The organism is Rhizobium sp. BK275 (genome assembly GCF_014193555.1).
GTDB lineage: Bacteria > Pseudomonadota > Alphaproteobacteria > Rhizobiales > Rhizobiaceae > Rhizobium.
Genome location: NZ_JACHZL010000002.1, coordinates 171,324 through 622,106, shown reverse-complemented (window position 1 = coordinate 622,106; position 450,783 = coordinate 171,324). Strand labels below are relative to the sequence as shown.

Genomic DNA, 450,783 nt, shown 5'->3' with positions numbered 1-450,783 from the left:
CGCGGATGATTAAGCTACTCTAAATATACATGGCAAAGAAATGGTTAACCGGAGCCTGCAGAAATCTGTAATCAGCCGGCTTTTTTCGTCTGCTCGATTCTCTTCGGTTCGCCTGCAGTGTGCGCCGCAGCCGCCCGTTCATCCGGCTGACCAAGAATCCGCGCATGCCGGCTGAAGCGATACTGGAACACGCGGAAGAGGAAGACCGGAATACCGAGGATATAACGGCGCCAGAGGCGCCCCGGCTCCTGAACTAGCCGATAGGCCCATTCCAGACGCATCATGCGCACCGTCTTCGGTGCGCGTGGCACAGTGCCCGAGACGAAATCGAAAAGTGCACCGACCGTCAGAACGAGCCGCGCGTGATCGGCGCGGATATTCTGGTGAACCCATTTTTCCTGCAGCGGCGTGCCCATGCCGACGATCAGGATATCGAGCTTCCGGCGCTCCACCTCGTCGGTAACGGATTCTGGATTGGCCTTGTCGAAGAAGCCGTCGGAGATCACGAAGAACTCGTGCCAGGGCGCGTGCCTGGCAAAATTTTCGGCCGCCTTCTCGACAACCGCCCGTGTGCCACCGATGAGGCCGATACGACGCGGCGTTTCCATGAACGTCAGGAAGGCCGGCACGAAATCGGTGCCGTTCAGATTGGCGGGAAACGGCGAACCATGCGTGACCTGGGATGCGATATTGAGACCGATGCCATCAGGCAGCACGAGGTTGTGCGACATGATCTGATAGTATTCGTCGTCGCGCAGAGCCGTCAGCATGTTGTGGGCATTGACGAAGCAAACCACAGTCTGCCCGACAGGAATGGAAGCCAGTTCGTTGATGAAAACCAGTGCATCGTCCCAGCCGAGATCGCAGACCGGCAGATCGAAGATCGTCCGCCGCGATGCGAGCACCGCGAAGTTTGCAATCAGATTCATTCCAACCTCCTGCCGAGGGTGCGTCATGCGCCCGAGATCCCGGAAAATAAGCCCACATTTCCGCAGCGGAGGTCTTGTAAAGACCAGCAGCGTCCTGCCTGGAACGACTTCCCCCAACCCCGTGGCGGTATCTTCCCAAGCTTGTGCCGCGTTTGTATCAGTTCGGTTTCAAACAACCCTTAGGAAAAAGGGACGGATTTTCATGCTCGCATAAGTGGTTTGTTAACCAAGGTGAGAACGCAAAAACGGCGCCTTTCGGCGCCGTTTTCAAATGACTGGAGATGGTGATCAGTGACCAGAGGACTGAACCGACGTTTCGGAAGCCGGCGCGGTCTCGACGATCTTGACCGGCGCGCCGACCTTCGCCGGTTTGCCGCCGGAGGTCTCCTTCACATCTTCCTTCGAGAGGTAGTCAAGCTGTTCCAGCATGACTTCGGCAACATATTCGCCGCCGAGACGCTCGTTCATGCCCTTCTTGATCTCCTGGCGGAAAGCACCGGGATCGAAGGCCTTGACGTTGGAGACATCGATCATCTTGTTGCCGACGAGCAGGCTGAAGAGTTCGTCGGTCGTCATCTCCGTGATCGGCAGATTGAGGCCCGCGATCATGTCCTTGTGCATCATGAAGGAGATGCGGCCGAGGAAATAACCGTTGACCGCACCGTTGCCGATGACAGGCACGGTGATCGTCTCGCCCTTCACCAGTTCAAGTGCGCTCTGTTTGGTGTCCGCTACAGCCGGCGCCGGCGCGGTCGCCATGTTCACCGAGAAATAGACCGATGCCAGCGTGACGGCGCAGACCCAGACACCTGTAAGGACGAGCTTGATCATCAGGCGTCCCGCGCGACGAACTGTTCCTGGGAATAGGTGCCATCGGCATCCGCATCCTGCACGGCATTCTTCAAAAGATCGGCAACGGCGCGAACCGCCTCCAGATGCGCTTCCACACGACGTGCGTTCAGCACCAGCTTCTTTTTCAGACCATGAAGCTGGTCAAGATGTGAAGCGGCAAGTTCGGCCGGATCGGTGTCACGGAAAAGCATCGAGAGCTCGTACAGGCACCGGCTCTTATGCGCATTGGAGACCTTGAGATCGAACTGCGGATCGCTGCCGATCCGAGTATTCTCATTGTCGATTATCATTTCGAGGCGCCCGAGAACGGATTTGATCCTATATTCGTTCGAAACTATTTCCATTTTATCCTCGATTATGCGTCGCTTGTTGCAGACTTATTGTCGGCAGTCGGAGTGCCGAAGGTCTTGCGCTGAAACTCGTCGATCATGCTCATGGCCGTCTTGCGATCGTCTTCATCCGTGGAGGCATTGACGACCTTGCCTTCCTGGCGGCGCAGCTGCTCGGAATACATCTGCTTGGCAATGCCGATGCCATCGCCCTTGGCCATGACGTTGCCGAGCTGCTCGGCCATCATGCCCTTCCAGATGTCACCCGTCGCGCCCTTGCCGAAGACATTCTCGGCATCGCTCGGCAGCATGGACTTCACGAAGTTCTGCAAAACCATAGCCTCGAACTTCCGGTAGGTTTCCGGCACTTCCTCGGTCTTGGTGCGATTCTGAATGTTGTTCAGGCCGCTCTTCTGCTTGACGTGGTCGAGAATGTCGACTGCGGAAGAAAAGCCGTTACCGCTGTCTGCCAGGCTTGTCGCAGCAAAGGCCGCACGGTTGGCCTTCAGTTTTTCCTGGGCAGCCTGAACCTCCATGGGGTCGGCCGCCTTGACGACGTCCATCACCAGATCGCTGGGGGGTGAAATAGCCACGTTACAATCCTCTAATGTAAGATCGTGGCGATTATTATTTTTGAAGCTTGCTGGAGGCTGGCGTTGCGAACTGCTGATCGATTACGTCGTAAACGGCATTGTCATCCGCCTCGCGACGCTCTGCCTGAAGGGCATCGAGCATGTTTTCTTCCAGCCGGTCGCCCTTGGCACGCTCGCGCGTCAGGCGCATTTCATGCACCTGCTGCATGCCGGTCAGTTGCTGGTCCTTGATGCTCAACCTGCCGAATCGATCGGCGTAGCTCTGCGAAAAAGCACGATGGATAGGGTCCAGCGAACCGAGCGCAAGAATGGCGACATCCATGGCTGCATTGACCTCAGCACGCTGACGGCTGGTTTCTGCGAGATCGTACTCCGCCATCTTTTCAAGATGCCGCTGCACCGCGACCAGGCGCTTGAGCTTGTCGGAGCGCTTCTTCTCGATCACCGCCCTCACCTCCCCACGAATATGCCGGCGAATGACTGGCCGAATTGGCTGATCAAGGCAGCGATGGAGAAATAGAGCAGGAAGAGGCCGCCCATCAGCAGATAGGGCGTGGAGATGAAGTAGACCGGGATCTGTGGCGCGAGCTTGTTGATGAAGCCGATCGAGATGTTGAAGATCAGCCCGTAAATCAGATAGGGGCTCGCCAGCCGCAGCATGATGTAGGTGGTCTGCTCCAGCGTATCAGTGAAGGTGATGAGCGTGGAACGCATCTGCATCAACCCGCCGAAGGGCATGGTCGTATAGGAATCGATCAGCGCGCGGAAGACGATGTGATGGAAGTCCATGATGAAGAGAACCATCAGACCGGTCATGGTTATGAAGGCCGTCAGGCTGATTTCGGCCGAGTCTTCGACGACATCACTCGTGCTCGGCTGCGTATAGCCGACCATCATGGACACGATCGAGGCCGAAAATTGCAGCCCGAGCGTATAGAGGCGGGCAAGCATGCCATACATCACACCGATCAGCGATTCGCTGAAAATCAGGCCGATATAGGTGCCGGAGCTGGTGTGAACGGACGGATAGACCGTGTCCCAGAGTACCGGCAGCACCGCAAGCGAAAGTCCGGCTGCGATGAAGACGCGCAATTGCTCCGGCACGCGGGCGGAAGAGAAACCCGGAAGGGTCAGCACGCAGCCACCGATCCGGCAGAAAACCAGAAACAGCGCCAGAACTGTCCCTTGCGGGTCTGAAATCATGAAATCGAGCCCAAAATCTTGATTTCGATGCCCTTGGCCAGTTCCACATGCGAGAGCACGGGAAGCGTTGCAAAGAGTCGCTCGATGATCATGCGGACATAGGAGCGCGTTTCCGGCGACGTGACAAGGGCGAAAGGCAGGCCCCTGTCCATGAATTCACGGATAACCTTCGTCGCCTGTTCGCTGAACTCCTCCAGCGTGCGCGGATCGATGTCGAATTCGACGACTTCGCCCTTCGCATCGCGCTTGAGAGCCTGATGGAAGGCCAGATCCCACTTGCTGCCGAGCCGCAACACGCGCAGCACGCCGTTGTCGGCAAGGTCGCCGCAGAGCTGCTGGGCCATGCGGATGCGGACATGCTCGACGATCTGCTCCGTCTTTCTGACATGCGGGGCAAGTTCGGCGACGGCTTCCAGAATGAGGTGCAGGTTACGGATCGAGACGCGCTCGGCAAGAAGCAGTTTCAGCACCGCCTGCAGGCCCGAATAGGACATGTGGGACGAGCAGATTTCATCGGCGAGCTTCTTGTATTCAGGGTCGAGACGATCGATCAGGATCTTCACGTCCTTATAGGAGAGAAGCTGCGGCAGGTTGTTTCTGATAACCTCGCTCATATGCGTCAACACGACCGAGACGTTGTCGATCGGCTGGAAGCCTTCGCGCTTCAGATCGTCGGCGAAGTTTTCGAGGATCGAAACCGCCGGCATGCCGAAAGCGGGTTCGCGGATTTCGTCACCCGGAATGCTCGGCTTGCGGCCGGCGCCGGTGACGACGAGGACTTCGCCGACACGCAGCAGGTTCGAGGCGACCGTCGTGCCGTGAATGCGGATCTGATACGACTTCTCGGGGATGCCGATATCGTCCGTCACCTTGATTTCCGGCACGACGAAACCGTACTGGGTGGCGAACTTCTTGCGCATCTTGCCGACGCGGAAGGCGAGCTCCTGGTGGGCGCCAAGCAGGCGGGTCGAGACCATCTTGCCAAGGGCAAGCTCGATTTCGGACGTGCGGAGAACCGACTTGACCGAATCCTTTTCGAGCTCCTTGCTCTGGACGACCTTCTTTTCTTCGGCATCACGGCGGATCTTGTTTTCGGCTTCGACCTGACGCGGAATGAACCAGGCGCCGAAGGCGAGAAGACTGCCGAGGATCACGAAGGGAACAAACGGCAGACCCGGCATCAGGGCCAGGACGAACATCAGCACGGCCGAAACGGAGAGCGCGCGGGGATAGCCGCTCAGCTGATTGACGACCGCCTGGTCGGTGGAGCCGGTGGTGCCGCCGCGCGAAACGAGAAGGCCGGCGGCGAGCGAAACGATGAGAGCCGGCATCTGCGAGACGAGGCCGTCACCGACCGACAGCTTGACGAAAACGTCGGCGGCTTCGCCGATCGGCATGCCGTGGCGAAAATAGCCGATGATGATACCGCCGAAGACGTTGATGGCTGTGATGAGAAGGCCCGCAACCGCGTCACCGCGAACGAACTTCGATGCACCGTCCATCGCGCCGAAGAAGGAGCTTTCTTCTTCCAGTTCCTTGCGGCGGCGCTGGGCTTCCTTCTCGTCGATGATGCCGGCCGAGAGATCGGCGTCGATCGACATCTGTTTGCCGGGGATGGCATCCAGGGTGAAACGCGCGCCGACTTCTGCGATACGCGTCGCACCCTTGGTGATGACGATGAAGTTGATGGTGATGAGAATCAGAAAGACGATCAGACCAATGACGAAGTCACCGGACATGACCAGGCTTGCAAAACCCGCAATGACGCCGCCTGCGGCATCATGCCCCTCGTTGCCGTGCGAAAGGATGACGCGCGTCGTCGCGATGTTCAGCGCCAATCGCGTCATCGTCGCGATCAGCAAGATGGTCGGGAAGGACGAGAAATCGAGAGGCTTCTGAATCCACAGCGCGACCATGAGGATCAGCACCGAGAAAGCGATCGAGAAGGCCAGTCCCATATCGATCAGGAACGGCGGGATCGGCAGGAAGAGGATGCAGATGATACCGACAATGCCCATGGCAAAGCCGATGTCACGCATACTCGGAGCGACTTTCGGAAGGGGTAGTGCAGGTGGTTGCGCCATAGCGATTCCGTCTCTTCATGAGAGGAGGCGGACATCAGAATCCGCCCAGTTCGGATCGACAGTTAAATGGCGAAGCTTGCGCGAAGTTAGAGCCTTTCCTGGTTAGATTGAAGCATTCTGTTGGCTCAAACGGAGTCGGATGGTCGACCGGCCGGCGCGCGTCGTAGCCCAGATCTACGGCCAAGCCGGCCGGTCGATCAGACGGCCCGTTTCAGCCAACCCCGGCGGTTTGCTTGCAAACCAGCTAGGGCCGGGCATCTTTGCGCCAGGATCAAAGGCGATCGGCTCGGACGTACCTGGGGTATGCCCGTCGCCAATCGCCTTTGCCCTGACACAAACCTGCTCCGGCAGAATGCTTCAAGCTAACCAGGAAAGGCTCTAACTCAGAAGCCGGACTGGATGCGCGAGAAGACCAGGTTGGTAAAAATGGAAATCTGGGAGCCCACGAAGGGAGCGGAAATGCCGATCGTGACCAGAACGGCGACGATCTTCGGGACGAAGGTGAGCGTGGCTTCCTGCACTTGGGTGAGCGCCTGGATCAGCGCGATTACGAGACCGACGACCATTGCCGCAATGACGGCGGGACCGGCAGCAATAAGAACGGTCCAGATCGCAGCCTGGAACAGGTCGAGTGCATCAGCTTCATTCATCGTCAGGCAACCTCATATCGCCTTGAAAGCAGCCAGCCCGGCTCCAGCCGGACTGGTATTCTGTGATACGACCCAAACGAACTGATATCAGACGCCATCCGTTTCGTCGGTGCCGGAGTCATCTTCAGATCCATTCGAAGCGCTGTCATCACCCGAGGTGTTGGTCGGCGCCGAATCGGAAATGGATATGCCAGCCTGGATGAGAATTTTACCGCCATTATCGAGCGTTGCAATGAGGCCGTCGGAATAAACCTTGACGGATTCAACCGTACCCTTGGTCTTGCCGTCGGCACTTTCCATGTACTTGCCGACATAGCTGCTCGCCTGGGTCAGGCTGGAGCTCGTCAGCAGCGTGTCGAGCTTCGAGTTCGTCTGGATCGTCTGCTCGACCTGCGAGAAGCTCGCGAGCTGTGACATCTGCTCGCTGGCGTCCATCGGATCGGTCGGGTCCTGGTTCTTCATCTGCGCGACCAGCAGCTGAAGGAAGTTGTCGTAGTTCAGCGTGGCCTTCTGCTGCGCAGCATTGGACGAGCCATACGTGCTGCTGCCACCGCCTACGCTCTGGGTTCCGTCTACCGCCATGGTGCGATCTCCCTGCGAATCTGCTCGACCATGGTCGGGGGCAGCTCGTGATTGTTGAGAATGCTGTCTTCGATCGCGTAGAGACCGCGGATCGCCTTCAGCGCGTCGAAGGCGCGACCGGTCGAAACGAGTGCGTCGATACGCTTCAGTTCGGCGAGGATTTCCTCGTTCTTGAAGCATGTGAGCAGCATCGTGATCGACTTGCGGAACATCGCCGTCGAATGTTCCTTGCCCTCGGGATTGATGAGGATCATCTGGGCAATGAAGTAGAGCTGGCGAAGCGGCGTGGTCGCGCCTTCCGGCTGCAGCACGTGGTTTTCGAGAAGGAACGTCACATCATTCAGGAATTCCAGTGCGACCTTACGGTCGACACGCAGGACAGCGCCGTTGATGAAGATTCTTTCCCCGGCTTTCAGAGAAATGCGAAGTGTACTTTTCATTTAAGTCCATCCCTGATGATGGTGGTAACGTCGATGATGCCCTGGTAGTTATTCGACTGACGTTTTCTAATTCTGTCGCATTCCTTCAATATCCAGATCGCAATCGAGATGAGGTTTGCCCTGAGCTCGACTTCCAACTGGTTGTCGGGATGTTTCAAATCCTCAATGAAGCTGATCCACACCCTGCGGGTATAAAAGAGAGCTTCAATAGCCTCCCGGGTATACTTCTCCTTGTCGCGCGCCACCGAGAGCAGTTCAATCGAACGTTCGAGAACCTGCCATTCCCGCTCTTTCGCGTCGGCAACCGAGTCTTGCATGACCTCGGCATACGAGAACTGATACATTCATGCATCCTTCTTTATATTGCGCGCCTTTGCTCATCAAAGGTAGTTCACGAGACTCAACTGCTGGATCTTCGATACGATCGTGTAAGCGGTTTCGAGCTGGGTTTCCAAAGTCTTGACAAGGGTCGAGGCCTCATAGGGATCGACGCCCTGGATATCGACGAGCTTGGTCTGCATGATGTTCGCCTGGGCATCGAGGGCGTCATTCGCCTTCTCGACACGCTCCTGCGACAGACCGAGCTGGCTACCCTGGGTGATGATGCCCGTGGTGGCTCTGGTCGTGTAGGTGATCGCCTTTGAAGAGACCGCGCTCATCGCGTCCGTGCTGAGGTTCTGACCCATCAGCGCGGAGGTCATCACAGTCGCCAGAGCGAAGTAACGCATGCCCTCGGAATTGGCATTGGTCGAGGATTCAACGACTTCCGAATTGCTGATGCGGCTCGTCATGTTCTGGCTCGACGCCTTAGACCAACCGGTGGTCGGATCCGTCCAGGCCGCTTCGCTGAACATCGGTTCAACCTGCGTTTCGATGAACGTCTTCATCTCGTCGCCGGTCATCTCCTTCACCGGCTTGCTGAGTGTCGCCGCGTAGGCGTTCAGCCTGTTCGTGATTTCCGTCGTCGTCGCTGCCGTCTTGTCCGTCAGCGGCTGAATGTCAGTATTGATACCGGCGAAGAGATACTCGCCATTCACCATGGAATTCGACGTATCCATCATCGTCGAAAGCGCGCTCGTGGCCGACTGGATTGCGACGGTGATGCTGCCCGGATCGTGGCTGCTCTGCAGGGCGGTCAGCTTGGAGAGGAAGCTATCACCCGCCTTCTTCATTTTATCGAGCCCGGTTTGAGCCGATTCCATACGGGCGTCTACGAGAGCATTGCTCAGCTTGATCGATTTGATACGGTCGACTTCACGGGTGAAGTCGATGCTCTTGGCTGCGTAACCGCCCAGCGACACACCAATATCGGCGTAGGTGCCGGTGGTCGCTTCCATCGTCGCCTTCGTCATCTGGTTCTGCGCCTGGCGGATTGTCAACCGCATGGCGTTCTGGATGGCCGAACTTGAAATAAATGAGCTCTTCATGGCTTAACTCGCAATATCCAGCAATGCTTTCAACATCTCGTCAACGGCGTTCAAAATCTTGGTCGCCGCCTTGTAGGACTGCTCTATGTCGAGAAGGAGCGTCAGTTCCTCATCGAGGTTGACGCCGGTTTCATTGGAATAAGCTTCATCGGTTCGCGCTGAGGCAGCCTGGGTATTTTCCGCAGCCTTGGTCGCATCGCTCCGGTTCTGCTCGAGCCAGCCAATCGAATTGGTGGCGTAGCTCATGATGCTGACATTGGTGTCCAGACCCGAATCGGTATCGAAGGGAATGCCGCTGTCCATCGCCGTGTAGAGCCGGTCGAGCTCCGCGGAGTAGCCGCTCGAATTACCCGGATTCGAACCGGGACCTCCGTTGATGTTGCCATTGCGCAGGCGCATGGGATCGCCGGCCGGAGTGCCGCTCGTCAAGACACCCTTATTGATAGCAATCGTTCCAGCAATGCCATCGATAATGCCGCCGACCGGCGGATCCACCGGAAGTCCGCCAGCCGTGCCGGTCGCCGGGTCTGTCCAGACGAAAAGACCGGGAGCGCCCGCTTCCTGATAGAGATCGACAAGACCGCGGGCGACTTCGTCGAGCTGGCTCTGGAACTTCGGCGCGATATCGTCGCGGATCTGCAGGAGCGAGCCCAGGCTGCCCTGCGCACTGGTCGACGCACCTGAACCCATGTTGGCGGCCACACCGTCGACATAGACCTTGTTGCCTTTAGTGCCTGCCGCGTAGGACTGCGTCGGCTCGAAGCTCACCGTACGCGGGATCGTTTCGAAAAGGGTGGTGCCATCGGCCGTATAAAGCACCATATCGTTGTTGCTGCGCGTCACCGTAGAGACACCAACGATCTGGTTGATCTGCTTGAGAACCTTTTCGCGCTCATCGAGAGCGCTCGAAGGATCCTCGTTGCCGGCCGTCGCCTTCTTGACGGCGTTGTTGGCCGTTTCGAACTGCTTCAGCAGGCTGTTCAGCGAATCGACCTGGTTCTTGATCTGCTTGTCGGCGTCGGAACGCTGCTGCTGCACTGCCTTGGAAGCATTGTTCAGCGACGTCACGACATCCTGTGCCGCCGTGATCGCACCCTGGGCGGCAATAAGGTCGCCCGGGGTCGCGCGGAACGTGCCGAGCTTGTCGCGGAAGGTGCGGAGGGCAGTTTCAGGCGAAGTCTCGTTATCGTTGCCGCCCATGATCGATTTCAGATCTTCAAGGCCGCCCAGCAGGGTCTGCTGGGCGCTGTCCTGCGAGGCCGCCTTGAGATACTGTTTCAGCAGTGCATCTTCCTGTGCGCGGCTGATCTTGACCACCTGGGCGCCGTTCAGCGAGGTGGTGAGCATCGCCTGCCGGCGCACATAGTCCTTGTTGCCGGCGTTCGAGATATTGTTCGATACGATGCTGCTCTGCGTGCCCGTATTGTTGAATATGCTCTGCGCGGTGTTAAGTGCTGAAGTGAGCGACATGGCTTACCCGTTACCCTGATTAACGCTTGAGGTTGACGAGAACGTCCATGAGATCGGAACCCGTCTGGAACACCTTGGAGTTGGCGGTGTAGCTGCGCTGGGATTCGATCATTTCGGTCAGTTCACCGGCGAGGTCGACGTTCGAACCTTCGAGTGCGCCCGACTGGATCTTGCCGAAGCCGCTGGTCTGCGGGAAACCGGTGACGGTCACGCCCGATCTGCCGTTGGCCGAGTAAACATTGCCGGACATCAGCGTCAGCAGGTCCGGGCTTGGAACGTTGGCAAGCGGGATTTGGAAGACGGGCTTGGTGCTGCCGTCATCATACTTCGAGTAGACGATACCGTCGGAGTCGATTGTGATATCAACCGGCGAATTTGCGCCCTGACCGTCAACATTACCCGAACCGGAGAAATTGTCGCCGACCTGGGAAAGGTCGAGATTGAGGTCAATGCTGAGGCCGGTCGCGGGATCGGTGATCGTCGAGTTGGCCGTCGAAGTCATCTGGCCTTTGTCGTCAAAGTAAACCGTCTTGGTCGCAACAGGACCAGAGCTGTATGGGAAGGAGCTGGTGCCAGACGTGGCTTTGTCTCCGTTGCGGAATACGGCCATTTCCCACTGGTATTGCGAACCCGCAGGAGGTGCCGGTATTGCCGCAGCGTCGTAGGGAACTTTGGTGAAGTAGATGTCGTACATCACCTTACTGCCAAGCTTGTCGTAGGTGACTATCGAATACTTCTGAGTATTCGTCGTCGTGGGGTCTACGGCAGCGTTGGCGCTCGGCAGCGTATCGGGATCCGTGACGACAGTCGCACCGGGCTTGAGGTTACCAGTCCAAGTGCCGTTTGATGTCGCAATCGCTTCCAGCTTCTGATTGCCGAGAACGTTGATCGGAACCAACCCGTCAAAACCGTTGACGACGACGGCCGGAGCCGAGGAACCCCACGGATAGCCCATGAGCGTGAAGCCGGCCGAGTTGACGAGGTTGCCGGTGTCGTCCTTCGTAAAATCGCCGGCACGCGTCAGGACGGGAACGCCATCGCCGCCCTGGACGATGAAGAAACCGTCGCCGGAAATTGCGAGGTCGTAACCGGAGGTCGTGTAGGAGATATCACCCTGGTCGGAAACAGCCTGACGAACCGTCGTCGTCACGCCGCCCGAATTGTAGTTACCGGAGCCCGATGGCAGGACCAGCGACGAGAACGCGGTCGAAACTGCCTTATAGCCGCTGGTGTTCACGTTCGCGATGTTATCGGAGACGGTGCTGAGGCGGTTTGCCTGCGCGTTCATCCCCGATACTGCCGTCTTCATGCTGCCGAAAATGCTCATCTGAAAACCTCGTTTTACCTGTTAAGTACAACAGTATTTGGCGGGCCTTGCGTGAAGCTGTCTGTTGTGCCGGGTCGCCGATCGAAATATTCCGGCTTTCCCGCGCGGCACGACCCGCGCCGAAAAAATCAATTCCAATCAATGCAATAGCCAAGGAAGCGCTTGGAATCGACCGGGTCGACACCGAGCTTCTTGCGCAGCTTCTTGCGCAGCTTGGAGATGTGGCTTTCGACGACGTTTTCTTCGACTTCCTCGTCGAAAATGCCGTAGATCGCATTGAAGATCTGGGTCTTGGTGACGCGACGACCGCGATTGGCGATCAAGTATTCGAGGATGCGGCGCTCGCGGCGCGGCAAAGCGAAGGTTTCGCCGTTGATTTCCGGATCGCGCCCATCGGAGAAGACGCGGATGGCGCCGATGTCCGTGTAGTTTGCGATCGCCTTCAGGCGACGACGGATTGCAGCGGCGCGCGCGAGAATCTCACGCGGATGCACCGGTTTGCGTACAACGTCGTCGACGCCGCAATCGAAAAGGGCAAGCGTGTTTTCGAGCGACGGCTGGTCGCTGACAGCGATCACAGGCGCCATCGAGCGATCCCTGATCGCGCGCGGCAACTCCAGTGCGCGCTGGCCCTGGCCGATCAGGAATGCCTCGACCGCAGCGATATCCGAATCAGCCGCCGTCTGCACCCATTCGCCGAATTCATTGGGATCAAAGCCGGTCGAGGGAATACCCTCACGGCCAAACAGAGAAGTGTAACCATCCTTCACGAGCTCACGCTCATCAACCACTACGATCATTCGTCCGCCTCCGAATCAGTGTGGCACATCGATGATCTATGGATACGAATCGCGCGAATCAGCGGCTACTCGTGAAAGTTAATGGCGGAAATTAATAATTGATTAAGAATTGGGTGCCGATTTGATCTAGATGTAGTAGGTCAACGTCGTTATGCACACAAAAATTTCGTGGAAAAGTTAACATCTACTTAATTACACCTTGCACGCAGGTTTCATGCCGAATTCCTGCCACACTCTGACACAGTTCGGTCATAATTGACCGATTCAATTATTAATTGAATTAATTTTCGCAGAATTTGCTCGCATTGGGAGTCCACTTGCCATAGCCGGTGGCAACCAGATTTGCGATGACGCGGCAGACATATTGCTTCTGCGCCGGATTGTTGTTCGGTCCTGCGTGGTATCTTGCTACCGCCATCGTCCATGTCTCATGGCGGTCGTGAAGGTTGCGCAAGAACTTTGCGGCATATTCCACGTTGCGATGAGGATCGAACATTTCCTCCACGGAGCCGAAGTTCTCGCCGTGAAAGTAGTGATTGATCTGCATACATCCGATATCGATGAGCTTCGCGCCGCCCCTGCTGGCGGTGTCGAATTGCAGCAACGCAGCCTGCTCGGAGGCTGGAAACAGGGCCTTCCCCTCGACGTTCATCGCATAGGGATAGAGCGATCCCTTGCGCCCGGTTTCCGTCAACCCGACCGAATAGAGAATTCCCTCGGGAATCCCGTATTTGGCCGCTGCCGACTGAATTTCACGCTCACAGGCGCCTGTGGAGGCCGATGCGCTAGAGGTAAACGCTGCCAGAGCGGCTACCGCCAGCATCGACAGCAGAAGCGTTCTCAACACCGTTCCCGCCCACACCATTGAAGCCTCCATCCGTCTGCCGCGCTGTCTGGTTCTGGCGCTCACGCGCCTCGCCACCTTGGCCCTGTCCCTGGGCAAGCGATTGCTGCTGGGAAGCCTGTCCCTGACTGTTTGCCTGGTTGCCGGCATCGGCTCGCTCCACAGGGGCCATGCTGATGGTTACGTTATCGACCGCGTAGCCCTGGCTGCGCAGCGCCTCGAGAATTTTGCCGTGATCTTCCTTGAGCTGGCGATAGGCAGCACCGGTTTCGACCTTGAGGTCGACGTTCAGCGTATCACCTGACAGACGCATCGTAGCCGTGACGAGGCCGAGATCGATCGGGCTCATCTGGATCTTGAGGGTGTTCACCACCTTGCCGGTGCTCGTCCATTCGGCGGCGTTCGACAAGGCGGAGCTCGGCTGCATGGCCTGCGCCCATTCCTTGTCACCCGAAAGCGCCGCTGTCACGGTCGCGGAATTCGGGTTCTGAACCAGGCCGAGATAGCGGCGTGATTCCAGAACGGAGACATTTTCGACGCTCGACTTTGTCGATTTCTCGGAGCCCGGCTGTTCAGCGCCGATCTGCATGTCCATCGTCTGGCCACGGCCATCGGCGCGGCTGATCCTGAACGTTTTGCCTTCGACACCTTCAGCATTCTCCGTTCCCGGCACATGCGCGTCATTGCCATGCGAGGCAACAGCTGCCAATGCATCCGACACATGCGCATCAGCCTTGGCACCGTTTACACTTTCGGCCTTGGCGTCTTTCTTGCCGGCCGCAGCGTCGTCCGCCTTCGCGACGGCATGATGAGCGGAAGCCTGCAGGACAGCCGCGGCATTACCGGGCTCCTGCTTCAAAAGGCCGAGGACATCGGTGATATCGCCGTCGCCGGCCTCGCTAACCGCGCCCGCATCGGTATCGATATCAAGCTCATTGGTCTTGGTGTGCTTGGCGGGCTTGCTCACCGTTTGCGCGGCGGTCTCGGCTGCCTGATCCTTGGCGCCCGGCTTGCCCAACCCAAAGACAGCCGTGTTCTTGCCCTGGTCCTTTTCGGATTTCACAGGCATCTTGCCGGCGTTTGCGATCGTTTCGGGCTGCGCGTCCACCTGTCCCTTGAGCGAGGCGTCGTTCAGATCGATCAGCGGCTTCGGATTGCGGCCGCGCAGGTTATGCGCCGCTGTCTCGTCAGCGGCCTGCGGGTCGGACGTATCAGCTGCATCCGCATCCTGATCGGCATTGCCGGCCTTGGAGAGGACATCGGAGAAGCCGCCGTTCTGATCCGCAGCCTCGCCCCTGCCGGCCTGCCTTCCGGTTCCTACGGACGCAGACGCGCCCGTGCCGGGCGCTCCGCCCGAGACGCTGATATCCATCATCATCTTATTTGCCTTCTTGGGCCAGGAGACCGTCGATTTCGTCGAGCTTGGATCGATTGGTCGTCACGAAAGAGGTGAATGAAGGGTCGACATCCTGGCCTCCCGAGCCAGCAGAAGCCGTGCCTTCGACAACAGGTTCCGGAGCAGCGGCCGGCGCTCCTTCCGGTTGCGCAGCCGTGGCGGCTGCAGCCTGTTCAGAAGTGATTTCTTGATTAGTACTATTAGGAGTGGAGCCTTGTGTCAGGCTTGCGGGATCCGGAGCCCGCAATATCTGCTCGGCAACGGATCTTGCAGCAGCCTGCAGCGCCTGGTCCTGTGGCGAGAGCGATGCCCCGGAGATGTTGGCGATATATTTGGCAGCCTGGTCGATGTCGTCGGTGGGAACGTTCGCCATACCATTGTAGAAATCGGCGAGCGGTCCAAAAGGATTGTCCGTCCCCTCGCCCAGCGACTGAACGCGCTGGGCGGCCATACGGGCGAGATTGGGCTTTCCGGCAATCGCGGCAGCGCGCGCGACACGCAGATAGACCTCGCGCTGGCGCGGCGCGTCCATGAAGGACAGGATATCGACAACCGTCTGCGGATTGACATCGTGGTCGTGGCTGACGATCAGCTTCACGAAGAGATCGGCAAACTGGCTGGCATAGGGTGAATGAAGGAAACGGCGGACATAGCGCTGTGAATAGGCAAGCCCCTTGTCGACATCTCCGGTTTCCACGCAGATGGCAAGCGAGCGGCGCAGCGCTGCCTCTTCCACGATGGTGCCGGGCGCATTGAGCCGCGCCCTGTCATACATGGTCAGGGCGTCAGCTGGTCTTGTGGCGATCAGCACGTTGCCACCGATCAGCGCCAGATAGGGTCCGATCTTCTTGCCATCATATTCCTTGGCGGTTTCTTCCAGCGTCTTGGAGACGAGCAGGCCCTTGCCACCAAGATATTTCCGCAACACGTCGGTGACGCGATTGTCGAAGTAACCGTTGATGTCATGAGAAACGAGATATTCCAGCGTCTGCGGATTACCGCCGCTCATCACATAGATCAATGCCGCATCGACATTGCGGTCGTCGTCGTAGACGGACGGATCGACGGTTCGCAGGCGCTGATCGATCTTGCCAAGCATGAAGCGCTGCATTTCACCGGCGGAGTGATCGCCTGTTACAACCGAGTCCTGCACGAACTGCAGGGACCGCAGCATCTTGTATGGCGCGAGATCGTCCGCATCTGCGGCACGACCAACGGCGGGCGACATCATCGCCAGACCGAAGACCGCATATCTAAAATAGCGATGCTGCCTGCGCGTCATGCGACTATCCTTGATCTGCCTGCACGAGAATCTCGATCCGGCGGTTTGACGCGTCGTAGGGGGCCTCGGGCAGCTTCAGGCGACGGTCGGCGAAGCCGGAAACCTGGGAAATACGCTTCTCGTCAAGGCCGCCACGAACGAGCATGTAGTAGGCGCTCTGGGCACGATCCATCGAAAGACGCCAGTTCTCGTTGAGATCGCCCTTGAACTGCCGGCCGTCCGTATGGCCGCGGATGGCGACAGCCCCGCCCCTCTGCTTCAGGATCGCGCCGATCTTCTGCATCGCGAGGACCATTTCCTGCCGCGGCACCGCAGAGCCGATGTTGAACATGGAGTCGTCGTTCTGGTCGGAAATGCTCACCAGCAGGCCGCCTTCGGACGCCGTAACCGTCAGGCCTTCAGCGAGCTTGCCGGCAACGCCCGCGATCTGCTGGGCAATCTCCTGCTGCAATTCCTTGGCCTGTTGCATCTCTTCGGGCTGCTTGGCCTCTTCCTTTTTATCTTCGGCCTTGTCGGCGTCCTTGGTCTTGTCCGCCTGCTTGTCTTTGGTCTTGTCGGCCTGCTTCTCTGCCGAAGCGGCGACGGCGGCGCTGTTGGGGTCCTTGCTCAGCAGAGTGGAGGAGGGCTGGCTATTTTCGACCTTGGCGAGCTCATTCGGCTCGGCTTGCGAATCGAGCGGCGAAGGCTGCTGTGGCTTGCCGGCGGTTGTAACCTCGACCTGCTTGGTCCAGAAATCCGGATCGAAGGGGTCGCGATAGGCTTCGCCGCCATCGGCACCAGTAGCCGGGCCTGAATCGGCCGCACCGCCGTCACCCTTGGCACTGACATTTGCCTGCTGGCCGACTTCCTGGGCGATCTCGGCGAGAACCGAATAGGGGTTTTCGAAGAAATCGGCTTCCGAATAATTGGTCTTGTCGCCGGAGGTCGAGGTCTGGTCTTCGCCATCGGCGGCAGATTTGCCCTGGTTCGGGTTCTCTTCCTTGTTCTTCGACTTTTCCTGATTCTGCTCGCCCTCGGCCTGGTCGACGGGCTTCTTCAAGCCCTTTTCGGTCGGCTTTTCATCTGACAGTTTGATCGGGTTGAAATAGGTCGCGATCGAGGCCTTGGTTTCCTCGTTGGCGGCGTTGACGAGCCACATGACGAGAAAGAAGGCCATCATTGCCGTCATGAAGTCGGCATAGGCAATTTTCCATGCACCGCCATGGGCGCCATCGTGATCCCCACCGCCATGTTTCTTGACGATGATGATCTCGTTCTTGCCGTGGTGATGGTTCTCGCCGTCGCTCATTCGGAAACTTTCTTCAAGCTAGCCGCCCAGGCGGAAATACGGGTCACGAGTACAGTTTCGCCAATCTCGGCAGCAAGGTCGACGTCATCAGCCTCATGATGGCGGACCAATGCGGCATGCTCTCCGAGTTCATCCTTGAGAATACCGAAAAGCTTGGCCGGACCACGCACGGTGATTGGGGCCGCAGCGCCGTCGAGAATTGCCTCGCGCAGCAGGACGGCGAGATTTTCGGCTGCTTTTTTCGAGAGCGCTTCGGTCATGATGGGTGCGATGGCCGTCGCAGTCACTTCGCTGACGACCGTGGCGATCTCTTCGGCCATGTCGCGGATACGGGAAGCGATGACCGCAGCCGCTTCGATCTCGTAGCGGAGTTTCAGCTCCTCGATCTCACGGGCATGCGCTTCGGCGGCAGCCTGGGCTTCGCCTTCGTATTTTTCGGTCAGTTCCATGGTTGCCGCCGCGAAGCCTTCGGAATAGGCCTCACGCCGCTCCGCCTCGACATCGATTTCGGGCTCTTGCGGCAGTTCCGCAAATGCGGAGGCGGTTTCAGCCGCGAAATCATCTACATCGATGATCGGTGCCGAGGGATTCGGCTCACCGAAATCCTTCAAATACCGGGAAAGCATAATGCTCATAAAAAACCGTCCAGTATTCGGGAAGCATGCGGCATGCCCCGCTTGAAAAATGACCATCGTCCTTGCCGACATGCCGTTCCGGTTGGGGAGAGGCTCGGGGCCTGTCGCCGGCATGGATTCGGACGCTGCCTTCATGCCGGAAACTAGAAACCCAAACTTGCGCGAGGATGAATGGTGCCGCCCTCGCGCCGATCACTATTCGAGCAGGATGAGAATTTTACTGGCGGACGTGTTCAGAATGGAGATCGCTTCAACGGCCATCTGCTTCTGGGTTTCGATAGCCTTCTGGCGGGTCGAGGCCTCGTCCATATCGGTGTCGACGAGGGCGCCGACGCTCTTGTCGACAGCGTCGGACAGGTCTGCGGTATAGTCGATCTGATCGTCGATGCGGGCCTTCATGATACCAATCCCTGCCGCCGAATTCGTAAGCTGCTTGAGTATGGCGTCCGTCGCCGTCAGCATATCCGTAAGCTGCGAGTCGGTGGTCGACTTGCTGATGGAGATTTCCGTGCCGGTCGCCGGCGTCGCGGAGTTCGCATTCAGGAGATAATAATTGCGGACGGGCGTGCCGTCGGCATTGCCGTTGATCTCCTTGGTGAACAGGCCGCCATTGGCATTGTTCCTGTCTATCAGAATGGTCTGTGACGATGGAAAGTCGATGGTCTGCGCCTGATACTCGCCTGTCGGGGCGCGCACGAAGCTGCCGATGATCTTCCACTGCGGGGGTGCCGCGGGCTCGCCGTTCAACAGCCAGTTTTCGCCGGCAAATGCCGTTCCTTCGACCATCGTCTGCAGCTGGTTCTTGTACTCGGTGATTTCCGCGTTGATCTTGTCCTTATCGGCGCCGGGCTCACGCGCCGCAACCAGCTTGGCTCTGAGATCGCCGAGGAGATCGATGGCGGAATTCATCGCCGTATAGGTCGAATCGACCTTTGCGGCGCCAAGGCCAAGGGCATCGCCAATGGTGCCGAGATTGGTGCTGTCGGCGCGCATGACGCTCGCGATCGACCAATAGGTCGCATCGTCGGCCGCAGTCGCGACCCGCTTCGCCGTCGAAATCTGCTGCTGTACGTCGGTTGATTCTTTAGTGATGCTGCGCAGCACTGCCAGCGCACTCACCGCGGCCGCGTTGGTAATCTTGACGGTCATCGACATGGTCTCGGAAAGATGAAGGGATCAGGCCGGTTTTGCCGGCAGCGACTGAACTGGCCTCATGCCCCCGGCGGGTCCCCCACACCGGTGCGTCGCAAAACAAATCAACTCGCGGTAACGTTAACCCGATATCAACCAGTTTCGCAAGAGCGGAAACAGGGATTGAAACTGCGCCACCGATACCTTTGCAAATGATTGAAATAAAAGAAAAACCGCGCCGAAACGACGCGGTTTCCAGGCTGCCGCAAATTGACGGCACAAGGTTTGGTCCAGCTTCAACCGCCGGCTTAGCTGCGGAAGAGCGTGAGGACGTTCTGAGCGCTGGAGTTTGCAATCGAGAGCGACTGGATCGCCAGCTGCTGCTGCGTCTGTAGTGCCGTGAGCTTGCTCGATTCCTCTTCCATGTCGGCGTCGACGAGACGGCCGACACCCGAGTCGATCGAGTCGCCAAGGGCGGCGACGAAGTTTTCCTGCAGCTCGATGCGGTTGGAGATGGAGCCAAGCTGAGATGCTGCCTTCGTCATCGCCTCCAGGCCCGCTTCGATTGCCGTCAGTGCCATAGCGATTTCCGTCTGACCAAAGGAGGTGATGTTCATGGTGTAGATCGACCCGATCGTTCCGTTGGAAGTGCCGATGATGCCGGTGCTCGAATCGATGGTGCCGGTCGTGGTCATGCCGAACAGGACGTTACCGTTGGAAGCCGCGTTCAGGACATAGTCGGTCGTCTTGACCGAGACATTGCCGTTGCCGTCGCGGACGAAGGTGGAAACGACGCTCTTGGTCGAGTTGCCTGCAACCCAGTTCTCACCGGAGAAGGAAGCCGACTGCGAGATGCTCATGAGCTGAGCCTGGAGCTGGCTGATTTCTTCCTGGATTTTGGTCTTGTCGACACCCTTTTCAGTTGCAGCGACGATCTTGGACTTGATTTCGCTGACAACGTCGATGGCGTTATCCATGGCCGTGTAGGCGGTGTCGACCTTTGCGGCGCCGAGGCCGAGAGCGTCGGAGACTGCCGAAAGGGCCTTGTTATCCGAACGCATGGTCGTTGCGATGGACCAATAGGCTGCGTTGTCTGCTGCCTTTTCAACGCGATAGCCGGAAGATACGCGGTTTTGAGTATCCTGAAGATTATTGCTGATACCACGGAGGGTCTGCAGCGCGGCCATGGCGGCTACGTTGGTCAAAATGCTTGTCATGAAATGATTGCCCCTTGTTGGCAGACGTTAAAATAAAGGGACATTCCGGATAGCGACCGGGAACGACGATCAGCCTTCATGCCTGTTAACCCGTTCTTAAATTTGGTTAACTCGCCGTCTCGTTGAGACGCAGAAAACAGCAATATGGTTAATCAATCGTTAACGGAAATCAAAAAAGCCGCGCTCCATCGAAGCGCGGCTTGATTCCGATAGGACCCGCCAGTTGGCCGGCGGGTTATGTTTGGCGATCCTATCAGCCGCGGAAGAGCGACAGGATGTTCTGCGAAGAGGAGTTGGCGATCGAGAGAGACTGGATCGCGAGCTGCTGCTGGGTCTGCAGAGCCGAGAGCTTGGAGGACTCTTCTTCCATGTTGGCGTCAACGAGGCGGCCGATACCGGAGTCGATCGAGTCGGAGAGCGAGTTGACGAAATCGTCCTGCATGGTGATGCGGGTGGAGATCGAACCGAGCTTTGCGCCGGCAGAGGTCATTGCCTTCAGGGCGTTTTCGACGTTGGTCAGAGCGAGGCCGAGGTCGGCGCTGGTGAGGTTCGTGATGTCGAGCGAGTAGACCGAACCGATCGTACCGTTGCTCGAGCCGAGGATACCCGTGGAGGTTTCGATCGCACCGGTCGTGGTCATGCCGAACAGAACGTTGCCGGCCGAAGCGTTCGACAGGACGTAGTCGGTCATCTTGACGGAAACGCCGTTCGAACCGTCACGAACGAAGGAGGAAACGACGCTCTTCGTGCCGTTAACACCGGCAACCCAGTTTTCACCGGAGAAGGAAGCCGACTGAGCGATGCTCACCAGCTGGTCCTGCAGCTGGTCGATTTCTTCCTGAACCTTCTTCTTGTCGACGCCGTTTTCAGTCGCGGCAACGATCTTTGCCTTGATTTCGCCGACGACGTCGATGGCGCTGTCCATAGCGGTGTAGGCAGTGTCAACCTTGGCAGCGCCGAGGCCGAGAGCGTCGGAGACGGCCGAGAGGGCCTTGTTGTCCGAACGCATGGTCGTTGCGATCGACCAGTAGGCAGCGTTATCGGAAGCCTTGCCGATGCGGTAACCGGAGGAGACATGATCCTGGGTCTTGTTGAGACCCTGGTTGATGCCACGCAGCGTCTGGAGAGCTGCCATTGCAGCGTTATTGGTGTTGATGCTCGTCATAGTTTGCTTGCCCCTTTTGGCAGATGTTAAGAAGGGACATTCCGGATTTGGGCCGGCCCACAGCGATCAGCATCATGCCTGTTAACCATTCTCGTTAGGGTTAACTCGCCGTTTCGATGGGCCTAGAAAACAGCAAGATGGTTAAGGAAAACTAAATTCGAAAAGGAAATTTCGTAAAAATATCTGATACTTAGAAGCGTTTCCATTAACCTTATATTAAAACATTCGAGGCCGGGAGTTACCCGGCCTCGACGTTTTTCGCGATGTTGCTGGACCGCTCTTAGCGGAAGAGCGACAGGATGTTCTGCGAAGAGGAGTTGGCGATCGAGAGAGACTGGATCGCGAGCTGCTGCTGGGTCTGCAGCGCCGAGAGCTTGGAGGACTCTTCTTCCATGTTGGCGTCGACGAGGCGGCCGATACCGGAGTCGAGCGAGTCGGACAGAGCGGAAACGAAATCGTCCTGCATGGTGATGCGGGTGGAGATCGAACCGAGCTTTGCGCCGGCAGAGGTCATTGCCTTCAGGGCGTTTTCGACGTTGGTCAGAGCGAGGCCGAGGTCGGCGGTGGTGAGGTTCGTGATGTCGAGCGAGTAGACCGAACCGATCGTACCGTTGCTCGAGCCGAGGATACCCGTGGAGGTTTCGATCGCACCGGTCGTGGTCATGCCGAACAGAACGTTGCCGGTAGAAGTGTTCGACAGGACGTAGTCGGTCATTTTGACGGAAACGCCGTTCGAACCGTCACGAACGAAGGAGGAAACGACGCTCTTCGTGCCGTTGACACCCGCAACCCAGTTTTCACCGGAGAAGGAAGCCGACTGAGCGATGCTCACCAGCTGGTCCTGCAGCTGGTCGATTTCTTCCTGAACCTTCTTCTTGTCGACGCCGTTTTCAGTCGCGGCAACGATCTTTGCCTTGATTTCGCCGACGACGTCGATGGCGCTGTCCATGGCGGTGTAGGCAGTGTCAACCTTGGCAGCGCCGAGGCCGAGAGCGTCGGAAACAGCGCCGAGAGCCTTGTTGTCCGAACGCATGGTCGTTGCGATCGACCAGTAGGCAGCGTTATCGGAAGCCTTGCCAACGCGGTAACCCGTGGAAACGTGGTTCTGCGTGCTGTTGAGGCCCTGGTTGATGCCACGCAGCGTCTGAAGAGCGGCCTGGGCGGAATTGTTCGTGTTAATGCTCGTCATAAGTGTGTCCCCTAGAAAACTAGATACAAAAAAGGAGGACATACCGGACTATAAATACCGGCGATGACGGACCAGCTTCATGCCACTCGGTGCCTTTGTTCTTGGCCCAAACCCGTCATGTCCAGGGCAATCTCGCAGCCAATACTTGCCAACTTCTTAAAAGCGGGGCTCCCGGCCAAGTCGCTTCAATTGCATGGTTAATGTTGCTTGAATCCGTCTTCGAAGCCGCAGCTTTCCCGGAAAGCGGGCATTCGGCTGCACCGGTTTCAAGCAAGCTTCGAATGCCAATGTGGCAGAAGCCGGGATAGTATCGTCGGGCAACCTGCATTCTGCGGGAAGGCCTGATTGCGGGCGTCCCGTCGGTCACCATTTCATGCCGGAACATTTCCTCACGGAGTTAGGTTTTGAACAGCAAAGTTTCGTTCTCGGCGGCATCCCGGGATTATCAGGCGGGTCGCTATACACAGTCCCTGGCGACGCTCAACCAGCTCATCGATACCCAAAAGGACGCCAAGACCTACTCTCTTTTGGCCAAGAACCTGCTGCAGCTGGGCTTCAAGACCGATGCTGCCAAGGCCTATGGGCTGGCGGCCGATTGCGCCGGGCAAGGCGGGTTCGAATTCCTGAAGACTGCCGCCAAGATCCACCTTGAGGCCGGCAACGAGGACGAAGCCCTTCTGATCGCGATGCGCAATCTCAGCAAGGCGCAGGAAGATTCGGAACTCGCTTTCATTATCGCGTCGATCTATCTACGCCGGCAGCGGCGCGATCTGCTGCGCCCCTTCAAGAAGGTCTTGTCCGAGAGCCAGAATCCTGAACATTCGCGCCTCGCCGCGCTACTGCTTAGCGACGATCTGATGGACGAGACGAATCAGACACTCGCCCGCAACCTCTTCCGGCGCTATCCGAACAATCTTGCCTTCCGGTTCCTCTATCTTGTCTGCGTGCGCGAATTCAACGAATTCGACGAGATAACCAAGCATCAGGCATTTATCGACGCGGCACTCGCCAAGAACGACATCGACCTGCTGAGAAAGGACAACCCCTTCTATCACCTGCACTGGTGCGGTAACGAAGATTACAATCGCCATGCGACGATCGGCACGAAGCCGCTCGAACCGGCCCGCGTGGCTTTCCGCCGTGGCCTGCCGCACACATGGTCCGACAAGATCCGTATCGGCTACATGTCCTCGGACTTCTGGGACAGCCATGCCACGATGAAGCTGCTGCAGCGCGTTCTCGAGCTTCACGATCGTAACCGCTTCGAAATCACGCTCTTCGATCACACACTGCCCGAATACCTCGAGAAAAACAACAAGACCGACCGCAGCCGATGGGGCAAGATCATCGACGTCTACGGCTTGTCCGACGAAGCGATCATGAGGGCTGTCCGCACCGAGAACATCGACATCATGGTCGACCTCAAGGGCCATACGTCGGGAAGCCGTGCCTCCGCCTTCAACCTGCCGCTGGCGCCGATCCAGGTCGCCTGGCTGGGCTTCCCGGGCAGCACGCTCAATGTCGACTTAGACTATGTCATCGGCGATCACTCGGTGCTGCCTGATGTGGCCAAGCCCTTCTACCACGAAAAATTCCTACGCATGCCGGAGAGCTACCAGCCGAACGACCCGGCGAACCGCCCACAGCCGCAGCCGGTCACCCGCGAACAGGTCGGCCTGCCGGAGGATGCCTTCATCTTCGCATCCTTCAACGGTAACCGTAAGATCACCCCTGAGGTGGTCGACAGCTGGTCGCGGATCCTGAAGCGCGCGCCTAACAGCGTCCTCTGGCTGATGGCCAATACGCTCCGCAACCAGCAGAACATGCTGGAACGCTTCCAGGCGAACGGCGTCCCGCCGAAACGGATCATCTTCTGCCCGCGTGCGCCCTACGAGCAGCATATCAGCCGTCAGCAGGCCGCCGACCTCGGTATCGACACGTTCCCCGTCAACGGCCACACCACCACCTCGGAACAGCTCTGGGGCGGCCTGCCAGTGCTGACGATGAAGGGCACCAACTTCGCCTCGCGCGTCAGCGAAAGCCTGCTCAGGGCCATCGATCTGCCGGAACTCGTTGCCGCCGATCTCCAGGCCTATGAGGATCTCGCCGTCGAGCTGGCGCTCAACCCAGAACGCGTCGCCGGCTACAAGAAGCATCTGGAGGAGAAGCGTTACATCGCTCCGCTCTTCGATGCCGAGCGCTTCTGCCACCACCTCGAACGTGCCTACGAGCTGATGGCTGAGCGGGCCAAGCAGGGCCTCGGCCCCGATCATATCGACGTTCCGGCGCTGCCGCCGCGCACCGAGCCCTTCGGTTCGAATAGCTAAGTCAGGCACATCCACAAACACGAAGCCCACCGGAGCGATCCGGCGGGCTATGTGTTTGTGAGGGGGAAAATCTGCGAGACGGCGGCCTGGCTTCTACCCGTCAGCTGAAGGAACGCACGAGACTGCCGACCAGAAGGTTCCAGCCGTCGATCAGCACGAAGAAGAGGATCTTGAATGGCAGCGAGATCGAGGTCGGCGGCAACATCATCATACCCATGGCCATGGTGATCGTCGCAACGATCAGATCGATGACGAGGAAGGGCAGGACGATAAGGAAGCCGATTTCGAAACCGCGCCGGATCTCCGAGATCATGAAGGCGGGCAGCAGGATGCGATAGTCGATCGGCTCGGTCGTCTGGATATTCTGGCCACGCTCGCGGGCAAGGTCGGCGAAGAGCGCGAGGTCCTTGTCGCGCGTATTGGCCGACATGAACGTGCGGAACGGCTCGGCGATGCGCTGAACTGCCGTTGCCTCGTCGATCTGGTTGGCAAGCAGCGGCTGAACGCCGTCCTGCCAGGCCCGGTCAAAGGTCGGCGACATGACGTAGAAGGTCATGAACAGCGAGAGCGAGAGAAGGATCATGTTCGAGGGGGTCGAAGAGAGACCCATGCCCGAACGCAGGATCGAAAAGGCAATGATGAAGCGCGGGAAGCTCGTCACCATGATGAGGATGCCCGGCGCGACCGAAAGCACGGTCAGGAGGCCGAATGTCCTGATGATCCAGGCGGCGACGGATCCGTCGACCGGAATATTCAATAGGTCAGTCGGCAGCTGCTGGGCTACCGCCAGTTCCGGCACCGCCATCATGGCAGCAAGGAAGGCTATGAGTCGAATCATTCGATGACAAAGGTCCTGAACATGACCTTCGATACGCGCCCTTGAGAGCGAAGGTCAACACGTTCCTGGATGTCATCCTTGAGATATTGAAAGCCGCGCGGCCCTTCGATCTGCTGAAGGGAAATGGTCCTGACATAAGCGAGAATATCCTGGTGAATATCCTCGGCGACCTTGACGTCCGGCGGCCCGTTGAACATCAGCGCCACCTCGAGTCGGATCCAGTTTTCCGAGGGGTAAGCGAGGTTCGAGGTGACCGGGTCGAGCAGCACGATGTTGTTGGCTTCGTTGGCGATCTTCGGAAGACCGCCCTCGGCCTTCTTCTTGGCCTCGGCCTCCTTCGCCTGTTCAGCCTCCGCGGCACTGCGGATATTCGGGGCCACCATGTTGCCGACCGCCCAGCCGCCACCGGCACCGACGAGCGTCAGCACGGCAAGGCCGATGATCGTCATCACCATGCCGCCCGATTTCTTTTTGTCTTCGCCTGTTTCGTTGTCTGCCATCTTGGTTCAGCCTCAAAGCGGCGAGAAGAGATCGATGGCCTGCTGGCCGCGCGGCGGCTGCTGCACTTCCATCAGGCGGCCGCGGCCACCGTAGGAAATACGGGCCTCGGCGATCTTGTCGTAGGAGATCTGGTTGTCGGAATTGACGTCCTGGGGACGTACGATGCCGGCGACGTTGAGGATACGCAGTTCCTGGTTCAGGCGAACTTCCTGCGAACCGCTGATAACCAGATTGCCGTTTTCGAGAATGCCGGTGACAACGGCGGCAACCAGAAGGTTGAGCTTGTCGGTACGCTCGATCTTGCCCTTGCCGTCCGTGCTCGTGTCGGAACCGTAGGTCAAATCCGTCTTGGATTGTGGCGTCCAACCGAAGATCTGGGCGTTGACATCCCAGGCCATGCCACTCGAATTCTTGCGGCTGCGATTGGTCTCGTTGTCGAAGGATCCCTTGTCATTGATCTGGATGTCGACCGTCAGGATATCGCCGACGTTGAGCGCGCGCGCATCCTTGAAGAGCGCGGCCTGCGAATCGCTCCACAGCGAATAGCCCTGGGCCACCGCGCGCGGCTGCTTCGGATAGAGCCCCATCTGCGGCGTTTGGCCGTAGGCGAGACCGCTGCCGATCGGGCTCATGGCAGGCGCGCGGCCGATCTCGTTGACTGCCGTGGACTGGCAGCCTGCAAGGAGGGCGACCGCGGCGATCACAGCCGGTAAACGCTTATTCATGAAGGATCCTTCGAGGTATTGGGATCAGACGCACTTGCGATGATGCCGGCGATGTTGGCAGCCTTGGTGGAATCCATCTCATTCAGGATCAGGCTGGACTGGCGCGGCCCGAGCCGCATGATGACGGCGGCGGCCAGTTCGGGCCTGACGTCTTGCAGCTGCAGTGCCGCCGCATCCGGCTTCATCTTCTTGTAGATATCCGTCAGGCCGGCCTCGGCCTGCTTGAGGAAATCGTCACGCCGCTTCAGCCAGTCCTGATATTCAGCCTTGCGCTTATCCATCTCGGCAATGCGGCTGTCGATATCTGCGCGCAGCTTCTCGAGTTCCTGTTTTTGCAGAAGATAGCGCTGATCGCGCGCCGGATCGGCGATATTCGTGCAGAACTGCTTGACCTCGTCCGTTGAGGTGATGTCGCCCGCCGGCGCCACTTCCTGGGCGAAAGCGCCGGGAATGGAAAGCAGCATGAGGCCTGCGGCCGGCAATGCCATCCGGCGCAACAGTTCGACGATCGGGTTCGTGATCTTGCTCATTGCAGCACAAGCTCCGCTTGCAGGGCGCCCGCAGATTTAATGCCCTGGAGAATGGCGATGATGCCATCCGGTTTGACACCGATATTGTTGAGACCGGCAACGAGAGTGCGCAGGTCAGGACCGTCGATGATCGCAACCCGTCCGCCGGTTTTCTGCGCCTGGATATCCGTCTGCGGCTGGACAGCGGTCTCACCGCGCGAGAAGGGCTCGGGCTGGATGATCTGCGGCGTTTCGGTGACCTGCACGGTCAATGTACCGTAGCTGACGGCGACCGGCGAGACGCGAACATCCGAGCCGATGACGATCGTGCCGGTGCGTTCGTTAATGACGACCTTGGCCGGTGTATCGGTCTCGACCACGAGATTTTCGATATCGGCCATCAGACGCGTCAGATCGGCCTCGCGCGGCTTCTCGATGATGACCTCCTGCGAATCCTTGGCTTCCGCAACCGGACCGCCAAAGCGTGCCTTGGCGTAGCCGTTGACGATATCTGCGATGCGGATCGCCGTAGAGAAATCGGGGTTGCGGAGCTGCAGGACGAGGTTGACCGAATCCTTGAAGCGGGACGGCAATTCGCGCTCGATGATCGCACCGCCCGGCACGCGACCGGCTGTCGTCACACCTTCGGTTAAGGTCGCCGCCTGTCCCTGGGCCTGAAAGCCGGTGACAATCGCGGCGCCCTGGGCAACGGCATAGATCTGGCCGTCGGCGCCGGACAGCGAGGTCATGATGAGCGTACCGCCACGCAGCGAGGTCGCATCGCCGAGCGAACTGACCGTTACATCGATGCGGCTGCCGGGGCTTGCAAAGGGTGGCAGGTTGGCGGTGACCATGACGGCCGCCGTATTCTTGGCGTTCGACTGGCTGCCCTGCGTGGAGATGCCGAGGTTCTGCAGCATCGCGCGCATGGACTGCTCGGTGAAGGGTGAAGCACGGAAACCGTCACCGGTTCCCTGCAGGCCGACGATGAGGCCGTAGCCGATGAGCTGGTTGTCGCGGCCGGCCTGCAGCGAGGCAATGTCCTTGATGCGGGACGTCAGCGCCCATGCAGGCCCGACATCGGTCAGGCTCATCGCTAAAACCGCAACCAAGCTCAGGGTGCGAAAGAAGAACTTCATTTTGCCCTCACATGGACCGTACCGTCGGCGAGCACGGTGCCGCTGACGATAACGCCGGAATCCATATTGCGTGCACGGATCATCTGGCCGGTCGCACCATCTTCGAGAGGCGAGCCGGCAGCGGAAATGGTCATCTGGCCAAGCTGGAAGACCAGGCGGATATTGGAACCGCGTGTGACCGTGTAGGGCTCGCGCAGGGCGGAAACCGAAATCGTCCGGCCCGGCAGGAGCGTGCGCTTGGAAACCAGCCCTTCGACCTGGGAGACCGACTTTGCGTAATCTCCGGCGAGGTTGGGGTTGGTGACCTCGACTTCCTGAAGCTGGGCGCTCGAAATCGTGTCGCCGGGGTAGATGATCGTTGTCGGGACGACGGCATAACCCATGCCGGCATCCGCTGCTGCCGGCACGACCATACCGGCGATTGCGATCGTGGCCGCAGCCACCCATCCTTGGATGTGTCCTGCCCGGCGAAACGTCATGTTCGGCCCTTCCCTCTTACTTCAGGTTCTTGCTGACGATGGATGCCATTTCATCAGCTGTCGTGATCACCTTGGAATTCATTTCATAAGCGCGCTGTGCCGAGATCAGCTCGGTGATTTCCTTAACCGGATCGACGTTCGAGGATTCCAGATAGCCCTGCTTGAGATAGCCCATATTGTCTTGGTCAGGATTGCTGATGACCGCTTCGCCGGATGCGGGCGTTTCCTGAAAGAGGTTGTCGCCAATCGGCTGCAGGCCAGCTTCGTTGACGAAATCGGCGAGCGTAAGCTGGCCGAGAGTGCTCGGAGTGGTCTGGCCGGGCAGCTTGGCGGTGATTTGGCCGGAGCGGCTGATCGTCAGCTCGGTGGAACCCTGCGGGATAGTGATACCGGGGATGACTTCATAGCCGTCGATGTTGACGAGCTGGCCCTGGTCGTTCTTGTTGAGCGCACCGGCTCGGCTATAGAGCGTCGTGCCATCGGTCGACTGGATCTGGAAGAAACCCTTGCCGACAATTGCGACGTCGAGGTCGTTACCGGTCTGGGTCAATTCACCCTGCAGATGCAGATTGCGCACAGCCGAAGTCTGGACGCCAAGACCGATATTGGCGCCTTCCGGAACGACAGCCTGGTTGGCGCGGTTGGCGACACCCTTGGCACGTTCGGTCTGGTAGAGAAGGTCGGTGAACTCGGCGCGGGCGCGCTTGAAACCGGTCGTGTTGATGTTCGCGATGTTGTTCGCGATGACTTCCAGGTTGGTCTGCTGGGCATCCATGCCCGTTGCTGCGATGGCGAGCGCTCTCATGTGTTCGTCCTCAAATCAGTTACATCTGCATCTTGGTGACTTCGAGGAAGGCCGAGACGACCTTGTCGCGAATGGCGATGGCAGTCTGAAGGGTCTGCTCGGCCTGCAACATCGAATCGACGACTTCGCGTGTGGAAGCCGTGCCCTTGATGCCGGCGAAAGACATGTTTTCCGCGCCCTTCAGGCTGCTGACGGCTTCGCTCGCCATGTTGCCCATGACGGAGGCGAAGCTCAGGCCGCCGGATGCGCCTGCTGCGGCAGACGACGTCGCGGTCGAGGAAGAGGCAGAATTTTCGGTATCGATGGCGCCGAGCGCGCGGGTCATCGAGAGATTGCTGACATTCTGTATGCTGCTGATCATTATTGTCCGCTCTTCAGGAGATCGATCGTCGAGGAAATGAGGTCGCGAGTCTGCTTGATCGTCTGCAGATTGGCGTCATACGAGCGGTTGGCTTCGCGCATGTCGGCCATCTCGATCAGGATGTTGACGTTCGGCATCTTGACGATGCCCTTCTCGTCCGCAGCAGGATTGCTCGGGTCGTATTCCTTAGTGAAGTCGCCTTCATCAACGCCGATCTTCTTGACGTTGACGGTTTCGACGCCGCTGGTGCGATCAAGCTGCTGGCCGAAGGTGATCGTCTTGCGGCGATAGGGATCGGCACCGGGCGTATCGCCGGTCGAACGGGCGTTGGCGATGTTTTCCGAGACGATACGCAGACGTGTCGACTGCGACTCGAGCCCGGAACCTGCGATTTTCATTGCTGCTGAAAGCGGATCCATGAGCCTACTTCCTTACCGTCATCAACATCATTCGATGAAAGGAACTGACCAGCGAGGTGTTCAGGTCGTATTGACGCTTGATCTCGCCGGACTTGGAAAGTTCTTCGGCCACACCGACAGTGTTGCCGGATTCCTGCACGCCGATTTCCTGGTCGAGCGCGGCATCCTTCACGTCGATGTCACCGCTCGTGCTGAAATCGTTGCCGCTCAGATGCATCGGATTGGTGCGCGCCATGGTGACGTCCGACTGGTCGAGCACCGCCTGAAAAGGCGTCACGTCCTTCGCACGGAACTTCGGCGTGTTTGCATTCGCGATGTTGCCGGCAACAACCTCCTGACGAATCGTCAGCCATTCCGCCTGCTTCGAAGCCAAGTCGAAAAGTTGAATCGGTTGCATGAGAACTCTCCGTTTTTACTAGGCCGAACCTAGGGCGGTAATCTTGCGTGGGACTTACGGTAAATGCAGGCTTTACAAGCCATTCTTCGAGATTGCTTGCAGGCACCAACCGCCGCCGCCCGACCGTTTCTCCGACAGGGCCTCGCAGCGCTTCGCTTTTGCCTGAACTAGTTGTTCTGGTAGACCTCACCCTTGGAGGTGACGATCACCCATTTGCCGTCGCGCTGTTCCAATGTGGCAAGGCGGCTTTCGTCAGGCAGGATCGAGCCGACGCGCACGACATACATGCCCGAGGGATCTTCGATGAGTGCCCGGCCGTTGGCCACATGCAGCAGGCGGAAAGAGCCTTTGCCGGGGAAAGGCTGATCCTCCATCGAGGCGTGGCCGTTGCGCTCCTTGCCGAGCTCGGAAACGGTCGCCGTCGTCATGTTGTCGATCGGTGGAACTTTCTTGCCTTCATCCTTCTTGTTGACCATGGCGAGTGGTGAGACGCTGAAGACGTTGCGCGCCGGCCAGTCCGGCAATTCACGGGAGGTATTGCTATCGGCGACGCTGATGCCGAACTTGTCCTCGTTGAAGAAGACGTACCAGGGGAAGAAGGCGGAGGCACCGGCAAGTGCCAGGCCCAAAAAGGTCAGCGCGCGGTCGAGCAGCAGTCCTTTGTTGCGCTCTTTCAGCGCGGCGATCCGTTCGTCTTCGAAATCGGCCATGATCAGGCCCTCCTTTGAATAGGCGCACTCGGAGTGGGTACGCCGGCGGCGGCCTTGAGAGCACCGGCAAGATCGGCGAAGGCATCAAGCGATTCGCGATCTCCCGGAGATTGTTTCAGGACGTCATAGATGATCGGCACCTGCTTGACCGCCATGTCGAGATCGGGATCGGCGCCCGGACGGTAGCCGCCGATGAGACGCAGATCGCGCGTTTCCTCGAAGCGGTGGATCAGTACCTTAAGGCGGGAAACCAGCTTCTCCTGATCCGGAGTCCAGGCCTTGCGGGCAAGACGCGAGATGGATGCGAGCGGATCGATCGGCGGGTAGCGCCCCTCCTCCGCCAGGCTGCGCTGGAGAACGATATGGCCATCCAGAATACCGCGGGTGGAGTCGGCGATCGGATCGTTATGATTGTCGCCATCGACGAGGATGGAGATGATCGCGGTAATTGTGCCAGTCCCTTCCGCACCGGGACCGGCGCGCTCAAGGAGACGCGGCAGCTCGGTAAAGACGGAGGCCGGATAACCGCGGGCGATCGGCGGCTCGCCTGCCGCGGTCGCCACTTCACGAATCGCATGGGCGAAACGCGTCACGCTATCGACGATGAAAAGAACGTTTTCGCCCTTATCGCGGAAATGCTCGGCGATCGTGATTGCCGTCAGCGGCGCCATCTTGCGCAACATCGGGCTCTCGTCGCTGGTAGCGACGATCGCAATCGCCTTCTTCATGTTGCTGCCGAGCGTATCCTCGATGAATTCACGGACTTCACGGCCGCGTTCGCCGACGAGCGCAATCACCACCTTGTCGAAAGCGTCGGCGCGGGCCAGCATCGACAGCAGCGTCGACTTGCCGACACCCGAGCCCGCGAAAATGCCGAGACGCTGGCCGAGGCAGAGCGGAGAGAAAATATCGATCGCGCGTACGCCGGTCTTGAATCCGTTTTCGACGCGCTGACGCGTCATCGAAGGCGGCGCAGCGTTTGAGATCGAACGGCGATCCAGGCCTTCGGCGATCGGGCCGAGACCGTCGATCGGCTCGCAGAGGGAATTGATGGTGCGGCCGCACCAGCTGTCCGACGGAGAGATACGGAAGGCACCCTTGCGGATGACGACGTCATGGATGCCGATCGGTTCGCCCGGTTCGATAGGGCAGACATAAACCAAATCCGGCTCCACCCTGACCACTTCGCCGAGATGGACGCCCGTCGCGGATTTATGCGCGACGAACTCGCCGAGGCGCACATGCCGGGAAAGGCCGCGCACGGTATAGTGGCCGGCGGCGATCGTGTGTACGCGACCGCCATGCGTCACCGAGAATTCTGGCGAGGCATAGCGTTTTGCCAGGTCGCCGAGATGTGTGAGCTTCGGCGAGAGTGCGTCCTCGGTCAACAGGGTGGTGTTCATGCTTCACACCCTGCCTTAGCGGCTGCCGCCCAGCGTCTGTACTGCTTCCTTGAAGGAGTCTTCGCTATCGCGCATCAGCGACGATACGCTTTCGAAGGCCCTGTTGACCTCGATAAGCTGTGTCATCTCATGCATCGCATTGACGTTGGAATTTTCGAGATAGCCCTGCTCGACGCCAACATTGAAACGGTCGACGACGGCGCGCGGCGGTTCGGTCGTCATGATGCCGCTGTTTTCATAGCGGAGGTAACCCTTGTCGATATCGGCTTCGAAGAGGCCGAGTGAAGCGACCTGGCGGTCATTCTGATAGATGATCCCGTCCGTACCGACCTTCGGTTCGCCACCGGCGGCGTTGAGTACGATCGGCGCACCGCCTGCATCGAGAACCGGATAGCCGCGGGTGGAAACCAGTTCGCCGGTATCGCGTATCGTGAAGCGGCCATCCCTCGTCAGAACGCGGCCGGCCGGCGTGTCCAGAGAGAACCAGGCATCGCCTTTGATGGCGAAGTCGAGCATGTTGCCGGTGTGCTGCATTTCGCCATGGGTGGTGTCCAGGTAGTCGTTGCCCTGGGAGACGAAGGCGACCTTGGTGTTCGTCTTGTTCTGGTTGTTCGCCATCATTTCATCGAACTTTACCTCGGTGCCGCGAAACCCGGTCGTGTTCACGTTGGCCATGTTGTCGGCGATCGTCGTCAGGCGTTTTTCGAGGGCCATCTGCGACGACAGGGAAACGTAAAGACCGGATTGCATGTCGGTAAGCTCCACATTGGCGATAAACGGGACGAAACACCGGGCTCCTTTTCGTTCGGCCACGGGTTCCGCTGAGCGGCATCTCAGACATGGGCGCGCATAGGCCCACTCGTCACGTTCAATATGAAGGCAAATCCTTGCGCGAAGCTGGCAGCGCAAACGAATGCGCAAAAGCCGCTTTCATCAGCCTCACGCAAGGCACAAACCCTATCCGTCGCAAAGAAAAGCAACGTTCAGATTGGGCTGACGATGAATATTATTATCGGATTTGTAGTTGTCTGCGGCTGTATCGTCGGTAGCTTCATGGCCATGGGCGGCGAAGTCGATGCTCTTTTTCAGCCCTTCGAATTTCTGATCATCGGCGGCGCCGGTCTTGGCAGCTTCATCATGGCGAACCCCATGAAGGTTGTGAAGGACTCCGGCAAGGCGCTCGGCGAGGCCTTCAAGCACGCCGTCCCCAAGGAGCGCAACTATCTCGATACGCTCGGCGTGCTCTATTCGCTGATGCGCGACCTGCGCACGAAGTCGCGCAACGAAATCGAAGCGCATATCGACAACCCGGCCGATTCGACGATCTTCCAGTCGGCCCCGACGGTTCTGAAGAACAAGGAACTGACGGCCTTCATCTGCGACTACGTGCGCCTGATCATCATCGGCAACGCCCGCTCCCACGAGATCGAGGCGCTGATGGACGAAGAAATCAACACCATCCTTCATGACAAGATGAAGCCCTACCATGCGATCCAGATCATGGGCGATTCGTTCCCTGCCATCGGTATCGTTGCGGCGGTTCTCGGCGTCATCAAGGCCATGGCGCACATCAACGACTCGCCGGAAGTGCTCGGTCACCTCATCGGTTCGGCACTCGTCGGCACATTCCTCGGCATTCTGCTTTCCTACTGCGTCTGCTCCCCCCTGGTCTCGCAGATCAAGGTCGTCCGCTCCAAGCAGCACCGCCTTTACGTTGTCGTCAAGCAGACCCTGCTTGCCTACATGAACGGCTCGGTGCCGCAGGTCGCCCTCGAATACGGCCGCAAGACGATCTCGGCGTATGAACGCCCGTCGATCGACGCAGTGGAGCAGGAAATGATGAACCCAGGTGGCGAAAACAAGGCAGCTTAAATGACTATGAGCAATGCTTCGCATGACAACCAGACAATGGATCCTGCCCTCCTTGCCAAATTGACCGGCGGTCTTGGCGACAAGGGCAGGGTTGCCAAGCTCTGCAGTTCCTTCGGCGACATCTACAGCGAGTTCTTTCCCGATGTCCTGAAAAGCGAAACCGGCCTCGATGTGACAGTCGGCTATCTCGGCTGCGAGATCGGCTACAAGAATCACCTGATCGACGATCTCAGCACCAACATGACGCTCGTCGATGCGACGCTGCGCAATTGGTCCCAAAACATCACCATCGGCTGTGGCAATGGTTTCATCATCACCCTGATGGAGCACCTGCTTGGCGCCACTGCCGAAACGATCGAGGAGCCGGCCGACCGGCTTCTCTCTGTTATCGAACTCGATCTCGCCGGCATGGTGTTCGACAAGATCTCCAAGGTGCTGCGCTCGGCCGTGAATGCGCCGGGCGGATTCGAGCCCAGCCTCTCCGCTCCCTTCGCACATGAGACCCGTGTGCGTCCGCCGGAAGATCGCACCGACGAATTTGCTGCTGCGATCAACATGTCGATCACGCTTGCCGGCATCGTTTCCGAATTCAGCCTGATCGTGCCGCAGACGGCGCTGCTCAAGACGACGGTTTCGGCCCCGAAGCCGAAGAAGCAGCCCAGCAAATCGCCCGAGTTCACCGAGCAGATCGGCGACCAGGTTCGCCGCTCGCACGTAACCCTCGAAGCGAAGATCCATCTGCAGGACCTGACATTGCGAACGATTTCCAAGCTGATGGCTGGCGATGTCATTCCTTTCCGCGACAGCGGCGACGTGCGCGTCGAAGTCAGCGCCAACAGCCGGGAATTGTATGTGTGCGAGTTCGGGCGTTCAGGCGACAACTACATGGTGCGCGTGAAAGACACCATGAATTCGGATGACGAGCTGATCCGGCACTTAATGAATTAATCGGTTCTCTCGCTCTCAGCGCCACAAAGGCAGTTTGAGGCAAGTTTCAACTGGAATAGTGATTTCATGGCTACGAAGAAGACACAGCAGAACAGTGACCTCTCCCTGGACATGCCGGGCAATGAAGCCGATCTGGATCAGGCTATCGACGACCTGCGCGGCGTGCTGAAGAAAGATTCGGATGGCGACCTTCCGCAGTTCGGCGACGACCTGCAGAATGATGCTTTCGCAGCTGGAACGGACCTCTCGCCATTCGGCGGTGATGCCGGCGAAACACCCTTCGGCGGTGCCGACTTCGCAGGAAGCGATTTCGGGGGTGACGATGCTGGCGGCACGGGTGCAGCAGGCTTTCCCGGCCTCGAGGCTGCGCCAAGCTTCGGCGGCAATTCCTTCCAGTCCGCTCCGGCACCGCTCGGCAGCGCGCTGAACTCGAATTTCGACCTGATCATGGATATTCCTATCGATGTCCAGATCGTGCTCGGGACGAGCCGCATGCAGGTTTCCGGCCTGATGAACCTCACTGAGGGTGCCACCATCGCGCTCGACAAGAAGATCGGCGAGCCGGTCGAAATAATGGTGAACGGCCGCAGGATTGCGCGCGGCGAGATTACGGTCCTTGATAACGACGACACGCGGTTCGGTGTAAAACTGATAGAAGTTTTGAGCACGAAAAAAGCCTGATCCCTGTGCGGGACGGAGAGGTTAGACCATGATGGACTTTGACGATTTCGGCGGCGCACTTGCCGGGAAACCGTTGACCCAGGCTGAAAAGGCGGCGGCAGTTCTTCTCGCTATGGGGAAGGGGGTCGCCGGCCGGCTGCTGAAATATTTCACGCAGGCCGAGTTGCAGACCATCATCGGATCTGCCCAGGCGCTTCGCGCCATCCCGCCGGACGAGCTTCTTCAGCTCGTCGGCGAATTCGAAGATCTCTTCACCGAAGGCGCCGGTCTGATGGACAACGCCAAGGCGATCGAAGCCATCCTCGAGGAAGGCCTGACGCCGGACGAAGTCGACAGCCTGCTCGGCCGCCGCACCGCCTTCCAGGCCTATGAGACCTCCATCTGGGACCGTCTCGCCGAGGCGGAACCTGCCTTCGTCGCCCAGTTCCTGTTGCGCGAGCATCCGCAGACCGTTGCTTATATTCTGTCCATGATGCCCTCGTCCTTCGGCGCGAAGGTGCTGCTACAGCTTCCCGACAACCGCCGCGCAGACATCATGAACCGCACGGTCAACATGAAGAGCGTCAGCCCGAAGGCCGCGCAGATCATTGAAAACCAGGTGATGACGCTGCTTGCCGAGGTCGACGCGGAACGCAACGCATCCGGCTCGACCAAGGTCGCCGACCTGATGAACGAAATGGACAAGCCGCAGGTCGACACGCTGCTCACCTCGCTCGAATCGATCAGCCGCGAAGCGGTCAACAAGGTCCGTCCGAAGATCTTCCTCTTCGAAGACCTCATGTTCATGCCGCAGCGCAGCCGCGTCATGCTGCTCAACGATATCTCGTCCGACGTTCTCACCGTCGCGCTGCGCGGCGCATCGGCCGAAATCCGCGAATCGGTCCTGTCAGCCATCAGTCCGCGCCAGCGCCGCATGATCGAATCGGATCTGCAAAGCGGCATGGCCGGCGTCAATCCGCGCGAAATCGCGATTGCCCGGCGCGCTGTCGCGCAGGAAGCGATTCGTCTGGCCAATGCCGGCCAGATCGAACTCAAGGAAAAGGAAGGCGGTCCGGCGGCCGCCTAAAGCCGTCGCAGTTGTTGACAAGACCGTTCGCCGGCAAGGCAGCGGTTGATCGGCAGCAGGCACAAGACTACCCTTCATGGAAACAGGCCGCACTCCAGCAGCGGCCTTTTTCTTTGACGGAGGGCCGCGCATTTGGCCGATGAAGACAAGGACAGCAAAACAGAAGCCCCGACCGCGAAAAAGCGGTCGGATGCCGCCGAAAAAGGTAATACCCCCCACTCGCGTGAAATCTCGATCTTCGCGACGATTCTGGCGACCTTCATCTATCTCGTCTTCTTCCTTCCAAACGCAACGTCACACATGGCCGAAACCCTGCGCGACATCTTTGAGCAGCCGGACCAGTGGAAGATCGAAACCGGGCCTGACGTCCTCTCGCTCTTTGCGAAGCTCGGCTGGGCCGTGGCTGCGTTTCTGGCCCCTGCCTTCATCATGTTCATGGTGTTCGGTATCGCCTCGTCCGTCTTTCAGAATCTGCCGACGCCGGTTCTCGAACGCATTCGTCCACAGGCCTCGCGTATTTCAGCGATCAAGGGATGGTCGCGGCTCTTCAGCCTCCAGGGCCTCGTCGAATTTGGTAAATCGCTCTTCAAGGTGGTCGTCGTCGGGGTGATTCTCTTCTTCGTCCTCAGAAGCGAATATTTCGGCTCGATCGATGCGATGTTCTCGGATCCGCAGACGATCATGGTTCGCATGATGACGGCGATGCGCAAGATCATCATCGTCATGCTGGTCGCCACCGCTATCGTCGCCATCGCCGACGTCTTCTGGACGCGGTATCATTGGTTCACCGAGCTGAAGATGACGAAGCACGAGGTGAAGGAAGAAAACAAGCAGTCGCAGGGCGACCCCTTCGTCAAGAGCAGGCAGCGCTCCGTCATGCGTGACCGCGCCCGCCGGCGCATGATCTCCAGCGTCCAGCGCGCCACCCTCGTCATCGCCAACCCGACCCACTATGCCGTGGCGCTGCGTTACGTACGCGAGGAAAACGATGCGCCGGTCGTCCTTGCCAAGGGCCAGGACCTTATTGCGTTGAAAATCAGGGAGATCGCCGAAGAGAACAACATCCCCGTGTTCGAGGATCCACCTCTCGCACGCTCCATGTTTGCGCAAGTCTCGGTGGATAGTGTCATACCGTCAGTCTTCTATAAGGCCGTCGCGGAACTCATTCATCGGGTTTACGCCGCGGAGGCCAAGAACAAACGGGTAAGATAAGTCGAATGAAAAAATGCCCCTACTCTGCCCAGCGTGAAAAAATCCTTGCAGAAGCGATCAGCCCGGTCGCAACCGAGCTCAGGCTTCTGGATGCATCCGATCTCATTTCTCTGCTGCGTTTCGAGTATTACGGCAATCTCGCCGACCTCGTCGCTTCCGCGGCGGAACTGTTTTTCCATCCTGGCACTGTCAACTTCGGCCTGGGTGGAAATTATACGCTGGAATGGGGTGGCAAGCCCGAAGTTGTGCTGGATCTCGAAATCAAGCCGCGCGGCGTGACCGTCTATGCGCAACTGACGCTGGCAGAAGACCACGCCGGCATCGAGATCAATCATATTTCCTTCCAGAACGCTTCCAGCGATCCGGACGCAAACACGGCTTTTCTCCAAAGGAGCCTGCACGAAGCGCGCTATATCGTGGCGAAGCCGCAGGCGCTCGCCGGCTAAAGCACTTTTTCCGCCTGGGAATATCAGGCCCGGTCCGCAAGGCACCGGGCCTTGCTGTGTCAGCTAATGTAACCCAAACGTATCGCCTTGGCGATCGCCTGGATGCGGTTGACCGAATCGAGCTTGATGGTTGCCGAGCCGAGATAGGCGTTCACCGTATGGACGGACAGGCCGAGCTTGTCGGCGATTTCTTCGCTGATACGACCATCACCAGCGAGCTGAAGGCAGGCGATCTCGCGCTCACTCAGTGCTTCGCTCGCCGCCGCACGCCGCTCATCGAGGGACAGCAGATCCATCATGACATTGCAGCACCGGCCGTGCAGCTCGATGATCGTATCGCTCTGAGGATCGATTTCATCGCCGGTGAAGAGCACGAAGCCGTTGCCGATGGCGCCGAGGCGCACCGGAAAAGCAAGACCGGAGAAAGGCACCATGCCATCTTTCAGCCTCACCATGAAAGGTGAGAAGTCGGCAGGGCCTGGAGCCGCGCTGTCGTGGCTCCCGGCCCAGAACAACGGCAACAGCGAACGATCGATATGGTCGAGCAGCGCCTCGCCATAGGCATCGATGAAGGCCTTGCCGAAGCCGGCATTCGAGGGACCCCAGTTCTCCAGCTCGCAGATCAGTCGCTGCTTTGCCGGCACACCGGAGCCGCTGACACGAAAGACGGCGAAACCCTGCGTATCCGCGAGCTTCTGCATGGCAATCAGGCGCGGGAAAAGGTCAGACCGGCTGGAAATCCTGTTCACACGTACCATGCGCATCTGGTCCGTATTGCTTATCACCCTGCCTGGTTGATGCCCCATAATTCCCCTCAAACGAGATTGTTGCGAACGGCGAAGGCTATCGCCTCGGAACGAGTCTTCGTTGCAGTCTTCCGCATCACACTGGTGATGTAATTATTGATGGTATTCCGGGAGATGCCGAGGATCATGGCGATCTCGTCGCTCGTCTTGCCTTCCGCAATCCAGAAGAGGCATTCCAACTCTCGGTCCGTCAGTTCGAAATCGCGATCGACCTTCGTGCCCCCGCACCGAAGGAAGCTTGCGAAATAGCCCGCCAGGAGGCCTACGTCCCGAAGACGTTCCGGCGACAGAACGACGCCTTCCCTGAACAGGAACATCAGCACCAACCGAGAGCGGCCGACATTGAGGGTCAGAGAGCAATATTGCCGGCTGGCGCCATGCGGCACGTCGGCGCTCTCCGGCAGAAGCGCAAAGCCCGGTTGCAATACCTGCATGCACTTCTCGAACTCCGTCGAGCGCGCATAACCGGCAACCAGGTCATTGGCGACATCCTTCACCAGATCGAAGGGCCAGTCAGACGAAACGATAAAGTCCAGACCGCTTTCCTGGATGAGGTCGCAGCGCGCCATCAGATAATGCATGGCACCGACATAGTCGGTCAGCGCCCGCAGGCCGGCCTGCAGCTTGCCGGTCTCAGCAATGACGCGCAGGCGATCGATCAGTTCGTCGCGCGGCTGAAGATCCGGCACATTGGCGCCTAGGAAGTTCGCCATCTGCTTCTCGCCTTTATTCGCCTGAAATATGTCCATATCCATTGGCAGTGACCTGCGGCTGAGAAACTGTCGGTTCTCGCAAAGAAGTTCTGTTTTTGTGAAAGGGATTCAAACACATGCCCCACACGAATCCCACTTCGAATCACTTGAGGGTAAGCCAACCATCGTAAATCACCATCTCCGACTTCTGGGGATTTACTTTTGCGACTTTCCATGCAGTGATTCGATCACCACTCCACTCTCGCGAAGATATATAAACTAGGATGATTCTGGCATTGGCCGCAACGTTCCTCGCCTTATGCGCGAGTGACGCTGAGCGGAATTATCGATCTGAATGACGTAATTGTCACAGTTCCGACCGGGGGCGTGCCGCAATCGAATGCCCGGCGAAAGCAAATCTCAAACGCACAAAAGCAACGAACTATTGTTCTACTGTAGAAATACTCATGTCGCCCACCCTATGCAAGGCTTGAGCCTCATGCGAACGACGCCATCCCGCTGCCCGGCGATCTCTACATCCGAATTCTCTGTCATAGAGAAACCGACTCTTTAAGAGCCGGCTGCGATCATGGGTCACGTTCTTGTTACCGATTGATGTATCCACAGCTAAGAAAAGAAAAGGCCGGTTTCCCGGCCTTTTCATCATGCTGCTTCGTCGATCGCCCATTTCCTGAGGATCTTCGCGGCGCGCTCCTCGTTGATCTCCACCATGCGAGCAAGCTTGCGTTCCGGACCTTCCTTGACCCGGCGGTTGAAGTTGCCGTCATCGTCGCCGAGGCTGAGCAGATCCTCGGTGCTGTCGAAGCCGAAGTCGGAGCCGAAGCCATCCATGAGCGCGCCGCCCGAAGAAGCGCCCGCCGGCGCGAAGTCCGGCAGTTCCAAACCAGCCGATTCGGGAGTGGCGTCGCCGAGCACTGCGGAGGAGGAGCCCGAGCCGTTGACGGTGCGGATGAGGGGGCGCACGCCCAGCCAGACCACCACGAAGGCAACTGCAACGAAGGCCAACGAGTTGATGATACCGGCGAGGTTGCGGCTCAGAATATCCATGACATGGACGCCGCCATTCGCATCGTCGAGAAGCTGGTTCTCAAGGAAGTCCATCGCCGTGACGGTAACCACATCGCCGCGATTCGTGTCGAGACCAGCGGCCGAAGTAACGATCTTCTGCATTTCAGCGAGGTAGGCGTCGATCTTGGCCTGGTCAGCCGGTTCGCCGACCATCTTGGCGATGCGGCCCTTGTTGACGACGACGGCGACCGAGAGCTTTTCGACCCGGTATGCGCTGCGCGTCGTGGCCGTGGTCTTGCTGTTGATTTCGTAGTTGGTCTGCTCTTCGCGCTTGTCGGACTTGTCCTCAGACTGCGGACCATTGGCGCCACCGGCATCAGGTGCTGCTTGTGGAATGTTCTGCTCGACCGTCGTCGCATTGTCAGACTGACGCTGCTGGGACTGGGCGTTTTCCTTCGTGGAGCGGACCGAGCGCTCGACTTTGGATTCCGGATCGTAGGTAGTTTCCTGGATCTGCTGGGCGTCTGTGTTGAGGTTGGCCGTTACGCTGGAGCGGAAGTTATCCATGCCGAGGAAGGGTGCGAGCGCCTTGTCGATATTCGATTCGACTTCCTGCTGGACGTTCTGGACGATACTGAGCGAGCGGTTCAGCATACTGTTGCTGGCTTCGTCGCCGGAAGCAAGAAGCTGGCCGGCGGAATCGAGGATCGTCACGTCATCGACATCAAGCCCCGGCACGGCCGAGGCGACGAGGTGACGGATCGAGGTGGCGGCGTTTCGCCCCGTCGCGGCACTGGCGCGAATCATGACGGATGCCGTCGGCTTTTGTTCGGCCTTACGGAAATTGCCGACCTCGGGCATGACGATGTGGACACGTGCGGCGGTGATGCCGGAGATCGACTGAATGGTGCGGCCGACTTCACCTTCGAGAGCACGGACGCGGGTCACTTCCTGCATGAAGGAGGTGAGGCCGAGCGAACCGACATTGTCGAAGAGCTCGTAACCGGCGTTAGCGCTGTTCGGCAGGCCGCGTTCGGCAAGCAACAGGCGGGCCTTGCCCGTCATGCCGGCCGGTACGGTGATGCTTGAACCGTCTGTTCCGACCTGAAAATCGATGTTGCTTTCGGCGAGCGCCATGCTGATCTGGTTGAGATCGGGCGTCTCCAGGCCGACATAAAGCGTTTCCTGGGCCGGTTTGTTGACGAAAATGGCCGCCGCCAGGATGATTGCGATGGAAGCGGCGCCGACCCCACCAAGGATCATCAAACGCGTCCGCCCAAGCGAACCAAAGTTCTTAATAATCTGAACTAATTGATTTAACAGATTCATTCTGTTCTCGCACGATCCGTCAAAGACAAAGCAGGCTTATTGCCTCATTTGACGAATAGACGCCGAAACTTGTGCGAGCGTTTCGTTCGGCGCATGCGGGAATGAATTGCGATGCTAGAAGAAATCGAAGTCGCCGGCCGCCTTGCTGAGCGGCTGGGAGTGGCCGTGACGGGTACCGCCACCGAGAGCTTTCTGCATTTCGGCAAGCTTGACGAGGCTGAGTGCGGTGGCGACATCGATCGACCAGTTCTGCGGAATTTCACCGGTGATGGTGTCGATGAATTCAGCGAGACCCCGCGATTTCTGTACGGCGAGATCGATGCCCTGCATCACCTTCATGCTGTCAGGGGAATTCAGGATTTCCGAGCCGCCCAGTTCGATCAGCTGGGGTTCGATCCGCTCCATCAGGTAGGCCACGTCGTGAAGCTCGGAGACAATGCGCATCAATACGTCGCTTAGCGCCTCTACCGGCGATGGCGGCTCGATTATCGGTGTAAAAGTCATATAAAATCCTCGCCATTAAAAGAATTCGATACTGGTCTCGGCGGGCTTCTGCGGAGCGGCGGGACGCTGCTCGAGAGCGACAGTTCTCTGGGTTTCGGCACCGGTCAGGGGGTATTGCCGGGCACGGCCGGACACCGGCCAATATTCGATCTTTCGTCCATGCTCACCGCCTGTGCTGGAGCTGACCACCGGAATGCCTTCATCCCGAAGGAACTGCATGGCGAAGGCTGCGTTCTGCTCGCCGACATTCGAGAATGTCGAGATCGTCTTCGCTCCTCCGAATATCTTGGCCTCCAGCCGGTCGCGCCGCGCGCCCTTTTTCAGGAGGCCGTTGATCAGCAGTTCCATGAGATGCACGCCGTAGCGCGTGGCATCGCCGCCGGTCATCGGGGTGTTGCCTGTCCCCGGCAGCAGGAAGTGGTTCATGCCGCCGACACCTGCGACGGGATCTCTGAGGCAGGCTGCCACGCACGAACCAAGGATGGTCGAAAGCACCGCATCCGGGTCGCTCAAGACCTTGTATTCACCCTGAATGATGTGCACGCGGCGGGCCGCACCCTCAGTGATCATTTCAGGGCTCCAAACACGGCTTCGATAGCCGCTTTCATCTTTTCGATGGTGAAGGGCTTCGCCAGAACGTTGTTTGCGCCGAGCTGGGCAGCTTTCGTCACCAGCGCACGGTCGCCCTGTGCGGTGAGGATGATGAAGGCCGCCTTTTTGGTGTTCGGATTGCTGCGCACGGCCTGCAGGAAGCCGATGCCGTCCATCTTCGGCATATTGAAATCCGAGATCACGAGGTGGTGGGGCTGCTCCGTCATGATCTTCATACCCTGCTCGCCGTCACCGGCAGCGGTGATCTGCTTGAAGCCGAGCTGCGTCAGTGCGTCGCTGAGCAGCAGGCGGCTGGTCACCTGATCGTCAACGATCAGAACTTTGATTTTCTCCGCGATCGACATTATTCGGTCCCTTCCTTTCGGGCGGCTGTCATTTTCAATATTTCCTCGCCGATGGCAGCCAGCGGAAGCTGCTGCTCAACTGCGCCAAGTTCGTAGGCAACTCTTGGCATTCCGTAAACAACGCAGGTTTTTTCGTTCTGACCGAGCGTTCTTGCCCCTGCGTGTCGCATTTTCAACAACCCGGCAGCCCCATCGCGACCCATGCCGGTGAGGATCACACCGACGGCATTGCGCCCGGCGAGTTCGGCAACCGAATCGAAGAGCACATCGACCGACGGGCGATGGCCATTGACCGGCCCCCGCTCGACCAATCGGCAGCAGGGCGCCGATGTATTCGAAACCTGCAGATGGCGCTCACCACCGGGCGCGAGGTAGACCTTGCCGATTTCCAGACGGGCGCCGTCGGTCGCTTCCTCCACGACCGGCGCACAGAGCCGGTTCAGCCGTTCGGCAAAGCTCCTGGTGAAGGTCGGCGGCATATGCTGGGTAATGACGGTCGGCGGGCAATTCGCCGGGAATTTCTGCAGCACGGCGATCAGGGCTTCCACGCCACCGGTCGAAGAACCGATCGCCACGATCTTGCGGCCGACGCGGAAGTCGGCGACTGCGGGTGGCGGCGTGACGGCAGCGGGCTTGGCCGGTTGGGCGAAGTTGCGCTGCGTGCGGGCGGCAGCCTTTACCTTCTCGGCAAGATCGCCGAAGGGGCGCGGCTCGCCCGGCTGCGGCTTGCCGACGCAATCGAAGGCACCGATTTCGAGAGCTGCAAGTGTCGCCTCCGCGCCGCGATGCGTCATGGTCGAGACCATGATCACCGGCATGGGCCGCAGGCGCATGATCTTTTCGAGGAAGTCGAGGCCGTTCATGTTCGGCATCTCGATATCCAGGGTGAGGACATCGGGGTTCAGCCGCTTGATCGCCTCGCGCGCCTCCAGGGCGTCGCCGGCCTGGCCTATGACGTTGACTTCGGGATCCGAACTCAGGACGGCCGCAATCAGGCCGCGCATGGTCGGCGAGTCGTCAACAACGAGTACTCTTGCCGGAGCGCTCATGCCTTCCTCCCGAGACCTTTGGTCGTATAGCGGTAGGTGGTGATACCGATATTGTCGAAGACGTGCTTGGCCTCGCCCGAGACGCGCTCGGAGTGGCCGATATAGAGATGGCCGCCCTCCGGCAGCAGGCCGGCGAAGCGCTGCCAGATCTTGATCTGCGTCGGCTCGTCGAAGTAGATGACGACATTGCGACAGAAGATGACGTCGAACTTGCCCTTGAATGGCCATTGGGCCATCAGGTTCAGCTCGTTGTAAGTGATGATGCGCTTCACGCGGTCGTCGACCTGGAACTTGCGGCGTCCCTGAATCTCGACCTCGGTAAACCATTGCTTACGCATGGCAGGCGAGACGGTTTCCAGCGCGTTCTCGTCGTAAGCGCCGGCCCGGGCGATTGCGAGGATCTTCGGATCGATATCGGTCGCGAGAATCTTGAAGTCGTAGTCGGCAACGTTCGGCATCATTGACAGAACGGTCAATGCGATCGAATAGGGCTCCTGCCCATCCGAGGACGCAGCCGACCAGATCCGGACACGGCCGCCGGCGCGCGCCCGGTTCAGAAGATCGGGCAGCACATGGTCGCGCAAGTGCTCGAAATGATGGTTTTCGCGGAAGAAGCGCGTGAAGTTCGTCGTCAGGTGCGACAGCATCTCGCGCCGGGCGGCAGCACCTGCCGGCGAGGCGACAAGCTCGCAATATTCGCGAAACCCTGAAAGGCCAAGGTTGCGGATGTGCTTCGACAGACGCGAATAGACCAGCGAGGCTTTCGTCTCGTTGAGATAGATTCCGGCATCCGCATAGATCATGGCGGCGATTTCCGAGAGGTCGCGGCGTGTCAGCGGGTATTCCCCGCTCGCCAGCACCTCATCGGTCGACTGCCTCTGATCTTTTACGCCCAGTACATTCATGCGGCTTCGCTTTCGGTCTCGGGGAATAGGGCTTCGAGTTCGATCAGGCAGATCATTCGCTTATCGATGGCGAGAATTCCCCGAGCGAACTGGCGCTCGAGGTCGGAGGAGACCTCGGGCGTCGGCTGGATATCGTCATCGGTGACGGTCAGAATGTCGGACACCGCGTCGACCAGGAGACCCACCACCTTGCGACGGACCTGGGCGACGATGATGACGTGGCGGGCACTCGGATCGGTCGGCTTCATGCCAAGTCGGCCCGACAGATCGACGATCGGCAACACCGCACCACGCAGGTTGATCACGCCTATCATATGGGATGGCGAATGCGGCATCGCGGTTGCCGGGGTCCAGCCCCGGATCTCGCGAACCGACATGATGTTCACGCAGAATTCCTGATCGCCAACACGAAATGCGATGAGTTCGCTTCCGCCCAGGGTCAGATTTTTTGCCGTGTACGACATTGCCCTTTACCCTGCTGCCGCCAAAGACATTTCCGCCTTGAGGGACTGACCGCGCGAGGCGCCGACGACCGCGTCCACGTCAAGGATGAGCGCCACGCGGCCGTCGCCGAGGATGGTCGCTGCGGCGATACCCGGAACGTGGGTGTAGTTCGCCTCGAGGCTCTTGATGACGACCTGACGCTGGCCCTGGATCGCATCGACCATGAGCGCACGCTGACCGCCGCCTTCGGATTCGACGAGAAGTGCGACACCTTCGACCGGATTGGCCTGGGTGGCACGGAAGTTCAGGATGCGACCGACATCGACCAGCGGGCAGAAGCTGTTGCGGATCGAGATCAGGCGATGGTTCGCACCGAAGGAGTGGATCGCGGCGGCTTCCGGCTGCAGCGTTTCGACGATGGCCGTCAGCGGCACGACCAGCGTCTGGCCGGCGACCGTGACCACCATGCCATCGAGAACGGCGAGCGTCAGCGGCAGGCTCATCGTGAAGACCGAGCCCTGGCCCGGCCTCGACGTGATGTTGATGCGGCCGCCGAGCGCCTGGATAGAGCGCTTGACGACGTCCATGCCGACACCACGGCCGGAGATGTCGGAGATCTTGTCTGCCGTGGAGAAGCCCGGAAGGAAGATCAGGTTGTCGATTTCCTCGTCCGAGAGATTGGCGTCGGCCGGGATGAGGTCATTCTGGATCGCCTTCTGGCGGACCTTCTCGCGGTTGATGCCGGCGCCATCGTCGGCAAGCTCGATCAGGATGCGACCCGAACGATGTTTAGCCGTGAGGCGGACCGTACCTTCGGTGTTCTTGCCGGCGGCGGCACGCTTTTCAGGCGTTTCGATACCGTGGTCGACGGCGTTGCGGATCATGTGGGTCAGCGGTTCGGCCAGCTTGTCGATGACCGTCTTGTCCACTTCGGTGTTTTCACCTTCGGTGATCAGGCGGATCGACTTGCCGGTCATGTCAGCGATTTCGCGAACGATACGCGACATGCGCTGGAAGACCGGCTTCACGGGCTGGGCACGGATCGCCATAACCGAGTCCTGGATCTCGCGGGTGAGCTGCTGCAGCTCTTCGAGACCCATATTGATCGACGAGGTGCCGGTCGTATCATTTTCGATGACGCTCTGGGAGAGCATCGCCTGGTTGATGACAAGCTCGCCGACGAGGTTGATCAGGCGGTCGACGCGATCGAGATCGACGCGGATCGTCTGGCCGGCGCTGGCAGCATTGTTCTGGGCTGCGGCACTTGCCGCTGCAGCGGCAGCGGCGGCGGCCGATTCCTTCTTTTCGACGCGGGCAGCGGCAGCAGCCATCTGCGTGACATTGGTCGCCGTTTCAGCGGCGGCAACGGCAGCAGCTGTGTCGCCAGCCTTGGTCTCGGCAGCGGCAGGCACTTCGGCGGCACCGCCATCGTCCAGGATCGAGAGATCGAACGGAACCGGGATCATCGGCAGTTCTTCATTGGTCTCGCCCGGCTTGCTGTCCTCTGCCGGCTTCACGGTCAGATCGCAATCCCATTCGGCGAATTCGAAGACCGAGCGGATGGCGTCTTCGCCCTTGTCCGTCTTGATCGTGATGTTCCAGAAGAAATAGGCGCCTTCCGGATCGAGCTCGTCGAGGCCCGGCAGGGCGTCGGTGTTGCAATAAATGCTCATCTCACCGAGGCGGGAGAGATCGCGCAGCAGGAGAGTGGCGTCGTTGCCCTTCGAATAGAGCTCGAAGCGCGGCTTGAAAGTGATCTCGTAAGCCGGCAGATCGACCGGCTTCTCTTCGCCGCCGAAATCATCGAAGGAGAAGGGGATCGGTTGGAAGCCGCTGTCGTCGGTCGGCTTGGGAGCCGGGGCTGCGGCAACCGCAGCGGGAGCGGCCTTCGGTGCCGGCTTCGGCGCGGGCGCCTCGGAGATTGCAGAGGGAGACGGCAGCTCACCATTGGCGAGCGCTTCCAGTTCCTTGACGAGGCCGCGGCTTCTGCTTTCGTCGACACTGCCGCCGTCGCGGGCAGCATTGGTCAGGTCGGCGAGCACGTCAGCCGACTTCAGCATGACCTTCAGGACGTCCTGGGTAGGCTCTAGCTTGTTGGAACGAACGCAATCAAGTGTGGTCTCAAAGACGTGGGCGAAGGCGACGAGGTCATCCAAGCCAAAGGCGCCGGCACCGCCCTTGATCGAATGCACCGCGCGGAATACCGCATTGACGGTTTCCGGATCGCGATCGCCATCATTCATTTTCAGGAGACCGGATTCCAGCTCAGCGAGCTGTTCCTCGCACTCCTGGAAAAAGATCTCTTTGATTTCGTTCATATCCATAGGAGCAAATCCTGGGCTTTAAGCGGTTACACGCTCGATGGCATCGATCAGCTTGGCGGGGTCGAAGGGCTTGACGATCCAGCCGGTGGCACCGGCCTGGCGGGCGCGGTTCTTCTTTTCCGCATCGCTTTCGGTCGTCAGCACCAGGATCGGAATCGCACGGTACTTCTCGTTGCGGCGCACACCTTCGATGAAGCCGAAACCGTCGAGGCGCGGCATGTTGATGTCGGTGACGATGACGTCGGGATTGGATTCCTCGAGAACCTCGAGGCCTTCAACACCGTCTTCAGCCTGGATCGTCTCGAAACCCGCATTGTTCAGCGTTACGAGAAGCATGTTTCGGATGGTGCGGGAATCGTCCACCGTCAGTACTTTTTTCTTCATTGCCGGATCTCCTTGGCAAGCAGATGGTCGATATCGACGCCAACCAGCTGCATGGTTTTTTGAAATGCGTCGGACACTTTCGAGAAGGTGATCGACTGCTTGTCCTGGTCCCAGGTCTTCTCGGCGGCCATCAGAACCTGGGCGCAAAGAGCGCCGACGCGTTCGACTGCTGAAGCATCGATCGCCAGAGGGTTTCCTCGCATCGAGAGAAGCTTGTCGCGCAATGCGGAAGCCTCATTGAGATCAAGAACCGCTGGCAACTCCAGCATCTTGGCACTCTTCTTTGCTGCCATCAGCTTTTCCTTGTCCCCTTATCCCCGACCCGCGAAAGCGAGCCGACGTCATAATCCGATAGGTTAGTAAACATTCCGCCCACCTCCGGCACTTGCGAGAGGCTGAGGCATGCTGAAATCGTCATTTTCGTAGTCGTCTTCGACCGCTTCCGGACGAGTTGCGATTGCAACCGTCCGGGAGGCGGAAACACGCACCTGCTGAGGCCAGGTTGCGTAGGCATTTTCCCGCGCGATGCGGAATTCGCGGATCGTCTGGCCGAGTTCCAGAATGACCGTATGGAGATGATCGGCGCCCTCAGCCGAACACTCCGCAAATCCGGCGTTGTCGGCCACTTCGCTGCCAAGGCCCTTAACGTCTGCGGTCACGGCTTCGAGACCGGCGGCGTGTTCGCCCGTCTCGCCCGCGATGCCCGCGATTGCGGCGTTGATGTCGGTTACCTGGCGGACGATGCTGGCAATCGAATCCTGCGTACGGCCGACCATCTGTACGCCGGCATCCACCTGCGTCTTAGTGGTGGTCACCAGCGTCTTGATTTCACGGGCGGCTTCGGCGGAGCGCTGGGCGAGCGCCCGCACTTCCTGGGCCACGACGGCGAAGCCGCGACCGGATTCGCCGGCGCGGGCGGCTTCGATGCCAGCGTTCAAAGCAAGCAGGTTCGTCTGGAAGGCAATCTCGTCGATCGCGCCGATGATCTGGCCGATCTTCTCCGCAGACTGTTCGATATCAGCCATGGCGCTGATGGCGCGGCCGACGACCTCGCCGCTTTCCTCGACGGCCGCACGCGTGGCGGCCGCGGCCTGTTCGGCAGCACGGCTGCCGGCTGCACCCTCGCGGACCCGCTCGGCGATGCCGGCAAGGGTGGCGGCGGAAAGCTGCAGGCGCCGGGCCTGACCGGAAGCATTGCCGGCGAAGCTGCGGGATGCGCCGGCGAGCGATTGCGTTGCGGCCTCTGCCTTCGCATTGCGTTCGGCAATCGCGGCAAATTCCGTCTGAAGATTGTCGAGCGCTGCGTTCAGCGCGGCGGCGATTTCGGTGTGAGCGCCATCGACCGGTGCGCGCGGCGTCAAGTCGCGGGCCGACAGGCCTTCGATGACATCGCTGAAGATGCGGGCGACTTCAACCTCGCCTTCGGCACGCTGATCGGCGAGTGCGCGCTGCTGCGTGGAACGCAGCGCATTAAAGCGCAGCGAGACGGCGATTTCCACGTCGACCATGACGATGCGGATGATTGAGGTCATCAGGTCGGTGATCTCGCGAGCACGCCGCTTGGCCGACGGCAGTACCGGGCGGCCGGCCAGCTCATCGGCCAGACCTGAAATCACGTGTTCCAGCATGACCCCGTGTCCGGCCACGTGCCAGCGGGGGTCAAGGCCGATCTTGCTTTCGGTGTCGGAGAGAACCTTGACCCGCTCCGCATAGAGGCTGTCGAAACGCGCATCCGTCAGCACATCCCAGTGCGAGGATTGCAGGTCGTGCAGCCGCTCAATCTGGCGTTCGCTTTCGAAATTACGGGCGGCATCCGGAAAGGACTGGAAACGATGGAAAAGATCGCGCAGGCCCGCCTTCAGATAGGCTTCGAGAGCCGGCCGGTTGCGGCGGACCATCTCGCACTGGTCTGGATCGAGGCCGGCAAAACGCAGGCGGTCGCGCAGGCTGCCTGCCTGTGTCCCCCGAGCCTGATCTGATGGCATATCCTGCCTCAACGCCTGTCCCCAACCACTTTCCGGGCGAAGCCCGGCCAAAAACTTTTGACGCTTCCGAAGAATGCAAGACGCAGGGACGGTCTTCGCCATCGGTCACGACCGATGGGCTAAAGCCTCCTGATCAGCAATTCTGTTTCGGAGCGGCCTGAAGAGATGGATACCGGATCAACCGGTACGGCGGGACGGCGTCATGCCTGGTGGGAACGAGTGCATCTTCCCATTCCGACGTGTAACCCAATGTTTATGGTTAATTCCTTGCTTGAAGGTTAATAACCCATTCCTGCCGATAGGTTTTGAAACAATTAGGCAGACTTCACATAGTAAATACTGGCGGGGAGTTGCATCGCTGCTACAAGGCACGCGCAAGCTCTATGTTATAGACCCGTTTTATAGAGCCTGACATGACGTCAACAAGGAAAGAGAAATGATAGTTCTCGGAATGGGTTCCTGCCTGATCGCCATCACGATCGCCGCAGCCGTTGCCCTCCTCGATGTGATCTCTGCACATCGCGACAACCGCACGCTTCGCGTCTTCTGAGAGGCCACCGCGCCTCAAGCCTCCGTTTACCTTTCCCGTTGGCAGTCCGGTACCGTTGGTGTATCGACACGCGCTCCTGTGTCAGCGGAAGTCAGCAATTTATGTCAGCTCGGACCGGCCTCATCATCATCATGGCGTTTACGATCTTCCGCATCGTGACGCTGCATTTCGATACGACGGACCTGTTCGTCGATGAGGCGCAATACTGGTTCTGGTCGCAGAATCTCGATTTCGGCTATTATTCCAAGCCGCCGATGATCGCGTGGGTGCTCAGGATTTTCACCGAGCTTGCCGGCTCCAGCGACATCTACTGGCTGCGGCTTCCCGGTCCCCTCTTCCACATGGCGACCGCACTGGTGCTGATGAAGATGGCGAAGCGCTTCATCGGACCTGAGATCGAAGGCTGGGTCGGCGCGACCTATATCACGCTGCCGGCGGTTGCGCTTTCTTCGGTGTTCTTCTCCACCGACGTCATTCTGCTCTTCTTCATCGCCGTTGCGCTCGCTGTCTATTTCGAACTGACGCAGCGCCGCTCGATCGGACTGGCTCTTCTGATGGGTCTCGGCGTCGGGCTGGCTTTCCTCACGAAATATGCCGTGCTCTTCCTCGTGCCGGGCGGTGCGATCGCGATGCTGCTCATTCCGGCGGCGCGGATTTCCGTGCGCGATTTCATCATCGCGGTTGTTACTTCGGCGATTGTCGCCTTCCCGAACCTCTGGTGGAACCTTCAGAACAATAATACGACGGTGCGCCACACGCAGGATATCGCCCACTGGAGCGATCTCGGCATCGATCTTCGCGGTGGCCTGGAATTCTTTTCCGCGCAGTTCGGCGTCGTCGGCCCGATCGTCTTCTTCGCCATGCTCTGGGCCGTCTGGAACATGATCCGCGGCCGGAGCGAGCCACGCGAGAAGATACTCGTCTGGCTGTCGATTCCGGTCGTGTTGCTCATTACCCTGCAGGCGACCGTTGCCAAGGCCTATGCCAATTGGGCCGTCACGGCCTATGTGGCGGGCATCGTGCTGGCTGTCTGGCTGCTTGACCGCCTGTGGCCGAAGGGTCTCAGAACCTCGCTCTGGATCAATGGTGTCGCCTGCCTGCTCTTCCCCTTCGCGACGATTTTCTCGCACCAGCTGGTGCTGCCGAACGGCAAAGAGGTGATGGAGCGCTATCTCGGCCGTGCCGAGGTAAGCCGTGCGGCTGCCGATCTTGCCGCACAGGCCGGAGCCGGCATCATCGTCACCGACAACAGGGACATGGTCGCCGATCTCTTCCACACGCTGAGAGCCGCACCCTACAAGATCTATGCCCGCCCGCCGGCCGGCCTGCCGGACAGCTATTACGAACAGGAATTTGCGCTCCCGGCCGATACCGCGGGGCAGGTTCTGTTCCTGACCTCCAAGCCGCTGAGTTGCGCGAACGAAACGCCGGAAATGCTGAAAACCTGGCAGCCGGAAAAAGGCAACTATAGGGGCGATACGATCTATGTCTATAAGGTCGGTACGGCCTGCCTGATGCAGCCCTAAGGCGGCTTAATTCACGGGACCGGGGAGGCAGAGGCCGGTTCCGCCGCCTTCTATTTCGATAAATTTTACGCCGCCCTCCTCGAAGGCACGGCGTAGCTGCGCGTCCGTCGCACGATGGATTTCGTGGTGACGGCCTTCATAGTCGCGTATCGTGCTACGGGAGACGGCAGCCTTCTCGGCGAGATCCGCTTGCGTCCAATCAAGCAGACCACGAGCCGCGCGGCACAAAGCGGGCGTCAGAATTGTTTCTTTTGCGCCTTGACCCATAATTTCAAACCACCCATATTGGTCAATATAGATCATATATGTCATGTTTTGAACAGGATTTCCAGACCGGGAGAGAGCGATGCCCCACGATACGCCTTTGATTTCGACGATCGTCGGCGGCCTCGTGCTGGCATTTATCCTGGGCGCGATCGCCAATCGCCTGCGCCTGCCTCCTCTCGTCGGATATCTCGTCGCAGGCGTTCTCGTTGGTCCGCATACGCCGGGTTTCGTTGCAGATCAGAGCCTTGCGCCTGAGCTTGCGGAAATCGGCGTCATCCTGCTTATGTTCGGCGTCGGCCTGCATTTCTCCCTCAAGGACCTGCTTTCCGTGCGCGGCATCGCGGTGCCGGGTGCGGTTGTGCAGATCGGCTTTGCCACACTGCTCGGCTGGGGTCTTGGCGCTTTCATGGGGTGGCCGACGGGCGGCAGCCTCGTGTTCGGCCTAGCGCTTTCAGTCGCCTCGACGGTCGTGCTCCTGAAAGCCCTGCAGGAGCGGCGTCTCATCGAGACAGAGCGTGGGCGTATCGCCGTCGGATGGCTGATCGTCGAAGACCTTGCCATGGTGCTCGCGCTGGTTCTCATCCCGGCAGCCGCCAGCATCACCGGCGATGGTCATGGCCCGGTCGAGCCTCTCTCCGCGGGCCTCAACCGGCTTTTCGGCCTCGATCTCGGCGTCGGCGGCATTATCGCCATGACACTGGTCAAAGTGGCTCTGTTCGTCGCCCTGATGCTGGTCTTCGGCCGCAAGCTCATCCCCTGGACCATGCACCGCATCGCTCATACCGGTTCGCGCGAACTCTTCCGTCTCGGCGTGCTGGCAATCGCGCTCGGCGTCGCCTTCGGAGCGTCCAAGCTTTTCGGCGTGTCGCTGGCGCTCGGTGCCTTCTTTGCCGGCATGGTTCTCTCCGAAAGCGAACTCAGCCACCGCGCCGCCCAGGAAAGCCTGCCGCTTCGCGATGCTTTCGCCGTACTCTTCTTCGTTTCCGTCGGCATGCTCTTCGATCCGAATATCCTGATCGAACGGCCTCTGCCGGTTCTGGCGACCATCTTCATCATCATTATCGGCAAATCGGTCGCCGCCTTCCTGATCGTCCTTCTTTTCAAAAAGCCGGTCAGCACGGCGCTGACGATTTCGGCGAGTCTCGGGCAGATCGGTGAATTCTCCTTCATCCTTGCCGCGCTCGGCGTCGAACTCGGTCTGTTGCCGGCGGAAGGGCGCGACCTGATCCTTGCCGGCGCAATCATCTCGATCATTCTCAACCCGCTGCTCTTCTTCGTGTGCGACCGTATGCGGCCATTGCTGGAACGATCCAAGCACGAAGAGCCGGCGCCGGAAGCAGTTGCTCCGGCAGCCGATACCGGGCTCACGCATACAGAGGAACAGGCCGATACGGACCACGTCCATCCGACCGCTCTCAGCGGCCATGCGATCCTCGTCGGTTATGGCCGCGTCGGTAGCATTGTCGGCCAGAATCTCAAGTCATCGGGCACGCCTTTCCTCGTCATCGAGGATTCCGACAAGCGCATTACCGAACTGCGGAGCCAGGGTACCGAAGTGCTCTCGGGCAATGCTGTCGTCCGCGAAACGCTCGACCTCGCCAATCTCGCCGGCGCGCGCAGCCTCGTCATCGCCATTCCGAACGCTTTCGAAGCCTGTCGCATCGCCGAGCAGGGCCGCACCATCAATCCATCGATCCTGATCGTCGCACGTGCCCATTCCGACGCTGAGGTGGACGAACTGCGGCAATACGGCGCCGACACTGTGATCATGGGCGAGCGGGAAATTGCGCTTGGCATGGTTGACCGGCTCGCTCAAGTGCATCATGACAGTGGACCCTATGAAGACGGACCTTCGGCTGGTACAATCGTGCCGTCGGTGGAGCCTCCGCCTGAAAGAGAATGAGAGATTGCCGCGCCTTTGAGCCGATTTGGGAGTGAAATCGCAGAGACAGGGGAGACGGTGCTGGAAGAGCGCCGTCTGGCAAGCCGTATTGCCGCTTCCGTCGTCGTTGCGATCGTCGCCTATCTTGGCCTGCTCTTCGGTGGCAATATCGTCATCGGCCCTTCATCGGCGCCGAACAGCCTGTCTTCCTCCAGCCGGGATTCGCAGCAGACGCAGGTGACTGCGCGCGATGCCATTCGCGGCCTGCTGATCAGCGACCGCAAGGTGGCGCCGAAGCAGCAGCTCCACGATGCCGGCCCGGCATCGCTGAATGCCGCACCCGCACTGCAATTCGCCAACTGGCGCCGAGCCGCTCCGGCCCCTGAATTCGAGGCCCCGCTGCGCCCTGTCGTGGCCGGGGCTCACCAGCCCCGAGCACCGCCGCAGGTTGCCTGAATCACGTCGCCTTCGGGCGCTTCTGATCCAATAGACATGTAGACATGCCGCAGCGCGGTTGCGCCGGCCCAAGCATTATCCAAGGACTTAAAACATGCGCAATTCACCATGGCTGGTGTTCACCTATACGGTGATCATCGTGCTCGGCCTGTTGATCGCCCTGCCGAACGCGCTGCCGCAGAGCGTGCTGCAGCGTATCCCCTCCTGGCTGCCGCACAGCCAGGTCTCCCTTGGCCTCGACCTTCGTGGCGGCTCGCATCTCGTGCTTGAGGTGGACGAAGCCGACCTCACCAAGGAGCGCCTGAATTCGCTCCTGCAGGACGCACGCCGCGTATTGCGTGAAAAGAATATCCAGCCGAAATCTGTCGTCCGCAACAACAACAACATCGTTGTCTCGCTCGCCGACCCGTCGCAGAGCGATGCGGCCGTCACCCAGCTTCGCACCCTTGGCAACGTGATCTCCAGCGGCATCAGTGCCGGCCAATCCGACCTTGCGGTCACGGCCGACGGCGGCAATATCACTATCGGCTTCTCGCCGGCCGGTATTGCAACCAATGTCGACAATGCGGTCGCGCAGAGCCTTGAAGTCATCCGCCAGCGCGTCGACCAGGTCGGCGTTGCCGAGCCGACGATCCAGCGCATCGGCGCCAACCGCATTCTCGTGCAGCTTCCGGGCGCCCAGGATCCGTCCCGCCTTCGCGAACTTCTCGGCTCTACTGCCAAAATGTCCTTCCACATGCTCGCCCCGAACGGCCAGGCCGGTCCGGGTGTGACGATCATGAAGGATGACGAAGGCAACTCCTATCCGGTTCTCGATCGCGTCGAGATTTCCGGCGACCGCCTCTCGGATGCCCGCGTCAGCTTCGACCAAAGCCAGCAGCCGGTCGTCACCTTCCGCTTCGACAGCGCCGGTGCGACCCGCTTTGCTGATATCACCCGCCAGAACGTCGGCAATCCCTTCGCGATCGTGCTTGACGACAAAGTGCTGAGCGCACCTGTCATCCGCGAGCCGATCACCGGTGGTTCGGGCCAGATCTCCGGCAACTTCACCACCGACAGCGCCAACACGCTGGCGGCCATGCTGCGTGCCGGCGCCCTGCCCGCCAAGCTGACCGTGATCGAAGAGCGCACCGTCGGCGCCGACCTCGGAGCGGATGCGATCCGCATGGGCCTCTATGCCGGTATCGTCGGCTTCGTGCTCGTCGCCGGCTTCATCTTCGTGCTCTACGGTGCATGGGGCATCCTCGCGAACACTGCGCTTCTCATCCACACGATCCTGACCTTCTCGGCGCTGACGCTTGTCGGCGCGACATTGACCCTGCCCGGCATCGCCGGCGTCGTGCTCGGCATCGGCCTCGCGGTCGACGCGAACGTCCTGATCAACGAACGCATCCGTGAAGAGACGCGCAAGGGCAAGAGCGCCTTTGCGGCCATCGACACCGGCTTCCGCCGCGCCTACTCGACTATCATCGACGGCAACATGACGGCGCTGATCGCTGCGGCCATCCTGTTCTGGTTCGGCTCCGGCCCGGTTCGCGGCTTTGCGGTGACCATGGCGCTCGGCCTGATCATCTCGATGTTCACCTCGGTCGCCTTCGTGCGCGTCACGATGATCGAGATCACCCGCCGCCGTAAGCTGAAGACGATCAACATCAAGCCGCTGTTCCCCTTCTTCAGCCCCTACGACAAGCATATCGAGTTCATGAAGGCGCGGTTCTTCGGCGTTACCGTTTCCGCGCTGCTGTCGATCGCTTCGATCGCCCTCTTCATTTATCCGGGCCTCAACTACGGCGTCGACTTCCGCGGTGGTATCCAGATGTCGGTGAAGACACAGGACGCTGCCGATCTCGGCCGCTTCCGCGAGGGTCTGAATGGCCTCGGCCTCGGCGAAGTGGCGCTGCAGTCCTTCGGCGACAACAACACCATGCTGGTGCGCGCGCAGCGCCAGGACGGTGGCGAAGAAGCCCAGACGGCAGCCGTCACCAAGCTCAAGGCTGAGATCGTCAAGATCGACCCGTCAGCGACCGTCACCGGCACCGACGTCATCGGCCCGAAGGTCAGTGGCGAGCTTGCCTGGGCCGGCATCCTGTCGGTCGTCATCGCCAGCCTGGCGATGCTGTTCTACATCTGGTACCGCTTCGAATGGCCGTTCGCAGTCGGCGCCATCGTCACCCTCATACTCGATGTGACCAAGGCGATCGGCTTCTTCGCGCTGACGGGGCTGGACTTCAACCTGACGGCAATCGCGGCGATCCTGACGCTGGTCGGCTACTCGGTGAACGACAAGGTGGTCGTTTACGACCGCATGCGTGAGAACATGCGCCTCTACAAGTCGATGCCGCTGCGTGAGATCATCGACAAATCGATCAACGAGACGTTGGCACGAAGCCTCTACACCAACGCGACGGCCTTCCTTGCCCTGTTGCCGATGGCGATCTGGGGCGGCAGCGCGGTTGAAAGCTTCGCGATACCGATGGTCTTCGGCATTCTCGTCGCCGCTGCATCCTCGGTCTTCATTGCGGCGCCGATCCTGCTCTTCCTCGGCGACTGGCGCCGCCGCCATGCCAAGGCGGTTGCGGCTTCCAACGACGCAGCCGTCGAAATCATTCCGCCGGACGCAGGCCAGCCGCGCAAGACGGCAGGCTAAAAGGTCGACATACGTGGACTTGGAGAGGGCGCCGGTTGCACAGCCGGCGCCCTCTTTCTATGTTTGGTTCAAAGAGATCGGGAGCACCGCCAAATGTCTTCCAAGCCGACGGCGAAAAAGCCGGAAACCGGTTCCACCGTGAATCCGGAGGAGCGTATCAAGCGCTTCCTCGCGACTGCCTCGCACGACCTGCAATCGCCGCTCCGCCATATCGCCATGTATGCGGAAATGCTGCTCGACGATCTGGAACCGATGCTGGACAGCGAACAGCTGCAGAGCCTCAGGGCGATCATCGATAAGGCCCAGACGGCACAGCGGCTCACCAAGGCATTGATGAGCCTGGCGGGAACGGGTCCGCAGATCGCTATCGGCGACGTCCACCTCACCGATATTGCGCGGGATGCCTGGAAGCAGGTGCTCGAGGAATTTCCCGCCAACGGCGCGACACTTGCTGCGGACAATCTACCCGTTATCCGCAGCGATGCCGCACTTCTGACCATTGTTCTGAAGCACCTCTTCTCCAATGCCCTGACTTATCAGGGCGCCACAGCGCCGCATGTCACCGTGACGGCAGCACGGGAAAGTGCGGACTGGCGTATCATCATTTCCGATAACGGCTGCGGCATCGAGCCGGCCTATCAGGAGAAGATCTTCGATGCGTTCTGGAAGCTGCCGAAGGCCGGCAGCGTACCCGGAGCGGGGCTGGGTCTGACGACCACCCGCGAACTGCTCGGCGCGCTCGGCGGTGATATCAGGCTAGATCATTCCGATGAGAGCGGCAGCCGCTTTGCGATCCGTCTGCCGACCTGAGGATAAAGCGTGCCGCAATCTTTCAGGTTCGCGTACCACGCTTTAACTCTTGGTCTTACGCATGTCGTGATCGCAAAACCGCTGCACACTTTTGCGGGACGCGCGTCAGGCGCTGTAATCGTCCTTCCAGAAATCCGGCACGTCATAGGTCACGTATTCGCGGATGATGTGCTGCAGGGTCTGCACGTCGATCTCATCCTTGCCGATGCGGAAGTCGACGCCGTAATCTGGGAATTCCTGGAAATAATTGCCTGATATATCGGTCGAGATGACACCGATCGGACCGGTATAGCCGATGCCCCTGAGCTCGGGCACGGTCTCGCGAAAGTCTGCATTCGGCAGCAGACGGTTGTCGAGAAGGATGAGGTCGAAGCGGCTGGCCTTCACCTTGTCGAGCGCATCGCCGATCGATTGGGAATATTCGACATCGACACGCGGTTCGGAGAGATCTGCGATCTTTTTCTTGAGCGAACGGAATTCGATGAACTCGTCATCGACGAACAATACCTTCACTGCATTCCTGCGCGTTGCTTCCGCACTCATCGCTTCATCTTTCCCCGACATGAAACCGGCTCATGAAACCAGACCGTTTCGCAGCGCAATCGCCACCATATGAACGCGGTTGACGGCCCCAAGTTTCCGGACTGCAGCGGTGATATGCGAATTGACCGTATGTTCCGAAAGGCCGAGGATGATGGCGATCTCCGCGGAGGTCTTGCCCTCGCTCGTCCATTTGACGATTTCGGTTTCGCGCTGCGTGAGCCGACCGGACATTTCCTGCGTCAGGATTTCCTCATACAGCTTATCGAAGATGCGCATGGCGTCGAGCAGGACATCCGCCACCTCGCCCTGGTCTGGCTCCTGGCACTGGCCACTGAGCACCAGACAGTAACGACGCCCCTCTGGCGTGAACAGCGGGATGAAAAGGAATGTGCTGCCGCTGAATTCATTTAAGACGAGGTCCGACGGATAGCCTTCTATTACAGCACTTTTCCCGTGAACCGGCGTCGTCAAAAACTGAGCCGTCCGCGCCTTGGCAGTTCCGAGCGCTTCCTTGAGGGTCTTGACAAAGAGGCTCATGCGCCGTTCGGCGACATTGGTAATCACAACCTCGCGCGCTCCGAAGGGAGCTGCAGCTTCCGAGATGCGCGCCAGGGTAAAATTATCGAAATTGTAATGCTGTGCGGCCGCCTTCAGCAGGCGAAAAAAATCCGTGCGATTGATGGCCCGGCTAAGTTCCGGACCAGCATGAAAAGGAACTGCGGCAGCACTGGTCATTCCCACTCTTCCTCCTTCCCCCAATTATCAGTCCGCCGGTCCCGAAATCTTGGGATATACGTCCTAAACGCGAACGGTTACAAAAATTGCGAGACAGTTGATGACCGACGACGAAAACAGGGGCTTTTCGATATGTCAGGCGGAAACATCTCAACTACAGGTGATGCACAGGACAGTTTACGCGAATAGTGCTCTTACCTAGGGGTCCTAATCTTTCCGTATTCAACATCCATGGATGCGGAAGACAGTGCCAGAAGTAAGCGCGGAGAGCCGGTCGGCCCATTCAGCTAAGGGGTTGGCTGACGTTCGTGGCGGCGAACACGGATCGGGCGGCTCTCTTAGCGCTTTTTGGTTTTCTTCTCTTCGGTTGCATCTTGAAATGCACTGTCAGGCTTGTCAATTGCGCTTTCTTGCATTCACATGACGCGCCGTGCATGCAGTCAAGGCACCCTTGCCGCAATCATAGATTGCTGACAATTCCGACAAGATCCAGTGGCTTCTCAAGATAGAAATCGGCACCGGCAGCAAGCGCCCGTTCACGGTCCTCCACCGCATCCGAACCGCTGCAGATGCCGAGCTGCATGGCTGAAAAGCGGCCGTCCCGCCGCAGTCGCGCGATCAGTCCGCTGCCGCTGTCGAGCGGCATGTAGAGATCGGCGACCAGTATATCCGGCACGCCTTCACCTGCTTCCAGACGCCCCTCAAGCGCCTCGAATGCAGCCTGCGCGGTGGAAAAGCAGAATAGATCAACATCCACTTGCTGTTTCTTTCGGATATAGTCGAGATAGAAGAGGTCATCCCTGCTATCGTCAACGTAAAACAAGGTCGGCATCTGACACCACAATCCGGATATTGTTTCGCTCGTCCTGCACTGTCCTTCGTTGGGACATTAACGCCACTTCACTAAAATTCGATATCGGCCTTCAGGGATTTGCTGTCGAATAAGCGCGTTTCGCGCAACAATCTGCCTATTGAGTATTCGGCTATTTCGGAAAAGATGGCTTGCCAGGAAGGACATGACAAGGAGGTGGTGCACGTGCGGGATACCGCTATATCAGGATGGGACGGGACCGAAAGCGGACGTTACCGCATGGTCGCGCTCGTCATCGGCTGCCTGCTGGTCCTGCTCGGTCTGACCGCGCTGACCGGGTGGCTGCTGGAGGCCGAGATCATCATCTCGATCATGCCGGGCTTTCCGTCCATGGCGTTCAATACCGCCATCTGTTTCGTGCTGTCGGGTATCGGGCTTGCCACGTCGATGGGGACAGGCAAGCGCTACCGCTTCGTGCCCGTCATTGCCTGCAGCCTTGCGGCTCTTCTTCCCGCGGTGCGCCTGACGGAGATCATCACGCTCGGCCGCACGATTCACAATGTCGATGTGTTCCTGACGCAGTTTCTCATCTCTCCAAGCTTCGTCGAACAAATCGGCGGCGGCATGGGGCCGAACACGGCGTTGATCTTCCTGATATCAAATCTCTCCATTCTTTTTGCTCTCTATGAGAGGGAGTCGCGCGGTCAGCTCGTACAGGAACTCACCAGCTATATCGCGATCACGCTCGGCATGATCGCGCTTGCCGGATACATCACCGATGCCGAACAGGGGTATCGCTGGGGTCCCTATGCCGCGATGGCGCTGCATACGGCTATCGGCCTGGTGGCTTTCGGCTGCGGGCTTCTGGCCAGATCCTGGTGGATGTTGCCGACCAACAGGGCGCAAATCCCCCTGTGGATACCGGCAACGATCTGTTTTACCGGCCTCATCGTCGATCTCTATACGCCGCTCGGCGTGGCAAACGGCATTCTCTATGTCCCGCTCGTACTGACAGCGCTCTGGTTTGGCAATCGCAACGCCCCGATCTTCTTCGCTTTCGTCTGCACTGTCCTGATCCTGCTCGGCTTCTTTGCCGTCAACCATTCACAGGACGAATATTGGCGGGAGGCCACCAACCGCTCGATCACGTCAGCGACGCTCTGGCTGGTTGCCATTTTCGTTTTCTATTTCATGCGCAATAGCCAGCATCTTGAGACCGAGCGCATCCGCTTCAGCGCGCTGGTACGCAATACGCCTGATGCAGTGATCGCCATCGACGAGGCGGGGCGGATCACGAGCTTCAATTCCGCCGCCGAGACCATGTTCGGCTACACACCGCTGGAGGCAATCGGCAACAACATCAAGATGCTGATGCCGGAACCCTATCATTCCGAACATGACGCCTATCTCGGCAATTATCGGCGCACTGGCGAGGAACGCATCATCGGCACGACGCGCATGGTCTCCGGCCGGCGCAAGAACGGTGTGGTCTTCCCTATCGACCTCTCGGTCAGCGCCGTCGTTGCCGGCTCAGGCAAGACCTTCGTCGGCATCGTGCGCGACATCAGCGAGCGCGTGCGGCAGGAAGAGCGGATGAAGACGACACTTGCACAGCTCGAGGAATACACGGCCGATCTCGAACGCTCCAATCACGATCTCGACGAGTTTGCTTATATTGCCTCGCACGATCTCAAGGAGCCGCTGCGCGGCCTGCACAATCATTCCCGTTTCTTGCTGGAAGATTATGAAGACAAGCTCGACGAAGACGGCGTGCGCCGGCTCAATCGGCTGGTTCGCCTCAGCCAGCGCATGGAAAAGCTCGTCAACGATCTTCTCTATTTTTCGCGAATCGGCCGCCAGCAACTCGCCGTCAAGCGAACCGATATCGGCTCGATCGTCCGCGATGTCGTGTCCACCATGGAGCTTCTTCTGGAGGAGCGGCATGCGAAAGTCGTCATCGACGGCGTGTTGCCAGAGGTCATCTGCGATGCCCCTCGTGTGACCGAGGTGTTTCGCAACCTCATCACAAATGCCGTCAAATATAACGACAAGCCCCTGCCGCTCGTCAGCATCGGCTATCTGGAACATTATGCCGGCAAAGATGGAACGACGGCACGCAACGTCTTCTATGTGAAAGACAATGGCAAAGGCATACCCCAACAGTTCTACGATGATATTTTCCGCATTTTCAAACGGCTCGAAAAATCGCAGGATTCCGACGACGGCACCGGCGCCGGGCTTACTTTCGTGCGCAAGATCATCGGGCGTCACAATGGCGAGATATGGCTGGAATCCGAAGTCGGCACCGGCACGACATTCTATTTCACTCTGGGAAGGAAGCGCGAGGGGCAGAATGCAGCAGCGTGACACGCAACCGATCCTCATCGTCGAGGACAGCGAGGACGATTTCGAAGCGACGATGCGCGCCTTCAAGCGCACCAATCTGCGCAACCCCATCCGCCGGGCCGCTTCCGGCCAGGAAGCCCTCAATATACTCGCAACCATGGCGCCGAAACCCGGCCTCATCCTGCTCGACCTCAACATGCCGGGCCTCGACGGGCGCAAGACGCTGGAGGCGATCAAGTCCAACGCGCATTGGCGCAAAATCCCGGTCGTGATCCTCACGACATCGGACGACGAGCGCGACGTCGAAGGCTGCTATGCGCTCGGCGCCAATACATATGTACAGAAGCCGGTCGATCTCGACGGGCTGTTTGCCGCCATCCAGCGGCTCAAGGAATACTGGTTCGAAATCGCGATCCTGCCTTTAGAGGACTGACGTTTGGCGGAAGACTGCAGCGTTCTGATCATCGATGACAGCATAGACGACCGGGAAGCCTATCGCCGCATGCTGGGGCGCGTTTCCGGCACGAACTATACCGTCATCGAGGCCGAGAGTGGTGATGAAGGTCTCACCCTCAACAGCCAGAGGCGCCCTCACTGTATCTTGCTCGACTATTCGCTTCCCGGCCGCGACGGCCTTGGCGTGCTCTCTGAGATCCTCGCCCAAGATGCCGCCACCAATGTCGTAATGCTGACCGGCCAGGGCAACGAGACTGTCGCAGTCGAGGTTATGAAGGGCGGCGCGCGTGACTACCTCACCAAGGATTCGTTGTCACCCGAGACGCTGCATCGCTGCATCCAGAACGCCCTCATGCATGGCGCGCTGGAGGCAAAACTGGAGCAGAAACGGCAATCGCTGGAGATCTTCACCCGCGCGATGGCACATGATCTCAAGGAGCCGCTGCGAACGATCAAATCCTTCAGCCGCATCCTGCATGGCTCAGCCGAACTGCCGAGCGAAGACCGCGAGCTGCTCGATTATATCCTGAGCGCCGCCGATCATATGGAAGACCTTATCGTCAAGGTATCGGGCTTCACGAGGCTGGAGGTTTCGAGCGAGCTCGAGCTCAAGCCGGTTTCGCTGTCGGCCGTGCTCGATCAGGTGGAGCACAATCTGCATCAACAGATCGAAAGCCGACAGGCGATCATTATCCGCGGCCGATTGCCGGAGGTGATGGGCGATGCGACGCTGCTCATCCAGCTTTTGCAAAACCTCGTGTCCAACGCGATCCGCTATTGTGGGGATACGGTTCCGGAAGTGCGCATTTCGGCCATGGCAGACAGGGGGACATGCCGCCTGACTGTCGGCGACAATGGACCGGGCATCGCCCCCGATCATCGTGAGCTGATCTTCCAACCGTTCAAGCGTCTCGTCGGCCGCGGCATCGAAGGCACGGGGCTCGGGCTTGCGATCTGCCGGCGCATCGCACAGCTGCACGGCGGCTCCATCTGGTGCGAGGCTAAGACCGGCAGAGGTGCCACCTTCCTGCTCGAAGTACCGCTCGCGGAGATATCAGGCAAACAGCCGGTCGCCAGTGAACAGCCGCAGGCGGTAAAAACATCCGGCCATACGGGCGAAGGAAGCGGCCGGCTCGCCGAAGTGCTGCTGGTGGAAGACAGCCCGGCCGATATCCAGCTTCTGAAGATCAAGCTGATGCGGCGCGAGAAGGTGAGTTTCAACCTGCATGTGGCAACCAATGGCCGAGAGGCGATGCAGCTTCTGGAGCGGCGCGCCAGCGTTCCCGACGAGCCGCAGATCGACCTGATGCTGCTCGACATCAACATGCCGATCATGGATGGTTTCGAAGTGCTGAACGCGCTCTCAGCCGATCAGCGGCTGAGCCGGATTCCGGTCTGCGTGCTCAGCACGTCAAGCGACGAAGGCGACATGCAACGGGCAAAAGAGCTTGGCGCGCTCGCCTATATGATCAAGCCGCCGACGGTGCAGCAACTCGAAGAAGCATTGGAGGAGGTCGACACGCTGGAGCTCCTGCCGCGCGGTGATGCACTTGTGCTTTTTGCGGAACAAAATTAGGGAAAAGGCCATTGGCAACGGCATGACGCTAGCAACGACCCTCATACTCTCGCTCCTGGCCTCTTTTCAATTCGGGCTTTCATCCATGGCTTCAGGCATACACCATATCACGCTGATCACCCGCAAGGTGCAGGCGAATGTGGATTTCTACGCCGGATTCCTCGGCATGCGGCTCGTCAAACAAACGGCCGGTTTCGAAGACGCCACACAGCTTCATCTCTTCTATGGCGATGCCGAGGGCACTCCGGGCTCACTCGTCACCTTTCTCGTCTGGGAGGACGGCGCACCAGGCCGCGCCGGCTACGGCCAGATCAACGAGGTGTCGCTGGCGATCGATCCGACCAGTATCGGTTACTGGCTGACGCGTGCCATGCGCTTCGGCTTCCGCTCGGAAGGCCCTGCGGACGAGTTCGGCGAGCCGGTGCTGCGGCTGAAGGATCCTGACAATGTCATCGTCAAGCTTGCCGGCGCCAAGGATCTGAAATCGCCGGCTGCCTGGGATGGCGGCGATGTGCCGGTCGAGCATGCCGCGCAGCGCGTGCGCGGCGCGACCCTGCTGACCGAAAGGCCAGCCGAGAGCCGTCATTTCATCGAAAGCCATTTCGGCTACAGGTTCCAGGCAAATCGCGGCACGATCGACCGCCTCGTCTCGCAGTCGGGAGACGTCATCGACGTGCGCGATGCGCGCGGCTTCTGGTCCGGCGCGCCGGGTACCGGGACGGTCGACCACGTGGCTTTCCGCGCAGATGACGACGAAGCCGTGCTCGCCGTTCAAAAGGCGCTTGAAAACGAAAACGCCTCGGCGACCAATCTGCACGATCGCAAATACTTTCGCTCGCTCTATGCCCGTGAGCCCGGCGGCACGCTTATAGAGCTTGCCACCAACCAGCCGGGCATGATGGTGGATGAGCCGAAGGCCACACTCGGAACCAAGCTCTTCGTCCCGCCGAAGGATTCGATCACCAATCTCAGTGATCTGAAGGTCGTGCTGCCGCAGTTTTCCATGCCCGGCAAACCGCGCATCAATTATCGCGATCTGCCCTTCGTCCATCGTTTCTATACCCCGCCCGATCCGGACGGCAGCGTCTTCGTGCTGCTGCACGGCTCCGGCGGCAACGAGACGACACTGATGCCGCTGCTGAACAAGGTTGCTCCACGCGCCACCCTTCTCGGTGTGCGCGGCCGCGCGACCGAGGAAGGGTTCCCGCGCTGGTACAAGCGCATCACGCCTTTCTCCTTCGACCAGGACGACATCAAGAACGAGGCCGAGGCTTTCGCCGCTTTCATCGAAGGCGCCGTCAAATCCTATGGTCTCGATCCGAAGAAGGTCGTCTATGTCGGCTACTCGAACGGCGCGAATCTTCTGAATTCGCTGCTCTACCTGCACCCCAACCTGGTGCACAAGGCCGTGCTGCTACGTTCCATGCCGGTGCTCACCGCCTATCCGCATGCCGACCTGAAAGGCACGGACCTGCTCGTCATCAGCGGCAAGATGGACGCTTACGGCAAATATGCGAACGAGCTGCAAGAGCGGCTGAAGACGTCGGGCGCGACCGTCGATTCCGACATCATCCCAGGCGGTCACGATCTGGGCGATGCCGACGTGCCGATCATTCAAAAATGGCTGCTGCAGAAAAACAAACTGCAGGAAACCCAATAGCCTACCAGTGGAAGCTATCTGGGCATGATGCCGGAACGGCATCCAATATCGGCGTTGCGTTACGATCGATCCCGTAAAGCCTTGCAAAACCGGCGTCTTTTAGAAGACGGATACCCGCTGGCATGACGTCGCCGACATTCTGATCGACGGCATCGGCGTTGACGACCAGAATGAAATCGAACTTGCTGCGCCAGTCGACCAGATAGGGCGTGAAGCTGGCGGCTTCCGCCATCAGACCTGGACAGGACAGCACGCCGGTCGAAAAGAGATTTCCTTCCGGTACCGAGCGATCCGACCAGGATGGACGGACGGCAAGAGGCTGCTTACCCTGCGCGCTGAAGAGCGTCGGGACAAAAGCATGCGCCAGTGGAACGGCCAATGTCGGCAGATGCCGGAACGTATCCTGGCTGAATGCATAGTGCCGCTGATCCGGCTTTATGTCGCCAGGAGCAGACTCGTGCTGCAGCGGCAGGATCGCAGCGCCCGAGGGAACGGCTTCCAGTACTTTCTCGACGCTTGCAACATCGGCCTGGCCTCGCCACCAGTTATAGCCGATCCAGAGGGTCCGGCCGAAGACAGCGACATTCAGCACAAGGAACAGGATCACGGCCCGCCGCCGGCCGATCTTTTGAAAGGGGCAGATCATCACCATGCCGACAAGAGCGGCCATGATGGGAAAGCGCCAGCTTATCCATCCCGTGCCGAAGGCATGAAGCGGCGAAAGGATGGACAGGGCAAGCAGGCCTGCAGCCGTGACCACAAGACCTGCGTGGACGCGCAGGCTTTTCCCGGTAAGCGCTCTGCTGCAAACGAGCAGGATCGGCACGAGAAAAATCGCGTCGACGAATGCAACATAGGTCCAGATGGCCGAGAGCAGATTGGAAATCAGCAGTATCGGGCTGTCGTTCCAGGTCGCCATGATATCACCGGCCTGGCTTCCGGGAAGATCGGCAGCGGTCAGCGCCAGCGCCGCTGGTGACAGCAAGCAGGCTATTATCGCCGCCGCGAGCTTGCCGATAAGGCGCAGCATGGCCTGGCGTGAATTCAGCACATCGAAGCGCCAGGAAAATTCCAGCCCGCAGATAATCGCAAGAAAGAAGCCCGCGGAAAATAAGTGGACGAGGGTGAGCAGCAGTGAAACCGCCACCCGCCACAGGAAGAGCCTGGCCGCAGAACCGGGCAGCAGTCGGTGATCCACCGTTGCAAACAGCAATGCGAGGCCGAGGCCGATCTGGAAATTGATGAAACCGCCGATCAGCGTGGCGCACCAGGCGAGGTAGAGCATGCCGATCTGCCAATAGTGGCTGCCGCCAAACAGGCGACGATGCAGCACGATGGCGCCTGATGGAGGCAGGACAATCGCCAGGAACAGCAGGGCGCGGGCGAGCAGCGCAACGCCGATAACGGGACCGATGAAGCGGGCGAGCAGGTCGATGCCGACATTGGTGAAGGTGCGGTTCCACTCGATCGTGTAGATTTCGGGAAATGGTGCTTCCTTTATGCCGCCAGCAAGCAACCACATGCGGGCATAATGGTTCGCATAGTCGAGCAGTGGCGGAAATTTGAAGAGGCTGACAAGGATGGCGACAAGGACCATGAAGAAGACCAAAGGCGCCGTCGACGCCTGCCGGACAGCGACGTCCTGCGGCTTTTCCGCCCTATGGACCTCCACTGAAAATATCTGATCAAGGTTCGCCATAGCCAATCCTGTCCGAACTCCGGGACAGGTCTAACAGCCAATGGTCAAGCTTCCTTTAAGCGGGATCACCCTCGCCTTGCGATCATGATGCCGGCGAGAACGATCAAGCCGCCCAGGGCTTGCATTACCGTGATGTGCTCGTTGAGCAGAGCCCAGGCGAGAATGGCCGCCACGACCGGCTGGAGAAGCAATGTCAGCGAGGAGAAGGCCGCTGGCAGATAGGCAAGCGCATAGGTAATCGCCACTTGTCCGCCAGCATGGCTGACAAAAGCCAGGCCTGATACCACCGACCAGCCGTAAAGGCTTGCCGGCAGCATGTGGCCTTCGAAGAAGAAAGCGAGCGGGAAGACGCCGACTGCGGCAGAGGCGGTGCTCCACAGCATGATGCGGATCGTATCGAAACGGCTGCGCAGCGCGCCGATCGCCAGGATGTAGCAGGCGTAGAAGAAGGCGGCGATCATGGCGACACCATCGCCGCGCAGGTCGCCATTGCCGAATGCGGCAGGTCCGCCCTTCAGCACGACCACGCCGGCCAATGCCAAGATGAGGCCGAGCACGAAGACGCGGGTAACTTTGGCCCCGAAGAACAGAGAGCCGATGGCGGTGACGAAGACGGGCGCAAGGTTTGCGAGCAATGTCGCGTTAGCAACCGAGGTCATGGTGATCGACAGATGCCAGGCCGACAGATCGAGCGCCAGCACGGCGCCAGGCAGGATGAGCAGACCGTAATCGGCAAGGCTCTTGGGTTTAGGGCCGGTATCCTTGCGCAAAAGCGAAAAGATGAAGATCGGGATCAGCGCCAGCGCCACACGCCAGAAGGCCGTCGCCATCGGCCCGACTTCGGAAAGCCGCACGAAGATCGGCGATCCGCCGATCGCCGCGCCGCCGATAATGAGGGCGACAAGCGGGAGACGGCTGGAAGAGGGAGTTTCGGAAACGGCGGAAGCGGCCTGCGACATGATCTCGATGCTTTCTGCGCGACCTTTCGGTCAGGCCGCTACGCTGCGACTATCAGGAGTCGCGCGCCGATGACAGTCAGAGAACGACAGATCGATCAGAAATTGTTCGCGAATTATCCCGCGGATACGGCTTTCAGCTTCTCAGCGATCTCGCGTGCGACGAAGACTGTATGTTCCGTTATCTGCGGCAAGCCCATCAGTTCCCCGAACGTGCCGCGTGCAAGCGGCCCTGAAATGAGCAGCGACGAGATCACCGTGCCTTCCGGTCCCAGAGCCTCGGAGCGCTCGCTGCAAGCAAGCCCGAGGCCGGTCGGGTCGAGGGCGAGATAGCCCTCTCGCGCGAGTTCGCCGAGCCAGGGCTGCGTCTGCAAAATGCCGCCATGCGCCGGACCGGTCGTGACGAGGACGGCATCGAACGTCCTCTCCAATTTTTCACGTGCGTGGCGCGGCTGGAGCGTGATGTGGATCGCCTCACCCTCTGCCTTCGCATCGGCGACGGATGCCGCAAGGATTTCCAGCCTGCCGGCTTCGATTGCAGCATCGAGCACTTCCTCCACCTGCGGCGCGATGCGGAAGCGGTGAACATCCCAATAAGGCCGCAGATGCCGAACGATCCGCCGCCGCTCGACAACCGGCAAACTACGCCAGAGATCGTGGCCCTGGCCGCGCACCTGATCGATCACGGCATGCCAACTCTGGCCCTGTTCGGTCGCCTGGCGGATCGTCTGCCGGATAAGGCGCAACAGCGCAATGGCTGACAATGCCGGCTCGGAGATAAAATCACCGAACGCTTCCTGCGGGACGGCAGCATGGCCGCGCGAACGAAGGCCGCGGCGGGAAATTGCCGTAACCGGGCCTTCGTGGCCGTTTCGTGCAAGAGAGGCGATCACGTCTGCCGCCGTCAACCCGTTGCCGATGACGAGAACCCTGTCATGCGGCCGCACGACTTCGAGCGCACCAGATTTCGTGGTGTCGGCAATGAAGCGCGGGTGTTCTCCAAGAATGGCCGCCAGCCTGCCCGGCGCCACCGGCGGCGGATGGCTGGTGGCGATGGCGACGATATCGGCCTCCGTCAGCCCACCCTTGTCATCGAGGATCGCCCAGCCATTACCTCGGCGGTGGATGCCGGTCACGGTCGCCCGGCGATGGCCAATGGCACCCGACTTCAGGAAGGGCTGGAGAAGCGAGCCGACGTAATCGCCGAATACGCGTCGGCGCGGGAAGAGCTGGCCGTTCTCGCGTGCGGCTTCGGGATCGTCGCGCACGGCATTGTTCGCCTCGATCCAGCGCTGGAATTCTTCCACATCATCGGGCTGCAGACTCATCTTGGCGGCCGGCACATTGATGCGGTGCGCCGGATCGGCAGTGTCGTAGGCAAGGCCGCGGCCCAGCATGGGACGCGGCTCAAAGACCACGATATCGGGTGCATCCTCGCCAGCAAGCTTCAGCAGATGATAGGCGACACCCGCCCCGGAAACGCCGCCGCCGATGATGGCAACGAGCGGCCGCTGGGATTTCTGTTCGGTCGGAGTTTGTATCTGGGACTGCATCTCAGCCGGCGTTATTTCAATCGATGCCGGAGCATAGGTGGAGCATGAAGGCCATGCAATGCTCCGGCACAATAGTCTATAATTTTTATGCAGAAACCTACAGCGACCCGATCAACCGGAGATCGTGGTTGCGAATTCCGGCGTGCCTCTAATGGTGTTGCTGACCGTGCAGATCTCGTCTTCGGCCATATGCGCGATCTTGCGGCGCGTTTCCTCGTCGATATCGCCCTTGATGGAGAAAGCGATGTTGAATTTCGCGACACGCGACAGCCCTTCCGCCGCCTTCTCGCCAGTCACATCAGCGGTGATCTCGGTGATCTTGTCGAGAATGCCGAGTTGGCTTGCCGCCATGCGGGCGCTCAGCACGAGACAGGCCGAAAGCGAGGAATAGAGCAGATCGAGCGGGTTGAAGCCCGGCTGTGATGGGCTGGTGACGATATCGATCTCGCCGCCGGTGACCGAGGTGACGTGCGGGAAACCAGTGCGCCCGAGAACGGCATTTGCACCTGTGGGACGGGGACGAGCCTTGAGATCGGCCATTTTGAAATCCTCTATCGAATATAGCTTTCAGATAGTGTTTTCGGCTCAAAGCCGCAATGCGATGATTTGATTTTCGCCGAGCGCTGCCGAACGGAACCTTTCTACCCTTCAGCGGTTTTTTCGTGAGCAACCTCATGAAGAGGCACGTTTTTCCCATGCCCAATGTCCGCCACATCGACCGCAAGCACAAAAGTATGGATGCCCGCGACCGGCTGATCGTCGCGCTCTATGCGCAGCTCAAGGCCGAGCGGGAGACACGCGAGACGCTGGAATGGGCAATCCGCAACGGTGCGGTATCCAAGGACGTCCTCGAGGCGATCGTCGCCGACCCGGTTCCCGTCGTCACGAGCGAGGATATCGCATCGCTTGAAAAGATCATCGCGCGTGACGAGCATCGCAGCCGTTCGCCCCCGCAATGAATGACCAGAACGGCTGACAAGGAGGAAAGCACATGGCCGGCATCACCTATCAGATCGTCCGACATGACAATGGCTGGGCCTACAAGCTCGGCGATACATTGTCCGAACCCTACGCCACGGCAGAACAGGCAATGGATCGCGCAAGAAACGCAGCCGCGCGCCAGAAGATCGGCGGCGGCGATGCGCTGCTCGCCTATCCGGCGCCGGATGGAAGCGGCTGGAAATTCCAGCCGATCGAAACCGACAAAAGCAACAGCAGGCTCTGAACGGAGAAGACGATGGCAGCACGCGCGAGCTGGAAGGGCCATCTGAAGGTCGGCGACCTTGCTTGCGCCGTTGGCCTCTATACGGCCGTTTCCTCTTCCGACCGCGTCTCTTTCAACATCGTCAACCGCAGGACCGGCCATCGCGTCGAGCGGCAGTTCGTCGACAGCGAAACCGGCAAGCCGGTGGAACGCGACGACCAGGTTAAGGGCTACAGGATGGAAAGCGGCGACTACATCCTCATCGAAAGCGATGAGATTGCCGAGATCATGCCCGAAAGCGACAAGGTGCTGAATGTTCAAGGCTTCATTCCCTGCGATGGGATCGACAAGCTATATTTCGACCGTCCTTACTATCTGGCACCAGTCGACGAGCATGATGCGGAAGCCCTCGCGTTGATTGCCAGAGGCATGCTTGACGGCAAGGTGGCAGCCCTTGCCGAAGCCGTGCTCTTCCGCCGCAACCGCACGCTGCTCATCCGCGCGCATGACGACCACATCATCGCGACCATGCTGAACTTCGACTATGAGGTGCGCTCGGCAGATTCAGTCTTCAAGGACATTCCCGATATCAAGTTCGACAAGGAGATGCTGGATCTCGCCGGCCATATCATCGCGACCAAAGAGGGCCGTTTCGACCCAAGCGAATATCACGACCGCTACGAAGCCGCGCTCGTCGAACTGGTGAAAGCCAAGATCGAAGGTCGCGCACCGCCGAAACGCAAGCGCGAGCCCGAGCGCAAGGTGGTCGATCTCATGGAGGCGCTGCGCCAAAGTGCGAAAATAGGCGGCAAGGCACCCGCGAAAAAACCTGCCGCACGCAAGACCTCCGATAAAAACAGCAGGAAGGCGAGCTGATCATGGCGCTTGAGACCTATCAGACCAAACGCGATTTCAAGATCACGCCGGAGCCACGCGGAAAAAGGAGCCGCGCGAAGGGCAACAGCTTCGTGATCCAGAAGCACGACGCCACACGCCTGCATTATGACTTCCGCCTTGAGATGGACGGTGTGCTGAAGAGCTGGGCCGTGACGAAAGGTCCAAGCCTTAATCCGGAGGACAAGCGCCTTGCGGTTCATGTCGAGGATCATCCCCTCGCCTATGGCGATTTCGAGGGCATCATCCCAAAGGGCCAGTATGGCGGCGGTACGGTTATCGTCTGGGATCGCGGCACATGGACGCCGCTCGGCGATCCGCACAAGGCCTACCGCAAGGGGCATATGGAATTCGAGCTCGACGGCGAGAAGCTGAAGGGGCGCTGGCATCTGGTGCGCATGCATGGAAAGCCCGGCGAGAAGCGCGAGAACTGGTTGCTCATCAAGGGCGACGACGCAGAAGCCCGCCATGAGGGCGGTGCCGATATTCTCGAAGAGCGCTCCGAATCCGCCAAAACCGGTCGGCAAATCGAAGAAGTGGCGGAGAATCCCGACGCTACCTGGCACTCCAGACCGGAAGGCGGCAAGGCTATCGCCACAAAGGCCAAGGCGCAGCCCAGAAGAGCAAAGTCTTCAGCCCCGCAAGAGCAGGATTGGCCTGACGGCGCGAAAAAAACTGATATGCCCGACTTCATCGAGCTGGCGCTCGCCAAGCTGAAGCCTAAGCCACCGGCCGGCGAGCGCTGGATCCACGAGATCAAGTTCGACGGTTATCGGCTGCAGGTGAAGATCAAGGACGGGCGGGTGACGATGTACACACGCGGCGGCCTCGACTGGACGGAAAAATTCGGCCGGAACATTGTCGATGCCTTCGCATCCTTGCCGACCGAGACGGCCATCATCGATGGTGAGCTCGTGGTGGAGCGCGATACCGGCGCATCAGATTTCTCCGCCCTGCAGCACGATCTCAGCCAAGGCCGCTACGACCGCTTTGTCTTCTATGCTTTCGACCTGCTCTATCTCGATGGATACAGTCTGCTCAATGTAAGCCTTGTCGAACGCAAACACCTGCTGGAGAAGCTGCTTCCCAAAGATAGCGCCAAGCTGCGCTACAGCGCGCATTTCAATGAAAATGGCGGCCTCGTGCTGAACCATGCCTGCAGGCTCAGTCTCGAAGGCGTCGTCTCCAAGCAGCGTGACAGCAAATATGTCTCCGGCCGTAAGGGTGAATGGATCAAATCCAAATGTTCGCAGCGGCAGGAATTCGTCATCGGCGGCTACGTGCCCTCGACCGCCATGAAGAATGCCGTCGGCTCGCTCGCCATGGGCTACTACGAGGATGGCGCGCTGAAGCATGTCGGCCGTGTCGGCACCGGCTATACGGTGGCGACCGCGCAGATGCTTTACGAGCGGCTGTCGGCGATGGAGATGAAGCAGAATTCCTTCGACGACAAGCTGACCGCCGAGGAGCGGCGCGGCCTGCATTACGTCAAGCCGCAACTCGTTGCCGAAGTGGAGTTCCGCGCATGGTCTGCCGATGGTAATCTGCGCCATGCGGCCTTCCGCGGATTGCGGGAGGACAAGCCGGCAAGGGAGGTTGTGCGCGAGATGGAAAAGACGACCGCGAAAAACCTGCCGAAATCGGCTGTGACGCTGACGCATCCCGACCGCATCTATTGGCCGGACGAAGGCGTCACCAAGGAAGGCCTCGCCAATTATTATGCGCAGGTCTGGCGCTTCATGGCCCCCTATGTGGTCAACCGGCCGCTTGCCCTGCTGCGCCTGCCCGACGGTATTTCCGGCCATCAGCGCTTTTTCCAGAAACACGCCTGGAAAGGCATGAACGACCATATCGAGGAAATCACCGACCCCAAGGACAAGGGCGGCGAGAAACTGCTGCGTGTTACCGATTTCGACGGTGTCGTTGCGCTGGTGCAATCCGCCGTACTGGAGATCCATCCCTGGGGCACAACGACGGACAATTGGGAAAAGCCCGACATGATCACCATGGACCTCGACCCCGGCGAGGATGTGCCATGGGAGAATGTGATAGCCGCGGCTTACGAGCTGAAGGAGCGCATAGAAGGCGAAGGCCTTGCGGCTTTCGTCAAGACCTCAGGCGGCAAGGGCCTGCATGTGGTGACGCCGCTGGAGCCGAAAGCCGGCTGGGACGACGTGAAAGCCTTCTCAAAATGGCTTGCAGACAGCATGTCGAAGGATGATCCCGACCGCTACCTCGCGACCGCGACCAAGGCGAAGCGGGAGGGCAAGATTTTCATCGATTACCTCCGGAACGGCCGCGGCAATACCGCTGTCGCTGCCTATTCCACGCGCGCTCGTCCGGGTGCGGCCGTCTCCATGCCGCTGGAATGGAATGAGCTGACGACCGAGATCGGCCCCGCCTATTTTACCGTCGATAACACGCCGGCGCGGCTCGACGCGCTTAACAAGGATCCGTGGGATGGGTTCTTCGCAGCGGCCAAGCCGTTGCAGAAGCGCAAGTCGAAGTCGTGATGATTGGTGCGCTGCTTGCCGGAGATCAACGCGGCTTGCCGCGCCCGCTTTCCGCCGCCAGGCTCTTCTTCAGCGCATCCATGATGTTTATGACATTACCTGTTGATCTGACCGACTCGGGTTTACGGGCGGGGGCGGCCTTCTTGAGGCTCTTCTCCTTGCCGCGGATCAGCGCTTTCAACCGTTTCTGAACCGGATCCTGCACCATCGAAGGGCTCCACTCCTTCGTCTCTTCCTTGACCAGCTTCTTCATCAAGGCCAGCAACTCGCTATCGACCTTTGCCTTCATGTCGAGTTCGGCTGCCGGGTCGCGCACCTCGTCACCATAGCGCAGCGTCCACAGAATGATGCCCTTGCCCTGCGGCTCCAGGAGTACGGCGCGCTCGCGCCGGTAGAGCACCAACCGGGCGATGCCGACGACATTGTTGGCCCTCATGGCCTCGCGGATCACGCAGAAAGCTTCCATTCCAACCTTGTCTTCCGGCGCCAGAAAATGCGGCTTGTCATACCAGATCCAATCGATCGATCCGCTTGGCACGAAACTGTCGATATCGATCGTGCGGGTGCTCTCCAATCCCACCTCCTCGATCTCCTCATCCTCGAGCAGAACATAGTCATCTTCGCCACGCGGATAACCCTTCACCTGATCCCTCTCGGAAACCGGTTTATGCGTGACGCTATCGACATACCGGCTTTCGACACGGTTTTTCGTTGCGCGGTTCAGCACATGAAACCGCACCTTGCTCGACTCCGTCGTCGCCGGCGTCAGTGAAACGGACGCAGTGACAAGCGAGAGCTTCAGGTAACCTTTCCAGAACGCTTGTCGGGCCATGCGCCATAAACGGCGATTGAGGCGGGAGGTTCCGCTCGGTGACGCTCGCCTGAGCGGAATCCAAGCCCGACACGCAGATTTTCAACGGGATGTGATGGCTAGACGCCACCGAAGGCAAGCGGATATCCGTTTCGACAACTTACTGACATGATTTCGTACCAACTGGTTCGATGTCGCAGTTATCAGGCAATCAGATGCTAAAAGAAGATGTATCGCGCGCGAAAAAACTCGCTCTTATCATCACGCTGTTCTTTGGCGTGATCATATCCTACGCAAAGTTCACCGGACTATTTCCGCCACCGGATCTGCACGAGGAGAGCAAATACGGACCACCAGGCTGGTTCTCAAGCTTCGACCTCGGACCTCCGCCATTCCCTCACCCACCGGAATTTCCGCCAGTTGACAGACCGCACGACATTCCCGTCTGAATGATGCAGACCGGAAAAGCGGAACACGGTCACCAGACAGGCGAAGACGTCAGCGCGGTGAGGAAACAAAATGTTCTGATATGGCTATATTAGGAATGGTGCCCAGGACCGGAATCGAACCAGTGACACGCGGATTTTCAATCCGCTGCTCTACCAACTGAGCTACCTGGGCTAGCCATGCTTCGTGGAAAACATTCCGATTGGAATGTCAGGGCCTTGGTTCGCCCCGGAAGCGAGCGGGGTTATAGCATCTTGTTCGCCCATGGCAAGCATCAAATGATAGTTTTTTGACGGTCTTGCTGACTTTGGCGATTTGCGAGGAAAAATAAGGGCTTCGCGGTGGAAAACCTAGTTTTCCTCGTCAGGGTAATCTGCCTTCGTCTCATCGTCGGCGACAGGAATGGCGTAGGAGCCCGTCAGCCAGCGCGACAGGTCCACTTCGCGGCAGCGGTTGGAGCAGAAGGGATAGTGCTCGCGGTTCGACGGTTTGCCGCATTCCGGGCAAGGGCGCGTCTTGCGCAACGGCGCGACCTTGCCGCCGGTCTTCATTTCATCAGACATGGTTTCCTCCTACCGCATCGGCCCGAAAATCCTTCCGATTTTCGGAAAGCCTGATGCGTAGATTCAACAAGGTAGAGCGTCCTTTGTGCGTCCGAATGGACGCACGGCGCTCTAGCAGGAGATCAGCCCTCGGGCCAACGGCTGTGGACGTCGAAGCCCTCGCCGGTCAGAAGCAGGATGGTTTCATAAAGCGGCAGCCCTACGACATTGGTGTAGGAACCCACCATTTTCTGCACGAAGGTGCCTGCCAGGCCCTGGACGCCGTAAGCGCCGGCCTTGCCGCGCCATTGGCCCGAGGCAATGTAGTTTTCAATCTCGAAACTCGACAGGCGCTTGAAGCGCACCTTCGTCTCGACGATTTTCTGGCGCACCTTGCGATCAGGCGTGATCAGGCAGATGCCCGTATAGACCACGTGGTTGCGGCCGGAGAGCAAATGCAGGGAATTCGATGCCTCATCGGCGAATTCCGCCTTGCCGAGAATGCGGCGGCCAACGGCGACAACCGTATCGGCGGACAGGATATAGCTGCCCTTCCAGGTGATGTCGCCCTTGATGGCGGCCAGTGCGGCTTCCGCCTTTTCGCCCGAGAGACGGCGGGCGAGCGAGCGCGGGTGCTCCGACTTCTTCGGCGCCTCGTCGATATCCATCGGCATCAGGCGCGAAGGCTCGATGCCGGCCTGATTGAGCAGATCGACGCGGCGGGGCGAGCCCGAGGCCAGAATGAGCTTGTATTTCAGCGCCATGGAACCTCGACCATCGGCAGGCGGGAGCGGAAGCTCGTGGGAGTTTCGCAGACCAAGCTTACTTGAAGCGGTAGGTGATGCGGCCCTTCGTCAGGTCGTAGGGCGTCATTTCAACCAGAACCTTGTCGCCGGCGAGAACGCGGATGCGGTTCTTGCGCATGCGGCCGGCGGTGTGAGCGATGATCTCATGCTCGTTTTCGAGCTTCACGCGGAACGTCGCATTCGGCAGAAGTTCGGTCACGATACCCGGGAATTCGAGGACTTCTTCTTTCGGCATATAAGGGTTTTCTTCCTGTGTGTTGGATAAAGCGGCGCAAGGCGCCCAAAAATTTGCGCGGAAACTACACAATCAACGGGGATTTGTGAACCTCGTAGATCGGGCTTTCTGACTTTTGTTTCACGCCGATTGCGCGGCAATGCCATTTCTCTTGAGCAGCCGGCTTTCGATGAGGCCGGCTAGGTGATCGCGAACCTCGCGATAACTGTCCAATATCTGCTCGCGCGTTCCGGTTGCGACCGTGGGATCCATGGTCGGCCAGTAGACGACATCGACGGCGTTGGAGCGTGTCAACTCGAGCGCTGCGTGATGGGCCGGCGGTGAGAGCGTGATGATGAGGTCGAAATAGTCGTCCTCAAGTTCCTCCAGCGTCTGTGGCAGGCGGCGGCCAAGCGACAGGCCTATTTCTTCCAGTACGACATCGACGAAAGGATCGCGTTCGCCGGCGCGAACGCCAGCAGACCGTATATAGGTATTGGCAGGCAGAATGCTACGGGCGATCACTTCCGCCATGGGCGAGCGGATGACGTTCAGCCCGCACATGAAGAGGATGGCGCCCGGCCGCTTTCCATCCTCTGTTTTGACGCCCGGCTCCATCGCGGTCATCCGCGCCAGTAGAGCACGCAGACCAGCGTGAAGAGGCGCCGCGCCGTATCGAAATCGACGTCGATCTTGCCGGAAAGCCGGTCCTTGAGGGTCTGCGACCCCTCGTTATGAATACCGCGCCGCCCCATGTCGATCGCCTCGATGCGGCTTGGCGAGGCAGAGCGGATCGCCTCATAGTAGCTCTCACAGATCATGAAATAATCCTTCACGATCCGCCGGAAGGGCGTCAGCGAGAGAATGTGGGTTGCGACATCCTCGCCCTTTTCCGTGGTGATGGAAAAGACGAGCTTGGAATCGACCAGTGAGATATTCAGCCGATAGGGACCGCCGGCATGGCCTGACGGCTTAAAGGAATTCTCCTCGATCAGATCGAAGATCGCCACCGCCCGCTCGTGTTCGACGTCAGGTGTCGAACGGCCGATCGTATCGTCAAGGACAACGTCGCAGAGCCGGAAGTCGCCCTTCGCCATTCCCTCACCTTTCGAGGTTCAGGCGGATCGCGACCGATCGCGCATGGGCGTCGAGGCCTTCGGAAACGGCAAGCGCAATCGCCGCCGGGCCGAGATCGCGAAGCTGCTGGGGGCCAAGCCGCAGGATCGAGGTGCGCTTGACGAAATCGAGAACCGAAAGACCGGAGGAAAAGCGCGCCGAACGCGCCGTCGGCAGCACGTGGTTGGAGCCACCGACATAATCGCCGATCACTTCGGGCGTATGCGCGCCGATGAAGATCGCGCCGGCGTTGCGGATCTTGTCCACGAAGGCATCGGGATCGGCAACGGCGAGTTCCAGATGTTCGGCGGCGATGCGGTTTGCGAGCGGAATGGCATCCTTGAGATCGGAGACAAGGATGATTGCACCAAAATCGCGCCAGCTGGCCGCAGCAGTCTCTGCACGGTTCAGCGTCTTCAGCTGCCGTTCGACGGCCGCTTCGACCGCCTTGCCGAATTCCTCGTCGTCGGTGATCAGGATGGCCTGGGAGCTCTCGTCATGCTCGGCCTGCGCCAGCAGATCAGCGGCAACCCAATCGGGATTGTTGTCCTTGTCAGCAATGACGAGCACTTCTGACGGGCCGGCGATCATGTCGATACCCACAGTGCCGAAGACCTGGCGCTTGGCGGCGGCGACATAGGCATTGCCTGGGCCAGTAATCTTGGCAACCGGAGCGATCGTCTCCGTGCCATAGGCCAGAGCGGCAATCGCCTGCGCGCCGCCGACGCGGTAGATTTCACTCACGCCGGCGAGTTTGGCGGCGGCCAGCACCGCCGGATTGACCGAACCGCCCGTCGCCGGCACGGCGATGACGATGCGGTCGACGCCTGCGACCTTTGCCGGCACGGCATTCATCAATACCGAGCTCGGATAGCTCGCCGTGCCGCCCGGTACGTAGAGACCAACAGCTTCGATCGCGGTCCAGCGTGAACCGAGACCGACGCCCATGTCGTCCTCGTAGATATCGTCCTTCGGAAGCTGGCGGCGATGATGGGATTCGATGCGGAGTGCGGCGACCTTCAGGGCGCCGAGCACTTCCGAGGGAACGACCTCGACGGCGTTTTCGATTTCTGCCTCGGTGACACGCATCGGTACGGTGGCGTAGTCGATGCTGTCGAACTTCTTTGAATATTCGGCAAGCGCCACATCGCCGCGGACGCGCACGTCATCGATGATGGCGCGCACGACGGCGTTGACGTCTTCGGAGACCTCACGCTTGGTGGTCAGAAAGGCCGCAAAACGCTGCTCGAAACCGTCGGATGCCTGATTGAGCCAGATTGCCAAGGGATGTTCCTTCTCTACTCGAAACTGTTGCGCTCAGGTGCCGGGATGACGCGGCTTGGAGCCCGCCTCCCAGGCGCCGCCGATATCGGCAAGCTGCACCTCGATGCATTCGACATCGAGGACGATCGAGGCCGTGCCTGAGAGCGAGAGCTCGAGCGCGCCTTCCGGCCCTTCGCCCTTCTGCTCGAAACGCAAAGCGAGCAGCGACAACACATCGTCGCGCCGCGAACGATCGATGCCAATCGAGCGGACGGAAAGCACGCGCTTAAAAACGAGGACCGCGCGGCGGCGTTCGAAACCCTTGCGCTTGCGGGCTGCCTCTTCCCAGACGAAACGGTTGGCGGCAATCGCGAACTGTTTGTCGCGCGACGACCAGTCGATATCGGCGACCTTGAAGACGCTGTCCTGCATATGCGCGGAAATGACCGCAAGGTCTTCACTATCGAGCGCAACGAGCTTCAGGTCGGTCATCCAGCCTCTATCCCATGTCTTTCGGCCGCAGCTGCGGCGATCTGTCAGACAACGGAAATAAGGCGCGGCGGCCAAATACGCAACCGGGATAAAGGGCGCATAAGCGCCCTTTTCTTACTCGCTGACGCGTTCGACGATGGCGCCGCAGCGTGTCAGCTTCTCTTCCAGCCGCTCGAAGCCGCGATCGAGGTGATACACGCGGGAAACCGTGGTTTCGCCTTCGGCGGCAAGGCCGGCAATGACGAGGGAAACGGAAGCGCGAAGATCGGTCGCCATGACAGGGGCACCCTTCAGCCGCTGTACACCCTCGATCTTTGCCGTCTGGCCCGACAGCGAGATCTTCGCGCCGAGGCGGGCGAGCTCCTGCACATGCATGAAGCGGTTTTCGAAGATGGTTTCCGTGACATGCGAAATACCGGACGAGCGGGTCATCAGCGCCATGAACTGCGCCTGCAGGTCGGTCGGGAAACCCGGGAAAGGATCGGTGACGATATCCACCGGCTGGATGCCGGCGCCATTGCGCTTGATGCGCATGCCATTGTTGGTCGACGAGATCTCCGCGCCGGCGCGGCGCAATGTTTCCAGCGCCGTTTCCAAGAGGGCAATATCGGTGTTTTCGAGCACGACGTCGCCGCCGGCCATGGCAACGGCCATGGCATAGGTGCCGGTCTCGATACGGTCAGGCAGGACGCGATGGCGCGCGCCGGACAGCGAGGTGACGCCCTCGATGGTGATGGTCGAGGTGCCGGCGCCGGAAACCTTGGCGCCCATGGCGTTCAGGCAGTTGGCGAGGTCGACGACCTCGGGTTCGCGTGCGGCATTGCCGATCACGGTCGTGCCGCGGGCAAGTGTTGCCGCCATCATCAGCACATGCGTTGCGCCGACGGACACTTTCGGGAAAGTATAGCGCGTGCCGATCAGGCCGCCCTGCGGCGCGCGAGCATTGATGTAACCACCGTCGATTTCCATCGTTGCGCCGAGTGCGGTCAGGCCCTCGATGAAGAGATCGACCGGACGCGTGCCGATGGCGCAGCCGCCCGGCAGCGAAACACGGCAATGGCCTTCGCGGGCCAGAAGCGGTCCGATGACCCAGAAGGAGGCGCGCATCTTCGAGACCAACTCGTAGGGCGCGGTCGTATCGACGATGGTGCGGCAGGTGAAATGGATCGTGCGGGCGTAAGAATCTTCCTGGCGCTCGCGGCGGCCGTTGACCGCAACGTCGACGCCGTGATTGCCGAGGATGCGCATTAGCAATTCGACATCGGCGAGGTGGGGCACGTTTTCCAGCGTCAGCGTATCGCTCGTCAAAAGCGAGGCGATCATCAGCGGCAGCGCGGCATTCTTGGCGCCGGAAATCGGAATGATGCCATTGAGCTCATTACCGCCGACAATTCTGATACGATCCATGTGCACTTACGGGCGAGGCCCGCCTTTCCTGAAAAAGTTTTGCCTGTGGGGGCAAGGCAAGAAGTGGGGGTGTTTAGAGCAAATCCCCCGACGCTTCAATTCGTCGCGGACCGAACATTACGATTCGTCCATTTTTGCGGCGGCTGGTTTTGCGGCGGGCAGGCCATCCGTCTCGTCCGCCTGGCCGGACCGGCGGGCGCGCACCTGCTGTTTGCGTTTCGAAAGATTTTCTCTCAGCTTTTCGGCCGCCCGTTCGCGGCGCAATGCCGCCTGGGCCTCTATGGCCTCTTTCCGGCTCTGCCGGCCCTTTTCAGTCTCTTCGTTCATGCACCAGAATTAACCGAATTCGCGCCGTTCCAAAAGTGGGCCAGCCGTTATTCCCAGAGAAGTTGGAATTTGCTGCTTGCGCTCCTGCCGAAGCTGTGGCAATAGGCGCCCCGTTCACGCGAATTGAGCGTTTCCGCTTCACGCGTCTGGTCCTGCTGCCGTAGCTCAGTGGTAGAGCACACCCTTGGTAAGGGTGAGGTCGGTGGTTCAATCCCACTCGGCAGCACCAGTTTTCTCCCTTAGCATTATCCACTGCACCAATCGGCGCCATTGCTGCCGGCAAAAATCTCGCTAGAATATTAGCATTCTGAAGCCTTCGCGGAGGGAACTCCGAGGCTTCGTCAATGTTTCTATCGAGACATGCTGGAGGAGCATCGATGGCGACTGAACGATGGAATGGTCCGATCAAGGTCGGTTTCGAAGAGGCGGGAGCGCGCACGGTTAACGGACCGTTCGATGCCTTGGCATGCCTTGCCGATCACTGGCCTGCTGTGCGCGGACTGAAATATCTGAAGGCACGCAGCGCCTGCCGCGCCGCACTCGATGGCCGAAAGAGTGTCGAAGAGGCCCGCGCGGAGTTCATGGCGGCGGCCGAAGAAGCGAAACTTAAAGTGCATTGAGCTTTCGGCGGCGATATCGGACAATAAAAGTCCGATCCGTTCCGAAACGGAGCAATACTTAATTTTCACTTAACCCTGCGCAGAGCTCACGCAGGGCTTTGTCTCGAAAGAGATTGCGCCGCTCATCTGTTCATCCATAGAACGACGCCAGCCATCATGATGATGGTTAGAGGCTCGTCACCCTCTATGGGAGACTGCAGACGAGCCTCGTCCGAAAGAAACTTCGAATATTCCATCAGCAATTCGAAGTATTCCCATCCTTCATCTGAATATATCCTACACCGATGATTGTGCCATCCGCGGCGCGGATGAAGGACGGCAGGAAATGCGGTTCGGCGGTTTTGCAGACGGCGGCGCTGATATATTCGTTCAACGCGATCTCGTCCTTCGGCAGAGCCGAATAATTCATATCGGTTTCGAGTGAGGCATAGGCGGAGCCGGCAAAGGCGCCGCACCCCAGAAGAAGGGCCGCAGCCCACGGGCGCATAAGCGTTTGCATTATTGTCTCCAGCATTGAAATCAGCTTTTCAACACGCGAGACGGGAGTTGGTTCCTCGGAAACTCCTGAAGGGAACCAGGATTTATCTCACCAGCAAGCGGCAATGCACATAACCGCTTCCGACGATCTCCTCGGCAATTGCCAGCGCTCGCACGCTATCGCCCCATTGCCGAACGAAACCTTCGAGAATAACGCTGGAACCAACGCTGATGACGATGATGTCAGTCGCGTCGAGATCGGCTGCGGCATGCAGGGCGCTTTCCACGGACGCGCGTAAGGCGACCGCGTTGTGGTCCTTCATCCAGGCCTCCTCGTGGGGTGGCGAGTTGTGAAACGGCAGCACCATGACCGTTCCTGACGTTGGCTAATAGGGATTTAACGCATGAACACGACGTTTTGTTGCCACGTGCTGCCGGCTGGAGGCATAGTCGCCGTGGTGGTGCTCCGATACGCCTGCCCTTGCCAGGAGGCGTCAGGAGCCGCCGCAAGCAATTGCAGCCGAAGGAAACGATGATGAACGCGCTGGTGCCTGCCCTTCTTGCCACGACCCTTCTGGCCGCACCTTTGCTGGCCGGCTGCTCGGCCGCGGACACACCTGCGCTGGAGCCTATTCCCGGCAGCATCACCTATGGCGGGCAACCGCGCACGAAGCTGACGAAGTCGCCGATCGGCAGCGCGGTCTATAACGACTTTTACAACCAGCATGGCGAGCACGTCTACGAAACCTATATTCTCCAGCCCGACCGCAGCCTGAAGTTGACGCGGCGCCAGATCGTGCCGGACTTTCCGTAGTAGAAGCTATGAGCTGGCGCATCAGGCTTTCCGAAAATCGGTCGATTTGCGCGCCGATGCTGCAGTGCATGGCAGTCCGCACCTGCTTGACAGCGACGCCAATCGAGAACATCCAAGGAACATCTGATTTTATTCGCAGGCGCTGATTCTCCCGCGAAGCCCAACCGGACGGCTGGATGTATCTCGAAAGACTCAATCCCCAGCAGCGCATGGCCGTGGAGCACGGCACACTCACAGACGGCAGCCATGTGGCCGGGCCGATGCTGATCATTGCTGGTGCCGGTTCCGGCAAGACGAATACGCTTGCCCATCGCGTTGCCCATCTCATCCTCAAGGGTGCCGATCCGCGCCGTATCCTGCTGATGACCTTTTCGCGCCGGGCAGCTGCCGAAATGGGCCGGCGCGTCGAACGCATCTGCGGCGAGGTTCTCGGCAAGAATTCCGGCATCATGGCGGATGCGCTTGCCTGGAGCGGCACGTTTCATGGTATCGGCGCGCGACTGCTGCGTGATTATGCCGAACAGATCGGCATCGACCCGGCCTTCTCCATCCATGACCGGGAAGACAGCGCCGACCTGATGAACCTCGTGCGCCACGATCTCGGCTTCTCCAAGACCGAAAGCCGGTTTCCGACGAAGGGTACCTGTCTGGCGATCTATTCGCGTGCGGTGAATTCCGAAACGGAACTGCCGCTGGTGCTGCGCGACGCCTTTCCCTGGTGCACCACCTGGGAAAAGCAGCTTCGCGAGCTTTTTGCCTGTTATGTCGAGTCGAAACAGAGCCAGAATGTGCTCGATTACGACGACCTGCTGCTCTACTGGGCGCAGATGGTGGCCGAGCCGATGATCGCCGAGGATATCGGCAGCCGCTTCGATCATGTGCTCGTCGACGAATATCAGGACACCAACAGGCTTCAATCTTCGATCCTGCTTGCCCTCAAGCCCACCGGGCACGGATTGACCGTCGTTGGCGACGATGCACAGTCGATCTATTCCTTCCGAGCCGCGACGGTGCGCAACATTCTCGATTTTCCGGCCTCCTTCAGCCCGGCCGCCAACATCGTCACGCTCGACCGCAACTATCGCTCGACGCAGCCGATCCTTGCCGCCGCCAATGCGGTGATCGACCTTGCTTCGGAGCGTTTTACCAAAAACCTCTGGACGGAGCGGGAGTCGCCGGAGCGGCCGAGGTTGGTCACGGTGCGCGACGAGAATGATCAAGCCCGCTATGTGGCCGATAAGGTTCTCGACAATCGCGAAGAGGGCGTGAAGCTGAAAAGCCAGGCCGTGCTCTTCCGCGCCTCGCATCACAGCGGCCCGCTGGAAGTGGAGCTAACCCGCCGCAACATTCCCTTCGTGAAATTCGGCGGACTGAAGTTTCTCGACAGTGCGCATGTGAAAGACATGCTGGCGGCATTGCGCTTTGCCCAGAATCCGCGCGACCGGGTGGCAGGTTTCCGGCTGATGCAGATCTTGCCGGGTATTGGCCCTTCCACGGCACAAAAGGTGCTGGACCATATGGCCGAAGACGCGAGCCCGGTGACGGCGCTTGCCGCCATGCCTGCGCCGCCACGCTCGGGCGATGACTGGACTTCGTTCGTTTCCACCATGCAGGAACTGAAAACCGGCAAGGCCGGCTGGCCTGCCGAGATCGAACTGGTGCGGAAATGGTATGAGCCGCATCTGGAAAGGCTGCATGAGGATGCAAGCGCCCGGCTTGCCGATCTCATACAGCTCGAGCAGATCGCCGGCGGCTACGCCTCCCGCGAACGCTTCCTGACGGAACTGACGCTCGATCCGCCCGACGCCACCTCGGATCAGGCGGGTGTGCCGCTGCTCGATGAAGATTATCTCATCCTTTCGACCATCCATTCGGCCAAGGGACAGGAATGGACCAAGGTCTTCATGCTGAACGTCATCGACGGCTGTATTCCCTCCGATCTTGCGGTCGGCACGACGGCCGAAATAGAGGAGGAGCGACGGCTGCTCTATGTGGCGATGACACGCGCCAAGGATAGCCTCGATCTCGTGGTGCCGCAGCGTTTCTTCACCTATGGGCAGAATTCGCAGGGCGACCGGCATGTCTATGCGTCGCGCAGCCGCTTCATTCCCGCCACGCTGCTGCAATTCTTCGAGGTCTGCGGCTGGCCGCAGGTGAAGGCCGATACGGCAGCAGCCCAGCAAGCGCGGCAGGTGCGCATCGATGTCGGCGCGCGCATGCGCGGCATGTGGCGTTAGAGCAATTCCAGCAAAAGTGCGCAGCGGTTTTGCGTCCGGAATTGCGTAAAAACAAAGAGATAGGGCCTCTCCTGACCAGATGGCGCTAAAGCGCGAGCGGCGGCTTGGGTGGTTCGAAAAACCGGGCGATCATCTCGTCGTTGACCAAGGCGATCGTCGGCGGTGACCATTTCGGGTTGCGGTCCTTGTCGACCACGGCCGCGCGTACGCCCTCGTAGAAATCGTGGCCATGCAGGATTTGCATGCAGGCGCCAAGCTCACGGGCGAGGCATTCGGCAAGTGTACGGCTCTGGCGTCCGGCACGCAGCAAACGGAGCGCAAGCTTCAGGCTTGTCGGTGAGCGGTTGAGAATGACGCGGCGGGTTTCGGCGGCAAATTCACCTTCTTCCCTCGCGAGCGCCGCAACGATCGCCTCAACGCTGTTGAAGTGGAAGGCGCGGTCGATCATCGCCGCATTGGCCTGCAGTCTGCCTTCGCCCGGTTGATCCGACAGATTGCGCAGCGCCGCGTCGACATCGTCTGACGAGCTTCCCACAGGCAGATCCGAGAGACGCTGGACTGCCTCTTCGAGACGCGAGAAGGGCATATAGAAATCGGCAAGTCCGGCATGGATCGCATCGGCGGCATTGATATCCAGCCCCGTCAGAGCCATCCATGTGCCGCTTTCGCCTGGCATGTGCGGCAGCAGCCACGTGGCGCCGACATCAGGGAAATAACCGATGCCGGTTTCCGGCATGGCAAGGCGGGTGCGTTCGGTGACGATACGGTGGCGACCGTGGCTGGAAAGCCCGACACCGCCGCCCATGGTGATGCCGTCCATCAACGCCACATAGGGCTTCGGATAATTGGCGATACGGTGATTGAGGCGAAATTCCTCGCGCCAGAAGGTTTCAGCCAAGCCGTCGCCGGCACGCCCGCTCAGGTGAATGGCACGGATATCGCCGCCGGCGCAGAAGCCGCGCTCGCCCTCGCCCATCACGACGACGCTCGCCACAGATTGGTCGCCGGCGAAATCGTCAAGTGCAGCGGCAATTGCGCGCACCATCGGGATGGTCAGGCTGTTCAGCGCCTTTGGGCGATTCAGCCGGACAAGACCCGCCGTACCACGTCGTTCAACTATGACTTCGCTCTGATTGCTGTTGTCCATGGTCCACCTCACTCCTGCCCTAGGAATAAACGGGGTTGGGCCGAGGTTCCAGTGGCTGGCTGATCAATCAGGCCGAGAGAGACTGCGAAACGCTGACATCGCGCCTGACCGCGTAGTCGATTGCCAACTCCAGCGGCAACGGCCGAGAGAAATAATAGCCTTGCGCCAGGCGCACGCCGATGCCTTTCAGCGACTCTGCCACGTCCTCACTTTCGACCCCTTCGGCCACCGAGGCAATGCCAAGGTTCTGGCAGAGATTGGCGACGGAGCGGGTGATGTTCATGCAGCGCGCATCGCGATCGAAATTCATCACGAAGGCCTTGTCGATCTTCAGTTTGTCGAAGGCCAGGCGGTGGATGTGGCTCAAGCTGGAGTAACCCGTACCGAAATCGTCAAGCGCAATCGAGATGCCGGCAGCGCGCAACACGCCGATCACCTGATCGGCGGTGTCGAAGTCCGACAGCAGCGCCGTCTCTGTGATCTCGAATTCGATGCGTTTGGGATCGACGCCGGAGCGCGTGATCATGGCGAGCAGGGCCATCGATGTTTCGTGGTCGCAGATATCGCGGGCCGAGAGGTTGAAGGAAACGCGCAGATGCGACGGCATGATCTTCAGGGCGTCGAGCGCCTGGCCGAAGAGAATACGCGTCACGCGGCCGATCACGGCGGTGCGCTCGGCAGCCGGGATGAAGGCATCCGGGCTGATACGGCCGAAGCGCGCGCTGTCCCAACGCGCAAGCGCCTCAAAACCCACGACACGTCCGTCGCGCAGTTCGACGATCGGCTGATATTCGAGCTTCAACTCCTTGGCAAAATTCTCCGCCTGCAACTCCAGCTCGATCAGATAGCGCTGCGTCAGGATTTTTTCGTGCTCCGGCGAGAAGAGTTCGACACCACCAGTGCGCTTGCTCTTGACCTGATAGAGCGCGAAGTCCGCCTTTTCGTAGAGATCTTCGGCGCTGTATTCGCCCGCATCAGGATAAACGATGCCGCAGGAGCCGGAGACGCGCACTGAACCGTCAGGAATTTCATAGGGATCACGCACGGCGGCACATAGCGCCAGACCGAGGTCGGAGACGCCCCTCAACGTCATATCCGACGGGAAAATGATGCCGAATTCATCGCCGCCGAGGCGTGAGACGATACCCTGATCGCCGACCAGCGAGACGAAGCGGTGCGCCGTCTCCTTCAACACGAGGTCGCCGGCCGCGTGGCCGAAGACATCGTTGACCGGCTTGAAGCCGTCGAGATCGAGGATGCCGATGACGGGCGGCGAGGCCGGATTCTTCTGTAGCATCTTTTCAAGCGAGAGGAAGAAGCTGCGGCGGTTGGCAAGACCGGTCAGTTGGTCCTGCATGGCATTGCGGCTATTGACGAGGTTCAGCTCCTCGGCTTCCGCCTGCTTCTGCTTGAGTTCCTCGGCAAGCCAGACCAGATGGGCGAAATTCTGGAAATAGCTGTTGATGACGCGCAGGAAGGGCAGAACGAGGAAAAGGCCGCTGACTGCCGTTGCGACGAAAACCGGGTTGCCGGAAAAAAGGAAGGTCACGATCATCGCTGTGAACGTGATGACCGTGGTGATTGCCGCTGCGAGCGGCAGGTGCATCAGGCAGAAGACGCAGGAAATGCCGGTTACGACGAGGAAATAAGCGATCTGGCCCTGCTGCGAGGCGTCGCCATATTGATAGAGCGCAACAGCCCAGCCGCCGAAGCCGATCGTGAGGATAACGGCGCCGACCAGCGTCACCTTCATCAGCCGCAGCGCACGCTCCGGCGTGACATTTTCCTTGCCTGTTATCTCCCACCAGCAGAGGCGGAAGACGCAGACGATGCTGAGACCGACGGGAATGTAGAGCGAAAGCCAAAGAGGCGCCGACTTGATGTGCGTAATGGCCACGGCCAGGGCATTGATGACAAGAAGAACGTACAAAATCGGAATCTGTGATGACAAAGCTTTGAACTGCGCCACCAGAAACTTCGGATTATCTTTTTGCAGCCGCAATGATGCTATGAAGTTCTTCATGATCCCTTTTCCCTTGGCTGAAGCGAGCCAGAGAAAGCTTGATTATTCCTTATTCACGTAACGTCAGGCCCTCGCATCTGCGCGAGGATGGTAAATGCTCGGTTGCAAGTTCAGAAGGAGGCCGCAGCCAGCGCACGATGAATGCTGTGCAGATCGTCGACGCTCTTGTTCATCAGGAAGAGTTCCCAATCGAGCGAGCTGCGGACGATGGTTTCCAGCGAGTCGTGTTTCGGCGTCCAGTCCAGCACGCGGCGGGCAAGCGTCGCATCGGCGACGACGCTTGCCGCGTCGCCCGGCCGACGCGGTGCCATATTGATCTTGAAGGAGTGGCCGTTCAGGCGGGTGACCATGTTCAAGACATCGAGCACGGAATAGCCGCTGCCATAACCGCAATTGGCGACCAGTGGCCCCCTACCCTGGCGCAGATGCTGGAGCGCTTTCAAATGCGCCGCCGTCAAATCGCTGACATGGATGTAGTCGCGCACACCGGTGCCGTCATGGGTCGGGTAATCGAAGCCGTAGACGGCGATGCTGTCGCGCTTTCCGAGGGCGGCCTCGCAGGCGACCTTGATGAGATGGGTTGCGCCGGAGGTCGACTGGCCGGTGCGCAGATGCGGATCGGCGCCGGCAACGTTGAAATAGCGCAGCGCCACATAATCGAAATCGTAGGCGGCGGCGGCATCGCGCAGCATCATTTCGGTCATCAGCTTGGACTGACCGTAAGGATTTTCCGGGTTGAGCGGCGCCGTTTCCTTCACCGGAGCGGAGCTCTTCTGCTGGCCGTAGACGGCAGCGGTCGAGGAGAAGACGAAGTTGCGGATGCCGGCCTTGATGGCGGCGCTCAGCAGCACGCGTGTTTTGCCCGAGTTATTGTCGTAATAGGAGAGCGGATCGGTAACCGACACAGGAACGACGGCGGAGCCGGCGAAATGGATGATCGCCTCGATATCGTTCTCGATGAAGATCTTCTTCAGAACGTCCGGGTCGGCGACATCGCCGAGATAGAAGCGCGCCGCCGGCGCCACGGCCCAGCGAAAGCCGGTGGAGAGCCGGTCGAGTACGACCACATCTTCCCCGGCATCTAGCAGCGTCCAAACCATGTGGCTGCCGATATACCCAGCCCCACCCGTCACCAGAACCGCCATGTCTGCATTCCCTGTTTTATGTTTTTTCGGGAGCATCAGAACGGCTTTTTCCTTTCCGATTTTGTTATCAAACGGCCTCGGAAAGCCTTTGCGGCCGGTATGTTTGGAGATGTGGTTAGAGGCGGATTTCAGGTATTTCTACAATTTTATCGAACAGCCGGTTTCGGGACAAAAACGTCTTTTGCCACCCCTTTCCGAGCGCGTTGACAAGGCGTCCACGGCAAGTCAAGGTAGGTGTATGAACAACTACGCGTTTCAGGCTATGACGATGGGCATGACGACCACCCTTTGCGGTGGGGGCGTCGGCTTGTGACCTGAAACTGTTCACTTCACCCGATCCAACCCCGCCGGACACGCGCGGGGTTTTTATTTCTGCCCCGATGTCCGCCCCATACAAAGGACTTCTCGTGGCACAAGATCTTCTCTCAATGCCGGTTCGTGACCTGCCCCTTCAAAACCGGGAGCAGCAACAATGAGGCTCTATCTGTCATCCTACCGGCTCGGTGCCAGCGCTTTCCGGCTCAAGAAACTTCTCAACGGCGGGCGACGCGCCGCCGTCATCCAGAATGCGCTGGACTTCATTCCGGCCGAGGCGCGTCGCGCCTATGAGACCAATATCTACGACCCCAAAGAAGAACTTGCCGATTGGGGGATCGGGGCGGAAGAGCTGGATCTGCGAGACTATTTCGGACAACCGCACGCGCTGAAAGAAGCACTCGCCGGCATCGACTTCGTCTGGGCCGTCGGCGGCAATGCATTTCTTCTGCGGCGAGCCATGCGCCAGAGCGGCTTTGATCGCATCATCGGGGAATTGCTGCGCAAGGATGCGCTCGTCTATGGCGGCTTCAGCGCCGGGGCGGTCGTGGCGACGCCCTCACTTGACGGCATCGACATCATGGATGACCCACGCCAACTCGTGCCGGGCTATGACGAGGGCATTCTTTGGGATGGGCTTGGCCTTGTCGATTTCTCCATCGTTCCGCATTATCGCTCTGACCATGATGAGGCCGAAGCAGCCGAAAAGACCGTCGGCTTCCTTGAGGAAGCGAGTATGCCCTTCCAGCCGCTTCGAGACGGCGAAGTCATCATTGTCGAGGGGCGGAATGTGACGCTGCTTCCGGTGCTGCCGGAAGCGATGCGCCGCTCCGCCTAAAGCTTCAGGATGTAATCGCAGAGCCGCTCGGCCGCGACTGTCACTTGCGCTGGATCGCGCAGGAAGCAGGCGCGCAGGAAAAGCTCGCCGCCGGGTCCGAAGGCCGTGCCGGGAGCAAGGCCGACACCGGTCTTGTCGACGATGTCGATCGCGGCCTTGCGGCTGTCGGTGACGCCGTCGATCTTCAGGAAGGCGTATAGCGCACCGTCCGGCTTCAGCGTCTGGACGCGGTTGGTGGCAATCAGCGCATCGCAGAGGATATCGCGGGAGCGCGTTGCCTTATCGATGTTCGACTGCACGAAGGCATCACCTTCGTTGAGCGCTGCGACAGCGCCCTTCTGCATGAATTGAGCAACGCCCGAAGTGGAATATTGGATCAGGTTTTCCAGCACCTGCCCGGTTTCCGGCGGAGCAACGATCCAGCCGACGCGCCAGCCGGTCATCGACCAGTTCTTGGAGAAGGAGTTGACGAACATCACCTTGTCGCCCGGTTCCATCACATCGAGGAAAGAGGGCGCCCGGCCACCAGCGTAGAAATAACGGGCATAGATCTCATCGGCCATGATCCAGAGATCATGCTTGCGGGCCAGTGCCAGGATGTCGGCCAGATCCTTCTTCGTCGCGGTCCAGCCGGTCGGGTTCGACGGCGTGTTGATGAAGAGACCGCGGGTCTTCGGCGTGATCGCCGCTTCGATGCGGTTGAGGTCGACAGTCCAAGTACCGCCTTCGAACTGCAGTTCGACGCCAACCGAGCGGGCGCCGGCGATTTCGAGTGCAGCGGCAATGTTCGGCCAAGCCGGGGTGAGATAGACAAATTCATCGCCGGGCGAGGTGATTGCCTGAACGGCAATCTGGATCGCCTGCATGCCCGAACCGGTCACATAAAAATGCTCGACCGGAAGGCGGATGCCAAAATGCCTGAAATAATAATCCGACAGCGCCTGGCGCAACTCGGGGGTGCCGCGCTGCCAAGTGTAGAAGGTCTCGCCGGCGGCGAGCGCCTGCATGGCGGCCTGATTGATGAAATCGGGGGTAGGAAGATCACCCTCGCCGACCCAGAGCGGCAGAAGGCCTTCACGGCCGCGGGCATAGTTGACGACTTCTACGATCCCGCTTTCTGGCGCTGCGATGGCGCGCGGGCTGAGGCTGCTTACAATCGACATGCATATCTCCAGTTCACGCCTTCATAGCGGATTTGCAGGCGCAAATCCCATGACAATGCGTGATGACATATCGATTTTCGTGATGATTGAGCCCGGCCCGGGGGACGGGCTCGGGACCGGATCAGACGGCGGGGCGTTTGGCGAGAAGGTCGCGGATTTCCGTCAGCAGCGCGACATCCGCCGGCGGCGGCGGAACCTCTGCCGGCGCTTGCTTTTCCTTGCGCTCGACCTGCTCGCGCAGAATATTCACAGCCTTGATCATCAGGAAGATGATCCACGCGAGGATCAGGAAATTGATGAGGACGGTGATGAAGCTGCCATAGGCGAAAACGGCGCCCTGAGCGCGGGCGCCGGCAAGGCTCGTCTCAGTGACCTTGGATGACAGCGGAATGAAGTAGTTGGAGAAGTCGAAACCGCCGAAGATCGCGCCGACGATCGGCATGATGATATCGTCGACCAGAGATTTGACGATGCCCCCGAAGGCGCCGCCGATGATGACGCCGACTGCAAGATCCATGACATTGCCGCGGGCGATGAAAGCTTTGAACTCATTGAGCATCAGATGCGTCTCCCCTCGATGCATTTTCAAAGACATGCCGTTGTTTTCATTAGCTACACCTTCATCTCAATTAATCAATCGGCAATTGGAAATATTCGGAGACTGTCCCTTCGACGTAGAACTTAAGACGAAGACCCTGGGAATTTTCAAACTTGCTGAATTGCCCTAATCTCCAATGTGTTCCGGAGGACGGCGGATTGTCCGCCGGCGGAGGGTCAATGCTTCCAGGCTGGGTCATATTTGCGTTTGCCTTGGGTTATCTTCTGCTGCTTTTCGCAGTAGCTAGCTACGGCGACCGCCGAAGCCGGAAATTCGGTGTGCCGGAAGGCGGCCGACCGGCGGTCTATGCGCTCAGTCTGGCGATCTACTGCACGTCCTGGACCTATTTCGGCGGCGTCGGCTTAGCTGCCCATCACGGGTTGGAATTTGCCGGCATCTATATCGGGCCGATCCTCGTCTTCACACTCGGCATGCCGCTTTTGAAGCGCATCATCGAACTCGCCAAGGCCGAGAAACTGACATCCGTCGCCGATTTCATTGCCGCCCGCTATGGTAAGAACTCCACGGTTGCCACGATCGTGGCGCTGATCTGCCTGATCGGCACCATTCCTTATATCGCGCTGCAGCTGAAATCCATTTCAGCGACGGTCACGGCCATGGTCAATCCGTCCGACTATGGCATCGGCAGTGGCAACCTCTATTTCCTCGACCTTCCGCTGATCGTCACGCTGGTGCTTGCCTGCTTCGCCATCATGTTCGGCACCCGCCACACCGATGCGACCGAACATCAGGACGGGCTCATCCTCGCGGTATCGATGGAATCGATGGTGAAGCTCGTTGCCTTCCTGACGGCAGGCGTCTGCGTCATCTGGTTCCTGTTCGACGGGCCAAGCGACCTGTGGCAGAAGGGATCGGAGAACACCCTGGTCACGGCCGCACTCGACTATCAGACCCCGCTCAGCCGATGGATCACGCTGACGCTGCTCTCGGCTTTCGCCATTATCATGCTGCCGCGCCAGTTCCATGTCACGGTCGTCGAAAACCGCACGGCAAAGCAGCTCCGGCTCGCGGGTATTCTCTTTCCGCTTTATCTGATCGCCATCAATCTCTTCGTGCTGCCGGTCGCCATCGGCGGACTGCTCATCTTCGGCGGCAACGGCAATGCCGATCTTTATGTTCTTACCCTGCCACTTGCAGGGCAAATGCCTGTAGTCTCGCTTATCACCTTCATCGGCGGCTTTTCGGCGGCGACCGCCATGGTGATCGTCGATTCCGTGGCGCTTTCCATCATGGTGTCGAACGACATCGTCATGCCGTTCTTCCTGCGCCGGAAATTCGCGAGGCTTGCGAGCCAGCGTGACGACTTCGCAAAGAGCCTGCTCAATATCCGTCGCAGCGCCATCTTCGCCGTGCTGCTGCTGGGCTATGCCTATTATCGCTCGACGGACAGCACGGCAGGGCTCGCCTCGATCGGCCTGCTCTCCTTTGCCGCCATCGCGCAGATTGCACCCGCCCTCTTCGGCGGCATGATCTGGCGGCGGGCGAATGCCCGCGGCGCCGTCCTCGGCCTATCGTCCGGCTTCATCATCTGGGTCTATCTGCTGTTCCTGCCGTCCCTCGGAGGCCCGGATTATTCCTATGTGGCAAGCACCTTCCTCGGCTTCATCTTTCCCGGCGCGACGCTCTTTACCGGCCCGGATACCGATCCGCTTGTCAATGCGACGGCGATGAGCCTGCTCGTCAACACCGCCGCCTTCATCGTCGGCTCGCTGACACGCAACGCCAAGCCACTGGAACGCATCCAGGCCGGCATTTTCGTCAAGCGGCATTCGCGCTCGCAATTTGCCACGCGCGGCTGGAAGACCCGCATCAGCGTCGGCGATCTCAAGACGGCGATCGCCCGCTATCTCGGCGAAGAGCGCATGGAGCGCTCGCTTGCGACCTACGAGCAGACGTCCGGGCGCAAACTGGAGGACGACCAGCCGGCCGATATGGCGCTCATCCATTTCACCGAGCAGCTTCTCGGCAGCGCCATCGGCTCCTCCTCGGCGCGGCTGGTGCTGTCCCTGATCCTGCAGAAGATCGAGGATGCCTCGTCCGACACGGCATGGCTGCTCGATCAGGCGAGCGAAGCGCTGCAGTACAATCAGGACATGCTGCAGACCGCGCTTTCGCAGATGGACCAGGGCATCGCCGTCTTCGACAGTTCCAACCGGCTGACGATCTGGAACCGGCGTTTCCGGCAATTGCTGGACCTCCCGGAAAATGCCGGCCAGGTCGGCTTTCCGCTCTCGGAGATTGTCAATATCCTGAGCCAACGCGGCGATATCACACCCGGCGACCAGTCACAGGCCGTGCGGCACTTCCTGACGCTCGACAAGCCCTTCCCGCTGGTGCTCGGAGGCGGCGAGCGCATCATCGAAGTGCGTTCCAATGCCATGCCGGACAAGGGTATCGTCGCGACCTTCACCGACATCACCCAGCGTGTGGCCGCCGACCGGGCACTGAAACAGGCCAACGAAACGCTGGAGCAGCGTGTTGTCGAGCGCACGGCGGAACTGACCCGCGTCAACAAGGAGCTCGCTGAGGCGCGTGCAGCGGCCGAGGAGGCCAATATAGGCAAGACCCGCTTCTTTGCCGCCGCCGGCCACGATATTCTGCAGCCACTCAATGCGGCCCGGCTCTACTCCTCCGCACTCGTCGAACGCATGGCGCAATCGGAAAACAGCCCGATCGTGCGCAATATCGATTCTGCGCTGGAATCGGTTGAGAGCATTCTCGGCGCCGTGCTCGATATTTCCCGCCTCGATACCGGCGCCATGCGGCCGCGGCTGGCATCCGTGCCGCTGTCCGACCTGCTGGAACGCATCGAGACCGACTTTGCGCCAATCGCCCGCGAGAAGAAGCTGAAGCTCAAAGTGATGCCGACGTCCCTGCGCGTGCGCTCCGACCCGAACCTGCTGCGGCGACTGGTGCAGAACCTCGTCTCCAACGCCATCAAATATACTGTCAGCGGCAAGGTGCTGGTCGGGGTAAGGCGACGTGGCAATCAAGTGGTGATCCAGGTGATGGATTCCGGCATCGGCATTCCGCCCTCTAAATTCCGGACGGTGTTCAAGGAATTCGCGCGGCTGGATGAGGGCGCCAAGACCGCATCGGGCCTGGGGCTCGGGCTCTCCATCGTCGACCGCATCGCCCGCGTGCTCAGCCATAAGGTCGAGCTTTATTCGACGCATGGCAAGGGTACGGAATTCCGAATCCTCATTCCGCTCGATATCTCAAAGAGCGCAGAAACCACTGCAGCCATGCTTCCCATCGACCGGACGGCGCAGCCGCTGCAGGATCTGCGCATCCTCTGCATCGACAACGAACCGAAGATCCTCGAAGGCATGCGGCTGCTGATCGACGGATGGGGCTGTGAAACGCAGGCGGTGGATTCGCTTTCCGCTGTCCGGATGCTTTCGATGCGGCAGCCGCCGGATCTCGTCATTGCCGATTACCATCTCGCTGACGGAACCGGGGTCGAAGCGATCCGGCACCTGCGGCAGCATTTCGGCATCGATATTCCAGCCCTGCTCGTTACCGCCGACCGGACACCGGAAGTGCGGGCCGAGGCGGAAAAGCACGGCATCGCGGTACAGCACAAGCCGGTGCGCCCGGCCGCATTGCGCGCCTACATCACGCAGATTTCCGGCTTGAAGCGCACCGCCGCCGAGTGAAGATCAGGCGGCCTTACGCCGGCCGAAGACGTGGCCGACAAGCTCCTGCACACGGGTGGCGGTCGGAACATCGCCGAACAGGATGCGGTACATGATGGGGGCGACTACGCGATCCATCACCGCATCGACATCGGGAAAAGTCTCACCCCTCTCCTTCGCTCGACCGGCAATCGTCTCGATCTGCTGGCGGGTGAAGTTGCAGCATTTATTGGCGTTGTCGCCTGTCTGGGCGGAGAGCACGTCCCGGACATATTCACGGCCGGGGCCGGAGGACATTTCCTCCGCATATTGCTCGGCCCAGGCTTCCAGATCACCGGCGCCATTGCCGGTATCGACCGGCTCCATGTCCGGGCGCAGACGCTCGACGGCGACATCGGCAAGCAATTCCTGCAGGTCACCCCAGCGGCGGTAGATGGTGGACGGGGTCACGCCTGCGCGTGTCGCAATCAGCGGAACAGTGATCTCCGCTCGGCTCATTTCCGCCAGGAGTTCGCGGACTGCCGCATGCACCGAAGCCTGGACACGCGCACTTCTGCCACCGGGACGGATATTCTCTTTCACTGCCATTTCGAACCCAACCTTCTCCCCTAAAGCCTGCTGCGATCTTTCAGATTCGCCTAGCACGCTCCAGGTTTTTTACGCCTGTCGTTGCGCGACATGCTCTCTTTGCTTTCACGCAATTCCGGACGCAAAACCGCTACACACTTTTGCTGGAATTGCCCTAGCACCGACAGTTCAGAAACTTTCATATATCCATTAACGCAAATTATTTGCTTTTATCCTTTGCCTTGCCTAGATAGAGCTAACGCAACGACTTAGCTTTAAGGAGCTTATATATGGTCGCCGCTCCCGAATCCATCAAGAATTCGTCGCCCATGGGCTTCCACGCTCTGACGCTTGCCGTCTTCTTCGGCGCGTCGGCGGCCCCGACGCCGCTCTATCGCATCTACCAGGAAAGCTTTGCCGTTTCCCCCATCCTCATCACCGTCATCTTTGCAGTATACGCTTTCGCGCTGCTTGGAGCATTGCTGATTGCCGGCTCGATCTCCGATCATCTCGGGCGGCGACCGGTGATCTTCGGCGCACTGATCCTCGAAATCATTGCCATGGCGCTGTTTTCCATCGCCAGCGGTCCGGAATGGCTGATCGCCGCACGCATCGTGCAGGGTATCGCCACCGGTATCGCCGGCGCCTCCCTCGGCGCTGCTCTTGTCGATATCGACCGGGCCAGAGGGCAGATCGTCAATTCGATCGCGCCGCTTTCCGGCATGGCGATCGGAGCGATCGGCACCAGCGCGCTGATCCAATACGGACCGGAGCCGCTGCATCTCGTCTATGCCTTGCTGCTTGCCGCCTTTGCGGTGCAAGCCGTTGCGCTGTGGCTGACGCGGGAGACGGGCGGCACGCGGCCTGGCGTCTTCGGATCGTTGAAGCCGGCCATTTCCATTCCGCAACCGGTGAAGCGGCCGCTGTCGCTGGTGACGCCGATCAATATTGCCAACTGGACGCTCGGTGGTTTTTACCTGTCGCTCGTACCTTCCCTGGTCGCCTCCACCACAGGCAGCCATGCACCACTGACGGGCGGGGCGGTCGTTGCTGCACTGATGCTGTCAGGCGCTGTCTCCGTGTTCCTGCGTCGCAGCCGCAGCCCGAAGGCCAATCTCGCCTTCGGCGTGAGCGCACAGACGCTCGGCATTCTGACAGTCGTGGCGGGTGTGCATCTCGCCAACGTGCCGCTGTTGCTGATCGGCACGCTTTTGACCGGTGCCGGCTTCGGCACAAACTTTCTCGGCTCTATCGGGACGATCATGCCGCTAGCCAAGCCGGAAGAGCGGGCCGGCCTGTTGTCAGCCTTCTACATCCAGAGCTATCTCGCCTTCAGCCTGCCGGCGATCCTTGCCGGCTTCCTCGTCAGGTCGATCGGCTATGGAGCAACGACGGATATCTACGCCACAGCCATCGTCCTCATCAGCCTTGCCGGGCTGATGGCGGTACGGAACACTAGAGCGCCGTGCGTCCATTCGGACGCACAAAGGACGCTCTAACTCTTTGAGTCTACGCATCAGGCTTCCGAAAATCGATTCCGATTTTCGGGCCGATGCTGTAGAGAAACGGCGGCGGCATGACGCCGTCGCGCGGTGTCATCAGCGCCAGCCAAGCGCCGGGGCGACATATTTCAGGATCGATTCGATGACGTGGGCATTATATTCCACGCCGAGCTGGTTGGGCACGGTGAGCAGCAGCGTGTCGGCCTCGGCAATCGCCTCGTCCTTCTTCAGCTCCTCGATGAGAGCATCAGGCTCGGCGGCATAGGAGCGGCCAAAGATCGCCCTGGTATTGTCGTCGATGAAGCCGATCTTGTCCTGCCCTTCATTGCCGTAGCCGAAATAGGAGCGGTCGCGATCGTTCACCAGCGCGAAGATGCTTCGGCTGACGGAAACGCGCGGTTCGCGGGCATGGCCGGCGTCCTTCCAGGCCTCGCGATAGGCACGGATCTGCTTGGCCTGCTGGATATGGAAGGCTTCGCCCGTCTCATCGTCCTTCAGGGTGGAGCTCTGGAGATTCATGCCGAGCTTGGCAGCCCAGACCGCCGTTGCGTTCGAGCCCGCACCCCACCAGATGCGGTCACGTAAGCCTTCGGAATGCGGCTCGAGGCGTAACAGGCCGGGCGGATTGGGGAACATCGGCCGCGGATTGGGCTCGGCAAAGCCTTCGCCCCGCAGCACTTCCAGGAAGACCTCGGCATGGCGGCGGCCCATATCGGCATCGCTCTGTCCATCCGGCGGATTGTAGCCGAAATAGCGCCAGCCATCGATGACCTGCTCGGGCGAGCCTCGGCTGATGCCGAGCTGCAGGCGCCCGCGCGAAATCAGATCGGCCGCGCCGGCATCCTCCGCCATGTAGAGCGGGTTTTCGTAGCGCATATCGATAACAGCCGTGCCGATCTCTATGCGGCTCGTCCTTGCGCCGACAGCCGCAAGCAGCGGATATGGCGAGGCAAGCTGGCGGGCGAAGTGGTGAACGCGGAAATAGGCGCCATCCGCGCCCAATTCCTCGGCGGCGACGGCGAGGTCGATCGACTGCAGCAGCGTATCACCTGCCGAGCGCGTCTGAGATTGCGGCGAGGGCGTCCAATGCCCGAAAGAGAGAAAACCGATCTTCTTCATGATTCCATCGCTTAAACTTGTAATTTGCCACCACGCTTCTTGGCATGATTCCGGATGGTCATATAGGCGTTGCGCGCGCGATTTGTGAGCCCTATCCGGCTGGATCAAATGAAACTCACACCCCGAATGTCCCTGTGGTCAATCCAGGGAGCCGCCAAAATCAAGAGATGACAATTTGTCATTTATCCCACTATCAAGATAATTCTTTATTAGTCATATGAAATTACATTCTCTAAATCGTGAGGGCAGAAATCATGAATACGGATAGCTTTGAAAAGAAGGCCGAGCTGTTGCTGGTCATGGCGAATGCCCATCGGCTCAGGATGCTGCAGACCCTGGCGGAGCGCGAGGTCACGGTCAACAATCTTGCCGATATAATCGGCATCAGCCAATCCGCCCTCTCCCAGCACCTTGCCAAGCTCCGCAGCAAGGACCTCGTCAAGACGCGGCGTGATGCGCAGACGATCTACTACTCGGTCAAATCCGACAAGGTCCATGTGATCCTGGAGATGCTGCGCCAGATGTTTGACGAAGGTCAGGCGGAAGATTTTCGCCTCGCCGTTTAACGACTTTGGGCGGAATTTTCAGTGATCCTATAAGCCTTCGTGCTAATCTGCGTAGATCACATTACCCGCCTACACCTTGCCTGTCGTGTGAACATGTTACGGAAATGGTGATTTCCGATTCCCCGCCTGTCGATCTTAAGGGGGAGGAATCGAGCATGACAATTGTATCGGGCTTTGCGGCCTCTCTCGTCCTTGCCACCACCGGCATTGTCTTTGCCCATCCTGCGGCTGGCGCCTGCTTTTCCTGCTATGCTTCCACGAACTTCGCCAGTTGCTCGGCAACCGTGCCCCAGCCGTCATAGAAGCCCAATTCCTCATGCGTGGCGCGAGTCTCCTTGTCCTTGTGCATGACGAGGGCGTTGTAATCGGTACCTTCCGGGTGGTCGGCGAAGGTGATGATGGCAGTCATGAAGGGAGTCGGCGCAGGGCGCCAGCCGCCGAGAAGCGCGTTGGTGAAAACGATGCGGCGGCCGTCCCGAACATCCAGGTAGCAGGCGCTGAGATGCGGCTGGAAGGGGCGGCCGTCTTCGCTCATCTCGGTTACGAGGGCGCCGCCGGGTTTGACTTCCATGGTGGCGACGCGGCAAAGCGCCGGTGCGGGTATCCACCATCTTTCGAATTTTGCCGGGTCGGTCCAGGCGCTCCATACGGCGGATGGCGGGGCCTTGATGATGCGCGAAATGGTGAGATCGAGATCGGGATTCACATTGATGTTCATTGAGGTTTCTCCTCCTTCGATTGCGTGGCCGTGACGAAAGCTTCGAGCCTGTCCGTGCGGGCTTCCCAGATGGCGCGCTGAGCAGAAAGCCAGCCTTCGACCATGGCGAAACGCGGCTTCTCCAGCGTGCAGGTGCGCACGCGGCCCTGCTTTTTCGTTTCGATGAGGCCTGTTTCTTCAAGTAGGCGGATGTGCTTCATGAAGGACGGCAAGGCCATGTCGAAGGGCTTTGCGAGGTCGCTGATGCTGGCCGGGCCAGTGCCGAGACGGCCGATGACGGCGCGGCGCGTGGGGTCGGCGAGCGCTAGAAAGATGCTGTCGAGTTGATGTGAATAGTAATCCATAAGGCTAAGTATCACGACGAGATAGTTAGCGCAAGAGCTAAGTGTTTTGCGCTGCCGCTGGCGTGAGGCACCCCCATCGCACACAGGGGCTGGATTTAACGAGAACGGGAGGGCGGCTAAGGCTACAGCGAGCCTTGCCGCCTCGTTGCTTATGCAGCCTTGTCGGCCGCCGGATAGGGATCGAAACGGCCGTAGAAGGTTTCGGCCTCGGCGGCCATGTCCTTCAGCAGCGGTGTCGGCCTGAAGTGATCGCCATAGGCGGAGGCCAGCTGTTCCGCCAGTTCGACGAAGGCCTTGACGCCCATGCCGTCGATATAGCTCAGCGCACCGCCGGTATAGGGCGCAAAGCCGAAGCCGAGGATGGAGCCGACGTCGGCCTCACGCGGATCGGTGACGATGCCTTCTTCCATGGTGCGGGCCGCTTCGAGCGCGATCGTCACCAGGAAGCGCTGCTTCAGGGTGTTGACGTCGATCTCGTCGGCCGGCTTCTGTGGATAGAGCGTTTTCAGCTCAGGCCAGAGGAACTTCTTGGCGGGCTTGGCCGGGTATTCGTAGAAGCCCTTGCCGTTCTTGCGGCCGCGGCGATCGAGTTCGTCGACCAGCTTGTTGATGAGGGCAAGGTGGCGCTCGTCAACCGCTTTGGGTCCGAGATCTGCGACCGTGGCCTTGAGGATCTTCTGCGATAGATCGATTGCCACTTCGTCATTCAGCGACAGCGGGCCGACCGGCATGCCGGCCATCTTGGCAGCATTCTCAATCATCGTCGCCGGCACGCCTTCGATCAGCATGTCATAGGCTTCGTGGATGTAACGGAAGACGCAGCGGTTGACGAAGAAGCCCCTGACATCGTTGACAACGATCGGGGTTTTCTTGATGGCGGCGACATAATCCAGCGCCACAGCGAGCGCCCGGTCGCCGGTGTTTTTGCCAAGGATGACCTCGGTCAGCATCATCTTTTCAACCGGCGAGAAGAAATGCACGCCGATAAACTGCTCCGGGCGCTTGGAATTTTCGGCAAGGCCCGTGATCGGCAGGGTCGAAGTGTTGGAGGCAAAGATGGTGGTTTCCGGGATGACGGCCTCGACCTGTTCGATGACCGCTTTCTTGACGGCGCGGTCTTCGAAGACCGCTTCAATAACGAGATCGGCATTGCCAAGATCGGTGTAGTCCGCCGACGGTATGATGCGGGAAAGCAGCGCGGTACCCTCATCTTGCGTAAGACGCCCCTTACCGATGGAATCCTTGACGAGACCTTCCCCAACGCCCCTCCCCTTGGTGGCAGCCTCCATATCGCGGTCGATCAGCACAACCTCGAAACCGGCAGCGGCCGTGACATAGGCGATCGATGCGCCCATGAAGCCGGCGCCGACGACGCCAACCTTTTTCAGCTCCGTCTTCGGCACACCTGCCGGGCGACGGGCGCCCTTGTTGAGTTCCTGCATGGAGATGAAGAGCGAGCGGATCATCGAGAAGGCTTCGGTGGTCTGCAGCACCTGCGTGAAATAGCGCTGCTCGATCTTGAGCGCCGTATCGAAGGGCACCTGCAGGCCTTCATAGACGCATTTCAGGATGGCGAGCGCGCCCGGATAATTGCCTGATGTTTCACGCCGCAGGATCGCTGGAGCCGCCGGCCAGAGCTGGGCGGCAGCAGGCGTCCAGATGCCGCCGCCGGGAACCTTGAAGCCCTTTTCGTCCCAGGGGGCGACAGGCTTCAGTCCATCCTTGATCATCTGTTTGGCAACCGGGATCAGTTGATCCGGCTCGACCACCTGATGGACTAGATTCATCGCCTTGGCGCGCGAAGCGTTCAGCGACTGGCCTGTCGTCATCATCTGCAAAGCGGACTGGGCATCCGTCAGGCGCGAGATGCGCTGCGTGCCACCGGCACCGGGAAAGATGCCGACCTTGACTTCCGGAAGAGCGATCTTGACGCTCTTGGCATTGGAGGCGACGCGGCCGTGGCAGGCGAGCGACATTTCCAGCGCGCCGCCCATGCAGGTGCCGTTGATGGCCGAGACCCAGGGCTTTCCGCAGGTTTCGAGCTTGCGGAAAAGGCCGGTCATGCGGCCGACGAGATCGAAGAGTTTTTGCGCGGCCCCCTCCGGATTTGCCGACTTCTCCTGCTGGTAGAGGGTGAACATGGATTTGATCATCGACAGATCAGCGCCGCCGGAAAAGGAGGACTTGCCCGAGGTGATGACGACGCCTTTGACGGCGCTGTCGGCGACAGTGGCATCGATGATCGCATCGAGTTCGTTCATCACCTCTTCGGTGAAGACGTTCATCGACTTGCCGGGCATGTCCCAGGTGACCAGGGCAATACCATCCGCATCGGTCTCGACGGTGAAGTTGGTGTAGCTCATCGTCTCTCTCCCTTAGACGCGTTCGATGACGGTTGCCGTGCCCATGCCGGCGCCGATGCAGAGGGTGACCAGCGCGGTGTTCAGATCACGGCGCTCCAGCTCGTCCAGCACAGTGCCGAGGATCATGGCGCCGGTGGCACCGAGCGGGTGGCCCATGGCGATCGCGCCGCCATTGGCGTTGATCCGGTCGTGATCGATATCGAAAGCCTGCATGTAGCGCAGGACGACGGCGGCGAAAGCCTCGTTCAGCTCGAAAAGGTCGATATCGGCAAGCGTCATCCCCGTGCGCTTCAGGAGCTTTTCCGTGACGTCAACGGGGCCGGTCAGCATCAGGGCCGGGTCGGAGCCGATATTGGCGAAGGCCTTGATGCGGGCGCGCGGCTTCAGGCCCATGCTTGCGCCCCCGGCCTTCGAGCCGAGCAGGACAGCAGCGGCTCCATCGACGATGCCTGAGGAATTGCCGGCATGATGGACATAATTGACACGCTCGACTTCCGGATGGGCCTGGATGGCGACGGCTTCGAAGCCGCCCATTTCGCCGGGCATCTGAAAGGACGGATTGAGGGAGGCGAGTGCCTGCATGTCGGTGCCGGGTCGCATATGTTCGTCATGGGCAAGGATGGTCAGGCCGTTCTGGTCCTTGACCGGGATGACCGAGTTCTTGAACCAGCCCTTTTCCCAGGCGTTCGCTGCACGCTTCTGGCTTTCGACGGCATAGGCATCAACGTCGTCACGCGAGAAGCCATATTTGGTGGCGATGAGGTCAGCCGAGACACCCTGGGGCATGAAATAGGCCGGGAAATTTACCGAAGGGTCCATGAACCAGGCGCCGCCGGACATGCCGAGGCCGACACGGGACATGCTTTCGACGCCGCCGGCGATGACGATGTCATCGGCGCCCTGCGCAATCTTGCCGGCACCGAAATTCACGGCGTCGAGGCCTGAGGCGCAGAAGCGGGAGATCTGCATGCCGGGCGCCTTTGTCGAGTAGCCGGCTTCGAAGGCAGCGGCCTTGGGGATGACGGCACCGGCATCCATGACCGGATCGACACAGCCCATGATGATATCGTCGACCGTTTCCGTATTCAGTCCGTTGCGGTCGCGGATCGCCTCCAGCGTCTTTGCCGCGAGACGTACGGAGGGCACTTCGTGGAGTGAACCATCCTTCTTGCCGCGGCCGCGGGGCGTGCGGACGTGGTCGTAAATGAAAACCTCGGTCATTGTCTCATCTCCCTGGCGGCGCATGGGCGCCGGTGAATTTCGTTCTTCCGGCAAGGCCGAAGCGGAGAAACCTGCGTCTGCGGCCCCCTCATCCGGCCCTTCGGGCCACCTTCTCCCCTTGGGGAGAAGGGGTCGCAATCAAAACGCTTCGGCGGCCAGTTCCATCATCGTGTCGGCGCCGGTTTCGATGCGGGCCTTGCGCAACGCGGTTTCGGGCATGATGCGCTCCATGAAGAATTTCGCCGTAACCAGCTTGTTCTTCAGATAATCCTCTCTGATATCGCCGGCGGCAAGGCGTTCGTTGGCGGCTTTGGCCATGCGCGCCCACATATAGCCGATGATGACGAGGCCGAAGAGGTGCATGTAATCGGTCGAGCCGGCGCCGGCATTGTCGGGCTTGGCCATGGCATTCTGCATGAACCACATGGTCGCACCCTGTACGTCGTTCAAGCCCTTTTTCAGGTGCTTGGTGAAGAAGCTCAGCTGCTCGTCATTGCGGTTTTCCTCGCAGAAATCGCCGATTTCCTTGAAGAGCGCCATGGCGGCGCGGCCGCCGTTCAGCGCCAGCTTGCGGCCGACGAGATCGAGCGCCTGGATGCCGTTCGCCCCTTCATAGATCATGGCGATACGGGCATCGCGCACATACTGGCTCATGCCATGCTCTTCGATATAGCCATGACCGCCGAAGACCTGCTGGGCCATGACGGCGTGATCGAAACCCTTGTCGGTCATCACGCCCTTGAGGATCGGCGTGACAAGGCCGAGAATGTCATCTGCCGTCTGACGCTCCTTCTCGTCGGTGGCGCGATGCGCAATATCGGATTTCAGCGCGGTCCAAAGCAGGAAGGCACGGCCGGCCTCGTTGAAGGCGCGGATGGTCATCAGCGCGCGGCGGATATCCGGATGGACGATGATCGGATCGGCCTTCTTGTCCGGCGCCTTCACACCTGACAGCGAGCGGCCCTGGATGCGATCGCGGGCGTAGCTGGCGGCGTTCTGATAGGCGATTTCGGAAATAGCGATGCCCTGCAGGCCGACCATCAGACGGGCTTCGTTCATCATTACGAACATGGCGTTGAGACCGCGATTCTCTGCGCCGATCAGGAAGCCCGTCGCCTCGTCGTAGTTCATGACGCAGGTGGCGTTGCCGTGGATACCCATCTTGTGTTCGATGGCGCCGCAGGAAACGCCGTTGCGGGCGCCGAGCGCACCGTCCTTGCCGACGAGGAATTTCGGGACGATGAAGAGCGAGATGCCCTTGGTGCCCTCAGGCGCACCTTCGATGCGAGCGAGGACCAAGTGGACGATGTTCTCGGTCAGGTCGTGCTCGCCGGCGGAGATGAAGATCTTCTGGCCGGAAATCCTGTAGCTGCCGTCGCCCTGCGGCACCGCCTTGGTGCGCAGCATGCCGAGATCGGTGCCGCAATGCGGCTCGGTGAGGTTCATGGTACCGGACCACGTGCCATCCACCATCTTCGGCAGATAGGTATTCTTCTGTTCATCGGTGCCGTGGACGACGATCGCGGCGATGGCACCCTGCGTCAGCCCCGGATACATCATCAGCGACATATTGGCGGCCGACGTATATTCGCCGACCGCGGTATGCAGCGTATAGGGCAGGCCCTGACCGCCGAACTCTTCCGGCACGGCAAGCCCGATCCAGCCACCTTCCCGATAGGCCTGATAGGCTTCTCTGAAGCCTTTCGGCGTCGACACCGTGCCGTTGTCGTGGCGCGTACAGCCTTCCTGATCTCCGGAATAATTCACGGGGAACACAACTTCCTCGGCCAACTTCGCCGCCTCGCCCAGAATAGCCTCCACCATATCAGGCGTGGCATCGGCAAAACCCGGGAGATTGTTGTAGCGCTCGAGACCCAGTACGTCGTTCAGCACGAAGAGCGTGTCGTTCACCGGGGCCTTGTAGACTGGCATGGTTCGAATTCCTCCAATTCGGCAACCGGATCGCTCCGGCCTTGAGACTCTCTTACAAAATATTGACGTTTGCGTAAACGTCAAATTTTCGGTGCGCGCAATTTTGTGAAGTGGATGAAAGCAGGCGCGTCAAACAGAATGCTAGTTGCCCCCGTTTTCTTCTCCGGCTAAGCGCGCTACATTCATCCAGACCTGCAGAAACAGCTTGGGAGGAGCTATTTCATGAGAAGAATGTGGCCTGCGGAGTTCAATTCCATTTTCGATGCGGCGGAGGAAGTGACGATCGAACCCGTGGTGGTCGAGCCGGTCAATGGCGAAAGGTTGGTTGCGCATGATGAGCCGCCGGCTCCGCGCAAGGCACTGAGAGTGCGCATTCCCATGGAAACCTATGAGCGCATCTGGCCGCTCGCCGAAATGCGCTTCCGGCCGGCCGAAGGCCCCTATGCCGGCAAGGCGATAACGCTGATCGCCACCAATCCGCACTATCACCCCTGGCACCCCGCCGATGGCGGCTCAGAAGAGAAGGTCGGCGACAGCGGTCGCCACTACAGGACCGATTATCTGGTCGTGCATTTCCTGCTCGACGACGTGCGCGAACCCGTCGCCGCCTGAGCATTGATCTTGAAGAAAAGGCAGTTCCCGGAATAGGTTTGCGCCAGCAACCTCTATTCCGGGAGCCGAGCCTTGAGCGATTTCGATATCATCCGTCAGCGCGCCGAGCAGAGAAAAGGCGGCGCCGATGCGCTGAAAGCGATGCTGCCGGCAATGCCGGACAACGAGGCGTTGCGCGCCCTGCCTGACGACCGCATACTGTCGCAGATGACCAGGCGCATTTTCTACAGCGGCTTCGTGCACAAGGTGATCGACAATAAATGGCCTGGCTTCGAAGAGGCCTTCGATGGCTTCGATCCCGCCGCGCTCAACATCGCTCCCGACGAATATTGGCATGATCTGACTGTTGATGACCGCATCGTCAAGAATGGCGCGAAGATCATGTCGGTACGTGCCAATGCGGCCTTCGTGCGCGCGCTGGCGAATGAGGCGGGCAGTGCCGGCGCCTTCTTCGCCGACTGGCCGCGCGAGGATCATATCGGCCTGCTCGAGGCACTCAGCAAACGCGGCAACCGGCTGGGCGGGGCCACCGGTCAATATTTCCTGCGCGGCATCGGTCGCGACAGCTTCATCATGACATCAGATGTTCTGGCCTGCCTGCGGGACGCGGGCGTGCCGCTTTCGGCATCCGGAACCAGCAAGAAGGACCAGCAGCTGATCCAGCAGACCTTCAACCGGTGGGCTCAAGAAACGGAACTGCCGCTCACCTATCTCTCGCGCATTTGCGGGCTTTCGATCGACGCCCCCAAGGAATGAAATATTTCAGGCCGGCTGTTTTTTGGAAGGCCGGGACTGCCTACCTCTCCGAAAGGTTCATCCGAAGGAGAAGATCTCATGGCCGAGTTTCCCTATCGCAGCGCGCTGATTGTCGGCGCCGGTTCCGGCATCAGCGGTTCGCTCGCCCGCGAGCTTTCAGAACGCGGTGTGAAGGTCGGCCTTGCGGCACGCAATATCGGCAAGCTCGGGCCGTTGCTCGATGAAACAGGAGCCAAGGCCTTTGTGACCGATGCCGCGCAGCCGGCGGCAGTTTCGGCGCTATTCGAACGTGTCGATGCCGAGATCGGCGAGCCCGATATCGTGATCTATAATGCCAGCGGCCGCGTGCGCGGGCCGATTGCCGATCTGGATCCTGCCGACGTGGAACAGGCGATTGCGACGAGTGCCTTCGGCGGCTTCCTCGTCACGCAACAGGCGGCAAAACGCATGATCCCGCAGGGGCGCGGCGCGATCCTGCTGACAGGGGCGACGGCCAGCATCAAGGGCTATGCGCAATCGGCGCCCTTTGCCATGGGAAAATTCGCTCTGCGGGGTTTGGCACAAAGTGCTGCCCGCGAACTCGGGCCGCTCGGGATCCATGTGGCGCATTTCATCATTGACGGTGCCGTGCGCTCCGCCACAAGGCCGGATAGGGAAGACAAGCCCGACGGTACGCTTTCGCCCGATGCGATCGCACAGTCCTATATCGACGTGCTGCTGCAGCACCGAAGCGCCTGGTCGCAGGAAGTGGAGTTGCGGCCGTGGACGGAGAACTTCTGATTCAGCCGGTCTCGATAGAGCATGCTTTCCCGAACGCGTCGAAACCGGTAGGATCAGAGCGGCTTCGACAGCCTGGGAGGGAACGATGCTGCGTCTGGACCATGTGACGATCGATACACGCGATGCGCCTGCCATGATCGCTTTTTTCGAGAACATTCTTGGCGTGAAGGAAGGCTATCGGCCACCCTTTCCCTCGCGCGGCCATTGGCTTTATCTCGACGACAAGCCGGTGATCCATCTGAGCCTGACGGAGCGGGCAGGTGATTTTCCACCTGGCATCTTCAATCATGTGGCCTTCAGCCTCTTCGAATTCGAACCGGCGCTCGCTCGCATCAAAGCCGGCGGCTATCGCTACGAGTATCGCGATATTCCGGATACCGATCTCGGACAGGTCTTCATCTACGGGCCTGAGGGCGTGAAGATCGAGTTGCAGTACAAGCGGCCGCTCTGAAGGTTTCGACGCCCGGAACAGGCCCGAAAAGGCAAAAGTTAAAAAATTCTCATTCCGGTTAACGAGTTCTTTACCACGTTTCGTAAAAGGTGCGCGGTGAGCATTGGCGATCTGCACTCCTTTTCTTTGTCTCGCGTTTCAGGAGTGCCGCCAAAAAACTATCCAGCTTGAGGAAAGTCTAATTGACTATTTCCTTACGGATGGCGCTCTCCCGACGTGTGCCCGGGTACGCTTCGGAAAAGGCAATGATCGAGCCCTGACCGGGCAATCGAAGCGAGCAAGAACATGAACGGATCGCGATCACATTCTTCCCGGCATTCCGACAGGACCTCGCTCGACGCGTTGAACCGCACCATCGAGGGGCTCGAAGCGCGGATCGAAGGCCTGATGGGCAGCGGACGCGAACAGCGGACGCGCAGCACAACGCCCGAACGCGATCTCTATGCCAGTTCCTCCGCGCCGCGCGCAGCCGATCCACTTGCGGAAATCCGCCAGCGCCAGCGCGCGCTCGACGCCACTAGAGAAAACCGCGAGCGGGCCTACGCGCGCGAACCAGCGCCGACCCTACTGCGTGAATCGGTCCCTGCCCCGCAGCGCGCTTCGGCGCCGCAGCCGGTAACACCGCCCTACCGCGCATCCGACGACACGATGACGGAAATCGCGCAGGCGCTCGTCAACCTGCGGCAGGACCTGAAGCGCGACATTTCCGAAGGCGTGACGCGCGAAATGAACGCGCTGCGCAGCGAGCTGCGCGAGATCAAGACCAGCGCACAGGACCGGCATTTCGCCGACGACATCCGCGCCGACATGGGCCGCTTGTCGCAAAGCATCGCACAGCTCACCAGCCGCTCGGTCGGGCCTGAAGCCGCTGGCCTGCGCAACGAATTCGAAGAACTGCGTTCGCTGATGGACGGGCTGGCGCGCGAGGATTCGCTGCGCCACATTGAACGGCGCTGGGACAATGTGGAAGGCCGCCTGGCAGAGCTCGATACGGTCGGGCTCCAGGAAGAGCTGGTTTCGCTCGCCTACCGGCTTGATGACATCAAGCGCCATCTCGGCGGCATGGGCGAAAGCCCGGCGGTGCGGGCGCTGGAAGACAAGCTCATCACGATTGCCTCTGCCGTCGAGCAGTTCGGCAACATGATCCAGCCACACGACCGGATAATGTCCGAACAATTCGCGGCCATGGACACGAGGCTCGACGAGATCAGCCGCGCGATCGCCGCCAGCGGGCGTGTTTCCGCCGGCACCGACCCGGCGCTGATGCAGCGGCTGGAAAATCGTCTCTCCGCACTCGGCGAACAGATCGAGCTGATGGGCCGGGCCGCCATGAGCCGCCCCAACCCCGCCGATGAGATGGCGAGCCGGCTGGAGGCGCTGACGGCGCGTGTCGAAGACCTTGCCAAGACCGAGGCGACTTCGCGTCTCGATGAGCGGCTGGAGCATCTTTCCTACCTGCTCGAGCGTACGCAGAAGGCTGCGCCGCAACAGGACCTGACCGGCGCTCTCTCCGACATCTCCCGCAAGATCGACGCGCTGGAAAGCGGCTCGGTCAACGATGCGCTCGCCAAGCGGCTCGATTATCTCGCACGGCGCATCGACGAGATGGAAATCCGCCCTACCCCTGCAGTGGAAATCGACGACAGCGCCTTCCGCCGTCTCGAAGGTCGGCTGAGCGACATCGCCGCTCGGCTGGAGGAAAGCACGGCGGCTGCGCCAACCGACGCGCGCGCGCTGAAGAACCTCGAGGACCAGATTGCCAATCTCTCCGAGCTCTTGAGCACGCCGCGCGAAAACGCCGAGGTATCGAATCTCGACCGCCGCATGGGCGCGATCGAAGACTATATCGCGACGAACGACGAATATATCATCGAAGCCGCGCGACAGGCGGCGGAGGCCGTGGTCGACGCCTATTCGCGCAACGGCGGGGTACAGGGCACCGCTCCGGCGGCAGCCGATATGTCGGCGCTGGCCGCGCTCGCCGAAGATCTGCGGCATCTCGAAGACTTGAGCCGGGACGGCGAGGAGCGCACCCACAAGACCTTCCAGGCCCTGCACGAGACACTGGTGCATATTGCCGACCGGCTGGACACGATGGAAGAGCGGGTGCGCCCTGCCGCCAGGATGCCGGCTGCCGATGTCGATTTCGATTTCGATCCCGACGCGCTGGTCGATGCCGGCAGGGAGCCGGCCATAGCTCCGGTGATGCAGGCGCCGAAGGCTTCGCCGGTGTTGCATACGGCTGATATCGCCGAAGAGCCGACAGGCCGCATATCGGAAGCGGCATTGGCCGACAGCACCAGCGCGATCGCCATCGAAGCCATCATCCAGCCGGAAAAGCCGGCCGTTCCCGCCAAAGGCAGCCTGCTCGCAAGCCTCGGCCGCAAGCTGATGCCTGCCCGCAAAACAGAAACAAAGGCTGCCGAGCGCACGGTTATCGATCCGGCTCCATCGATCGATCCCGTCGATGTGGTGCCGGCCGAAGCGGCAAACGAGCTGCTGGAACCTGGCTCCGGCGCTCCCGACGTGAAGAAGATCCTGGAGCGCGTACGCGCCAGTCAGAATGCCCAGCGCGGCAAGCCGGCCACCGAGAACGATCGTGCGGACTATATCGCCGCCGCGCGCCGCGCCGCGCAGGCCGCCGCCATGGAAATCGACAGCAACGCAAAGCCGGTGACGCGCGCCGAACGCCGCGCCGCAAAGCCGGAAAAAGCCGGCAAGGGCGGCGCCTTTGCGCGCTTCCGCCGGCCGATCCTGCTGGCAGTCGGCGCCGTGCTGCTCGCCATCATGGCTTTCCCGCTCGCCCGCACGCTGACGACAGGCGAAAAGGCCCCGCCGCCGGCTGAAGTCTCGGCCCTGACCGGCGCCACCGAAACACCGCAGGCCAATATGGCAGCCCCAATGCCGGTTGCGCCGGAAGCATCGGCACCGGAAATGGCCGCCCAGCCGCCGGCAATCGCACCGGAGACAATTCCTCCCGAGGCGACTGCTCCCGCAGCGCCCGATCACCTGACCGACACCGCGCCGCTCGACGGCGAAGGTGCGGAAGGATTCGACCAGGCACCGGCACAGGATGCCTCCGGCTTCGTTCCGAATACGCCTGCCGCACCAGCAGCGACGCCGACCGCTCCTGCAGCTGCCTCGATCATCGTTCCCGACACGATCCAGCCGCAGCCGCTTGCCGATGCGGCACGCAACGGCGATGCACTGGCGCTCTTCGAGATCGGCGCGCGTTATACGGAGGGCCGCAACGGCCTCGCCGCCGATCAGAAGCAGGCAGCGAGCTGGTATCAGCTTTCGGCCGACAAGGGCTTTGCCCCGGCGCAATACCGCCTCGGCAGCCTGTATGAGAAGGGCAACGGCGTTGATCGCGACGTGCAGAAGGCCAAGGCTCTCTACGAGCAGGCCGCAAGCCAGGGCAATGCCGGCGCCATGCACAATCTTGCCGTGCTCTACGCCTCCGGCGCGCTTGGCCAGCAGGACTATGCGACGGCGGCCCCCTGGTTCCAGAAGGCGGCCGATCTCGGCATCACCGACAGCCAGTTCAACCTCGCCATCCTCTGCGCCCGCGGCAATGGCGTTCCGGCTGATCTGGAAGAATCCTACAAATGGTTCGCGATCGCTGCCAAAGCCGGCGATAAGGACGCCGCCCAGAAGCGCGACGAAGTGGCCAATGCCATGAAGCCGGACCAGCTCGAACGCGCTCGCGCCAAGGCCGACCTTTGGAAGCCGCAGCCGCTCGATAACAGGGCGAACGGCATCGAGATCCCCGACACATGGGCAAGCGGCGCTGCACCGAAGACGGCGACCGTCGACATGAAGAAGGCGATCCGCAACATCCAGGCGATCCTCAACAATAACGGCTTCGACGCCGGCCCGCCCGACGGCGAGATGGGCGCCAAGACGGTGACCGCCATCAAGAACTTCCAGAAGTCGATCGGCCAGGAACCGACCGGCAAGGTCAACGACGATACCGTGAAGGCGCTTCTGGAACGCAACAAACCGGGCGCCAAGGCCATCTAAGACACCCTGGCGACACCCCGCCACAGGGCTTCCGGCTTTTGGAGCCGGCTGTCACAAAACCTGAAAAAAGCCGGATTATGCGGGACATATCGGGGCCTGCATCCGGCTGGTCGCGCTTTTTTCCTTCGAAAGCCTCTGGCAACGATTTCACAGTAGGATGCGCCATTCGAACGGGAACGTGATACAGGCCGCCGCGGCGGGCGCGGCGATAATCGGGGTCGGCTTTGACAATCTATCTGCCCATCGCAGAATTGTCGGTGAACATCTTCATCATTCTCGGCATGGGGGCTGCCGTCGGCTTCCTGTCCGGCATGTTCGGCGTCGGCGGCGGCTTTCTGATCACCCCTCTCCTGATCTTCTACAATATTCCGCCGGTCGTCGCCGTCGCGACAGGCGCCAACCAGGTGGTGGCTTCCTCGATATCGGGGGCGATCACGCATTTCCGGCGCGGGACGCTGGACATGAAGCTCGGCTCGGTGCTTCTCGTCGGCGGTCTGTCGGGGGCGACAGTCGGCATCTGGATTTTCTCGCTGCTGCGTGCAATCGGCCAGCTCGACCTCTTCATCTCGCTTCTCTACGTCGTCTTCCTCGGCACGGTTGGCGGGCTGATGCTGTGGGAGAGCGTCAACGCCATGCGCCGCGCCGCCCGCAACGAGCCACCGGTTCCGCGCCGGCCCGGCCATCAGCACTGGGTGCACAAGCTGCCGCTCAAGGTGCGCTTCAAGAAATCGAAGATCTTTCTGTCGGTCATCCCGATCGTGACGCTCGGATTTGCGATCGGCATCCTCACCTCGGTCATGGGTGTCGGCGGCGGCTTCATCATGGTGCCGGCGATGATCTACCTGCTGCGCATCCCGACCAATGTGGTCGTCGGAACCTCGCTCTTCCAGATCATCTTCGTGACCGCCTATACGACGATCGTGCAGGCGGCGACGAACTATTCGGTCGATATCGTGCTCGCCTTCTTCCTGATGCTCGCCGGTGTCATCGGCGCGCAATATGGCGTGCGCGTCGGACAGCGGCTGCGCGGCGAACAGCTGCGCGCGCTGCTCGGTCTCCTGGTTCTCGCGGTGGGCTTACGTCTTGCCGTCGCGCTGGTCGTGACGCCTGAAGATATCTATTCGGTGGTCATGGGAGTGGGGAACTGATGCCCTGGCGTGTTGTGCCCCTCCTGCTTGCGCTTCTGCTGCCATCGCTGGCGGCGGCGCAGATGCTGCCTGGACAGGGGACGCAGGCCGAGCGCGAGGGGCTGGAAATCGGCACCTCTACCAGCGAAATCGCCATCACCTCCGATTTCCGCGGTGCGGATCTGACGATTTTCGGCGCTGTGACGAACACAGACGACCTGCTGCTCGCTATCGGCCAGTATGACGTTGTCGTGGTTCTGGAAGGTCCACGCGAAGACGCCACTGTGCGCAGGAAAGAGCGGGTTTTCGGCATCTGGATCAATGCCTCGTCGATGACCTTCGCCGACGTGCCGCATTCCTATTCAATGTCGAGTTCGCGCTCCATCGACGATATCACGACGCCGCTCGACCTGACCGGAGAGGGTATCGGCATCGACCATATTCCGCTGCGGCCGATCGATTTTGCCGGCAACTTCAACAGTCTCAACGAATTCCGCACTGCCTTCCGGCGCCTGCAGCAGGTAGGCGGGCTTTACGAGCGTGACCCGAGCGGCGTTCGCTTCGTCTCCTCCAATCTCTTCAAGGCAAGCCTGCGGTTGCCGGCGAACATTCCGAACGGCGTGCACACCGTACGCGCCTATCTGTTCAAGAGCGGGAAGTTCGTGACGCAGAAGTCGCAGCCATTGCGCGTCATCAAGACGGGTATCGAGCAGACGATCACCGATGCGGCACATGAGCAGCCAATCTTTTATGGCTGCTTTGCGGTGCTGCTGGCCGTGCTGACGGGATGGGGCGCCAGCCTGATCTTCCGCAAGGATTGATCGGGCGGGTTTCCGTCGTCCGGCGACGATTTCAGACAGGCTTCAATCAAACATCCGAGCACGAATGGCCTGCCCGGCGGCAGAAGCTTGTCCAGATACTCTGGTGCAGCTCGACGTAAGGCTTTTCCACCTTCCTTCTCCGATACCGCTTGCATTTCACCATCAGTCGAGTTAGCTTCAAAACCAGTTTCTGATAGCAACTGGTTTTGAAGAAGGCACGGCCTGGAAGGAGGATGAGATGAGGAAGCTTGTTGTCTGGAACCTGATGACACTGGACGGCTATTTCGAAGGGACGAAGCCGTGGGACATCGAATTCCACAATCTGGCCTGGGGGCCGGAACTCGAAAAATATGCCGAGCAGTTCGGCGAAGAAGGCGATCTGCTGGTCTTCGGCCGCAAGACCTATGAGGGCATGGCGGCCTATTGGCCGAGCGCCGAGAGTGAAGACAAGATCAAGGCCTATATGAACGGTATCGCCAAGATCGCCGTCTCGCGGAGCATGGAAAAGGCGGACTGGAACAATACGCGCGTCGTCAACGATCCGGTGTCCGAACTCAAGGGACTGAAGGAGCAGGACGGCAAGACGATCTTCATCTTCGGCAGCGCCGAGCTTGCCGATACCCTGCTGAAGGCGGGGCTGGTGGATGAAATCCGCATCTGCCTCGTTCCCGTTATTCTCGGCAGCGGCAATCCGCACTTCAAGCCGGCAGATACACAGCAACCCCTGAAACTGCTCGACTCCTCGGTGACGACCAGCGGCGCGGTGATCCTGCGCTACGAGCCTGTCGAGGCAGCCTGATCATCTGCCCGCGCTGCCGCAGCCACCAGGGCTGCGGCAGCGTCGCCTGCGGTTTCCATGTAGGTCGGATCGCGATGCAGGAGCACGGCGGCAAAGGAGCCGTCAAGCAGCAGAACGATCTGGCGGGCAAGCTCTGGCGGCGCGGCGAGATGCTGTTCCTCGAAGAGAGCCGTCAGCCATTGCTCGACATTTTTCTTGTGTGCGGCACCCACCTTGATGGCGGGATGGCCAGGCATGTTTGCAAGCTCGGCCGATGTTCTGAGATAACCGCAGCCCTTCCATTTCGGATGCCGGGCCGAGCGGGCCAGATTGTCGAAAATGCCCTTTATCTTCGCTGGCAGATTTCCGTCCGTCTCCGCAAACCACCGCCGATAGACAGCAAGGTTGGGCTGGTCGCGGGTTTCGAGATAGGCGGCGATCAGTTCGTCCTTGCTGTCGAAATGATAGTAGAGCGTGCGCTTCGTGACATTAGCCTTCTCGGCCACGGCATCGACGCTGACCGCCCTGACACCCTCGTTATAGAAGAGTTTTGCAGCGGCCGCGATAATGCGTTCGCGCGTGTTGGTTCCTGATCTTGCCATTCAGCCAATGTATACCGACTAGTGAGTGTCATCAACGCACACATCTGCCTATTGTCCCTGCCGAAATATCCGCAGAGGAGATGACGCATGCCGGAGAGCAAATGGAGCCAGAGCGAGCCTGCGCGAGAAGCGGAAGCCGTCTCGATCCACTGCCGCGACGGAGTTGAACTCCACGGTCATATCTGGAACGGCGCCCGTAGTGGCGGCAATGGCAGCGTCATCATCAATCCGGCGACCGGCGTTGCGGCGCGCTACTATCACTATTATGCACGCTTTCTCGCCGAACATGGTTTTGATGTCCTGACCTATGACTATCGCGGTATCGGCCTGTCCCGTCCGAGGCGATTAAAGGGATCGGGCTATCGCTGGCAGGACTGGGGCGAACTGGATTTCGATGCGGCGCGTCTCTTCATGGAAAACAAACGCTCCGGCCAGCAATTGCTGGTCGTCGGCCACAGCATCGGGGGCTTTTTGCCCGGCTTCTCGGTCAGTACTGAACTCATCACCCGTGTGCTTGCCGTCGGCGCGCAGTATGGGCATTGGCAGGACTACGCGGCGACACGGCGATGGCGGCTCTTTTTGAAATGGCACGTCGTCATGCCGGCAACCACATTGCTCTTCGGTTACTTTCCCGGACGGCGCTTTGGCTGGCTTGAAGATCTGCCAAAGGACGTCGCGCTCGACTGGGCTTTTCAGCGGGGTTGGAAAGACCTAGCCACGACAGAACAGGCGGACGTTTTAAGGCATTTCGAGAACTTTCGCGCGCCGGTCTTGAGCCTCGCCGTTTCGGACGACGAGATCGCCACCGTTCAGGCCATTCGCCGCGGGTTTTCCCATTATCGCAATGCCCAAGTGGAGGAGGTGCTGCTGAGGCCGGAAGATCTCGGATTTCCGAGGATCGGGCATTTCGATCTCTTTCATGCTCGCCACGCCGCCGGTTTCTGGCTCGATACCCTGCTCTGGCTGCGGGACGGGACCAATCCCTGGCCTGGTAAAAGACCACCGGAACATCTCGTATTCGCATAAAAACCGCTCTTTAACGTTTACGAGTTAGTAATCTCTCGGAAATGAGAGGTTTGTATCATGCGTACTCCCACCGTGCTTGCGGTCGTCGGGCTGGCTTTGCTTGCCGGCTGTGCGACGGCACCGCGCCAGACGCGTAATATCTGTGCTGTTTTCGATCAGAAGGATGGCCTCTTCACCAGCTGGCAGGGGGCTGCGGAGCGTGCCGAGAAGAAATACGGCGTGCCGGTGCCGATCCTGATGGCGACCATGTATGTCGAATCCGGCTTCCAGCCCTATGCGCGGCCGCCGCGCACGAAGCTCTTCGGCTTCATTCCCTGGACGCGGCCCTCGACCGCCTATGGCTATTCGCAGGCGTTGAACGGGACATGGGACCACTACCAGTCCGAAACCGGCAACTGGGCGGCGCGGCGCACGAACTTTGCCGACGCGATCGATTTCATCGGCTGGTACCACTACAGCAACGCCCAAGCGACGGGCATTCAGCTCAACGACGCCTATAGCCTCTACCTCGCCTATTATTCCGGCCCGACCGGCTACAAACGCGGCGATTGGCGCAACAATGGTCAACTGCAGCAGACAGCACAGAAATTCGCAAGGATGGCCGGGACCTATCAGCAGCAATTGCAGGGATGCAATTGAGCCTCTTCCCTTCTCCCCAAGTGAGAAGGGAGCGCGTGTCAGCCGCGCAAATTGCCATAGCGGACCGAGTAGATCCGATCACGACCGAGCAGGTGGGCGATCAGCGAGGTCTTGTCGAAAAGGCCTGTCATGGCCTTGTGGCCGAGATCGAGGCCCCCGCTCATGACGCCGAAGGCGGGCATCAGCAGGCGGTCGCCATCAGTCGCGAAGCACGGACGGCGGACGGATTTCTCGCGGCGGCGGACGGTAGCAGCAGGATGCAGATGGCCCGCGATCTCGCCTTTTTGCAGGCCGTCACGCGGCTCATGGCGGAAGGTCAGGCCGGCATAGTAGAGCTCGTCCGAACAGGTGCCGGGCAGGTCGACGGTGCCATCGGGATCATGGTTGCCGTTGATCCAGATCCATTCGCGGCCACGGGCCATTTCGACGATCAGCGTGCGGAAGGCATCCGGGAGATGTTCGGAGCCGACGCGATCATGGAAATTGTCGCCGAGCGAAATGACGATCTGAGGGTCGTAGCGGGAGACGACGGCGGCAAGCACTGTCAGTGTCGCCAGCGTATCATAGGGCGGCAGCATCATGCCGCGGCGGGCAAAAGCGGCGCTTTTTTCCAGATGCAGGTCGGAAACGACGAGAATGCCGGCATCCGGCAGATAGAGCGCGCCGAGCGGATCGCAGACGGCGGCAACACCGTGAATGGCGGTTTCGACGCCCGGTATCGCGGCAAGGCCAGTCATGTCGCGCGCGAGCGCAAGGCGGTTCATCACTCTCGTCATTCCAGTTCTCAGGCCATCGCCTCGGCGATCAGATCGTCGGCGGCTTCGGCAAGCAGCGCGTCATGAGCCTGACCCGGCACTGATTCCTTGCCGATTTCCAGCATGACCGGTATGGCAAGCGGCGAAATATGGTCCAGCGCCCGGTGGGTGATATGGCCCCTGATTCGCTTCAGCATATCGCCAAGGCGGGAAATATCCAAAAGACCGGTCGAGGCATCGTGCCGGGTTGCCTGCAGCAGAATGTGATCGGGCTCGTGACTTCGGAGCACATCGTAGATCAAGTCGGCGGAGACGCTGATCTGCCGGCCGGTCTTTTCCTTTCCCGGATGGCGCCGCTCGATCAAGCCTGCAATCACGGCGCAATTGCGGAAGGTGCGCTTCAAAAGGAAGGATTCGTTCAGCCAGGATTCCAGGTCATCGCCGAGCATGTCTTCATCGAAGAGATCGGAGAGGCTGAGACGGCCATTTGCGATCCTCAGTCCAAGATCCTCCAGCCCCCATATGGCGAGGGAATAGTCCGTCGCAACGAAGCCGAGAGGATTTGCTCCTGCCCTGTCCAGCCGGCGGGTGAGCAACATGCCGAGTGTCTGGTGCGCCAGCCGCCCTTCGAAGGGGTAAATGACCATATAACCGCGGCTGCCGCGCGGAAAAGTCTCGATCAAGAGCTCGTCGCGCTTCGGCAGCAAGGATTTTTCCTTCTGCAGGGAAAGCCAGTCGCGCACCTGATCCGGCAGGCGGTGCCAGCGGTCGGGATTGTCCAGCATCGAGCGGACCTGATCTGCAAGATAGGTCGAGAGCGGGAATTTGCCGCCGGCATAGGAAGGGATTTTCGGATCGGAGGAATAGGCCTGGCTGACCAACGCCTCATTCTCCCTGATGCCCTCAAAGCGTAAAACCTTGCCGGAGAAGATGAACGTGTCGCCGGGAGCGAGCTGTTCGAGGAAATACTCCTCGACTTTTCCAAGCACGGCGCCGGGGCGACCGAGCCTGCCGCCCTCGTCGCGTTTGGCCATGCGGATATTCAGCATCGGATCCTCGACGATAGTGCCGAGGTTCAGGCGATATTGCTGGGCGACCTGCGGATTGGAGACGCGCCAGCGGCCTTCCTTGGTCTTGCGGATGCGGGCATACCGCTCGTAGGTGCGGAGCGCATAACCGCCGGTCGCGACAAAATCGACGACGCGCTCGAATGTTTCCCACGAAAGGTCGGCATAGGGCGAGGCGCTGGTGATCTCGTCATAGAGTTCCAGCATGTCGAAGGGTTCGGCGCAGGCCATGCCGAGCACGTGCTGGGCGAGCACATCGAGCCCACCGCGGCCGACGGGCGGCGTGTCCTGCGCGCCGATATAGTTCGCGTCGAGCGCTGCCTGGCATTCCATGACCTCGAAGCGGTTGGAGGGCACGAGGATTGCCTTCGATGGTTCGTCCATGCGGTGGTTGGCGCGGCCGATGCGCTGGGCAAGGCGCGAGGCTCCCTTCGGCGCGCCGACATGAATGACGAGATCGACATCGCCCCAGTCGATGCCGAGATCGAGCGTCGAGGTGGCGACAACGGCCCGCAGCCGGTTGGCGGCCATCGCAGCCTCGACCTTGCGACGCTGGGCGACATCGAGCGAGCCGTGGTGGAGCGCGATCGGCAGATTCTCCTCGTTGACCGTCCAGAGCTCCTGAAAGAGCATTTCGGCCTGCGAGCGGGTATTGACGAAGAGCAGCGTCGTCCTGTGGTCGATCAGCTGCCGATAGACATCCGGGATTGCGTATTTGGCGGAATGGCCGGACCAGGGAATGTGCTCTTCGGTGTCGAGGATGGAGATATCGGGCTTGGCGCCGCCTTCGACGAGGACGAGACCGGCATGATTATCCCTGCCCTCCTCCTGTGCCACCAGCCATTTCTGCAGATCCAGCGGATCGGCGACGGTGGCCGAGAGGCCGATCGTTTTCAGATCGGGCGCCAGCCGGCGCAACCGGCCGAGGCCGAGCGAGAGCATGTGGCCGCGCTTGGACGTGACCAGCGAGTGCAGCTCGTCGAAGACGACGTATTTCAGATCCCTGAAGAAACGTTCGGCCTCCCGGTTTGCCAGGAGCAACGCCACCTGCTCCGGGGTCGTCAGCAATATATCGGGCGGGTTGAGCTTCTGGCGCTGACGCTTGGCGCTCGGCGTATCGCCCGTGCGGTTCTCGATCGATATCGGCAAGCCCATCTCGGTGACGGGCTTCGTGAGGTTGCGCTCGATATCGACAGCCAGCGCCTTCAGCGGCGAGACATAAAGCGTATGGATGCCGGTAAAGGCCGAGCCTGGCGGGATCTTGCCGCGTCGCGTGAGGTCGGTCAGCGACGGCAGGAAACCGGCAAGTGTCTTGCCGGCGCCGGTCGGGGCAATGAGCAGCGTGCTCTCGCCAGCTTCGGCACGAGACAGGAGCTCGAGCTGGTGGGCGCGGGGACGCCAGCCCTTTTCCGCAAACCAGCGGAGGAAGGGAGCGGGCAAGGCAAGGCTGAGGTCGGTTTCAATCTGATCCACGGAGCAAATGTAGTTCAAACGCCGACGAATAGAAGCGCTATTGACTCCTCGCGATAATCATAGATAAATAATATCCATGATTAAAGGAGATCGGCTGTGAAACTTGGTGACGGCGTCGAACAGAGCATTCATTGCACGGCGGTCCTATCAGGGCTTTCGACTGGCGGCGTGCTTTCGGCTGCTGCGCTTGCCGAATATCACGGCGTGTCGACGAGCTATCTCTTGAAGCACCTGCAGGCGCTTTCGGGAGCCGGAATTCTGGAGACGGTGCCGGGGCCGAAGGGCGGTTACCGGCTGGCGAAGAAGCCGGAGGATATTTCGCTGCTCGATATCGTGCTCGCGGTCGAGGGACCGGCACCAGCCTTCCGCTGTTCGGAGATCCGCCAGCGCGGACCGAACCCGCTGCCGCAGCGCTATTTCACCAAACCCTGCCAGATCACGGCGGCAATGCTGAGGGCCGAGCGCGCCTACCGCGCCGAACTCGCAAACACCAGCATCGCCGACATCCTGGCCGAACTTTCCGCAGATGATGACGGCGGGATCGCCGCCAGAGGCTGCGCCTTCATGGAAATACACGAGAGAAAAGCGGCTCGCTGAGCCCCAACACAAACCCCAACCCAAGGAGATATGTCATGCAAGCACGTTTCAACTTCGGCAAAGCCGCTCCGGATGCCTACAAGGCCGTCGTCGCACTGGAGCAGTATGTGCAGGAATCCGGACTCGATAAGCGCTTCATTCACCTGATCAAGCTCCGCGCTTCGCAAATCAACGGCTGCGCCTATTGCGTCGACATGCATTCGAAGGAAGCACGCCATCACGGGCTTTCCGAACAGTGGATCAACCTGATGTGCGTATGGCGGGAATCGCCTGTCTATGACGCCCGCGAACGTGCCCTGCTCGGCTGGGTCGATGCGGTGACGAGGATTGCGGAGACCGGTGCACCGGATGCCGATTATGAAGTGCTGAAGGCGCATTTCTCGGAAGCGGAAATGACCAAGATCACGGTTGCGATCGGCACGATCAATATCTGGAACCGGCTTGCCGTCGGCTTCCGCAGCCAACATCCGATCGATGCGCCGCAGAAGGCTGCCTGAGACCTCTTTGCTGATAAGGAGCTTTGTCCGGTGACCGACCCGAGAGATCGGGTCGGTTGAATATTTCATCGTCCGTGGTGCGTATCGGATCTCATGGCAACAGCTTCAGGCAATTTGCCCGAAAGATCGATACTATTGAATATGTCGCGAACGACCTTGGCGATTTCCTTTGCGGAAGAGCCTTTGGCGTATTCTTCCTGCATGCGGCGTCTGACAAGCTTTTCCAGATCTGACATAGCTTACCTCATCATATCCGGCGCGAGGAGAAGTGTCGCGCCGGGGTCGATCACAGGCAAGTTACGTTTTGTTTATAATGGCTTACCGATTTGTAAGGTTAGAGCTGCCTAGAGCGCAATGTAGCGGTCGGCCCTGTGATTGATCGCGACGAAGAGATTGAGGACCACGGCACCGAGCACGGAATAGAAGACGACCGGCGGCGTGGTGACGAAGAAGGCGGCTGCCAGAACGCACATGTCGATGACAAGCTGCACGAGGCCGGCGCGGATACCGAAACGCTCCTGCATATAGATGCCGAGAATGCCGACGCCGCCGAGGCTGGCGCGATGGCGATAGAGCGCGAGAAGGCCGTAACCCAGCAACAGGCCGCCAAGGAGAGCCGCCCAGGCCGGATGAATGGCGGCGATTTCCATGACCTTCGGCTGCAGGCTGGTCAGAGCCGAGGTCAGGCCGATAGCAACGAAAGTCTTGATCGTGAAGGCCGTGCCGAGACGCTTCCACGAGAGATAGAAGAAGGGCAGGTTGAGCAGGAAGAAGGCGAGGCCGAAGTTCACGCCAAAGGCATAATGCAGCAGGAAGGCAATTCCGGCGGTGCTGCCGGTGAGAAGGCCGGCGCTGGCAAGAATGTAAAGACCGAGCGCGGAAACGAGGCTGCCGGAGAACACACCTTGCACATCCTCGACCGGCGTGTGACGTGTCGCGGTGGTGTTCCAGAACCCGAGGGCATTGATGAGCTGGCTCATGTCGCGATCTCCGATAGCGGCTGCTCCGGGCCGACCGGAGGAGAAGGGAATGTCTGGGTGGATGCGGCGCGTGTTACGCTCCGGGGAGCGCGTCGCCTTTCGCTGAATGGCCGTATTATCAGGCCTTCCAAGGTTGTGCGCAAGCGAAATACGTAAGTAATGCTGACCTATTTCAAAATCGCAAGAAATATGCGCTCAGGCGGTCTTGCGCGTAAGGAACAGAATACCGAGAACCGGTTTGCCGCCATCTTTGCGAATGGTGGTTTTGACCGTCTTGAGGATTTGGAGCCGATGGGCCACGGCAAGCCCTTCGACATAGGTCTCGGAGTGGGCGTAGCGCAGCGACGGCGCCAGATGAAAACCATTTCCTTCGCCACCGTCCTCCACGGAAAAGGCGAAGTCGGCACCAGGAGCCAGGAGCTCGTCGAGGATCGCGAAGACACTTTCCAGATTGCCGAGATACATCAGCACATCGGCGGCGGTTACGAGGTCGGCGCGATGCCGGGCGCCATCCGCAAAGAGGCCGGAGGTTTCGGGCGACAGCGACAGGTCCGCCTGCGCGAGATGATCGTAGACGCGCTTTTCGGCAGCCTTCACCAGCATGTTCTGCGAGAGGTCGAAGCCTTCGAGCTGTGCGACCCGGGTACGGATTTCAGGGCCGAGCAGGCCCGTGCCGCAGCCGAGATCGACAGCGTATTGATATTGCCGGCCGGTGGACGCGACGAGTGCTGCGAGCTTCTGCGGGACGGAATAATCCAGCTTCTCCACGAGGGATGTCTCGAAACGGTCGGCATAATCATCGAAGAGGCGCTCGACATAGCGGCTCGACGGCTGGGCTGGCGTCTCAGTGTCGCCGAGCAAGGCGAGCTTCAAGCCAGCGCCGAAAATATCCTCAGGGTCGAGTTCCAGCGTGCGGCGGTAGGCTTCGACGGCAGCGTCCGCCTTGCCTGCCTTTTCGCGGTATGTGGCGAGGCGATACCAGCCCGCTGCCCAGGCCGGCGTCAGCTCCAGTGCCTGCTCCATCAGTTCGGCGGCAGCATCCGGCTCGCCGCCCTCATCCAGCATCTTGGCGTAATCGGCGCGGCGGTCGGCGATGACGTCGCCGGAGGAAAGCTGGCTTGGCTGCATGATTGGACCCTTTGGCTGGCGGCATTTGGCTTCGGCCACAAAAAAACTCAAGTCCTATTTCAGAGGCGGTGCTGTCTTGGCGGAAAAGGCTTGCGGGCGAATCGCCGCGACCGTATCTCAAGGCAAACAGGAGATGGCGCATGTCCGATCAGGTGAACAGGTTCCTCGGCGATTCCATTGGCCGCACGATCATCAAGCTCTTGGTGGTTTCGCTGATCGTCGGCTTCGTCATGGCCATCTTCGGGCTGACCCCGTGGGAACTTATCTACAACTTTCGTGATTTCGTGATCCATCTATGGCGGCAGGGCTTCTCCGCGCTTGGCCGCGTCGGCGACTATTTGATCCTCGGCGCCACCATCGTCATCCCGATCTTCATCATCATCCGTCTCTTCAGCTATCGAAAATAACATGAGCTCAATCATCCTTTCACGCCGCGGCTTGCTGCAGCTTTCAGGTCTTGCACTGGTGGCTGGCATTGCCGGCTGCACGACGACCCCGAAATTTGCGACCACGCCTTCCAATGCCGCAGACGAGACCGCTTCCGCATTGCCGCTCGTCAACCAGCTTCGCGCCAGGAACGGCCTGCCGCCGCTCAGCGTCGATCCGCATGCAAGTGCCGCCGCGATCTTCCAGGCCAAGCGCATGGCAAGTGCGGGCAGGATGAAGCATCTGATGGGCATGACGGACAGTTTCGGCGTCCGCGTGAAGGCGAGCGGCGTTGCCCTGCCGGCCGCCGAAAATATCGCTTCTGGCCAGCAGAGCGTCGATGCGGTCGTCACCGCCTGGATCAACTCTCCCCACCATCTGGAAAACATGCTCGGGCGCTATAGCGGTCTCGGCGTTGCCGTTGCACATAATACGTCTTCCAGGAACCTGCCCTATTGGGCCATGGTGCTTTCCAGCTGAGGCGATTCCGCCTCTCTCCCCAAGAGGCGAATATGGATACCGGCAGACCCAGAAACGCATTGGCATTCGACGTGACGCACCGGCTGGTGCTGTCGATCGCCATTCCGATGACGCTCGGTTTCATGACCACGCCGCTACTCGGCATCACCAATACTGCCGTCGTCGGCCATATGGGCGATCCGGAAGCGCTGGCGGGGCTCGCTATCGGCGCCATGCTGTTCGACCTCATCATGGGCAGCTTCAATTTCCTGCGGGCGTCCACGACCGGGCTGACGGCGCAGGCACTCGGGCGGCGGGACGCGCATGAGCAGCAGGCTGTCTTCTGGCGGGCGATCGTCTCGGCGCTCGGCTCCGGTCTGGCGCTGCTCATCCTTTCGCCGCTGCTGATCCTCGTCGGGCTGAAGCTGATGGGGGCCGAGGGACGGATTGCCGAGGCGACCAGCACCTATTTCTCGATCCGCATCCTCGCCGCACCGGCAGCACTTGCCAATTACGCGCTGCTCGGCTTCGTGCTCGGCCGCGGACAGGGCCGAACCGGGCTTCTGCTGCAGGCGCTGATCAACGGCATCAACATCCTGCTTTCCATCTATCTCGGCCTGTCGCTCGACTGGGGTGTTTCCGGTGTCGCCTGGGGCACGATGGCGGGCGAGACGGCGGGCGCGCTTGCCGGTCTTTTCATCGTGCTGCGCAGCTTCGATCGGGCACATCGGCCAAATCGGACGGAGGTGTTTTCGCGCGCCAAGCTTGCCGAGCTTTTCGCACTGAACCGCGATATCCTGATCCGCACCTTCGTGCTGATCGGTTCCTTCGCGATCATGACCCGCATCGGCACCAGCTTCGGGGCCATTACCCTTGCGGCCAATGCAGTGCTGATGAATTTCTTCCTGTTGTCAGGTTATTATCTCGACGGTCTTGCCAACGCCGCGGAGCAGATCACCGGGCGGGCAATCGGCGCGCAATATAGGCCGGCCTTCGATCGTGGTCTGAAGCTGACGACGTTGTGGTCCTTCGGGCTCGCGGCAATCATTTCCGCCTTCTTCTATTTTGCCGGTCCTACCCTCATTGCCGGGCTGACGAGTTCGCCGGAGGTACAGGCAGCCGCCGAGACCTATATGCCCTGGGCGGCGGTGACCGGACTGACCGGCGCGCTCGCGTTCCTGATGGACGGCGTCTTCATCGGCGCGACATGGTCCGTCGACATGCGCAACCGCATGCTGATGTCCTTTGCGGGATATCTCGCCATGCTCGCCGTTTTCGTGCCGCTCTTCGGCAATCACGGCCTGTGGCTGGCGATGAACGCCTTCCTGCTGTTTCGCGGTTTCTTCCTGGCAATGCTGGTGAAGCCGCGCGCGGCTCAGACGTTCCGCGCCGCCCAGTAATCGACGCTGATATCCCTGAGGTCACGGATCGACGCGAGTTTTTCGCGGTCAAGCAGTTTCGACAGGCCGCGCACGATCGTGCCGGGAAGGCCGGGGCCTTCATAGACCATGCAGGAATAGAGCTGTACGAGATCGGCCCCTGCTCTCACCTTTTCCAGCGCCGTTTCGGCCGAGCAAACACCGCCGACACCAATGATCGGCAGGGACGGACCGACGCGCTTGCGCATCTTGGCGAGTACGACCGTCGATTTTTCGAAGAGGGGCGCGCCGGAGAGGCCACCGGCCTCCTTCGCCTGGAGCTGATCCTTCAAGCCGTCGCGCGAAAGCGTCGTATTGGATACGATGAGACCATCCAGCGCATGCGACAACGCCTCCGCAGCAATGTCATCCATGCCCTCCTCCGTAAGATCAGGGGCGATCTTCAAGAAGACCGGGATTTTTCGGCCGGCCTTTTCAGCTTCCTCGTCGCGTGCCGCCAGCACGGCCGACAGGAGAGCGGCGAGGCTTTCACGCGCCTGCAGATCGCGCAGGCCTGGCGTGTTGGGCGAGGAAATATTGGCGGTGAAATAGCGGGCGACGGAATAGAAGCGACGGATACCGGCGACATAATCGGCGATCCGGTCTTCGCTGTCCTTGTTGGCACCGATATTGACGCCGACAATGCCGGCGCGGCCGATCTGCGACAGACGGCGGAAGGCTGCTTCGTGGCCTTCATTGTTGAAGCCGAGGCGGTTGATGACGCCTTCATCTTCCACAAGGCGGAAGATGCGTGGGCGCGGATTGCCGGACTGCGGCTTCGGCGTGACGGTGCCGATCTCGGTGAAACCGAAGCCGAGCTTCAGCAGCGCTTCCGGCACTTCGGCATTCTTGTCATAGCCCGCAGCCATGCCGAGCGGGTTGGGAAAATCGATATTGGCAACGGTCTGGCGCAGGCGCGGGTCCGGCGCGATGCGGCAGGCAGGCACGACGCCCGATTTCAGCGCCGCAATCGACATGCCATGCGCGGTTTCGGGATCAAAGAGAAAGAGACCGCGACGGGCGATGCGCTTGAAAGGATCGATCACGGTACGAGCTCCGGAAAGATGTGGGCGCCTGCATCATCGAGCGGCAAGGCCGCCTCCCAAAGCACGGCCGAAAGCGGCAGATCGGCATAAAGATGCGGGAAGAGCGCGCCGCCGCGCGAGGGTTCGAAAAGCAGTTTGTCGCCGAAATTGCTGATATCGACGGCGACGAGGACAAGATCGGTCTGACCGGCAAAATGCAGGGCTGCGGTCTGCTTGACCTGATCTGCCGTCGAGAAATGGATGAAGCCGTCCTTCTGATCGATGCCCGCGCCATGAAAAACGCCGGTTTGTCTGGCTTCCTGCCAGAGCGCCTCCGGCACGATCTTGTAAAGGGTCGGTGTCGCGGTCATGATGATCCCGTTAGTGGCCTTGTTGAGAAGGGGGCTGACCTTCCTGATGAGGGCTTTGCCCCAAAGAGACGGCGATGTCCACGCCTGCGGGCGCAAAAACGGACAGGCACCATGCTTTGCGGAGGATGAGACGATGAAGGCATTTGCAATCACGCTTGCCGCCGGTCTTCTGCCGCTTGCGGCAATGGCAGCGGAGCCCGATGCGACGCGCTTCCAGCTTGAGCGCAGCGGCGACCATTTCGTGCGCCTCGACCGGCAAACGGGGGCCATGTCGCTCTGCACCGAGAAGGACGGGGCGTTGGTCTGCCGCATGGCGGCCGATGAACGCGCTGCCTATGAGGACGAACTCGACCGGCTTGCCGACCGAGTGAGCGCGCTTGAGAAGAGTACAACCGCCCGGCCCGCCTTGCCGACGGATGCGGAAGTCGACCGCTCGATCGGCATCATGGAGCGGATGATGCGCAGTTTCATGGGTATAGTTCGGGAATTCCAGGCGGAAGACGAGGCCAATCCCCTTCCGCAGCGGAGTTGATCTGGTTATATTCATATAAGTAGAGTGTCATGTTCGTGCGGGGGAGCCGGACAGGACTGAGGAGATCGAGCTCTTGGGAGGGAGTTTTCGATGCAGGAACAGACCATCATCATCGCTGACGACCATCCGCTGTTCCGCGACGCGCTGCGGCAGGCGGTGATCGGTATGGAAGGCCGGCAGACAATCGTCGAGGCCGGGGATTTTGCCGCAGCAAGGAGGGCGGCGACGGCGCATCCGGATGCGGACCTGATGCTGCTCGATCTCGCCATGCCTGGAGTCAGCGGTTTTTCCGGCCTGATGGCGCTGCGCTCCGAATTCGTCAGCCTGCCGATCGTCATCATCTCGGCGACCGATGACACCACGACGATCCGTCGGGCGCTGGAGCTCGGCGCTTCCGGCTTCATTTCGAAATCCTCAGGTATCGAGGATATCCGTCGTGGCATTCAGACGGTGCTGGCGGGCGATATCGCCACGCCGGAGAGCTATCGCGACGGACAGGAGCAGGATCCCGATGTCGCCGACCTCATCCATCGCCTGCACACGCTGACACCGCAGCAGAGCCGGGTGCTGACCATGCTCGGCGAAGGACTGCTGAACAAACAGATCGCCTATGAGCTCGGGGTTTCCGAAGCCACGATCAAGGCGCATGTCTCGGCGATCCTCCTGAAGCTCAACGTCGACAGCCGCACGCAGGCGGTGATCCAGCTCGGCAAGATCAACATGGCGATGGTCGCCTGAGTTCAGGCATCCGCCAGACAGGATTTTATTCCTCATTTCCACTTTACTCGGGGAGATGCCTCGGTTAATCTGCCGGCGATAGAAAGCGGCCGGATGGACCGCGGAACCGGACGCATATGCTGTCACATGACCAGATCTGGGGAGCGATCGACGGGCTTGCCGAACGGCATGACCTGACGCCGTCGGGTCTTGCGCGGCGGGCGGGACTCGATCCGACCTCCTTCAATAAATCCAAGCGACTTTCGGCGGATGGACGCCTGCGCTGGCCTTCGACGGAATCCATCGCCAAGGTGCTGGAGGCGACGGGGGCGAGCATGGAGCAATTCATGGGCTTCATGCGGCCGGCGGGTGCCGCCGCCGCCAGCTTGCCGGACGGTATTTTTGCGTCGCGGGGAAGCTCCATTCCCCTGCTCGGCTTTGCGCAGGCGGGCGCTGGCGGCTTTTTCGACGATGGTGGCTTTCCGGCAGGTCAGGGCTGGGACGTGGTGGAATTTCCGGCTGGTCCCTCGCAGAAGGCTGGCGTCTATGCGCTGGAAGTGCAGGGCGAGAGCATGATGCCGCTCTATCGCGACGGCGATGTGCTGATCGTGGAGCCCGGCGCGCAGGTGCGCCGCAACGACCGTGTCGTCGTCAAGACACGCGAGGGCGAAGTCATGGCCAAGGTGCTGTTGCGCCAGAGCCCGCGCTCCATCGAGCTGTTGTCGCTCAATCCCGAACATCCCAACCGGACGATCGAGCTTTCCGACGTCGAATGGATTGCCCGCATCATCTGGGCCAGCCAATAGGAAAATAATCCATGCGCCCTGCAGCCTTCATCACAGGTATCGCGGGGATGGCGATCGTGACCGGCCTGCTGCTGGCCGGGCAAGCGCGGCTCAACAGCGGTGACGGAGCGGCACCTGACGCAGATGCCGGAAGCGTGACCGCCGAGTTGCCCGATGCGGATACCGATAGGATGAAACCGCCTGCATCGCTCACGGACGAGGATGCGGCGTTGATTGCCCGGGCAACAGAGCCTGCGGCAGCCGAGCCGGGCGCGGCCCCCTCCCCGCCTCCCTCCGGAAATGCGACAGCGAACGAAACGGCGCAGAGCGAAGCGGCACCCGCCGAGACGTCGCCGGCCACAGCTGCTGGAAAAGATAGTGTTGAGCTGTTACGGCCGACGGTGGAAAACGCCGGCCTCCTTTCCTTCGGCAAACGCCGGCTGCAGATTACCGGCATCATTGCGACGCCCGCCGACAAGAGTTGCGGCTCCGAGGGCAAGCAGTGGCCGTGCGGCATGATGGCGAAGACGGCGCTGCGGCTTTTCCTGCGCAATCGCGCGATCGATTGCGACCTGCCTTCCGATGCATGGAAAGACATGGCAAGCGCCGCCTGCCGCCTGGGGCAGCAGGATATCGGCACATGGCTGGTGGAAAATGGCTGGGCGGAAGCACAGCCGGGCTCGCCGCTTGCCGCCGCCGGTGAAAAGGCAAAGCAAGCGAAGGAAGGCATTCACGGCGAGGATCCGCGCCGCAGGCCGGCGGCGGTGCCTAGACCCGAAACCGCCGCTCCCTTGTAATAGAGACCGCCAATTCCTAATCTCCGCTCATCGAAGAGGGAATCAGACATGAACAAGCCGCTTTCCGCCCATGACGCGCTGATCTATGTGATGGTGATGGCATCCGCCGTCGACAGCACTATGAACGACCGGGAAATGGAGAGGATCGGCCAGCTCATCGGCTTCCTGCCGGTGTTCCGCGATTTCGACGACGACAATCTGATTTCCATCGCCCGTGACTGCGCCTCGCTGCTGGCCGGTCCGGAAGGGCTGGATGTGGTGCTGGAGACCGTTCGCGACACGCTGCCTGCCCGTCTCTACGACACCGCCTATGCGCTGGCAGTCGAAGTCGCCTCCGCCGACCTTTCCGTCAAGGCCGAAGAATTGCGGCTGCTCAGCCTGCTGCGCGACCGTCTCGGCCTCGACAAGCTGACCTGTGCTGCCATCGAGCGCAGCGCAATCGCCCGTTTCCGCAAGGGTTAAAGCATGTCGCGCAAAAGTGTGCAGCGGTTTTGCGATAACGACATGCGAAAACAAGAACCTAAAGCGCGACAAGCGAATCTTGGAGATCGCGACGCGCTTTAGTAGAGACCGTAAGGGAAATAACGCAGATAAATCTCCTGCAGGCGGCCATTGCGCGAGAGCGTTGCCAGCGCATGGTCGATTGCTGCCGTCAGCACACTGTCGTTCTGGCGCAGCATGATCGTCATTCCCTCGCCCAGGAAATGCTCCGACATATAGGGACCGTCGAACAGGGCACAGCATTTGTCCGAAGCGGGCGACGCCACCCAGAAGGAAAGCTGCAGCGCATCGGCAAAGGCAGCATCGACCTTCCGCTCCTTCAAGGCCGTCAACAGCGCTTCCTTGTTGTCAAAAGGCTGAGCCTTGATGGCCGGGAAAAAGGCCGCGAGCATCGCCTCGTGAACGGTGCCCTTGACGATGCCAACGGAATGGCCGGCGAGGCCGGCAGCCGTCGTTCCGGTCACGGCGGCCGCCGTGTTGCGCACGAAGCGGGCCGGCAGCATCAGATAGGGACGGGAGAAGAGGAACTCGCGGCGCAGCTCCGGCGTGACGGCAAGGCCTGCGATGACGGCATCGCCCTGCGAGCCGGCAAGCGCCTTCTGCAGGTCGGCGAAGGGCAGCGCCTGGATCTGGCACTTGTCCGCAATCTCCAGCTCGGAACAGATCTCGCGGGCGAGATCGACGTTGAAGCCGGAGAGCTTGCCGTTCTGGTCCGTAAAATTGAAGGGCGGAAAGTCCACCGAGGTCAGGAAACGCAGGCGCACGAGCGAGGAGAGGTCGGGCTTGGCCAGGCGTTCACGGGAATCGAAGAGCAGCGGCACGGACGAGCCGGATTGCTGCGCAAAAACAGAAAAAGCCGAAAGCAATACAATCGAGACCAGGCAAAGGATTAAAATTCCTCCGGAAGCCAGAAACGCCGGTTTAGACTGCACCATTATGACCTGCCTAGAGATTACACGCGAGCCTGCCGCTCGGCCGAGATGTAACAGAATCAACCCCATCGGGGAATATGGCCGAGCCGCGTCGCAAGCAGCGAAACGAAAAGGCCCCGGTCCTCAAAGCGGCCTCTTCAAGAGCAAGCCCCTATACAAGCCGCCCGGACATTCAGCATAGACTGTATTTTTGCAATCTATACGGGGATAACAACCGAGCCCCTGAAATTAATAGGAATCGCACGCCCCCGTTAGCTTGGAATTAAGCAATATCCCATCTTATTTGTCGCGACGACATCGACCCCTCCGGCCGACCGCATGATGCACATGTCGAACCTCTTAAGGTATCCCCCAGCGCAATACCGAAGAATCGTTCTACAATAAATGATTTCAAAAGCACCGGGTCCGCAACACGCTCGGCCAATCGGGTAACTCCATGCTGAAACATCTGAAAATCCGCACAAAAATCATATCGGTCGTGGCGCTCCTAGGGCTCATCACGATAGCCGGACTGATCTATGTCATCTCCGAGTTCCGCCGAGCGGACGCGGCCTACAGCGCCTTCATCGATCATGAGGCGCTGGCCTCGATGCAGAGCGCGCGCGCCAGCGCGTCGGCCGTCGCCTCGGTGCTGCAGGTGAGCCTGCTTGCCAACATGAAGCCCGATACGCCGGCATTCCAAACGGCACTCGCTACACCGAGCAAGCTGCCGCAGGCACGCGATCGCATGAATCAGGCGCTGACGCTTGTGCCCAGCCGCAAGGCCGCGATCGATGAAATCCAGGCCGGCATCGATGAAATCGAAACTCTGGCGAACAAGATCGTCGAGCAGAGCAAGGCCAAAGACAGCGCCGGCGCGCTGGCGAACGTCGCTCTGATCAATGCCAAGCTCAACGCGCTGACGCCGAAGATGATCGCCAACAACGATGCGATGATGGCGATGCTCAATGACGGCGGCGACGCGCTCTCGGCTTCCGTCAACGATCGCATCAACCTCTGCTTTGCCTTGATCGGCCTAGCCGTCGTCAGTGCCATCGGTCTCAGCATCGTCGTCGCCCAGATTGGCATCACGACCCCTATGGCAAAGCTGCGCGAGCGCATGACCGGCCTGGCAGAGGGTGACACGGACAGCGAAATCGCCGGCCTCGACCGTCGCGACGAAATCGGCAAAATGGCGGAGGCCGTCTCGGTCTTCCGCGACAATGCGATCGAACGCATACAACTCGAAGCCCGCGCCGAAGCCGATCGCAGCCTCAGCGACAGCGAGCGCCGCGAACGCGAAGCACAGAAAGCCGCGGAAGCAGCCGATCTGGAACGCGCGGTCAATGCACTCGGCGACGGGCTGCGCCGGTTTTCGGCGGGCGACCTCGTCTCGCATATCGAAACACCTTTCGTCGCGCATCTCGACGCGCTGCGCCAGGACTTCAACAACTCGGTCGAAAAGCTCAACGAGACCATGAACACGGTCGGCTCCAATGCCCGCGCCATCAGCGCCGGCGCCAATGAGATCCGGTCGTCCGCCGACGAGCTTTCGAAGCGCACCGAGCAGCAGGCCGCTTCCGTCGAAGAAACGGCAGCAGCCCTTGAAGAAATCACGACGACGGTAAAGGACGCGGCAAAGCGGGCCGAAGAGGCAAGCCAACTCGTCGCCCGTACTCGCCTTGGTGCCGAGAAATCCGGCGACGTCGTCCGTAAGGCTGTCGCTGCGATGCATCAGATCGAGCAGTCCTCCGTCGAGATCAGCAATATCATCGGCGTTATCGACGATATCGCCTTCCAGACGAACCTCTTGGCGCTCAACGCCGGTGTCGAAGCTGCGCGCGCCGGTGAAGCCGGCAAGGGTTTTGCGGTCGTCGCCCAGGAAGTCCGCGAACTTGCCCAGCGCTCCGCAAACGCCGCCAAGGAAATCAAGGCGCTGATCACCACGTCAGGCACGCATGTGCAGACTGGCGTCTCGCTCGTCGGCGAAACGGGCAAGGCGCTTGATGCGATCGTCCACGAGGTGCAGGAAATCAACCAGCACGTCCACGCGATTGCCGAAGCTGCCCGCGAGCAGTCGATCGGACTGCAGGAGATCAATACCGCCGTCAACAGCATGGATCAGAGCACGCAGCAGAATGCGGCGATGGTCGAGGAATCCACCGCGGCAAGCCACAGCCTTGCAACGGAAGCGACAGCGCTCAACAACCTGCTCGGCCAGTTCCGCCTGACGGGCACCGGCGGCTTCGTTGCAAGCGCGCCGATCCAGACGACATCGACCGCATCGCGTGCTGCCGCACGGCCGGCCGCCAGAGCCCCGGTGCGTGTTGCCGAAAGCACGGCACGCCCGAAGGCTTCGCCAGCCCGCGCGCTGGGCCAGAAGCTCGCCAGTGCCTTCGGCGTGAGCAATGCCGCCGCCCCTGCCAGCAACCAGGAAGCCGACTGGACGGAATTCTGAGCAAGAGATTGATCGAATGAGAATGGGCGGCTCCGGCCGCCCATTTTCGTTTCAGGTCTCTGTTCAGAGTGGTGGACGCCAGCCGACTTCGACAAGAATGTTGCCGGGCGCGGCGCAATAGAAGAGCCAGCCGCCGCGAATAGCGGAAGGCGGTCCTGAAACAGTGGCGCCGTCCGCTGCCAGGCGGCCATGAAGCCGGTCGACATCGGACCTTTCAGCAAGGATAAAACCGAGATGATAGGTTTGCCACTCGAGTTCGACCTGATCGGCGCCGGCGAATTTTGACAACGGGCGACTGAGAACGACCTCCGTGCCTTGGTCATCGTAGAGGATCGCCCGGCCGACCCGTTCGCTCATCTCCCGCAATTCCAGACCGAAATAACGCAGGAAGAAATCCGCCGTAGCGGCGATATCGGGCACGTAGAAATCAAGATGGTTCAAACGCATGACTGTCTCCTTTGAGAATAAAATCCCGGAGGAGTACGTCGTCTAACGCTCCGCATGCCGCCGGGACCCCGCATTCGCATGCAGGCCACGTCGCGGGTTCTCGTGTGAAACACGGAGCAGAGCTTCCCATGATGGGAGGGACCGGGCTTACCTTATCCGGTCCTGCCTTTTTCGACATTGCCGCTTTAGCAGATCGAGCCGAAAGCGGCAATAAGGTCGGTCGAGGGGCTTCAGAGGAGCGAAGTCAGACCGATGGCGACCGTTACTAAAGCTCTTCTCGAAGGGTTGAAGACATGCGTGCCGTTTGTGTCATGAGCTTTCCGCGATTTGCGGTACAATGACACCGTGCCGCGGACAGAAAGGCTCCGGATATGAAACTGATCGCATTTAGCCTCATCGGCGCGCTGGCGCTCGCCGGCTGCACCACCGTCGACTATACCGGCCCCGGCATCGAGCCCATTCCGGGCAGCATCACCTATAACGGCCAGCCGCGCACGAAACTGACAAAGTCGCCGATTGGATCGACCTTCCCGCACAATTTCATCGACCAGTACGGCCGGCAGGTCGAGGAAACCTATATCATCCGTCCGGACCGTTCGCTGGCGATCGCGCACCGCCAGTACCGACCGATCAATATTTTCGGACGCGATTGAGGAGGGAAGCTGGAGCGGGCGAAGGGAATCGAACCCTCGTATTCAGCTTGGGAAGCTTCGAGCAAAATCAAGGCGGCGTTTCACTAAAGCTGCCCCTCGCCGGGTAAACTCGGCGAGGGTTTGAAACGCGGAGAAAACGGGATACTCAATCAAATCGGCTTTCGAGTATCTTTCCCCAAGCATCGAAAATTAGCTTGAATGCCGCGAAATCCTCAGACGGGAAGCCGTGTACTAATTCCGCGAATTCGTTTTTGTATCCGTCTTTGAAGAATGGGGTCTCTTGACCAAGCGCCAAACCAGTGGCTCCAAGCATATGGGTCGGTATCCGCAAGGGATCGAAAAGAAACTCTATCGAAAGGATGGAACGTCCCCCGAGATCTACTGATGCATAGTCCTTGCGGAAGGATGGAACGGGTAACAGCATTGCCCAGCTAGCGCCATTTGCGTGTCGCTTTAGAAGTCCCGATCCAGCGTCCTGTAGCGTGGTAGACGCTCTTTTCCAAAGACCTTTCCATTGATCATACGCTGTATCAAAATCAAAAAGGCCCACAACAATTCGGCCTTTCAGCTTCGTACTCAGCTGATCATCGGCAAGCGTCGTATTTAGGTTTTTTACGCCAAGTGCCGCTCGCGCTTCGAAAGGCCGCGTTTTGCCAGGATAGAGTTTTTCCCATGCGGTATAGAGGATACTAGCGTCACTTTCGCCTTCAGTTAGCACCAGCATTGGCTTAGTCGCTGCGGCCAGGAACCCGTCGATATTAAACGCAGCAACCGCTTGGGAGCGCTGTATCCCGGGGTAAACAGGCGCCTCCATCTCCGAGACTGTTCCGTCGGCAAAATTCTTCTGTAGAATTACGGTTTTGGCATTTGCTGCTCCGTGAACAATGAAAGGGGAATGAGTCGCGATCAAAATCTGTGGACGCGTCCCATCGCTTTTGGTCAACAGAGTCTCATAAAAACCAAGAATGCGAGCCTGCCATTCTGGATGCAGGCTAAGTTCTGGCTCATCGATTAGAACGATAGCGTTGTCTGTGGCTGCCAAGTCTCTGAGCAAAAATCCGGCCCGAAAAACGATCTGCTTTTCTCCCGTGCTAAGATTGTCGATTGGCGTCGTCCGACCAAACTCTTCAAACTCGATTATCAACTTTTGCTCATGGCGGCGGACGCCTCTAAATCGCTTGGTCGGAAACATATATTCGAACGCTCGGCGAAACCGTGCAAAACGGGGTTCTAGCGTTTCACGAGCTGGTGCTTGGCCCGGGTTGTCTCCGACCCACTGCGCGACGTCTTCAGCGTCAGCTGCCCTGATATCGACTAGGAGCTGCGCAATTTCTGCTCCGCCGCCAGCCCTTGACACCCTGACTTCTGTGTCGATGGACAACGCCGTAACGGCATCGGGGCTCCCACCTTGAAATGACGTCTCGGCCGGGCTGTAAAACGTCTTAAGAAGCCCCCTGAACTGAGCATTATCCAACCACCTATTGTGGGTTATGGGGCGACCATCTGGGTGGTAGACCGTGAAGAAATAAGCCTTGTTGAGGTCCGGCTCCGTCGAGCGCCACAGCAGCAAAAGCTCTCTTGCACCGATTGGAAATCCTTGAAAAAGGCCCGCTAACTTTGACGCTTCGCTGTCCTCCAGGATTATTCGAAGCTCAACGTCACCTAGATTCCTGTTATAGCTTCCCTGAAAGCAGAGGTATAAGGCTTCAAGGATAGCGGTCTTGCCCGATCCGTTCCCCCCAGCAAGCACGATAGTGTTAAACGGCACTCCGTTCTGATCAGTAAAGTCTAGTTGGAGGTCTCCGATTCCGGGATGGCCGGAGAAGCTGAAGGTTTTGATCTTCATTTTTGGAACTCAGTCGGTTGGAAATACGGAACGAGGCAACTTAGAGTTATTGCTGAAAAAACATTACCGCATCGTCAACTCACGCCGGATGCAATTTTCAAAATTCCCAACTCGCCAATCTAAACTGGTGAGCACACCCTTGGTAAGGGTGAGGTCGGTGGTTCAATCCCACTCGGCAGCACCAGTTTTCATCAATAAAATCAGACAGAAATCTGTTGGTTATAGTCTGGCCAATCAGCGCAAAACGGCATAAGACTTCGGAACAGATCGCGAATTGCACCGACGCTGCCGGCGTACCCAACAATGTCTGGTCTATGGATACGCGCGCAGGCGCCGTTTCGGAGACCGTCGAGGCAACGGGGTCGCTGGAAATGGCCAGCAATCTGGCCACTCACACGACCGTCAAGATGACGAAAAAGTACAGCCGCGGCGACGGACTTGAGCAAAATCGCAAAATTGCCGAGGCCCGCGCCGAGTCACGCAAGTGAAACGCCGATATACTTAAGTTATTGAAGTTGCTGGAGCGGGTGAAGGGAATCGAACCCTCGTATTCAGCTTGGGAAGCTGCTGCTCTACCATTGAGCTACACCCGCCAACCGCTTGAGACTTCCAACAGATGGCCGCCGCTGTCAAGTCGCGGCATTACCGCACGTCAAATGCGGAAATGCTTCGAAAGCTTGAGGCCCTGCGCCTGATAGTTGGAGCCGAGACCCGAACCATAGAGGCTCGACGGCTGTTCCTGCATATGCTCATAGATCAGGCGGCCGACGATCTGGCCGTCTTCGAGGATGAAGGGTACTTCGTGGCTGCGCACTTCCAGCACGGCGCGGCTGCCGCGCCCGCCGGCGGGCGCATGGCCGAAGCCGGGATCGAAGAAGCCGGCATAGTGGACGCGGAATTCGCCGACGAGCGGATCGAAGGGCGTCATTTCCGCCGCATATTGCGGGGGAACATGCACGGCCTCACGCGAGACGAGAATGTAGAATTCATCCGGATCGAGGATCAGCTCGTTACGGCCGCGGCTATAGAGCGGCTCCCAGAAATCGAAGATATCGTGCTGAGCCTTCTTGTCGACATCGACGACGGCCGTGTGGTGTTTGCCGCGATAACCGATCAGGCCTTCATCGTCGCCCGTCAGATCGATCGACAGCGCGATACCGCCGCCGGAGACGTTCGGCTGCTTGGCGGCGACGAGCGTTTCCGTTGCGTGCAACTTCAGAAGCTCGGGCTCGCCGAGAACCGAGTGGCCAACACGGAAGCGGATCTGCGACAGGCGCGAGCCGCGGCGCACGACGATGGGAAAAGTGCGCGGGCTGATTTCGAGATAGAGCGGGCCGGAATAGCCGGCCGGGATTTTGTCGAACTCCTGCGCGTAATCGGTGATGACGCGGGTGAAGATATCGAGCCGGCCGGTCGAGCTTTTGGGATTGGCCGAAGCCGACATGTCGGCCGGCAGATCGAGGCGCTCCATCAGCGGCACGATGTAGACGCAGCCGGTTTCCAGCACCGCGCCTTCGCTGAGGTCGATGACATGCAGGCTCAGCCGGTCGAGCTTGTCGGAGACGAGATGGGACGGGCCGGGCATGAAGCTGGCGCGGACCCGGAAAGCCTTGGCGCCCAGCCGCAGATCCAGGCTTGCGGGCTGGATCTGGTCACGATCCAGCTCGCGCTCGCTTTGAAGACGCCCCGTTTCAAACAGCGCGGAAATCGCGCGGTCGGCCAGAATTCCAGTATCGCGAGCCATCATGCTCCATCCTAATTTGCCGCCGACAAAACCAAAGTCGGGGAATTGACGCAAGCGCAGAACGGCAGTATTGCAAATTTATCCCGTGGTGATTTGGCCGGTCGGCTTGCAGCCACGTTAAATAAGTGGCTAAAAAGACCGGGTTGAAAACCGGTCTGCATTTGCGGCCGGTTTTTTTGTTGTTTGAAAGTGGTGATGGCATGAGCAAGACCTGGCGCCCGGCAACCCAACTCGTCCACGGCGGAACGCTGCGCTCGCAGTACGGCGAGACTTCAGAGGCAATCTATCTCACGCAGGGTTTCGTCTACGATACGTCCGAAGCGGCCGAAGCGCGCTTCAAGGGCGAGACCGAAGGTTTCATCTACGCGCGCTATGGCAGCCCCACCAATGACATGTTCGAAAAGCGCATGTGCGCGCTCGAAGGCGCTGAAGATGCCCGCGCCACGGCTTCCGGCATGGCCGCCGTCACCGCCGCCATTCTCTGCCAGCTGAAGGCCGGCGATCACATCGTTGCAGCGCGTGCCCTCTTCGGCTCCTGCCGCTGGGTGGTCGAGACGCTGGCGCCGAAATACGGCATCGACTGCACGCTGGTCGACGGCCGCTACCTCGAAAACTGGGAAAAGGCGATTACGCCGAAGACCAAGGTGTTCTTCCTGGAAAGCCCGACCAACCCGACGCTGGAAGTAGTCGATATTGCCGGTGTCGCCAAGCTCGCCAACCAGATCGGCGCCAAGGTCGTCGTCGACAACGTCTTTGCAACGCCGCTCTTCCAGAAGCCGCTGGAACTCGGCGCGCATATCGTCGTCTATTCCGCGACCAAGCACATCGACGGCCAGGGCCGCTGCCTCGGCGGCGTGGTTCTCTCCGACAAGGAATGGATCGACGAGAACCTGCACGACTATTTCCGCCACACCGGCCCGGCCATGTCGCCCTTCAATGCCTGGACACTCCTGAAGGGTATCGAAACGCTGCCGCTGCGCGTCAAGCAGCAGACGCAGAATGCGGCTGATATCGCCGATTTCCTCGCCGATCAGGGCAAGGTCGCCAAGGTCATCTATCCCGGCCGCAAGGACCATCCGCAGGCCGATATCATCGCCAAGCAGATGTCGGGCGGCTCGACGCTCGTCTGCTTCGAGCTGAAGGGCGGCAAGGAAGCGGCCTTTGCGCTGCAGAACGCGCTTGAGATCGTGAAGATCTCCAACAATCTCGGCGACTCCAAGAGCCTGATCACTCATCCGGCCACGACGACGCACAAGAACCTGACGGACGAGGCCCGCGCCGAACTCGGCATTTCGCCGGGCACGGTGCGCCTCTCGGCCGGCATCGAAGACACGGATGATCTCCTTGAGGATTTCGCCCGCGCGCTCGCCAAAGTTTCGGCCTGATCATCAAACCACGGCCGCGGAAAGCACCCCGGCCGTGGCATTTGCCTTGAAATTAACACTGAGAGTTAGGCTTAATGAACGAAAGACCGCCTAACCGGGGTGGCGGGGCCGCGATCACTGTCCCGTTTCTTGACGGATGGGGCCTCTTATAAGATACGGGTAACATATCTTGACTAAGGTGTAAGGCATGTATCGCGCCCTCACACGAGACATCGAAGTGGTTGTCGAACCCTTTTATCTGGAGGAGCAATCCGATCCGGACGACGATCGTTATGTCTGGGGTTACCGCGTCGTGATCGCCAACAACTCCGACATAGCCGTGCGTCTCGTCAACCGCTACTGGAATATCACCGACCAGAACGGGCAGATCGACGAGGTCAGCGGCCCCGGCGTCGTCGGCGAGCAGCCGCGGCTGCAGCCGGGCGATACCTATGAATATTCATCCGGCTGTCCGCTGGATACGCCATCCGGCCTGATGTTCGGCCACTATCAGATGGAGACAGACGAAGGCGAGTTGTTCGATGTCGACATACCCGCCTTCTCCTTGGATTCACCCGGCCTGCTGCGGGTACTCAACTGATCACTCCGCCGGTGCAACCTCGTTCACCGGGAAGCGATAGGTGGTCGAGCAGAATTCGCAGGTCACGGCAATCTCGCCGTTTTCCTGGCTTTCCTCTACTTCCTCGGCACTGAAACCCTTCAGCACGTTGCCGATCTTTTCCCGCGAACAGCTGCAACGGTCGAAGACCGCGCGCGGGTCGTAGACGCGCACGCCGCGTTCGTGGAAAAGGCGGAACAGCAGGCGTTCAGTGCCGACCAGCGGATCGGTCAGTTCATCGGCATCCACGGTTTCGACGAGCGAGCGGGCTTCCGCCCAGGCATCGTCCTCGAGATGAGCGCGTTCGCCCGTATCGCCATCGCCGCCGTGAAGATCGGCCTGACGCATACGCTCCGGCGCTTCCGGCAGAAACTGGGCAACGAGGCCCCCTGCCCGCCAGCGGTGACGCGGCTTGCCATGATCGTCACGATCGAAGAGCTCGGCGGCGGCAAGGCGCACACGCGTCGGGATCTGCTCCGATTGGCGGAAATAGACGCCGGCAATGTCTTCCAGCGAGGTACCGTCAAGTGCCACGATGCCCTGATAGGGCTGGCTGAACTTGCCCTGGTCGATGGTGAAGGCGAGCACGCCCTTGCCCAGAAGCTGTTCCGGCTCGGTTTCACCTGCCGCAATCGCCTTGTCGAGCAGGGCCTGATCGAAGCGGGCATAGGCCCGGACGTTTTCCGGCGTCGAGAAATCGGCGACGAGCAGATCGACAGGGCCGTCGCTCTTGGTCTGGACGGTAAATTTGCCGTCGAACTTCAGCGATGTGCCGAGCAACACCGTGAGCACCACCACTTCCGCCAGAAGGCGGGCGACGGGCGTCGGATAGTGATGGCGTTCGAGGATCGAATCCAGCATCGGACCGAGCTGGACGGCGCGACCGCGCACATCAAGCCCTTCGACTTGGAAAGGGACGACATGGTCATCGCCGGCGAAATCGAACTCGCCGAGGGCGGCGGCAGCTTCTGCCATGGCTTTCACTCCTGTTTTGTCAGAGCAGCCGGCTAGCGCGCCGGCTGCTTGCGCAGCCGCGAGTTTTGGACTCGCGACATCCGATTATGGTTCAGATCGCGCCCAGGCACCAAGCAAGAATCGACTTCTGCGCATGAAGACGGTTTTCCGCTTCATCGAAGACCACGGATTGCGGGCCGTCGATCACCTCGTCCGTCACCTCCTCACCGCGGTGAGCGGGAAGGCAATGCATGAACAATGCGTCTTTGCCGGCCTGCGCCATCAAATGCGCGTTGACCTGATAAGGCTGGAAGACATTGTGACCGCGAGCCCGATGTTCCTGATTCATTGAGACCCAGGTATCGGTCACCACGCAATCGACGCCGGCGACCGCACGGTCAGCATCATGGTAAAGCATGATTTCGGCGCCCTCATTGCGGGCCCAATTCAGATAGTGATCCTTCGGCTCGGAACCAAGGGGTACGGCCATGTTCATGCGGTAGCCGAAACGGGCGGCTCCTTCCACCAGGGAATGCAGCACGTTGTTGCCGTCGCCCGTCCAGGCGATCGTCTTGCCCTTGATCGGGCCGCGATGCTCTTCGAAGGTCATGACATCGGCCATGATCTGGCAGGGATGGGTATCGTCCGTCAGCGCGTTGATGACGGGCACCGTGGCATGCTCGGCGAGCTCCAGCATACGGCTGTGCTCGGTCGTGCGGATCATGATCGCATCGACATAGCGCGACAGAACCTTGGCGGTGTCGCCGATCGTCTCGGCGCGGCCGAGCTGCATTTCGGTACCCGACAGGAACAGCGTTTCGCCGCCGAGCTGGCGCATGCCGACATCGAAGGAGACGCGGGTTCGGGTCGACGGCTTCTCGAAAATCATGGCCAGCATCTTGCCGGCGAGCGGCTTGTCAGCCGTACCGGCCTTGAATGCCTGCTTTCGCAGCTTGGCGTCATCCATGATGGTTCTGAGGTCGGATGTGGTGACTGCGGAGAGATCGAGGAAGTGTTTGGGGGAAGCCATCGTTCGTTACCTGCTACGCCCGCCAGCGGGCGGGGCATTGTCCTTTCAAGCGGTCTTCTTGACCTTGGCGGCGCGGATGCTTTCGGCGGCATGCTCGATGCGGGAAATCCCTTCGCGCGCCTCCTCTGCGGTTACGACCAGCGGCGGAAGCAGACGGATGACGTTGTCGCCCGCTGGGATTGCCAGAAGATGTGCTGCGCGGATCGCCTGTAACAGCTCAGCCGAGGGAACAGCGGCCTTGATGCCGAGCAGCAGACCTTCGCCCCTGACATCCTCGATTACGTCAGGATAACGATCCTTGAGCGAGGCAAGGCCCTGACGGAAGATGAGGGTAACATCACGCACATGCTGCAGAAAGCCGTCGGCCAGGATGATATCCAGCACCGCGCTGCCGACAGCCATGGCAAGCGGGTTGCCGCCATAGGTTGAGCCATGCGTGCCGGCCTTCATGCCCGAAGCAGCCTCTGCCGTTGCAAGGCAGGCGCCGAGCGGGAAGCCGCCGCCGATACCCTTGGCGATGGCCATGATATCAGGCGTGATACCCGACCACTCATGGGCGAAAAGCTTGCCGGTGCGGCCGACACCTGTCTGGACCTCATCGAGGATCAGCAGCAGGCCGTGCTCGTCACAGAGCTGGCGGAGCGCTTTCATGAATTCTGACGTCGCCGGGCGGACACCGCCCTCGCCCTGCACGGGCTCGATGAGGATGGCGGCCGTGTTTTCAGTGATCGCGGCGCGGACAGCCTCGATATCGCCGAAGGGCACCTGGTCGAAACCGGGGGTCTTCGGGCCGAAACCTTCGAGATATTTCTCCTGGCCACCAGCGGCGATGGTCGCCAGCGTCCGGCCGTGGAAAGCGCCTTCGAAGGTAATGATATGGAAGCGCTCGGGATGGCCCTTGGAGAACTGGTATCGGCGCGCCGTCTTGATCGCGCATTCCAGAGCCTCGGCGCCGGAATTGGTGAAGAACACCTTGTCAGCGAAGGTGGCATCCGTCAGCCGCCTGGCAAGCTTCTCCTGGCCGGGGATCTCATAGACGTTCGAAAGGTGCCAGACCTTGTCAGCCTGATCCTTGAGCGCGGCCACGACATGCGGATTGCCATGCCCCACTGATGTGACGGCAACGCCTGCTCCGAAATCCAGATATCGCTCGCCGGTTTCGGTGATCAGCCAGACGCCTTCACCTCGCTCGAACCGCAACGGGGCACGAGAATAGGTGTCATAAAGCGGCGAGGCTTCAGCCATGGCGCGATCTCCTGATCAGGTTCCGGGGCACCGGACTCCGGCTAAGAAAACCAGGTCCGAAAAATTAAAAATGCCGCCTTTCGGCGGCCTGAACCACTATTTACTTTTCGCACTGCAATGTCAACAAAACTGAGGATTTAGCGCATGCGTCAAGCCCGTATTCGGCTTTACAGGTCTATCAACAGCTAATGTTGCAGAAATGACTCTCCCGGGAAGCAAGTTGGGGAAAACTACGAATTCGGATTCATCGGATTCCTGCGACTCTTGTCACAGAGTCAGGCTCACACTAGGTTAAAGTTCAATTACTAGACTGCATGCGGCGGAACTAGTCACCAAAATTGATCAGGCGTTTCTTGCTTCGGAGGCTTCCGGGGCAACGGTGAGGGATTCTGCCGTCACCAACGCGAAAGGCGGAGACAGGGCAATGAACTGGACAGACGAGCGTGTCGAGAAGCTCAAGAAGCTTTGGTCGGAAGGGCTGAGCGCCAGCCAGATCGCTGCGCAGCTTGGCGGCGTCAGTAGAAACGCTGTCATCGGCAAGGTTCACCGGCTCAGTCTTCCCGGCCGCGCCAAGGCCGGCGGCACGGCAACCGCTGCGCGTGCACCGAAGCGCAATACCTCGGCTCCCCGCGCCCCGAACTATGCGTCTCGCATCACCACCCGCACCGTTACCCGCCAGCAGGGCGCAACTGTCCTGAAGGAAGAGATCGAGATCGAAACGGTCGAGGAAATGGAATATGTGCCGGCCAAGAACGTGGTCGTGCCGATCTCCCGCCGCCTCGGCCTGACGGAACTGACGGAGCGCACCTGCAAGTGGCCGGTCGGCGATCCGATGAAGGACGACTTCTACTTCTGCGGCTGTGACTCCCCGGATTCATCGCCCTATTGCAACTATCATCAGCGCATGGCCTACCAGCCGGTGAGCGAGCGCCGCAAGGCAGTCCGGGTCGGCTGATCTGCGATTTTCCAACAGACGCAACGTACCGTCACCCCTCCTCGCCGATGCGCGGAGGGGTAATTTTTTTCTGGGATAGCAGGGCTGGAAAACGGCTCGTGGCCACGACTATCTGCCGGAGACTGATCCTTGCCGACCGTTCACCATGCAGCCAACGCCATCAAGGCGTTTCAGCCCTCAACAGGCATGGAAGGCGGTCATGGCGCTGTAACGCAATTTTCTGATACAGATGCGGTATTCTCGTCGAGCAGCGCGGCGAAAACAGTCGCTTAGGGGTGCCAATGGAGATCGATCCAAAGCAGATGACAATGGGGTTCGTCGGGACGGGCACGATTACCGAGGCCGTCGTCACCGGATTGGGCAAGACAGCGTTTCGCGACACACCGATCGTGCTGTCACCGCGCAGCGCAGGCGTCGCCGCCCGCCTTGCGGCGGCAAACCGGAATGTAACGATCGCTGTGGGCAACCAGGATGTTCTCGACCGCTCCGATCTCGTATTTTTGGCAGTGAGGCCGCAAATTGCCGAGGAGGTCATCCGCTCGCTCCGATTTCGGCCGGGCCACCATGTCATCAGCTTTGTCGCGGCCACGCCCATGGATCAATTGCTGGCGTGGATCGATCAGCCGGTTCGCCTGAGCCTGGCAATTCCACTTCCGTTCGTCGCAGATCTCCAGGGGGCGACCGCGATCTACCCGCCCGACGAGGTTTCCCACACCCTCTTTTCGGCGCTCGGAACGGCGATCCAGGTTGAAGACAAGCAGGAGTTCGAACTTCTCGCGGTGGCGAGCTGCCTGATGGCCACCTATTTCGGCATCCTGGACGCGACGTCGACCTGGCTACAGAGCAAGGGGCTCTCGGGAACGGCTGGCGACGCCTACCTCCGTCAATTGTTTTCCGGCCTCGCCCATGCTGCCCGTTCAAAACCTGTCGCGAGTTTCGATGAACTCATCGACGAGCATTCGACCAAGGGCGGATTGAATGAACAGGTGCTCGAAGACTTTCGCGCGTTTGGCGGCGCGGCGGCTCTGCAAAAGGCTCTTGATCGAATTCTTGTGCGCATCCGTCTGTAGAAGGCAGATCCTCTCGAGGTTGGCTTTCGGCGCCTGGTGTCGGCTTTCACAAGAAGCTGGGGGTGCCGAATAGACAAACGGGCCGCCCGGCAAGCGAGCGACCCGTCTGGACCTCCGATCACTCGGATCAGGCTTCCATGGAATATCCCGCGCCACGAACGGTGCGGATGACATCCTGCATGTTGGAGAAGTTCAGCGCCTTGCGCAGGCGGCCGACATGGACGTCGACCGTGCGCTCGTCCACATAGATATCGTGGCCCCAGACGCCATCCAGAAGCTGCGAGCGGGAGAAGACCCTGCCCGGCGACGACATCAGGAATTCGAGCAGGCGGAATTCGGTCGGGCCGAGGCGGACTTCGCGGCTCTTGCGATGAACGCGATGGGTTTCGCGATCGAGCTCGATATCCCCGCACTTCAGAACGCTGGAAAGAACCTCCGGACGAGCACGACGCAGCATCGCCTTGACGCGGGCAACGAGTTCCGGCGTGGAGAAGGGCTTGACGACATAGTCGTCCGCGCCAGTCGAGAGACCGCGAACGCGTTCGCTCTCTTCGCCGCGCGCCGTCAGCATGATAATCGGCAGACGTTCGGTCTCCGGCCGCATGCGCAGCCGGCGGCAGAGCTCGATACCGGAAACACCCGGCAGCATCCAGTCAAGGATGAGCAGGTCCGGCGTGCGCTCCTGAAGCCGGATTTCGGCCTCGTCGCCACGAAGGATCGTATCCACCTCGAAACCTTCCGCTTCGAGGTTGTAGCGGAGAAGCACGCTCAGCGCCTCTTCATCTTCAACAACTGCAACTCTTGGGATCATGCGTGTCAGTCTCCTAATGCATGATCCTTAAACCGGGGGTGATTTAAGCAAGGGATCATGCAGGAACTCGGAATTGGCTGCACTTAAAGCGTGTCGCGATCATTCGGATTCGCTGCCGCGCTTTAAGCTTTTTTCGCATGTCGTTATCGCAAAACCGCTGCACACTTTTGCGCGACATGCTTTGGCGCGCCCCGCATGGGACGCGCATGCAATCGGCGGATCAGGATTACTCCGTTACCGCACCGACGGTATTGGAGCTGTCGTCCTTCGGACGCTCGCCCTCCGGCTGGGCGCCGGTCGCCATGTAGTAGATCGTCTCGGCGATGTTGGTCGCATGGTCGCCGATGCGTTCGATGTTCTTGGCGCAGAAGAGAAGATGCGTGCAGCTCGTGATGTTGCGCGGATCTTCCATCATGTAGGTCAGGAGTTCGCGGAACAGCGAGGTGTACATCGCGTCGATCTCGTCGTCGCGTTCGCGGATGGACTTGGCCTTGTCAGCGGACCGCGTCGTGTAGACGTCGAGCACTTCCTTGAGCTGGACGAGCGCCAGTTCGGAGAGATGCTCGAGACCGCGGGCGAGCTTGCGCGGAACGCCGGTGCTTTGGACGGCGATGACGCGCTTTGCGGTGTTCTTGCCGAGGTCGCCGACGCGCTCGAGGTCGGCGGCGATGCGGATCGAACCCATGATCTCGCGAAGGTCGGAGGCCATCGGCTGGCGACGGGCGATCGTGACGATCGCCTTGTCGTTGATCTCACGCTCGGCGTGATCAAGGATCACGTCGTCGGAAATGACCTTCTGAGCCAAGGCGGTATCGCCGTTGACCAGGGCGCGAACGGCCTCGCCGACCATCTGTTCGGCAAGGCCCCCCATCTCGGAAATGCGCCGGGACAGGAATTTCAGATCGTCGTCATAGGCGGAAAAAATATGTGTCGATGCCATGGGGCGTTGTCCTCGAAAATCGGGAAGGCTTCACATCGCCAAAATCAGCCGAACCGGCCCATGATATAGTCCTGGGTGCGCGGATCGTCCGGATTGGTGAACATCTTGTCGGTATCGTTTTCCTCGACCAGGTTGCCGAGGTGGAACATGGCCGTACGCTGCGATACGCGGGCGGCCTGCTGCATGGAATGCGTCACGATGACGATGGTGTAGTTTTCACGCAGCTCGTGGATCAGCTCTTCGACCTTTGCAGTCGCGATCGGGTCGAGCGCCGAGCAGGGCTCGTCCATCAGGATGACCTCCGGGCTGACGGCGACAGCGCGTGCGATACACAGACGCTGTTGCTGACCGCCGGAAAGGCCGGTACCCGATTCATGCACGCGGTCCTTGACTTCGTTCCAGAGGCCGGCGCGCTGCAGGCTCGTCTCGACGATCTGGTCGAGGTCTGCCTTGGACTTGGCGAGGCCGTGGATGCGCGGGCCGTAGGAGACGTTCTCATAGATCGACTTCGGGAACGGGTTCGGCTTCTGGAACACCATGCCGACGCGGGCGCGGAGTTCGACGACGTCGATATCGGGATCGTAGATGTCATCGCTGTCGAGCGTGATCTTGCCGGTGACGCGGCAGCCGTCGATCGTGTCGTTCATGCGGTTCAGCGAACGCAGGAAGGTGGACTTGCCGCAGCCCGACGGGCCGATCAGGGCGGTCACCGTGTTTTCGCGGATGTTCAGATTGACATCGAAAAGCGCGCGCTTCTCTCCGTAATAAACGGAGACATCCTGACCGATCATCTTATACGGGACGTTGTTCATTTTCTGGTCCAGCGCCTTCTCGACTGCGGCTTCCGTCAACATGTTCATGATCTTTACTCCGTTTACCAGCGGCGCTCAAAGCGACGACGCAAGAGGATAGCTCCGAGGTTCATGACGATCAGGAACAGGAGCAGGACGATGATGGCACCCGAGGTTCTTTCCACGAAGGCGCGCTCGGCTTCGTTGGCCCACATGTAGACCTGCACCGGAAGTGCGGTGGAAGGATCGAGCGGCGTGGTCGGCGCCTGGGCGACGAAGGCGACCATGCCGATCAAGAGCAGCGGCGCGGTTTCACCGAGTGCGTGGGCAAGGCCGATGATCGTTCCGGTCAGGATGCCGGGCATTGCGAGCGGCAGCACATGGTGGAACACCATCTGCATCTTCGAGGCACCGAGGCCGAGTGCGGCCGCGCGGATCGACGGCGGCACGGCGCGCAGAGCCGCGCGGGTGGCGATGATGATCGTCGGCAGCGTCATCAGGGTCAGCACCAGGCCGCCGACCAGCGATGCCGAACGCGGCAGGCCGGCAAAGTTGATGAAGACCGACAGGCCGAGCAGACCGTAGACGATCGACGGAACGGCTGCGAGGTTGTTGATGTTGACCTCGATCAGGTCCGTCAGCTTGTTCTTCGGCGCAAATTCCTCGAGGTAGATCGAAGCGGCGACACCGATCGGCAGCGAAAGGACGAGAACGATCAGCATCAGGTAGAGCGAGCCGATGAGAGCGACGCCGAGACCTGCAGCTTCCGGACGGCTGGAATTGCCGTTGACGAAGAGGCCTGTGTTGAACTGCTTGTGGAGAGCGCCGCTCGCCTTCAGCTCGTTCATCCAGGCAACCTGCTTGTCGTTGACCTTGCGGTTCTTCTCATCGACCGTAAGGTCGATCTGGCCCTTGTTGGCGCTGTCGATATTGGCGTCGGCCAGCACCGTCACATTGACGGTCTTGCCGATGATCTGGGGGTCGGCGACGACCATATCGCGCAGCTGAATGGGCGCACCCTTGGACAGCATGGCGGAGGCATCGCGCACGTCAGGACGGCTCGAGGCATTGATGCCGAGCTGCTTGACGATCGCATCACGCAGCAGAACCGGATAGTTGGCGGCGATCAGAACCGAAGGATCGGTCGCGCGCTTGTTATCGGGGTCGATCGTCTTCTCTGTGAACTCGATCGGCAGCGTGATCGCGGTCTGCTGGAAGGCGGTATAGCCGTTGCTGATAACCGTCCAAAGCAGAATGAAGAGGAAGACGAGGCCGAATGCTATGGCTGCGATGCCATAGGCCTGGAACCGGCGCTCGGCAGCGTAGCGGCGCTTGATGCCGATATCGCGACGCGCGGGCGCCGTGGAAACGCTGACGCCGGCGACGGGGGAAACAATATTCGTCATTCGTACTGCTCCCGGTATTTGCGCACGATGTAGAGCGCGTAAATGTTGAGGCAAAGCGTGATGCAGAACAGCGTGATGCCAAGGGCGAAGGCAACCAGCGTCTGCGGCGAGGTGAACTCAAGGTCGCCGGTCAGCTGGTTGACGATCTTGACGGTCACGGTCGTCATCGGCTCGAAGGGATTGATCTGGATACGGGCGGCGACACCGGCGGCCAGCACGACGATCATGGTTTCGCCGATGGCGCGCGAAGCGGTCATCAGCAAAGCACCGACGATGCCCGGAAGTGCTGCCGGCAGGACGACCTTCTTGATGGTTTCGGAGCGGGTGGCGCCGAGACCGAGCGAGCCGTCGCGGAGCGCCCGCGGAACTGCGGTGATGATATCGTCCGACAGCGAGGAAACGTAAGGGATCAGCATGATGCCCATGACGATGCCTGCGGTGATGACGCTCTGCGCCTGGATGAAGTTCGCATAGTTGCCGGTCAGGAGACCGCTGATCTGCGCCGAGAAATCACGCAGGAACGGGCCGACGGTGACGAGGGCAAAGAAGCCGTAGACGATGGTCGGAATGCCGGCCAGCACTTCGAGAAGCGGCTTGGCAAGCGAACGCACCCTCGGGGAGGCATACTCGGCCATGTAGATGGCGGCAAAGAGACCGACCGGCACGGCAACGAGCATGGCGACGAAGCCGATATAGAGCGTACCGAGCAGCAGCGGGATGAGGCCGAACTGACCGAAGGAGGAGCTGCCTGCACCGGCAAAGCGCGGATCCCAAACCGTTCCGAAGAAGAAGTCGGCGAAGGGAATGACCGCGAAGAAGCGGGTCGCTTCCGACAGCATCGAGAGCACGATGCCGATCGTCGTCAGAATGGCGATGGAGGAGGCGACGAGCAGCGCCCAGAGCATGACGCGCTCGACACGGTTGCGGGCGCGGAAGCGCGGAGCAACGGAGCGCAGCGCGTAGAAAGCGCCCGCAACGGAGATCAGCAGCACGATCGCCGTCATGATGAGGCGGCTCGTCATGCTCTCCGCGTTCAGGGTCTTTGCAGCGGCGATCATATAGGGCTGCGGCTCGCCGGCGAGCGGTACGCCCTTCTCGCTGAGCTTTGCCTGCAGACCGGCGGGATTGCTCGACAGGGAGGAAACCTCATCCGACGTCAGCAGGTTCATGCCGCGGGCAACCGTGGCGACCATGCTGTAGGCGAGGTCCTGCTGGACGGCCGGTTGCGCCTTCACGTCATCGGGAAAGGTGCCGCGAACGGAGGAGGATATGATGCCGGGGCTGACAGCCAGCCAGGCACAGAGGACGATCAGGGAAGGCAGAACAGCCCAGATCGCGGCATAGGAGCCATAATAGGCCGGCCGCGAATGCAGGGCAGCAGACCTGCCTCCGGAAAGCGCGTTGGCGCGGCTGCGCGCGGCCACATAGGCAACGGCGCCGATCACCACCAGGCACAAGAGTATGATGGATGTGCTCATTCGTTACGTCCCCAGGCCCACAGCCCCCAAAGAGCCCGGCAGCTCCAGGAGCATGCCATCGGCTTCAATATCATGGAGAAGAAGTTCATCCGCACGGCACCTGGCGATGCCGGGCAGATAAGGCGATGCCGGCGCGACACCCCAAGCGTCGCGCCGGCAAAGTCATTACATGGCCTTGCCAGCCTCTACGGCCTTACGGATCGCTTCGCGCTCTGCATCCGGAGCGGCAACGAGACCGTATTCGACGAGCGGGCCATCAGGGCCGATCATCTGGTCGGATACGAAGAAGTTGACATATTCCTTCAGGCCCGGAACGGCGCCGAGGTGCGCCTTCTTGACGTAGAAGAACAGCGGGCGGGAAACCGGGTAGGTGCCGTTAGCGATGGTTTCCGTCGAGGGAACGATGCCGCTCATGGTCGCAACCTTGAGCTTGTCGGCGTTGTTTTCGTAGAAGGAGAGGCCGAATACGCCAACGCCGGTCTTGTTGGCAGCGATGCGTGCCAGCGTTTCCGGATAGTCGCCGTCGATGTCAACAGCAGCGCCGTCCTTGCGAACTGCGACGCAAGCCTTGGTCTGGGCTGCCTTGTCGGTGATTTCCTTGGCGATGACGTCAAGAGCGCCGGAAGCCTTGCAGCCGGCAGCGAGAACGTTCTGTTCGAAGACTTCGCGGGTGCCGTGCTTTTCGCCCGGGATGTAGGCAGCGATATCAACAGCCGGAAGCTTCGGGTTGACTTCAGACCACTTCTTGTAGGGGTTGGCGACGAGCTTGCCGTCAACGACAACCTGGGCAGCGAGGGCCTTGTAGATGTCGGCCGGAACGTAGGCAACATCAGGGTTGGACGAGTCGGTTGCGAAGACGATGCCGTCATAACCGATCTTGACTTCCTGGATGTCCGTTACGCCGGCGGCCTTGCAGGCTTCCGCTTCGTTCTTGTTGATCGGGCGCGAAGCGTTGGCAATGTCGATCGTGTCTTCACCGACGCCCTTGCAGAATTCCTTCAGACCAGCGCCCGTGCCGCCGGATTCGACGACCGGCGTCTTGAAGTTGGTGAAGGTTTCGCCGAAGGACTCGGCGACGATCTTTGCGTAGGGCAGGACGGTGGAGGAACCAGCAACCTGAATCTGGTCGCGGGCAACGGCAACGCCAGCAAAAGCGGCGGTTGCAGCGAGCGCGGCAACAGTAAGTTTAAAGGTGTTCATTTGAATCTCCCGGCATTTGGGCTTGTGTGAGTGCGGCCTCGAAGAGGCCCTCGCATTGCCTTTTTTCATCGGCAGGACTCTCTTAGCGCCTTAAGCGCCCTCCTTTTATGTCAGATCGATGAAACATTTATGACAAGATAAGCTGTTGATTTTAAATGTAAAATATAGCCGCATTAAATTGCTTGCGACATATTGCGTCAGAAACGGACGGTAAACTCCGTTCCCTTGCCCACCTCGGATTTGACGATCAGCCGTGCACGATGGCGCGTCAGAATATGCTTGACGATGGCAAGCCCGAGGCCCGTGCCCTTCTTGGAACGGCTGTCTTCGATGCTGACGCGATAAAAACGCTCCGTCAGGCGCGGCACATGTTCGGCCGGAATGCCGGGGCCTCTGTCGACGACGCTGACCTCCACCGGCTGGCCCGACCCGTTCTTCAGCCAGACATCGACGACTTCGCCTTCCTGGCCGTATTTGCAGGCGTTCTCCATCAGGTTTTCGAAGACCTGGACGAGTTCGTCACGATCTCCCAGCACCTCGACCCTGCCCTCCGGCAGGTGCAGGTTGATCGAAACGCCGACATCCCTTGCGAGCGGCACGAGCGAATCCCTGACATGGCCGAGAAGCGGCACCAAATCCACCTTTTCATCAGGGGCGATATGCGACTTGAGCTCGAGCCTTGATAGAGACAGGAGATCGTCGACAAGCCTGCTCATGCGGGTTGCCTGGTCGAGCATGATGCCGAGGAAGCGCGCCTGCGCCTTCGGATCGTTTTTTGCCGGCCCCTGGATGGTTTCGATGAAGCCGCGCAGCGAGGCAAGCGGCGTGCGCAGCTCATGGCTGGCATTGGCGACGAAATCCGAGCGCATGCGGTCGATGCGGCGCACTTCGGAAATATCGCGGAAGGAGAGGATGTAATAGCGCTCGTCGCGGCCGTCATCATCCTTGAATTCGACCGGAGCGCTGCGAACGATATAGACGCGCTCCGAAGGCAGGCGCTCGGAATGTTCGATCTGGTTCGGCGCGTTGGTGGCGATGGTTTCGCGCACCATGTCCAGCACGCCGGGAGACCGCAGCCTCGCCGATATATGGGAGCCGAGCGCCACCTCGCCGAAGGCCTTTTCAGCCGCGCGGTTCTGAAACAGCACCGAGGCATCCTGCGAGAGCACCATGACCGGGATATCGAGGCCGGCGAGCGTAGCGGAGACCTCCGGCAGGCGGCTCTGAGGCACTTCAGGCTCGGGTTCGACCGGCTCGACGACATCAGGCTTGATGACCGGCGCCTCGTGGAAAAGCGCGGTGACGACCATCATGAGCAGCAGGGCGAGCACGATCCATTTGTTCATGCCCGCGGCAAGCGCCACCAGCGCGCTCAGCAGCGTTGCCAGCAAAACCGGGCGTTCGCGCCGGATGCGCGCCAACAGGCTTGTCGTCCATGACGTTTCGTCTTCCAAAGCGCCCCTCACGGCATCGATTCGTTTTCTTTATATTCAAACTCTGCCTGATAGCCGGCTTTCATGACAGAAGTTTTCCGTTTGAGAAACTTGCGCGAAAAGCCGCAGCCGCGCGGCACCGCATTACGCTTTGCTTACGCAGCGGATTTGATTTTCAATGATAAATATGTTCGCCTGCTGAAAAACGAAATCATTGTGCGCAGGAGAGGACGATGGCCAAAGACGTCGAAAGCAGAGCCTTGGAACTGGAGATCAGGGGCAAGAAGCACGTCTTCGATATCGACGATCCCGCCCTGCCCGACTGGGTGGATGAACATGCGCTTGAATCCGGCGATTACCCCTATAAGAAGAAGCTGAAGGAAGACGAGTATCTTGGAGAGCTCCGGAAGTTGCAGGCCGAGCTCGTGAAGGTGCAGTTCTGGCTGCAGGCGACGGGCAAGCGGGTGATGGCGCTCTTCGAAGGGCGCGACGCGGCCGGCAAGGGCGGCGCGATCCAGGCCTCCTCGGCTCACATGAACCCGCGCCTTGCCCGCGTGGTGGCGCTCGCCAAGCCGACCGAGCGGGAACAGGGCCAATGGTATTTCCAGCGTTACATCGCGCAGTTTCCGACCTCGGGCGAATTCGTGCTGTTCGACCGCTCCTGGTATAACCGCGCCGGGGTCGAGCCGGTCATGGGCTTCTGCACGCCGAAGCAATATGAGGATTTTCTGCACCAGGCGCCGCAGCTCGAAAAGATCATCGCTCACGAAGGCATATTCTTCTTCAAGTTCTATCTCGATATCGGCCGGGAAATGCAGATCAAGCGGTTCCATGACCGGCGGCACGATCCGCTCGCCGTCTGGAAGCTCTCCTCGATGGATATAGCCGCATTGACCAAATGGGGCGACTACAGCGAAAAGCGCGACCGCATGCTGAAGGAGACCCACACGCAGTTCGCGCCCTGGACCGTGATCCGCGCCAATGACAAGCGCCGGGCGAGGCTCAACCTCATCCGCCACATGCTGAAGACCATGGATTATGACGGCAAGGACAAGAACGCAATCGGCTCCTTGGACGACAAGATCATCGGTTCCGGTCCCGGCTTCCTGAAATAAATTTCCCGAAATAACCGGGCCACTTACTCTCCCGGCAGGTTATTGGCCCGGCAGGATCCGCACCGCAAAGAGATTGATGCCGCGGGCCTTGCCGTCGACATCGCTGTTGATCATCAGCCGACCGGGCGAATTCGGCGCCAGCGAGCGGTCGAAGCGCAGCTGCAGCAGCGCGTCCGATTTTTCACGCGTGACGTTGAAACGATGGCGGGCGCAATTGCCGAGCGACTGGAAATCGCACTCGACGGTGATCTGCGTGGGCTCGTCGGTGGTGGACTGCAGGGTCAGCGCGATGGTCGAGGACTTGCCGGCGAGCTGCTGCAGGACATTGGCGGGAACGCTGATGGAGACATTGCCATCCGTGTTGGCGCTCTCGGAGGTCAGGCGGACGGCCGGACCTTCGGTTTCGGTGACATTTTCCGTGCGCGCACGCGCACCAGCCTGGATCTTGTCGGCATCCGAGGGCTTGAAGATCTCGATCCAGTCTGCCGAGAAGCTGTTTTGCGGGTCGATGGTGACCGGTTCATCGCTATGCGAGGAAGCACCGTTGCCGGCTGCGGCTTCGCCGTTGAAATCTTCCGGCTGGGTGCTCGCGGGCGGATTGGCGACGCTGGTGTCGCGCTCGGCCGCCGTCATCAGCAGGCCTGATGTATAGACCCACCAGCCGCCCGTGCCGATGAAGGCGAGAGCCACGCACCAGACGAGCAGGCGCGAGAAGAACTTGCGCGGCTTGCGGCGGACGGCGGCCCGTTCGGGGCGGAAATCCATGCCGCCGCGCCTGTCCGGCGTCGCGCGCGCCTCTGCCCGCATCTCTCTATCGGGTGCCGCCCCCAGCTGATCGTAGTTGCTGGCCCTGATATCATCCAGGCTTGCATCGTCCGTACGCCCAGCGGCGTTATAGCCGCGCGTTTCACCTGTTACGGCCAGGTTGTCATCCTCATGCGCGCGATAGACGGGCTCTTGCGCACGATAGGCAGGCTCTTCCACGTGATGCGCGGGCTCTTCTACATGATGCGTGGGTTCGGGCATCTCGACAACGGGCGGGACCGGAACTTCCGGAGGCCCTTGCCGCGGATGAAGGCGGGTACGCTCTTCGCTCTCGATCGTGTGGATCGTGGTTTCCAGACGATGGCGGTGATGGGCCACCACATCGGCATCGGTGATATCCTGCTTGCGCAGACCGGCTTCCAGCGCCTGACGCGCGGACTGATAGATGCGTGCACGAACTTCCGCACTGTTGCGGTCGGAATTCTCCAGCGCAGTTCTGATAGCCGTTTCTAGTCCGCTCACATCAGGCCCTTCACGTTTCGTGCCGGCATCAACACCAAAAAATTGAATGCCTGTCAAAGTTCGGTAACGGCAAGTGCGGCAAACCGCAAGCCTTGCAGCCCTTCCGGAGCGCATCGGCGGCGGGATAAGCGATAATGCCCAGCGCTCCGAAGCGCTGTTTTCGCATGTCGTCCGCCCGCACAGTTCTGCGTGACATGCATTAGATATTCCGAAAGTGGACAGGATTACGGAAAGAGTGCGAGCTTCTTCCGTTCTCGCTCTTTTCCTGAGGCGCCGGCTCTGCTAATCAATTGACGTTTTCGTAAACGTCAAAGAAGCGGTGAAAGCATGGCCCTGCCCCCGATCCTCAAGGATAATCTGAGACTGCCGGTCATCGGCTCGCCGCTTTTCATCGTCTCCCATCCGGCGCTGACGCTGGCGCAATGCAAGGCCGGCGTGATCGGCGCCTTTCCGGCACTCAACGCGCGGCCGGAAAGCCAGCTCGACGAGTGGCTGGCGATGATGTCAGAAGATCTTGCCGATCATAATGCCAGGCATCCGGAGCGCCCGGCCGCCCCCTTCGCAGTCAACCAGATCGTCCATATGTCGAACAAGCGGCTGGAGCACGATCTGATGCTCTGCGTGAAATATAAGGTGCCCATCGTCATTTCCTCGCTCGGCGCCGTGCCGGAAGTGAATGCGGCGGTGCATTCCTATGGCGGCATCGTGCTGCACGACATCATCAACAACCGCCATGCCAATTCGGCAATCCGCAAGGGGGCGGACGGACTGATCGCGGTTGCGGCGGGTGCGGGCGGACATGCGGGCACGCTTTCCCCTTTCGCACTGGTGCAGGAGATCCGCTCCTGGTTCGACGGTCCGCTGCTGCTCGCCGGCTCGATTGCGACCGGCGGCGCCATTCTGGCTGCACAGGCGATGGGCGCCGACATGGCCTATATCGGCACCCCCTTCATCGCGACCGAGGAGGCGCGCGCCGCCGATGCCTACAAGCAGGCGATCGTCGAGGGTGCGGCTGCCGATATCGTCTACTCGAACTATTTCACCGGCGTGCACGGCAACTACCTGAAACCCTCCATCCGCGCAGCCGGCCTCGACCCGGACAACCTGCCCGACGCCGACCCTTCGAAGATGGATTTCGAACAGGCAACCGGCGGCGCAAAGGCCTGGAAGGATATCTGGGGCAGCGGCCAGGGCATCGGCGCGATCAAGGCCGTGGAACCGGTCGCAAAGCTGGTCGACCGGCTGGAAGCGGAATATCACGCCGCCCGCACCCGGCTGGCGCTGTGAAGGCGGGCCTTTCCACAGGCGTCAGCTTTTTTGCCCGGAGGCATAAGAGGGTGCTTGAAATCTCCTGACAATGCCTGTATCAGCCCCATGCAAATCGCGGGCCGCACGCTTCGCCCGCCGGATTGCCGCTTTAGCTCAGTCGGTAGAGCACATCATTCGTAATGATGGGGTCACGTGTTCGAGTCACGTAAGCGGCACCAGCCACCTTTGATTTTGCTTCGCTTTCCGACACAGCTTCATCGCCCGACGACTTACGCTACGCCATGTATGGCGAACGCCTCCCGAAAACCCAACAATAAAAGCATCCCCTATGGAACTCATACGAGGTTTCAAACCGCTCACCGAGATTGAACGCTGCCGCTATTGAGGTGCATCGATTATTAGACCGGAGATCGCAGCATTTTCAGGTATGGTTGATCTGGACTACGAGCGTGGACCAGCGCTGGGCGAAGAACAAGTACCAGCAGCACGAGTGGCGCGCCGAGCGCAAGGCTAAAGCGCCACGAATCTGATACGCTTTGCAGCGTCAGGATGCAGAGGCGTAACATGCTGGACTTTCTCGAATACATCTATGGGCAGTCGTACAAGCATCTCAAAGCAATTGTCTTCAACCAGGGGAGCCCGCTTCATCGCACCATCATGTCGCTCTACGTCAGCATCATGGAACAGACCTACAACGCCCTGGTTCTATTGCGCGCAGATCAGCATGCCACGCTGGACATCATCTTCAGATCAACGCTCGAAGCGTATGTGGATCTGATCAATCTTTGCAACGATCCCGAATACCTGAAGCAGATGCAGGCGTCGTTCCATGACCAGTGGATTAAGCTGGCCCAACACGGTGTGCGCGGAGGCAATCCGTTCCTCATCAAATTCGAGAACAGCGCCGATGCCGCGCAGAGACTTGCTGAGCACCAAGCCGACCTTGCTGCATTGGGCGTGAAGCCGATGAGCATCTACGAGAAATTCAGGCTCGCGGGGTTCGAGCAAATCTACCAGTCCATCTACAACAGCCTGTGCAACGAGTCCCATAACAATATCAGAGCGCTAACCCTCCGGCACTTCCGTTTTGACGCGGACGAAAACCCGCAGCTTGTGATGTTCGCGGAGCCATCGGTGGATAGTCTGAACGGCACCCTGAGCGGTTATCTTTCTGCCGTATCCGACACCACGCATATCGTTCACACCTACTTCAAAACGAAAGCCCTGCGGGAGATAGGAAACCTCCGTGCCGAGCACTCAAGCTTCGTCGAGGAATTTGAAGCAAAGATGCAGGCGGATTGACTTCGCCCTCCCCCTGCAATCTGGACGAGATTCCGTTCCCATGCATAATGCAGCCGGTGGTGGGGAATAATTCATGAACATCAAACGCGGGCTTTTCCGGCTGTGGCTTGTTTTGAGCCTGTTTTGGGTTATCGGCGCGGGCGTCGTCGGTTCCGGCTCGATCAAAAGCGATAAATGGTGGAAGGGTGACGAATGGTGGGAGAAGGCCGAGCCCTCTTTCCTTCCTGTACGGTGCGAGGATGCGCGCGGGACCATCAATGTTGATTACGAAAAGCTAGACGCATTCGAGCCTTGGAACCAGTACCGGAACCCCTCGACCGCCTGCTACTTCACGATCGAAAAATTCCGAGCGCTTTTCCCGGAGTACAAGGATCAATCGCGGGAGGAGATCTCAAAGAAACTATATGACCGTATCGGCTGGGAGCCGGTCTTTGACGGTGACCGCTATGAGCACACAAAGATCGTTGCTGCTGTGGCGTTCGGTCCGCCCCTTGTCCTCCTCATCATTGGCGGCTTAATCGGGTGGGCTTTTGCCGGATTCAAGCCTTCCACGAGGAAGATTTGACGCCCTTAAGCCACTTATTCCAGTTAGGCCCTTTCCCCGTTCCTTCGGAGCCGAACCACTCCCCGCCGTATCGGTCGAGAAAGGCTTGGGCCTGCCCTCGTGGCAAAGCAGTGCACGTTGTAATGCATGTCCTCATGGAAAAGCGAGTGGCCGCGCGAGCGCACCGCATAAGCTTCTGCTTCTCGCAGAATTCCATCTGCTCGGCATAAAGCTTGCCGGAAGATAGCTCCTGCGGCAGAGCAACCTGAAAGGGCCATCCGCGATCAATGGCTGCCGGATGAGTTCGCCTTTGCGCCTGTTCATGGCGCCTATGTTCTATTTTTGTTCCTTTTTGTCAACGACGCGCCGTCCGTGTTTTTGACTGAGCTTCCTCGCGATCGCTGTGATCTCATCGATTTCCCGTTCGATTAGGGTCTTGATAAGCCACTCCGCAAGTACAAAGCATTCAACGATGTCTTCGAATGCAGATCGGCCTCCGTGACTCCCGGCGTTACCGACTTCCCTGAGCGCCTGCAAGATTTCGAGATGGTCGGGATTCTGCTGACCAAACAGCTTGATACGATCATCGAGGGTAGACCGAGTTTTCGGCACCTTCCGTGTAACCCCGAGCTGATCGAGCAGATGCTCAACAAAAGACCTCAGCCGATTGGCACATGCGGCCGTATCGGCCCAGATAAGCCTGAAAGCGTTGTGAAGGTCCTCCTTGCATTTGTCGCTCAGCTTTTGAGAGACAACGAATGGCCTTGGCGCTGGCACCATCGATTTAGGGTAATAGAAGCTGGGATACTCGGTCTCTGGACCATCTTCCCCGTCAACTATCTCTACGTCGTGGCCAACAACTCCCGAAACAGCGACGATTTCGCCGCAGAACCTCTGGTCACACACCAGAAAGCAGATGAACCGTTGATCGACATCGTAATAGTGCCAATCTTCCCTATTCCGCGCTGAGTGCGAATACTGCGGTTCACGAACACTAAGGCTATTCTTGTCGAGACTGACGGTTCCCTTGCAGCGCGGACAAGGCAATGACGGAAGGATCGAATATTGTGACTTCCATCTATATTTTTCCATCAAATCTCCCGCATCAGGCACCGCGCATCCAGCGTTCCAGCATTAGCTTTCTATTACCTACGCGCGTACCTTGCGCAATCCTGATGTCCGCTATGAACGATGCCAAAGACGGCATCTTGCCCTCACCCCTCACAGCCCACCATAGGCCTTTCGAATGGCAAACAGCGGAAATTCACCCAGTTGCTCCCCCCATACCTCGACCTGTGCAGCCGACTTGGCAGCGTCTCCAGTGTAGATTGAATGCGGCAAACAGCTTGGCGATCTCGACCGCCAATTCTGGCCGGCGCCTAGCTGATGGCTGCAGGATAGCCTCCGGAGCATCGACTCTGTTTCCCGATATTTGGAGTGGAGGCGGTGGACGGGGTTAAAACGCATTTTCCAAAAGCAGCCGGAAACACCCTGTCTGCAGCGGTATATAAGCCGGCATAACCTGTTTCCGACACCTTTCAGCAAACAACCCCGTCCACCCCATCCAGCGCAGGAAAACCATTCTAAATCAATTTCTTAATCCGGATGGCGTTACCCCGTCCATACACCCTCCACCTCTGTGAACCCCGTCCAGAATCTGCCGTTGATGGACGGGGTTCCAGGCCCGGACGGGGTTCGGTGGAGGGGGTTCGTCATCCCTCAGGAAATAAAAAACCCGGCTCGGTGGCCGGGTTGTCAGGGTGTCGGTGCGCGTCAGAAAACCGAACCGTAATCATATGGCGGCTCACGCCTGTCGGGGCTCCATTCCTTCGCCTCCTCCGCATCGCCGCGAAGGTAAGCGGCCTTTTTGTCGCCGTCGCGAAAACGAAGGCCGTTGTCCTTCTTCTCAAACCCGAGGCCGATCATCGCCGCGCGCATATGGGCGTGATGAGCCTTCGTCAGCTTATTGATGGTCTCCGGCCCGTCGAAGCCGACCAGCTTCCAGACGTCAGTGGCCTTGATCTTCAGCGGACCTTCCGGAATGCGCTCGCCAAGGATCTCCAGCCACGGCCCGAAATCCGACGATTCATGGGCAACGCCAGCCGCTGCATTCCGCAATGCCTGATTATCCAGACACAGGTTCTCACCCGCCTCCCTCTCCGCAGCCTCTGCCCATAGCTGGTCTCGCGCCGCCGCAATGCCGGCGGGATCGGCAGCCGTGGCGCGGACGATCCAGAAGCGGCGGTTGCCGGTGGTGTCGGTCAGGTAGCGGCTTTCGTTGGTGGTGCCGAAGAGGATGAATTGCCGGGGGCGGTCGCTCCTAAAGCGGCCGTAGGAGAGCCTGGCGCTATCTTCCTGCGTGGGGATGAAGGATTTGACACGGTTGGTGTCGCGGCGGCTCAGGCCGTCGAGTTCGGGCATTTCCAGGATCCAGCGGCCGGCGGTTTTTTCGATAGTCACTTTGGCGTCGGCGCCGATCTCGAGCTGGTCGGTGAACCAGTCTCTGTCATGGCAGAGCGCCAGGATGGCCGAGGATTTGCCGATGCCCTGGGGGCCTTCCACGACGAGCATGTGATCGAATTTGCAGCCCGGATGCCTGACGCGGCGAACGGCGGCGCAGAGGATCTTGCGGCCGAAGGCGCGGTTGAGCGGCGTGTCCTCGGCGCCGAAATAATCGACGAGCCAGGTGTCGATGCGCGGCTTTCCATCCCATTGAAGACGGGCGAGATAGTCATGCACCGGATGATAGGCTCGCCGCTCGCCGATCAGCACCAGGCCATCGACGATGTTGTCCTTGGACGGCTCCCTGCCCTGGGCCGCGCGGGCGAGCTCGAAGCGAATTTCCGCCAGCCGCGCGTCGCTCATGGCAACGATGCCGCTGTCACGATGGATCTCCAGCTCGCCCGAAAGCAGGTTGAGCTTGATGAACCATTGGCGATCGACCAACCATTGTTCGAGTTCGATATCGAAGCGCGCGATGCCCATCAGGCGACCGAAATGGCGGGGCGCATCCGCGGCCGGCGTGATCGCCCGCGTCGGCTCATCTCCTTGGACCAACGCATCTGGCACCGGTGCGGGACGTGCGCTTGTGGAGGCTTGCACGGAAACTGCCCGCTTGAACTGCACGACGCGCGCCTCTTCCATCTCAGCAGCGGGCATCTCAGCAGCGGGCATCTCAGCAACGGGCTCCGGCCTCCAGTCGCGAAGCGTGGCGCTCATGAAGGCGTCGAGCTGGCTTTGCGTCCATCCGGCATCGACGGCATCGGCGCTGTCCCAGCCGCGGCGTGGAAAAAGGCCTGACTGGCAGTCTGCGAAGCTGTAGCGCTCGATATCGGATGCGTGCGCCGCATCCGTGAAGCCGACGCATTGGACACGCGCGCCGAGCGCGGTCAGGCGGGCGGCGATATCATCGGCAGCCGTCAGGCCCGGGCCGTCGAAATCCGGCCAGATCAGCACGTGCCGACCCGAGAGCGGCGACCAGTCCGTGTGCTTTGCGCCTTGGGCTCCGCCCGGCCAGGAGACGACGGTTCGCTTGGCTGCCTGGCTGAGCCGGTCGCGGCACTTCTCGCCCTCGACGATCACCACCTGCTTGCCGTCACCGATCGTTTCCAGGCCGTAGAGCGGCCGCGGCTTCGGGAAGGGGAAACGCGACCATGTCTCTTTGCCATCGGCGAGGCGAACGAACATGACCATCGGCGTTTCCTTGCCGCCGTCGGGCAGATCGCGGCGCAGGACATAACCTGACAGCGAGCCATCGGCATTCCGATAGGGAAACACCATCGATGGGGCGAAGGTGCCCCACTCCGAGGGCGTCCCCCGGCGTTTCGGATTATAGAGCGTGATGCGCCGGCCGGCCTGAAGCAGACCGACCGGCGGCGGAAGGGGCACTATTCCCTCATAGATGTTCCCTGCCTGGACATGCCGAGGAGGGACGTTTGGCCTGATGTCGCCGCGGCCGCCGAGAATGCGGATCGCTTCGGGAAGATCGACGCCTCTAAACTCCTGCATGAAGTCGAGGACATCGCCTTTTCTGCCGCAGCCGAAGCAATGGAAACGCTCGATGCCATCCTGGCCGGCGAAGATCGTGAATGAAGGGGTGTCTTCAGCGTGGAAGGGGCAGCAGGCGGAAAATTCCTGCCCGCTGCGGATGAGTTTGCAGCCATATTGCGCCGCTGTCGAAGACAGGGACACGTCGCGGCGCAGCCGCTCGACACAGCCAGAGACGCCCGCCCCCGGCGATGGCGCGTATTGCGAGATTCTATCCATGGATTTTCCGATGAAACTGGGGGCCGACGCTTATTCGCGTTCCTGAGAAGGGGCTTTCGGATTTGACGCAACGCGCCTCAAGGACATTTCATCCATCCAGGCACCGACTTCGTCAGACCTCCAGAAATTGTTTTTCGCGACCTGTATGGGCGCGGGAAACCTGCCGTCCCTCACCCAGCGCCAGAGCGTCACGTTCGAAACCGGAGCAATCTTCTGAACGTCGCTGGTACTTAAAAGTGTGTAGGGGATTGTCTTGCCAGTCATGCTCATTCCTCTATCCCTCGGATTGGAGGCAGCATGCGCGACGATGGTTGTTCGTAATAAATGCAATGCAGTTCAATAGGATACAGGCCGAGCCCAGGCGGCGTCCACCGCCGCTGCAGATCGATGCGGCTCGTCAGCTTTGAACGAAATCGGCCCAGATCGATATTCGATCTGGGCCTTTTCATAAATATCAGGATTATAATCAGCCTCGAAAGCCAAACGCATTCAGCCACTTGTCGATCCAAGCCCCCACGTCCTTCGTGGCTTTGCCAAAATTGCTGCTGGTCAGCATTGCGGATGCCGTTTTCAAGGACTCGGTATTGCTTCCATCGGAGCTATTGATGATCTTCGCTGCCTCGATGAACGAGGAATGGGCCGCCTGCAATGCTGCCGTAAGGGTATTACTGGTGCTGTTTCCATTTTTGTCTTCGATGTTCGAGATGATCCCGCCACCGCTTCTAAGCTTGAAGCCGATCACAAATTCGCCGTCACCGAACTTGGATCTGTTGTCCCGGATCAGGCGCTGAATGGCGTTGGCCATCGCATTGTCACCACTGATGCTGGGATTCTTGGCCTTTTCGGCTTTGACCAGCGAGGCAAATTTGTCCCCATCGTCATTGATCAGCTTCTTGATGACGTCGGTAACACCGGCATCGCTGGTTTTGAAGTTGTCCGAATCCAGGAAATCGAGTGCGCTCGAGACAATCCCGTCGTTGCTCTCCTTGACGTCGAGCAGCGCGCTGTTGATTGTCGATGAGGCCTGGGTCTTTACGGCGCTCGTTTGACTGGAAACGCCGTTGGCGATGGCTGCGATAGTGTCGGCAGCCGATTTCCCGGCTTGCTGTTTGTTGGGAAGCAAGAATGCGTTCGTCTGCTGCAGGATGAGCAGTGCCGCATTATTCGCTGAAGAGATCGCGGTCATTTTCGTTCCTCTGGTACCGGAATTTCCTCCATCGGAATTCGCGGCACGGAAGAGCTTGCGGCATCATGCCTGAGCATTAGCTGCCACAACTTTGAATTTTGCGCGTTAACAAAACGCTTATTCCGCGTGCTAAATCCTGAATGCGACGTTTGCGAGCACAGGGAAAGGTTGACACGCCAAGGACATTGTCGGCCCGACCCGGCAGCCGTTGTTCGTGAAGGTCCTGAAGCGGGCTGAACCTATGGCCCATTCCGGAACAGGCGTTTTGAATCAAGGTTCCTGACCATGCTGAACGGCAGCACGTTGTCGGCTTCAAGCTGGGCTGCCGGCGCGGGCCTTGCAATGAAATATCCCTGGATCTGGTTGATCCCGTACTGCTGCATCAGCCGCTGATGTTCGATGGTCTCGACGCCTTCGATGAGGATCCTCACGCCGCGATTGCGCAGCAGGCTGATGATGTCGAGCAACATCCTCTTGCCCCTCTCCGTGTTGCAGTCATGGAGGAAGGAGCGGTCGATCTTGACGGTGTCGAACTCTATGAGACGGAGCCAGGAGAGACCTGCGAAGCCTGTGCCGAAGTCGTCGAGCCAGACCTGAGCGCCGAGCTTTCTCAGGTCGCTGATGCACCGAACCACATCCTGGTCGATTTCCAGCTCCACGCCTTCGGTGATCTCGAAAGCAAGCCGGGCGCCGGTCACGCCGAATTCCGCCAGTGTTGCCGCCACATAGGTGGCGAAACCCGGCATCTTGAGTTCAATCGGGGAAACGTTGACGCTGGCAACCTGCACGAAGTCGGTCGCCAACAAGTCCCGGCAAACAGTGCGGATTGCCCACCGGCCGAGTTCGACGATCGAGCCCGTCCTTTCCGCAACCGGGATGAATTTATCAGGCGATATGGGCGTTCCATCCAGCATGCTGAGACGCATCAAAGCTTCGACAGCGTCCGTCTTGCCGGTCTGGACGTTGCGGATCGGCTGATAGACGAGGGAGACGAGGCGGTGTTCAAGCGCGATCTTCAGGGTCGCGGCAATGTCCTCGCTGTCATCGCTGCTCTCTGGATCGTCCGGATCGAAGACCACGAGGGTGTTGCGGCCCGCAGCCTTGGCGGCGTAAAGCGCGCGATCAGCTTCATGAATGACCTTCTCGACCTGCCTGCTCTCGTCCCGCGTATGGGACACGCCGACGCTCACGGTGATGACAGTGGTCCCGTCTCGCCTGTGTTCGTGTGGCCAAGCCAAGCCCCTGATGGCAGCACACATGGCTTCTGCAAGCTCGACCGCGCGTTCTAAATTCGGCATCGGTGTGATGACGATGAATTCCTCACCGCCGTATCGCCCGATGACCGAGCCCCATGACTCGGCCACGCTTTGAAGAAGCTCGGAGACGGCTATAAGACAGCGGTCGCCTTCCTGATGACCGTAGCAGTCGTTATAGCGTTTGAAATAATCCACATCGACAAGCAGGACGGCAAAGGGCACCCTGTCGTCCTGCCAGCGTTGCCAGCAATCACGCAGGCGTTGATCGATCGCCCGGCGATTTTCGAGGCCGGTCAACGAGTCCGTGTTCGAGAGGTGCAAAAGAGCCCTGCCTCTTTCGTCGGCGGCAGCTTGCTGCAAACTGGCTTCAAATGCATTGAGGAAGACTTTGTAGCGCTCCCTGTTGAGCTGAAGGTTCACGTAAGACGTGAAAACAAAGCAGGAAATACAGAACGCGCCGAGGATCAGCTTGTGGAGAAGCAACATGGGCGCGAACAGAAAGAGCGCGCCGATAAAGATGAGCACGTTCGTTGCGGAGGCCGCAAGAGCAACCGGAAACCGGAAACTGAAGAACAGGTTGACGCTCATCATGAAGATCGCGCCAAACACCATATAATATGAGAACGCATCCCCAGCCGCGGTCATTTGGGCGGTGAGAAGCCAGACAAGATAGGCTGCGAGCACGGACACCGCCGCGGCCATGTCGACCGTATCGGCTTTTGCCTTGCGGCAGAGCAGGAATTCCAGCACGCATAACGCGCTGACGCCAACCGCCAGCCGGCCGGCGACCGTGTACCGGACGACATCGCCGATAAAGAGATAGTCCGTGAAGGAATATGCAAGGTAAACAGCGACCGCTGTCCAGAGGCCTTTGCGAGTCGCGCTCATTCGGCCGCTCTCGCTCTTCTCCTCATAAAGGCAACGCAACTCTTCTGGCGACAGCGTCGGCAGCACGGTAGCAGCTGCGGTCTCGGCTAACACGTGCATCATGCCCCTGCCACCCAACATCTTGCAGCAGCTGCCCTCCGCAGACTGCCAACTGAAGCTGGATAGCCGCACCCAGACTCCACATCAACCGATAACGCTCGAATGGCCCCAAAGCGGGCGGTCTATCTTTCGGGTTCCCTAATATTTTCTAAAGCTAACACGTGCATTGCCTACGATGCCCAACCTTAACGCTTGACTTGCGTGAAAATGATGAGGATTTTACGCAATGTTTTAAGTTCTTATTCACCAGTGAGGTTTCAGTGGCTCAGCCGCTCTTTTCTCTTGATGGCCAAAGCCTGATCACGCCGCAGTCCTTCAGCAATAAGCTTCCCTCACCGAACCGAGATGACGAAACAGACCTCCTGCGAACCGCGGAGGCTGAGTTTGCGATCGTCATCAACATCGCGATACAACGGTTCTCTGCGGGCACGAACCTGCCTGATGCCGTCAGGTGGCTGATCGGCCAGCTTCATGACGTTCGTCACAAATTCGGTGCTGCCGTGTGGCAGAAGCTCATCCCGATCATTCAGGCCCATCCCTCGGCAAAGATCCTCCAGCAGTGCCCGTTCACCCGTTGGTCCTTTGACAAACCTCGCGGCTATTCCGGTGATGCCAGTCTTATCGACTTCATTTACGGGCATCCGGCGGTGGCCGAAGAAGTGGCCAGATCCACCCGTCTCGGCCTTGACATCTTCGACTACACGATAAACGCTCCCGGCCCGGTTGCAGTAAGAGAACGTCGCGACATCCTGACCCGCTACGTCGACGAGACCGCTGCGCGAACGGGTCCGGATACCGAGGTCCTGGCCATCGCTGCCGGTCACCTGCGCGAAGCGGAGGCATCGAAGGCACTTGCGGAAGGCCGCCTCAAACGCTGGGTCGCTCTTGATCAGGATCCGGAAAGTATCGGCTCGATCTCGAGCCAATTCCATGGAACGTCCGTCGAGCCTATCAATGGATCCGTGCGCGGCTTGCTCGCACGAAAGCATCAGATCGGCACTTTCGATCTCATCTATGCAGCAGGATTGTACGATTATCTCACCGATAAAGTGGCAATCCGGCTCACGCAGATCTGCATGGACATGCTGAAGCCAGGCGGCGTCTTTCTATTTGCCAACTTTTCCGACGAGATGGCCGATGACGGGTACATGGAATCCTACATGAACTGGGAGCTCCTCCAGCGTTCCGAAGCCGACATGTGGCGTATTTCCCATCGCAGCGCGACGGACGACACCGATAAGACGGTCTGGTTCGGTGCCAACCGCAACATCATCTACGCCACCATAAGGAAGCGGTCGTAAGCCCCGACGAGCCGGGCGCATCGCAAAATCCGAGACACGGATTACTGCCGCTGCAGATCGATGCGGCTCGTCACCACGGATCGGCCCGAGGCGGGGTCGCGATCAACGGTCTGCAGGCGAAGCCCGTTCTGCCCCACCTTCTCGATCATCATGATTGCATTTCGGTCGCCATTGGTGACGCGAGCCCAGGTGACATTGAAGTTGAGAGCGTCGCCTTTCCTGCTGCCGACAAGCCTGGAAGGCTGGCCCGATGGTCCCGTGTAGTTGCCGGTATAGCGTTGACCGGCCGCCTTTACATAGGCCGAGAAGCTTCTTGTGAGGACGGCGAGAGCGCTACAGCTGCCATTCATCGAAACTGAGGAAGCACTCGCGCTGGATTTCAGATTGCACGACACATTGACCTTCTTGCCGCCGATCTTGGTCAGGACCATTCCGCCTCCATCCCAGTCGCCTGCAAGCGAGTTCAGAAAGTCCGCGTCGGCCGCATTCGCGTTGGCAGACAGACATGAAAGCGAGAGCAATGTTGCGAACAGACGAGGACGCATGAGAGCACCCAAGTTTTTCCTGGGCTGAAAACATTCAAACGGGGAAATTGTTCCGTTCTGCTGGCGAACTTGCGTTCTTACTCATGCCAGTGATCCGCTACCCACGGCGTGGGGAGAATATAATGGCGCAGGTAGCGGAAGGGCTGCTTGCCGCCACGTTTGCTGACATCGAAGACGCCCTTGATATGATCGAGCCTCGTTTCGGCCCGGCCTTTCGGGCCGAATTTCCCTTCGATGGCGTTCTGCGGGTGGAAGCCGCGCGGGAAGAGGACGACGCGGGCGCTGGACGGCAGGCGCGGGGCGAAAAAATAGTTCAGCGGGAAAGCCCAGTGGCAGTCCTGCCGGAAATGCAGAACCCAGTTGCGCGGGTAGAATTTCACGCCTCCGGGCGCATTGCGGGTGACGAAGCGCTGCTCGTACTGATACTCATCGGCCACTTTCTGCGGGTCGGCCCTGAACTCTTCCTGCAGCGGCAGGAGCTTGCCGACCGGAAATCGAAAGAGCGAGCTCTGGCCGAGCCTTTCGAAAGGCGTCGTCTGGTTGCGGGCCATGACGACGTCGTCAGGCCCTCCGACTTCGAAAAAGTCATCGAGGGAGGCAACGATAACAAGGTCGAGGTCCAGATAGAGGACCGGCCCGCGCAGACTTCCGAGCTTCGGTCCCCAAAGCCTCGCCTTCGGCCAGATGCCCCTCGTGTTGACGGGCATTTCGACATCCAGAGGCGGCAGGTCCTCGCACAGGATGTCGGAATGCAGGTCGTCCCGGCAATCGGTGAAACAGGTGAAGGTAAAGGGCGGCGTGATGTTGCGCTTCACCATCGCATAGAGCCGATTGATGAAGGTCGGCCCGTATCGTGTACCCCAATTGATGCAGATTACCTGTTTAACCCCGCCGGTCGCAGCCAAAACATGCGTCATCATAGCTCGCCATTTCCGTGCCCGGATCCGGAACCCTCGCATCCGCGATGGAGCGGTTCACAGGCCTGCATCAGATTTTCAGTTGGGAATAAGCTGGCGGAAATGCAATCCTGACATCCGGGAGCCCTGGCCTGCCGGATCTCTTTTTTCCGGCCGGCACCCAGCGAAACTTCCTTCGCGAAATGCCTTGTATTTTAAATTCGCCAGGGCCGGAAGCGGTCTGAAGCGTCGACACAAAAGAAAACATATCACCTGCGCTTTACCTGCTATCTGCAGGAGCATAAAAGACTGCCGACATCACGCACGTTGCACCTGCCCCACCAGAGTGTAGCCGACAGCGGTTTTCCCGTTTCACGGAGAAGGCCCCGAGAGGTTCATCATGTCCGCACCATCGAAGCAATCGAACCGCACGCTCGTCGTTGCCACGATCATGCTCGCGACCTTCATGGTGGCGATCGAGGCCACGATCGTGGCGACCGCCATGCCGCGGATCGTCGGTCAGCTCGGCGGCTTCACCTATTACAGCTGGGTCTTTTCCGCCTTCCTGCTGGCGCAGTCGACGACCACGGTCATCTACGGCAAGCTTTCGGATATTTTCGGCCGCAAGCCGGTGCTGATCGGCGGCATCCTCGTTTTCCTCGTCGGCTCGCTCTTCTGCGGGCTTGCCTGGTCGATGGCCTCGCTCATCGTCTTCCGCCTGGTGCAGGGCCTTGGCGCCGGCGCGATCCAGCCGGTGACGATGACCATCATCGGCGACCTGTTCAAGCTGGAGGAACGCGGCAAGGTGCAGGGCGTGATGGCGACGGTCTGGGCGACGTCTGCGGTCGTCGGGCCGCTTGCCGGCGGCATCATCGTCGATACGATCTCCTGGGCCTGGATCTTCTGGATCAACCTGCCGATCGGCATCTTCTCGATCATCGCCTTTCTGTTCCTCCTGAAGGAGGACGTGGCGCACAGGCAAGCCAAGATCGATTATCTCGGCGCCATCCTATTTTCGATTTCCATCATCGCGCTCTTGACGATCCTGACGGAAACGGATGCGCCGGCCTGGGTTCTCCTATCGCTTGCCGCCGTCTTCGTGGTCACCGGTATTCTCTTCGTGCTGCAGGAGAAGCGTACGCCGGAGCCGATCATTTCCATCGCACTCTGGAGCCGGCGGCTTGTGGCGACCAGCAATGCCTGCATGCTGCTTGCCGGCATGGCGCTGATCGGGCTCTCGACGATCCTGCCGATGTATGTACAGGGCGTGCTCGGCCGCTCGCCTATCGTCGCCGGTTTCACGCTGACCATGCTGGTGGTCGGCTGGCCGCTGTCGGTGATGCTCTCCAGCCGCTTCTTCAGGGCATTCGGCATCCGCAATACGCTGCGGGTCGGCAGCTTCATGTTTCCCTTCGGCGCCTTTTTCCTGCTGTTCCTCACGCCGGAAAGCCATCCGGCGGTCGCCGGCGCCGGCTCCTTCTTCATGGGCTTCGGCATGGGGCTCATCAACCTCACCAGCATCGCGCTGGTGCAGGACAGCGTCGAATGGTCGATGCGCGGCAGCGCCACGGCCTCGATCATCTTTGCCCGCAGCCTCGGCAATACGCTGGGTGCCACCGTGCTCGGCGCGATCCTCAATGCCGGGATCAGTCACTATGCGACGGGGGATGTGGCAAACCGCCTGCATCATGTCCTGAACGAGCCGACCGGCCTTTCGGAGCTCGCGGGCGATGCGACGGTGCGCGGCATCTTCGATGCGGCACTGCATTGGAGCTTTTGGGGTGTCGTGGTCGTGGCGGTGCTTACGTTTGCGACGACCTGGCTCATTCCGATCGGCCGTGGCGTGAGGACGGGTGGGGCTGGTAGTGCGGCGAGCGAGGCGGCGTCGCGTTAGAGTGGGCTGATTGCGGCTGGCGTCGGAGCGGGTGCCCCCCTCATCCGCCCTTCGGGCACCTGACCGGGGTCGAGCCACGGGTCTCGACCCGTCCTTCGGACCCCCGATGGGTAGAAGGGGTTTTGCCGCAGCGTCTCGATTCCCTCTTCTCCCCCACGGGGAGAAGATGCCCGTAGGGCAGATGAGGGGGCCACACGGTACACCCTTCACGACCATCTTTCCGGGCGCCGACGTCCGCGCTCAGGCGCTTTCCGTCTGCGGCAGCGATTGCAACAACGTCTGGCGGGCCGAGCGGAGGTGGACGCGACAGGCGGCCTCGATCCTCTCCTGATCGCGGGCTTCCAGCGCTGCGATATAATCGAGATGTTCGTGGATCGCGCGCTCGTTGCGTTCGCGGGCGGCCGTCTTGTTCCACTGATAGTGATAGTGGAAGATGATGGCGATCGCGTCGTAGAAATCGGCAATGAAACGGTTCTTCGAGGCGCGATGGATCAAGAGGTGAAAGCGCTCGTCGAGGACCGAGAATTCCTTGAAGCGGTTATTGATATCGGAAAGCATGGAGAGGTGATCTTCCTTGATAACAGCAAGATCGGCCCAGGCTTGATTTCCCGCAGGAAGCTTGCCGAATTCGGCGGCCGAATGCAGTTCGAACATTTCGCGCACATCGGCGAGTTCCAAGGCGAATTCGCGGGTAAAACCCTTCAATGTCCAATGGCTGTTCGGCCGTTTTTCGATCAGCCCGAAGCGGGAGAAGCGAATCAGGAATTCACGCACGCTCGTGGTACCCGTGCCGATCTCGCGGGCAAGCTCCAGCTCGTTGATCTGCATGCCGGGGGCTGCTTCATCAGAGAGGATGCGCTGCATGAAGCTGCGCTCGATGATGTCGTGCAGTGAATCCGTCTCCTCCGAGGGAAAAAAGTCGCGGTCGATCGGCTGGCGCAGCACGATCTTCTGGCGCTTGTTCCAGCGGATGATGCCCTCATCGCTGAGCCGGGTCAGGATGGCGCGTGCCGTGCTGCGGCTGACGCCGAGCTGGGCGGCAATCTCCGGCTCGGAGGGCAGCGCGGTATCGGTGCGCAACGCTGCCGCATATCGATTATAGGCTTCCTTGAAGACCGTATTCTGCCTTGCCATCAGACCCTGCTTTCCGCCCAAGCGATACGGCGATGATCCCCGCTGCCAACAACGGGTACAGCCGGACCAGGAGCCTCTTCAGGCGACCTTTATCTTATTTTCGGTCGCCTGCGGCCGTTTGCCTCCCTCGTCCACAGGATCAATATTCCCGTTGACTTGAAAATGTTTATTGTAGATAAAAAACAAAATCAATGCGCATTCGTCGATGTAACGGGCGCAGAAGCGAACGTTTCGTCAGGGAGATGAAATTGGACAGACAGAATTGGATCATCCTGTCGGCCGGAGACAATGTCGCGGTCGCGACGGCGCCGATTGCTGAAGGATCTGATGTTGCGGGTGTGACGACACGGCAGAAGATCGACCCCGGCCACAAGATCGCCCTTACCGATATTCCGCAGGGCATGCCGGTCGTGAAATACGGCCAGGCGATCGGCCGCACGACTGATGATGTGAAGGCCGGCGACCACGTTCACAGCCATAATCTGCATTTCGAAAACGATCGCCTTGCTGCAACCGCCAACTCGGCTCCCGAAGAAGCGAGCGCTGAGGACAGAGCGCGGACCTTCATGGGTTATCGCCGCGCCGACGGGCGGGCTGCGACACGCAACTATATCGGCATCATCGCCAGCGTGAACTGTTCGACCACGGTGTGTCGGGCGATCGCCGACGAGGCCAACCGCACCATCCTGCCGCATTATGACGGGATCGACGGCTTCGTGCCGATCGTGCACGACCAGGGCTGCGGCATGAGCTCGACGGGTGACGGCATGAACGTGCTGCACCGCACACTTGCCGGCTACACGCGCCATGTGAATTTCGGCGGCGTGCTGATGATCGGGCTCGGCTGCGAGGTTAATCAGCTCACCCTTTACGGCCAGAGCGGTGCGGGCGCTTCCAAGCGGCATTTCAACATTCAGGACGCGGGCGGGTCCCGCCGGGCGGTCGAGCGCGCCATGGGCGTGCTGCGCGAAATCGCCGCCGATGTCGGCCGCGAAAAGCGCGTGCCGATGTCGATCGGCGAGATCATCATCGGGCTGCAGTGCGGCGGCTCCGACGGTTTTTCGGGCATTACCGCCAATCCGGCGCTCGGTGTCGCGGCCGACCTGCTGGCGGCTGCCGGCGGTACGGCGATCCTTTCGGAAACCTCCGAGATCTATGGTGCCGAGCATCTGCTGCGCAGCCGCGCGGTCAGCGAAGAGGTCGCCAGGAAGCTCGATGAGAAGATCGCCTGGTGGGAAGACTATGTCGCCCTGCATGGCGCTTCGCTCGACAACAATCCGTCTCCGGGCAACAAGCGCGGCGGCCTGACGACCATTCTCGAAAAGTCGCTCGGCGCCGTTGCCAAGGGCGGCCGCTCGCCGCTGACCGCCGTCTATGGTTATGCCGAGCGGGTCACGGCCCCCGGCCTCGTCTTCATGGATACGCCCGGATACGATCCGGTTTCCGCAACCGGCCAGGTAGCAGGCGGCGCGAACATGATCGCGTTCACGACTGGCCGCGGCAGCTGCTTCGGCTGTCGGCCCGCCCCCTCGCTGAAGCTCGCCAGCAATTCGGCGCTTTATACCTCGATGGAAGAGGATATGGACATCGATTGCGGCACGATCGTTACAGGTGACGCGACGATCAGCGGCAAGGGCCGCGAGATCTTCGATCTGATCGTCGATACGGCCTCCGGCAAGAAGACCAAAAGCGAAATTTTCGGTTACGGCGATAACGAATTCGTTCCGTGGCATCTCGGCGCCACGCTCTAAATAAAACATACTGAGTTTCAGGTCTTCACGAGGAGGAATGATGAAGACGAGGAGAATTGGCAAGACGGCGCTGGAGGTGACCGAAATCAGTTTCGGTGCGGCAGCGCTCGGCGGCCTTTACCGCGCCTGCCCGCGCGAGCAGGCGATGGAAACGCTGGAAACGGCGTGGGACCACGGCATCCGCTATTTTGATGTGGCGCCGTGGTATGGCCTCGGACTTGCCGAACGGCGCGTCGGCGATTTCCTGCGTGACAAGCCGGAAAACGATTATGTGCTGTCCACCAAGGTCGGCCGCCTATTGCGCCCGGTGCCGACTGGCACCGTTCCCGACTACAGCTATGTCGATCCGCTCTCCTTCGATGCCGATTACGACTATTCCTATGACGGCATCATGCGATCGGTGGAATTCAGCTATGCACGCCTTGGCTTGAACCGCATCGATATCCTCTTCGTTCATGACATCGGCGCCTATACGCATGGTGCGGCCAAGAATGCCGTGCATCTGAAGAATTTCCTCGATAGCGGCGTCAAGGCGCTGGAACAGCTGAAATCCTCGGGCGCGATCAAGGCTTTCGGCCTCGGCGTCAACGAGGTGCCTGTCTGCCTCGACGTGATGCGCAATGCCGACATCGACACGATCCTGATGGCCGGTCGCTATACCCTGCTCGACCGGTCGGCCGTTGCCGAACTCATTCCGCTCTGCCGGGAGAAGGGTACCTCACTCGTCGTCGGCGGCGTGTTCAATTCCGGCATTCTCGCAACCGGCCCGGTGCCGGGCTCGCATTTCGATTATATGCCGGCAACCGAGGAAGTACTCGCCAAGGTCGGCGCAATGGAAGAGGTGGCCAAGCGTCACGGCGTGCCGCTTGCCGCCCCTGCCCTGCAGTTTCCGCTGCGCGACCCGGTCGTCTCCTCGGTGCTGATCGGCACGGCGAAGCCTTCGAGCCTTACGCGCAACATGGAAAATTTCGAGCCGCAGCTTCCCGCCGACATCTATCCCGAATTCGAACCCTATACACTGGTCGCCGCGCCGCTCGGCGAAGAAGCCGTGCGGGTCTAAGGAGACACTATGCTTAAAGGTATTCATCCGCTTCTCGGCCCCGATCTGCTCTATGCGCTGAAGAGCATGGGGCATGGCGACGATATCGTCATTGCCGATGCCAATTTCCCTGCCAGCAGCATGGGGCCTGATGTCATCCGGGCCGATGGCGTCAGCGCCACTGCCATGGCCGAGGCGATCCTCACGCATATGCCGCTCGATACGTTCGTGCCGCAATCGGCATGGCGGATGGAAGTGGTCGGCGATCCCAAGGCCGTGCCGGAGGTTTGCGCCGAATTCCAGGAAATCGTCAGCCGGCGCGCGGGCGATTTTTCCATCGCATCGGTGGAACGCTTCGCCTTCTACGAGATGGCACGGAAGGCCGCCTATATCGTTGCGACCACCGAGTTCCGGCTCTATGGCAACCTGATTTTGAAGAAAGGCGTGGTGCACCCGCACGAGGTGCAATTCGACTGAGGACCGTATTTTAGGTCTTTATGTATTGGAAACGAAAACAAGTGGTTGGGAGAGAATTCAGCGGCTCAAAAAGGTGAAATCGCACACTTGCAATTTGCCTGCGCCTCGGCTAGCTTCCCATCGTAAATGTTTTTTATCGATAAAAATCGTCCGCCTGCGTTCAGCGGTCCGGTTTCATTGGAGGAGAACGCACCCTGAGAGGAGAACCCTTATGAGTATCGTGAAATCCATTCTGTCTCGCCGCGCCTTTACGGCACTTGCAGGCGCTGCCGTCATCGCCACGGCAATGCCGGCCGCGTCCTTTGCCGCCGAGGTAACGATCCCGATCATCGTCAAGGACACGACGTCCTTCTACTGGCAGATCGTTCTGGCCGGCGCTCGCCAGGCCGGCAAGGATCTCGGCGTCAACGTGCCGGAACTCGGCGCCCAGGCCGAATCCGACATCAACGGCCAGATCAGCATTCTTGAGAACGCCGTTGCCGGCAAGCCGGCCGCCATCGTCATCTCCCCCACCGAGTTCAAGGCACTCGGCAAGCCGATCGATGAAGCCGCCAAATCCGTTCCGATCATCGGCATCGACTCCGGCGCCGACTCCAAGGCATTCAAGTCGTTCCTGACGACCGACAACGTCCAGGGCGGGCGCATCGCTGCCGACGGTCTTGCCGCCGCCATCAAGGAAGCGACCGGCAAGGAAGAGGGCGAAGTCGTCATCCTGACCAACCTTCCCGGCGTCGGCTCGCTGGAACAGCGCCGCGAAGGCTTCCTGGATCAGGTCAAGACCAAGCATCCGGGCCTCAAGGTTATTGCCGACAAGTACGGCGACGGCCAGGCAACGACCGGCCTCAACATGATGACCGACCTGATCACGGCAAACCCGAACCTCGTCGGCGTCTTCGCCTCGAACCTCATCATGGCGCAGGGTGTCGGCCAGGCGATCGCCGAAAACAAGCTCGGCGACAAGATCAAGGTCATCGGCTTCGACAGCGACGACAAGACAGTCGGCTTCCTCAAGGATGGCGCGATTGCCGGCCTCGTCGTCCAGGACCCCTATCGCATGGGTTATGACGGCGTGAAGACCGCTCTTGCCGTGTCCAAGGGCGAGAAGGTTCCGGAAAATGTCGATACCGGCGCAAACCTCGTCACCAAGGCGAATATGGCCGATCCGAAGATCGACGCGCTGCTGAATCCGAAGATCAAGTAAAACGACAGGCGGGCCGCGCCGGCTTCAAAAACCGGCGCGGCTTTTTTCATCCATGGTATGGTTCACTAGGGATGGAGCAGAAGCGAGAAGAGGAGGAGAGGTCCATGGTCGGACTGGAAGAGGTCAGTCATCGCCACGATGACAGCGCGACGCTGAAAGAAGCCAATCGAATTCCCACCGGATCGCCCATCCTCGAACTGAAAGGCCTGCAGAAGAATTACGGCCACGTGCAGGCGCTGAAGCCCGCGACCATGACCTTCCTTGCCGGCGAAATCCACGCCATCGTCGGTGAAAACGGCGCCGGCAAATCCACCCTCATCAAATTGCTCACCGGCGTCATCACCCGCACGGCCGGCGAAGTGCTGTGGTGCGGCCATCCGGTGGGGCTGTCGACGCCAAACGAGGCAATCGCCCGCGGCATCAACGCCGTCCACCAGGAGGTCGTGCTCTGCCGGCATCTGACCGTGGCCGCCAATCTCTTCCTCGGCGACGAAGTCAACCGCTTCGGTATCATGCGCAAGAAGCAGATGGAGAAGATGGCGCAGGCCGTTCTCGACGATCTCGGCTTCGGCCTGCCGGCCGGTGCGCTTCTGAGTTCACTGACGATCGGTCAGCAGCAGCTCGTTGCCACCGCGCGCGCGGCCATGCGCGGCACGCAGTTCCTGATCTTCGACGAGCCGACCGCCTATCTCACCCGGCAGGAATCCGCACAGCTCTTCAAGCTGATCCGCCGCCTGCAGGGCGAGGGCGTCACCATCGTCTATATCAGCCACCGCATGGAGGAAGTCTTCGAGCTTGCCGACCGCGTCTCGGTGCTGCGTGACGGCACGCATGTCGGCACGCGCCTCATCGGCGAAACCAATGACGCCGAGCTGATTGCGCTCATGATCAACCGCTCGATCGAGCAGATCTACCACAAGGAAGACATTCCGATCGGCGAGACGATCCTCGACGTCAGGGGTCTTACCGGCCCGGGCTTCGAAGACGTGTCGCTGAGCGTCAAGGCAGGACAGATCGTCGGGCTCTATGGCCTGATCGGCGCCGGGCGCAGCGAATTTGCGCTCGGGCTCTACGGGCGCCAGCCGACAAGTGCGGGCGAGATCCACTGGATGGGCAAGCGCGTCGATATCAGGAACGAACGCACCGCCATGGAGCTCGGCATTGCGCTGGCGCCCGAGAGCCGGCGCGACCAGGGGCTCTGCCTCAACCTGCCGATCGGCCTCAACATCAACCTGCCGGTGTTCGGACGCCTCAGCCACGGTCCGGTCATCAATCACGCGCGCGAATCGGCCAATGCCGACAAGCAGATCCGCGATCTCAGCATCAAGACGCCGAGCCGGCGCGTTCCGGCCTCCAGCATGTCGGGCGGCAACCAGCAGAAGATCGTCATCGGCAAGTGGCTGAGCCACGGCGCCCGGCTGTTCATTTTCGACGAGCCGACCGTCGGCGTCGATGTCGGCACCAAGGCGGAAATCTACCGGCTGTTCGCCAAGCTGCTGAAGGAGGGGGCCGGCATTATCCTGATCTCTTCCTACCTGCCCGAGGTCTACGAACTGGCCGACCGGCTGCACGTCTTCCGCAGCGGCAAGCTCGTTGCAAGCCATGATTTCCACGCGGCGACGCATGAAGAAGTGCTCAGTGAAGCAATCGGCGTCTGAGCCAAAAGAATAAGAGGGAGAAAACTCATGACTGTCACCCCCACCGAAATCGTTGCGCCGCCGCCGCGTCGGAAGATGAACATCCTGTTCGGCCTGACGCTGATCGGCTTGCTGATCTTCCTCTGGATCGTGCTCGGCTTCGCGACAGCCAGTTTCTGGACGCCGCTCAACATCTCCAACCTGCTGCGCCAAGGCGCGATGACGGCGATCCTGGCGCTCGGCCAGACCTTCGTCATCATCACCGCCGGCATCGACCTTTCTGTCGGCGCAATCGTCGGCTTCTGCACCGTCATCATCGCCTGGCTGCTGCAGGCCGGCGTCCCGCTCTGGGGGGCGATCGTGCTGACGCTCGCAATCGGTGTCGCGATCGGCGCCTTCCATGGCTTCGGCATCGTGCATATGGGCCTGCCGCCCTTCATCATCACGCTGGCGACGCTGACATCGCTGCGTGGCATCGGCCTACTGATCACCAACGGCTCGACCATCAGCATCACCGACGAGGGCTTCAGCAATTTCGCACGAGCTGATTTCCTCGGTATCCCCAGCCTGTTCTGGATGGTGATCCTGATAGCGATCCCCTCCTTCGTCTTCCTGCATCTGAGCCGCTGGGGCCGCTATCTCTTCGCGGTCGGTTCGAATGCGGAAGCCGCGCGTCTTTCCGGCGTCAACGTCAAGGGGATGATCTATCTCGCCTATATCCTGTCGGCCTCGTTCGCCGCCTTCGTCGGCGTGCTGCTCGCCTCGCGTATCGCAATCGGCAACGCGACACAGGCCGACGGCTGGGAACTGCAGGCGATCGCTTCCTCCGTCATCGGCGGCACGTCGCTCTTCGGAGCCGTCGGCTCCGTGCATGGTCCGCTGATCGGCGCCTTCATTCTGGCGACCATCAACAACGGCGCAAACCTCCTGAACGTCAACTCGTTCTGGCAGCGCATCATTACCGGCCTGCTGATCATCGTGATCGTCTATTTCGACCAGCTTCGCCGGCGCCGGGCGGGCTGAGCGAGATACAAAACGAAGCCGGCCCAGAGGGCCGGCTTTCTTCATTTCAGCAATGCGAGAACCACCATGAAAGCAGTCCTTTGCCGCGAACCCGGCGTCCTCGATCTCGTCGAGCGCCCCTCTCCCGAAAAACCTGTTGCCGGTTGGGTACGGCTTGCCGTCAGCCATGTCGGCATCTGCGGCACGGATTACCACATCTTCGAGGGCAAGCACCCGTTCCTCGAGTATCCGCGCGTCATGGGCCATGAGATCTCGGCGACCGTGCTGGAAGCCGGTGACGGGGTGGCGATGGCCATTGGTACACCCGTGATCGTCAACCCTTACCTCTCTTGCGGGAGCTGCGTCGCGTGCCGCCAGGGCAAGCCGAACTGCTGCACCAATATCAAGGTTCTCGGGGTTCATACGGACGGTGCTTTCTGCGAGGAGATCGTGGTGCCGGCCAGCAATCTCTATGCCGCCAAGGGACTGAGCCTGGAGGCGGCCGCGACCACCGAATTCCTGGCGATCGGAGCGCATGCCGTGCGTCGCTCCATGGCATCAGCCGGTTCGCGCTCGCTCGTTATCGGCGCAGGTCCGATCGGCCTCGGCGCGGCAATCTTCTCACGCATTGCCGGTCATGATGTGACGCTGCTGGATACGAGTGCGGAACGGCTGCAGATGGCGTCGGAACGCTTCGGGTTCGCGTCAGGGATCGTCGCCAATGATGGGACAGCCGATGCCGTGAAGGCGAAAACGGATGGTGATGGCTTCGATGTAGTGTTCGACGCGACGGGCTATGGGCCGTCGATGGAAAAAGCCTTCAGCTTTGTGGCCCATGGCGGCGCACTGGTGCTCGTCAGCGTCGTGAAGGACGATATCCGCTTTTCCGATCCGGAATTCCACAAGCGGGAGATGATGGTCATCGGCAGCCGCAACGCGACGCGTATCGATTTCGAGCATGTTGCAGATTCGATCGCCAAGGGCCTGGTCCCGGTCGACAAGCTCATCACCCACCGCACGACGCTTGCCGATGCGCCGCGCGACCTTGCGCGCTGGGCGCATGAGAAGAGCGGCCTGATCAAGGCCGTCATCAAGGTCGCGGCTTAAACGGTCTCGATTGCGGCGCGCATCTGGCGGACGACATCGACGTCCGTCCGGTTTGAGGTCGGCACATCGAAGCCGAAGGAGACGGCGCGCGGATCGGCGCTGGCAACGGCCGAGCTGCAGGAGCCGTGAACTTCGTGCGCGCCCGTTGCCCGCAGGATCTCGACGACATTGGCCGGGCGCACGCCGCTGCCCGGCATGATGGAGATGCGGCCGGCAGCCTTGGCGGAGATGCGCTTCAGCGTTTCGAGCCCATCCATTGCCTTCGGCACACAGCCCGAGGTGAGGATGCGCTCGCAGCCGAGTTCGACCGCCTGCTCCAGTGCCGCATCCGGATCCGGCACGAGGTCGAAAGCGCGATGCAGCGTCGAGCCAAGGCCCTCGGCATGCGCCTTCAGGCGGTGAATGAGCGGCATATCGAGCGTGCCGTCCGGTCGGTTGGCGCCGATGACGACGCCGGCGAGGCCTGCAACCCTGACAGCATCGATATCGGAAAGCATCGCCTTCTCATCCGTCGCGTCGAAGATGAAAGGGCCGGCATGCGGGCGGATCATTGCATAGACGGGAATCGGGGCTTCGGCCGCAATCCGCATCAGGCTCGGGAGCGGCGTCAGCCCGCCAAGCTCGAGCGCCGAGCAGAGCTCGATACGGCCGGCGCCGCCCTCGATCGCAGCCGCGAGGCCCTGAGCGCTATCGACGCATACTTCCAGCAAAACCGTCATATCTCGAATCCTTTTCGCTCTGCGTAGTCTGTTTAAGCGACGGCGAGATTTTGCGCGACAGGCGCCGGGATAATTTTTGCCGCGGTCGCGATCAGCAAGTCACAAGCGTCAGCCGCGGCTTTCCGATGATTGAAGGCCACGTGGTAGGACATCAGCATCGGCTCGGCGAGTTCGACGATGCGCACCCGATCGGCAATCGGCATGGCGCTGACGCGGCCGAGGAAGGAGACATAGCCGTGATTGGCGACGAGATCGACGATGACGGGCAGCGAATCCGCCGCGGTGATGTCGCGGTCGCGAAGGCGGCGATGCAGGGTGCGGTCATAGCCGAAGGTCATGGCGGCATGGCCGATACCGGTGCGCGGGCTCGGCGTGCAGATGGGATGGCTGGCGACAAGCTCGGCGGCGGTTGCTTCCATACTGTCAGGCGGGGCGATCGCCACCATTTCGGTGCGCAGCAATTCGCGATGGCGGAAACTCTCAAGGCCGAAAACGGAATCGAGGATCGCGACGTCGATACGCCCGGATTTGAGCGCTTCGCGCAGATCGTCGGCGGTCATCGAAACGAGCGATAAAGCATTCTTGTTGCGGCCGGCATTCCACTCGGCAACGAGGCTACCCAGGCAGCGCGCGACCCAGCTTTCCGAGCCCGTGGGGATGATGGCGCCGATGCGCAGTGAACGAGCGGTGCGCTGGTAGCGTTCGTCTGCTGTGGATTTCAGTTCGTTCCAGGCGAGGCTGATGGTCGAAAAGACCGTATAGGCGAAGCGGCCTTCCTCCGTCAGCGCCGAGCCTTGCGCCTGACGCTCGAAGAGCCTGCCTCCGAAGAATTTCTCAAGATTGGCAATCTGCAATGAAAGCTGCGGCTGACCAAGGCGAAGGCGGCGGGCCGCGCGATTGATGCTCCCCTGATCGGCAACCTCGAGGTAACGTTCCATGGTGACGAGCTTGACGGGGATGCGGGCGGCCCATTGTCCGTAAGCTTGCGGTTCACGATGACCAAGCTTGTCGCCAAGCTGGCCTGTTGCAGCAAGGATCGGCGCCAATCCCTCCAGCACTCTGCCTCCGGCAAGCAGAATGACCAGTTCGCCCGAGGAACGCTCGGCGAGCTTCAGGGCCAGCTCCGTCTCCAGATTATCGATCGCTGCCGATACGGTCGAGACGGAGATGTTGAAGCGACGCGCAGTCTCGCGCATCGAGCCTGAGGACAGGACCTGGCTTGCGATGAAGAGGGCGCCGAGATGCAAGGCTTTCTCCGGAAACTACTGAAAAGGCGGAGGATATGACGTGTTCGTGAAAAAAGATATCCCTGCCCATGGAGGTGCAGGCTATCGTTCACTCAATCAAGAAATCCGGGCGGCGACAGAACCGATCAGAAGCACCGGAACACCGTGGAAACACGCAAGGGGACAAAAACAAATCGCGCCGACCCTGGAAAAGGGAATGCAATTCCGCGCGCGGACCTGCATTGACAGCCATAATCGCGCCGCGAGAGCGAATACTGGAGGGGGATTGCATCGATTTTTCGGTGATGCACACTATTTCCATGACGCACGTATTTCCGGCATGATGGCCTCTGGCTTGCCTGCCGGCAGGAATTGGTGCGCGCAGGCTTCACGTTCGGGGTTTTCGCGCCGTTTATCGGTGTTCAACCAAGGGGATAATCATGCTTACGAAAATCGCACTTGCCGTTTCGCTTTCCGTCTTTGCGGCCGGCGCGGCGCACGCCGCAGACGTCGTCGTTTCATCGAAGATCGATACCGAAGGCACGCTGCTCGGCAACGTCATCGCGCTCGCGCTGGAAGCCAACGGCATCAAGACGCAGGACCGCATCGCGCTCGGCGCAACGCCTGTCGTACGCAAGGCGATCACCGCTGGCGAAATCGACATCTACCCGGAATATACGGGCAATGCCGGCTTCTTCTTCAACAAGGCCGATGACGCCGCGTGGAAGAACCTCGAGCAGGGTTACCAGGAAGCCAAGAAGCTCGACTACGACGCCAACAAGATCGTCTGGCTGACGCCTTCGCCGGCCAACAACACCTGGGCGCTCGCCGTGCGCAACGACGTTGCCGGCCCGAACAACCTCAAGACCATGTCCGACTTCGGCAAGTGGGTTTCGGGCGGCGGTGCCGCCAAGCTTGCGGCTTCTGCCGAATTCGTGAACTCGGCCGGCGCCCTGCCCGCCTTCCAGACCACCTATGGCTTCACGCTGAAGCCGGACCAGGAAGTCGTGCTTTCGGGCGGTGACACGGCTGCAACCATCAAGGCTGCGGCCGACCAGACCAACGGCGTCAACACCGCCATGGTCTACGGCACGGATGGCGCTATCGAAGCGGCCGAGCTGACGGTTCTCGAAGACGACAAGAGCGTGCAGCAGGTCTATGCCCCGACCCCGATCATCCGCGAAGCGGTGCTGCAGGCAAACCCGAAGATCCAGGAAATCCTGGCTCCGATCTTCCAGAGCCTGACGGCAGACGAGCTGCGCAAGCTCAACGCCAAGATCCAGGTCGATGGCGAGCCGGCCAAGTCCGTTGCCGAAGCCTATCTGAAGGAAAAAGGCTTCCTGAAGTAATTGCCTGATGCCCCGCCTGACGATCGGGCGGGGCACTTTCCGGACAGGGTTGGATCGATGGAAGAAACCTTAGCGGTCCGCAAGCTGGATCGGCTCGGCGTGGTACTGGTGGCAGGCGGCATTGTGGCGACGGCGCTTCTGCCTTTCATCTATGTGAAGGCAAACCGTATCGCCGCCGGCAAGCCGATGCTGCTGACGCAGCTTCTTCCCCAGACTTCCGTCGTCATCCTGTTGGCTCTGCTGGTTGCCACAGCCTTGGCAACGCTCTTCCTGCGCAACGCTTTCATCCGGCTCGCCCTCGGCACGCTTTGCCTTGCGGGGCTGATCGCCGCCATCGGGCTGACGGCGACGGCTGCGACACCGCCCGGCAGCACCGTGGCACGCATGACGCCCGGCGGGAGTTTCTGGGTGCTGTTCGGGGTCATCGGCCTCATCATCTCCGACGCGCTGGTGAAGATCCGGCTGACGCCGTGGATGCGGGTTGCAGCACTTGTCGCCTATACGGCTCTGCTCGGCATCTGCCTCTCCTCCGGCCTGCTCGACAGCCTGTCGATCCTCAGGGAATTCTCTACGCGTTCAGCGCAGTTCTGGACCGAAGCTTATTCCCATCTGCTTCTCGCCTTCGGCTCGCTTGCCATTGCCATCGTTCTCGGGTTGCCGCTCGGCATCCTCTGTTTCTGGGTACCGAAGCTGCGCGCCATCGTGCTGCAGACGCTGAGCCTGATCCAGACCATCCCGAGCCTTGCGCTCTTCGGTATTCTGATGTTGCCGCTCGGCTATCTCGCCGCGAACGTGCCGCTTGCGGCCGATATCGGCATTCGCGGCATCGGCACCGCGCCCGCGCTGATCGCGCTCGTGCTCTACTCGCTGCTGCCGATCGTTGCCAATACCGTGGTCGGCCTCGAAGGCGTCGACCCTTCCGTGCGCGATGCTGCGGCCGGCATGGGGCTGACACGCGGGCAGATCCTCACTGGAATCGACCTGCCGCTCGCCTTTCCGGTGATCCTCACCGGCATCCGCATCGTTCTCGTGCAGGCGATCGGTATGGTGACGATCGCCGCGCTGATCGGCGGCGGCGGCTTCGGCATCTTCATCTTCCAGGGGCTTGGCCAGACGGCCATGGACCTCGTCCTGCTCGGCGCCGTGCCGACCGTTTTCTTCGCCTTCTCCTCGGCCGTCATCCTCGATGCGGTCATCGAAAGCATCCAGGGGCCAGCCGCATGAGCATGATCGAGATCAGGAACGTCACCAAGCGCTACGGCTCGGCAACCGTCGTCGACAATGTCTCCATTGATGTCGAGAAAGGTTCGATCACCGTCATCGTCGGCACGTCGGGTTCCGGCAAATCGACGCTGATGCGGATGATCAACCGGCTGGTGCCGATCACCGAAGGCCAGATCTTCGTCGGCGGGCAGAACATAATGGACGTGCCGGCAACCGAGCTTCGCCGCAAGATCGGTTATGCGATCCAGGGGCATGGCCTCTTTCCGCACCGGACGGTCGCACAGAATATCGCCACCGTGCCGGAACTTCTCGGCTGGGATGCCGATCGCACCGACAGGCGTGTGAAGGAGCTGCTTGGCCTCTTCAATCTCGACCCGGCAAGTTTCGCGGAAAAATATCCGCATCAATTGTCGGGTGGCCAGCAGCAGCGCGTCGGCGTTGCCCGGGCGCTGGCGGCCGAGCCGGAACTGCTGCTGATGGACGAGCCCTTCGGCGCGCTCGATCCCGTCATCCGCGGCAAGGCACAGGACGACCTGCTGGCGATCCAGAAGCAGTTCGGCACGACAGTTGTGCTCGTCACGCATGACATGGACGAGGCCTTCCATCTCGGCAACCAGATCGCCGTGATGAGCGGCGGCAAGCTTCTGCAATGCTCGACGCCGGAGAAGATCCTGACGGAGCCTGCCGATCCCTTCGTGCAGCAACTGACCGGCACGTCCGACCGGGCGCTGAAGCTGATGTCGCTGACGCCGCTGAAGGACAGCATGCAGCCTGCCAAGCCCGGCTTGCCCTATTCGCTGGCGCAGTCGCTGAACCTGCGCGATGCGCTTGCCGAAATGATCTGGCAGGGCGTCGACGAGGCGGCCGTGCAGGATGCGAACAAGGCGCCTGTGGGTTCGATCTCCATGGAGCGGCTGCTCGAACTGGGCCGCAAGGCATGAAGTTTCTCGTCGCCAATCTGTTTCGCGCGCTGGCGCTGGTGATACTGCTCATCCTGATCTTCAGGACGGAGTGGCTGTCCTTCATGCTGGTGCCGCTGACCAACAACAATGCGCCGCCAGTCTATACGCAGAACAGCCTCGCTTCTCTGGCGCTCGGACATCTGGAACTGGTTTTCGTCTCCATCATCGGCAGCGCTGTGCTTGCCGTGCTCGGCGGCATTTTCGTCACCCGCCCGAGCGGCGCCGACTTCCTGCCGCTGTCGCGCGCCATTGCCAATGCCGGCCAGACCTTTCCGCCGGTCGCCGTGCTGGCGCTTGCCGTTCCCGCCACCGGCTTCGGTGCCGCACCGACGCTGATTGCGCTCTTTCTCTACGGCCTGCTGCCAATCTTCGAGAATACGGTCGCGGGCCTCAAGCAGGTCTCGCCGCAGGTGCTGGATGCCGCCGACGGCATGGGCATGAACGGCACGCAGCGTCTCTTCCAGGTCGAGTTGCCGCTGGCCTTGCCGCTGATCCTCGAAGGGCTGAAGGTTGCAACCGTCATCAATATCGGCACGGCGACGATCGGCTCGACGGTTGCGGCAAAGGGTCTCGGCGAGGTCATCATTGCCGGCCTGATCTCCGACAATACGGCCTTCATCCTGCAGGGTGGGTTGATCGTCGGCCTGATGGCGGTGCTGATCTATGATGTCGTCGGCATGCTGGAAGGCGCAATCACGCGCAGAATGGGCTTGCGTCCAGCTTGAAAGGGCGGCTACCAAGGCAGCGGAGACAGTAGTAATGGGAGACCCGCTTTGGCCAAAATGATCCATTCCATGATCCGCGTGTTGGACGAGGTGCGCTCGGTCGAATTCTACAGCAAAGTCTTCGGGCTCAAGGTTGCCGACCGTGTCGATTTCGAGACCTTTACGCTGATCTATATGAGCAATGAAGAGACCGGCTTCGAGCTGGAACTGACGGTCAACAAGGGCCGTATCGAGCCCTATAATCTCGGCGATGCCTATGGGCATCTGGCTGTTTCCGTTCAGGAAGTGCAGGTCGAGCACAAGCGGTTGACGGATCTCGGCCTCAATCCCGGCAAGCTCGTGGAACTCAACCGCGACGGCAAGCTGTTCGGGCTGTTCTTCTTCATCACCGATCCTGACGGCTACAAGATCGAAGTGCTGCAGCGCTACGGCCGTTTTCAATAGGATAAGAGGCTGACATGATTGGGAGGAGAGACCTTCATAGAGGCTGGACGCTTTCCTGTAACGATACAGTAAGGACCGGCCTGCCCGCTTCGATTCCGGCGGCGGTGCCTGGCTGCGTGCATCTCGACCTGCTCGCAAACCGGCTGATCCCCGATCCCTATCTCGATATCAACGAAATCACCAATGACTGGATCGGCAAGACGGAATGGGTCTACCGGCTGGGTTTCGAGGCCGAGCCTGATGGGACCCAAGTGCAGGAACTGGTCTTCGACGGTATCGATACGATTGCGACCATCCAAGTGAATGGCGAGGAGATCGGCCGCACCTTCAACATGCACCGCACCTATCGCTTCGACGTTTCGTCGCTGCTCCGGCATGGTGAAAACGAACTCAGCGTCACCTTCCATTCCGCCTATGCCTATGGTGCGGAGATGGAGAAGCATTACGGCTACCGCCCCAACAATTATCCGGGACCGGGCAATCTGATGCGGAAGATGGCCTGCAATTTCGGCTGGGACTGGGGTCCGACGCTGGTCACGGCCGGGCTCTGGAAGCCGGTGCGGCTGGAGACCTGGGATCGGGCGCGGCTTGCCGATGTCAGAGTTTCTGCCACGCTTGCAGGCGGTGATGGACTGGTCAGGGTGCATGCACGAGTGGCGAGACATGGCGAGGCTGTGCCGGCGACTTTGACTGCGGAGATTGGCGGCGTGACGCAGACTGTTGCGATCGATGCCGGTACGGACGAAGTATCCTTCGACATCCGTGTGCCCTCGCCGCAGCTCTGGTGGCCGCATCATCTCGGCGCGCAGCCACTTTATCCGCTCGACATCCGGCTGCTGGACCTCAGCGGCAATTTACTTGACCTCTATTCCAAAGAGATCGGCTTCCGTTCGCTGCGGCTCGATACCGCACCGGATGCCCACGGCTCGGCCTTCACCTTTATTATCAACGACGTGCCGATCTTTGCCTGCGGCGCCAACTGGATACCGGATGATTGTTTCCCTTCACGCGTGACGGCGGAGCGTTATGCAGCGCGGATCGACGAGGCGAAGGCCGCCAACATCAACCTGCTGCGGGTCTGGGGCGGCGGCATCTTCGAGCGGGATGAGTTCTACGAGGCCTGCGACCGGGCCGGTATGCTCGTCTGGCAGGATTTTCTTTTTGCCTGCGCCTCCTATCCGGAAGAGGAGCCGCTACGGGGTGAAATCATCGCCGAGGTGCGCGACAATGTCGTGCGGCTGATGCCGCATGCATCGCTGATCATCTGGAACGGCAATAACGAGAATATCTGGGGCTTTGACGAGTGGGGCTGGCGACCGATCATCAAGGACGGTGTCAGCTGGGGGCTCGGCTATTATCTCGATGTCCTGCCGAAGCTTTGCGCTGAACTCGATCCCGACAGGCCCTACTATCCCGGCAGCCCCTATTCCGGCTCCATGGATATCGAGCCGAATGACGACCAGCATGGCTGCAAGCATATCTGGGATGTGTGGAACGACGTCGGTTACGAAGTCTACCGCAATTACATTCCGCGCTTCTGCTCCGAATTCGGCTGGCAGGCGCCGCCGGCATGGGCGACGCTGCAGGAAAGTGTGCATGACGAACCGCTGACGCCGGAATCGCGCGGCGTCTTCCATCACCAGAAGGCGACGCAGGGCAATGACAAGCTCATCAAGGGGCTTGCAGGACACCTGCCCGTGCCGCAGACGATGGATGACTGGCATTTTGCAACACAGCTCAATCAGGCCCGCGCCATCCGCTTCGCGATCGAGCACATGCGCTCGCATCGCGATATCTGCAAGGGCGCGGTCGTCTGGCAGTTCAATGACTGCTGGCCGGTCACGTCATGGGCAGCGCTCGATTCCGTCGGGCGGCGCAAGCCGCTCTGGTATGCGATGCAGCAGGCCTTCCACCCTCGCCTGCTGACGATCCAGCCGCGCGGTAAAGGCCTTTCGGCCGTCGCCGTCAACGAACAGACCCTGTTCTGGCGCTCGAAGATCAGCGGCAAGCGCATGCGGCTGGATGGCACGGTGCTGGCGGAGTTCGAATTCTGGCGGCTGCTCTGCGATCGTTTCGAAGCGAAGGAATTTGCTCTGCCTGAGGATATCGCAACAGCCGGCTTGGCGAATGAGGAAGTCATCGTCGTCCAGATGCTGGACAAGCGCGCCTTCCATTATTTTGTCGAGGATGTCGATTTGAAGCTTCCCGCACCGGAGCTTGGTATTTCGCTGGCAAGGTCGGTTGACGGCTATGAGGTTACCGTAGCGGCGAAGAGCTTCCTTAAGGATCTCTGTCTGATGGCGGACCGGCTTGATCCCGCGGCCGTGGTGGATTCGATGCTGGTAACTCTTCTGCCCGGCGAAAGCCATGTCTTCCGCGTGGCAACCGACAAGCAGCTCTCGGTCGAGGATATCGTAGTTGGCACGGTGCTGCGCTCAGCCAACGACCTCGTGACCGCAAAATGAAAGGCCCCGCTCTCGCGGGGCCTCTGCCGGCTCGTCCTCGCGGGCGACGTTACATCCAGTAGGGCGGCACGCCATAATAATCATACACGCGGCGGCCATTATCGTTGTACCAGGTGTCATCGTCATCCGCGTAGCTCGGCGCGCCTTCGATCTGGTCCTTGGTGAGATCGATGCGGTAGCCGTCCAGCTGGGTATCGTAGGTCAGCTTTTCCCACGGCAGCGGATAGTGATCATTGCCGATGCCGAGGAAGCCGCCGAAACTCAGAACAGCGTAAGCGACGCGACCGTCCTGCTTCCCGAGGATGAGACGTTCGATGGAACCGATGTGTTTGCCATCGGCGCCATAGACGCGGGTGCCTTCGACGCGGTCGCTGGCGATCAGCGTCGGCGTATCCTTCACATTCGGGTCACGGCGAGTGGCGTCGGCATCCTGATTGAGCATGTGCACCTCCTTTGTCGTTTCCTCGTGGTTCATCCCACACCCCAAAAACGTACCCTGTGCTTCAAAGTTCCCTCACGCATGATGTTCGTATGCACCGGCGAGATATTGACGTTTACGTCAAGGTTATTGTAGCTTCAATCCGCTTGAACCGTTCAAGCAATGGCATAAGCTGCCTTGACGGAAGATGGAGGAATCTTCCGATCGATGCCGGTGCAAACCCGGTTTCGGCGGCCGAATGGGAGAGAGAAAATGAACAGCATTTCCGTCCACCCAAGCGGTGCGAAACCGGAAAAACCATGGCTTGCCACCTATCCGGACGTCGTTCCGGCCCAGATTCCTCCACTGGAATTCGCATCGCTGCCGGATCTCCTGGAAAAGAGCTGCGCGCGTTTTGCCGATCGGAAAGCCTTTTCCAGCATGGGCAAGGTGATGACCTATCGCGAGCTCGAAGCGCAGACCCGCAAGGTGGCCGCCTGGCTGCAGAGCGTCGGTCTGCAGAAGGGCGATCGCGTCGCCGTGATGATGCCGAACGTGCTGCAGAATCCCGTCGCCGTCTATGGCATCCTGCGCGCCGGTCTGGTCGTGGTCAACGTCAACCCGCTCTATACGCCGCGCGAACTCGAGCACCAACTCAACGATTCCGGCGCCAAGGCGATCTTCGTTCTCGAAAACTTCGCGCGCACCGTCGAGCAGGTCATCAACAAGACCGACCTGCGCCATGTCGTCGTCACCTCTCTCGGCGAAATGCTCGGCCCCAAGGGGCATATCATCAATTTCGTCGTTCGCCGGGTAAAGAAGCTGGTGCCATCCTGGTCCATCCCGCAGCACAAGAGCTTCGGGCAGGTGCTTGCGGAAGGCGCGAAGAAGACGCTTGCGCCTGTCAGCCTCACCGGCAGCGACATCGCATTCCTGCAATATACGGGTGGGACGACCGGCATTGCCAAGGGTGCAGTGCTGACGCACCAGAACCTGCTTGCCAACAAGATGCAGCTGCAGCTCTGGCTGAAATCCGCCTTCGACAAGAAGAAGCAGCCTGACGTCCTGAACTTCCTTTGCGCGCTGCCGCTCTACCATATCTTCGCGCTGACGGTGAATTCGCTGATGGGCATGTCGCTTGGCGCTCATAACGTGCTGATCGCCAATCCGCGCGACATTCCGGGGCTGGTGAAGGAATTCCAGAAGTCGAACATCCACATCTTCCCCGGCCTCAATACGCTGTTCAACGCGCTGCTCAACAATGCCGACTTTGCCAAGCTCGACTTCTCCTCGCTCGTCATGTCGCTCGGCGGCGGCATGGCCGTGCAGCGGCCTGTGGCGGAACGCTGGCTGAAGGTCACCGGCTCGCATGTCACCGAGGGCTACGGTCTCTCCGAGACGTCACCGGTGGCGACGGCCAACCGCTTCGATTCACCCGAGTTCACGGGCTCGATCGGCCTTCCCATACCCTCGACGGAACTCGACATCAGAGACGAAGACGGCAATTCGCTGCCGCTTGGCGAGATCGGCGAGATCTGTATCCGCGGCCCGCAAGTGATGGCCGGCTACTGGAACAAGCCGGAGGAAACGGCGAAGGTGATGACGCCTGACGGCTATTTCCGCAGCGGCGACATGGGTTTCATGGACGAGCGCGGTTACACCAAGATCGTCGACCGCAAGAAGGACATGATCCTCGTCTCCGGTTTCAACGTCTATCCGAACGAGATCGAGGAAGTGGCGGCCATGCATCCCGGCATCCTGGAGGCAGCCGCGATCGGCGTTCCGGACGGGCATTCCGGCGAGGCGGTAAAGCTCTTCATCGTGCGCAAGGACCCTGATCTCACCGAAGCCGAAGTGAAGGCCCATTGCGTAGCCAATCTCACCAACTACAAGCGGCCGCGTTTCATCGAATTCCGCACCGAACTGCCGAAGAGCCCCGTCGGCAAGATCCTGCGCAAGGACCTGCGCGGCTGAATTTGACGGTCTCGTGAAATTGAGGGCCATCCGCTTGTCGCGGGTGGCTTTTTTCATATTTGGTCAGATGGCTGAACTTGATTTGGCTGCGGGAAAGAGAATAGTTTCCGCGACCCTCTCCGCCTCCAAAGGAGCCTCCCATGAATGCCATCGTCGAACAACTGAAGAGCACTGCGGCCGCCACCAAGGCCACCGATCTGCGCGCCGCATTTGCAGCCGATCCGCAGCGCTTCCAGCACTTTTCCGTATCGCTTGACGACTTGCTGATGGATTATTCCAAGACGGCCGTGAACGACGAGATCCTGAAGCTTCTGGTGAAGCTCGCCGAAGAAGGCGGCGTCGAGACGAAGCGTGAGGAGATGTTCTCCGGCAAGGCGATCAACTTCACCGAGGACCGCGCCGTGCTACACACCGCGCTGCGCAACCGCTCCAACACGCCCGTTCTGGTCGACGGCAAGGATGTCATGCCTGACGTCAACGCCGTACTGACAGCCATGGGCAAGTTTGCCGACGGCGTGCGTTCCGGCGCGCTGAAGGGCGCGACCGGCAAGAAAATCACCGATGTCATCAATATCGGCATCGGCGGATCGGATCTCGGCCCTGTCATGGCGACGCTGGCGCTCGCCCCCTTCCATGACGGCCCGCGCGCCCATTTCGTCTCCAATATCGACGGCGCCCACATCGCCGACGTCCTGAAGCTGGTGGAGCCGGAAACGACGCTCTTCATCGTCGCCTCCAAGACCTTCACCACGGTCGAGACGATGACCAATGCGCAGACGGCGCGCAAGTTCATCGCCAGCGCGCTTGGTGAAGCTGCCGTTCAGCACCACTTTGCCGCAGTTTCGACGGCGCTCGACAAGGTCGCGGCCTTCGGCATCGAAAGCGAACGTGTCTTCGGCTTCTGGGACTGGGTCGGCGGCCGCTACTCGATCTGGTCGGCCATCGGCCTGCCGCTGATGATCGCTGTCGGCCCGGAGAATTTCGGCAAGTTCCTCGATGGCGCTCATGCCGTCGACAATCATTTCCGTAAGGCGCCGATTACCGAAAACCTGCCGATGCTGCTCGGCCTCATCGGCTTCTATCACCGCAACGTGCTGGGTTACCCGACACGCGCCATCCTGCCCTACGACCAGCGCCTGTCGCGCTTCCCGGCCTATCTGCAGCAGCTCGACATGGAATCGAACGGCAAGGGAGTCACCATCGACGGCACGCCGGTCGAAGGCAATTCCGGCCCTGTTGTCTGGGGCGAACCCGGCACCAACGGCCAGCACGCCTTCTACCAGCTCATCCATCAGGGCACGAGCATCATCCCGGCCGAATTCATGATCGCCGCCAACGGTTTCGAGCCGGAACTGCGCCATCAGCACCAGCTTCTGATGTCGAACGTTCTCGCCCAGTCGGAAGCGCTGATGAAGGGCCGCACTTTCGCGGAAGCCAAGAAGCAGCTGACCGACAAGGGCATGGACGACAAGAAGGCCGATTTCATCGCCCCGCACCGCGTCTTCACCGGCAACCGCCCGTCGATCACCTTCGTCTATGACAAGCTGACGCCCTATGCGCTTGGCCGCCTGATCGCGCTCTACGAACACCGCGTCTTCGTCGAAGGCGTGCTCTTCCGCATCAATTCGTTCGACCAGTGGGGCGTGGAGCTCGGCAAGGAGCTGGCGACTGGCCTGCTCCCGGTCGTCGAAGGCAAGGAGAGTGCCGCCGGCCACGATTCCTCGACTCAAGGGTTGGTCGCGGCACTGGCAAAACTCGCCAAGTAATTCGCGATCGCGCTGCTATCGAAGCCCATCCGTCACGCGGGTGGGCTTTTTTATTTGACCCTGTCGAATTGCAGAACATCTCGTCGTCTATAAAGAGAGTGACGGAGGAGGAGCCGATGACTGCAACGGATGATGAGCTGGTGAACTTCGAGGCAAAGGGTGCGCTGCCATTGCCGCCCTCGGATGAACAGGGCTTCGTCGAGAACAAGGGCGCGCGCATCTGGTATGCTAGTTACGGCGCCGGTCCAGCCGTCATCCTGCTGCATGGCGGGCTCGGCAATAGTGGCAACTGGGGTTATCAGGTTCCCGATCTTGTCGAGGCCGGTCATCGCGTCGTGGTGATCGATAGCCGCGGTCATGGCCGCAGCACACGTGACCACCGCCCCTACACCTATCACCTGATGGCTTCCGATGTGCTGGCCGTCATGGATCATGCCGGGATCGAGGAGGCGGCTTTCGTCGGCTGGAGCGATGGCGCCTGTACATCGCTGATCCTGGCCGACCAGCACCCGGACCGCGTCTGCGGTGTCTTCTTCTTCGCCTGCAACATGGACCCCAGCGGCACCAAGGAATTCAAGGCGACTCCCGTCATCGACCGCTGTTTCAGCCGCCACAGGAAGGATTATCAGGCACTATCGGCGACGCCTGATCAGTTCGAGGCTTTCGTTGGCGATGTCTCGAAAATGATGGCGACGGAGCCCAACTACTCGGCGGAGCAGCTGGCCGGCATCAAGGTGCCGGTTTCCATCGTGCTCGGCGAGCATGACGAGTTCATCAAGCCTGAGCACGCCGACTATCTGGCAAGGACGATCCCGGATGCGGAATTCGTGCTCATGCCCGGTGTCAGCCATTTCGCGCCGTTGCAGCAGCCGGACCTCTTCAATCGCGAGGTCCGCGCCTTTCTCGACCGGATCGAATGAGCCTCAGAGGCCGATTTCTCGAGCCCAGGGCGGGTTGGCGCGATCATCAGGCGTTTCGGATGCGTTGACGCGTTTCAAACCTCGTCTTGGCGCAATCGTGTGTGGGAGCTTGATTGCCGAAGCCAGGCGGAGACTTGCCAGCAGCCGGATGAAATACCAACCGAGATCCGGCTGCCCCGGCTCGATGCCGAGCCGGGCGGATTCTGGAAAGGCATGATGGTTGCCGTGGAAACTCTCGCCAAAGGTCACCAGCCCGAAACGCGGCAGGTTATAACCCTGCACCGCTACATCATCGACACTCCAGCCCTGATGGCCGTCGCGATGGGCAAAGTGGCCGACCAGCCAGTGTCCGGTCAGCGACACCGATATCCGCACGGCAATACCCCAAACCACCCACGGCAATCCGCCCAGCGTGAAGAGCACGAGCGCCAGGGGAAGCTGCTGCGCCATCCATGTTGCCTCCAGGAAGCGATAGAAGCGATCGCGCCGTTCTCGCTCGCCAAGGACGAAGCGCGGCGGGTGGTCCAGCGCCACCGTGCAATGCATCTGCCAGAAGGCATCGATGAAGAAAGGCCGCCGATGGGCAAAGAGATCATGGCAGTCTCGCTGCCGTTGCGCCCAATCACGAATGTCATGTGCGTAGATCATGCCAAAGGGGCCGGCCATGCCGACCAATGTACCGAGATAGACGAGAAAGTGCTCCATCCAGATATGCGTGCTGAATGACCGGTGGATCAGCAGCCGGTGCATGCCGACCGAATGACCGAGGCAGATCGTGACGGCGGTCAACAGGATGAAGACGGCAAAGGTGCTCCACGTAAAGGTCAGCGGCCCGCCAATTACGGCAATCGAGGTCATGGCGGTGATCCAGATCGACTTTGCGGGTATCCAGACCACCCTGCCCTTCACTGGATCGCTGTTGTCATCGATCATGCGTCCGGTGGAAATACTGCTCATGGCAAACTCCTTCCGGGCGCATTCAACGCTTGAACATCGCCCACCAATTCATTATTTAAGGAATTATCTAATTACTTTGCACGAAGAGAAACAATTAAGCAATGCGTTAATTGCTTAATTGTTTAACGGATCGATGCAACTATGCCGCAGGCACGGAGATCAGACTTGGAAGAAGAAACTTTCGATGACGCTGCAGAAGACGGATCCGTCAGCGCCGCCCAGCGGATATTTCACGCGCTTTCCAGTGCGCCGCGCCGGAAGATCCTGGCCTATCTCTCTGCATCTAGCCTTACGGCTGGCGAGATCGCCGACCGGTTCAGCATGTCCAAGCCAGCCGTCTCGCAACATCTTTCCGTCCTTGAGACGGCGGGGCTGATCCGGCGAGAGAAACAGGGGCAGTTCGTCCACTATTCCCTGATCGAGAACAATCTCGTCAACACGCTCAACGGCTTCGTGCAGGAGGTCTGCCCGGTCGGTCGGCCGATCAAGAAGGAAAGCCAGACGCGCGCACGCGCGAAAGAATTGCCTTGAGCACCGGACAGATCCTGCGCTCGCGTGGCGCGAGAAACAGGGCGTCGATACGTTGTGGCTTATCCCCTTCTCTTCCGGGAGAAGGGAATCGAAAGACTGCGGCTCCGGCTTTAGAGCCCGATTTCGCGTGCCCAGGGCGGATTTGCACCGGCGCGCGAGACGGTCACCGCGGCAGCCTTGGCGCCAAGAGCCAAAGCATTGCGCAGGGCCTGCTCATCGAGATTGGCGACCTGCGACTTGGTCAGCAGGTTATCCATCTTCAGCGAGGCGAGGACGCCGGCATCGAAAGTGTCGCCGGCGCCGACCGTATCGACGACCGTGACGCGCTCGCTCGGCACGGTGACCTTGCGCGCATTAGTGTAGCCGGTGGCGCCTTCTGCACCCTTGGTGATGACGACGAGCTTGGCGCCGTGGTTCAGCCAGTGGGCGGCCAGCGTATCGTGATCGCCTTCCAGGCCGAACCATTCGAGATCCTCGTCGGAGAATTTCACGATATCGGATTTGGCGGCCATGCGCTTGATGCGGGCCATATGCGCCGGCTTGTCCTTGATGAAGCCGGGGCGGATGTTCGGATCGAGCGAGATGACGCGCGTGGCCGCTTCGCGGTCGAGCAGCGCTTCGTAGGTTTCGCCGCAGGGGCTTGGGATCAGGCTGATTGCGCCGAAATGCAAGGCTTCGCAGTCAGCGCCAAGGGTCGGCAGGTCGTCTGTCGTGATCATCCGGCCGGCCGTGCCCTCGTCATAGAAGGCGTAAGTCGCCTGACCGTTGACGAGCTTCACGAAGGCGATCGTCGAGGGGCGCGGCGTGATGGCGCACAGGCTGTAGTCGACATTGCTCGCCTTCAGCGTATCAAGCAGGATTTCGCCCATCATGTCATTGGCGATGCCGGTGAAGAAGGCCGTCGGGACACCCAGGCGGCCAAGCGCAATCGCCGTATTGAAGATCGCGCCGCCGGCATAGGGCGCAAAGCCCTTTTCGCCTGATGTCGTTTCCCTCGGCAGCATGTCAATCAGGGCTTCGCCGCAGCACAAAATCATCGAATTCCTCCCAAAGGACTTGCGCGTTCTTCAATCGATTAAGCGAGCTTTTGTCAAAAGGCTAGAGCGAAAGCTCACTCACGCCACCATTTCTCGCCGACCAAGCAAGCGGCGCATCGAGGAAGGCCTCGACTTCCTGCAGCGTCCTGTCGTCGAAGAGCTTCTGCTGCCTGGCAACCGCCAGTACCTCGCGCCAGGTGGCGATGTGGTGGAACTGGACCTTGCCATTGGCAAAGCGCTGTTGAGCTTCCGGGAAAATGCCATAGGAGAAGAGCGCTATGCCGTGATCGACGACACCGCCGGCGGCTCTGATGGCATCGATGAAAGTGAACATGCTGCCGCCGGCCGTGGTCAGGTCTTCGATGACGAGCACGCGAGCGCCGTCCTTCATGTCACCCTCGATCTGCGCATTGCGGCCATGGCCCTTCGGCTTCTTGCGGACGTAGATCATCGGCAGGCCGAGGCGATCGGCAAGCAGTGCGGCAAAGGGGATGCCTGCGGTCTCGCCGCCGGCGATGCAATCGAACTGCTCGAAACCGGCGTCGCGCAGCAAGGTGCTGGCGGCAAAATCCATGACGGTCGAGCGCACGCGCGGGAAGGACAGGAGCTTGCGGCAATCGATATAGACGGGGCTCATGATGCCCGAGGCATATTTATAGGGCGTCTCGGCGTTGAAATGCACCGCCTTGATCTCCCAGAGCATCTTGGCCAGCAGCTCTGCCATCACGGCGCGGTCGGGAAATGTGGTCTGGATCATGCGGCTCTCTCCTTCGGCTGACGTTCCAGCGGCAATAGCAGCAAGAGCGGCCGGTTTCCAGACGGAAGAAGACCGTCAGCCAAGCAGGCGGCCGATATCCGCAATCTGCATCTTCTTGAAGAGCGCGATTGCCTGCGCGCCCTCCTTCGCATCCAGCGAAACAGCATAACGCACGGCGGCAGCGAGGAGTTGCATCGTCAGCCGGGCGATGGCCAGAAGCTCGGCTTCGCTCCGCTCCGGCCATAGTTGTTTTAACACCGAAAGCAGGGCCTGGGCATGGAATTCCATATCCTCGGCGTCGACCTCTTGAAGAAGCTTGTCCGTATGGGTCGCGTGCCAGATATCGCGCATGACGGGCTCGCGGCGAAAGAAGGCATAATATTCATCGGCGATGACGCAGAGCGCCGTGCGCAGATTGTCTGCGTCCGTCACCTTGGCCAGTTCGTCGGCCACGCATTGACGGCCCTCCTCGTTGAAGCGCTCGGCCAGCGTACGGATGATCGAGGTCTTGTCAGGGAAATACTGGTAGAGGGCACCGAAGGAAAGCTCAGCCTTTTCAACGATCTCGCTCATCTTCAGGGCATCGCTGCCATTCTTTTCGATGAGATCGGAGGCGACCGCCAGGATTTTTTCGAAGCGCTCGCGGCCGCGCTGCTGGCTCGGGATGCGGCGTGGTTGGCCGGTCGACTCTTGCTGGCGCCTGCGCCGTGCAATCACTTCTTCTGCCATCTTCCGCTTCCTTCGACTGTTGACAAAGAAAATAAGAGAGTTTATCTCATTTTGCAAATAAGAGAGTTTCTCTTATTTTAACCGAGGAGGAGTTTCGATATGCAGAATTCCGAAATCGTTCTGATCGGCGGATCGGGAAAAACCGGAGGCCGCATTGCCGACAGGCTGGAAGAGCTGGGACTTAACGTGCGCAAGGCGTCCCGCTCCACGATACCGGCCTTCGATTGGGGGGATCGCGCGACCTGGCGCAGTGCGCTCACGGGTGCAACGAGCGCCTATATCGCCTTCCAGCCGGACCTTTCCGTCTCCTGGGCGGCAGAAGCCATCGAAGCGCTTTCAAAGCTCGCGAGGGAGTGCGGGCTGCAGCATATCGTGCTGTTGTCCGGCCGTGGCGAAGAAGGGGCGCAACGGAGCGAGGAAGCGCTGCGGGCAACCGGGATCGACTACACGATCCTGCGCGCCTCCTGGTTCTGCCAGAATTTCAGCGAGGGCGCTTTCGTGGAGTCGCTCATTGCCGGCAGGCTGGAGTTGCCGGCTGGCGATATCAAGGAGCCCTTCATCGATGCCGATGACATTGCCGATACGGCAGTGGCGGCACTCACCGATATCAGGCATCGCAACAAGATCTACGAGCTGACCGGCCCTCGCGCCCTGACTTTCCGCGAAGCCGTTGCCGAGATTGCCGCAGCCGCGGACCGTCCGATCGAATATGCACAGGTACCGATGGCGGATTTCAAGGACGGGCTTGCCGCTGTGGGAATGCCGGCGCCGATCGTGGCACTTCTGGAAGAACTCTTCGGACAGGTGCTCGATGGGCGCAATTCCGCGGTGATGGGTGGTGTGACAGAGATACTCGGCCGCCCGGCAAGGGATTTCAGCCAATATGCACGGGAGACCGCGGCAACCGGATTATGGAGCGCCTGACCATGCAGATCGTTCTCGTCATTTCCCTTATTGCCGCGGCGATCGGCAGCGGCCTTGTCGCCGGCATCTTCTTTGCCTTCTCCACCTTCATCATGACTGCTTTTTCGCGCATCCCGGCCGAGCAGGGCATTGCTGCGATGAATTCCATCAACGTGACCATCGTCCGCTCGCCCTTCATGCTGCTTTTCGTGCCGACGGCGATCCTCTGCGTCGTGATCGCAGTGCTGGCGTTCATGAACTGGCGCGGCGGCGCTTCCTCGCTGATGCTGGCCGGCACGGCGCTCTACATCGTCGCATCCTTCCTCTCCACTATCGTCTTCCACGTGCCGATGAATGATGCGTTGGAAAAGGTCAGTGGCAACGGGCCGGAGGCTGTGCAGCTCTGGACGACCTATCTCAAGGACTGGACGTGGTGGAACCATGTCCGCACCATCGCCTCGCTGCTGGCCTCGGTCGCTTTCGTGCGGGCACTCATGATCATTTGAAAAGGGCGGAGAGAATACCCCTCCGCCCCTTCTACGATCAGTTCTGCTGGCAAAAGGTGATGCGGTTGTTGAAGGGGTCGATGACGCCCATTTCGAGGCCCCAGGGCGCTTCCTCGATGCTAGGTTTCATGTAGCGGTAGTTCCTGGCGGCGAGTTCTGCCTGATAGGCCCTGATATCCTTCACCCGCACGAAGGCGCGGGCGCCGGGGCTGGCATCGCCGGAATGTTCGCTCAGATGTAATTGCATATTTTCACGCGAGACCTGGCAATAAAGCGGAAAGTTCTCGCCGAAACGGTGCTCCCAATCCAGCGTGAAGCCCAGGAAACCGCAATAGAATTCCATGGCTTTCTCGACCGAGAAGATGCGGAAGATCGGCACCGGCGGCTCAATGCCGATCGGCGATCTTACGCCTTCGGCGTCATCCAGCTTTCCCGAGAGAATATTCCACTGGTCGAAGCCGAATTGTCTGGCGACAATCTCCAGGGTTTCGCTATGGGTGAGGGAAATATCGCGGTCGGCAAGCGCCTGCCGCAGGGTTTTTGCCATAAGCTTGGCATCGCGAAAATCGCGCATGGTTCATCCTTCTCCGTTGGCGGCAAACAGGAAGATCAGTGCCCGCGTCTGCTGACCCGTTCGCCATCGATTGCCTGGGAGACAAGGATGTGAAGGTGGATTTGGATGCATTCACCATAATGCTTGCGCATCGCGGGGCGACTGGCTGCATCCGGCCGATGTCAGCTTACGAAAGGTCGGGAGAGGGATCAAGAGGCCGAGCGCGCATCCCCTGCCGGCACCGAATGAAGGTGGCTGGCGAGTTCGACACGGTTGCGGCCGGCGCGTTTTGCGACATAGAGCGCCTTGTCCGCCTCTCCCAGCATGGCATCGAAATCCAGCGGCTTGGAGCGGCCGGGGGCGACGCCGACGCTGACGGTGCATTTCAGCACTTCGTCCTCGATATAGATGTCGCGCTCCTCGAAGGCCTTGCGGATGCGCTCGGCGGCAAGCTCGGCGCGGCCGGGCATGATTTCCTTCAGCACGAGCGCGAATTCCTCACCGCCGAGGCGGGCGGCCGTATCGCCGCTACGGCAATTGGCCGAGAGTTCGCCGGCAAAGACCTTCAGGACGTGATCACCGGCTGCATGGCCGTAGCGGTCGTTGACCGATTTAAAATGATCGATGTCGAAGACGATGACGGCGGTCGAAACGCCCATGGCGCGGGTGCCATATTGGTCGAACAGGGCGCGGCGGTTCAGCAAGCCGGTCAGCGGATCGGTGATCGCCTCGATGCGGTGACGGGCGGCGAGCCGCCATTGATGCAGCGCCAACGACAGGGCGCCGATGCCGGTCATGCCGGCAATGCACACGGCGATGCTAAGGTCTTCCGCCCAATTGCTGGGTGCGGCGCCCAGCACCAGTTTGCCGTCCCAGATCAGCACGGCGGCGCAGAGGACGAAGGAAATCGCCGTCAATGTATAGAGGGCGGTAATGCCTGATATCGGCGCAGGTGCTTCGGCGCGATCGAGCCAATATTGCCGGGCGGTCGCGAAGAGCAGGAAGGCGATGGCGAGATTATCCGCCATGAAGGCCAGACCGTCCAGCCCGGCGATCATCGGCGGAATGGATGTGGCCATGGCGACAAGTGCACGGACAACGATGCCTGATATCGGGAGCCGGCCGGTGCGGAACTCATAGCCAGCGCCCCAGATGGTGGCGAAGCCGGCATGGAACAGCACGAAGCTGCCCGCACCAAGCATGCGCTCGGGCTGCTCCACATAGATGGCATAGGCGAAAATGCCGGCGACGACGAGAACGAGGCCGAATGCGCCGGTGAGAAGAAAGGTTTCGGCCCGGCGCACGAGCCAACTTCCCATGAGCGTCACGGCAAGGCAGGTTGCTGAAACGCCGAGCGCCAGCAGCAATGAATTATAGTCAAGCATCATGCTTTAAATCTCCGCGACTCCTGCCGCGCCGATAACGTTCTGAAAATCTATCTCGTCATTGCTGACGAATGTCTTACGCATTCCATTAAAAAACATGGATTTCGCAGCCGCGCGTTACAAATTCCACATTCGGCAGCAACTATAAGAAGAATAATATTTAAGCCTGCAACGTCTTTTCTCAGGCTTTAATCTGCCAATGCAGCGCAAACATCGGATCGAAGACGGTAACTGGACCGGCGCCGGTCTCAATCCTGGCGGGGAAGACCACCGGTTCGGCCTGACGCTCCAGCGTGATGCGTTCCTCGTTGGGCGCCAGCCCATACCAGCCGGGGCCATTCAGGGAGGCAAAGGCCTCCAGCTTGTCGAGCGCACCATCCTGCTCGAACACATGGGCAAGGCAGCTCATCGTGTTGATCGAGGTATAAATCCCCGCGCAGCCGCAGGCGCATTCCTTGAGCGGGTCGACATGGGGCGCGGAATCCGTGCCGAGGAAGAACCTGCTATCGCCGCTCGTCGCCGCGGCCCGGAGCGCCAGCCTGTGGTTTTCGCGTTTTGCGACCGGCAGGCAGTAATAATGGGGGCGAATGCCGCCGACGAGGATGGCGTTGCGGTTGATGATCAGGTGATGAGTGGTGATGGAACCGGCGAGATTGGCCTTGGCCGACTTGATGTAGTCGATGCCATCTGATGTCGTGACATGTTCCATCGTCACCTTCAATTCCGGCAGGCGCTTGCGCAGCGGGTCGAGCACCGTCTCGATGAAGACGGCCTCACGATCAAAGATATCAACGTCAGGCGTCGTCACCTCGCCATGGACGCAGAGCGGCAGGCCGATCTTCGCCATGCGCTCCAGCACCGGCATGGCCTTTTCCATGTCGCGCACGCCACCGTGCGAATTCGTCGTGGCGCCGGCCGGATAGAGTTTGACGGCGGTGATGAGGCCACTCTTCTTGCCCTCTTCCACGTCGTCGGGGCTCGTATCCTCGGTCAGATAGAGCGTCATCAGCGGCTGGAAGCGGTGGCCAACAGGAAGCGCCCTCAGGATGCGCTCGCGATAGGCGGCCGCATCGGCAGTCGTGACGACGGGTGGCACCAGGTTTGGCATGATGATAGCGCGCGCGAAGGTGCGGCTCGTATCGCCGATCACACCTTCCAGCATGGCGCCATCGCGCAGATGCAGATGCCAGTCGTCAGGACGGCGGATGGTGATCGATTGCATGGGAGCCTCCGAAGCGATGCGGGTTGCGCCTCGATAGCATCAACAGCGGTGTGGAAACAACTGTTCAGGCCAGCGCGATTTCCAATGTGATGTCGGCAGGCCGGCGATTTTCGAGGATGAGGCGGCCGTTCGGCAGGTCGTTGCCATAGACTTTGGCGCTTGCTTCTTCCTCGGTCAGCTTATAGCCGCGCCAGCGATCCCAGAGGCGCTCTTCCAGAACCTCCATCGGCGGGGCGAGCATGATCGTGTAATCGAAGATGCCGTCGAGTTCGGCCCATTTGCCTTGCGTGAAGAGCAGATAGTTGCCCTCGATGATGATGAAGCGGTCCTTGGGATCAATCGGCCGGGCAGAGGCGATGGCAAGCTCACGCGAACGGTCGAAGACGGGAACGAGAACTTCCTGATCGGCGGGACGTACGGCTCTGACGATGTCGAGGAAGCCGCGCACGTCGAAGGTTTCCGGAATGCCCTTACGGGCCAGCAGTCCGCGTTCGATAAGGACCGCATTGTCCATGTGGAAGCCGTCCATGGGCAGCACCGCAGCGCTCTCGCCCTTCGCTTTAAGGCCGCTGGCGACTTTGTCGGCCATGGTGGATTTGCCGGCACCGGGCGGGCCGGCGATCGCGATCAGGAAGCGCCTGGAGTTGCCGGCGCGGTTCAAGACCTCGCCGACAATGTCGTCTATTCTTGCATTCATGCAGCGACGGGCTCCGCAGGGACCGCCTTGGCGCCGGTCATGAAGGCGACGGCGTCGGACATCGTGTATTCCTTGGGGTTGATGACCGTCAAGCGGCGCCCCAGGCGATGGATATGGATGCGGTCCGCCACCTCGAAGACATGCGGCATGTTGTGCGAGATGAGCACGATCGGAATGCCGCGGGCGCGTACGTCGAGAATGAGCTCCAGCACGCGCCGGCTTTCCTTGACGCCGAGGGCAGCGGTCGGTTCATCCATGATGATGACCTTGGAGCCGAAGGCGGCAGCTCGGGCAACGGCGACGCCCTGGCGCTGGCCGCCGGAGAGCGTTTCCACCGCCTGATTGATATTCTGGATGGTCATCAGGCCGAGTTCGGAAAGCTTGTTGCGCGCCTGCTTTTCCATCGTCGGCCGGTCGAGCATGCGGAACCAGGAGCCGAGCGGACCTGGTTTGCGGATTTCGCGGCCGAGGAACATGTTGTCGGCGATCGACAGTGCCGGCGAAAGGGCGAGGTTCTGGTAGACGGTCTCGATGCCCGCATCGCGCGCTTCCATCGGCGATCTGAAATGCACCTGCCGGCCTTCCAGTGTGATCACGCCCTCGTCGGGAGTGACCGCACCTGAAATCGCCTTGATCAGCGAGGATTTGCCGGCGCCGTTATCGCCGATGACCGCAAGGATTTCACCCGGATAGAGGTCGAAATCGGCATTGTCGAGTGCGGTGACGCGTCCGTAACGCTTGACGAGGCCGCGGGCGGTGAGAATGGGTTCGACAGCCATGATTACACCGAAACCTTTCTGATCCATTGGTCGATGGCGACGGCGGCGATGATGAGCACGCCGGTCAGCAGGACTTTCCATTGCGGGTCGGCGCCGAGCATGTTGAGCCCCATCGACACGACGCCGACGATCATGGCGCCGAAGAGCGTGCCGAGAATGGAGCCGCGGCCGCCGAACAGCGAGATGCCGCCAATCACGGTCGCGGTGATCGCCTGGAGATTGTAATCGGTGACCGCCGAGGACGGCGAGATCGAGCCGTTGCGGCCGATCGAAACCCAGGCCGCGAAGGCGGCGATGACGCCGGATATGGTGTAGACGGTCAACAATACCTTCTTGGCCTGAATGCCGGAAAGCTTGGCTGCTTCCGGATCGTCGCCGACCGCATAGACATGCCGGCCCCAGGCGGTGTGATTGAGCACATACCACAGGAGCAGGACGAGCAGGACCATGGCGACGACGCCGAGCGTCAGCACGGCGCTGCCGAGCTTGAAGCTCGCGGCGAAAAGATGCAGCAGCGGCGCTTGTTCGTCGACGTCGGTGTCGCGGATCGTCTCATTGGCGGAATAGATGAAATTCGTCGCCATGACGATATTCCAGGTGCCAAGTGTCACGATGAAGGGCGGCAGCTTCATGAAGGCGACGAGAAAGCCGTTCAGCAATCCGCACAGGCCGCCGACGAGCAGACCGGCTGCGACCGCGATCGGTGTCGGTATGCCGTAGGTTATGGCGACATTGCCCATGATGACGGCCGAGATCACCATGATGACGCCGATCGAAAGATCGATGCCGGCGGTCAGGATGACCAGCGTCTGGGCCGCGCCCAGAATGCCGACGATGGCGATCTGCTGCAGGATCAGTGTCAGGGTGTAGGACGAGAAGAACCGTCCGCCAATCGTTATCCCGAAGACGATGATCGCCAGCACCAGCACGATCAGCGGCACCGCGGCCGGTGTCGAGTGCAGAAAATGCTGGACGCGCTTGATCAGCGAGACGGTCTCGTGTTCGAACGAGGCAACACTCTTGTCGCTGTCGTCGAGGACACGTTCAAATTCCTGTGCTCCGGTCATTGTTCCTCCTTCACATCCGCGCCGACCCCACGCGGAAGCCGCGACCGATATACTTCCGGTCTTAATCAGCCGGTTTGTCGGGCGACGGCGTATCGTCCGCCCAAAATGGCCGGGGATCAAGCCCCGGCCTTTCTGATGTGTCAATCAGGCAGGGCTCAGCCCCAGCACTTGTCCGTGCCTTCCTTCGTATCGATCGACTTGACGCCGGAGACAGGCTTGTCGGTGACGAGCGAGACGCCCGTATCGAAGAAGGACTTGCCTTCGGTCGGCTTCGGCTTTTCACCACTGTCGGCGAATTTCTTGATCGCCTCGATACCGAGCGACGCCATCAGCAGCGGATATTGCTGCGAGGTGGCACCGATGACGCCTTCCTTGACCGACTTGACGCCCGGGCAACCGCCGTCGACCGATACGATCAGCACGTTCTTTTCCATACCGACGGCCTTCAGCGCCTGATAGGCACCGACTGCAGCCGGTTCGTTGATCGTGTGGATAACGTTGATGCTCGGGTCCTTCTGGAGAAGGTTTTCCATGGCCTTGCGGCCGCCTTCCTCGTTGCCGTTCGTCACGTCATGGCCGACGATGCGCTTGTCATCTTCGTCGCCGATCTTGTTCGGGTTCTTCGGGTCGATGCCGAAGCCGATCATGAAGCCCTGGTCGCGCAGAACGTCGACCGTCGGCTGCGACGGGGTCAGGTCGAGGAAGCCGACCTTGGCGTCCTTGGCCTTGTCGCCGAGCGTTTCTTTGGCCCACTGGCCGATCAGCTTGCCGGCGAGCAGGTTGTCGGTGGCGAAGGTGGCGTCGGCGGCATCGGCCGGCTCGAGCGGCGTGTCGAGCGCAATGACCAGCAGACCGGCATCACGCGCCTTCTTAACCGAAGAGACGATGCCCTTGGTGTCGGAAGCGGTGAGCAGGATGCCCTTTGCGCCGTCGGCAATGCAGCTTTCGATCGCCGCGACCTGGCTTTCGCTGTCGCCGTCGATCTTGCCGGCATAGGACTTCAGCGAAACGCCGAGTTCCTTGGCCTTGGCGGTCGCACCTTCCTTCATCTTGACGAAGAAGGGGTTGGTGTCGGTCTTGGTGATCAGGCAGGCGGAAACATCTGCCGCCATCGCCGGAGCGGAAAAGGCGACACCGAGCGCGAGAGCGCCGAAAGCGAGAACTGATTTCTTCATGAGCTCCTCCCAGAGATTAGCCGACCCGCCCCCAAGGCGGTGCCGGAATTCATGCACGGCGAGACTTGCGGATGTGACATGAGCCCCCTCCCAAAGCCGTCCCGTGCCGTTGACAATGGCAATTAAGAGCGAAAGAAAACGGCTTGTCAATAAATAAATCCAATTGAATTATTAATTCGATGTGGCATGCTGAGGAAAATTAGGGCATAGGCCGTTAATTGGGAGGAGTGGCCAATGTCGTCCTTGGATGGTCCGGATTCGATGCCGGTCCCACCGCCAATTCTGAATCCGTCGGGAGGTGCGAACCAGATCAGGGTGCGCGCCTATAACGAACGGCTCGTGCTGTCGCTGGTGCGCCTCTACGGCGCGCTGTCGAAGGCTGATATCGCACGCCGCAGCGGGCTTTCGGCCCAGACCGTCTCCGTCATCATGCGGGTACTGGAGAAGGAAGGGCTGCTGTCGCGCGGCGAGCCCATTCGCGGCCGTGTCGGCCAGCCATCCATCCCGATGCGGCTCAATCCGGATGCCGTCTATTCCTTCGGCGTTAAGATCGGCCGGCGCAGCGCGGACCTCGTATTGATGGATTTCGTCGGCAGGATCCGGCTGCAGTTGCACAGGATCTATGCCTATCCCCTGCCCCACGAGATCCTGTCCTTTGTGACGCAGGGGATCAAAGAGCTGGAAGGAAAGCTCGATGAGCGCGAGCGCAGCCGCATCGCCGGACTTGGTATTGCGGCCCCTTTCGAACTCTGGAACTGGGCAGACGAAGTGGGCGCGCCCGAAGGAGCCATGGAAGTCTGGCGCGATTTCGATCTGCAGGCCGAAATCGCCGACCAAGTCTCTTATCAGGTCTTCCTGCAGAACGATGCCACCAGTGCCTGCGGCGCGGAACTGGTGTTCGGCATCGGTCCCTCCTATCCGGATTTCGTCTATTTCTTCATTGGCTCCTTCATCGGCGGCGGGATCGTGCTGAACTCGGCGATCTTTTCCGGCAAGACGGGCACGGCGGGCGCGATCGGTCCGCTGCCGGTGCGCGGCAAAAATGGCGAGACAATGCAGCTTCTGGAGATCGCTTCGATCTTCGTGCTGGAAAACATGCTGCGCGAGCGCGGCATAGATCCGCAACCGCTCTGGTATTCGGCCGACGATTGGGTTGATTTCGGCGAGCCGATGGAAGCCTGGATCCAGGATACGGCCAAGGCATTGGCGCAGGCGATCGTGGCCGCCGCCTCGATCATCGACTTCAGCGCCGCCGTCATTGATGGCGGCTTTCCCGACTGGGTACGCCGGCGCATCGTGCAGGCGACGATCCATGAAGCTGAAAAGCTCGACCTGCAGGGCGTCGTCATGCCCGACATCGTCGAAGGCGTGGTCGGCGCACAGGCGCGTGCCATCGGCGGCGCCAGCCTGCCGATCTTCGCGCGCTATCTCACCGACCAGAATGTGCTTTTCAAGGAGATCGACAATGCTGAAAGGGCTTGACCCGCTGCTGAGCCCGGACCTGCTCGCGACATTGCGCGGCATGGGCCACGGGGACGAAATTGCCATCGTCGACGGCAACTATCCGGGCATCGAACATGCGCGACGGCTGATCCGGCTCGATGGGCACCATCTCATTCCGGTTCTCGATGCCGTGCTCAGCGTCCTGCCGATCGACGATTTCGTGCCCGAAGCCATCTTCCGTTCAACCGTCAAAGCCGAACGCGACAAGCTCGACCCGGTGCATGAGGAAATGATCGCCTGTTGCGCCAGACACGAGCCGGAGCGAGAGGTCGTTCCGCTCGTCGGACAGGATTTCTATGGCCGGGTGCGCGCGGCCCATGCTGTCATCCAGACCAGCGAGCCGCGGCTTTATGCCAATATCATCCTGCGCAAGGGAGTGATCTATCCCTCGGCCAGTGACGAACCTGCCAAGGCCGAGGTCGATCCCTTCGTCTATTAATATCGGTTTTCAGATTTCGCCGGCCGATGGTCCCCAGACGTCCGTCAGGGCAAAGCCGAGGGGATGGGGGTCGAAGGGATCGAGTGCCACCTGCGACAGGCCGAAGGTAAAGCCGCGGCCCGTGATCGTCGGGATAACGGCCGGTTTTCCGGCAACTTCCGTCACCGCCTGCAGGCCGACTTCGAATTCCGAGCCGATGATCGACTTCGACTTGAAGATATCGCCGACCTTCGCCTTTCCGCGCGCATAGAGGGTCGCAAGGTTGGCCGAATTGCCGGTGCCGCAGGGTGAGCGATCGGCCCGTCCCGGCCACATGGTCGTGCAGGTGCGGACCGTGCCGTCAGCTTCCAGATCTCGGAACATGACATAGGCCACACCCGAGATTGCCGGGATTTCCGGATGCTCGACGTGCATATTGCGGTTGATCAGGTCCTTGAGGATCATGCCGGCCTGCACCAGTGTTGCGGCATTGGCCTTCTCGATCGTCAGATTGATCTGGCCGACATCGACCAGCGCATAGAAGATGCCGCCATAGCAGATGTCGGCCTTGATCTTTCCCCAATGCGGCGTGTCGATCTCGACATCCAGCTCATGGACGAAGGACGGCACCATGGTGAGCTTCACCTTCTCGCAGCGGCCGTCGCGGCAGGTCGCCGTCGCCTTCACGAGACCGGCTGCGGTTTCCAGCGTGACGATGGTTTCCGGCTCCTTCATTTCGACGATGCCGGATTCCAGCAGGGCGGTCGTGACACAAATGGAGTTCGAGCCGGAGCTCGCATGCGCCTGATCCGGCTGCAGGATGATGAAGGCCGCATCGGCATCCGGATGCTTTGGCGGCAGGAGCAGGTTAACCGAGCCGATCGGCGCGCCGCGCGGCTCGAGGCAGAGGAAGCGGCGAAGCTCCTGGCCCTTCGGATCGGTGTTCAGCCAGTGAAGCTGGGCGGCAACCGTCTCGCCCGGAATCTTCGGCACGCCGCCAATCGCGACCTTGCCGATTTCACCTTCGGCGTGAACATCCAGAAGCTGGATCGTGCGCTTCCATCTCATCTTTCAAACTCCAATCAGACTTAACGCGTGATGCCGTCATCAACGCGGATATTCTGGCCGGCGACGGAGCCGCCGATACTCTGCTAGTATCTATCGATACGGAATGGCTTGATATCGACAGGCGTTTTGGCGCCCGTCACCATATCCGCGATCAACCGCGCTGTCGTTGCCGAATAGGTCAGGCCGAGATGGCCGTGACCGGTGGCGTAGAAGACGCCTGATATTTTCGAGGAGGGCGAAATGATCGGGATCGTATCGGGCAGCGCCGGGCGGTGGCCCATCCATTCGCTGGTGTCCTGAACCTTCAGGTCGGGCAGGATGCGTTGCGCATGGCGCACGAGCACACGCGGCCGACGGAAATCAGGCGCGGCCGTGAGCCCAGCCAACTCGACATTGCCGCCGACGCGGATGCCGTCTGCGGTCGGCGTAATCATGAAGGCACGATGCGGCCAGATCACCGAATAGCGCATGGAAATACCAGGCTGCATGATCTGCGTATGGTAGCCGCGCTCGGTTTCGAGCGGGATCGGCTCGCCGAGCGCTTCGGCGAGGAAACGGGTATGAACGCCGGCCGCGAGAATGACGTTATCGGCCTCGATACGGTTGCCGTTTTCGAGAAGGACGGCGGTTTTGCCGTCAGCCCTGCGCTCCACGTTCTTTACCTCGCCGGAAACGAAGCTGGCACCGGCGGCCTTTGCGGCATCGGCGAGCTTTACGACAAGCTTGTAGGGATCGCGGATCGACTTGTTGTCCGGCAGCAGCACCGCCTTGGCGATTTTCGGCGAAAGGGTCGGCTCGTAATATTGGATCGCGCCATTGCTCAGCACTTCGAATTCCATGCCATGGCGGCGCATCAGTTCGAGATGGCTGCGATCCGTATCGAACTCGGCCTCGGTCTCGTAAATCGCCAGGCATCCTTCCGCGGTCATCAGCTCGGGAGCGCCAATGGCATTGAGCATGGCGCTGATATCGCCGAGAGCAATTTTGGAGAGGCTCATGCCGGCATCCTCGATCTCCCGCAGGCGCGAGGGACGGCCGGCGGCGAGGAAGCGCAGGAACCAGGGCAGGATTTTCGGCGCATAGGACGGCCGCAGCCAGACCGGGCCTTCCGGATCGATCAGCCAGCGCGGCAGCTTCTTCCAGGTCGCGGGACCGGAGCCGGCTGCAAAGTCGAGCGCGATGCTCGCCATATTGCCGTAGGAGGTTCCCCTGCCCGGCTCGCCCTTGTCGATCAATGTTACGTGAAAGCCGCGCCGCTGCAGCTCGAAAGCAATTGAAGCGCCGACCACACCGGCGCCGACAACGGCCACCGTCTTATTCGTTTCATTCGCCATGTCTTGTCCACCGCACGGCAGAGTCGATTGCCGTTCAAGGTGTGATATATCACAACAAGGCGAATGCCTATGATTTTTTACTGCGCCTCTTCCGGCAGCCCGGCGCCGACGCTGTCACCCACGGACCCGACCGTATTGTTCATCGACTGACCGAGACGGCGCACCTGAGCATCGTAGTTGCGGCGAGTGCGGGGATCGAAGATGGCGATCGGCGTGCTGACTGCAAGGCTGACCGCGCTGCCGGCCGTCTGGGCTGCACCGATGGCAACCGCACCGACCGCTTCGCCGAGCCCGACTTCGGAATCGGTGATAGTCTGGCCGGCAATCAACCGGTCGCCAATAAGCTTTACCACTTCGGGGCTCTCAGCAAATTTGCCATGGTTCAGGCGGTCGCCGGTCTTCAGCTTGGTCAGATCGAGCACGGTGATACCGGCCGCTTCCAACTTGCTGCGATAAGGCTCGGCGGAAGGGTCGATCTGGCCGAGGCGATCGACATTGCCAGAGATGCGTCGCGAGAGTGCGAGCGCGCGATCATCCTGGGATACGAAGATGGTGAAGTGCGGTTTGTCCTTGCCGAGGCTCTGAAATTGACGGCCGAACACGTCGACATCGAGATCAGGCGAGGCAAGGATGACATTGTTGATCTTAGAGGCAACGTGGCCGTCGCGGATCGCCATCTGGCGCAGAGCCTCGACTGTCAGCCACGTGCCCATGGAGTGAGCCATGACGGTGATGTCGCCGACGGCTGGATTGTTGGCCGTGCGCCGCAACAGCTCTTCGAGTGCATCGCGCGAATAGTTGGTGCTTTCCTTGTCGTAGTTGTAGTCGAAGATGCTGGCGCGGGATGGCCAGGTGAACACGACGGGCGCGACATCGGCATGCGAATCATGGACGATCTGCGCAAAACGATAGACCGCATCCTCGTAGCGATTGTTGAAACCATGCACGAAGATGAGCACGCGCTTGCTCTTCGGCATATGCGTCCTCAGCCAGTTCTCTCCCGCCTTCTCCCCATCCAGCGGATCGACCGCGACGGTGACGAAGTCCTTGAGGGGGTCGGCGGGCAGACGGCGAGGCCATTGCACCTGCCCTGCCTTGCGGTTGGCTTCCGGCGGAATGGAGACATCGACGGCATCGACCATCAGCCCGGTGCCACGCTCGCCGGAGAAGAGCACGGCCGGATTTTCGTCAGCAGCCCGCGTCGTCGCCACCAGCAGGTCGACGCGCGAGGTCCCCGGCGGAACCGTGCCGGCCGCCTGCATCACGCCGATCGGCCGCCCGCAGGAAGCGAGGCCGACGCAGAGGACGAGCAGGGCTGCAAGGGCTTTGCGAGAAACGCCGCATCCGCCGATCATGACATCTCCGCAGGTTCAGGCGTCATCGCGCCAAGCCACCGACATGCGCTTGACGCGCGCTTCCAGTTAGTCCGAGCCCGTGAGCCAAGTCAATTTCACGAAGGTTTCAGGAGGGATATGGTCCGGAAAAGAAAAGAGCCCGACGCGGGAGGAGGTGCGTCGGGCTCTTGATCCTGACTGACAACTGGGAGGAGGAGTGTTGTCAGTCCGATGAAAGGAAGCGCTGGGAGGAGGAGTGCGCTGCCTTCGGGATTATTAATACCCAATTCATTTGATGGAGAATAGCGAAATTACCGCAATGCAGCAATGCATTCGGCGCAATGCTTGCCTCATAGGCGTCACGCGGGCGCCTCATTTTGCAGCACCTTTGACCAGATGATCAAAATTATTCGACAAATTGCGCCCGCATGAAGTCCATATAGGCCTGATCGTCCATGCTCCGGCGCGCTTTCACGAATCCGCGCGCATCATCACCGACGAGATAACGCAGCTGGTCTTTGCCGTCGGTCGCAGCTTCATAGACTACCCTGGCAACATCCGAAGACGTCATCATTTTCGCGGCGACCATCGCTGCAAAGGCCCGCTGAGCACGCTGCAGGAATTCATTATAATCAGGCAGGCCCGAGGGATCGATGGCAAAATCGGCGCCGGCGCGCTCCTGGAAACTGGTCTCCGCCACACCGCCGTGCGGAATCACCGACTTCACGCCGACGCCGAGTCCCAGAAGTTCGTAGGACAGTGCCTCTGTGAAGCCTTCGAGCGCGAATTTCGAAGCACAATAGATCGACAGGGTCGGCAGGGTGAAGAGGCCGGCGCCCGAGCTGACATTGATGATCGTGCCGGCCTTGTTTGCCCGGAAATGCGGCAGGATCGCCCTGGTCACATCCATGACGCCGAAGACATTCACGTCGAACTGCTGCTGGATCTTTTCGCGCGAGGTTGCCTCGAAGATGCCGTTCTGGCCGTAACCGGCATTGTTGACGAGCACGTCGATGCGTCCGAACTGTTCGATGCCGGCCTTGATGGCGGTATCGATGCTGCCGCGATCCTGAACGTCGAGCCTGACAACGAGGATATCGGCAAGTTCGGTCAGCTCGCTTTCCTTTTCAGGGCTGCGCATGGTGGCGATGACATTCCAGCCATTGGCATGAAAGAGCCTGCCTGCCGCCTTGCCAATGCCGGAGGACGCGCCGGTGATGAGAACTGTCTTTTTCATAATCTGCCTCACGGGTTTTGAGTTTGATCCCGGAGGCTAGATAGTTGCGGCCCATTGTCCTTATAATCCACATATTCAAGGATGAGCTCTTGCGGGATTTGGGACAATGCAGAAGACCGGACTGATTGAACTCAATGCGGTCGTTGCCGTCGCGGCGGCGCGAAACTTCCGCGCGGCCGCCGCCGAACTCGGCATGTCGACCTCCGCGCTCAGCCATGCGGTGGCGGCATTGGAGAACCGGATCGGCGTCAGGCTGTTCAACCGCACGACCCGCAGCGTTTCGCTGACCGAAGCGGGAGAGCAGTTTCTCGGCAAGATCGGCCCCGCGCTGAAAGACATTTCGGCTGCGATGGAGGCGGCGACGCAGGCGCGCGCCACGCCGGCAGGAACGCTGCGCATCAATACATCGGAGGGCGGCGCGCGGCGGATCCTGATACCGATCGTGCTTGAATATGTCAGGCGCTTTCCCGATGTGCATGTCGATATCGTCAGCGACGGGCGCATGATCGATATCGTCGCCGACAGTTTCGATGTCGGCATACGCCTCATCGAAACCGTGCCGCAGGACATGATCGCCGTGCCGCTGAAGGCCGAAGAGCGTTTCTTCGTTGTCGGCGCTCCCTCCTATTTCGAAAAACATGGAAGGCCGCAGACGCCGAACGACCTTCTGCGCCATGCCTGCCTGCGGTTGAGGCTGCCGAGCGGTGCGGTCTATCGCTGGGAGTTCGAGCGGCACGGTGAGGAAATCCGGCTCGATGTGAAGGGGCCGATGACGCTGCAGAGCATGGATCTGATGCTGGAAGCAGCCGTCGGCGGCGCGGGGCTTGCCTATATGACCCAGCAGAATGTGGAGGCCGATCTTGCGGCTGGCCGGCTGACTACAGTGCTCGAAGACTGGACGCCGCCCTTCCCCGGCCTCTGCCTCTACTATTCCGGCCACCGGCATGTGCCGGCGACATTACGCGCCTTCCTGGATGTTGCGCGCGAGATGACGCGAGCGCGAAAGGAGAACGGCCGCGGCTGAAACCGCGGCCGTTTTGTGTTCTGTCTTATGACGATCAGGCAGCCTTGAAGAGCTTCTTGCCTTCGGCGTCGAGGGCGGTGAACTCCTCGTCCGACAGCGTGATATCAACGGCTGCAACGTTTTCTTCGAGATGCTTGACCTTCGACGTGCCGGGGATCGGCAGCATGACGGGGCTGCGCTTCAGCACCCAGTCCAGCGCGATCTGACTCGGAGCGGCATTGTGCTTCCTGGCGATCGTATCGAGCAGCGAGCCGGGCTTGGCGAGATCACCGGCAGCCAGCGGATACCAGGGGATGAAACCGATATTGTGCTTGGCGCAATAGTCGAGCACATCTTCGCTGGTGCGGTCGACGAGGTTGTAGCGGTTCTGGACGGTCGCGACCTTGAAGACCTTGGAAGCTGCTTCGATATCGGCCACCGAGACTTCGCTGAGGCCCGCATGACGGATCAAGCCGGAATCGAGCAGCGACTTGATGGTGTCGAACTGCTCCTTGGCCGGAACCTTCGGATCGATGCGGTGCAGCTGCCAGAGATCGATCTGTTCGACGCCGAGATTGCGCAGGCTCTTGTGCACCTGCTGGATCAGATATTCCGGACGGCCGAGCGGCAGCCAGATATTCGGGCCATGGCGCGTGAGGCCGCCCTTGGTGGCGACGACCAGACCCTTTTTATAGGGGTGAAGCGCTTCCTTGATCAGCCATTCGGAAATGTCAGGACCGTAGGAATCGGCCGTATCGATGAAGTTGACGCCGAGTTCCGGCAGCCGCTTCAGCGTGCGGATCGATTCATCGTGATCGGCTGGATTGCCCCAGATACCGTCGCCGGTGATGCGCATGGCGCCGAAGCCGAGACGGTTGACCTCCATGTCGCCGCCGACCTTGAAGGTGCCGGATTTCGCTGCATTGTAATCGCTCATCGTCTTTTCCTCTCTTGGTCAATAAAATCACTCAAAATCGGTGGAGCTGGAAAGCTGCTCCCAGGCGTCGAATTCGGTCTTGAGAGACCCAAGCTTCTCGCGAACGAGGCTGATCGCATCACGCCCGAGCAAGAGATGGGCCGGCGGATTGTCGGATGCAATGAGCTTCAGCATTGCAGCCGCTGCCTTTTTCGGGTCGCCCGGCTGGTTGCCATTGCGTTCGAGGCGGCGCTGGCGCAGGGGCTCGAAGACCTCATCATAATCTGCGATCGAACGCTCTGCCCGCACCATCGAGCGGCCGGCCCAATCTGTGCGGAAGCCGCCGGGCTCAACGGCGGTCACGTGGATGCCGAAGCTCTTGACCTCCTTGCCGAGGCTTTCGGAAATACCCTCGAGGGCGAACTTGCTGCCGTGATAGAATGCGATGCCCGGCATGGTGATGATCCCGCCCATCGAGGTGACATTGAGAATGTGGCCGCTACGGCGCTTGCGCATATAGGGCAGCACCGCCTGCATGACAGCCACCGGCGCGAAAACATTGACCTCGAACTGGCGGCGCAGCTCGTCCATCGTCGATTCCTCGACGAGACCTTCATGGCCGTAGCCGGCATTGTTGACGAGAACATCGATCGGACCGATCTCTTTTTCGATCTCGGCGACAACAGGCGCAATCGCTGCGGTATCGGTGACGTCGAGAAGCTTACCGAAGGCAGAACCGGGCTTCAGCGCCTCGAACTCCTTGAGGGCTTCTTCATTGCGAAGGGTGCCGACCACCTTGTGACCTTCAGCGAGAGCGGCTTCTGCAAGGGCGCGGCCGAAGCCGGTCGAAACGCCTGTTACGAAAAGGATTTTGGACTTCGATGTCATGGCCTTCACTCCGTGGGCTGTTTGATGGAGGCGAAGGTAGGCTCATCCGATAATTTCGATAACCTCATTAAATGACGATAGCCTTTTTAGAGAAACTTATTAATCTCGGACTTGAAAACGGAGATCCGAATGCGCCAGGACATGCTTGACGGCATGGTGACTTTTGTCGTCGTCGCCGAGGAAAAGAGCTTTTCAGCCGCTGCCGTCCGGCTTGGTGTGTCGCCGTCCGCCATCAGCCAGACGATCAGCAAGCTGGAGAGCCGTCTGCGGCAGCCGCTCTTCAACCGGACCACTCGCAGCGTGAGTTTGACGGAAGCAGGCAACCGCTATCTGGAGCGGATACTTCCCGCTTTGGGTGAGCTTGCCGCCGCCAGCAAGGATCTTGACGCAGATGTCGGCCGGCCGGCCGGTCTTCTGCGGCTGAATGTGCTGCGCGCCGGCTATATGATCGCCATCCAGCCGCTGCTTGGCGATTTCCTGGAGGCCTATCCCGACATTCAGGTCGAGGTGAAGATGGAAGCCTCGATGAGCGACATTGTCGCCGAAGGCTTCGATGCCGGCATCCGCTTCGGCGAGACGGTGGCCAAGGACATGGTGGCCATTCCGATCGGCCCGCCGATCCGTGCCCATGTGATCGCCTCGCCGGAATATCTCGGCCGGCGCGGCATGCCGAAACATCCGCGCGACCTGCTGCAGCATGATTGCATCGGCTTCCGCTTCGTCACCAGCGGCCAGGTCGAGCGCTGGGAATTCGAGAAGGATGGCGAGCGCATCGATATTACGCTCCATCCGCGGCTGATCCTCAACGATTCCGCAGCACTCACACAGGCAGCCCTCGATGGGATCGGCATTTCCTACATGATCAACGGCTATATCGAGCGCTTTCTCGAAGACGGTCGGCTCGTGCGGATCCTTGCCGACTGGAGCCCACCGCTGTCAGGCCTGACGCTCTATTATCCGGATCGCCGGCGGGTGCCTGCCAAGCTGCGCGCGCTCATCGATTTCCTGAGAAAGCATCGATCCGAAGCGCCGCCGGCAACGGAAAGCGTGATTATCTAGAGCATTTCCGTTTATCTCCGAATCACGGAAATGCTCTATCTCTTTGTTTTCACGCAATTCCGGACGCAAAACCGCTACGCACTTTTGCTGGAATTGCTCTGGCGTATGGAATTGCTTTGGAGGCGGGTTTTCGTCTCTTCGCCGAATTCGGCCAGCATCTTCCAGAGTTCGCCAAAGATCTCGCGTGCGAAGGCTTCCATTGAAGCGCCTTCCATCAAAGCATCCTGGGCGCGCGCGCGCCAGACCTCACTGCCGACGCGCAGCGCGCCGATGACGATCGTCGAAAGCAAATGCATATGCGTCCGCACGTCCCGATCGCCGCCCTTGCGGGCAATCAGCGCCTCGGTCAGCTTCTGCTCCAGCTTGGCATATTTGAGCTGATCGCGTGCCTTGAGGGTCGGCGTGCAATGGATGAGTTCGCCAAGCGCCATGGCACGCTCGTCAATCGAAGCGGTGACGGTGACGATCAGGGCTTCCTCGACCGCCTTGACGGAGGATTCACTGGCTGGCCGCTCGGCAATCGCCGCCATCAGGCGGTCGGCGAAGGAATCCTGCCAGGCGAAGACGACCTCTTCCTTTGACGGGAAATAATCAAAGAAGCTGCGCTTCGAAACATCGGCAGCTTCAGTGATCTCCTCAATGGTGGTGGCGTCAAACCCGCGCTCCAGAAAGAGGCTCATCGCTGCCTGCTCGATGCGCTCGCGGGTCTGGCGCCGCTTGCGCTCGCGCCGGCCCTCGACGGCTTCAGGCTGTTTCTTCTCGGTCATTTCCATCAGGTGTCATTCAGTCATCCGCTTCGGAGAAAGCGGCGATCTCCATATCCACTCCGCTGGTACGATATTTGAAACGCTCACGGGAGAGCTCAAGCGGCTTGCGGCGCGAAATCCGGTAGACGGACGCTGGCGGCAGGTTGCGGACCGTACCGCCGATGCGTGTCGCTTTCAGGCCCAGGCGGTCGAGGATCGGGCGCGGCACGGGACAGCGCGGCCCGTAGGTGAACTGATAGAAAGCGCCGCCGGCCCGCATATAGACAAAAGCCCCTGCAAGGATCGAGGCGATCTTGCGCGGCGACATGGAAAGCAGTGGCAGGCCGCTGACGACAGCGCCGACGGGTTCGCCCTCGAAAATATCAGCCTGCGCCAGATGGGCTGCGTCCATCTGCAGGATACGCGCATCGGGGAAACGCTTCTGGAGCGATCCTATGAATTCAGGACCATATTCGATGAGCGTCAGGTCGCACTCGCTGATGCCACGCGCAAGCAGCGCGCGGGTGAAGACGCCGGTGCCTGGCCCGAGCTCGATAATCGGGCCGTCCAGCGCAGCGATCTCGCTTGTCATGATCCGGGCGAGCGAGTCGCCGGAGGGCGCAATCGCGGCAACCCTCAACGGGTTGTTCAACCAGGAACGGAAAAAATGCAGGAAATCGGAGTAAGCGCTCTTTGCGATCATGATTATCCCACCTGACTGAAACCTGATTGACGGTTGATGCGACGATCTCCCGCAGCATGGCAATTCCAAGGCAGGCCCGTCAATCCATCGTTTCTTCGCAGGTCTTTCTCCTCAACATTTTGTGTATTTTTGTATCTATTGCATTTTTGCATTTAATGCAATGTATTATATGGATCCGCAATCGGCCCGAACCGTCAACTCCACAATGGGAGCTTCCATGACTGGCTGGGCGGGAGGGGCGTGCCGGACCAAATGGGCCGGCCTTCCCTCGACAGCGTGACCAAAGCACCCTTGGAACGAAAAAGGCAGCCGTGCAGGCTGCCCTCTTTCGAGGTAGAGACTCCAGCCCCCTTTCCTCTCGCCTTATGCCATCAAACTGCTTTTAATAGTTGCAGCCCGAGCTGCTGGTCGGGTTGAAGCGGAGACCGCAGGCCATGTTGAGCGGCTTCTTCGGGCTGTACTGATAAGGCATGGAGCTGCTGGATGCACCGTTGACCGAACCGGTCGTGCGGGGCTCCTGGCGAGTCTTGGTGTTCTTCTGCTGCTTGGTGATCTGATGCTGCGGCTGTTGAGCCGGGGCTGCGTTGGCAGATGCGAAGGCAGAAACGCTGATGATTGCGCCAAGGGCTGCGGCCACGAGGCCATTCTTCACTAGGTTGATCACTTCTTGTCTCCTTGGGAGGAATGGTTGGGAATTTACGCCAAGGAGCTAGGAACCGGATTTGTCATATTCTACTGTGCCGCAACAGTGATCACGGATACGTGAGTTCCGATTGCGGACACGAAAAAGGCGGCTTTTGGCCGCCTTTTTCTTTGCCGGCTCAGTAGCCGTTGTCGCACGGCATGCTGCCGGGTCCGATCGTGCCGGTAAACGTGGGGTTGCACATAGTTTTGGGTGCAGGGCGATTTTCGGGTTGGCGGACAATCGAGCCCGTGGTGCCGGCTTCAACGCCGAACGCGGCAAGCGGATACCAGTAGCCGTCGGAGTGACGGCGGGTACCGGGGCGTTCCGTGCGGAATCCATGAAAGCCATGCCAATAGCCGGCATGTGCTTTATATTGCACCATTTCCACATTCGACGGGACCGGGATCCGGGCCTGCTGAACGGGCGCCGCCAGCGCGGGAACGGTAGACGAGAGGGCGAGAAGAGCGCTGAACGCAAAGGCGGACGGGGCTAGATTAAGCATTTTCATGATAAACCCTCCTTACTGGATTTACCTAAGAAAAATGCGTTCTATGCGCGCGAAGTTCCATCATCACACGCGGCTTCCTGCACTTGTGATTGCAGGCGATCTGCCGCGACTGAAAGACACAAAAAATCAAAATTTGCGATTTTGCAAAAGCCGCGAGAGTGGCGCCTGCGACAATTCACTAGCTGTGTGAATTCACCGTTCTCAGTTGGCGTACAAAGGACGGTAGCCCTGGCTTGCGACGCAGGAGAGGTATTGCCGATGGGCGGCGCCACTTGCATTGGTTTCCCGCTCCACGGCATCGCGGTGGCCGGTCATCTGCGCACGCAGGTCGTACTGCTTATTCGCCTCGTCATACATTGCGTTGGCATCGGACACACAGAGGCTGTGAGTGACACCAGGCGGATTGACGGGGGAAGCGACCGGTATGAGCACCGGCGCATTGGCACGGTCAACACAGCCGGCAAGGGCGCCCATCATGACAACGAGACCGACCACACCCATAATTCTCGTCTTCATCCGACCTCCGGTCGCTCGCCTACACAATCCATCGCTTCCGCAGATAGACGCCGAAGGTTGCGCGAAACTAGGCATGAGGAGGTCGGATCTCGTGCGCTCCGCGCTCGTTTGGATGGGCTCGCCTGATCCATTGGGTAATTCGGCTAAGATCAGGGAGAACGACCCGGAAAAGGAACGCACCTCGGCCATTGTCTCGGCGCTGCCGACGGGCAAGCCCTGGGCTGCATCTGAAATTGCTAAAATAATAGAGGAAGGGGCCTTCGATCCCGTCGGCAACCGTCGCCATGAAGCTCTGATAGACGCGCTCTCGGAGTTTATCGAACGCGGCCGGCTCAACACCACGCGTTTCAGCGGGTTCCTGCGGAAGAACTGCGGGCGAATCGTCAACGGACAGACCATCGTCAACGCAGGAAAAAACCGCGTCAACGCGGTTCTCTGGCAAATCGACGGCAGTGCGTGCCAGAGCGAAGCAGCCCCGTTCAACGCTCAGATGTTTGCCGCCCCATTGAACGCGGACACGAAAAGATAGCCGAGGCTCTTGGCCGCGGAGGCGGTGATGTGGTCGGCGTCCATGTAAAGCGGCACACCGTTTCGCGATGCGAGGCAATGGTCGTTGTCACAGAAGGCGGCCAGCGGATCGACGATCGCCGCATCGTATTTGGCGGCATATTTCTTCAGCATGGAGCGGGCGAGTGCCTGCCTCTCGGCGATATAGGGCCAGGGCGGCGCAATATCTGTCGAAGTGCCCGCAAGCTTGGCCTTGGCCAGAGCCTCGGGCACGAAGTGACCCATTTCCGGCACGTCCATGACGAGGACAACCTTGACGCCCTCCTGTTTCAATTGAGCCAGGGTGTTATCAAGCGCTGTTGCAACGGGCGTCGAGTAATCCGCCACGCTGGGGGGAATGGAGGCATCGAAATAATCCCCCTGGTTCGGCAATTCGGACTGGTGAACATATTTCGGCCAATAGGCCAGCATGAACACGAGCGGAATATGCTTTTCCCTAATCAGGTCGCGCACCGAGTTGTTGAAAGCCGTGCATCGTCTTGTGTCGCCCTTGGTCGTAAGCGGCACATCATTGAGCGGTGGGCAGGTGGCATGGGCGGCGAACATGCCGCCGAACCCTCTGGCAGCTGCGGCCGTATCGATCGCCGGCGCCATTGCTGCGGCGTGTGAGTCACCCCAGACAAGGAAGTCCGGACCGGTGTCGTCCAGATCGCCCAGAGCGCAGACCTTGCCGCTTTCGATATCGGCATTCGACGGCCCCTTGTGGTCGGACTCGCTGAAGCAGCCATCCTGATAGAAATGGCTCCGGTCGTAGGTTGCCGCATAGATGGCGCGAACATCGGCAGGCAAGCGGCCTGGTGCGCCGCCACTCATGACCACCAGTGTCCCAGCGCCGGACGTGACCCCGACGAGCAGAACCGCTATCGCCGGCAGAAGCCTGCCCTTGAACAAAGCCAGGCTGCCGCGGAACGGCTTTTCGATGAAGCGCCACGAGGCGATCGCAACAAGGATCGATGCCAAAATGACAGTCAGACGCAGCGCGGGAGTCAGCTCGTGGCCCGTGAAATAGCGCGTGAAAACGATGATGGGCCAATGCCAGAGATAGAGCGAATAGGAAATCAGCCCGACGAAGACGAGCGGCCGCAGCGTCAAAAGCCGGCCGACGACACCATTGCCGGCGCGCGCATGGATGATGCAGGCTGCACCGAGGCAGGGCAGCAATGCGGCAAAGCCCGGAAAGGTCGTTTTTTCGGTGAAGGTGAAGACCGCGATTCCGATTAGGAGGAGGCCGGTTGCCGCCAGAACCTGCCGGCCCATTTTGCTGCGCAGTTCCGGAATGGCCCCCAAACCTAGCACGACGCCGATCAGAAGCTCCCAGACGCGATATTGCGACAGATAAAAGGCTGCCGTCGCATCGCGGTTCAACGCGCCGATGCCGGCGGCGAAGGATGCCGCCAGGATGACAAGTACCAAAGCGATGACCTGTCGCGGCGCGATCCTCTGCAGCAGGATCATGACGAGGGGAAAGCCGATGTAAAACTGCTCTTCGACGGCAAGCGACCAAGTATGCAGCAGCGGCTTCATCTGTGCGCCGATGTCGAAGTAACCTGCCTCCTTGGCAAACTGGATGTTCGACGTGAAGAGGGACGCGGCGCTCATGCTGCGGGCGAAATAGAGAAGTTCCTGTGGCATGAAGGCGAACCATGCAACGACAGCGCAAGTCAGCATCATCGCAAAGAGGGCGGGGAAGATCCGGCGGACGCGTCGCTGATAGAAGCCGAGAAGACTGAACTCGCCTTGTGCCATCTCGCCCGCAATCAGGCTGCACATCAGATAGCCGGAAATGACGAAGAACACATCGACGCCGACAAAACCGCCACCGACGCCAGCCACGCCGGCATGAAAAAGGATGACCGGCAGGATGGCGATCGCCCGTAGCCCATCAATATCGGCCCGGTAGGGGAAATGCTTCGCACCATGTTGAGGAGCAACGAAAACGGGACTTTCTCCCCTCATAAGTAACATTTCAAACCTTTATGGTTGAATGTCGGCAAAGAGCGCGGATGAGAGCTATCCGACGCGATTAAGGTATTTGAACGCGTAGGCACCCAAAAGCAGCGCAACCCCCAGCCATATTGCCATGATCGCTATCAATCCCGCCCGGGTGACGGGCCGCTGTTGCCGGCTGGCAGCCAGCGTCCTGAACTCCGACATCAACGGTGGCGGAATAAGCCGGACTGCCCACAGCACCCCGAGCGGCACGATAATCAGATCGTCGAAGTATCCGAGAATTGGGATAAAATCGGGGATGAGATCGATCGGTGAGAGCGCGTAAGCGGCGACCATGCCGGCGACAAGCTTTGCCGCCAGAGGCGTTTGCTCGTCACGTCCAGCCAACCAAAGTGCAACAACGTCGCGCTTGATGGTCCGCGCCCATTGTTTTGCAATGTCCAGCCATTGTTTCATTGCGTGCCGCCGATGCTCCGTAACCGTATTCAGTCAACTACCCACCTCCGGCACATGAGCTTCGGCGTTGTGCAGTCATCCGGCGCATAGGTTGCTAGGATGCTTAGGATTGTCTCTACCGACGCACGGAAATGTCAGTCACATGTATAACAGTGCAAAAATGACATTTTCTAGAAACCTTGGGCAAGTGCCCCTGCACCCCCTTCAACCTAAGCAGTTCGTCCGGAAAACCAGTGAGACTTTCTAAGACCTCATTTTCTCCCGTCGTCTGTCTCGGACTTAACCCTTCTCGCCGATGGTCGCTGTGATCCTTCACACAGGCGAAAGGCTGCAGGATGTGGTGATCAAGGGTTTCCAACTCTTTGACGCGGGCACGGACACAGCATTCGGGCCGGCGCGTCACCCATAGATGGAGAGGATCCTGCGATGCGACAATTGGCGGCAAATGCGATATACTCTTCCGGAAAACGAGAGAATGCATATGGAGCGACTCGATGACCTCGAGGCCTTCCTGGCCATCGCCGAGAAAGGCAGCCAAACCGCAGCGGCGCGCCACCTGCGCCGGTCGCTGCAGTCCATCAACCGCTCGCTTGCGGCACTGGAGCAGAACGTCGGCGTCGGGCCGGTCGGTTCGCTGCGTGCATCGGCAGCTGGCGGTGCGGATCAGGGATATGGCCGATTCCAGCCTCAAGGCACGGCGTCTCGGCGATCTTCGCGCCGTGGTCTTCGGATCTCCTGCCTACTTTGCCACATATGGCCGCCCCGAACATCCTGACGACCTGATACGACATCAATGCGTTCTGCGCCATGCCGAAGGGTCCGGCGAGACATGGACGTTCCGGATCGGTGGACGGCGGAAAGCCGTGCGGGTGCATGGTCGCTTCGGCAGCGACAGTGCGGCTGCAACACATGCCGCCGTGGCAAGCGGGCTCGGCATCGGGCTCACGCCGCTATGGCAGATCCGCAGCCTCGTTGATGAGGGTACGGTGGAAGTGGTTCTCGAAGACTTCGAGGACAGCAAGATTCCAATTTACGCAGTGTGGCCATCCGGCAAGATACCGCTCGCCAAAACGCGCCTGTTCGTGAATGAGCTGGCCGCCCGGCTGAAGCGCGAGCGGCTGTAAGCCGGCGCTGACTTTCCGGCAAGCTCCAAAGGAAGCCGTTTGAGAAGCTCATAATGCCTGAGGCGCGACTCTGCATAGCTGAGCCTGCCATAAACTACTCCACCCTCGTGCGATACCGTTGCGTGCCAAGCGGCTCTCGCCAAGGTTCCGAAGCCTAGACCCTTTTCGGATTCAATTCATTGGGAGAATAATGGCGCACCGTCTCAGGTGAAGATGGGAACTATGTCTCCTCCATGGCTCTCCAAGGCCCTCCGGATGATGAAGCCATAAACGGATCTTCCTGCATCGCCGCAACGAGATATTCGATAATGGTTCTTACGCGAAGCGGCATGTTGCGCCGCGAGGAGTAGACCAGGTTGATCGGCAGGCGGGCCGGCGGGAAGTCGGGCACTAGATTGACCAATCGCCCGGCGCCGATATCGGGTGTCGCCAGGATGTGGGTGAGGATCGCGATGCCGGCTCCGGCAAGCACGGCGCGGTGCACGGCAACGGCATTATCCAAGACGAGACGCGGCGCGATCCGCACCGCGACTTCATCGGCCCCGTTGGAAAACTGCCAGGAACGACCGCTGCCGCCGCGGCTATAGCAGATACAGTCATGGCGGCTCAGATCCTCGAAGTTTCTCGGCATGCTTCGTTTTTCCAGATAGCTTGGGGATGCGACGAGAAAGGCCGTCGTCCAGCCGATCCTGCGGCATATCAGGCTGGAATCGGCAACAGCGCCGAGGCGCACTTCGAGGTCGATGCCTTCTTCAATCAGATCGGATGGCTCTTCGCGAAACAACAGTTCAACGAAAAGTTCCGGGTGGCGGTCGAGAAGAGTTGCGAACCGGTCGCTCATGTAAAGCCCCAACGGTGCAGGCAGGGAGAGCCGTACCTTGCCAGATGCGGTTCCCTCCGGACCGGCAGACTCGCCGAGTGCTTCCACCGCTTCGATAACCCTGAGCGCCATCGGGATCATCCGTTCGCCTTCGGACGTGAGTGCCAATGCTGTGGTCGAGCGATGCAGAAGACGTGTGTCGAGCTGGGCCTCCAGCGCCGAAACCTGCCGGGAAACCGCAGGCTGCGTCAACTTGAGATCGATGGCGGCAGCTGAAAACGAGCCCGCCTCGGCAACCCGCAGGAATGTCCGTAACGCGCAAACGATGTCCATAACCGTCCCCTTCGTTCTCGACATAAGCCTTATGTCCGCCACTTGGGTCGAAAGGTCTTTACGCCCGATGCATTACAGATATTATTTATCCTTAAGGATGTCAAATATCCTTAATTGGAGAGAACCATGACCCTGCGCCTGAACTACGCCCAGAAATCGCCTGAGCTGCTGAAGAAGCTTTCGGACCTCAGCATGGCCCTGAAGGACAGCGCCATTGAGCAGAAGATCGAAGATCTCGTGCAAATCCGCGCGTCGCAGATGAACGGCTGCGCCTTCTGCCTAGACATGCATGTCAAGGAAGCCAAGATCCATGGCGAGACCGAACTCAGGCTCTATCACGTTGCCATCTGGCGTGAATCGAACCTTTTCATCCCACGTGAACGCGCGGCCCTCGCCTGGACCGAAGCTGTGACGAAACTGCCGGAAGGCGGCATTCCGGATGAGCTCTACGAGCGTGTGCGCGGCCAGTTTTCCGAGAAGGAAATCTCAGACCTGACCTTTTCGATCATGGTCATCAACGCCTGGAACCGCGCCAGCATCGCCTTCAAGACCGTGCCTGGCTCGGCCGACAAGCTCTACGGCCTCGACAAGGCCGGTCTCAACTAGGCTCTTCCCCTGACGGACCATCGGACGACGCACGCCGCAAAGGCGGACGCGAATGAATGCATCTTTTGAAACAGGAGACAGATATGAACCTGAACAACACCCTGGCCCCCGGCGGGTCACGCTCCGAAGAGTTGGTTCCCTCGCGCTATGCGGTGCGGGTGGGCGAGATCGATGTGCTGGTAATCAGCGATGGCGTGCTACCGCTCCCAACCAAGATGTTGGGGCACAATGCCGACCCGACTCAGCGCGCGGCATGGCTGAACGACATGTTCCTGCCGCCGGACGCTTTCGACTGGGCGCTGAACGTGGTCGTGGTGCGTAGCGGCGAGCAGACCATCCTCATCGACGCCGGCCTTGGATTGGACCCGGAGTTGAACTTGCCGCGGGCCGGGCAATTGATCAAGCGACTGGAGGCGGCCGGCATCGATCTTGGATCCGTAACCGACGTGGTACTTACCCACATGCATATGGACCACGTTGGCGGGCTGCTCGTCGACGGGGTGAAGGAGCGGTTGCGTCCAGACCTGCGGATCCATGTGGCCGCAGCCGAGGTCAAATTCTGGGAGACGCCCGATTTCTCTCACGTGTCCATGCCGCCCGGCTTCCCGAACGCGCTTCGAGCGGCCGCCAAGCAGTTCAGAAAAGTATACGACAGTCAGCTGCAACTGTTCGATGAAGAGTACGAGGTGGCACCGGGGGTGGTCGTCTCCCGAACCGGCGGCCACACCCCCGGGCACAGCGTGGTCCGCGTGGCATCAGGCAAAGACCGGCTGATGTTCGCTGGCGATGCGGTGTTCGCGGTCGGCTTCGATCACCCCGACTGGTTCAACGGCTTCGAGCACGACCCGGAAGAGGCTGCCCGCGTCCGCGTTCGTCTTTTGCGGGAGTTGGCGGAGACCGGCGAACTTTTGGTGGCCACTCATATGCCGTTCCCCTCGGTTGGCCACGTGGCAGCCGACGGCGACCACTTCCGTTGGGTGCCGGTCTTCTGGGACTACTAACCGCCTGATGGCCAGAGGCGAGCGGGTCACAGCCTTCGGGGCCACGCGCCGGCTCGGCCGGCCCGACACTCGACCAACCATTCAGCAACGAATGAACAACGCGGTGCGCGAAGCAGCCGCAAATGGAGAAATTCATGAAAATTGTCATCATCGGCGGAACCGGCCTTATCGGTTCAAAGACGGCCGAGCGCCTTCGCAGGCAAGGCCATGAAGTCATTGCCGCCGCCCCGAACACCGGCGTCAACACGATCACCGGCGAGGGTCTCGCCGAGGCGCTTACCGGTGCCTCCGTCGTCATCGACCTCGCAAACTCACCCTCCTTCGAGGACAAGGCCGTGCTCGATTTTTTCGAGATATCGGGTCGTAATCTGATGGCGGCGGAAAAGGCGGCCGCCGTGAAACATCATATCGCCCTTTCCATCATCGGCGTCGATCGCCTGCCCGAGAGCGGCTACATGCGCGCCAAGGTCGCCCAGGAAAAGATCATTCGGGGGGCCGGTATTCCCTATACGATCGTCCACTCGACGCAGTTCATGGAATTCCTCGGTGGTATCGCCCAGTCGGGCACGATCGGAAACACCGTGCGTCTATCGCCGGCCTATGTGCAGCCGATCGCCTCTGACGATGTCGCCGACAACGTGGCCGCCGCTGCGACTGCGGCGCCGATCAACGGCGTCATCGAGATCTCCGGTCCGGAACGTGTCCGGCTCAACGAACTCGTTGCCCGTTATCTGAAGGCTATGGGTGATGGGCGCGAAGTCGAGGCGGATACGGAGGCGCGATATTTCGGCGCCCGGCTGGAGGATGGCTCACTCGTTTCCGACAACGATCCGCGCCTCGGCCACATCACTTTCGAGCAGTGGTTCGCAACCTCTGCCCGCAGATGATCGGATATCGGTGCGCCGCCACATGCTCCGCACTGTCCCACCCTCAAGAAAAGGAATTTCGAAATGATCAAGCCAATTCTCGCCCTTGCCATGACTGCTCTCTTGTCCGCAACGGCCGCTGCCAATGATGCCGGCGAAAAAGATGCCAAGGTCACTCTTGTCTACGAGCACGAGTTGCCGAACGTTCCCGGCAAAAGCATGAAAGGTGTTTTGGTCGAATACGGTCCGGGCGGTTTCTCCGACGGCCACACACACCCATCATCCGCCTTCATCTACGCGACAGTCCTCGAAGGAGCGATACGCAGTCGGGTCAACGATGGTCCTGTGAAGGTCTACAAGGCCGGCGAGAGCTTTTCGGAACTGCCGGGCGATCGCCACGGCGTCAGTGAGAATGCAAGTAAGACCGAGCCCGCGAAGCTGCTCGCGGTCTTCGTGGTCGATACTGCCCAGCAGGAACTGACATTTCCGATCAAGAAATAGATGAACAGGCCGGGCGCCCGATCCGGTGCACGGCCGTTCTTCGACGCGATCAACCGTTATCGGTGATTCCTAACCATGTTTGGCGATGACCACTTCTTGCCGTTCCTGCTGATCAACATCCTGGGGATTGCCGGTATCGTCGTATGGCACGTTCAAGGCAGGAACCGTCCGACGGGACGCCTGATCGCCCAGATCCTGTTCTTCACCGGCATGAGCCTTGTGCTCTACATGGGGGGCATCGCTCCGCATCAGCCCGATGACGTCTACACGCAGGGTTTTGTCGCGCTGCTCTCCAAGTCGGCCAGAATTCTCTGGTGGACCCATCTCGCTTGGACGATCATCGGCTTCCTCCATATCTATGTCCGACTCAACCGTAAGCCGCGGGAAGCCCACCTCATCCTGGATATGGCTGTAGCCGTCGTCTATGTCGGCATGGCGCTGTCGGTCACCGGCTTCGTTTTCGGTATGCCGATCGCCACATTGGTGACGACCTCCGGCATCGTTGCCGTCATCCTGGGTCTGGCTTTACAGAACACACTCGGCGACGTCTTTTCCGGCATCGCACTGACGCTCGGCAAGGCCTATGCCATTGGCGACTGGGTCCAATTGAACGACGGCACCGCGGGTCGTGTCACCGAGACCAACTGGCGCTCAACCAACCTGCTGACCGGCGCCAACAACATCGTCGTGCTGCCAAACAGTATGCTGGCGAGGCAAGGCCTGACCAGCCTCAGCCGCCCCGACGAGACGCATCAGATCGTGTTAACCGTGCGCTTTGCCGCTGGGCAAAGGCCAAGCTTTGTCGAGGAAGCCATGCGGTCCGTGCTGCAAGGCAGCAGCCGTATTGTCAAGGATCCGCCACCGGCCGTCGCCCTGAAGACCATCGACGCGATTGCGATCGAAGTGGAGTTGCAGTTCCGAGTCCCCAGTCTCGCCATAGGAATCTCAGCCAGGAACGAGATCATCGACCTCATCCATGATCAATGCGGAGCAAGCGGTCTTTCGCTGGCTGTGCCTGCCGAAAGCCTCGTGTATGTGCGAGCAACAACCAGCGGCGGGTCTTTCGCTCCGAGTACTGGAGGGCGCTCATCCAGCGCGCTTTAGAACCCACTCGAAAGTATCGTTCCAGATGGCTGGAGGCGTTTCTTGCGACAGTATCTCTCCAAGATCCGCCAGCGTGACGCTGCGCAGTTTCTGGCGCCATGCTTCGTCGGCTTCCCACATGATGCGAGCCACGGCGCAGGGGCTGCTGTCGCAATAGCCCTTCGGGCGGCAGGGGTTGTTGGCGCGGATGTTGGCGCAGACAAAGGTCCGCGCTTTGCCTTCCACCGCCTCCGCGATATCGAGAAAGGTCAATTCCGCCGGCGGTCTTGCGAGGCGATAGCCACCGGATGGGCCGAGGGTCGAATGAACGAGCCCTGCCTGAGACAGGCTCTGCAGTGCCTTGGATAGGTATTCCTTCGGAAGCCCGTGCAATTCTGCCAGCGCCTTGGTCGACAGATAGCGCCCATCGGGCAGGCCAGCGAGAATGGCGCAGCAATGCAGCACCCACTCGACTTGGCTCTTTAAAATCATTGATGCGTTCCGGCGTGGAGAAAATCAGCACATATTATGGATATAAAATATCCCTAAATTTGTCGCATGTAAACATGGGAGGTGGAGCCCTCCGGCTCAGGACATTGATCTGAATGATCTGATCTGACCCCTTCAAACTGGACCAGTTTTGGTTAGAGTTTTCCGCTGCATTTTCCTGGCTGGGAAAGGAACGGAAGACGATGAAGGCATCGCAGTTTTCGGACGCACAGAAGGCGTTCATTCGGAAGCAGGGTGATGAAGGTGGCCGGTTGCTGAGCCCTGCCATCGAGTATCCCACCCTTGTGCGATACCGTTGTGTACTAGGCGGCTCTCGCTAAGACTCTGAAACCCTAGATGTTTTTCAGATTCAATTCATTAGGAGGATAATGGCGCACCCGAAGAGATTCGAACTCCTGACCCCCAGATTCGTAGTCTGGTGCTCTATCCAGCTGAGCTACGGGTGCGCTTGCAGAGGCGGCCGAGCCGCTTGCGTGGGCGGTTCTCTAAAGGGTCTTTTCGGGCAATGCAATAGCAATTCGAAAAAAATCGCGACTTTGATTCCGCAAAGCTCACTTGCGGAAATTGCATCACTTTTCGGCGTGGGACCGGCTGCGGTAATCTTCCAGCGAAACCGGGCGATCCGGAATTTCGATGCGGAACTGCGTGCCGACCGAGGGCTTTTCCACAAGGGCGATGGTGCCGCCATGCGCCAGCACCAGTTCCCGGGCGATAGTGAGGCCAAGACCCGTGCCGCCCGAACGCGCCGAACCGCGGAAGGCGGCAAAGAGGTTCTGCCGCGCCTTCAGCGGCATACCCGGGCCTGTATCGTCCACCGTAATGCTGACGACGCTGCCGACGCGCTGGGCGGCGACCGTGATGCGCCTGACGATCCCGGCCCTCTCCTCGCCCGGCGAGGTAAGCGCCTGCAGGGCGTTTCGGCAGAGATTGTGAATGATGCGGAACAATTGCTCGCTGTCGGCATCCACTTCCAGATCCGGCCCCATCTGCTCGATGAACTCGACGCCGCTCTGCGGATCGATCGCCAGGATATCCTTCACCTCCTGCACCAGCTCATAAAGGCGGATGCGGCGGCGGCGCGGCGCCGATTCGGTTGCCTTGCCATAAGAGAGGACTTCGGTCGTGTAGCCGACGGCCCGATCGATGGTGCGCAGCAGCTTCGGCGCGAAACTTTTCACCATGGGATCGTCGACATCGACAAGGCGGTCCGACATGAGCTGCGCGGATGCCAGGATGTTGCGCATGTCGTGATTGATCTTCGAGACAGCGAGGCCGAGGGCTGCGAGATTTTTCTGCTGCTTCAGAGTCTTCTGCAGTTCGAGCTGCATCGAGGTCAGGTTGCGCCCCGCAACGGCCAGCTCGTCGCGACCGCCGTCGCCGACGTAGACATGCTGCGGATTTTCGGGATCGGAGGCAAATTGCTGCATGCTGCCCGTCAGCCTGCGGATCGGGCGAATGAGGATGCGGTTGATCGCAAAGAAGATCAGCGTCGCGGTAAAGAACGAAATCAGGATCGACAGAAGCAGCACGTTGCGGGCATAGCCGAACATGGCCTTGCGCAGCGGCCTGTCTTTCATGACGACCTCAACGCCGGTATCGGTCTCGCCGACCGCGCCATAGACGCGGATCATCCGGTTGCCGCCGAAGATCATCGTGTCCAGCGCGTCGCGCATCGCGGTCAATGGCGGGATGTCCGTGAGATCATAGGATTCATCGACCGAGGTCGGCATCCCGCTCATGGCAAGTAGCCGGGAGGTGCCGTCCTTGCGCAGCACGATCGCTTTGGTACCCGTCGCTTCCAGCGTTTCCTTCTGCAACGCGCGCGGCAGTTCCACCGGCTGCAGGCCATCGATGACGATTGCGGCCGCAGCAGCCGTATTCAGCCGATCCTCGAGCCAGCGAATGCGCATGCTTGCAATCGAAGGAAAGAAGATCAGGATTTCCGCCAGCATGATGAAGAAGACGGTGAGCCAGAGCAGCTTGCCCGAAAGGCCGCCGAACTTGCCGGCACGCGGATACGAGCCCCTGGCAGCCTCACCGGCCGCGGTGTTTTCCGTCTGGGAGGTCTCGCCCTGGTCCTGAACCGGCATCTCGTCTTGTCCGTGCGGCGAAAGGCCGCCATCAGCGTGAGCTTTTATATTAGACGAGAATGGTCCGCTTTCAAATCTTTGCGAGCAGCGGCAAGTCGTCACAAACGAAAGCGCCGCCCGCAGGCGGCGCTCCGGTACCGTTTGTGAACGCTGTCAGAACTCTTCCCAGCTCTGCTCTGCCGCGGCGGCATTGCCGCCGAAGGCGCGGGCAACGCGGCCGATCGCGCGGCGCGCTGGAGAGGCGACCGGCTGGTGATGCTGTTGGCGGGCAACGACCACCGCCGCCTGTGCGTCGTTCGAGACCTTGAAACGGGAGATGAGGCGCACGAGGCCATCGGCTTCGGCTGACAGTTTGTGGGTCGCAGCCGAGGTTTCTTCGACCATCGCGGCGTTCTGCTGGGTAACCTGGTCCATCTGGTTGACGGCGGTGTTGACTTCCTTGAGGCCAGTCGACTGTTCCTTGGCCGCCGTTGCGATCGAATGAATATGGTCGTTGATGGCGATGACCCGTGTCTCGATCTCGGACAGCGCCTCGCCCGTCGCCTGAACCAGCTTGACGCCGACCTGCACTTCGTCGCCCGACTTGGTGATGAGTGCCTTGATATCCTTGGCGGCAGTCGCCGAGCGCTGGGCCAGTTCACGCACTTCCTGTGCGACGACCGCAAAGCCCTTGCCGGCCTCACCGGCACGTGCCGCCTCGACGCCGGCATTCAGCGCCAGCAGGTTGGTCTGGAAGGCGATCTCGTCGATGACATTGATGATCTGGCTGATCTCGCGGGAGGCCTGCTCGATGCGGCCCATGGCGTCGACTGCATTGCGGACCACGACGCCGGAGCGGCCGGCATTGTCTTTTGCCTCAGAGACCATGACGGTGGCCTCCTGGGCGCGTTCGGTGGAGTTCTGCACGACGGCCGTGATCTCATCGAGAGCCGCGGAGGTTTCCTCAAGTGCTGCAGCCTGCTGTTCAGTGCGCTTGGACAGATCGTCACTGGCGTTGCGCAACTCGTTGGTATTGCCGTTGATTGCTTCAGTCGTCTCGCGCACCTCGCGCATCGTCGTCTGCAGCGTCACAAACGTATTGTTGACGTTTTTCTGCAGCTCGGCAAAGACGCCCTGGAATTGACCGCGCATGGTCTGCGTCAGGTCGCCTTCAGCAAGGCTTGCAATGACCCGGCGGGTTTCGTTGACGCCGGTATCGACGCTCGACAGCAGCGTGTTGATATTGCCGGCGAACTGGTTGAGGCTCTCGTCTTCATAATCCTTGTTGATGCGGTGGCTGAAATCGCCGGCGGCAGCGGCCGCCACGACGACGGACATGCTGGACTGCAGGTCGTCGCTTTTTGCCCGCATCGCCGCCTCCTGGGCGTTCATGCGCTGGATGGCGAGGCCGTTTTCCTTGAAGACGGCAACGGCGGCGGCCATTTCGCCGATTTCATCCTTGCGGCCGGCAAAGGGCACCTCGGCCTGGAAGTTGCCGTCGGCAACTTCCTTGATCGCATCCGTCACCTTCTTGATCGGCCGGCTCAGGTGGCTGGTGCCGATATAGAAACCCATGCCGACGCCGACTGCGATGCCGATGCCGGTGATGCTGAGCACCAGAGTCAGGATCCAGCTGCGGAAATCTTCGATCTGATCGCGCACGGCCGTCAGTTCGGCCTTGTCGGTGTTGACGATCGCGTCGATCTCGGCCTGGAAGGCCTTGCGGTTGGCGCGGTTGGCGTCGTTGTTACCCTGCTCATTGGCCGCCTGCGGGCTGACCTCCGTGCCGAGGCGCGCCGTCTCAGTACGGAAGGTGCGAAATTCCTTGGCGCGGTCGACAAGCTTGGTGAAGGAAGCCTTCTGGCTGTCCGGCACGAGCGGCGCCCAGCCGGCAATGACCTTGTCGATTTCGTCCAGATCGGCCATCAGGCCCTTACCGAAGGCCGGCGTCTGTTCGAGGCTCTTTGCGGCATAGATGCCGCGCGATTCCATGACGACGGCGGTGACGAAGCGGTTGAGGCGTTCTCCGGCATAAGCGCGGGCTGCGGCATGCTCGTAAGCCGTCAGGTTTTCGTTGTATTCGCGCATCGCCGAGAGCGCAGTGGCACCGATCAAAAGCGCTACGCCGCCCATGACGGAGACAAGAAGGTTGATTTTGCCGCGGATTTTCAACGAACACTCCTCACTTCACACAATGCCTGGAAAACAAATTCCCAGCCGATGCACTTGAAGATCGGGTAAATTCGTTAATGTTGTATTTCGAATATTAACAATATCAGCTACAAGAAATTACCCATACTTACTGCAGCCCGCAGTATGCTTCGCCTAAAGCCGAGCACCATCAAGGAATAAAAGCTGCGATTGAAAGCCCGCGAAAGCTTTATGTTGAAATATACAACCGAATGGTGATAAGTTGCATTCGTTAACACCTGAGTGCGAAATCTTGCCGTTTGCCTGGCGCATCCGGGGAAACTGCCTGTCATAATTGACTTTGGCAGGCTTCATCCGTATAAGCCGCCGCACGTCCGGTCATTCAAGGTCTTTCGCGACCTCGTCCGTTCGAAAAATAACGCTCCTTGCATCGTGCAAATTCAAGAAGGGCCGCACTCCGCGGTGTTTAAATAAATGAAGCGTACATATCAGCCCTCGAAGCTTGTTCGCAAGCGCCGCCACGGTTTCCGTGCGCGTATGGCCACTAAGGGCGGCCGCAAGGTCATCGTTGCTCGCCGCGCTCGCGGCCGCAAGCGTCTTTCGGCCTAAGGCCGGAAGTGCCCGATAGAAAATGACGGGCGGTTCGAAGACCAAAGAAGACAAAATGATTGCCGGGCGGCTCAAAAGCCGCCCGCAGTTTCTTGCAGTCCGCGAAGGCGAAAAGCGCCGCGGCAGTCTCTTCCTTCTCGAGGTTCTGGACCGTAAGGAAGAGGGCGAAGCCCGCGTCGGCTTCACAGTCACCAAAAAACATGGCAACGCGGTTGAAAGAAACCGCATGCGGCGACGCCTGAAAGAGGCGGTGCGGCTTCATGCAGGGTTTGCAATGCAGCCCGGACACGACTATGTGGTTGTCGCCCGCAGGGACGTGTTGACGGCGTCCTTTCATGAACTGGCCGCGGAACTGAAAGTCCGCGTGGAAACCAGGCCGAAACACCGGCGCTCGAAAGACGAGCGCCCCAGGAACGTATGATGCAAAACAACCGCAATTACTTCATTGCGATCGCTCTCTCGGTGCTGATCGTCCTTGGCTGGCAGTTCCTCTATATGAACCCGCGCATCGAAGCTCAGCGCAAGGTTCAGGAGGCCCAGAAGGCACAGCAGCAGACCGAGCAGACGCAGCAGCCGGCAGCCAACAGCCAGGCCGCCCAGCCGAATGGCGCCGCCCCGACGGGTCAGGCCGCCGCGACTGCGACCCGCGAAGAAGCACTTGCAAAGGCTCCGCGCGTTACCATCGACACCGCAGCCCTTTCCGGCTCCATCAACCTCGTCGGCGCTCGCCTCGATGACCTGAGGCTCAAGGCCTATCACGAGACCGTCGACGACTCGAGCCCGATCATCACGCTCTTCTCGCCGGCCGAAACCAAGGACGGCTATTTCACCGAACTCGGTTACATCGGCGGCGATGCGATTGGCAGCGTTCCCGGCCCATCTACCGTCTGGACCGCGCCCGATGGCGCAAAGCTCACCGAAAAAACACCGGTGACGCTAACTTATACAAATGACAGAGGCATCACCTTCGCTCGCACGATCTCCGTCGACGAACGCTATATGTTCACGGTGACGGACAAGATCCAGAATACCGGCGAGACGCCTATTTCCCTCTCCTCCTATGGCCGCGTAACACGCTACAACAAGCCGACAACGCCATCTGTATACGTTCTTCATGAGGGCTTCATTGGTGTCATCGGCGACGACGGCTTGATCGAGAGCAAGTATACGGCGGTCGAGAAGGAAGCCGTCGCCCCGGCAAAATCTACCGGCGGCTGGTTCGGCATCACCGACAAATACTGGGCGGCCACGATCATCCCGCCGCAGCAGACAGCCTATGACGCCCGCTTCTCGCATTTCACGGACGGTCAGCCACGTTTTCAGGCAGACTACAAGGGTGATGCTTTCACGATCGCGCCGGGTCAGTCGATCGAAATCAAGAACCTGGTATTTGCCGGTGCCAAGGAAGTTCCCGTCATCGACGGTTACGAAGCGAGCTACGACATCCCGCGCTTCGACCGCCTGATCGACTGGGGTTGGTTCTATTTCATCACCAAGCCGATGTTCAAGCTGATGGACTTCTTCTTCCGCTACTTCGGCAATTTCGGCGTGGCGATTCTGTGCACGACCATCGTCGTCAAGGCACTGTTCTTCCCGCTCGCCAGCAAGCAGTATGCTTCGATGGCGAACATGAAGCGCGTGCAGCCGAAGATGGAGGAGCTGAAGGCCAAGTTCGGCGACGACCGGATGGGCCTGCAGCAGGCGATGATGCAGCTTTACAAGGAAGAGAAGATCAACCCGATTGCCGGCTGCTGGCCGGTGGCGCTGCAGATCCCGATCTTTTTCTCGCTCTATAAGGTGATCTACATCACTATCGAGATGCGCCACGCGCCGTTCTTCGGCTGGATCAAGGACCTTTCGGCACCCGATCCGACGACGATCGTCAACCTCTTCGGCCTGCTGCCCTTCGAAGCGCCGGCCTTGCTGCATCTCGGCGTCTGGCCGCTGATCATGGGTGTCACCATGTTCGTGCAGATGCGTATGAATCCGACCCCGCCGGATCCGACGCAGGCGATGATCTTCAACTGGATGCCGCTGGTCTTCACCTTCATGCTGGCAAGCTTCCCGGCAGGCCTCGTGATTTACTGGGCCTGGAATAACACGCTCTCGGTACTGCAGCAGTCGGTGATCATGAAACGTCACGGAGTGAAGATCGAGCTCTTCGACAATCTGAAGGGCCTGTTCAAGCGAAAACCGGCGCCATCGAAATAGTCGAAAAGCCCTGCTTCGGCGGGGCTTTTTGTTTCGAGCCGCCGAAGCACTCAACTACAGCGCCGCGCGTCTTTTCAGACGCGCAAAGGACGCTGTAGCACTTTAAATTGCTGCATAATTTCATCCTTAAATCGATTCCGATTTAAGGAATTATGCAGTAGGCGAACCTTGACAATAGGTCTTAAAAACATGAAGCCGGTTTCATTACCGAACCCGGAGATTGCAGAATTCATATGACTGAAATCGCAAAGCCGCTCTTCGGCCACCCCTGGATCTTCATCCGCGGCGTGCCTTCCATGAAATTCCTACCGCCGGAAGGGCCGCTGGAAGTCGCTTTCGCCGGCCGGTCGAATGTCGGCAAATCGTCGCTGATCAACGCGCTGGTCGGTCAGAAAGGTCTGGCGCGCACCTCCAATACGCCGGGCCGTACGCAGGAGCTCAACTACTTCGTTCCGGACGGCTATTCCGGCGAGGGCAGCGACCTGCCGCCGATGGCGCTGGTCGACATGCCGGGCTATGGCTATGCACAGGCGCCGAAGGAGCAGGTGGATAACTGGACAAGACTCGTCTTCGACTATTTGCGCGGCCGTTCGACGCTGAAGCGCGTCTATGTGCTGATCGACAGCCGCCACGGCATCAAGAAGAACGACGATGACGTCCTGACGTTGCTCGACAAGGCGGCCGTCTCCTACCAGATCGTGTTGACCAAGACGGACAAGATCAAAGCGCCTGCCGTGCCAAAGCTGCTTGCCGAAACATCGGAGAGGATCCGCAAGCGTCCCGCCGCCTATCCGGCTGTGCTTTCCACTTCCTCGGAAAAGAACGAAGGATTGGACGAGCTGCGGCAGGCGATCGCCGAAACGGTCGGCATAGCCAACTGGAAATAAAAGAGGCGCCCCGAAAGACGCCCCTGCCTCTGCCGATACTTGAATTTACATCTTCGGCAGCAGCACCTCGTCGACGACGTGGATGACGCCGTTCGACTGTTTGACGTCGGCGATGGTGACGTGGGCGACACCGCCATTTTCATCCGTCAGCGTGATCTTGCCCATGCTTTCCTTTGCCTTGAGCACGCAACCGCCGACGGTCTTGATGTCGTGCTCGCCGCCATCGTCCTTGATCATCTTGGCGACGGTCTTCGACATGGCATCGGCGGCAACGACGTGGCAGGTCAGGATCTTGACGAGCTTGTTTTTGTTTTCAGGTTTCAGCAGCGTATCGACGGTGCCCGTCGGCAAGGCTGCGAAAGCTTCGTTGGTCGGTGCGAAGACGGTGAAGGGACCTTTGCCCTCCAGCGTGCCGACGAGCCCGGCAGCCTTCACGGCTGCCACGAGGGTCGTGTGATCCTTGGAATTGACGGCGTTCTCGACGATATTCTTGGTCGCATACATCGCGGCACCGCCGACCATCGGGTTCTTTGCCTCAGCGGCAAATGCAATTGCGGAAAAGGCGGCGGCGAGAGCGGTTGCGCGCAAGGCGGACTTGAACATGATTTTCTCCTCTGCACCCGGTCGCAGCAGCAGGCTTTATGCCCTGCGCCGCCCGGATATCAGCAACTACGAAAGGTGCTGCAGAAGAGTTTCAGGAAAATGATCTTGTTTTCACGGCCTGTGGATCGAACCGCTGGCGATGACGGGGCCTGACGGCTGGTGTGTGGGCGAGCCGCCGAATGGCTCCAGGCTGACGGCCAGCGTCGCGCCATCGGAAATCTGGCCGCGCATATCCGTCGGGATCAGCAATTCGCCGTTCATACCCCGTTGGAAAACGCCGAGGGAACGGGGCGTCCCACTACCCGGCACGAGCCAGAGTTCGAGAGATTTCTCCTCCGGCTTGCCGGCCGCAACCGGCACGATCTTCAGCCGGCCACTCTGGATATCGTAGGAGGCTGTCAGATTGACCTGGTTGTTCTGTCCCGAGAGCTCGGCCACCAGCGGCGGCGATGCCGGAGGCTGGGGCACGAGGCCCGAGGCAAAGGCGATGACGCCCAAGGTGACTGCAAGCGAGGCAAAAGTCAGCGAGCGCCAGAAACCGGCCGAATTCCAGAGGCCGTGCGAAAAGCGCGGCGTGCTTTCTGCATCGGCAAATAGGCGTGCCTCGATCTGCTTGAAGGTTTCATGGCTTGGCGCGGCCGTGCCGTATTCATCATTGAAACTGGAAAGATTGACCTCCCAGCGGCTGACGATGGCAGCAAACTGCCGGTCGCGGCGCATGCGCTCCTCAACGATCCTGCGATCCTGAAGGGAGAGGACACCCAGCACATATTCGCCGGCGAGAACCTCATCCCGGGAGCGGTCTCCCTTGCTTTTGTCGGGCGATGTCATCGTTCCATGCACTCTCTCAGTTTCAGCAGGCTGCGTCTTAGCCATGTCCGCACCGTGTTCAGCGGGACACCAAACTGATCGGCCAGTTCCTGATAGCTCAGCCCTTCGACATAAGCCCGTTTCACGGCGACCGCACGATCAGCTTCCAACTCTTCCATGCAGGTGTCAATCCGCCTTCCTTCATCCTTAATCACGACTTGTGCTTCCGGATCGAGACCGGCATCGGCGAGATCAGGCACATTGTCGATTTCGTCGGCTACCGGCCTGCGCGCCCTCAACGCATCGATCGACTGATTGCGTGCAATCGCCGCAATCCACGCGGCTGATGTGGAGGAGCCCGCCGTAAAGGCACCGGCACGCTGCCATATCTTGATGTAGACCTCCTGCAACACCTCTTCGGCCTCGTTCCTGTTCCCAAGGATACGAAGGCAGATCGCCAGAAGTTTCGGGCTGGTCTGATGGTAGAGCGCCGCAAAGGCCTTGCGGTCACCCAGCGCTACGCGGCCGATTAAATCTGCAAAATCCCCAGTCATGTCGCCCTCGAATGAACGATTTCCGGTTCGATAGTTTCAATATGAGCTGGCAGGCTTCCAGGTCGGCCTTAGATACGAAAAACTATTGCGTGCCGGATTATTCCATCTGTCAAAAACTTGAGATAAAAGGCCGCGATCAATTCCGCGGGGTCCCCCATGAACGAGTCCGAAAGCGAAATCCAGGCACGTCTTCTCGCACAGGCGCTGCCCTTCATGCAGCGCTACGAAAACAAGACGATCGTCGTGAAGTACGGCGGCCATGCCATGGGTAATCCCGAACTCGGCAAGGCCTTCGCCAGCGATATCGCACTTTTGAAGCAGTCCGGCGTCAACCCGATCGTCGTGCATGGCGGCGGCCCGCAGATCGGCGCGATGCTGACGAAGATGGGTATCGAATCCAAATTCGAAGGCGGATTGCGCGTTACCGACCAGAAGACGGTCGAGATCGTCGAAATGGTTCTCGCCGGCTCGATCAACAAGGAAATCGTCGCGCTGATCAACCAGACCGGCGAATGGGCGATCGGCCTTTGCGGCAAGGACGGCAACATGGTCTTTGCCGAAAAGGCCCGCAAGACCGTCAAGGACCCCGATTCCAACATCGAGCGCGTGCTCGATCTCGGCTTTGTCGGCGAAGTCGTCGAGGTCGACCGTACGCTGCTCGACCTTCTCGCTCGCTCCGAGATGATTCCGGTTATCGCTCCGGTTGCTCCGGGCCGCGATGGCGCGACCTACAACATCAACGCCGACACTTTCGCTGGCGCGATCGCCGGTGCGCTGAACGCCACCCGCCTCTTGTTCCTGACGGATGTGCCCGGCGTGCTCGACAAGCAGGGCAAGCTCATCAAGGAGCTTTCCGTCGCCGAAGCGCATGCGCTGATCGCCGACGGCACGATTTCCGGCGGCATGATCCCGAAGGTCGAGACCTGCATCGACGCCATCCGGGCGGGCGTGCAGGGCGTCGTCATCCTGAACGGTAAGACGGCCCATTCCGTGCTGCTCGAAATCTTCACCGAGCACGGCGTTGGCACGTTGATCGTTCCCTGATCTATCCAGCGGCAGTGTAGATCGCTGCTGCCGCTTCCTTCAGCTTCGCCATCATGGTCCGGTACGGCCCCGGACCATAACTGATACGCGAAACGCCAAGTCTTGCGAGATCAGCCGGATCAGGCGCGCCTGCCTTCATCATGATATTGACCGGCAGCGTGGAAGCCGCGCAGACCGCCTCAATCAAAGCCGGCTCGATGAGGCCGGGCACGAAGAAGCCGCTGGCTCCCGCAGCCGCATAGGCCTTGCCGCGCTCGATCGCTGCGTCGACCAGACCTGCATGTCTGGACCCATCGCCCTCCTGAAGGAAGAGATCGGTGCGGGCATTGATGAAGAAGTCGATGCCCCTTCCCTCAGCCATTTCCCTGATGGTACGGATGCGGGCCGCCTGCGCTTCAACAGGGTGAAGGCCGGTCCCGCCTACCTTTTGATCTTCAAAATTGATACCGACGGCACCGGCGTCGATCAGCTTTGCGACATTGGCCGCGGCACCGGCAGGCTCTGTCGAATAGCCGCCTTCGAAATCGACCGAGAGCGGCAGATCGTTGACGGCCGTGATCGAGCGGGCGGTCTCGATCAGCACCTCCATCGGCAGCTTCTGGCCATCGCCAAAACCATTGGCGGCAGCCACAGACCAGCTTCCGGTCGCAAGCGCCTTCGCACCGGCCTCCGTCACGGCCTTGGCCGTTCCGGCATCCCAGATGTTGTACAGAATGACAGGGTTACCCTTGCGATGCAGCGTGCCGAAAAGCTCGGCCTTCTCAGTCTGGTTCATGCTGTCCTCTCCATCTTATGTACACCGATCTTCTCCTCGTGCCGCAGCAGCCATTGCTTGCGCCAGAGCCCCCCGCCGTAACCCGTCAGCGATCCGTCTGCACCGAGGATCCGATGGCAGGGAACGATAATGGCGAGCTGGTTCGAGCCATTGGCGCGGCCGACGGCGCGCACGACTTCGGGGCGTTCCATCTCCCTTGCCAGATCGCCGTAAGAGCGCGTGTGGCCAATCGGAATGTCAACGAGCTTCGCCCAGACATGTTTTTCGAAAGGCGTGCCGCCAAGCGCCAGCGGCGTCTTGAAGGTGGTCAGCCGCCCTTCGAAATAGTCTCTGATTTCCGCTTCGATCTGGTCGATTGCCGGCGTGCGGCCAATCGCGACCGAGGAACGAACACGCTTCTGCAGGGCTTCGAGTTCGGTCGGCAATGCCTTGCGGTCGTGAAATTCGAGAAGATGCAGATGGGTCTTGTCAGCGACGGCGACCATCGGTCCGAGCGGCGTGTCGAACCAGTCGGCAAACAGCAGTTCCCGGTTCTGCGAGAGCGCCGGCGCCTTGCCGACAAGGCGCTGGAAGGCCGCCCGAAAACCGCTCGGAGATTCATATCCCGCGTCGATCTGCGCATCGATGACACGTGCACCATCGGCCAGTTGCCGGGCCGCCTCGCCGAGCCGGCGATAGCGGACAATATCGTGGAAAGTCATGCCGAGCGCCCGTTTGAAGGCGCGACGCACGGTCGAGGGATCGTGGCCCCGGCGCACAAGCTCATCCTCGGTCCAGCGTACCTCCGGCTCGTTGTCGAGCTGTGCCAGCAGTTCATCAACAATCGGTTCGCGGCCGGGCTGTTCCAGCGGCCTGCAGCGTAGGCACGGGCGGAAGCCTGAATGCATGCAGGCGGCGATCGTATCGAAGAAGATGGTGTTTTCCCGTTTCGGCTTGCGCGCCGGGCAGGTCAGACGACAGAAGATGCCTGTCGTTTTCACACAGACATAGACCTGGCCCTCGTAATCGGCGCTGCGGGCGATCAGGGCATCATAAAGCGTATCGTCATCGGGGCGTTCGAAAAGCATATGCGCTTTCTACCATCCCGCGCCCGCCCCGTCCGCCGAAAATCGGGCGTCTATTTTCTCTTCGTGATTTTCTTGGCGCCGCGGCCGTGCCATAAGGGCGGCTATGACAAAGATCGACCGTACGCCCAGCAGACACGATTTCGAGCATGTGACCGAATGGGTCTTCGACCTCGACAACACGCTCTATCCGCATCACGTCAATCTCTTCGCCCAGATCGACAAGAACATGACGGCCTATGTCTCGGCTCTCCTGCAGATGGAGCAGGAAGAAGCCCGCAAGCTGCAGAAACAGTACTATTATGATCACGGTACGACGCTGCAGGGCCTGATGATCCACCACGGCGTCGATCCCAACGACTTTCTCGAAAAGGCGCATGCGATCGACTATTCGGCACTGACCCCGCAGCCGGAGCTCGCCGAAGCCATCAAATCCTTGCCGGGGCGCAAGTTCATCTTCACCAATGGCAGCGTCCAGCATGCGCAGGCGACAGCTGGTGCGCTCGGCATCCTCGACCATTTCGACGACATCTTCGATATCGTGGCGGCCGACTACCTGCCGAAGCCGGCGCAGGCGACCTATGACAAGTTCACGGCGCTGAAGAAGGTCGAGACCGGCAAGGCAGCCATGTTCGAAGATCTGCCGCGCAATCTGACGGTGCCGAAGGCGCTCGGCATGCAGACCGTTCTGCTCGTGCCGCGCAATCTGGAAGAGACCGTTGTCGAATGGTGGGAGAGGACCAGCGGCGAGGACGATCACATCGATTTCGTCACCGACGATCTCGCTGATTTCCTTAAGAAGATCACCACCTAACTTACCAAAATTTCATCTATCTTACAGATGTTTAATTGGGCCGCGGCGCGGTTCGGTCCTACCTTTCGTATCGAGGGACATCCTACGAAAGGACGCACTGATATGTACCGCAACAAGCTTATCCTGACGGCGCTTTCTTCTGTTCTTCTGCTCGGCGGTGCCGCCGGGGCCAGCTTCGCAGCGCCGGGCGACCAGTCTAATCGTCCGCCTCACCATGGGAAGATGGAGCATGGCATGATGGGCGGACCGCGCGGCGCCGCCTTCCGCGAAATCGCCTTTGTACGCATGCTGAAGCAGTTCGACGCCAATAAGGACGGAAAGGTTTCGAAGCAGGAGGCAACCGACGGTATGGAGAAGATCTTTGCCGCCATCGACACCAACCATGACGGGTCTCTCACTCCGGGTGAAATCCGCGAATACCGTGAGGCACAGTTCAAGGCCCGCCGTGAAGCCGCCTCGGCCAAGCGAGACGACGCGGATGACAATGCCGCGCCTGACATGGCTGAAAACAATGATCATCGCCGTTCCGACCGCGACGGTCGTCACGGGATGCGCGCCCACATCATGGGCGCCTCACTGATGATGCATCGCATCGACACCGATCAGAACGGCCAGATCAGCAAGCAGGAGGCTGAAACCGCCTTCAACAAGTTCTTCGATCGCATGGACCGCAACAAGGACGGCGTGATCTCGATCGACGACATGCCGGACCGGCCTTTCCTTTAAAGGCCGACCGGTCTTTCCCTGGATATCGCGAGGGGTTTGCCTCTCGCCCAGAGCCCCACCCTCTTCCCGCTTGCGGGGAGAGGGTTTTCGTTGCCGCACTGAAGTTGCCTTATTCGGGATGCTCGTAAAAGTCCTGCACGATCTTCCAGGCCTCATCGGCGGTATCGACGAAGCTGATCAGGTTCACGTCCTCAGGCGCGATCGTCCCGAATTCGGCAAGCGCCTCGAAGTTGATGATGCTCTGCCAGAATTTCGAGCCGAAGAGCAGTAGCGGGATGCGCTCCATGCGGCCGGTCTGGATCAGCGTCAGGCATTCGAAGAATTCGTCCAGCGTGCCGAAGCCGCCGGGGAAGACCGCGACGGCCTTGGCGCGCAGCATGAAATGCATCTTACGGATCGCGAAATAGTGGAAATTGAAGCTGAGCTCGGGCGTCACATAGGCATTCGGCGCCTGCTCATGCGGCAGCACGATATTGAGGCCGATAGAGGGCGCGCCTTCATCAGCCGCACCGCGGTTACCAGCTTCCATGACGCCGGGGCCGCCGCCGGTGACGACGACATATTCGCGGAAATCGGAGCCGGCCGAGTAACGTGAGCACAGACGGGCGAATTTGCGGGCCTCATCGTAGTAAACCGATGCAGCTTCGAGATTTGCACGCTGGGTCTCGTTGCGGGCTGCCCAGGCGCTCTGGCCGGGGGCCGGAATGCGGGCTCCGCCGAACATGACGACGGTTGACGTGATGCCGCGCTCGGCCATCATCATCTCGACTTTCAGGAGTTCGAGCTGCAGGCGGATCGGGCGCAGCTCCTCGCGGCAGAGGAAATCCTCGTCCACATAGGCAAGGCGGTAAGCCGGTGAGAGCGTCTGCGGCGTCTTCGGAACCGCTTCCGCGCGCTGCCTGTCGCTCGAACTGCTCTTCAACGGATCCCAGACGCCGTCCCTGCGCCGTCCGCCGCCGTTTCTTGCCTTTGCCATATCGAAATGCCTTTCAGTATTACCGGTCACAAGTGATCGGATATGTCGCTATAACGCCTTGAATCCAGATATGATCTTGTCCGAAAAATCATTCCATTTTACGGGCGCATGCTGTAGATCGGGTGACAACCCGCCAACCGCAATTCCGGAGACTCCATCGTCTCCACGATAAAGATCGAAGTTTAAGGAATTCTCATGAGCGCCACCGACCTCGCATCCCTCGAAAAGACCATCGAAACCGCCTTCGACAATCGCGACAATGTGAACACGTCGACGAAGGGTGAAGTGCGCGATGCAGTCGAGGCGGCTCTCAATCTGCTCGATGAAGGCAAGGCACGCGTGGCCGAACGCGGCGCCGATGGTGCCTGGAAAGTCAATCAGTGGCTGAAGAAGGCCGTGCTGCTCTCCTTCCGCCTCAACGACATGGAGGTCGTCAAGGGCGGTCCCGGCCAGTCGACCTGGTGGGACAAGGTTCCCTCGAAGTTCGAAGGCTGGGGCGAGAACCAGTTCCGCGCCGCCGGCTTCCGCGCCGTGCCGAACGCCGTCGTGCGTCGCTCGGCCTATATCGCCCCGAACGCGATCCTGATGCCCTCCTTCGTCAACCTTGGCGCCTATGTCGGCGAAGGCACGATGGTCGATACCTGGGCGACCGTCGGCTCGTGCGCGCAGATCGGCAAGCATGTGCATCTTTCCGGCGGCGTCGGCATCGGCGGCGTTCTGGAGCCGATGCAGGCCGGCCCGACGATTATTGAGGACAATTGCTTCATCGGCGCCCGGTCGGAAGTCGTCGAGGGCTGCATCGTGCGTGAAGGTTCCGTGCTCGGCATGGGCGTCTTCATCGGCAAGTCGACCAAGATCGTCGACCGCGCCACCGGCGAAATCACCTATGGCGAAGTGCCGCCCTATTCCGTTGTCGTCGCCGGCTCACTGCCGTCAGACAAGACGATGGCAAACGGTCAGCAGGCGCCGAACCTCTATTGCGCTGTGATCGTCAAGCGCGTCGACGAGCAGACCCGTTCCAAGACGGGCATCAACGAACTGCTCAGGGATTGATGACAGCCCGGAATTGATCCGGTAAACAGTCGGCGTCTTTTTGGGCAAGGTGGTCTGCGCCTTGCCACGCCTTTGCCATTCCCACCGGATAATTCGACCGCCATGACCGCCACGAATCCCGTTGCCAATCTTCAGACGTTGATCCGCTGCCCGTCCGTGACGCCGGCAGAAGGCGGAGCACTTTCGGCGCTGGAAGCGATGCTTTCGCCGCTCGGTTTCAAGATCGACCGAATGGTTGCGCAAGAGGCCGGCATGCCTGACGTCGAAAACCTCTATGCCCGCCTCGGCACCGAGGGACCGCATCTGATGTTTGCAGGGCATACCGATGTCGTGCCTGTCGGCGACGAAGGCGCCTGGACGCATCCGCCATTTGCCGCCGAGATCGCCGGTGGCGAGCTTTTCGGCCGTGGCGCGGTCGATATGAAAGGCGGCATTGCCTGCTTTGCAGCAGCCGTTGCCCGGCATGTCGAGAAGCATGGCGCACCGAAGGGCTCGATTTCCTTCCTGATCACGGGTGACGAGGAAGGCCCGTCGATCAACGGTACGATCAAGGTTCTGCAATGGGCCGCCGAACGCGGCGAGACGTGGGATGCCTGTGTCGTCGGTGAGCCGACCAATCCGAACAAGCTCGGCGACATGATCAAGATCGGCCGGCGCGGCTCGCTCTCCGGCAAGATTGTCGTGCATGGCGTGCAGGGCCATGCCGCCTATCCGCACCTTGCCGACAATCCGGTGCGCGGCATGCTGCAACTCACCCAAGCACTCATGGATCCGCCCTTCGACGCCGGCACGGACAATTTCCAGCCGTCCAATCTCGAAGTGACGACCATCGATGTCGGCAATCCGGCGACCAACGTCATTCCGGCCAAGGCTTCCGCGAGCTTCAATATCCGCTTCAACGACACCTGGACGGCAGATACGCTGCGGGCGGAGATCATCAGGCGCCTCGATGCGGCAGCCGCAGACGGTGTATTGCGGCCGGGCCGCGAGCCGGTGAAATACGAGATCATCTGGGCCGATCGACCGAGCCACGTCTTCCTGACGCGCAACAATGCGCTGATCGCCTCATTGTCCTCGGCTGTGGAAAGCGTCACAGGTGCATCGCCGGCGCTGTCGACGACGGGCGGTACGTCCGATGCGCGCTTCATCAAGGATTATTGCCCGGTCGTGGAATTCGGCCTCGTCGGCCAGACCATGCATATGGTCGACGAGCGGGTCGCCGTTGCGGATCTGGAGACGCTGACGGCAATCTACGAGACCTTCATCGAACTTTGGTTTGAGAATGCCGGGGTTTGAGAATGCCGGGCTTTAGAGAGGTTCAATATTATCTCGCCGGCATCTGGCTGCTGATCAAGCTCGATCCGCGCGGTTTCCGCTTCCTCGACATATCGGATCGCGGCGTCAACCGTTCCTTCTGGGCGATCATCTGGTGCCTGCCGCCAACGGGCATTTCATGGCTCTGGTGGCGCAATGCCTATCTCCGCTCCATGCCGCCGGAAACCGATGTCGGATTTCCCTTCTACTTCCGGCTTGGGCTCGTAGAACTTGCGAACTGGTTCGTGCCGCTGGTCTTTGCCGGCCTGCTGCTGCTTGCCGTGCGTATGGGCGAGCGTTTCGCGCCTGTCGTCGTCGGCGTCAACTGGCTCAACGTGCCGCTCGCCTATATCAACGGGCTGCTGCTGGCGTTCGTGTTCTTCCTGCCGGACTCGGTTGGTATCGTGTCGCTGCTGCTGCTCGTCTTCATGCTGGCGCAGGTCTTCGTGCTGGCGCGTATCCTCAGAATGATCTGCCATGGCCATGCCCTGATGGTCGGAGCGCTCACGCTGGTGCTGCTGGTGCCATCGATGATGCTGTCGGAATATCTGCAGAACTTCCTCGGCGTCTATCCGGCTTGATCAGCGAGGATTGACGCCCTTGGCATCGCGTCGGCAGCGTCTTCAGATATTCGATCACTTCGCGGTTTCTTCGCCGGGCAAGCAGATCACGGCCAGCGTGTTGCGCGACGTGCCGCAGGCCGGATTACGACAGATCGTCACCGTCATCGTTTTCATCCATCGGTTTGCGGCGATCGGTGATCACCTCGGGATAATCCACCTGCATGAAATAGAGCCCGTCCGGCGGCGCCACGGGACCGCAGGCTTTGCGATCACGAGCGTCCAGTGCCGCGCGCACATCATCTGACGTCCACTTGCCTTCACCCGCCAGCTTCAGCGTTCCGGCGAAGGAGCGGATCTGATTGTGCAGGAAGCTCTGGGCGGTGGCGCGGATCTCGATCAGTTCGCCATTGCGGGTCACGTCCAGCCGGTCGAGCGTGCGCACCGGACTGTTTGCCTGGCAGTGGGCTGAACGGAACGTCGAGAAATCGTGCTTGCCGACGAGCGTCTGGGCTGCGGCATGCATGACCTCGTGATCCAGCACCTTCGGCACCCACCATGCCTTGCCCGCTTCCAGCGCCAGCGGCGCGCGTCGGCTGATGATGCGATAGAGATAGTGCCGGCGGAGTGCGGAAAAGCGGGCATCGAAGAATTCGCTCGTCACCTCGACACTGAGGATCGCCACCTTCTCGCGAGCAAGCTTCAGATGGGCATTCAGCGCATTCTGAAGCTTGAAAGGCGACCAGTCCTTCGAAAGATCGGCATGGATGACTTGCCCCATGCCATGCACGCCTGAATCGGTGCGCCCCGCACCACGAATAGAAACGGTATCGCCACTTGCCGAAAAGATGGCCTTTTCGATCGCGCCCTGCACCGACGGCCCGTTGTCCTGCCGCTGCCAGCCGACATAAGGGCCGCCGTCATATTCGACGATCATGCGGTATCGCGGCATCAGGCGAGCCTCGTGCCCGCGGCAAGCGGCGTACCATGAAGGAAGTCGCCGGCGGCGAGCGGTTTGCCACCGGCCTTCTGCAGCTTTGTAAGGCGGACAGCGCCCGCTCCGCAGGCAACCACGAGATCGTCGGTCAGAAGTGTACCGGCCGTACCCTCACCCGCCGTAAGTTCGGAACCGAGCACCTTCACGCGCTCAGCTTTACCGTTGATCTCGAGTTCGAACCAGGCGCCCGGGAAGAGCGCGAGGCCTCGGATATGATTGTGAACGTCTTTGGCGTCGCGGCTGAAATCGATGCGTGTTTCTGCCTTGTCGATCTTGGCGGCGTAGAGCACGCCTTCGGCCGGCTGGGGGGTGAGCGGCAGATCGTCCATCTCCAGCTTGACCATGGCCTCGGCCATCGCCTTTGCGCCAACATGCATCAGTCTGTCGTGCAGTTCGCCCGCTGTCATGTTCGGGCCGATCTCAACTTCGCGGGTGAGCGCGACGTCGCCGGTATCGAGACCCTTGTCCATCTTCATGACCATCATGCCGGTCTTTTCATCGCCGGCCATGATCGCCCGCTGGATGGGCGCAGCACCGCGCCAGCGCGGCAGCAGCGAAGCGTGGCCGTTATAGCAGCCGTAACGCGTGCCGGTCAGGATTGCTTCCGGCAGCAGCAGGCCGTAAGCGACGACGACGCCGACATCGGCGCCGAGCGCGCGGAAACGTTCACGCTCTTCGGGGTCTTTGAAATTGACCGGCGTAAAGACCGGCAGGCCGAACAGCTCAGCCGCCTGGTGTACCGGCGATTTCTGGAGATCGAGCCCGCGTCGTCCACCGGGCCGCGGCGGCTGGGTATAGACGGCAACGATCTGGTGGCCGGCCTCCACAAGCAGGCGCAGCGTCGGGACGGAAAACTCGGGCGTTCCCATAAAAACGATACGAAGAGACATTCTATCTCACCAATTGAGGATCACCGTCTCCAAACGGGTTTGCCGGCTCATAATAAAGCCCGCTCGAAGTCTTTCGTACATGCCGCTGCCAGCCCGCTTAGAGTGCCTTGGACTTGGAAGCCTTGGTAAACTTCTTGATCACCATTTCGCGCTTCAGCCGCGAGATATGATCGATGAAGAGCACGCCGTTCAGGTGATCGATCTCGTGCTGGAGGCAGGTCGCCAGAAGCCCATCGGCCTCTACACTCTGTTCCTTGCCTTCGCGATCCAGATATTTGACCGTGACTTTCGCGGGGCGTTCGACCTCCGCGTAGTAGTCGGGAATGGAAAGGCAGCCTTCCTCATAGACGGACCGGTCGTCCGAGGAGCTGACAATCTCCGGATTGATGAAGACGAGCGGCTGCTTATCCTCGCCTTCCTTCGACAGATCGATGACGAGCATGCGGCGCGCAATGCCAATCTGGATCGCGGCAAGGCCGATGCCCGGTGCGTCGTACATGGTTTCCAGCATGTCGTCGGAGAGCCGCTGGAGATCGGCGTCGACCCGCTCGATCGGCTTGGAAACCTGACGGAGAACCGGATCGGGAAGAATGATGAGTGGCTTGATGGTCATGGCGTTCCCATAACCCATCTTTTCACACTAGGGAATCATCCGCTGGGCAGGGATTGCGGTTTTTTGCAGCGGCTGCCCGGTTTTTGTCCGGATTGTCAGGCTGCGCGGCGAGCGGCACCCGCAACCTGACGGCCTTCGGCGCGTGCGCGGAAACGCTGCAGCAGCTCAATGAGGTTTTCGACCTCATCCTTCAGCCTGCGGGTTTCGGCGGACGTACGCTCGACCATGCCAGAATTCTGCTGGGTGATGGTGTCCATATTGCGGATCGCCACGCTCACCTCGTTGACGCCGGTCGCCTGATCGCGCGCAGCGGCGGCGATATCTGCAACGAAGCTGTTGATGATGTCGATGCGGCTGATCATGTCGCTCAGCGCCTCACCGGTGCTGCTGACGATGTTGACGCCCTCGTTCACCTGCGTGGAGCTTTCAGAGATCAGGTTCTTGATCTCCTTGGCGGCATCGGCCGTGCGCTGGGCAAGCTGACGAACCTCCTGCGCGACGACGGCGAAGCCCTTGCCTGCATCACCGGCACGGGCGGCTTCGACGCCGGCGTTCAGCGCCAGCAGGTTGGTCTGGAAAGCGATCTCATCGATGACGCCGATGATCTTGGCGATCTCGGTGGAAGACTTCTCGATGCCGGCCATGGCCGAAACGGCGCTGGTGACGAGTTCGCCGGAATTCTTGGCTTTCTCCTGCGTTTCGCGCACGGCGCCAGACGCCTTCTCGGCATTGGCGGCGGTCTGGCTGACGCTGACGGAGAGCTGCTGCAGCGCGGCCGAGCTTTCTTCGACGCCGGCTGCCTGCTGCGCGGTGCGCAAGGCGAGATCGTCCGTCGCCTTGGACATCACATCGGCACCTTCGAGAATGTAGCTGGAGGTCGCGCGGACGGAAGTGAAAGAATCACGAAGGGCGCTGACAGCCCTGTTATAATCCTCTGCCATCTCACGAAAATTACCGGGCAGATCCGAGGGAAGCGTTGCTTCGAGATCGCCGCGCGACAGCGCTTCGAGGCCGCAGCGCAGATGTTCCAGCGCCAGCGCCTGATCGGCTTCGGAGCGGGCACGTTCTTGTTCCAGCGCGTGGCGTTTTTCCTCGAGCGCCTGGAGATAGACGGAGATGGAATAATCCATGTCGAGCATCGCCGCCTTGATGACGGCAGTCAGCTTTTCGGCGAGCGCCTTTCCCTGCTGGCGGGCAAAGAGCGATGGCCACTGCTTTTCCATCAGGCCGCGGACGAGCTCCGACATGACAAGCGCATAACCGCCGATATACCAGCGCGGCTCCAGGCCGATGCGGGCATGGGTGCGGCCGACGGCCGTGACGCCGCTCACATAGCGCTCGTCGAAATTGCCGCCAGAAAGATTGCCCCAATGCTCCTGCTGACGCTTCTTGGCGTGGCCCATATGAGCCCTGTCGGAGAAAAAGCCTGCGACAGCCGGGGTCTTTGCAAGCTTGCCGTAAAATTTGTCTAGTGCGCCGCCGAGAAGCTCCGAGATCGCCGGCCGCAGCTCCCGCAGGTTCTTGCGCGCCTCATCGTCAAGCTCAATGAAGTCAAGGCGCTGCCTGAGGGCATTGTCGGTCTGCTGGGGAGTCATGGACGATCTCTATCTGGCGCGAATGCGGAGGGGATAACGACGCCAGATTTGGCGAATATGGTTGAGCAATCGTTAAACGCATCGCTAATTTTTCTTCTGTTACAGCGAAGTAGCTGGATAGCACTGAAAAGGCCAGCGTGGACTGTTCACGTTTTGATCTGGATATCGCCGGCCATTTTGTTATGGTGTGGTATGACCATGACACCCGACTCACTCACCATTTCCCTGCCCATACTGAGCCCTGGCGTGCTTGCGCTCGCTGGCGGTGCGCTCGCCGTCATCATTCTCGTGACGATCGTGTTTGCGCTGCGCAGCGCCGGCATTCGTCGCGAAGAGGCAGAAGAGGCCAATCTTCGCGCTGCAGAAAGCGAAGCGCGCATGGCCGAACTTCTGAAAATTCAGGCCGAGATGCAGGGGCGCATCTCGACCATGACGGAAGTCTTTGGTGCACGGCAGGCCGAGCTCAATCAGGCGATCAATCAGCGGCTCGACGGCATGTCGCAACGCATGAACTCGACGCTGACCGAGCAGACCAAATCGACGCATGACAACCTGCAGAAGCTGCAGGAGCGCCTGGCGGTGATCGATGTCGCCCAGAACAATATCCAGACGCTCGCCAAGGATGTCGTCGGGCTGCAGGCCATTCTTTCCAACAAGCAGACGCGCGGAGCCTTCGGCCAGTCCCGCATGGAAACGATCGTCGCCGATGGCCTGCCTATGGGCGCCTATGCCTTCCAGCAGACGCTTTCCAACGGCTCGCGACCGGACTGCACGATCCGAATGCCGAACGGAGCACCGCCGCTCGTCATCGATGCCAAATTTCCGCTCGAAGCGTGGAACGCGATCCGCGATGCAGGCGGACCGGATGCGGGCAAGCTTGCCGCCCAGCAGTTTCGCCGAGACATGGAAGTCCATATCAAGGATATTTCCGAGAAATATCTGATCCAGGGAGAGACGCAGGACACGGCTTTCCTCTTCGTTCCCTCGGAATCGATCTTCGCTGAAATTCACGAGAATTTCGAGGCGATCGTGCAGAAGGCTCACCGCGCACGTGTCGTCATCGTCTCGCCTTCGCTCTTGATGCTGTCAATCCAGGTCATCCAGGCCGTTCTGAAAGACCAGCGCATGCGGGCACAGGCGCACGTCATCCAGGGCGAAGTCGCCCTCCTCATGGACGATCTCGGCCGGCTCGACGAACGCGTGCGCAAGCTGCAAGGACATTTTTCCCAGACGCAGCGCGACGTGGACCAGATCATTACCTCGGCGGACAAGCTCACCAAGCGCGGCGCGAAGATCGAGGCGCTGGAATTTGAAGCGAGTGGTGACGGCAAACAGGCGCAGGTGAGTGAGCCGCCGGCGAAATCTGTCGAAAGCAGGACCGGACTGCTTAAGCTCAGGGTGGTTGACGAGGAGTGATCCCTTCGGCAGTGTCGCGCCCGAAGCAAGGGACGGACATTCCATGATCACAGTATTCGGCTCCATCAACATGGACCTCATCGCCACCACCGAGCGCCTGCCGAAGCCCGGCGAAACGGTTGCCGGCAACAGCTTTGCGACGGCAGCCGGCGGCAAGGGCGCCAATCAGGCGCTCGCTGCCCGACGCGCGGGCCGCTATGTCCATATGGCAGGCGCTGTCGGCAAGGATGCCTTTGCCGAGGACGCCCTTGACCTGCTCGATGGCGCCGGCACTGATCTTTCCCTCGTCAGCCATGTCGAGGGACCGACCGGCATAGCCCTCATTCTCGTCGGTGGCGACGGCGAGAACATGATCGCGGTCATTCCCGGCGCGAACGGCAAGGTGAGCGGCGACAATGCCGAGGCTGCCGTCAACGCCATGAACGAGGGCGATATACTCATGCTGCAGCTCGAAATTCCGGTCGAGGCGGTCGAACGTGCGCTTGCTGCCTCTCGCGCCAAGGGCATTACCAGCATTCTCAATCTCGCGCCGCTCATTCCGGATGCGCCGCGTCTCGGCCGGCTGGCCGACATCGTCATTGCCAACGAGACCGAATTCGAGCGGCTGGCGGGACAGGAAAACATGACTGCCGACGATCGCGAGGCGGCATTGGAGCGCCTGCATGCGGAAACCGGCCAGACCTTGATCGTCACGCTCGGCGGCGATGGGGTCATCGCGATCCGGGGTGGCAAGATTTCTCGCGCGCAAGGCCTGATCATCGAACCTGTCGACACTGTCGGAGCAGGCGATACGTTCTGCGGCTACTTCGCCGCAAGCCTCGATGAGGGGCTGGATTTCGACTCGGCGCTGCGCCGCGCAGCGGTCGCCGGTTCGCTCGCTTGCCTGAAGCCGGGCGCTCAGCCCTCCATTCCGCTCGCAGCCGAGGTCGCAGACAGAATATAGTCCAGTCCAGCCGCGAACTGGTTATGAAACACGGCCCCTAGTTTTGGGGTGGTGTGCAGGATTTGCTGCCGAGACATATAGAATTTCATTCAAATTTAAGAGGTTTCCGGCGATCCTTCGGGCGATCACCGCCTCGCTCATCGTCGAGGCGGTCACCCCCAATGGCAGCTCCATGATAGAGCGTGCCTTACCCGCTGCGCCGGAGAATGGCCCTTCGGTGCGTCCTTGCCCCGAGGAACCTATGTTCATTTTCAGAATGAAATCGCTTGCGGCGAAGCTCATCGTCATTACCGGCGCCGCCATTGCACTGGTGCTTGTCGTTTCGAACCTCTTCCTCATCGACCAGACCCGTAACCGCGTCCAGACCCTGACGCTGGATCAGGCTAACTCGGAAGCCAAATCGATCGCCAATGAGATTGCAGCCAATGTCGGGGAGCTCGCGAGCGCTGCCCGCACCATGTCGGGCGTCGTCGGACGCGGGCATGAAGGCAAGATCCTCGACCGCAAGGGCATCATCAGCATTTTGAAGGCCAATCTCGAACAGAACGCTTTCGCCTTCGGCAGCTGGTTCTGCGAGCAGCTTGGCGCCTTCGACGGCAAGACCACGGAAATCGCCAACAACAACGACGAAGGCACCAACAAGGTCGGCGCCTTTACGCCCTACTGGTCGAAGACCAGGACCGGCGACATCCAGTTCTCGACCTTCGACAACGATTACACCGCCGAATGGTGGAAGCTTGCTGCCGATAGCGGCAAGGGCGCGATCACCGCGCCCTACCTCGCCGAAGGCACCGACGTTCCCACGCTGCTGACCTCGATTGCCTATCCGGTCATGTCCGGCGGCAAGATGATCGGCGTGGAAGGCGTCGATATTTCGCTGAAGTCGCTCACCGATAAGGTGCAGGCGCTGCGCCCCTTCGGCTCCGGCCGTGTGACGCTGATCGCCCAGAACGGCAATTGGATCGTCGCTCCGACCCCCGACCTGATGTCGAAGCCTTATGGCGACAATCCTGGCTCGGCTGACGTGAAGGCTGCGCTTTCCTCCATGAAGGTCGGCCTCGTCAAGAACCTCAGCTTCGATGGCCTCGATCCCTTCGACCGTGTCGTCTATCCCTTCGCCGTTCCCGGCCTGAACGCCAACTGGGTCGTGCTGGTCGACGTCCCGCACACGGCGATGAATGCGCCGGTTCAGGACCAGACCTTCATGATGGTCATCAACGGCATCATCGTGCTCGGCGCCGTGCTGCTCGCCCTTTACTTCGCCGTCCGCTCGCTGGTTCAGCGTCCGCTCGCTGGCCTCGTTTCCAGCGTCAAGGCGCTGAGCGACGGAAAATACGACGAAACGGTTGCCGGCCAGAACCGTGCCGATGAAATCGGCTCGGTCGCCAAGGCTCTCGAAGGCTTCCGCTTCGCGCTTGCCGATACGCGGCGTCTCGAAGCCGAGGCCGACAATCAGCGCCTCGCGGCCGAAACCGAACGCGGTCGCTCGGAATCGGAACGCCAACAATCGGTCAACCTGCAGCGTCACATCGTCTCGATCGTCGGTGCAGGCCTTTCCGAACTGTCACAGGGTAATCTCGGCCACCGCATTACAGAGGAATTCCCCGGCGAATACGGCAAGCTGAAGCAAGACTTCAATGCCGCTCTGGCAAGCCTCGAGGAAACCATCAATACGATGAGCCTCAGCGTCGTCAATATCGGCTCCGGTACGGGCGAAATCAGCAATAGCGCCTCCGACCTTGCCAAGCGCACCGAGCAGCAGGCGGCAAGCCTGGAAGAGACGGCGGCAGCGCTCAACGAGCTGACCGCCCAGGTCAATTCCAGCGCCGAGAACGCCCGGACGGCCGCTGACAACGTCAATCTCGCCTGCGAAGACGCCGAGAAATCAGGTGAAGTGGTGCAGAAGGCGATTGCCTCCATGCACGGTATCGAACAGTCGTCGACGGAAGTTTCGCGCATCATCGGCGTCATCGACGAAATCGCCTTCCAGACGAACCTCTTGGCTCTGAACGCTGGTGTCGAGGCTGCGCGCGCCGGTGAAGCCGGCAAGGGCTTTGCAGTCGTCGCGCAGGAAGTCCGGGAACTCGCCCAGCGTTCGGCGAATGCCGCCAAGGAGATCAAGACGCTGATCAACACCTCAGCCGTCCAGGTCAAGGAAGGCGTCGATCTCGTCGGGCGCGCCGGCGAGACGCTACACAAGATTGCCGAGCAGGTGATGGGCATCAACGGTCTCATCCGCCAGATCTCAGCTTCGGCCAGCGAACAGGCCGTCGGCCTGAAGGAGATCAACCAAGCCGTGAACCAGATGGATCAGGTCACGCAGCAGAACGCCGCGATGGTGGAAGAAACCACCGCAGCCAGCGTGACACTGAACGACGAGGCTCAGACGCTGAAAACACTGGTCACCCGTTTCCGTGTCTCCAGCCAGGGCAATGCCGCGGCAGCACTGCGCTCCACCGCACAGCAGATGCGCGCACCGGCTGCGCCGACACCACGCGCCGCTGCTCCGGCACCGCGCCGGGCCGTTGCCCAGTCCCGCGGCTCGGCCGCTGTGGCCCAGGACAATTGGGAAGAGTTCTGATTGCTGGTCGCATAACAAGAAAAAGGCGCCTGATCACTCGGGCGCCTTTTGCATTCCGGATAGATCGCCAGCTTCAGGCAGCGTTCGACGTCTGCTCTTCGTTGAGGAAGGCATAAATCGCCGAGGCGGAGTCGGTCGCGCGCAGCTTGGCGACCAGATCATGATCGCGCAGCACGCGCGCGATGCGCGAAAGCGCCTTCAGGTGATCGGCGCCGGCGCCTTCCGGCGCCAGCAGCAGGAACACCAGATCGACCGGCTGGTCGTCCAGCGCTTCGAAATCGACCGGCTGTTCAAGCCGGGCGAAAATACCGACGATGGAGTGAATATTGACGAGCTTGCCGTGGGGAATGGCGATGCCGTTGCCGACGCCGGTCGAGCCCAGGCGTTCGCGCTGCAGGATCACATCGAAGATTTCCCGTTCGGAAAGCCCGGTAGTCCTGGAGGCTTTTGCTGCCAATTCCTGAAGCAACTGTTTCTTGGAATTTACCCTGAGGGCGGGAATGATCGCATCCTGGTGCAGCAAATCTGCCAATGCCATTTCTTTTTCCTTCTGTCGCCAAGACCAAGCTTCCGAGGGAGCCGCGCCCTGCGCCACTCCCTCGCCCTGATCTCAGCCTTTGATATTGGCCGAATCGATCCAGCCAATATTTCCGTCGTGACGACGGTAAACGATGTTGAGCTGTTCTTTGCCGGGGCTGCGGAACAGGAGAAGCGGCTCGTCGGTCATGTCGAGCGCCATGACGGCGGTTGCGACGGACATCGTCTTCAGCTGCTTCGTACTTTCGGCGACGATAGCCGGAGCGAAATCGTCCGGGACCTCGTCTTCATGATCGGGAACCGCGTCCATGACCGTGTAGGCGACTTCTGCAAAGCCGCTGCCGTTCAGATGATTTCCGGAGTGGTGATCCTTGAGCTTCCGCTTGTAGCGGCGCAGGCGCTTCTCGATACGCTCGGATGCCGCATCAAAGGCAATCTGCGGATCCATGGCCTCGCCTGCTGCATGCAGCACGACGCCGCTATCGAGATGAAGCTTGCAATCAGCGGAAAAACGAGAATTCGACTTTTCCACGATCACCTGACCGGAATATCCCCCGTCGAAGTATTTCGTGACGGCCAAACCAATTTGGTCCTCGATCTTTTGACGGAAGGAGTCACCAATTTCCATATGTTTACCGGATACACGCACACTCATGGAGTTTCCCTTCTTATGGTCGTTTGCGAGTATCAGTTTACGCCAAGCCTCAACCTCATCCAAGCACTTCGCGCAATCTCAAGCAAGATGAGCTCAAGTCTGCGTGTCCCTGGTGCCTTGAGGATGATGGGGATAATGCCCGGATGCCCTTCGCTGCTCCGATTGCGGCGGGCTTCTAGCGACGGCCTCCCGGAAAGTCAATAGCCCGCCAAAGCGATGTCTAGTATACGCGGAAAACGTGCAGTGAAAATCCCATAAAATGGGGACGCCTCCGCCATCAGCGGCTCCAAGCGGCGATCAATGACTCGCCCAAGCATTGCAAATCAGAAACCGGCGACCTTGGCCAGCGCTCGCTTTTCCCTACGGCGTTGGACAGAAGAGGCGATGTTCATCGCCTCGCGGTATTTGGCGACCGTACGGCGGGCAAGATCGATCCCACCCTTCTTGAGCATATCGACGATGTCGTCGTCGGAAAGCACCGCATCGGGGTTTTCCTGCAGGATCAGCGTGCGAATCTTGTGGCGGACTGCTTCAGCCGAATGGCTGTCACCGCCCTCGACGGCGCTGATCGAAACCGTGAAGAAATATTTGAGCTCGAAGAGCCCGCGCGGCGTCAGCATGTACTTATTCGAGGTGACGCGGCTGACCGTCGATTCATGCATCTTGATCGCCTCGGCCACTGTCTTCAGGTTCAGCGGCCGCAGATGATCGACGCCGTGCAACAGGAAGGCATCCTGCTGGCGCACGATCTCGCTCGCCACCTTCATGATGGTCTTGGCGCGCTGGTCGAGGCTGCGCGTCAGCCAGTTGGCGCTCTGCAGGCATTCGGAGAGGAAGGCATGATCCTCGCCGTTCTTCGCTACGTGCGAAAAATAGGACTGGTTGACGAGGACCCGTGGCAGCGTATCCGGATTGAGCTCGACCAGCCAGCCACCATCCGAGGAGGGGCGGACCACAACATCGGGCATGATCGCCTCTGAAACGCCGGCCTCGAAACCGCTGCCGGGCTTCGGATTGAGCTGGCGGATTTCTGCGAGCATGTCGAGCAGGTCTTCCTCATCGACGCCACAGAGGCGCTTCAGCGTGGCGAAGTCACGCCGTGCCAGCAATTCGAGATTTTCGACCAGCGCCTGCATGGCGGGATCGTAACGATCCTTCTGGCGGAGCTGAATCGCCAGGCATTCGGCGAGATTGCGGGCAAAGACGCCTGGCGGATCGAGCGTCTGCAGTGCCGAGAGCACACGCTCGATATCTTCTGCATCAGTACCGAGACGCTCGCCGGCTTCGGCGACATCTGCCTGCAGATAGCCCGCATCGTCAAGCTGATCGACCAAATTCTGGGCGACGAGGCGATCAGCCATATCGGGCAACACAAAGGGTATCTGCTGGGCAAGATGATCGCGCAGGGACACTTGGCCGGCGACAAAATCATCAAGATCGTAATTGTCAGCACCTTCGGCGCTGCCTGGCATCGACTTCCACTGGCTGACGAGTTCCGGGGCATCAAGCCGCTGCGGCGCCCCGTCATCCGGGAAGACATTGGTGTAATTGGCGTCCAGCTCATCGCTCAGCCGGCTCGGGCTGCCATTGTCGTACCAGTCGGCGGAAAGCGTTTCGTCGCGGCCTTCATAATCGCCGTCGCCCGCATCCTCCGATTGCGGGGGGTGGGGTTCGTCGGCGGCTTCGCCACGTTCGCCGGACTCACCTTCGCCCGACGGGAATTCAAGGAGCGGATTCTTCTCCACTTCCTGGGCGATAAATTGCGTGAGTTCGACATGCGTCATCTGCAGCAACTGGATGGACTGCATCAGTTGCGGTGTCATCACCAGGGACTGGTTCTGTCGCAGAAAAAGATTGGCAGACAGGGCCATGGCGGACGCGAAACTCCCTCGACTCCTCCAGGAAACCGCGCCCGATCAAGTTTTCAGGCCACGGAAATCCAAGTTGGCCCAAAAATTGCTTTTTTATCCTATTTGGTCAAGCGGAACCTATACCGCAGCCGTAATTTTCTGTCGCCCCGGATTGGTTCAGAGACTGAAATTGTCGCCCAGATAAAGCCGCCGCACTTCCGGATTGTTGACGATGTCGTTCGCACGCCCATGCGTCAGCACTTCGCCGGCATGAATGATATAGGCCCGGTCGATCAGTCCCAGCGTCTCACGCACATTGTGGTCGGTGATCAAAACACCGATACCGCGTGCCGTCAAATGATGCACGAGGTTCTGAATATCGGCAACCGAGATCGGGTCGACACCGGCAAAGGGTTCGTCGAGCAGCATGAAAGTCGGGTCGGTCGCAAGCGCACGAGCAATTTCCAGGCGTCGGCGCTCACCGCCCGAGAGAGCCACGGCCGCACTCTTGCGGAGCTTGGCGATGTGAAACTCCTCAAGCAATTCGTCCAGCTTGCGCTCGCGCGCCGCCTTGTCCTTTTCATGGACCTCGAGGACGGCGCGGATATTCTCCTCCACTGTGAGCCCACGGAAGATCGAGGCTTCCTGCGGCAGGTAGCCGACGCCGAGGCGTGAGCGGCGATACATCGGCATCGTCGTCACATCGTTGCCGTCGATTTCGATCGTTCCCTCATCGACCGGCACGAGGCCGGTGATCATGTAGAAACAGGTCGTCTTGCCGGCGCCGTTCGGCCCCAAGAGACCGACCGCCTCACCACGTCGCACCACGAGTGAAACGCCATTGACGACGCGCCTCGTCGCGTAGGTCTTGGTCAGACCGCGCGCGATCAGCGTGCCCTGATAACGGGCCTTATCGACAGGAGCGGTCGCGGCTTCCGACGCGGCGCTACCGGACTTGGTGGATAACGAGAATAACTTCACGTGAAAGGCCGACTTCTCAATTCTGCTTTGGCTGCTGACTCGGCTGCGATTTTGGATCGAGCTGAATCTGAACGCGACCACCGCAGCTTTCAAGCTCCGCCTGACCGGTCGCCATGTGAACGGTGAGCTGGCAGCCGGTAAAGACGTTCGGGCCATCGGTCAGAACGACTTTCTTACCCGTAAGGATGAAGACCTGCGAGGTCATATCGAAATTGCCGTCATCGGCGGTTGCCGTCTGCGTGCCCGAGGTCAGGTAAACCTTATCGGTCACCAGGATCTTGTCGATATCGGCACTACCAGAGGCAAGCGAGTTCGATTGTCCCGCCGCGGCCGGAGCCGTCTCCGCAGCAGGTGCCGGCGTGGCGGCAGCATCACCCGCTGCCGGCTGCTTCGACTTGTCCTTGTAGTAGACCGTCATCTTGCCGGCCTGCAGGGTCGTCGTCCCCTGAACGACCTTGACGTCGCCGGTGAAGAGCGCCGTGTGTTCCTGATCATGGATTTCCAGCTTGTTGCTTTCAATCTGGATCGGCTGGTCGCTGGAAAGTTTCATCCCAGGCATCGTCGTCGACTGAGCGGCCGCCCCCGCGACCGAAAGGACGAAGGCAAGTGCGCCGGTGATGAAAGCTACGCCAGTCTTACGAGTTGAAATGCGACAATCTTTTGTCATTTGACCCGGCTCTTTAGGTGCCCTGTTTGTGGATGGTGGATGATTCAACATTCATGCGAACATTCCCCTCGAATGTGATCACGCGCCCCTTATCGGTTATATTCATCGACCGCGCAACAATCGAAGCATTGTCCTTGGTAATTCTGACGGGTTCGTCCGTCGACATGTTTCCGCCCTTGATATCAAGGTGTGCGGATCGGAAATTCGCAACGAGACCGCTGCTCAAAACGAGCGTGAACGGCGCCGTCATGTGCAGGTTGTCGGTGGCGCGGTTGAAATCCGCAGTCGTCGCCGTGACACGGGCCATCAGGCCGTCATTCATCGGCACCGCAGCCTTGATCGTCTCCAGCGTGATGAGGTCTGGATTGCGGATATCCTGCAGCGCGCGTTCGGCGAGCATCGAATAATTAATGCCATCGGAGTTGCGGCCGGCAATGGCCGGCTTTTCCATCACGACCTTGCCATTCTCGATCTTGGCACCCTCGATCTTGATGGTTTCCGGCAGGTAAGTGCGGATCACCGAGACGGCGACGAAGATGAGGGAAATGATGAGGGCTGCGACGGGCAGCAAAAACTTGAGGCGGCGGACACGCGCGGAATGGAACCGGGCAAGGCCATAGGCGCTGTCCTTTGGCCCTGCGTATGCGGGCTTCCCGTTGTTCCTGAGGGTATCGAGCATATGCCTGGTCCGTTTGTGATGATCGTGCCGCTTATATAGCAATGCCGGGCGCCAATCACAGTTCGTTTCGCATTATTACATTGGCTTGCCAATATGGATTTTTTTCTGCAACAAGCAACTAAACCGAAAATAGCAGGTTTCCAGGCATTTTCCCGGGGAAGCTTGCGCCTTATCTCCCCAGCGGCGGAATACCGCCGTTGGGTTTCGTCTCTGGAGGTTGGAATGGACAGCTCGATCATCGCAGACCGCCGGCTGCTGCGCCGCAGGCTTGGCTTCTGGCGCCTTGTCGCGGTCGTGCTGCTCGTTGCGCTCGGCTTTGCGCTTTACAGTTTTGCCTTCGGCGAAAGCAGCACCGCGCGGCCCCATATCGCCCATGTGACAATCTCCGGCCTGATCACCGATGACGACGAGCTGCTCGAGCGGCTGGAAAAGATCAAGGACAACGATCAGGCCAAAGCAGTCGTGATCTCGATCTCTTCGCCCGGCGGAACGACCTATGGCGGTGAGAAGATATTCAAGGCGATCCGGGCGATTGCGGAGAAAAAGCCCGTCGTCTCGGACGTCAGGACGCTTGCAGCCTCTGCGGGGTACATGATCGCGACGGCTGGCGATACGATCATTGCCGGCGAAAGCTCGATCACCGGCTCGATCGGCGTCATTTTCCAGTATCCGCAGGTTCGACCGCTGCTCGACAAGCTCGGCGTCTCGCTGCAGGAGATCAAATCCTCCCCGCTCAAGGCCGAGCCCTCGCCGTTCCACGACACCAGCGAGGAAGCCAAGACCATGATCCGCAACATGGTTCTCGACAGCTACGACTGGTTCGTCAATCTCGTTGCCAACAGGCGCAAATTGCCGCACGAGGAAGTGCTGAAGCTTGCAGACGGCACGATCTATACGGGCCGGCAGGCGCTGAAGGTGAAACTCATCGATGCGGTCGGTGGGGAGCCCGAAATCCGCGCCTATCTGACCTCCCGGAACGTCAGCGACAAACTGCCGGTCGTTGACTGGGACAAGAAGAGCAGCACGCCCTTCCTGCTCGCAGGGGCTGTTTCGCGGTTGATTACGATCCTTGGTTATGGTGATCTTGTCAAAGGCCAGGATCTCAACGGCATCCTGCCCCCAAAGTTGCTCCTTGACGGGCTGCTTTCAGTTTGGCAGGTTGGCCAGGATTGAATAAGAAATCAATAATTTAAGGGGGCGACCGTGATCAAGTCCGAATTGGTGCAGATTGTTGCGGCACGCAATCCGCACCTCTACCATCGTGATGTGGAAAATATCGTCAATGCGGTCCTCGACGAGATCACTGATGCGCTTGCTGCCGGCAACCGCGTCGAACTGCGCGGCTTCGGCGCGTTTTCGGTCAAGAACCGCCCTTCCCGCTCCGGCCGTAACCCGCGCACCGGCGATACTGTCTTCGTCGAGGAGAAGTGGGTTCCCTTCTTCAAGACCGGCAAGGAACTGCGCGAGCGCCTGAACCCTGGCCAGGCCGACGAAGAGGATTGATCCTCGGAGACGGGCATCAAGCCGCACTTGAACTTCGTCGCCGCACGTCTATTCTGGCGCCCATGAAGCTTGCCTTCGCCAAACCGGCGCGGAGAACGACATGACCAAGAAGATTGTCAACCTTTTGATTTTACTGCCGCTTGGCGTCATCCTGATCATTTTCTGCGTTGCCAACCGGCAGAGTGTGACGCTCGCCTTCAATCCGTTCCGGCCGGAAGATCAGGTTCTTTCTCTCGCCGCGCCCTTCTTCGTTTTTCTGCTGATTGCCTTTATCCTCGGCATGCTGGTGGGTTCGGCTACGACCTGGTTCAACCAGAGCAAACACCGCAAGCGCGCCCGCCTCGAGGCCAAGGAAGCGATCCGCTGGCAGGGCGAAGCAGACCGCCACAGGACGCGTGCGGAAGAGATTGCCGGGCAGTTGCCCTCGCGGTGATTGCTTCTATTCCCCTGATGCCGGAACGAAACTCAGTTCTTCATAGTCGCCTTCGGTCGAGGCGCCCCTGCCGGTGACCTGAAAGCCATGTGCCAGATAGAAGGCCTTGGCGTGGCGGTTGTTGACGAGGCATTTCAGCCGATACGGGTGCTTTGGCCAGGCGGGAAGCGATTGCAGCAAGGCGGTTCCCGCGCCTTTGCCCTGAAACTCGGGCAGAATGTAGAGCATGTGGATGAAATCATCCGCCGCCCAGATCGAGATGAAACCGGCTATTCTCCCATCTTCTCCCTCGCAGACGGAAACGATCTCGCCATTCGTATGGGCGGCAAAATCTTCCTGATAAAAATTGCCGGGATCGACCCAGGTAAAGGTCTGGCGCCGGACGGACAGGTAGATGTCAGCAAGCTGCATCACATCTTCGGGGCGGTTTGGTCGGATTTTCCAGCTCATCGGTCTTGCGTAAAAGGGATTATCAGGGATGCCAAGTCTTCGAGCTACAGCATCGGCCCGAAAATCGGAATCGATTTTCGGAAAGCCTGATGCGTAGATTCAAAGAGGTAGAGCGTCCTTTGTGCGTCCGAATGGACGCACGGCGCTCTAGCCTGCAGCCTTTTCGACAACGGCAGCATTGAAATTTCCCCAGAAGCGACGAGCGAGCTTTTCCAGCGTGGCACGGATCAACCGGCTGCCGATCTCGGCAATCCGGCCTCCGGTATCGCCGTCGGCTTCATAGCGCAGAAGAGTATGCAGCCCCTCATCGACCAAGGTAACATCGGCCTCTCCTTTGGCGAAGCCGGCAATGCCGCCCCGCCCTTCCGCGGCGATGGTGTAACTGCGCGGCGCGTCGACATTCGAAAGTCTGATCTCGCCGTTGAAGGTCACTGAAAACAGGCCGAAGCCGACTTTGACAGTTGCCAGGAATTGCGTCGGCGACAGTTTTTCCACACTCTGGCAGCCGGGGATGCATTGCCTGATGATATCGGGATCGTTCATGGCCGCCCACACGACATCCCGCGACGCGGCGATGCGTTCCTCCCCGATCAGGTCCATCAGCAATTCCCCATTTCCATAGCTGGACCATATCATGATGGGAAAGCGCTTTGCCAAGGTCAGACAGGATGCTATTTGCACTGGCTCAATCGAATTTAAGACGCGGAAGACCACGTTGAAACAAAGAGAACGCCGGCCCGGCGCGAAGACGGCGGCAGGCCCTTCCGGCGGACGCCGCGCCGATGCGCGGCCGGCAAGATCGGAAAAGCCGACGGCAAAGGCCGCCCCTGCGCGGAATCAGCGTCCACCGGCAGCGGTTCCGGCCGCAATCGAACGTCCGTTGACGGTCCGTACTGGCGACCGGCCGGCCGAGCGCGTGCCTGTCATCTTGGAGACGATGGGTGCGGGCGATTTCCATCTGATCGACAGCGGCAACGGCCAGAAGCTCGAGCAATACGGCCCCTACCGGATCGTCCGGCCCGAAGGTCAGGCGCTGTGGCAGCCGTCGCTGCCCGCTCATGTCTGGGAAAAGGTCGATGCCGTCTTCACCGGAGATACGGATGAAGAGGGCACGGGACGCTGGCGTTTTCCGAAGGAAGCGCTTGGCGAAACCTGGCCGCTCAATCTGCTCGGTGTCGATTTCTTCGGCCGCTTCACCTCTTTCCGTCACGTCGGCGTCTTTCCCGAGCAGATCGTTCACTGGAGCTGGATGAAGAACCAAGTGGAGAGCGCCGGCCGTCCGCTGAAGGTATTGAACCTCTTCGGTTATACGGGCGTCGCCTCGCTGGTTGCCGCAGCGGCCGGTGCAGAGGTCACCCATGTCGATGCCTCGAAGAAGGCGATCGGCTGGGCGCGCGAAAACCAGGCGCTGGGGCGCATGGAGAAGCTGCCGATCCGCTGGATCTGCGAGGATGCGATGAAGTTCATCCTGCGCGAGGAGCGCCGCGGCAGCCAGTACGACATCATCCTCACCGACCCGCCGAAATTCGGCCGCGGGCCGAACGGCGAGGTCTGGCATCTGTTCGAACATCTGCCGCTGATGCTGGATATCTGCCGTGAAATCCTGTCGCCGAAAGCGCTCGGGCTGGTGCTGACGGCCTACTCGATCCGAGCGAGCTTCTATTCCATCCACGAGTTGATGCGCGAGACGATGCGCGGCGCCGGCGGGGTGGTCGAATCCGGCGAACTCGTCATCCGCGAGGCGGGCCTCGACGGCAAGACGCCGGGTCGCGCGCTTTCCACCTCTCTCTTTTCCCGCTGGGTGCCGAAATGAACGAATTCCACGATCGCGGCCCCCGCAAGGTCGGGCAAGTGAAGGAAGTCACCTCGCTTGCCAATCCTGTTATCAAGGATATCAAGGCGCTGACCAACAAGAAGTCGCGCGAGGAGAGCGGCACCTTCATGGCCGAAGGCCTGAAGCTTGTCATCGATGCGATCGAGCTTGGCTGGACCATCCGCACGCTCGTCTATGCGAAGGCTGCCAAGGGCAAGCCGCTGGTCGAGCAGATGGCGGCAAAGACGGTGGCTTCCGGCGGCCTCGTGCTCGAAGTCAGCGAAAAGGTGCTCTCCTCGATCACCCGGCGCGACAATCCGCAGATGGTGGTCGGTATCTTCGAAAACCGCTGGAAGGCGCTGAAGCATATCCGGCCGAAGGAAGGCGAGACCTGGGTGGCTCTCGACCGCGTGCGCGATCCCGGCAATCTCGGAACGATCATCCGCACCGCCGATGCGGCCGGTGCGTCCGGCGTCATCCTTGTCGGCGAGACGACCGATCCTTTCTCTCTGGAAACGGTGCGCGCCACGATGGGCTCGGTTTTCGCCGTTCCGGTCGCTCACGCGACCGCAGAGGAATTCATCGCCTGGAAGAGACAGGCCGGCGTCTCGGTCGTTGCGACCCACCTTGCCGGCTCGGTCGACTACCGCACGATTGATTACACGAAGAAGCCGGTCGTACTGCTGATGGGCAACGAACAATCCGGCCTGCCGGATCAGCTCGCCAAGGAGGCGGATGCGCTTGCCCGCATTCCGCAGCAGGGCCGCGCCGATTCCCTCAATCTGGCCGTTGCCACCGCCGTCATGCTTTTCGAGGCACGCCGCCATCTCCTCTCACTGTCCGAGGGCAAATGACCGACCAGACGACCGTGCGCCCGGCGCTCTTCTCGCGACCCCTGCCAATCCTGATCTTCATCTTGGTCGCCGTTCTCCTCGACCAGATCATCAAGATTGCCGTCGACCTCTACCTGCCGCTGCAGGAAGCCGTGCCCGTCATTCCGATGCTGGCGCTCTACCGCACCTACAATCTCGGCGTCGCCTTCTCGATGCTGTCGGGCATGGATGGCTGGTTCATCGTCGGCATGCGCCTGATCATCGTCGCCTTCGTGCTTTATCTCTGGCATCGCACGTCCAAGGATCGCTGGCTGGCGCATCTTGGCTATGCGCTCATCATCGCGGGGGCGATCGGCAATCTCATCGACCGTTTCGCCTATGGGCATGTGATCGACTACATTCTCTTCCATACGGAAACCTGGTCCTTCGCCGTCTTCAATCTGGCCGACAGCTTCATCACCGTCGGCGCCGGCTGCGTCATCCTCGACGAGATGCTGCAAAAGCCGAAAAAGGCGGATCGCTAAATTTTTAGCGGATTCCTGAAAACATTCGGAACGGGCGATATGTTAGCTGTATTGCATGCAGAGTATGGCGCAGCTACAGGAACGATTGTCCGCCACATTCGGCGGAGCCGCCGATAGGGCCTATCAGGGCCGCACGGCGGGTGAATTGTCGCCGGCTCTTCTTCGCTCCCGGCATCCATTGATCTTCCACTGGCTCGGCGGATCGGGTCTTCTTTCGGCGATCCTGCTGCTGCTGCTTTCCCACTGGGGCGGTCCGCTCATGGCTGGCCTCGGCCTCATCCTGATTGCTGCCATTGCAGGTTATCTTGCTCTTCTTTTCAGGACCGGAAACAGGTCCGGCGGCCGCGGCCCGGAGACGCCGGAACACGTCGATGCGACCGGCCTGCTCGGCACGGTCCATGACGTGCTCGACGATATCGTCGTCACCCGCATGATGGACCGGCGCATCATTGGCGCCAACGAGACGTTCCGCCGCCTCACGGGGCGCGCAAAACCCGAAGGCCAGACCTGCGAAGAGATCGGCCTTGCCTTCCGCCCCGGCCCGCTGCCGCATCGTTACGACGTGGAGATTTCCACTCCGGCCGGCCAGCGCATCTTTCTCTGGCGCGATGTCGTGACCCGCGACCCGGCAAACGGGCGCCTGCTTCTGCAGAGCATCGCGCGCGATGTGACCGAAGAGCGGCTTGCCGCCGAAGGCCGCGAGGAAGCCCGGCAGAAGGCCGAATATAACAGCGCCGCCAAATCGCGGCTGCTCGCCACCGTCAGCCATGAAATCCGCACGCCTCTATCAGGCATTCTCGGCATGGCACATCTGATTTCCGAAACGAAGCTGACGCAGGAACAGCAGAATTATCTCACCAGTATCCGTCAGTCCGGCCATGCGTTGACCCAGCTCGTCGAGGATCTGCTCGACTTCTCGACCATTGAGGTCGGCCGTTTCCAACTCCGCCCACGATCGGAATCCTTGCGTAAACTCGTCGAGAGCGTTGTGGAGATGCTGGCTCATCGCGCTCATGAGAAAGGCATCGAAATCGGTGCGACCGTCTCTTCCGACGTGCCGGAGCTGATGAGCTTCGATCCGGCGCGCCTGCGGCAGGTGCTTTTCAACGTCATCGGCAATGCGGTGAAGTTCACGCAGGCCGGCGGCGTCTTCATCCGTGTCTCAAGAGCGGCCAACGAATTGCTGATATCGGTGACCGATACCGGACCCGGTATGACCGCGGAGGAGCAGGCGCGCATATTCGGTGAATTCGAGCAGGGCGGCAGCCTTGTCCAGAAGAGCAATGGCACGGGCCTCGGCCTTGCGATCTCCGCCCGCATCCTACGCGAGTTCGGCGGTTCGCTGGCAGTTGCAAGCGAAAGGGGCAAGGGCAGCCAGTTCACCATCCGCTTCCCGGCCGAGCTCTCCGAGGAAGATACCACGAGCCGGAATACATTGCTGGCAGGAAATAGTATCGTGCTGCTTGCCCCGGCGGGTGCGGCTCGCACGGCGATCGCCGAGACGATCACGACGCTCGGGGGGCGCTGCCATCTGGTCGCCGGCGGCGAGGCGGCGCGCGAAAGCCTGCTGTCGCTTGCCCGTAGCGGCGACCGGCCGACCGATATCATCGTCGACCACCGCATGTCCGAGGAGTTTTCGCTGCATATCGCCGATCGCACGGAGATTGCAGCGCTCGGCCTGCGCAAGGTGCTGCTCGTCAATCCGGAAGAGCGCAACTCGCATTCGCTCGACCTCTTCGATGCGTGGCTGATCCGACCGCTGCGCGAACAGTCGCTGATCGACGTCCTGCGCGGGCGCATGCGCGGCATGGAAAAGCGCGACGCGCTGAACGACAACCAACCGGGCATCGGCCTCTCGGTCGCAGAGCGCACGGCGACCGGCGACGGACTCTCCATCCTGCTCGGCGAGGACGACCCGATCAACGCCATGCTGGTGCGTGTCATGCTGGAAAAGGGCGGCCATTCGGTCCGGCATGTCGAGGATTTCGAATCTCTGCTGGACAGCGCGCTCGGTGACGATCGACCCGACATCATCATCAGCGATCTTTCCATGCCCGGCGGCAACGGTATCGACATGCTCGGACGCCTTCGCGGACACGAACGGCGGCTCGATCTTCAGCCGGTTCCGGTCATCGTTCTGACTGCGGATAAGAGCGACGAATCGCGGCGACAGGTCTTGCTCAACGGCGCCAATCGCGTCATGGTAAAACCGGTAGATCCGGTCAGGCTGCTCACCGAGGTACAGGCGGTCGTTGCTCTTTCAGCCCGCCGCGCTGAGGCGCGCTGAAGCTGGAGAAACCGGCACGTTTCTTGCGTGCACAAAATTCGGTATGTCACTTTCCTGTCGCATATAAGTGTTTTATGGCGTGTGATAAGCCGGCAACGGGAGAATCGCCATGTCTGTTGACATCCTCAATTGTGACGCTACCGCCGAGGCCTCCCGGCCGTCGACGGCTGCCGCCCCGAAGGAACACGATGTTCTCGGCCGCATCGGCAACCTCGAGACCCGCCTTGCCCGCAGTGCACGCGAAATCGATGCCGCACAGGCCGTGCGCTACCGCGTTTTCGTCGAGGAGATGAAAGCTCAGTTGCCGGCGGACGCCATGCGCCGCGAGCGCGACTTCGATGCCTATGACGCTTTCTGCGACCATCTTCTGGTTCTCGACCGCTCGATCGATGGCGATGCCGAAGACCAGATCGTCGGTACCTACCGCCTGCTCAGGCAGGAAATCGCCATGGCCAATGGCGGTTTTTACTCGGCTTCCGAATTTGCGATCGACGAACTGATTGCCCGTCATCCCGACAAGCGCTTCATGGAACTCGGGCGCTCCTGCGTGCTGCCGGAATACCGCACCAAACGCACGGTCGAACTGCTCTGGCAGGGCAACTGGGCTTATGCGCTGAAGCATGGCATGAGCGCCATGTTCGGCTGCGCCTCCTTCCCGGGGGTTCACCCGGAAAGCCACGCGCTGGCTCTTTCGTTCCTTTATCACAATGTGCTTGCCAAGGATGAATGGGCCGTTGGCGCACTGCCGCATCTGGCACGCGATATGGACCTGATGCCGGCTGAAGGCGTCAATCCGAAAAGGGCATTGATGGCGCTGCCGCCGCTGATCAAGGGTTACCTGCGCCTCGGCGCCATGGTTGGTTCCAGCGCAGTGGTCGACCAGGCCTTCAACACGACCGACGTGCTGATCGTGCTGCCGATATCCAGCATTTCCGATCGCTATTTGAACTATTACGGCGCAGACGCGGGCCGTTTCGCCAGCTAATCGCAGCATAGCCGTCGCTTGACGGCCAACAGCGATCCATTCATTCTCTTATGGCGTTTTCAGTAGGGCGCATCGGCAATGGTGCCGGCTGGGCTATGCCCGCCTACAAGATCAAAACCTTGCGCCATGCCGAATCTGGAAAACCTCAAGAAGAAAGCCAAGCAGTTCAAGCGGTGGCATCAGGATCGCTACTATCCTGTCGCCGCCGAGATCCGCTATTGGCTTACCCGCTACAGTCATCTCAGTGACCAGCAAATCCTCGCGCTTGAGTTCAAGCTTGCGGATGCACAGGAACTCGTGGCGGCGCAAGAGGGATTTGAAAGCTGGCCGGCGCTGAAAAAAGGACTCACCGATATGAGTACAACAGCGGAACAGAAACTCGCCTCCGAACCGACGCTCATCGACGCGCAGCCGCAGCTTTTCGTGAGCAATATCCAGGCCGCCTGCGATTTCTACTCACAAAAGCTCGGCTTCGACATCGCCTTCATCTACGGCGAACCGCCCTTCTATGCGCAAGTCGCTCGCGGCGCAGCGAGGCTGAACCTTCGCCGCGTCGAACTGCCGGCTTTCCATCCGGAGCTTCGTCAACGGGAGAAGGATATCCTTTCAGCGACGATAACGCTTGATGATGTAAAGACGTTGTTTCTCGAATACACAGCAAAGAATGTTCCGTTTCATCAGCCATTGAGACTAGAGCCCTGGGGTGCCAGAACCTTCATCGTCCGCGATCCGGATGAGAACCTGATTGCCTTTGCGGGCTAGAGCATTCGAGGGCGAACCGGATGCGCGCTCCGCCCTCTCCGTCAATCAGGAACCGGCGCCATAGGCCGCGATCGCAGCCATGTTGACGATATCGCTGTCCTTGGCACCCATCGAGGTGATCTGCACTGCCTTGTCGAGGCCGACGAGGATGGGGCCGATGACCGTCGAGCCGCCGAGTTCCTGCAGCATCTTCGTCGAAATCGATGCCGAGTGGAATGCCGGCATGACGAGGACGTTGGCCGGGCCGGAAAGACGGCAGAAGGGATATTGCTCCATCGCCTTACGGTTCAGAGCCACGTCAGCAGACATTTCACCATCATATTCGAAATCGACGCGGCGCTTGTCTAGGATCTTCACGGCCTCGCGGACACGCTCGGAACGTTCGCCCGAGGGATGGCCGAAGGTGGAATAGGCAAGCATTGCGATGCGCGGCTGGTAGCCCATGCGGCGCGCGAGGCCGGCGGCCTCCTCGGCAATATCGGCCAGTTCCTCAGCCGTCGGCATATCGTGAACCGCGGTGTCGGCAACGAAGACCGTACGGCCGCGGCAAAGCGCGATCGACACGCCGATCACACGATGGCCGGGCTTCTGGTCGATGCAGCGGCGCACGTCCTCAAGCGCGGTCGAATAATTGCGGGTAATACCCGTCACCATGCCGTCGGCATCGCCAAGCGCCACCATGGTCGCCGCAAAATGGTTGCGGTCATTATGGATGAGGCGCTGCACGTCGCGGTGCAGATAGCCTTTGCGCTGCAGGCGGGCATAGAGATAGTCGATATAGGCGTCGACCCGTGTCGAGATACGGGCGTTGACGATCTCAAGGCCCGGACGATTGAGATCGATGCCGGCACGCTCGGCAGTCGCCCGGATCAAATCCTCACGGCCGAGCAGAATGGCGGTGCCGAGCTGCTGGTTGGCGTAGGACAGGGCGGCGCGCAGCACCTGTTCCTCTTCGGCCTCGGCGAAGACCACACGTTTCGGATGACGGCGGACGCGCTCATAGAGGCTGGCGAGCGTGGAGGCGATCGGATCACGGCGGGCCGACAGCTCTCGCTTGTAGCCGGCCATATCGCTGATGATCTTGCGGGCGACGCCACTTTCGATCGCCGCTTCGGCAACGGCCGCCGGAATGGCGGAGATCAAGCGCGGATCGAAGGGAACCGGGATGATATATTGAGCGCCGAAGCGCGGACGGTTGCCCTGATAGGCGGCCGCGACATCATCGGGCACGTCCTCACGGGCGAGGCTTGCGAGCGCCTTCACGGCAGCGATCTTCATCGCGTCATTGATGGTCGTGGCGCGGACGTCGAGGGCGCCGCGGAAGATATACGGAAAGCCCAGCACGTTGTTGACCTGGTTCGGGTAGTCCGAACGACCGGTCGCCATAATGGCATCGTCACGAATGCGGGAAACTTCCTCTGGCGTGATTTCCGGATCGGGATTGGCCATGGCGAAGATGATCGGCCGGTCGGCCATGGAGCGGATCATTTCCTCGGAGAAGGCCCCCTTCTGTGACAGGCCAAGAACGACGTCCGCACCCTTCATGGCCTCTTCAAGCGTGCGGGTATCGGTCTTTGCCGCATGGGCCGATTTCCACTGGTTCATGCCTTCGGTGCGGCCCTGATAGATGACACCCTTGGTATCGCAAAGGATGATGTTCTCAGGCGCAAAACCCATCGACTTGATGAGCTCGACGCAGGCGATGGCGGCAGCACCGGCGCCGTTGCAGACGAGCTTGGTGGTCTTGAGATCGCGGCCTGTCAGCTCCAGCGCATTGATGAGGCCGGCAGCGGCAATGATTGCCGTGCCGTGCTGGTCGTCATGGAATACGGGAATATCCATCAGCTCGCGCAGGCGGCTTTCGATGACGAAACAGTCCGGCGCCTTGATGTCCTCCAGATTGATGCCGCCGAAGGACGGGCCGAGGAAGCGCACGCAGTTGATGAACTCGTCGACATTTTCCGTGTCGACTTCAAGGTCGATCGAATCGACATCGGCGAAACGCTTGAAGAGGACGGACTTGCCTTCCATGACCGGCTTGGAGGCAAGCGCCCCCAGATTGCCGAGGCCGAGAATGGCCGTGCCGTTGGAAATGACGGCAACCATATTGCCGCGGGTCGTGTAGTCATAGGCAGTGGCCGGATCGGTGGCGATCGCCTTGACCGGCACTGCGACACCAGGTGAATAGGCCAGCGAGAGGTCGCGCTGCGTCGCCATCGGCTTGGTCGGGTTGATCTCCAGCTTGCCTGGCCGACCCATCGCATGAAACTCAAGCGCTTCCGTGTCGGTAACAGAGGTCACCGGCCGTTCTTTCTTCTTCATCTGGGACATACCTCCTCCAAACGTCTGTGGGTGACGTTTTCCTCTTTCCCAATTGCTGTTGTCATCTATAGCGGCGCGCGGATAGGGTTGGCACCTGTTTTTTTGGGAAAAACTGCACCTCCGTGAACGCACGAATAGACAGCAGAAACGAAGCCTTCTCGGCAGCCGAGCTTGCGACTGAGGAAAGCCGCGCCTCGGCGACGCCGATGATGGAACAGTATATAGAGATCAAGGCGAATAATCCGGATTCGCTGCTCTTCTATCGCATGGGCGATTTTTACGAGCTGTTCTTCGAGGATGCGCTCGAGGCTTCGCGCGCGCTCGGAATCACGCTGACCAAGCGCGGCCAGCATATGGGGCAGGACATTGCGATGTGCGGCGTGCCTGTGCATGCGGCCGACGATTACCTGCAGAAACTGATCGCGCTCGGCTTTCGCGTTGCTGTCTGCGAGCAGGTGGAAGACCCGGCGGAAGCCAAGAAGCGCGGCTCGAAATCGGTCGTCAAGCGCGACGTCATTCGCTTGGTCACACCAGGCACCATTACCGAGGAGAAGCTGCTTTCTCCCTCGGAATCGAATTATCTGATGACGCTGTCGCGCATTCGCGGCTCTTCCGAGCCTGTGCTGGCGCTCGCCTGGATCGATATTTCCACCGGCGTTTTCCGGGTGGCGGAGACGGATGCTTCGCGGCTGCTTGCCGATATCCTGCGTATCGATCCGCGCGAACTCATCGTGCCGGATACGATCTTTTATGACGGCGAGCTGAAATCGGTCTTCGACGTGCTCGGCCGCACGGCCGTTCCACAGCCGGCTGTGCTTTTCGACAGCGCGACGGCGGAGACCCGCATAGCGCGCTATTTCGATGTTTCGACGCTTGATGGCTTCGGCAGTTTTTCGCGCGCCGAGCTTGCCGCAGCCGCAGCTGCCGTCGCGTATGTCGAGAAGACGCAGATCGCCGAGCGGCCGCCGCTCGGACGGCCGGAACGGGAGAGCGGCGCTTCGACGCTGTTCATCGATCCGGCCACGCGCGCCAATCTCGAGCTTGTGCGCACGCTGTCCGGCGATCGCAACGGCGCGCTGCTCAAGGCGATCGACCGGACGACCACCGGCGGCGGAGCGCGGCTGCTGGCCGAACGGCTGATGTCGCCGCTGACAGATCCCATCCGCGTCAATGAGCGGCTTGATTCGATCGGCTTCCTGATGCAGGAACCGTCGCTCTGCGGCGAGCTGCGCGATGCGCTGAAACATGTGCCCGATATGCCGCGAGCGCTCTCCCGCCTGGCACTCGACCGCGGCGGCCCCCGCGATCTCTGGGCCATTCGTCAGGGGCTCGGCGCTGCCGCGCATATCGCCGGTTTACTGGGAAGCGCGATGCTGCCGGAAGAATTGGAGCGGGCGCGCAAGGGGCTGCAGGCACTGCCATCAGGCCTCGAAACCTTGCTCGCGGAAAACCTCGCCGAGGAACTGCCGCTCCTGAAACGCGATGGCGGCTTCCTGCGCGACGGCGCGAATGCCGACCTCGACGAGGTTCGGGCGCTGCGCGACCAGTCGCGCCGGGTCATTGCCGGCCTGCAGCTGCAATATGCCGACGAGACCGGCATCAAGTCGCTGAAGATCAAGCACAACAATATCCTCGGTTACTTCATCGAGGTCACTGCCGGCAATGCCGGACCGATGACAGATACATCAGAGGCGAAGGCCCGCTTCATCCATCGTCAGACGATGGCGAATGCCATGCGCTTCACGACGACGGAGCTGGCCGATCTCGAGAGCCGCATCGCCAATGCCGCCGACCGCGCACTGCAGATCGAGCTTGAAGCCTTCGATCGGATGACCGAAGCGACTGTCGCCGAAGCGGAAGCGATCAAAGTCGGTGCCCGGGCGCTGGCCGTTATCGATGTTGCGGCAGGTCTGGCATTGCTTGCCGAAGAGCAGGCCTATTGCCGGCCACTGGTCGACGGATCGAAGATGTTTGCCATCGAGGGCGGGCGCCACCCTGTTGTCGAACAGGCCCTGCGGCGTCAGTCCATCGGCCCTTTCGTCGCCAATAACTGCGATCTGTCGCCTGTCTCCGACGGCAAGGATGGCGCCATCTGGCTGCTGACCGGCCCGAATATGGGCGGTAAGTCCACCTTCCTGCGGCAGAACGCGCTGATCTCGATTCTCGCCCAGATGGGTTCCTTCGTGCCGGCAACGTCAGCGCATATCGGCATCGTCGACCGGCTGTTTTCGCGCGTCGGTGCATCCGACGATCTGGCGCGCGGGCGTTCCACCTTCATGGTGGAAATGGTCGAGACGGCTGCAATCCTCAACCAGGCAACCGATCGTTCCCTGGTCATTCTCGACGAGATCGGCCGCGGTACTGCGACCTTCGACGGCCTTTCCATCGCCTGGGCCGCCGTCGAGCATCTGCACGAGGCCAACCGCTGCCGTGGGCTCTTTGCCACGCATTTCCACGAGCTGACGGTGCTCTCTGAAAAACTTGCCCGGCTATCGAACGCAACAATGCGGGTGAAGGAATGGGACGGCGACGTCATCTTCCTGCATGAAGTCGGTCCAGGTGCGGCCGACCGGTCCTACGGCATTCAGGTCGCGCGGCTTGCCGGCCTGCCGGCTTCGGTCGTGGCCAGAGCACGCGATGTATTGACGCGCCTTGAAGATGCCGATCGCAAGAATCCGACGAGCCAGTTGATCGATGACCTGCCGCTCTTCCAGGTGGCCGTGCGCCGCGAAGAGACATCCCGCGGGCCTTCCAAGGTGGAGGAAGCGCTGAAGACGATGAGCCTCGACGACATGACACCGCGCGAGGCGCTCGATGCGCTTTACGACCTTAAAAAGAAGATGAAGTAGGAGCAGCCCCCGTGTTCATGGAAAAACTGCTTCAGGAAACGCAGCGCCTCTCCGTCATCGTCTCGATGCTCGAAATCATGAAGCAATCGGATGGTAATCTTGAGGCGCGCGGCTGGAACACGCCGATCGGCATGGCGAAGATTACCGGCTCGTGCCTTGTAATCGGCGAACTCAGCGGTGCAATCATTGACGCTGGATACCGCGAATGTGACAAGGCGACGCTTAACGGCATCATGAGCGAGACCCGGCAAGTTCTCAATACGCTGCTGGCACAGGGCTCAGCCTGAGAACTTGCGGCAAAGCGTCCCTCGCCGACGGCTTGCCAACACCATTTCGCCAAATTTAAGGGTTCATGCAATATGAACGCCTGTGTCATCAGGCGGGCAAAGAGGCAATAGCGCATGCAGACGAAATCAGAGGCACGCCACGAGCAAGCGGCCCGGACCGAAGAGGCAACCGCTCGGCCGATAGGGATGCACGACATCGATTTCTCAGAAATCCTCGATGTGGAACTGCTGCAGGGGCAATGCGACGCCATTGCCGAAGCCAACCGCAACCGTCCCGACGTACTGCGCAACGATCTTCTTGCCGTTTTGAAGAAGGCGAGCGTAGAAGGGCGCCAGAAGGTGCGTGACCTGCTCGACGCCCAGGGCGGCGGGCTTGATTGCGCCCACCGCATTTCCTGGCTGCAGGACCAGATCATCGCCATTCTCTACAATTTCGCCACCGAGCATGTCTTCCCGAAGCAGAAGGACAAGTTTGCGGTGACCGCTGTCGGCGGCTATGGGCGCGACACGCTGGCGCCGGGCTCCGATATCGACCTGCTCTTCCTCTTCCTGCCGAAGCCGGCGGAAGAGACGCACAAGGCCGTCGAGTTCATGCTCTATATGCTGTGGGACATGGGCTTCAAGGTCGGGCATGCGACCCGCACCGTCGAGGAATGCATCGCGCTTTCCAAATCCGACATGACGATCCGCACCGCCATTCTGGAAATGCGCTACATCTGCGGGCTGAAGTCGCTGGAGACCGAACTGGAAGCCCGCTTCGACAAGGAAATCGTCACCGGCACCGGACCGGAATTCATTGCCGCCAAGCTCGCCGAACGCGACGAGCGCCATCGCAAAGCGGGCGACACGCGATACCTCGTCGAGCCGAACGTCAAGGAGGGCAAAGGCGGCCTTCGCGACCTGCACACGCTCTTCTGGATTTCGAAATATTACTATCACGTCCGCGACCCTGCCGATCTGGTGCCGCTCGGCGTGCTGTCGAAACAGGAATACCGGCTGCTGGAAAAGGCCGACGATTTTCTCTGGGCCGTGCGCTGCCACATGCACTTCCTCACCGGAAAGGCCGAGGAGCGTCTATCCTTCGACATCCAGCGCGAGATCGCCGAGGCTCTCGGCTATCATTCGCGCCCCGGCCTCTCGGCCGTCGAGCGCTTCATGAAGCACTATTTCCTGGTCGCCAAAGACGTGGGCGATCTGACACGCATCCTTTGCGCAGCACTTGAAGACCAGCAGGCGAAGTCGATCCCCGGCCTGACCGGTGTCATCAGCCGCTTTACCCACCGCAACCGCAAGATCCCCGGCAGCGTCGAGTTCGTGGAAGATCGCGGCCGTATCGCGCTTGCCAATCCCGATGTCTTCAAGCGCGATCCGGTCAGCATTATCAGGCTGTTCCATGTCGCCGATATCAATGGGCTCGAATTCCATCCCGATGCGCTGAAACGCGTCACTCGTTCGCTCGGCCTCGTCAACAACGATCTGCGCGAGAACGACGAAGCCAACCGGCTGTTCCTGTCGATCCTGACTTCCAAGCACGATCCGGCGCTGATCCTGCGGCGCATGAACGAGGCCGGCGTGCTTGGCCGCTTCATTCCCGAATTCGGCAAGATCGTCGCGATGATGCAGTTCAATATGTATCACCACTATACTGTCGACGAGCACCTGATCCGCGCGATCGATGTGCTGTCGGAGATCGACAAGGGCAAGGCGGAGGAACTGCATCCGCTCGCCAACAAGCTCATGCCGCATATCGAGGACCGCGAGGCGCTCTATGTCGCGGTCTTGCTGCACGATATCGCCAAGGGCCGGCAGGAGGACCATTCGATTGCCGGCGCCCGCGTCGCCCGCAAGCTTTGCGCCCGTTTCGGCCTGTCGCAGAAGCAGACCGAGATCGTCGTCTGGCTGATCGAGGAACATCTGACCATGTCGATGGTCGCCCAGACGCGCGACCTGACGGACCGCAAGACGATCACCGACTTCGCCGATCGCGTTCAGTCCTTGGATCGGCTGAAGATGCTGATGATCCTGACGATCTGCGACATCCGCGCCGTCGGTCCGGGCGTCTGGAACGGCTGGAAGGGCCAGTTGCTGCGCACGCTCTATTACGAAACTGAACTGCTGCTTGCCGGCGGTTTCTCCGAGGTGTCGCGCAAGGAGCGTGCCCAGGCTGCGGCCGAGGCGCTCTATGCGGCGCTGTCCGACTGGAGCCAGAAGGACCGCCGCACCTACGCCAAACTGCACTACCAGCCCTACCTGCTCTCCGTACCGCTGGAAGACCAGATCCGCCATGCGCATTTCATCCGCCAGGCGGACAAGGCCGGTCAGGCGCTGGCGACCTCGGTGCGCACCGACAGTTTCCATGCCATTACCGAAATCACCGTTCTTTCGCCCGACCATCCCCGCCTGCTTGCCGTCATTGCCGGTGCTTGCGCGGCAGCCGGCGCCAACATCGTCGACGCGCAGATCTTCACGACTTCGGATGGCCGCGCTCTCGATACAATCCATGTCAGTCGCGAGTTTCCGAACGACGAGGACGAGCTTCGTCGTGCCGCCACGATCGGCAGGATGATCGAAGACGTGCTTTCCGGCCGCAAGCGCCTGCCCGAAGTGATCGCGACCCGCGCGAAGAACCGCAAGAAGAGCAAGGCCTTCATCATTCCGCCGTCGGTGACGATCACTAACAGCCTGTCGAACAAGTTCACGGTCATCGAGGTGGAATGCCTCGACCGGCCGGGCCTGCTCTCGGAAATGACAGCGGTGCTATCCGATCTATCGCTCGATATCCAATCCGCGCGCATCACCACTTTCGGTGAAAAGGTCATCGATACATTCTACGTTACCGATCTCGTCGGTCAGAAGATTTCCGGCGACAGCAAGCGCGCGAATATCACTGCCCGTATGAAAGCGGTCATGGCCGAGGAGCAGGACGAACTGCGCGAGCGTATGCCCTCCGGCATCATCGCGCCTCCCGCTACATCAGCCGAAAAGAAAGCCGGTCCCCCCGCATGAGCCTCGTCAAGAAATTCGCCACGGTCGGCGGCGCCACACTCGGCAGCCGTATCTTTGGTTTTGCCCGCGAAACGCTGATGGCCGCAGCCCTTGGCACCGGGCCGATGGCCGACGTCTTCTATGCCGCCTTCCGTTTCCCGAATCTCTTCCGCCGGCTGTTTGCCGAAGGCGCCTTCAACGCCGCCTTCGTGCCGCTCTTTGCCAAGGAGATCGAGGCGAACGGCACTGATGGTGCCAAGCGCTTTTCGGAAGAAGTCTTCGGCGTTCTCTTTTCCGTGCTGCTGCTCATCACCATCGTGATGGAGCTTTCCATGCCGCTGCTGGTGCGCTTCGTCATCGCGCCGGGCTTTGCTGATGATCCCGAGAAGTTCGGTATCACCATTCGCATGGCCGCGGTGATGTTTCCCTATCTCATGTGCATGTCGCTGACGGCGATGATGAGCGGCATGCTGAATTCGCTGCATCACTTCTTCGCCGCTGCCGTCGCGCCTATCTTCCTCAACGTCGTGATGATCGGTGCGCTCTTTTATGCGCTTTATACCGGCGCCGAACCGTTGGCGACTGCCTGGTATCTCTCCTGGGGCGTACTGGTCGCCGGTGTCCTGCAGCTTGTCGTCGTCTATGTCGGCGTGCTGCATGCCGGCATGAGCATCGGCTTTCGCTTCCCAAAGATGACGCCGAACGTCAAGCGGCTGCTGATCCTTGCGGTTCCGGCGGCCGTGACCGGCGGCATCACGCAGATCAACCAGCTCATCGGACAGGCAATCGCCTCCTCCCGCGAAGGCGCGATTGCCGCCCTGCAATATGCCGATCGCATCTACCAGCTTCCGCTCGGCGTCGTCGGCATCGCCGTCGGTGTGGTACTGCTGCCGGAGCTTGCCCGCGCGCTTAAGGGCGGCGCGTTGCGCGAGGCTGCCTTTTTGCAGAACCGCTCGATCGAATTCGTGCTGTTCCTGACGATCCCAGCTGCATTCGCGCTGTGGATCCTCTCCGACGAGATTATTCGCGTCCTCTATGAGCGCGGGGCCTTCGATCAGGAAAACACCCTGATCGTCGGCTCGATCCTGGCGATCTACGGCATCGGCTTGCCGGCTTTCGTGCTGATCAAGGCGCTGCAGCCGGGCTTTTATGCCCGCGAAGACACCAAGACGCCGATGCGTTTTTCAGCAATCGCGGTGGCGACCAACTGCGCCACGGCGCTGACGCTGTTCCCCTACATGGGCGCGCCGGGCATCGCAGTCGCCGAAGCCACGGCCGGCTGGATCAGCACCGTGCTGCTCTTCACCACGCTTCTGCGCCGCGGTCATCTGACATGGGAATGGGCACTGGCCAAACGCGCAGCGCTGCTGGTCGTCGCCGCTGCCGTCATGGGCGCCGTCATCATCTATCTCAAGCAGTACTGGGCGCCCTGGCTTGCCTCGGGGGCGCCGCTTCTGACCAAGGTCGGCACGCTTGGCCTGCTGATCGCGATTTCCATGGTCGTCTATTTCGCGACCGCCTTCCTGATCGGCGGAGCAGACCTCGGCATGATCCGGCGCAACCTCAATCGCAAACCGGCATCGGCGAAGGACGCCTAAGGTCTGCAGCCTTTCCTGGTTCTAGCAATCGACCCAGCGTCGCTGCGGCCCGACATCGACATGGATGATGCCGTTGCAGTAGCTGCCGATCCCACCTATCCCGGGCGCGGTTTTTGCGGCCGCGATGATCGTTCGCTCCGACAGTCCGGGAATCCTGATATCGGCTGCCATGCACTTTCCATGCAGGGAGCCGTGGCGGCGGGGATGCGGCCGGAAGCCCGACGTTATCATCGGGCGGCGTCCGGTCTTTGCCGCGATATGCGACAAAACCGCCCGCAATCGCGCCGGAAAACAGCTGGCGCGAACACTGACGGTCTGCACCGTGTAAGCAATGCGCGTCTCGTGTTTGGGAAGTTGGCTGGTCTGCCGTCGATTGTCTTGACCGACGGCTGTGGTTGCTGATTGTAGGGCGAAAAGGCCTGCCATGGCGAGCAAACTGGCGTTCTGCATGGTCCCTCCGATCGGTTATCCCGACGGCCCCTTGGGCCGCCAGCCCGGCGAGAGGATTTTCAGTTCAAAGAAAGCTTTTCTGTGAAATTTTATACTCAATTCTAGCTAAACATACTGATCAATTTGGCGTAAAACTGGGCATTTTTCTGCAAACAAATGGAATAAACTTCCGAATCTGGAGATCCCATGATCCAATCTCTGTTCCTCGTCACCCTCGTCGTCGACGATTATGACCGTGCCAAAGCCTTCTATTGTGAGGCTCTCGGCTTCGAATGCCTTCAGGATGAAGTACAGCCGGAAGGCAAGCGCTGGGTCGTCGTCAAGCCAAAGGGCGGGGATGGCGCCGCCTTTCTGCTGGCGCAGGCGGCAAATGAAGCACAGCAAGCCGCCGTCGGAAATCAAACCGGCGGGCGTGTCGGCTTCTTCCTCAAGACCGACGATTTTGCGCGCGATCACGCAGCGATGCTTGATGCCGGCGTGCGCTTTCTGGAGGAGCCGCGACATGAGGTTTACGGTACCGTGGCCGTCTTTTCGGATCCTTACGGCAACACCTTCGATCTCATTCAACAGGCCGCGCCCGCGGCCTCTTGATTGCGGCCGGGCGCCCGTGCATAAGCGCCCGCGTTAGCAACATGGGCCTTTGGCCCTGAGGCCCTCCACCAGCCTAATCGAGGACAGCATCATGGGTGAATTCAAGAAGCTCGTATTCTCCGGCGTTCAGCCGACGGGCAATCTGCATCTCGGCAACTATCTCGGCGCGATCCGCCGCTTCGTGCAGCTCCAGGACGGCAACGACTGCATCTACTGCGTTGTCGACCTGCATGCGCTGACCGCACAGCTCGTCCATGATGACATGCTGTCGCAGACGCGCTCGATCGCAGCCGCCTTCATCGCTTCCGGCATCGACGCTGAAAAGCATATCGTCTTCAATCAGTCCGCCGTACCGCAGCACGCCGAACTCGCCTGGATTTTCAATTGTGTCGCTCGCCTCGGCTGGATGAACCGCATGACGCAGTTCAAGGACAAGGCCGGCAAGGACCGTGAGCAGGCTTCGCTCGGCCTCTACGCCTATCCGAGCCTGATGGCCGCCGACATTCTCGTCTACCGCGCCACGCATGTGCCCGTCGGCGAGGACCAGAAGCAGCACCTCGAGCTGACGCGCGACATCGCGATGAAGTTCAATCTCGATTACGCTTCGCATATCCGCAAGACGAATTACGGGATCGACATCACCGTCGGCGATGAGCCGGTGCATGCTTATTTCCCGATGGTCGAACCGCTGATCGGCGGGCCGGCGCCGCGCGTCATGTCGCTGCGTGATGGTACGAAGAAGATGTCGAAGTCCGATCCGTCGGACCTTTCGCGCATCAACCTGATGGACGACGAGGATGCGATCTCCAGGAAGATCCGCAAGGCCAAGACCGACCCGGATGGCTTGCCGAGCGAAGTGGCCGGTCTCGAAAACCGGCCGGAGGCTGAAAACCTCGTTTCGATCTATGCCGCACTCGCCGACAAGACGAGGGAACAGGTCCTCGCCGAATTTGGCGGCCAGCAGTTCTCCGTCTTCAAGCCGGCGCTGATCGATCTCGCTGTCCAGGTGCTGTCGCCGATAACGGGCGAAATGCGCCGCCTGATGAGCGATACGAGCCATATCGATGCGATTCTGCGCAACGGCAATGAACGCGCGCGAGCACGCGCCGACGTGACGATGCGCGAACTTCGCGAAATCGTCGGCTTCCTCTACTAATCCCATCGACATGCAGAGCTCCCGTGCAAAACGGGGGCTTGCAAATTTTCGGTCACAGGTGTCAGAGTCGGCACCATGGTATCAAAGCGACTCTCACGGCTCGAAGGTCATCGCCGCAAATTCATGGCGGTGATCGATGGGACACCCGAATGCCAACGCGCCGTCCATTATGCCGGGCGGCGCGCCAAGAATTCCAATGGCGGCCTCGTCCTTCTCTACGTGATCCCGGAAGGCGATTTCCAGCAATGGCTCGGCGTCGAGGAGATCATGCGGGCGGAAGCCCGCGACGAGGCGGAAGCCACCGTCGCAAAGATCGCACAGATCGTGCGCGAGACGATCGGCATCGAGCCTGAGATCGTGATCCGCGAGGGCAATTCGGCCGAGCAGATCAATGCTGTCATCGAGGAAGACCGGGACGTCGCCATCCTCGTGCTTGCCGCGGGCTCCGCCAAGGAAGGACCGGGACCGCTGGTTTCGTCCGTCGCGGGGCGTGGAGCGGCCTTTCCCATTCCGGTCACCGTGCTTCCCGATACGCTGACCAACGAGGAAATCGACGCTCTCTGTTAAGCCATTTCTTGAGTATCAGTCTCTTGAATCGGCCGGACAATAGGCTTATTTTCTTTTGAAGAATTCTAAAGACGGCAGAGGTCACGGCCCGCCGTATGGAGAGCGAAATGTTCATTCAGACCGAAGCCACGCCGAACCCAGCCACGCAGAAGTTCCTTCCCGGCAAGGTCGTGATGGAAAACGGCACGGCCGAATTCCGCAATGCCGATGAGGCGCAAGCTTCACCGCTCGCTGCCCGTCTCTTCGAAATTCCGGGCGTGATCGGCGTCTATTTCGGCTATGATTTCATCTCCGTCTCCAAGGACAATGCCGAGTGGCAGCACCTGAAGCCGGCTATTCTCGGCTCGATCATGGAGCATTTCATGTCCGGCAAACCGGTCATGGGCGACGCTTCCATCCTTTCGGAAGATGTCGATGCGGGCGATGAATTCTTCGACGAAGGCGATGAATCGATCGTGCTTACCATCAAGGAACTGCTGGAGACCCGAGTGCGTCCGGCCGTTGCCCAGGATGGCGGTGACATCACCTTCCGTGGCTTCAAGGACGGCAAGGTCTATCTGAACATGAAGGGCTCCTGCTCCGGCTGCCCGTCTTCGACGGCAACGCTGAAACATGGCGTCCAGAACCTGCTGCGCCATTTCGTTCCGGAAGTGCAGGAAGTGATTGCCGCTTAAAAATCTCTGGTGCGTCCGGCTGTTCATATCCGGTTCGGCCAGACGGATTTATGGATAGGCGACAATAGTTTATTCGGAAATTGATGGCATGATCGTTCTGGCGCTCGACACGGCAGGTGTAGATTGCGCTGCCGCTATTTATGACAGCGGCAGGAATACGGTGCTGGGGGAGGCATCGGACATGATCGGCAAGGGGCATGCTGAACATCTGATGGGTATCGTCGACCGCGCGCTGGATCAGGCGGGCGTCACGCTCTCGGATGTCGACCGCCTCGCCGTCACCATAGGACCCGGTTCCTTCACCGGTATCCGCGTCGGCGTTGCTGCAGCCCGCGGTTTTGCACTTTCCCTCAATGTGCCAGCCGTCGGTATCACGACACTCGAAGTCATGGCGGCTGCCCAGCGCGAAAAGATGCCGGGCCGGCCCGTGCTTGCGGCAATCGATGCCAAGCGGGATGAAATCTATCTCCAGTCCTTCGCAGCCGACGGCACGCCGCTCGACGAGGCGCGTGCGGTGAGCGTATCGGAGGCCAAGGCCTTTGCCGCCGGCTTCGACGGTGAGATCACCGGTTCGGCGACACCACTCCTGAAGCCCGATGTGGCAGGCGAGCAGGTCAACTCCTTCCCGATCTCCATCGTGGCACGCCTCGGTGCGGCCGCGAGCCCGAATTCCGGAAAGCCGAAACCCCTTTATCTGCGCGGACCCGATGCCAAACCACAGGCCGGATATGCGATTGCAAGAGTATGACAATGCTGGAAGCCTACCTGACGCTGAAGCCGGAATTCGAAATCGTCGCCATGGAGCCGGAGGATTGCCTCGATGTTTCCGTGCTGCATGGTGAGCGCTTCGCGCGCCCTTGGGGTGACGGCGAATTCCACAGCCTACTTTCGCAGAACACCGTCTTCGGCTTCGTCGCCCGCCAGACCAATGCCATTTTGAAAAAGACTCTGCCGGGCTTCGTCCTTGCGCGCCAGGTGGCGGGCGAGGCCGAAATCCTGACCGTTGCCGTGCAGGCAAAGGTTGCTCGCTGCGGCCTCGGCTGGCGGCTGATGCAGGCCGCCATGCGCGAGGCGCGTCTTCGTGGCGGCGAGAACATGTTCCTGGAAGTCGACAACGGCAATACCGCCGCCCTTGGCCTCTATCGCAAGCTCGGCTTCGAGCAGGCGGGCGAACGCAAGGGCTATTATAAGGACGCCAATGGGGCTACCTCCACGGCGCTTGTCATGAAGCGCGTTCTTCGGTAGTTCCCTTCTCGACAGGAATAACGAGAAGGCAGCCATGACTGACGAAGCCAAGACCCTTGAGGAGCTTTGCGCTGAACGCGGCATGCGCATGACGGAGCAGCGCCGCGTGATCGCGCGCATTCTCGAGGACTCCGAAGATCATCCTGACGTCGAAGAGCTTTACCGCCGGTCCGTGAAGGTCGACGCCAAGATTTCGATCTCGACGGTTTATCGTACGGTGAAGCTGTTCGAAGATGCCGGCATCATCGCCCGGCATGATTTCCGTGACGGCCGCTCCCGCTACGAGACGGTTCCCGAAGAACATCACGATCACCTGATCGACCTGAAGACCGGCGTCGTCATCGAATTCCGCTCACCGGAAATCGAGGCATTGCAGGAACGCATCGCCCGCGAACACGGCTTCAAGCTCGTGGATCATCGGCTGGAACTGTACGGCATCCCGCTGAAGAAAGACGAAATCTGATAGGATGGCAGTCCGGGAGCGCCGCATTTGATCGTCTGGCTGCGCATTACCTTCGCGCTTACCGTCATCATTGTCGCGAGCATTCTGCTCATGCCGCTGCAGGTCCTGGCGCTTTATTTTGACTGGAAGCTGCGCCGCACACTGCCCCGGCGCTGGCATCGCATCGTCTGCTATTGTCTCGGCATCCGGATTCGCGTGCGCGGCACGCTTGAGAGCCGCCGTCCGCTGATGCTCTGCTCGAACCACTCCTCGTGGATGGACATCATGGTCATGTCGGCCATTGCCGACGTCGCCTTCATCGCCAAGATCGAGGTGCGCGACTGGCCGATCTTCGGCACCCTCGCCAAGCTGCAGAAGAGCGTCTTCGTGGTGCGAGAGGAAAAACGCCGCACCGGCGATCAGGCGAGCGAGATCGCCGGCCGCATGGCAGACGGCGAAATCGTCGTGCTGTTTCCCGAGGGAACGACCTCCGACGGCAATCGCCTGCTGGAGGTCAAATCGTCGCTCTTCGGCGCGGCTGCCATGGCGGTGCCCCACTCCCCCACCGGCATGGTTATGGTCCAGCCAGTGTCGATCGCCTATACGCAGGTCCATGGTATCGCCATGGGCCGCTACCATCGTCCGCTTGCGGCCTGGCCCGGCGATATCGAGCTTCTGCCACATCTCAGCGACATCCTGAAATGCGGGGCGATCGACGTCGAAGTTTCCTTTGGCGAGGCGGTCGAATATGGCGAGAAGACCAATCGGAAGGCGGTCAGCACGACGATCTCCGCCCGCATCCGCAACCTGTTGAACAGCAGTCTGCGCGGCCGCGACATCGCCTGAGGCGAGAGTCCCTTTTCTCGCGCGTCAAAAACCACTAAATAGCGCGCCATGACCCAGGACAGCGCCCTTCTTCTTGCCCCGGAGACTTCTCTCCGCGATGGCTCCAACAGCCGCAAGGTTTTCATCAAGACCTATGGCTGCCAGATGAACGTCTATGACTCGACGCGCATGAGCGATGCTCTTGCGCGCGACGGCTATGAGCCGACCGAGGACATGGAAGAGGCCGACCTCGTTCTGCTCAATACCTGTCATATCCGCGAGAAGGCCGCCGAGAAGGTCTATTCCGCGCTCGGGCGCCTGCGCGAGATGAAGAAACGCAAGGCTGCCGACGGCCGCGAGATGATGATCGGTGTCACTGGATGCGTCGCTCAGGCTGAAGGCGAAGAAATCCTGCGTCGCGCACCGGCTGTCGATGTCGTTATCGGCCCGCAGACCTATCACCGCCTGCCCGAAGCCCTGCGCCGCGCCAAGGAAGGCCATCGCGTCGTCGATACGGAATATGCGATCGAGGACAAGTTCGAGCACCTGCCGATTGCCGAGGCGCCGAAGATCCGTGCCCGCGGCGTGACTTCCTTCCTGACCGTGCAGGAAGGCTGCGACAAATTCTGCACCTTCTGCGTCGTGCCCTATACGCGCGGTTCCGAGGTCTCGCGACCGGTCTCTCAGATCGTCGAAGAGGCAATGCGGCTCGTCGATGGCGGCGTGCGCGAAATCACCCTTCTTGGACAGAACGTCAATGCCTGGCATGGCCTCGGCCCGAAGGGCGAGGAGTGGAGCCTTGGCGACCTGCTCTACCGGCTTGCCGATATCCCCGGCCTTGCGCGGCTTCGCTACACGACCAGCCATCCACGCGACATGGATGATCGGCTGATCGAGGCGCATCGCGACCTTCGCACGCTGATGCCTTATCTGCACCTGCCGGTTCAGGCGGGTTCTGACCGTATTCTCAAAGCCATGAACCGCCGGCACACGGCAGCAGAATACCTCTCCCTCATCGAGCGCATCCGCAAGGCGCGTCCCGACATAGCCCTCTCCGGCGACTTCATTACCGGCTTTCCGGGGGAGACAGATGCGGAATTTGAGGATACACTAAAACTCGTTGAGAAGGTGCGTTACGCGCAGGCCTTCTCGTTCAAATATTCGACGCGGCCGGGTACCCCCGGGGCGGAATTGAAGGACCAAGTGCCGGAAGATATCAAGGCAGAACGGCTAGAACGCCTGCAGGCGCTGCTTCTCAAGCAGACGCAGGAATTCAACGAGTCCTGCATCGGCAAGGAAATCGATCTTCTCCTCGAAAAGCCGGGCCGCATGCCTGGACAGCTCATCGGACGCTCACCGTGGCTGCAGTCCGTGAATGTTGATGCAAAAGCATCGCAAATCGGTGACATTATTAAAGTGCGAATCACAGGAACCGGAACCAACAGCCTGTTTGCCGAACGCGCAGAGGCTGAGGTTTAACCCAGGGAGCTCGACCGCTTGAACGGACAGGAATTGGTTTCTACTTCACCGCGCCACCCACGCATTGCGAGCGACGCCAATCACTTCGTCCTGACGTTCGAGAACAACCGGTTCGCCAGCGAACTTTTCGGACAGTTCGACCAGAATCTGAAGCTCTTGGAACAGCGGCTCAATATCGATGCGCGGGCGCGCGGTAATTCCGTTGTCATTACTGGCGATGTGCTGGCGACCAATCAGGCGCGGCGCACACTGGATTACCTCTATGAAAAACTCCAGAAAGGCGGCAGTGTGGAGCATTCAGATGTGGAAGGCGCAATTCGCATGGCGGTTGCCGCCGACGACCAGCTCACGCTGCCGACGATGGAGAAAAAAGCCAAATTGACGATGGCGCAGATTTCGACGCGCAAAAAGACCATTATTGCACGCACGCCGACACAGGATGCCTATATGCGGGCGCTGGAGCGCTCGGAGATGGTGTTCGGCGTCGGCCCTGCCGGTACGGGCAAGACCTATCTTGCCGTCGCCCATGCGGCCCAGCTTCTTGAGCGCGGCGCCGTCGAGAAGATCATCCTGTCGCGACCGGCGGTCGAAGCCGGCGAGCGCCTGGGCTTCCTGCCGGGCGACATGAAAGAGAAGGTCGATCCTTATCTGCGCCCGCTCTACGACGCGCTTTACGACATGATCCCGAGCGACAAGGTCGAGCGGGCGATCACCGCCGGCGTCATCGAAATTGCGCCGCTCGCCTTTATGCGCGGACGCACGCTCGCCAACGCTGCAATCATCCTCGATGAGGCGCAGAACACCACTGCGATGCAGATGAAGATGTTCCTGACGCGTCTTGGCGAGAATTCGCGGATGATCATCACCGGCGACCCGAGCCAGATCGACCTGCCGCGCGGCGTCAAATCCGGCCTCGTGGAAGCGCTGCATCTGCTGAACGATGTCGAGGGCATTTCGATGGTGCGCTTCAAGGATGTCGACGTCGTGCGCCATCCGCTGGTCGGTCGTATCGTCAAGGCCTATGACGCAACCTATATAGCGGCAAACGAAGAGGCCAGCCGGCAGGACTGATGGCCGAGCTCGACATACAGATCAGCATCGAGGACATGGGCTGGCCCGCCGAAGACGTGTTGCATGCCCTTGGCGAACGCGTACTGGGTGCGGCGGCCACTTATTTGCGGGAAGAGGAAAAGCAGCCCTTCCCGAAGATGCCGCCGGAAGTTTCGCTCGTCTTTACCGACGATGCCTCCATCCAGGACATCAATGCGGAATGGCGCGGCAAGGACAAGCCGACCAACGTGCTGTCATTTCCGGCCTTCCCGGTCAAACCCGGCAAAATGCCCGGCCCGATGCTCGGCGATATCATCATCGCCCTAGAAACAGTAGAGCGCGAGGCGCGAGAGCTCGAAAAGAGCTTTGACGATCATCTCACTCATCTTATGGTGCATGGTTTCTTGCATCTGCTCGGCTACGACCATATGAATAATGACGAAGCCGAAATTATGGAGGGGCTGGAGACTCGCATTTTGGCAGTACTCGGCCTATCTGACCCCTACGAGGGTCAAGACCTTAAAATGGAACCATGAGCGACTTTTCAACGAAGCCGGCGTCAGACGCCAAGGACTCGGACCAATCCTCCTCTTCCGACGAGGGTGGCAGTAGTCGACACCGACCGCAATCCTTCTGGTCGCGCGCTGCGCGCATCTTAAGACCACAACAGGGTTCGCGCCTGCGCGAAGATATCGCCGATGCGCTGATGACCGACCCGGCAGCGGCCGATGCCTTTTCGCCCGATGAGCGGGCGATGCTCCATAATATCCTGCGCTTCCGCGAAGTGCGCGTCGCCGACGTCATGGTGCCGCGTGCCGATATCGAGGCGGTCGACCAGACCATCACCATCGGCGAATTGATGATCCTCTTCGAGGAAAGCGGCCGCTCGCGCATGCCGGTCTATGCCGAAACGCTCGACGATCCGCGCGGCATGGTGCATATCCGCGACCTTCTTTCCTATATCGCCAAGCAGGCGCGCAACAAGCGCCGCAGCGGCACGAAGCCGGCGGCAGGCGCGCCGGCGATCGAGGTCTCTCCGGAAAACATCCAGAAGGCGCCGCGCTCGGCCAAGCCGAACTTCGACCTCGGACGCGTGGACCTGCAGAAGACGCTCGCCGAAACCGGCATTATCAGGCAGATCCTCTTCGTGCCGCCCTCGATGCTGGCCTCCGATCTGCTGCGTCGCATGCAGGTAAACCGCACGCAGATGGCGCTGGTCATCGACGAATATGGCGGTACCGATGGCCTTGCCTCGCACGAAGACATCGTGGAGATGGTGATCGGCGATATCGACGACGAACATGATGATGAAGAAGTCATGTTCAAGCGCGTTTCTGAAGATGTCTTCGTTGCCGACGCCCGTGTCGAACTCGAGGACATTGCCGAAGCCATCGGCCCGGATTTCGACATCAGCGAACAGATCGACGAGGTTGATACGCTGGGCGGTCTGATCTTCTCGGCACTGGGGCGCATCCCGGTGCGCGGCGAAGTCGTCCAGGCCCTGCCCGACTTCGAGTTCCACATCCTCGATGCCGATCCGCGCCGCATCAAGCGGGTGCGCATCACACGCAAGCGCCAGGCAATCCGCCGCCGCGTCAAGGCGGATGGTGACGGGCCGCCCATTGGCGACGGAAATGACGACCGGCCGGCGGAATCGACCGCAAACTGACCGTTCCGTAACACGACAAGCGCGCGCTTTTTTGAAAGACTGCGACTGGATTGATTCGCGGCTTTGATGGGAGTGCGCATGGAGCGGCTTGCGGACAGGACTATCCTCGTCTGGGGTTTCAAACGGTCAACGCTTGCGATCGCAGCAGGCGCCTTTGGCGTCCTGGCACTGCCTCCCGTCGGCTTCTTCGCCGCGATGTTCGTTTCCTTCACGCTGCTCGTCTGGCTGATCGACGGAGCGGCCGCCTCACCGGAAAGCAGCCTTCTCGGCAGGCTCTGGCCGGCCTTTGCCACGGGCTGGCTGTTCGGCTTCGGCTATTTCGTCGCCGGACTTTGGTGGCTTGGGCATGCACTGCTGATCGATTCAGACGAGTTTGCCTGGGCCTTGCCGCTCGCAGTCCTCGGGCTTCCATCCTGCCTTGCCATCTTTTATGGGTTGGCTGCAGCACTTGCGCGTATCTTCTGGTCCGACGGCATGGGGCGGATTGCAGCACTTGCTGCCAGCTTCGGCCTGCTTGAGTGGGTACGCAGTTTCATCTTCACCGGTTTTCCGTGGAACGCCATCGGCTATGGCATGATGCCCATGCCTCTCATGATGCAGTCCGCGCATGTGATCGGCACCATGGGGGTGACGGCTCTCTCGGTCTTCGTCTTTGCCGCTCCTGCCCTCATCGGAACCCGGCAGGGAGCGAAACTCGGCGTCAGTCTCGCGGCAATCCTCTTTGCAGCGCATCTCGGTTACGGCGCCTATATCCTTTATCTCACCCCGAAGCCCGAGGCGTTACCCGAGGACAAGCGGCCTGTCGTTCGCCTGGTCCAGCCGGCAATCGATCAATCGGTCAAGATGGACAATGATGCGGATCGCGAGGCGATCTTCGAGACACATCTCAAGCTTTCGACGGAAGCTCCCAAGGAAGGCGGCAGGAAGCCCGACATCATCGTCTGGCCGGAAACCTCGATTCCCTTCATCCTCACCGATAACAAGGATGCGTTGACGCGGATTGCCGATACGCTCGACGACGACCAGATCCTGATTGCGGGCGCCGTGCGCGCCGAAGAGCTCGGCCCCGGCTATCCCACCCGCTACTACAATTCGATCTATGTGATCGACGGCCGGGGGCAGATCGTCGCCGCCTCCGACAAGGTGCATCTCGTTCCCTTCGGCGAATATCTTCCCTTCGAGGACATGCTCAACGAACTCGGTATCCAGAATGTGGTGGAGATGCCGGGCGGTTTTTCGGCGGCCGCCAGCCGGCATCTGCTCGAGCTTCCGAGCGGACTGAAACTCTATCCGCTCGTCTGCTACGAAATCATCTTCCCGGACGAAATGACCGGCGACATCGGCCAAGCGAACGCCATTCTCAACATCACGAATGATAGCTGGTTCGGCTCAACACCGGGTCCCTACCAGCATTTCCAGCAGGCACGCGTACGGGCGGTCGAAACCGGTTTGCCGCTGATTCGCGATGCGAATAACGGAATTTCGGCGGTTGTAGACGCGCGTGGCGAAATCGTTTCAGGTCTTAAATTGGACGAAATCGGCTTTATTGATGCAACTCTCGATGGATTTGAAAAAAACAAAGGAAGCCCCTATCCCCGCCAAGCGTACTTCTGGTTGACTGAAACGTTACTGATAGGCATTGCGCTAATTTCACGCAGGGGTTTTATTTTCAGGTTGAATTGACCAAAAACCCCTAAAATTGCATAGTGGCAGCAATCGGCGTTAGTAACGTATGCTTCAGGGTGGGTTATCGCGACTTGCAACGTGGCGTTACGGAATGAGGTCAGGGCATGCCGGTTAGAACAAGGTTGAATTTTTCTTTGCTAGGGCACGACCATGATTGAAAATAAGAAGAAGCCGAATCCTATCGATATCCATGTCGGTAGCCGCATTCGACTTCGCCGTACCATGTTGGGGATGAGTCAGGAAAAGCTCGGGGAAAGCCTCGGCATCACCTTTCAGCAAATCCAGAAATACGAAAAGGGCACCAACCGCGTTGGCGCCAGCCGCCTCCAGAATATTTCGAGCATCCTCAACGTTCCCGTTTCCTTCTTTTTCGAAGACGCTCCCGGAGAACATTCCGGTGCCGTGACCGGCATGTCGGAAGCCTCGAGCTCGAACTACGTCGTCGATTTCCTCTCCTCTTCGGAGGGACTCCAGCTCAACCGTGCATTTGTGAAGATCACCGATCCCAAGGTTCGTCGCAAGGTCGTCGAGCTGGTGAAAGCACTGGCGGCGGAAGCCGACTCCGACTGAGCGTCCCCAAAGCTCGGAAAAACTCAAGGCGGCCCAAAAGGCCGCCTTTTTGCGTTTTTGGGGCAAAATTTGTCATTTCGCCGCAGATATAAAGATATATTTATGTCCTTCTGTGCTTGTCATTCAGGCACGAACTGAGTACCTACTAGGCTGCTTTTATTCTTTGAGGGGAATCCCGGAATGCGCGCGAACTATCTCTTTACCAGCGAATCTGTTGCCGAAGGTCACCCGGACAAGGTGTGTGACCGCATCTCCGACGAGATCGTCGATCTGGTCTACCGCGAAGCGGCAAAGACGGGCGTCAATCCGTGGGGCGTGCGCATTGCCTGCGAAACTCTCGCAACGACCAACCGCGTCGTCATCGCCGGCGAAGTTCGCCTGCCGCCGAGCCTGATGAAGAAGGACAAGGACGGCAAGGACGTCATCAACCCGTCGAAGTTCAAGGCTGCGGCCCGTCGCGCCATCAAGGACATCGGCTACGAGCAGGACGGCTTCCACTGGAAGAAGGCCAAGATCGACGTGCTCTTGCACTCGCAGTCGGCCGACATCGCCCAGGGCGTAGACAGCGCCGCCGACCAGCAGGGCGACGAAGGTGCCGGCGACCAGGGCATCATGTTCGGCTACGCCTGCAAGGAAACCCCTGACCTCATGCCGGCGCCGATCTACTATTCCCACAAGATCCTGCAGCTGCTCGCCACTGCCCGCAAGAAGGGCGAAGGCGAAGTCGCAAAGCTCGGCCCCGACGCCAAGAGCCAGGTGACCGTACGCTATGTCGATGGCAAGCCGGCGGAAGCCACCTCGATCGTTCTTTCCACCCAGCATCTCGACGAAAGCTGGGATTCGAAGAAGGTTCGCAGCGTCGTCGAGCCCTATATCCGCGAAGCCCTCGGCGACCTGAAGATCGCCGACGATTGCAAGTGGTACATCAACCCCACCGGCAAGTTCGTCATCGGCGGCCCGGATGGTGATGCCGGCCTCACCGGCCGCAAGATCATCGTCGACACCTACGGCGGTGCTGCTCCGCATGGCGGCGGCGCATTCTCCGGCAAGGACACGACCAAGGTCGACCGTTCTGCCGCCTATGCTGCGCGCTACCTCGCCAAGAACGTCGTCGCTGCCGGCCTTTCCGACCGTTGCACGATCCAGCTCTCCTACGCCATCGGCGTCGCGCAGCCGCTGTCGATCTATGTCGACCTGCACGGCACCGGCAAGGGTGTTTCCGAAGATCAGGTCGAAGCCGCGATCCGTCAGAACATGGACCTGTCGCCGTCGGGCATCCGTCGTCACCTCGACCTCAATAAGCCGATCTATGCCAAGACCTCGGCTTACGGCCATTTCGGCCGCAAGGCCGGCCGAGACGGCTCGTTCTCCTGGGAGCGCACGGACCTCGTGAAGGCGCTCAAGGATGCCGTCAGGACCAAGGCTGCTGCATGACGGACATGGAGCGCCGGGGCCGGGCGACCGAAGCCTTCTTCGGTCGCCGCAAGGGGAAGGCTCTGCGTGAACAGCAGGCCGAAAGGCTCGCTACCCTACTCCCGGCATTCATTGTCGATCTCTCAGCGGCTCCCCCAGAGCCGCTGAAGAAGCTTTTCCCCGTCGCGGTCGAAAAGATGCGGCTGGAGATCGGCTTCGGCGGCGGGGAGCATCTCATCCACCGCGCGCTGGAAACGCCTTCAACGGGCTTTATCGGCGTCGAGCCCTTCATCAACTCCATGCAGAAGCTGCTGGCGCGTGTCGATGAAACAGGTGCGCGCAACGTGCGCGTCTACAATGACGATGCGACGCAACTTCTCGACTGGCTTCCCGATAACTGCCTCGATCAGATCGACCTGCTCTATCCCGATCCCTGGCCGAAGCGAAAGCACTGGAAGCGGCGCTTCGTCTCGAAGACCAATCTCGATCGTTTTCACCGCGTGCTGAAGCCGGGCGGGCACTTCTGCTTCGCCTCCGATATCGACACCTATGTGAACTGGACGCTGTTGAAATGCCGCGACCATGGCGGCTTCGAATGGATGGCGCAGAATGCCGCCGACTGGCTGACGCCCTATGAAGGCTGGCCGAGCACCCGCTATGAAGCCAAGGCCCGCCGTGAAGGCCGCTCCTCGGCCTATCTCACCTTCAGGCGCGTCTGAACCTACTTAAATGTGAGCTTTCAGGGCAAATCGGCCATCACGACATCCTCGACGCCTTCAGCCGATGACGGCAGTTGCCCTTGTCGGTGCGAGCTTTTCAAGGATCGAAAGGAAGACCGGGCTGTCGAGCGATACCGCACGGCGCTCAATCAGGCTCTGCCGGTAGCTATGTCCCTGGAGATAGGATTCGGAAAAGAGGGCGAGATCGACGCCATGTGCGTCGGCCCAGAGCAAATCGCTCAATATCACATCGGCCGCGGCCTCCGCGTCGTCAAAAATGGGAAAACGCTGGAAGGCGGCTATACGCATGGGCAAGGGACCAGCATGGGTCCCTCGCATCGCCCATTACCATTCTTCACACATGCATTCCGACGGCCAGCCCCTGCGGCAGACCGGTCGTGATCAATGCAGGCTGACCGTCTTCAGCTCGTCTTCGGCAGCCTTGAAGAAGGTGCTCGAGCGGTTGTCCGTCAGCAGGATCGGTGTACCATCGGCGCCGAACAATGCCCAGAGATCAACGTTCGGATCGATATCCGGCGCCTCGGGGAAGCACTTGGCAACCTCTTCGGTACGTATTTTGCGGATATAGGCGACCTCGCCATTGCCGATGCCGGCAAGTTCGGATTTGGTCAGACGCGACGTGGCTTCTTTCATCAACATTCCTGTTCCTCCGGGAGAAGGGACCAACGGTTCAACAAACCGTTGTGCTACTGTGAAACCGAAATGTTAATTTTCTTGACCATGCGCGCCGGTTCCGGTCGAATTAGATCGACAGAGAGCAGACCGTTCTTCAGGCTTGCGCCTAAAACCTGCATGCCATCGGCGAGAACGAAGGTGCGCTGGAACTGTCTCGCCGCAATACCGCGGTAGAGGTAATCGCGCTCGCCCTGATCGAGCTGACGGCCACGGATCAGAAGCTGGTTCTCCTCAGTGGACACATCAAGCTCTTCTTCGCTGAAACCGGCGACGGCAAGCGTAATTCGCAGACGTTCGGGCGCGTCGTCACCTGCGGCGATACGCTCTATGTTGTAGGGTGGATATCCGTCGCTCGCCTTGGAAATACGCTCAAGCGTCTTTTCCATGGCATCGAAGCCCAGAAGCAGCGGGCTGGCGAAAGGGGTGATGCGGCTCATCTTCCAAAGTCCTTGATGCAAGCGACCTCTCCGGACCTCACATGCAGCATCCGGGTACCCGTTAATATGGGAACGACGGTTGCCCGCTGCAAGGCGTGATAGCCGTCGGTCAGGCCTCTCGCATTTTAAGGTAAAGCCTCATGAGACCGTTTCCTTGACAAAGGACGTAGCGCCCCCCATCAAAACATGCCCCGGCGCGATGTGCTGATTTGCGACGGGAGCATGAAGACAATGAGAAGGTGCATGCTAGAGCGACGCGCACCACAGGATGGAACTACCCGGATGGCAGAACCGAGAAAGATCATTATCGACACCGACCCCGGCCAGGACGATGCCGCCGCGATCATGCTGGCCTTCGGCAGCCCGGAAGAGCTCGACGTGCTGGGCATCACCACCGTCGCCGGCAACGTGCCGCTGTCTCTGACAAGCCGCAACGCGCGCATCATCTGCGAACTTTGCAAGCGGATCGACATCAAGGTCTTTGCCGGCGCCGACCGGCCGATCGCGCGCAAACTGGTCACTGCCGAGCACGTGCATGGCAAGACAGGGCTCGATGGCCCGACACTTCCCGAACCGACGATGCCGCTGCAGGCGCAGCATTCCGTCGACTTCATCATCGAAACGCTGCGACGCGAACCGGAAGGCACCGTCACGCTCTGTACGCTCGGACCGTTGACGAATATCGGCATGGCCTTCCAGAAGGCGCCTGATATCATCACGCGTACCCGGGAACTGGTGATGATGGGCGGCGGTTTCTTTGAAGGCGGCAACATCACGCCGGCCGCCGAATTCAACATCTACGTCGATCCGGAAGCCGCCGATATCGTGTTCCGCTCGGGCGTGCCTGTCGTCATGATGCCGCTCGACGTGACACACCAGCTTCTGACCCGCAAGGACCGCGTGAAGCGCATGGCCGAGATCGGAACTCCGCCGGCCAAGGCGATGGTGGAGATGTTGGAATTCTTCGAGCGCTTCGACATAGAAAAATACGGCTCGGACGGCGGCCCGCTGCACGACCCGACAACGGTCGCCTATCTGCTGAAACCCGAACTCTTCAAGGGCCGGGACTGCAATGTCGAGATCGAAGTGACGTCGGAACTGACTGTCGGCATGACGGTCGTCGACTGGTGGCATGTGACCGACCGCAAGCGCAATGCGAAGGTCATGCGCCACGTGGATGCCGACGGCTTTTTCGATCTGCTGATCGAGCGCTTCGCGCGGATATGATCCAGCAAGGCTACAGGAACAAGAAAGGCCGCTCGCGCGGCCTTTCTTCATTGTCAGGATTCCTGTCGCCTCAGGCGTCCTTCTCGTCCAGCACCGAGTTGGCCTCGGCTTCCACGAGTTTCGGACCGCCCTTGGCGACGCCGACCATCGCCGGGCGCAGCACGCGCTCGCCGATGGAAAAACCGGCCTGCACCACCTGCACGACCGTATTGTTCGGCACTTCGGTATTCGGCACTTCGAACATCGCCTGATGGAAGTTCGGGTCGAACTTCTGGCCGACCGGCTCCAGCTTGCGAACGCCGTGGCGCTCGAGTGCCGAGAGCATGGAACGCTCGGTCATATCCACGCCTTCAATCAGCGTTGTCAGGCCGGCATCGCCAGTAGCCTTGGCTTCCGGCGGAATAGCATCGAGCGCGCGACGCAGGTTGTCCGAAACGGCCAGCATGTCACGGGCGAAGCCTGCGACAGAATAGGACTTGGCGTCCTTGACCTCGCGCTCCGTGCGGCGGCGCAGATTGTCCATTTCGGCAGCGAGCCGCAGATAGCGGTCGCGCAGTTCAGCATTTTCAGCCTTCAGAAGCTCAAGCGGATCGGGTTCGCTCGCAACAGCTTCCTTCACGGCTTCATTCTCGACGTTTGCGGCAGCTTCGGCTGCGGCTTCCGCTGCAGCTGCGTCAGGTCCGTTCTGCGTCGTTTCATCGGTCATGACGGTCTCCGGTTGGTGTCTTCTCAGATGCGCCCGATATCGATGTTTGGCCGGAAAAAATCAAGTCTGCGTGACGAAGAAGCTGAAATTCCGCCGGTTCCGCACGAGCGATCAGAGAGAACCGCGCGAAAGGCGCGACACGAGCTGAGCCGTATAATCCACCATCGGCACGATGCGGGAGTAATTGAGCCGTGTGGGGCCGATCACGCCTACCGCGCCGACGATGCGGTCATCGTCGTCGCGGTAGGGAGCAACGATGAGCGAGGAGCCGGAAAGCGAGAAGAGCTTATTCTCCGAACCGATGAAGATACGCACACCGGGTCCGCTTTCGGCGAGATTCAGGAGCTCGATCAAGCTATCCTTCTTCTCGAGATCGTCGAAAAGCAGGCGCAGCCGGTCGAGATCTTCCGTGCCGCCGACACCTTCCAGCAGGTTTGCGCGGCCGCGAATGATCAGCTGTGCCGGCTTGGACTCGTCCGAACTGCCGGCCCAGACGGCGATACCGCGCTCCACGAGATCCTGCGACAGTGCATCGAGCTCGAGGCGAACTTCATCTTTCAGCCGGCTCAATTGCAGGCGCAATTCCGGCAGCGTCTGGCCGGTCATGTGCGCATTGAGGAAATTGGCGGCTTCGGTGAGCTGCGAAGAGGTGACGCCTGCGGGCAGCTCGATGATGCGGTTTTCCACCTGATCGTGATCGCCGACAAGCACCGCCAGTGCCTTGGTGGGCTCCAGGCGGATGAACTCGACATGTTTCAGCACCGAATCGCTCTTGGAGGTAATGACGAGACCGGCGCCGCGCGAAATGCCCGAGAGCATGCGGCTTGCCTCGTTCATCATCGATTCCACAGGATTGTCGCGGTTTCCAGCCCGCACCTGTCGGTCGATACTGGCCCGTTCCTCCGCCGAGAGATCGCCAACCTGCATGAAGGCGTCGACAAAGAAACGTAAGCCCACCTGCGTGGGCAGGCGGCCGGCGCTGACATGCGGCGAATAGATGAGCCCCAATTCCTCCAGGTCGCTCATGACGTTGCGCACGGAGGCGGGCGACAGTGACATGGGCAGAAGACGCGAGAGGTTGCGGGAACCGAGGGGCTCGCCATGCTCGAGATAGCCTTCGACGATGCGCCGGAAGATTTCCTTGGATCGTTCATCCAGCGCGGCCACGGCATCCGAAATTGATGTCGACCTGTAGCTCATGAACTTTTCGCACCCGCACTGAATGATATCAGGGAAATATAGCCAATCTGCCCCCCGTGGCAAAAGGGAATTTGCAAATGCGCGCAGCCAATCGTAGAAGCGGGCGACGATACAATGCATGCATGGAATTGCCGGGAAGCGCTTCCGCTTTTCGGCATCCTGTTTCAGGAGAAGAGAATGCGGCCTTCAGGCAGAAAAACCGACCAGATGCGCAAGGTCTCCTTCGAGCGCAATTTTTCCAAGCATGCCGAGGGATCCTGCCTGGTGAAGTTCGGCGATACGCATGTGCTCTGCACCGCAAGCCTGGAAGACAAGACGCCGCCGTGGCTGCGCAACACCGGAAAGGGCTGGGTCACGGCCGAATACGGCATGCTGCCGCGCGCAACCGGCGAACGCATGAAGCGCGAAGCCGCTGCCGGCAAGCAGGGCGGCCGCACGCAGGAAATCCAGCGCCTCATCGGCCGCTCGCTGCGCGCCGTGGTCGATCTGACTGCGCTCGGCGAACGCCAGATCACGCTCGACTGCGATGTCATCCAGGCAGATGGCGGCACGCGCACGGCCTCGATCACCGGTGGCTGGATTGCGCTTTACGACTGCCTGCGCTGGATGGAAACCCGCAACATGATCAAGGCCGACCGCGTGCTGAAGGATCATGTCGCGGCGATTTCCTGTGGCATCTTCGCCAACCAGCCAGTCATCGACCTCGACTATCTCGAAGATTCCTCAGCCGAGACCGATGCCAATTTCGTCATGACGGGAGCCGGCGGCATCGTCGAGATCCAGGGCACGGCAGAAGGCACGCCTTTCACCGAGGAGGAATTCTCTTCGCTGATGGGCCTTGCCAAGGCAGGCATTACCGAACTGGTCGACTTGCAAAAGCAGGCGATCGCCTGAGGCTTCCATTCAAGCCTCGCCAGTGAATTTCCTTGTCCCTGCTTCCGGGGGCGAGGTCGGACAAGGGGCGGGCAATGGCACAACCCATCGAAGGCATTCTCGAAACTGCGCTTTACGCGACCGATCTCGATGCGGCCGAAGCTTTTTACGGGAATGTGCTGGGCCTTGAGAAGATTACACGTTCGGGCAACCGCCATGTGTTCTTCCGCTGCGGGCCGGGCGTGCTTCTGATCTTCAACCCGGAGGAAACGGTGAAGCCGCCGGCGCCTGACAGCCTGCAGGTTCCGCCGCATGGCACGACCGGAAAGGGCCATGCCTGCTTCAGGGTTTCGGGAGATGATCTCGATGCGATGGCCAGGAAGCTGAAGGCTGCCGGCACCGCTATCGAATCCGAGGTTCACTGGCCGCAGGGCGGCCGATCCATTTATTTCCGCGATCCCAGCGGCAACAGCCTGGAATGCGCGGAAGCGAAAATCTGGGGCATGGAATAAGGATATTTTATGCGTAAGCTCGAAACCAAGACCATTGTTGTTGCCAGCCATAACCAGGGCAAGATCCGCGAGATCCAGGATCTGATCGGGCCGCTGGGCTTTACCGCCAAATCAGCTGCCGAGCTCAATTTCATCGAACCGAAGGAAACCGGGACGACCTTCGAGGAGAACGCGACGATCAAGGCGCTCGCCTCGGCGCAAGCCTCCGGCCTGCCGGCCCTGTCTGATGATTCAGGCCTCGTAGTCGATGCGCTCGGCGGTGATCCCGGCGTCTACACGGCCGACTGGGCGGAGACCGGTAACGGCAGCCGCGATTTCAACATGGCCATGGAGAAGGTCGAGAGAGCACTGGAAATGGCCGGCGCCACCAAGCCCGAGCAACGCACTGCCCGTTTCGTCAGCGTGCTCTGCCTTGCCTGGCCGGATGGCCATACCGAGCTTTTCCGCGGCGAAGTGGAAGGCACGGTCGCCTGGCCGCCGCGCGGAATACAGGGTTTCGGCTATGATCCGGTCTTCCAGCCGGAAGGCTATGATGTCACTTTCGGCGAGATGAGCGCGGAAGAAAAGCACGGATGGAATATCGGCAAGCCGCAGGCTCTGTCGCACCGTGCCCGTGCCTTCAAGCTCTTTGTCGAAACCTGCCTGGAAGCATAAGGCCAAGCTTTGAACATGATCGAGTCGCCTGCACTGATGCGCGATGCAAAGCTTCTGCCCGATACCGGTGAGCCCGGTTTCGGGATCTATGTGCATTGGCCTTTCTGCGCGGCGAAGTGTCCCTATTGCGATTTCAACAGCCATGTCCGGCATCAGCCAGTCGATCAGGAACGCTACGTCGCGGCCTTCCTGAAGGAGATCGCAACGGCCCGCCAGATGAGCGGGCCGAAGACGGTGACCAGCATCTTTCTCGGCGGCGGTACGCCCTCGCTGATGAAGCCGGAAACGGTCGACGCGATCCTTGGTGGCATCTCGCGGCATTGGCACGTTCCTGACGGTATCGAGATCACGATGGAGGCCAATCCTTCCAGCGTCGAAGCGGAACGCTTCCGCGGCTATCGCGCCGCAGGTGTCAATCGTGTCTCGCTCGGCGTGCAGGCGCTGAACGATCGCGATCTTAAATTCCTCGGTCGGCTGCATGATGTCGCCGATGCGCTGAAGGCGATCAAGCTCGCGCGCGACATCTTCCCGCGCATGTCTTTCGACCTGATCTATGCCCGCCCGAACCAGACGGTGGAAGAATGGGAGCGGGAACTCAAAGAAGCCATTTCCTACGCTGTCGACCATCTCTCGCTCTATCAGCTCACCATCGAGGAAGGCACACCGTTCTACGGTCTCCACAAGGCCGGAAAGTTGATCGTGCCTGACGGAGACCAGTCGGCGGCGCTCTACGAAGCCACGCAAGAGATCACCGAGCGCGAAGGTATGCCGGCTTATGAAGTGTCCAACCACGCCCGACCCGGCGCGGAGAGCCGCCACAACCTCACCTACTGGCGCTATGGTGACTATGCCGGCATCGGCCCCGGCGCGCATGGGCGCCTGACACGCGGGCCAGAAAAGATCGCGACTGCTACGGAACGCAAGCCGGAAGCCTGGCTGGAGCTCGTCGAACGCGACGGGCACGGCATCATCGAGCAAGAGCGTCTCGGTTTCGATGAGCAGGCCGATGAATTGCTGCTGATGGGGCTGCGTCTGAAGGAAGGCGTCGACCTTGCCCGCTGGCAGCAGCTTTCCGGCCGCGATCCCGATCCGAAACGCGAAGAGTTTTTACTGGAGCACGGCTTCATCGAGCGGATCGGCAATTCCCGCCTGCGCTGTACGCCGGCAGGCATGCTCATCCTTGATTCCGTCGTTGCGGACCTCGCCTGCTGAACCGTCAGGCGACGCGTCTCCTCCCCAGATTGACGAGCCTCCCATCGATCGCCGCAAGGCCGACCGCGATCAGGGCCATGCCGATCAGATGCTTGAGCTGCAACTGCTCGCCGAGAGCCGCCGCGCCGAGAAGAATCGCGCTGACGGGGATCAAGAAGGTCACCAGCATCAGGTTAGTGGCACCTGCCGTGGCCAGGATTCGGAAGAAGAGCACGTAGGCCACGGCAGTCGAGAGGATCGCAAGGCCTGATAGCGCCAGCCAAGTCTCGGCGGAGGGCATGGCGAGCGTCCAAGGCTGGTCGGCGACCAGGGCGATCGGCAGCATCAATACCGTCGAAGCCGTCACCTGTCCGGCGGCTGGAATGAGCGGCGCAAGGCCCATCCGGCGGAATCGCCGTCCCCAGATGCCAGCCAGCGAATAGGAGAAGGCGGCACCGAGGACCGCGAGTTGGGCAAGCACGTTCGAGCCGAGATCCTTCAAAGCGTCGAAGCCGATCATGTAGGCAACGCCGGCAAATCCGACGATCACGCCGAAGAGACGGTTTACCGTCAACTTTTCATCCGCCGTCAGCACATGGGCAACGATCACGGCGAAGAGCGGCGTCGTGGCGTTGAGGATCGACGCAAGGCCGCTCGCAATATGCGTCTGGCCCCAGACGATCAGGCAGAAGGGGATCATATTATTCAAGAGCCCATGCCGAAGAAAGCGATCCAGCTCTGCCTGTCGCGCGGCATGGCGTGGCCCATGGCACGCACGATCAGATTGAGCGCGATAGCGGCAAGCAGAACACGTCCAGTCACGATCGTGAACGGCGGCAGTGTTTTCACGAGAATGCCGTTGAAGAAGAAGGACCCGCCCCAGAGAAGCGACAAGACGATCAGCATGGCCCATTCTACGGCGCCCATGGATTTCTGCAGTGCCATGACAATCTCCTCTATCGAATTCTGCTAAAGCGTTCTTCGCGGCGCACCCACGCATATTTGCCAGAAATATCAGTTTTTATTAGTATTCCTTATCACCTGACAAACGAGCATTTCTTTTTCTATGATTGAGCTGAGCTAAACCATGAATGATCCGCTGCCCTCGCTATCGGCCCTGCGCGCCTTTGAGGCGACGGCGCGTCACCTGAGCATGACACAGGCGGCACATGAGCTGCATGTCACGCCCGGCGCTGTCAGCCTGCAGATCCGCGACCTCGAGGCTTCGCTCGGCGTCTCGCTTTTCGAGCGGCGGACCCGGCAAATTCTGCTGACCGCGGAAGGCCGCGATTATTTCGCGACGTTGCGCACCGCCTTCCAGCTCGTGCGCGAGGCAACGGCATCGCTGACCGCACGGCGGCGCGGCAATGCGCTGGCGCTCACCTGTACGGCAGGTTTTGCAACGCACTGGCTGCTGCCGCGGCTTCAGCGGTTCGAGGACATGCATCCGGACATCGATGTCCGCATCAGCGCCTCCCATCGCATGTTCGATTTCGAACGCGATGGAATCGATCTCGCCATCCGCCATGGACTTGGCGGCTACGAAGGGCTGATCAGCGAACGGCTGGTCGATGACGAGTTGGTACCGGTCTGTATACCGACAATTGCCACAGCGCTTGGCGCAGATCCTTCGCCCGACGATCTCGCCAGATATCAGCTCATCCACGACGTCTACCGCCGCGACTGGCAGCTCTGGCTGGCGGCCGCGGGCGCAACGAAAGTCGATGCCTCCCGCGGTCCGATCTTCAGCGACGGCAATGGCGCTTTCGAAGCGATGAAGTCAGGTTTCGGTGTGGCGCTGATGCGCCGCTCCTTCATCGAGAAGGAGCTTGCCGAAGGCCGGCTTGTGGCACCCTTTCCACTGGGGCTCACAAGCAAGCTTGCCTACCATCTGGTCTATCCAGGCACAGCGCTGGAGCGCCCGGCGGTCGCAGCGTTCCGGCGCTGGCTGCTTTCGGAAGCGACGGCTTAGAGCAATCCGGACGCAAGACCGCTACGCAGGTTTACTGGAATTGCTTTAATCCCGGCTGGTAGCTCCTGCCTTGAAGAGACTACCCGTCGGCGTCTTCAGGAACATCTCCAGTGGAATATGCTCCTGATGCAGGAAGCCGCTGGCCGGCAGCAAGCCGTCGCGGACCATCTCGATGACGGCAACCACCGACGCCGAGGTCGTCCAGGCGATCGCGGTGCGCCGCGCGCCGGCAATCTCGATCGGATAATAGGCGCGCACGAACTCTTTGCGACGCAGGGCACCATTGATCGTGCCTTCGGCCGCGACATGTACATAGACGACGTCATCATCGACCGGCGGCTTGGCGTTGGTCAGGATTTCACCGGCGAGCTGTCTCCTGTCGCGCATCAGAAGCTCATGGAAGAAGAAATTCATCAGCTCCATGTGGCCGGGATAACGCATCGTCTTGTAATCGAGGTTATCGACCTTGCCGAGCATGGTGTCACACATGGTGCCGAGACCGCCAGAGGTCGTGAAAGCCTCCAGCTTGACGCCACCGACATAAATCGTCTCATGCCATTCCATCGGCGAGACGAGCTTGCGCACGCCGCCCTCGATGACCTCGCAGTCATTCAGATATTCATTGACCACGCCTTCCGGCGACCAGTTGAAGGCATAACCCAGAAGTCCGGTCGGGTTCTGTGGCAGAGCGCCGACGCGCATGCGGATCGAGCGGCAGCGGTCGAAGCCATCGGCGAGGCTTGCGCCGACGATACCGACGAAACCCGGCGCCAGACCGCATTGCGGCGCCATCAGCCCGCGAGCGGTCTTGGAAAGCTCGATGATGAAATTGGTGGTCGGCACATCCTCGGTCAGATCGAAATGGTGGATGCCGGCAAGATGAGCGGCGCGGGCCAACTCGATATTCAGGTGGTAGGGCAGGCAGGACAGGACCGCCTCGACGCCCGACAGCAGCTCGCCGATGACGGAGACGTCGGTGATATCACCGGTTTGGCATTTGAAGGGCAGGTCGCCCACGGGCGGCTGCGCATCGACGCCGATAACCTCGAAGCCGCCCTCATGCAAAAGCGTTGCCGCCAGCCGCCCGACCTTGCCCAGGCCGATCACGGCAATCCGTTCAAAACTCATTAATGTCCTCCCGAGCGCCGACATTCTTCACCGACGCAATTTTCTCACGTGGAGGCTGTATAGAATAAAACGCTTATAAAAGAAAACAGCCGGGATCACTCCCGGCTGCCGGTTCATGGTGGCATGCACCGATTATTCGTTGATGAGGCGCTTCAGAAGCTCGATCTCATGCGAAAGTTTCGTGTCTCCCGATATCAGTTCCTCGATCTTGCGCACGGCGTGCAGAACCGTCGTATGGTCGCGTCCGCCAAAGCGGCGGCCGATTTCCGGGAAAGAGCGCGGCGTCAGCGTCTTCGACAGATACATGGCGATCTGGCGCGGCTTGACGATGACGCGCGTGCGGCGGTTCGAGACCAGCTCCTGGCGCGAGACGTTGTAGTGACGCGCGACGATACGCTGAATGTCCTCGATACGCACACGACGCGGTTCACCAGAACCGACGAGATGGGCCAGCAGCTCATCCACGCGCTCGATCGACAGGTTCGGCTCGAAGGAGCGGCGGAAGATCAACTGGTTGAAGGCGCCTTCCAGTTCGCGGCCGCTCGCAGTGATGTTGCGGGCGACATGCTGCAGCAGTTCGGCCGGGATTTCCAGTGACGGATCTTCCAGACGGGCCGCCGTCAGACGACGCTTCAGGATTTCGAGACGCATCTCGTAGTCCGGGGCGTCGAGCTCGATCGCCACACCGCCCTGCAGACGCGAACGGACACGCGGGTCGAGCGATTCCAGCTCCCACGGTGCGCGGTCGGCTGCGACGACGACCTGCTTGGCGCTGTCGAGCAGCATGTTCAGCAGATGGCAGAACTCATGCTGGATCATCTTACCCTGCAGGAACTGCATGTCATCAATGATCAGGAGGTCGATGTTGCGCAGCGAGTCCTTCAGCGTCAGCGCGTCATTGTCGCGGATTGCGGTCGCAAAACGCCACATGAAGTATTCGGCCGTCAGATAGACGACGCGCAGCCCACGCGGGTTCTGCACGGCGGCATTGGCGATCGCCTGCAGCAGATGGGTCTTGCCGAGGCCGACGGTCGCATGGACGAAGAGCGGGTTGAAGCGCACGGCGCCCTGACCTGCTTCCGCAATAGTCTTGGCGGCGGCGAGCGCCACACGGTTGGAGCTGCCCTCGACGAAGGTGTCGAAAGTGAAGCGGGAATCCAGCGGCGAGCCAAAAAGAGGCGAACCGACACTTGCCGGGCGCGCCGCAGCGGCGGCCGAAACAGCCTGCTGGACGATCTGCCCCGCCGGCTGGGCCGAAGCCGGGCGGCGAAGCTGGGTGGGCTGGGTGACCGGCTCGACGGAGACTGCATCGTCCAGCGCCTTCGTACCGGCGCGGGTTGCCGTGCGCACAAGGATCTCGACTTTCAGGATTTCGGGATCTTCAGCCTGGAACAGACCAACAATGAGATCGAGATACCGGTTGTTGATCCACGACTTCAGAAAGGTCGTGGGAACGGTGAGACGGACGACACTCTTGGAAACCGAATGAAGCTTGAGCCGCGCAAACCAACTTGCGTAGACGTCAGGACCGACTTGTGCCTTCAGACGCGCGCTGACGCGTTCGAAGAGAACGCCATGCTTCATCTCACCCTTTTCTTCCGTTGCGCTCAGGTGAATGGAACCGAAAGACTGCGGTGCAGCTTCCCCGTTATCCAGCGCACCCGTCGTCATCGAATTCATCTGCATAATGCCGCCTTTCATTTCCTCGGGCGGTCATTCGTTGACAGCCGCCCGATCATTCCCCGCTTTGACACAGCCGACGACACCCTCATGAGCCGCCCGCATGCCGGTTCACTCAAACACTGTCCCATTTCTGAGACCGACACAGAAACCCTTCAGTGGCCGCGGTCATGCGACAACCGTCACAAACGCTCTATGTCAGGCTGGCGGCCGATCCTCGTTTTTCGCCCGCAAGCCCGAACGCAATGTTACACCGTCCCCTGCCCCTTCTCCCGGCCTCGCGTAATACGTGTGGCTTCGGAGAGCACAAAACGTCCCCGTCCCGTGACAGCCACGTCACGGTACAATGCCGTCGAGTGCGTGAGAAAACGGAAGCTTTACGCTCCGCCGCAAGTGACACAGAACCATCGTCCTGCCGACGTGGCAGTTTGGACTGACTTCTGCAGGTGATGTCCGCGCCCTTTGCTGGACGCCATTTAGGCAGGATCAAAAGGCAAGATCAACGATGAATTTTACGCAAAATTAAGAAGCGGCCATTGACTCCGGCGGCCCCTTTAGGGCGTCACACCAACGTCAAAAAAGAATCGCTTTTGAATCAAGGAGATTCCCCAACTGGGCTATTTTGGACACGCATAAAAAGAAAAAAGAAAAAATCTTCTTGACTCATTTGATGCCGCGGGTTGCGTGACCAGAGTCGCAACCTTTAAAAAGATCCTTGCGTAACTTATTGTTTTTAAACGATTTTTCCTGTCATGCCCCTGACACGAAATCGTCGCCGGATTAACCATATCCGTGGCAGGCAGCGGAATCGAAAAAGCCCGGTAAAATTACCGGGCTAATCATAACGAGCAATTCGTTAATGAGATATTTAGGCGTTCGCAGAAGCCGAAAGAGCCTTCACACGAGCAGCGAGGCGCGAGACCTTGCGGGAAGCCGTGTTGGCGTGCAGGACGCCCTTGCTTGCGGCGCGTGCCAGCTCGGGCTCGGCTGCGAGGAAGGCTTCCTTTGCCTTGGCGGCATCACCAGCGGCGAGTGCCTCTTCGACCTGGCGAACGTAGGTGCGAACGCGCGAACGGCGAGCCTTGTTGACTGCGGTACGGCGAGCGATCTTGCGGGTCGCCTTTTTCGCCGAAGTTGTATTGGCCATGGATGCCTCTCTCAAGAATTCGAACAAAACTCCGCCATTGCCGCGCCGGCCCTGCGGCCACTCAAATTCAGCAATACGGGAGCATTAGTGGAAAACCTGAGCGGCTTTCCGAACCGTGGGCGGGCATATAACGCTAAAGCCGACCCACGTCAACGCGCATTTTCAAGGAAAGGCCCGTTTCCCTGCGCCGCCCGCTCACCTGTTCTTGAAGGCGGGTTTGCGCTTCTCGATGAAGGCGGCCATGCCCTCTTTCTGATCCTCGGTCGCAAAGAGGCTCTGGAAGAGGCGGCGCTCGAAACGCAGGCCCTCTTCCAACGTCGTTTCGAAGGCGCGGCTGACCGCCTCCTTCGCCATCAGTACCGAGGGACGCGACAGCAATGCGATCCTTGCAGCAGCCTCCAACGCCTCATCCAGCAGACCTTCGGGTGCCACCACACGCGAAACGAGTCCCGAGCGTTCGGCTTCCGCCGCATCCATCATCCGGCCGGTCAGAATAAGGTCCATCGCCTTGGCCTTGCCGACCGCTCTCGTCAGGCGCTGCGAGCCGCCGATACCGGGAATGACACCGAGGGTGATCTCCGGCTGTCCGAACTTCGCCGTCTCCGAGGCAATGATGAAGTCGCAGAGCATGGCGAGTTCGCATCCGCCGCCGAGCGCAAAACCGCTGACAGCGGCGATGATCGGCTTGCGGGCCTTGGCGATCTCGTCCCAGCCGCTGATAAAATCGCTCTTGTAGACTTCGGCAAAATCGAGCGGCTGCATTTCCTTGATGTCGGCGCCGGCGGCAAAGGCGCGCTCGGAACCGGTCAGCACGATTGCACCGATCGCCTCGTCTTCATGAAAGGCCGCATAGGCAAGCTTCAATTCCTTGAGCACGGTCGAATTCAGCGCGTTCAGCGCCTTGGGCCGGTTCAGTGTGATGAGGCCGACATTCCCTCGGGTTTCGACAAGAAGTGTTTCATAGGCCATGGCGCTCTCCTATTTCTGGCAGGTGGCGCAATAGAAGGTGGAGCGGCCAGCCTGCACGATGCGCGAGACCGTATCGCCACAGCCCGGCGTGCGGCAAGTTAGACCTTCGCGGTCATAGACGGAAAAGGAATGCTGGAAATAGCCGAGCGAACCATCCGTCTGGATATGGTCGCGCAAAGACGATCCGCCGGCAGCGATCGCATCGGCGATGACATCGCGGATGGAGCTGACCAGCAGGTTCAGCGGCTCCTTCGGCTTACCCGCCTTGTTCACCAGCGTGCCGGCTGCGCGCGTCGGCAACAGATGCGACCGCCAGAGCGCCTCGCAGACATATATATTGCCGAGCCCGGCGATGTTTTTCTGATCTAGGAGTGCGCTCTTCAGCGGCTGAGCCTTGCCCTCGAAACGTTCGGCCAGGTAGCCGGCTGACAATTCGTTGCCTGTCGGTTCCGGGCCAAGGCCGAACAGGAAGGGATTCGCATCGAGCTCGGAACGGTTGGCAATATCCATGAAGCCGAAGCGGCGCGGGTCATTGTAGATAACGCGGCGCGGGCCGCCCTCGCCGTCCAGATGGAAGATGGCGTGATCGTGCTTCTCGTCTTTGGAGCGCTCGTGCTGAAAATTGCCCGGCGTGGCAGTCAGCGGCCCCTGCTCGATCCGGAAGGAGCCGGACATGCCGAGATGGGAAATGATCGTCTTGCCACTGTCGAGATCAATGAGCAGGTACTTGGCACGCCGTCCGAGGCCGAGGATCTTCCGGCCGGATACCTGTTGCTCAAAACCCTGCGGAAAGGGAAACCGCAGATCGCCGCGGCGCAATTCCAGCCTCTCAATGCGCGCGCCCTCCATTGCCGGCGTCAGTCCGCGCTTCACCGTTTCTACTTCTGGCAATTCCGGCATCTTAACCCATCTATATCTAACGTGTTTCAACCGCCCGCGATGTGCGCTATAGCGCCAACGTGCCGCGGGCGGATTGTGGCCCACAGATAGCGCCGCGCCCTCGCTTTCGCTATGGTCGCCGCGTCGAATTCTTGATGTGAACGGAGTAGCTTGATGTCAGACAGCCGGACCTCCGCCGATGGCGGCATGGAAACGTCCTACGGCTTCCGCGAGGTGCCGACCGGTGAAAAGCAAGGCCTCGTCAACGAGGTCTTCCACAAGGTCGCCAAGCGCTACGACATCATGAACGACGTCATGTCCATGGGCATGCACCGTGTCTGGAAAGATGCGATGATTGCGGCACTGAATCCGCGCAAGGAGCCGGGTTACAAAGTGCTCGACGTTGCCGGCGGCACCGGCGATATCGCCTTCCGCATCGTCGAGGCCTCGAACCGTCAGGCGCACGCGACCGTGCTCGACATCAACGGCTCGATGCTCGGCGTCGGTGCGGAGCGGGCGGCAAAGAAGAAGCTTTCGGACAATCTCACCTTCGTGGAAGCCAATGCCGAGGACCTTCCTTTCGAGGCAAACAGCTTCGATGCCTATACGATCGCCTTCGGCATCCGCAACGTGCCGCGGATCGAGGTGGCGCTCTCGGAAGCCTATCGCGTGCTGAAGCGCGGGGGACGGCTGCTTGTGCTGGAATTTTCGGAAGTGGACCTGCCGGTTCTCGACAAGGTTTATGAGGCCTGGTCCTTCAACGCCATCCCGAAATTCGGCAAGGCGATCACCGGCGACGCCGAGCCTTACCAGTATCTTGTGGAATCGATCCGCAAGTTCCCGAACCAGGAGAATTTCGCGGCGATGATCCGCACGGCCGGCTTCTCGCGCGTGACCTACACCAATTATACCGGCGGCATCGCTGCGCTGCATTCCGGCTGGAAGCTCTGATCCGCATGAGTGCTTTCGGAGCATATTTCAGGCTCGCAAGGGTCGGCTGGATTTTGGTGCGCGAAGGCGTCATCTCGGCCCTGCCTTCGGAGGGTCTGCCGCCATCGATCAGCCTGGCGAAATCCTTCGTCGGCATGTTCGCCCGCAATCGAAGCAAATCCCAGAAGCGCAGTGACCGGCTGGCTAAAGCCGTTGAACGGCTGGGGCCGTCCTATGTGAAGATCGGCCAGTTCCTCGCGACGCGTCCCGATGTCGTCGGCGTCGAATTTGCCGACGACTTGTCGCAATTGCAGGACCGGATGGCTTTTTTCCCCGCGGCTGCCGCCAAGGCGAATATCGAGGGCTCGCTCGGACGTCCGATCACAGATCTCTATGCGAGCTTCGGCGATCCGATTGCCGCAGCCTCTATCGCCCAGGTACATGCTGCCGAGGTCAACACGCCGGCAGGACCTAAAAAGGTCGCCGTCAAAGTCGTGCGGCCGGGTGTCAGGGCGCGGTTTGCCCATGACATCGAAGCGATGTACCTCGTTGCCCATATGCAGGAACGCTTCATGCCAGCCAGCCGGCGCCTGCGGCCGGTCGAAGTGACGAAGACGCTGGAGCAGACCACCAAGGTGGAGATGGACCTGCGCCTGGAAGCAGCCGCACTTTCGGAGATTGCCGAGAATACCGAGAAGGATCCCGGCTTCCGCGTGCCGAAGGTGGACTGGGAGCGCACGGGCCGCGACGTCATCACCATGGAGTGGATCGACGGCGTCAAGATGTCCGATGTCGAAGGGTTGCGCGCCGCCGGCCACGATCTCAACGAGCTTGCCGATACGCTGATCCAGTCTTTCCTGCGTCATACGCTGCGCGACGGCTTCTTCCATGCCGACATGCATCCGGGCAATCTCTTCGTCGATGACGGCGGCATGATCGTCGCCGTCGACATGGGTATCGTCGGGCGCCTCGGAAAGAAGGAGCGCCGTTTCCTTGCCGAGATCCTCTACGGCTTCATTACCCGCGATTACATCCGGGTGGCCGAAGTGCATTTCGAGGCAGGCTATGTGCCCGGCCACCACAATATCGAGAGCTTTGCCCAGGCGATCCGGGCGATCGGCGAGCCGATCCACGGCCAGCCGGCCGAGACGATCTCCATGGGCAAGCTCTTAACGCTGCTCTTCGAGGTGACCGAACTCTTCGACATGCAGACGCGACCCGAGCTCGTGATGCTGCAGAAGACGATGGTTGTCGTCGAAGGCGTCTCGCGCATGCTCAATCCGCGCTTCAACATGTGGAAGGCATCTGAGCCGGTCGTCGGCGACTGGATCAAGAACAATCTCGGCCCGAAGCGCATCGTCACCGATCTCAAGGATGGACTGAAGGCAGCCGTAAAGCTTGCCGAAGCAGCACCTGAAATTGCCGCCCAGACGGAGAAATTCCACCATCAGCTTCTGCATATGAGCGAGCACGGGCTGCGCTTCGACGAGCAGACGGCTGAGGCCATCGGCAAAGCGGAAGCGCGCCATAACCGCTCCGCCAAGATAGCCCTCTGGATCATTGCGCTCACGCTTCTCTATATTGCCTGGGTAATGAGCTGACAGGAAGCAATAAAAGCATGATGTGTTCGGCATTTGGGATATCCCGCCAGATGTGAGGCTCGCTTAGTCTCGCCTCCATGGAGATGAGAACATGAAGCACGAACGCCCCGGAATCGAACTGAGCGGCCAGCCCTTCAGCTTTGCCGAGATGATGAGGATTGGCTCCGGCAAGGTTGCACTTTCAGCATCGGCGATCGGCATGCAGCGGGTGAAGATCGCGCGTTCGATCGTCGAAGATGCCATCGAATCCGGCATGCCGGTCTATGGTGCGACCACCGGTGTCGGTGCCATGAAGGATGTCGAATGGTCACCGGAGGATCTCGACGCCTTCAATCTCGGGCTCGTACGCGCCCATCACTTCGGCACCGGCACGCCCTTTTCCTGCAATGTCGTGCGCAATGCCATGGCGATGCGCGTCAATACGGCGCTGACGGGCCAGGTCGGTTGCACGCCTGAGTTGATCGAAGCTTATATACGAATGCTCTCGGCCGACCTCATTCCGGTCGTGCGCCGCACCGGTTCCATCGGCTGCGCCGATATCGGCCTCATGGGCCAGATCGGCGCAGTGCTGACCGGTGTCGGGGAAGCGATCTATCGCGGCAACCGCATGCAGGCGGCAGAAGCCTTCCGGGCAGCCGGCATGGCGCCGGTCAAGATGGCGCCGCGTGACAGCCTCGCCTCGCTCAGCGTCAATGCCGTCAGCTTCGCGGCAGCAGCCGAGACGACACGCAATGCTGCGGCCTCGATCCGCGTGCTGCTGGCAACCGGCATGATGGCTTCCGGTGCGCTCGGCGCATCGCGCGATCCCTGGCGGGCCGTGCGCCATGTCGGCACGGCGCGGGAGGCGCTGATCGGCGCCTGGCTTTGCAACGCCTCAGACGAATGGGAATGGCCGGTCGCCACCCACGTGCAGGACGCGCTGAGCCTGCGCATGATCGCCCAGGTTTTTGGTGCTGTTATCGAAAACCTGCTTTCGACCGGCCATAAGATCCTTGCCGCCACTGGCCGCTCCGACGACAATCCCGTCGTCGTGGAAGGACGGGTGATGACCTCAGGCGGCTCCTTGCCGCTCGATGTGACGATCCTCCTGGAATCGGCAGCGCTCTGCATGGCGCATGCGGCGCGTAACGCCTTCAACCGCTGCGTCCTGCTCGGCAACGGCCAGCGGCGCGACCTGCCGGTCAATCTTGTGCCGCCGGGTCGTATCGCCACCGGTTTCGGGCCGATCATCAAGCTTGCCGGCGAAATCTTCTCGCGCGTGCTTTCCATGTCGAACCCGGTTTCCGCGCAATCCCTCGTCGTTGCAGCCGGCCTTGAGGACGAGGCAGCCTTCCTGCCGCTCGTCATCGAACGTTTCGACCGGCAGATGCGGGCGCTGAAGCGTCTGGCGGCGCTGGAGGCCCTGCTTTCGGCACAAGCGATCGATATTATCGGCGACACGCCGAAGGGTGTGGCCGGCATGCTCTACGCGGTCGTGCGCAAACATGCGGCCTTCTATACGGTCGACCGGCCGCTTTCGGCCGAGGTGGAAGCGATCGAGAAAGAGCTCGGCTCGGATGAATTCATCTCGAAGCTGATCGAGCAGGTGCCGATTGCTTCCTTCGATGATTTCTTCGCGCTCGGTTCGCTCGAGCGCATCGAGGAACGGCTGACGCGAGAACCGGCCATCATCTGAATAAAGACCTATCGAGGGAGACGCGGCATGGATTTCGATCTCGTTCTGCAGGGCACGGTGGTGCTGCCGGAGCGTATTCTCGAAGGTGGCTATGTGGCCGTTCGCGAGGGAAAGATCGCAGAAGTCGGTATCGGCGTGCCGCCGGCAGCCAGGGAAAGGCATCTGCTTGGCAAGGCGCTGATCCTGCCGGGTGCCATCGACGCGCAGGTCCATTCGCTCTCCCAGAAGGGTCAGGAGGATTTCATCTGGTCGACTCGCTCGGCGGCTGCGGGCGGTGTGACCACCATCGTCGACATGCCCTATGACGAGGGAAATCTCGTCTGCTCGGCTGAGGCGGTGAAGAAGAAGGTCGATCACGCCGGCCCGCAGGCGCGGGTCGATTTTGCGCTCTACGGCACCGTCGATCCCGAGGAAGGGGCTGCCCGCATTGCCGAGATGGTGGAAGCGGGTGTTGCCGCCTTCAAGTTTTCAACCTTCGGCACCGATCCCAAACGCTTCCCGCGCATCCCACCGGCCCTGCTCGACGCCTGTTTTGCGGCGATTGCGCCAACCGGGCTGACGGCCGGCGTGCACAATGAGGATGACGAGGCGGTCCGCACCTATATGGAGCAGGTGAAGGCAAGCGGCATTACCGACTGGCGCGCGCATGGCCTGTCGCGCCCGCCGATCACCGAACTGCTTGCCATGCACACGATCTTTGAGACTGGCGCCAATACCGGCTGCCCATCCCATGTCGTGCATTGCTCGCTCGGGCGGGGTTATGACATCGCCCGAGCCTATCGCCGCGACGGTTTTGAGGCGACGGTCGAATGCTGCATTCACTACCTTACACTTGACGAGGAAAACGATGTGAAGCGCCTCGGCGGCAAGGCGAAGATCAATCCGCCGGTGCGTCCGCGCGCCGAGGTCGAAACCCTGTGGCGCAAGCTTGCCGAAGGCAATGTCTGGCTGGTCTCGACCGACCATGTGAGCTGGTCGGAAAACCGCAAGACCAATCCGGACATGCTGGCGAATGCATCGGGTGTTCCGGGTCTGGAGGTCATGGTGCCGCTCTTCATCAAGGGCGCCCTGGAACGCGGCATTCCCTTGACTTGGGCGGCGAAGCTAATGGCCGAGAACCCAGCGAAGCATTTCCGTCTCGACCACATCAAGGGCGCGCTGACATCGGGCAAGGATGCTGACATCGTCGTGCTGGAACCCAAGGAAACGATCTATGATGCATCGGCCAGCGGCAACAATGTCGTCGGCTGGAGCCCCTATAACGACATGCGCCTGCCGTGGACGGTCTCGGCAGCCTGGCTGCGCGGGCAAATGATCACCGAAGGTTCGAAGGTCCTGGCGGAGCCTGGTGCCGGCCGCTTCGTGCGCCCGCTGCCGCGACAGGTGCTGGCATGAGCCGCAACCTGCCCGTCAATCCCGGCCGGATCGCCGAGGATATCGAAGCCCTTTCCACCATCACCGAGCCGGGGCATCCCTGGACGCGACGGGCTTTTTCTCCGCTCTTTCTCGAAGGCCGCGCCTATCTCGAGGCACGCATGCGGGCGATCGGCCTGGATACCCGCATCGATGCCTCCGGCAACCTGATCGGCCGGCGGGAAGGCTTAAAACCCGGCTCCGGCGTCCTCATGCTCGGCTCGCATTCCGACACCGTGCCGGATGGCGGACGTTTTGACGGCATTGCCGGCGTTGCTGCAGCGTTGGAGGTGGCGCGGGCGCTGCGGGAAAAGGAAATACGCCTCGACCATGATCTGGAGATCGTCGACTTCCTGGCCGAGGAAGTCAGCATTTTCGGGGTCTCCTGCATCGGCAGCCGCGGCATGACGGGGCAATTGCCTCAGGCGTGGCTTTCCCGCACGGTGGAGGGGCGTGATCTTGCCGAAGCGATTGCCGAGGTCGGTGGGTCGCCGGGCATACTGACCCACGAGAACAAGCCCGATATTGCCGGGTTTCTCGAACTGCACATCGAGCAAGGCCCCGTCCTTGAGACCGAACACCAGGATATCGGCATCGTCACGGCGATATCAGGCATTACCCGCATCGAAATCACCGTCGAGGGTCGTGCTGATCATGCCGGCACGACGCCGATGGAATCGCGCGCCGATGCATTGGTTGCCGCTTCGCAGCTCGTCCTCGATATCCGCAATGCCGCCAGCGAACTTGCCAGGACACCCGGTCATTTTGCGGCAACCGTCGGTGAATTTCGCATCGAGCCGAATGCCGCCAACGTCGTTCCTTCCCGCGTCGTATTGCTGATCGATGGACGGGCCGAAATCCGCGCCGACATGGAGGCCTTCTGCCACTGGCTGGACGGCCATACGCAAAAGCTTGCTTTGGCCTTCGGCGTGACGATCGCGCCCCCCAACCGCATCTCCGACAATCTCCCGACACCTGCTGATAAGGGCCTGCTTTCCACGCTGGAGCGCGCCTGTGAGACGGTCGGCGCCAAACACCGCTTCATGGCATCAGGCGCCGGCCACGATACGGCCTGGATCGCCCGCATGGCGCCGGCTGCGATGATCTTCGTGCCCTGCAGGGAAGGCCGCAGCCATTCGCCGGATGAATGGGCTGAAAATGACGACATAGCACTCGGCGCCGCGGTGCTTTTCGAAGCGGTGCGCGAGATGGATCGGAACTTGATCAGGGAGAAGGGCGATGGGACGCATATTGGTTGAGAAGGACGTGGAAGCTGCCGTCAAGGGCGGTTCCGTCTATGCCGCCGGCGGTGGCGGCTGGGCCGATCACGGCCGGATGCTCGGCTATGCCGCCGTCAACATCGGCAAGCCTGAGCTCGTCTCCATCGAAGAACTTGGCGATAGCGACTGGGTCGCGACGGCGGCAGCAATCGGTGCGCCGGCCTCCACCACGCCCTGGGAAATGCAGGGTATCGATTATGTGAAAGCCGTGCAGCTTCTGCAGGAGGCGCTCGGCGAAAAGCTCTCCGGCCTCATCATCGGCCAGAACGGCAAGTCCTCGACGCTGAACGGCTGGCTGCCTTCGGCCATCCTCGGCACCAAGGTCGTCGATGCGGTCGGCGATATCCGCGCGCATCCGACCGGCGACATGGGGTCGATCGGCATGGCGGGTTCGCCGGAGCAGATGATCCAAACGGCCGTCGGCGGCAATCGATCCGAAAGCCGTTACATCGAGTTGGTCGTCAAGGGTGCGACTGCGAAAATCTCGCCGGTGCTGCGCGCGGCCGCTGATCAGTCGGGTGGCTTCATCGCCAGCTGCCGCAATCCGCTGCGAGCTTCCTATGTCCGCAAGAATGCGGCGCTTGGCGGCATCTCGATGGCGCTGAAGCTCGGCGAAGCGATCATCGAGGCTGAAAAACGCGGCGGATCGGCTGTTATCGACGCGATCTGCAAGACGACGGGCGGCCATATCCTGGCTGAGGGTACGATCACCAGGAAGGATGTGGTCTACACGAAGGAAGCCTTCGATATCGGCACGATCACAGTCGGTGCCGGCGACAAGGCCGTGACCCTGCATGTGATGAACGAATATATGGCTGTCGATGATGCCGGCGGCACGCGTGTCGCAACCTTCCCGGCCGTCATTACCACGCTCTCCGAGGAAGGCGAACCGCTCTCCGTCGGCCAGCTCAAGGGCGGCATGCATGTCTTCATTCTACACGTGCCGAAGGACATCATTCCGCTCTCGGCCAGCGTGCTCGACCCGACCGTCTATCCGTCCGTCGAAAAGGCGATGGGCATCGAGATCGCGCGCTATGCATTGGAGACGAGGGCCTGAGGCATGGCACGCGATCCCGGCCTGGAAGAACTGATGCGCGAGGAGCTCGGCGATCGGCCGGGGCTGACCGAAAAATCCATGTTCGGCGGCTGGGCCTTCATGCTTAACGGCAACCTGCTCTGCTGCGCACGCCAGGACGGCATGCTTCTCCGTCTCGGCAAGGGCAATGACGGCTGGGCGCTCGCTCTGCCCGGCGTGATCCAGATGCTGTCAGGCGAGCGGATCATGCATGGCTGGGTGCGCGCCAATGCCGATGTCTATGGCGACGATGCCATGAGACGGCGTCTCATCGATGCGGCACTCGCTTATGTGGAACCGATGCCAGCTAAGTGAAATTGCCGGTGCTGTATGCGCCGACGACGAAAAACGAGGAACCCAAGATGCCGAAGGCCAATCCACGCCATCCGAAATTTCCGATTCCCGGCGGGCCGGAGTTGCGCGCCAAGGGCTGGCGGCAGGAAGCGCTGCTGCGGCTTCTGGAAAATGTGCTCTCGGTCGGCGAGGATCCTGACAATCTCGTTGTTTATGCCGCGCTCGGCAAGGCGGCGCGCAACTGGCCGGCGCATCGGGGCATCGTCAAGGCTCTCACCGAGATGGACGAGGACCAGACGCTACTGATCCAGTCCGGCAAGCCGATCGGCCTCGTGAAGACCCATGCCAAGGCGCCGCTCGTCATCATGGCGAATTGCAACATCGTCGGCCAGTGGGCGAAGGCCGAGGTCTTTTACGAATTGCAGCGCAAGGGGCTGATCTGCTGGGGCGGGCTGACGGCCGGCGCCTGGCAATATATCGGCAGCCAGGGGGTCATTCAGGGCACCTATGAAATCTTCATGCGCATCGCCGAACGGCGCTTCGGCGGTGATCTCCATGGCCGCTTCGTGCTGACGGCGGGGCTCGGCGGCATGGGGGGTGCGCAGCCGCTCGCCGGCCGCATGGCGGGGGCTGCGATCCTCTGCGTCGACATCGATGCGGAGCGCGCCCGCAAGCGTCAGCAGATCGGCTATCTGCAGGAAATAGCCCCTAATCTCGACGGAGCGCTCGCGATGATCGATGCAGCCGTCAAGGAAAAGCGCGCGTTGTCCGTCGGGCTTGTCGGCAATGCGGCGGAAATCTATCCAGAGATCGCCCGGCGCGGCATCGTGCCCGATATCGTCACCGATCAGACCTCGGCCCATGATCTCGTCTATGGCTATGTGCCGAAGGGCATGAGCCTCGATCAGGTGAAGGGCCTGCGTGACGAGGGCCAGGGCCAGCTTATGGCCGCGAGCCGCACCTCGATCGTCGAGCATGTGACTGCCATGCTGGAGTTCCAGAAGCGCGGATCGGAAGTCTTCGACAACGGCAATCTCATCCGCACCCAGGCCCGCGAGGGCGGCGTTACCAATGCCTTCGACATTCCGATCTTCACGGAAGCGTATCTCCGCCCGCTCTTTGCCCGCGCGATCGGCCCCTTCCGCTGGATGGCGCTGTCGGGCGAAGAAAGCGATATCGCGCAGATCGACGATCTGCTCTTGGAGATGTTCCCTGACAACAAGATCATCACCAACTGGATCCGGCTGGCGCGCGAGCATATTCCCTTCGAAGGATTGCCGGCGCGCATTGCCTGGCTGGGTCACGGTGAGCGCACGGCGCTGGCCCGGCGCGTCAACGAACTGGTTGCGAATGGCGAGCTCAAGGGTCCCGTCGCCTTCTCCCGCGACCATCTCGATGCCGGTGCGATGGCGCATCCGAATATCATGACGGAGCGCATGAAGGATGGCTCGGACGCCATTGCCGACTGGCCGCTCATCGATGCGATGATGCTCTGCTCCTCGATGGCCGACCTTGTCGTCGTCCATTCGGGCGGCGGCGGTTATGCCGGTTACATGACGAGCTGCGGCGTGACCGTCGTTGCCGACGGATCCGAAGCCGCCGACGAACGTCTCGACCACGCACTGACCAACGATACGGCGCTCGGCGTCATGCGTTATGCCGACGCCGGCTACGACGAGGCACTGGACGAAGTGGCGAAGAAGGACGTGCCCTATATCCGGCTTGGCTGAATGCCACCCGCTCAGAGATGCCTTATTTCGGTGGGTGCTGCGTCGTAACGGTCATTCAGACCGTCGAAATAGGCGATGGGTGCCGCGGCAAGTTCTTCGGCATCTGCATCGTCGAGGCAGTTGATTGCGACGGCGATAAAGGGGCCGATGGTCTCGTTGTCGTTGCGAGCGAAGGAGCTCACGCCGCAGGTCTCGCAGAAGAGGTGATGGATCGAGCCGGAGCCGAAGAGATATTCGCGCAAATGGTCCCTGCCTGAGACCAACCGAAAATCATTTGGCTGCACGATCGCCAGCCAACTGCGTTTCTTGCGGCAGACGGAGCAATTGCATTTGAAGGTGCCGGCCGAGAGGTCGAACCCGGCCTCATAGGCGACGGCGCCGCAGTGGCAGCTTCCATGATAGGTTTTCTTCACGATATTCCTCCGAATGATATTTAACCTATCGGTTAAATTAATGATCGTGAACCGGAAGTCAAGGCGGGCGCCGGGCAAGCCGGCGCGCGGCCAGTGCAGAGAGAAAAGCCGACGCCATTAGGATGAGCGTGAAGACCACGACCGCGGCCCATCCCTCCATCGCCCAGAACCAGCCGCCTGCCGAGCCAATGACGCTGGAGCCGATGTAATAGGCGAGCATGTAGAGCGAGGAGGCGTGTCCTTTGGTGCCGACGGCGAGCTTGCCGACGAGACCGCTGGCTACAGAATGCGTCATGAAGAAACCGCTCGTCAGCACGATGATGCCGAGGATGATGAGCGGCAGGGATGCCGAGAGCGTCAACGCGCAGCCTGCTGCTGTGATGACGATGCCCGCCAGCAGCACGGTGAAGTGGCCGAGGCGGTCGCCGAGGATGCCGCCGATCGAGGACGCACCGATACCGAAGAGATAGACGGTGAAGATCAGGCCGAGTTCGGTCTGGTTGAGCTCATAGGGTGGCGCGACGAGGCGGAAGCCGGCGTAATTGTACATCGTCACGAAGGAGCCCATCGCGAAGAAAGCGATGGCGAAGATGAAGGGCAGCGCCGGATTGCCGAGATGCCCGAGCCAGGCCTTCAGATGGAACTGCGGATCGAAGCCTGCGCGACGCACGAAATTGCGTGAGGGCGGCAGCAGCGCGATAAAGCCGATGGCCGCAGCAAGGCCGATGGCGCCGATCAGGAATATGGCCGGCCGCCAGGAGAGATATTCCGCGAAGATCCCCGTCAGCACGCGGCCCGACATGCCGCCGAAAGCCGTGCCACCGACATAGAGGCCCATCGTGGCGCCAAGGCCGCGCGGATCGATTTCTTCTGCAAGATAGGCCATGGCGACGGCTGGCACACCGCCAAGCACGAAGCCCTGCAGCGCGCGGATAACCAGCAACAGATGCCAGCTTGGCGCAAAAGCGGTGGCGATCGTCAGCACGGCAGCTCCGACCAGCGAAATCGACATCAGACTGCGCCTGCCAAGCCCCTCCGAGACGGCTGCAGCGCAGACGATGGCGATTGCCAGGAAGCCCGTGGCGAGCGACAGCGACAGCGAGCTTTCGGCCGGGCTGACGGCAAATTCCTGCGCGAAGATCGGCAGCAGCGGCTGCACGCAATAGAGCAGCGAGAAGGTAGCGAAGCCGGAAAGGAAGAGCGCCAGGCTGGCACGGCGATAGGCGCCGGTGCCGCGTGTCAGATAGTGTCTTGCCTGGGTCTCCTCGGCTGTTTGCAGGCTGGCGACGTCTTGGATTGCAGAGTCGGACATGAGTCATTCCTTCCTGCTTCCGATCTAGTCAAGGCGCCTCCATTTGTCCAATATATGAAACTGGCGATCTTGATAGGTTTTGGAGATAGCGATGGAGCTGCGGCATATCCGATATTTTCTGGCGGTCGCCGAAGAGGGCAATTTCACGCGGGCAGCCGCGCGCCTCGGCATCGGCCAGCCGCCACTCAGCCAGCAGATCCGCGATCTTGAGGCCGAAATCGGGGTGATGCTCTTCCATCGCGTGCCGCATGGAGCGGAGTTGACGGTCGCCGGTACGGCCTTCCTTCCGGAGGCGAAGGCATCGCTTGCGGCGGCCGAGAAGGCGCGGCTTGCGGCTCAAAGCGCCAATCGCGGCGAGACCGGCCGGCTGTCGCTCGGTTTTACCGCCTCCTCCGCCTTCAATTCCCTAGTCAGCACCACGATCCGCCGCTTTCGCGCCCGCTGGCCCGAAGTGCGCCTGTCACTGACGGAGATGAATACGCTGGGGCTGATGCAGAAGCTGGAGCGCGGCGAGCTGGATGCGACCTTCATGCGTCCTGGCCTCAGCGATCCCGATGGCATCAGGCTGAAGCGCCTGCCGGACGAGCCGATGGTCGTCGCCCTGCCCGCCGGCCATCCGCTTGCAAAACACAGAATGCTGTCGCTCGCCTTGCTGGCCAACGAACCCTTTATCCTCTTCCCGCGGCTTGTCGGTCTCAGCCTCTATGACGATGTCGTGCGCGCCTGCCGCGAGGCCGGCTTCGAGCTGACCGTGGCGCAGGAAGCGCCGCAGATTTCTTCGGTCGTCAATCTCGTTGCCGCCGATCTCGGCGTTTCGATCGTCCCGGCCTCGATTTCTCAGATCAAACTTGCAGGGGTCGCCTACCGGCCGATCGAAGGCCCGCCTGCCGTGGCGCGGCTGGCGCTCGCCGTGCTGCGCAGCCAGCGCTCTCCCGTCACCGAAAACCTGATGAGCCTGCTATCCTGACAGCCGGATCCCAATAGGGTGGATCGCCGAAGGTCTTTTTCAGATGATCGGCGATGGCGCGCAGCTTGGCCGAGGGATTTCTGCCTTCGGGATGGGCCATGTAGATGAATTCCGGCTCCGGCCGGGCACCCACATCGATCTCGACCAGGCGCCCCTCGCGGATTGCGGGACCGATAATGAAGGTCGGCAAAAGCGCGATGCCGAGGCCTGACATCGCCGCATCGTGCAGCATATCGCCATTGTTGATGCCGAGACCCAGCATCGCACGAACGACGACCGCCCCTTCATCCGTTTGGAACCGCCAGTCGGCGACGCCGCGATTGGTGTAGAAAAGTCCGTGATGGCTGTTGAGATCGGCGAGCGAAGCCGGCGTTCCGTGACGCTCAAGATAATCGGGCGATGCCACCAACAGCCTTCGGCTGCGGGCGAGCTTCCAGGCGATCAGCCGTGAGTCTGCGATGGCACCGTGGCGGATGATCGCGTCATATCCGTCCGATGCCGGATCGACTCGCCTGTCGTCCATATCGAGCGTCAGCGCGATCTGCGGGTGCGCCTTCAGAAATGGATAGAGCGCTGGGCCGAGATGCAGGCGGCCGAACGTGACGGGGGCGGCGATGCGTAGCGGGCCTGACAGAGTGCCGCGGCGTTCCGCCATGTCGGCCTCGGCATCTTCCATTTCGCGGACGATGCGTACGGCGCGCTCCAGAAAGGCGGCTCCATCCTCCGTCAAGGTCAGCTTGCGCGTGGTGCGGTGGACGAGCATGGCGCTCAGTGTCTTCTCCAGCTCCGCCAGTCTTTCGCTGACGACGGATTTAGACAGCCGCAGCCGTCGAGCGGCCTCGCTCACCGATCCGGCCTCCACCACCGCAACAAAAGCCGTAATACCCTCGATCTTCATCATCGTTCGGCTTTTCCGAATTCGAGCTCCGCATTTAGGAGACTAATCCGAACGAAGAAAGAATGCCATCTTCCACTCATCGAAACCGGCGGCCACGCCAATCCAACCGAAATTCAGGAGATGGAACAATGAATCGTCTGATCAACAAGGTCGCAATCGTCACCGGCGCAAGCTCGGGTATCGGCCGCGTTACCGCCAAACTCTTTGCCGCTGAAGGCGCCAAGGTCGTCGTCGGCGCGCGCCGCCAGGCCGAACTTGAAAGCCTGGTGGCCGAAATCAAGGCCACGGGCGGCGATGCCGTCGCCGTTGCCGGCGACGTCCGCTCGGAAGACTATCACAAGGCGCTTGTCGCAGCCGCCGTCGAAAATTACGGCAAGCTCGACATCGCCTTCAACAATGCCGGCACGATCGGTGAGGCCGGCCCGAGCACAGAAGTTTCGGAGGCAGGCTTTGCCGACACGGTGGCGATCAACCTGACGGCCTCCTTCCTTGCCGCCAAACATCAGATCGCGGAGATGGTCAAGCACGGCAGCGGTTCGGTGATTTTCACCTCGACCTTTATCGGCTACAGCTTCTCCTTCCCGGGTGTGGCTGCCTATGCCGCCAGCAAGTCCGGCCTCATCGGACTCACACAGGCACTCGCCGCCGAATACGGCCCGCAGAATATCCGCGTCAACGCTGTTCTGCCCGGTGCCGTGGACACGGACATGTATCGGGAAATGAATGATACCTCCGACAAGCAGGCCTTCATCACCAACCTGCATGCCCTGAAGCGCGTCGCAACACCGGAAGAGCTTGCCCGCTCCGTGCTCTACCTAGCATCCGACGATGCAAGCTTCGTCACCGGCACAGCTTCGCTGGTCGATGGCGGTGTATCGATCACTCGTACCTGAGGGTGAAGCCTATCTCGTAGATATGAGAAGGCCGCGGTTCCTCCCACCGCGGCCTTCTCGTTCATGCGCTGGAGACGAGACGGCGAATCGCCGTTTCGATTGACATCGTACCCTTCTGCGATCTCTCGCGGCCACCTTCGAAGTCGACCCAGCCCTCATTGAAGCCGTCGAGCATGCGCATGCGGGGTTCCGGGTTCTTCATGCCCTGAGCACGGAACAGCTCTTCCCAGCCTGTTTGCCAAACCCGCCCTTGCCATGTCGAACGCCGGCCCTTGTTTAACCGTGTGATAGGGCATATTGGGCTAGACAACATCTCTCCGTGACTGCTCCCGATCCCTTTCCTGCCGGAGCCCGGTCCCCACCTCTTCGGAGTTTCACATGCTGATCGGCATCCTGTGCGGTCTTGCCACCTGTGCGCTATGGGGGCTGAGCTTCGTCGCCCCGCGCGTCGTCGCGCCCTATACGGCGATCGACCTGACGGTGGCGCGCTACGGGCTTTTTGCCGTCATCAGCCTGATCTTGATGATCAATCCGCGCTTTCGTCCAGTGGGTTTGCGGCGGTCGCTAGTTCTGACCGGCATTGCGCTCGGCAGTATCGGTTATGTCGGTTATTTCATGAGTATTTCCTATGCCGTGCATTACGCAGGCACTGCCATTCCACCGCTCGTCATCGGCACGATGCCTGTACTACTTGCCATCATCGCCAATCTCAAGGACCGGTCCATCGACTGGAGAACACTGGCAATACCGCTGATCCTGATAGGCGTCGGCATCGGCTGGGTGAATGTCTCGATCTTCGCCACGACATCCGCCAGCGATCAGCCGGAAATCCTGTTCGGCATCGTCGCCGCGCTGATCGGACTGGCGCTCTGGGTCGCCTATGGCATGATGAGCGCTGCGGTCATGCAGTCGCAGGATGCCCCAAGCGCCATGCACTGGACCGCCTTGCAGGGGATCGGCGCCGGCATCGGCGCACTCGTCCTCCTGCCCTTCACCTCGCTCGGGGAGACTGTCAGCTTCACCGGCACGCAGACTTTTCACTTCGTGCTCTGGGCAGCCGTCATGGGCATTGCCGGCTCATGGCTTGCCACGCTGTGCTGGATGATTGCCTCGCGCCTTCTGCCGCTGGCGCTTGCTGCACAGCTGATCGTTGCAGAAACCGTCTTCGGCCTGTTTTATGGCTTCCTGTTCGAGCAGCGCATGCCGACCGTAGCCGAGGCCGGCGGCGCGATCCTGCAGCTGATCGGCGTCGGCATGGCGATCGCGATCTTCACGGCGAAGCGGGTCAAACACGCCTGAGCGCCGGTGATTGCATGTTTTGCGTCAAAGGCTTAGGGTCTTACCCGTTCAAAGAAGCGGCGGGGAAAAACCATGGCTCTCAGCGGCAAACGCATCCTCATCATCATCTCGGGCGGCATTGCGGCCTATAAGAGCCTCGATCTCATCCGCCGCCTGCGCGAACGCGGCGCTTCCGTGCGCCCGATCATGACAAAGGGTGCACAGGAATTCGTGACTCCGCTTGCCGTCGGCGCACTTGCTGCCGACCATGTCTTCACCGACCTCTTTTCCCGCCAGGACGAACAGGATGTTGGCCATATCCGGCTGGCGCGCGATTGTGACCTGGTGCTGATTGCGCCCGCCACCGCCGACCTGATGGCGAAGATGGCGCATGGCCTTGCCGACGATCTCGCCTCCACCGTGCTGCTCGCCACCGACCGGCCGATGCTTGCGGCGCCGGCGATGAACCCGAAGATGTGGACGCATCCGGCGACAAAACGCAATGTCGAGACCTTACGGCGTGACGGTGTCCGCTTCATCGGCCCTATGGCCGGTGAGATGGCGGAAAGCCGTGAAGCCGGCACGGGCCGGATGGCCGAGCCTCTGGAGATCGTTGCTGCTGCCGAGGCGCTTCTCCATGATGGTCCGAAGCCGCTTGCCGGCAAGCGGGCGATCGTCACATCAGGCCCGACGCATGAGCCGATCGATCCGGTACGCTACATCGCCAACCGCTCCTCAGGCCGGCAGGGGCATGCCATTGCTGCAGCACTTGCGCAGCTCGGCGCCGATGTAACGCTGGTGTCCGGTCCGGTGACTATTCCCGATCCCGTCGGAGTCAGGGTGGTACCTGTCGAACGAGCCGAGGAAATGCGCGATGCGGTGCTTGCCGCCCTGCCCGCCGATGTCGCCGTGATGGTGGCTGCCGTTGCCGACTGGCGCGTCGCCTCGGCTGCCGATCAGAAGATCAAGAAACATCCGGGCGAATCCATTCCGACGCTGGCGCTGACGGAGAACCCTGACATTCTCAAGACCGTCGGTCATCACACGACGCGGCCGAAACTGGTGATCGGCTTTGCCGCAGAGACACAGGATATCGAGGCCAATGCCAAGCTGAAGCTGGAGCGCAAGGGCGCGGACCTGATCGTCGCCAATGACGTTTCACCATCGACCGGCATCATGGGCGGTACGCGCAATAGCGTAAAACTCATCCGCCGCGACGGTATCGAACAATGGCCCGATCTTTCCAAGGATGAAGTGGCAGAGCGGCTGGCCGCGCTGATCGCCGAACGGCTCATGCGGGAATAGAGACGGGCTCCGATCTTGCGGATGCACGCTTTTCGGGCTGGAAAGCCGTGATTTCCAAACCGTCGATGCTGACGGTCACGGCACTGCCATCGGGAATCTCCTGCCACGCATCGCCATCATCGTTCAGCGGCTCCGACACGAGGCAATATCCTCCGGCAAGCAGCGAGGCATAGAGCGTCGGCGCCTTGCGGTCGGTGGCATAGCGGACCGCATAAAGCGACTTGCCGTCCGAGAAGGCAGCGGTGAAACGCAACAGCACGGAACCCAGAATATTCTCCGCCAGACCTTCGACAAAGGCGATGGTTTGGGCCACAGCAGCGATCGGCGCGTCGCGCAGGCCAAACTGCAGTGCCAGCAGGAATAAAAGCTCGGAATCCGTCGTGCCGCTGCGAACGTTGAAAAGGTCATCGTCCAACATGGTTTCCATCGGCCGGCGCAGGCGTTCGAAGCCGGAAATCTGGCCGTTATGCATAAAGGACCAGGTTTCATGCGTGAAGGGATGGCAGTTGTCGCGCCGCGTGCCGCCGCCGGTCGCGGCCCGCACATGGGCAAGGAAAAGCGGCGAGCGGATCTGCCGCGCAAGGCTTTTCAGATTGCAGTCGGACCAGGCCGGCAGTATATCGCGGTAGCGACCCGGCTCCGGCCGGTCACCATACCAGGCAATGCCGAAGCCATCGCCATTCGTCGCCGTCTTGGCGCGGGTGGCGCAATGGGATTGCTCGATCAGGGAATGGGCGGGCGAAGATACCAGCTCCTCCAGATAGAGGGGGTCTCCGCGATAGGCTGCCCAGCGACACATGCTTTTGCTCCGGCCCGCCGCCTGCTGCGGCAGTAATGCTGAAAACGTCTTGGATTGTCTGATGCTACGGCTAACAAGGCCTTAACAGCCACCCGATTTGCAAGGCGAAGATGACGAATTCTTGACGACGGCCGAGATCACTTTCCGCAAAAACGATATGGATTTGCGTGATCGCGATGGCAGAAAGTCAGGCAATTGAACGACATAACCAGATGCCGGCTAAAAAGCAGCGATGCGCTTTCCTCTTGCATCTCAGAGGAAACAGCCTACCTTTGTGTCATCGTCAACGTAATGAAAGGAAGGTGATCCAATGTCTAGTGAGTTTTCGGACCTCGTAACGGGCATGGAAGTGGTGATGAAAGCGAGGCAGCCCTCGTTCTAAACCCAGCCTTCCTGGGACCGCATAAGACGGTCCGGCCAGTTACAGGCCAAACCTCATGGAAAGGGTCGCGAAAGCGGCCCTTTTTTATTGCCTTCATTGAGCCGTTGACGCTCGAGAGGAAAACCACTATTCATAAAGTCATCAGATGACTTTATGAATAGTGCTCATGCAGCCTCTCAACAAGACCAATCTTGCGGACACGGCCAGCGAAGCGATCCGCAGCGAGATCCTCGCCAAGCGCTGGGCTGTCGGCGAGAAACTGCCGAACGAAGCCTCGCTTTCTGCCATGCTGTCGGTCAGCCGCGGCACGGTGCGCGAAGCCGTGCGCGTTCTCGTCTCGCAGGGCCTCCTGGAAACGCGACAGGGCTCCGGCACTTATGTGCTCTCGATCACCGATAACAGCCTGCCGCTCGCCATGGCGCGGCGCGCCAGCCTGCGCGACCAGTTCGAGGCGCGCTGCGCGCTCGATGTCGAAGGCGCACGTCTGGCTGCCATCCGCAAGACGCCCGACGTCATCGCCGGGCTTCGCGCGCTGCTTGCCGAGCGTGGCAATTATGAAGGCGGCGATCCGGCAGGCTTCATCGAACGCGACCTTGCCTTCCACAAGGCGGTCATCGCCGCCTCCGGTAACCGGGCGATGATCGAGATCTATGATTTCTTCTCCACATCGATCGCAGAGACGATTGCCGCCACACTCGATAAGGCGATCCCCGAGCCCGACATGCAGGCGCATCAGGCGATCGTCGACGCCATCGAGACTGGCGATCCGGGCAAGGCCGATGCAGCCGTGCGCGACTTTATGGCGCCTGTCCTTTCCGCCCTCGACCGGATGCTTCTTTCATGACCATGTCCATACAGAACGTAGCGCTCGACGCCGTCGACGAGACGATGATCGATGCCGAAATCGACAGTGTGCCGACACCGCTGCCGCCGCAGAAGCAGAGCATGACTGCCCGCTTCCTGCTCGGTGCCAGCCTCGTGCTGATCGCGTTTAATCTGCGGCCGGTGTTTTCCAGCGCTTCCGCCCTGCTGCCGGAAATCCGTACCGAACTCGGCCTGTCGTCGCTCGGCGCCAGTCTTCTGACGACGCTTCCGGTCGTCTGCCTCGGTGCCTTCTCACCGCTGGCTCCTCGGCTTGCCCAGCGCATCGGCTCGGAACGGACACTGCTTGGCGTACTCCTGCTCTTGACGCTCGGTACGGCACTGCGCGGCCTTTCTTCCATTCCACTGCTCTTTCTCGGCACCGCACTTGCGGGTGCTGCGATCGCCGTCGGCAACGTGTTGCTGCCCGGACTGGTGAAGCGCGACTTCGCCGCGAATGCGGCTCTGATGACCGGCCTCTATACGATGGCGCTCTGCGCAGGTGCCGCAAGTGCTGCCGGCCTGACGCTGCCGATCGAACATGCGCTTGGCGGGTCGCTGGAAGGCGCGCTCGCCGTCTGGGCCTTGCCCGTTCTCGTCATTGGGCTGATCTGGCTGCCGCAGGTCATTGCGAGCGGTCGACAGCCGCGGCGCAGCGGCTTTCGTGTCGAAGGGCTCTGGCGGGACAAGCTCGCCTGGCAGGTCACGCTTTTCATGGGTCTGCAGTCGGCACTCGCCTATTGCGTCTTCGGCTGGCTGGTGCCGATCCTGCGCGAGCGCGGGCTTGATGGCGTTACGGCTGGCGGCATCGTTTCCGCTTCTGTCATGGTTCAGGCCGCGGCCTGCCTCGTCGTGCCGCACATTGCCGTGCGCGGTAAAGACCAGCGCCTTATCAACGTGACGCTCTGCGCTTTCGCCGTCGCAGCACTTCTCGGTCTGCTCTTCGCACCACTTTCCTCCGTCTGGGTCTGGGCTGTCCTGCAGGGGATCGGCCAGGGCGGGCTTATTGCCGCGGCGATGACGGCTATCGTGCTGCGTTCGCGCGATCCGCACGTGGCCGCTCATCTTTCCGGCATGGCGCAATGCGTCGGTTATCTGCTCGCCGCAATCGGCCCGTTCATCGTCGGCCTGATCCGCGGCTGGACGGGAAGCTTCGCCGGGTGCGCCGTGCTTTTCGTCGCGCTCGGTCTTGGTGCTGCCTTCAACGGATGGCAGGCGGGGCGCGCGCTGCATGTGAATGCGCGCACCATCGAGAAGGGCGAATAAGCCGGGCTCACTTGCGCATCACCATCTCTTGATCTCCATCGCAAGGGCGTGACTGCTAACCTATCTCAGCCGCAACCCGCACCTGCCGGAGGAGATATACTTGCGCTTTCGATCCCTGCTTTTCTTCGCCGCGCTGGCCGCCACACTCGCGCCTTCCCTCACTTTCGCGCAGCAGGAGGCCGGTGAACGCCGCGCGCCAGCCCAACAGAGCTCGGCCCGCGAGGGCGTGCTGAAGTTATTGCCGGCCGATTCCGTCACGGAACATGAGCTTACGACGGCCGATGGGCGCAAGATCGCCTATACTGCGACGGCTGGCACGATTGATCTCTTTGGCCAGGATGGCGGGCAGAACGCTGCAATTTTCTACACGGCTTACGTCGCCAAGGATGCCGAGCCGAATCGGCCGATCACCTTCGCCTTCAATGGCGGGCCGGGTGCGGCTTCCGCATTCCTGCATCTCGGCCTCGTCGGCCCGAAGGTGCTGGATTTCGGTCCTGATGGCCGTGACGGCGCAAATGCCAAGCTCGTCGATAACACGCATAGCTGGCTCGATTTCACCGATCTCGTGCTGATCGATCCGATCGGCACCGGCTGGAGCCGCACGATGAAGGCCGACGACGCCTCGAACTACTACAAGGTCGGCACTGACGCGCAGACGATGGCGAAGACGATCGCGCTTTACATCGCCCATAACAACCGCGCCAATTCGCCGAAATACCTGCTCGGCGAAAGTTATGGCGGTTTCCGCGCCGCCAAAGTGGCGTCCTCGCTGCAGGAGAGCCAGGGCATCATCATCGCCGGCACCGTCATGTTGTCGCCGCTGCTCGAAGGGCAGTTGATGTTCAATGCCGACCAGTTCGCGCTGGGTGCTGCACTGGAATTCCCCTCATTGGCAGCCGCCGAAGCCGACCGGCGCAAAAGCTTCAGCGAATCCGGCCAGCGCGACGCTGAGAGTTTTGCGCTTGGCGAATATCTCATGACGCTTGCCGGCCCCGCACCGACGGGCGATGCGGCAACGGCCTTCTACAACAAGATTTCCGGCCTTACGGGTGTTCCGCAGGATGTCGTCACCCGCAATCGCGGCTTCCTCGGCGATGCTTACGCCAAGCATTCCGGCAAGCAGACGGGCGAGGTGATGAGCCCATACGACGCTGCCTTCGCCACGCCCGACCCCTATCCGGAATCAGATTATGACCGGGGCGACGATGCGATCCTTGACGGCTTTACCCGGGCGTATGGCGGCGCCTTCGCCGATTACGCCCGCAACGAACTCGGCTTCAAGACCGAGATGACCTATACGCTACTCGAAAATGATATCAGCCAGCGCTGGGAGTGGGGCAGCGGTCGCGGCGGCGGTTCACGTTTCCAGGCAAGCGCCACCGATGATATCAGGCAGATGCTCGCTACCAACCCGTCCTTCCACCTGCTGATCGCCCATGGCTACAGCGATCTCGTGACACCCTACGGCGTCAGCCGCTACGTGGTCGATCATCTTCCGCCCTCGCTTGCGGGCAATCGCGTGTCACTGAAGCTCTATCGCGGCGGCCACATGTTCTATACGACCGCCGGCCAGCGCGTCGCTTTCACGGCGGATGCAAAGGCCTTTTATGCCGAGCATCCCGCCAGTCCTCCGGCGGATTGAAGGTGGTTGAGGGTTGCCGGAGGGCCGGGCTGACCTAGTTTCCCAAACATGGCAAACCGCAATCAGCTATCAGAAGCTCCGTCATCCGGCGGCGCTTCCCGGCAGGATAAAACCCTCTCCACACTCTCTTCCTATCTCCAAGACGGTGCACTCTTTCTCGATATCGACGGCACGCTCCTCGATCTCGCGCCGACGCCGGATGAGATATTCGTGCCGCCGTCGCTTCCGGCGCAACTCGACGCGCTGTCGCAGAAGCTCGGCGGCGCACTGGCTCTGGTGACGGGCAGAGGGCTTTCCTATGCCGACCGCCTCTTCACCCCCTTCCAGTTTCCCATCGCCGGCCTGCATGGGGCAGAGCGCCGCAGCCCTGACGGCAGCATCTTCAAGGTGGAGCCGACAGCCGAATTCGAGAGGCTGAAAATCGAACTCAGGGCAGAGACGGCAGGCTGGACCGGCATCCTCATCGAGGACAAGGGCGCGGCCGTCGCCGCCCATTTCCGCCTTGCGCCGGTGCGGCAGGCGGAACTTGCGGAGGTGATGCAGCGTTTCGCAAACCGCGCCGGACCGGACTGGACGCTGCAGCACGGCAAGATGGTTCTCGAAATCCGGCCCGCCAGGGCCAACAAGGGCGTTGCATTGGAGAGCTTTCTCGCAACGCCGCCATTCAACGGCCGCCATCCGATCGCCATCGGCGATGACCTCACAGACGAGGCGATGTTCGGCGTGGCGAACCAGCTCGGCGGATATTCCGTCCGCGTTGGCCCGCCGTCTGCAGGGACTGCCGCGCGCGGCACCCTGCCTTCCGCGGAAGCGGTCCGCGAGATCATCGCGAATTTTGCCAGCTGATTGAATTTGCAGTTATTTCTAATGAAAGGAATTTGTCATGAGCCGCCTTGTCGTCGTCTCCAACCGCGTCCCTGTTCCGGAGAAAAAAGGGGCCGCGTCCGCCGGCGGGCTTGCCGTGGCACTGGAAGCCGCGCTTGAGAAACGCGGCGGCATCTGGATGGGCTGGTCGGGAAAGATCGACGACGAGGGTGAACCCGGTCCGCTTTCAATCGAGGAACGCGGCAACATCACCTATGCGCTCACTGACCTGACATCCAAGGATGTCGACGAATATTACTTCGGCTTCGCCAACCGCATGCTCTGGCCGATCTGTCATTACCGGCTGGACCTTGCGGAATACGGGCGCACGGAGATGGCCGGCTATTTCCGTGTCAACCGCTTCTTCGCCCATCGGCTAGCGCCGTTGATCGAGCCTGACGACGTCATCTGGGTCCATGATTATCATCTCATTCCACTCGCCGCTGAGCTTCGGCAGATGGGGCTGAAGAACAGGATCGGTTTTTTCCTGCACATTCCCTGGCCGCCGGCAGACGTGCTCTTTGCCATGCCCGTTCACGAGGAAATCATGAGGGGGCTTGCTGCCTATGACCTCGTTGGCTTCCAGACCGATCACGATCTGGAAAACTTCGCAGGCTGCCTGCGCCGCGAAGGGATGGGCGACATGATTGGTGAAGGGCGTTTTACCGCCGGTGAGCGCCTGTTCCGCGGCGGAGCCTATCCGATCAGCATCGAGACTGCCGCCTTCGCCGAATTCGCAAGGAGAGCCGATAGCCATAGCATGGTGTTGAAGGCCCGCCATAGCATTGAGGATCGCAGCCTGATTATTGGCGTGGACCGGCTGGATTATTCCAAGGGGATCACCCAGCGCATCGATGCCTTCGAGCATTTCGTCACCAACAATCCGGCGCATCGGCGCAAGGTGACCTACCTCCAGATAACCCCGAAATCCCGCTCGGAAGTGCCGGAATACGAAGCGATGCAGCGGATGGTCGCCGAACAGGCCGGTCGCGTGAACGGCGCGCTCGGCACTGTCGACTGGGTGCCGATCCGCTATATCAACCGCTCCGTCAGCCGGCCGGTGCTCGCCGGTCTCTATCGGCTCGCCAAGGTCGGCCTCGTTACGCCGCTGCGCGACGGCATGAACCTCGTCGCCAAGGAATATGTCGCCGCACAAAACCCTAACGATCCGGGCGTGCTGGTTCTTTCCCGCTTTGCCGGCGCGGCGCGCGAACTGAACGGCGCCCTGCTCGTCAATCCCTACGACATCGTCGGCACGTCCAATGCACTAGCGCGCGGGCTCAATATGCCACTCGACGAACGTCGCGACCGCTGGCGGCGAATGATGGAGCATCTCCTGGAGCATGACGTTTCGCGCTGGTGCGACGATTTCCTCGGTGATCTCGCGGCCTGAATGGTTTGGCGGGCAAGCCCGCCGGCAGATAGGTTCGCAATCATAGGAAGTGGAGGAATCCTTGCTGGCCCCGCTTCGAAATGACTGGCTGGTGGAAATCGAAATCATCGCAGCCGCGTGAGAGAATGCCGCCCTGCCGGGACAGGGCAGCAAGGGACGATCAGGCAGCCCGGCGCAACAGACCAAGGGCCTCTTCGAGGTCGACCTCGCCCAGGAAGTTGCCGGTACTTTCGGCCTTTTCCTGATGCTCGATCGCATGAGCGAAACGAACGGCCGGTTCCTGCTGCATACGCTGATAGAGATCGTTCACTGCCGGAAACCGGCTGCGGTCGACGACCTCATGGAAGTCGTTCCAGCGCGCGATGCCGGTGAAATAGGCATCGGCAATGCCCGGCCCGCCGCCGAGCAGCCATTTCCGGCCGGCGAGTAGACGTTCCAGCGTGCGATGAACCTTCTCGACCCTCGCCATACCGTAAGCAACGAGGACCTCCTTCTCGGCAGGCTCCAATTCGTGTTCGACCGTGTGCCAGAGCGGGCTGAAGGCGTTGAAGAAGCTGGTATTCAGATAAGCGAGCATCTGGTTCAGCTGGTCGAACTCTACCGTGCCCTGGGCAAAGCCGAGTCCTTTATCGATCGAGTGCGCGCCGATGTAGTTGAGGATCGCCATGCTCTCGCTCAGCAGGCGGTCGTCCGGCAACAGCAGTGACGGCGTTTCGCCGACGGTATTGATGCGGCCGTATTCAGCGCCAGAGACGACTTCGGGCATCGGCACGCGGCAGAGACGGTACGGCAGGCCGGACCATTCCAGCGCGACGATGGAACCGAAGGAGCAGCCTTCCGGCACGCCATAGAACAATATGAGTGACATTATCGGGTCCTCTTTCATCAGGAATTGTTGACCCGGCCAATATGATTTCGTGGACGATAAAGTATCAGATGGCAATAATGCACCTTAAAGTCTATAAAACTGGAAGATAACATGGCCACCGCCTTCAATCTCAACGATCTTCATCTCTTCGTGCAGGCGGTGGAAAGCGGCAGCTTCACGGCTGCAGGACGTCATCTCGGCGTTCCGAAATCGACCATCAGCAAACGCGTCGCAGAACTGGAGGACAGGCTCGGCGTGCGCCTGATCCAGCGCACCTCACGCAGCTTTGCGCTGACGGATATCGGCAAGGACTTCTTCGAGCATGCGCAGGCCTCGATCATCGAAGCGGAAATAGCCGAGAGCATCGTGCGCAGTCGTCTGGGAGAGCCAAGCGGCACTGTGAGGCTGACGGCCGCCGTGCCGACGACGCAGTTCATGCTCGCCGAGCATCTGGCCGAGCTGACAGCGCGCTATCCAAAGTTGAAAGTGTCATTGCATGTGACCGACCGCTTCGTCGATATCGTCCAGGAAGGCTTCGATATTGCGCTGCGCAGTCACCGTTTTCCGCTCGGAGATTCCGCACTCGTACAGCGTCGGGTCGCAGTCCACCCGTTCCTGCTCGTCGCTTCGCCGGACTATATAGCGGAGTATGGAAGGCCAGAGCGACCCGGGGATATCGCCGATCACAGAGCGATCATGCCAAGTCTCTCCGAGGCGCAATGGCGTCTTATTTCTGATGATGGGGCTGAGATCGTCATAGCGCCTCAGCCCGTCATGGCGGCGGACGAACCGATGGTGCTGCTGAAAGCGGCCCTCGCCAGCATGGGCATTACCATTCTGCCCACTTCCGTCTGCCATGACGCGTTGCGTGACGGCCGGCTGGTGCGCCTTCTGCCCGGCTGGACGGCGGGCAGCATCAGCACGACGATCCTCATGCCGCATCGGCGCGGACAATTGCCGTCCGTGCGGGCGGTCGTCGAGTTCCTCGCCGAGCGGCTGGCGGGGTGATCAGGCGGCCTTGGCCGCGTGATATTCCTTGATTGCCACCATCTTGATCGCCGGATAGCGCTCCGCCTCGTAACGCAGCGAGAAACCATCCTGCGCCAGAAAGACCGGGTCGCCATCCAGATCGCGGGCGATATCGCCGCGCTTGACGGTCAGGAACTTGTCGAGGTCGGCGGGCTGGTCGGACGAGATCCAGCGGCAGACGGAGAAGCGCGACATTTCGAAGGAGACCGGCAGGCCGTATTCGGCCATCAGGCGTTCCTTCAGCACGTCGAGCTGCAGGGCGCCGACGACGCCGACGATGGCGGGCGAACCATCCTCTGGCTGGAAGAGCTGGACCACGCCTTCTTCAGCCATCTGCTGCAGGGCTTCCTTCAGCTTCTTGGCCTTCATGGCGTCTTCCAGACGGACGCGGCGCAGGATTTCCGGCGAGAAGTTCGGCACGCCCTGGAAGACCAGGCTCTCGCCTTCCGTCAGCGTATCTCCGATACGCAGCGTGCCGTGGTTCGGGATGCCGACCACGTCACCGGCAAAGGCCGTATCGGCCAATTGGCGCTGTGAGGCGAAGAAGAACTGCGGCGCGGTGAGGCCAAGCTGTTTGCCGGTGCGCGCAAGGCGCGCCTTCATGCCGCGCTCCAGCTTGCCCGAGCAGATGCGGGCAAAGGCGATGCGGTCGCGATGATTGGGATCCATGTTCGCCTGGATCTTGAAGACGAAGGCCGTCATCTTGTCTTCGGCGGCATGCACAGTGCGGATATCGGCCGTCTGGTCGCGCGGCGGCGGCGCGAACTCGCCGAGCGCGTTAATGAGATCGCGCACACCGAAATTGCGCAGCGCCGAACCGAAGAAGACCGGCGTCATATGGCCTTCGAGGAAGGCTTCCCGGTCGAAGGGACGGCAGGCTTCGATCGCCAGCTCGACTTCTTCGATGAAGGCATCGCGCTCGTTTTCCGGCAGCCGGCCGGCGACGCTCTGCGGACCGTTGACGGCGGTGACCTCGACCTCCGTATCGGAGCCGCGCACCGTGTTTTCCTTGAGATGATAGGAGCCGCAGAAGGTCTTGGAGCGGCCGATCGGCCAGGTGACAGGGGCCGTGTCCAGCGCCAGCTTCTCCTCGACCTCGTCCAGGATTTCGAAGGGATCGCGGCTTTCGCGGTCCATCTTGTTGATGAAGGTGATGATCGGAATGTCGCGCATGCGGCAGACTTCGAAGAGCTTCAGCGTGCGCGGCTCGATACCTTTTGCGGCGTCGATGACCATGACCGCGGCATCCACTGCCGTCAGCGTGCGGTAGGTATCGTCGGCGAAGTCTTCGTGACCGGGCGTATCGAGAATGTTGAAGACATTGCCTTCATACTCGAAGGTCATGACCGAGGTGACGACCGAGATTCCGCGTTCGCGCTCGATCTTCATCCAGTCCGAGCGGGTCTGCATGCGGTCCTTCTTCGCCTTCACTTCACCGGCAAGCTGGATGGCGCCGCCGAACAGCAGCAGCTTTTCGGTGAGCGTCGTCTTGCCCGCGTCCGGGTGAGCGATAATAGCGAATGTGCGGCGGCGGGAGACCGCCTCGGCGAGACTTTCGGCCATGATGTGAATCCTGTGGAATTGCCGCGTATCTAGCGATTAAAGCGCGCCATTGCAATTGACCTTGCGACCCGAGGCGCGAAGTAATGCCGCATGACCCTTCACACCGATACTTGCCCGACCCTCAATCTGATCCGTTTGCCGAACGGCCAGGGCCTCGATCTGCCCGCCTATGAAACGCGCGGTGCAGCCGGCATGGACCTGCGCGCGGCGATCGACGCGGACAAACCGCTGCTGCTGGCGCCCGGCAAACTCGCGCTCGTTCCGACCGGCTTCGTTTTCGAAATCCCAGAAGGTTTCGAGGGGCAAGTTCGCCCGCGTTCCGGCCTCGCGGCCAAGAACGGCGTCACCTGCCTCAATGCACCCGGCACGGTCGACAGCGATTATCGCGGCGAGGTGAAGGTCATCCTCGTCAATCACGGCGAGGAGGATTTCACCGTCACACGCGGCATGCGCATCGCGCAGATGGTGATTGCGCCATTCATCCAGGCTCGCATCGCCGAAGTCTTCGAGACGACCGAAACCGCGCGCGGCGCCGGCGGCTTCGGCTCGACCGGCGTATGACCGCCACTGAGACGACCGGTCTCAGATTCCGACAGGACTATTTCAGCGATCCGGCAGGCTGGGCCGCTCTCGTCTCCCTCCTCGACGATACGTTCGGCATCGATATCGATCCGCTGCGCGAGCTCGGCGGCGCGGATCCGACCAGCATGCCCTTCGGCTGGTTTACCGAGGGAGGTGTGCTTGCCGCCAATCTCTCGGCTTTTGCCATGCCTTTCGTCCTCAACGGCAGGCTGGTCAACGCGGCCGGACTTCAATCCGGCGCGGTCCGTCCGCCGTGGCGTGGCCGCGGCCTATACCGCGATGTGACGCACAAGGCTCTCGGCTGGTGCGAGGCGCAGGGCTTCGAAGCGGTCATCCTCTATACGGACAAGCCTGATCTCTACGCGCCCTACGGTTTCCGTTCGCTGCCGCTTCATAAATATGCCGGCCCTGCACCAGCCCCTGCAGGCTCCGCAGCATCGCGACCGCTGCAGCCGCGCGATGCCGGTGATCTTTCTCTGCTTCAGGACTTGCTGGCGAACCGCAAGCCGATTTCGGAGACGCTCGCCGTCGCCAGCAGCCCGGCGATGTTCCTCATCAACACGCAGTTCGATCCCACTATCCGCCTCAGCTATCTGGAAGAGGGCAAGGCCGCCATCGCCTGGAAGATGCCTGCAGCCGGTCACTTCGTTCTTCTCGATGTGATTGCGACAGAAATGCCTCCGCTTGCCGCAATCCTTGCCGGTCTCGGCATAGAGGCAACGACCGTCGAGACGCTCTTTCATCCGGACAGGCTCGGCTGGTCCGGCAAGGCATTGCCTTACGAAGGTGGAACGCGGCTGATGCTGCGCGGGATGGAAGAAGTCAGCCTCGATCACCCAGCAATGCTCTCGCCAATGGCAGATTTCTGAGGCTATTTTTTCCGTATCAGCGGTGGAAGCCGGCGCTTGACCGGCGAAGACTTGATCATCGACGTATTGGTTTCCGCCCGCTCGGCCACCTTGTCGAGAATGCTGTCGAGCTCCCCCATAGAGCGGACGACGAGGCGGGCAATGAAACAATCGTCTCCCGTGACCTTGTCGCATTCAATGAATTCGGGCGTGTCCTGGATGATGCGCTCGACGATGTGGAGCTGGCCTGGCAGGGGGCGCACCCGCACAATGGCTTGAAGGGGATAGCCAATCGCTGCCGGATCGAGATCGATGGTGAAAAGCGTCACGACCCCACGATCTTCGAGTCGCCGCAGACGCTCCGCGGCGCTCGGCGAAGAAAGTCCTACAGCCTGAGCGAGCTCTTTTAGGGAAATACGCGAATTTCCCGCCAGCGCCTCTATCATTGCGCGGTCAATATCGTCGACTGCCTGTATCTCGTTAGCCAACATGGCAAAAACTCCTAACAAGATTAGGTTTATCCAGCCTTTCCCTTTCTTATCTTATAGAAAATGCTGCGATGCCGCAATACAATTTCACGCTAACGAATGGAGATGGCGATGCAAGGCGATATTAGAAGAGGCACAGCGGAGATGACGGCGGCGATGCTGATCTCGGGAACGATCGGCTGGTTCGTCGTCATGTCCGGCCAACCCGTCAGCGGCGTCGTCTTCTGGCGCTGCTTTTTCGGCGCCCTGACCCTGCTTGTCATCTGCACCGCCCTTGGCTTGCTGAGGCCTGGCGTTATCAGCCTGCGCTCGCTCGGCATCGCCATCTTCGGCGGCATCGCCATCGTTTCCAACTGGCTGCTGCTGTTCGCCTCCTATTCGCACGCCTCGATCTCGATCGCGACGACGGTCTACAACACCCAGCCCTTCATGCTGCTCGCGCTCGGCGCGCTCTTTCTTGGCGAGAAAATCACAGGCACCAAGCTCTTCTGGCTTGGGCTTTCCTTCGCAGGCATGGCTGCTATCGTCGAGGCGAAGCCGCAAGCCGACGCCGTCTCCGGCAGCTATGGTCTCGGTATCCTGATGGCGCTGGGTGCTGCTTTCTTTTATGCGCTGGCCGCACTTGCCGCCAAATGGCTGCGAGGTACACCGCCGCACCTGATCGCACTGATCCAGGTTTCCACCGGCATCGTCATGCTGGCGCCGATGACCGATTTTACGAACCTGCCAGTCGATGCGGGATCATGGCTGATCCTGATCACCGTCGGCGTCATCCACACCGGTCTCATGTACGTGTTGCTTTATGGCGCAATCCAGAAGCTTCCGACGCATCTGACGGGCGCTCTGTCCTTCATCTATCCGGTCGCCGCCATCCTGGTCGACCGCTTCGCCTTCGGCCATGCATTGCAGCCGATGCAGATCGCCGGGGCGGCGGTCATTCTGCTCGCTGCCGCCGGCATGAATCTCGGATGGTCACCCGGCAGGCTCTTTCACCTGCCGGCGACCAGAAGCTAGGCCGCTACTTCGCCTGGCGGGTCGTTTCGAACAGGAACCAGACGCGGCGTTCGCTCTGGTCGATCCAGTTCTCAATCAGGCTGGCGGTCGCAACGTCATTATATTCGTCGCAGACTTCATGCACTCCGCGCAGGATGGAGACGAGATGAAGATTGTCTTCGCGAAGTTCCGAGAGCATGTCCTCAGGTGTGACATAATCCGCATCATTGTCCGGAATGCGCTGTTGGCGGGCGATCTGACCGATCGAGCGCAACGTCGTGCCGCCGATCTTGCGGGCACGCTCTGCAACTTCATCGGTCATGTCGAAGATCTGCTCTGCCTGCTCGTCGAGCAGCAGATGGTAATCGCGGAAGTGCGGACCGGACATATGCCAGTGGAAGTTTTTGGTCTTGACATAGAGCGTGAAGACATCGGCGAGCAGTGCGGTCAGTGCGGCCGAGATATCGGTGATCGCGTTGGTCGGCAGGTCGGAAGGGGTCTTGAGCGGCAAACGTCTGCGGGCTTCGGCTGAGGTCGGCGACATGCATTCTCTCCTTGGTGATGAAAACTTTCTGCATCGATGGCTTGAGGGAAGCCGCGGCGGGCCATGTCTGCGGCCGCTTGCAAGGGGAAGATAGCAAGGCCGCATTGCTTTCCAAGTAGATCAAGGTTCAACGGACCTATTCTTTATGGTTATGGACGGATCAGCGCCAGGCGATTGATGAAGCCCGCCTGGCGCGCTTATAGGAAGATGACACAACCTCTTGGATCCGAAGATGAGCCTTACCGTCCTGATCGCCTATGCCGGCGCCCTATTTATCGCCGCCGCCATTCCCGGCCCGGGGATCACGGCGATCGTCGCCCGTGCGCTCGGCTCGAATTTCCGCGAGACCTTCTTCATGGGGCTCGGCCTTGTGCTCGGTGACATGACCTATCTCACCGCTGTCATCCTCGGCCTTGCCTTCGTGGCGCAGACCTTCACCGAAATCTTCCTCGTCATCAAGATCGCCGGCGCGCTCTATCTCGGGTACATCGCCTGGAAGCTCTGGACTGCCGGCTTGCTGCCGCAGGATATTGCCGCGAAGAAATCCAGCAGTGCCGGCATGTCCTTCCTGTCCGGCCTGCTGGTGACGCTCGGAAATCCGAAGACCATGCTCTTCTACGTGGCGCTGGTGCCGACGCTGATCGATCTCAACAGCATCGGCATGCGCGACTATCTGATGCTGCTTGCCGTCACTTTCGTGGTTCTGATGATCGTGCTCATTCCCTACATGATGCTGGCATCGCGAGCCCGCACGATGCTGAAGCGGCCGCGCGCGCTGCAGGCGCTGAACCGCGTCGCCGCCAGCATCCTGGCGGGTACGGCAGCCTTCATCGCCACTCGTGCAGCCTGAAATAAACATTCGGCAACGGACGGTTTTCAAAGGATTTTTTCTCCGGCTTAAGCGAGCGGCGGATGACGCCACTCTGGTCTCATCGCCAGTTTGACCCTATTCTCTCCGCAGATTTCAGAATGGATTTCAAAGGGAGAGCACCCATGTCGCACAAACCGGGCCGCGGCCGCATCTATTCCTCCATCACCGATACAATCGGCGACACACCGCTTGTTCGCCTCGACAAGCTCGCCAAGGAAAAAGGCGTGGTTGCCAATATCCTCGCCAAGCTGGAGTTCTTCAATCCGATCGCATCGGTGAAGGACCGCATCGGCGTCGCGATGATCGAGAGCCTGGAAACGCAGGGCAAGATTTCTCCCGGCAAGACCGTGCTGATCGAGCCGACTTCGGGCAATACCGGTATCGCGCTTGCCTTCGCCGCCGCGGCCAAAGGCTACCGGCTGATCCTCACCATGCCGGAAACCATGTCGGTCGAGCGCCGCAAGATGCTGGCGCTGCTCGGCGCCGAACTGGTGCTGACCGAGGGGTCAAAAGGCATGAAGGGGGCGATCGCCAAGGCCGAAGAACTCGCCGCTTCGCTGCCCGATGCCGTCATCCCGCAGCAGTTCGAAAACCCGGCCAATCCGGAAATCCACCGCAAGACGACAGCCGAGGAGATCTGGAACGATACGGACGGCAAGGTCGATATTTTCGTTGCCGGCATCGGCACCGGCGGCACGATCACTGGCGTCGGCCAGGTGCTGAAGAGCCGCAAGCCGGATATCCGGGTCGTGGCCGTCGAACCAACCGACTCGCCGGTACTGTCAGGCGGCACGCCTGGTCCGCACAAGATCCAGGGCATCGGCGCCGGCTTCGCGCCGAAGATCCTCGATACCAGCATCTATGATGAGGTCGTGACGGTCAGCAATGACGAGGCCTTCCAGCAGGCGCGGCTCGTCGCCAGGCTCGAAGGCGTGCCGGTCGGCATTTCCTCGGGTGCAGCACTCGCGGCCGCAATCGAGGTCGGCCGACGTCCGGAAAATGCCGGCAAGAACATCGTCGTCATCATCCCATCCTTTGCCGAGCGCTATCTTTCGACGGCGTTGTTTGAAGGGCTGGGGAGTTAAGTAGCGAATAGCGAATAGCGAATAGCGAATAGCGAATAGCGAATAGCGAATAGCGAATAGCGAATAGCGAATAGGATGGAGGCTCGTTCGGTGTCGGGCAAGCCGTTTGACTATTCACTATTCGCTATTCGCCACTCCCTATTCGCTTCTATCCTCATGCCGCCGCCGTCAACCGCGCGCCGGCAACGCGGTAAGAAATCGCTTCCGCAAGATGGATCCGGCCCACGGTTTCCTTGCCGTCGAGATCGGCAAGCGTGCGGGCGACCTTCAACACCCGGTGATAGCCGCGCGCCGAAAACTTCATCTTGTCGGCGGCATCACGCAGCAACTGCAATCCCGCCGCATCCGGCTCGGCGAATTTCTCGATCATCGAGGTCGAGCAGCCGGCATTGGTGGAAATACCGGTAGCACCTGCAGCGGCATAGCGTTCGCGTTGGATGTCACGGGCGCGGGCAACGCGCCGGGCGACATCGGCACTCGCTTCGGCCACCGTCGGCCGGATGAGGTCGGCGGCGGAAACGGCCGGCACGTCGATACGGATATCGATGCGGTCCATCAGCGGGCCGGAAATGCGGGCCTGATAATCCGTCATGCAGCGCGGCCCTCGGGCGCAAGTGTGGCCTGGCTCGCCCGCCATGCCGCAACGGCAGGGATTCATGGCCGCAATGAGCTGAATCCGCGCCGGATAGGAGACCCGGTGATTGGCGCGTGCGATGACGCATTCGCCGCTTTCCAGAGGCTGACGCAGGGCATCGAGCGCCTGCGGCGTAAATTCCGGAAACTCGTCGAGGAAAAGCACGCCGTGATGGGCAAGCGAAGCCTCGCCCGGCCGGGCGCGCAAGCCGCCGCCGATGAGGGCCGCCATGGTCGCCGAATGATGCGGCGTGCGAAACGGCCTGCGATCCGAGAGCTTGCCGCCGGAAAGCTGGCCGGCGATGGAATGGATCATCGAGACTTCCAGCAATTCCGCAGCCGAAAGCGGCGGCAGGATGGAGGGCAGCCTCGACGCCAGCATCGACTTGCCGGAGCCGGGCGGTCCAACCATCAACAGATTGTGGCCGCCGGCGGCCGCCACTTCCAGCGCCCGCTTGGCGCTTTCCTGCCCCTTGATCTCGGCGAGATCGGGAAGGTTGGCAGCATTGGGGCGAATGGATGGCTCCGGGCGTGAGAGTATCTGCGTGCCGCGGAAGTGATTGGCGAGTGCGATCAGGCTGCGCGGCGCCAGAATGTCGACCCCGGAACCCGCCCACGCGGCCTCAGAGCCGCTTTCAGCCGGGCAGATCAGCCCCTTTCCGCTTGCATTGGCGCCGATTGCAGCCGGCAGCGCACCGGCGATCGCGGCGATCGTGCCGTCAAGGTTGAGTTCACCGACGACGACATAGTCGGACAAAGCATCCGCCGGAATGGCACCGAGTGCAGCCATCAGGCCGAGGGCGATAGGCAAATCGAAATGGCTGCCCTCTTTGGGAAGATCGGCTGGCGCAAGATTGACCGTCACGCGTTTTGCCGGCAGCGCCAGGCCGGAGGCATGCAAGGCCGCCTGCACCCGCTCGCGGCTTTCCGCAACCGCCTTGTCCGGCAGGCCGACGATCTGGATTCCCATCTTGCCGGGAGCGACCATCACCTGGACCTCGACCGGCACACCTTCAATGCCCTGAAACGCAACCGTGCTGACGCGTGCGACCATGCCCTGCCCCGAAACCTCTACACCCCGACCTATGAAGGCGGTCACAATCTGGCATGGAATTTGGAATAAAACAAGAACGATGAGCGAACGAATTCAGCTACCCGCTGCAATCAGATTGCGATTGGTTGTAAAGCCGGAACGAAGGCGATCAAAGGCGGAACACTTGGAGCATTTCCGTTAGTCGTCGAATCGCGGAAATGCCCTATCCCTTTGTTTCTATACAACTCCGGACGTAAAACTGCCGCACGGTTTTGCTGGAGTTGCTCTAGCCGCGCTTGCGCTCGATGGCATCCCATAACAGGCTTGCGATATCGGCGCCGCCGAACTTCTTCACCTCGCGGATGCCGGTCGGCGAGGTCACGTTGATTTCGGTCATATAGTCGCCGATCACGTCGATGCCAACGAGCAGGAAGCCGCGTTCGCGCAAAGCGGGGCCGATGCGCTCGCAGATTTCCTTTTCACGCGCCGTCAGTTCGGTCGGCTCGGCGCGGCCGCCGACATGCATGTTGGAGCGGCTGTCATGCTCGGCCGGGACGCGATTGATGGCGCCGGCAAATTCGCCGTCGACGAGGATGATGCGCTTGTCGCCCTTGCGCACGTCAGGCAGGTATTGCTGGGCGATGAAGGGCTCGCGGAAGAGCTGGCCGAACATTTCGAGCAGTGAGGACAGGTTGCGGTCATCCCTGGTGGAATGGAAGACGCCGGCGCCGCCATTGCCATAAAGCGGCTTCAGGATGATGTCGCCCATCTCGTCGCGGAAGCGACGGATCTCGCCCGGATCCTTGGTGATCAGCGTCTTCGGCATCAGGTCGGAAAATTCGGTGACGAAGATCTTTTCCGGCGAGTTGCGCACCCAGGCCGGATCGTTGACGACGAGCGTCTTCGGGTGGATTCGTTCAAGCAGATGCGTCGCGGTGATGTAGGCCATGTCGAAGGGCGGGTCCTGGCGCAGCAGAACGACATCCATGGTCGAGAGGTCGACGCGTTCGGGCGCACCGAGCTCATAGTAATCACCCTTGACGTCGCGCAGCACCATCGGCTCGACGGAAGCATAGAGCTTGCCTTCGCGGAAGCTCAGGCGTTCGGGTGTGTAGTGGAAGAGATTGTAGCCACGCGCCTGCGCTTCGAGGCTCATGGCGAAAGTGGAATCACCCGCGATATTGATGCCGGAGACATGGTCCATCTGGACCGCTACGTTCTTGATCTTGGCCATTTCCGTCCCTTGAGCTGATGCCGCCCAGATGTAGGTCGGTCAGGCATCAAACGCAACGGCAATCAATGGCTTCGGATGTTTCCGCGGGCGCTATTTTCAGGCGGCGATGCCGGTACCGCCGCTGTTGCGCAAGAGGTTGCGCAGGCGGTAGGCGATGGCGAGCGGCTTCGGGAAAGGCTTGCGCAGGAAGGCGACCTTACGGACGTAATTGTCGACCCGCCAGTTCGCCCAGGTGCCGCCGGCGAAGAAAGCGACGTCGCCCGCCTGCAGCGTACGCTCCAGGCCGTCTTCGGTGGTGACGTGCACCTCGCCTTCGAGGATCATCACCGTCTCGTCCCAGCCGAAACGCCAGCGGAATTCACCTGATGTGCAATCCCAGATCGCCGTCAGCGAGGCTTCGTCATGGCCGCGGGAGTGTTCCGCCGTGCGCGCCTGCGGATTGCCGCTGATGATCCAATCCGGATTGATCGGCGTCGGCTTCAGCACCATGCGGTCGCTTGCCTGCGCGACGAAAGATTTGCCTGATGGCTTCAACGCGGCATAAGGCACCGACCGCGCAGCCGTCGCTGCGGCTGTTGCAAGCATCATCTTCCAGGCCATGAATTACCCCCAGTTGCTACCCCTAGCTGCGTCGTGGATAGCAAAAGAGTCATAAAAGCCCGTTCAAGCAGATGCTAAAACTTTAACGAAAGCTTGTTCGCCAGTTTTAGGCGCCCGCGGAATTTAGCGCCTCCCTAGAAAGCATCCGGGAAATGACGGGGCAGCTTCCCCGGCAATATCGCAACGATATCATAGCGCTGTGAGAGCTGGGCATAGTCCTGCTGACGGGCAAGCCAGAGATCACTTGCGGCCCGGATACGCTTTTGCGAAGCATAGGAGACGGCATCAACCGCGCCCATTTCGTCGGCGCGCGCCTTGACCTCGACAAAGATGGCCAGATCCCCCTTGCGGGCGACAATATCGATCTCGCCGAGCTTCGTCTTGTAGCGCAGGGCGAGAATGCGATAGCCTTTCAGCATCAGGAAAATGGCGGCAATATATTCCGCCGCCCAACCGCGGCGCAGCGCCTTTCTCCTGCGGAGCGTCGCCTCGCCGTCAGCCATCCGCCGCCTTCATGTCGAGAAGCTTCTGGTAGAGCACCTTGCGCGGCAGGCCAGTCAAGCGGGCAGCCTCGGTTGCGGCCTTCGCGGTCGGCAGGTCTTTTGAGAGATCGGCGAGAACCGCGTCGACGTCGGCTTCGGTGACGGGCCGCTCTTTCGGCGGGCCGATCACCAGCACGATCTCGCCCTTCACATTGTCATGTTCTTCATAGTGAGCTGCGAGTTCGGCAAGCGTGCCTCGGCGGAATTCCTCATAGGTCTTCGTCAGTTCGCGGCAGACCGACGCCTCGCGTTCGGCGCCGAGCACATCGGCAGCGGCCAGCAGCGTCGCGCCAATGCGATGGGGTGATTCAAAGAAAATCAATGTGGCTGGTGCGGCTACAAATTCCGCGAACCGATCGCGGCGCGCCTTGTCCTTGGTCGGCAGGAAGCCGGCAAAGAGAAAGGCATCGTTCGGCAGGCCTGAACCGACGAGGGCGGCAAGTGGCGCCGAAGCACCGGGAATGGGGATAACGCGGTAGCCCATCTCGATCGCCTGCTGCGCCAGCCGATAGCCGGGGTCGGAAACGAGCGGCGTGCCGGCATCGGAGACAAGGGCCACCGACTTGCCGGCTTCGAGCGCCTGTAGCAGTCGCGGCCCTGCCTCATCGGCATTGTGCTCATGATAGGCGAAGGGGCGGTTCTGGATACCGTAACGATCAAGCAGAACGCGGGTAACGCGGGTATCTTCGCAGGCCAGGACATCGGCACCGGCAAGCGTTTCCAGCGCCCGCAGCGTGATGTCGCCGAGATTGCCGATCGGTGTGGCGACGAGATAGAGAGCCGGTTCGAGCGGGCGCGCCGGTACTGCAATATTGTGCAGGCGAAAGCCGCGCCGGGCGCCGGTTTCCGCTGTCGTCTCTTCCGTCATGTCACTCGCTTTCGTCCCGCCGGGCTCTTCCCTTTATGGGCGAGCGGTGTCACTTCGACAAGGGGCCGCAATTTCTGTGAGCATTGCACTGCAAAACGGCATTTGCAGGCCTGTGGACAGCCATGCCTCTTGCAATCGCCGGCAAAGTTCTGCCATTTTGCCCGTCCACTCCCCTCTCCCAAAGGGGAAAGCAGTGCGCGGCGCTCGCAGGCGCCCGGACAATAAAGGTCGAAAGCGGTAGCATCCCATGCGTATTACTATTGAGCGGTCAAACCTTTTGAAGTCGCTGAACCACGTCCACCGCGTGGTCGAACGCCGCAACACGATCCCGATCCTGTCCAACGTGCTCTTGAAGGCTGACGGCCAGAGCCTCGACATGAAGGCGACCGACCTCGATCTGGAAATCACCGAAGCGACGCCTGCCAATGTCGAGCAGGCCGGCGCCACCACGGTTCCCGCCCATCTCCTTTACGACATCGTGCGCAAGCTTTCCGATGGCGCGGAAGTCCTGCTCGCGACAACGCAGGACGGCAGCTCGATGAATGTTCAGTCGGGCCGTTCGAAATTCTCGCTGCAGTGCCTGCCGGAGTCCGATTTCCCTGATCTGACGGCCGGTACCTTCACGCACTCCTTCAAGCTGAAGGCAAGCGACCTGAAGATGCTGATCGATCGCACGCAGTTTGCGATCTCCACCGAAGAAACCCGCTATTATCTGAACGGCATCTTCTTCCACACGATCGAAAGCGGCGGCGACCTGAAGCTGCGCGCCGTCGCAACCGACGGCCACCGTCTGGCCCGCGCCGATGTGGATGCGCCTTCCGGCTCGGAAGGCATGCCGGGCATCATCATTCCGCGCAAGACGGTCGGCGAATTGCAGAAGCTCGTCGATGTGCCGGATGCGATCGTCACCGTCGAAGTCTCCGACGCCAAGATCCGTATCACCATCGGCTCCATCGTCATGACCTCGAAGCTGATCGACGGCACCTTCCCGGACTATCAGCGCGTCATCCCGACCAACAACGACAAGGAAATGCGCGTCGACTGCACGAGCTTCGCCCAGGCTGTCGACCGCGTCTCGACCATTTCCTCCGAGCGCGGCCGCGCCGTGAAGCTCGCGCTCTCCGACGGCCAGCTGCTGCTCACCGTCAACAATCCGGATTCCGGTAGTGCTACGGAAGAAGTCGCCGTCGGCTACGATACGGATCCGATGGAAATCGGCTTCAACGCCAAGTATCTGCTCGACATCACTGCGCAGCTTTCCGGCGACGAAGCGATCTTCCTGCTGGCAGACGCCGGTTCGCCGACACTCGTGCGCGACACCGCAGGTGACGACGCCCTCTACGTATTGATGCCGATGCGCGTCTAAGCGCGCGTCGCATTTATTGTCGAAACCTTTCTGATCGCGACATGGCCCCTTGTTTTTGCATCACCCTCCTGCAATTAAGGGAAAGTTGAACGGCAGGTATGGGAGGATGGTATGGCATTGCGGCTCAAGGAACGGCTCGGCAAGAAGTTTGACGAGGAGATCCGCTTCTTCAAGGGCATGATGCAGGGGCCGAAGACTGTCGGCTCCATCATTCCAACGTCCTCGATCACCGCCCGCAAGATGGCAAGCGTCGCAGATCCGCATTCGGACCTGCCTGTCCTTGAGCTCGGCCCTGGCACCGGAGCCATCACCAAGGCGATCCTTGCCCATGGCGTGAAGCCGGAAAAGCTCGTCGCCATCGAATATTCGACAGACTTTTACCAGCATCTCCTTCGCCTCTATCCAGGCGTGACCTTCATCAACGGCGATGCCTTCGATCTCGACAGGACGCTCGGCTCACTTCGGGATCAGAGATTCGATTGCGCCATCTCATGCATACCGCTCCTGAACTTCCCGATGCAGGCGCGCATCTCGCTTCTCGAAAACCTGCTCGACCGCATGCCGGCCGGCCGGCCATTCGTGCAGATCTCCTATGGTGCGGTGTCGCCAATCGTCGCCAATCCCGATCGCTACAGCATTCATCATTTTGATTTCATCGTGCGCAATATTCCTCCAGCCCAACTCTGGATCTATCGGCGCGGATAAATGTTTGGACTTTATATCACTCATCCTCAGGTCAAGATCGACCCGCAGGTTCCCGTTCCCAAATGGGGTCTTTCCGACATCGGCGCCGAACGTGCCCGCAAGGCTGCGTCGAGCGACTGGGCGAAGCGGCTGACCCGCATCGTCTCCAGCGACGAGACGAAGGCGATCGAAACGGCGGAAATCCTTGCCGTGGCTGCAGGCGTGAAAATCGAGATCGTGCATGGCATGCATGAGAACGATCGCGCTGCTACAGGCTTTCTGCCGCCGGACAAGTTCGAAGAGGCCGCCAACTGGTTCTTCGCGCACCCGCAGGAAAGCTTCAGAGGCTGGGAACGGGCCGTCGATGCGCAGGCGCGCATCGTCTCCGCGGTCGAAGCGATCCTCGCCTCGCATGATCAGAATGCGCCGATCGCCTTCGTCGGCCATGGCGGCGTCGGAACGCTGCTCAAGTGCCATCTGATGGGCACGCCGATAGCGCGCGACGGAGATCAGCCGGGCGGCGGTGGCAATCTCTATGCTTTCGGCCTTGCGGATCGCCGCTTATCATGCGACTGGACACCCATCGAAGACTGGCGGGGATGATTTGAGATGGACGCACGCGAGCGGTTGATCGTCGGACTGGATGTTCCAACGATTGGCGAAGCGGAAAGATTGGTTTCCACGCTCGGCGACGACATTCTCTTCTACAAGATCGGCTATCAGCTCGTCTTTGCCGGCGGGCTGGAATTTGCTCGCGACCTTGCCGCCAGCGGCAAGAAGATCTTCCTCGACATGAAACTGCTCGACATCGACAACACGGTCGCATCCGGCGTTGAAAACATCGCCAAGATGGGCATGTCGATGCTGACGCTGCACGCGTACCCGAAAGCGATGAAGGCCGCGGTCGAGGCGGCGAAGGGCTCCGGCCTCTGCCTGCTCGGCGTGACCGTGCTGACCTCGATGGATGCCGAAGACCTCGTCGAGGCCGGTTATCAATACGATCCGAGGACGCTTGTGGCACGCCGGGCCGAACAGGCACGTGCCGCCGGTATGGGCGGCATCGTCTGCTCCGCCGAGGAATCCGCTGCTGTTAGCGAGATCGTCGGGCCTGATATGGCGATCGTTACACCCGGCATCCGCCCGACGGGCGCCGAAAAGGGCGACCAGAAGCGGGTCATGACGCCTAAGGATGCACTGAAGGCCGGGTCCACCCATCTCGTCGTCGCGCGCCCGATCGTCAAGGCACCGGAGCCGCGGGAAGCGGCACGCGCAATCCTCAATGAAATGGTCGCCGCGCTCTGGCCGGCGAACCGCTGAAGGGAGACAAGAATGGCCAAGGGATACTGGATCGCCCGCGTCGATGTACGCGACCTCGAGCGCTACAAGGATTATGTCGCAGCTGCAAAGCCAGCCTTTGAAAAATACGGTGCGAACTTTCTCGCCCGTGGCGGCGCAATCACCGAGCTTGAAGGCAGGGCGCGCGCCCGTAACGTCGTCATCGAATTTCCCTCGATGCAGCATGCCGTCGACTGCTATAATTCACCGGAATACCAGATCGCCGCAAAAATCCGCCATGAGGTGGCTGATGCCGAAATGGTCGTCGTCGAAGGCATCTGAACCAGTTTCGAACAGGTAAGAACTGCGGCGCGATGGCCCTTTTCGTCGCACCGGGATTCGGCTAAGACGAAATCCACCACAGCATTCCAAAGCCTTTCGAGGAGCCTGCCATGACCCTTGCTAACCTGCCGCCGCTCGTCACCGTGTTCGGAGGGTCTGGTTTCATCGGCAGACACGTCGTGCGTGTACTGGCCAAGCGCGGCTACCGTATCCGTGTCGCCGTTCGCCGCCCCGATCTCGCGGGCTTCCTGCAGCCGCTCGGCAATGTCGGCCAGATCTCCTTCGTTCAGGCCAACCTGCGCTACCGCAATTCGATCGACCGCGCCGTCGAAGGTGCCGACCACGTCATCAATTGCGTCGGTATCCTCTTCGAGAGCGGCCGCAACACATTCGATGCCGTGCAGGAATTTGGCGGCCGTGCGGTGGCTGAAGCCGCCCGCAATGCTGGTGCAACGCTCACTCACCTCTCGGCTATCGGTGCAAACTCCGGCTCGCAGTCCAGTTACGGCCGCACCAAGGGCCGCGCGGAAGCAGCCATCCTGTCGATCAAGCCTGACGCAGTGATCTTCCGTCCGTCTATCGTCTTCGGCCCGGAAGACAGCTTCTTCAACAAGTTCGCCAACATGGCGCGCATGTTCCCGGTGCTGCCGCTCGTCGGCGGCGGCAAAACGAAATTCCAGCCGGTTTATGTCGAAGATGTCGCCGAGGCCGTTGCCCGCGCCGTCGACGGCAAGATCGAAGGTGGAAAGATCTATGAGCTCGGCGGCCCTGAAGTCCTGAGCTTCCGTGAATGTCTCGAGACCATGCTGAAGGTCACGGCTCGCAAGAACCGGCTCGTTTCCCTTCCCTTCGGCATCGCATCGCTGATCGGCAGCATAGCTTCGCTGGTGCCGTTCATCACACCGCCGATCACACCGGATCAGGTTAAGCTGCTGAAGCATGACAATGTCGTTTCGAAGGAAGCCGAAGCCGAAGGCCGTACGCTCAAGGGCCTCGGCATAACGCCTACGATGGCGGCTTCGGTTCTCGAATCCTACCTCGTGCAATACCGCCCGCACGGCCAGTATACCGGCTCCGGCAAGGCTGCCTGATAATCGATAGCCGACAGTTCAAGCGCCGCTCGTGAAGTTTCGCGGGCGGCGTTTTTCTTTTTTGTGAGGCGCAAATCTGGCGCAAGCCCAGCGTGTTATGACGCGTTTCATAGTGTGTGACGTTGCCTAAAAGACGCATAGGAAATTTAGTGGAATTAACACCAAATTTAGCAGGAACATTTATTGCTATTTGCTACTCCACTGACTAAACACCCCCGCGCGTCTTCAGACAGACTCAAGCGCCTCGCAGGCGTGCGGCAATCACTGTGAAAGGCTATTTCTAATGGGTAAGTCAATCGCGCTTCTTTTTGCGTGTGCGGCACTTGTCATCCTCGCAGGCTCCTTCATTGCGCCGGGCTCCGTCGCAGCGGTGAAGGGCGGTTGCTCGCCGGCCTACGGCGTCGATCCCTGCTCGACGGCCTCCATTACCCACTAAAGCGTTCACGATCTTTCAGATCGCTTGCCACGCTTCAGGCCTTTGTTTTACGCATGTCGTTATCGCAAAACCGCTGTACACTTTTGCGCGACATGCTTCGATAAAAAGCCGGTCCTTTCGAACCGGCTTTGGTTTTTATCCCGGTGCGAGCGACACATATTCGATCGCTCGCAGGTTTCGCGACTCAGGCGATCATGCCGGTCATCGCCATGCCGAGCAGCACAATACCCAAAATGATGCGATAGATCGCGAAGACCGTAAAACGGTTGCTCCTGATGTAGGCCAGCAACCACTTGACGGCGATGAAGGCAACGATCGTCGAAACGACGAAGGCAATGCCGAGCGCGGTCCAATCTTCGTTTGCCGCACCGCCATCCCTGAAGGTTTCCAGAAGCGAGAAGGCGCTTGCTGCATACATCGTCGGAATGCCGACGAGGAAGGCGAATTCGGTTGCCGCGGCGCGGTTGCCCGTGCCGGCCAGCATGGCGACGAAGATCGTGGCGCCAGAGCGGGACGTTCCTGGGAAGACGCCGGCAACGACCTGGGCGATACCGACCAGAATGGCAACGAGCCAGGTGATGTGAGAGCTCGGAGGGCGGCGGGCAGCGGCCCATTCGGCAAAGATCATCCAGATACCGCCGATGATGAGCGCCCAGGCAACCGGCGTTGCGTTCTCAGGCAGTTCGAACCCGAGCTTCTTGACCACCAGTCCAAGGACCGCCGTTATCAGAAAGGCGACAATCAACTTAAAAGCATAATCGCGGTGTTGCGGATCGCGCCAGCCAAGCAGCAGATCGAGCAGACGACGCCAGTAGATGATCGTGACGGCGAGGATCGCGCCGGCCTGAATGACAATATTGAATGTGTCGGTGCGGGCGCCGAGCCACTGTTCCGCAATGATCAGGTGGCCGGTGCTCGAAATCGGCAGGAACTCTGTGATCCCTTCTATAATGCCCAGAATTATAGAGTTTATATAGTCCATAAAGTGTCTCCGGTGTGGGGTTCGGTCGGACTGGAATGGCGGTCAGACTTATATTGCACTGCACAATCATCATTCGCCAGAGCGGGAGGCAAGAAAAGGCGAGAAGGGGGAGTTGCGATGATTCAGGCAGCCATGTTTTGTCCCTCGTCAGGCAGATAGCCCCGATTCGCTTGTATTGGCGGGGCCAAGCTCCTATAGCTTCAACTAATGAGTCATGACTAGGGCGGTATAAGTGGCGCGCCCTTGAACCCATGCACCACAATCAAAAGTCCGAGTATCGATGCCCACGCTTTATCATCATCCCATGTCGTCCGCATCTCGCTTCGTCAGGCTCATTCTGGCGGAATACGGCTATCAGGCGGAGCTGATCGAGGAACAGACCTGGGAGAAGCGCCGGGACTTCCTGGCGCTCAATCCGGCGGGCACGCTGCCTGTCTATGTCGACGACAGCATGCGGGCGCTCTGTGGCGCGACCGTCATTTCCGAATATCTCGACGAGACGCATGGCGTACTAAAGCGCGATCGTCGGCTGCTTGCCGAGGACCCGTTCCAGCGCGCGGAAATCCGCCGCCTGACGGAATGGTTCATGCAGAAGATGGAAAACGACGTCACCAAGCCGCTGGCGCGTGAGCGCGTCTACAAGCTGCAGATGACGGCGGACCAGGGCGGCGGAGCCCCGGATTCCAAGATGTTGCGTACGGCGCGTGCCAATATCCGCCAGCATATGCGTTATCTCACATGGCTTGCAGGCTCGCGCCAATGGCTCGCCGGCGACCGGATGAGCTATGCCGATCTTGCGGCCGCCGCCTCCATCTCCATCCTTGATTATCTCGGTGAGATCGACTGGTCGGAATCGCCGCTTGCCAAGGACTGGTATCAGCGGCTGAAATCGCGCCCCTCCTTCCGCCCGCTTCTGACCGAACGCGTGCGCGGCCTGACGCCGGTTTCCCACTATGCCGACCTGGATTTCTGACGAGGGCTTTTCATGCCCGACGCAAAAATCGATGATATAAAAGAGCGCAAGCGCCGCGACAATTTGACCGCCTTCCTGAAGGCGGAATCACTCGCTCTCGGCTTTGATCTCTGTCGCGTCACCCGTCCGGATTCGATTCCTGACGCAAAGGAGCGGCTCGGCCAGTTCATCGATGCCGGCCGGCATGGAACGATGGAATGGATGGCCGAGACGCGAGAGCGCCGTGGCGATCCACGCACGCTCTGGAGCGATGTGCGCTCGGTCGCGGTCTTCGGCCTCAATTACGGGCCTGAGGAAGATCCGCGCAGCATTCTCGACAAGAAGGACAAGGCGGCGATCTCCGTCTATGCCCGCAATCGCGATTACCATGATGTCATCAAGGGCCGGCTGAAGGAGATCGCCACGCGTTTTGCCGCCAAGGCGGGCGCAGATGTGAAGGTCTTCGTCGATACCGCACCGGTCATGGAAAAGCCGCTGGCGGCAGCGGCCGGGCTTGGCTGGCAGGGCAAACACACCAACCTTCTCAGCCGCGAACATGGCTCCTGGCTTTTCCTCGGCTCGATGTTCACGACCGCCGATCTCAATATAGATATGCCCGAGACGGATCATTGCGGCTCCTGCCGCGCCTGCCTCGATGCCTGCCCGACCGCCGCCTTTCCGGCGCCCTATCAGATCGATGCGCGCCGCTGCATCTCGTATCTGACGATCGAGCACAAGGGACCGATCGATCCTGAATTCCGGCAGCTGATCGGCAATCGCATCTATGGCTGCGACGACTGTCTTGCTGCCTGCCCGTGGAACAAGTTCGCAAGCGAAGCCTCGGAAATGAAGCTGAAGGCACGCGAAGATCTGAAGGAGCCGTCCATCGCCTTCCTTCTCACGCTTGACGATCCGGCCTTTCGCAGCTTCTTCAGCGGCTCGCCGGTCAAGCGCATCGGCCGCGACCGCTTCATCCGCAATGTACTGATCGCCGCCGGCAATTCCGGTGAGCGCAGCCTCATCGAGCAATGTCGCATTCTGGCCACCGATGCCTCGCCTGCCGTGCGCGGCATGGCGGTCTGGGCATTGTCGCGGCTCATGAAGGCTGGCGAATTCGACATCTTTGCCGCACAAAGGGAAAGTGAGTCGGACGAGGATGTCCTCGGCGAGTGGCGAATGGCAGGAGTAAGCTGATGCATGTGATGATCTTTGGCTGCGGTTATTCCGGTACAGCAATCGCCAAGGCCTTTGGTGAGAGCGGCGTGCGCACCTCCGGCACGACCCGTTCTCCGGAAAAAGCCGGAGAACTGCGGAGAGCCGGGATTGAAGCCTTCCTTTTTGATGGCGAGACCTTGAGCGCCGAGCTGCAGGCTGCCATGGCAGACGTTACTCATCTCGTCCAGTCGATTGCGCCGCGCGACACCGATCCGCTGCTTGCATTGCTTGGTCAGGATGGCGCGGCACTTCTGCCGAAGCTCCAATGGATCGGCTATCTCTCCACCGTCGGCGTCTATGGCGATCATAAGGGCGGCTGGGTGACGGAAGAAGCCCTTTGCGTTCCGGTCTCCGGCCGCTCGAAGGAACGGTTGGAAGCTGAGGAGGCCTGGCTGGCACTTGGACACGCCCGCGGCGTGCCGGCCGCAATTTTGCGTCTCTCAGGTATCTATGGGCCGGGACGCAACGCTTTCGTCAATCTCGATCGCGGTACGGCGCGTCGTATCATCAAGAAGGAGCAGGTCTTCAACCGCATCCGCGTCGAAGACATCGGCGCTTCCACCCGCTTTCTGTCGGAGCACGCGCTCGGCGGCATCTATAATGTCACTGACGATCAGCCCGGTCCGCCGCAGGACGTCATCGTCGAAGCGGCTCGCCTGATGGGCGTCGAGCCGCCGCCGGAACAGGCTTTCGAGACGGCAGAGATGACGGCTATGGCCCGCTCTTTCTATGGTGAGAACAAGCGGGTTTCGAATGCCAAATTGAAGGCTGCGGGCTTCCGTTTTGCCTTCCCGAACTATCCGATGTCGCTCGCCCAACTCTGGCAAAATGGCCATTGGAGAGGTTGAAGACACCCTCTCATTCGGGTGAGGGGGTTATAGCCCATAAAGAGTAGAAATTTCCTACTTTCTAATTTTTGGGAACTGAATTTCGCTCCGCATTATGGTTAACGGCCCCTAAATTTGCGCAAATATGGCGTCAAATATGGCAAGCGGAGAAAAAAAATTTTGTGATTTCCAGTGACTATCGATTGTTTACCGTTTATCCGAAAAAATTATTCGGATTTGAACTGATTTTATTATGTTTTTCCAAACCTTGCGAAAGCGGTGTCCTGCTACCGCAATGTTATTGAGATCACAAATATTACAGAACGTAATGTTCCGTGATCGTCATCGGCACTTTTTCGCCACTTTTCCCCGGATTGAAGCCCCACCGCCTGCGAAGGCGCAAGTTCAATAGTTGAGGGACAATCCGTTTTGAAGAAAATCTGCCGTTCTCTAATCACCACCGCGGCCATTGCAGCATGTTCTTTCGTCCTTCCGGCGGAAGGGTTTGCTGCTAACGGATGTGGCGGTGCTTCGTGGTACGCACTTCGCTCCAAAACTGCTTCCGGGGAACGCATGAACCCGGCCATCTATACTGCCGCACATCGCTCTCTGGCGTTCGGCACCAAGGTGAAGGTCACCAACCGCAACAACGGCCGCAGCGTCGTCGTTCGCATCAATGATCGTGGTCCGTTTATCCGTGGCCGCGTGCTCGATCTGTCGCGCGCTGCTGCACAGAATATCGGCATGGTCTCCTCGGGCACTGCGAAGGTCTGCTACGAAGTCATCAGCTGAGGCCAAGTCCTCCGCACAATCCCTGCGCCGGATGCGGCGCTTGCTCTTGCCGTCAATCGCGGGTAACCACGCGGTTGAGACTTGTGAACAATCCGCCCTGCCGATCAGGTCTCCGAGGGCTCATTTTGCGCGGATCGTTCACCAGACAAGGCAACAGGAGAAGTTTGAATGCGTTTGGGCGGCCGCCTCGAAGGGGCGATTTCGGTTCTGGCTGATATCGACGCCCGTAAAAGGCCTGTCGCCGATGCACTAAAGGACTGGGGCCTCGCCCACCGTTTCGCCGGCTCCGGCGACCGGGCGGCGATCGGCAACATCGTCTATGACGCGCTGCGCATGCGGCTCTCCCATGCCTATCTGATGGACGACGACAGCGCCGTTGCCATTGCGCATGCCGTCATGTTCCGCCAGTGGGGTTTTACGCCGGAAACGCTGGCTGCGGAACTCGCCGACGACAAGTTCGCACCGACGCCGCTTTCGGCCGAGGCGCTCGCGGCCTTCGAAAACCGCTCTCTTTCCGATGCGGCCCCGCATGTGCAGGGCGATATTCCCGAATGGGTTCAATCCTCCTTCGAACAGGCTTTCGGTGACAACTGGCTTTCCGAAGCACAGGCGCTTGCCGGGCGCCCGACGCTTGATCTGCGCGCCAATATCCTGAAGGCCACCCGCGAAAAGGCCGTCAAGGCGCTGGAACGCGCCGGTGCCAATAAAGCGAAGATCGCACGCTACGGCATCCGGATTCCCGCCGGCGAGGGTGCCTCACGCTTGCCCAACGTGACGGCCGAGCTTTCGTTCCAGAAAGGTTGGTTCGAGGTTCAGGACGAGGGATCGCAGATCGTTGCCGATCTCGTGCTGCCTAGCGATGGCGAGCAGGTGCTGGATTACTGCGCCGGCGGCGGCGGCAAGACGCTCGCCATGGCGGCCACCATGCACAACAAGGGCCAGGTCCACGCGTATGATGCAGACCGCAAGCGGCTTGCGCCGATCATCGAGCGGCTGAAGCGCGCCGGCACACGCAACGTTCAGGTCCATGACGATATCAGAGGCCTGTCCGGCCTGCGCGACCGCTGCGACAAGGTTTTGGTCGATGCGCCCTGCACCGGCACGGGCACGTGGCGCCGCCGCCCGGATACGAAATGGCGGCTGACCGCCAAGAACCTCGACGAACGCACCGCCCAGCAGCAGGATGCGCTGAAACAGGCAAGCGGCTTCGTGCGCCCCGGCGGCGAACTCATCTACGTGACCTGCTCGGTGCTGCCGCAGGAAAACGAAGTACAGGTGCGGCGCTTTGCCGCCGACAACGGCGATTTCGAAATCGTCGGTGCTCTGCCTGCCTGGGATAGCCTGTTCGGCGAGGAGAGCACACGCCCGCGCTCTTCCGACGGCAAGACGATCACCCTGACGCCGGCCTCGACGGATACTGACGGCTTCTTCTTCTGCCGCCTCAAAAGGAAAGGCTGAGCCTTACGGCGACGGCGCCCGGAGCGGATATTGATGCCGCGGCGGGATGAGATGGTGCACGACGGCGATCGCAACCAGCAGAACGCCACCGAGCAGCACGACTGCAAACAGCGTCAATCCGCCGAGATGCGAGCCGAGAGCAACAAGCGGCACGGCACCTGCCGGCGGATGCGTGACCCTCAGCGCCAGCATGGCGGCGATCGCGATGCCGACGGCGATTGCCGCGACCCACCATAGACCCGGAAAGAAGAAAGCGGCTGCGGCACCGACTGCAGCAGCAAGGACATAACCGCCGATGACATTGGCCGGTTGGGCAAGCGGGCTCTTCGGTTGTCCGAAGATCAGCACCGCCGTTGCGCCGAAGGGCGCGATCAGCAGCGGAATGCCTGTCGTGATGGCAAGTGTACCGACTGAAACCATGCCTATAACGGCGCCAATTCCAGACTTGAGGTGCGCATGGAATGCGCCCTTCGGTTCGTGGCGATGAATGAAATGCCTGATGTGATGACGCATGAAGGCCGGTCGGATGAGGGAGTATTCGGCGGGTCAGATGAAGGATTGAGCAGAGTGCGCGATAAATAGCGCGCGTCATGCCGAATTTTCAAGCAAATGCTTTTCAAACAGACAGAATGATCGCGGAAATCCATCCTTAAAACCATTCCAAACTAGAGTGTTTGACACCAGTTTGCTTTTGGGCGAAGAGACGAACGGCGGATTCAGACGGAAATCCGTCACAGGAGAGGATTATGAAGCTCAACCGCACATTCCGAGCAGCCGCGCTGGCGATTGCCCCCGCCGCCCTGCTCGCCCTTCCCGCGCATGCGGCAACCGACGCAGCCGCTGTCGTGAAACACTATGCCGAAATCGCTCATGCCAAGTACGAAGACTCGCTGACGACAGCCAAGGCGCTCGACGCGGCCATCGACACGTTTCTTAAGACGCCTGATGATAAGACGCTGAAGGCTGCCAAGGACGCATGGATCAAGGCGCGTGTTCCCTACCAGCAGACCGAAGTTTACCGTTTCGGCAACCCAGTTGTCGACGACTGGGAGGGCAAGGTCAACGCGTGGCCGCTCGATGAAGGCCTGATCGATTACGTGGATCCCTCCTACGGCACGGAAAGCGACGAGAACTCTCTCTATGTCGCCAATGTCATCGCCAACAAGACGATCAAGATCGACGGCAAGGATGTCGATGCTTCCAGGCTGACGCCGGAATTCCTCTCCGGCACGCTGGCCGAGGCCGGCGGTATCGAAGCCAATGTCGCGACCGGCTACCATGCCATCGAATTCCTGCTCTGGGGCCAGGACCTGCATGGCACGGGGCCAGGTGCGGGCGAGCGTCCTGCCAGCGATTACGATCTGAAGAATTGCACACATGGCAATTGCGACCGCCGCGCCGAATATCTGAAGTCGGCTTCCACGCTGCTCGTTTCCGACCTGCAGGAAATGACCGACGACTGGGCAGCGGATGGCGAAGCCACCAAGCATGTCGAAGCCGATCCGAAGGCTGGCCTCGTCGCCATCCTGACGGGCATGGGTTCGCTCTCCTACGGTGAGCTCGCCGGCGAACGCATGAAGCTCGGCCTGCTGCTGCACGATCCGGAAGAAGAGCACGATTGCTTCTCCGACAACACCTACAACTCGCACCTGAACGATGCGATCGGCATCGCTGCCGCCTATACGGGCGAATACAGCCGCGTCGACGGCACCAAGATGACCGGCCCGTCGTTACACGACCTCGTTGCCGCCAAGGACAAGGCTCTCGACGCCGAGATGACCGGCAAGCTCAATAAGACGCTGGATGCCATGCACGCCATGGCCAAGCGCGGCGAGACAGTCGAGAAGTACGACCAGATGATCGGCGAGGGCAACAAGGAAGGCAACGCTGTCGTCCAGGCTGCCATCGACGGTCTCATCGACCAGACGAAGTCGGTCCAGCGCGTTATTGCCGCACTTGACCTCGGCACTGTCGAGCTTGAAGGTTCCGACAGCCTGGATAATCCTAACGCTGTCTTCAAATAAGCAAAAAGGCGGGCCGCTCTGAAACCGGAGCGGCCCGGACCCTTGAAATGTCGCATAACCCGGCCCGCCGTCTCCTTGTCAGCGCAGCTTTCTGCGCCTCGCTTGCCGGGCTTCCCGTCGCAATCGCCGGCGCCTTCGATCTTCCGACCACACGGACCGATCTTTCCGATGCCGACCTGAAGCGCGTCGCCGATATCGTCAGGCCGGCGCATGATTTCAGCAAGGCCGAGTCCTACGAAGCCATGCAGGCAGGTGCGGCAACATCCATCGATCCGGTCAACGAAGACAGCTTCTCGCATATCTCGGCCAATATCCCCTTCGAGGAAGAACAGAATTTCCGGCTCGGCAATGCGCTCTTCCGCAAGCTCTGGGTTTCCGCGCCCTCGTCTACGCAGGCATCTGATGGGCTCGGCCCGCTCTTCAACGCCCGTTCCTGCATGAGCTGCCACGCCAATGACGGTCGCGGCAAACCGCCGGAGGGTGGTCCAAGCGCTACCTCGATGGTCCTGCGCATTGCCCGTGCAGCGAAGACAGCGGAGGAAGAAAAAGCAATCGCCGACGCCGATATCGTCAATTTCCCCGATCCTATTTACGGCCACCAACTTCAGGACCTCGCGGTTCCGGGGCTTGCCGCCGAAGGCAAGGTTGCTGTCACCTATATCGAGGAGACCGTCACGCTTGCGGGCGGGGAGACGGTTAGCCTGCGCAGACCCGCTTATTCCGCCAAGGATCTCGCCTACGGGCCGCTCGATCCGGCAACAACGATCTCAGCACGCGTCGCCCCGGCGATGATCGGCCTCGGGCTGATCGAGGCAATTCCCGCGGCGGATATTCTCGCGCATGCCGATCCCGATGATCTCGATCACGACGGCATATCCGGCAAGGCCGCCATCGTACGCGACCATCGCACCGGCGAGATCACGCTCGGTCGTTTCGGCTGGAAGGCGCAGAACGCCAATGTGCGCGATCAGAGCGCCGACGCCTTCTCCAACGATATCGGCATTTCGACACCGGACAAACCAGATGCCCATGGCGATTGCACCGCGGCTGAGACAAAGTGCCTCGCCATGCCTGATGGCGTACAGAAACGCCTCGGCAACGAGGAAGCGCCCGGCCCGGTACTCGATCTCGTCACCTTCTATTCCGAGAACCTCGCGGCACCGGCCCGCCGCAAGGCAAGCTTTGCCGGCACGCTGCGTGGTAAGCAGCTTTTCTACGATTCGGGCTGCATTTCCTGCCATGTTCCGAAGTTCGTCACCCGACGCGATACGGCTGAGAAGGCGCAATCCTTCCAGCTCATCTGGCCCTATTCCGATTTCCTGCTGCACGACATGGGCGACGATCTGGCCGACGGACAGCAAGTGGGGCTTGCAAGCGGACGTGAATGGCGCACGCCACCGCTATGGGGTATAGGACTGACCCGGACTGTCAGCGGACACAGCTTCTTCCTGCACGACGGCCGCGCCAGAAATCTCACCGAAGCAATTCTCTGGCATGGCGGCGAAGCTGAAAAAGCCCGCAACACATTCTCCTCGCTGTCAAAAGACGATAGAGAGGCCCTGATTACATTCCTGGAGTCACTCTGATGCGCCCCTGGCACACCCTCCTTTGCCTCGCCTTGACCGGCCTTGCCACATCGGCTGCCGCCCAGAGCGCCGCGCCGCCCGCTTCGGGCCTCAACGAGGATGCCGTGCCATCGGTCATGCAGCGTGCCGTCGATGAGGTCATTCGGCCCGGCTACCGCAACATGCAGCAATCGGCCGCACGCCTGACGACCGCCATGAACGACCTCTGCGCTTTCGGTACGCAGCAGACGCTCGACCGCGCCAAGTCCGCCTTCGACGATACGATCCGCTACTGGTCGACGATCGAGATCGTGCAGACCGGCCCTGTCATCCAGGACAATCTCTTCGAGCACATCCTCTTCTATCCCGACCGCAAGGGTGTCGGCCTCAAGCAGGTTCAGGCGCTGATCGCCAAGGCCGATCCGAAGGACGCGACCGTCGATGCCATCGCCGGCAAGAGTGTGGCCTTGCAGGGCCTGACCGCGCTGGAATATGTGCTTTACGGCAATGGTTCCGACGACCTGATCAACCAGAAGGGTGGCTTCCGCTGCCTCTACGGCCAGGCGGTCGCCGGCAATATCCAGCGCGAGGCTGGCGAAGTCGTCGCGGCCTGGGAGAAGCCTGACGGCGTGCAGGCGAGCTGGAAGCATCCCGGACCGCAGAGCGACGATTTCATGGATAACAAGGAGGCTGTCACCGCCCTTCTCGGTATCCTCGTCCATGGTGCTGAAAATGTCCGCGACCAGCGGCTGGAGCAGTTCTACAAGGGCAAGGATACGCCTGCCCGCCCGCGCATGGCGATCTACTGGCGTTCGAAGAATACCTGGAAGTCCATGGCCGCCAATCTTGAGGGCATCCGAACGCTCTGGCAGAAGGCCGGCATGGCCGAGTTGCTGCCGCCGGAAAAGAAGCAGATTGCCGATGCGATCGACACCAAGCTCAAGACGATCATCGACAGCGTCTCCAAGCTGAACCCGGATATCGAAGTCGCCGTCAGCGATGCGGAAAAGGCCAAGCTCGATACGCTGCTGACGGAAAGCCGCGACCTCATCACCACGATCAGCGACCAGTATGGCGCCGCGATCGGCCTTTCGGCGGGCTTCTCCTTCTCGGACGGAGACTGAGCCGATGTGGCGCAACGCCGCCATCGACCGACGCGGCTTCATCAAGGCCGCCGGCATCGGCTTCCTGGCCGCGCTGAAGCCACAGGCGCTGTTGGCGCTCGACCGCGCGGATGCAGTCTATGCCTCTGGCATCCGTGCTGCCAACGGCTCCTTTGCCGTGGCGACGGTCACCGAACGCGGGGAGATCGTCGATCAGGTGGTGCTTCCCGCCCGCGCCCATGGTATGGCCCATTGCAGCGCAACTGGGCACACAGTCGCCTTCGCCCGCCGGCCCGGCACTTTCGCCATGATCTTCGATCCCTGGAACAAGGGCGAACCCATCGTCATCACCTCGCCGGAAGGCCGGCATTTCTACGGCCACGGTGCCTTTTCGCCGGATGGGCGGCTGCTCTATGCCAGCGAGAACGACTTCGACAACAACAGGGGCATGATCGGCCTCTACGACGCGACGAATCGTTTCGTCCGCATCGGCGAATATGAAACCTATGGCGTCGGCCCGCATGACATGACGGTTTCCGATGACGGCCGCATGCTGATCGTCGCCAATGGCGGCATCGAGACCCATCCGGACTTTGGCCGCACCAAGCTCAATGTCGGCAATATGCAGCCGTCGCTGGCGCTCGTCGATGCGTCGACCGGCGCACTGATCGAAAAACATGCGCTGCCGCCGCAATGGTCGTCAGTCTCGACGCGGCATGTCGATATCGATGCCAGCGGCCGCATCTGGTTTGCCTGCCAGTACGAGGGGCACCGCAGGGATCTGCCGCCGCTCGTCGGCCATTTCGCCAAGGGCGAGGATCTTGTTTTCATCGATCTGCCCGAGGAGACGACACGGCGGCTTGCCAACTATGTCGGTGCGATCGCGGTCAACCGGAAGGACGGGCTCGTCGGCGTCACCTCGCCGATCGCCGGTGCGTCCGTCACCATCGATGCGAAAACGGGCAAGGTGCTGCGCGAGGAAAGCATTCCCGATGCCGCCGGCATTGCGCCTGCTCCCAGTGGCTTTGCCGTTTCATCCTATGACGGCGACTTCCTTTCGACCCATAGCGATGTCGCATGGGACCAGCATATCGTGCGCATCGCTCAACAAGCTTTGCTGCGGTAAGCCTTCCAGTCCCTTTCAATGGCTTCCGCTGCTGCCCGTGCTGCCTCGTAGAGCCAATCCTGGCCGCGGGAACGCAGATCATTGCGAATTGCCGCAGCACTTGCTGCGTCATCTGAATGACAGTTGGCGATCTCGAAGCCCATCAATTCCAGCATTGAACCGTTCAACAGGGTCTTGGCATCGGTCTTGATCTCGATCTTGCGGCTGTTCGGCGAAAGCCTGCGAACGAGAATTCGACCGGTCACCATGAAATGGGAATCGGGGCTGCGCATCCGCCCGGCGGCGATGACCCCCGTTCTGATGACGTGATCTCCGGACCTTGCCAGCGACCAGGCGGAGGGCACTAGCGCCTTGGCTTCACGCAGCACGGGTCCGCCGCGCCACTCCTTCACATAGGCGACGAAACGCGGCCGCCCGAGACTTCCTGTCCCCTTCGTCACCGGCACCGGCGTGACACTTCCCGAACCTTTCGGCAGAGCATTTTTCAAGGCCTCGACAAAACGGCCGGGTGCCGGCTTTTTGCCGGGCTTACGCTTGTCGCATTTTTTCCAGAAGTTTTTCCGCTCATCCTCCGAAAGCAAAAGTTTATCGCGGAGCCAAGGATGATCGCGCTCCAGGATGATCGGAGCCGGGTGATCGAGGCCGCGCACATAGCCGGCGAGGATGAGCTCGGCGATCGCCCTGCCGGAAATCCCGTCGTCCGGCTGAGCCAGAACGGCGCTCGCCACCAGCCGCACGAGATCCAGCCCATAGGGCATGATCACCGCGTCATCGAAATCATTGGCGCCCCAGACGAGCCGCCCCTCGATATCCCGCCAGGTGCCGAAATTCTCCAGATGCGTGTCGCCGATCGACAGCACTTGCGGCATGTCGGCAAGCTCCGGCCTGACGTCGTAGATGATCTCCGCCCAACGCCAGTAGGTTGCGCGCAAGAAGACGAAGGCGTCCTCGCACATCTTCCGGTGTTTCTCGTCAATATCGTCCTGCACGAACTCGCCCTGCAGCTCGTTTGCCAGCCACGCCTCGTAATCGCTCATAGATTGAGAAAACGTTTTCATTAGCTCGCCCTCAGGTTTGATTGATCATAATCCTGTTGAGCGTCATTCAGAAGAGATCCCGTGGCAAAATAAGCAAAAGCGATTCTCAACCGCAAGAGATTGCGCGGACAAACATCCGACAGGCCACGTGATCGAAAAGCCGTAGCTTGAGACAAAAGCTCAGTGAGCCGGATTGCAATCTTGTCGAATCCGCCCGGCCATGCCACTTTCGCGGCGGTGAGAGGGACTGCGATGAACGACACCGACAGGGGCGATTTCCGGGAACGGATCCGCCAGAATTTTTCCCGCCAGGCGGCCATGCATACGATCGGCGCGGAGCTGACGCGCGTCGAGCACGGCATGGTGGAAATCGAACTTCCCTTCGACGTCAAACTGACACAGCAGCACGGCATTTTGCACGCGGGCATCATTTCCGCGGCGCTCGATTCGGCCTGCGGTTTTGCCGCCTATAGTGTTATCGATGTCGATGCCTCGATCCTCACGATCGAGTTCAAGGTCAACCTCATGTCGCCGGGGCGCGGCGAGCGCTTCCTCTTCAGGGGCGAGATCACCAAGCCCGGCTCCAACATCATCGTCGCCGATGGGCGAGGTTATGCGATCAGCGACGGGCCGGCCAAGCTCATCGCGTCCATGACCGGGACGATGATGGTCATTCGCGGAAGAGAGGGAATTACGGGATGAAATTCGAACTGAAGTCGGTCGCAGGCAAGTCCATCCTGTTCGTCATGGCCGCGGAGGCCGAATATGGTCCCTTCCTGCGTTCGCGTATCGAGCCGCTGATGACCGGCGTTGGCCCTGTCGAGGCTGCAATCGCGATCTCCAAGTCGCTCTCCCGTCTCGATGCGTCCGACGATCTGCCCGATCTGGTCGTCTCGCTCGGCTCTGCCGGTTCGGCGCGCCTGCAGCAGACCGAAGTCTATCAGGTCACCGCCGTCTCCTATCGTGACATGGACGCCTCACCGCTCGGCTTCGAAAAGGGCAAGACGCCGTTTCTCGACCTGCCGGCCGATCTCGAACTGCCGCTGCGTATTCCCGGCATTCCCGAGGCCACCCTTTCCACCGGCGGCAACGTCGTCTCGGGTGCCGCCTACGCCAATATCACAGCCGACATGGTCGACATGGAGACCTATGCCGTGCTGCGCGCCTGCCAGGGATACAAACTGCCGCTGATCGGCCTTCGCGGCATTTCCGACGGCGCGGTCGAGCTGCAGCATATTTCCGGCTGGACCGAATATCTGCATATCGTCGACCGCAAGCTTTCCTACGCCGTCGACAGCCTGTTTACCGCTTTGGAAGACGGCGTTTTCTGGTTCTGAAGCATGTCGCGCAAAAGTGTGCCGCGGCTTTACGATAATGACATGCGAAGACAAAAGCTTGAAGCGTGGCAGCGAATTTGAACGATCGCGACACGCTTCAAGCGCTGAGAACAGGGACAATCGGGACAATAAAACCCGGCTGCGGCCGAATTCCCGGATTGCAAGAAGAGGCGCTTTTCATTAAAGGCTCGCCATGACCCAGACAGCACATCCCGATAGCGTTCTCATCGTCGATTTCGGCAGCCAGGTGACCCAGCTCATCGCACGACGCGTGCGCGAAACTGGTGTCTATTGCGAGATCGTTCCCTTCCAGTCTGCCGAGGAGGGCTTCAGGCGCCTTCAGCCGAAAGCCGTGATCCTGTCCGGCAGCCCGGCCTCGACGGTCGATGAAGGATCGCCCCGGGCGCCGCAGGTCATCTTCGACAGCGGCCTTCCGGTCTTCGGCATCTGCTATGGCCAGCAGACGATGTGCATGCAGCTCGGCGGCATGGTGGAAAGCGGTCATCACCGCGAATTCGGCCGTGCATTCCTCGAGGTCGATGAGGACTGCGCCTTGTTCGAAGGCCTCTGGTCCAAGGGTTCGCGCCATCAGGTCTGGATGAGCCACGGCGACCGCGTGACGAAACTGCCCGAGGGCTTCGAGGTTGTCGCAACCTCGTCCAACGCGCCTTACGCCTTCATTGCCGACGAGAAACGCAAATATTACGGCGTGCAGTTCCATCCGGAAGTCGTGCATACCCCCGATGGCGCCAAGCTGATCGCGAATTTCATCCACAACATCGCCGGCATCCAGGGGGACTGGACCATGTCCGCCTACCGCCAGAAGGCTGTCGAGGACATCCGCCGCCAAGTCGGCGACAAGCGCGTCATCTGCGCGCTATCAGGCGGCGTGGATTCCTCGGTTGCAGCCTTGCTCATTCACGAAGCCGTCGGCGACCAGTTGACCTGCATCCTCGTCGACCACGGCCTTATGCGCAAGGACGAGGCCGCAGGCGTCGTCGCCATGTTCCGCGAGCACTACAATCTGCACCTGATCCATGTCGACGCCGCCGACCGCTTCATCGGCGAGCTCGAAGGCGTTTCCGACCCGGAAACCAAGCGCAAGATCATCGGCCGCCTATTCATCGAGACTTTCGAGGACGAGGCGAAGAAGCTCGGCGGCGCCGATTTCCTCGGCCAGGGCACGCTCTATCCCGATGTGATCGAATCGGTCTCCTTCACCGGCGGCCCTTCCGTCACCATCAAGTCGCACCACAATGTCGGCGGCCTGCCGGAGCGCATGAAGATGCAGCTCGTCGAGCCGCTGCGCGAACTCTTCAAGGATGAAGTACGCGCTCTCGGCAAGGAACTCGGCCTGCCGGACAGCTTTATCGGCCGTCATCCCTTCCCGGGTCCAGGCCTTGCCATCCGCTGCCCAGGCGGCATCACCCGCGAGAAGCTCGATATCCTGCGCGAAGCCGATGCGATCTATCTCGACGAGATCCGCAAGGCCGGTCTCTACGATGCGATCTGGCAGGCTTTCGCCGTGCTGCTGCCCGTCCAGACCGTCGGCGTCATGGGCGACGGCCGCACCTATGAATTCGTCTGCGCACTGCGCGCCGTGACCTCCGTCGACGGCATGACGGCGGATTTCTACCACTACGACATGGAATTCCTCGGCCGGGCCGCCACCCGCATCATCAACGAAGTCCGCGGCATCAACCGCGTGGTCTACGATGTGACGAGCAAGCCGCCGGGCACGATCGAATGGGAGTGAGGGGGAACGGTGGTGATCGCGCAGTCTAAGCGCCAATTTTCGCTGCCGTGTCTGTTTCATCCATTTGGGCTGTGTTTGAATGGCGCCTCCCAAAAAAGCGGGCGTTATTGGTTGCTCGCCGCCCTCCTTCGCGGCCTCGTCTAGGCTATCCGCCCGCGTGGTCGTTGCCACCGTGCGCGGCGATGAACATGGCAACAGCTGACCGGCAATAGGATTCGATTTCGTTGTCGTCCTCTGCTCTCGCCTGATCGAAGCGTGCGATAGTCAGGAGATCGGATCCTTTGAAAAGCGCGGCAAACAAGCGGGCGGACCGGTGAGGATCGGGCACGTTCAGAACCGCCTTCGCATGCAATTGACGCAACAGGGCCTCGATTTGGGCGATGATGTGGGCGGGGCCGGCTTCATAATGGAGCTTGCTCAACGACTTTTGACTCGTCACGTCGGCCATGACCATGGCTTCGACACTGCGCACGTCCGGGCGCAACAGCGTGCGAAGCAGCGATGATCCCACCGCCATGAGCTGATCTTCGGCCGAACCGTCGACGCCTTCAAAAAGCGCCTGTGGTATTAACTGCTGGCAGCGGGCCGCAAACGCCGCGCCAAACAGAGCCTCCTTGTTCTCGAAGTGCCTGTAAATGCTGAGCTTGGATATCTTCGCTCGCTGGGCGACCTTGTCCAATGTCGTCGCTTGAAAACCCAATTCTGCAAAGAGTTCGCCCGCGGCGTCGACTATGGTTTGGCCAAGCGCCTCGTTGATGGGCCGGCCACGCCGGCCCTGGCTGTTTTCGGTCACGACAATTCCAGTCCTTGACAGTATCCTAATTCCTGAATTACGATACCATACAGTTTCTAAAATGTGCAAGCTAGGCCCAGCCCAACCACAACACGGAGCCCATCGCCATGGATGACGTCATCATCATCGGCGGCAGCTTTGCCGGCCTCGCCGGCGCCCTGCAGCTCGGCCGTGCCCGCCGCAAGGTCACCGTTCTCGATACCGGCCTGCCACGCAACCGCTTCGCCGGCCGCTCGCATGGTCTGCTCGGCCACGATCACAAGCCACCGCTGGACATCCTGGCCGAGGCGCGGCAGCAGTTGGCGCGCTATCCCACGATCAGGCTGGTCAATGTCCGGGCCGACAGCATCTCTGGTACCATCGACAATTTCTCGGTCCTCACTGGCGATGGCGCAAGCCTTGGGGCGCGCCGTCTGATCCTGAGTTATGGCGTCGCCGACCAGATGCCTGATGTTCCGGGCTTTGCCGAAGGCTGGGGCACGTCCATCGTGCCCTGTCCCTATTGCGACGGCTTTGAAGTCGCCGGCCAGCATTGGGGCCTCGTCTGGTCCGGCCCGCAGTCGCACAATCAGGTCAAGCTGTTCCACGATTGGACCGACAGGTTGACGCTCTTTGCCGATGGTCACGACATTCCTTCCGATATCCGGGCCGATCTGGCGCGTCGCAACATACCTGTCGTCGAGGGCCGGATCACCGAGATCGCCCGTCACGGGGGCCATAGCGCCACCGTCAAGCTCGATACCGGCCCCGATGTCGCGGTCGACATCCTGTTCGCGCATCCGCGCAACAAGCCGTCCGCAAGCCTGCATGAATCACTGGGTCTCGCCACGGTCGATACGCCCCTCGGCATCGCCCTCAAGGTCGACGAGCGCCGCGAAACCAGCATGCCCGGCATCTACGCCGCCGGCGACCTCGCCAACCTCGGCATGCCCTCGGTCACCACGGCATCATGGCAAGGCGCGATGGCGGGTATCTTCGCCCAGCAGTCGATGCTAGTTTGAGAGCATAGATTGGAGATGAGCATGGCCGTCGAACCGGACAGTGCGGGTGTGCGCTTCCCTCCGCCCTTCGTCTATCTGGGAGCGCTGCTGTTGGGGCTGGCGGCGGAGCGGTTCGTCACCCTGCGCTCTTTCGGCATCGACTGGCGGTTGCTGGCCGCGACGGGCGCGCTGCTGTTCGTTGCCGGCGCGGGGATGATGCTTGCGGCGGCGGGGCTGTTCCGGCGGCTTGGCACCAACGTTCCGCCGTGGCAACCAACGACCCTTATCGCAACGACCGGTCCTTATCGGTGGACCCGCAATCCCATGTATCTCGGCATGGCACTTGTCTATGCCGGCCTTGCGATCGGCTTCGACGGGCCGATCGCCTTCGCCTTGCTCCCGTTGGTGCTGATCGCGATCCAGACGCAGGTGATCGTCCGCGAGGAGCGCTATCTCGAAGCGAAGTTCGGCGACGACTACCGCCGCTACAAGGCCAAGGTTCGCCGCTGGCTCTGACTATTCCGCCGCTGCCGCCTGCGGGGCCTTCTGATAAACCAGCACCGGCTTCCTTGCCGCGAGCTATCATATTCTGAAGGTTGCGGCCGGTGTCACGGAACGCGGACCCTCTCTCCCCTGAGAGGCGTCTTTGGCCGGTCAGTGGGTCCGGAAAGGCGATCGACTTCGATAGATGCCGAAACCGCACAAAAAATTTTCGTGCTATTTTTCCCCTTTGAAATCAAAACTGTAACATTTTGACGGCCCATGGGTCGGCTTTTCGCGCGGCACGAAAAAACCTAGCTATATCAAGGACCTAACTAGATTTGGAACAATCGAGTGGGAGTGACGGGCGCGCGCTGTCATTTCGATGAATTTGGTGTTCTCAATTTTGATATAGGTCGATTTCTATCGAGAGATCAGTGAGCCAATTCGAGAAATCCTCGATCACGAAGTAAAGACTCCGTAAATCCAGGCACTCTGTGGCAATTCGAATAGGAGAGCCGTCCAGCTCGGTCGAATAGCGGAAGGTTATCGAACGCGGGTCGATAGAAGCCAGTTCAACTATGCGCGCGAGCATATGCTCCAAACAGCATTTGGCATCGCTATCAAAATTGCTTGTGGCGTTTCGAAACGCTTCAACAAGCACATATAGGTCGTGCCCAGCACCTTTGGGAATTTCTCCGCCTGCATATTGGATGTGCCACTTAAGTGCGACTTCAACAGCGTGGCGAAAATTAAATAGCGCGGGAAAAATCAAGGTGCTGGCCAACAATGGCGTTAGTAGCATCTCTCGAAGCAAGATCAGACTTGCGTTGAGATAACCTGCCCAAATTCTACTCTCTCGCCATCTGTCTTCGAATGGAAACTCAATAGCGATGCCACCTATCTTCGGTGGCGCAAGTAACCGCGCGTCAGTATCCTTTTGAAACTCAAGATAAAGTTCGATTTCCTCTTCGTCACTTGCAGACATCACCACACACCAAAGGTCGTTGACTATTTTTGCCGTAGACGCGTTGCCACAAAATACAGCCAAGCCAGCCTGCTGAGTGATTTTAACGCCTTAAAGTTCGGTAAGCACAGCGGCTCGCTGCCGCTGGTCGACTAAGAATTGCACCCAGAAAAAATCAACCTCGGACAGCAAGGTAAAACAGCGCCACACAAGGTTGCTGTTTGACCTTTTCACCTCATCACTGTGAAAGCCGCTGTTCCTTAAAGCCCGAGACGCGCCTCCCAGGGATGATCGCCGCCAACTCATCAACCCGAGGTAAGTCGATGCCAATCATTACATTTGCGAATACGAAAGGGGGCGCCGGCAAGACGACGGTCGCTCTCGTTCTTGCCACAGAACTGGCTCGCCGTGGCCATCGCGTTTCCGTTCTGGATGCCGATCCGCAGCAATGGGCCAGCCGCTGGCACTGTCTGTCCGGTGAAGCAGCCGAATTCGCCGTGATCTCCAATGTCGCGGAAGATACGATCGAACAGCAGATCAAGGATCTCAAGAAGCGCGGCGGTTATATCATCGTCGACCTGCCGGCCGGCATGAGCCCGTTGATGGCGAAGGCCATCGGCTTTTCCGATCATGTGATGGTTCCGGTGCAGGGCTGCGCCATGGATGCCGTCGGCGGCGCGCAGGTGCTGGAGATCATGAAGCAGCTTGCTTCCCAGCACGATATCCGCATCCCGCATTCGGTCGTGCTGACCCGCATCAGCTCGATCATCACCACGCGTGCGCTCTTGGCCGTCAAGGGACTGCTAGCACAGCAGCAGGTGAACGTCATCGATACGGCACTGATCGAACGCGCCGCATACCGCGACATGTTCGTCTCCGGCGGCAGCCTCTATACGATGGATCCTGCCCGCGTCAGCAACCTCGACAAGGCACAGGGCAATGCTCGCATGCTGGCGGATGACATTCTTCGTCTCGTGCCGCCGAAGGCCGCGCGCGCCAAGTCTTCCAAGAAGGCAACTGACGTCGTCAAGAACGCTGCTTAAGACGTGCAGTCCCCCGTTCATTCGATGTTGCAAACGGCTGCCTTTCGGTAGCCGTTTGTGTTTCGAGCATAACGTTTGCGATAAATGTTCTTGTTTTGTTCTTTACAAAAAGATCAACTTCGGTAAGCTCCTCCTTGTACAACAAGGAGGCGGGCGATGCAGTCCGTAGTTCAAATGCCTCATTTTCCACTCGATCCGAATGGCTCAGGTCTCCGGAAGAAATCCAGTCCCGTTGGGGAACGTCACCACAGATTGTTCTTCATGCTTCGCCCGACCATCGAAGCGGCATCCGAAGCGCTGGAGATCGCTCAAGCCCGTCGCTACGCCCATTCGCTGACCGGACCTTCGCGGCCCCGCGAGCTGCTTCATGTCACGCTGAATGGCATCGGCGCTTACCGCAGGCTACCACAGGATATCGTGTTCGGCGCAGAACAGGTTGCCGCGACAGTGCGCGCCCGGCCGTTCGATCTCGTGCTCGATGAAGTCATGAGCTTCAGCCATCCAGGCGAACCGCAGGCCTTCGTCATCTCCAGCAGGCGGGAAAACGAGGCGCTGCAGGATCTTCGTCGCCAAATCCAGGAGGGCTTATACGAGGCTGGATTGCCCTATAACCTCGGTGGCCATCTGACGCCGCACATGACGCTCCTCTACGATCGCAAGACCGTTCTGCCTGAAAAGCTTAACCGGCCAGTGCAGTGGAATATTCGCGAATTCCTGCTGATCCATAGCATCTATGGAAAGAGCGAGCACAACGTCGTCGGCCGTTGGCCGCTGCTCGGCTGAGCCGCGCTTGCGCCTTGGATGGGGATTCGCATAAGACTTCCCACCCAATACGAAATGCGGAGCAAGACAGTGGACGTTTCAGAGATCATCATCCCCGGCGATACGCCCGGCATCGAATGGCGGCTGCCGGTCATGCGTTTCAAGGGAAATGATCCTGCCGCGCCCAAGGTCTATATCCAGGCCGCACTGCACGCGAACGAACTGCCGGGAACGGCGCTGGCGCATTTCCTCTGCGGTAAGCTGCGGCAGGCCGAAAGCGAAGGGCGGATCACCGGCGATATCGCGCTCGTGCCCCAGGCAAACCCGATCGGAGCGGCACAATCGCATTTCGGCGAACTGCAAGGCAGGTTCGATCTCGGTTCGAGGACCAACTTCAACCGCGACTTTCCGCTGATCTCCGTCCGTGACCGGCCAGAACTCATTGACGAGCTTGATAAATATCCGGCTGCCGATCGCCTGAAGCGGGAGCTGATCCATATGGCGCTCGGCGCCAATCTGGTGATCGACCTGCATTGCGACGATGAATCGCTGCAGTACGCCTATATCGACGAAGCCTTCTGGCCGGAAGCGGCAGATCTTGCGAGCGCGCTCGAAATGGAAGCGGTGCTGCTTTCGGATGGTGAGAGCTCAGCCTTCGAAGAAGCGGTCGGCTTCGCCTGGAAATATGAGGTGCCGGGCGAGCGCAAGGCGAGGCTTCCGGGCAAGCTCTCTGTGACGGTGGAACTGCGCGGCCGGCGCGATGTCTATCCTGGCATGGCCGACAAAGACGCCGAAGGTCTTCTGCAGTTCCTAATCGGGCGCGGTGTCGTCAGTGGCAAAGCGGCCGGAGATGCTTCCTTCTCCGGGCCGGCCGTGCCGCTCGACAATGTCGAGATCGTACGCGCGCCGCAGGGCGGCACCGTGCTGTTTCACCGCAATATCGGCGAGCGCGTTTCGGAAGGAGAGCTTCTGGCCACGATCGTCACCCGCCCGGGCTTTGCCGAAGGCGATATCGATATCCGCGCGCCACAGGACGGGCTGCTGCTCACCCGCACGTCCGATCGGCTCGTACGCCGGCGTGGCGACTTGATGAAGATCGCGGCCGACCAACCGAGCAAGGCAACGCGAAAGGCCGGTACGCTGGAAGACTGACCGGCGTTCTTTTCCACATGCGCATGTAAGGCCCCGCGCAACTGTCACACAGGCTTCAAGAAAATCCGCCAAGCCGTGGCAGACATGTTGCGAAGGAGCTTTCATGCCGCATTACGACATTGCGATCGTCGGCGCGGGTATTGTTGGGCTGGCGCATGCGCTGGCGGCGGCAAAGCGCGGCAAACGGGTCGTCGTTATTGACCGCGACGCACAGGCAAATGGCGCCTCGGTGCGCAATTTCGGCTTTGTGACGGTGACTGGCCAGCAGGCCGGCGACTGCTGGGACATGGCACGCCAGGCCCGTGATATCTGGGCCGAGATTGTCGACGATGCCGGCATCGACGTCCTGCAGCGCGGGCTGCTGCTTGCTGCGAGGCTCGACGAATCCGAGGCCGTGATCGATGCCTTCCTGCGCACAGAGATGGGCGAAGGCTGCGAAAGACTGACGCTCGACGAGGCGCGGCGGCTCGTGCCGGCACTGCGGCCGGAAGCGGGGCGTTTCACGCTCTACAGCCCGCATGAACTGCGCGTCGAATCCCGTACGGCCATTCCGCTGCTCGCCCGTTATCTCGAAGTCAAATATGACATCGAGTTCCGCCGCTCGACAGCAGTGAATGCTGTCGCGCCGCCGCGGATAGAAACGTCAACCGGCCTCATCGAGGCGGAGACGGTGGTCGTCTGCCCCGGCGACGATTTCAAGAGCCTGTTTGCGGACCGGATTGCGGCCTACAACGTCACGCGCTGCAAGCTGCAGATGATGCGTGTCGTGCCGGCTCAGCGGGTTTCGCTGAGCACTGCCGTCATGTCCGATCTCGGGCTTGGGCGTTATCTCGGCTATGCCGAATTGCCCGAAGCGACGGCCCTGAAGGCGCGGCTCGACCGGGAATTCAAGCCGGAGCGGGAAAACGGCATCCACCTGATCGTCACGCAATCGGAGGATGGCTCGCTGATCGTCGGCGACAGTCATCATTACTCCGAAACGCCCGATCCTTTCGGTCTCGAGCGGGTCGACCGGCTGACCCTCGACGAGATGGACGCCGTGCTCAATCTGCCGGGACGCTTCATCACCGAGCGCTGGATCGGCACCTATGCCTCCGCCCCGGACCGCTGGCGCTTCACGGACAAACCTTCCGACGCCTTACGCGTCGTCGTCATCACCGCGGGCTGCGGTGCTTCGACCGCCTTCGGCATCGGCGAGGAAACCATCGAGGATCTTTACGGGAGCGCAGCATGAGGCAATTCAAGGCAGTGATCTTCGACTGGGCCGGCACGATGATCGATTTCGGCTCTTTCGCACCGATGGGCGCCTTTGTGGGAACCTTCGGCAAATTCGGCGTCGAGGTGACGATCGCCGACGCCCGCAAGCCGATGGGGCTTCCGAAGCGGGCGCATATTGCCGCGATGCTGGCCGAGCCGCATATCGCTGCCCGCTGGCAGTCGGCACAAGGCGTGCTTCCGGACGAGGCGGCGATCGATAAGGTCTACGAGCTCTTCGTGCCGCTGAACGAAGCTGTCGTGGCCGACTATTGCACGCTGGTGCCGGGCGCGATCAAGACGATCGAATACCTGCGCGAGCGGCAGATGAAGATCGGCTCGACGACAGGCTATACACGCTCGATCATGGAGCGCGTGCTGCCGCTTGCCGCCGAACAGGGTTATGCGCCCGACAATCTGATCTGCGCCGACGATCTGCCGCTTGGCCGGCCGACGCCGATCGGTATGTATAAGTGCTTCCTCGACCTGATGGTCTATCCGGCCTCTGCCGTCCTGAAGGTCGATGACACTGAACCCGGCATTGCCGAGGGTGCTGCCGCAGGATGCGTAACCGTTGGCGTGACGCTCTCGGGCAACGAGGCGGGGCTGACACCTGAAGAGGCGGATGCGCTTTCGCAAGAGGCGCGTGCCGCGTTGCACAAACGGATCGGCGAGAAGCTGATTGCCGCCGGCGCCGACTACGTCATCGAGACCGTGGCCGACCTGCCAGCCCTTATGGAAGAGCTTGAGGGATAAAGGACTGACGGCGTTTGCAGCGCTCATCCAGCGTGGTATCTCCCTTAGGAATCAGGGAGATCGAACCGGCATGGCCGTCACCATCTACGGTATCAAGAACTGCGACACGATGAAGAAGGCCCGCAGCTGGCTGGACCAACACGCCGTCGCCTACGACTTTCACGACTACAAGGCCGTCGGCATCGACCGAGCGCATCTGGAACGCTGGATCGACGAGGCAGGCTGGGAGACGGTGCTGAATCGCGCCGGCACGACCTTCCGCAATCTGCCTGACGCCGCGCGCGAAAATCTCGACCGCGAGAAGGCGATCGCCCTGATGCTCGACCAGCCATCGATGATCAAGCGGCCGGTGCTGGAAACCGGCGGCAAGCTGCTGGTCGGCTTCAAGCCGGAGAACTACGCGCAGATGTTCAAAGGCTGAGCCATGTCCAAGACCACCCGCGCAACCCAGGTTCTCACACAGGCCGGCATCGCCTTTACGGTTCATACCTATGATTATGATCCAAGTGCCGAACGCGTCGGGCTGCAGGCTGCCGAAGCGCTGGGTGAAGAGCCGCATCGCGTGCTGAAGACGCTGATGGCGGAAGTCGATGGAAAGCCGGTCTGCGTGGTCGTGCCGTCCAATCGCGAGGTCAGCATGAAGAAGCTCGCCAGCGCCTTTCGCGGCAAATCCGCCAATATGATGAAACCTGCCGATGCCGAAAGACTGACGGGATACCATGTCGGCGGCATCAGCCCGTTCGGGCAGAGGAAGATCGTGCCGACAGCACTCGAGGAGACGGCGCTTGCAGAGCCGCTGGTCTACATCAACGGCGGACAGCGCGGTCTGCAGGTGCGCCTGGACCCCAAGGACGCACTGAAAGCACTGAAAGCGACAGCCGCGGCCCTGATCGCCTGAGACGAGATGAATTGGCCTGAGCGCTTCATTTTCGCCGTAAAGGGGTCTAAGTCTTTCACCTCCCGTCGCAAATATCAAAAAGGCAGGTTGATCCCATGACGTTCATGCCCCAGAGCCACAGCTCCGTCGATCCCGTCAAACTCGAGAGGCTCGCGGAAGTCGCCATCAAGGTCGGCCTGCAGCTTCAGCATGGGCAGGATCTCGTCATTACCGCCCCTGTCGTGGCACTGCCGCTGGTGCGGCTGATCACCAAACATGCCTATCTCGCGGGCGCCGGCCTGGTTTCGACCTTCTATTCCGACGAGGAGACAACGCTGGCGCGCTATCAGTATGGCAGCGACGAGAGCTTCGACCGGGCTTCCGGCTGGCTCTATGACGGCATGGCGAAGGCCTATGAGAAGGGCTCGGCGCGCCTTGCAATTGCAGGCGACAATCCGATGCTGCTGTCGGAGCAGGACCCAAGCAAGGTCGGCCGCGCCAACCGCGCCAATTCTACCGCCTATAAGCCCGCGCTGGAGAAGATCTCCAACTTCGACATCAACTGGAACATCGTCTCCTACCCGAACCCCTCCTGGGCAAAGGTGGTCTTCCCCGACGACCCGGAAGCGATCGCCGTCGCCAAGCTCGCCAAGGCGATCTTCGCGGCGTCTCGCGTCGATCTCGACGACCCGATCGCGGCCTGGACCGAGCACAATGCCAATCTCGCCAAGCGTTCGTCCTGGCTGAACGGCGAGCGTTTTGCCTCGCTGCATTTTACCGGACCGGGCACGGACCTCACCGTCGGCCTTGCCGATGGACATGAATGGCATGGCGGCGCCTCGACGGCGAAGAACGGCATTACCTGCAATCCGAACATCCCGACCGAGGAGGTCTTCACCACGCCGCATGCGCTACGCGTCGAAGGCCACGTGTCGAGCACCAAGCCGCTTTCGCATCAGGGCACGCTGATCGACAATATCCGGGTGCGCTTCGAAGGCGGCCGCATCGTCGAGGCCAAGGCCTCGCGCGGCGAGGAGGTGCTGAACAAGGTGCTGGATACGGACGAAGGTGCACGCCGGCTCGGCGAAGTGGCGCTGGTGCCGCATTCCTCGCCGATCTCGGCAAGCGGCATCCTCTTCTACAATACCTTGTTCGATGAGAATGCCTCCTGCCATATCGCGCTCGGCCAATGCTATTCGAAGTGCTTCCTCGACGGCGCTTCGCTGAGCCAGGAACAGATCAAGGCGCAGGGCGGCAATTCCAGCCTGATCCATATCGACTGGATGATCGGCTCCGACAAGGTCGATATCGACGGCATCAGGCCTGATGGATCGCGGGTGCCGGTGATGCGCCAGGGGGAATGGGCCTAACAACGCCCGCCTTCGGCATCAGGCTGCGCTGGCTGAGCCAGACACTGACCAGAACCATGACAAAACCCGAGAGCTGAGTTGGCGTCAGGCTCTGGCCGAGCGCCAGCCAGCCGAGCAGGGTCGCGACAACAGGGCTGAGGAAACCGAGCGATGCCGCGGCCGAAGGCTCGATGCGCGAGAGACCGCGAAACCAAAGCAGATAGGTGAAGGCGGCACCAATGAGGCCAAGATAGGCGATGCCGAGGATATTGGTGGCCGATGGCGCGGGAAGCGCGGGCTCCAGCAACAATGCGATGGGCACGAGCAGGATGCCGCCTGCGGTCAATTGCCATGAGGTAAACGTCAGGCTGGAGACGGGCGGCTGCCAATAGCGGGTCAGCACCGTGCCGAAAGCCATGGAGACGGCGCCGGCGAGACCTGCGGCAACACCGACAGGATCGAGAGCCGCTTTGGGGCTCAGCACCAGAAATGCCACCCCACTCATGCCGATCAGGCCGGCAACGACTGTGAGGAAGCGGATCGGCTTGCCCAGGAAGAGGCGCGACAACGCAATGACGATCAACGGCTGCACGGCGCCAACGGTGGCGGCCACGCCGCCCGGCAGCCGGTAGGCTGAAACGAAGAGCATCGCCCAGAAGAATGAGAAATTCAGAGCGCCGAGAATGAAGGCACGGCCCCACCAGATGCCTGTGGGCAGTTTTCGGACAATCAGCAACAGAAGCAGGCCGGCCGGCAACGCGCGCAGCATGGCGACCGTCAGCGGATAGCCCTGCGGCAGGAAAGACGTCGTGACGAAATAGGTGCTGCCCCATATGGCGGGTGCAATCGCGGTCATCAGCACATCGACGGCGTAGCGAGGATTTTTCTTCATATCAAGAATCTCTACTTCAAGATAAATTCAGAATAGTGCATTTTATCTTGACGTCAAGAGATCTGCTGATATCGATGCGGCATGGGCAAAACGAAAGAAGATCACGTCGACAGGATCCTAGCGCAATGGCGGCGCGAGCGGCCGGAGCTGGATGTCGAACCCATGGGCATCTTCGGCCGGCTGAAGCGGCTGACGACGCATATCGGCCGCGAAGTGGAGGCAGTGCTTCTCAGCCATGGGCTCTCCTCCTCCGCCTTCGACGTACTGGCAACACTTCGCCGTTCGGGCTCGCCCTACCGGCTATCGCCTGGAGAATTGCTCAGCATGACCATGGTGAGCTCCGGCACGATGACGAACCGGATCGATCAGCTGGAAAAGGCCGGTTTCGTGGAGCGCCTGTTCAATCCCGAGGACCGACGCAGCGTGCTGATCGCGCTCACCGAGAAGGGGCTGGCGACCGTGGAAGAGGCGGTCGGTGCCCATGTCGCCAACCAGCAGCGGCTGACGCGCAATCTGACGGTCGAGGACAAGGCGGAGCTTGATCGGCTGCTGAAGAAATTCCTGTCGGATTTCGAATAGTCAGACGGCGGCAAGCGCCTTCCGGATACGCTCCAGATGCGCCTTACGCCTGGCCTCCGTCGCACGGTCCATATCATGGAGGCTGATCATGCGGAAAACGAGTTTCCTGGAGCAGAAATTGGCGATGCCGCGCTTGAGCAGGCGACGGACGGGATTGCCCATATAGAAATGCACCAGCCACCAGGGCGAACCCGTCGTCGTCAGCGCATAGAGCAGCCTGATATTGGTGAGCTGCGGCACGATGCGGCCGCCAGCGACATCATGGGTGAAGGCGACACCCGGCGCAAAGACGCGATCGAAGAAGCCCTTCAGGATTGCCGGGAAATTGAACCACCACTGCGGAAAGACGAGGACGAGTCCATCGGCCGCCTTCAGTCGATCAACGATACCGGCAACGGCAGAGGTGTCATAAGACACGTCGAAATAACCGCCTCGTTCGGCATTCGACAGGCGCGGATCGAAATCCTCGGCATAGAGATCAAGCAGGTCGACGACATGGCCAGAGGCTTCCAATGCTTTGCGGGCCGTCAGCGCCACCGAAGCGGCAAAGCTTTCCTGCAACGGATGGGCAAGCACCAGCAGGACCCGCATCGCTAAAACAGGCTTCCCTGCTTCGGCGGCTCGCCGGCCTTGGCAGTACGCCTCTTCGACCCCGCTGGCGGCGTGCCGCCTTCCGTCGTCATGGCGCCGACGCGGCCATCGGCGAACTCGATGGCAATGCCCATGCCGGCGGAGAGAGCAGCGGCCTGCGAGACCGGCCTGTTTTCCTCGTCGCGGATGACGGCGTAACCGCGTTTCAGTACGTTCTTATAGGAGAGCGATTGCAGCACACGGTCTTGCGCGGAGAGCTCGGCGCGCGCGCGGGTCAGTTGATGGCGGATCGCGGTATCGGCATGGCGCGAAAGATTGCCGAGCCGCTCGCGGCTGCGGTCGGTCTGGGTTTTCAGCCGGGCGGGCAGCGAGGCGAGGATGGCCTCGGCGCGTTCGATGCGGGACTTCGAGCGATCGACCAGCCGCTCGACGGTGCGTTCTGCGCGGACCATGCGCTCGTTCAGAAGCTGACGGCGCTCGGTGATGCGGTTGGACAGCACGTCCGGGCGCAGATGCGAGGCGACACGCTCGAAACCGCGGCGCTTATTGATGGTGTTGAGTTCCAGCCCGCGGCCAAGGCCAGTGGCCGCCTCATCAAAGCGGCGGCGGGGCAGTGCCAGCAGCTGGTCGAGCGACGGCAGGGCGCGCATCAAGGCGCGAACGGACTGGCGACGCTGATCCATCTGGCGGCTCATGCAGCCTTGCAGGCGGGCGGTGAGACCTGCGGTCTGCGCTTCGAGTTCAGCTTTGACGGGCACGGCCATTTCGGCGGCACCCGTCGGCGTTGGCGCGCGCACATCGGCGGCGTAGTCGATCAGCGTCCAGTCCGTCTCGTGGCCGACGGCAGAGATCAAGGGAATCCGGCTATCGGCCGCGGCACGCACGACGATTTCGTCGTTGAAGCTCCAGAGATCTTCGAGGCTGCCGCCGCCGCGGGCGACGATCAGCACATCCGGACGCGGAATCTCACCGCCAGGTTCCAGAGCGTTGAAGCCATTGATGGCGTTTGCCACGTCCTCGCCTGAGCCTTCCCCTTGCACCTTTACGGGCCAGACGACGACGTGGACGGGAAACCGATCCGAGATACGGTGCAGGATATCGCGAATGACGGCGCCGGTCGGCGAAGTGACTACGCCGATCACCCTGGGCATGAACGGCAGGCGTTTCTTGCGCGCGGGATCGAAAAGGCCTTCTGCGCCGAGACAGCGCTTGCGTTCCTCGATCAGGGCCATCAGCGCGCCGGCGCCGGCAGGCTCCAGGGTCTCGATGACGATCTGGTATTTGGAAGAGCCGGGGAAGGTCGTGACCTTGCCGGTCGCGATGACTTCCATACCTTCTTCCGGACGGAACTTCAGGCGGGAAAAGGTGCCCTTCCAGATGACCGCATCGATGCGAGCCCGATCGTCCTTCAGCGAGAAATAGGCATGGCCGGACGAATGGGGGCCACGGTAGCCCGAAATCTCGCCACGCACACGCACCTGATCGAAGGCTGTCTCGACGGTCCGCTTGATGGAACCGGAGAGCTCCGAGACCGAATATTCCGCGAGATTGGTAGGCGAATCGCCGTCAAAGACATTGCTCATCTCCTCTTTCTATTTTGATCGACCTCAAACTGAAAGGTCGGGGCTGGAGAAGCGCGAATTTTTATTCAAAAAACGGCGGAAAACCCAAGAAATAGGGATATCGCTGCTTCAAAAAAAATCTTAGTATCATTCACGTTCGTAGGGAGTGGCGAACACCGACCCGAAAAATGAGCATGCTGGTGACAGTGAAATTTCCCCGCCGATGGAAGGCGCGGGAGCGATCGCTTCTTTCGTCGTCGCTATTGCTCACCCGTTATAGGTATCGGCTCGCCCTCTTTCCGAACGACCAGTCGATCAGGCGTCGATCGAATTGCCAGCGTGATGCTGCTTCGTTCAAACGTCGTTGCTGCCGCTGGAGGGTTCCGTTTACGTAAATGAGAAAGTAACGGAACTTTTCAGCCTGTAACAGAGTTGACTTATATGGAGACAAAAGCCCGGCGCAAGCCGGAGGAAATGCCGTCAGGTGAACGCATCCGTAACCATGGCTGCAATTGCAGCTTTCATTAACGGTGGCCAATAAACTTTTGTTAGCGGAGGGCTCCTAGGCTCCTCGCAAACAACCTGAAGAAGAGGTGACGACATGATCATCCTGACAGCAACCACACTGGGCCTCACCGCTGGCCTGATGCGCTCGGCCAGCGTCATTGCACTGGTCGCCATGCTGATTGGCGCAACCTTTGCACTCGCTGCTATCGCCTCCGGCGGTGCGGTATCATTCCTGGCGCTTCTCTACACGATCATCGGTTATAATGCCGGCCTGCTGCTTTATCTCGGCGGCCTCTTCACGACCGATCGTCTGCGGGCCGTACTCGCCCATTCCTGAAAGATAGGGCGTCAGTTCGGCGTCGTCCGGTAACGGAAGAACTGAACACCGCTGTCAGCCGCTTTCGGCAGCGGATCGAGGTAGGCCGGAATATTTCCCTTGCCGAGCTGCGCATAGAGCCCGTTGGGCTTCAATCTGGCGATTTCACTGGTCTGCAGATCATCCGGGCAGAACGCAAGTACCGTGACGCCCGCTCCCCTCAGAAATGCTTCCGCCTCCTGCGGCTCGGCCAGACCGATATGCATTTCGGTCAGCATGCCACCCTGGTTGCGATGATAGGGCGCCGACAGGACACGGTTGGCGGTGTAGCGCAGGATCGGTACACCCATTTCCGACGGCGCCGAGACCAAACCAGCCGGCAGATCGCCAAGCGGAGCGAGGGCCTGTTTCGACGAGCAGGAGAGGCTATCCGAGTCCACGGCATTCTTCGTCTCGTTGACCTGCATTTCGACGAGTGCGCCGCCGACGGCCCATACCGCCGGCACACTTGCCAGAACCGTCACGATATAGACGAGGGCAGCCGCGGCATTCTCGCTATCGCCGTTCGACATGCGGCGCACGTCGATGATCAGCAAGGCAAGCGGCAGGATGGACAGCAGGTTTGCGAAGACGGCTCCCCGGACCTGGACCAGGGCGACGGCCCAGCTGACGCTCAAGAGCGCCAGAAGGACGAGATGGACCTGCACGCGATCGCCCTGCACGGAGCGGAAAATGCAGACGGTAATCGCGAGCAGGCCAGGCGCATAGAATGCGCCAAGCGAAAAGGGATCTGTCCGACTGAGCGCGAGAATGGATTGCGCTTCCGAGACATTGCGAAGCCAGAGCTCGACCAGCATGGGATCAAGATCGGCAAGCGGATTGCGAAGGCATTGCGGCGCAATGACCATTGCCGAACCGAAAATAACAGCGCCGACGGCTGCGAGCACGGCAACACGCAGGCCACGGCCGAGACGGCTGGCAAAGGCTGCGGAAACCAGCAGCAGGCCGCCACCGATGGCCGCCAGGCTGTAGAAGCCGAGCGAAAGATTGTCGCAAGTCACCACGGAATATTGCTGTGGCGGTATTGTCGCGAAGAAGAAGATGCTGATCGTGACGGCGAGGCTGAAGCCGAAGGCCTTGGTAGCGGCAGCGAACGGCTCGCCCTCCCAGATCCAGAGCAGCGCCACCACCAGGCAATAGATGGCAACGAAAGGCGTGGTTTCCGCGCCGATCGCGATCGCCAATGCGGCCACCGCACCTGCAACCACATAGTTCCAAGCGCGCTGCTTTTCATCAAAGAGCATCGCCGTCATGGTCGCGACAAGTGCGAGCTGGACATTATGATGATCGATGGCGCCGGGCGCAAAGCGATTGCCGGTATAGATTGCCATCCCGGCAAGGCAGAAAGACAGGTGCATGCCGGCAAGCCCCCCGACACGCTGGCCGGCAAGGCCCATGGCAAGCATAGCAGGAAAAACAAGCGACAGGGGCCAGACCACGAGTGCAGCGGCTTCCGCGGCATCGTGTCCGAGGAAAAGGCCGAAAAGGCGGATCAGGATAGCGATCGGCAGGTCGATCAGCCGCGACCAATGCATGAGCGTGCCTTCGCCGAGGCCGAGCCTGTACTGCATCAGGTCGAACCAGCCCTGCCCGTTCAGGAAATCTCTGATCTCCACGAGGCGCATGCCGTCGTCGTTGTCGGGGCCGACATAGTCGACCGGACCGCCGGCATATTTCATGACGGTGATAATGCCGATCAGGATAACCGTGTAGATGAGGGCGGATGGCAGAAGACGGGTGAGCAGCTGCCGGATCCTGCCGATGAATCCAATGCCAGCTGATGCGGATTGCGCCTTGGCGATCGGCTGCACTGCGTTCATCATGATAGCCGGGTCGTTGTGTGATGGGCAAACCTTAGCCCTGGCTTGTCAAGAAAGTGTAAACCACAGGAAATGGCGCTTTCATTTCCTCATAGGGGCTTGTTAACGCCGCATGCAGTAAATTCGCCCCGGTTTCTTTGTAACGAGTATAACCCCATGGCGCGATCGCTTAGCGAAAGTCCTGATATTGCCGTTCTACTCCCCTGCTACAACGAGGCGGCAACGATCGGTGCTGTCGTCGGGGGGTTCCGGGCGGCACTGCCCGATGCACATATCCACGTCTATGACAACAATTCCACCGATGGCACGGCGCTGCATGCCATGCTCGCCGGCGCGCAGGTCGTGCGCGAGCGGCGCCAAGGCAAAGGCCATGTGGTGCGCCGCATGTTCGCCGATATCGATGCCGACATTTACATCATCGCCGACGGCGACGGGACTTATGCGCCCGAGGATGCCGAAGAGCTGGTGCGGACGCTGCTGACGGAACGGGCCGACATGGTGGTCGGCACACGGCGTGGCGTGCATGACGATGCCGGCCGGCAGGGGCATGCCCTCGGCAACCGGCTGTTCAACATACTCTATCGCGCGATCTTCGGACCTGACTTCACCGATATCTTTTCCGGCTATCGGGCCTTCTCACGGCGTTTCGTCAAGAGCTTTCCCGCGGTTTCCGGCGGCTTCGAGATCGAGACGGAAATGTCGGTGCATGCTTCGCGGCTGAAGCTGCCGGTGAGCGAACTGGAACTGCATTATGGCCGGCGGCCGGAAGGCTCGCATTCGAAGCTCTCGACCTTCCGCGACGGCGGCAGGATCCTCTGGATGTTCGCCATGCTGATGAAGGAGACCCGGCCCTTCGCTTTCTTCGGCACGATCAGCGCGCTTTTCATGCTGGCAAGTCTCGGCTTCATGGGTCCGGTGCTGACGGAATATTTTGCGACCGGCCTCGTCAGCCGTATGCCGACCTGGGTGCTCTCGACAGCGCTTGCGATGATCTCCATCATGCTGTTTACGGCCGGCGTCATTCTCGACTCCGTTGCACGGGCGCGGGCCGAGCAGTTGCGCATCCATTATATGAACCTGGCGGCGCCGGTTTCAGCAAAGGATAAGACCTCGCCCATAACACTTGATGGCAAAGAGGCGGACGCAGCGTGAAGAAACTCATTCGCTTCGCGCTCGCCGGTGGGCTTGGCTTCATCGTCGATGCGAGCGTGCTTTCTGCCCTTCTGCAGCTGACGCCGCTCGGTCCCTTCATTGCCCGGCTGATTGCCATTGCACTCGCGATGGCGACGACATGGGCATTCAACCGGACCTTCACTTTCGATCGATCCGGCCGATCGCTGGCGGCGGAAGGCTTTCGCTACGGCTCGGTCGGCGTGACCGCCGCTCTCGTCAATTACGCGCTTTATTCGGCGCTGCTTCTGTCGTTACCGGCGCTGCAGCCGCTTGTTGCAATGGTGCTCGCGACCGCAGCGTCGATGTTCTTCAGCTTCTTCGGCTATTCCCGCTTCGTCTTCCGCGAAAAAGCCGAATAAACTCCAGAGCATTTCCGTTTTTCTTCGAATCACGGAAATGCTCTATCTCATTGTTTTCACGCAATTCCGGACGCAAAACCGCTGCGCACTTTTGCTGGAATTGCTCTAGACGGCTTCCCAGCCATCCTGCTCGCTGGCGCGGTAGATGGCGTCGATGACCTTCTGATTGAGTTTGGAATCTTCCAGCGTGACGATCTCTTCCTTTTCGCCTGCCGCGGCACGGGCAAAGGCTTCCGCCTGGCACCTGTACTGGCGGCTGTCCTGGAAGCGGATAATGCGGGATTCGTTGTGGCCGCGATCGGTCACTTCGATCTCCTCGGCCCCCCAGCGATTGGCGTTGAAGGGCGACTTGACCTCGATATAACCTTCGGTGCCGTGGAAGACCATGATCTGACGGCCGGCCATCTGGGTGGAGATGTAGAAGCTCAGCTCGAAATCGCCGAAATCGGCCTTCACGCTGGAATAGATATCCGTGCCGAATTCCGCATCGCGCTCGGTGATTGCCTGGATCCAGGACGGCTCCTTGCCCGTGGAGAAGCGGGTGCTGACGACGGGATAGACGCCGATATCAGGCAGGCCACCGCCGCCGAGTTCGGGGATGTTGCGCATGTTGCCGGGGTCGCGATTGTAATAGGTGAAGGCGCCCTGCACATGACGAAGCTCGCCGATCGCACCATCCTGCAGCAGCGAGCGAACCTTCCGCCAGACCGGCGAATAGGTGACCATGAAGGCTTCGCTGATGATGACCCTGTTACGGTCGCGCGCAGCGATGAGATCGTCGATCTCGGAGGCCTTCAGCGCGATCGGCTTTTCGCAGAGCACATGCTTGCCGGCATCGGCGGCCTTGATCGACCACTCGACATGCTGGGCGGTCGGCAACGGGATATAAACGGCATCGATGGTGTCGGAGGCCAGCATTTCCTCATAGGAACCGAAGGCATGCGGCACGGAGAAACGGTCCGCCATGTCACGGGCGCGTGCAAAATCACGGCTGGCGATCGCGGTGATGACGCAGTTTTCTGCGTCCTGAATGGCGGGAACGACATTATCCCGGCCGATCTTGGCCGTTGAAAGTATACCGAAACGCAACATGAAAGGTCCTCCTGAAATTCATCCGGCGCATTTTATGCAGCCCTCTCATGCGGCGCAATGGCGCGACCGGCGATCACGGAAGTTTGGTTTCCTTCGGGGATACTCCGCGCTAGGTTACTTGCGAACGGCGTTCTGCCGTTTCCTCAGATTTCAATCACTTCAGCATTTTGGGAGAGCGCCATGGAAATGCGCCGGCTTGGAAAAACAGGTCTTTTTGTCTCGCCGATCGTCTTCGGCGGCAATGTCTTCGGCTGGACGGCCGACGAGAAAACCTCCTTCGACATTCTTGATGGCTTTTTCGATGCTGGTCTCAACACGATCGACACGGCCGACGTCTATTCCGCCTGGGTGCCGGGCAACAAGGGCGGCGATTCCGAAGAAATCATCGGCAAGTGGTTGAAGAAAGGAAAGGTCTCGCGCGACAAGGCCGTCATCATCACCAAGGTCGGCTCCGACATGGGTCAGGGCAAGACGCTGAAGGCAAACTATATCCTTGGGGCGGTCGAGGATTCGCTGCGCCGGCTGCAGACCGATTATATCGACCTTTATCTCTCGCACTGGCCGGATGGCGATACGCCGCATGAAGCATCGCTCGGCGCCTATGCCAAGCTTCAGGAACAGGGCAAGATCCGCTCCTTCGGCTGCTCGAATTTTGATGCAAGCCTGCTGCAGGCCTCCTTCGACGCCGCCGACAAGGCAGGCCTGCCGCGCTATCAGGCGCTGCAGCCGGAATATAACCTCTATGAGCGTTCGAGCTTCGAAGGTCCGCTTGCCGACCTTTGCGTCAAGGAAGACATCGGCGTCATCACCTATTTCAGCCTCGCGGCCGGCTTTCTCTCGGGCAAGTACCGCAGCAAGGCGGATACGGAGGGCCGCGCACGCGAAGGCCGTGTCGCACAGTATCTCGACGACAAGGGCATGCGCATTCTTGCCGCCCTCGACAAGATTTCGGCCGAGACAAGCGCCAAGCCTGCGGAAATCTCACTCGCCTGGCTTCTGCGCAAGAAGGGCGTGACGGCGCCGATCGCCAGTGCTACGAGCCTTTCCCAGCTTGAAAGCTTGGTGAAATCGGCAACGCTTGAGCTTTCCGACGAGGCGATGGCGCTGCTCGATAAAGCAGGCGCCTGAAACGAGGTGATGGCATGACCGTGACGATCCGTGACGCGAAACCCGAAGACGAGACACGCTGGCGTGCGCTCTGGGCAGACTATCTCGCCTTCTACGAGGTCACCGTCGATGCCGACATCACTGATTCCACGTGGCGCCGGGTCTTCGATCCGGCGTCGGCAATCTTCATGCGGGTGGCGGAACTCGACGGCGAAGTCGTCGGCTTCACACTCTGCCTGACGCATGAAGGTACGTGGATCCGCGGCAAGGACTGCTATCTCGAAGACCTGTTCGTATCGGAGAAGGTGCGCGGCAAAGGCGTCGGCCGGGCGCTGATGGACGACCTCGTCGACCTCTGCAAGAAGAATGGCTGGTCGCGGCTCTACTGGCATACGAGCGAGCAGAACAAGACTGCCCAAGCGCTCTACGATACTTACGTCGAGAGTGACGGCCACATCCGCTACCGCATCAATTTCTGAGCGGCGGAAAGCCCTCATACCATTCGGAATGATCGCCTTGCCAATTGGCCATGCCCGGCTTGGTCAGGATGCCGCGTGGGCGCACATAACTCTGGATCACACGCTTCGGCCGCTCGTGCCACTGGATGTTGAAGGCCCATAGCTTCGGAAAAAAACAGAGCGAGGCATAAGGCAGGTGGTCATGGATCCACCAGGCGAGCCGCTGCCAGTCGCTTTCATCGCTGTAGCGGTCGACCATCCACGGGATGGCGATGCAGACGGCAGCGCCCATGCAGCCGTCAAAATCTCTGACATCCCAGATGTGATGGGCAGCCGTGGCTGCATTGGTCGAACAGTTGAGCTTATTCTCGTTGCCGAAGCGGTTGACCTCGGGCGAACGGTAGCCGGAGCGAATATGCAAGCGCCCGAAACTCGCTTCCAGCGGCTCCAGAAGTTCCTCGCACAGGCGACGGCCTGTCTCGATTGCAAGATCGGGGTCGTCGGGGATGTTTGGTATCCGATAGAAATCGGCGATCTCGGAGTGGAGAAAATCGCGGAAGAAGAAGTTCTTCGACAGGCGCACCCGGCCAAGATCCTCGAGCCCCTTCATCGATCTCGGTTTCTTCATGCACGGTCCTCCCGATTCCTGACGATACCGTCGCCCGGACGATGCAGTGATTCCACCCGAAATGCGTGGGAACAATTAGCCCGGTGCCAACTTCTAAGAAATGTCGCCCGAGGGGCGCAAATCCATCAACAAAGGAACGGAACAATGGCCAAGGAAAAGACACTGGAAGATCTGTTTTACGATACGCTGAAGGACATCTATTTTGCCGAACGGCAGATATTGCGCGCCTTGCCGAAGATGGCACGCGCTGCTCAATCGACGGAATTGAAGGCAGGTTTCGAAAAGCACCGTGAAGAAACTGAAGGCCATGTCGAGCGACTGCAGCAGGTTTTCGAAATCATCGGCAAGCGTGCCCAGGGCAAAACCTGTGAAGCGATCCAGGGCATCATCGCCGAGGGCGAGGAAATCATGGAGGAATTCAAAGGCACATCGGCCATCGATGCGGGCCTGATTTCTGCAGCCCAAGCCGTCGAGCATTATGAAATCGCCCGCTACGGCACGCTGAAGACCTGGGCGCAGACGCTAGGCTTCAAGGAAGCCGTCACGCTTCTCGACCGGACTCTGCAGGAAGAAGGCAAGACCGACCAGCTTCTGACAAAGCTTGCAATGACTGCCGCGAACCAGAAGGCTTCGCGCGCAGCCTGATACTTGTCCTCACATAAGGAGAGCGGCCACCGCCGGCTGCTCTCCTTCTCCCAGTCTTGTCTTCGCCGACGACCCCGCTATCATCTCCTTCAGAATATGAGGCGAGGTGTCGATATGGCCGACAGGCAGGCAATCGAAGCAACGGTTCATCTCTATGTCGAGGGCATGGCCTTCGCCAATGAGGCAGCCCTGAAGAAAGCGTTCCACCCGAAGAGTTCGATCATCGGGCACTATCAAAACGCGGTGGAATGGCTCTCGCGCGATGAATTCATTGGCGCAATCATCGAGGAAGGGGCAGCACCGCCCGGCACTCAACCTTACATGGATATCGAAAGCATCGATATATCAGGCGATGCAGCGACCGTGAAAGTAACCGACGAATTCGCCGGCATGCGCTTCACCGACTATCTCTCGCTGCTGAAGATCGAGGGCCGCTGGACGATCGTCAGCAAGCTCTATCATCTTCACATATGAAAAAGCCGGCAGCCCGCGCTGCCGGCTATAATATCTGGCTTGTAGCCGGCTCAGCTTCGGAGAACACCGCCGGTAAACTTGGCGACGCTGGCAACGATCTTCTGCGTCAGCGCCTCGAAATCCTCGTCGGTCAGCGTGCGCTCGGCCGGCTGGATCTGGACTTCAATCGCGACAGACTTCTTGCCTTCGCCAACCGAGGCACCTTCGAAAATATCGAAGACATTGACACCTGTGATCAGCTTGCGATCGGCGCCGGTGGCAGCCTTGATGATGGCGCCGGCTTCCACCGTCTTGTCGATGACGAAGGCGAAGTCGCGCTTGACGGCCTGGAAGGGCGAGAGATCGAGCGCCGGCTTGGTGCGGGTTGCCTTCTTCTTCGGCTCGGCCATGGCATCGAGATAGACTTCGAAACCGCAGAGGGCGCCGGAGACATCGAGCTTTTCGAGCGTCGTCGGATGGAACTCGCCGAAGGAACCGAGGATCACCTTCGGACCCATCTTGATCGTGCCGGAACGGCCGGGGTGATACCATTCGGGACCGCCCTGCTCGATCTGGATATTGCCCATCGGCAGGCCGCAGGCTTCGATAACTGCCAGTGCGTCAGCCTTGGCATCGAAGACGTCAACCGGCTTGCCGCCGCCCTTTGAGGCGTTCGACCACATGCGGCCGGCACCGGCAAGCGAGGCTGTGCCGCGGCGGATGCCGCCCGCCACGCGCCGCTGGCCTTCCGGCGTGTCGTTTTCGTAGGTACCCGAGACTTCGAAGATCGCCACGTCGCCATAGCCCTTATCGGCATTGCGCTGGGCGGCCGTCAGCAGACCCGGCAGCAGCGAGGGGCGCATGTCCGACATTTCGGCAGCGATCGGATTGGCGAGCTTGAGGGCTGCGGAACCGCCGCCGAAGAGCTTTGCCTGATCTTCCGGAATGAAGGACCAGGTGACGGCCTCCAGCATGCCGCGCGAGGCAAGGGCGCGCTTGGCCGCGCGGGTGCGGATCTGCAGCGTTGTCAGGATCTTGCCGTTGACGGCAGCATGGCTTTCGAGCGGGGCCGGCCTGATATTGTCGACGCCGTGAATGCGCATGACCTCCTCGACGAGATCGGCCTTGCCGTCGACATCGGGACGCCATGAAGGAACGGACACGGAAACGCGCTCGCCGGAGCCGGAAACCTTGAAGCCGAGGCGGGCCAGGATCGTGTTGCTTTCCTCCGTCGAGACGTCCAGGCCTGTCAGGCGCTTGACCTCCGAATAGGGGAAGTCGACGATCTTCGGCTCATAACCCTTGTAGCCGACAATCTCGGCCTTGGCCGGCGTGCCGCCGCAAAGCTCCAGCACCAGCTCCGTCGTGCGCTCGAGGCCGGGAACCATATATTCCGGATCGACGCCGCGCTCGAAACGGTAGCGGGCATCGGTGATGATGCCGAGCCCGCGGCCGGACTTGGCAATGTTCATCGGGTCCCAGAGAGCGGATTCGATCAGCACGTCGACAGTGTTCTCGTCGCAGCCGGAATGTTCGCCGCCCATGATGCCGCCGATCGATTCGATGCCGTTTTCATCGGCGATGACGACGTTGTTCGGGCCGAGCTTGTATTCGCGCTGATCGAGCGCCAGCACGGTTTCGCCTTCCCTGGCGCGGCGGACGGTGAGGTTGCCCGTGACCTTGGCGGCGTCGAAGACGTGCATCGGCCGACCCTGATCAAAGGTCATGTAGTTGGTGATATCGACAAGCGCATTGATCGGACGCAGGCCGATGGCGAGAAGCCGCTGCTGCATCCAGCGCGGGCTTGGGCCGTTCTTGACGCCACGGACGAGCCGCAGGCTGAAGCCGGGGCAAAGCTTCGTGTCATCGAGATCGAGCGTCAGCTTCACCGGCGTTTCGCCTTCGGCGGCGAAGGTCGGAGCGGGCCGCGTCTTGAGCGTGCCGAGGCCGGAGGCTGCGAGATCGCGGGCGATGCCGTAGATCGAGGTGCAGTCCGGACGGTTCGGCGTCAGGTTGATCTCGATGACCGGGTCGTCGAGATGGGAATATGCGGCATAGCTCGTGCCGACTGGCGCATCTTCCGGAAGGTCGATGATGCCGTCGTGATTGTCGGAGATCTGCAGTTCCTTTTCCGAGCACATCATGCCGCGGCTTTCGACACCGCGGATATTGCCCACTGACAGTGTCACGTCGATGCCGGGAACATAGGTGCCGGGAGCCGCGAAAGCGCCGACGAGGCCGGCACGTGCATTCGGCGCGCCGCAGACGACCTGTACCGGAGCACCTTGGCCGATATCGACCATCAGCACCTTCAGGCGGTCTGCCTGCGGATGCTTCTCGGCCGAGAGAACCTTGGCGATGACAAAGGGCTTGAAGGCTGCCTTGTCGTCGACATCATCCACCTCCAACCCGATCTCAGTCAGGCGGGTGCAGATTTCATCGAGCGTGGCATCCGTTTCCAGATGATCCTTAAGCCAGGAGAGCGTGAATTTCATAGGTCGAATCCTCCCTTAAACGCTCAGGCCGCCGAACAGCGTCGGCATGTCGAGCGGGCGGAAGCCGTAATGGTTCATCCAGCGGACATCGGCATTGAAGAAGTCGCGCAGGTCGGGCATGCCATATTTGAGCATGGCGATGCGGTCGAGGCCCATGCCCCAGGCGAAACCCTGATATTCGTCCGGATCGAGGCCGCCGTAGCGCAGCACGTTCGGGTGGACCATGCCGCAGCCGAGGATCTCCATCCAGTCGGTGCCCTCGCCGAACTTGACGATCGGGCCGGAGCGGTCGCACTGGATATCCACCTCGAATGACGGCTCGGTGAAGGGGAAGAAGGACGGACGGAAACGCATCGTCACGCTGTCGACCTCGAAGAAGGCCTTGCAGAACTCTTCCAGCACCCAGCGGATATTGGCGACATTGGCCTTCTTGTCGACGACCAGGCCTTCGACCTGATGGAACATCGGCGAATGCGTGGCATCGGAATCCTGGCGATAGGTCTTGCCGGGAATGATGATGCGAATCGGCGGCTTCTGCGCTTCCATCGTGCGGATCTGCACCGGCGAGGTATGCGTGCGCAGGACTTTGCGCTCACCCTCCTCATCCGGATTGAAGAAGAAGGTGTCGTGCATCTCGCGCGCCGGATGCCCTTCGGGAAAATTGAGCGCCGTGAAATTGTAGTAGTCGGTCTCGATATCAGGGCCTTCTGCGATCGAGAAGCCCATGTCGCCGAAGATCGCGGTGATTTCATCGACGATCTGGCTGATCGGATGGATGCGGCCGCGCTCGGCGGGCGAGGACCGGACCGGCAGGCTGACATCGACCGTTTCAGCCTTCAGGCGGGCGTTGACCGCCGCTTCCTTCAGCACCGACTTGCGATCCGTGAGGGCGTCGCTTACCTCGTTCTTCAGCGCGTTGATCGCTGCGCCACGGGTCTGGCGCTCCTCCGGCGTCATCGCGCCGAGCGTCTTCAGGAGTTCGGAGACGGAACCCTTCTTGCCGAGCGCCGAAACACGGAATGCTTCGAGTGCAGGCTCGTCGTTGGCGGCGGCAATTTCGGCAAGCAGAGAGGATTTAAGCTGGTCGATATCTGACATTGTCTTCTTTCCGTCCAGAGCAGGCGGCGTTCGAAAGGAGGGCTCGGCAAGGCCGGCGCCAGCAGTACAAAGAAAGAAAAACCCGCGCTAGCCCAAACCAGCGCGGGTTTCCCAAAATTCAAAAAAGCGTCAAGCTTGGGAAGCGCTGGTTAACGAACCGCGCCTTCAAACTCGTTAGCCGTGCCGGTGTCCTTGAGGTATTCAAGGGCCTTCTTGGCGGCAGCAACCAGGGCGCCGAATGCTTCCGGCTCGTGGATTGCCATGTCGGAGAGAACCTTGCGGTCGACTTCGATGCCAGCCTTGTTTAGACCGTCGATGAAGCGGCCGTAGGTCAGGCCGAATTCGCGGACGGCAGCGTTGATACGCTGGATCCAGAGGGCGCGGAAGTTGCGCTTGTTAACCTTGCGGTCGCGATATGCGTACTGCTTGGCGCGATCGACGGCAGCCTTGGCAGTACGGATGGTGTTCTTGCGACGGCCGTAGAAACCCTTGGCCTGCTTCAGAACCTTCTTGTGCTTGGCGTGGGCGGTGACGCCTCTTTTTACACGTGCCATTTCATGATCTCCTTAATCTAACGCGTTACCGGAATAGTCTCAGAGACCGTTCGGCAGATAGTTCTTCACGACCTTGCGGCCATCGGGTTCTGCCAGAACCATCGTGCCACGTGCATCGCGAATGAACTTGTTCGTGCGCTTGATCATGCCATGGCGCTTGCCAGCGGCAGCCGCCTTGACCTTGCCGGTAGCGGTGATCTTGAACCGCTTCTTGGCAGAGGACTTCGTCTTCATCTTGGGCATTTTGCTACTCCGTTCTGAAAGCTCCTCACCCGCTTCGTTAAAGAAGCCCTTCTGCGAAAGCCCGGCTTACGGGTCTTCGCCAAAGGCGCGGGAGCGTTTGTTGTTGATCTGCGGGCCAGTGACGAAACCTGCCCGCAAGCATTCGAAACTGCCACGGCATGCCCTGCCGGTCAGTTCGGACGCGCGCTTATAACCGCAGCGCCATGAAAGTGCAACGGGGCGGATGACGAATCTTGCCGCCTCGGAAAACACAAAAGCCGCCCTGTCGGACGGCTTTGAGCGAAAGGATGCGGCTCCGGTCACTTCGGCGCCAGCACCATCATCATCTGGCGGCCTTCGAGCTTGGGCTCAGCTTCAACCTTGGCGATCTCGAGCGTATCGGCCTTGACCTGCTGGAGAAGCTTCATGCCGAGTTCCTGGTGCGCCATTTCGCGGCCGCGGAACTTCAGCGTCACCTTTACCTTATCGCCTTCGTCGAAGAAGCGGCCCATCGCCTTCATCTTCACCTCATAATCATGGGTGTCGATGTTCGGGCGCATCTTGATTTCTTTGACTTCAACGATCTTCTGCTTCTTGCGCGCCTCGGCGGCCTTCTTCTGGTTCGAATATTTCAGCTTGCCCAGATCGAGGATCTTGCATACCGGCGGTTCGGCATTGGGGGAAATTTCGACGAGATCGAGGCCGGCTTCTTCCGCCATTCTCAAGGCCTGGTCGGTAGGCACGATGCCCATATTCTGTCCGTCAGCTGCGATCAGCTGAACTTTGGGAATGCGAATCTCCCGGTTCGAGCGCGGTCCATCCTTTACGGGCGCGTCGGTTTTAAAGGGTCTGCGAATGGTCGTATTCTCCTCGCGTTGTTCGGAACGTTGCAGCTTCGTGTCCCTCTCGAAGGGGGCACAAACGAGGTCACGTCATCGCTGCAACGGAGTCAATAACACCCTTTAGCGGAAAAATCACCTGCTGTCAGCCTGTCAAGAATCTGTTTTATAGGCCAAAACAACAGGAGTTCTGCCCGATGTCCGATCAAATGACCGTCCTTGAGCCCGAATTCCTCGATGTCGGTGAAGAGGAGGTTGCGCGGCAGATCGCCATGCTGGTGCGCCCGGCTCAGCCCAACACCGACCTTCCCGCCCTGGTTTGGCTATCCGGCTACCGATCGGACATGAGCGGCAGCAAGGCTATCGAGATCGACCGGCTGGCCTCGGAACTGGGCGCGGCCTGCATCCGTCTCGACTATTCCGGCCACGGACTTTCCGGCGGCGCCTTTACGGATGGCACGATCTCGCGCTGGCTGGAGGAGGCGCTCGCAGTGATCCGTCATATCGCACCGGACCGGATGATCCTCGTCGGCTCCTCGATGGGCGGCTGGATTGCGCTCAGGGTGGCGCAGGAGCTCGCGCGGCATGGCGGGCCGAGGCTCGAGGGCATGGTACTGATCGCACCGGCCCCGGACTTCACCTCCGATCTCATCGAACCGAACCTCAGGAAGAAAGAACGCACGTCTCTTGAACAGCGCGGCTACTTCGAGGAGCGTTCGCAATATAGTGTGGAGCCCAATATCTATACCCGCGCGCTGATCGAAGACGGGCGCGAGAACCGGGTGCTGACCGGGATCATCGAAACAGGCTGCCCGATCCATATCCTGCAGGGCATGAAGGATGCAGATGTTCCCTATCTGCACGCAATGAAGCTGGTCGAACATCTTCCGGCCGACGATGTGGTGCTGACCTTCATCCGCGACGGCGACCACCGGCTTTCGCGCCCGCAGGACATCGAACGGCTGCGCAGCGCCGTCAAAGGCCTGATCCGCTAAGTGGAAGCCGGTCACTCGCCAAAGAATATGCAGCTGCAATAGAATGCCATGGTTGAACAAGTTCCGTTCAATCACCCAAAGGTTACGTTGCATTTTAACCATGTCTACGAGTTGCAAAGTCCTCACAAGAAGTAACGATTGACTCCTTTCGGCCCTCTCCGTTAACTGTTTGTTAATAAATAAAGGGCGATGCAGGGAAGTAGGGCGTGCGGATCAAGGGTTTCCTCGTGGCCATGATGGCCGTGTTTGCAATGGCGCCGGCGGCTATTCCGGCTCCTAGCAAGAATGCCTCCATGGTGACCGGCAGTGCGACTTCGCAGCCGATCGGTCACTACGACTTCTGTCAGACGCATCGCGCTGAATGCGGTGCCAATCGCAATAGTGGCCCGCTCGCCATGACCGGCGGCAAGTGGGCCACGGTCCGCGCCGTCAACGCGACCGTCAACCGCACCATCACGCCGATGACCGACAAGGAAATCTACGGCAAGGACGAGGTTTGGGCCTATCCGACCACGGCCGGCGACTGCGAGGACTTCGCGCTCCTGAAGCGCCGTATCCTTATCCAGCGCGGCTTCTCGCCCGCAGACCTGCTGATGACCGTCGTGCGCAAGCCTGACGGGGAAGGCCACGCGGTTCTGACGCTGCGCACCGCCGAAGGCGACTTCGTGCTCGACAACCTCGCGACCGACGTCAAGCCGTGGTTTTCGACGCCCTATACGTTCATCAAGCGCCAGTCGAGCTTCAATGCCGGCCGCTGGGTCACCATCGAGAATGGCCGCGACGTCCTGGTCGGCGCTCTGAAGTAAAGAGTTTTGAGGGGGACTGTGGGGAAGGCCGGCTTTCGCCGGCCTTTTTCATTTGAGGAGTGCGGTCGCGCTGCAATCGATTCACCGGATCGATTGCTCGGGCTTCGCCCGACCGCCCGTCACCCTCATATTCACGCGTTCCCGATAAAAATGCCGGCTGCCAGTACGAGGCTGCCGCCGACAACCACCTGGAAGGCCGCGCGCAGGAACGGCGTCTCCATATATTTGTTCTGGATGAAGGCGATCGCCCAGAGCTCGAAGAAGACGATGATGGCGGCGGTGATGGTCGCGGTCCAGAATTGCGGGATCAGATAGGGCAGCGCATGGCCGAGACCGCCGAGCGCCGTCATGATACCGCAGGCAAGGCCGCGCTTGATCGGCGAGCCGCGGCCGGAAATCTTGCCGTCGTCGTGAGCCGCTTCGGTGAAGCCCATCGAGATGCCGGCGCCGACCGAGGCAGAGAGACCAACGAGGAAGGTCTGCCAGGTATCCTGCGTCGCGAAGGCGGCGGCAAAGATCGGTGCGAGCGTGGAAACCGAACCGTCCATGAGGCCAGCGAGGCCCGGCTGCACATAGGTCAGCACGAACCGGCGACGCGCCGTCTCATCCTCTTCCTTCTTCACATCCTCAGGCGTGTGCTTGTCGCCGAGCATGCGGGCGATGTCCTCATGGCCCTGTTCGGCGAGCGCAAGATCGCCGAGCAACTGGCGGGTGGAGGCATCAGAAGTGTGCTTGATCGCCTCGATATAGAAGCGGTAGGCCTGTTCCTCCATCGCCTCGGCCTCCTGCCTGATGGCATCGAGAGACAGGTTGGCGCGCAGCCAGTCGGGCTTGCGCTCGTAAAATCCCTCGACATGCTCACGGCGAATCAGAGGAATTCGCTCACCGAAGCGCTGACGGTGAATTTCGATCAGCGACCTTCGGTGCGTGTCCTCCACCTCAGCCATATCTTCGAACACCTTGGCGGAAGCCGGAAACTCTTTTCGCAGATGTTCCGCATAGGCGAGATAGATGCGGGCATCATCCTCTTCCGAGGCAATGGCGAGCGCCAGGATTTCCTGCTCGGAGAGAGAACGGAAAGAACGTTTCGGTGATCTGAAAAACCGTGCCAGCATAGGTAATCTCCAATAATTTAGAATTATTCTAAACTTAAAGGGGCAGGCAGCATGGGTCAAGATCAAAGCCCTGCGGATTGACAGAATGACGCGATCCACCGATCGCGCTTTGCTGAGACGGCGCGTCAATCTATATGAAGGCCGCGAGCTGCAAGCGGCGCCGAGGTTAAAGATGAATAATGAGATACAGGGGCGGGCCGCACATGTTGCAGCGATCCGCGAAAAGGCCGAAGCCGAGATGAAAGAGATCGGCGTGGACGAGGCCTTCATTTCAAAGCTGGTGGAGACCTTCTACGGGCGGGTACTGGCGCATCCTGAACTCGGGCCTGTCTTCGATGCGCGGCTTTCCGGGCGCTGGCCCGAACATATGGACAGGATGAAAAGCTTCTGGTCGGCCGTCGCCTTCCGGAGCGGTGCCTATGGCGGCAAGCCGGTGCAGGCGCATCTCGGCGTCGCGAACATGACGACGGATCTTTTCCCGAAATGGCTTTCGCTGTTTTCCACAACGCTCGACGACGTGGCGCCGACGCCGGAAGCCAAGGACTGGTTCATGGCGACGGCGGAGCGGATCGCCAAAAGCCTGACGCTGTCGCTCTTCTACAATCCGGCGCTCGACGATCCCACGAAGAAGACGGACTGACCCTTCACTGCCTTGCCGAAAAGGTCGCACCAGCGCTTGCGGCCACGACCAAGGCCGTTCCGGCCATCTGCAGAAGCGTCATGGGCTGCATCAGGATGATGAAACCTGCGAGTGCGGCAATGGCCGGCTCGAGGCTCATAAGAATGCCGAAGGAGGTTGTCGGTAAGCGCCGCAAGGCGATCAATTCCAGCGTGTAGGGCAGCAGCGGCACGAGAATGGCAAGGCCCGCCATTTCGATCAGACCGGAAGCATCAAGCTTCGGCACAGCGCCGGCAAAACCGAAGGGTGTCGCAACCAAAGCGGCAACCATGAGCGACACGGCAAGCCCTTCCAGTCCCTTGAAGCTCGCACCGATCTTCTTCGTCAGAACGATATAGATCGCCCAGCCGGTTCCCGCGCCGAACGCGAAGAGAACACCCAAGGGATCGCCAACCCAACCTTCACCATCATGAGCGAGAGCCAGAACGCCGAGCGCGGCAACCAGCGGCCAGACGAGACGCCGGCCGAACCCGTAGCCGATGGTTGCCACAGCAAGCGGGCCAAGAAAATCGATCGCCACGGCAAGACCGAGCGGAATGCGCTCGATCGCCGAGAAGAAGCTCATGGTCATCAGCGCGGTCGTCGTGCCGAGGACCAGGGCGCTTGTCCATTGGTCGCGGCTGTAGCTTGACATGCGCGGGCGCACGACGATCGCCAGGATGATCGCTGCAAAGACAAGGCGCAGCCAACTGGCGCCGGCCGGCCCATAGGTGGAGATGGCAGAGGAGGAAAGGGCTGCACCGAACTGGATTGACGACATGGACATGAGGCACATCAGCCCGCCAGCCGCTACCCCGCCCAATGCCGATGATGTCTGCGCGGTCAGCGTGCCCGCTCCGGCATTCGTTCTGTCTTCCATTGATGTCTCCAATCGCGCGCTCTTCATACGAAGGCAGCTTGCGGGCGACAAATTCAAACTTCTGATCGGGGTAGCAAAAGGCTTGATGCGATATCAGAGACGACCAGCGAGGATCACCTCTTCCGCATCCTCAAAGCTCATCTCGAAAACTTTCCTGCCGATCTCGAAGCTGAAGCCGTTACGGGCGAAGGCGGAGAGCTCCTTCGCCTTTCGTTTTTCGTCAAGCTCAACGCGGCGAAAGGGGCCGAAGGCGCGTTTGCGGGCGAATATCGCCGCGGCATAGAGATCGTCAGCCTCTTCAAGCGCAGCCTCAACCCTGTCACTGGAGACGCCCTTGACCGCAAGCTTCTGGGCGATGGCGCGTTTCGACTTGCCGCTGCGCACGGCGGAACGCGTGCTGATTTCGGCATAGGCGGTATCGTCGATCGCCTTGTTGTCATAGGCGAATTTGACGGCGAAATCGGCGACGGCCTTGACCTGGGCTGCGCTGATATCCTCGAACTTCTCCTTCGCCTTGCGGGTGATGGCGTCAAAGAGCTGCTTTTCCGTCATCATGCGCCGCTCGAGCCGGTAGATGGTCGAATTGCGTGCCCAACTCAGCATGCGGGACGTCGGGATATCGGATGAAATGGTCTCCTCGGTCATCGGCAGTGATCAGGCTTCCAGGCCCTTGAGCACATTGGCGACGTTACGGCCGATTTCCGGCACCCCATAACCGCCTTCCATGCAGGTGACGACGGGCAGGCCGACAGCGGAAATCATCTCGCCCATGCGGATGAAATCCTCCGATTTCAGCGTGAAGAAGGAAATCGGATCGCGCTCGAACGTATCGACGCCGAGCGCCATGACGATCGCCTCCGCACCGAAGGCCTTGATGCGGGAGAGCGCATCGGCAAGTGCTGCCGACCAGACATCAAAACTCGTGCCGCGCGCCATTGGGTAATTGCGGTTGGCACCCTCGCCCTCCCCTTCGCCCTGTTCATCGGCATGGCCGAGGAAATAGGGAAAGGCGTGGATGGGATCGCCATGCAGCGAGGCGGTAAAGACGTCGCCTCGGCGATAGAAGAGATCCTGTGTGCCGTTGCCATGGTGGAAATCGACATCGAGCACGGCAATCTTCCCGGCGCCGTGATCGAGCAGGCGCTGGGCCGCGACGCCGGAATTGTTGATGAAGCAATAGCCGCCGAAGAGATCGATGCCCGCGTGATGGCCGGGCGGGCGGCAGAGCGCGAAGGCGAAGCGGTTGCCGGCATTGAGCCAGTCGGCGCCCGTCATCGCGCAGCGCATGGAGGCAATGGCAGCCTCGTAGGACCCTTTGGTGATGGAGGTATCGGCAGCATTGGCATAATGGCCAATCGCGCCGACGATATTTTCGGGCACGCGCTGGCTGGTGCGGCGAACAGGGAAGGAATTGGCGATCGCTTCGCCCTTATATCCTGCCGCCACCCAACGATCCCAGACCGTCGCCAGAAATTCCAGATAGGCCGGGTCATGCACCTTGCGTGCGGTTTCGAGGCCATGGCTCTCCGGCGCGACGACATCCGAAAAGCCTGCTTCCTTGACCGCAGCAAGGATCCATTCCGCCCGGAACGGCGCCTCGAAGGGCGTCACGAGCTGACCATCATGCAGCTCCGTCTTCGCATCACGCAGTTTGTGGTCTTCGGAATAGATGACGCGCACGAGTGTCCTCCGCAAATCAGTCTGTCGATCTCAAGCCTTACACAGGCCCGTCCGAAGAAAAAAGCGCTGAACACGCCTTGATCGTCACGACGGACGACGCCACGTTCAACCCGATTTCAGAATGCACCGCTTTTCCTCAAGAGATTATGCCCCATGAAAATCCTGATGGTCGATGTCGATGGCGTGCTGGTCCACGGGCGACCGACGGACGGTCTGCCGCTCTTTACCTACCTCGAACGCGACCTCGGCTTGGCGCCGTCCTTGCTTCAGCAGGAATTCTTCAAACCCTATTGGGTCGGGATCGTCACGGGACAGGAGCCGATCGAACCCCGCCTGACGGAGGTTCTCGACCGCATCGCCCCGCATCTCACCGCCGAGAAACTGCTCGACTACTGGTTCGAAAATGACTCTCGCCTGGACCGGCACCTGCTTGCCGACCTCGCACGCCTGAAAGACGAAGGTACGCTTCTTTATCTTGCGACCAATCAGGAGCACAGGCGCGCGGCCTATCTGCGCGACGTGCTCGAACTGGGGGCGCTTTTCGACGGCATCTTCTATTCCGCAGCGCTCGGTAGTCGAAAGCCTGAAAGCGATTTTTTCCGCCTTGCGACCGATGGCGTCGGTGTCGCGCCTGAAGACATCGGCTTTATCGACGATGTCGAGGAGAATATTGCGACAGCCACGCAATTCGGATGGAAGGCTTTGCACTGGACACCGGCGTCGGCGCTTGCAGATGCTATCGCCGCCTTTACGCAGACTGCTCAGGCGACCCGCTTGTAGAACAACGTCGTGGCGCAAAGCCCGCCTTCCGGCCATAGCGCGTAATCGGGGATAACGCCGACGCGCTCCCAGCCGAGACGCGGATAGATCACTTCGGCATCGCTGCCGGTTGCCGTGTCGAGGACGAGGATCGTCTTGCCGCGGCGGGCCGCTTCCTGTTCGGCCATTTCCATCAGCAGGCGCGCCAGGCCATAGCCGCGGGCGGAGCGATGGACGAGCAGCTTCTTCAGATCGCCGCGGTGCGGCTGGTTCGGCATCTGGGCAGCGCCGACCTGCACGGTGCCGACAATTTTGCCGTCGACTTCGGCGACAAACAGCAGGGTGGCGTCATCAGCCACGGCCTCGGCGACGCCACGCCAATAGGGTTCGGCATCAGCCGATGTATAGGGCTGCATGAAGCCGACAGAGGCGCCGCCATTGACGCAGTCGGCCAGCACCTCGCAAAGATCGGGAATGGCGGCGTGGGCTTCGGCGGCGGAGAGAAGGCGGATCCTCGGCATAAATATTCCCCTGATAAACAAGCGTGAATTAGTGGCTGCCGTGATCCAGCACGACGCAATAGCGTGCCGGCGCATGACCCGGATTGTGAAAGACATGGCCGTCGCCAACCGGCATGAAGAGACAGTCGCCGGGCTTGAGGCGATGGACGGTCTCGCCGACGGTCATTTCCAACTCACCGTCAAAGAGCCAGACATGCTGGGTCATGCCGCGACTTGCGGCATGCGGCGGAAAGCTGACGCGCGCGCCGGCCGGAAACTCGACATCGACGATATCGACATCGGAAGCCGTACCCCGCGGCGAGACGGCGCGGCGCATATAGCCGGTTTCTGGATCCCGCCAGACCTGCTGGTCCTCACGACGAAGGAGCGGCGACACGTCCTGCCCTTCATCGGCAAAAAACTCTGAAAGCGACAGTCCGAGTGCGGCGCAGACCCTCGCCAACAGCGAGGCCGTTGGGCTCGCTTCCGCGCGCTCGATGCGGGAGATCATCGCGCGGCTCACGCCGGAGGCTGTGGCCAGATCATCCAGCGTGAGGCTCTTTTCCAGCCGCAGCGCGCGGATGCGGATGCCGATCGCCTGTTCGAGTTCCTGTTCCATGTCTTAACCCAAGTTTCTACTATAAGAGAAATACAAGATCTGATGATGGAATCAAGCCCTCGCGAACAGCCTTGCTTTCACCACAGCGCCGTCGATATATGACAACGGCATTGAAGAGCGGAGACCAGCATGGACGGCATTGCGCAGGGCACTGAGACGACGGCAAACTTCACGGCTGCCGCCTGGGACCGCATCAAGCCCATCATGGCCGAGATCGAGCGGTTGCCGCTGCTCGAACGGCTTTCGGACGGAACGCTGCCGCCGGAGGTTTTCCGCCATTATATCCTGCAGGACGCGATCTATCTGAAGCACTATGCCCGCTGCCTCGCCATCGTCGCGGCCAAGGCGCCCGACAATGCGCAGGTGCTGCGCTTCCTCGGCTCGGCACAGAAGGCGATCACCGTCGAGCAGGGCCTGCATGCCGGTTTCCTGAGCCAGTTCGGCATTTCGAGCGCGGATGTGACGGCTGCGGAGCCTTCTCCCTCCTGCTTCGCCTATACGAATTTCCTGCTGGCGACGGCCTATCACAGCTCTTATGCTGTGGCGCTTTCGGCCATCCTGCCGTGCTTCTGGATCTATTGGCATGTCGGCGAAGGCATCAAGGGCAGGCCGGCGATCGAGGGCAATGTGTTCCAGGCCTGGATCAATACCTATGGCGATCCGCAATTTGCAGCCGGCGCCCGCGAAGTGATCGCACTGACGGATATGGCCGCCCGCACCGCCTCTCCCGCAGAGCGCCAACAGATGATGGACGCCTTCGCGCGCGCCTCGCAATATGAATGGATGTTCTGGGATTCGGCCTGGCGGCTGGAGAGGTGGCCGGTCTGAGGCGCGCTTCCCAGACTTCAAAATAGCGTAAACGGCGGGATAATTACCGCTTTGCGGGCGATCTGCGCGCTGCTATATGGCGCGCATGAGCACCAATTCGACGACTCCGCTATCCCATATCCGCAACTTCTCGATCGTGGCCCACATCGACCACGGCAAATCGACACTTGCCGACCGCCTCATCCAGACGACCGGCGGCCTTGCCGAGCGTGAGATGTCCGAGCAGGTGCTCGACAATATGGATATCGAGCGCGAGCGCGGCATCACCATCAAGGCACAGACCGTGCGCCTGCATTACAAGGCGAATAACGGCGAAACCTATGTGCTGAACCTCATCGACACGCCCGGCCACGTTGACTTCGCCTATGAAGTTTCGCGCTCGCTGTCGGCCTGCGAGGGCTCGCTGCTCGTCGTCGACGCGTCACAGGGCGTGGAAGCCCAGACGCTCGCCAATGTCTATCAGGCGATCGACAACAATCACGAGCTCGTCACTGTCCTCAACAAGATCGATCTGCCCGCGGCCGAACCCGACCGCATCAAGGATCAGATCGAGGAAGTGATCGGCATCGATGCATCCGAGGCCGTGCTGATCTCGGCCAAGACCGGTCTCGGCATTCCCGACGTCTTGGAAGCCATCGTTCACAAGCTGCCGGCGCCGAAGAGCCCCGGCGGCGAAAAGGCGCCGCTGAAGGCGCTGCTCGTCGACAGCTGGTACGACACCTATCTCGGCGTCATGGTTCTGGTGCGCATCATCGACGGCGTGCTGTCCAAGGGACAGACGATCCGCATGATGGGCACGGATGCCAAGTATCAGGTCGAGCGCGTCGGCGTGCTGACGCCGAAGATGGTCAATGTCGACAGCCTCGGCCCGGGCGAGATCGGCTTCATCACCGCTTCGATCAAGGAAGTGGCCGATACACGCGTCGGCGACACCATCACCGAAGACAAGCGCCCGACGGCCCAGGCGCTGCCGGGCTTTAAGCCGGCGCAGCCGGTGGTCTTCTGCGGTCTGTTTCCGGTCGATGCCGCTGATTTCGAAGACCTGCGTGCCGCGATGGGCAAGCTTCGTCTCAACGACGCATCCTTCTCCTTCGAAATGGAATCGTCGGCGGCACTCGGCTTCGGCTTCCGCTGCGGCTTCCTCGGGCTCTTGCATCTCGAAATCATCCAGGAGCGCCTGGAGCGCGAGTTCGACCTCGACCTGATCGCGACCGCCCCCTCCGTCGTCTATCAGCTGACGATGACCGACGGCAGCGAGCGCGAGCTGCACAATCCGGCCGATATGCCCGACGTCGTCAAGATCGCCGAAATCCGCGAGCCGTGGATCAAGGCAACGATCATGACGCCTGACGACTATCTCGGCGGCATCCTGAAGCTCTGCCAGGACCGCCGCGGCATCCAGACCGAGCTGACCTATGTCGGCACCCGCGCGATGGTGACCTATGAACTGCCGCTCAACGAAGTCGTCTTCGACTTCTACGACCGGCTGAAATCGATCTCCAAGGGTTATGCGTCCTTCGACTATCATCTCGAAGGCTATCGCGAAGGCAACCTCGTCAAGATGTCGATCCTCGTCAACGGCGAGCCGGTCGACGCGCTTTCGATGCTCGTGCACCGCGCTGCGGCTGAAAAGCGCGGCCGCGACATGTGCGAGCGGCTGAAGGAGCTGATCCCGAAGCACATGTTCAAGATCCCGATCCAGGCGGCGATCGGCAGCAACGTGATTGCCCGCGAAACCATCTCGGCGCTGCGCAAAGATGTGACCGCAAAGTGCTACGGCGGCGACGCCACCCGCAAGCGCAAACTTCTGGAAAAGCAGAAGGAAGGCAAGAAGCGCATGCGTCAGTTCGGCAAGGTGGAAATCCCGCAGGAAGCGTTTATCGCGGCGCTCAAGATGGGCGACGAGTAAGCGCCTCAGCCTTTTGACGGTCGCGCATAATCGGGCACGCGAAACCTGCGGCGATAGCTGCCGGGTGTCAGACCTGTCATACGCTTGAAGAGCCTGCGGAAAAACGCCGGCTCTTCATAGCCGACCTGCCAGCTGATCTCATCAACCGGCGTATCCGTGCGCTCCAGCCGGCGCTTCGCATCCTCCACTCTCAAACGCTGAACATAGGCGATCGGACTGACACCGGTCGCCTGGGTGAAGCGGCGCTTGAAAGTGCGCTCTGTCAGGCCGGCATGACGGGACATTTCCTCGATTGGATTGGCGACCGAGAAATGGCTGGAAAGCCAGTCCTGCGCTGTCCGGATCGCTGTATCGCCATGACCCCTGCGGCCCTCGAAGACGATATAAGGCGCCAGCCCATCCTGATGCCATTGCAAGGCGAAGAAACGGGCAATCGCCTGCGCGGCCGAAGCACCCACATGGCGGGCGATCAGGTACAGGACGAGATCATGCCAGGTCATGGAGGCACCGGAGCTGATCAGCTCTTCCCGCCTGCCGCAGACCACGAGCACCCGCTCGGGATGGACAGGAACCTGCGGGAAACTTGCCCGGAAGGCCTCGGCATAGCCGAAATGCACTGTCGCATCCATGCCGTCGAATAGCCCGGTCTCGGCCAGCAGAAAGAGGCCCGAACAGGCCGAGCAGATCAGCGCGCCGCGGGCATGCATGGCGCGCACCCATTTTACAAGCTCCGGATAACGCCCCTTCTCCCATCCGCCCGATGGCAGCAAAACGGAGGGGACGATGATGATATCCGTATGGTCGAGAGATGAGATGCTGCGCTGGACGGTAATCGGGAGGCGGCTTGCAAGTTCCAGCGGCTCGGCGGATGTGCCGACAATTTCCACCTTAAAGGGCGCTTGGCCGGCAAGGACATCGCTGGCTGCCGGCAGAACCGCAAAGGCGTTCATCACATCGAAAATGCCGCTCAGGGTCGATACGACCGCCTCGGGAATGGCCACGAGGCTGACATGAAGCGGCCTGGAAGCGACATGATCGGCACCGGATTGCATCTCATCCCCCGGAAGAAACAGGTCCGCTATTCGTCTCTTTTGCCTACACCGGCGCAACGATTGGCGCAAATGGCCCGCTTCTGGCTCATGCCGCTCTGCCGTAAGACCCCCGCTGCTGTCATTCCATTTCCATTCTGAATGTTTCGACAGGAGAAGGAAATGGACCAGATAAGAAACAACACTATAGATGCGACCAAACTCGATCTCATCGTCTCGCGGGCAATCGGCGACCTCTCGGCCGGCTACGGCGGCGTGATGGTGAGCATCGGCCACCGGCTCGGCCTCTATAAGGCGATGGCGAAGGCCGGGCGGATCAGTTCGCACCAACTTGCGGCCATCACCGGCTGCGCGGAGCGGTATATCCGCGAATGGTTGGGTTCGCAGGTGGCAGGGGGCTATGTGATCTATGATGCGGCAAGCCACAGCTATGAACTGCCGGCAGAGCATGCGCTAGTGCTGGCCCAGGACGACAGCCCGGTCTTCATGGCCGCTGCATGGGCAATTCCGGCTTCGATGTGGGCTGATGAGGACAAGGCGTTGGATGCCTTCCGCACAGGCGCCGGCATTCCCTGGGGCGATCATGACGGCAGGCTCTATTGCGGCGTGGCATCGCTCTACCGCAATGCCTACAAGGCGAGCCTTGTCGCCGAATGGCTGCCGGCTCTCGATGGCGTCATCGAGAAACTGAAGGCTGGCGCTCTGGTCGCCGATGTCGGCTGCGGCCACGGTCATTCAACGGCATTGATGGCCGAAGCCTTTCCGTCATCCCGCTTCCGTGGTTTCGATTCGCATCAGGAATCGCTCGACGAGGCCCGGGAGGTTGTTGCTGCGGCGGGCGGAACAGAGAGGGTCACATTCGAGACGGCGCGGGCGGACGCCTATTCCGGTTCGGATTACGATCTCATCTGCTTTTTCGATTGCCTGCACGACATGGGCAATCCGCTCGCCGTCGCGAAACACGCGGCCAGAACCATCGCTCGCAACGGAACGGTGATGCTGGTCGAGCCCTATGCGAAGGATGGCGTGGACGACAGTATCTCGCCGGTCGCGCGCATGTATTATGCCGCCTCGACGACGATCTGCTGCGCTCATGCGATCTCTGACGGCGGCCATATCGTGCTTGGCGCACAGGCCGGCGAGAAAAGGCTGGCCGAAATCTTCCGGAAGGCCGGTTTCACGCGGTTTCGCCGGGCGATGGCGACGCCGTTCAACCTCGTGCTGGAAGCGCGACTCTGATCCTTGCGGTCGGAGACGAATGCCGCAGGGCTGCCATCGTCAGTTCTGCGGCATCTTTGTACAGGGTGAAATTCTCAGAGGCCGGCTACCCAGCGATGCCATTCTTCCTCGCTGCCGCGGAAGACATTGAGGTCGATGCGGCCTTCGACGCCGTGCGAGAGGCCGGAGCCGGAATATTGCCAGAAGAGCCATTTGCGGCCCGGATAGACCTTCGACGGATGCTCGGCCACCGCGCGCAGCCAGAAGTGATAGTTCTGGAAGGCGCCTTCGAGATTGTCCTCATAGAAATCCGGAGCCGTGTAGATGATCGGGCGCTTGCCGTAGTGCCGCTCGATCTTCTCCATGAAGACCTGCATTTTTTCCAGCACGCGGGCGCGCGAAAGCTTCACCTTGCAGCTCGATTCACCGTTCCATTCGACATCGATGACCGGCGGCAGCGCATCCGGATCGCGCGGGACGTTGCGGATGAACCAGTCGGCCTGCTCGCCGGCGGTGCGGCACCAGTAAAAGAAATGATAGGCGCCGCGCTTGATGCCGGCTTCCTTGGCGCGCCGCCAGTTGGTCTTGAACATCGGGTCCAGATGGTCGCCGCCATCGGTCGCCTTGATGAAGGCGAAGTTCGCGCCGCGGGTTCTGAGCGTTTGCCAATCTATGTCACCCTGCCAACGGGAAACGTCGACGCCGTGGACGGCCAGCTTGCGCGGCGAGGTCCTGCCAAAATTGATCGGCTTGGCATCGCGGAAACCATAGCCGTAGACGCGTGAGCGGCCACGGGTCGGCGGCTCGATAGCGGGTGCCGCCGCCATGGCGAATTCGACGGGGCGATCGCTTGGAACCGGCATACCCGGTTGCGATGTGGCTGAAGGCGTCACTGCCGAGAAGGCCCTGGACTCCGGCACGGGGGCTCCCCAGGCAAGGCTTGTCTGCGGAGTGGCATCGTCCGCATCGATCGCGGCGACTGTGGCCTGCGGCACAGGTGCCGGCGGCGGGGTGACGGAAGCCGTGATTTCCTTGGAAGGCTTCGATGTGACGCCGGCGGCAAGATTCTCCGGACCGGAAGCCGACGAGCAGCCCGCCAGAGCAAGGCAGGCAAGAAGGATCGCTGGGATAGCCGTGGAACGCATGAGCACCGTTACGCAAAACAAGAACCAGGGTGCCTCAGCCATTTCGGGAAAACACCAATCCGGAATAGCTAACGGAAAATTATCAAAAAAGACTGAATCCGAACTTTCTGTCCGCTGATTCGGCGCCAGGCGCATTGCAGCGCCGTTTGCGAGTCTCTAGATCCCCTGGGATGAAGGAGATTCCGATGACCGAGAAAGCCCGCGTGACGATCCTCTACTGCACTCAGTGCAACTGGCTGCTGCGTGCCGCCTGGATGGCGCAGGAACTGCTGCAGACTTTTACCGACAGCCTTGGCGAGGTGGCGCTCATTCCCGGCACCGGCGGCAATTTCGAAATCCGCGTCAATGGCGATCTAATCTGGGAGCGCAAGCGCGACGGCGGTTTTCCGGGGCCGAAGGAACTCAAGCAGCGCGTGCGCGACATCATCGAGCCCGATCGCGATCTCGGGCATACCGATCGCGCTTCGCTGGAAAGCTGACACTTAGTTATAAGGCGAGTTGCAGGTCTTGTAGATGCCTTCATAGGTCAGGAAACGATCCGTTCGCGGATTGTAGGAGCGGTATTCGTTTCGGCACCATTGCTGATGGCGGGTCTGATTGTCAGCCGACGGCTGCACACGCGGCGCCGGCGGCGGATCGTAGGTCAGCCGTGGCGGTAACTGGCCGGGCGGCTGGTAATATTTCGGGCCGGCGGCATTCGGCGGGCGATAGTTCGGCTGGACATAGGCCGGGCGATGCCATTGCTGCGGACCAAAGCCGAAGCAGCCGCGATAATCGCAGATCGTCGACTGCGTATTGACAGGCCCCAGCGATGGCGAGGCGGCATTGGCCCCGGCCAACGGCACTGCCACAAGCAAACCGGCAAGAAGAGCGGGGCGAAGGTCGAACATGGTGCGTTCCTTTCCAATGTCCCTTATATAGGGTGGAGAAACGGGCCACGCCATCCACTGACCCGTGGCACGCGACCACAGCTTCGTGAAGCTTTTTCACAGACTGTCAGGAAAACTTCAAAAACCCTGTTGACAGCAAAGAGCGACCCCCGTACATGGCTCTCCGTCGCCCAGATGGCGGAATTGGTAGACGCGCAGGTTTCAGGTACCTGTGCCGCGAGGCGTGGAGGTTCGAGTCCTCTTCTGGGCACCATTTCCTTTCTCGAAAGAGCTTGTTTTCCAATATCTTCTGTCGAGAAGCCGCTCCCTGAGCGGATATATCTTAGTATTGCCACATAAATGCCAATATGCCTCATTTCGATGGACGCATGCGGATCCAGGTCTACATCATCGCTTTTCTTCTGAGCGCCATCATGTGGGGCGTGACGTTCGACGCCGCGCGCAACGCCTATCGCGCCGCCCACACGGCTGGTTTGATGCCCAATCTGCACATCCAGCATAAGATCGACCGGATTCTCTGAGCGCCTCGTCCCCTGCAGAGCGCTTTTCTTACCCCTCAAAAATCATAGGCATGCGACGCCGATGCAGGGCGTTGCAAAATAGCAAATAATTCCAAGACACTATCGGGCAAACCACTCAGCGGGCGGGCAGAAACCACCCGGCTGATGGTTATTTTCGCCTTGGCTAAGGCAAGCCTCGCACAAGAACGAAATCGGATACCGGCATCACGATGAAGTTACTGCCGTTCCGCTCCGTGGAGATCGTTGCCCGCATACCGGACATATTCGCCTGGCGCATGCCAGCGGCAATGGATGTTATCAGACACTTTGGAGTTCGCTTGGGATGAAAGTCGTAATTCTGGCAGGTGGTCTGGGTTCGCGCCTCGCCGAAGAGACCAGTGTGCGGCCTAAACCTCTGGTCGAGATCGGCGAGAAGCCGATCCTCTGGCACATCATGAACATCTATGCCCATCACGGCCTGAATGATTTCATCATCTGCGCCGGCTACAAGGGCTATATGCTCAAGGAATATTTCGTAAACCTGTTCCTGCATCACAGCGATATCACCGTCGACCTCGCCACCAACGCGATCGAATACCACAAGGGCTCCAAGCCCAGCTGGAAGGTGACCATCGTCGATACCGGCATGAACTCCATGACGGGCGGCCGTATCAGGCGCATCCGTGACCATCTGGCCCCGGACGAACCCTTCTGTTTGACCTATGGCGACGGCGTCGCCGATATCGATATCACCTCGGAAATTGCCTTCCATCGCAGCCACGGGCTGAAAGCGACGATGTGCGCCGTGACGCCTCCTGGCCGTTTCGGCGCGACAAATATCGAAAACGATGTCGTGACCGCCTTCATCGAAAAGCCGAAGGGCGACGGCCAGCGCATCAATGGCGGCTTCTTCGTGCTGCATCCTTCCGTCATCGACCTCATCGAAGGCGACGACACGATCTGGGAAGCCGGCCCGATGCAGTGGCTGACATCCAACAAGCAACTTGCCGCCTTCCGCCACGACGGCTTCTGGCAGCCGATGGATACGCTACGCGAGCGCAACCAGCTCGAAGAGCTCTGGAGCTCCGGAAAGGCACCGTGGAAGATATGGGCTTGACGGACTTCTGGAATGGCAGGCGTGTGTTCCTGACGGGACACACGGGGTTCAAGGGATCCTGGCTTTCGCTGTGGCTGGAAAAACTCGGCGCGGAAGTGGCGGCAGTCTCGCTCGAACCCGAGACCAGTCCCTCCCTTTACGCCCGGCTTTCGCCCTGGAACGGACAGGGCCATCATATCGCCGATATCAGGGATGCGGCGGCGTTCAGACAGCGCCTCATCGATTTCGAGCCCGAGATCGTCATCCACATGGCAGCGCAGGCGCTGGTGCGTCGCTCCTATGAAAATCCGACCGAGACCTTCGCGACCAATGTGATGGGAACTGCAAACGTTCTGGATGCAGTGCGCGAGACACCTTCGGTCCGAACGGTTCTCGTCGTCACCTCCGACAAGGTCTATGCCAATAACGGCAGCGGCATTCCCTTTATCGAAAGCGATACGCTCGGCGGCAAGGACCCCTATTCCAATTCCAAGGCCTGCACCGAACTCGTCGTTCAGAGCTATCGCGACAGCTTCTTCAAGGGGCGCGACATCAGCGTTGCGACCGTGCGCGCCGGCAACGTCATCGGCGGCGGCGACTGGTCGAAGGATCGGCTGATCCCGGATTTCATCCGTGCTTTTGAAAGCAGCCAGCCGATCCAGCTCCGCTACCCGCAAGCGATCCGTCCCTGGCAGCATGTGCTGGAGCCACTCGGCGGTTATCTTGCCTTTGCCGAAGCGCTGACGCTTTCGGATGAGACGGAGTTACCCGAGGCGCTCAATTTCGGGCCGGCTCCGCAGAGTTTCGCGACCGTTGCAGAACTTGCCGATGCGCTCGGCCTTGCCCATGGCGTCAACGACGTCTGGAAGCAGGCGCCCGGAACGCATCTGCCGGAGGCGCCTGCCCTGACATTGAGCTCGGCCTTGGCGCTTTCCGCCATCGGCTGGCGCCCGCGCCTGAGCCTGCAGCAGACAATCGACTGGACAGCCGCCTGGTACAAGGCCAACCGCGAAGGAGCCGACATGCGCGCCTTCTCGCTCGGCCAGATCGCGGCTTATGAGGAAGCAATATCATGACAGCGCATAATTGCCGGTTCTGCGGCGCTCCCTTGAAACATCGTTTCGTCGATCTGGGCTCGACGCCGCTTGCCAACGCCTATCTGACGGAAGAGCAGCTCAAGCAGCCGGAGCCGTCCTATCCGCTGCGCGCCTTCGTCTGCTCCGAATGCTGGCTGGTGCAGGCCGATGCCTTCGTGCCGCCGGAAGACATCTTCAGCCACTACGCCTATTTCTCCTCCTACAGCGACAGCTGGGTGGAGCATGCCCGCCAGTTCACCGTCATGGCGCGCAAGCGTTTCGGCCTGAATGAGACATCGCAGGTCATCGAGGTGGCGAGCAATGACGGCTATCTGCTGAAGCACTTCGTCGAGGCCGGCGTGCCGGTGCTCGGCATCGAGCCGGCCGAAAACGTCGCCGAGGTGGCGCGGCAGATCGGCGTGCCGACGGAAGCACGCTTTTTCGGCAAGGAAACGGCGGCCGATCTCGTCTCCCGCGGCCTGGCTGCCGATATCGTCATCGGCAACAACGTGCTGGCACATGTCCCCGATATCAACGATTTTGTCGGCGGGCTCTCGGGCGTGCTGAAGGCTGACGGCGTCGTCAGCGTCGAATTCCCGCATCTGCTGCGGCTGATGGAAAACATCCAGTTCGACACTGTTTATCACGAGCATTTCTATTATCTGTCGCTGCTCGCAGTCGAAAAGGTCTTCGCGGCGCATGGCCTGAAAGTGTTTGAGGTGGAAGAACTGCCGACCCATGGCGGCAGCCTGCGCGTGCTTGCCTGCAGGATGGCATCTGTCGCTCACCCGACCGGCCCCGGCGTGGCCAAGGTGCGCTCGGATGAGGCGGCTGCCGGCTTCGACAAGGTCGAAACCTATGAGGCCTTCCAGAGCCGCGTGGCACCGATCAAGGACGGGTTGCTCGCCTTCCTCACCGAAGCCAAGCGCAACGGCAAGGCGGTTGCCGCTTACGGCGCTGCCGCCAAGGGCAATACGCTCCTGAATTTCTGCGGTGTCGGCACCGATCTCATCGACTATGTCGTCGACCGCAACCCGCACAAGCAGGGCCACTTCCTGCCGGGCAGCAAGCTGCCGATCTATGCGCCGGAAAAGATGGACGAGACGCGGCCGGACTATGTTCTCATCCTGCCCTGGAACATCAAAAATGAAGTCGTTGCAGCCAACAGCAGGGTCGGCACCTGGGGCGGTCGCTTCGCCGTCGCCGTGCCGGAACTGACGGTGATCGGATGAAATTCGTCCCGACCGCGGTATCGGGTGCTTTCATCGTGGAAGTCGACGCGCGTTCCGACGAGCGCGGACTGTTCGCGCGGACTTTCGACGCCAAGAGTTTTGCCGACCACGGTCTCGTGCCTGTTTACCCGCAATGCAACGTCTCGCAGAACCACAAGCGTGGGACATTGCGCGGCATGCATTATCAGGCCGCGCCGCGGCCGGAGATCAAGCTGGTACGTGCCACCCGTGGCAGGGTCTTCGACGTGGCGCTGGATCTGAGGCGGGATTCGCCGACCTATCTCAAATGGGCGGCAGTGGAGCTTGATGCGATCAGGCATAACGCCTTCTACATACCCGCTGGATGCGCACACGGCTTCCTGACGCTCGAGGACGACTGCGAACTCTTCTACCAGATGTCGGAAGTCTATGTGCCGGAGCTTGCCCGCGGCGTCCGCTGGGACGATCCCGCCTTTTCCATCGCCTGGCCGTTTATGCCTGGTGTCATCAGCGAGCGCGACGCCGCGCTTGAAAGCTACAGCCAGGAGACGAGCCTTTGAGCGATATCAAACTCAGCATCTGCATCCCGACCTATAATCGCGAAGCTTATCTCAGAAACGCGCTGGAGCATTGCGAGACCTATAATTTCAGCTTTCCCTACGAGATCGTCATCTCAGACAACGCCTCGACCGACAACACGACGCAGGTCGTCGAAGAATTCATCGCCAAGGGGCTGCCGATCCACTATCACCGCCGCGCCGTCAATGGCGGCTCGGGACCAAACCTCGCCTGCGCCTTCCATCATGCGGTCGGCGAATATTCGATCTACCTTGCCGATGACGATTTCCTGGTGCCAGCCGGCGTCGAGGCTGCAATGGCCTATCTGGACGCCAATCCCGATGTCGTTGCCTGCCAGGCGCCCTGGTATCTCTATGATGAAGTTCACGATCGGGACCTCTCGCAATTCTACGATATCGCCGAGAATACCAAGTTCGCGCAGCAGAATTTCATAGAGCTCTTCCAGTTCATCTTTAACGGACACATCTTTCCTGAGATCGGCATCTATCGCTCCTCTGCCCTGCGCTCAGCCTGGGTGCCGCGTGACTTCTGCTTCTGGGCTTTCTCCTATCTCGCGCATTTCGTCGATCAGGGTGCCGTCACTTTCCTCAAGCAGCCTTTCTATCGCTCGGTGGCGGTTTCCAAGATCGCGCCGGCGCGCCAACAGGCCGGCAACGACGATGTGATGACCGCCTGGGACAAGTACCGTGGTGGCCTGGAATATTTCCTCTATATCGCCGCCAAGCGCGGCAAGCTGAACACCAGCCGCGAGGCGCGCGCCGTCTACGACGAGATGTGCAAGATCTTCACGCTGAACCGCATGTCGGTTGCCGTCCGTTTCTGGGTGGCGCGCAAGGACTTCATCAAGGCCTACGAGCTCTATACCCGCATGGCGCTCGGCGGGCTCGGCGAACATCCCGAAGTCGCTGAGCTTCGCCATAGCCTCCCGATGATGGTGGCGATCCAGACGCTCACCTATCAGGTCAACGCGACCGCCGGTATCAACCGCCTCATCCTCAGCGGCATGGCCGATCCGAAATCGATCGGCGAGATGCTGCGCAACATGGGCCTGCTGCCGGAGATCGAGATCGTTGCCGACCCGCAGACGCATGATCCGGCGCTTCTGGAGAAGACCGCGATCTTCGCCGCCGACATGCCCCGGCGCGAGAACTTTCTGAAGCTCGGCTACAAGCCTAACCTCATCTTCATCGAAACCGACCTGACGCAGCATGTGCTCATCTGAAGTTGCGTCCGACGCTGCAAAGCCTCGCGCCAGTTTCACCCCCTAGTTTTTACAGAGTTCCGTGTGCCCCGATTTCGTGAGTCTCAGGCCCCATCACAAAGAATTAAGGCATGACCAACAGGATATTCTACACCAAACCGTCGATCACCGAGCTTGAAACGAGCTATGCAGCCGATGCTGCGGCGAACGGCTGGGGTGCACGCTGCTACGACTATATCATCCGCTTCGAGAAGGAATTCGCGGCCTATCTCGGCACCAGCCATGGGATCGCGACATCGAGCTGCACCGGCGCGATGCATATGGGCCTCGCCGCGCTCGGCATCGGCGCCGGTGACGAGGTGATCCTCGCCGACACGAACTGGATCGCAACCGTCGCGCCGATCAAGCATCTAGGTGCCGAGCCTGTGTTCGTCGACGTGCTGCCCGATACCTGGTGCATCGATCCCCTAGAGGTCGAGCGCCATATCACGCCGCGCACCCGCGCCATCATCGCCACCCATATCTACGGCAATCTCTGCGACATGGATGCGCTGCTCGATATCAGCCGCCGCACCGGCATCCCTGTTATCGAGGACGCTGCAGAAGCAATCGGGTCCGTCTGGCATGGCCGCCGCGCCGGCTCCATGGGCATTTTCGGCACCTTCTCCTTCCACGGCACGAAGACGCTGACGACAGGCGAAGGCGGCATGTTCGTGACCAGCGATGCCAATCTCCATGAAAAGGTGCTGACGCTCAGCAATCACGGCCGCGCGCGTGGGCAAACCAAACAGTTCTGGCCTGATGCGATCGGCTTCAAATACAAGATGTCGAACATTCAGGCGGCGATCGGCTGCGCCCAGCTGGAGCGCATAGAAGAACTCGTCTCCCGCAAGCGGGAGATTCTCGCCGCCTATATGGTGCGTCTCTCGACGCTCAACGGCATCAGCATGAACCCGGAGTATACCGGCACGATCAACGGCGCATGGATGCCGACGGCCGTGTTCCACCCCGCCATCGGCATCACCCGCGAAGTGCTGCAACAGGCTTTCGAAGCGGCCAATATCGATGCGCGCGTCTTCTTCCACCCGCTGTCCAGCCTTTCGATGTTTGCGGAAAAGCCAGCCAACATCAACGCCTGGAGCATTCCGGAGCGGGCGATCAACCTGCCGAGCTATCACGACATGAGCGAGGCCGATATTGAGCGCGTGGCGGAAACGCTGATCTCGGTCGTCCGCAGCCATAAGGACAATAGCGCCGTTCAACTCCGCCAGTCGGCCTGAGCGCAGAATAGACAGAAGGTTTCAGAGTTATGACCACCAAGGATGATCGCCTCGAATTCGAAGCCCACAAGCGCGAAATGTCGCTTGCGCTGGGCAAGGACGAGGAAGCCTTCCAACATGCGCTCAACACGCTGGTAGCGCTCGACAAGTATGACTATGCCTATCTCTGGTCGTGGATGGGCGTGCCGATCATCCAGATGCCGGCCGACGTGATGGCCACCCAGGAAGTGATCTGGGATACCAAGCCCGACATCATCATCGAAACCGGCGTGGCGCGCGGTGGCTCGATGATCTTCATGGCGTCGTTGCTGAAAGTGATCGGCAAGGGCAAAGTGATCGGTGTCGATATCGATATCCGCGCCCATAATCGCGATTCCATCGAGAAGCACCCGCTTTCGCCGTTGATCACGCTGATCGAGGGACCGTCGACCACGGCCGAGACGCTCGCCAAGGTCAGGGCCGAAATCCCGGCCGGCGCCTCCGTCATGGTCGTTCTCGACAGCGACCATAGCCGCGACCACGTTCTCGATGAGCTTCGCTGCTATGGCCCTCTGGTTACCGAAGGTCAGTATATCGTCGTCGCCGACACGCTGCTCGGTCGGGGAGACATGTCGCAGACGCCGACGAAGCGTTCGAAGATCTGGTATCCGGGCGACGAGCCTTACGCGGCGCTCAATGCCTATCTCAAGGAAACCGACCGTTTCGAAACTGACGAAGTGCTGAACGGCAAGCTGGTGCTTTCCAGCTCGCCGGGAGGGTATCTCAAGTGCGTCCGCAAATGATGGAAAATCATCGCCATGTTTCGCATCGGGCGTCGATCAGACTGCGCCCGTTTGCTGATGGCGATCGATCTCTGCTCTTCTCACTTCGCCGAGACACCGCACTCCAGTCGCTACTCTTGACGGTGCCGGCTGCGACCGATGATGCGGCACTCCACGCCTGGATCGAACGCCGGCAACATGAGAAAGGCGGTGCCTTTCTCATTATCGAGGATCAGGCGAGCGGCAAGGCTGCGGGCTACGTGCAAATCACACAGGTCCATCATCGCAACGCGACCGGGTATGGCGGAATCGTGTTGGCAGAGGGCGCTCGCGGTATCGGACTAGGGCGTGCGGCGCTGACAGAGCTTGGCTTTCACGCTTCTCAGGTATTGGGCCTTCGTAAGCTGATGGCGGAAATCGATGTCGACAATATCGCCTCGATCGGGCTGCATCTGTCGCTTGGTTATCGTGAGGTAGGCAGCCTGGAGGCGCATTTTACCGATGCTGACGGCTTGACGCACGACGTGATGCTGTTCGAGCGGCGGCTGGAGGGAAAGTGACATGACTGCGGTCGTTATTACTCAACCCATGCTTTTTCCCTGGCCAGGCTTTTTCGAGCAGCTCATGCTCGCCGACAGCTATATCTATCTCGATGACACTCAGTTTTCGAAAGGCAGCTTCACCAACCGCATTCAGCTCCTGCACGGCAACGACCGCTGCTGGATGACGATTCCGCTTGCCGGTAAGGGCAGCTTCAAGAAGATTTCCGAACTTGCCGCTGCAGGGGAGGACTGGAAGGCGAGCCATCGCGCGCTGCTGCGCCAGTCGCTGCTCGGCGCCCCCTTCATCGATGATGCCGTTTCAATTTTCGACAGTGTCTACAGCCATTCCTCGCTGCTGGATCTGCTGATCGCCAGCATCGAGGAGCCTGCCCGCTATCTCGACATCGGCGCCAATCGGAAGATCGAGAAAACAAGTGAGATGGGCGTCGAAGGCACGTCGTGGCAGCGGGTACTCGACATCGTGCTGAAAGCCGGCGGCACCCATTATCTGACAGGCCATGGCGCGGCAAACTATCTCGACCACGCAGCTTTCGAACGGGCCGGCGTGCAGGTGGACTATATGAACTACAGCCGCACTTCTTGGCCTCAGCCGGTCGGCACGTTCACCCCCTATGTTTCTGTACTCGATCTCATCGCCCGAATGGGTCCGGAGGCGCGTAGCTGTCTCATCCCGGCCACCGTGGCGTGGCAAGACTTCCTGAAGGAGGAAACGGTAACATCATGACCAACGCAAAGATCACCGACGGCCTGCGCGCTGAATTCAACAGCAACGGCTATCTCGTCATGCGCGGTTTTTACGATCCGGCTGCAGACATCGCGCCGATCCAAGAAGGCATCCGCCAGATCCTCGAAGTGATCTGCAAAAAATACGGCGTCGATGCCCCGACCGAAACCACGCACGAGGCGATGACGATTGCCTATCCGAAGCTGATCGCCAAGAACCGCGCGTGGGGCGGCGAGGTCTATGATGCGGTCAAGCAGATCCCGGCCTTCATGCGCCTTGTCACCAATGTCACCAACGACAGTGCCTTCAAGGCACTGCGTCCGGACAGTGTTCCGGGCATTGCAGCCGGCGGCTACGGTATCCGAATCGACAATCCGGGCGAGGAAAAGTTCCGGGCCCAGTGGCATCAGGAATTTCCCGGTCAGCTGCGCAGTGTCGATGGCATCGTCTTCTGGACACCTCTTCTGCCGGTCACGCAGGAAATGGGGCCGGTGCAGATCGCCCACGGTTCGCATGCCGAAGGCCTCGTTCCGGTCTATGAAGACGATGCCGGCGCCGGCAAGACGGGCGCCTACGCGCTGCATCTCGATCGCGCCGAAGAGCGTCTTGCCCGTTACAAGCATGTCGCGCCGCTGACGAACCCCGGCGACCTCGTGCTGATGGACTTCCTGACGCTGCATCAGTCGGGCCACAACGTCTCGACCACGCCGCGCTGGAGCATCCAGTTCCGCTATTTCAACTACCTTGAGCCGGTCGGCATCCGTATCGGCTGGAAGGGTTCCTTTGCCGCCGGCGTGAAGTTCGCCGATGTGCTGCCGGAGCTTTCCGTACACCGCGAGGCAGCCGAATGACGCCCTGCCGCGTTTGCAGCAAGGAGATTGCGTCGCCGGCCTATGAAGCGCCGGCGCCTGCCCTCACCTCCATCATGACTCTTCTGGACATCCCGACCCGCGTTTTTATCTGCGATGGGTGCGGCCACGCGCAATGCGACGAGATTCCGGATATCAAGGGCTTCTATGATACCGGCTATCGTATTTCGCTGAGCAGCGAGGACCATGACCAGATTTTTGCGGTCAAGCCAGATGGCACCGTGATCTATCGCACGGATCATCAAGCAGAGATCTCCCGCAATCTGCTCAATCTTTCTCAGGGTGCCAAGCTTCTGGATTACGGCGCCGCCAAGGCCACGACACTGCGCAAAATGGTTGCCGCCCGGCCCGACATCGAGCCTCATGTCTTCGACGTTTCCGCCGACTATGCGCCGGCATGGGAAGGCTGGATCGCACCCGATGCGCAGGCCACCTACGAGGCGCCGAAAGAATGGGCAGGCCGTTTCGATGCGGCAATGAGCCATTTCGTGATCGAGCACGTGGCCGATCCCGTCGGTTTCATCAGCGGCATCCGCAAATTGCTGAAGCCGCACGGCACGCTATTGCTTTCGATGCCTGACGTTTCGGCCAATCCTGGCGACATGACGGTAGCGGACCATGTCAATCATTTCAGCGAAGCCTCGCTGCGTCGAGCCCTTGCCGCCGGTGGCTTCGAAGTTTCGGTGCTCGATACGACATCCTTCCCCGGCGCTTTCTTCGTCGTGGCTGTCCGCAGCGAAACGCCTGTAAAGGAAGAACAGGACGCTGATCTCGTTCGGCAGGCTGTCGATCGCGGACTGGAAATCTGCGATTTCTGGCGGGTTTCGGCCGGCGGACTGGAAAAGCAGGCAGCGAACTTCCGCGGACGCAAGGCCGCAATCTATGGCGCAGGCTTTTATGGAAGCTGGATCTTCAGCCGCATCGGCAAAGACGTTGAGGTGACGGCCTTCCTGGATCAGAATCCGAACATGCAGAATGCAACGCATTTCGGCCACCCGGTCACCGCACCGACGGCAATCGCCGAAGACGCAGAGGCCTTGTTCATCGGCCTCAACCCGCTGAAAGCACGCGCGGCACTCGACAACATGCCATACCTGCACAAGCCGGGTCTGGAACTTGTTTGGCTGGATTCGTAACGCTGTCAAGCCGGTGGCGTCTTTCGCCTCCGGCTTTCACCGCACCGGCTGGTAATGGCCGCGCAGCGGTACGCGGCTGTCCATAGACACGACACCGTCACGTTCGCAGACATACATCAGCGTCGGCATACCGCCGGAGCGGAAGATCTCATCGTAGCGGCGGCGGATCTGCACGGTTTCGGTGTGGCAGTCGTAGGACTCTTCCACCTTCTTGTCCGGCTGGGCCTTCACGCCCGGAAGATCCTTGTAGGGATAGAGCGGCTGCACGGCCTGCTTGCCGGAATTCTGCCAGTCGATAGCAAAAGCAGGTGCGGCGGAAGCGCCGGCAGCAAGCGATAGCAGAAGAACGGCAACGAACCGCATCACAACCTCTTTCCGGCGCATCGTCCGTTCGATGCCCATTTTCAGCATGTAGGAGGATCAGCGGCCGCCATCAAGCGGAGGCGCGGGCTGGTTTGCGGAAATAGCTTCTGATGACGGGATGAGAGAAGAGGCCAGCGAGGATCGCAAAACCTGCGCCGACAGCAAAGCCTGCAAGCAGGCCGCCGATCATGCCTGCGACCATGATGACTTTCTTGCTCGGTCCATCCGCCTTGACAGGAACTTCAGCGGGCGAGACGACGCGTATATTGCTTTGGCTCAGGTTCTGCTCTTCGCTGGTCTCACCGGAACGCTTCAGAACTGATTCGTAAAGTTCACGGGCGGCAGTCGCCTTGCGCTGCAGCTCGTTCAACTGCACCTGCTTGTCCGATGTCGTCGCCTGCAGGGCCTTCTGAACCGCGAGCTCCTTTGCGATATCGTCTTCGGCCTTCTTGGCCTGTTCGTATTCGGTTCTTGCCGAGGTCGCGACCCGCTGCAGCTCACCCTTGATTTCAATGCCAATACTGGCGAGCGAAGAGCGGGCAGCCTGGAGGCGCGGATGGCGGGTGCCCATCTGGCTCTGCAAGCTGCCGACGACAGCGGCCTGGGCGGAATATTGCTGCCGCAGGCTGACGAGCGGCGACGTGCCCGTGGCTCCGTCCGTCTGGCTTTCGGCGACGACATCCTCGACCCTGAGATTTGCGGCGGCATCGGCACGGGCCTTGGCCTGAATGGTCTTTTCCTGGGCGGTGACGAGCAGCGTATTGAGCGATGAAAGGCGCTGGTCGGAGATCAGATTGCCCTCGGTCGCCGCCATGTCGTTGTCGGCGCGGAAGGTTTCCACCGCCTGCTCTGCTTCCTGCACCTTCCGGCGAAGATCGTCGAGGCGGCCGTCGAGTGCTGACGACGTGGTCTCGTAAAGGCCTGATGATGCGCTGCTTTCCTCCTGCATGAAGGAGGTGACAACCTGGTTTGCGAGCTTTGCGGATTTTTCCGGATCGCGTGTCGTTGCGGCAAGCGAGACCACGTAGGTGTTGTTCTCGCGTGTGATCAGCAGAGCTTTCTGAAGGGTGCCGATGATGGCGGCGCCATCCGTCCTGCCGCCTGTGAATTCCGGATCCTGATCGAGCTTCATGGCGTCGGCTACGCGACGCAATACGTTGCCCGAGGTCAACAACTGAACCTGGCTGTCGATCAGCGTCGAAATCATTTCCGGCGACGGGGCCGCGTTCTGAGAGCCCCTGTCGGCAAGACCGATCTGGCGCGGATCGAAATAGAGGGCGGCAACGGCAGTGAATTTCTGCGGGATACGGGGTGCGATCACCGCGCCGGCGGCGGCACCGACGAGGCAAAGACCGGCAATGATCAGGCGCCGGCTCCAGACGGCAGCGACCGCAGATCTGATATCCAGCAATGGTCCGGCGGCAGGTGCCTGCTCGACCACAGGTTCGGGCGCGGACGGGGGTTCGGAGGCGGCAGGAATATCGCGGCGTGACGCTTCGGCGGGACGACTTTCCGACGCTGTCCCGCGAACCGGAAGAGGATCGGGCTCGGGGGGCGGTGGAAGCGGAACGAAATCGGTCGGCCGGATGATCGGGCTGCGCGCACGGGTGCCTTCAGGCGCAGGCTGAGACGACTCATAACTGCGCCAGGCAGGCAAGCGGCTCACCCTGTTCCCGTCATACTGATTCATAGACACCGCATCCACCCGGCGAGAAAGCATGGCCGAGACAGAGCGACTTTAGAAATTCTTAGCTAACGGACCGTTAAGATGCCGGCATCGAAGCCGACGTGGCGACCTGCCGCGACCCGCGAGGATAGCCATGAAACGGAAAAGACTGCTGCAGAGGCTGCTGCTTGCCGCCGTCACGGCCAGTTCGTCCACCGCCCATGCCGCTGACGTGCCACTCTGCTATTATGGCGTCAATCTCTCCGGGGCCGAATATGGCGAGCGTGGCGGGGTCTACGGCACGAACTACACCTACCCAACCGAAGAAACGATCAGCTATTTCGCTGAGAAGGGCATGACGATCATCCGTCTGCCCTTCCGCTGGGAGCGGCTGCAGCCGAGACTTGGCGCACGGCTCGACGATGATGAACTGCGGCGCCTGAAGGATGCGGTCGCACTGGTTCGCAAGCACAAGATGAACGTGCTGCTCGATCCGCATAATTTCGGTTATTACGACAAGAACCAGATCGGCAAGCCACCGGCGACGAATGCAGCCTTTGCCGATTTCTGGGCTCGGCTTTCCATCGAATTTGCCAATCAGGACGGCGTGCTTTTCGGGCTGATGAACGAGCCGCATGACATTCCCGCGACCGATTGGCTGAAAGCCGCCAACGCCGCGATCCGCGGCATTCGAGCGGTCGGCGCGCGCAATCTCATCCTCGTTCCCGGTACGGCCTGGAGCGGAGCTGCAAGCTGGGAAACCGATGTGATCGGCGGCGCGAACGGAACCGTCATGCTCGGCGTGCGTGATCCGCTCGATTTCTACGCCTATGAATTCCATCAGTATCTCGACGCGGATTCCTCCGGCACGCACGAGACCTGCGAGGGCACAAACGCCGCGATCGATGCCGTCAGCAATGTGACTGCGTGGCTGAAGAAGAACGGTAAACGCGGCTTTCTCGGCGAGTTCGGCGCGTCTGCAAATGCGGATTGCCTCGATGGCCTGAAGACCATGCTCACCACCATGTCCGACAATAGCGATGCGTGGATCGGCTTCTCCTACTGGGCGGCTGGCGAATGGTGGCCGGCCAACGAACCTTTCAACGTGCAGCCGCGTGACGCGCCCGAGCGCCCGCAGATGCGCCTGCTTCAGCAAATGGTTGCCAAACAAGCGCCCGTCTGCGCAGCGGTAAAGCCTGCGGGGAAGTGACATGGCAGCAATTGGAGAGACAAGCACGAGATTCGAAACGGTTGCTCATGCGGCCAGTCCGGCTTCGCGTCTCGATTACCCTGTTCTGATCCTCGGGCTGCTCTCGGTTCTCTACAACGGCATCCTGGCCTTCATAAACCACAATGTCATGCCGCTTTCGTTGACGCATGTGGCGGCCAGCGAAGGCCTGATCATGGCGAGCGCGATCATCTACATCCTGCGCAAGGGCATCTATGAGGAAGACCTTCCGGCCTTTCTGTTCATGCTCTTCACGCTGATCGTGACGATCTATGTCAGCGCGCTCAACCGGATGGCCTTTATCGATCATTTCCGCAATGTGCTGATCATCTTCTGCTTCACGGGGCTTGGTGGCTGGTGCAACGAGCGGACGCTGAAGCTGATCTTCCGGGTGGCCTGCTTCATGGTACTGCTTTTCCTGATCTTCGAGATCATCAGCGTGCCCTTCTATGTCAGCATCGTGCACCCATCCGACTATTTCGCCAACACACGCGGGCTGAAGCCGCTCAGCTTCAACACGACGGGCCTGTTCCAGAATGCGCTTGGCTTTCCAGGTCGATTCTCCTTCGGCATCATCGACCATCGTTCGTCATCGATCTTTCTGGAACAGGTATCGCTTGCCAATTTCTGCGGCGTGATCGCGATCTACCTTATTTCGATGTGGGATAGGTTGACACGGGTCGATCGGGCTCTGGCCATAGCGACGGCGCTCCTGATCCTGACGACAAACGACACCCGCACGATGCTGATCTTCTGCATCTGCTGTATCGGCGGCTATTTCGTCTTTCCGAAAATTCCCAAGGTCTTCAATCTGGCACTGATGCCGCTCATCGTTTGCGCCGGCTTCCTTGTCTACATGAAGGACCCCAATGCGATCGGCGACAACTTCACCGGCCGTATCAATCTGACGATGAAGAAACTGATAGATCTCGATCCGCTGGCGATCCTCGGGCTTTCGGTCGATAAAGTCGCCGAATTCGCCGACAGCGGCTATGTCTATCTCGTCTATGGCGCGACGATCTTCGGCGTCATCGCCTTCTGGCTCTTCGTCTGCCTGTTCCCGGCGGGCACAAGCCCGGCACAAAGACGCTGCGCGCATTCACTTTCTCTTTTCATTTTTCTGAATATGATGATCGGAGGAACGGCAATCTTCTCCATGAAGATCGCCGGCCTTCTCTGGCTTGTCATCGGGTTCATGCGTTTCCGCGACACGCCACGCATCCGGCAGGGTCGTCCGGCAAATGTACTGAGTTGACGAAGCGGGCTACCCGACGGGCGATCCGCGGGAGCCTGTGGGAGCAAGACACCAGATGCTTGTCCAGCTGCAATATCTGCGTGCCATAGCGGCGCTGATGGTCGTTTACTTCCATGCCATCCTGCAGCTTGCCAAGGTCAATCCCGCCGTCGACGCGACCTCGTTCATCTATGGCGAAACGGGTGTCGATATCTTCTTCGTGCTCAGCGGCTTCGTGATGTGGCTGACCACCAGCGGACGAAACATGACGCCGGTCGATTTCGCCCGCAAGCGCGTCAAGAGGATCGTGCCGCTCTATTGGCTGGCGACGCTGTTTTCGGCAACTGTGGCGCTTATCGCACCGTCGCTTCTCAAATCAACGGTCTTCGATCTGCCGCATCTGATGGCCTCGCTGCTCTTCATGCCGTGGATCAACCCGGTCGACCCGACAATGATCGCGCCTGTCATCGTGCCCGGCTGGACGCTGAATTACGAGATGTTCTTCTATTTCGTCTTCGCGCTGCTATTGCCGATCCGCGAGGATTATCGCCTGCCGGCCCTCTTCGGTGCCTTTGCAGCCATCCTGATCGTCTGCCATCTGCTGCCGGAAACGACCGCCACCAAATTCTACGGCGAGCCGATCATCCTCGAATTCCTGGCCGGCGTGGCACTCGGCTGGCTCTATCGCCAGAAACTCCTGCTGCCGCAACGCTGGGCCTGGGTTCTGCTGGCCGTCGGCTTTGCCTTCCTGTTCATCAACGAGGATCTGGTGCGGCCGGACGACCGTTATTATGGCTGGGGCATACCGGCGATATTCATCGTCTACAGCGCTATTTCCATCGACTTTTCGAAATTGCCCTTTGTCCGCTGGCTCAACTATCTCGGCGACGCCTCTTACGAAATCTACATCACGCATGCCTTCACGCTGGCGTTTCTCAGAATTATCGCCAACCACTTCCCGATCGGTGCGCTTCAGCAGCCTGTTATTTTCGTGATCCTTTGCCTCGTGCTCTCTTCCATCGTGGGGGCGATCATTCACGAAATCATTACCCCGCGCAGAAAAGTCCGGGTTGCCAGCCGGCCGGCCATTTGACGTCAAAACGTCAGAAGGCGAGGACGGGCTTTCCGACGGCGCAGGCAGAACGGAATCCCGCGCGGCGTGTCATAAGCTTGCGGTCATGAAAGCAAATGCCGCAGGCGTGAAAGTTCGGCTTGCAATTTGTTGCAGAAATGAAAGCTTGCCGGCCTGTTCGCGGCCGCAGCTTTGATCTAAGCACGGCCGACGGCTGAGAAGAGGGAGAGGACATGACGGACTACGTATTGACGGTTTCCTGCAAGTCGACGCGCGGCGTCGTAGCGGCGATTTCGACTTATCTCGCCGAAAAGGGTTGCAACATCATCGACAGTTCGCAGTTCGACGACCTCGACACAGGCAAGTTCTTCATGCGCGTCAGCTTCATCTCCGAAGAGGGCGCCACCCTTGCGGAGATCAAGGAAGGCTTCAAGCCGATCTACGAGAAGTTCGAAATGGATGCGGAAGTGCATGACGGCAGCGAGCGCCTGAAGGTGCTGCTGATGGTCTCCCGTTTCGGCCACTGTCTCAACGACCTGCTCTACCGCTGGAAGATCGGTGCTTTGCCGATCGATATCGTCGGCGTCGTTTCCAACCATTTCGACTATCAGAAGGTCGTGGTGAACCACGACATTCCCTTCCACCACATCAAGGTAACGAAGGAAAACAAGCCGCAGGCCGAGGCCCAACTCCTTGATCTCGTCGAGCAGACCGGCACGGAACTCGTCGTTCTCGCGCGCTACATGCAGGTCCTGTCGGATGCGATGTGCCGGAAGATGTCCGGCCGCATCATCAACATCCACCATTCCTTCCTGCCGAGCTTCAAGGGCGCCAATCCTTACAAGCAGGCCTATGAGCGCGGCGTAAAGCTGATCGGCGCGACGGCGCACTATGTGACGGCCGATCTCGACGAAGGCCCGATCATCGAGCAGGATACGGCGCGCATTACCCATGCGCAGAGCGCTGAAGACTATGTCTCGATCGGCCGCGACGTCGAAAGCCAGGTTCTGGCGCGCGCCATCCATGCGCATATCCACCGCCGCGTCTTCCTCAACGGCAACCGCACCATCGTCTTCCCCGCAAGCCCCGGAAGCTACGCCTCCGAACGCATGGGTTGAGACAAAGAACACACTTCCCCTAAATCCGCGGCTGGCGCAATCTTCCGTTGCTTGTCGGCAAGTGCTTGATTATCTGTTTCATTAGGTAATCGAATCATGCCGCGGAGGGGTGCCATGACCGACGAAGCGCTTGTTGACCGCATGGCGCTGCCGCGCCCCGATGTTACCGCTTCCGAGGCCGCGGATATCCTCCTTACCCATTACGGGCTTTCCGGCACGCTGTCCGAACTCGGCAGCCAACAGGACCGCAACTACCGGCTCGACACGGAAGACGGCCGCTATGTGTTGAAGATCTGCCATGCCGCCTACGCGACCGAGGAACTCGAAGCGCAGAATGCCGCGATCCACCATTTGCGCGCCAAGGCGGATGCGCCCCGTGTTCCCAATGTGATAGCGTCCACCGAGGGGCAGGAGATCGTTTCCGTCAGCGTGCGGGAGCAGGATTATCAGGTCCGTTTGCTGGAATATCTCGAAGGCGAAGGCCTGACGCACCGTGCCTATCTGGCGCCTGCCTCGGTCGCGGCGCTCGGCGCGCTCTGCGCGCGGCTGGCCGAGGCGCTTGCCGATTTCACCCATCCCGGACTCGACCGCAGCCTGCAATGGGACCTGCGCCGCGCCGGACCCGTGGCCGTGCAACTGCTTTCCTCGATTACCGACAGCGTCGCGCGCGACAGAATCGCCAAGACGATGGTCATGGCCGTGCGCCGCATCCAGCCGCTTGCGCCGTCGCTGCGGCTTCAGGCGGTTCATCACGACGTGACGGGTGATAATGTCGTCAGCCGCCCTGATGTGCATGGGCGGCCTGTTCCTGACGGCGTGATCGATTTCGGCGACATCATCCGCGGCTGGCTGGTCGGCGATCTTGCCGTGACCTGCGCCTCGCTGCTGCATCAGGCAGACGGCGATCCCTTTTACATACTGCCGGCCGTGAAGGCCTATCACGAGATTTATCCGTTGACCGAGGGAGAGCTGAAAGCACTCTGGCCGCTCATCGTGGCGCGCGCCGTCATCCTCGTCGCCAGCGGCGAGCAGCAGATCGCGATCGATCCTGATAATGACTATGTCAGAGGCAATCTGGAGGGCGACCGGCGCATCTTCCATACGGCGATGTCCGTACCGTTCGAGCTGATGGAAGCGGCGATCCTGAAAGCGGCCGGTCTCGATATTGCCCGTGCCGATACGACGGACTGGCAGCCGCTCCTGCCTGACATCGATCCCGCAGCCATCGCCTATGTCGATCTCGGCGTGCAGAGCCCGCATTTTTCCGATGGCAACTGGCTCACGACCGACATGGACTGGCGGCTTCTTGCCCGCGCAGCAACGGAAACGGGAGCAGCAGCAACGCGCTACGGCGAATATCGCCTGTCCCGCACTGGCCTGCACCATGCAAAAGCCCAGGCGACCTATGCTCTGCATATGGATATCTGCCTTGCTGCGGGCAGCATCGTTGCCGCGCCTTTTGCCGGCCGGATCACCTGGTACGACCAGCATCTGGTCCTCACAGGCGCCGATATGAAGCTGCATATCGACGGCATCGAACTTTCAGTCGATGACGGCAGCGAGGTCGCCGCCGGTCAGGCGCTCGGCACGGTCTCCGGCGAGACGTCCTCACTCGGCGGATTGCGCCTGCAGCTTTGCAGCATCGCCGGCTTCGAGCCGCCGCTCTTTTCGACACCGCAACAAGCCGGGGCGTGGTCCGCGCTCTGCCCCTCGCCTTCGGTGCTGCTCGGACCGGGCGCCGATGCGCCAAAACCCGAAACGGCAGCGCTTCTCGAGCTGCGGCAGGCGCATTTCGCCAGTCCGCAGAAGAATTACTACGCACACCCACCGCAGATCGAGCGCGGCTGGAAGGAGCATCTTTTCGATGTCGAGGGGCGCGCCTATCTCGACATGGTCAACAACGTCACGATCCTCGGGCATGGCCATCCACGCATGGCGGAAGCGATCGGCCAGCAATGGCTGATGCTGAACACCAATTCGCGCTTCCATTATGCCGCCGTCGCAGAATTCTCCGAGAGCCTTGCCTCCTTGGCACCCGATGGCTTGGATGCGGTGTTTCTCGTCAACAGCGGCTCGGAAGCCAACGATCTGGCGTTGCGGCTTGCCTGGGCGCATAGCGGCCGACGCAACATGGTCTGCCTGCTGGAGGGCTATCATGGCTGGTCGGTGGCAAGCGACGCAGTCTCCACCTCCATCGCCGACAATCCGCAGGCGTTGACGACACGGCCGGACTGGGTTCATGCTGTCGTTTCGCCCAACACCTATCGCGGCCCCTTCCGCGGGCCGGAGTCGACGGCGGATTATCTCGGCACCGTGATGCCGGTGCTGGAGGCCATCGATGCCAAAGGTGAGGGGCTGGCCGGTTTCATCGCCGAATCGGTCTATGGCAATGCCGGCGGTATTCCGTTGCCCGACGGCTATCTGACAGAGGTCTACCGGCAGGTGCGCGAACGCGGCGGTCTCTGCATCGCCGACGAGGTGCAGGTGGGCTATGGGCGGCTCGGCCATTATTTCTGGGGCTTCGAGCAGCAAGGCGTCGTGCCCGATATCATCACCATCGCCAAGGGCATGGGCGACGGCCACCCGCTCGGCGCCGTCATCACGACGAAAGAGATTGCCGCTTCGCTGGAGAAGGAAGGCTATTTCTTCTCCTCGGCCGGCGGCAGCCCGGTCAGCTGCGTTGCCGGCATGACGGTTCTCGATGTCATGGCCGAGGAGCGTCTGCAGGACAATGCCCGGGAGGTGGGCGACCATCTGAAGGGGCGGCTGGCGGCACTCATCGACCGCTATCCGATTGTGGGCGCCGTGCATGGCATGGGCCTCTATCTCGGCCTCGAATTGGTGCGCGACAGAGTGACGCTGGAGCCGGCGAGCGAAGAGACGGCGGCGATCTGCGACCGGCTCTTGGAACTCGGTGTCATCATGCAGCCGACGGGTGATCACCTGAATGTGTTGAAGATCAAGCCACCGCTCTGCCTGAGCCAACAAAGTGCTGATTTCTTCGTCGACATGCTGGAAAAGGTGCTTCAGGAAGGCTGGTAGACGGGGAAGTTCGGGCATTAACGAATTCGATCTTTTCGAGGCTTTTCGATTTTTAACGAAACACCCCATTGCCGGAATCAAACCGACTTCCTATGTCTGCCTCGGCGATTTCGAGGCGTCTCGAACCGTCACATTGATTGCACGAAGGCGTGATAGAATTTTTCCTGCAAGTTAAAATGTGATGGAATGAAATTTTTCGGATCGTCGAGATTTTGACACGTTTCGGAATATGTTTCTTATAGACCATCAGATATTCTCTACCAAGTTTGTAGATTATAGAAATGGTCTTTCACCGGCCCCCGGGCTCTTCGGGGACCTCGCAAGTGCAACGCCAACGCAAGGAACGAGACATGGTTGATTTCGAAATTCTCGCCGTACTGCCTGGGCGATCTGTGCTTGGCAATGACCGTCCGGGCGCCCTCTCCCGCCCGAACTGTCGAATGTGACATTCGTCCCCCTTTCAACGGTACCAGACAAGTCAATTCGCCATAGCCTGCGCATCCGCGCGGCAGGAGTTCTATGTAATGAAAAAAGAAGTTATCGAATATGCAGGCATCCCGGTCGGGATCGTCATTCCGGATGAAGACCGGCTGAAATTCATCGCCGTCAAATTCCATGTCCATGACCTCGACGAGCAGCATTTCAGCTCGCCCGCCGAGGTGAAGCTGGCCATTCACGATCTGATGACCCGCCGCCACCCGAAGCCCCTTCATGCCTGATGCGGAACGCGGCTTCGACACCATGGAGAATTTCCGACCGGCCCGGCAAAACGGGCCGGTCTTGTTTTTTACCAGTCTTGTCTTTTAAACGCATTTGACTTCCTATCGGCGCGCTTCCCTTCAAGACAGGAGCCCGCGCTTGTCCGATCTTCTCAATCTCCTCACCGATATCGAAGGTGTCTCCGTCGGCCACGCAACCAACCTCTCGCTTGGTTCCGGAGTCACGGCCATCGTCTTCGATGAACCGGCAGTCGCCTCCGGCAGCGTGCTCGGCGGTGCGCCAGGCGGGCGCGATACAGCGCTGCTCGACCCTTCCATGGTGGTCGATGCCGTTGACGCCTTCGTGCTGTCAGGCGGATCGGCCTTCGGCCTCGACGCGGCAGGCGGTGTGCAGGCGGGATTGCGGGAGATGGGACGCGGATTTCAGGTCGGCCCAGTTCGTATCCCGATCGTACCTCAGGCGATCCTGATGGATCTGCTGAATGGCGGCGACAAGGACTGGGGCGTGCATTCGCCCTATCGCGAGATGGGCTATGAGGCCGTGAAGGCCGCCCGCAAGGGTGCCTTCGATCTCGGTACTGTCGGTGCCGGCACGGGGGCAACGACCGCGACCTTCAAGGGCGGGATCGGCTCGGCAAGCGCCGTCAGCAGCGCCGGGCATCGCATCGCAGCCATTGTCGCCGTCAACGCCGTCGGTACAGCGACAATCGGCGAAGGCCCGCATTTCTGGGCGGCCCCCTTCGAGCAGAATGGAGAATTCGGCGGGCTCGGCATGCCCAGCGAAATCGATCATCAACTGCGGCTCAAGAGCGTGAAAACGACAGCCACGACGATCGGCGCTGTGGTCACCAACGCATCGCTGATCAAGGCCGAGGCACACCGGCTTTCCGTTGCCGCCCATGATGGGCTCGCGCGTGCAGTGCTGCCCGCCCACCTGCCGCTCGACGGCGATACGATTTTTGCGGCTTCCACCGGCAAACACAAGCGCAACGACATGGCAAGCCTGATGGAATTGTGCCATCTGGCCGGGATCGTCATGGCGCGGGCAATCGCACGCGGCGTCTACGAGGCCACGGCGCTTCCGGTACCGGGCGCGCAGATGGCGTGGCGCGACCGCTATACGGCCGGGCGCTGATTGCCTAGATTACATAAAAGAGCCTGACGGCGGAGAACGGGTGAATGCAGATTCGGGCGCTGATGTATTTTGACGAGCTGGTGCGAACCAACTCCATGCGCCAGGCAGCCGAAAACCTGAATGTCGCGCCGACGGCGATCAGCCGGCAGATCGAGAACCTCGAATACCACTTCGGCGCGCCCCTGGTCGAACGCAGTGCCCGCGGTGTGAAGCTGACGGCTGCCGGGGAACTGCTGGCAGCACGCGCCGGCCGCACGCTGCGCGAGCTCGACCATGTGCAGCAGCTGATCGAGGACTTGAAGGGCCTGCAGCGCGGCCGTGTCAACATTTATGCGAACGGTGCGACGGTCGCTAATCTGCTTGCGCCGGCGCTCGCCGAATTCAGCCTGAAATATCCGAAGCTGCGCTTTGCCGTGACGATCACCAGCGCACGGGCAGCCATCGAAGCCGTCAACAGCGCGGAAGCCGATATTGCTGTGACGCTGTTTGCGCCGCCGATGTCCGGCACCAAGGTGCGGCTGCGCTCGGAAATCGCCTATGATCTCATCACCGCGCCGAACCATCCCGCAGCGTCGCGGCCGGATATTCCGCTCAAGGAGCTGGCCGAATATGCATTGGCGCTGCCCGATCAATCCTTCGGTTTCCGCCAGGCCTTCGACGCGCTCTTCGAGAAGGAAGGGCTGAGCCTCGATCCGGTCTTCGTGACGAGTTCTCTCGAAATGCTCAAAGAACTGGTATTGAGCGGCGCGGCGGTAACGCTGCTGCCGGCGCTGACCGTTCGCCGCGAAATCGAGGCCGGGCAGCTCTGCGCCATTCCCCTTGCCGGCAAGACCGGCATCCGCACGCATGTCGATCTCTGCGTGGCGCCCGACCGGCAGCTTTCCTTTGCCGCAACGAAGCTTCTCGATTTCATCGAACGCTTCATGCGCGAACGCGCCAACCGCAGGGCGGGAAGCAAAGAGTAGACCCACGGGCTTGCATTGGGCCAAGAATTACGGTGTAGCTTTTTCGGCTACACTGAGCACACAAAATCGTCATTGTGTGTGCACTGCCGTGGTGTCACTCTATGCGCAAAAGGGTTCCGCCGAACAGCGGAACCAAACAGGGGAACAGGATGATCAAGGTTTCGCTCGCGCCGTCGGCGCGCCTCATGCGGCGTCTTTCGATGGGCGCTGCGCTTTCCGCCGGCATTATGATGCTGGCGCTGACGCCCGCGGAAGCCGCCAAGACCACGCTCAGTCTCGGCATGAGCGTCGAGCCGACCGGACTCGACCCGACGATTGCCGCCCCCGTCGCCATCGGCCAGGTGACCTGGCAAAATATCTTCGAAGGGCTGGTCAGGATTGACGAGACCGGCAAGGTGCAGCCGCAGCTCGCCAAGAGCTGGGAGATTTCCCCTGATGGCCTGACCTATACGTTCAAGCTGCAGAGCGGCGTGAAATTCCATGATGGCGAGGCCTTTGATTCCGCCGCCGCAAAATTCGCCCTCGACCGCGCCCGCGGCAAAGATTCCGTCAATCCGCAAAAGCGCTTCTTCGCGTCGATCGCGTCCATCGACACGCCCGATGCCGAAACGCTGGTGCTGCATCTCTCCACCCCGACCGGCAGCCTGATCTACTGGCTCGGCTGGCCGGCCTCTGTCATGGTCGGGCCGAAATCTGCCGATAACGATAAGACGACGCCTGTTGGTACCGGGCCGTTCAAATTTTCCGCCTGGGCCAAGGGCGACCACGTGGAACTGGTCAAGAATGACGATTACTGGAACAAGGATGGTAGCGCCAAGCTCGACAAGGTGACCTTCCGCTTCATCAACGATCCTCAGGCACAGGCGGCGGCACTGAAATCCGGCGATCTCGACGCCTTTCCGGAATTTGCCGCACCGGAGCTGATGAGTTCCTTCGATGGCGATGCGCGTCTTGCGACCAAGGTCGGAAATACCGAACTCAAGGTCGTTGCCGGCATGAACAATGCACGCAAGCCGTTCGACAACAAGCGCGTACGCCAGGCCCTGATGATGGCGATCGACCGCCAGACCGTCATCGATGGTGCCTGGTCCGGCCTGGGCACGGCCATCGGCAGCCACTATACCCCGAACGATCCCGGTTATCAGGACATGACGGGCGTGCTGCCTTATAATGTCGAAAAGGCCAAGGCACTGCTTACTGAGGCCGGTTATCCCAACGGCTTCACCTTCACGATCAAATCACCGCAGATGGCCTATGCGCCGCGCAGCGCACAGGTGATGCAGGCCATGTTGGCCGAGATCGGCGTGACGATGAATATCGAGCCCACGGAATTCCCGGCGAAGTGGGTGAAGGATGTCATGACCAGCCGTGACTACGACATGACGATCGTCGCCCATGCCGAACCGATGGACATCGATATCTATTCGCGCGATCCCTATTACTTCAACTACAAGAATCCGGCCTTCAACGATCTCATGAAGAAGGTGCAGGAAACGACCGATCCAGCCGAGCAGGCGAAGTTTTACGGCGAAGCGCAGAAGATTCTCGCCGAGGACGTGCCGGCGCTCTACCTTTTCGTCATGCCTAAACTCGGCGTCTGGGACAAGAAGCTGAAGGGCCTGTGGGAGAACGAGCCGATCCCCTCCAACGTTCTCAGCAACGTTTCCTGGGAAGAGTAAGGATCGAGGGCGGGTGGCGGCTGACAGGGTGCCGAAGACGATATGATCGCACTGCTTTCCCGCCGCCTTGCCGGCCTAGTCCTTACCCTTCTCGTCGTTTCGCTTGTGATCTTCGCCGTCATGGATCTGCTGCCGGGCGATCCCGCCTCGATCATGCTCGGCACCTCGGCAAGCCCGGAGACACTGGCAGCGTTGCGGCATGAGCTCGGCCTCGACCAGCCGCTCATCCTGCGTTACGGCCAATGGCTCGCCGGCGTCTTCTCCGGCAATCTCGGGCAGTCCTACACCTACGGCGTACCGGTCGCCGGGCTGATCGTCGAGCGGTTGGCCGTGACGCTGCCGCTCGCGTTGATCGCCATCGTACTGTCGGTGCTGATTGCACTGCCGCTCGGCGTGCTGGCAGCGGCGCGGCGGGGTGGCATCCTTGATGCGATCGCCACGATCTTCTCGCAGATCAGCATCGCCGTGCCGGCCTTCTGGGTGGCGCTGCTGCTCATCATCCTGTTCTCCACAACGCTCGGGCTGATGCCGGCAGGCGGTTTTCCGGGATGGGACGCCGGGCTTCTGCCGGCGCTGCAGGCGCTGCTGATGCCGGCAGTGGCGCTGGCGCTGCCGCAGGCCGGCGTTCTCACGCGCGTCGCACGGTCTGCGGTGCTCGACACCATGCATGAGGATTTCGCGCGTACCGCCGTCGCCAAGGGGCTGCCGCAAAGCACCGTGCTCTGGCGGCATATCGTGCCGAATGCGCTGGTACCGATCCTGACCATTCTCGGGCTGCAATTCACCTTTCTTGTCGCTGGCGCGGTGCTGGTCGAAAACGTCTTCAACCTGCCGGGGCTGGGGCGGCTTGCCTTTCAGGCCCTGTCGCAGCGCGACATCGTCGTCATGCAGGATGTCGTGTTGTTCTTCGCAGGCCTCGTCATCGTCATGAACTTCATCGTCGATCTCTCCTATCTCGTGATCGACCCGCGCATGCGAAAGGCAGCATGATGGCACCCATCGTTTCCTCCGCCTTTGTCCGGCGTCGCCGAAGCTTCCGATTTAGCCGGCGAAAGAACCTGATCGCCGGCATCGGTATCGTCGGCTTTCTGGCTGCCATTGCCTTGCTATCGCTGTTCTGGACACCGCTGCCGCCGGCGAAGATGCAGATCATTCACAAGCTGCAGCCGCCGCTTGCCTTCGGCCTGCTCGGCACGGACCAGTTCGGCCGTGATGTGCTCTCTATGCTGATGGTCGGGTGCTGGAATTCGCTGTCCATCGCCATCAGCGCGGTCGCCATCGGCGGCACGCTTGGTTCGATCGCCGGTGTTTCCGCGGCGGCCATCCGCGGCCCCTGTGAGGCGCTGCTGATGCGCGCCTGCGACGTGATCTTTGCGCTGCCGCCGATCCTTTCCGCCATGATACTCGGTGCATTTCTCGGGCCGGGACGCTTTACCGCCATCGCGGCCATCGCCGTCTTCATGATACCGGTCTTTGCACGCGTGACGCTCGCTACCTCCCTGCAGGCCTGGAGCCGCGACTATGTGCTGGCGGCGCAGGCGATCGGCAACAGCCGCTTCACGATCTCGGTGCGGCATGTGCTGCCTAACATCATGAGCCAGATCATCGTGCATGCGGCGATCCAGCTCGGCCTCGCGATCCTGACCGAGGCCGGCCTTTCCTTCCTCGGCCTCGGCATGGCGCCGCCCGCGCCGACCTGGGGACGCATGCTGGCGGATGCCCAGACCTTCCTTTCGCTTGCTCCGTGGCTGGCAATCCTGCCCGGCCTTGCCATCGCGCTCACCGTCTTCGGCTTCAACATGCTGGGTGACGGATTGCGCGATCTGTTCGACCCGCGCGAAGCGAGCCGCTGATGTCCTCCCAAGACAAACCGCCCGAAAGATCAGACCATGCCAGATACCGATTTCACCATCCGCGAACTCAGGCGGCGCTTCGCTGACAAAAGCCTCTCGCCGCTCGAATACTGGCTCGCGCTCGAAAAGCATATCGATGCCTGGGAGCCTTCGATCGCAGCGCTTTATCTCTATGATCCGGAAGCAGCGCGCGAGCAGGCAATGGCATCGGGCGAGCGCTGGATGAAAGGTGAAACGCTCGGACCGCTCGACGGCATTCCTGTTACCCTCAAGGAATTGATCGCCACCAAGGGACATCCGGTGCCGCTCGGCACGAAGGCGGTCGAGTTGAAGCCAGCGGAAGCGGATGCGCCGGCAGCGGCGCGGCTGCGGGAGGACGGTGCCGTCATCTTCGCCAAAACCACCTGCCCCGACTACGGCATGCTGTCGTCGGGTCTTTCGAGCTTCCATCATCTGAGCCGCAACCCGTGGGACATCACACAGAACCCCGGCGGCTCCAGCGCCGGTGCCTCGGCGGCGGCTGCTGCCGGCTACGGACCGCTGCATATCGGCACGGATATTGGCGGTTCTGTGCGCCTGCCGGCCGGCTGGACTGGTGTGTTCGGCTTCAAGCCGAGCCATGGGCGCATTCCAGTTGACCCCTATTATGTCGGTCGCTGCGCGGGACCGATGACCCGGACGGTGGAGGATGCCGCTTATTCGATGGCAACCCTTTCCCGCCCCGACTGGCGCGACGGCACCAGTCTGCCGCAGAATGATTTCGACTGGATGAATCTTGCTATCGATCTCAGCGGCATGCGGATCGGACTGATGCTCGATGCGGGCTGCGGCCTGGCTGTCGATGATGATGTGAAGATTGCCGTCGAGCAGGCCGCGAAACTCTTCGAGAAGGCGGGTGCGACGATCGTTTCCGCAGGGCCGGTGCTGACACGGACCATGCTCGATGGGCTCGACGATTTCTGGCGTGCGCGTTTCTGGGGCGACATTGCCGGGCTGAGCGAGGAGCGCCGCGAAACGATCCTGCCCTATATCTACGAATGGGCGAAGGGCGGTGCCGATGTCAGCGGCGTGGATGCCGTCAAGGGTTTCAATCAGACGATCGAAATGCGCAAGACCTGTGGCCGGCTTTTCACCGAGGTCGATGCGGTGTTGTCACCGACCAATCCGGTCGTCTCCTATCCGGCCGAATGGCCCTCTCCGACCAACGATCCGAAGCTGCCCTTCGAGCACATCGCCTTCACGGTGCCGTGGAACATGTCGGAACAGCCGGCGTCGTCCATCAATTGCGGCTTCTCGAAGGGCATGCCGATCGGCCTGCAGATCGTCGGACCACGCTTCGACGACATGCGGGTGCTGAAACTCTCGAAAGCATTCGAGGATTGGACGGGCGGCATCAAGGACTGGCCAAAGCCGCCGACCGTCCGAAAGCAATCTCAGAACGGGCGCCGATAGCCGGTCGGCTGTTCGTAGAGCCAGCCGATGCGCTTGACGGCAGCGTCGAAATTCTCACGCGCCACGGTCATCGTGTGACCGTTGGCGTGGATGATGGTTTCGGGATCTTCGAAGATGGCGACGTGCCCCTTCCAGAAGACCAGATCGCCGCGGCGTACATCTGAGCGCTCGATCGGCTCGCCAAGGCCAGCCGCCTGCATATCGGTATCGCGCGGCGCGCTTCTGCCGGTCATCTGCAGCGCAAGCTGGATGAGGCCGGAGCAATCGATGCCAAGGCCGGAGCGGCCGCCCCAGAGATAGGGTGTTTCCAGGAAGCGGGCAGCGATATCGACGTAGTCCTGGCCATCCAACGCTCCAAGCGGCTGGAGATGCTTGGAGAAGATCGCCGTGCCGTCATTGAGCACCAGATAGCGATTGCCGCGCGCTTCCGTTTCGCCTGATATATGGACACGACTGCCCATCGACAGCACTGTCTTATACGGTTTGCGCAATTCCGGTTCGGGATAGAGGAAGGTGCGCTGCGGAACGACGATATGTGTCGGAGCCGGCACCGCTTCGGCGATCGCCTGTTCGGGCAGGTAGCCGACATAGCCGTCGGATGTGGCCTTGACCCAGCACCAGCCATCAGCACGATCGAAGACCGTAACGTCCTCGCCGAAAAGCAGCTCCGTATCAATACCACGGGCAAGATCCGGCTGCGGACGCAAGGCAATGACCGGAACGCAGACGCGCGCCGGCGTGCCGCTCACAAAGCGCGTCGCTTCGACCTTGCCTTCAAGGCCGGCTTCCGCGAGATCCGGGCGATAAGCGTGAAGGCGGCGGTCGAGCATCGTCATGGAATTCCTTTCAAATGGGCCGTTCAGTCGGGGGCCTTTCAGACCGGAAGCTTGCGGCCCTGCTCGCGCACGAGATCGCCGAGCTTTTCGAGATAGAGCGCGCCGCCAACGGTGCGCTTGATGATGACATTGCGCCGGTCGGCATCGTCACGAACGCGATCGACGAGGCCCATCTCGCCCATCGTATCCAGCGCCCGGGTGATGACCGGTTTCGTCACGTTCAGCGTCGCGGCCAGCCCGCGCACGGTATGCGGCGGCGGCACGAGATAGATATGCAGCAGGATCGCCATCTGGCGCAACGTCAAATCTCTGTTGTCGTGACGGACTTGGTCGAGCGCCACGCCGTGCCAGAGGCCAAGCGCCTGTGAGGCGGTCAGTTCAATCGGCACGGCCCCTCCGGAAAATCGTTACGCTAACGTTTCATTTTCCGGCAATTGACCCGCGCAAGCAAGAGGCGGCACAGAATGCCGCCTCGCAAGGTGAATAAAATTTTAACGACCGGCTCAGCGGACGCTCTGGCGAATATGATGGTAGAGCGCACGGATGGCCTGCGCCTCGCCGCCTCCAGGCGAATGTGCGCGCTCGTTCGGCGCCCAGCCGTAGATATCGAAATGCGCCCAGCTCTTTGCTTTGCCGACGAACCGCTTCAGGAACAGTGCTGCAGTGATCGCACCGGCCATGCCGCCTGCCGGAGCATTGGTGATATCGGCGAACTTGGTGCGGATGTCCTTCTCGTAGCCAGCGTAAAGCGGCAGGCGCCAGAGCGGATCGTCCGTCTCGAGACTTGATTCCATCAGGTCTTGCGCGAGGTTCTCATCATCAGTGAAGAAGGGCGGCAGATCTGGGCCGAGGGCAACGCGGGCAGCACCCGTCAGGGTCGCCATGTCGATCAGCAGATCGGGCTCTTCCTCGTCGGCATAGGCGAGTGCGTCGGCCAAAATCAGGCGGCCTTCGGCATCGGTGTTGTCGATCTGGACCGTCAGGCCCTTGCGGCTCTTGTAGATGTCGCCGGGGCGGAAGGCATTCGACGAGATGGAATTCTCGACGACCGGGACGATGACACGCAGATCGACCTTCAGCTTTGCATCCATGATCATGAGCGCGAGGCCCATGACGTTTGCAGCACCCCCCATATCCTTCTTCATCAAGAGCATG

General features: G+C 60.3%; 447 protein-coding genes, 7 tRNA genes, 4 pseudogenes and 1 riboswitch (1 of these 459 cut by a window edge). Of the genes and pseudogenes, 236 read left to right on the top strand and 222 right to left on the bottom strand.

The window, feature by feature from the left end:
• Positions 1-71 precede the first annotated feature (71 nt).
• The 7 genes from FHT82_RS08980 to flhA all read right to left on the bottom strand — a co-directional run bounded on the left by FHT82_RS08980 (position 72) and on the right by flhA (position 5,990).
• Positions 72-929, bottom strand: coding sequence for a WecB/TagA/CpsF family glycosyltransferase (locus tag FHT82_RS08980; RefSeq protein ID WP_183728637.1), 858 nt, complete (start codon positions 927-929; stop codon positions 72-74).
• A gap of 288 nt (positions 930-1,217) precedes the next feature.
• Positions 1,218-1,760: a hypothetical protein gene (locus FHT82_RS08975; RefSeq protein WP_183728633.1), complete on the bottom strand. Its 543-nt coding sequence runs from the start codon at positions 1,758-1,760 to the stop codon at positions 1,218-1,220.
• A complete protein-coding gene (locus tag FHT82_RS08970) occupies positions 1,760-2,125 on the bottom strand; it encodes a hypothetical protein (RefSeq protein WP_007825008.1) in 366 nt (121 codons plus the stop codon). Before FHT82_RS08970 ends, FHT82_RS08975 begins: the two co-directional genes overlap by 1 nt.
• Before the next feature lie 11 nt (positions 2,126-2,136).
• The gene (locus FHT82_RS08965; protein ID WP_183728630.1) at positions 2,137-2,703 is read right to left on the bottom strand and encodes a rod-binding protein; all 567 of its coding nucleotides are present in this window, start codon (positions 2,701-2,703) and stop codon (positions 2,137-2,139) included.
• Between the two features lie 34 nt (positions 2,704-2,737).
• Complete coding sequence (locus tag FHT82_RS08960; protein WP_183728627.1) at positions 2,738-3,148, bottom strand: hypothetical protein; 411 nt, start codon at positions 3,146-3,148, stop codon at positions 2,738-2,740.
• Positions 3,149-3,153: 5 nt separating this feature from the next.
• Complete coding sequence (locus tag FHT82_RS08955; protein WP_183728624.1) at positions 3,154-3,906, bottom strand: flagellar biosynthetic protein FliR; 753 nt, start codon at positions 3,904-3,906, stop codon at positions 3,154-3,156.
• Positions 3,903-5,990 (bottom strand): flagellar biosynthesis protein FlhA, encoded by a 2,088-nt coding sequence (flhA, locus tag FHT82_RS08950; protein WP_183728621.1) that lies wholly within the window; start codon positions 5,988-5,990, stop codon positions 3,903-3,905. The genes FHT82_RS08955 and flhA overlap by 4 nt, the downstream gene beginning before the upstream one ends.
• A gap of 139 nt (positions 5,991-6,129) precedes the next feature.
• Between flhA and FHT82_RS30660 the strand changes: the two are divergent.
• A pseudogene (locus FHT82_RS30660) lies at positions 6,130-6,356 on the top strand (hypothetical protein).
• Positions 6,357-6,373: 17 nt separating this feature from the next.
• Here FHT82_RS30660 and fliQ read toward each other — a convergent pair.
• The 17 genes from fliQ to FHT82_RS08865 all read right to left on the bottom strand — a co-directional run bounded on the left by fliQ (position 6,374) and on the right by FHT82_RS08865 (position 22,833).
• Complete coding sequence (gene fliQ / locus FHT82_RS08945) at positions 6,374-6,640, bottom strand: flagellar biosynthesis protein FliQ (RefSeq protein ID WP_132652628.1); 267 nt, start codon at positions 6,638-6,640, stop codon at positions 6,374-6,376.
• Between the two features lie 87 nt (positions 6,641-6,727).
• Positions 6,728-7,222 carry a flagellar hook assembly protein FlgD gene (gene flgD, locus FHT82_RS08940; RefSeq protein WP_183728618.1) on the bottom strand — a complete coding sequence of 165 codons (495 nt, stop codon included), beginning with the start codon at positions 7,220-7,222 and terminating at the stop codon, positions 6,728-6,730.
• Complete coding sequence (gene flbT / locus FHT82_RS08935; protein WP_132652630.1) at positions 7,213-7,662, bottom strand: flagellar biosynthesis repressor FlbT; 450 nt, start codon at positions 7,660-7,662, stop codon at positions 7,213-7,215. Before flbT ends, flgD begins: the two co-directional genes overlap by 10 nt.
• Complete coding sequence (flaF, locus tag FHT82_RS08930; RefSeq protein WP_183728615.1) at positions 7,659-8,006, bottom strand: flagellar biosynthesis regulator FlaF; 348 nt, start codon at positions 8,004-8,006, stop codon at positions 7,659-7,661. The genes flbT and flaF overlap by 4 nt, the downstream gene beginning before the upstream one ends.
• 36 nt (positions 8,007-8,042) lie before the next feature.
• Complete coding sequence (locus FHT82_RS08925) at positions 8,043-9,089, bottom strand: flagellar hook-associated family protein (RefSeq protein WP_183728612.1); 1,047 nt, start codon at positions 9,087-9,089, stop codon at positions 8,043-8,045.
• Between the two features lie 3 nt (positions 9,090-9,092).
• Positions 9,093-10,559: a flagellar hook-associated protein FlgK gene (gene flgK / locus FHT82_RS08920; protein WP_183728609.1), complete on the bottom strand. Its 1,467-nt coding sequence runs from the start codon at positions 10,557-10,559 to the stop codon at positions 9,093-9,095.
• Between the two features lie 19 nt (positions 10,560-10,578).
• Positions 10,579-11,886, bottom strand: coding sequence for a flagellar hook protein FlgE (locus tag FHT82_RS08915; protein ID WP_183728606.1), 1,308 nt, complete (start codon positions 11,884-11,886; stop codon positions 10,579-10,581).
• Between the two features lie 128 nt (positions 11,887-12,014).
• Positions 12,015-12,686 (bottom strand): winged helix-turn-helix domain-containing protein, encoded by a 672-nt coding sequence (locus tag FHT82_RS08910; RefSeq protein WP_183728604.1) that lies wholly within the window; start codon positions 12,684-12,686, stop codon positions 12,015-12,017.
• A gap of 280 nt (positions 12,687-12,966) precedes the next feature.
• Positions 12,967-13,530, bottom strand: a complete 564-nt coding sequence (locus FHT82_RS08905) for a lytic transglycosylase domain-containing protein (protein ID WP_183729222.1) — start codon at positions 13,528-13,530, stop codon at positions 12,967-12,969.
• Positions 13,472-14,905, bottom strand: a complete 1,434-nt coding sequence (locus tag FHT82_RS08900; protein ID WP_183729225.1) for a flagellar hook-length control protein FliK — start codon at positions 14,903-14,905, stop codon at positions 13,472-13,474. The genes FHT82_RS08905 and FHT82_RS08900 overlap by 59 nt, the downstream gene beginning before the upstream one ends.
• Positions 14,906-14,909: 4 nt before the next feature.
• Entirely contained in the window at positions 14,910-16,208 is a 1,299-nt protein-coding gene (gene motC, locus FHT82_RS08895) for a chemotaxis protein MotC (RefSeq protein ID WP_183728601.1), read from the bottom strand.
• Positions 16,209-16,212: 4 nt separating this feature from the next.
• A complete protein-coding gene (locus tag FHT82_RS08890; RefSeq protein ID WP_183728599.1) occupies positions 16,213-17,496 on the bottom strand; it encodes a MotB family protein in 1,284 nt (427 codons plus the stop codon).
• On the bottom strand, positions 17,493-18,131 hold the full coding sequence (locus tag FHT82_RS08885) for a hypothetical protein (RefSeq protein WP_183728596.1): 639 nt from the start codon (positions 18,129-18,131) through the stop codon (positions 17,493-17,495). The genes FHT82_RS08890 and FHT82_RS08885 overlap by 4 nt, the downstream gene beginning before the upstream one ends.
• 195 nt (positions 18,132-18,326) lie before the next feature.
• Positions 18,327-19,280: a flagellin gene (locus FHT82_RS08880; RefSeq protein WP_183728593.1), complete on the bottom strand. Its 954-nt coding sequence runs from the start codon at positions 19,278-19,280 to the stop codon at positions 18,327-18,329.
• 290 nt (positions 19,281-19,570) lie between these two features.
• Positions 19,571-20,479 carry a flagellin gene (locus tag FHT82_RS08875; protein WP_183728591.1) on the bottom strand — a complete coding sequence of 303 codons (909 nt, stop codon included), beginning with the start codon at positions 20,477-20,479 and terminating at the stop codon, positions 19,571-19,573.
• Positions 20,480-20,732: 253 nt separating this feature from the next.
• Positions 20,733-21,644: a flagellin gene (locus tag FHT82_RS08870; RefSeq protein ID WP_183728588.1), complete on the bottom strand. Its 912-nt coding sequence runs from the start codon at positions 21,642-21,644 to the stop codon at positions 20,733-20,735.
• A gap of 280 nt (positions 21,645-21,924) precedes the next feature.
• Entirely contained in the window at positions 21,925-22,833 is a 909-nt protein-coding gene (locus tag FHT82_RS08865) for a flagellin (RefSeq protein ID WP_183728585.1), read from the bottom strand.
• Between the two features lie 404 nt (positions 22,834-23,237).
• Here FHT82_RS08865 and FHT82_RS08860 point away from each other — a divergent pair, with 404 nt between their 5' ends.
• Positions 23,238-25,160: a glycosyl transferase gene (locus FHT82_RS08860; protein WP_183728582.1), complete on the top strand. Its 1,923-nt coding sequence runs from the start codon at positions 23,238-23,240 to the stop codon at positions 25,158-25,160.
• A gap of 100 nt (positions 25,161-25,260) precedes the next feature.
• Here FHT82_RS08860 and fliP read toward each other — a convergent pair whose 3' ends face one another.
• The 13 genes from fliP to flgF all read right to left on the bottom strand — a co-directional run bounded on the left by fliP (position 25,261) and on the right by flgF (position 34,196).
• Positions 25,261-25,998 carry a flagellar type III secretion system pore protein FliP gene (gene fliP, locus FHT82_RS08855; RefSeq protein WP_183728579.1) on the bottom strand — a complete coding sequence of 246 codons (738 nt, stop codon included), beginning with the start codon at positions 25,996-25,998 and terminating at the stop codon, positions 25,261-25,263.
• On the bottom strand, positions 25,995-26,498 hold the full coding sequence (locus FHT82_RS08850) for a flagellar basal body-associated FliL family protein (protein ID WP_183728576.1): 504 nt from the start codon (positions 26,496-26,498) through the stop codon (positions 25,995-25,997). Before FHT82_RS08850 ends, fliP begins: the two co-directional genes overlap by 4 nt.
• 12 nt (positions 26,499-26,510) lie before the next feature.
• Positions 26,511-27,224, bottom strand: a complete 714-nt coding sequence (gene flgH, locus FHT82_RS08845; protein ID WP_183728573.1) for a flagellar basal body L-ring protein FlgH — start codon at positions 27,222-27,224, stop codon at positions 26,511-26,513.
• The gene (locus FHT82_RS08840; protein WP_183728571.1) at positions 27,221-27,754 is read right to left on the bottom strand and encodes a MotE family protein; all 534 of its coding nucleotides are present in this window, start codon (positions 27,752-27,754) and stop codon (positions 27,221-27,223) included. Before FHT82_RS08840 ends, flgH begins: the two co-directional genes overlap by 4 nt.
• Positions 27,751-28,872: a flagellar basal body P-ring protein FlgI gene (locus FHT82_RS08835; protein WP_183728568.1), complete on the bottom strand. Its 1,122-nt coding sequence runs from the start codon at positions 28,870-28,872 to the stop codon at positions 27,751-27,753. The genes FHT82_RS08840 and FHT82_RS08835 overlap by 4 nt, the downstream gene beginning before the upstream one ends.
• Complete coding sequence (flgA, locus tag FHT82_RS08830; protein WP_183728565.1) at positions 28,869-29,351, bottom strand: flagellar basal body P-ring formation chaperone FlgA; 483 nt, start codon at positions 29,349-29,351, stop codon at positions 28,869-28,871. The genes FHT82_RS08835 and flgA overlap by 4 nt, the downstream gene beginning before the upstream one ends.
• 16 nt (positions 29,352-29,367) lie before the next feature.
• The gene (gene flgG / locus FHT82_RS08825; RefSeq protein WP_183728563.1) at positions 29,368-30,156 is read right to left on the bottom strand and encodes a flagellar basal-body rod protein FlgG; all 789 of its coding nucleotides are present in this window, start codon (positions 30,154-30,156) and stop codon (positions 29,368-29,370) included.
• Positions 30,157-30,175: 19 nt separating this feature from the next.
• Positions 30,176-30,517 carry a flagellar hook-basal body complex protein FliE gene (locus FHT82_RS08820; protein WP_183728561.1) on the bottom strand — a complete coding sequence of 114 codons (342 nt, stop codon included), beginning with the start codon at positions 30,515-30,517 and terminating at the stop codon, positions 30,176-30,178.
• Positions 30,517-30,936: a flagellar basal body rod protein FlgC gene (gene flgC / locus FHT82_RS08815; RefSeq protein ID WP_183728559.1), complete on the bottom strand. Its 420-nt coding sequence runs from the start codon at positions 30,934-30,936 to the stop codon at positions 30,517-30,519. The genes FHT82_RS08820 and flgC overlap by 1 nt, the downstream gene beginning before the upstream one ends.
• Before the next feature lie 4 nt (positions 30,937-30,940).
• The gene (gene flgB / locus FHT82_RS08810) at positions 30,941-31,333 is read right to left on the bottom strand and encodes a flagellar basal body rod protein FlgB (RefSeq protein WP_007816099.1); all 393 of its coding nucleotides are present in this window, start codon (positions 31,331-31,333) and stop codon (positions 30,941-30,943) included.
• 167 nt (positions 31,334-31,500) lie between these two features.
• Positions 31,501-32,043, bottom strand: a complete 543-nt coding sequence (locus tag FHT82_RS08805) for a flagellar protein (RefSeq protein ID WP_183728557.1) — start codon at positions 32,041-32,043, stop codon at positions 31,501-31,503.
• Between the two features lie 2 nt (positions 32,044-32,045).
• Positions 32,046-33,446: a flagellar protein export ATPase FliI gene (fliI, locus tag FHT82_RS08800; RefSeq protein WP_183728553.1), complete on the bottom strand. Its 1,401-nt coding sequence runs from the start codon at positions 33,444-33,446 to the stop codon at positions 32,046-32,048.
• Between the two features lie 15 nt (positions 33,447-33,461).
• Positions 33,462-34,196 carry a flagellar basal-body rod protein FlgF gene (gene flgF / locus FHT82_RS08795; RefSeq protein WP_183728551.1) on the bottom strand — a complete coding sequence of 245 codons (735 nt, stop codon included), beginning with the start codon at positions 34,194-34,196 and terminating at the stop codon, positions 33,462-33,464.
• A gap of 249 nt (positions 34,197-34,445) precedes the next feature.
• Here flgF and motA point away from each other — a divergent pair, with 249 nt between their 5' ends.
• The 6 genes from motA to FHT82_RS08765 all read left to right on the top strand — a co-directional run bounded on the left by motA (position 34,446) and on the right by FHT82_RS08765 (position 39,671).
• Complete coding sequence (gene motA / locus FHT82_RS08790; RefSeq protein ID WP_183728548.1) at positions 34,446-35,318, top strand: flagellar motor stator protein MotA; 873 nt, start codon at positions 34,446-34,448, stop codon at positions 35,316-35,318.
• Positions 35,319-36,266 carry a FliM/FliN family flagellar motor switch protein gene (locus FHT82_RS08785; RefSeq protein ID WP_183728544.1) on the top strand — a complete coding sequence of 316 codons (948 nt, stop codon included), beginning with the start codon at positions 35,319-35,321 and terminating at the stop codon, positions 36,264-36,266.
• A 66-nt stretch (positions 36,267-36,332) separates the two neighbouring features.
• A complete protein-coding gene (gene fliN, locus FHT82_RS08780) occupies positions 36,333-36,947 on the top strand; it encodes a flagellar motor switch protein FliN (protein WP_183728541.1) in 615 nt (204 codons plus the stop codon).
• A gap of 28 nt (positions 36,948-36,975) precedes the next feature.
• A complete protein-coding gene (gene fliG, locus FHT82_RS08775; protein WP_183728538.1) occupies positions 36,976-38,013 on the top strand; it encodes a flagellar motor switch protein FliG in 1,038 nt (345 codons plus the stop codon).
• 132 nt (positions 38,014-38,145) lie between these two features.
• Positions 38,146-39,225 carry a flagellar biosynthesis protein FlhB gene (gene flhB, locus FHT82_RS08770; protein WP_183728535.1) on the top strand — a complete coding sequence of 360 codons (1,080 nt, stop codon included), beginning with the start codon at positions 38,146-38,148 and terminating at the stop codon, positions 39,223-39,225.
• 5 nt (positions 39,226-39,230) lie between these two features.
• On the top strand, positions 39,231-39,671 hold the full coding sequence (locus tag FHT82_RS08765) for a hypothetical protein (RefSeq protein WP_112541535.1): 441 nt from the start codon (positions 39,231-39,233) through the stop codon (positions 39,669-39,671).
• 59 nt (positions 39,672-39,730) lie between these two features.
• Here FHT82_RS08765 and FHT82_RS08760 read toward each other — a convergent pair whose 3' ends face one another.
• The 13 genes from FHT82_RS08760 to FHT82_RS08700 form a co-directional block, all read right to left on the bottom strand.
• A complete protein-coding gene (locus tag FHT82_RS08760) occupies positions 39,731-40,477 on the bottom strand; it encodes a helix-turn-helix transcriptional regulator (RefSeq protein WP_183728532.1) in 747 nt (248 codons plus the stop codon).
• 8 nt (positions 40,478-40,485) lie between these two features.
• On the bottom strand, positions 40,486-41,232 hold the full coding sequence (locus FHT82_RS08755; RefSeq protein WP_183728530.1) for a helix-turn-helix transcriptional regulator: 747 nt from the start codon (positions 41,230-41,232) through the stop codon (positions 40,486-40,488).
• A 600-nt stretch (positions 41,233-41,832) separates the two neighbouring features.
• Positions 41,833-43,527 carry a flagellar basal-body MS-ring/collar protein FliF gene (gene fliF, locus FHT82_RS08750; RefSeq protein WP_183728527.1) on the bottom strand — a complete coding sequence of 565 codons (1,695 nt, stop codon included), beginning with the start codon at positions 43,525-43,527 and terminating at the stop codon, positions 41,833-41,835.
• Positions 43,528-43,641: 114 nt separating this feature from the next.
• A complete protein-coding gene (locus FHT82_RS08745; RefSeq protein WP_183728524.1) occupies positions 43,642-44,031 on the bottom strand; it encodes a hypothetical protein in 390 nt (129 codons plus the stop codon).
• Between the two features lie 15 nt (positions 44,032-44,046).
• The gene (gene cheD, locus FHT82_RS08740; RefSeq protein ID WP_112541540.1) at positions 44,047-44,601 is read right to left on the bottom strand and encodes a chemoreceptor glutamine deamidase CheD; all 555 of its coding nucleotides are present in this window, start codon (positions 44,599-44,601) and stop codon (positions 44,047-44,049) included.
• Positions 44,598-44,987: a response regulator gene (locus tag FHT82_RS08735; RefSeq protein ID WP_183728521.1), complete on the bottom strand. Its 390-nt coding sequence runs from the start codon at positions 44,985-44,987 to the stop codon at positions 44,598-44,600. The genes cheD and FHT82_RS08735 overlap by 4 nt, the downstream gene beginning before the upstream one ends.
• A complete protein-coding gene (gene cheB, locus FHT82_RS08730; RefSeq protein ID WP_183728518.1) occupies positions 44,987-46,036 on the bottom strand; it encodes a protein-glutamate O-methylesterase CheB in 1,050 nt (349 codons plus the stop codon). The genes FHT82_RS08735 and cheB overlap by 1 nt, the downstream gene beginning before the upstream one ends.
• Complete coding sequence (gene cheR, locus FHT82_RS08725) at positions 46,033-46,941, bottom strand: protein-glutamate O-methyltransferase CheR (protein ID WP_183728516.1); 909 nt, start codon at positions 46,939-46,941, stop codon at positions 46,033-46,035. Before cheR ends, cheB begins: the two co-directional genes overlap by 4 nt.
• Positions 46,938-47,405 (bottom strand): chemotaxis protein CheW, encoded by a 468-nt coding sequence (locus FHT82_RS08720; protein WP_183728513.1) that lies wholly within the window; start codon positions 47,403-47,405, stop codon positions 46,938-46,940. Before FHT82_RS08720 ends, cheR begins: the two co-directional genes overlap by 4 nt.
• Positions 47,406-47,411: 6 nt before the next feature.
• A complete protein-coding gene (locus FHT82_RS08715; RefSeq protein ID WP_183728510.1) occupies positions 47,412-49,709 on the bottom strand; it encodes a chemotaxis protein CheA in 2,298 nt (765 codons plus the stop codon).
• Positions 49,710-49,727: 18 nt separating this feature from the next.
• Positions 49,728-50,093, bottom strand: a complete 366-nt coding sequence (gene cheY1, locus FHT82_RS08710) for a chemotaxis response regulator CheY1 (RefSeq protein WP_003570362.1) — start codon at positions 50,091-50,093, stop codon at positions 49,728-49,730.
• Entirely contained in the window at positions 50,090-50,386 is a 297-nt protein-coding gene (locus tag FHT82_RS08705; protein WP_183728507.1) for an STAS domain-containing protein, read from the bottom strand. The genes cheY1 and FHT82_RS08705 overlap by 4 nt, the downstream gene beginning before the upstream one ends.
• A 63-nt stretch (positions 50,387-50,449) precedes the next feature.
• Positions 50,450-52,078, bottom strand: coding sequence for a globin-coupled sensor protein (locus FHT82_RS08700; RefSeq protein ID WP_183728504.1), 1,629 nt, complete (start codon positions 52,076-52,078; stop codon positions 50,450-50,452).
• A 651-nt stretch (positions 52,079-52,729) separates the two neighbouring features.
• Here FHT82_RS08700 and FHT82_RS08695 point away from each other — a divergent pair.
• Entirely contained in the window at positions 52,730-54,154 is a 1,425-nt protein-coding gene (locus tag FHT82_RS08695) for a glycosyltransferase family 39 protein (RefSeq protein ID WP_183728501.1), read from the top strand.
• 6 nt (positions 54,155-54,160) lie between these two features.
• Here FHT82_RS08695 and FHT82_RS08690 read toward each other — a convergent pair whose 3' ends face one another.
• Positions 54,161-54,466, bottom strand: coding sequence for a helix-turn-helix domain-containing protein (locus FHT82_RS08690; RefSeq protein WP_183728498.1), 306 nt, complete (start codon positions 54,464-54,466; stop codon positions 54,161-54,163).
• 34 nt (positions 54,467-54,500) lie between these two features.
• Here FHT82_RS08690 and ybaL point away from each other — a divergent pair, with 34 nt between their 5' ends.
• From ybaL to FHT82_RS08670, 4 genes are all read left to right on the top strand, one after another.
• On the top strand, positions 54,501-56,324 hold the full coding sequence (ybaL, locus tag FHT82_RS08685; protein WP_183728496.1) for a YbaL family putative K(+) efflux transporter: 1,824 nt from the start codon (positions 54,501-54,503) through the stop codon (positions 56,322-56,324).
• A 15-nt stretch (positions 56,325-56,339) separates the two neighbouring features.
• The gene (locus FHT82_RS08680; protein ID WP_183728494.1) at positions 56,340-56,759 is read left to right on the top strand and encodes a hypothetical protein; all 420 of its coding nucleotides are present in this window, start codon (positions 56,340-56,342) and stop codon (positions 56,757-56,759) included.
• Positions 56,760-56,853: 94 nt separating this feature from the next.
• Positions 56,854-59,406: a protein translocase subunit SecD gene (gene secD, locus FHT82_RS08675; RefSeq protein ID WP_183728491.1), complete on the top strand. Its 2,553-nt coding sequence runs from the start codon at positions 56,854-56,856 to the stop codon at positions 59,404-59,406.
• A gap of 93 nt (positions 59,407-59,499) precedes the next feature.
• A complete protein-coding gene (locus tag FHT82_RS08670) occupies positions 59,500-60,216 on the top strand; it encodes a HAMP domain-containing sensor histidine kinase (RefSeq protein WP_183728488.1) in 717 nt (238 codons plus the stop codon).
• 105 nt (positions 60,217-60,321) lie between these two features.
• Here FHT82_RS08670 and FHT82_RS08665 read toward each other — a convergent pair whose 3' ends face one another.
• The 3 genes from FHT82_RS08665 to FHT82_RS08655 all read right to left on the bottom strand — a co-directional run bounded on the left by FHT82_RS08665 (position 60,322) and on the right by FHT82_RS08655 (position 62,326).
• Entirely contained in the window at positions 60,322-60,759 is a 438-nt protein-coding gene (locus tag FHT82_RS08665) for a response regulator (RefSeq protein ID WP_183729219.1), read from the bottom strand.
• Between the two features lie 30 nt (positions 60,760-60,789).
• Complete coding sequence (locus FHT82_RS08660; protein ID WP_183728485.1) at positions 60,790-61,494, bottom strand: helix-turn-helix transcriptional regulator; 705 nt, start codon at positions 61,492-61,494, stop codon at positions 60,790-60,792.
• Positions 61,495-61,954: 460 nt separating this feature from the next.
• Positions 61,955-62,326, bottom strand: coding sequence for a response regulator (locus FHT82_RS08655; protein ID WP_183728482.1), 372 nt, complete (start codon positions 62,324-62,326; stop codon positions 61,955-61,957).
• A 258-nt stretch (positions 62,327-62,584) separates the two neighbouring features.
• On the opposite strand from FHT82_RS08655, the gene FHT82_RS08650 reads away from it, so the two are divergent.
• From FHT82_RS08650 to FHT82_RS08635, 4 genes are all read left to right on the top strand, one after another.
• Positions 62,585-64,672: a PAS domain-containing sensor histidine kinase gene (locus FHT82_RS08650; RefSeq protein WP_183729215.1), complete on the top strand. Its 2,088-nt coding sequence runs from the start codon at positions 62,585-62,587 to the stop codon at positions 64,670-64,672.
• A complete protein-coding gene (locus tag FHT82_RS08645) occupies positions 64,659-65,084 on the top strand; it encodes a response regulator (protein ID WP_183728479.1) in 426 nt (141 codons plus the stop codon). Before FHT82_RS08650 ends, FHT82_RS08645 begins: the two co-directional genes overlap by 14 nt.
• Before the next feature lie 3 nt (positions 65,085-65,087).
• On the top strand, positions 65,088-66,683 hold the full coding sequence (locus tag FHT82_RS08640) for a response regulator (RefSeq protein WP_183728476.1): 1,596 nt from the start codon (positions 65,088-65,090) through the stop codon (positions 66,681-66,683).
• A gap of 85 nt (positions 66,684-66,768) precedes the next feature.
• Complete coding sequence (locus FHT82_RS08635) at positions 66,769-68,343, top strand: VOC family protein (RefSeq protein WP_183728473.1); 1,575 nt, start codon at positions 66,769-66,771, stop codon at positions 68,341-68,343.
• Between the two features lies 1 nt (position 68,344).
• Here FHT82_RS08635 and FHT82_RS08630 read toward each other — a convergent pair whose 3' ends face one another.
• The 4 genes from FHT82_RS08630 to FHT82_RS08615 all read right to left on the bottom strand — a co-directional run bounded on the left by FHT82_RS08630 (position 68,345) and on the right by FHT82_RS08615 (position 73,091).
• A complete protein-coding gene (locus FHT82_RS08630) occupies positions 68,345-70,042 on the bottom strand; it encodes a hypothetical protein (RefSeq protein WP_183728471.1) in 1,698 nt (565 codons plus the stop codon).
• A gap of 65 nt (positions 70,043-70,107) precedes the next feature.
• Positions 70,108-71,001, bottom strand: coding sequence for a DMT family transporter (locus FHT82_RS08625; RefSeq protein WP_183728468.1), 894 nt, complete (start codon positions 70,999-71,001; stop codon positions 70,108-70,110).
• Positions 71,002-71,114: 113 nt separating this feature from the next.
• Entirely contained in the window at positions 71,115-72,551 is a 1,437-nt protein-coding gene (locus FHT82_RS08620; RefSeq protein WP_183728465.1) for an FAD/NAD(P)-binding protein, read from the bottom strand.
• A 111-nt stretch (positions 72,552-72,662) separates the two neighbouring features.
• Positions 72,663-73,091 (bottom strand): OsmC family protein, encoded by a 429-nt coding sequence (locus tag FHT82_RS08615; RefSeq protein ID WP_183728463.1) that lies wholly within the window; start codon positions 73,089-73,091, stop codon positions 72,663-72,665.
• A 155-nt stretch (positions 73,092-73,246) separates the two neighbouring features.
• Here FHT82_RS08615 and FHT82_RS08610 point away from each other — a divergent pair, with 155 nt between their 5' ends.
• Genes FHT82_RS08610 through ligD form a run of 4 tightly spaced genes read left to right on the top strand, consistent with a single transcriptional unit; the run spans position 73,247 to position 77,162 of the window.
• A complete protein-coding gene (locus tag FHT82_RS08610; RefSeq protein ID WP_183729212.1) occupies positions 73,247-73,510 on the top strand; it encodes a hypothetical protein in 264 nt (87 codons plus the stop codon).
• A gap of 32 nt (positions 73,511-73,542) precedes the next feature.
• The gene (locus FHT82_RS08605; RefSeq protein WP_183728460.1) at positions 73,543-73,776 is read left to right on the top strand and encodes a DUF2188 domain-containing protein; all 234 of its coding nucleotides are present in this window, start codon (positions 73,543-73,545) and stop codon (positions 73,774-73,776) included.
• Between the two features lie 12 nt (positions 73,777-73,788).
• Positions 73,789-74,631 (top strand): Ku protein, encoded by an 843-nt coding sequence (locus FHT82_RS08600; protein WP_183728457.1) that lies wholly within the window; start codon positions 73,789-73,791, stop codon positions 74,629-74,631.
• Positions 74,632-74,633: 2 nt separating this feature from the next.
• On the top strand, positions 74,634-77,162 hold the full coding sequence (ligD, locus tag FHT82_RS08595) for a DNA ligase D (RefSeq protein WP_183728454.1): 2,529 nt from the start codon (positions 74,634-74,636) through the stop codon (positions 77,160-77,162).
• Between the two features lie 25 nt (positions 77,163-77,187).
• Here ligD and FHT82_RS08590 read toward each other — a convergent pair whose 3' ends face one another.
• From FHT82_RS08590 to FHT82_RS08540, 11 genes are all read right to left on the bottom strand, one after another.
• Complete coding sequence (locus tag FHT82_RS08590; RefSeq protein WP_183728449.1) at positions 77,188-77,994, bottom strand: Ku protein; 807 nt, start codon at positions 77,992-77,994, stop codon at positions 77,188-77,190.
• A gap of 524 nt (positions 77,995-78,518) precedes the next feature.
• Positions 78,519-78,594: transfer RNA gene (locus FHT82_RS08585), tRNA-Phe, on the bottom strand.
• Positions 78,595-78,770: 176 nt separating this feature from the next.
• A complete protein-coding gene (gene yacG, locus FHT82_RS08580) occupies positions 78,771-78,983 on the bottom strand; it encodes a DNA gyrase inhibitor YacG (protein ID WP_183728446.1) in 213 nt (70 codons plus the stop codon).
• Between the two features lie 122 nt (positions 78,984-79,105).
• A complete protein-coding gene (locus FHT82_RS08575; RefSeq protein WP_183728443.1) occupies positions 79,106-79,726 on the bottom strand; it encodes a Maf-like protein in 621 nt (206 codons plus the stop codon).
• 58 nt (positions 79,727-79,784) lie between these two features.
• Positions 79,785-80,003 (bottom strand): translation initiation factor IF-1, encoded by a 219-nt coding sequence (gene infA, locus FHT82_RS08570; RefSeq protein ID WP_003545338.1) that lies wholly within the window; start codon positions 80,001-80,003, stop codon positions 79,785-79,787.
• Between the two features lie 120 nt (positions 80,004-80,123).
• Positions 80,124-80,609, bottom strand: coding sequence for a low molecular weight phosphatase family protein (locus FHT82_RS08565; protein WP_183728440.1), 486 nt, complete (start codon positions 80,607-80,609; stop codon positions 80,124-80,126).
• The gene (locus FHT82_RS08560) at positions 80,606-81,079 is read right to left on the bottom strand and encodes a UPF0262 family protein (protein WP_183728437.1); all 474 of its coding nucleotides are present in this window, start codon (positions 81,077-81,079) and stop codon (positions 80,606-80,608) included. Before FHT82_RS08560 ends, FHT82_RS08565 begins: the two co-directional genes overlap by 4 nt.
• A gap of 4 nt (positions 81,080-81,083) precedes the next feature.
• Entirely contained in the window at positions 81,084-82,382 is a 1,299-nt protein-coding gene (gene hisD, locus FHT82_RS08555) for a histidinol dehydrogenase (RefSeq protein ID WP_183728434.1), read from the bottom strand.
• A 33-nt stretch (positions 82,383-82,415) separates the two neighbouring features.
• A complete protein-coding gene (locus tag FHT82_RS08550) occupies positions 82,416-82,853 on the bottom strand; it encodes a DUF2948 family protein (RefSeq protein ID WP_183728431.1) in 438 nt (145 codons plus the stop codon).
• Between the two features lie 114 nt (positions 82,854-82,967).
• Positions 82,968-84,260: a UDP-N-acetylglucosamine 1-carboxyvinyltransferase gene (murA, locus tag FHT82_RS08545; RefSeq protein WP_183728428.1), complete on the bottom strand. Its 1,293-nt coding sequence runs from the start codon at positions 84,258-84,260 to the stop codon at positions 82,968-82,970.
• A gap of 117 nt (positions 84,261-84,377) precedes the next feature.
• Positions 84,378-84,587, bottom strand: coding sequence for a hypothetical protein (locus FHT82_RS08540; protein WP_183728411.1), 210 nt, complete (start codon positions 84,585-84,587; stop codon positions 84,378-84,380).
• Positions 84,588-84,741: 154 nt separating this feature from the next.
• On the opposite strand from FHT82_RS08540, the gene FHT82_RS08535 reads away from it, so the two are divergent.
• Both FHT82_RS08535 and FHT82_RS08530 read left to right on the top strand, forming a co-directional pair.
• Positions 84,742-84,816 (top strand) — tRNA-Thr (locus FHT82_RS08535).
• 148 nt (positions 84,817-84,964) lie between these two features.
• Positions 84,965-85,207, top strand: coding sequence for a DUF982 domain-containing protein (locus FHT82_RS08530; RefSeq protein WP_183728408.1), 243 nt, complete (start codon positions 84,965-84,967; stop codon positions 85,205-85,207).
• 235 nt (positions 85,208-85,442) lie between these two features.
• Here FHT82_RS08530 and FHT82_RS08525 read toward each other — a convergent pair whose 3' ends face one another.
• Both FHT82_RS08525 and FHT82_RS08520 read right to left on the bottom strand, forming a co-directional pair.
• Entirely contained in the window at positions 85,443-85,706 is a 264-nt protein-coding gene (locus FHT82_RS08525; RefSeq protein ID WP_183728405.1) for a hypothetical protein, read from the bottom strand.
• Between the two features lie 82 nt (positions 85,707-85,788).
• On the bottom strand, positions 85,789-86,007 hold the full coding sequence (locus FHT82_RS08520) for a BON domain-containing protein (RefSeq protein WP_246698102.1): 219 nt from the start codon (positions 86,005-86,007) through the stop codon (positions 85,789-85,791).
• A 212-nt stretch (positions 86,008-86,219) separates the two neighbouring features.
• Between FHT82_RS08520 and FHT82_RS08515 the strand changes: the two genes are divergently transcribed.
• Positions 86,220-86,498, top strand: a complete 279-nt coding sequence (locus FHT82_RS08515; protein ID WP_183729209.1) for a hypothetical protein — start codon at positions 86,220-86,222, stop codon at positions 86,496-86,498.
• A gap of 176 nt (positions 86,499-86,674) precedes the next feature.
• Positions 86,675-88,735, top strand: coding sequence for an ATP-dependent helicase (locus FHT82_RS08510; RefSeq protein WP_183728400.1), 2,061 nt, complete (start codon positions 86,675-86,677; stop codon positions 88,733-88,735).
• Positions 88,736-88,820: 85 nt separating this feature from the next.
• Here the strand turns inward: FHT82_RS08510 and FHT82_RS08505 are convergent, their stop codons facing one another.
• The 3 genes from FHT82_RS08505 to galE all read right to left on the bottom strand — a co-directional run bounded on the left by FHT82_RS08505 (position 88,821) and on the right by galE (position 93,050).
• Complete coding sequence (locus tag FHT82_RS08505) at positions 88,821-89,882, bottom strand: enoyl-CoA hydratase/isomerase family protein (protein ID WP_183728397.1); 1,062 nt, start codon at positions 89,880-89,882, stop codon at positions 88,821-88,823.
• Positions 89,883-89,949: 67 nt separating this feature from the next.
• A complete protein-coding gene (locus FHT82_RS08500) occupies positions 89,950-91,905 on the bottom strand; it encodes an EAL domain-containing protein (protein WP_183728394.1) in 1,956 nt (651 codons plus the stop codon).
• A gap of 110 nt (positions 91,906-92,015) precedes the next feature.
• Entirely contained in the window at positions 92,016-93,050 is a 1,035-nt protein-coding gene (galE, locus tag FHT82_RS08495) for a UDP-glucose 4-epimerase GalE (protein ID WP_183728391.1), read from the bottom strand.
• A gap of 472 nt (positions 93,051-93,522) precedes the next feature.
• Between galE and FHT82_RS08490 the strand changes: the two genes are divergently transcribed.
• Positions 93,523-94,203 carry a Type 1 glutamine amidotransferase-like domain-containing protein gene (locus tag FHT82_RS08490; RefSeq protein WP_183728388.1) on the top strand — a complete coding sequence of 227 codons (681 nt, stop codon included), beginning with the start codon at positions 93,523-93,525 and terminating at the stop codon, positions 94,201-94,203.
• On the opposite strand, the gene FHT82_RS08485 is transcribed toward FHT82_RS08490, so the two are convergent.
• On the bottom strand, positions 94,200-95,366 hold the full coding sequence (locus FHT82_RS08485; RefSeq protein WP_183728385.1) for a pyridoxal phosphate-dependent aminotransferase: 1,167 nt from the start codon (positions 95,364-95,366) through the stop codon (positions 94,200-94,202). The two genes, FHT82_RS08490 and FHT82_RS08485, sit on opposite strands and share 4 nt — an antisense overlap.
• Before the next feature lie 121 nt (positions 95,367-95,487).
• Positions 95,488-95,925 (bottom strand): large conductance mechanosensitive channel protein MscL, encoded by a 438-nt coding sequence (gene mscL / locus FHT82_RS08480; protein ID WP_183728382.1) that lies wholly within the window; start codon positions 95,923-95,925, stop codon positions 95,488-95,490.
• Positions 95,926-96,143: 218 nt separating this feature from the next.
• On the opposite strand from mscL, the gene FHT82_RS08475 reads away from it, so the two are divergent.
• Positions 96,144-99,644 carry a PAS domain-containing hybrid sensor histidine kinase/response regulator gene (locus FHT82_RS08475; RefSeq protein ID WP_183728379.1) on the top strand — a complete coding sequence of 1,167 codons (3,501 nt, stop codon included), beginning with the start codon at positions 96,144-96,146 and terminating at the stop codon, positions 99,642-99,644.
• Positions 99,645-99,647: 3 nt separating this feature from the next.
• Here the strand turns inward: FHT82_RS08475 and FHT82_RS08470 are convergent, their stop codons facing one another.
• A complete protein-coding gene (locus FHT82_RS08470; protein ID WP_183728376.1) occupies positions 99,648-100,211 on the bottom strand; it encodes a TetR/AcrR family transcriptional regulator in 564 nt (187 codons plus the stop codon).
• A 269-nt stretch (positions 100,212-100,480) separates the two neighbouring features.
• Here FHT82_RS08470 and FHT82_RS08465 point away from each other — a divergent pair, with 269 nt between their 5' ends.
• Positions 100,481-101,689 carry an MFS transporter gene (locus tag FHT82_RS08465; protein WP_183728373.1) on the top strand — a complete coding sequence of 403 codons (1,209 nt, stop codon included), beginning with the start codon at positions 100,481-100,483 and terminating at the stop codon, positions 101,687-101,689.
• A gap of 99 nt (positions 101,690-101,788) precedes the next feature.
• Here the strand turns inward: FHT82_RS08465 and FHT82_RS08460 are convergent, their stop codons facing one another.
• Positions 101,789-102,811 carry an LLM class flavin-dependent oxidoreductase gene (locus FHT82_RS08460; RefSeq protein ID WP_183728370.1) on the bottom strand — a complete coding sequence of 341 codons (1,023 nt, stop codon included), beginning with the start codon at positions 102,809-102,811 and terminating at the stop codon, positions 101,789-101,791.
• A 254-nt stretch (positions 102,812-103,065) separates the two neighbouring features.
• Between FHT82_RS08460 and FHT82_RS08455 the strand changes: the two genes are divergently transcribed.
• Positions 103,066-103,377 (top strand): metalloregulator ArsR/SmtB family transcription factor, encoded by a 312-nt coding sequence (locus FHT82_RS08455; protein ID WP_183728367.1) that lies wholly within the window; start codon positions 103,066-103,068, stop codon positions 103,375-103,377.
• Positions 103,378-103,624: 247 nt separating this feature from the next.
• Here the strand turns inward: FHT82_RS08455 and FHT82_RS08450 are convergent, their stop codons facing one another.
• The 5 genes from FHT82_RS08450 to FHT82_RS08430 all read right to left on the bottom strand — a co-directional run bounded on the left by FHT82_RS08450 (position 103,625) and on the right by FHT82_RS08430 (position 109,955).
• Positions 103,625-104,095, bottom strand: a complete 471-nt coding sequence (locus FHT82_RS08450) for an SRPBCC family protein (RefSeq protein WP_183728364.1) — start codon at positions 104,093-104,095, stop codon at positions 103,625-103,627.
• On the bottom strand, positions 104,092-104,439 hold the full coding sequence (locus FHT82_RS08445; protein ID WP_183728360.1) for a metalloregulator ArsR/SmtB family transcription factor: 348 nt from the start codon (positions 104,437-104,439) through the stop codon (positions 104,092-104,094). The genes FHT82_RS08450 and FHT82_RS08445 overlap by 4 nt, the downstream gene beginning before the upstream one ends.
• A gap of 149 nt (positions 104,440-104,588) precedes the next feature.
• Positions 104,589-106,802, bottom strand: coding sequence for a 3-hydroxyacyl-CoA dehydrogenase NAD-binding domain-containing protein (locus FHT82_RS08440; RefSeq protein ID WP_183728357.1), 2,214 nt, complete (start codon positions 106,800-106,802; stop codon positions 104,589-104,591).
• Positions 106,803-106,814: 12 nt separating this feature from the next.
• The gene (locus FHT82_RS08435; RefSeq protein WP_183728354.1) at positions 106,815-108,023 is read right to left on the bottom strand and encodes an acetyl-CoA C-acetyltransferase; all 1,209 of its coding nucleotides are present in this window, start codon (positions 108,021-108,023) and stop codon (positions 106,815-106,817) included.
• A 138-nt stretch (positions 108,024-108,161) separates the two neighbouring features.
• Positions 108,162-109,955, bottom strand: a complete 1,794-nt coding sequence (locus FHT82_RS08430) for an acyl-CoA dehydrogenase C-terminal domain-containing protein (RefSeq protein WP_183728351.1) — start codon at positions 109,953-109,955, stop codon at positions 108,162-108,164.
• 222 nt (positions 109,956-110,177) lie between these two features.
• Here FHT82_RS08430 and FHT82_RS08425 point away from each other — a divergent pair, with 222 nt between their 5' ends.
• The 8 genes from FHT82_RS08425 to FHT82_RS08390 all read left to right on the top strand — a co-directional run bounded on the left by FHT82_RS08425 (position 110,178) and on the right by FHT82_RS08390 (position 119,324).
• Complete coding sequence (locus FHT82_RS08425) at positions 110,178-110,567, top strand: hypothetical protein (protein WP_183728348.1); 390 nt, start codon at positions 110,178-110,180, stop codon at positions 110,565-110,567.
• 72 nt (positions 110,568-110,639) lie between these two features.
• The gene (locus FHT82_RS08420; RefSeq protein WP_183728345.1) at positions 110,640-111,323 is read left to right on the top strand and encodes a DNA-3-methyladenine glycosylase I; all 684 of its coding nucleotides are present in this window, start codon (positions 110,640-110,642) and stop codon (positions 111,321-111,323) included.
• Positions 111,324-111,401: 78 nt separating this feature from the next.
• Positions 111,402-112,103, top strand: coding sequence for an SDR family NAD(P)-dependent oxidoreductase (locus tag FHT82_RS08415; RefSeq protein WP_183728342.1), 702 nt, complete (start codon positions 111,402-111,404; stop codon positions 112,101-112,103).
• An 85-nt stretch (positions 112,104-112,188) separates the two neighbouring features.
• Positions 112,189-112,554 carry a VOC family protein gene (locus FHT82_RS08410; RefSeq protein ID WP_183728339.1) on the top strand — a complete coding sequence of 122 codons (366 nt, stop codon included), beginning with the start codon at positions 112,189-112,191 and terminating at the stop codon, positions 112,552-112,554.
• A 285-nt stretch (positions 112,555-112,839) separates the two neighbouring features.
• Positions 112,840-116,577 (top strand): peptidoglycan-binding protein, encoded by a 3,738-nt coding sequence (locus FHT82_RS08405; RefSeq protein WP_183728336.1) that lies wholly within the window; start codon positions 112,840-112,842, stop codon positions 116,575-116,577.
• Between the two features lie 224 nt (positions 116,578-116,801).
• Positions 116,802-117,725: a sulfite exporter TauE/SafE family protein gene (locus FHT82_RS08400; protein ID WP_183728333.1), complete on the top strand. Its 924-nt coding sequence runs from the start codon at positions 116,802-116,804 to the stop codon at positions 117,723-117,725.
• Positions 117,725-118,525 carry a TIGR02186 family protein gene (locus FHT82_RS08395; protein ID WP_183728330.1) on the top strand — a complete coding sequence of 267 codons (801 nt, stop codon included), beginning with the start codon at positions 117,725-117,727 and terminating at the stop codon, positions 118,523-118,525. Before FHT82_RS08400 ends, FHT82_RS08395 begins: the two co-directional genes overlap by 1 nt.
• A 238-nt stretch (positions 118,526-118,763) precedes the next feature.
• Positions 118,764-119,324, top strand: a complete 561-nt coding sequence (locus FHT82_RS08390; protein WP_183728327.1) for a dihydrofolate reductase family protein — start codon at positions 118,764-118,766, stop codon at positions 119,322-119,324.
• Here FHT82_RS08390 and FHT82_RS08385 read toward each other — a convergent pair.
• Positions 119,300-119,905 (bottom strand): TetR/AcrR family transcriptional regulator, encoded by a 606-nt coding sequence (locus tag FHT82_RS08385; RefSeq protein ID WP_183728324.1) that lies wholly within the window; start codon positions 119,903-119,905, stop codon positions 119,300-119,302. The two genes, FHT82_RS08390 and FHT82_RS08385, sit on opposite strands and share 25 nt — an antisense overlap.
• 87 nt (positions 119,906-119,992) lie before the next feature.
• Between FHT82_RS08385 and FHT82_RS08380 the strand changes: the two genes are divergently transcribed.
• Together FHT82_RS08380 and FHT82_RS08375 are read left to right on the top strand one after the other, a co-directional pair.
• The gene (locus tag FHT82_RS08380; protein ID WP_183728321.1) at positions 119,993-120,931 is read left to right on the top strand and encodes an alpha/beta fold hydrolase; all 939 of its coding nucleotides are present in this window, start codon (positions 119,993-119,995) and stop codon (positions 120,929-120,931) included.
• A 57-nt stretch (positions 120,932-120,988) separates the two neighbouring features.
• The gene (locus FHT82_RS08375; protein WP_183728318.1) at positions 120,989-121,570 is read left to right on the top strand and encodes a transglycosylase SLT domain-containing protein; all 582 of its coding nucleotides are present in this window, start codon (positions 120,989-120,991) and stop codon (positions 121,568-121,570) included.
• Positions 121,571-121,608: 38 nt separating this feature from the next.
• Here the strand turns inward: FHT82_RS08375 and pdeM are convergent, their stop codons facing one another.
• Together pdeM and FHT82_RS08365 are read right to left on the bottom strand one after the other, a co-directional pair.
• Entirely contained in the window at positions 121,609-122,334 is a 726-nt protein-coding gene (pdeM, locus tag FHT82_RS08370; protein WP_183729206.1) for a ligase-associated DNA damage response endonuclease PdeM, read from the bottom strand.
• A gap of 20 nt (positions 122,335-122,354) precedes the next feature.
• Positions 122,355-124,865, bottom strand: a complete 2,511-nt coding sequence (locus FHT82_RS08365) for a ligase-associated DNA damage response DEXH box helicase (RefSeq protein WP_183728315.1) — start codon at positions 124,863-124,865, stop codon at positions 122,355-122,357.
• Positions 124,866-124,961: 96 nt separating this feature from the next.
• On the opposite strand from FHT82_RS08365, the gene FHT82_RS08360 reads away from it, so the two are divergent.
• Complete coding sequence (locus tag FHT82_RS08360; RefSeq protein WP_183728312.1) at positions 124,962-125,462, top strand: Rrf2 family transcriptional regulator; 501 nt, start codon at positions 124,962-124,964, stop codon at positions 125,460-125,462.
• Positions 125,463-125,497: 35 nt separating this feature from the next.
• Complete coding sequence (locus tag FHT82_RS08355; protein WP_183728310.1) at positions 125,498-125,959, top strand: carboxymuconolactone decarboxylase family protein; 462 nt, start codon at positions 125,498-125,500, stop codon at positions 125,957-125,959.
• Positions 125,960-126,024: 65 nt separating this feature from the next.
• Here FHT82_RS08355 and FHT82_RS08350 read toward each other — a convergent pair whose 3' ends face one another.
• The 3 genes from FHT82_RS08350 to FHT82_RS08340 form a co-directional block, all read right to left on the bottom strand.
• Complete coding sequence (locus FHT82_RS08350) at positions 126,025-126,195, bottom strand: hypothetical protein (RefSeq protein ID WP_183729246.1); 171 nt, start codon at positions 126,193-126,195, stop codon at positions 126,025-126,027.
• 108 nt (positions 126,196-126,303) lie between these two features.
• A complete protein-coding gene (locus FHT82_RS08345; RefSeq protein WP_183728308.1) occupies positions 126,304-126,939 on the bottom strand; it encodes a YitT family protein in 636 nt (211 codons plus the stop codon).
• A gap of 195 nt (positions 126,940-127,134) precedes the next feature.
• Positions 127,135-128,067, bottom strand: coding sequence for a methyltransferase (locus FHT82_RS08340; protein WP_183728306.1), 933 nt, complete (start codon positions 128,065-128,067; stop codon positions 127,135-127,137).
• 140 nt (positions 128,068-128,207) lie between these two features.
• Here FHT82_RS08340 and FHT82_RS08335 point away from each other — a divergent pair, with 140 nt between their 5' ends.
• Genes FHT82_RS08335 through FHT82_RS08325 form a run of 3 tightly spaced genes read left to right on the top strand, consistent with a single transcriptional unit; the run spans position 128,208 to position 130,352 of the window.
• The gene (locus FHT82_RS08335; RefSeq protein WP_007821228.1) at positions 128,208-128,474 is read left to right on the top strand and encodes a DUF6460 domain-containing protein; all 267 of its coding nucleotides are present in this window, start codon (positions 128,208-128,210) and stop codon (positions 128,472-128,474) included.
• Position 128,475: 1 nt separating this feature from the next.
• The gene (locus FHT82_RS08330; protein ID WP_183728303.1) at positions 128,476-128,973 is read left to right on the top strand and encodes a CAP domain-containing protein; all 498 of its coding nucleotides are present in this window, start codon (positions 128,476-128,478) and stop codon (positions 128,971-128,973) included.
• A 32-nt stretch (positions 128,974-129,005) separates the two neighbouring features.
• Positions 129,006-130,352, top strand: coding sequence for an MATE family efflux transporter (locus FHT82_RS08325; protein WP_183728300.1), 1,347 nt, complete (start codon positions 129,006-129,008; stop codon positions 130,350-130,352).
• Here the strand turns inward: FHT82_RS08325 and FHT82_RS08320 are convergent.
• Positions 130,328-131,416 (bottom strand): quinone-dependent dihydroorotate dehydrogenase, encoded by a 1,089-nt coding sequence (locus tag FHT82_RS08320; protein WP_183728296.1) that lies wholly within the window; start codon positions 131,414-131,416, stop codon positions 130,328-130,330. The genes FHT82_RS08325 and FHT82_RS08320 overlap by 25 nt on opposite strands.
• Positions 131,413-131,766, bottom strand: a complete 354-nt coding sequence (locus FHT82_RS08315; protein WP_183728293.1) for a DUF952 domain-containing protein — start codon at positions 131,764-131,766, stop codon at positions 131,413-131,415. The genes FHT82_RS08320 and FHT82_RS08315 overlap by 4 nt, the downstream gene beginning before the upstream one ends.
• A gap of 133 nt (positions 131,767-131,899) precedes the next feature.
• Here FHT82_RS08315 and FHT82_RS08310 point away from each other — a divergent pair, with 133 nt between their 5' ends.
• From FHT82_RS08310 to FHT82_RS08290, 5 genes are all read left to right on the top strand, one after another.
• Positions 131,900-132,298, top strand: a complete 399-nt coding sequence (locus FHT82_RS08310; RefSeq protein ID WP_183728290.1) for a hypothetical protein — start codon at positions 131,900-131,902, stop codon at positions 132,296-132,298.
• A gap of 90 nt (positions 132,299-132,388) precedes the next feature.
• Complete coding sequence (locus tag FHT82_RS08305; protein ID WP_183728287.1) at positions 132,389-133,036, top strand: response regulator transcription factor; 648 nt, start codon at positions 132,389-132,391, stop codon at positions 133,034-133,036.
• Between the two features lie 116 nt (positions 133,037-133,152).
• Positions 133,153-133,821, top strand: coding sequence for a helix-turn-helix transcriptional regulator (locus tag FHT82_RS08300; protein WP_183728284.1), 669 nt, complete (start codon positions 133,153-133,155; stop codon positions 133,819-133,821).
• A gap of 11 nt (positions 133,822-133,832) precedes the next feature.
• Positions 133,833-134,597 carry a thermonuclease family protein gene (locus tag FHT82_RS08295; protein WP_183728281.1) on the top strand — a complete coding sequence of 255 codons (765 nt, stop codon included), beginning with the start codon at positions 133,833-133,835 and terminating at the stop codon, positions 134,595-134,597.
• 48 nt (positions 134,598-134,645) lie between these two features.
• Positions 134,646-135,059, top strand: coding sequence for a tellurite resistance TerB family protein (locus FHT82_RS08290; RefSeq protein WP_007821246.1), 414 nt, complete (start codon positions 134,646-134,648; stop codon positions 135,057-135,059).
• A 98-nt stretch (positions 135,060-135,157) separates the two neighbouring features.
• Here the strand turns inward: FHT82_RS08290 and FHT82_RS08285 are convergent, their stop codons facing one another.
• Positions 135,158-136,033, bottom strand: coding sequence for a transporter substrate-binding domain-containing protein (locus FHT82_RS08285; protein ID WP_183728277.1), 876 nt, complete (start codon positions 136,031-136,033; stop codon positions 135,158-135,160).
• 433 nt (positions 136,034-136,466) lie between these two features.
• Between FHT82_RS08285 and FHT82_RS08280 the strand changes: the two genes are divergently transcribed.
• Positions 136,467-138,467 (top strand): methyl-accepting chemotaxis protein, encoded by a 2,001-nt coding sequence (locus FHT82_RS08280; protein WP_183728274.1) that lies wholly within the window; start codon positions 136,467-136,469, stop codon positions 138,465-138,467.
• A 63-nt stretch (positions 138,468-138,530) separates the two neighbouring features.
• On the opposite strand, the gene FHT82_RS08275 is transcribed toward FHT82_RS08280, so the two are convergent.
• Positions 138,531-138,914, bottom strand: a complete 384-nt coding sequence (locus tag FHT82_RS08275) for a VOC family protein (RefSeq protein ID WP_183728270.1) — start codon at positions 138,912-138,914, stop codon at positions 138,531-138,533.
• Positions 138,915-139,285: 371 nt separating this feature from the next.
• Between FHT82_RS08275 and FHT82_RS08270 the strand changes: the two genes are divergently transcribed.
• Positions 139,286-139,567, top strand: coding sequence for a hypothetical protein (locus FHT82_RS08270; protein WP_183728268.1), 282 nt, complete (start codon positions 139,286-139,288; stop codon positions 139,565-139,567).
• Positions 139,568-139,712: 145 nt separating this feature from the next.
• Here FHT82_RS08270 and FHT82_RS08265 read toward each other — a convergent pair whose 3' ends face one another.
• Entirely contained in the window at positions 139,713-141,413 is a 1,701-nt protein-coding gene (locus FHT82_RS08265) for an ATP-binding protein (RefSeq protein WP_183728265.1), read from the bottom strand.
• Positions 141,414-141,530: 117 nt separating this feature from the next.
• Here FHT82_RS08265 and FHT82_RS08260 point away from each other — a divergent pair.
• Positions 141,531-141,597: transfer RNA gene (locus FHT82_RS08260), tRNA-Thr, on the top strand.
• 130 nt (positions 141,598-141,727) lie between these two features.
• The gene (locus tag FHT82_RS08255) at positions 141,728-141,901 is read left to right on the top strand and encodes a hypothetical protein (RefSeq protein WP_183728262.1); all 174 of its coding nucleotides are present in this window, start codon (positions 141,728-141,730) and stop codon (positions 141,899-141,901) included.
• Between the two features lie 31 nt (positions 141,902-141,932).
• Here the strand turns inward: FHT82_RS08255 and FHT82_RS08250 are convergent.
• Both FHT82_RS08250 and FHT82_RS08245 read right to left on the bottom strand, forming a co-directional pair.
• Positions 141,933-142,006 (bottom strand) — tRNA-Gly (locus FHT82_RS08250).
• A gap of 59 nt (positions 142,007-142,065) precedes the next feature.
• Positions 142,066-143,160 (bottom strand): 2'-deoxycytidine 5'-triphosphate deaminase, encoded by a 1,095-nt coding sequence (locus FHT82_RS08245; RefSeq protein ID WP_183728259.1) that lies wholly within the window; start codon positions 143,158-143,160, stop codon positions 142,066-142,068.
• 72 nt (positions 143,161-143,232) lie between these two features.
• A riboswitch (SAM riboswitch) is annotated at positions 143,233-143,311 on the top strand.
• Positions 143,312-143,357: 46 nt separating this feature from the next.
• Here FHT82_RS08245 and FHT82_RS08240 point away from each other — a divergent pair.
• Entirely contained in the window at positions 143,358-144,542 is a 1,185-nt protein-coding gene (locus FHT82_RS08240; protein WP_183728256.1) for an O-succinylhomoserine sulfhydrylase, read from the top strand.
• Positions 144,543-144,729: 187 nt separating this feature from the next.
• A complete protein-coding gene (gene apaG, locus FHT82_RS08235; RefSeq protein ID WP_183728254.1) occupies positions 144,730-145,122 on the top strand; it encodes a Co2+/Mg2+ efflux protein ApaG in 393 nt (130 codons plus the stop codon).
• Here the strand turns inward: apaG and FHT82_RS08230 are convergent, their stop codons facing one another.
• The 3 genes from FHT82_RS08230 to FHT82_RS08220 all read right to left on the bottom strand — a co-directional run bounded on the left by FHT82_RS08230 (position 145,123) and on the right by FHT82_RS08220 (position 148,369).
• On the bottom strand, positions 145,123-146,115 hold the full coding sequence (locus FHT82_RS08230) for an Hsp33 family molecular chaperone (protein ID WP_183728251.1): 993 nt from the start codon (positions 146,113-146,115) through the stop codon (positions 145,123-145,125).
• Between the two features lie 91 nt (positions 146,116-146,206).
• The gene (gene argF / locus FHT82_RS08225; protein WP_183728248.1) at positions 146,207-147,124 is read right to left on the bottom strand and encodes an ornithine carbamoyltransferase; all 918 of its coding nucleotides are present in this window, start codon (positions 147,122-147,124) and stop codon (positions 146,207-146,209) included.
• 45 nt (positions 147,125-147,169) lie between these two features.
• The gene (locus FHT82_RS08220; protein WP_183728245.1) at positions 147,170-148,369 is read right to left on the bottom strand and encodes an aspartate aminotransferase family protein; all 1,200 of its coding nucleotides are present in this window, start codon (positions 148,367-148,369) and stop codon (positions 147,170-147,172) included.
• Between the two features lie 424 nt (positions 148,370-148,793).
• On the opposite strand from FHT82_RS08220, the gene FHT82_RS08215 reads away from it, so the two are divergent.
• Both FHT82_RS08215 and FHT82_RS08210 read left to right on the top strand, forming a co-directional pair.
• Entirely contained in the window at positions 148,794-149,324 is a 531-nt protein-coding gene (locus FHT82_RS08215) for a GcrA family cell cycle regulator (protein ID WP_183728242.1), read from the top strand.
• A gap of 281 nt (positions 149,325-149,605) precedes the next feature.
• Complete coding sequence (locus FHT82_RS08210; protein WP_183728239.1) at positions 149,606-150,394, top strand: pyrroline-5-carboxylate reductase; 789 nt, start codon at positions 149,606-149,608, stop codon at positions 150,392-150,394.
• A 127-nt stretch (positions 150,395-150,521) separates the two neighbouring features.
• On the opposite strand, the gene phoB is transcribed toward FHT82_RS08210, so the two are convergent.
• The 7 genes from phoB to phoR form a co-directional block, all read right to left on the bottom strand.
• A complete protein-coding gene (gene phoB, locus FHT82_RS08205) occupies positions 150,522-151,205 on the bottom strand; it encodes a phosphate regulon transcriptional regulator PhoB (RefSeq protein ID WP_004672768.1) in 684 nt (227 codons plus the stop codon).
• Between the two features lie 226 nt (positions 151,206-151,431).
• The gene (gene phoU / locus FHT82_RS08200; protein WP_007821274.1) at positions 151,432-152,145 is read right to left on the bottom strand and encodes a phosphate signaling complex protein PhoU; all 714 of its coding nucleotides are present in this window, start codon (positions 152,143-152,145) and stop codon (positions 151,432-151,434) included.
• A gap of 44 nt (positions 152,146-152,189) precedes the next feature.
• On the bottom strand, positions 152,190-153,005 hold the full coding sequence (gene pstB, locus FHT82_RS08195) for a phosphate ABC transporter ATP-binding protein PstB (protein WP_183728236.1): 816 nt from the start codon (positions 153,003-153,005) through the stop codon (positions 152,190-152,192).
• Between the two features lie 14 nt (positions 153,006-153,019).
• A complete protein-coding gene (gene pstA, locus FHT82_RS08190; protein WP_183728233.1) occupies positions 153,020-154,342 on the bottom strand; it encodes a phosphate ABC transporter permease PstA in 1,323 nt (440 codons plus the stop codon).
• Positions 154,339-155,820: a phosphate ABC transporter permease subunit PstC gene (gene pstC, locus FHT82_RS08185; RefSeq protein WP_183728230.1), complete on the bottom strand. Its 1,482-nt coding sequence runs from the start codon at positions 155,818-155,820 to the stop codon at positions 154,339-154,341. Before pstC ends, pstA begins: the two co-directional genes overlap by 4 nt.
• A 165-nt stretch (positions 155,821-155,985) precedes the next feature.
• Positions 155,986-157,020: a substrate-binding domain-containing protein gene (locus tag FHT82_RS08180; RefSeq protein ID WP_183728227.1), complete on the bottom strand. Its 1,035-nt coding sequence runs from the start codon at positions 157,018-157,020 to the stop codon at positions 155,986-155,988.
• Between the two features lie 197 nt (positions 157,021-157,217).
• The gene (gene phoR / locus FHT82_RS08175; protein ID WP_183729203.1) at positions 157,218-158,441 is read right to left on the bottom strand and encodes a phosphate regulon sensor histidine kinase PhoR; all 1,224 of its coding nucleotides are present in this window, start codon (positions 158,439-158,441) and stop codon (positions 157,218-157,220) included.
• 245 nt (positions 158,442-158,686) lie between these two features.
• Between phoR and ppk2 the strand changes: the two genes are divergently transcribed.
• Entirely contained in the window at positions 158,687-159,568 is an 882-nt protein-coding gene (gene ppk2, locus FHT82_RS08170; RefSeq protein WP_183728224.1) for a polyphosphate kinase 2, read from the top strand.
• Positions 159,569-159,607: 39 nt separating this feature from the next.
• Here the strand turns inward: ppk2 and FHT82_RS08165 are convergent, their stop codons facing one another.
• On the bottom strand, positions 159,608-160,855 hold the full coding sequence (locus tag FHT82_RS08165) for a hypothetical protein (protein ID WP_183728221.1): 1,248 nt from the start codon (positions 160,853-160,855) through the stop codon (positions 159,608-159,610).
• A 327-nt stretch (positions 160,856-161,182) separates the two neighbouring features.
• Between FHT82_RS08165 and FHT82_RS08160 the strand changes: the two genes are divergently transcribed.
• From FHT82_RS08160 to FHT82_RS08145, 4 genes are all read left to right on the top strand, one after another.
• Positions 161,183-162,142, top strand: a complete 960-nt coding sequence (locus FHT82_RS08160; RefSeq protein ID WP_183728218.1) for a nitronate monooxygenase family protein — start codon at positions 161,183-161,185, stop codon at positions 162,140-162,142.
• A 124-nt stretch (positions 162,143-162,266) separates the two neighbouring features.
• Positions 162,267-162,342: transfer RNA gene (locus tag FHT82_RS08155), tRNA-Thr, on the top strand.
• Positions 162,343-162,688: 346 nt separating this feature from the next.
• Positions 162,689-163,426: a DUF5677 domain-containing protein gene (locus FHT82_RS08150; RefSeq protein ID WP_183728214.1), complete on the top strand. Its 738-nt coding sequence runs from the start codon at positions 162,689-162,691 to the stop codon at positions 163,424-163,426.
• 73 nt (positions 163,427-163,499) lie between these two features.
• A complete protein-coding gene (locus FHT82_RS08145) occupies positions 163,500-163,991 on the top strand; it encodes a hypothetical protein (RefSeq protein WP_183728211.1) in 492 nt (163 codons plus the stop codon).
• A 315-nt stretch (positions 163,992-164,306) separates the two neighbouring features.
• Here FHT82_RS08145 and FHT82_RS08140 read toward each other — a convergent pair whose 3' ends face one another.
• The 4 genes from FHT82_RS08140 to FHT82_RS08125 form a co-directional block, all read right to left on the bottom strand.
• Positions 164,307-165,062 (bottom strand): DUF4145 domain-containing protein, encoded by a 756-nt coding sequence (locus tag FHT82_RS08140; RefSeq protein WP_183728208.1) that lies wholly within the window; start codon positions 165,060-165,062, stop codon positions 164,307-164,309.
• Positions 165,063-165,743: 681 nt separating this feature from the next.
• On the bottom strand, positions 165,744-168,236 hold the full coding sequence (locus tag FHT82_RS08135; protein WP_183728205.1) for a VapE domain-containing protein: 2,493 nt from the start codon (positions 168,234-168,236) through the stop codon (positions 165,744-165,746).
• A gap of 466 nt (positions 168,237-168,702) precedes the next feature.
• A complete protein-coding gene (locus FHT82_RS08130) occupies positions 168,703-169,422 on the bottom strand; it encodes a hypothetical protein (protein ID WP_183728202.1) in 720 nt (239 codons plus the stop codon).
• A gap of 239 nt (positions 169,423-169,661) precedes the next feature.
• On the bottom strand, positions 169,662-171,665 hold the full coding sequence (locus FHT82_RS08125; protein ID WP_183729200.1) for an EAL domain-containing protein: 2,004 nt from the start codon (positions 171,663-171,665) through the stop codon (positions 169,662-169,664).
• Between the two features lie 260 nt (positions 171,666-171,925).
• Between FHT82_RS08125 and FHT82_RS08120 the strand changes: the two genes are divergently transcribed.
• Positions 171,926-172,966 (top strand): class I SAM-dependent methyltransferase, encoded by a 1,041-nt coding sequence (locus tag FHT82_RS08120; protein WP_183729197.1) that lies wholly within the window; start codon positions 171,926-171,928, stop codon positions 172,964-172,966.
• A gap of 41 nt (positions 172,967-173,007) precedes the next feature.
• On the opposite strand, the gene FHT82_RS08115 is transcribed toward FHT82_RS08120, so the two are convergent.
• Positions 173,008-173,511, bottom strand: coding sequence for a hypothetical protein (locus FHT82_RS08115; protein WP_183728199.1), 504 nt, complete (start codon positions 173,509-173,511; stop codon positions 173,008-173,010).
• A 77-nt stretch (positions 173,512-173,588) separates the two neighbouring features.
• Positions 173,589-174,431, bottom strand: a complete 843-nt coding sequence (locus FHT82_RS08110) for a glycosyl transferase (protein ID WP_183728196.1) — start codon at positions 174,429-174,431, stop codon at positions 173,589-173,591.
• Between the two features lie 376 nt (positions 174,432-174,807).
• Here FHT82_RS08110 and FHT82_RS08105 point away from each other — a divergent pair, with 376 nt between their 5' ends.
• Positions 174,808-176,301, top strand: a complete 1,494-nt coding sequence (locus tag FHT82_RS08105; RefSeq protein ID WP_183728193.1) for an MDR family MFS transporter — start codon at positions 174,808-174,810, stop codon at positions 176,299-176,301.
• A gap of 240 nt (positions 176,302-176,541) precedes the next feature.
• Here the strand turns inward: FHT82_RS08105 and FHT82_RS08100 are convergent, their stop codons facing one another.
• Entirely contained in the window at positions 176,542-177,435 is an 894-nt protein-coding gene (locus FHT82_RS08100) for a GntR family transcriptional regulator (RefSeq protein ID WP_183728190.1), read from the bottom strand.
• Positions 177,436-177,683: 248 nt separating this feature from the next.
• Between FHT82_RS08100 and FHT82_RS08095 the strand changes: the two genes are divergently transcribed.
• The 7 genes from FHT82_RS08095 to FHT82_RS08065 all read left to right on the top strand — a co-directional run bounded on the left by FHT82_RS08095 (position 177,684) and on the right by FHT82_RS08065 (position 185,649).
• Entirely contained in the window at positions 177,684-179,186 is a 1,503-nt protein-coding gene (locus FHT82_RS08095) for an altronate dehydratase family protein (RefSeq protein WP_183728187.1), read from the top strand.
• A 40-nt stretch (positions 179,187-179,226) separates the two neighbouring features.
• Entirely contained in the window at positions 179,227-180,246 is a 1,020-nt protein-coding gene (locus FHT82_RS08090; RefSeq protein WP_183729194.1) for an aldo/keto reductase, read from the top strand.
• 9 nt (positions 180,247-180,255) lie between these two features.
• Entirely contained in the window at positions 180,256-180,702 is a 447-nt protein-coding gene (locus FHT82_RS08085; protein WP_183728184.1) for an RbsD/FucU domain-containing protein, read from the top strand.
• A gap of 211 nt (positions 180,703-180,913) precedes the next feature.
• Entirely contained in the window at positions 180,914-181,903 is a 990-nt protein-coding gene (locus FHT82_RS08080; protein ID WP_183728181.1) for an ABC transporter substrate-binding protein, read from the top strand.
• A gap of 104 nt (positions 181,904-182,007) precedes the next feature.
• Positions 182,008-183,561 carry a sugar ABC transporter ATP-binding protein gene (locus tag FHT82_RS08075; RefSeq protein WP_183728178.1) on the top strand — a complete coding sequence of 518 codons (1,554 nt, stop codon included), beginning with the start codon at positions 182,008-182,010 and terminating at the stop codon, positions 183,559-183,561.
• A gap of 27 nt (positions 183,562-183,588) precedes the next feature.
• Positions 183,589-184,563, top strand: a complete 975-nt coding sequence (locus tag FHT82_RS08070) for an ABC transporter permease (protein ID WP_183728175.1) — start codon at positions 183,589-183,591, stop codon at positions 184,561-184,563.
• 66 nt (positions 184,564-184,629) lie between these two features.
• Positions 184,630-185,649: a zinc-binding alcohol dehydrogenase family protein gene (locus FHT82_RS08065; RefSeq protein ID WP_183728172.1), complete on the top strand. Its 1,020-nt coding sequence runs from the start codon at positions 184,630-184,632 to the stop codon at positions 185,647-185,649.
• Here the strand turns inward: FHT82_RS08065 and FHT82_RS08060 are convergent.
• Entirely contained in the window at positions 185,646-186,368 is a 723-nt protein-coding gene (locus tag FHT82_RS08060) for a copper homeostasis protein CutC (protein ID WP_183728170.1), read from the bottom strand. The two genes, FHT82_RS08065 and FHT82_RS08060, sit on opposite strands and share 4 nt — an antisense overlap.
• Before the next feature lie 32 nt (positions 186,369-186,400).
• Complete coding sequence (locus tag FHT82_RS08055; protein WP_183728167.1) at positions 186,401-187,615, bottom strand: LysR family transcriptional regulator; 1,215 nt, start codon at positions 187,613-187,615, stop codon at positions 186,401-186,403.
• A gap of 419 nt (positions 187,616-188,034) precedes the next feature.
• Between FHT82_RS08055 and FHT82_RS08050 the strand changes: the two genes are divergently transcribed.
• Genes FHT82_RS08050 through FHT82_RS08025 form a run of 6 tightly spaced genes read left to right on the top strand, consistent with a single transcriptional unit; the run spans position 188,035 to position 194,763 of the window.
• Positions 188,035-188,943 carry an ABC transporter substrate-binding protein gene (locus FHT82_RS08050; RefSeq protein WP_183728164.1) on the top strand — a complete coding sequence of 303 codons (909 nt, stop codon included), beginning with the start codon at positions 188,035-188,037 and terminating at the stop codon, positions 188,941-188,943.
• A gap of 57 nt (positions 188,944-189,000) precedes the next feature.
• A complete protein-coding gene (locus FHT82_RS08045) occupies positions 189,001-190,167 on the top strand; it encodes an ABC transporter permease (protein ID WP_183728161.1) in 1,167 nt (388 codons plus the stop codon).
• The gene (locus FHT82_RS08040) at positions 190,164-191,108 is read left to right on the top strand and encodes an ABC transporter ATP-binding protein (protein ID WP_183728158.1); all 945 of its coding nucleotides are present in this window, start codon (positions 190,164-190,166) and stop codon (positions 191,106-191,108) included. The genes FHT82_RS08045 and FHT82_RS08040 overlap by 4 nt, the downstream gene beginning before the upstream one ends.
• Positions 191,105-191,854 (top strand): ABC transporter permease, encoded by a 750-nt coding sequence (locus tag FHT82_RS08035; protein WP_183728154.1) that lies wholly within the window; start codon positions 191,105-191,107, stop codon positions 191,852-191,854. Before FHT82_RS08040 ends, FHT82_RS08035 begins: the two co-directional genes overlap by 4 nt.
• Before the next feature lie 48 nt (positions 191,855-191,902).
• Positions 191,903-192,298 (top strand): VOC family protein, encoded by a 396-nt coding sequence (locus FHT82_RS08030; protein ID WP_183728151.1) that lies wholly within the window; start codon positions 191,903-191,905, stop codon positions 192,296-192,298.
• Positions 192,299-192,312: 14 nt separating this feature from the next.
• A complete protein-coding gene (locus tag FHT82_RS08025; RefSeq protein WP_183728149.1) occupies positions 192,313-194,763 on the top strand; it encodes a glycoside hydrolase family 2 protein in 2,451 nt (816 codons plus the stop codon).
• 49 nt (positions 194,764-194,812) lie between these two features.
• Here the strand turns inward: FHT82_RS08025 and FHT82_RS08020 are convergent, their stop codons facing one another.
• Positions 194,813-195,205: a PRC-barrel domain-containing protein gene (locus FHT82_RS08020; RefSeq protein ID WP_183728146.1), complete on the bottom strand. Its 393-nt coding sequence runs from the start codon at positions 195,203-195,205 to the stop codon at positions 194,813-194,815.
• Between the two features lie 249 nt (positions 195,206-195,454).
• Here FHT82_RS08020 and FHT82_RS08015 point away from each other — a divergent pair, with 249 nt between their 5' ends.
• From FHT82_RS08015 to FHT82_RS08005, 3 genes are all read left to right on the top strand, one after another.
• Entirely contained in the window at positions 195,455-197,155 is a 1,701-nt protein-coding gene (locus FHT82_RS08015; protein WP_183728143.1) for a long-chain fatty acid--CoA ligase, read from the top strand.
• Positions 197,156-197,295: 140 nt separating this feature from the next.
• On the top strand, positions 197,296-198,921 hold the full coding sequence (gene pgi / locus FHT82_RS08010; protein ID WP_183728140.1) for a glucose-6-phosphate isomerase: 1,626 nt from the start codon (positions 197,296-197,298) through the stop codon (positions 198,919-198,921).
• A 116-nt stretch (positions 198,922-199,037) separates the two neighbouring features.
• A complete protein-coding gene (locus FHT82_RS08005) occupies positions 199,038-199,841 on the top strand; it encodes an alpha/beta hydrolase (RefSeq protein ID WP_183728137.1) in 804 nt (267 codons plus the stop codon).
• 3 nt (positions 199,842-199,844) lie between these two features.
• On the opposite strand, the gene FHT82_RS08000 is transcribed toward FHT82_RS08005, so the two are convergent.
• On the bottom strand, positions 199,845-200,798 hold the full coding sequence (locus FHT82_RS08000) for an acyl-CoA desaturase (RefSeq protein ID WP_183728134.1): 954 nt from the start codon (positions 200,796-200,798) through the stop codon (positions 199,845-199,847).
• Between the two features lie 165 nt (positions 200,799-200,963).
• On the opposite strand from FHT82_RS08000, the gene FHT82_RS07995 reads away from it, so the two are divergent.
• Positions 200,964-201,329 carry a metalloregulator ArsR/SmtB family transcription factor gene (locus FHT82_RS07995; RefSeq protein ID WP_183728131.1) on the top strand — a complete coding sequence of 122 codons (366 nt, stop codon included), beginning with the start codon at positions 200,964-200,966 and terminating at the stop codon, positions 201,327-201,329.
• A gap of 110 nt (positions 201,330-201,439) precedes the next feature.
• Here FHT82_RS07995 and FHT82_RS07990 read toward each other — a convergent pair whose 3' ends face one another.
• The 3 genes from FHT82_RS07990 to FHT82_RS07980 all read right to left on the bottom strand — a co-directional run bounded on the left by FHT82_RS07990 (position 201,440) and on the right by FHT82_RS07980 (position 203,852).
• A complete protein-coding gene (locus FHT82_RS07990; protein ID WP_183728128.1) occupies positions 201,440-202,366 on the bottom strand; it encodes a carbohydrate kinase in 927 nt (308 codons plus the stop codon).
• 61 nt (positions 202,367-202,427) lie between these two features.
• Complete coding sequence (locus FHT82_RS07985) at positions 202,428-203,123, bottom strand: orotate phosphoribosyltransferase (RefSeq protein WP_183728125.1); 696 nt, start codon at positions 203,121-203,123, stop codon at positions 202,428-202,430.
• A 75-nt stretch (positions 203,124-203,198) separates the two neighbouring features.
• A complete protein-coding gene (locus tag FHT82_RS07980; protein WP_183728122.1) occupies positions 203,199-203,852 on the bottom strand; it encodes a TetR/AcrR family transcriptional regulator in 654 nt (217 codons plus the stop codon).
• 99 nt (positions 203,853-203,951) lie between these two features.
• On the opposite strand from FHT82_RS07980, the gene FHT82_RS07975 reads away from it, so the two are divergent.
• Complete coding sequence (locus FHT82_RS07975) at positions 203,952-204,776, top strand: NmrA family NAD(P)-binding protein (protein ID WP_183728119.1); 825 nt, start codon at positions 203,952-203,954, stop codon at positions 204,774-204,776.
• A 2-nt stretch (positions 204,777-204,778) separates the two neighbouring features.
• The gene (locus FHT82_RS07970; RefSeq protein ID WP_183728116.1) at positions 204,779-205,261 is read left to right on the top strand and encodes an anthrone oxygenase family protein; all 483 of its coding nucleotides are present in this window, start codon (positions 204,779-204,781) and stop codon (positions 205,259-205,261) included.
• Positions 205,262-205,298: 37 nt separating this feature from the next.
• On the opposite strand, the gene FHT82_RS07965 is transcribed toward FHT82_RS07970, so the two are convergent.
• The 7 genes from FHT82_RS07965 to FHT82_RS07935 form a co-directional block, all read right to left on the bottom strand.
• Positions 205,299-205,835: a glyoxalase superfamily protein gene (locus FHT82_RS07965; RefSeq protein ID WP_183728113.1), complete on the bottom strand. Its 537-nt coding sequence runs from the start codon at positions 205,833-205,835 to the stop codon at positions 205,299-205,301.
• 188 nt (positions 205,836-206,023) lie between these two features.
• Entirely contained in the window at positions 206,024-207,202 is a 1,179-nt protein-coding gene (locus FHT82_RS07960) for a GGDEF domain-containing protein (RefSeq protein ID WP_183728110.1), read from the bottom strand.
• 178 nt (positions 207,203-207,380) lie between these two features.
• Positions 207,381-208,421 (bottom strand): dihydroorotase, encoded by a 1,041-nt coding sequence (gene pyrC, locus FHT82_RS07955; RefSeq protein ID WP_183728108.1) that lies wholly within the window; start codon positions 208,419-208,421, stop codon positions 207,381-207,383.
• Between the two features lie 64 nt (positions 208,422-208,485).
• Positions 208,486-209,118: a nucleoside triphosphate hydrolase gene (locus tag FHT82_RS07950; protein ID WP_183728105.1), complete on the bottom strand. Its 633-nt coding sequence runs from the start codon at positions 209,116-209,118 to the stop codon at positions 208,486-208,488.
• A complete protein-coding gene (locus FHT82_RS07945; protein WP_183728103.1) occupies positions 209,115-209,897 on the bottom strand; it encodes an ATP-binding cassette domain-containing protein in 783 nt (260 codons plus the stop codon). Before FHT82_RS07945 ends, FHT82_RS07950 begins: the two co-directional genes overlap by 4 nt.
• Positions 209,898-209,899: 2 nt before the next feature.
• Positions 209,900-210,964 (bottom strand): ABC transporter permease, encoded by a 1,065-nt coding sequence (locus tag FHT82_RS07940; RefSeq protein WP_183728101.1) that lies wholly within the window; start codon positions 210,962-210,964, stop codon positions 209,900-209,902.
• A gap of 155 nt (positions 210,965-211,119) precedes the next feature.
• Positions 211,120-212,139 carry a sugar ABC transporter substrate-binding protein gene (locus FHT82_RS07935; RefSeq protein WP_183728099.1) on the bottom strand — a complete coding sequence of 340 codons (1,020 nt, stop codon included), beginning with the start codon at positions 212,137-212,139 and terminating at the stop codon, positions 211,120-211,122.
• 234 nt (positions 212,140-212,373) lie between these two features.
• Here FHT82_RS07935 and FHT82_RS07930 point away from each other — a divergent pair, with 234 nt between their 5' ends.
• Positions 212,374-213,621, top strand: coding sequence for an ROK family transcriptional regulator (locus FHT82_RS07930; RefSeq protein ID WP_183728096.1), 1,248 nt, complete (start codon positions 212,374-212,376; stop codon positions 213,619-213,621).
• Complete coding sequence (locus FHT82_RS07925) at positions 213,605-214,081, top strand: RbsD/FucU domain-containing protein (protein WP_183728095.1); 477 nt, start codon at positions 213,605-213,607, stop codon at positions 214,079-214,081. The genes FHT82_RS07930 and FHT82_RS07925 overlap by 17 nt, the downstream gene beginning before the upstream one ends.
• 9 nt (positions 214,082-214,090) lie before the next feature.
• Here FHT82_RS07925 and FHT82_RS07920 read toward each other — a convergent pair whose 3' ends face one another.
• The 4 genes from FHT82_RS07920 to FHT82_RS07905 form a co-directional block, all read right to left on the bottom strand.
• Positions 214,091-215,128, bottom strand: a complete 1,038-nt coding sequence (locus FHT82_RS07920) for a 4-hydroxyproline epimerase (RefSeq protein ID WP_183728094.1) — start codon at positions 215,126-215,128, stop codon at positions 214,091-214,093.
• 83 nt (positions 215,129-215,211) lie between these two features.
• On the bottom strand, positions 215,212-216,462 hold the full coding sequence (locus FHT82_RS07915; protein ID WP_183728093.1) for an FAD-dependent oxidoreductase: 1,251 nt from the start codon (positions 216,460-216,462) through the stop codon (positions 215,212-215,214).
• 77 nt (positions 216,463-216,539) lie between these two features.
• Entirely contained in the window at positions 216,540-217,817 is a 1,278-nt protein-coding gene (locus tag FHT82_RS07910) for an alpha/beta hydrolase (protein ID WP_183728092.1), read from the bottom strand.
• Positions 217,818-218,202: 385 nt separating this feature from the next.
• Positions 218,203-219,033 carry an SDR family oxidoreductase gene (locus FHT82_RS07905; protein ID WP_183728091.1) on the bottom strand — a complete coding sequence of 277 codons (831 nt, stop codon included), beginning with the start codon at positions 219,031-219,033 and terminating at the stop codon, positions 218,203-218,205.
• A gap of 106 nt (positions 219,034-219,139) precedes the next feature.
• Here FHT82_RS07905 and FHT82_RS07900 point away from each other — a divergent pair, with 106 nt between their 5' ends.
• The gene (locus FHT82_RS07900; protein WP_183728090.1) at positions 219,140-220,057 is read left to right on the top strand and encodes a LysR family transcriptional regulator; all 918 of its coding nucleotides are present in this window, start codon (positions 219,140-219,142) and stop codon (positions 220,055-220,057) included.
• Between the two features lie 34 nt (positions 220,058-220,091).
• On the opposite strand, the gene FHT82_RS07895 is transcribed toward FHT82_RS07900, so the two are convergent.
• Together FHT82_RS07895 and FHT82_RS07890 are read right to left on the bottom strand one after the other, a co-directional pair.
• Positions 220,092-220,973: an aldo/keto reductase gene (locus tag FHT82_RS07895; protein WP_183728089.1), complete on the bottom strand. Its 882-nt coding sequence runs from the start codon at positions 220,971-220,973 to the stop codon at positions 220,092-220,094.
• Positions 220,974-221,000: 27 nt separating this feature from the next.
• Positions 221,001-221,840: an oxidoreductase gene (locus FHT82_RS07890; protein ID WP_183728086.1), complete on the bottom strand. Its 840-nt coding sequence runs from the start codon at positions 221,838-221,840 to the stop codon at positions 221,001-221,003.
• Between the two features lie 129 nt (positions 221,841-221,969).
• On the opposite strand from FHT82_RS07890, the gene FHT82_RS07885 reads away from it, so the two are divergent.
• Positions 221,970-222,899 carry a LysR family transcriptional regulator gene (locus FHT82_RS07885; RefSeq protein ID WP_183728083.1) on the top strand — a complete coding sequence of 310 codons (930 nt, stop codon included), beginning with the start codon at positions 221,970-221,972 and terminating at the stop codon, positions 222,897-222,899.
• Between the two features lie 74 nt (positions 222,900-222,973).
• Here the strand turns inward: FHT82_RS07885 and FHT82_RS07880 are convergent, their stop codons facing one another.
• The 5 genes from FHT82_RS07880 to FHT82_RS07860 form a co-directional block, all read right to left on the bottom strand.
• Positions 222,974-223,666, bottom strand: coding sequence for a TetR family transcriptional regulator (locus FHT82_RS07880; RefSeq protein ID WP_183728080.1), 693 nt, complete (start codon positions 223,664-223,666; stop codon positions 222,974-222,976).
• A gap of 16 nt (positions 223,667-223,682) precedes the next feature.
• The gene (locus FHT82_RS07875; protein WP_183728077.1) at positions 223,683-224,348 is read right to left on the bottom strand and encodes a methyltransferase domain-containing protein; all 666 of its coding nucleotides are present in this window, start codon (positions 224,346-224,348) and stop codon (positions 223,683-223,685) included.
• A gap of 382 nt (positions 224,349-224,730) precedes the next feature.
• Entirely contained in the window at positions 224,731-225,012 is a 282-nt protein-coding gene (locus FHT82_RS07870; RefSeq protein WP_183728074.1) for a hypothetical protein, read from the bottom strand.
• A gap of 157 nt (positions 225,013-225,169) precedes the next feature.
• Entirely contained in the window at positions 225,170-225,541 is a 372-nt protein-coding gene (locus FHT82_RS07865; protein ID WP_183728071.1) for a cell surface protein, read from the bottom strand.
• Positions 225,542-225,742: 201 nt separating this feature from the next.
• The gene (locus FHT82_RS07860) at positions 225,743-226,057 is read right to left on the bottom strand and encodes a hypothetical protein (RefSeq protein ID WP_246698099.1); all 315 of its coding nucleotides are present in this window, start codon (positions 226,055-226,057) and stop codon (positions 225,743-225,745) included.
• Between the two features lie 91 nt (positions 226,058-226,148).
• Here FHT82_RS07860 and FHT82_RS07855 point away from each other — a divergent pair, with 91 nt between their 5' ends.
• Positions 226,149-226,586 carry a hypothetical protein gene (locus FHT82_RS07855; protein ID WP_183728068.1) on the top strand — a complete coding sequence of 146 codons (438 nt, stop codon included), beginning with the start codon at positions 226,149-226,151 and terminating at the stop codon, positions 226,584-226,586.
• Here FHT82_RS07855 and FHT82_RS07850 read toward each other — a convergent pair.
• Together FHT82_RS07850 and FHT82_RS07845 are read right to left on the bottom strand one after the other, a co-directional pair.
• On the bottom strand, positions 226,544-228,580 hold the full coding sequence (locus FHT82_RS07850) for an acyltransferase family protein (protein WP_183728066.1): 2,037 nt from the start codon (positions 228,578-228,580) through the stop codon (positions 226,544-226,546). The genes FHT82_RS07855 and FHT82_RS07850 overlap by 43 nt on opposite strands.
• 54 nt (positions 228,581-228,634) lie before the next feature.
• Positions 228,635-229,030 (bottom strand): YkvA family protein, encoded by a 396-nt coding sequence (locus tag FHT82_RS07845; protein ID WP_183728064.1) that lies wholly within the window; start codon positions 229,028-229,030, stop codon positions 228,635-228,637.
• 409 nt (positions 229,031-229,439) lie between these two features.
• Between FHT82_RS07845 and FHT82_RS30305 the strand changes: the two genes are divergently transcribed.
• Together FHT82_RS30305 and FHT82_RS07840 are read left to right on the top strand one after the other, a co-directional pair.
• Positions 229,440-229,805 (top strand): LysR family transcriptional regulator, encoded by a 366-nt coding sequence (locus FHT82_RS30305; protein ID WP_348647583.1) that lies wholly within the window; start codon positions 229,440-229,442, stop codon positions 229,803-229,805.
• A complete protein-coding gene (locus FHT82_RS07840; protein WP_246698097.1) occupies positions 229,702-230,154 on the top strand; it encodes a substrate binding domain-containing protein in 453 nt (150 codons plus the stop codon). The genes FHT82_RS30305 and FHT82_RS07840 overlap by 104 nt, the downstream gene beginning before the upstream one ends.
• A 220-nt stretch (positions 230,155-230,374) precedes the next feature.
• On the opposite strand, the gene FHT82_RS07835 is transcribed toward FHT82_RS07840, so the two are convergent.
• Positions 230,375-231,307 (bottom strand): LysR family transcriptional regulator, encoded by a 933-nt coding sequence (locus FHT82_RS07835; RefSeq protein WP_183728062.1) that lies wholly within the window; start codon positions 231,305-231,307, stop codon positions 230,375-230,377.
• A 126-nt stretch (positions 231,308-231,433) separates the two neighbouring features.
• Here FHT82_RS07835 and FHT82_RS07830 point away from each other — a divergent pair, with 126 nt between their 5' ends.
• The 5 genes from FHT82_RS07830 (at position 231,434) to FHT82_RS07810 (ending at position 235,385) form a co-directional block, all read left to right on the top strand.
• A complete protein-coding gene (locus tag FHT82_RS07830; RefSeq protein WP_183728060.1) occupies positions 231,434-231,913 on the top strand; it encodes a carboxymuconolactone decarboxylase family protein in 480 nt (159 codons plus the stop codon).
• A 56-nt stretch (positions 231,914-231,969) separates the two neighbouring features.
• Positions 231,970-232,914 carry an MBL fold metallo-hydrolase gene (locus FHT82_RS07825; RefSeq protein ID WP_183728058.1) on the top strand — a complete coding sequence of 315 codons (945 nt, stop codon included), beginning with the start codon at positions 231,970-231,972 and terminating at the stop codon, positions 232,912-232,914.
• A gap of 134 nt (positions 232,915-233,048) precedes the next feature.
• Positions 233,049-233,801, top strand: a complete 753-nt coding sequence (locus tag FHT82_RS07820) for an SDR family oxidoreductase (protein ID WP_183728057.1) — start codon at positions 233,049-233,051, stop codon at positions 233,799-233,801.
• 63 nt (positions 233,802-233,864) lie between these two features.
• A complete protein-coding gene (locus tag FHT82_RS07815) occupies positions 233,865-234,281 on the top strand; it encodes a cupin domain-containing protein (protein WP_183728055.1) in 417 nt (138 codons plus the stop codon).
• A 75-nt stretch (positions 234,282-234,356) separates the two neighbouring features.
• Entirely contained in the window at positions 234,357-235,385 is a 1,029-nt protein-coding gene (locus FHT82_RS07810) for a mechanosensitive ion channel family protein (protein ID WP_183728054.1), read from the top strand.
• Here the strand turns inward: FHT82_RS07810 and FHT82_RS07805 are convergent.
• The 4 genes from FHT82_RS07805 to FHT82_RS07790 all read right to left on the bottom strand — a co-directional run bounded on the left by FHT82_RS07805 (position 235,368) and on the right by FHT82_RS07790 (position 240,115).
• Positions 235,368-235,856: an Rrf2 family transcriptional regulator gene (locus FHT82_RS07805; RefSeq protein ID WP_183728051.1), complete on the bottom strand. Its 489-nt coding sequence runs from the start codon at positions 235,854-235,856 to the stop codon at positions 235,368-235,370. The two genes, FHT82_RS07810 and FHT82_RS07805, sit on opposite strands and share 18 nt — an antisense overlap.
• A gap of 387 nt (positions 235,857-236,243) precedes the next feature.
• Positions 236,244-236,320, bottom strand: a tRNA-Arg gene (locus FHT82_RS07800).
• 123 nt (positions 236,321-236,443) lie between these two features.
• Entirely contained in the window at positions 236,444-237,964 is a 1,521-nt protein-coding gene (locus FHT82_RS07795; RefSeq protein WP_183728050.1) for a HAMP domain-containing sensor histidine kinase, read from the bottom strand.
• A 153-nt stretch (positions 237,965-238,117) separates the two neighbouring features.
• Positions 238,118-240,115, bottom strand: a complete 1,998-nt coding sequence (locus FHT82_RS07790; RefSeq protein WP_183728047.1) for a methyl-accepting chemotaxis protein — start codon at positions 240,113-240,115, stop codon at positions 238,118-238,120.
• 453 nt (positions 240,116-240,568) lie between these two features.
• On the opposite strand from FHT82_RS07790, the gene rpmH reads away from it, so the two are divergent.
• The 4 genes from rpmH to yihA all read left to right on the top strand — a co-directional run bounded on the left by rpmH (position 240,569) and on the right by yihA (position 243,801).
• Entirely contained in the window at positions 240,569-240,703 is a 135-nt protein-coding gene (gene rpmH, locus FHT82_RS07785; RefSeq protein ID WP_016552555.1) for a 50S ribosomal protein L34, read from the top strand.
• A 22-nt stretch (positions 240,704-240,725) separates the two neighbouring features.
• Entirely contained in the window at positions 240,726-241,124 is a 399-nt protein-coding gene (gene rnpA, locus FHT82_RS07780; RefSeq protein ID WP_183728044.1) for a ribonuclease P protein component, read from the top strand.
• Positions 241,124-242,914, top strand: a complete 1,791-nt coding sequence (yidC, locus tag FHT82_RS07775; RefSeq protein WP_183729188.1) for a membrane protein insertase YidC — start codon at positions 241,124-241,126, stop codon at positions 242,912-242,914. Before rnpA ends, yidC begins: the two co-directional genes overlap by 1 nt.
• Positions 242,915-243,147: 233 nt before the next feature.
• Positions 243,148-243,801: a ribosome biogenesis GTP-binding protein YihA/YsxC gene (gene yihA, locus FHT82_RS07770; protein WP_183728041.1), complete on the top strand. Its 654-nt coding sequence runs from the start codon at positions 243,148-243,150 to the stop codon at positions 243,799-243,801.
• Between the two features lie 45 nt (positions 243,802-243,846).
• On the opposite strand, the gene FHT82_RS07765 is transcribed toward yihA, so the two are convergent.
• The 3 genes from FHT82_RS07765 to FHT82_RS07755 form a co-directional block, all read right to left on the bottom strand.
• Positions 243,847-244,404 carry a fasciclin domain-containing protein gene (locus tag FHT82_RS07765; RefSeq protein ID WP_183728038.1) on the bottom strand — a complete coding sequence of 186 codons (558 nt, stop codon included), beginning with the start codon at positions 244,402-244,404 and terminating at the stop codon, positions 243,847-243,849.
• 111 nt (positions 244,405-244,515) lie between these two features.
• Complete coding sequence (locus FHT82_RS07760; RefSeq protein ID WP_183728036.1) at positions 244,516-245,235, bottom strand: anti-sigma factor; 720 nt, start codon at positions 245,233-245,235, stop codon at positions 244,516-244,518.
• Positions 245,232-245,768: a sigma-70 family RNA polymerase sigma factor gene (locus FHT82_RS07755; protein ID WP_183728033.1), complete on the bottom strand. Its 537-nt coding sequence runs from the start codon at positions 245,766-245,768 to the stop codon at positions 245,232-245,234. The genes FHT82_RS07760 and FHT82_RS07755 overlap by 4 nt, the downstream gene beginning before the upstream one ends.
• 156 nt (positions 245,769-245,924) lie before the next feature.
• Between FHT82_RS07755 and argB the strand changes: the two genes are divergently transcribed.
• Entirely contained in the window at positions 245,925-246,812 is an 888-nt protein-coding gene (gene argB / locus FHT82_RS07750) for an acetylglutamate kinase (protein WP_183728030.1), read from the top strand.
• Between the two features lies 1 nt (position 246,813).
• On the opposite strand, the gene FHT82_RS07745 is transcribed toward argB, so the two are convergent.
• The gene (locus tag FHT82_RS07745) at positions 246,814-247,587 is read right to left on the bottom strand and encodes an isocitrate lyase/phosphoenolpyruvate mutase family protein (RefSeq protein WP_183728027.1); all 774 of its coding nucleotides are present in this window, start codon (positions 247,585-247,587) and stop codon (positions 246,814-246,816) included.
• On the bottom strand, positions 247,584-248,654 hold the full coding sequence (locus FHT82_RS07740; RefSeq protein WP_183728024.1) for a trifunctional transcriptional activator/DNA repair protein Ada/methylated-DNA--[protein]-cysteine S-methyltransferase: 1,071 nt from the start codon (positions 248,652-248,654) through the stop codon (positions 247,584-247,586). Before FHT82_RS07740 ends, FHT82_RS07745 begins: the two co-directional genes overlap by 4 nt.
• A 103-nt stretch (positions 248,655-248,757) precedes the next feature.
• Between FHT82_RS07740 and FHT82_RS07735 the strand changes: the two genes are divergently transcribed.
• On the top strand, positions 248,758-249,465 hold the full coding sequence (locus tag FHT82_RS07735; protein WP_183728021.1) for a pyrimidine 5'-nucleotidase: 708 nt from the start codon (positions 248,758-248,760) through the stop codon (positions 249,463-249,465).
• A 102-nt stretch (positions 249,466-249,567) separates the two neighbouring features.
• Entirely contained in the window at positions 249,568-250,191 is a 624-nt protein-coding gene (locus FHT82_RS07730) for an EF-hand domain-containing protein (protein WP_183728018.1), read from the top strand.
• Between the two features lie 109 nt (positions 250,192-250,300).
• Here FHT82_RS07730 and FHT82_RS07725 read toward each other — a convergent pair whose 3' ends face one another.
• Entirely contained in the window at positions 250,301-251,167 is an 867-nt protein-coding gene (locus FHT82_RS07725) for an LOG family protein (protein WP_183728015.1), read from the bottom strand.
• Between the two features lie 195 nt (positions 251,168-251,362).
• On the opposite strand from FHT82_RS07725, the gene dapD reads away from it, so the two are divergent.
• The 3 genes from dapD (at position 251,363) to FHT82_RS07710 (ending at position 254,115) form a co-directional block, all read left to right on the top strand.
• Positions 251,363-252,220 carry a 2,3,4,5-tetrahydropyridine-2,6-dicarboxylate N-succinyltransferase gene (gene dapD / locus FHT82_RS07720; protein WP_183728012.1) on the top strand — a complete coding sequence of 286 codons (858 nt, stop codon included), beginning with the start codon at positions 251,363-251,365 and terminating at the stop codon, positions 252,218-252,220.
• A 102-nt stretch (positions 252,221-252,322) separates the two neighbouring features.
• Positions 252,323-253,516, top strand: a complete 1,194-nt coding sequence (dapE, locus tag FHT82_RS07715; RefSeq protein WP_183728009.1) for a succinyl-diaminopimelate desuccinylase — start codon at positions 252,323-252,325, stop codon at positions 253,514-253,516.
• Between the two features lie 2 nt (positions 253,517-253,518).
• Positions 253,519-254,115 (top strand): hypothetical protein, encoded by a 597-nt coding sequence (locus tag FHT82_RS07710; RefSeq protein WP_183728007.1) that lies wholly within the window; start codon positions 253,519-253,521, stop codon positions 254,113-254,115.
• Positions 254,116-254,140: 25 nt separating this feature from the next.
• Here the strand turns inward: FHT82_RS07710 and FHT82_RS07705 are convergent.
• From FHT82_RS07705 to FHT82_RS07685, 5 genes and pseudogenes are all read right to left on the bottom strand, one after another.
• Positions 254,141-254,262 (bottom strand): annotated as a pseudogene (locus FHT82_RS07705) (arsenate reductase (glutaredoxin)); the annotation flags it as partial.
• Complete coding sequence (gene truA / locus FHT82_RS07700; protein WP_183728004.1) at positions 254,240-255,046, bottom strand: tRNA pseudouridine(38-40) synthase TruA; 807 nt, start codon at positions 255,044-255,046, stop codon at positions 254,240-254,242. The gene truA and the pseudogene FHT82_RS07705, both read right to left, overlap by 23 nt.
• Positions 255,046-255,981, bottom strand: a complete 936-nt coding sequence (fmt, locus tag FHT82_RS07695; protein WP_183728001.1) for a methionyl-tRNA formyltransferase — start codon at positions 255,979-255,981, stop codon at positions 255,046-255,048. Before fmt ends, truA begins: the two co-directional genes overlap by 1 nt.
• A gap of 97 nt (positions 255,982-256,078) precedes the next feature.
• Positions 256,079-256,594: a peptide deformylase gene (def, locus tag FHT82_RS07690; RefSeq protein WP_183727998.1), complete on the bottom strand. Its 516-nt coding sequence runs from the start codon at positions 256,592-256,594 to the stop codon at positions 256,079-256,081.
• A gap of 95 nt (positions 256,595-256,689) precedes the next feature.
• On the bottom strand, positions 256,690-258,189 hold the full coding sequence (locus tag FHT82_RS07685) for a globin-coupled sensor protein (protein ID WP_183727996.1): 1,500 nt from the start codon (positions 258,187-258,189) through the stop codon (positions 256,690-256,692).
• A gap of 192 nt (positions 258,190-258,381) precedes the next feature.
• Between FHT82_RS07685 and FHT82_RS07680 the strand changes: the two genes are divergently transcribed.
• The 3 genes from FHT82_RS07680 (at position 258,382) to FHT82_RS07670 (ending at position 263,129) form a co-directional block, all read left to right on the top strand.
• Entirely contained in the window at positions 258,382-259,605 is a 1,224-nt protein-coding gene (locus FHT82_RS07680; protein ID WP_183727994.1) for a DNA recombination protein RmuC, read from the top strand.
• Between the two features lie 43 nt (positions 259,606-259,648).
• Complete coding sequence (locus tag FHT82_RS07675) at positions 259,649-260,548, top strand: ribokinase (RefSeq protein WP_183727992.1); 900 nt, start codon at positions 259,649-259,651, stop codon at positions 260,546-260,548.
• Positions 260,549-260,789: 241 nt separating this feature from the next.
• Positions 260,790-263,129, top strand: a complete 2,340-nt coding sequence (locus FHT82_RS07670; RefSeq protein WP_183727990.1) for a methyl-accepting chemotaxis protein — start codon at positions 260,790-260,792, stop codon at positions 263,127-263,129.
• Positions 263,130-263,202: 73 nt separating this feature from the next.
• Here the strand turns inward: FHT82_RS07670 and ptsN are convergent, their stop codons facing one another.
• From ptsN to lptC, 6 genes are all read right to left on the bottom strand, one after another.
• Positions 263,203-263,667 carry a PTS IIA-like nitrogen regulatory protein PtsN gene (ptsN, locus tag FHT82_RS07665; RefSeq protein WP_029868958.1) on the bottom strand — a complete coding sequence of 155 codons (465 nt, stop codon included), beginning with the start codon at positions 263,665-263,667 and terminating at the stop codon, positions 263,203-263,205.
• 72 nt (positions 263,668-263,739) lie between these two features.
• Complete coding sequence (raiA, locus tag FHT82_RS07660; protein ID WP_183729185.1) at positions 263,740-264,321, bottom strand: ribosome-associated translation inhibitor RaiA; 582 nt, start codon at positions 264,319-264,321, stop codon at positions 263,740-263,742.
• Positions 264,322-264,644: 323 nt separating this feature from the next.
• A complete protein-coding gene (rpoN, locus tag FHT82_RS07655) occupies positions 264,645-266,192 on the bottom strand; it encodes an RNA polymerase factor sigma-54 (protein WP_183727988.1) in 1,548 nt (515 codons plus the stop codon).
• A gap of 156 nt (positions 266,193-266,348) precedes the next feature.
• Positions 266,349-267,152 carry an LPS export ABC transporter ATP-binding protein gene (gene lptB, locus FHT82_RS07650; protein ID WP_183727986.1) on the bottom strand — a complete coding sequence of 268 codons (804 nt, stop codon included), beginning with the start codon at positions 267,150-267,152 and terminating at the stop codon, positions 266,349-266,351.
• Positions 267,153-267,168: 16 nt separating this feature from the next.
• Positions 267,169-267,819 carry an LptA/OstA family protein gene (locus FHT82_RS07645; RefSeq protein WP_183727984.1) on the bottom strand — a complete coding sequence of 217 codons (651 nt, stop codon included), beginning with the start codon at positions 267,817-267,819 and terminating at the stop codon, positions 267,169-267,171.
• Between the two features lie 13 nt (positions 267,820-267,832).
• Positions 267,833-268,498, bottom strand: coding sequence for an LPS export ABC transporter periplasmic protein LptC (gene lptC, locus FHT82_RS07640; RefSeq protein WP_183727982.1), 666 nt, complete (start codon positions 268,496-268,498; stop codon positions 267,833-267,835).
• A gap of 222 nt (positions 268,499-268,720) precedes the next feature.
• Here lptC and sppA point away from each other — a divergent pair, with 222 nt between their 5' ends.
• From sppA to FHT82_RS07625, 3 genes are all read left to right on the top strand, one after another.
• Entirely contained in the window at positions 268,721-269,671 is a 951-nt protein-coding gene (gene sppA, locus FHT82_RS07635) for a signal peptide peptidase SppA (protein WP_183727979.1), read from the top strand.
• Between the two features lie 30 nt (positions 269,672-269,701).
• Positions 269,702-270,001: an integration host factor subunit beta gene (locus FHT82_RS07630; RefSeq protein WP_003544934.1), complete on the top strand. Its 300-nt coding sequence runs from the start codon at positions 269,702-269,704 to the stop codon at positions 269,999-270,001.
• A gap of 100 nt (positions 270,002-270,101) precedes the next feature.
• On the top strand, positions 270,102-270,434 hold the full coding sequence (locus tag FHT82_RS07625) for a LapA family protein (RefSeq protein ID WP_183727977.1): 333 nt from the start codon (positions 270,102-270,104) through the stop codon (positions 270,432-270,434).
• Between the two features lie 6 nt (positions 270,435-270,440).
• Here the strand turns inward: FHT82_RS07625 and FHT82_RS07620 are convergent, their stop codons facing one another.
• Positions 270,441-270,884: a GNAT family N-acetyltransferase gene (locus tag FHT82_RS07620; RefSeq protein WP_183727975.1), complete on the bottom strand. Its 444-nt coding sequence runs from the start codon at positions 270,882-270,884 to the stop codon at positions 270,441-270,443.
• 147 nt (positions 270,885-271,031) lie between these two features.
• Positions 271,032-271,484 carry a carbon monoxide dehydrogenase subunit G gene (locus tag FHT82_RS07615; RefSeq protein WP_183727973.1) on the bottom strand — a complete coding sequence of 151 codons (453 nt, stop codon included), beginning with the start codon at positions 271,482-271,484 and terminating at the stop codon, positions 271,032-271,034.
• A gap of 115 nt (positions 271,485-271,599) precedes the next feature.
• Here FHT82_RS07615 and FHT82_RS07610 point away from each other — a divergent pair, with 115 nt between their 5' ends.
• The 6 genes from FHT82_RS07610 (at position 271,600) to FHT82_RS07585 (ending at position 278,088) form a co-directional block, all read left to right on the top strand.
• Positions 271,600-272,697, top strand: coding sequence for a class I SAM-dependent methyltransferase (locus FHT82_RS07610; protein ID WP_183727971.1), 1,098 nt, complete (start codon positions 271,600-271,602; stop codon positions 272,695-272,697).
• The gene (locus FHT82_RS07605; protein WP_183727969.1) at positions 272,694-273,551 is read left to right on the top strand and encodes an RNA methyltransferase; all 858 of its coding nucleotides are present in this window, start codon (positions 272,694-272,696) and stop codon (positions 273,549-273,551) included. The genes FHT82_RS07610 and FHT82_RS07605 overlap by 4 nt, the downstream gene beginning before the upstream one ends.
• Positions 273,548-274,054, top strand: a complete 507-nt coding sequence (gene lspA, locus FHT82_RS07600) for a signal peptidase II (protein WP_183727967.1) — start codon at positions 273,548-273,550, stop codon at positions 274,052-274,054. Before FHT82_RS07605 ends, lspA begins: the two co-directional genes overlap by 4 nt.
• Positions 274,055-274,109: 55 nt before the next feature.
• Positions 274,110-276,341 carry an ATP-binding protein gene (locus FHT82_RS07595; protein ID WP_183727965.1) on the top strand — a complete coding sequence of 744 codons (2,232 nt, stop codon included), beginning with the start codon at positions 274,110-274,112 and terminating at the stop codon, positions 276,339-276,341.
• A 109-nt stretch (positions 276,342-276,450) separates the two neighbouring features.
• Positions 276,451-277,326 (top strand): GNAT family N-acetyltransferase, encoded by an 876-nt coding sequence (locus FHT82_RS07590; protein WP_183727963.1) that lies wholly within the window; start codon positions 276,451-276,453, stop codon positions 277,324-277,326.
• Positions 277,327-277,452: 126 nt separating this feature from the next.
• Entirely contained in the window at positions 277,453-278,088 is a 636-nt protein-coding gene (locus tag FHT82_RS07585; RefSeq protein ID WP_183727961.1) for a VOC family protein, read from the top strand.
• A 45-nt stretch (positions 278,089-278,133) separates the two neighbouring features.
• Here FHT82_RS07585 and FHT82_RS07580 read toward each other — a convergent pair whose 3' ends face one another.
• Complete coding sequence (locus tag FHT82_RS07580; RefSeq protein WP_183727959.1) at positions 278,134-280,419, bottom strand: NADP-dependent malic enzyme; 2,286 nt, start codon at positions 280,417-280,419, stop codon at positions 278,134-278,136.
• Between the two features lie 113 nt (positions 280,420-280,532).
• Here FHT82_RS07580 and mutS point away from each other — a divergent pair, with 113 nt between their 5' ends.
• From mutS to murJ, 4 genes are all read left to right on the top strand, one after another.
• Positions 280,533-283,259 (top strand): DNA mismatch repair protein MutS, encoded by a 2,727-nt coding sequence (gene mutS / locus FHT82_RS07575; RefSeq protein WP_183727957.1) that lies wholly within the window; start codon positions 280,533-280,535, stop codon positions 283,257-283,259.
• A gap of 11 nt (positions 283,260-283,270) precedes the next feature.
• Positions 283,271-283,546: a hypothetical protein gene (locus FHT82_RS07570; RefSeq protein WP_183727955.1), complete on the top strand. Its 276-nt coding sequence runs from the start codon at positions 283,271-283,273 to the stop codon at positions 283,544-283,546.
• Positions 283,547-283,660: 114 nt separating this feature from the next.
• Positions 283,661-286,552: a [protein-PII] uridylyltransferase gene (locus tag FHT82_RS07565; RefSeq protein WP_183727953.1), complete on the top strand. Its 2,892-nt coding sequence runs from the start codon at positions 283,661-283,663 to the stop codon at positions 286,550-286,552.
• A complete protein-coding gene (gene murJ, locus FHT82_RS07560; RefSeq protein WP_183727951.1) occupies positions 286,549-288,129 on the top strand; it encodes a murein biosynthesis integral membrane protein MurJ in 1,581 nt (526 codons plus the stop codon). Before FHT82_RS07565 ends, murJ begins: the two co-directional genes overlap by 4 nt.
• A gap of 21 nt (positions 288,130-288,150) precedes the next feature.
• On the opposite strand, the gene FHT82_RS07555 is transcribed toward murJ, so the two are convergent.
• Positions 288,151-288,579, bottom strand: coding sequence for a DUF882 domain-containing protein (locus tag FHT82_RS07555; RefSeq protein WP_183727948.1), 429 nt, complete (start codon positions 288,577-288,579; stop codon positions 288,151-288,153).
• Positions 288,580-288,765: 186 nt separating this feature from the next.
• Here FHT82_RS07555 and FHT82_RS07550 point away from each other — a divergent pair, with 186 nt between their 5' ends.
• The 16 genes from FHT82_RS07550 to FHT82_RS07475 all read left to right on the top strand — a co-directional run bounded on the left by FHT82_RS07550 (position 288,766) and on the right by FHT82_RS07475 (position 302,665).
• Positions 288,766-289,170: a VOC family protein gene (locus FHT82_RS07550; RefSeq protein ID WP_183727947.1), complete on the top strand. Its 405-nt coding sequence runs from the start codon at positions 288,766-288,768 to the stop codon at positions 289,168-289,170.
• Positions 289,171-289,261: 91 nt separating this feature from the next.
• A complete protein-coding gene (gene trpS / locus FHT82_RS07545) occupies positions 289,262-290,326 on the top strand; it encodes a tryptophan--tRNA ligase (protein ID WP_183727945.1) in 1,065 nt (354 codons plus the stop codon).
• A gap of 75 nt (positions 290,327-290,401) precedes the next feature.
• Positions 290,402-290,893 carry a universal stress protein gene (locus FHT82_RS07540; protein ID WP_183727943.1) on the top strand — a complete coding sequence of 164 codons (492 nt, stop codon included), beginning with the start codon at positions 290,402-290,404 and terminating at the stop codon, positions 290,891-290,893.
• Between the two features lie 107 nt (positions 290,894-291,000).
• Positions 291,001-291,567, top strand: coding sequence for a NifU family protein (locus FHT82_RS07535; protein WP_183727941.1), 567 nt, complete (start codon positions 291,001-291,003; stop codon positions 291,565-291,567).
• Positions 291,568-291,655: 88 nt separating this feature from the next.
• Positions 291,656-292,315: a tRNA (adenosine(37)-N6)-threonylcarbamoyltransferase complex dimerization subunit type 1 TsaB gene (gene tsaB / locus FHT82_RS07530; protein ID WP_183727939.1), complete on the top strand. Its 660-nt coding sequence runs from the start codon at positions 291,656-291,658 to the stop codon at positions 292,313-292,315.
• Positions 292,312-292,812 (top strand): N-acetyltransferase, encoded by a 501-nt coding sequence (locus FHT82_RS07525; RefSeq protein WP_183727937.1) that lies wholly within the window; start codon positions 292,312-292,314, stop codon positions 292,810-292,812. The genes tsaB and FHT82_RS07525 overlap by 4 nt, the downstream gene beginning before the upstream one ends.
• Before the next feature lie 34 nt (positions 292,813-292,846).
• A complete protein-coding gene (locus tag FHT82_RS07520; RefSeq protein WP_183727935.1) occupies positions 292,847-293,275 on the top strand; it encodes a Fur family transcriptional regulator in 429 nt (142 codons plus the stop codon).
• Between the two features lie 27 nt (positions 293,276-293,302).
• Positions 293,303-294,100: a lysophospholipid acyltransferase family protein gene (locus FHT82_RS07515; RefSeq protein WP_183727933.1), complete on the top strand. Its 798-nt coding sequence runs from the start codon at positions 293,303-293,305 to the stop codon at positions 294,098-294,100.
• 48 nt (positions 294,101-294,148) lie between these two features.
• Entirely contained in the window at positions 294,149-295,558 is a 1,410-nt protein-coding gene (gene miaB, locus FHT82_RS07510; protein WP_183727931.1) for a tRNA (N6-isopentenyl adenosine(37)-C2)-methylthiotransferase MiaB, read from the top strand.
• An 18-nt stretch (positions 295,559-295,576) separates the two neighbouring features.
• Positions 295,577-296,629 carry a PhoH family protein gene (locus FHT82_RS07505; RefSeq protein WP_183727929.1) on the top strand — a complete coding sequence of 351 codons (1,053 nt, stop codon included), beginning with the start codon at positions 295,577-295,579 and terminating at the stop codon, positions 296,627-296,629.
• Positions 296,629-297,144, top strand: coding sequence for an rRNA maturation RNase YbeY (ybeY, locus tag FHT82_RS07500; RefSeq protein WP_183727927.1), 516 nt, complete (start codon positions 296,629-296,631; stop codon positions 297,142-297,144). The genes FHT82_RS07505 and ybeY overlap by 1 nt, the downstream gene beginning before the upstream one ends.
• Positions 297,141-298,277 carry a hemolysin family protein gene (locus tag FHT82_RS07495; protein WP_183727920.1) on the top strand — a complete coding sequence of 379 codons (1,137 nt, stop codon included), beginning with the start codon at positions 297,141-297,143 and terminating at the stop codon, positions 298,275-298,277. Before ybeY ends, FHT82_RS07495 begins: the two co-directional genes overlap by 4 nt.
• A 78-nt stretch (positions 298,278-298,355) precedes the next feature.
• A complete protein-coding gene (lnt, locus tag FHT82_RS07490) occupies positions 298,356-299,960 on the top strand; it encodes an apolipoprotein N-acyltransferase (protein WP_183727918.1) in 1,605 nt (534 codons plus the stop codon).
• A gap of 153 nt (positions 299,961-300,113) precedes the next feature.
• Positions 300,114-300,533 (top strand): helix-turn-helix domain-containing protein, encoded by a 420-nt coding sequence (locus FHT82_RS07485; protein ID WP_183727916.1) that lies wholly within the window; start codon positions 300,114-300,116, stop codon positions 300,531-300,533.
• Positions 300,534-300,713: 180 nt separating this feature from the next.
• Positions 300,714-301,967, top strand: a complete 1,254-nt coding sequence (metK, locus tag FHT82_RS07480) for a methionine adenosyltransferase (RefSeq protein WP_183727914.1) — start codon at positions 300,714-300,716, stop codon at positions 301,965-301,967.
• Complete coding sequence (locus tag FHT82_RS07475; protein WP_183727912.1) at positions 301,964-302,665, top strand: tRNA (guanosine(46)-N(7))-methyltransferase TrmB; 702 nt, start codon at positions 301,964-301,966, stop codon at positions 302,663-302,665. Before metK ends, FHT82_RS07475 begins: the two co-directional genes overlap by 4 nt.
• A gap of 57 nt (positions 302,666-302,722) precedes the next feature.
• On the opposite strand, the gene FHT82_RS07470 is transcribed toward FHT82_RS07475, so the two are convergent.
• The 3 genes from FHT82_RS07470 to FHT82_RS07460 all read right to left on the bottom strand — a co-directional run bounded on the left by FHT82_RS07470 (position 302,723) and on the right by FHT82_RS07460 (position 303,798).
• On the bottom strand, positions 302,723-302,908 hold the full coding sequence (locus FHT82_RS07470) for a hypothetical protein (RefSeq protein WP_183727911.1): 186 nt from the start codon (positions 302,906-302,908) through the stop codon (positions 302,723-302,725).
• 159 nt (positions 302,909-303,067) lie between these two features.
• Positions 303,068-303,325 (bottom strand): DUF1150 family protein, encoded by a 258-nt coding sequence (locus FHT82_RS07465; protein ID WP_183727909.1) that lies wholly within the window; start codon positions 303,323-303,325, stop codon positions 303,068-303,070.
• Positions 303,326-303,372: 47 nt separating this feature from the next.
• Positions 303,373-303,798, bottom strand: coding sequence for an Hsp20 family protein (locus FHT82_RS07460; RefSeq protein WP_183727907.1), 426 nt, complete (start codon positions 303,796-303,798; stop codon positions 303,373-303,375).
• A gap of 282 nt (positions 303,799-304,080) precedes the next feature.
• Here FHT82_RS07460 and FHT82_RS07455 point away from each other — a divergent pair, with 282 nt between their 5' ends.
• On the top strand, positions 304,081-305,025 hold the full coding sequence (locus FHT82_RS07455) for a nucleoside hydrolase (protein WP_183727905.1): 945 nt from the start codon (positions 304,081-304,083) through the stop codon (positions 305,023-305,025).
• 70 nt (positions 305,026-305,095) lie between these two features.
• On the opposite strand, the gene grpE is transcribed toward FHT82_RS07455, so the two are convergent.
• Both grpE and hrcA read right to left on the bottom strand, forming a co-directional pair.
• Positions 305,096-305,731, bottom strand: coding sequence for a nucleotide exchange factor GrpE (gene grpE, locus FHT82_RS07450; protein ID WP_183727903.1), 636 nt, complete (start codon positions 305,729-305,731; stop codon positions 305,096-305,098).
• Between the two features lie 111 nt (positions 305,732-305,842).
• Positions 305,843-306,931: a heat-inducible transcriptional repressor HrcA gene (hrcA, locus tag FHT82_RS07445; protein WP_183727901.1), complete on the bottom strand. Its 1,089-nt coding sequence runs from the start codon at positions 306,929-306,931 to the stop codon at positions 305,843-305,845.
• A gap of 177 nt (positions 306,932-307,108) precedes the next feature.
• Here hrcA and rph point away from each other — a divergent pair, with 177 nt between their 5' ends.
• From rph to hemW, 4 genes are all read left to right on the top strand, one after another.
• Positions 307,109-307,825: a ribonuclease PH gene (rph, locus tag FHT82_RS07440; RefSeq protein WP_183727899.1), complete on the top strand. Its 717-nt coding sequence runs from the start codon at positions 307,109-307,111 to the stop codon at positions 307,823-307,825.
• 74 nt (positions 307,826-307,899) lie between these two features.
• Positions 307,900-308,316 carry a VOC family protein gene (locus tag FHT82_RS07435; RefSeq protein ID WP_183727897.1) on the top strand — a complete coding sequence of 139 codons (417 nt, stop codon included), beginning with the start codon at positions 307,900-307,902 and terminating at the stop codon, positions 308,314-308,316.
• 9 nt (positions 308,317-308,325) lie between these two features.
• Positions 308,326-308,970, top strand: a complete 645-nt coding sequence (rdgB, locus tag FHT82_RS07430) for an RdgB/HAM1 family non-canonical purine NTP pyrophosphatase (protein WP_183727895.1) — start codon at positions 308,326-308,328, stop codon at positions 308,968-308,970.
• A 9-nt stretch (positions 308,971-308,979) separates the two neighbouring features.
• Positions 308,980-310,182: a radical SAM family heme chaperone HemW gene (hemW, locus tag FHT82_RS07425; RefSeq protein WP_183727893.1), complete on the top strand. Its 1,203-nt coding sequence runs from the start codon at positions 308,980-308,982 to the stop codon at positions 310,180-310,182.
• A 4-nt stretch (positions 310,183-310,186) separates the two neighbouring features.
• Here the strand turns inward: hemW and FHT82_RS07420 are convergent.
• Positions 310,187-311,106: pseudogene (locus tag FHT82_RS07420) on the bottom strand (DMT family transporter).
• 142 nt (positions 311,107-311,248) lie between these two features.
• Here FHT82_RS07420 and gcvA point away from each other — a divergent pair.
• Positions 311,249-312,133, top strand: a complete 885-nt coding sequence (gene gcvA / locus FHT82_RS07415) for a transcriptional regulator GcvA (protein WP_183727891.1) — start codon at positions 311,249-311,251, stop codon at positions 312,131-312,133.
• 45 nt (positions 312,134-312,178) lie between these two features.
• Here the strand turns inward: gcvA and FHT82_RS07410 are convergent, their stop codons facing one another.
• The 5 genes from FHT82_RS07410 to mutM form a co-directional block, all read right to left on the bottom strand.
• A complete protein-coding gene (locus FHT82_RS07410; RefSeq protein ID WP_183727889.1) occupies positions 312,179-313,261 on the bottom strand; it encodes a saccharopine dehydrogenase C-terminal domain-containing protein in 1,083 nt (360 codons plus the stop codon).
• Between the two features lie 132 nt (positions 313,262-313,393).
• Positions 313,394-314,947, bottom strand: coding sequence for a chromosomal replication initiator protein DnaA (gene dnaA / locus FHT82_RS07405; RefSeq protein WP_183727887.1), 1,554 nt, complete (start codon positions 314,945-314,947; stop codon positions 313,394-313,396).
• 862 nt (positions 314,948-315,809) lie between these two features.
• Complete coding sequence (gene rpsT / locus FHT82_RS07400) at positions 315,810-316,088, bottom strand: 30S ribosomal protein S20 (protein WP_183727885.1); 279 nt, start codon at positions 316,086-316,088, stop codon at positions 315,810-315,812.
• Positions 316,089-316,283: 195 nt separating this feature from the next.
• Positions 316,284-317,057, bottom strand: coding sequence for an enoyl-CoA hydratase (locus FHT82_RS07395; RefSeq protein ID WP_183727883.1), 774 nt, complete (start codon positions 317,055-317,057; stop codon positions 316,284-316,286).
• 9 nt (positions 317,058-317,066) lie between these two features.
• Entirely contained in the window at positions 317,067-317,957 is an 891-nt protein-coding gene (mutM, locus tag FHT82_RS07390; protein WP_183727880.1) for a bifunctional DNA-formamidopyrimidine glycosylase/DNA-(apurinic or apyrimidinic site) lyase, read from the bottom strand.
• A 153-nt stretch (positions 317,958-318,110) separates the two neighbouring features.
• Here mutM and ubiE point away from each other — a divergent pair, with 153 nt between their 5' ends.
• From ubiE to FHT82_RS07350, 8 genes are all read left to right on the top strand, one after another.
• Positions 318,111-318,887 carry a bifunctional demethylmenaquinone methyltransferase/2-methoxy-6-polyprenyl-1,4-benzoquinol methylase UbiE gene (ubiE, locus tag FHT82_RS07385; protein WP_183727878.1) on the top strand — a complete coding sequence of 259 codons (777 nt, stop codon included), beginning with the start codon at positions 318,111-318,113 and terminating at the stop codon, positions 318,885-318,887.
• A gap of 5 nt (positions 318,888-318,892) precedes the next feature.
• On the top strand, positions 318,893-320,467 hold the full coding sequence (gene ubiB / locus FHT82_RS07380) for a 2-polyprenylphenol 6-hydroxylase (protein ID WP_183727876.1): 1,575 nt from the start codon (positions 318,893-318,895) through the stop codon (positions 320,465-320,467).
• A gap of 91 nt (positions 320,468-320,558) precedes the next feature.
• Positions 320,559-322,142 (top strand): aromatic amino acid lyase, encoded by a 1,584-nt coding sequence (locus tag FHT82_RS07375; protein WP_183727874.1) that lies wholly within the window; start codon positions 320,559-320,561, stop codon positions 322,140-322,142.
• Between the two features lie 27 nt (positions 322,143-322,169).
• Positions 322,170-323,537 (top strand): amidohydrolase family protein, encoded by a 1,368-nt coding sequence (locus FHT82_RS07370; protein WP_183727872.1) that lies wholly within the window; start codon positions 322,170-322,172, stop codon positions 323,535-323,537.
• Entirely contained in the window at positions 323,534-324,814 is a 1,281-nt protein-coding gene (locus FHT82_RS07365) for a Zn-dependent hydrolase (protein ID WP_183727870.1), read from the top strand. The genes FHT82_RS07370 and FHT82_RS07365 overlap by 4 nt, the downstream gene beginning before the upstream one ends.
• Positions 324,795-325,892, top strand: coding sequence for a DUF917 domain-containing protein (locus FHT82_RS07360; RefSeq protein ID WP_183727868.1), 1,098 nt, complete (start codon positions 324,795-324,797; stop codon positions 325,890-325,892). Before FHT82_RS07365 ends, FHT82_RS07360 begins: the two co-directional genes overlap by 20 nt.
• Before the next feature lie 3 nt (positions 325,893-325,895).
• On the top strand, positions 325,896-326,225 hold the full coding sequence (locus FHT82_RS07355; RefSeq protein WP_183727866.1) for a TfoX/Sxy family protein: 330 nt from the start codon (positions 325,896-325,898) through the stop codon (positions 326,223-326,225).
• A gap of 47 nt (positions 326,226-326,272) precedes the next feature.
• Positions 326,273-327,934 carry a urocanate hydratase gene (locus FHT82_RS07350; protein WP_183727864.1) on the top strand — a complete coding sequence of 554 codons (1,662 nt, stop codon included), beginning with the start codon at positions 326,273-326,275 and terminating at the stop codon, positions 327,932-327,934.
• 11 nt (positions 327,935-327,945) lie between these two features.
• Here FHT82_RS07350 and FHT82_RS07345 read toward each other — a convergent pair whose 3' ends face one another.
• Both FHT82_RS07345 and FHT82_RS07340 read right to left on the bottom strand, forming a co-directional pair.
• Positions 327,946-328,347, bottom strand: a complete 402-nt coding sequence (locus FHT82_RS07345; RefSeq protein WP_183727862.1) for a GFA family protein — start codon at positions 328,345-328,347, stop codon at positions 327,946-327,948.
• Positions 328,348-328,405: 58 nt separating this feature from the next.
• Positions 328,406-329,659 (bottom strand): MFS transporter, encoded by a 1,254-nt coding sequence (locus tag FHT82_RS07340; protein ID WP_183727860.1) that lies wholly within the window; start codon positions 329,657-329,659, stop codon positions 328,406-328,408.
• A 91-nt stretch (positions 329,660-329,750) separates the two neighbouring features.
• Here FHT82_RS07340 and FHT82_RS07335 point away from each other — a divergent pair, with 91 nt between their 5' ends.
• On the top strand, positions 329,751-330,626 hold the full coding sequence (locus tag FHT82_RS07335) for a LysR family transcriptional regulator (protein ID WP_183727858.1): 876 nt from the start codon (positions 329,751-329,753) through the stop codon (positions 330,624-330,626).
• On the opposite strand, the gene FHT82_RS07330 is transcribed toward FHT82_RS07335, so the two are convergent.
• Positions 330,595-331,527, bottom strand: a complete 933-nt coding sequence (locus FHT82_RS07330; RefSeq protein WP_183727856.1) for a LysR family transcriptional regulator — start codon at positions 331,525-331,527, stop codon at positions 330,595-330,597. The two genes, FHT82_RS07335 and FHT82_RS07330, sit on opposite strands and share 32 nt — an antisense overlap.
• Before the next feature lie 125 nt (positions 331,528-331,652).
• Here FHT82_RS07330 and FHT82_RS07325 point away from each other — a divergent pair, with 125 nt between their 5' ends.
• Positions 331,653-332,417, top strand: a complete 765-nt coding sequence (locus tag FHT82_RS07325; RefSeq protein WP_183727854.1) for an SDR family oxidoreductase — start codon at positions 331,653-331,655, stop codon at positions 332,415-332,417.
• Positions 332,418-332,478: 61 nt separating this feature from the next.
• Here the strand turns inward: FHT82_RS07325 and FHT82_RS07320 are convergent.
• Positions 332,479-332,646, bottom strand: a pseudogene (locus tag FHT82_RS07320) (NmrA family transcriptional regulator); the annotation flags it as partial.
• Positions 332,647-332,795: 149 nt separating this feature from the next.
• Here FHT82_RS07320 and FHT82_RS07315 point away from each other — a divergent pair.
• Positions 332,796-333,716 (top strand): DMT family transporter, encoded by a 921-nt coding sequence (locus FHT82_RS07315; RefSeq protein WP_183727852.1) that lies wholly within the window; start codon positions 332,796-332,798, stop codon positions 333,714-333,716.
• Between the two features lie 72 nt (positions 333,717-333,788).
• Positions 333,789-335,000 (top strand): bifunctional phosphopantothenoylcysteine decarboxylase/phosphopantothenate--cysteine ligase CoaBC, encoded by a 1,212-nt coding sequence (gene coaBC, locus FHT82_RS07310; RefSeq protein WP_183727850.1) that lies wholly within the window; start codon positions 333,789-333,791, stop codon positions 334,998-335,000.
• Here coaBC and FHT82_RS07305 read toward each other — a convergent pair.
• The gene (locus FHT82_RS07305) at positions 334,987-335,799 is read right to left on the bottom strand and encodes a class II glutamine amidotransferase (RefSeq protein ID WP_183727848.1); all 813 of its coding nucleotides are present in this window, start codon (positions 335,797-335,799) and stop codon (positions 334,987-334,989) included. The genes coaBC and FHT82_RS07305 overlap by 14 nt on opposite strands.
• 548 nt (positions 335,800-336,347) lie before the next feature.
• Here FHT82_RS07305 and FHT82_RS07300 point away from each other — a divergent pair.
• From FHT82_RS07300 to otsA, 5 genes are all read left to right on the top strand, one after another.
• Positions 336,348-337,025, top strand: a complete 678-nt coding sequence (locus FHT82_RS07300) for a FadR/GntR family transcriptional regulator (RefSeq protein ID WP_183727846.1) — start codon at positions 336,348-336,350, stop codon at positions 337,023-337,025.
• Positions 337,022-338,308, top strand: a complete 1,287-nt coding sequence (locus FHT82_RS07295; RefSeq protein WP_183727844.1) for an MFS transporter — start codon at positions 337,022-337,024, stop codon at positions 338,306-338,308. The genes FHT82_RS07300 and FHT82_RS07295 overlap by 4 nt, the downstream gene beginning before the upstream one ends.
• Before the next feature lie 100 nt (positions 338,309-338,408).
• On the top strand, positions 338,409-339,950 hold the full coding sequence (locus FHT82_RS07290; RefSeq protein WP_183727842.1) for a carboxypeptidase: 1,542 nt from the start codon (positions 338,409-338,411) through the stop codon (positions 339,948-339,950).
• 48 nt (positions 339,951-339,998) lie between these two features.
• Positions 339,999-340,796, top strand: coding sequence for a trehalose-phosphatase (otsB, locus tag FHT82_RS07285; protein ID WP_183727840.1), 798 nt, complete (start codon positions 339,999-340,001; stop codon positions 340,794-340,796).
• Between the two features lie 37 nt (positions 340,797-340,833).
• A complete protein-coding gene (gene otsA / locus FHT82_RS07280) occupies positions 340,834-342,207 on the top strand; it encodes an alpha,alpha-trehalose-phosphate synthase (UDP-forming) (protein ID WP_183727833.1) in 1,374 nt (457 codons plus the stop codon).
• A gap of 160 nt (positions 342,208-342,367) precedes the next feature.
• Here the strand turns inward: otsA and FHT82_RS07275 are convergent, their stop codons facing one another.
• Complete coding sequence (locus FHT82_RS07275) at positions 342,368-343,075, bottom strand: glutathione S-transferase family protein (protein WP_183727831.1); 708 nt, start codon at positions 343,073-343,075, stop codon at positions 342,368-342,370.
• Between the two features lie 111 nt (positions 343,076-343,186).
• Between FHT82_RS07275 and FHT82_RS07270 the strand changes: the two genes are divergently transcribed.
• The gene (locus FHT82_RS07270; protein WP_183727829.1) at positions 343,187-344,083 is read left to right on the top strand and encodes a LysR substrate-binding domain-containing protein; all 897 of its coding nucleotides are present in this window, start codon (positions 343,187-343,189) and stop codon (positions 344,081-344,083) included.
• Here the strand turns inward: FHT82_RS07270 and FHT82_RS07265 are convergent, their stop codons facing one another.
• Positions 344,084-345,667 (bottom strand): peptide chain release factor 3, encoded by a 1,584-nt coding sequence (locus FHT82_RS07265; RefSeq protein ID WP_183727827.1) that lies wholly within the window; start codon positions 345,665-345,667, stop codon positions 344,084-344,086.
• Positions 345,668-345,757: 90 nt separating this feature from the next.
• On the opposite strand from FHT82_RS07265, the gene dut reads away from it, so the two are divergent.
• Positions 345,758-346,228, top strand: a complete 471-nt coding sequence (gene dut, locus FHT82_RS07260) for a dUTP diphosphatase (protein ID WP_183727825.1) — start codon at positions 345,758-345,760, stop codon at positions 346,226-346,228.
• The gene (locus FHT82_RS07255) at positions 346,225-347,118 is read left to right on the top strand and encodes a GNAT family N-acetyltransferase (RefSeq protein ID WP_183727823.1); all 894 of its coding nucleotides are present in this window, start codon (positions 346,225-346,227) and stop codon (positions 347,116-347,118) included. The genes dut and FHT82_RS07255 overlap by 4 nt, the downstream gene beginning before the upstream one ends.
• 2 nt (positions 347,119-347,120) lie before the next feature.
• Here FHT82_RS07255 and FHT82_RS07250 read toward each other — a convergent pair whose 3' ends face one another.
• Positions 347,121-347,585: an Lrp/AsnC family transcriptional regulator gene (locus tag FHT82_RS07250; protein WP_183729182.1), complete on the bottom strand. Its 465-nt coding sequence runs from the start codon at positions 347,583-347,585 to the stop codon at positions 347,121-347,123.
• A 111-nt stretch (positions 347,586-347,696) separates the two neighbouring features.
• Here FHT82_RS07250 and FHT82_RS07245 point away from each other — a divergent pair, with 111 nt between their 5' ends.
• Entirely contained in the window at positions 347,697-348,599 is a 903-nt protein-coding gene (locus FHT82_RS07245) for a DMT family transporter (RefSeq protein WP_183727821.1), read from the top strand.
• A 4-nt stretch (positions 348,600-348,603) separates the two neighbouring features.
• On the opposite strand, the gene FHT82_RS07240 is transcribed toward FHT82_RS07245, so the two are convergent.
• Positions 348,604-349,122 (bottom strand): DNA starvation/stationary phase protection protein, encoded by a 519-nt coding sequence (locus FHT82_RS07240; RefSeq protein ID WP_183727819.1) that lies wholly within the window; start codon positions 349,120-349,122, stop codon positions 348,604-348,606.
• Positions 349,123-349,354: 232 nt separating this feature from the next.
• On the opposite strand from FHT82_RS07240, the gene FHT82_RS07235 reads away from it, so the two are divergent.
• Together FHT82_RS07235 and cysK are read left to right on the top strand one after the other, a co-directional pair.
• Complete coding sequence (locus FHT82_RS07235; RefSeq protein WP_183727817.1) at positions 349,355-349,972, top strand: LysE family translocator; 618 nt, start codon at positions 349,355-349,357, stop codon at positions 349,970-349,972.
• Between the two features lie 143 nt (positions 349,973-350,115).
• Positions 350,116-351,078, top strand: coding sequence for a cysteine synthase A (gene cysK / locus FHT82_RS07230; protein WP_183727816.1), 963 nt, complete (start codon positions 350,116-350,118; stop codon positions 351,076-351,078).
• Positions 351,079-351,232: 154 nt separating this feature from the next.
• Here the strand turns inward: cysK and FHT82_RS07225 are convergent, their stop codons facing one another.
• The 5 genes from FHT82_RS07225 to rsmI all read right to left on the bottom strand — a co-directional run bounded on the left by FHT82_RS07225 (position 351,233) and on the right by rsmI (position 355,988).
• Positions 351,233-352,765 carry a YifB family Mg chelatase-like AAA ATPase gene (locus tag FHT82_RS07225; protein ID WP_183727814.1) on the bottom strand — a complete coding sequence of 511 codons (1,533 nt, stop codon included), beginning with the start codon at positions 352,763-352,765 and terminating at the stop codon, positions 351,233-351,235.
• A gap of 265 nt (positions 352,766-353,030) precedes the next feature.
• Complete coding sequence (gshB, locus tag FHT82_RS07220; RefSeq protein WP_183727812.1) at positions 353,031-353,978, bottom strand: glutathione synthase; 948 nt, start codon at positions 353,976-353,978, stop codon at positions 353,031-353,033.
• 96 nt (positions 353,979-354,074) lie between these two features.
• Positions 354,075-354,578: a cupin domain-containing protein gene (locus FHT82_RS07215; RefSeq protein ID WP_183727810.1), complete on the bottom strand. Its 504-nt coding sequence runs from the start codon at positions 354,576-354,578 to the stop codon at positions 354,075-354,077.
• 134 nt (positions 354,579-354,712) lie between these two features.
• Positions 354,713-355,081, bottom strand: a complete 369-nt coding sequence (locus tag FHT82_RS07210; protein WP_183727808.1) for a YraN family protein — start codon at positions 355,079-355,081, stop codon at positions 354,713-354,715.
• Positions 355,074-355,988, bottom strand: coding sequence for a 16S rRNA (cytidine(1402)-2'-O)-methyltransferase (rsmI, locus tag FHT82_RS07205; protein WP_183727806.1), 915 nt, complete (start codon positions 355,986-355,988; stop codon positions 355,074-355,076). Before rsmI ends, FHT82_RS07210 begins: the two co-directional genes overlap by 8 nt.
• A gap of 247 nt (positions 355,989-356,235) precedes the next feature.
• On the opposite strand from rsmI, the gene dnaN reads away from it, so the two are divergent.
• The 7 genes from dnaN (at position 356,236) to FHT82_RS07170 (ending at position 361,182) form a co-directional block, all read left to right on the top strand.
• Positions 356,236-357,354 carry a DNA polymerase III subunit beta gene (gene dnaN, locus FHT82_RS07200; protein WP_183727804.1) on the top strand — a complete coding sequence of 373 codons (1,119 nt, stop codon included), beginning with the start codon at positions 356,236-356,238 and terminating at the stop codon, positions 357,352-357,354.
• A 111-nt stretch (positions 357,355-357,465) separates the two neighbouring features.
• Positions 357,466-358,059, top strand: coding sequence for a phospholipid N-methyltransferase PmtA (gene pmtA / locus FHT82_RS07195; protein WP_183727802.1), 594 nt, complete (start codon positions 357,466-357,468; stop codon positions 358,057-358,059).
• On the top strand, positions 358,060-358,641 hold the full coding sequence (locus FHT82_RS07190) for a histidine phosphatase family protein (RefSeq protein ID WP_183727800.1): 582 nt from the start codon (positions 358,060-358,062) through the stop codon (positions 358,639-358,641).
• Between the two features lie 6 nt (positions 358,642-358,647).
• The gene (gene pyrF, locus FHT82_RS07185; RefSeq protein ID WP_183727798.1) at positions 358,648-359,355 is read left to right on the top strand and encodes an orotidine-5'-phosphate decarboxylase; all 708 of its coding nucleotides are present in this window, start codon (positions 358,648-358,650) and stop codon (positions 359,353-359,355) included.
• A 12-nt stretch (positions 359,356-359,367) separates the two neighbouring features.
• Entirely contained in the window at positions 359,368-359,655 is a 288-nt protein-coding gene (locus FHT82_RS07180; RefSeq protein WP_183727796.1) for a DUF1330 domain-containing protein, read from the top strand.
• Positions 359,656-359,765: 110 nt separating this feature from the next.
• Positions 359,766-360,746 carry a complex I NDUFA9 subunit family protein gene (locus tag FHT82_RS07175; protein WP_183727794.1) on the top strand — a complete coding sequence of 327 codons (981 nt, stop codon included), beginning with the start codon at positions 359,766-359,768 and terminating at the stop codon, positions 360,744-360,746.
• 283 nt (positions 360,747-361,029) lie between these two features.
• On the top strand, positions 361,030-361,182 hold the full coding sequence (locus FHT82_RS07170) for a hypothetical protein (RefSeq protein ID WP_165911864.1): 153 nt from the start codon (positions 361,030-361,032) through the stop codon (positions 361,180-361,182).
• Between the two features lie 184 nt (positions 361,183-361,366).
• Here FHT82_RS07170 and FHT82_RS07165 read toward each other — a convergent pair whose 3' ends face one another.
• The gene (locus tag FHT82_RS07165) at positions 361,367-362,164 is read right to left on the bottom strand and encodes an undecaprenyl-diphosphate phosphatase (RefSeq protein ID WP_183727792.1); all 798 of its coding nucleotides are present in this window, start codon (positions 362,162-362,164) and stop codon (positions 361,367-361,369) included.
• Between the two features lie 280 nt (positions 362,165-362,444).
• On the opposite strand from FHT82_RS07165, the gene FHT82_RS07160 reads away from it, so the two are divergent.
• From FHT82_RS07160 to FHT82_RS07140, 5 genes are all read left to right on the top strand, one after another.
• Positions 362,445-363,137: a glutathione S-transferase family protein gene (locus tag FHT82_RS07160; RefSeq protein ID WP_113298271.1), complete on the top strand. Its 693-nt coding sequence runs from the start codon at positions 362,445-362,447 to the stop codon at positions 363,135-363,137.
• 12 nt (positions 363,138-363,149) lie between these two features.
• The gene (queG, locus tag FHT82_RS07155; protein ID WP_183727790.1) at positions 363,150-364,310 is read left to right on the top strand and encodes a tRNA epoxyqueuosine(34) reductase QueG; all 1,161 of its coding nucleotides are present in this window, start codon (positions 363,150-363,152) and stop codon (positions 364,308-364,310) included.
• The gene (locus tag FHT82_RS07150; protein WP_183727788.1) at positions 364,310-365,179 is read left to right on the top strand and encodes an SDR family oxidoreductase; all 870 of its coding nucleotides are present in this window, start codon (positions 364,310-364,312) and stop codon (positions 365,177-365,179) included. The genes queG and FHT82_RS07150 overlap by 1 nt, the downstream gene beginning before the upstream one ends.
• A 408-nt stretch (positions 365,180-365,587) precedes the next feature.
• Positions 365,588-365,950: a septal ring lytic transglycosylase RlpA family protein gene (locus FHT82_RS07145; protein ID WP_183727787.1), complete on the top strand. Its 363-nt coding sequence runs from the start codon at positions 365,588-365,590 to the stop codon at positions 365,948-365,950.
• A 168-nt stretch (positions 365,951-366,118) separates the two neighbouring features.
• The gene (locus tag FHT82_RS07140) at positions 366,119-367,408 is read left to right on the top strand and encodes an RsmB/NOP family class I SAM-dependent RNA methyltransferase (protein ID WP_183727785.1); all 1,290 of its coding nucleotides are present in this window, start codon (positions 366,119-366,121) and stop codon (positions 367,406-367,408) included.
• 3 nt (positions 367,409-367,411) lie between these two features.
• Here the strand turns inward: FHT82_RS07140 and FHT82_RS07135 are convergent, their stop codons facing one another.
• Entirely contained in the window at positions 367,412-367,921 is a 510-nt protein-coding gene (locus tag FHT82_RS07135; protein WP_183727783.1) for an HPP family protein, read from the bottom strand.
• A gap of 233 nt (positions 367,922-368,154) precedes the next feature.
• On the opposite strand from FHT82_RS07135, the gene FHT82_RS07130 reads away from it, so the two are divergent.
• From FHT82_RS07130 to FHT82_RS07115, 4 genes are read left to right on the top strand one after another with little or no spacing between them, the layout of a single operon-like run.
• Positions 368,155-369,432, top strand: a complete 1,278-nt coding sequence (locus FHT82_RS07130) for an imelysin family protein (protein ID WP_183727781.1) — start codon at positions 368,155-368,157, stop codon at positions 369,430-369,432.
• A 47-nt stretch (positions 369,433-369,479) separates the two neighbouring features.
• A complete protein-coding gene (locus FHT82_RS07125; protein WP_183727780.1) occupies positions 369,480-371,018 on the top strand; it encodes a di-heme oxidoredictase family protein in 1,539 nt (512 codons plus the stop codon).
• Positions 371,018-372,121 (top strand): imelysin family protein, encoded by a 1,104-nt coding sequence (locus FHT82_RS07120; protein WP_183727778.1) that lies wholly within the window; start codon positions 371,018-371,020, stop codon positions 372,119-372,121. The genes FHT82_RS07125 and FHT82_RS07120 overlap by 1 nt, the downstream gene beginning before the upstream one ends.
• Before the next feature lie 4 nt (positions 372,122-372,125).
• The gene (locus tag FHT82_RS07115) at positions 372,126-373,226 is read left to right on the top strand and encodes a DUF1513 domain-containing protein (protein ID WP_183727776.1); all 1,101 of its coding nucleotides are present in this window, start codon (positions 372,126-372,128) and stop codon (positions 373,224-373,226) included.
• On the opposite strand, the gene FHT82_RS07110 is transcribed toward FHT82_RS07115, so the two are convergent.
• Positions 373,205-374,284: a DUF2252 family protein gene (locus FHT82_RS07110; protein WP_183727774.1), complete on the bottom strand. Its 1,080-nt coding sequence runs from the start codon at positions 374,282-374,284 to the stop codon at positions 373,205-373,207. The genes FHT82_RS07115 and FHT82_RS07110 overlap by 22 nt on opposite strands.
• Positions 374,285-374,515: 231 nt before the next feature.
• Between FHT82_RS07110 and FHT82_RS07105 the strand changes: the two genes are divergently transcribed.
• The 3 genes from FHT82_RS07105 to guaA all read left to right on the top strand — a co-directional run bounded on the left by FHT82_RS07105 (position 374,516) and on the right by guaA (position 377,356).
• A complete protein-coding gene (locus tag FHT82_RS07105) occupies positions 374,516-374,965 on the top strand; it encodes a PaaI family thioesterase (protein ID WP_183727772.1) in 450 nt (149 codons plus the stop codon).
• Positions 374,962-375,600 carry a 5'-methylthioadenosine/S-adenosylhomocysteine nucleosidase gene (locus FHT82_RS07100; RefSeq protein ID WP_183727770.1) on the top strand — a complete coding sequence of 213 codons (639 nt, stop codon included), beginning with the start codon at positions 374,962-374,964 and terminating at the stop codon, positions 375,598-375,600. Before FHT82_RS07105 ends, FHT82_RS07100 begins: the two co-directional genes overlap by 4 nt.
• A gap of 193 nt (positions 375,601-375,793) precedes the next feature.
• Positions 375,794-377,356, top strand: a complete 1,563-nt coding sequence (gene guaA, locus FHT82_RS07095) for a glutamine-hydrolyzing GMP synthase (RefSeq protein ID WP_183727768.1) — start codon at positions 375,794-375,796, stop codon at positions 377,354-377,356.
• A gap of 145 nt (positions 377,357-377,501) precedes the next feature.
• Here guaA and FHT82_RS07090 read toward each other — a convergent pair whose 3' ends face one another.
• Positions 377,502-378,149: a TetR/AcrR family transcriptional regulator gene (locus FHT82_RS07090; RefSeq protein WP_183727766.1), complete on the bottom strand. Its 648-nt coding sequence runs from the start codon at positions 378,147-378,149 to the stop codon at positions 377,502-377,504.
• Between the two features lie 107 nt (positions 378,150-378,256).
• Here FHT82_RS07090 and FHT82_RS07085 point away from each other — a divergent pair, with 107 nt between their 5' ends.
• Positions 378,257-379,150 carry an NAD(P)/FAD-dependent oxidoreductase gene (locus tag FHT82_RS07085; protein ID WP_183727764.1) on the top strand — a complete coding sequence of 298 codons (894 nt, stop codon included), beginning with the start codon at positions 378,257-378,259 and terminating at the stop codon, positions 379,148-379,150.
• A gap of 21 nt (positions 379,151-379,171) precedes the next feature.
• Positions 379,172-379,645 (top strand): isoprenylcysteine carboxylmethyltransferase family protein, encoded by a 474-nt coding sequence (locus tag FHT82_RS07080; protein WP_183727762.1) that lies wholly within the window; start codon positions 379,172-379,174, stop codon positions 379,643-379,645.
• A 364-nt stretch (positions 379,646-380,009) separates the two neighbouring features.
• On the opposite strand, the gene FHT82_RS07075 is transcribed toward FHT82_RS07080, so the two are convergent.
• Complete coding sequence (locus FHT82_RS07075; RefSeq protein WP_183727760.1) at positions 380,010-380,597, bottom strand: hypothetical protein; 588 nt, start codon at positions 380,595-380,597, stop codon at positions 380,010-380,012.
• Between the two features lie 302 nt (positions 380,598-380,899).
• Here FHT82_RS07075 and FHT82_RS07070 point away from each other — a divergent pair, with 302 nt between their 5' ends.
• From FHT82_RS07070 to FHT82_RS07035, 8 genes are all read left to right on the top strand, one after another.
• Positions 380,900-381,619 (top strand): ParA family protein, encoded by a 720-nt coding sequence (locus FHT82_RS07070; RefSeq protein WP_183727758.1) that lies wholly within the window; start codon positions 380,900-380,902, stop codon positions 381,617-381,619.
• 261 nt (positions 381,620-381,880) lie between these two features.
• On the top strand, positions 381,881-382,402 hold the full coding sequence (locus FHT82_RS07065) for a 2'-5' RNA ligase family protein (protein ID WP_183727756.1): 522 nt from the start codon (positions 381,881-381,883) through the stop codon (positions 382,400-382,402).
• A gap of 69 nt (positions 382,403-382,471) precedes the next feature.
• A complete protein-coding gene (locus FHT82_RS07060; RefSeq protein WP_183727754.1) occupies positions 382,472-383,533 on the top strand; it encodes a succinylglutamate desuccinylase/aspartoacylase family protein in 1,062 nt (353 codons plus the stop codon).
• 103 nt (positions 383,534-383,636) lie between these two features.
• Positions 383,637-384,767: a TIGR03364 family FAD-dependent oxidoreductase gene (locus FHT82_RS07055; protein ID WP_183727752.1), complete on the top strand. Its 1,131-nt coding sequence runs from the start codon at positions 383,637-383,639 to the stop codon at positions 384,765-384,767.
• Positions 384,764-385,543: a phosphonoacetaldehyde hydrolase gene (gene phnX, locus FHT82_RS07050; RefSeq protein WP_183727750.1), complete on the top strand. Its 780-nt coding sequence runs from the start codon at positions 384,764-384,766 to the stop codon at positions 385,541-385,543. The genes FHT82_RS07055 and phnX overlap by 4 nt, the downstream gene beginning before the upstream one ends.
• Positions 385,544-385,613: 70 nt before the next feature.
• Entirely contained in the window at positions 385,614-385,964 is a 351-nt protein-coding gene (locus FHT82_RS07045; protein ID WP_183727748.1) for an ArsC family reductase, read from the top strand.
• A gap of 3 nt (positions 385,965-385,967) precedes the next feature.
• Positions 385,968-386,441 (top strand): Cys-tRNA(Pro) deacylase, encoded by a 474-nt coding sequence (gene ybaK, locus FHT82_RS07040; RefSeq protein ID WP_183727746.1) that lies wholly within the window; start codon positions 385,968-385,970, stop codon positions 386,439-386,441.
• Between the two features lie 95 nt (positions 386,442-386,536).
• Positions 386,537-387,790 carry an aminopeptidase gene (locus FHT82_RS07035; protein ID WP_183727744.1) on the top strand — a complete coding sequence of 418 codons (1,254 nt, stop codon included), beginning with the start codon at positions 386,537-386,539 and terminating at the stop codon, positions 387,788-387,790.
• Here the strand turns inward: FHT82_RS07035 and FHT82_RS07030 are convergent.
• Positions 387,738-388,661 carry an EamA family transporter gene (locus FHT82_RS07030; RefSeq protein ID WP_183727742.1) on the bottom strand — a complete coding sequence of 308 codons (924 nt, stop codon included), beginning with the start codon at positions 388,659-388,661 and terminating at the stop codon, positions 387,738-387,740. The genes FHT82_RS07035 and FHT82_RS07030 overlap by 53 nt on opposite strands.
• 81 nt (positions 388,662-388,742) lie before the next feature.
• Here FHT82_RS07030 and FHT82_RS07025 point away from each other — a divergent pair, with 81 nt between their 5' ends.
• Positions 388,743-389,240, top strand: coding sequence for a MarR family transcriptional regulator (locus tag FHT82_RS07025; RefSeq protein WP_183727740.1), 498 nt, complete (start codon positions 388,743-388,745; stop codon positions 389,238-389,240).
• Here FHT82_RS07025 and FHT82_RS07020 read toward each other — a convergent pair whose 3' ends face one another.
• Positions 389,241-389,831, bottom strand: a complete 591-nt coding sequence (locus FHT82_RS07020; RefSeq protein WP_183727738.1) for an NAD(P)H-dependent oxidoreductase — start codon at positions 389,829-389,831, stop codon at positions 389,241-389,243.
• A 2-nt stretch (positions 389,832-389,833) separates the two neighbouring features.
• Entirely contained in the window at positions 389,834-391,414 is a 1,581-nt protein-coding gene (gene xseA, locus FHT82_RS07015; protein WP_183727736.1) for an exodeoxyribonuclease VII large subunit, read from the bottom strand.
• A 580-nt stretch (positions 391,415-391,994) separates the two neighbouring features.
• Here xseA and FHT82_RS07010 point away from each other — a divergent pair.
• Entirely contained in the window at positions 391,995-392,237 is a 243-nt protein-coding gene (locus FHT82_RS07010) for a hypothetical protein (RefSeq protein WP_183727734.1), read from the top strand.
• 11 nt (positions 392,238-392,248) lie between these two features.
• Here the strand turns inward: FHT82_RS07010 and FHT82_RS07005 are convergent, their stop codons facing one another.
• Positions 392,249-394,096, bottom strand: coding sequence for a hypothetical protein (locus tag FHT82_RS07005; RefSeq protein ID WP_183729179.1), 1,848 nt, complete (start codon positions 394,094-394,096; stop codon positions 392,249-392,251).
• A gap of 156 nt (positions 394,097-394,252) precedes the next feature.
• On the opposite strand from FHT82_RS07005, the gene FHT82_RS07000 reads away from it, so the two are divergent.
• The gene (locus FHT82_RS07000) at positions 394,253-395,248 is read left to right on the top strand and encodes a glycosyltransferase (RefSeq protein WP_183727732.1); all 996 of its coding nucleotides are present in this window, start codon (positions 394,253-394,255) and stop codon (positions 395,246-395,248) included.
• Positions 395,245-395,628, top strand: a complete 384-nt coding sequence (locus tag FHT82_RS06995) for a GtrA family protein (RefSeq protein ID WP_183727730.1) — start codon at positions 395,245-395,247, stop codon at positions 395,626-395,628. The genes FHT82_RS07000 and FHT82_RS06995 overlap by 4 nt, the downstream gene beginning before the upstream one ends.
• A gap of 105 nt (positions 395,629-395,733) precedes the next feature.
• Here FHT82_RS06995 and FHT82_RS06990 read toward each other — a convergent pair whose 3' ends face one another.
• A complete protein-coding gene (locus FHT82_RS06990) occupies positions 395,734-396,720 on the bottom strand; it encodes a Gfo/Idh/MocA family oxidoreductase (RefSeq protein ID WP_183727728.1) in 987 nt (328 codons plus the stop codon).
• A gap of 180 nt (positions 396,721-396,900) precedes the next feature.
• On the opposite strand from FHT82_RS06990, the gene FHT82_RS06985 reads away from it, so the two are divergent.
• Both FHT82_RS06985 and FHT82_RS06980 read left to right on the top strand, forming a co-directional pair.
• Positions 396,901-397,848: an aldo/keto reductase gene (locus FHT82_RS06985; RefSeq protein WP_183727726.1), complete on the top strand. Its 948-nt coding sequence runs from the start codon at positions 396,901-396,903 to the stop codon at positions 397,846-397,848.
• 14 nt (positions 397,849-397,862) lie between these two features.
• Positions 397,863-398,306, top strand: coding sequence for a GNAT family N-acetyltransferase (locus tag FHT82_RS06980; RefSeq protein ID WP_183727725.1), 444 nt, complete (start codon positions 397,863-397,865; stop codon positions 398,304-398,306).
• Here FHT82_RS06980 and FHT82_RS06975 read toward each other — a convergent pair.
• Positions 398,296-398,913, bottom strand: coding sequence for a hypothetical protein (locus FHT82_RS06975; RefSeq protein WP_183727723.1), 618 nt, complete (start codon positions 398,911-398,913; stop codon positions 398,296-398,298). The two genes, FHT82_RS06980 and FHT82_RS06975, sit on opposite strands and share 11 nt — an antisense overlap.
• 144 nt (positions 398,914-399,057) lie before the next feature.
• On the opposite strand from FHT82_RS06975, the gene FHT82_RS06970 reads away from it, so the two are divergent.
• Entirely contained in the window at positions 399,058-399,558 is a 501-nt protein-coding gene (locus FHT82_RS06970; RefSeq protein ID WP_183727721.1) for a ferritin-like domain-containing protein, read from the top strand.
• A gap of 114 nt (positions 399,559-399,672) precedes the next feature.
• The gene (locus FHT82_RS06965) at positions 399,673-400,032 is read left to right on the top strand and encodes a nuclear transport factor 2 family protein (RefSeq protein WP_183727719.1); all 360 of its coding nucleotides are present in this window, start codon (positions 399,673-399,675) and stop codon (positions 400,030-400,032) included.
• Positions 400,033-400,082: 50 nt separating this feature from the next.
• Here FHT82_RS06965 and pheT read toward each other — a convergent pair whose 3' ends face one another.
• The 5 genes from pheT to infC all read right to left on the bottom strand — a co-directional run bounded on the left by pheT (position 400,083) and on the right by infC (position 405,237).
• Positions 400,083-402,506: a phenylalanine--tRNA ligase subunit beta gene (pheT, locus tag FHT82_RS06960; RefSeq protein ID WP_183727717.1), complete on the bottom strand. Its 2,424-nt coding sequence runs from the start codon at positions 402,504-402,506 to the stop codon at positions 400,083-400,085.
• Positions 402,507-402,521: 15 nt separating this feature from the next.
• Entirely contained in the window at positions 402,522-403,604 is a 1,083-nt protein-coding gene (gene pheS / locus FHT82_RS06955; RefSeq protein WP_183727715.1) for a phenylalanine--tRNA ligase subunit alpha, read from the bottom strand.
• A 149-nt stretch (positions 403,605-403,753) separates the two neighbouring features.
• Positions 403,754-404,158, bottom strand: a complete 405-nt coding sequence (gene rplT, locus FHT82_RS06950) for a 50S ribosomal protein L20 (protein ID WP_112541929.1) — start codon at positions 404,156-404,158, stop codon at positions 403,754-403,756.
• Between the two features lie 39 nt (positions 404,159-404,197).
• Positions 404,198-404,401 (bottom strand): 50S ribosomal protein L35, encoded by a 204-nt coding sequence (rpmI, locus tag FHT82_RS06945; protein WP_004108077.1) that lies wholly within the window; start codon positions 404,399-404,401, stop codon positions 404,198-404,200.
• A 299-nt stretch (positions 404,402-404,700) separates the two neighbouring features.
• Positions 404,701-405,237: a translation initiation factor IF-3 gene (gene infC / locus FHT82_RS06940; RefSeq protein ID WP_183729176.1), complete on the bottom strand. Its 537-nt coding sequence runs from the start codon at positions 405,235-405,237 to the stop codon at positions 404,701-404,703.
• Between the two features lie 179 nt (positions 405,238-405,416).
• Here infC and FHT82_RS06935 point away from each other — a divergent pair, with 179 nt between their 5' ends.
• Complete coding sequence (locus FHT82_RS06935) at positions 405,417-406,214, top strand: alpha/beta hydrolase (RefSeq protein WP_183727713.1); 798 nt, start codon at positions 405,417-405,419, stop codon at positions 406,212-406,214.
• 206 nt (positions 406,215-406,420) lie between these two features.
• Entirely contained in the window at positions 406,421-407,020 is a 600-nt protein-coding gene (locus FHT82_RS06930; RefSeq protein WP_183727711.1) for a transglutaminase-like cysteine peptidase, read from the top strand.
• Positions 407,021-407,151: 131 nt separating this feature from the next.
• Here FHT82_RS06930 and mbfA read toward each other — a convergent pair whose 3' ends face one another.
• Positions 407,152-408,135, bottom strand: coding sequence for an iron exporter MbfA (gene mbfA / locus FHT82_RS06925; protein ID WP_183727709.1), 984 nt, complete (start codon positions 408,133-408,135; stop codon positions 407,152-407,154).
• Positions 408,136-408,307: 172 nt separating this feature from the next.
• On the opposite strand from mbfA, the gene FHT82_RS06920 reads away from it, so the two are divergent.
• Positions 408,308-408,775, top strand: coding sequence for a truncated hemoglobin (locus tag FHT82_RS06920; protein ID WP_183727707.1), 468 nt, complete (start codon positions 408,308-408,310; stop codon positions 408,773-408,775).
• A gap of 4 nt (positions 408,776-408,779) precedes the next feature.
• Here the strand turns inward: FHT82_RS06920 and FHT82_RS06915 are convergent, their stop codons facing one another.
• From FHT82_RS06915 to FHT82_RS06905, 3 genes are all read right to left on the bottom strand, one after another.
• Positions 408,780-409,673, bottom strand: a complete 894-nt coding sequence (locus FHT82_RS06915; RefSeq protein ID WP_183727704.1) for an EamA family transporter — start codon at positions 409,671-409,673, stop codon at positions 408,780-408,782.
• Positions 409,674-409,766: 93 nt separating this feature from the next.
• The gene (recX, locus tag FHT82_RS06910) at positions 409,767-410,318 is read right to left on the bottom strand and encodes a recombination regulator RecX (protein WP_183727702.1); all 552 of its coding nucleotides are present in this window, start codon (positions 410,316-410,318) and stop codon (positions 409,767-409,769) included.
• A gap of 9 nt (positions 410,319-410,327) precedes the next feature.
• Complete coding sequence (locus FHT82_RS06905; RefSeq protein ID WP_183727700.1) at positions 410,328-411,353, bottom strand: histone deacetylase family protein; 1,026 nt, start codon at positions 411,351-411,353, stop codon at positions 410,328-410,330.
• 153 nt (positions 411,354-411,506) lie between these two features.
• On the opposite strand from FHT82_RS06905, the gene FHT82_RS06900 reads away from it, so the two are divergent.
• Positions 411,507-412,133, top strand: a complete 627-nt coding sequence (locus FHT82_RS06900) for an HAD-IA family hydrolase (protein ID WP_183727698.1) — start codon at positions 411,507-411,509, stop codon at positions 412,131-412,133.
• Here the strand turns inward: FHT82_RS06900 and FHT82_RS06895 are convergent.
• A complete protein-coding gene (locus FHT82_RS06895) occupies positions 412,115-412,633 on the bottom strand; it encodes a GNAT family N-acetyltransferase (RefSeq protein ID WP_183727696.1) in 519 nt (172 codons plus the stop codon). The two genes, FHT82_RS06900 and FHT82_RS06895, sit on opposite strands and share 19 nt — an antisense overlap.
• Before the next feature lie 28 nt (positions 412,634-412,661).
• Positions 412,662-413,231 carry an XRE family transcriptional regulator gene (locus tag FHT82_RS06890; RefSeq protein WP_183727694.1) on the bottom strand — a complete coding sequence of 190 codons (570 nt, stop codon included), beginning with the start codon at positions 413,229-413,231 and terminating at the stop codon, positions 412,662-412,664.
• Positions 413,232-413,360: 129 nt separating this feature from the next.
• Between FHT82_RS06890 and tenA the strand changes: the two genes are divergently transcribed.
• The gene (gene tenA, locus FHT82_RS06885; protein ID WP_183727693.1) at positions 413,361-414,059 is read left to right on the top strand and encodes a thiaminase II; all 699 of its coding nucleotides are present in this window, start codon (positions 413,361-413,363) and stop codon (positions 414,057-414,059) included.
• 76 nt (positions 414,060-414,135) lie between these two features.
• Entirely contained in the window at positions 414,136-415,968 is a 1,833-nt protein-coding gene (lepA, locus tag FHT82_RS06880; protein WP_183727691.1) for a translation elongation factor 4, read from the top strand.
• Between the two features lie 5 nt (positions 415,969-415,973).
• On the opposite strand, the gene FHT82_RS06875 is transcribed toward lepA, so the two are convergent.
• On the bottom strand, positions 415,974-417,020 hold the full coding sequence (locus FHT82_RS06875) for a helix-turn-helix domain-containing protein (protein WP_183727690.1): 1,047 nt from the start codon (positions 417,018-417,020) through the stop codon (positions 415,974-415,976).
• A gap of 159 nt (positions 417,021-417,179) precedes the next feature.
• Between FHT82_RS06875 and FHT82_RS06870 the strand changes: the two genes are divergently transcribed.
• On the top strand, positions 417,180-418,256 hold the full coding sequence (locus FHT82_RS06870; RefSeq protein ID WP_183727688.1) for a class I SAM-dependent methyltransferase: 1,077 nt from the start codon (positions 417,180-417,182) through the stop codon (positions 418,254-418,256).
• 74 nt (positions 418,257-418,330) lie between these two features.
• Here FHT82_RS06870 and FHT82_RS06865 read toward each other — a convergent pair whose 3' ends face one another.
• Positions 418,331-419,380, bottom strand: coding sequence for a GH25 family lysozyme (locus FHT82_RS06865; RefSeq protein ID WP_183729173.1), 1,050 nt, complete (start codon positions 419,378-419,380; stop codon positions 418,331-418,333).
• Positions 419,381-419,565: 185 nt separating this feature from the next.
• Here FHT82_RS06865 and FHT82_RS06860 point away from each other — a divergent pair, with 185 nt between their 5' ends.
• Complete coding sequence (locus FHT82_RS06860) at positions 419,566-419,859, top strand: SelT/SelW/SelH family protein (protein WP_007813273.1); 294 nt, start codon at positions 419,566-419,568, stop codon at positions 419,857-419,859.
• Between the two features lie 3 nt (positions 419,860-419,862).
• On the opposite strand, the gene FHT82_RS06855 is transcribed toward FHT82_RS06860, so the two are convergent.
• The gene (locus FHT82_RS06855; protein ID WP_183727686.1) at positions 419,863-420,270 is read right to left on the bottom strand and encodes a BA14K family protein; all 408 of its coding nucleotides are present in this window, start codon (positions 420,268-420,270) and stop codon (positions 419,863-419,865) included.
• A 168-nt stretch (positions 420,271-420,438) separates the two neighbouring features.
• Here FHT82_RS06855 and FHT82_RS06850 point away from each other — a divergent pair.
• The 13 genes from FHT82_RS06850 (at position 420,439) to FHT82_RS06790 (ending at position 431,266) form a co-directional block, all read left to right on the top strand.
• Positions 420,439-420,523 (top strand) — tRNA-Leu (locus FHT82_RS06850).
• A 115-nt stretch (positions 420,524-420,638) separates the two neighbouring features.
• Positions 420,639-420,791, top strand: a complete 153-nt coding sequence (locus tag FHT82_RS06845) for a hypothetical protein (protein ID WP_162831968.1) — start codon at positions 420,639-420,641, stop codon at positions 420,789-420,791.
• Between the two features lie 322 nt (positions 420,792-421,113).
• Positions 421,114-421,887 carry a glucose-1-phosphate cytidylyltransferase gene (gene rfbF, locus FHT82_RS06840; protein ID WP_183727684.1) on the top strand — a complete coding sequence of 258 codons (774 nt, stop codon included), beginning with the start codon at positions 421,114-421,116 and terminating at the stop codon, positions 421,885-421,887.
• Positions 421,878-422,942 (top strand): CDP-glucose 4,6-dehydratase, encoded by a 1,065-nt coding sequence (gene rfbG, locus FHT82_RS06835; protein WP_183729170.1) that lies wholly within the window; start codon positions 421,878-421,880, stop codon positions 422,940-422,942. The genes rfbF and rfbG overlap by 10 nt, the downstream gene beginning before the upstream one ends.
• The gene (locus tag FHT82_RS06830) at positions 422,939-424,174 is read left to right on the top strand and encodes a class I SAM-dependent methyltransferase (protein WP_183727682.1); all 1,236 of its coding nucleotides are present in this window, start codon (positions 422,939-422,941) and stop codon (positions 424,172-424,174) included. Before rfbG ends, FHT82_RS06830 begins: the two co-directional genes overlap by 4 nt.
• Entirely contained in the window at positions 424,171-424,713 is a 543-nt protein-coding gene (gene rfbC, locus FHT82_RS06825; RefSeq protein ID WP_183727680.1) for a dTDP-4-dehydrorhamnose 3,5-epimerase, read from the top strand. The genes FHT82_RS06830 and rfbC overlap by 4 nt, the downstream gene beginning before the upstream one ends.
• Entirely contained in the window at positions 424,710-425,954 is a 1,245-nt protein-coding gene (locus FHT82_RS06820) for a glycosyltransferase family 2 protein (RefSeq protein ID WP_183727678.1), read from the top strand. The genes rfbC and FHT82_RS06820 overlap by 4 nt, the downstream gene beginning before the upstream one ends.
• Before the next feature lie 110 nt (positions 425,955-426,064).
• On the top strand, positions 426,065-427,213 hold the full coding sequence (locus FHT82_RS06815; protein WP_183727676.1) for a DegT/DnrJ/EryC1/StrS family aminotransferase: 1,149 nt from the start codon (positions 426,065-426,067) through the stop codon (positions 427,211-427,213).
• 29 nt (positions 427,214-427,242) lie between these two features.
• Entirely contained in the window at positions 427,243-427,995 is a 753-nt protein-coding gene (locus tag FHT82_RS06810) for a CmcI family methyltransferase (protein ID WP_183727674.1), read from the top strand.
• A complete protein-coding gene (locus FHT82_RS06805) occupies positions 427,992-428,534 on the top strand; it encodes a GNAT family protein (protein ID WP_246698096.1) in 543 nt (180 codons plus the stop codon). The genes FHT82_RS06810 and FHT82_RS06805 overlap by 4 nt, the downstream gene beginning before the upstream one ends.
• 1 nt (position 428,535) lies before the next feature.
• Positions 428,536-429,261 (top strand): WbqC family protein, encoded by a 726-nt coding sequence (locus FHT82_RS06800; RefSeq protein ID WP_183727673.1) that lies wholly within the window; start codon positions 428,536-428,538, stop codon positions 429,259-429,261.
• Positions 429,258-430,112, top strand: coding sequence for a phytanoyl-CoA dioxygenase family protein (locus FHT82_RS06795; protein WP_183727671.1), 855 nt, complete (start codon positions 429,258-429,260; stop codon positions 430,110-430,112). The genes FHT82_RS06800 and FHT82_RS06795 overlap by 4 nt, the downstream gene beginning before the upstream one ends.
• A complete protein-coding gene (locus FHT82_RS06790) occupies positions 430,109-431,266 on the top strand; it encodes a class I SAM-dependent methyltransferase (protein WP_183727670.1) in 1,158 nt (385 codons plus the stop codon). The genes FHT82_RS06795 and FHT82_RS06790 overlap by 4 nt, the downstream gene beginning before the upstream one ends.
• A gap of 36 nt (positions 431,267-431,302) precedes the next feature.
• On the opposite strand, the gene FHT82_RS06785 is transcribed toward FHT82_RS06790, so the two are convergent.
• Together FHT82_RS06785 and FHT82_RS06780 are read right to left on the bottom strand one after the other, a co-directional pair.
• A complete protein-coding gene (locus tag FHT82_RS06785; protein WP_183727668.1) occupies positions 431,303-431,629 on the bottom strand; it encodes a hypothetical protein in 327 nt (108 codons plus the stop codon).
• A 70-nt stretch (positions 431,630-431,699) separates the two neighbouring features.
• Positions 431,700-433,319, bottom strand: a complete 1,620-nt coding sequence (locus FHT82_RS06780) for a GumC family protein (protein WP_183729164.1) — start codon at positions 433,317-433,319, stop codon at positions 431,700-431,702.
• 130 nt (positions 433,320-433,449) lie between these two features.
• On the opposite strand from FHT82_RS06780, the gene FHT82_RS06775 reads away from it, so the two are divergent.
• The 12 genes from FHT82_RS06775 to FHT82_RS06720 all read left to right on the top strand — a co-directional run bounded on the left by FHT82_RS06775 (position 433,450) and on the right by FHT82_RS06720 (position 448,792).
• The gene (locus FHT82_RS06775; protein ID WP_183727666.1) at positions 433,450-434,505 is read left to right on the top strand and encodes a glycoside hydrolase family 5 protein; all 1,056 of its coding nucleotides are present in this window, start codon (positions 433,450-433,452) and stop codon (positions 434,503-434,505) included.
• A gap of 1 nt (position 434,506) precedes the next feature.
• Complete coding sequence (locus FHT82_RS06770) at positions 434,507-435,778, top strand: hypothetical protein (RefSeq protein WP_183727664.1); 1,272 nt, start codon at positions 434,507-434,509, stop codon at positions 435,776-435,778.
• 55 nt (positions 435,779-435,833) lie between these two features.
• Positions 435,834-436,850, top strand: a complete 1,017-nt coding sequence (locus tag FHT82_RS06765; RefSeq protein ID WP_183727662.1) for an acyltransferase — start codon at positions 435,834-435,836, stop codon at positions 436,848-436,850.
• Positions 436,851-437,062: 212 nt separating this feature from the next.
• Entirely contained in the window at positions 437,063-437,947 is an 885-nt protein-coding gene (gene purU, locus FHT82_RS06760; protein ID WP_183727660.1) for a formyltetrahydrofolate deformylase, read from the top strand.
• Between the two features lie 114 nt (positions 437,948-438,061).
• Positions 438,062-440,989: an aminotransferase gene (locus FHT82_RS06755; protein ID WP_183727658.1), complete on the top strand. Its 2,928-nt coding sequence runs from the start codon at positions 438,062-438,064 to the stop codon at positions 440,987-440,989.
• Positions 440,990-441,513: 524 nt separating this feature from the next.
• Complete coding sequence (locus FHT82_RS06750; RefSeq protein WP_007813230.1) at positions 441,514-441,708, top strand: hypothetical protein; 195 nt, start codon at positions 441,514-441,516, stop codon at positions 441,706-441,708.
• A 139-nt stretch (positions 441,709-441,847) separates the two neighbouring features.
• Positions 441,848-442,843, top strand: a complete 996-nt coding sequence (locus FHT82_RS06745; RefSeq protein WP_183727656.1) for a P1 family peptidase — start codon at positions 441,848-441,850, stop codon at positions 442,841-442,843.
• Positions 442,844-442,887: 44 nt separating this feature from the next.
• Positions 442,888-443,808 carry a LysR family transcriptional regulator gene (locus tag FHT82_RS06740; protein ID WP_183727654.1) on the top strand — a complete coding sequence of 307 codons (921 nt, stop codon included), beginning with the start codon at positions 442,888-442,890 and terminating at the stop codon, positions 443,806-443,808.
• 149 nt (positions 443,809-443,957) lie between these two features.
• On the top strand, positions 443,958-445,487 hold the full coding sequence (locus FHT82_RS06735) for an ABC transporter substrate-binding protein (protein ID WP_183727652.1): 1,530 nt from the start codon (positions 443,958-443,960) through the stop codon (positions 445,485-445,487).
• Positions 445,488-445,529: 42 nt separating this feature from the next.
• A complete protein-coding gene (locus tag FHT82_RS06730) occupies positions 445,530-446,477 on the top strand; it encodes an ABC transporter permease (RefSeq protein WP_183727650.1) in 948 nt (315 codons plus the stop codon).
• Positions 446,477-447,340, top strand: coding sequence for an ABC transporter permease (locus FHT82_RS06725; RefSeq protein ID WP_183729161.1), 864 nt, complete (start codon positions 446,477-446,479; stop codon positions 447,338-447,340). Before FHT82_RS06730 ends, FHT82_RS06725 begins: the two co-directional genes overlap by 1 nt.
• Positions 447,341-447,376: 36 nt before the next feature.
• Positions 447,377-448,792 (top strand): amidase, encoded by a 1,416-nt coding sequence (locus tag FHT82_RS06720; RefSeq protein WP_183727648.1) that lies wholly within the window; start codon positions 447,377-447,379, stop codon positions 448,790-448,792.
• Here FHT82_RS06720 and FHT82_RS06715 read toward each other — a convergent pair.
• The 3 genes from FHT82_RS06715 to FHT82_RS06705 all read right to left on the bottom strand — a co-directional run.
• Complete coding sequence (locus FHT82_RS06715) at positions 448,774-449,628, bottom strand: NlpC/P60 family protein (RefSeq protein WP_183727646.1); 855 nt, start codon at positions 449,626-449,628, stop codon at positions 448,774-448,776. The genes FHT82_RS06720 and FHT82_RS06715 overlap by 19 nt on opposite strands.
• A gap of 38 nt (positions 449,629-449,666) precedes the next feature.
• On the bottom strand, positions 449,667-450,017 hold the full coding sequence (locus FHT82_RS06710) for a MarR family winged helix-turn-helix transcriptional regulator (protein WP_183727644.1): 351 nt from the start codon (positions 450,015-450,017) through the stop codon (positions 449,667-449,669).
• Positions 450,018-450,131: 114 nt separating this feature from the next.
• Positions 450,132-450,783: the 3' end of a M17 family metallopeptidase gene (locus FHT82_RS06705; RefSeq protein ID WP_183727642.1), read on the bottom strand. The gene runs 740 nt beyond the window's last position; the window shows 652 of its 1,392 coding nt (coding positions 741-1,392); the start codon falls outside the window, past its right edge; the stop codon is at positions 450,132-450,134.

Excerpts from the sequence above, each read along its gene's own strand:
- FHT82_RS08980 (WP_183728637.1), bottom strand. The coding sequence starts at position 929 with ATGAATCTGATTGCAAACTTCGCGGTGCTCGCATCGCGGCGGACGATC.
- FHT82_RS08975 (WP_183728633.1), bottom strand. The coding sequence starts at position 1,760 with ATGATCAAGCTCGTCCTTACAGGTGTCTGGGTCTGCGCCGTCACGCTG.
- FHT82_RS08970 (WP_007825008.1), bottom strand. The coding sequence starts at position 2,125 with ATGGAAATAGTTTCGAACGAATATAGGATCAAATCCGTTCTCGGGCGC.
- FHT82_RS08955 (WP_183728624.1), bottom strand. The coding sequence starts at position 3,906 with ATGATTTCAGACCCGCAAGGGACAGTTCTGGCGCTGTTTCTGGTTTTC.
- flhA (WP_183728621.1), bottom strand. The coding sequence starts at position 5,990 with ATGGCGCAACCACCTGCACTACCCCTTCCGAAAGTCGCTCCGAGTATG.
- fliQ (WP_132652628.1), bottom strand. The coding sequence starts at position 6,640 with ATGAATGAAGCTGATGCACTCGACCTGTTCCAGGCTGCGATCTGGACC.
- flgD (WP_183728618.1), bottom strand. The coding sequence starts at position 7,222 with ATGGCGGTAGACGGAACCCAGAGCGTAGGCGGTGGCAGCAGCACGTAT.
- flbT (WP_132652630.1), bottom strand. The coding sequence starts at position 7,662 with ATGAAAAGTACACTTCGCATTTCTCTGAAAGCCGGGGAAAGAATCTTC.
- flaF (WP_183728615.1), bottom strand. The coding sequence starts at position 8,006 with ATGTATCAGTTCTCGTATGCCGAGGTCATGCAAGACTCGGTTGCCGAC.
- FHT82_RS08925 (WP_183728612.1), bottom strand. The coding sequence starts at position 9,089 with ATGAAGAGCTCATTTATTTCAAGTTCGGCCATCCAGAACGCCATGCGG.
- flgK (WP_183728609.1), bottom strand. The coding sequence starts at position 10,559 with ATGTCGCTCACTTCAGCACTTAACACCGCGCAGAGCATATTCAACAAT.
- FHT82_RS08915 (WP_183728606.1), bottom strand. The coding sequence starts at position 11,886 with ATGAGCATTTTCGGCAGCATGAAGACGGCAGTATCGGGGATGAACGCG.
- FHT82_RS08910 (WP_183728604.1), bottom strand. The coding sequence starts at position 12,686 with ATGATCGTAGTGGTTGATGAGCGTGAGCTCGTGAAGGATGGTTACACT.
- FHT82_RS08900 (WP_183729225.1), bottom strand. The coding sequence starts at position 14,905 with ATGATGGATATCAGCGTCTCGGGCGGAGCGCCCGGCACGGGCGCGTCT.
- motC (WP_183728601.1), bottom strand. The coding sequence starts at position 16,208 with ATGACGCGCAGGCAGCATCGCTATTTTAGATATGCGGTCTTCGGTCTG.
- FHT82_RS08890 (WP_183728599.1), bottom strand. The coding sequence starts at position 17,496 with ATGAGCGACGGCGAGAACCATCACCACGGCAAGAACGAGATCATCATC.
- FHT82_RS08885 (WP_183728596.1), bottom strand. The coding sequence starts at position 18,131 with ATGAGCATTATGCTTTCCCGGTATTTGAAGGATTTCGGTGAGCCGAAT.
- FHT82_RS08880 (WP_183728593.1), bottom strand. The coding sequence starts at position 19,280 with ATGACCGTCAAGATTACCAACGCGGCCGCGGTGAGTGCGCTGGCAGTG.
- FHT82_RS08875 (WP_183728591.1), bottom strand. The coding sequence starts at position 20,479 with ATGACAAGCATTTTGACCAACGTAGCCGCCATGGCCGCGCTGCAGACC.
- FHT82_RS08870 (WP_183728588.1), bottom strand. The coding sequence starts at position 21,644 with ATGACGAGCATCAACACCAATAACGCTGCAATGGCAGCTCTCCAGACG.
- FHT82_RS08865 (WP_183728585.1), bottom strand. The coding sequence starts at position 22,833 with ATGACGAGCATTAACACGAACAATTCCGCCCAGGCCGCTCTTCAGACG.
- fliP (WP_183728579.1), bottom strand. The coding sequence starts at position 25,998 with ATGATTCGACTCATAGCCTTCCTTGCTGCCATGATGGCGGTGCCGGAA.
- FHT82_RS08850 (WP_183728576.1), bottom strand. The coding sequence starts at position 26,498 with ATGGCAGACAACGAAACAGGCGAAGACAAAAAGAAATCGGGCGGCATG.
- flgH (WP_183728573.1), bottom strand. The coding sequence starts at position 27,224 with ATGAATAAGCGTTTACCGGCTGTGATCGCCGCGGTCGCCCTCCTTGCA.
- FHT82_RS08840 (WP_183728571.1), bottom strand. The coding sequence starts at position 27,754 with ATGAGCAAGATCACGAACCCGATCGTCGAACTGTTGCGCCGGATGGCA.
- FHT82_RS08835 (WP_183728568.1), bottom strand. The coding sequence starts at position 28,872 with ATGAAGTTCTTCTTTCGCACCCTGAGCTTGGTTGCGGTTTTAGCGATG.
- flgA (WP_183728565.1), bottom strand. The coding sequence starts at position 29,351 with ATGACGTTTCGCCGGGCAGGACACATCCAAGGATGGGTGGCTGCGGCC.
- flgG (WP_183728563.1), bottom strand. The coding sequence starts at position 30,156 with ATGAGAGCGCTCGCCATCGCAGCAACGGGCATGGATGCCCAGCAGACC.
- FHT82_RS08820 (WP_183728561.1), bottom strand. The coding sequence starts at position 30,517 with ATGATCAGCAGCATACAGAATGTCAGCAATCTCTCGATGACCCGCGCG.
- flgC (WP_183728559.1), bottom strand. The coding sequence starts at position 30,936 with ATGGATCCGCTTTCAGCAGCAATGAAAATCGCAGGTTCCGGGCTCGAG.
- flgB (WP_007816099.1), bottom strand. The coding sequence starts at position 31,333 with ATGCAACCGATTCAACTTTTCGACTTGGCTTCGAAGCAGGCGGAATGG.
- FHT82_RS08805 (WP_183728557.1), bottom strand. The coding sequence starts at position 32,043 with ATGGCCGATTTCGAAGACGAACGGATCGCCGCGCTGAAAGAGCGCAAC.
- fliI (WP_183728553.1), bottom strand. The coding sequence starts at position 33,446 with ATGAACACCACCCTGTTGACCGAGGACGCACTCTCGCCGAAGCTCACA.
- flgF (WP_183728551.1), bottom strand. The coding sequence starts at position 34,196 with ATGCAATCCGGTCTTTACGTTTCCCTGTCGTCGCAGATGGCCCTCGAA.
- motA (WP_183728548.1), top strand. The coding sequence starts at position 34,446 with ATGAATATTATTATCGGATTTGTAGTTGTCTGCGGCTGTATCGTCGGT.
- FHT82_RS08785 (WP_183728544.1), top strand. The coding sequence starts at position 35,319 with ATGACTATGAGCAATGCTTCGCATGACAACCAGACAATGGATCCTGCC.
- fliN (WP_183728541.1), top strand. The coding sequence starts at position 36,333 with ATGGCTACGAAGAAGACACAGCAGAACAGTGACCTCTCCCTGGACATG.
- fliG (WP_183728538.1), top strand. The coding sequence starts at position 36,976 with ATGATGGACTTTGACGATTTCGGCGGCGCACTTGCCGGGAAACCGTTG.
- FHT82_RS08765 (WP_112541535.1), top strand. The coding sequence starts at position 39,231 with ATGAAAAAATGCCCCTACTCTGCCCAGCGTGAAAAAATCCTTGCAGAA.
- FHT82_RS08760 (WP_183728532.1), bottom strand. The coding sequence starts at position 40,477 with ATGGGGCATCAACCAGGCAGGGTGATAAGCAATACGGACCAGATGCGC.
- FHT82_RS08755 (WP_183728530.1), bottom strand. The coding sequence starts at position 41,232 with ATGGATATGGACATATTTCAGGCGAATAAAGGCGAGAAGCAGATGGCG.
- fliF (WP_183728527.1), bottom strand. The coding sequence starts at position 43,527 with ATGAATCTGTTAAATCAATTAGTTCAGATTATTAAGAACTTTGGTTCG.
- FHT82_RS08745 (WP_183728524.1), bottom strand. The coding sequence starts at position 44,031 with ATGACTTTTACACCGATAATCGAGCCGCCATCGCCGGTAGAGGCGCTA.
- cheD (WP_112541540.1), bottom strand. The coding sequence starts at position 44,601 with ATGATCACTGAGGGTGCGGCCCGCCGCGTGCACATCATTCAGGGTGAA.
- FHT82_RS08735 (WP_183728521.1), bottom strand. The coding sequence starts at position 44,987 with ATGTCGATCGCGGAGAAAATCAAAGTTCTGATCGTTGACGATCAGGTG.
- cheB (WP_183728518.1), bottom strand. The coding sequence starts at position 46,036 with ATGAGCGCTCCGGCAAGAGTACTCGTTGTTGACGACTCGCCGACCATG.
- cheR (WP_183728516.1), bottom strand. The coding sequence starts at position 46,941 with ATGAATGTACTGGGCGTAAAAGATCAGAGGCAGTCGACCGATGAGGTG.
- FHT82_RS08720 (WP_183728513.1), bottom strand. The coding sequence starts at position 47,405 with ATGTCGTACACGGCAAAAAATCTGACCCTGGGCGGAAGCGAACTCATC.
- FHT82_RS08715 (WP_183728510.1), bottom strand. The coding sequence starts at position 49,709 with ATGGATATGAACGAAATCAAAGAGATCTTTTTCCAGGAGTGCGAGGAA.
- cheY1 (WP_003570362.1), bottom strand. The coding sequence starts at position 50,093 with ATGAAGAAAAAAGTACTGACGGTGGACGATTCCCGCACCATCCGAAAC.
- FHT82_RS08705 (WP_183728507.1), bottom strand. The coding sequence starts at position 50,386 with ATGGCAGCAAAGAAGAGTGCCAAGATGCTGGAGTTGCCAGCGGTTCTT.
- FHT82_RS08700 (WP_183728504.1), bottom strand. The coding sequence starts at position 52,078 with ATGCCATCAGATCAGGCTCGGGGGACACAGGCAGGCAGCCTGCGCGAC.
- FHT82_RS08695 (WP_183728501.1), top strand. The coding sequence starts at position 52,730 with ATGTCAGCTCGGACCGGCCTCATCATCATCATGGCGTTTACGATCTTC.
- FHT82_RS08690 (WP_183728498.1), bottom strand. The coding sequence starts at position 54,466 with ATGACATATATGATCTATATTGACCAATATGGGTGGTTTGAAATTATG.
- ybaL (WP_183728496.1), top strand. The coding sequence starts at position 54,501 with ATGCCCCACGATACGCCTTTGATTTCGACGATCGTCGGCGGCCTCGTG.
- secD (WP_183728491.1), top strand. The coding sequence starts at position 56,854 with ATGCGCAATTCACCATGGCTGGTGTTCACCTATACGGTGATCATCGTG.
- FHT82_RS08670 (WP_183728488.1), top strand. The coding sequence starts at position 59,500 with ATGTCTTCCAAGCCGACGGCGAAAAAGCCGGAAACCGGTTCCACCGTG.
- FHT82_RS08665 (WP_183729219.1), bottom strand. The coding sequence starts at position 60,759 with ATGAGTGCGGAAGCAACGCGCAGGAATGCAGTGAAGGTATTGTTCGTC.
- FHT82_RS08660 (WP_183728485.1), bottom strand. The coding sequence starts at position 61,494 with ATGACCAGTGCTGCCGCAGTTCCTTTTCATGCTGGTCCGGAACTTAGC.
- FHT82_RS08655 (WP_183728482.1), bottom strand. The coding sequence starts at position 62,326 with ATGCCGACCTTGTTTTACGTTGACGATAGCAGGGATGACCTCTTCTAT.
- FHT82_RS08650 (WP_183729215.1), top strand. The coding sequence starts at position 62,585 with ATGGTCGCGCTCGTCATCGGCTGCCTGCTGGTCCTGCTCGGTCTGACC.
- FHT82_RS08645 (WP_183728479.1), top strand. The coding sequence starts at position 64,659 with ATGCAGCAGCGTGACACGCAACCGATCCTCATCGTCGAGGACAGCGAG.
- FHT82_RS08635 (WP_183728473.1), top strand. The coding sequence starts at position 66,769 with ATGGCTTCAGGCATACACCATATCACGCTGATCACCCGCAAGGTGCAG.
- FHT82_RS08630 (WP_183728471.1), bottom strand. The coding sequence starts at position 70,042 with ATGGCGAACCTTGATCAGATATTTTCAGTGGAGGTCCATAGGGCGGAA.
- FHT82_RS08625 (WP_183728468.1), bottom strand. The coding sequence starts at position 71,001 with ATGTCGCAGGCCGCTTCCGCCGTTTCCGAAACTCCCTCTTCCAGCCGT.
- FHT82_RS08620 (WP_183728465.1), bottom strand. The coding sequence starts at position 72,551 with ATGCAGTCCCAGATACAAACTCCGACCGAACAGAAATCCCAGCGGCCG.
- FHT82_RS08615 (WP_183728463.1), bottom strand. The coding sequence starts at position 73,091 with ATGGCCGATCTCAAGGCTCGTCCCCGTCCCACAGGTGCAAATGCCGTT.
- FHT82_RS08610 (WP_183729212.1), top strand. The coding sequence starts at position 73,247 with ATGCCCAATGTCCGCCACATCGACCGCAAGCACAAAAGTATGGATGCC.
- FHT82_RS08605 (WP_183728460.1), top strand. The coding sequence starts at position 73,543 with ATGGCCGGCATCACCTATCAGATCGTCCGACATGACAATGGCTGGGCC.
- FHT82_RS08600 (WP_183728457.1), top strand. The coding sequence starts at position 73,789 with ATGGCAGCACGCGCGAGCTGGAAGGGCCATCTGAAGGTCGGCGACCTT.
- ligD (WP_183728454.1), top strand. The coding sequence starts at position 74,634 with ATGGCGCTTGAGACCTATCAGACCAAACGCGATTTCAAGATCACGCCG.
- FHT82_RS08590 (WP_183728449.1), bottom strand. The coding sequence starts at position 77,994 with ATGGCCCGACAAGCGTTCTGGAAAGGTTACCTGAAGCTCTCGCTTGTC.
- yacG (WP_183728446.1), bottom strand. The coding sequence starts at position 78,983 with ATGTCTGATGAAATGAAGACCGGCGGCAAGGTCGCGCCGTTGCGCAAG.
- FHT82_RS08575 (WP_183728443.1), bottom strand. The coding sequence starts at position 79,726 with ATGGCGCTGAAATACAAGCTCATTCTGGCCTCGGGCTCGCCCCGCCGC.
- infA (WP_003545338.1), bottom strand. The coding sequence starts at position 80,003 with ATGCCGAAAGAAGAAGTCCTCGAATTCCCGGGTATCGTGACCGAACTT.
- FHT82_RS08565 (WP_183728440.1), bottom strand. The coding sequence starts at position 80,609 with ATGACCGCGATGGAGCCGGGCGTCAAAACAGAGGATGGAAAGCGGCCG.
- FHT82_RS08560 (WP_183728437.1), bottom strand. The coding sequence starts at position 81,079 with ATGGCGAAGGGCGACTTCCGGCTCTGCGACGTTGTCCTTGACGATACG.
- FHT82_RS08550 (WP_183728431.1), bottom strand. The coding sequence starts at position 82,853 with ATGACCGACCTGAAGCTCGTTGCGCTCGATAGTGAAGACCTTGCGGTC.
- murA (WP_183728428.1), bottom strand. The coding sequence starts at position 84,260 with ATGGATCGTATCAGAATTGTCGGCGGTAATGAGCTCAATGGCATCATT.
- FHT82_RS08540 (WP_183728411.1), bottom strand. The coding sequence starts at position 84,587 with ATGAACGAAGAGACTGAAAAGGGCCGGCAGAGCCGGAAAGAGGCCATA.
- FHT82_RS08530 (WP_183728408.1), top strand. The coding sequence starts at position 84,965 with ATGGCGACTGAACGATGGAATGGTCCGATCAAGGTCGGTTTCGAAGAG.
- FHT82_RS08525 (WP_183728405.1), bottom strand. The coding sequence starts at position 85,706 with ATGCAAACGCTTATGCGCCCGTGGGCTGCGGCCCTTCTTCTGGGGTGC.
- FHT82_RS08520 (WP_246698102.1), bottom strand. The coding sequence starts at position 86,007 with ATGAAGGACCACAACGCGGTCGCCTTACGCGCGTCCGTGGAAAGCGCC.
- FHT82_RS08515 (WP_183729209.1), top strand. The coding sequence starts at position 86,220 with ATGAACGCGCTGGTGCCTGCCCTTCTTGCCACGACCCTTCTGGCCGCA.
- FHT82_RS08510 (WP_183728400.1), top strand. The coding sequence starts at position 86,675 with ATGTATCTCGAAAGACTCAATCCCCAGCAGCGCATGGCCGTGGAGCAC.
- FHT82_RS08505 (WP_183728397.1), bottom strand. The coding sequence starts at position 89,882 with ATGGACAACAGCAATCAGAGCGAAGTCATAGTTGAACGACGTGGTACG.
- FHT82_RS08500 (WP_183728394.1), bottom strand. The coding sequence starts at position 91,905 with ATGAAGAACTTCATAGCATCATTGCGGCTGCAAAAAGATAATCCGAAG.
- galE (WP_183728391.1), bottom strand. The coding sequence starts at position 93,050 with ATGGCGGTTCTGGTGACGGGTGGGGCTGGGTATATCGGCAGCCACATG.
- FHT82_RS08490 (WP_183728388.1), top strand. The coding sequence starts at position 93,523 with ATGAGGCTCTATCTGTCATCCTACCGGCTCGGTGCCAGCGCTTTCCGG.
- FHT82_RS08485 (WP_183728385.1), bottom strand. The coding sequence starts at position 95,366 with ATGTCGATTGTAAGCAGCCTCAGCCCGCGCGCCATCGCAGCGCCAGAA.
- mscL (WP_183728382.1), bottom strand. The coding sequence starts at position 95,925 with ATGCTCAATGAGTTCAAAGCTTTCATCGCCCGCGGCAATGTCATGGAT.
- FHT82_RS08475 (WP_183728379.1), top strand. The coding sequence starts at position 96,144 with ATGCTTCCAGGCTGGGTCATATTTGCGTTTGCCTTGGGTTATCTTCTG.
- FHT82_RS08470 (WP_183728376.1), bottom strand. The coding sequence starts at position 100,211 with ATGGCAGTGAAAGAGAATATCCGTCCCGGTGGCAGAAGTGCGCGTGTC.
- FHT82_RS08465 (WP_183728373.1), top strand. The coding sequence starts at position 100,481 with ATGGTCGCCGCTCCCGAATCCATCAAGAATTCGTCGCCCATGGGCTTC.
- FHT82_RS08460 (WP_183728370.1), bottom strand. The coding sequence starts at position 102,811 with ATGAAGAAGATCGGTTTTCTCTCTTTCGGGCATTGGACGCCCTCGCCG.
- FHT82_RS08455 (WP_183728367.1), top strand. The coding sequence starts at position 103,066 with ATGAATACGGATAGCTTTGAAAAGAAGGCCGAGCTGTTGCTGGTCATG.
- FHT82_RS08450 (WP_183728364.1), bottom strand. The coding sequence starts at position 104,095 with ATGAACATCAATGTGAATCCCGATCTCGATCTCACCATTTCGCGCATC.
- FHT82_RS08445 (WP_183728360.1), bottom strand. The coding sequence starts at position 104,439 with ATGGATTACTATTCACATCAACTCGACAGCATCTTTCTAGCGCTCGCC.
- FHT82_RS08440 (WP_183728357.1), bottom strand. The coding sequence starts at position 106,802 with ATGAGCTACACCAACTTCACCGTCGAGACCGATGCGGATGGTATTGCC.
- FHT82_RS08435 (WP_183728354.1), bottom strand. The coding sequence starts at position 108,023 with ATGACCGAGGTTTTCATTTACGACCACGTCCGCACGCCCCGCGGCCGC.
- FHT82_RS08430 (WP_183728351.1), bottom strand. The coding sequence starts at position 109,955 with ATGCCAGTCTACAAGGCCCCGGTGAACGACACGCTCTTCGTGCTGAAC.
- FHT82_RS08425 (WP_183728348.1), top strand. The coding sequence starts at position 110,178 with ATGAGAAGAATGTGGCCTGCGGAGTTCAATTCCATTTTCGATGCGGCG.
- FHT82_RS08415 (WP_183728342.1), top strand. The coding sequence starts at position 111,402 with ATGGCCGAGTTTCCCTATCGCAGCGCGCTGATTGTCGGCGCCGGTTCC.
- FHT82_RS08410 (WP_183728339.1), top strand. The coding sequence starts at position 112,189 with ATGCTGCGTCTGGACCATGTGACGATCGATACACGCGATGCGCCTGCC.
- FHT82_RS08405 (WP_183728336.1), top strand. The coding sequence starts at position 112,840 with ATGAACGGATCGCGATCACATTCTTCCCGGCATTCCGACAGGACCTCG.
- FHT82_RS08395 (WP_183728330.1), top strand. The coding sequence starts at position 117,725 with ATGCCCTGGCGTGTTGTGCCCCTCCTGCTTGCGCTTCTGCTGCCATCG.
- FHT82_RS08390 (WP_183728327.1), top strand. The coding sequence starts at position 118,764 with ATGAGGAAGCTTGTTGTCTGGAACCTGATGACACTGGACGGCTATTTC.
- FHT82_RS08385 (WP_183728324.1), bottom strand. The coding sequence starts at position 119,905 with ATGGCAAGATCAGGAACCAACACGCGCGAACGCATTATCGCGGCCGCT.
- FHT82_RS08380 (WP_183728321.1), top strand. The coding sequence starts at position 119,993 with ATGCCGGAGAGCAAATGGAGCCAGAGCGAGCCTGCGCGAGAAGCGGAA.
- FHT82_RS08375 (WP_183728318.1), top strand. The coding sequence starts at position 120,989 with ATGCGTACTCCCACCGTGCTTGCGGTCGTCGGGCTGGCTTTGCTTGCC.
- pdeM (WP_183729206.1), bottom strand. The coding sequence starts at position 122,334 with ATGAACCGCCTTGCGCTCGCGCGCGACATGACTGGCCTTGCCGCGATA.
- FHT82_RS08355 (WP_183728310.1), top strand. The coding sequence starts at position 125,498 with ATGCAAGCACGTTTCAACTTCGGCAAAGCCGCTCCGGATGCCTACAAG.
- FHT82_RS08350 (WP_183729246.1), bottom strand. The coding sequence starts at position 126,195 with ATGTCAGATCTGGAAAAGCTTGTCAGACGCCGCATGCAGGAAGAATAC.
- FHT82_RS08345 (WP_183728308.1), bottom strand. The coding sequence starts at position 126,939 with ATGAGCCAGCTCATCAATGCCCTCGGGTTCTGGAACACCACCGCGACA.
- FHT82_RS08340 (WP_183728306.1), bottom strand. The coding sequence starts at position 128,067 with ATGCAGCCAAGCCAGCTTTCCTCCGGCGACGTCATCGCCGACCGCCGC.
- FHT82_RS08335 (WP_007821228.1), top strand. The coding sequence starts at position 128,208 with ATGTCCGATCAGGTGAACAGGTTCCTCGGCGATTCCATTGGCCGCACG.
- FHT82_RS08330 (WP_183728303.1), top strand. The coding sequence starts at position 128,476 with ATGAGCTCAATCATCCTTTCACGCCGCGGCTTGCTGCAGCTTTCAGGT.
- FHT82_RS08325 (WP_183728300.1), top strand. The coding sequence starts at position 129,006 with ATGGATACCGGCAGACCCAGAAACGCATTGGCATTCGACGTGACGCAC.
- FHT82_RS08315 (WP_183728293.1), bottom strand. The coding sequence starts at position 131,766 with ATGACCGCGACACCGACCCTTTACAAGATCGTGCCGGAGGCGCTCTGG.
- FHT82_RS08310 (WP_183728290.1), top strand. The coding sequence starts at position 131,900 with ATGAAGGCATTTGCAATCACGCTTGCCGCCGGTCTTCTGCCGCTTGCG.
- FHT82_RS08305 (WP_183728287.1), top strand. The coding sequence starts at position 132,389 with ATGCAGGAACAGACCATCATCATCGCTGACGACCATCCGCTGTTCCGC.
- FHT82_RS08300 (WP_183728284.1), top strand. The coding sequence starts at position 133,153 with ATGCTGTCACATGACCAGATCTGGGGAGCGATCGACGGGCTTGCCGAA.
- FHT82_RS08295 (WP_183728281.1), top strand. The coding sequence starts at position 133,833 with ATGCGCCCTGCAGCCTTCATCACAGGTATCGCGGGGATGGCGATCGTG.
- FHT82_RS08290 (WP_007821246.1), top strand. The coding sequence starts at position 134,646 with ATGAACAAGCCGCTTTCCGCCCATGACGCGCTGATCTATGTGATGGTG.
- FHT82_RS08285 (WP_183728277.1), bottom strand. The coding sequence starts at position 136,033 with ATGGTGCAGTCTAAACCGGCGTTTCTGGCTTCCGGAGGAATTTTAATC.
- FHT82_RS08280 (WP_183728274.1), top strand. The coding sequence starts at position 136,467 with ATGCTGAAACATCTGAAAATCCGCACAAAAATCATATCGGTCGTGGCG.
- FHT82_RS08275 (WP_183728270.1), bottom strand. The coding sequence starts at position 138,914 with ATGCGTTTGAACCATCTTGATTTCTACGTGCCCGATATCGCCGCTACG.
- FHT82_RS08270 (WP_183728268.1), top strand. The coding sequence starts at position 139,286 with ATGAAACTGATCGCATTTAGCCTCATCGGCGCGCTGGCGCTCGCCGGC.
- FHT82_RS08265 (WP_183728265.1), bottom strand. The coding sequence starts at position 141,413 with ATGAAGATCAAAACCTTCAGCTTCTCCGGCCATCCCGGAATCGGAGAC.
- FHT82_RS08255 (WP_183728262.1), top strand. The coding sequence starts at position 141,728 with ATGGATACGCGCGCAGGCGCCGTTTCGGAGACCGTCGAGGCAACGGGG.
- FHT82_RS08245 (WP_183728259.1), bottom strand. The coding sequence starts at position 143,160 with ATGATGGCTCGCGATACTGGAATTCTGGCCGACCGCGCGATTTCCGCG.
- FHT82_RS08240 (WP_183728256.1), top strand. The coding sequence starts at position 143,358 with ATGAGCAAGACCTGGCGCCCGGCAACCCAACTCGTCCACGGCGGAACG.
- apaG (WP_183728254.1), top strand. The coding sequence starts at position 144,730 with ATGTATCGCGCCCTCACACGAGACATCGAAGTGGTTGTCGAACCCTTT.
- FHT82_RS08230 (WP_183728251.1), bottom strand. The coding sequence starts at position 146,115 with ATGGCAGAAGCTGCCGCCGCCCTCGGCGAGTTCGATTTCGCCGGCGAT.
- argF (WP_183728248.1), bottom strand. The coding sequence starts at position 147,124 with ATGGCTTCCCCCAAACACTTCCTCGATCTCTCCGCAGTCACCACATCC.
- FHT82_RS08220 (WP_183728245.1), bottom strand. The coding sequence starts at position 148,369 with ATGGCTGAAGCCTCGCCGCTTTATGACACCTATTCTCGTGCCCCGTTG.
- FHT82_RS08215 (WP_183728242.1), top strand. The coding sequence starts at position 148,794 with ATGAACTGGACAGACGAGCGTGTCGAGAAGCTCAAGAAGCTTTGGTCG.
- FHT82_RS08210 (WP_183728239.1), top strand. The coding sequence starts at position 149,606 with ATGGAGATCGATCCAAAGCAGATGACAATGGGGTTCGTCGGGACGGGC.
- phoB (WP_004672768.1), bottom strand. The coding sequence starts at position 151,205 with ATGATCCCAAGAGTTGCAGTTGTTGAAGATGAAGAGGCGCTGAGCGTG.
- phoU (WP_007821274.1), bottom strand. The coding sequence starts at position 152,145 with ATGGCATCGACACATATTTTTTCCGCCTATGACGACGATCTGAAATTC.
- pstB (WP_183728236.1), bottom strand. The coding sequence starts at position 153,005 with ATGAACATGTTGACGGAAGCCGCAGTCGAGAAGGCGCTGGACCAGAAA.
- pstA (WP_183728233.1), bottom strand. The coding sequence starts at position 154,342 with ATGACGAATATTGTTTCCCCCGTCGCCGGCGTCAGCGTTTCCACGGCG.
- pstC (WP_183728230.1), bottom strand. The coding sequence starts at position 155,820 with ATGAGCACATCCATCATACTCTTGTGCCTGGTGGTGATCGGCGCCGTT.
- FHT82_RS08180 (WP_183728227.1), bottom strand. The coding sequence starts at position 157,020 with ATGAACACCTTTAAACTTACTGTTGCCGCGCTCGCTGCAACCGCCGCT.
- ppk2 (WP_183728224.1), top strand. The coding sequence starts at position 158,687 with ATGGCCAAAGACGTCGAAAGCAGAGCCTTGGAACTGGAGATCAGGGGC.
- FHT82_RS08160 (WP_183728218.1), top strand. The coding sequence starts at position 161,183 with ATGGCCCTGCCCCCGATCCTCAAGGATAATCTGAGACTGCCGGTCATC.
- FHT82_RS08150 (WP_183728214.1), top strand. The coding sequence starts at position 162,689 with ATGCTGGACTTTCTCGAATACATCTATGGGCAGTCGTACAAGCATCTC.
- FHT82_RS08145 (WP_183728211.1), top strand. The coding sequence starts at position 163,500 with ATGAACATCAAACGCGGGCTTTTCCGGCTGTGGCTTGTTTTGAGCCTG.
- FHT82_RS08140 (WP_183728208.1), bottom strand. The coding sequence starts at position 165,062 with ATGGAAAAATATAGATGGAAGTCACAATATTCGATCCTTCCGTCATTG.
- FHT82_RS08135 (WP_183728205.1), bottom strand. The coding sequence starts at position 168,236 with ATGGATAGAATCTCGCAATACGCGCCATCGCCGGGGGCGGGCGTCTCT.
- FHT82_RS08130 (WP_183728202.1), bottom strand. The coding sequence starts at position 169,422 with ATGACCGCGATCTCTTCAGCGAATAATGCGGCACTGCTCATCCTGCAG.
- FHT82_RS08125 (WP_183729200.1), bottom strand. The coding sequence starts at position 171,665 with ATGCACGTGTTAGCCGAGACCGCAGCTGCTACCGTGCTGCCGACGCTG.
- FHT82_RS08115 (WP_183728199.1), bottom strand. The coding sequence starts at position 173,511 with ATGCGTCCTCGTCTGTTCGCAACATTGCTCTCGCTTTCATGTCTGTCT.
- FHT82_RS08110 (WP_183728196.1), bottom strand. The coding sequence starts at position 174,431 with ATGATGACGCATGTTTTGGCTGCGACCGGCGGGGTTAAACAGGTAATC.
- FHT82_RS08105 (WP_183728193.1), top strand. The coding sequence starts at position 174,808 with ATGTCCGCACCATCGAAGCAATCGAACCGCACGCTCGTCGTTGCCACG.
- FHT82_RS08100 (WP_183728190.1), bottom strand. The coding sequence starts at position 177,435 with ATGGCAAGGCAGAATACGGTCTTCAAGGAAGCCTATAATCGATATGCG.
- FHT82_RS08090 (WP_183729194.1), top strand. The coding sequence starts at position 179,227 with ATGAAGACGAGGAGAATTGGCAAGACGGCGCTGGAGGTGACCGAAATC.
- FHT82_RS08085 (WP_183728184.1), top strand. The coding sequence starts at position 180,256 with ATGCTTAAAGGTATTCATCCGCTTCTCGGCCCCGATCTGCTCTATGCG.
- FHT82_RS08080 (WP_183728181.1), top strand. The coding sequence starts at position 180,914 with ATGAGTATCGTGAAATCCATTCTGTCTCGCCGCGCCTTTACGGCACTT.
- FHT82_RS08075 (WP_183728178.1), top strand. The coding sequence starts at position 182,008 with ATGGTCGGACTGGAAGAGGTCAGTCATCGCCACGATGACAGCGCGACG.
- FHT82_RS08070 (WP_183728175.1), top strand. The coding sequence starts at position 183,589 with ATGACTGTCACCCCCACCGAAATCGTTGCGCCGCCGCCGCGTCGGAAG.
- FHT82_RS08065 (WP_183728172.1), top strand. The coding sequence starts at position 184,630 with ATGAAAGCAGTCCTTTGCCGCGAACCCGGCGTCCTCGATCTCGTCGAG.
- FHT82_RS08060 (WP_183728170.1), bottom strand. The coding sequence starts at position 186,368 with ATGACGGTTTTGCTGGAAGTATGCGTCGATAGCGCTCAGGGCCTCGCG.
- FHT82_RS08050 (WP_183728164.1), top strand. The coding sequence starts at position 188,035 with ATGCTTACGAAAATCGCACTTGCCGTTTCGCTTTCCGTCTTTGCGGCC.
- FHT82_RS08045 (WP_183728161.1), top strand. The coding sequence starts at position 189,001 with ATGGAAGAAACCTTAGCGGTCCGCAAGCTGGATCGGCTCGGCGTGGTA.
- FHT82_RS08040 (WP_183728158.1), top strand. The coding sequence starts at position 190,164 with ATGAGCATGATCGAGATCAGGAACGTCACCAAGCGCTACGGCTCGGCA.
- FHT82_RS08035 (WP_183728154.1), top strand. The coding sequence starts at position 191,105 with ATGAAGTTTCTCGTCGCCAATCTGTTTCGCGCGCTGGCGCTGGTGATA.
- FHT82_RS08025 (WP_183728149.1), top strand. The coding sequence starts at position 192,313 with ATGATTGGGAGGAGAGACCTTCATAGAGGCTGGACGCTTTCCTGTAAC.
- FHT82_RS08020 (WP_183728146.1), bottom strand. The coding sequence starts at position 195,205 with ATGCTCAATCAGGATGCCGACGCCACTCGCCGTGACCCGAATGTGAAG.
- FHT82_RS08015 (WP_183728143.1), top strand. The coding sequence starts at position 195,455 with ATGAACAGCATTTCCGTCCACCCAAGCGGTGCGAAACCGGAAAAACCA.
- pgi (WP_183728140.1), top strand. The coding sequence starts at position 197,296 with ATGAATGCCATCGTCGAACAACTGAAGAGCACTGCGGCCGCCACCAAG.
- FHT82_RS08005 (WP_183728137.1), top strand. The coding sequence starts at position 199,038 with ATGACTGCAACGGATGATGAGCTGGTGAACTTCGAGGCAAAGGGTGCG.
- FHT82_RS08000 (WP_183728134.1), bottom strand. The coding sequence starts at position 200,798 with ATGAGCAGTATTTCCACCGGACGCATGATCGATGACAACAGCGATCCA.
- FHT82_RS07990 (WP_183728128.1), bottom strand. The coding sequence starts at position 202,366 with ATGATTTTGTGCTGCGGCGAAGCCCTGATTGACATGCTGCCGAGGGAA.
- FHT82_RS07985 (WP_183728125.1), bottom strand. The coding sequence starts at position 203,123 with ATGATCCAGACCACATTTCCCGACCGCGCCGTGATGGCAGAGCTGCTG.
- FHT82_RS07980 (WP_183728122.1), bottom strand. The coding sequence starts at position 203,852 with ATGGCAGAAGAAGTGATTGCACGGCGCAGGCGCCAGCAAGAGTCGACC.
- FHT82_RS07975 (WP_183728119.1), top strand. The coding sequence starts at position 203,952 with ATGCAGAATTCCGAAATCGTTCTGATCGGCGGATCGGGAAAAACCGGA.
- FHT82_RS07970 (WP_183728116.1), top strand. The coding sequence starts at position 204,779 with ATGCAGATCGTTCTCGTCATTTCCCTTATTGCCGCGGCGATCGGCAGC.
- FHT82_RS07965 (WP_183728113.1), bottom strand. The coding sequence starts at position 205,835 with ATGCGCGATTTTCGCGATGCCAAGCTTATGGCAAAAACCCTGCGGCAG.
- FHT82_RS07960 (WP_183728110.1), bottom strand. The coding sequence starts at position 207,202 with ATGATGCTTGACTATAATTCATTGCTGCTGGCGCTCGGCGTTTCAGCA.
- pyrC (WP_183728108.1), bottom strand. The coding sequence starts at position 208,421 with ATGCAATCGATCACCATCCGCCGTCCTGACGACTGGCATCTGCATCTG.
- FHT82_RS07950 (WP_183728105.1), bottom strand. The coding sequence starts at position 209,118 with ATGAATGCAAGAATAGACGACATTGTCGGCGAGGTCTTGAACCGCGCC.
- FHT82_RS07945 (WP_183728103.1), bottom strand. The coding sequence starts at position 209,897 with ATGGCTGTCGAACCCATTCTCACCGCCCGCGGCCTCGTCAAGCGTTAC.
- FHT82_RS07940 (WP_183728101.1), bottom strand. The coding sequence starts at position 210,964 with ATGACCGGAGCACAGGAATTTGAACGTGTCCTCGACGACAGCGACAAG.
- FHT82_RS07935 (WP_183728099.1), bottom strand. The coding sequence starts at position 212,139 with ATGAAGAAATCAGTTCTCGCTTTCGGCGCTCTCGCGCTCGGTGTCGCC.
- FHT82_RS07930 (WP_183728096.1), top strand. The coding sequence starts at position 212,374 with ATGTCGTCCTTGGATGGTCCGGATTCGATGCCGGTCCCACCGCCAATT.
- FHT82_RS07925 (WP_183728095.1), top strand. The coding sequence starts at position 213,605 with ATGCTGAAAGGGCTTGACCCGCTGCTGAGCCCGGACCTGCTCGCGACA.
- FHT82_RS07920 (WP_183728094.1), bottom strand. The coding sequence starts at position 215,128 with ATGAGATGGAAGCGCACGATCCAGCTTCTGGATGTTCACGCCGAAGGT.
- FHT82_RS07915 (WP_183728093.1), bottom strand. The coding sequence starts at position 216,462 with ATGGCGAATGAAACGAATAAGACGGTGGCCGTTGTCGGCGCCGGTGTG.
- FHT82_RS07910 (WP_183728092.1), bottom strand. The coding sequence starts at position 217,817 with ATGATCGGCGGATGCGGCGTTTCTCGCAAAGCCCTTGCAGCCCTGCTC.
- FHT82_RS07905 (WP_183728091.1), bottom strand. The coding sequence starts at position 219,033 with ATGAAAAAGACAGTTCTCATCACCGGCGCGTCCTCCGGCATTGGCAAG.
- FHT82_RS07900 (WP_183728090.1), top strand. The coding sequence starts at position 219,140 with ATGCAGAAGACCGGACTGATTGAACTCAATGCGGTCGTTGCCGTCGCG.
- FHT82_RS07895 (WP_183728089.1), bottom strand. The coding sequence starts at position 220,973 with ATGAGCGATTACAATGCAGCGAAATCCGGCACCTTCAAGGTCGGCGGC.
- FHT82_RS07890 (WP_183728086.1), bottom strand. The coding sequence starts at position 221,840 with ATGACATCGAAGTCCAAAATCCTTTTCGTAACAGGCGTTTCGACCGGC.
- FHT82_RS07885 (WP_183728083.1), top strand. The coding sequence starts at position 221,970 with ATGCGCCAGGACATGCTTGACGGCATGGTGACTTTTGTCGTCGTCGCC.
- FHT82_RS07880 (WP_183728080.1), bottom strand. The coding sequence starts at position 223,666 with ATGACCGAGAAGAAACAGCCTGAAGCCGTCGAGGGCCGGCGCGAGCGC.
- FHT82_RS07875 (WP_183728077.1), bottom strand. The coding sequence starts at position 224,348 with ATGATCGCAAAGAGCGCTTACTCCGATTTCCTGCATTTTTTCCGTTCC.
- FHT82_RS07865 (WP_183728071.1), bottom strand. The coding sequence starts at position 225,541 with ATGAAAATGCTTAATCTAGCCCCGTCCGCCTTTGCGTTCAGCGCTCTT.
- FHT82_RS07860 (WP_246698099.1), bottom strand. The coding sequence starts at position 226,057 with ATGAAGACGAGAATTATGGGTGTGGTCGGTCTCGTTGTCATGATGGGC.
- FHT82_RS07850 (WP_183728066.1), bottom strand. The coding sequence starts at position 228,580 with ATGAGGGGAGAAAGTCCCGTTTTCGTTGCTCCTCAACATGGTGCGAAG.
- FHT82_RS07845 (WP_183728064.1), bottom strand. The coding sequence starts at position 229,030 with ATGAAACAATGGCTGGACATTGCAAAACAATGGGCGCGGACCATCAAG.
- FHT82_RS30305 (WP_348647583.1), top strand. The coding sequence starts at position 229,440 with ATGGAGAGGATCCTGCGATGCGACAATTGGCGGCAAATGCGATATACT.
- FHT82_RS07840 (WP_246698097.1), top strand. The coding sequence starts at position 229,702 with ATGGCCGATTCCAGCCTCAAGGCACGGCGTCTCGGCGATCTTCGCGCC.
- FHT82_RS07835 (WP_183728062.1), bottom strand. The coding sequence starts at position 231,307 with ATGGACATCGTTTGCGCGTTACGGACATTCCTGCGGGTTGCCGAGGCG.
- FHT82_RS07830 (WP_183728060.1), top strand. The coding sequence starts at position 231,434 with ATGACCCTGCGCCTGAACTACGCCCAGAAATCGCCTGAGCTGCTGAAG.
- FHT82_RS07825 (WP_183728058.1), top strand. The coding sequence starts at position 231,970 with ATGCATCTTTTGAAACAGGAGACAGATATGAACCTGAACAACACCCTG.
- FHT82_RS07820 (WP_183728057.1), top strand. The coding sequence starts at position 233,049 with ATGAAAATTGTCATCATCGGCGGAACCGGCCTTATCGGTTCAAAGACG.
- FHT82_RS07815 (WP_183728055.1), top strand. The coding sequence starts at position 233,865 with ATGATCAAGCCAATTCTCGCCCTTGCCATGACTGCTCTCTTGTCCGCA.
- FHT82_RS07810 (WP_183728054.1), top strand. The coding sequence starts at position 234,357 with ATGTTTGGCGATGACCACTTCTTGCCGTTCCTGCTGATCAACATCCTG.
- FHT82_RS07805 (WP_183728051.1), bottom strand. The coding sequence starts at position 235,856 with ATGATTTTAAAGAGCCAAGTCGAGTGGGTGCTGCATTGCTGCGCCATT.
- FHT82_RS07795 (WP_183728050.1), bottom strand. The coding sequence starts at position 237,964 with ATGCCGGTTCAGGACCAGGGCGAGACCTCCCAGACGGAAAACACCGCG.
- rpmH (WP_016552555.1), top strand. The coding sequence starts at position 240,569 with ATGAAGCGTACATATCAGCCCTCGAAGCTTGTTCGCAAGCGCCGCCAC.
- rnpA (WP_183728044.1), top strand. The coding sequence starts at position 240,726 with ATGACGGGCGGTTCGAAGACCAAAGAAGACAAAATGATTGCCGGGCGG.
- yidC (WP_183729188.1), top strand. The coding sequence starts at position 241,124 with ATGCAAAACAACCGCAATTACTTCATTGCGATCGCTCTCTCGGTGCTG.
- yihA (WP_183728041.1), top strand. The coding sequence starts at position 243,148 with ATGACTGAAATCGCAAAGCCGCTCTTCGGCCACCCCTGGATCTTCATC.
- FHT82_RS07765 (WP_183728038.1), bottom strand. The coding sequence starts at position 244,404 with ATGTTCAAGTCCGCCTTGCGCGCAACCGCTCTCGCCGCCGCCTTTTCC.
- FHT82_RS07760 (WP_183728036.1), bottom strand. The coding sequence starts at position 245,235 with ATGACATCGCCCGACAAAAGCAAGGGAGACCGCTCCCGGGATGAGGTT.
- FHT82_RS07755 (WP_183728033.1), bottom strand. The coding sequence starts at position 245,768 with ATGACTGGGGATTTTGCAGATTTAATCGGCCGCGTAGCGCTGGGTGAC.
- argB (WP_183728030.1), top strand. The coding sequence starts at position 245,925 with ATGAACGAGTCCGAAAGCGAAATCCAGGCACGTCTTCTCGCACAGGCG.
- FHT82_RS07745 (WP_183728027.1), bottom strand. The coding sequence starts at position 247,587 with ATGAACCAGACTGAGAAGGCCGAGCTTTTCGGCACGCTGCATCGCAAG.
- FHT82_RS07740 (WP_183728024.1), bottom strand. The coding sequence starts at position 248,654 with ATGCTTTTCGAACGCCCCGATGACGATACGCTTTATGATGCCCTGATC.
- FHT82_RS07735 (WP_183728021.1), top strand. The coding sequence starts at position 248,758 with ATGACAAAGATCGACCGTACGCCCAGCAGACACGATTTCGAGCATGTG.
- FHT82_RS07730 (WP_183728018.1), top strand. The coding sequence starts at position 249,568 with ATGTACCGCAACAAGCTTATCCTGACGGCGCTTTCTTCTGTTCTTCTG.
- FHT82_RS07725 (WP_183728015.1), bottom strand. The coding sequence starts at position 251,167 with ATGGCAAAGGCAAGAAACGGCGGCGGACGGCGCAGGGACGGCGTCTGG.
- dapD (WP_183728012.1), top strand. The coding sequence starts at position 251,363 with ATGAGCGCCACCGACCTCGCATCCCTCGAAAAGACCATCGAAACCGCC.
- dapE (WP_183728009.1), top strand. The coding sequence starts at position 252,323 with ATGACCGCCACGAATCCCGTTGCCAATCTTCAGACGTTGATCCGCTGC.
- FHT82_RS07710 (WP_183728007.1), top strand. The coding sequence starts at position 253,519 with ATGCCGGGCTTTAGAGAGGTTCAATATTATCTCGCCGGCATCTGGCTG.
- truA (WP_183728004.1), bottom strand. The coding sequence starts at position 255,046 with ATGCCGCGATACCGCATGATCGTCGAATATGACGGCGGCCCTTATGTC.
- fmt (WP_183728001.1), bottom strand. The coding sequence starts at position 255,981 with ATGTCTCTTCGTATCGTTTTTATGGGAACGCCCGAGTTTTCCGTCCCG.
- def (WP_183727998.1), bottom strand. The coding sequence starts at position 256,594 with ATGACCATCAAGCCACTCATCATTCTTCCCGATCCGGTTCTCCGTCAG.
- FHT82_RS07685 (WP_183727996.1), bottom strand. The coding sequence starts at position 258,189 with ATGACTCCCCAGCAGACCGACAATGCCCTCAGGCAGCGCCTTGACTTC.
- FHT82_RS07680 (WP_183727994.1), top strand. The coding sequence starts at position 258,382 with ATGACCATGACACCCGACTCACTCACCATTTCCCTGCCCATACTGAGC.
- FHT82_RS07675 (WP_183727992.1), top strand. The coding sequence starts at position 259,649 with ATGATCACAGTATTCGGCTCCATCAACATGGACCTCATCGCCACCACC.
- FHT82_RS07670 (WP_183727990.1), top strand. The coding sequence starts at position 260,790 with ATGTTCATTTTCAGAATGAAATCGCTTGCGGCGAAGCTCATCGTCATT.
- ptsN (WP_029868958.1), bottom strand. The coding sequence starts at position 263,667 with ATGGCATTGGCAGATTTGCTGCACCAGGATGCGATCATTCCCGCCCTC.
- raiA (WP_183729185.1), bottom strand. The coding sequence starts at position 264,321 with ATGAGTGTGCGTGTATCCGGTAAACATATGGAAATTGGTGACTCCTTC.
- rpoN (WP_183727988.1), bottom strand. The coding sequence starts at position 266,192 with ATGGCCCTGTCTGCCAATCTTTTTCTGCGACAGAACCAGTCCCTGGTG.
- FHT82_RS07645 (WP_183727984.1), bottom strand. The coding sequence starts at position 267,819 with ATGACAAAAGATTGTCGCATTTCAACTCGTAAGACTGGCGTAGCTTTC.
- lptC (WP_183727982.1), bottom strand. The coding sequence starts at position 268,498 with ATGCTCGATACCCTCAGGAACAACGGGAAGCCCGCATACGCAGGGCCA.
- sppA (WP_183727979.1), top strand. The coding sequence starts at position 268,721 with ATGGACAGCTCGATCATCGCAGACCGCCGGCTGCTGCGCCGCAGGCTT.
- FHT82_RS07625 (WP_183727977.1), top strand. The coding sequence starts at position 270,102 with ATGACCAAGAAGATTGTCAACCTTTTGATTTTACTGCCGCTTGGCGTC.
- FHT82_RS07620 (WP_183727975.1), bottom strand. The coding sequence starts at position 270,884 with ATGAGCTGGAAAATCCGACCAAACCGCCCCGAAGATGTGATGCAGCTT.
- FHT82_RS07615 (WP_183727973.1), bottom strand. The coding sequence starts at position 271,484 with ATGGACCTGATCGGGGAGGAACGCATCGCCGCGTCGCGGGATGTCGTG.
- FHT82_RS07605 (WP_183727969.1), top strand. The coding sequence starts at position 272,694 with ATGAACGAATTCCACGATCGCGGCCCCCGCAAGGTCGGGCAAGTGAAG.
- lspA (WP_183727967.1), top strand. The coding sequence starts at position 273,548 with ATGACCGACCAGACGACCGTGCGCCCGGCGCTCTTCTCGCGACCCCTG.
- FHT82_RS07595 (WP_183727965.1), top strand. The coding sequence starts at position 274,110 with ATGCAGAGTATGGCGCAGCTACAGGAACGATTGTCCGCCACATTCGGC.
- FHT82_RS07590 (WP_183727963.1), top strand. The coding sequence starts at position 276,451 with ATGTCTGTTGACATCCTCAATTGTGACGCTACCGCCGAGGCCTCCCGG.
- FHT82_RS07585 (WP_183727961.1), top strand. The coding sequence starts at position 277,453 with ATGCCGAATCTGGAAAACCTCAAGAAGAAAGCCAAGCAGTTCAAGCGG.
- FHT82_RS07580 (WP_183727959.1), bottom strand. The coding sequence starts at position 280,419 with ATGTCCCAGATGAAGAAGAAAGAACGGCCGGTGACCTCTGTTACCGAC.
- FHT82_RS07565 (WP_183727953.1), top strand. The coding sequence starts at position 283,661 with ATGCAGACGAAATCAGAGGCACGCCACGAGCAAGCGGCCCGGACCGAA.
- murJ (WP_183727951.1), top strand. The coding sequence starts at position 286,549 with ATGAGCCTCGTCAAGAAATTCGCCACGGTCGGCGGCGCCACACTCGGC.
- FHT82_RS07555 (WP_183727948.1), bottom strand. The coding sequence starts at position 288,579 with ATGCAGAACGCCAGTTTGCTCGCCATGGCAGGCCTTTTCGCCCTACAA.
- FHT82_RS07550 (WP_183727947.1), top strand. The coding sequence starts at position 288,766 with ATGATCCAATCTCTGTTCCTCGTCACCCTCGTCGTCGACGATTATGAC.
- trpS (WP_183727945.1), top strand. The coding sequence starts at position 289,262 with ATGGGTGAATTCAAGAAGCTCGTATTCTCCGGCGTTCAGCCGACGGGC.
- FHT82_RS07540 (WP_183727943.1), top strand. The coding sequence starts at position 290,402 with ATGGTATCAAAGCGACTCTCACGGCTCGAAGGTCATCGCCGCAAATTC.
- FHT82_RS07535 (WP_183727941.1), top strand. The coding sequence starts at position 291,001 with ATGTTCATTCAGACCGAAGCCACGCCGAACCCAGCCACGCAGAAGTTC.
- tsaB (WP_183727939.1), top strand. The coding sequence starts at position 291,656 with ATGATCGTTCTGGCGCTCGACACGGCAGGTGTAGATTGCGCTGCCGCT.
- FHT82_RS07525 (WP_183727937.1), top strand. The coding sequence starts at position 292,312 with ATGACAATGCTGGAAGCCTACCTGACGCTGAAGCCGGAATTCGAAATC.
- FHT82_RS07520 (WP_183727935.1), top strand. The coding sequence starts at position 292,847 with ATGACTGACGAAGCCAAGACCCTTGAGGAGCTTTGCGCTGAACGCGGC.
- miaB (WP_183727931.1), top strand. The coding sequence starts at position 294,149 with ATGACCCAGGACAGCGCCCTTCTTCTTGCCCCGGAGACTTCTCTCCGC.
- ybeY (WP_183727927.1), top strand. The coding sequence starts at position 296,629 with ATGGCCGAGCTCGACATACAGATCAGCATCGAGGACATGGGCTGGCCC.
- FHT82_RS07495 (WP_183727920.1), top strand. The coding sequence starts at position 297,141 with ATGAGCGACTTTTCAACGAAGCCGGCGTCAGACGCCAAGGACTCGGAC.
- lnt (WP_183727918.1), top strand. The coding sequence starts at position 298,356 with ATGGAGCGGCTTGCGGACAGGACTATCCTCGTCTGGGGTTTCAAACGG.
- FHT82_RS07485 (WP_183727916.1), top strand. The coding sequence starts at position 300,114 with ATGATTGAAAATAAGAAGAAGCCGAATCCTATCGATATCCATGTCGGT.
- metK (WP_183727914.1), top strand. The coding sequence starts at position 300,714 with ATGCGCGCGAACTATCTCTTTACCAGCGAATCTGTTGCCGAAGGTCAC.
- FHT82_RS07475 (WP_183727912.1), top strand. The coding sequence starts at position 301,964 with ATGACGGACATGGAGCGCCGGGGCCGGGCGACCGAAGCCTTCTTCGGT.
- FHT82_RS07465 (WP_183727909.1), bottom strand. The coding sequence starts at position 303,325 with ATGTTGATGAAAGAAGCCACGTCGCGTCTGACCAAATCCGAACTTGCC.
- FHT82_RS07460 (WP_183727907.1), bottom strand. The coding sequence starts at position 303,798 with ATGAGCCGCATCACCCCTTTCGCCAGCCCGCTGCTTCTGGGCTTCGAT.
- FHT82_RS07455 (WP_183727905.1), top strand. The coding sequence starts at position 304,081 with ATGGCAGAACCGAGAAAGATCATTATCGACACCGACCCCGGCCAGGAC.
- grpE (WP_183727903.1), bottom strand. The coding sequence starts at position 305,731 with ATGACCGATGAAACGACGCAGAACGGACCTGACGCAGCTGCAGCGGAA.
- hrcA (WP_183727901.1), bottom strand. The coding sequence starts at position 306,931 with ATGAGCTACAGGTCGACATCAATTTCGGATGCCGTGGCCGCGCTGGAT.
- rph (WP_183727899.1), top strand. The coding sequence starts at position 307,109 with ATGCGGCCTTCAGGCAGAAAAACCGACCAGATGCGCAAGGTCTCCTTC.
- FHT82_RS07435 (WP_183727897.1), top strand. The coding sequence starts at position 307,900 with ATGGCACAACCCATCGAAGGCATTCTCGAAACTGCGCTTTACGCGACC.
- rdgB (WP_183727895.1), top strand. The coding sequence starts at position 308,326 with ATGCGTAAGCTCGAAACCAAGACCATTGTTGTTGCCAGCCATAACCAG.
- gcvA (WP_183727891.1), top strand. The coding sequence starts at position 311,249 with ATGAATGATCCGCTGCCCTCGCTATCGGCCCTGCGCGCCTTTGAGGCG.
- FHT82_RS07410 (WP_183727889.1), bottom strand. The coding sequence starts at position 313,261 with ATGAGTTTTGAACGGATTGCCGTGATCGGCCTGGGCAAGGTCGGGCGG.
- dnaA (WP_183727887.1), bottom strand. The coding sequence starts at position 314,947 with ATGCAGATGAATTCGATGACGACGGGTGCGCTGGATAACGGGGAAGCT.
- rpsT (WP_183727885.1), bottom strand. The coding sequence starts at position 316,088 with ATGGCCAATACAACTTCGGCGAAAAAGGCGACCCGCAAGATCGCTCGC.
- FHT82_RS07395 (WP_183727883.1), bottom strand. The coding sequence starts at position 317,057 with ATGGCCTATGAAACACTTCTTGTCGAAACCCGAGGGAATGTCGGCCTC.
- mutM (WP_183727880.1), bottom strand. The coding sequence starts at position 317,957 with ATGCCGGAATTGCCAGAAGTAGAAACGGTGAAGCGCGGACTGACGCCG.
- ubiE (WP_183727878.1), top strand. The coding sequence starts at position 318,111 with ATGTCAGACAGCCGGACCTCCGCCGATGGCGGCATGGAAACGTCCTAC.
- ubiB (WP_183727876.1), top strand. The coding sequence starts at position 318,893 with ATGAGTGCTTTCGGAGCATATTTCAGGCTCGCAAGGGTCGGCTGGATT.
- FHT82_RS07375 (WP_183727874.1), top strand. The coding sequence starts at position 320,559 with ATGAAGCACGAACGCCCCGGAATCGAACTGAGCGGCCAGCCCTTCAGC.
- FHT82_RS07370 (WP_183727872.1), top strand. The coding sequence starts at position 322,170 with ATGGATTTCGATCTCGTTCTGCAGGGCACGGTGGTGCTGCCGGAGCGT.
- FHT82_RS07365 (WP_183727870.1), top strand. The coding sequence starts at position 323,534 with ATGAGCCGCAACCTGCCCGTCAATCCCGGCCGGATCGCCGAGGATATC.
- FHT82_RS07360 (WP_183727868.1), top strand. The coding sequence starts at position 324,795 with ATGGGACGCATATTGGTTGAGAAGGACGTGGAAGCTGCCGTCAAGGGC.
- FHT82_RS07355 (WP_183727866.1), top strand. The coding sequence starts at position 325,896 with ATGGCACGCGATCCCGGCCTGGAAGAACTGATGCGCGAGGAGCTCGGC.
- FHT82_RS07350 (WP_183727864.1), top strand. The coding sequence starts at position 326,273 with ATGCCGAAGGCCAATCCACGCCATCCGAAATTTCCGATTCCCGGCGGG.
- FHT82_RS07340 (WP_183727860.1), bottom strand. The coding sequence starts at position 329,659 with ATGTCCGACTCTGCAATCCAAGACGTCGCCAGCCTGCAAACAGCCGAG.
- FHT82_RS07335 (WP_183727858.1), top strand. The coding sequence starts at position 329,751 with ATGGAGCTGCGGCATATCCGATATTTTCTGGCGGTCGCCGAAGAGGGC.
- FHT82_RS07330 (WP_183727856.1), bottom strand. The coding sequence starts at position 331,527 with ATGATGAAGATCGAGGGTATTACGGCTTTTGTTGCGGTGGTGGAGGCC.
- FHT82_RS07325 (WP_183727854.1), top strand. The coding sequence starts at position 331,653 with ATGAATCGTCTGATCAACAAGGTCGCAATCGTCACCGGCGCAAGCTCG.
- FHT82_RS07315 (WP_183727852.1), top strand. The coding sequence starts at position 332,796 with ATGCTGATCGGCATCCTGTGCGGTCTTGCCACCTGTGCGCTATGGGGG.
- coaBC (WP_183727850.1), top strand. The coding sequence starts at position 333,789 with ATGGCTCTCAGCGGCAAACGCATCCTCATCATCATCTCGGGCGGCATT.
- FHT82_RS07305 (WP_183727848.1), bottom strand. The coding sequence starts at position 335,799 with ATGTGTCGCTGGGCAGCCTATCGCGGAGACCCCCTCTATCTGGAGGAG.
- FHT82_RS07300 (WP_183727846.1), top strand. The coding sequence starts at position 336,348 with ATGCAGCCTCTCAACAAGACCAATCTTGCGGACACGGCCAGCGAAGCG.
- FHT82_RS07295 (WP_183727844.1), top strand. The coding sequence starts at position 337,022 with ATGACCATGTCCATACAGAACGTAGCGCTCGACGCCGTCGACGAGACG.
- otsB (WP_183727840.1), top strand. The coding sequence starts at position 339,999 with ATGGCAAACCGCAATCAGCTATCAGAAGCTCCGTCATCCGGCGGCGCT.
- otsA (WP_183727833.1), top strand. The coding sequence starts at position 340,834 with ATGAGCCGCCTTGTCGTCGTCTCCAACCGCGTCCCTGTTCCGGAGAAA.
- FHT82_RS07275 (WP_183727831.1), bottom strand. The coding sequence starts at position 343,075 with ATGTCACTCATATTGTTCTATGGCGTGCCGGAAGGCTGCTCCTTCGGT.
- FHT82_RS07270 (WP_183727829.1), top strand. The coding sequence starts at position 343,187 with ATGGCCACCGCCTTCAATCTCAACGATCTTCATCTCTTCGTGCAGGCG.
- FHT82_RS07265 (WP_183727827.1), bottom strand. The coding sequence starts at position 345,667 with ATGGCCGAAAGTCTCGCCGAGGCGGTCTCCCGCCGCCGCACATTCGCT.
- dut (WP_183727825.1), top strand. The coding sequence starts at position 345,758 with ATGACCCTTCACACCGATACTTGCCCGACCCTCAATCTGATCCGTTTG.
- FHT82_RS07255 (WP_183727823.1), top strand. The coding sequence starts at position 346,225 with ATGACCGCCACTGAGACGACCGGTCTCAGATTCCGACAGGACTATTTC.
- FHT82_RS07245 (WP_183727821.1), top strand. The coding sequence starts at position 347,697 with ATGCAAGGCGATATTAGAAGAGGCACAGCGGAGATGACGGCGGCGATG.
- FHT82_RS07240 (WP_183727819.1), bottom strand. The coding sequence starts at position 349,122 with ATGTCGCCGACCTCAGCCGAAGCCCGCAGACGTTTGCCGCTCAAGACC.
- FHT82_RS07235 (WP_183727817.1), top strand. The coding sequence starts at position 349,355 with ATGAGCCTTACCGTCCTGATCGCCTATGCCGGCGCCCTATTTATCGCC.
- cysK (WP_183727816.1), top strand. The coding sequence starts at position 350,116 with ATGTCGCACAAACCGGGCCGCGGCCGCATCTATTCCTCCATCACCGAT.
- FHT82_RS07225 (WP_183727814.1), bottom strand. The coding sequence starts at position 352,765 with ATGGTCGCACGCGTCAGCACGGTTGCGTTTCAGGGCATTGAAGGTGTG.
- gshB (WP_183727812.1), bottom strand. The coding sequence starts at position 353,978 with ATGGCCAAGATCAAGAACGTAGCGGTCCAGATGGACCATGTCTCCGGC.
- FHT82_RS07215 (WP_183727810.1), bottom strand. The coding sequence starts at position 354,578 with ATGGCCTGGAAGATGATGCTTGCAACAGCCGCAGCGACGGCTGCGCGG.
- FHT82_RS07210 (WP_183727808.1), bottom strand. The coding sequence starts at position 355,081 with ATGGCTGACGGCGAGGCGACGCTCCGCAGGAGAAAGGCGCTGCGCCGC.
- rsmI (WP_183727806.1), bottom strand. The coding sequence starts at position 355,988 with ATGACGGAAGAGACGACAGCGGAAACCGGCGCCCGGCGCGGCTTTCGC.
- dnaN (WP_183727804.1), top strand. The coding sequence starts at position 356,236 with ATGCGTATTACTATTGAGCGGTCAAACCTTTTGAAGTCGCTGAACCAC.
- pmtA (WP_183727802.1), top strand. The coding sequence starts at position 357,466 with ATGGCATTGCGGCTCAAGGAACGGCTCGGCAAGAAGTTTGACGAGGAG.
- FHT82_RS07190 (WP_183727800.1), top strand. The coding sequence starts at position 358,060 with ATGTTTGGACTTTATATCACTCATCCTCAGGTCAAGATCGACCCGCAG.
- pyrF (WP_183727798.1), top strand. The coding sequence starts at position 358,648 with ATGGACGCACGCGAGCGGTTGATCGTCGGACTGGATGTTCCAACGATT.
- FHT82_RS07180 (WP_183727796.1), top strand. The coding sequence starts at position 359,368 with ATGGCCAAGGGATACTGGATCGCCCGCGTCGATGTACGCGACCTCGAG.
- FHT82_RS07175 (WP_183727794.1), top strand. The coding sequence starts at position 359,766 with ATGACCCTTGCTAACCTGCCGCCGCTCGTCACCGTGTTCGGAGGGTCT.
- FHT82_RS07170 (WP_165911864.1), top strand. The coding sequence starts at position 361,030 with ATGGGTAAGTCAATCGCGCTTCTTTTTGCGTGTGCGGCACTTGTCATC.
- FHT82_RS07165 (WP_183727792.1), bottom strand. The coding sequence starts at position 362,164 with ATGGACTATATAAACTCTATAATTCTGGGCATTATAGAAGGGATCACA.
- FHT82_RS07160 (WP_113298271.1), top strand. The coding sequence starts at position 362,445 with ATGCCCACGCTTTATCATCATCCCATGTCGTCCGCATCTCGCTTCGTC.
- queG (WP_183727790.1), top strand. The coding sequence starts at position 363,150 with ATGCCCGACGCAAAAATCGATGATATAAAAGAGCGCAAGCGCCGCGAC.
- FHT82_RS07150 (WP_183727788.1), top strand. The coding sequence starts at position 364,310 with ATGCATGTGATGATCTTTGGCTGCGGTTATTCCGGTACAGCAATCGCC.
- FHT82_RS07140 (WP_183727785.1), top strand. The coding sequence starts at position 366,119 with ATGCGTTTGGGCGGCCGCCTCGAAGGGGCGATTTCGGTTCTGGCTGAT.
- FHT82_RS07135 (WP_183727783.1), bottom strand. The coding sequence starts at position 367,921 with ATGCGTCATCACATCAGGCATTTCATTCATCGCCACGAACCGAAGGGC.
- FHT82_RS07130 (WP_183727781.1), top strand. The coding sequence starts at position 368,155 with ATGAAGCTCAACCGCACATTCCGAGCAGCCGCGCTGGCGATTGCCCCC.
- FHT82_RS07125 (WP_183727780.1), top strand. The coding sequence starts at position 369,480 with ATGTCGCATAACCCGGCCCGCCGTCTCCTTGTCAGCGCAGCTTTCTGC.
- FHT82_RS07120 (WP_183727778.1), top strand. The coding sequence starts at position 371,018 with ATGCGCCCCTGGCACACCCTCCTTTGCCTCGCCTTGACCGGCCTTGCC.
- FHT82_RS07115 (WP_183727776.1), top strand. The coding sequence starts at position 372,126 with ATGTGGCGCAACGCCGCCATCGACCGACGCGGCTTCATCAAGGCCGCC.
- FHT82_RS07110 (WP_183727774.1), bottom strand. The coding sequence starts at position 374,284 with ATGAAAACGTTTTCTCAATCTATGAGCGATTACGAGGCGTGGCTGGCA.
- FHT82_RS07105 (WP_183727772.1), top strand. The coding sequence starts at position 374,516 with ATGAACGACACCGACAGGGGCGATTTCCGGGAACGGATCCGCCAGAAT.
- FHT82_RS07100 (WP_183727770.1), top strand. The coding sequence starts at position 374,962 with ATGAAATTCGAACTGAAGTCGGTCGCAGGCAAGTCCATCCTGTTCGTC.
- guaA (WP_183727768.1), top strand. The coding sequence starts at position 375,794 with ATGACCCAGACAGCACATCCCGATAGCGTTCTCATCGTCGATTTCGGC.
- FHT82_RS07085 (WP_183727764.1), top strand. The coding sequence starts at position 378,257 with ATGGATGACGTCATCATCATCGGCGGCAGCTTTGCCGGCCTCGCCGGC.
- FHT82_RS07080 (WP_183727762.1), top strand. The coding sequence starts at position 379,172 with ATGGCCGTCGAACCGGACAGTGCGGGTGTGCGCTTCCCTCCGCCCTTC.
- FHT82_RS07075 (WP_183727760.1), bottom strand. The coding sequence starts at position 380,597 with ATGTCTGCAAGTGACGAAGAGGAAATCGAACTTTATCTTGAGTTTCAA.
- FHT82_RS07070 (WP_183727758.1), top strand. The coding sequence starts at position 380,900 with ATGCCAATCATTACATTTGCGAATACGAAAGGGGGCGCCGGCAAGACG.
- FHT82_RS07065 (WP_183727756.1), top strand. The coding sequence starts at position 381,881 with ATGCTTCGCCCGACCATCGAAGCGGCATCCGAAGCGCTGGAGATCGCT.
- FHT82_RS07055 (WP_183727752.1), top strand. The coding sequence starts at position 383,637 with ATGCCGCATTACGACATTGCGATCGTCGGCGCGGGTATTGTTGGGCTG.
- phnX (WP_183727750.1), top strand. The coding sequence starts at position 384,764 with ATGAGGCAATTCAAGGCAGTGATCTTCGACTGGGCCGGCACGATGATC.
- FHT82_RS07045 (WP_183727748.1), top strand. The coding sequence starts at position 385,614 with ATGGCCGTCACCATCTACGGTATCAAGAACTGCGACACGATGAAGAAG.
- ybaK (WP_183727746.1), top strand. The coding sequence starts at position 385,968 with ATGTCCAAGACCACCCGCGCAACCCAGGTTCTCACACAGGCCGGCATC.
- FHT82_RS07035 (WP_183727744.1), top strand. The coding sequence starts at position 386,537 with ATGACGTTCATGCCCCAGAGCCACAGCTCCGTCGATCCCGTCAAACTC.
- FHT82_RS07030 (WP_183727742.1), bottom strand. The coding sequence starts at position 388,661 with ATGAAGAAAAATCCTCGCTACGCCGTCGATGTGCTGATGACCGCGATT.
- FHT82_RS07025 (WP_183727740.1), top strand. The coding sequence starts at position 388,743 with ATGGGCAAAACGAAAGAAGATCACGTCGACAGGATCCTAGCGCAATGG.
- FHT82_RS07020 (WP_183727738.1), bottom strand. The coding sequence starts at position 389,831 with ATGCGGGTCCTGCTGGTGCTTGCCCATCCGTTGCAGGAAAGCTTTGCC.
- xseA (WP_183727736.1), bottom strand. The coding sequence starts at position 391,414 with ATGAGCAATGTCTTTGACGGCGATTCGCCTACCAATCTCGCGGAATAT.
- FHT82_RS07010 (WP_183727734.1), top strand. The coding sequence starts at position 391,995 with ATGATCATCCTGACAGCAACCACACTGGGCCTCACCGCTGGCCTGATG.
- FHT82_RS07005 (WP_183729179.1), bottom strand. The coding sequence starts at position 394,096 with ATGAACGCAGTGCAGCCGATCGCCAAGGCGCAATCCGCATCAGCTGGC.
- FHT82_RS07000 (WP_183727732.1), top strand. The coding sequence starts at position 394,253 with ATGGCGCGATCGCTTAGCGAAAGTCCTGATATTGCCGTTCTACTCCCC.
- FHT82_RS06990 (WP_183727728.1), bottom strand. The coding sequence starts at position 396,720 with ATGTTGCGTTTCGGTATACTTTCAACGGCCAAGATCGGCCGGGATAAT.
- FHT82_RS06985 (WP_183727726.1), top strand. The coding sequence starts at position 396,901 with ATGGAAATGCGCCGGCTTGGAAAAACAGGTCTTTTTGTCTCGCCGATC.
- FHT82_RS06980 (WP_183727725.1), top strand. The coding sequence starts at position 397,863 with ATGACCGTGACGATCCGTGACGCGAAACCCGAAGACGAGACACGCTGG.
- FHT82_RS06975 (WP_183727723.1), bottom strand. The coding sequence starts at position 398,913 with ATGAAGAAACCGAGATCGATGAAGGGGCTCGAGGATCTTGGCCGGGTG.
- FHT82_RS06970 (WP_183727721.1), top strand. The coding sequence starts at position 399,058 with ATGGCCAAGGAAAAGACACTGGAAGATCTGTTTTACGATACGCTGAAG.
- FHT82_RS06965 (WP_183727719.1), top strand. The coding sequence starts at position 399,673 with ATGGCCGACAGGCAGGCAATCGAAGCAACGGTTCATCTCTATGTCGAG.
- pheT (WP_183727717.1), bottom strand. The coding sequence starts at position 402,506 with ATGAAATTCACGCTCTCCTGGCTTAAGGATCATCTGGAAACGGATGCC.
- pheS (WP_183727715.1), bottom strand. The coding sequence starts at position 403,604 with ATGTCAGATATCGACCAGCTTAAATCCTCTCTGCTTGCCGAAATTGCC.
- rplT (WP_112541929.1), bottom strand. The coding sequence starts at position 404,158 with ATGGCACGTGTAAAAAGAGGCGTCACCGCCCACGCCAAGCACAAGAAG.
- rpmI (WP_004108077.1), bottom strand. The coding sequence starts at position 404,401 with ATGCCCAAGATGAAGACGAAGTCCTCTGCCAAGAAGCGGTTCAAGATC.
- FHT82_RS06935 (WP_183727713.1), top strand. The coding sequence starts at position 405,417 with ATGTCCGATCAAATGACCGTCCTTGAGCCCGAATTCCTCGATGTCGGT.
- mbfA (WP_183727709.1), bottom strand. The coding sequence starts at position 408,135 with ATGCTGGCACGGTTTTTCAGATCACCGAAACGTTCTTTCCGTTCTCTC.
- FHT82_RS06920 (WP_183727707.1), top strand. The coding sequence starts at position 408,308 with ATGAATAATGAGATACAGGGGCGGGCCGCACATGTTGCAGCGATCCGC.
- FHT82_RS06915 (WP_183727704.1), bottom strand. The coding sequence starts at position 409,673 with ATGGAAGACAGAACGAATGCCGGAGCGGGCACGCTGACCGCGCAGACA.
- recX (WP_183727702.1), bottom strand. The coding sequence starts at position 410,318 with ATGACCGAGGAGACCATTTCATCCGATATCCCGACGTCCCGCATGCTG.
- FHT82_RS06900 (WP_183727698.1), top strand. The coding sequence starts at position 411,507 with ATGAAAATCCTGATGGTCGATGTCGATGGCGTGCTGGTCCACGGGCGA.
- FHT82_RS06895 (WP_183727696.1), bottom strand. The coding sequence starts at position 412,633 with ATGCCGAGGATCCGCCTTCTCTCCGCCGCCGAAGCCCACGCCGCCATT.
- FHT82_RS06890 (WP_183727694.1), bottom strand. The coding sequence starts at position 413,231 with ATGGAACAGGAACTCGAACAGGCGATCGGCATCCGCATCCGCGCGCTG.
- tenA (WP_183727693.1), top strand. The coding sequence starts at position 413,361 with ATGGACGGCATTGCGCAGGGCACTGAGACGACGGCAAACTTCACGGCT.
- lepA (WP_183727691.1), top strand. The coding sequence starts at position 414,136 with ATGGCGCGCATGAGCACCAATTCGACGACTCCGCTATCCCATATCCGC.
- FHT82_RS06875 (WP_183727690.1), bottom strand. The coding sequence starts at position 417,020 with ATGCAATCCGGTGCCGATCATGTCGCTTCCAGGCCGCTTCATGTCAGC.
- FHT82_RS06870 (WP_183727688.1), top strand. The coding sequence starts at position 417,180 with ATGGACCAGATAAGAAACAACACTATAGATGCGACCAAACTCGATCTC.
- FHT82_RS06865 (WP_183729173.1), bottom strand. The coding sequence starts at position 419,380 with ATGCGTTCCACGGCTATCCCAGCGATCCTTCTTGCCTGCCTTGCTCTG.
- FHT82_RS06860 (WP_007813273.1), top strand. The coding sequence starts at position 419,566 with ATGACCGAGAAAGCCCGCGTGACGATCCTCTACTGCACTCAGTGCAAC.
- FHT82_RS06855 (WP_183727686.1), bottom strand. The coding sequence starts at position 420,270 with ATGTTCGACCTTCGCCCCGCTCTTCTTGCCGGTTTGCTTGTGGCAGTG.
- FHT82_RS06845 (WP_162831968.1), top strand. The coding sequence starts at position 420,639 with ATGCGGATCCAGGTCTACATCATCGCTTTTCTTCTGAGCGCCATCATG.
- rfbF (WP_183727684.1), top strand. The coding sequence starts at position 421,114 with ATGAAAGTCGTAATTCTGGCAGGTGGTCTGGGTTCGCGCCTCGCCGAA.
- rfbG (WP_183729170.1), top strand. The coding sequence starts at position 421,878 with ATGGGCTTGACGGACTTCTGGAATGGCAGGCGTGTGTTCCTGACGGGA.
- FHT82_RS06830 (WP_183727682.1), top strand. The coding sequence starts at position 422,939 with ATGACAGCGCATAATTGCCGGTTCTGCGGCGCTCCCTTGAAACATCGT.
- rfbC (WP_183727680.1), top strand. The coding sequence starts at position 424,171 with ATGAAATTCGTCCCGACCGCGGTATCGGGTGCTTTCATCGTGGAAGTC.
- FHT82_RS06815 (WP_183727676.1), top strand. The coding sequence starts at position 426,065 with ATGACCAACAGGATATTCTACACCAAACCGTCGATCACCGAGCTTGAA.
- FHT82_RS06810 (WP_183727674.1), top strand. The coding sequence starts at position 427,243 with ATGACCACCAAGGATGATCGCCTCGAATTCGAAGCCCACAAGCGCGAA.
- FHT82_RS06805 (WP_246698096.1), top strand. The coding sequence starts at position 427,992 with ATGATGGAAAATCATCGCCATGTTTCGCATCGGGCGTCGATCAGACTG.
- FHT82_RS06800 (WP_183727673.1), top strand. The coding sequence starts at position 428,536 with ATGACTGCGGTCGTTATTACTCAACCCATGCTTTTTCCCTGGCCAGGC.
- FHT82_RS06795 (WP_183727671.1), top strand. The coding sequence starts at position 429,258 with ATGACCAACGCAAAGATCACCGACGGCCTGCGCGCTGAATTCAACAGC.
- FHT82_RS06790 (WP_183727670.1), top strand. The coding sequence starts at position 430,109 with ATGACGCCCTGCCGCGTTTGCAGCAAGGAGATTGCGTCGCCGGCCTAT.
- FHT82_RS06785 (WP_183727668.1), bottom strand. The coding sequence starts at position 431,629 with ATGCGGTTCGTTGCCGTTCTTCTGCTATCGCTTGCTGCCGGCGCTTCC.
- FHT82_RS06780 (WP_183729164.1), bottom strand. The coding sequence starts at position 433,319 with ATGAATCAGTATGACGGGAACAGGGTGAGCCGCTTGCCTGCCTGGCGC.
- FHT82_RS06775 (WP_183727666.1), top strand. The coding sequence starts at position 433,450 with ATGAAACGGAAAAGACTGCTGCAGAGGCTGCTGCTTGCCGCCGTCACG.
- FHT82_RS06770 (WP_183727664.1), top strand. The coding sequence starts at position 434,507 with ATGGCAGCAATTGGAGAGACAAGCACGAGATTCGAAACGGTTGCTCAT.
- FHT82_RS06765 (WP_183727662.1), top strand. The coding sequence starts at position 435,834 with ATGCTTGTCCAGCTGCAATATCTGCGTGCCATAGCGGCGCTGATGGTC.
- purU (WP_183727660.1), top strand. The coding sequence starts at position 437,063 with ATGACGGACTACGTATTGACGGTTTCCTGCAAGTCGACGCGCGGCGTC.
- FHT82_RS06755 (WP_183727658.1), top strand. The coding sequence starts at position 438,062 with ATGACCGACGAAGCGCTTGTTGACCGCATGGCGCTGCCGCGCCCCGAT.
- FHT82_RS06750 (WP_007813230.1), top strand. The coding sequence starts at position 441,514 with ATGAAAAAAGAAGTTATCGAATATGCAGGCATCCCGGTCGGGATCGTC.
- FHT82_RS06740 (WP_183727654.1), top strand. The coding sequence starts at position 442,888 with ATGCAGATTCGGGCGCTGATGTATTTTGACGAGCTGGTGCGAACCAAC.
- FHT82_RS06735 (WP_183727652.1), top strand. The coding sequence starts at position 443,958 with ATGATCAAGGTTTCGCTCGCGCCGTCGGCGCGCCTCATGCGGCGTCTT.
- FHT82_RS06730 (WP_183727650.1), top strand. The coding sequence starts at position 445,530 with ATGATCGCACTGCTTTCCCGCCGCCTTGCCGGCCTAGTCCTTACCCTT.
- FHT82_RS06725 (WP_183729161.1), top strand. The coding sequence starts at position 446,477 with ATGGCACCCATCGTTTCCTCCGCCTTTGTCCGGCGTCGCCGAAGCTTC.
- FHT82_RS06720 (WP_183727648.1), top strand. The coding sequence starts at position 447,377 with ATGCCAGATACCGATTTCACCATCCGCGAACTCAGGCGGCGCTTCGCT.
- FHT82_RS06715 (WP_183727646.1), bottom strand. The coding sequence starts at position 449,628 with ATGACGATGCTCGACCGCCGCCTTCACGCTTATCGCCCGGATCTCGCG.